Source organism: Pedobacter sp. HDW13, from assembly GCF_011303555.1.
GTDB lineage: Bacteria > Bacteroidota > Bacteroidia > Sphingobacteriales > Sphingobacteriaceae > Pedobacter.
Map to the genome: position 1 here is coordinate 173015 of NZ_CP049868.1, position 461373 is coordinate 634387.

Annotated in this window: 380 protein-coding genes, 1 tRNA gene and 9 pseudogenes (2 of these 390 only partly in view); 146 read left to right on the plus strand and 244 right to left on the minus strand. The window is 39.6% G+C overall.

The window, feature by feature from the left end; genetic code table 11:
- On the plus strand, positions 1-35 hold the 3' end of the coding sequence (locus G7074_RS00760) for a response regulator transcription factor (RefSeq protein WP_124561145.1). 580 nt of this gene lie to the left of the window's left edge; only the last 35 of its 615 coding nucleotides appear in the window; the start codon falls outside the window, past its left edge; it ends in the stop codon at positions 33-35.
- A gap of 61 nt (positions 36-96) precedes the next feature.
- Here G7074_RS00760 and G7074_RS00765 read toward each other — a convergent pair whose 3' ends face one another.
- From G7074_RS00765 to G7074_RS00810, 10 genes are all read right to left on the minus strand, one after another.
- Positions 97-471 (minus strand): hypothetical protein, encoded by a 375-nt coding sequence (locus tag G7074_RS00765; RefSeq protein WP_166206158.1) that lies wholly within the window; start codon positions 469-471, stop codon positions 97-99.
- Positions 468-1340, minus strand: coding sequence for a hypothetical protein (locus tag G7074_RS00770; protein WP_166206161.1), 873 nt, complete (start codon positions 1338-1340; stop codon positions 468-470). Before G7074_RS00770 ends, G7074_RS00765 begins: the two co-directional genes overlap by 4 nt.
- A gap of 316 nt (positions 1341-1656) precedes the next feature.
- Positions 1657-2031, minus strand: coding sequence for a hypothetical protein (locus G7074_RS00775; RefSeq protein WP_166206164.1), 375 nt, complete (start codon positions 2029-2031; stop codon positions 1657-1659).
- Between the two features lie 1323 nt (positions 2032-3354).
- Positions 3355-4887: a redoxin domain-containing protein gene (locus G7074_RS00780; RefSeq protein ID WP_166206167.1), complete on the minus strand. Its 1533-nt coding sequence runs from the start codon at positions 4885-4887 to the stop codon at positions 3355-3357.
- 516 nt (positions 4888-5403) lie between these two features.
- The gene (locus G7074_RS00785; protein ID WP_124561148.1) at positions 5404-6564 is read right to left on the minus strand and encodes a TlpA disulfide reductase family protein; all 1161 of its coding nucleotides are present in this window, start codon (positions 6562-6564) and stop codon (positions 5404-5406) included.
- Between the two features lie 29 nt (positions 6565-6593).
- Positions 6594-8057 carry a RagB/SusD family nutrient uptake outer membrane protein gene (locus G7074_RS00790; protein ID WP_166206170.1) on the minus strand — a complete coding sequence of 488 codons (1464 nt, stop codon included), beginning with the start codon at positions 8055-8057 and terminating at the stop codon, positions 6594-6596.
- An 11-nt stretch (positions 8058-8068) separates the two neighbouring features.
- Complete coding sequence (locus G7074_RS00795; RefSeq protein ID WP_166206172.1) at positions 8069-11503, minus strand: SusC/RagA family TonB-linked outer membrane protein; 3435 nt, start codon at positions 11501-11503, stop codon at positions 8069-8071.
- Between the two features lie 400 nt (positions 11504-11903).
- A complete protein-coding gene (locus tag G7074_RS00800) occupies positions 11904-13052 on the minus strand; it encodes a FecR family protein (protein WP_240916431.1) in 1149 nt (382 codons plus the stop codon).
- 97 nt (positions 13053-13149) lie between these two features.
- Positions 13150-13725, minus strand: a complete 576-nt coding sequence (locus G7074_RS00805; RefSeq protein WP_124561151.1) for an RNA polymerase sigma-70 factor — start codon at positions 13723-13725, stop codon at positions 13150-13152.
- 510 nt (positions 13726-14235) lie between these two features.
- A complete protein-coding gene (locus G7074_RS00810; protein ID WP_166206174.1) occupies positions 14236-14937 on the minus strand; it encodes an alpha/beta hydrolase in 702 nt (233 codons plus the stop codon).
- A 276-nt stretch (positions 14938-15213) separates the two neighbouring features.
- Between G7074_RS00810 and G7074_RS00815 the strand changes: the two genes are divergently transcribed.
- Complete coding sequence (locus G7074_RS00815) at positions 15214-15672, plus strand: GNAT family N-acetyltransferase (protein WP_166206177.1); 459 nt, start codon at positions 15214-15216, stop codon at positions 15670-15672.
- 178 nt (positions 15673-15850) lie between these two features.
- Here the strand turns inward: G7074_RS00815 and G7074_RS00820 are convergent, their stop codons facing one another.
- The 5 genes from G7074_RS00820 to G7074_RS00840 form a co-directional block, all read right to left on the minus strand.
- A complete protein-coding gene (locus G7074_RS00820; protein WP_166206179.1) occupies positions 15851-16642 on the minus strand; it encodes an alpha/beta hydrolase in 792 nt (263 codons plus the stop codon).
- 86 nt (positions 16643-16728) lie between these two features.
- Entirely contained in the window at positions 16729-17601 is an 873-nt protein-coding gene (locus G7074_RS00825; RefSeq protein WP_124561155.1) for an AraC family transcriptional regulator, read from the minus strand.
- Between the two features lie 285 nt (positions 17602-17886).
- A complete protein-coding gene (locus G7074_RS00830; protein ID WP_205944133.1) occupies positions 17887-18768 on the minus strand; it encodes a helix-turn-helix domain-containing protein in 882 nt (293 codons plus the stop codon).
- Positions 18769-18939: 171 nt separating this feature from the next.
- Positions 18940-19416, minus strand: a complete 477-nt coding sequence (locus tag G7074_RS00835) for a DUF4822 domain-containing protein (protein WP_166206182.1) — start codon at positions 19414-19416, stop codon at positions 18940-18942.
- 646 nt (positions 19417-20062) lie between these two features.
- Entirely contained in the window at positions 20063-20260 is a 198-nt protein-coding gene (locus tag G7074_RS00840) for a histone H1 (RefSeq protein ID WP_166206184.1), read from the minus strand.
- A gap of 371 nt (positions 20261-20631) precedes the next feature.
- Here G7074_RS00840 and G7074_RS00845 point away from each other — a divergent pair, with 371 nt between their 5' ends.
- Positions 20632-20904, plus strand: coding sequence for an AtpZ/AtpI family protein (locus G7074_RS00845; RefSeq protein WP_166206187.1), 273 nt, complete (start codon positions 20632-20634; stop codon positions 20902-20904).
- Positions 20905-21182: 278 nt separating this feature from the next.
- Here the strand turns inward: G7074_RS00845 and G7074_RS00850 are convergent, their stop codons facing one another.
- From G7074_RS00850 to G7074_RS26870, 13 genes are all read right to left on the minus strand, one after another.
- The gene (locus G7074_RS00850) at positions 21183-21653 is read right to left on the minus strand and encodes a PA2169 family four-helix-bundle protein (RefSeq protein WP_166206190.1); all 471 of its coding nucleotides are present in this window, start codon (positions 21651-21653) and stop codon (positions 21183-21185) included.
- 264 nt (positions 21654-21917) lie between these two features.
- Positions 21918-22094 carry a hypothetical protein gene (locus G7074_RS00855; RefSeq protein WP_166206193.1) on the minus strand — a complete coding sequence of 59 codons (177 nt, stop codon included), beginning with the start codon at positions 22092-22094 and terminating at the stop codon, positions 21918-21920.
- A 1033-nt stretch (positions 22095-23127) separates the two neighbouring features.
- Positions 23128-24186: a GTP 3',8-cyclase MoaA gene (moaA, locus tag G7074_RS00865; RefSeq protein WP_240916432.1), complete on the minus strand. Its 1059-nt coding sequence runs from the start codon at positions 24184-24186 to the stop codon at positions 23128-23130.
- A 561-nt stretch (positions 24187-24747) separates the two neighbouring features.
- On the minus strand, positions 24748-25665 hold the full coding sequence (locus G7074_RS00870) for a bestrophin family protein (RefSeq protein ID WP_166206200.1): 918 nt from the start codon (positions 25663-25665) through the stop codon (positions 24748-24750).
- A 1-nt stretch (position 25666) separates the two neighbouring features.
- A complete protein-coding gene (locus G7074_RS00875) occupies positions 25667-26905 on the minus strand; it encodes an OFA family MFS transporter (RefSeq protein WP_166206203.1) in 1239 nt (412 codons plus the stop codon).
- A gap of 127 nt (positions 26906-27032) precedes the next feature.
- Complete coding sequence (locus tag G7074_RS00880) at positions 27033-27413, minus strand: hypothetical protein (RefSeq protein WP_166206206.1); 381 nt, start codon at positions 27411-27413, stop codon at positions 27033-27035.
- Positions 27414-27733: 320 nt separating this feature from the next.
- A complete protein-coding gene (locus tag G7074_RS26445) occupies positions 27734-28378 on the minus strand; it encodes a molybdopterin dinucleotide binding domain-containing protein (protein WP_205944134.1) in 645 nt (214 codons plus the stop codon).
- Between the two features lie 32 nt (positions 28379-28410).
- Positions 28411-30099 carry an FdhF/YdeP family oxidoreductase gene (locus tag G7074_RS00885; RefSeq protein ID WP_205944135.1) on the minus strand — a complete coding sequence of 563 codons (1689 nt, stop codon included), beginning with the start codon at positions 30097-30099 and terminating at the stop codon, positions 28411-28413.
- 3 nt (positions 30100-30102) lie between these two features.
- Positions 30103-30453: a hypothetical protein gene (locus G7074_RS00890; protein ID WP_166206209.1), complete on the minus strand. Its 351-nt coding sequence runs from the start codon at positions 30451-30453 to the stop codon at positions 30103-30105.
- Positions 30443-31321 (minus strand): formate dehydrogenase accessory sulfurtransferase FdhD, encoded by an 879-nt coding sequence (fdhD, locus tag G7074_RS00895; RefSeq protein ID WP_166206212.1) that lies wholly within the window; start codon positions 31319-31321, stop codon positions 30443-30445. Before fdhD ends, G7074_RS00890 begins: the two co-directional genes overlap by 11 nt.
- 174 nt (positions 31322-31495) lie before the next feature.
- A complete protein-coding gene (gene dnaK, locus G7074_RS00900) occupies positions 31496-33385 on the minus strand; it encodes a molecular chaperone DnaK (RefSeq protein ID WP_166206215.1) in 1890 nt (629 codons plus the stop codon).
- A 910-nt stretch (positions 33386-34295) separates the two neighbouring features.
- Complete coding sequence (locus G7074_RS00905; protein WP_166206218.1) at positions 34296-35045, minus strand: mechanosensitive ion channel family protein; 750 nt, start codon at positions 35043-35045, stop codon at positions 34296-34298.
- 81 nt (positions 35046-35126) lie between these two features.
- The gene (locus tag G7074_RS26870; protein WP_240916433.1) at positions 35127-35327 is read right to left on the minus strand and encodes a VOC family protein; all 201 of its coding nucleotides are present in this window, start codon (positions 35325-35327) and stop codon (positions 35127-35129) included.
- A gap of 1120 nt (positions 35328-36447) precedes the next feature.
- Here G7074_RS26870 and G7074_RS00915 point away from each other — a divergent pair.
- The 6 genes from G7074_RS00915 to G7074_RS00940 all read left to right on the plus strand — a co-directional run bounded on the left by G7074_RS00915 (position 36448) and on the right by G7074_RS00940 (position 40441).
- The gene (locus tag G7074_RS00915) at positions 36448-37389 is read left to right on the plus strand and encodes a Dyp-type peroxidase (RefSeq protein ID WP_166206221.1); all 942 of its coding nucleotides are present in this window, start codon (positions 36448-36450) and stop codon (positions 37387-37389) included.
- Positions 37390-37493: 104 nt separating this feature from the next.
- Positions 37494-38414, plus strand: coding sequence for a DnaJ C-terminal domain-containing protein (locus tag G7074_RS00920; RefSeq protein WP_166206224.1), 921 nt, complete (start codon positions 37494-37496; stop codon positions 38412-38414).
- Between the two features lie 8 nt (positions 38415-38422).
- Entirely contained in the window at positions 38423-38737 is a 315-nt protein-coding gene (locus tag G7074_RS00925; protein ID WP_166206227.1) for a chaperone modulator CbpM, read from the plus strand.
- A gap of 40 nt (positions 38738-38777) precedes the next feature.
- Complete coding sequence (locus tag G7074_RS00930; RefSeq protein WP_166206230.1) at positions 38778-39629, plus strand: AraC family transcriptional regulator; 852 nt, start codon at positions 38778-38780, stop codon at positions 39627-39629.
- Positions 39630-39730: 101 nt separating this feature from the next.
- Positions 39731-39928, plus strand: a complete 198-nt coding sequence (locus G7074_RS00935) for a hypothetical protein (protein WP_166206232.1) — start codon at positions 39731-39733, stop codon at positions 39926-39928.
- Positions 39929-40024: 96 nt separating this feature from the next.
- Positions 40025-40441: a DUF1003 domain-containing protein gene (locus G7074_RS00940; RefSeq protein ID WP_166206234.1), complete on the plus strand. Its 417-nt coding sequence runs from the start codon at positions 40025-40027 to the stop codon at positions 40439-40441.
- A 215-nt stretch (positions 40442-40656) separates the two neighbouring features.
- On the opposite strand, the gene G7074_RS00945 is transcribed toward G7074_RS00940, so the two are convergent.
- The 10 genes and pseudogenes from G7074_RS00945 to G7074_RS00990 all read right to left on the minus strand — a co-directional run bounded on the left by G7074_RS00945 (position 40657) and on the right by G7074_RS00990 (position 56071).
- On the minus strand, positions 40657-42288 hold the full coding sequence (locus G7074_RS00945; RefSeq protein WP_166206236.1) for a glycoside hydrolase family 32 protein: 1632 nt from the start codon (positions 42286-42288) through the stop codon (positions 40657-40659).
- A 32-nt stretch (positions 42289-42320) separates the two neighbouring features.
- Positions 42321-43838 (minus strand): glycoside hydrolase family 32 protein, encoded by a 1518-nt coding sequence (locus tag G7074_RS00950; RefSeq protein ID WP_166206238.1) that lies wholly within the window; start codon positions 43836-43838, stop codon positions 42321-42323.
- A gap of 39 nt (positions 43839-43877) precedes the next feature.
- A complete protein-coding gene (locus G7074_RS00955; protein ID WP_166206240.1) occupies positions 43878-45824 on the minus strand; it encodes a glycoside hydrolase family 32 protein in 1947 nt (648 codons plus the stop codon).
- Positions 45825-45842: 18 nt separating this feature from the next.
- A complete protein-coding gene (locus G7074_RS00960) occupies positions 45843-47381 on the minus strand; it encodes a glycoside hydrolase family 32 protein (RefSeq protein WP_166206242.1) in 1539 nt (512 codons plus the stop codon).
- Between the two features lie 53 nt (positions 47382-47434).
- Positions 47435-48814 (minus strand): DUF4960 domain-containing protein, encoded by a 1380-nt coding sequence (locus G7074_RS00965; protein ID WP_166206244.1) that lies wholly within the window; start codon positions 48812-48814, stop codon positions 47435-47437.
- Between the two features lie 21 nt (positions 48815-48835).
- Positions 48836-50533, minus strand: coding sequence for a RagB/SusD family nutrient uptake outer membrane protein (locus G7074_RS00970; protein ID WP_166206246.1), 1698 nt, complete (start codon positions 50531-50533; stop codon positions 48836-48838).
- 14 nt (positions 50534-50547) lie between these two features.
- A complete protein-coding gene (locus G7074_RS00975; RefSeq protein WP_205944136.1) occupies positions 50548-53571 on the minus strand; it encodes a TonB-dependent receptor in 3024 nt (1007 codons plus the stop codon).
- A gap of 228 nt (positions 53572-53799) precedes the next feature.
- Positions 53800-54725, minus strand: a pseudogene (locus G7074_RS00985) (carbohydrate kinase).
- A 15-nt stretch (positions 54726-54740) separates the two neighbouring features.
- Positions 54741-55040, minus strand: a complete 300-nt coding sequence (locus G7074_RS27475) for an MFS transporter (protein WP_255456763.1) — start codon at positions 55038-55040, stop codon at positions 54741-54743.
- A gap of 17 nt (positions 55041-55057) precedes the next feature.
- A complete protein-coding gene (locus G7074_RS00990) occupies positions 55058-56071 on the minus strand; it encodes a sugar porter family MFS transporter (RefSeq protein ID WP_255456764.1) in 1014 nt (337 codons plus the stop codon).
- A 255-nt stretch (positions 56072-56326) separates the two neighbouring features.
- On the opposite strand from G7074_RS00990, the gene G7074_RS00995 reads away from it, so the two are divergent.
- Together G7074_RS00995 and G7074_RS01000 are read left to right on the plus strand one after the other, a co-directional pair.
- A complete protein-coding gene (locus G7074_RS00995) occupies positions 56327-59113 on the plus strand; it encodes a substrate-binding domain-containing protein (protein ID WP_166206253.1) in 2787 nt (928 codons plus the stop codon).
- 73 nt (positions 59114-59186) lie between these two features.
- A complete protein-coding gene (locus tag G7074_RS01000) occupies positions 59187-59681 on the plus strand; it encodes an ankyrin repeat domain-containing protein (protein ID WP_166206256.1) in 495 nt (164 codons plus the stop codon).
- Here the strand turns inward: G7074_RS01000 and G7074_RS01005 are convergent.
- From G7074_RS01005 to G7074_RS01020, 4 genes are all read right to left on the minus strand, one after another.
- Positions 59670-60278: a hypothetical protein gene (locus tag G7074_RS01005; RefSeq protein WP_166206259.1), complete on the minus strand. Its 609-nt coding sequence runs from the start codon at positions 60276-60278 to the stop codon at positions 59670-59672. The two genes, G7074_RS01000 and G7074_RS01005, sit on opposite strands and share 12 nt — an antisense overlap.
- A 56-nt stretch (positions 60279-60334) precedes the next feature.
- Positions 60335-62527 (minus strand): catalase, encoded by a 2193-nt coding sequence (locus tag G7074_RS01010; protein WP_166206262.1) that lies wholly within the window; start codon positions 62525-62527, stop codon positions 60335-60337.
- Positions 62528-62538: 11 nt separating this feature from the next.
- Positions 62539-63093: a ferritin-like domain-containing protein gene (locus tag G7074_RS01015; protein ID WP_166206265.1), complete on the minus strand. Its 555-nt coding sequence runs from the start codon at positions 63091-63093 to the stop codon at positions 62539-62541.
- Positions 63094-63459: 366 nt separating this feature from the next.
- Positions 63460-63879, minus strand: coding sequence for a helix-turn-helix domain-containing protein (locus tag G7074_RS01020; protein WP_205944137.1), 420 nt, complete (start codon positions 63877-63879; stop codon positions 63460-63462).
- A 439-nt stretch (positions 63880-64318) separates the two neighbouring features.
- Between G7074_RS01020 and G7074_RS01025 the strand changes: the two genes are divergently transcribed.
- Entirely contained in the window at positions 64319-64987 is a 669-nt protein-coding gene (locus G7074_RS01025; protein WP_166206268.1) for a Crp/Fnr family transcriptional regulator, read from the plus strand.
- A gap of 191 nt (positions 64988-65178) precedes the next feature.
- Positions 65179-66387 (plus strand): hypothetical protein, encoded by a 1209-nt coding sequence (locus G7074_RS01030; protein WP_166206271.1) that lies wholly within the window; start codon positions 65179-65181, stop codon positions 66385-66387.
- 117 nt (positions 66388-66504) lie between these two features.
- Here the strand turns inward: G7074_RS01030 and G7074_RS01035 are convergent, their stop codons facing one another.
- Both G7074_RS01035 and G7074_RS01040 read right to left on the minus strand, forming a co-directional pair.
- Entirely contained in the window at positions 66505-67158 is a 654-nt protein-coding gene (locus G7074_RS01035; protein WP_124561159.1) for a zeta toxin family protein, read from the minus strand.
- On the minus strand, positions 67142-67372 hold the full coding sequence (locus tag G7074_RS01040) for a hypothetical protein (RefSeq protein ID WP_166206274.1): 231 nt from the start codon (positions 67370-67372) through the stop codon (positions 67142-67144). Before G7074_RS01040 ends, G7074_RS01035 begins: the two co-directional genes overlap by 17 nt.
- Before the next feature lie 304 nt (positions 67373-67676).
- On the opposite strand from G7074_RS01040, the gene G7074_RS26450 reads away from it, so the two are divergent.
- The 8 genes and pseudogenes from G7074_RS26450 to G7074_RS01075 all read left to right on the plus strand — a co-directional run bounded on the left by G7074_RS26450 (position 67677) and on the right by G7074_RS01075 (position 75396).
- On the plus strand, positions 67677-67925 hold the full coding sequence (locus G7074_RS26450) for a hypothetical protein (protein WP_205944138.1): 249 nt from the start codon (positions 67677-67679) through the stop codon (positions 67923-67925).
- Between the two features lie 44 nt (positions 67926-67969).
- Positions 67970-68104, plus strand: coding sequence for a hypothetical protein (locus tag G7074_RS27785; protein ID WP_370526634.1), 135 nt, complete (start codon positions 67970-67972; stop codon positions 68102-68104).
- 111 nt (positions 68105-68215) lie between these two features.
- A pseudogene (locus tag G7074_RS27790) lies at positions 68216-68332 on the plus strand (integrase); the annotation flags it as partial.
- Between the two features lie 750 nt (positions 68333-69082).
- Positions 69083-70177 (plus strand): DUF1573 domain-containing protein, encoded by a 1095-nt coding sequence (locus G7074_RS01055; RefSeq protein WP_166206277.1) that lies wholly within the window; start codon positions 69083-69085, stop codon positions 70175-70177.
- A 49-nt stretch (positions 70178-70226) separates the two neighbouring features.
- Positions 70227-70502, plus strand: coding sequence for a chitin binding peritrophin-A domain-containing protein (locus G7074_RS27795; protein WP_370526635.1), 276 nt, complete (start codon positions 70227-70229; stop codon positions 70500-70502).
- 45 nt (positions 70503-70547) lie between these two features.
- A complete protein-coding gene (locus tag G7074_RS01065; RefSeq protein ID WP_124561163.1) occupies positions 70548-71000 on the plus strand; it encodes a hypothetical protein in 453 nt (150 codons plus the stop codon).
- A 10-nt stretch (positions 71001-71010) separates the two neighbouring features.
- On the plus strand, positions 71011-73143 hold the full coding sequence (locus G7074_RS01070; RefSeq protein ID WP_166206280.1) for an outer membrane beta-barrel protein: 2133 nt from the start codon (positions 71011-71013) through the stop codon (positions 73141-73143).
- A 1314-nt stretch (positions 73144-74457) separates the two neighbouring features.
- The gene (locus G7074_RS01075; RefSeq protein ID WP_166206283.1) at positions 74458-75396 is read left to right on the plus strand and encodes a WD40 repeat domain-containing protein; all 939 of its coding nucleotides are present in this window, start codon (positions 74458-74460) and stop codon (positions 75394-75396) included.
- A 637-nt stretch (positions 75397-76033) separates the two neighbouring features.
- Here the strand turns inward: G7074_RS01075 and ppsA are convergent.
- Positions 76034-78487, minus strand: coding sequence for a phosphoenolpyruvate synthase (ppsA, locus tag G7074_RS01080; RefSeq protein WP_124561166.1), 2454 nt, complete (start codon positions 78485-78487; stop codon positions 76034-76036).
- 121 nt (positions 78488-78608) lie between these two features.
- On the opposite strand from ppsA, the gene G7074_RS01085 reads away from it, so the two are divergent.
- From G7074_RS01085 to G7074_RS01105, 5 genes are all read left to right on the plus strand, one after another.
- Entirely contained in the window at positions 78609-79493 is an 885-nt protein-coding gene (locus G7074_RS01085) for an AraC family transcriptional regulator (RefSeq protein ID WP_124561167.1), read from the plus strand.
- Positions 79494-80138: 645 nt separating this feature from the next.
- Complete coding sequence (locus G7074_RS01090; protein WP_166206286.1) at positions 80139-82970, plus strand: DUF11 domain-containing protein; 2832 nt, start codon at positions 80139-80141, stop codon at positions 82968-82970.
- Between the two features lie 20 nt (positions 82971-82990).
- Complete coding sequence (locus tag G7074_RS01095) at positions 82991-83686, plus strand: hypothetical protein (protein WP_124561169.1); 696 nt, start codon at positions 82991-82993, stop codon at positions 83684-83686.
- 33 nt (positions 83687-83719) lie between these two features.
- A complete protein-coding gene (locus G7074_RS01100) occupies positions 83720-84664 on the plus strand; it encodes a gliding motility-associated C-terminal domain-containing protein (protein ID WP_124561170.1) in 945 nt (314 codons plus the stop codon).
- An 11-nt stretch (positions 84665-84675) separates the two neighbouring features.
- Positions 84676-85653 (plus strand): type IX secretion system membrane protein PorP/SprF, encoded by a 978-nt coding sequence (locus G7074_RS01105; protein WP_166206289.1) that lies wholly within the window; start codon positions 84676-84678, stop codon positions 85651-85653.
- A gap of 18 nt (positions 85654-85671) precedes the next feature.
- Here G7074_RS01105 and G7074_RS01110 read toward each other — a convergent pair whose 3' ends face one another.
- The 20 genes from G7074_RS01110 to G7074_RS01190 form a co-directional block, all read right to left on the minus strand.
- A complete protein-coding gene (locus G7074_RS01110; protein WP_166206291.1) occupies positions 85672-85917 on the minus strand; it encodes a hypothetical protein in 246 nt (81 codons plus the stop codon).
- Positions 85918-86282: 365 nt separating this feature from the next.
- Positions 86283-87548, minus strand: a complete 1266-nt coding sequence (locus G7074_RS01115; RefSeq protein ID WP_166206294.1) for a hypothetical protein — start codon at positions 87546-87548, stop codon at positions 86283-86285.
- A 67-nt stretch (positions 87549-87615) separates the two neighbouring features.
- Positions 87616-89922 carry an arylsulfatase gene (locus tag G7074_RS01120; protein ID WP_166206297.1) on the minus strand — a complete coding sequence of 769 codons (2307 nt, stop codon included), beginning with the start codon at positions 89920-89922 and terminating at the stop codon, positions 87616-87618.
- 46 nt (positions 89923-89968) lie between these two features.
- On the minus strand, positions 89969-91489 hold the full coding sequence (locus G7074_RS01125) for a RagB/SusD family nutrient uptake outer membrane protein (RefSeq protein ID WP_166206300.1): 1521 nt from the start codon (positions 91487-91489) through the stop codon (positions 89969-89971).
- Positions 91490-91515: 26 nt separating this feature from the next.
- Positions 91516-93042 (minus strand): SusC/RagA family TonB-linked outer membrane protein, encoded by a 1527-nt coding sequence (locus tag G7074_RS27480; RefSeq protein ID WP_255456765.1) that lies wholly within the window; start codon positions 93040-93042, stop codon positions 91516-91518.
- A complete protein-coding gene (locus tag G7074_RS27485; RefSeq protein ID WP_205944139.1) occupies positions 93039-94628 on the minus strand; it encodes a SusC/RagA family TonB-linked outer membrane protein in 1590 nt (529 codons plus the stop codon). Before G7074_RS27485 ends, G7074_RS27480 begins: the two co-directional genes overlap by 4 nt.
- Positions 94629-94785: 157 nt before the next feature.
- A complete protein-coding gene (locus tag G7074_RS01135) occupies positions 94786-95136 on the minus strand; it encodes a hypothetical protein (RefSeq protein ID WP_124561176.1) in 351 nt (116 codons plus the stop codon).
- A gap of 441 nt (positions 95137-95577) precedes the next feature.
- Positions 95578-96513, minus strand: coding sequence for a phosphatase PAP2 family protein (locus G7074_RS01140; RefSeq protein ID WP_124561177.1), 936 nt, complete (start codon positions 96511-96513; stop codon positions 95578-95580).
- Positions 96491-97135: a sterol desaturase family protein gene (locus G7074_RS01145; protein ID WP_124561178.1), complete on the minus strand. Its 645-nt coding sequence runs from the start codon at positions 97133-97135 to the stop codon at positions 96491-96493. Before G7074_RS01145 ends, G7074_RS01140 begins: the two co-directional genes overlap by 23 nt.
- 74 nt (positions 97136-97209) lie before the next feature.
- Positions 97210-97518, minus strand: a complete 309-nt coding sequence (locus G7074_RS26885) for a DUF4833 domain-containing protein (RefSeq protein WP_240916434.1) — start codon at positions 97516-97518, stop codon at positions 97210-97212.
- 2 nt (positions 97519-97520) lie between these two features.
- Positions 97521-98429 carry a CDP-alcohol phosphatidyltransferase family protein gene (locus tag G7074_RS01155; RefSeq protein WP_166206303.1) on the minus strand — a complete coding sequence of 303 codons (909 nt, stop codon included), beginning with the start codon at positions 98427-98429 and terminating at the stop codon, positions 97521-97523.
- 10 nt (positions 98430-98439) lie between these two features.
- Positions 98440-100080 carry a DUF5686 family protein gene (locus G7074_RS27800; RefSeq protein WP_370526588.1) on the minus strand — a complete coding sequence of 547 codons (1641 nt, stop codon included), beginning with the start codon at positions 100078-100080 and terminating at the stop codon, positions 98440-98442.
- The gene (locus G7074_RS27805) at positions 100053-100979 is read right to left on the minus strand and encodes a carboxypeptidase-like regulatory domain-containing protein (protein WP_370526589.1); all 927 of its coding nucleotides are present in this window, start codon (positions 100977-100979) and stop codon (positions 100053-100055) included. Before G7074_RS27805 ends, G7074_RS27800 begins: the two co-directional genes overlap by 28 nt.
- A complete protein-coding gene (locus G7074_RS01165) occupies positions 100976-101164 on the minus strand; it encodes a hypothetical protein (RefSeq protein ID WP_240916435.1) in 189 nt (62 codons plus the stop codon). The genes G7074_RS27805 and G7074_RS01165 overlap by 4 nt, the downstream gene beginning before the upstream one ends.
- On the minus strand, positions 101161-101352 hold the full coding sequence (locus tag G7074_RS26890) for a hypothetical protein (RefSeq protein ID WP_240916436.1): 192 nt from the start codon (positions 101350-101352) through the stop codon (positions 101161-101163). The genes G7074_RS01165 and G7074_RS26890 overlap by 4 nt, the downstream gene beginning before the upstream one ends.
- 1 nt (position 101353) lies before the next feature.
- A complete protein-coding gene (locus G7074_RS01170; protein ID WP_199748384.1) occupies positions 101354-101809 on the minus strand; it encodes a phosphatidylglycerophosphatase A in 456 nt (151 codons plus the stop codon).
- Positions 101809-103134 carry an inositol-3-phosphate synthase gene (locus G7074_RS01175; RefSeq protein WP_124561183.1) on the minus strand — a complete coding sequence of 442 codons (1326 nt, stop codon included), beginning with the start codon at positions 103132-103134 and terminating at the stop codon, positions 101809-101811. The genes G7074_RS01170 and G7074_RS01175 overlap by 1 nt, the downstream gene beginning before the upstream one ends.
- 18 nt (positions 103135-103152) lie before the next feature.
- Positions 103153-104142 (minus strand): NAD(P)-dependent oxidoreductase, encoded by a 990-nt coding sequence (locus tag G7074_RS01180; RefSeq protein WP_124561184.1) that lies wholly within the window; start codon positions 104140-104142, stop codon positions 103153-103155.
- Entirely contained in the window at positions 104139-105260 is a 1122-nt protein-coding gene (locus tag G7074_RS01185) for a hypothetical protein (protein ID WP_124561185.1), read from the minus strand. Before G7074_RS01185 ends, G7074_RS01180 begins: the two co-directional genes overlap by 4 nt.
- The gene (locus tag G7074_RS01190) at positions 105257-106462 is read right to left on the minus strand and encodes a pyridoxal phosphate-dependent aminotransferase family protein (protein ID WP_124561186.1); all 1206 of its coding nucleotides are present in this window, start codon (positions 106460-106462) and stop codon (positions 105257-105259) included. Before G7074_RS01190 ends, G7074_RS01185 begins: the two co-directional genes overlap by 4 nt.
- Positions 106463-106981: 519 nt before the next feature.
- Between G7074_RS01190 and G7074_RS01195 the strand changes: the two genes are divergently transcribed.
- The gene (locus tag G7074_RS01195; protein WP_124561187.1) at positions 106982-107875 is read left to right on the plus strand and encodes a helix-turn-helix domain-containing protein; all 894 of its coding nucleotides are present in this window, start codon (positions 106982-106984) and stop codon (positions 107873-107875) included.
- Between the two features lie 51 nt (positions 107876-107926).
- Here G7074_RS01195 and G7074_RS01200 read toward each other — a convergent pair whose 3' ends face one another.
- Genes G7074_RS01200 through G7074_RS01210 form a run of 3 tightly spaced genes read right to left on the minus strand, consistent with a single transcriptional unit; the run spans position 107927 to position 114183 of the window.
- Positions 107927-109312 (minus strand): arylsulfatase, encoded by a 1386-nt coding sequence (locus G7074_RS01200; RefSeq protein ID WP_124561188.1) that lies wholly within the window; start codon positions 109310-109312, stop codon positions 107927-107929.
- Positions 109313-109326: 14 nt separating this feature from the next.
- On the minus strand, positions 109327-110817 hold the full coding sequence (locus G7074_RS01205; RefSeq protein WP_166206309.1) for a RagB/SusD family nutrient uptake outer membrane protein: 1491 nt from the start codon (positions 110815-110817) through the stop codon (positions 109327-109329).
- A gap of 9 nt (positions 110818-110826) precedes the next feature.
- The gene (locus tag G7074_RS01210; RefSeq protein WP_240916437.1) at positions 110827-114183 is read right to left on the minus strand and encodes a TonB-dependent receptor; all 3357 of its coding nucleotides are present in this window, start codon (positions 114181-114183) and stop codon (positions 110827-110829) included.
- An 862-nt stretch (positions 114184-115045) separates the two neighbouring features.
- Here G7074_RS01210 and G7074_RS01215 point away from each other — a divergent pair.
- Both G7074_RS01215 and G7074_RS01220 read left to right on the plus strand, forming a co-directional pair.
- Positions 115046-116224: an AraC family transcriptional regulator gene (locus G7074_RS01215; protein WP_166206312.1), complete on the plus strand. Its 1179-nt coding sequence runs from the start codon at positions 115046-115048 to the stop codon at positions 116222-116224.
- Between the two features lie 199 nt (positions 116225-116423).
- Positions 116424-117041 carry a Crp/Fnr family transcriptional regulator gene (locus tag G7074_RS01220; protein ID WP_124561191.1) on the plus strand — a complete coding sequence of 206 codons (618 nt, stop codon included), beginning with the start codon at positions 116424-116426 and terminating at the stop codon, positions 117039-117041.
- 6 nt (positions 117042-117047) lie between these two features.
- Here G7074_RS01220 and G7074_RS01225 read toward each other — a convergent pair whose 3' ends face one another.
- The 8 genes from G7074_RS01225 to G7074_RS01260 all read right to left on the minus strand — a co-directional run bounded on the left by G7074_RS01225 (position 117048) and on the right by G7074_RS01260 (position 130258).
- On the minus strand, positions 117048-118229 hold the full coding sequence (locus tag G7074_RS01225) for an AGE family epimerase/isomerase (protein WP_166206315.1): 1182 nt from the start codon (positions 118227-118229) through the stop codon (positions 117048-117050).
- Positions 118230-118234: 5 nt separating this feature from the next.
- Positions 118235-120307: a GDSL-type esterase/lipase family protein gene (locus G7074_RS01230; RefSeq protein ID WP_166206318.1), complete on the minus strand. Its 2073-nt coding sequence runs from the start codon at positions 120305-120307 to the stop codon at positions 118235-118237.
- A 7-nt stretch (positions 120308-120314) separates the two neighbouring features.
- Positions 120315-121889, minus strand: a complete 1575-nt coding sequence (locus G7074_RS01235; RefSeq protein ID WP_240916438.1) for a sialidase family protein — start codon at positions 121887-121889, stop codon at positions 120315-120317.
- Positions 121882-123114: an MFS transporter gene (locus G7074_RS01240; protein ID WP_124561194.1), complete on the minus strand. Its 1233-nt coding sequence runs from the start codon at positions 123112-123114 to the stop codon at positions 121882-121884. Before G7074_RS01240 ends, G7074_RS01235 begins: the two co-directional genes overlap by 8 nt.
- Positions 123111-124253 (minus strand): hypothetical protein, encoded by a 1143-nt coding sequence (locus G7074_RS01245; protein WP_124561195.1) that lies wholly within the window; start codon positions 124251-124253, stop codon positions 123111-123113. The genes G7074_RS01240 and G7074_RS01245 overlap by 4 nt, the downstream gene beginning before the upstream one ends.
- Positions 124254-124341: 88 nt before the next feature.
- Positions 124342-125265: a dihydrodipicolinate synthase family protein gene (locus G7074_RS01250; protein ID WP_124561196.1), complete on the minus strand. Its 924-nt coding sequence runs from the start codon at positions 125263-125265 to the stop codon at positions 124342-124344.
- Between the two features lie 81 nt (positions 125266-125346).
- Positions 125347-126918, minus strand: coding sequence for a RagB/SusD family nutrient uptake outer membrane protein (locus tag G7074_RS01255; protein WP_166206321.1), 1572 nt, complete (start codon positions 126916-126918; stop codon positions 125347-125349).
- Positions 126919-126928: 10 nt separating this feature from the next.
- Complete coding sequence (locus G7074_RS01260; RefSeq protein ID WP_166206324.1) at positions 126929-130258, minus strand: TonB-dependent receptor; 3330 nt, start codon at positions 130256-130258, stop codon at positions 126929-126931.
- Positions 130259-130437: 179 nt separating this feature from the next.
- On the opposite strand from G7074_RS01260, the gene G7074_RS01265 reads away from it, so the two are divergent.
- The 4 genes from G7074_RS01265 (at position 130438) to G7074_RS01280 (ending at position 133466) form a co-directional block, all read left to right on the plus strand.
- The gene (locus G7074_RS01265) at positions 130438-131142 is read left to right on the plus strand and encodes a FadR/GntR family transcriptional regulator (RefSeq protein WP_124561199.1); all 705 of its coding nucleotides are present in this window, start codon (positions 130438-130440) and stop codon (positions 131140-131142) included.
- A 163-nt stretch (positions 131143-131305) separates the two neighbouring features.
- Positions 131306-131758, plus strand: a complete 453-nt coding sequence (locus G7074_RS01270) for a carboxymuconolactone decarboxylase family protein (RefSeq protein WP_166206327.1) — start codon at positions 131306-131308, stop codon at positions 131756-131758.
- 89 nt (positions 131759-131847) lie between these two features.
- Positions 131848-132195, plus strand: a complete 348-nt coding sequence (locus G7074_RS01275; protein WP_124561201.1) for a YciI family protein — start codon at positions 131848-131850, stop codon at positions 132193-132195.
- 35 nt (positions 132196-132230) lie between these two features.
- Positions 132231-133466 carry an RNA polymerase sigma factor gene (locus G7074_RS01280; RefSeq protein WP_166206330.1) on the plus strand — a complete coding sequence of 412 codons (1236 nt, stop codon included), beginning with the start codon at positions 132231-132233 and terminating at the stop codon, positions 133464-133466.
- 31 nt (positions 133467-133497) lie between these two features.
- Here the strand turns inward: G7074_RS01280 and G7074_RS01285 are convergent, their stop codons facing one another.
- Genes G7074_RS01285 through G7074_RS01300 form a run of 4 tightly spaced genes read right to left on the minus strand, consistent with a single transcriptional unit; the run spans position 133498 to position 135329 of the window.
- Positions 133498-134079, minus strand: coding sequence for a peroxiredoxin family protein (locus G7074_RS01285; protein WP_166206333.1), 582 nt, complete (start codon positions 134077-134079; stop codon positions 133498-133500).
- Between the two features lie 50 nt (positions 134080-134129).
- Positions 134130-134396 carry a hypothetical protein gene (locus G7074_RS01290; RefSeq protein ID WP_124561204.1) on the minus strand — a complete coding sequence of 89 codons (267 nt, stop codon included), beginning with the start codon at positions 134394-134396 and terminating at the stop codon, positions 134130-134132.
- Positions 134397-134452: 56 nt separating this feature from the next.
- The gene (locus G7074_RS01295) at positions 134453-134719 is read right to left on the minus strand and encodes a zf-HC2 domain-containing protein (protein ID WP_166206336.1); all 267 of its coding nucleotides are present in this window, start codon (positions 134717-134719) and stop codon (positions 134453-134455) included.
- A 1-nt stretch (position 134720) separates the two neighbouring features.
- Positions 134721-135329, minus strand: a complete 609-nt coding sequence (locus G7074_RS01300) for a sigma-70 family RNA polymerase sigma factor (protein WP_240916439.1) — start codon at positions 135327-135329, stop codon at positions 134721-134723.
- A gap of 147 nt (positions 135330-135476) precedes the next feature.
- Between G7074_RS01300 and G7074_RS01305 the strand changes: the two genes are divergently transcribed.
- The 13 genes and pseudogenes from G7074_RS01305 (at position 135477) to G7074_RS01360 (ending at position 144288) form a co-directional block, all read left to right on the plus strand.
- Entirely contained in the window at positions 135477-136196 is a 720-nt protein-coding gene (locus tag G7074_RS01305; RefSeq protein ID WP_124561206.1) for a cytochrome b/b6 domain-containing protein, read from the plus strand.
- Positions 136177-136971, plus strand: coding sequence for a molybdopterin-dependent oxidoreductase (locus G7074_RS01310; RefSeq protein WP_124561207.1), 795 nt, complete (start codon positions 136177-136179; stop codon positions 136969-136971). The genes G7074_RS01305 and G7074_RS01310 overlap by 20 nt, the downstream gene beginning before the upstream one ends.
- Positions 136972-137080: 109 nt before the next feature.
- Positions 137081-137311 carry a hypothetical protein gene (locus G7074_RS01315; protein ID WP_124561208.1) on the plus strand — a complete coding sequence of 77 codons (231 nt, stop codon included), beginning with the start codon at positions 137081-137083 and terminating at the stop codon, positions 137309-137311.
- A 218-nt stretch (positions 137312-137529) separates the two neighbouring features.
- The gene (moaA, locus tag G7074_RS01320) at positions 137530-138510 is read left to right on the plus strand and encodes a GTP 3',8-cyclase MoaA (RefSeq protein ID WP_166206339.1); all 981 of its coding nucleotides are present in this window, start codon (positions 137530-137532) and stop codon (positions 138508-138510) included.
- 7 nt (positions 138511-138517) lie between these two features.
- A complete protein-coding gene (gene glp / locus G7074_RS01325; protein ID WP_166206342.1) occupies positions 138518-139696 on the plus strand; it encodes a gephyrin-like molybdotransferase Glp in 1179 nt (392 codons plus the stop codon).
- 2 nt (positions 139697-139698) lie between these two features.
- Entirely contained in the window at positions 139699-140439 is a 741-nt protein-coding gene (locus tag G7074_RS01330) for a sulfite exporter TauE/SafE family protein (protein ID WP_124561211.1), read from the plus strand.
- Position 140440: 1 nt separating this feature from the next.
- Positions 140441-140938 carry a molybdopterin-dependent oxidoreductase gene (locus G7074_RS01335; protein WP_124561212.1) on the plus strand — a complete coding sequence of 166 codons (498 nt, stop codon included), beginning with the start codon at positions 140441-140443 and terminating at the stop codon, positions 140936-140938.
- Positions 140939-140942: 4 nt separating this feature from the next.
- A complete protein-coding gene (locus G7074_RS01340) occupies positions 140943-141176 on the plus strand; it encodes a MoaD/ThiS family protein (RefSeq protein ID WP_124561213.1) in 234 nt (77 codons plus the stop codon).
- Positions 141177-141182: 6 nt separating this feature from the next.
- Entirely contained in the window at positions 141183-141992 is an 810-nt protein-coding gene (locus tag G7074_RS01345) for a HesA/MoeB/ThiF family protein (protein WP_240916440.1), read from the plus strand.
- A gap of 47 nt (positions 141993-142039) precedes the next feature.
- Positions 142040-142288: a rhodanese-like domain-containing protein gene (locus tag G7074_RS26895; protein WP_240916538.1), complete on the plus strand. Its 249-nt coding sequence runs from the start codon at positions 142040-142042 to the stop codon at positions 142286-142288.
- A 118-nt stretch (positions 142289-142406) separates the two neighbouring features.
- A pseudogene (locus G7074_RS01350) lies at positions 142407-142732 on the plus strand (molybdenum cofactor biosynthesis protein MoaE).
- A gap of 1 nt (position 142733) precedes the next feature.
- Positions 142734-143642 carry a bifunctional molybdenum cofactor biosynthesis protein MoaC/MoaB gene (gene moaCB / locus G7074_RS01355; RefSeq protein WP_124561216.1) on the plus strand — a complete coding sequence of 303 codons (909 nt, stop codon included), beginning with the start codon at positions 142734-142736 and terminating at the stop codon, positions 143640-143642.
- 304 nt (positions 143643-143946) lie between these two features.
- Complete coding sequence (locus G7074_RS01360; RefSeq protein WP_166206345.1) at positions 143947-144288, plus strand: hypothetical protein; 342 nt, start codon at positions 143947-143949, stop codon at positions 144286-144288.
- A gap of 6 nt (positions 144289-144294) precedes the next feature.
- Here the strand turns inward: G7074_RS01360 and G7074_RS01365 are convergent, their stop codons facing one another.
- From G7074_RS01365 to G7074_RS26905, 10 genes are all read right to left on the minus strand, one after another.
- A complete protein-coding gene (locus G7074_RS01365; protein WP_124561218.1) occupies positions 144295-144963 on the minus strand; it encodes a hypothetical protein in 669 nt (222 codons plus the stop codon).
- A 278-nt stretch (positions 144964-145241) separates the two neighbouring features.
- A complete protein-coding gene (locus G7074_RS01370) occupies positions 145242-145430 on the minus strand; it encodes a cold-shock protein (RefSeq protein ID WP_124561219.1) in 189 nt (62 codons plus the stop codon).
- Between the two features lie 170 nt (positions 145431-145600).
- Entirely contained in the window at positions 145601-145888 is a 288-nt protein-coding gene (locus tag G7074_RS01375; RefSeq protein ID WP_124561220.1) for a hypothetical protein, read from the minus strand.
- A gap of 301 nt (positions 145889-146189) precedes the next feature.
- Positions 146190-148622 (minus strand): DUF4982 domain-containing protein, encoded by a 2433-nt coding sequence (locus tag G7074_RS01380; protein WP_166206347.1) that lies wholly within the window; start codon positions 148620-148622, stop codon positions 146190-146192.
- Between the two features lie 106 nt (positions 148623-148728).
- Positions 148729-149787, minus strand: coding sequence for a glycosyl hydrolase 53 family protein (locus G7074_RS01385; protein ID WP_240916441.1), 1059 nt, complete (start codon positions 149785-149787; stop codon positions 148729-148731).
- 7 nt (positions 149788-149794) lie between these two features.
- Positions 149795-150016: a hypothetical protein gene (locus G7074_RS26900; RefSeq protein WP_240916442.1), complete on the minus strand. Its 222-nt coding sequence runs from the start codon at positions 150014-150016 to the stop codon at positions 149795-149797.
- Positions 149998-150903 carry a SusE domain-containing protein gene (locus tag G7074_RS01390; protein WP_240916443.1) on the minus strand — a complete coding sequence of 302 codons (906 nt, stop codon included), beginning with the start codon at positions 150901-150903 and terminating at the stop codon, positions 149998-150000. The genes G7074_RS26900 and G7074_RS01390 overlap by 19 nt, the downstream gene beginning before the upstream one ends.
- 15 nt (positions 150904-150918) lie before the next feature.
- Positions 150919-152526 (minus strand): RagB/SusD family nutrient uptake outer membrane protein, encoded by a 1608-nt coding sequence (locus tag G7074_RS01395; RefSeq protein WP_166206350.1) that lies wholly within the window; start codon positions 152524-152526, stop codon positions 150919-150921.
- A gap of 27 nt (positions 152527-152553) precedes the next feature.
- On the minus strand, positions 152554-154557 hold the full coding sequence (locus tag G7074_RS01400; protein ID WP_240916444.1) for a SusC/RagA family TonB-linked outer membrane protein: 2004 nt from the start codon (positions 154555-154557) through the stop codon (positions 152554-152556).
- Entirely contained in the window at positions 154521-155537 is a 1017-nt protein-coding gene (locus tag G7074_RS26905) for a TonB-dependent receptor plug domain-containing protein (protein WP_240916445.1), read from the minus strand. Before G7074_RS26905 ends, G7074_RS01400 begins: the two co-directional genes overlap by 37 nt.
- 452 nt (positions 155538-155989) lie before the next feature.
- Here G7074_RS26905 and G7074_RS01405 point away from each other — a divergent pair, with 452 nt between their 5' ends.
- A complete protein-coding gene (locus tag G7074_RS01405; protein ID WP_166206353.1) occupies positions 155990-160072 on the plus strand; it encodes a hybrid sensor histidine kinase/response regulator transcription factor in 4083 nt (1360 codons plus the stop codon).
- A 196-nt stretch (positions 160073-160268) separates the two neighbouring features.
- On the opposite strand, the gene G7074_RS01410 is transcribed toward G7074_RS01405, so the two are convergent.
- From G7074_RS01410 to G7074_RS01420, 3 genes are all read right to left on the minus strand, one after another.
- On the minus strand, positions 160269-161159 hold the full coding sequence (locus G7074_RS01410; protein ID WP_166206356.1) for an SMP-30/gluconolactonase/LRE family protein: 891 nt from the start codon (positions 161157-161159) through the stop codon (positions 160269-160271).
- Positions 161160-161220: 61 nt separating this feature from the next.
- On the minus strand, positions 161221-162981 hold the full coding sequence (locus G7074_RS01415; protein ID WP_166206359.1) for an ABC transporter ATP-binding protein: 1761 nt from the start codon (positions 162979-162981) through the stop codon (positions 161221-161223).
- Positions 162965-164701 carry an ABC transporter ATP-binding protein gene (locus G7074_RS01420; protein WP_124561228.1) on the minus strand — a complete coding sequence of 579 codons (1737 nt, stop codon included), beginning with the start codon at positions 164699-164701 and terminating at the stop codon, positions 162965-162967. The genes G7074_RS01415 and G7074_RS01420 overlap by 17 nt, the downstream gene beginning before the upstream one ends.
- A gap of 259 nt (positions 164702-164960) precedes the next feature.
- On the opposite strand from G7074_RS01420, the gene G7074_RS01425 reads away from it, so the two are divergent.
- Positions 164961-165803 (plus strand): S1 RNA-binding domain-containing protein, encoded by an 843-nt coding sequence (locus tag G7074_RS01425; protein WP_124561229.1) that lies wholly within the window; start codon positions 164961-164963, stop codon positions 165801-165803.
- Positions 165804-165962: 159 nt separating this feature from the next.
- On the opposite strand, the gene G7074_RS01430 is transcribed toward G7074_RS01425, so the two are convergent.
- From G7074_RS01430 to G7074_RS01440, 3 genes are all read right to left on the minus strand, one after another.
- Positions 165963-166634, minus strand: coding sequence for an MCP four helix bundle domain-containing protein (locus tag G7074_RS01430; RefSeq protein ID WP_166206362.1), 672 nt, complete (start codon positions 166632-166634; stop codon positions 165963-165965).
- Between the two features lie 52 nt (positions 166635-166686).
- Positions 166687-168120 carry an ATP-dependent RecD-like DNA helicase gene (locus G7074_RS01435; protein ID WP_124561231.1) on the minus strand — a complete coding sequence of 478 codons (1434 nt, stop codon included), beginning with the start codon at positions 168118-168120 and terminating at the stop codon, positions 166687-166689.
- 179 nt (positions 168121-168299) lie between these two features.
- On the minus strand, positions 168300-169439 hold the full coding sequence (locus G7074_RS01440) for a putative sensor domain DACNV-containing protein (RefSeq protein WP_124561232.1): 1140 nt from the start codon (positions 169437-169439) through the stop codon (positions 168300-168302).
- Between the two features lie 246 nt (positions 169440-169685).
- On the opposite strand from G7074_RS01440, the gene G7074_RS01445 reads away from it, so the two are divergent.
- The 5 genes from G7074_RS01445 (at position 169686) to G7074_RS01465 (ending at position 173093) form a co-directional block, all read left to right on the plus strand.
- Positions 169686-170492, plus strand: a complete 807-nt coding sequence (locus tag G7074_RS01445) for a DUF3822 family protein (protein WP_124561233.1) — start codon at positions 169686-169688, stop codon at positions 170490-170492.
- Complete coding sequence (rsmD, locus tag G7074_RS01450) at positions 170483-171019, plus strand: 16S rRNA (guanine(966)-N(2))-methyltransferase RsmD (RefSeq protein ID WP_124561234.1); 537 nt, start codon at positions 170483-170485, stop codon at positions 171017-171019. Before G7074_RS01445 ends, rsmD begins: the two co-directional genes overlap by 10 nt.
- Positions 171020-171143: 124 nt before the next feature.
- Complete coding sequence (gene coaD, locus G7074_RS01455; RefSeq protein WP_124561235.1) at positions 171144-171605, plus strand: pantetheine-phosphate adenylyltransferase; 462 nt, start codon at positions 171144-171146, stop codon at positions 171603-171605.
- A 389-nt stretch (positions 171606-171994) separates the two neighbouring features.
- Positions 171995-172498: an RNA polymerase sigma factor gene (locus G7074_RS01460; RefSeq protein WP_124561236.1), complete on the plus strand. Its 504-nt coding sequence runs from the start codon at positions 171995-171997 to the stop codon at positions 172496-172498.
- Complete coding sequence (locus G7074_RS01465) at positions 172488-173093, plus strand: hypothetical protein (protein WP_166206365.1); 606 nt, start codon at positions 172488-172490, stop codon at positions 173091-173093. Before G7074_RS01460 ends, G7074_RS01465 begins: the two co-directional genes overlap by 11 nt.
- A gap of 39 nt (positions 173094-173132) precedes the next feature.
- Here G7074_RS01465 and G7074_RS01470 read toward each other — a convergent pair whose 3' ends face one another.
- On the minus strand, positions 173133-173744 hold the full coding sequence (locus tag G7074_RS01470) for an NUDIX hydrolase (protein WP_124561238.1): 612 nt from the start codon (positions 173742-173744) through the stop codon (positions 173133-173135).
- On the opposite strand from G7074_RS01470, the gene pyrE reads away from it, so the two are divergent.
- From pyrE to G7074_RS01510, 9 genes are all read left to right on the plus strand, one after another.
- A complete protein-coding gene (gene pyrE / locus G7074_RS01475; protein WP_124561239.1) occupies positions 173743-174402 on the plus strand; it encodes an orotate phosphoribosyltransferase in 660 nt (219 codons plus the stop codon). The genes G7074_RS01470 and pyrE overlap by 2 nt on opposite strands.
- 35 nt (positions 174403-174437) lie before the next feature.
- The gene (locus tag G7074_RS01480; RefSeq protein WP_124561240.1) at positions 174438-174836 is read left to right on the plus strand and encodes an SRPBCC family protein; all 399 of its coding nucleotides are present in this window, start codon (positions 174438-174440) and stop codon (positions 174834-174836) included.
- Positions 174837-174984: 148 nt separating this feature from the next.
- Positions 174985-175485 carry a hypothetical protein gene (locus G7074_RS26910; RefSeq protein ID WP_240916446.1) on the plus strand — a complete coding sequence of 167 codons (501 nt, stop codon included), beginning with the start codon at positions 174985-174987 and terminating at the stop codon, positions 175483-175485.
- Between the two features lie 47 nt (positions 175486-175532).
- The gene (locus G7074_RS01485) at positions 175533-177656 is read left to right on the plus strand and encodes an alpha-L-rhamnosidase (RefSeq protein ID WP_240916539.1); all 2124 of its coding nucleotides are present in this window, start codon (positions 175533-175535) and stop codon (positions 177654-177656) included.
- Positions 177657-177844: 188 nt separating this feature from the next.
- Positions 177845-180445, plus strand: coding sequence for an ATP-dependent chaperone ClpB (gene clpB, locus G7074_RS01490; protein ID WP_124561242.1), 2601 nt, complete (start codon positions 177845-177847; stop codon positions 180443-180445).
- Positions 180446-180585: 140 nt separating this feature from the next.
- The gene (locus G7074_RS01495) at positions 180586-182880 is read left to right on the plus strand and encodes a M60 family metallopeptidase (RefSeq protein WP_166206368.1); all 2295 of its coding nucleotides are present in this window, start codon (positions 180586-180588) and stop codon (positions 182878-182880) included.
- 190 nt (positions 182881-183070) lie between these two features.
- Positions 183071-183724, plus strand: a complete 654-nt coding sequence (locus G7074_RS01500; RefSeq protein WP_166206371.1) for a porin family protein — start codon at positions 183071-183073, stop codon at positions 183722-183724.
- A 9-nt stretch (positions 183725-183733) separates the two neighbouring features.
- Positions 183734-184369, plus strand: a complete 636-nt coding sequence (locus G7074_RS01505; protein ID WP_124561245.1) for a hypothetical protein — start codon at positions 183734-183736, stop codon at positions 184367-184369.
- Positions 184370-184519: 150 nt separating this feature from the next.
- Positions 184520-185167, plus strand: a complete 648-nt coding sequence (locus G7074_RS01510) for an outer membrane beta-barrel protein (protein WP_158674082.1) — start codon at positions 184520-184522, stop codon at positions 185165-185167.
- A 40-nt stretch (positions 185168-185207) separates the two neighbouring features.
- Here the strand turns inward: G7074_RS01510 and G7074_RS01515 are convergent, their stop codons facing one another.
- Positions 185208-186410, minus strand: coding sequence for an MFS transporter (locus tag G7074_RS01515; RefSeq protein WP_124561247.1), 1203 nt, complete (start codon positions 186408-186410; stop codon positions 185208-185210).
- Positions 186411-186669: 259 nt separating this feature from the next.
- On the opposite strand from G7074_RS01515, the gene G7074_RS01520 reads away from it, so the two are divergent.
- A complete protein-coding gene (locus G7074_RS01520; protein ID WP_166206374.1) occupies positions 186670-187971 on the plus strand; it encodes a M12 family metallopeptidase in 1302 nt (433 codons plus the stop codon).
- A 407-nt stretch (positions 187972-188378) separates the two neighbouring features.
- Positions 188379-188987 carry an outer membrane beta-barrel protein gene (locus tag G7074_RS01525; protein ID WP_124561249.1) on the plus strand — a complete coding sequence of 203 codons (609 nt, stop codon included), beginning with the start codon at positions 188379-188381 and terminating at the stop codon, positions 188985-188987.
- 81 nt (positions 188988-189068) lie between these two features.
- On the opposite strand, the gene G7074_RS01530 is transcribed toward G7074_RS01525, so the two are convergent.
- Together G7074_RS01530 and G7074_RS01535 are read right to left on the minus strand one after the other, a co-directional pair.
- A complete protein-coding gene (locus G7074_RS01530) occupies positions 189069-190721 on the minus strand; it encodes a M28 family metallopeptidase (RefSeq protein WP_124561250.1) in 1653 nt (550 codons plus the stop codon).
- Positions 190722-190773: 52 nt separating this feature from the next.
- The gene (locus tag G7074_RS01535; protein WP_166206377.1) at positions 190774-193599 is read right to left on the minus strand and encodes a S8 family serine peptidase; all 2826 of its coding nucleotides are present in this window, start codon (positions 193597-193599) and stop codon (positions 190774-190776) included.
- 121 nt (positions 193600-193720) lie between these two features.
- Here G7074_RS01535 and G7074_RS01540 point away from each other — a divergent pair, with 121 nt between their 5' ends.
- The gene (locus G7074_RS01540) at positions 193721-194557 is read left to right on the plus strand and encodes a M57 family metalloprotease (protein WP_124561252.1); all 837 of its coding nucleotides are present in this window, start codon (positions 193721-193723) and stop codon (positions 194555-194557) included.
- Positions 194558-194788: 231 nt separating this feature from the next.
- Here the strand turns inward: G7074_RS01540 and G7074_RS01545 are convergent, their stop codons facing one another.
- Positions 194789-197296: a DPP IV N-terminal domain-containing protein gene (locus tag G7074_RS01545; protein ID WP_166206380.1), complete on the minus strand. Its 2508-nt coding sequence runs from the start codon at positions 197294-197296 to the stop codon at positions 194789-194791.
- 175 nt (positions 197297-197471) lie between these two features.
- Between G7074_RS01545 and G7074_RS01550 the strand changes: the two genes are divergently transcribed.
- The 3 genes from G7074_RS01550 to G7074_RS01560 are packed head-to-tail and all read left to right on the plus strand — an operon-like array spanning position 197472 to position 200446.
- Entirely contained in the window at positions 197472-198353 is an 882-nt protein-coding gene (locus G7074_RS01550; protein WP_124561254.1) for a polysaccharide deacetylase family protein, read from the plus strand.
- A gap of 24 nt (positions 198354-198377) precedes the next feature.
- On the plus strand, positions 198378-199241 hold the full coding sequence (locus G7074_RS01555; RefSeq protein WP_166206383.1) for a polysaccharide deacetylase family protein: 864 nt from the start codon (positions 198378-198380) through the stop codon (positions 199239-199241).
- 38 nt (positions 199242-199279) lie between these two features.
- Positions 199280-200446, plus strand: coding sequence for an RsiV family protein (locus G7074_RS01560; protein ID WP_124561256.1), 1167 nt, complete (start codon positions 199280-199282; stop codon positions 200444-200446).
- 192 nt (positions 200447-200638) lie between these two features.
- Here the strand turns inward: G7074_RS01560 and G7074_RS01565 are convergent, their stop codons facing one another.
- The 4 genes from G7074_RS01565 to G7074_RS01580 all read right to left on the minus strand — a co-directional run bounded on the left by G7074_RS01565 (position 200639) and on the right by G7074_RS01580 (position 202815).
- The gene (locus G7074_RS01565; protein ID WP_240916447.1) at positions 200639-201013 is read right to left on the minus strand and encodes a 3-oxoacyl-ACP synthase; all 375 of its coding nucleotides are present in this window, start codon (positions 201011-201013) and stop codon (positions 200639-200641) included.
- Between the two features lie 124 nt (positions 201014-201137).
- On the minus strand, positions 201138-201533 hold the full coding sequence (locus G7074_RS01570) for a DUF1801 domain-containing protein (RefSeq protein ID WP_240916448.1): 396 nt from the start codon (positions 201531-201533) through the stop codon (positions 201138-201140).
- 49 nt (positions 201534-201582) lie between these two features.
- Positions 201583-202158, minus strand: a complete 576-nt coding sequence (locus G7074_RS01575) for a nitroreductase (protein ID WP_166206386.1) — start codon at positions 202156-202158, stop codon at positions 201583-201585.
- A 93-nt stretch (positions 202159-202251) separates the two neighbouring features.
- Positions 202252-202815 carry a hypothetical protein gene (locus tag G7074_RS01580; protein WP_124561260.1) on the minus strand — a complete coding sequence of 188 codons (564 nt, stop codon included), beginning with the start codon at positions 202813-202815 and terminating at the stop codon, positions 202252-202254.
- 181 nt (positions 202816-202996) lie between these two features.
- On the opposite strand from G7074_RS01580, the gene G7074_RS01585 reads away from it, so the two are divergent.
- The 5 genes from G7074_RS01585 to G7074_RS01605 all read left to right on the plus strand — a co-directional run bounded on the left by G7074_RS01585 (position 202997) and on the right by G7074_RS01605 (position 208081).
- A complete protein-coding gene (locus G7074_RS01585; RefSeq protein ID WP_124561261.1) occupies positions 202997-204619 on the plus strand; it encodes an ABC-F family ATP-binding cassette domain-containing protein in 1623 nt (540 codons plus the stop codon).
- A 168-nt stretch (positions 204620-204787) separates the two neighbouring features.
- Complete coding sequence (locus G7074_RS01590) at positions 204788-205483, plus strand: DUF4397 domain-containing protein (protein WP_124561262.1); 696 nt, start codon at positions 204788-204790, stop codon at positions 205481-205483.
- A gap of 117 nt (positions 205484-205600) precedes the next feature.
- Positions 205601-206113 (plus strand): RNA polymerase sigma factor, encoded by a 513-nt coding sequence (locus G7074_RS01595; RefSeq protein WP_240916449.1) that lies wholly within the window; start codon positions 205601-205603, stop codon positions 206111-206113.
- Between the two features lie 63 nt (positions 206114-206176).
- Positions 206177-207412 carry a hypothetical protein gene (locus G7074_RS01600; protein ID WP_124561264.1) on the plus strand — a complete coding sequence of 412 codons (1236 nt, stop codon included), beginning with the start codon at positions 206177-206179 and terminating at the stop codon, positions 207410-207412.
- A 138-nt stretch (positions 207413-207550) separates the two neighbouring features.
- On the plus strand, positions 207551-208081 hold the full coding sequence (locus G7074_RS01605; protein ID WP_233603932.1) for a Uma2 family endonuclease: 531 nt from the start codon (positions 207551-207553) through the stop codon (positions 208079-208081).
- 63 nt (positions 208082-208144) lie between these two features.
- On the opposite strand, the gene G7074_RS01610 is transcribed toward G7074_RS01605, so the two are convergent.
- The 20 genes and pseudogenes from G7074_RS01610 to G7074_RS01705 form a co-directional block, all read right to left on the minus strand.
- Positions 208145-208651: a peptidylprolyl isomerase gene (locus tag G7074_RS01610; protein ID WP_124561265.1), complete on the minus strand. Its 507-nt coding sequence runs from the start codon at positions 208649-208651 to the stop codon at positions 208145-208147.
- 213 nt (positions 208652-208864) lie between these two features.
- Positions 208865-209323, minus strand: a complete 459-nt coding sequence (locus tag G7074_RS01615) for a JAB domain-containing protein (RefSeq protein ID WP_166206389.1) — start codon at positions 209321-209323, stop codon at positions 208865-208867.
- A 260-nt stretch (positions 209324-209583) separates the two neighbouring features.
- Positions 209584-209730, minus strand: coding sequence for a hypothetical protein (locus G7074_RS01620; RefSeq protein ID WP_166206392.1), 147 nt, complete (start codon positions 209728-209730; stop codon positions 209584-209586).
- On the minus strand, positions 209727-210251 hold the full coding sequence (locus G7074_RS01625; protein ID WP_166206395.1) for a hypothetical protein: 525 nt from the start codon (positions 210249-210251) through the stop codon (positions 209727-209729). Before G7074_RS01625 ends, G7074_RS01620 begins: the two co-directional genes overlap by 4 nt.
- Positions 210252-210319: 68 nt before the next feature.
- Positions 210320-210781 (minus strand): hypothetical protein, encoded by a 462-nt coding sequence (locus tag G7074_RS01630; protein ID WP_166206398.1) that lies wholly within the window; start codon positions 210779-210781, stop codon positions 210320-210322.
- A gap of 119 nt (positions 210782-210900) precedes the next feature.
- The gene (locus G7074_RS01635) at positions 210901-211380 is read right to left on the minus strand and encodes an endonuclease domain-containing protein (RefSeq protein ID WP_205944140.1); all 480 of its coding nucleotides are present in this window, start codon (positions 211378-211380) and stop codon (positions 210901-210903) included.
- 7 nt (positions 211381-211387) lie between these two features.
- A complete protein-coding gene (locus G7074_RS01640; RefSeq protein ID WP_166206401.1) occupies positions 211388-212173 on the minus strand; it encodes a trypsin-like peptidase domain-containing protein in 786 nt (261 codons plus the stop codon).
- Complete coding sequence (locus tag G7074_RS01645) at positions 212170-212529, minus strand: hypothetical protein (RefSeq protein WP_166206404.1); 360 nt, start codon at positions 212527-212529, stop codon at positions 212170-212172. Before G7074_RS01645 ends, G7074_RS01640 begins: the two co-directional genes overlap by 4 nt.
- A gap of 27 nt (positions 212530-212556) precedes the next feature.
- Positions 212557-213144, minus strand: coding sequence for a hypothetical protein (locus tag G7074_RS01650; protein ID WP_166206407.1), 588 nt, complete (start codon positions 213142-213144; stop codon positions 212557-212559).
- 17 nt (positions 213145-213161) lie between these two features.
- Positions 213162-213875, minus strand: coding sequence for an abortive infection system antitoxin AbiGi family protein (locus G7074_RS01655; protein ID WP_166206409.1), 714 nt, complete (start codon positions 213873-213875; stop codon positions 213162-213164).
- A gap of 25 nt (positions 213876-213900) precedes the next feature.
- Positions 213901-214761, minus strand: a complete 861-nt coding sequence (locus G7074_RS01660) for a TIR domain-containing protein (RefSeq protein WP_205944141.1) — start codon at positions 214759-214761, stop codon at positions 213901-213903.
- Positions 214762-215467: 706 nt separating this feature from the next.
- A complete protein-coding gene (locus tag G7074_RS01665; protein ID WP_166206412.1) occupies positions 215468-216226 on the minus strand; it encodes a hypothetical protein in 759 nt (252 codons plus the stop codon).
- Positions 216227-216307: 81 nt separating this feature from the next.
- Entirely contained in the window at positions 216308-216721 is a 414-nt protein-coding gene (locus G7074_RS01670; protein ID WP_166206415.1) for a hypothetical protein, read from the minus strand.
- A gap of 92 nt (positions 216722-216813) precedes the next feature.
- Positions 216814-217560, minus strand: coding sequence for a DUF4595 domain-containing protein (locus G7074_RS01675; protein WP_166206418.1), 747 nt, complete (start codon positions 217558-217560; stop codon positions 216814-216816).
- A 324-nt stretch (positions 217561-217884) separates the two neighbouring features.
- Entirely contained in the window at positions 217885-218400 is a 516-nt protein-coding gene (locus G7074_RS01680) for a hypothetical protein (protein WP_166206421.1), read from the minus strand.
- 404 nt (positions 218401-218804) lie between these two features.
- Positions 218805-220634, minus strand: a complete 1830-nt coding sequence (locus tag G7074_RS01685) for a hypothetical protein (protein WP_166206424.1) — start codon at positions 220632-220634, stop codon at positions 218805-218807.
- A 49-nt stretch (positions 220635-220683) separates the two neighbouring features.
- On the minus strand, positions 220684-220977 hold the full coding sequence (locus G7074_RS01690; protein ID WP_166206427.1) for a hypothetical protein: 294 nt from the start codon (positions 220975-220977) through the stop codon (positions 220684-220686).
- A 122-nt stretch (positions 220978-221099) separates the two neighbouring features.
- Positions 221100-221924, minus strand: coding sequence for a hypothetical protein (locus tag G7074_RS01695; protein ID WP_166206430.1), 825 nt, complete (start codon positions 221922-221924; stop codon positions 221100-221102).
- 69 nt (positions 221925-221993) lie between these two features.
- The gene (locus G7074_RS01700) at positions 221994-223217 is read right to left on the minus strand and encodes a site-specific integrase (protein WP_166206433.1); all 1224 of its coding nucleotides are present in this window, start codon (positions 223215-223217) and stop codon (positions 221994-221996) included.
- Between the two features lie 137 nt (positions 223218-223354).
- Positions 223355-225363: pseudogene (locus G7074_RS01705) on the minus strand (thioredoxin domain-containing protein).
- A 211-nt stretch (positions 225364-225574) separates the two neighbouring features.
- Between G7074_RS01705 and G7074_RS01710 the strand changes: the two are divergent.
- Positions 225575-226672 carry a mandelate racemase/muconate lactonizing enzyme family protein gene (locus G7074_RS01710; protein ID WP_124561267.1) on the plus strand — a complete coding sequence of 366 codons (1098 nt, stop codon included), beginning with the start codon at positions 225575-225577 and terminating at the stop codon, positions 226670-226672.
- Between the two features lie 188 nt (positions 226673-226860).
- On the opposite strand, the gene G7074_RS01715 is transcribed toward G7074_RS01710, so the two are convergent.
- Both G7074_RS01715 and G7074_RS01720 read right to left on the minus strand, forming a co-directional pair.
- Complete coding sequence (locus G7074_RS01715) at positions 226861-227757, minus strand: glycoside hydrolase family 25 protein (protein ID WP_124561268.1); 897 nt, start codon at positions 227755-227757, stop codon at positions 226861-226863.
- An 86-nt stretch (positions 227758-227843) separates the two neighbouring features.
- Positions 227844-228614: a hypothetical protein gene (locus tag G7074_RS01720; RefSeq protein WP_124561269.1), complete on the minus strand. Its 771-nt coding sequence runs from the start codon at positions 228612-228614 to the stop codon at positions 227844-227846.
- 345 nt (positions 228615-228959) lie between these two features.
- Here G7074_RS01720 and G7074_RS01725 point away from each other — a divergent pair, with 345 nt between their 5' ends.
- Positions 228960-230186, plus strand: a complete 1227-nt coding sequence (locus G7074_RS01725; protein WP_166206436.1) for an MFS transporter — start codon at positions 228960-228962, stop codon at positions 230184-230186.
- A 56-nt stretch (positions 230187-230242) separates the two neighbouring features.
- Here G7074_RS01725 and G7074_RS27490 read toward each other — a convergent pair whose 3' ends face one another.
- The 3 genes from G7074_RS27490 to G7074_RS01735 all read right to left on the minus strand — a co-directional run bounded on the left by G7074_RS27490 (position 230243) and on the right by G7074_RS01735 (position 233036).
- The gene (locus G7074_RS27490) at positions 230243-230590 is read right to left on the minus strand and encodes a family 43 glycosylhydrolase (protein WP_255456766.1); all 348 of its coding nucleotides are present in this window, start codon (positions 230588-230590) and stop codon (positions 230243-230245) included.
- An 11-nt stretch (positions 230591-230601) separates the two neighbouring features.
- Positions 230602-231222 (minus strand): family 43 glycosylhydrolase, encoded by a 621-nt coding sequence (locus G7074_RS27495; RefSeq protein ID WP_255456767.1) that lies wholly within the window; start codon positions 231220-231222, stop codon positions 230602-230604.
- Between the two features lie 443 nt (positions 231223-231665).
- Entirely contained in the window at positions 231666-233036 is a 1371-nt protein-coding gene (locus G7074_RS01735) for a dipeptidase (RefSeq protein WP_124561272.1), read from the minus strand.
- 299 nt (positions 233037-233335) lie between these two features.
- Between G7074_RS01735 and G7074_RS01740 the strand changes: the two genes are divergently transcribed.
- Genes G7074_RS01740 through G7074_RS01750 form a run of 3 tightly spaced genes read left to right on the plus strand, consistent with a single transcriptional unit; the run spans position 233336 to position 236422 of the window.
- Positions 233336-234319 (plus strand): SGNH/GDSL hydrolase family protein, encoded by a 984-nt coding sequence (locus tag G7074_RS01740; RefSeq protein WP_166206439.1) that lies wholly within the window; start codon positions 233336-233338, stop codon positions 234317-234319.
- 55 nt (positions 234320-234374) lie between these two features.
- Positions 234375-234917 (plus strand): PH domain-containing protein, encoded by a 543-nt coding sequence (locus G7074_RS01745; RefSeq protein ID WP_166206442.1) that lies wholly within the window; start codon positions 234375-234377, stop codon positions 234915-234917.
- Entirely contained in the window at positions 234917-236422 is a 1506-nt protein-coding gene (locus tag G7074_RS01750; protein ID WP_166206445.1) for a PH domain-containing protein, read from the plus strand. Before G7074_RS01745 ends, G7074_RS01750 begins: the two co-directional genes overlap by 1 nt.
- A gap of 48 nt (positions 236423-236470) precedes the next feature.
- Here G7074_RS01750 and G7074_RS01755 read toward each other — a convergent pair whose 3' ends face one another.
- Complete coding sequence (locus tag G7074_RS01755; RefSeq protein ID WP_166206448.1) at positions 236471-237355, minus strand: NAD(P)H-binding protein; 885 nt, start codon at positions 237353-237355, stop codon at positions 236471-236473.
- 80 nt (positions 237356-237435) lie between these two features.
- On the opposite strand from G7074_RS01755, the gene G7074_RS01760 reads away from it, so the two are divergent.
- The 3 genes from G7074_RS01760 (at position 237436) to G7074_RS01770 (ending at position 241091) form a co-directional block, all read left to right on the plus strand.
- Positions 237436-237789: a helix-turn-helix domain-containing protein gene (locus G7074_RS01760; RefSeq protein ID WP_124561277.1), complete on the plus strand. Its 354-nt coding sequence runs from the start codon at positions 237436-237438 to the stop codon at positions 237787-237789.
- Positions 237790-237869: 80 nt separating this feature from the next.
- On the plus strand, positions 237870-238652 hold the full coding sequence (locus tag G7074_RS01765) for a hypothetical protein (protein ID WP_166206451.1): 783 nt from the start codon (positions 237870-237872) through the stop codon (positions 238650-238652).
- 138 nt (positions 238653-238790) lie between these two features.
- The gene (locus G7074_RS01770; RefSeq protein WP_166212299.1) at positions 238791-241091 is read left to right on the plus strand and encodes an ATP-dependent helicase; all 2301 of its coding nucleotides are present in this window, start codon (positions 238791-238793) and stop codon (positions 241089-241091) included.
- A gap of 158 nt (positions 241092-241249) precedes the next feature.
- Here G7074_RS01770 and G7074_RS01775 read toward each other — a convergent pair whose 3' ends face one another.
- Positions 241250-241669: a hypothetical protein gene (locus G7074_RS01775; protein WP_124561279.1), complete on the minus strand. Its 420-nt coding sequence runs from the start codon at positions 241667-241669 to the stop codon at positions 241250-241252.
- Positions 241670-241770: 101 nt separating this feature from the next.
- On the opposite strand from G7074_RS01775, the gene smc reads away from it, so the two are divergent.
- The 4 genes from smc (at position 241771) to G7074_RS01795 (ending at position 249519) form a co-directional block, all read left to right on the plus strand.
- The gene (smc, locus tag G7074_RS01780; protein ID WP_124561280.1) at positions 241771-245310 is read left to right on the plus strand and encodes a chromosome segregation protein SMC; all 3540 of its coding nucleotides are present in this window, start codon (positions 241771-241773) and stop codon (positions 245308-245310) included.
- Between the two features lie 305 nt (positions 245311-245615).
- Positions 245616-246566 carry a M28 family peptidase gene (locus tag G7074_RS01785; protein ID WP_124561281.1) on the plus strand — a complete coding sequence of 317 codons (951 nt, stop codon included), beginning with the start codon at positions 245616-245618 and terminating at the stop codon, positions 246564-246566.
- A 410-nt stretch (positions 246567-246976) separates the two neighbouring features.
- The gene (locus G7074_RS01790) at positions 246977-247348 is read left to right on the plus strand and encodes a BlaI/MecI/CopY family transcriptional regulator (RefSeq protein WP_124561283.1); all 372 of its coding nucleotides are present in this window, start codon (positions 246977-246979) and stop codon (positions 247346-247348) included.
- Positions 247349-247716: 368 nt separating this feature from the next.
- Complete coding sequence (locus tag G7074_RS01795; RefSeq protein ID WP_240916540.1) at positions 247717-249519, plus strand: M56 family metallopeptidase; 1803 nt, start codon at positions 247717-247719, stop codon at positions 249517-249519.
- Here the strand turns inward: G7074_RS01795 and rsmG are convergent, their stop codons facing one another.
- Entirely contained in the window at positions 249520-250155 is a 636-nt protein-coding gene (gene rsmG / locus G7074_RS01800; protein ID WP_166206457.1) for a 16S rRNA (guanine(527)-N(7))-methyltransferase RsmG, read from the minus strand.
- A gap of 25 nt (positions 250156-250180) precedes the next feature.
- Complete coding sequence (locus G7074_RS01805; RefSeq protein WP_370526596.1) at positions 250181-251398, minus strand: glycosyltransferase; 1218 nt, start codon at positions 251396-251398, stop codon at positions 250181-250183.
- Positions 251399-251440: 42 nt separating this feature from the next.
- Here G7074_RS01805 and tgt point away from each other — a divergent pair, with 42 nt between their 5' ends.
- From tgt to G7074_RS01835, 6 genes are all read left to right on the plus strand, one after another.
- The gene (gene tgt / locus G7074_RS01810) at positions 251441-252571 is read left to right on the plus strand and encodes a tRNA guanosine(34) transglycosylase Tgt (protein ID WP_124561286.1); all 1131 of its coding nucleotides are present in this window, start codon (positions 251441-251443) and stop codon (positions 252569-252571) included.
- Position 252572: 1 nt separating this feature from the next.
- Positions 252573-253676 carry an LptF/LptG family permease gene (locus tag G7074_RS01815; protein WP_124561287.1) on the plus strand — a complete coding sequence of 368 codons (1104 nt, stop codon included), beginning with the start codon at positions 252573-252575 and terminating at the stop codon, positions 253674-253676.
- 2 nt (positions 253677-253678) lie between these two features.
- Positions 253679-254557 (plus strand): DMT family transporter, encoded by an 879-nt coding sequence (locus G7074_RS01820; RefSeq protein WP_166206460.1) that lies wholly within the window; start codon positions 253679-253681, stop codon positions 254555-254557.
- A 1978-nt stretch (positions 254558-256535) separates the two neighbouring features.
- Complete coding sequence (locus G7074_RS01825; RefSeq protein ID WP_166206463.1) at positions 256536-256811, plus strand: hypothetical protein; 276 nt, start codon at positions 256536-256538, stop codon at positions 256809-256811.
- A gap of 397 nt (positions 256812-257208) precedes the next feature.
- On the plus strand, positions 257209-260013 hold the full coding sequence (locus tag G7074_RS01830) for a hypothetical protein (protein WP_124561290.1): 2805 nt from the start codon (positions 257209-257211) through the stop codon (positions 260011-260013).
- 3 nt (positions 260014-260016) lie between these two features.
- The gene (locus G7074_RS01835) at positions 260017-260298 is read left to right on the plus strand and encodes a lipopolysaccharide assembly protein LapA domain-containing protein (RefSeq protein WP_124561291.1); all 282 of its coding nucleotides are present in this window, start codon (positions 260017-260019) and stop codon (positions 260296-260298) included.
- Between the two features lie 136 nt (positions 260299-260434).
- Here G7074_RS01835 and G7074_RS01840 read toward each other — a convergent pair whose 3' ends face one another.
- The 4 genes from G7074_RS01840 to G7074_RS01855 all read right to left on the minus strand — a co-directional run bounded on the left by G7074_RS01840 (position 260435) and on the right by G7074_RS01855 (position 264755).
- Positions 260435-260734: a hypothetical protein gene (locus G7074_RS01840; RefSeq protein ID WP_166206466.1), complete on the minus strand. Its 300-nt coding sequence runs from the start codon at positions 260732-260734 to the stop codon at positions 260435-260437.
- 132 nt (positions 260735-260866) lie between these two features.
- Positions 260867-261589 (minus strand): pirin family protein, encoded by a 723-nt coding sequence (locus G7074_RS01845; RefSeq protein WP_124561293.1) that lies wholly within the window; start codon positions 261587-261589, stop codon positions 260867-260869.
- A gap of 186 nt (positions 261590-261775) precedes the next feature.
- Positions 261776-262459, minus strand: a complete 684-nt coding sequence (locus tag G7074_RS01850) for a DNA alkylation repair protein (RefSeq protein WP_124561294.1) — start codon at positions 262457-262459, stop codon at positions 261776-261778.
- Positions 262460-262502: 43 nt separating this feature from the next.
- Positions 262503-264755: a family 20 glycosylhydrolase gene (locus tag G7074_RS01855; RefSeq protein ID WP_166206469.1), complete on the minus strand. Its 2253-nt coding sequence runs from the start codon at positions 264753-264755 to the stop codon at positions 262503-262505.
- Between the two features lie 182 nt (positions 264756-264937).
- Here G7074_RS01855 and G7074_RS01860 point away from each other — a divergent pair, with 182 nt between their 5' ends.
- Entirely contained in the window at positions 264938-266194 is a 1257-nt protein-coding gene (locus tag G7074_RS01860) for a hypothetical protein (protein WP_166206472.1), read from the plus strand.
- Positions 266195-266268: 74 nt separating this feature from the next.
- Here G7074_RS01860 and G7074_RS01865 read toward each other — a convergent pair whose 3' ends face one another.
- The 3 genes from G7074_RS01865 to ispE form a co-directional block, all read right to left on the minus strand.
- A complete protein-coding gene (locus G7074_RS01865) occupies positions 266269-267435 on the minus strand; it encodes a PLP-dependent aspartate aminotransferase family protein (RefSeq protein ID WP_124561297.1) in 1167 nt (388 codons plus the stop codon).
- Between the two features lie 121 nt (positions 267436-267556).
- Positions 267557-267973, minus strand: coding sequence for an OsmC family protein (locus G7074_RS01870; protein WP_124561298.1), 417 nt, complete (start codon positions 267971-267973; stop codon positions 267557-267559).
- A gap of 72 nt (positions 267974-268045) precedes the next feature.
- Positions 268046-268849 (minus strand): 4-(cytidine 5'-diphospho)-2-C-methyl-D-erythritol kinase, encoded by an 804-nt coding sequence (ispE, locus tag G7074_RS01875; protein WP_124561299.1) that lies wholly within the window; start codon positions 268847-268849, stop codon positions 268046-268048.
- Positions 268850-269048: 199 nt separating this feature from the next.
- Between ispE and G7074_RS01880 the strand changes: the two genes are divergently transcribed.
- From G7074_RS01880 to G7074_RS01910, 7 genes are all read left to right on the plus strand, one after another.
- Positions 269049-269843, plus strand: coding sequence for a thymidylate synthase (locus tag G7074_RS01880; RefSeq protein WP_166206475.1), 795 nt, complete (start codon positions 269049-269051; stop codon positions 269841-269843).
- A 112-nt stretch (positions 269844-269955) separates the two neighbouring features.
- Positions 269956-270336 carry a PH domain-containing protein gene (locus G7074_RS01885; RefSeq protein WP_124561301.1) on the plus strand — a complete coding sequence of 127 codons (381 nt, stop codon included), beginning with the start codon at positions 269956-269958 and terminating at the stop codon, positions 270334-270336.
- Between the two features lie 60 nt (positions 270337-270396).
- A complete protein-coding gene (locus tag G7074_RS01890) occupies positions 270397-270888 on the plus strand; it encodes a dihydrofolate reductase (RefSeq protein WP_124561302.1) in 492 nt (163 codons plus the stop codon).
- Positions 270889-271197: 309 nt separating this feature from the next.
- Positions 271198-274182 carry a protein translocase subunit SecDF gene (secDF, locus tag G7074_RS01895; RefSeq protein ID WP_124561303.1) on the plus strand — a complete coding sequence of 995 codons (2985 nt, stop codon included), beginning with the start codon at positions 271198-271200 and terminating at the stop codon, positions 274180-274182.
- A gap of 104 nt (positions 274183-274286) precedes the next feature.
- Positions 274287-274820 carry a GNAT family N-acetyltransferase gene (locus tag G7074_RS01900; protein ID WP_166206478.1) on the plus strand — a complete coding sequence of 178 codons (534 nt, stop codon included), beginning with the start codon at positions 274287-274289 and terminating at the stop codon, positions 274818-274820.
- A gap of 333 nt (positions 274821-275153) precedes the next feature.
- On the plus strand, positions 275154-276482 hold the full coding sequence (locus G7074_RS01905; RefSeq protein ID WP_124561305.1) for an NAD(P)/FAD-dependent oxidoreductase: 1329 nt from the start codon (positions 275154-275156) through the stop codon (positions 276480-276482).
- Between the two features lie 308 nt (positions 276483-276790).
- Positions 276791-277651, plus strand: a complete 861-nt coding sequence (locus tag G7074_RS01910) for a hydroxymethylglutaryl-CoA lyase (protein WP_166206481.1) — start codon at positions 276791-276793, stop codon at positions 277649-277651.
- 139 nt (positions 277652-277790) lie between these two features.
- Here G7074_RS01910 and G7074_RS01915 read toward each other — a convergent pair whose 3' ends face one another.
- The 3 genes from G7074_RS01915 to fbaA all read right to left on the minus strand — a co-directional run bounded on the left by G7074_RS01915 (position 277791) and on the right by fbaA (position 279922).
- Positions 277791-278213: a GNAT family N-acetyltransferase gene (locus tag G7074_RS01915; protein ID WP_124561307.1), complete on the minus strand. Its 423-nt coding sequence runs from the start codon at positions 278211-278213 to the stop codon at positions 277791-277793.
- The gene (locus G7074_RS01920) at positions 278188-278694 is read right to left on the minus strand and encodes a low affinity iron permease family protein (protein ID WP_124561308.1); all 507 of its coding nucleotides are present in this window, start codon (positions 278692-278694) and stop codon (positions 278188-278190) included. The genes G7074_RS01915 and G7074_RS01920 overlap by 26 nt, the downstream gene beginning before the upstream one ends.
- Before the next feature lie 148 nt (positions 278695-278842).
- A complete protein-coding gene (gene fbaA / locus G7074_RS01925; protein WP_124561309.1) occupies positions 278843-279922 on the minus strand; it encodes a class II fructose-bisphosphate aldolase in 1080 nt (359 codons plus the stop codon).
- Between the two features lie 408 nt (positions 279923-280330).
- Between fbaA and accD the strand changes: the two genes are divergently transcribed.
- The 3 genes from accD (at position 280331) to G7074_RS01940 (ending at position 283574) form a co-directional block, all read left to right on the plus strand.
- The gene (gene accD / locus G7074_RS01930) at positions 280331-281176 is read left to right on the plus strand and encodes an acetyl-CoA carboxylase, carboxyltransferase subunit beta (protein WP_124561310.1); all 846 of its coding nucleotides are present in this window, start codon (positions 280331-280333) and stop codon (positions 281174-281176) included.
- 203 nt (positions 281177-281379) lie between these two features.
- Positions 281380-281844 (plus strand): YciI family protein, encoded by a 465-nt coding sequence (locus G7074_RS01935; RefSeq protein ID WP_124561311.1) that lies wholly within the window; start codon positions 281380-281382, stop codon positions 281842-281844.
- A gap of 182 nt (positions 281845-282026) precedes the next feature.
- Complete coding sequence (locus G7074_RS01940; RefSeq protein WP_166206484.1) at positions 282027-283574, plus strand: M20/M25/M40 family metallo-hydrolase; 1548 nt, start codon at positions 282027-282029, stop codon at positions 283572-283574.
- A 544-nt stretch (positions 283575-284118) separates the two neighbouring features.
- Here the strand turns inward: G7074_RS01940 and G7074_RS01945 are convergent.
- From G7074_RS01945 to glmM, 6 genes and pseudogenes are all read right to left on the minus strand, one after another.
- A complete protein-coding gene (locus G7074_RS01945; protein WP_370526597.1) occupies positions 284119-285096 on the minus strand; it encodes a cytochrome d ubiquinol oxidase subunit II in 978 nt (325 codons plus the stop codon).
- A gap of 109 nt (positions 285097-285205) precedes the next feature.
- Positions 285206-286530: pseudogene (locus tag G7074_RS01950) on the minus strand (cytochrome ubiquinol oxidase subunit I).
- Positions 286531-286798: 268 nt separating this feature from the next.
- On the minus strand, positions 286799-287698 hold the full coding sequence (locus G7074_RS01955; protein WP_166206487.1) for an MBL fold metallo-hydrolase: 900 nt from the start codon (positions 287696-287698) through the stop codon (positions 286799-286801).
- A 79-nt stretch (positions 287699-287777) separates the two neighbouring features.
- A complete protein-coding gene (locus G7074_RS01960; protein ID WP_124561316.1) occupies positions 287778-287978 on the minus strand; it encodes a hypothetical protein in 201 nt (66 codons plus the stop codon).
- 814 nt (positions 287979-288792) lie between these two features.
- Positions 288793-289940, minus strand: a pseudogene (locus G7074_RS01965) (cysteine desulfurase family protein).
- 142 nt (positions 289941-290082) lie between these two features.
- Entirely contained in the window at positions 290083-291468 is a 1386-nt protein-coding gene (gene glmM / locus G7074_RS01970; RefSeq protein WP_124561318.1) for a phosphoglucosamine mutase, read from the minus strand.
- A gap of 359 nt (positions 291469-291827) precedes the next feature.
- On the opposite strand from glmM, the gene G7074_RS01975 reads away from it, so the two are divergent.
- The 4 genes and pseudogenes from G7074_RS01975 to G7074_RS01995 all read left to right on the plus strand — a co-directional run bounded on the left by G7074_RS01975 (position 291828) and on the right by G7074_RS01995 (position 294493).
- Complete coding sequence (locus G7074_RS01975; protein ID WP_124561342.1) at positions 291828-292559, plus strand: bifunctional 2-polyprenyl-6-hydroxyphenol methylase/3-demethylubiquinol 3-O-methyltransferase UbiG; 732 nt, start codon at positions 291828-291830, stop codon at positions 292557-292559.
- Positions 292556-293119: a phosphatase PAP2 family protein gene (locus G7074_RS01980; protein ID WP_124561319.1), complete on the plus strand. Its 564-nt coding sequence runs from the start codon at positions 292556-292558 to the stop codon at positions 293117-293119. Before G7074_RS01975 ends, G7074_RS01980 begins: the two co-directional genes overlap by 4 nt.
- Before the next feature lie 3 nt (positions 293120-293122).
- On the plus strand, positions 293123-293839 hold the full coding sequence (locus G7074_RS01985; RefSeq protein ID WP_124561320.1) for a ZIP family metal transporter: 717 nt from the start codon (positions 293123-293125) through the stop codon (positions 293837-293839).
- Positions 293840-294091: 252 nt separating this feature from the next.
- A pseudogene (locus G7074_RS01995) lies at positions 294092-294493 on the plus strand (Uma2 family endonuclease).
- A 145-nt stretch (positions 294494-294638) separates the two neighbouring features.
- On the opposite strand, the gene G7074_RS02000 reads toward G7074_RS01995, so the two are convergent.
- From G7074_RS02000 to G7074_RS02035, 8 genes are all read right to left on the minus strand, one after another.
- On the minus strand, positions 294639-294782 hold the full coding sequence (locus G7074_RS02000) for a DUF5522 domain-containing protein (RefSeq protein ID WP_158674084.1): 144 nt from the start codon (positions 294780-294782) through the stop codon (positions 294639-294641).
- A gap of 166 nt (positions 294783-294948) precedes the next feature.
- Entirely contained in the window at positions 294949-295890 is a 942-nt protein-coding gene (locus G7074_RS02005) for an exonuclease (RefSeq protein ID WP_124561322.1), read from the minus strand.
- Between the two features lie 42 nt (positions 295891-295932).
- Complete coding sequence (coaE, locus tag G7074_RS02010) at positions 295933-296550, minus strand: dephospho-CoA kinase (RefSeq protein WP_124561323.1); 618 nt, start codon at positions 296548-296550, stop codon at positions 295933-295935.
- Positions 296550-297497 (minus strand): CdaR family protein, encoded by a 948-nt coding sequence (locus G7074_RS02015; protein WP_233603934.1) that lies wholly within the window; start codon positions 297495-297497, stop codon positions 296550-296552. The genes coaE and G7074_RS02015 overlap by 1 nt, the downstream gene beginning before the upstream one ends.
- Positions 297498-297619: 122 nt before the next feature.
- Entirely contained in the window at positions 297620-297937 is a 318-nt protein-coding gene (yajC, locus tag G7074_RS02020) for a preprotein translocase subunit YajC (protein ID WP_124561324.1), read from the minus strand.
- Between the two features lie 80 nt (positions 297938-298017).
- On the minus strand, positions 298018-298476 hold the full coding sequence (locus tag G7074_RS02025; RefSeq protein ID WP_124561325.1) for a DUF1573 domain-containing protein: 459 nt from the start codon (positions 298474-298476) through the stop codon (positions 298018-298020).
- 3 nt (positions 298477-298479) lie between these two features.
- Complete coding sequence (nusB, locus tag G7074_RS02030; protein WP_124561326.1) at positions 298480-299430, minus strand: transcription antitermination factor NusB; 951 nt, start codon at positions 299428-299430, stop codon at positions 298480-298482.
- Positions 299431-299480: 50 nt separating this feature from the next.
- Complete coding sequence (locus tag G7074_RS02035; protein WP_124561327.1) at positions 299481-300569, minus strand: Glu/Leu/Phe/Val dehydrogenase; 1089 nt, start codon at positions 300567-300569, stop codon at positions 299481-299483.
- A 212-nt stretch (positions 300570-300781) separates the two neighbouring features.
- Here G7074_RS02035 and G7074_RS02040 point away from each other — a divergent pair, with 212 nt between their 5' ends.
- Together G7074_RS02040 and G7074_RS02045 are read left to right on the plus strand one after the other, a co-directional pair.
- A complete protein-coding gene (locus G7074_RS02040; protein WP_166206496.1) occupies positions 300782-302572 on the plus strand; it encodes an ABC transporter ATP-binding protein in 1791 nt (596 codons plus the stop codon).
- A 79-nt stretch (positions 302573-302651) separates the two neighbouring features.
- Positions 302652-302975: a DUF3276 family protein gene (locus tag G7074_RS02045; protein ID WP_124561329.1), complete on the plus strand. Its 324-nt coding sequence runs from the start codon at positions 302652-302654 to the stop codon at positions 302973-302975.
- 71 nt (positions 302976-303046) lie between these two features.
- On the opposite strand, the gene G7074_RS02050 is transcribed toward G7074_RS02045, so the two are convergent.
- Entirely contained in the window at positions 303047-303508 is a 462-nt protein-coding gene (locus G7074_RS02050; RefSeq protein WP_124561330.1) for a DUF5362 family protein, read from the minus strand.
- Between the two features lie 187 nt (positions 303509-303695).
- Between G7074_RS02050 and ychF the strand changes: the two genes are divergently transcribed.
- Positions 303696-304796 carry a redox-regulated ATPase YchF gene (gene ychF / locus G7074_RS02055; protein WP_166206499.1) on the plus strand — a complete coding sequence of 367 codons (1101 nt, stop codon included), beginning with the start codon at positions 303696-303698 and terminating at the stop codon, positions 304794-304796.
- A 436-nt stretch (positions 304797-305232) separates the two neighbouring features.
- Here ychF and G7074_RS02060 read toward each other — a convergent pair whose 3' ends face one another.
- Together G7074_RS02060 and mgtE are read right to left on the minus strand one after the other, a co-directional pair.
- Positions 305233-305847, minus strand: coding sequence for an HAD hydrolase-like protein (locus tag G7074_RS02060; RefSeq protein WP_124562533.1), 615 nt, complete (start codon positions 305845-305847; stop codon positions 305233-305235).
- Between the two features lie 10 nt (positions 305848-305857).
- Complete coding sequence (gene mgtE, locus G7074_RS02065) at positions 305858-307234, minus strand: magnesium transporter (RefSeq protein ID WP_124562532.1); 1377 nt, start codon at positions 307232-307234, stop codon at positions 305858-305860.
- Between the two features lie 292 nt (positions 307235-307526).
- Between mgtE and G7074_RS02070 the strand changes: the two genes are divergently transcribed.
- Together G7074_RS02070 and G7074_RS02075 are read left to right on the plus strand one after the other, a co-directional pair.
- A tRNA-Arg gene (locus tag G7074_RS02070) sits at positions 307527-307598 on the plus strand.
- A 51-nt stretch (positions 307599-307649) separates the two neighbouring features.
- On the plus strand, positions 307650-307883 hold the full coding sequence (locus tag G7074_RS02075) for a hypothetical protein (protein ID WP_166206502.1): 234 nt from the start codon (positions 307650-307652) through the stop codon (positions 307881-307883).
- Between the two features lie 741 nt (positions 307884-308624).
- On the opposite strand, the gene G7074_RS02080 is transcribed toward G7074_RS02075, so the two are convergent.
- From G7074_RS02080 to G7074_RS26920, 7 genes are all read right to left on the minus strand, one after another.
- A complete protein-coding gene (locus tag G7074_RS02080) occupies positions 308625-309119 on the minus strand; it encodes a hypothetical protein (protein ID WP_166206505.1) in 495 nt (164 codons plus the stop codon).
- A 37-nt stretch (positions 309120-309156) separates the two neighbouring features.
- A complete protein-coding gene (locus G7074_RS02085; protein WP_166206508.1) occupies positions 309157-310761 on the minus strand; it encodes a hypothetical protein in 1605 nt (534 codons plus the stop codon).
- A 1487-nt stretch (positions 310762-312248) separates the two neighbouring features.
- Entirely contained in the window at positions 312249-314903 is a 2655-nt protein-coding gene (locus tag G7074_RS02090) for a Plug and carboxypeptidase regulatory-like domain-containing protein (protein WP_166206512.1), read from the minus strand.
- A 172-nt stretch (positions 314904-315075) separates the two neighbouring features.
- Positions 315076-315828 (minus strand): GLPGLI family protein, encoded by a 753-nt coding sequence (locus tag G7074_RS02095; RefSeq protein WP_158674135.1) that lies wholly within the window; start codon positions 315826-315828, stop codon positions 315076-315078.
- A 56-nt stretch (positions 315829-315884) separates the two neighbouring features.
- Entirely contained in the window at positions 315885-316148 is a 264-nt protein-coding gene (locus G7074_RS02100; RefSeq protein WP_124562478.1) for a hypothetical protein, read from the minus strand.
- Between the two features lie 112 nt (positions 316149-316260).
- Entirely contained in the window at positions 316261-316632 is a 372-nt protein-coding gene (locus G7074_RS26915; protein ID WP_240916450.1) for a recombinase family protein, read from the minus strand.
- The gene (locus G7074_RS26920) at positions 316583-316900 is read right to left on the minus strand and encodes a recombinase family protein (protein WP_240916451.1); all 318 of its coding nucleotides are present in this window, start codon (positions 316898-316900) and stop codon (positions 316583-316585) included. Before G7074_RS26920 ends, G7074_RS26915 begins: the two co-directional genes overlap by 50 nt.
- Before the next feature lie 526 nt (positions 316901-317426).
- On the opposite strand from G7074_RS26920, the gene G7074_RS02115 reads away from it, so the two are divergent.
- Positions 317427-318656: a hypothetical protein gene (locus tag G7074_RS02115; protein WP_124562480.1), complete on the plus strand. Its 1230-nt coding sequence runs from the start codon at positions 317427-317429 to the stop codon at positions 318654-318656.
- Here the strand turns inward: G7074_RS02115 and G7074_RS02120 are convergent.
- Positions 318634-319302 (minus strand): hypothetical protein, encoded by a 669-nt coding sequence (locus G7074_RS02120; protein ID WP_124562481.1) that lies wholly within the window; start codon positions 319300-319302, stop codon positions 318634-318636. The two genes, G7074_RS02115 and G7074_RS02120, sit on opposite strands and share 23 nt — an antisense overlap.
- A 46-nt stretch (positions 319303-319348) precedes the next feature.
- Between G7074_RS02120 and G7074_RS02125 the strand changes: the two genes are divergently transcribed.
- Both G7074_RS02125 and G7074_RS02130 read left to right on the plus strand, forming a co-directional pair.
- A complete protein-coding gene (locus G7074_RS02125; protein ID WP_166206515.1) occupies positions 319349-319810 on the plus strand; it encodes a GtrA family protein in 462 nt (153 codons plus the stop codon).
- A 77-nt stretch (positions 319811-319887) separates the two neighbouring features.
- Positions 319888-322329: a carboxypeptidase-like regulatory domain-containing protein gene (locus tag G7074_RS02130; RefSeq protein ID WP_166206518.1), complete on the plus strand. Its 2442-nt coding sequence runs from the start codon at positions 319888-319890 to the stop codon at positions 322327-322329.
- Positions 322330-322525: 196 nt separating this feature from the next.
- On the opposite strand, the gene G7074_RS02135 is transcribed toward G7074_RS02130, so the two are convergent.
- The 15 genes and pseudogenes from G7074_RS02135 to G7074_RS02195 all read right to left on the minus strand — a co-directional run bounded on the left by G7074_RS02135 (position 322526) and on the right by G7074_RS02195 (position 333594).
- Positions 322526-322930 (minus strand): hypothetical protein, encoded by a 405-nt coding sequence (locus G7074_RS02135; RefSeq protein WP_124562484.1) that lies wholly within the window; start codon positions 322928-322930, stop codon positions 322526-322528.
- A 51-nt stretch (positions 322931-322981) separates the two neighbouring features.
- Positions 322982-323641 carry a redoxin domain-containing protein gene (locus G7074_RS02140; RefSeq protein WP_166206521.1) on the minus strand — a complete coding sequence of 220 codons (660 nt, stop codon included), beginning with the start codon at positions 323639-323641 and terminating at the stop codon, positions 322982-322984.
- Positions 323611-324855: a glycosyltransferase family 39 protein gene (locus G7074_RS02145; protein ID WP_124562486.1), complete on the minus strand. Its 1245-nt coding sequence runs from the start codon at positions 324853-324855 to the stop codon at positions 323611-323613. The genes G7074_RS02140 and G7074_RS02145 overlap by 31 nt, the downstream gene beginning before the upstream one ends.
- Before the next feature lie 61 nt (positions 324856-324916).
- Entirely contained in the window at positions 324917-326116 is a 1200-nt protein-coding gene (locus G7074_RS02150) for a 6-bladed beta-propeller (RefSeq protein WP_124562487.1), read from the minus strand.
- A 93-nt stretch (positions 326117-326209) separates the two neighbouring features.
- On the minus strand, positions 326210-326539 hold the full coding sequence (locus tag G7074_RS27810; protein WP_124562488.1) for a DUF2304 domain-containing protein: 330 nt from the start codon (positions 326537-326539) through the stop codon (positions 326210-326212).
- On the minus strand, positions 326539-327228 hold the full coding sequence (locus tag G7074_RS02160) for a glycosyltransferase family 2 protein (RefSeq protein WP_124562489.1): 690 nt from the start codon (positions 327226-327228) through the stop codon (positions 326539-326541). The genes G7074_RS27810 and G7074_RS02160 overlap by 1 nt, the downstream gene beginning before the upstream one ends.
- On the minus strand, positions 327225-328631 hold the full coding sequence (locus G7074_RS02165; protein ID WP_166206524.1) for a hypothetical protein: 1407 nt from the start codon (positions 328629-328631) through the stop codon (positions 327225-327227). The genes G7074_RS02160 and G7074_RS02165 overlap by 4 nt, the downstream gene beginning before the upstream one ends.
- Before the next feature lie 1421 nt (positions 328632-330052).
- Positions 330053-330391, minus strand: a complete 339-nt coding sequence (locus G7074_RS02170) for a hypothetical protein (RefSeq protein WP_124562491.1) — start codon at positions 330389-330391, stop codon at positions 330053-330055.
- A gap of 219 nt (positions 330392-330610) precedes the next feature.
- Positions 330611-330724, minus strand: coding sequence for a histone H1 (locus G7074_RS27815; protein WP_124562492.1), 114 nt, complete (start codon positions 330722-330724; stop codon positions 330611-330613).
- A 43-nt stretch (positions 330725-330767) separates the two neighbouring features.
- Positions 330768-331829: an ACR3 family arsenite efflux transporter gene (gene arsB / locus G7074_RS02175; protein ID WP_166206526.1), complete on the minus strand. Its 1062-nt coding sequence runs from the start codon at positions 331827-331829 to the stop codon at positions 330768-330770.
- 1 nt (position 331830) lies between these two features.
- The gene (locus G7074_RS02180; protein WP_124562494.1) at positions 331831-332250 is read right to left on the minus strand and encodes an arsenate reductase ArsC; all 420 of its coding nucleotides are present in this window, start codon (positions 332248-332250) and stop codon (positions 331831-331833) included.
- A gap of 11 nt (positions 332251-332261) precedes the next feature.
- A complete protein-coding gene (locus G7074_RS26925; protein WP_370526598.1) occupies positions 332262-332615 on the minus strand; it encodes an N-acetyltransferase family protein in 354 nt (117 codons plus the stop codon).
- Positions 332557-332733: a hypothetical protein gene (locus G7074_RS26930; protein ID WP_240916452.1), complete on the minus strand. Its 177-nt coding sequence runs from the start codon at positions 332731-332733 to the stop codon at positions 332557-332559. The genes G7074_RS26925 and G7074_RS26930 overlap by 59 nt, the downstream gene beginning before the upstream one ends.
- 10 nt (positions 332734-332743) lie before the next feature.
- The gene (locus tag G7074_RS02190; protein WP_124562495.1) at positions 332744-333211 is read right to left on the minus strand and encodes a DUF6428 family protein; all 468 of its coding nucleotides are present in this window, start codon (positions 333209-333211) and stop codon (positions 332744-332746) included.
- A 54-nt stretch (positions 333212-333265) separates the two neighbouring features.
- Positions 333266-333594 (minus strand): annotated as a pseudogene (locus G7074_RS02195) (ArsR/SmtB family transcription factor).
- A gap of 205 nt (positions 333595-333799) precedes the next feature.
- On the opposite strand from G7074_RS02195, the gene G7074_RS02200 reads away from it, so the two are divergent.
- A complete protein-coding gene (locus tag G7074_RS02200; RefSeq protein ID WP_166206529.1) occupies positions 333800-334030 on the plus strand; it encodes a transposase in 231 nt (76 codons plus the stop codon).
- On the opposite strand, the gene G7074_RS02205 is transcribed toward G7074_RS02200, so the two are convergent.
- The 4 genes from G7074_RS02205 to G7074_RS26465 form a co-directional block, all read right to left on the minus strand.
- A complete protein-coding gene (locus tag G7074_RS02205) occupies positions 333991-335622 on the minus strand; it encodes a beta-1,6-N-acetylglucosaminyltransferase (RefSeq protein WP_124562498.1) in 1632 nt (543 codons plus the stop codon). The two genes, G7074_RS02200 and G7074_RS02205, sit on opposite strands and share 40 nt — an antisense overlap.
- A 6-nt stretch (positions 335623-335628) precedes the next feature.
- Positions 335629-338478 carry a glycosyltransferase gene (locus tag G7074_RS02210; RefSeq protein WP_166206532.1) on the minus strand — a complete coding sequence of 950 codons (2850 nt, stop codon included), beginning with the start codon at positions 338476-338478 and terminating at the stop codon, positions 335629-335631.
- Between the two features lie 20 nt (positions 338479-338498).
- Positions 338499-338966 (minus strand): hypothetical protein, encoded by a 468-nt coding sequence (locus tag G7074_RS02215; RefSeq protein WP_124562500.1) that lies wholly within the window; start codon positions 338964-338966, stop codon positions 338499-338501.
- Positions 338967-339070: 104 nt separating this feature from the next.
- Positions 339071-339649, minus strand: a complete 579-nt coding sequence (locus G7074_RS26465) for a lysozyme (RefSeq protein ID WP_199748424.1) — start codon at positions 339647-339649, stop codon at positions 339071-339073.
- A gap of 175 nt (positions 339650-339824) precedes the next feature.
- Here G7074_RS26465 and G7074_RS02225 point away from each other — a divergent pair, with 175 nt between their 5' ends.
- Genes G7074_RS02225 through G7074_RS02235 form a run of 3 tightly spaced genes read left to right on the plus strand, consistent with a single transcriptional unit; the run spans position 339825 to position 344054 of the window.
- Positions 339825-342026: a peptidase domain-containing ABC transporter gene (locus G7074_RS02225; protein WP_166206535.1), complete on the plus strand. Its 2202-nt coding sequence runs from the start codon at positions 339825-339827 to the stop codon at positions 342024-342026.
- Positions 342027-342036: 10 nt separating this feature from the next.
- A complete protein-coding gene (locus tag G7074_RS02230) occupies positions 342037-343359 on the plus strand; it encodes an HlyD family efflux transporter periplasmic adaptor subunit (protein ID WP_166206538.1) in 1323 nt (440 codons plus the stop codon).
- Positions 343360-343376: 17 nt separating this feature from the next.
- Complete coding sequence (locus G7074_RS02235) at positions 343377-344054, plus strand: class I SAM-dependent methyltransferase (RefSeq protein WP_124562503.1); 678 nt, start codon at positions 343377-343379, stop codon at positions 344052-344054.
- A 94-nt stretch (positions 344055-344148) separates the two neighbouring features.
- Here G7074_RS02235 and G7074_RS02240 read toward each other — a convergent pair whose 3' ends face one another.
- Positions 344149-345048, minus strand: coding sequence for a helix-turn-helix domain-containing protein (locus tag G7074_RS02240; protein WP_166206541.1), 900 nt, complete (start codon positions 345046-345048; stop codon positions 344149-344151).
- Between the two features lie 1020 nt (positions 345049-346068).
- Here G7074_RS02240 and G7074_RS02245 point away from each other — a divergent pair.
- Positions 346069-346812, plus strand: coding sequence for a hypothetical protein (locus G7074_RS02245; RefSeq protein WP_166206544.1), 744 nt, complete (start codon positions 346069-346071; stop codon positions 346810-346812).
- A 366-nt stretch (positions 346813-347178) separates the two neighbouring features.
- Here the strand turns inward: G7074_RS02245 and G7074_RS02250 are convergent, their stop codons facing one another.
- From G7074_RS02250 to G7074_RS02265, 4 genes are read right to left on the minus strand one after another with little or no spacing between them, the layout of a single operon-like run.
- Positions 347179-347883 carry a response regulator transcription factor gene (locus G7074_RS02250; protein ID WP_166206547.1) on the minus strand — a complete coding sequence of 235 codons (705 nt, stop codon included), beginning with the start codon at positions 347881-347883 and terminating at the stop codon, positions 347179-347181.
- On the minus strand, positions 347880-348689 hold the full coding sequence (locus tag G7074_RS02255) for a sensor histidine kinase (RefSeq protein WP_166206550.1): 810 nt from the start codon (positions 348687-348689) through the stop codon (positions 347880-347882). The genes G7074_RS02250 and G7074_RS02255 overlap by 4 nt, the downstream gene beginning before the upstream one ends.
- Positions 348656-349336 (minus strand): hypothetical protein, encoded by a 681-nt coding sequence (locus G7074_RS02260; protein ID WP_166206553.1) that lies wholly within the window; start codon positions 349334-349336, stop codon positions 348656-348658. The genes G7074_RS02255 and G7074_RS02260 overlap by 34 nt, the downstream gene beginning before the upstream one ends.
- A gap of 27 nt (positions 349337-349363) precedes the next feature.
- On the minus strand, positions 349364-349795 hold the full coding sequence (locus tag G7074_RS02265) for a hypothetical protein (RefSeq protein ID WP_166206556.1): 432 nt from the start codon (positions 349793-349795) through the stop codon (positions 349364-349366).
- A gap of 216 nt (positions 349796-350011) precedes the next feature.
- Between G7074_RS02265 and G7074_RS02270 the strand changes: the two genes are divergently transcribed.
- Genes G7074_RS02270 through G7074_RS02285 form a run of 4 tightly spaced genes read left to right on the plus strand, consistent with a single transcriptional unit; the run spans position 350012 to position 352592 of the window.
- Positions 350012-350713: a TIR domain-containing protein gene (locus G7074_RS02270; protein WP_166206559.1), complete on the plus strand. Its 702-nt coding sequence runs from the start codon at positions 350012-350014 to the stop codon at positions 350711-350713.
- Positions 350714-350723: 10 nt separating this feature from the next.
- Positions 350724-351095, plus strand: coding sequence for a TIR domain-containing protein (locus G7074_RS02275; RefSeq protein ID WP_166206562.1), 372 nt, complete (start codon positions 350724-350726; stop codon positions 351093-351095).
- A 9-nt stretch (positions 351096-351104) separates the two neighbouring features.
- Positions 351105-352085, plus strand: coding sequence for a caspase family protein (locus tag G7074_RS02280; RefSeq protein ID WP_166206565.1), 981 nt, complete (start codon positions 351105-351107; stop codon positions 352083-352085).
- A 9-nt stretch (positions 352086-352094) separates the two neighbouring features.
- The gene (locus tag G7074_RS02285) at positions 352095-352592 is read left to right on the plus strand and encodes a hypothetical protein (RefSeq protein ID WP_166206568.1); all 498 of its coding nucleotides are present in this window, start codon (positions 352095-352097) and stop codon (positions 352590-352592) included.
- A gap of 757 nt (positions 352593-353349) precedes the next feature.
- On the opposite strand, the gene G7074_RS02290 is transcribed toward G7074_RS02285, so the two are convergent.
- The 15 genes and pseudogenes from G7074_RS02290 to G7074_RS02350 form a co-directional block, all read right to left on the minus strand.
- The gene (locus G7074_RS02290) at positions 353350-354474 is read right to left on the minus strand and encodes a metallophosphoesterase (RefSeq protein ID WP_124562505.1); all 1125 of its coding nucleotides are present in this window, start codon (positions 354472-354474) and stop codon (positions 353350-353352) included.
- Positions 354475-354618: 144 nt separating this feature from the next.
- Positions 354619-356031, minus strand: coding sequence for a hypothetical protein (locus G7074_RS02295; RefSeq protein ID WP_124562506.1), 1413 nt, complete (start codon positions 356029-356031; stop codon positions 354619-354621).
- Positions 356032-356035: 4 nt separating this feature from the next.
- Positions 356036-358828: a TonB-dependent receptor gene (locus tag G7074_RS02300; protein ID WP_166206571.1), complete on the minus strand. Its 2793-nt coding sequence runs from the start codon at positions 358826-358828 to the stop codon at positions 356036-356038.
- A gap of 131 nt (positions 358829-358959) precedes the next feature.
- On the minus strand, positions 358960-359259 hold the full coding sequence (locus G7074_RS02305) for a hypothetical protein (RefSeq protein ID WP_124562508.1): 300 nt from the start codon (positions 359257-359259) through the stop codon (positions 358960-358962).
- 512 nt (positions 359260-359771) lie between these two features.
- On the minus strand, positions 359772-360233 hold the full coding sequence (locus tag G7074_RS26470) for a glycoside hydrolase family 95-like protein (protein WP_205944142.1): 462 nt from the start codon (positions 360231-360233) through the stop codon (positions 359772-359774).
- A gap of 50 nt (positions 360234-360283) precedes the next feature.
- Positions 360284-362158 (minus strand): glycoside hydrolase N-terminal domain-containing protein, encoded by a 1875-nt coding sequence (locus G7074_RS02310; RefSeq protein ID WP_205944143.1) that lies wholly within the window; start codon positions 362156-362158, stop codon positions 360284-360286.
- Positions 362159-362181: 23 nt separating this feature from the next.
- Positions 362182-363435 (minus strand): DUF2264 domain-containing protein, encoded by a 1254-nt coding sequence (locus G7074_RS02315; RefSeq protein ID WP_166206574.1) that lies wholly within the window; start codon positions 363433-363435, stop codon positions 362182-362184.
- Positions 363436-363446: 11 nt separating this feature from the next.
- Positions 363447-364814 (minus strand): glycoside hydrolase family 105 protein, encoded by a 1368-nt coding sequence (locus G7074_RS02320; protein WP_166206577.1) that lies wholly within the window; start codon positions 364812-364814, stop codon positions 363447-363449.
- 153 nt (positions 364815-364967) lie between these two features.
- Positions 364968-366509, minus strand: coding sequence for a discoidin domain-containing protein (locus tag G7074_RS02325; RefSeq protein ID WP_166206580.1), 1542 nt, complete (start codon positions 366507-366509; stop codon positions 364968-364970).
- Between the two features lie 45 nt (positions 366510-366554).
- Entirely contained in the window at positions 366555-367250 is a 696-nt protein-coding gene (locus G7074_RS02330; RefSeq protein WP_166206583.1) for a RagB/SusD family nutrient uptake outer membrane protein, read from the minus strand.
- A 17-nt stretch (positions 367251-367267) separates the two neighbouring features.
- Entirely contained in the window at positions 367268-368233 is a 966-nt protein-coding gene (locus tag G7074_RS02335) for a RagB/SusD family nutrient uptake outer membrane protein (protein ID WP_166206586.1), read from the minus strand.
- Positions 368234-368288: 55 nt separating this feature from the next.
- Positions 368289-370661, minus strand: coding sequence for a SusC/RagA family TonB-linked outer membrane protein (locus tag G7074_RS02340; RefSeq protein WP_166206588.1), 2373 nt, complete (start codon positions 370659-370661; stop codon positions 368289-368291).
- A 98-nt stretch (positions 370662-370759) separates the two neighbouring features.
- Positions 370760-371320, minus strand: a pseudogene (locus tag G7074_RS27820) (TonB-dependent receptor plug domain-containing protein); the annotation flags it as partial.
- A 52-nt stretch (positions 371321-371372) separates the two neighbouring features.
- On the minus strand, positions 371373-373031 hold the full coding sequence (locus tag G7074_RS02345) for a RagB/SusD family nutrient uptake outer membrane protein (protein ID WP_166206591.1): 1659 nt from the start codon (positions 373029-373031) through the stop codon (positions 371373-371375).
- Between the two features lie 10 nt (positions 373032-373041).
- Positions 373042-376233, minus strand: coding sequence for a TonB-dependent receptor (locus tag G7074_RS02350; protein ID WP_124562516.1), 3192 nt, complete (start codon positions 376231-376233; stop codon positions 373042-373044).
- A gap of 478 nt (positions 376234-376711) precedes the next feature.
- Here G7074_RS02350 and G7074_RS02355 point away from each other — a divergent pair, with 478 nt between their 5' ends.
- Both G7074_RS02355 and G7074_RS02360 read left to right on the plus strand, forming a co-directional pair.
- Positions 376712-377392, plus strand: coding sequence for a two-component regulator propeller domain-containing protein (locus G7074_RS02355; protein WP_166206594.1), 681 nt, complete (start codon positions 376712-376714; stop codon positions 377390-377392).
- Between the two features lie 239 nt (positions 377393-377631).
- The gene (locus G7074_RS02360; RefSeq protein ID WP_166206597.1) at positions 377632-380748 is read left to right on the plus strand and encodes a hybrid sensor histidine kinase/response regulator transcription factor; all 3117 of its coding nucleotides are present in this window, start codon (positions 377632-377634) and stop codon (positions 380746-380748) included.
- Positions 380749-380853: 105 nt separating this feature from the next.
- Here G7074_RS02360 and G7074_RS02365 read toward each other — a convergent pair whose 3' ends face one another.
- Positions 380854-381231: a hypothetical protein gene (locus tag G7074_RS02365; protein ID WP_124562518.1), complete on the minus strand. Its 378-nt coding sequence runs from the start codon at positions 381229-381231 to the stop codon at positions 380854-380856.
- 421 nt (positions 381232-381652) lie between these two features.
- On the opposite strand from G7074_RS02365, the gene G7074_RS02370 reads away from it, so the two are divergent.
- Positions 381653-381883, plus strand: a complete 231-nt coding sequence (locus tag G7074_RS02370; RefSeq protein WP_124562519.1) for a hypothetical protein — start codon at positions 381653-381655, stop codon at positions 381881-381883.
- Positions 381884-383579: 1696 nt separating this feature from the next.
- On the opposite strand, the gene G7074_RS02375 is transcribed toward G7074_RS02370, so the two are convergent.
- Together G7074_RS02375 and G7074_RS02380 are read right to left on the minus strand one after the other, a co-directional pair.
- Complete coding sequence (locus G7074_RS02375; RefSeq protein WP_124562520.1) at positions 383580-384302, minus strand: tol-pal system YbgF family protein; 723 nt, start codon at positions 384300-384302, stop codon at positions 383580-383582.
- 5 nt (positions 384303-384307) lie between these two features.
- Positions 384308-384868: an RNA polymerase sigma factor gene (locus tag G7074_RS02380; RefSeq protein ID WP_124562521.1), complete on the minus strand. Its 561-nt coding sequence runs from the start codon at positions 384866-384868 to the stop codon at positions 384308-384310.
- A gap of 181 nt (positions 384869-385049) precedes the next feature.
- Here G7074_RS02380 and G7074_RS02385 point away from each other — a divergent pair, with 181 nt between their 5' ends.
- The 3 genes from G7074_RS02385 (at position 385050) to G7074_RS02395 (ending at position 391224) form a co-directional block, all read left to right on the plus strand.
- Positions 385050-386021 carry a hypothetical protein gene (locus G7074_RS02385; protein WP_124562522.1) on the plus strand — a complete coding sequence of 324 codons (972 nt, stop codon included), beginning with the start codon at positions 385050-385052 and terminating at the stop codon, positions 386019-386021.
- Between the two features lie 93 nt (positions 386022-386114).
- Positions 386115-388115 carry a hypothetical protein gene (locus tag G7074_RS02390; RefSeq protein WP_166206600.1) on the plus strand — a complete coding sequence of 667 codons (2001 nt, stop codon included), beginning with the start codon at positions 386115-386117 and terminating at the stop codon, positions 388113-388115.
- A gap of 439 nt (positions 388116-388554) precedes the next feature.
- Entirely contained in the window at positions 388555-391224 is a 2670-nt protein-coding gene (locus G7074_RS02395; RefSeq protein ID WP_158674138.1) for a CHAT domain-containing protein, read from the plus strand.
- Between the two features lie 455 nt (positions 391225-391679).
- Here G7074_RS02395 and G7074_RS02400 read toward each other — a convergent pair whose 3' ends face one another.
- Positions 391680-393197: an alpha-L-fucosidase gene (locus G7074_RS02400; RefSeq protein WP_124562525.1), complete on the minus strand. Its 1518-nt coding sequence runs from the start codon at positions 393195-393197 to the stop codon at positions 391680-391682.
- Between the two features lie 203 nt (positions 393198-393400).
- On the opposite strand from G7074_RS02400, the gene G7074_RS02405 reads away from it, so the two are divergent.
- Together G7074_RS02405 and G7074_RS02410 are read left to right on the plus strand one after the other, a co-directional pair.
- The gene (locus G7074_RS02405; RefSeq protein ID WP_124562526.1) at positions 393401-394288 is read left to right on the plus strand and encodes an AraC family transcriptional regulator; all 888 of its coding nucleotides are present in this window, start codon (positions 393401-393403) and stop codon (positions 394286-394288) included.
- Between the two features lie 245 nt (positions 394289-394533).
- Positions 394534-394776 (plus strand): hypothetical protein, encoded by a 243-nt coding sequence (locus tag G7074_RS02410; protein ID WP_039480153.1) that lies wholly within the window; start codon positions 394534-394536, stop codon positions 394774-394776.
- Between the two features lie 35 nt (positions 394777-394811).
- Here G7074_RS02410 and G7074_RS02415 read toward each other — a convergent pair whose 3' ends face one another.
- From G7074_RS02415 to G7074_RS02425, 3 genes are all read right to left on the minus strand, one after another.
- Positions 394812-395099 (minus strand): hypothetical protein, encoded by a 288-nt coding sequence (locus G7074_RS02415; protein ID WP_124560085.1) that lies wholly within the window; start codon positions 395097-395099, stop codon positions 394812-394814.
- 145 nt (positions 395100-395244) lie between these two features.
- Positions 395245-395634: a GreA/GreB family elongation factor gene (locus G7074_RS02420; protein WP_124560086.1), complete on the minus strand. Its 390-nt coding sequence runs from the start codon at positions 395632-395634 to the stop codon at positions 395245-395247.
- Between the two features lie 367 nt (positions 395635-396001).
- Positions 396002-396970 carry a hydrogen peroxide-inducible genes activator gene (locus G7074_RS02425; RefSeq protein ID WP_166206603.1) on the minus strand — a complete coding sequence of 323 codons (969 nt, stop codon included), beginning with the start codon at positions 396968-396970 and terminating at the stop codon, positions 396002-396004.
- A gap of 123 nt (positions 396971-397093) precedes the next feature.
- Between G7074_RS02425 and G7074_RS02430 the strand changes: the two genes are divergently transcribed.
- Complete coding sequence (locus G7074_RS02430; protein WP_124560088.1) at positions 397094-397513, plus strand: OsmC family protein; 420 nt, start codon at positions 397094-397096, stop codon at positions 397511-397513.
- Positions 397514-397559: 46 nt separating this feature from the next.
- Positions 397560-398357: an alpha/beta hydrolase gene (locus tag G7074_RS02435; RefSeq protein ID WP_124560089.1), complete on the plus strand. Its 798-nt coding sequence runs from the start codon at positions 397560-397562 to the stop codon at positions 398355-398357.
- Positions 398358-398645: 288 nt separating this feature from the next.
- Here G7074_RS02435 and G7074_RS02440 read toward each other — a convergent pair whose 3' ends face one another.
- Both G7074_RS02440 and G7074_RS02445 read right to left on the minus strand, forming a co-directional pair.
- A complete protein-coding gene (locus G7074_RS02440) occupies positions 398646-400229 on the minus strand; it encodes a Na+/H+ antiporter (protein WP_124560090.1) in 1584 nt (527 codons plus the stop codon).
- Between the two features lie 108 nt (positions 400230-400337).
- The gene (locus G7074_RS02445) at positions 400338-401753 is read right to left on the minus strand and encodes a PLP-dependent aminotransferase family protein (RefSeq protein ID WP_166206606.1); all 1416 of its coding nucleotides are present in this window, start codon (positions 401751-401753) and stop codon (positions 400338-400340) included.
- Between the two features lie 91 nt (positions 401754-401844).
- Between G7074_RS02445 and G7074_RS02450 the strand changes: the two genes are divergently transcribed.
- The 6 genes from G7074_RS02450 to G7074_RS02475 all read left to right on the plus strand — a co-directional run bounded on the left by G7074_RS02450 (position 401845) and on the right by G7074_RS02475 (position 406002).
- A complete protein-coding gene (locus G7074_RS02450; RefSeq protein WP_124560092.1) occupies positions 401845-402735 on the plus strand; it encodes a DMT family transporter in 891 nt (296 codons plus the stop codon).
- A gap of 27 nt (positions 402736-402762) precedes the next feature.
- Positions 402763-403389 carry an FMN-binding negative transcriptional regulator gene (locus G7074_RS02455; RefSeq protein WP_124560093.1) on the plus strand — a complete coding sequence of 209 codons (627 nt, stop codon included), beginning with the start codon at positions 402763-402765 and terminating at the stop codon, positions 403387-403389.
- A gap of 1 nt (position 403390) precedes the next feature.
- Entirely contained in the window at positions 403391-403927 is a 537-nt protein-coding gene (locus tag G7074_RS02460) for a GNAT family N-acetyltransferase (RefSeq protein ID WP_124560094.1), read from the plus strand.
- A gap of 56 nt (positions 403928-403983) precedes the next feature.
- The gene (locus G7074_RS02465) at positions 403984-404250 is read left to right on the plus strand and encodes a hypothetical protein (RefSeq protein ID WP_124560095.1); all 267 of its coding nucleotides are present in this window, start codon (positions 403984-403986) and stop codon (positions 404248-404250) included.
- Positions 404251-404524: 274 nt separating this feature from the next.
- The gene (locus G7074_RS02470) at positions 404525-405115 is read left to right on the plus strand and encodes a DUF4833 domain-containing protein (protein WP_124560096.1); all 591 of its coding nucleotides are present in this window, start codon (positions 404525-404527) and stop codon (positions 405113-405115) included.
- 71 nt (positions 405116-405186) lie between these two features.
- Positions 405187-406002 (plus strand): PHB depolymerase family esterase, encoded by an 816-nt coding sequence (locus G7074_RS02475; protein ID WP_166206609.1) that lies wholly within the window; start codon positions 405187-405189, stop codon positions 406000-406002.
- A gap of 19 nt (positions 406003-406021) precedes the next feature.
- On the opposite strand, the gene G7074_RS02480 is transcribed toward G7074_RS02475, so the two are convergent.
- The 5 genes from G7074_RS02480 to G7074_RS02500 all read right to left on the minus strand — a co-directional run bounded on the left by G7074_RS02480 (position 406022) and on the right by G7074_RS02500 (position 409462).
- Positions 406022-406306 (minus strand): hypothetical protein, encoded by a 285-nt coding sequence (locus G7074_RS02480; protein ID WP_124560098.1) that lies wholly within the window; start codon positions 406304-406306, stop codon positions 406022-406024.
- A gap of 88 nt (positions 406307-406394) precedes the next feature.
- Positions 406395-406580: a hypothetical protein gene (locus G7074_RS02485; protein ID WP_124560099.1), complete on the minus strand. Its 186-nt coding sequence runs from the start codon at positions 406578-406580 to the stop codon at positions 406395-406397.
- Between the two features lie 110 nt (positions 406581-406690).
- A complete protein-coding gene (locus G7074_RS02490) occupies positions 406691-407920 on the minus strand; it encodes an AraC family transcriptional regulator (RefSeq protein WP_158674041.1) in 1230 nt (409 codons plus the stop codon).
- A 114-nt stretch (positions 407921-408034) separates the two neighbouring features.
- Entirely contained in the window at positions 408035-408853 is an 819-nt protein-coding gene (locus G7074_RS02495; RefSeq protein WP_166206612.1) for an endonuclease/exonuclease/phosphatase family protein, read from the minus strand.
- Positions 408854-408994: 141 nt separating this feature from the next.
- Positions 408995-409462, minus strand: coding sequence for an Lrp/AsnC family transcriptional regulator (locus G7074_RS02500; RefSeq protein WP_124560101.1), 468 nt, complete (start codon positions 409460-409462; stop codon positions 408995-408997).
- 192 nt (positions 409463-409654) lie between these two features.
- On the opposite strand from G7074_RS02500, the gene G7074_RS02505 reads away from it, so the two are divergent.
- The 5 genes from G7074_RS02505 to G7074_RS02525 all read left to right on the plus strand — a co-directional run bounded on the left by G7074_RS02505 (position 409655) and on the right by G7074_RS02525 (position 418653).
- The gene (locus G7074_RS02505) at positions 409655-410713 is read left to right on the plus strand and encodes a PLP-dependent cysteine synthase family protein (protein ID WP_166206615.1); all 1059 of its coding nucleotides are present in this window, start codon (positions 409655-409657) and stop codon (positions 410711-410713) included.
- Positions 410714-410780: 67 nt separating this feature from the next.
- On the plus strand, positions 410781-411230 hold the full coding sequence (locus tag G7074_RS02510) for a protein-disulfide reductase DsbD domain-containing protein (protein ID WP_166206618.1): 450 nt from the start codon (positions 410781-410783) through the stop codon (positions 411228-411230).
- 10 nt (positions 411231-411240) lie between these two features.
- Entirely contained in the window at positions 411241-412884 is a 1644-nt protein-coding gene (locus G7074_RS02515) for a protein-disulfide reductase DsbD (protein WP_166206622.1), read from the plus strand.
- Between the two features lie 554 nt (positions 412885-413438).
- Positions 413439-416636, plus strand: coding sequence for a TonB-dependent receptor (locus G7074_RS02520; RefSeq protein ID WP_205944144.1), 3198 nt, complete (start codon positions 413439-413441; stop codon positions 416634-416636).
- A gap of 19 nt (positions 416637-416655) precedes the next feature.
- Positions 416656-418653 carry a RagB/SusD family nutrient uptake outer membrane protein gene (locus tag G7074_RS02525; RefSeq protein ID WP_166206625.1) on the plus strand — a complete coding sequence of 666 codons (1998 nt, stop codon included), beginning with the start codon at positions 416656-416658 and terminating at the stop codon, positions 418651-418653.
- Between the two features lie 253 nt (positions 418654-418906).
- On the opposite strand, the gene G7074_RS02530 is transcribed toward G7074_RS02525, so the two are convergent.
- Complete coding sequence (locus tag G7074_RS02530) at positions 418907-420460, minus strand: glycosyl hydrolase family 28 protein (RefSeq protein ID WP_166206628.1); 1554 nt, start codon at positions 420458-420460, stop codon at positions 418907-418909.
- A gap of 381 nt (positions 420461-420841) precedes the next feature.
- On the opposite strand from G7074_RS02530, the gene G7074_RS02535 reads away from it, so the two are divergent.
- Together G7074_RS02535 and G7074_RS02540 are read left to right on the plus strand one after the other, a co-directional pair.
- Positions 420842-423811 carry a sugar-binding domain-containing protein gene (locus G7074_RS02535; RefSeq protein ID WP_166206669.1) on the plus strand — a complete coding sequence of 990 codons (2970 nt, stop codon included), beginning with the start codon at positions 420842-420844 and terminating at the stop codon, positions 423809-423811.
- 18 nt (positions 423812-423829) lie between these two features.
- Positions 423830-425491 (plus strand): beta-xylosidase, encoded by a 1662-nt coding sequence (locus G7074_RS02540; RefSeq protein ID WP_166206672.1) that lies wholly within the window; start codon positions 423830-423832, stop codon positions 425489-425491.
- A 150-nt stretch (positions 425492-425641) separates the two neighbouring features.
- Here the strand turns inward: G7074_RS02540 and G7074_RS02545 are convergent, their stop codons facing one another.
- The 21 genes from G7074_RS02545 to G7074_RS02645 all read right to left on the minus strand — a co-directional run.
- On the minus strand, positions 425642-426943 hold the full coding sequence (locus G7074_RS02545; protein WP_166206675.1) for a TlpA disulfide reductase family protein: 1302 nt from the start codon (positions 426941-426943) through the stop codon (positions 425642-425644).
- Between the two features lie 175 nt (positions 426944-427118).
- Positions 427119-427538: a DUF805 domain-containing protein gene (locus G7074_RS02550; RefSeq protein WP_166206678.1), complete on the minus strand. Its 420-nt coding sequence runs from the start codon at positions 427536-427538 to the stop codon at positions 427119-427121.
- A 235-nt stretch (positions 427539-427773) separates the two neighbouring features.
- Complete coding sequence (locus G7074_RS02555; RefSeq protein WP_166206681.1) at positions 427774-428787, minus strand: tetratricopeptide repeat protein; 1014 nt, start codon at positions 428785-428787, stop codon at positions 427774-427776.
- An 89-nt stretch (positions 428788-428876) separates the two neighbouring features.
- Positions 428877-430622 carry a RagB/SusD family nutrient uptake outer membrane protein gene (locus G7074_RS02560; RefSeq protein ID WP_158674042.1) on the minus strand — a complete coding sequence of 582 codons (1746 nt, stop codon included), beginning with the start codon at positions 430620-430622 and terminating at the stop codon, positions 428877-428879.
- 24 nt (positions 430623-430646) lie between these two features.
- Positions 430647-431504: a hypothetical protein gene (locus G7074_RS02565; RefSeq protein ID WP_166206684.1), complete on the minus strand. Its 858-nt coding sequence runs from the start codon at positions 431502-431504 to the stop codon at positions 430647-430649.
- Positions 431486-433894 carry a SusC/RagA family TonB-linked outer membrane protein gene (locus G7074_RS02570; RefSeq protein WP_166206687.1) on the minus strand — a complete coding sequence of 803 codons (2409 nt, stop codon included), beginning with the start codon at positions 433892-433894 and terminating at the stop codon, positions 431486-431488. The genes G7074_RS02565 and G7074_RS02570 overlap by 19 nt, the downstream gene beginning before the upstream one ends.
- Before the next feature lie 28 nt (positions 433895-433922).
- Positions 433923-435365, minus strand: a complete 1443-nt coding sequence (locus G7074_RS02575) for a fasciclin domain-containing protein (protein WP_166206690.1) — start codon at positions 435363-435365, stop codon at positions 433923-433925.
- Between the two features lie 64 nt (positions 435366-435429).
- Positions 435430-437073 carry a fasciclin domain-containing protein gene (locus G7074_RS02580; RefSeq protein ID WP_166206694.1) on the minus strand — a complete coding sequence of 548 codons (1644 nt, stop codon included), beginning with the start codon at positions 437071-437073 and terminating at the stop codon, positions 435430-435432.
- A gap of 169 nt (positions 437074-437242) precedes the next feature.
- Positions 437243-438718 (minus strand): RagB/SusD family nutrient uptake outer membrane protein, encoded by a 1476-nt coding sequence (locus G7074_RS02585; protein WP_124560116.1) that lies wholly within the window; start codon positions 438716-438718, stop codon positions 437243-437245.
- 12 nt (positions 438719-438730) lie between these two features.
- Entirely contained in the window at positions 438731-442006 is a 3276-nt protein-coding gene (locus G7074_RS02590; RefSeq protein ID WP_124560117.1) for a SusC/RagA family TonB-linked outer membrane protein, read from the minus strand.
- A 5-nt stretch (positions 442007-442011) separates the two neighbouring features.
- Positions 442012-444198 carry a fasciclin domain-containing protein gene (locus G7074_RS02595; RefSeq protein WP_158674044.1) on the minus strand — a complete coding sequence of 729 codons (2187 nt, stop codon included), beginning with the start codon at positions 444196-444198 and terminating at the stop codon, positions 442012-442014.
- Positions 444199-444862: 664 nt separating this feature from the next.
- Positions 444863-447634 carry a glycosyl hydrolase gene (locus G7074_RS02600; RefSeq protein WP_166206697.1) on the minus strand — a complete coding sequence of 924 codons (2772 nt, stop codon included), beginning with the start codon at positions 447632-447634 and terminating at the stop codon, positions 444863-444865.
- A 3-nt stretch (positions 447635-447637) separates the two neighbouring features.
- Positions 447638-447946: an L-rhamnose mutarotase gene (gene rhaM / locus G7074_RS02605; RefSeq protein ID WP_124560120.1), complete on the minus strand. Its 309-nt coding sequence runs from the start codon at positions 447944-447946 to the stop codon at positions 447638-447640.
- A gap of 275 nt (positions 447947-448221) precedes the next feature.
- Positions 448222-450672, minus strand: coding sequence for a glycoside hydrolase family 31 protein (locus G7074_RS02610; RefSeq protein WP_166206700.1), 2451 nt, complete (start codon positions 450670-450672; stop codon positions 448222-448224).
- A gap of 4 nt (positions 450673-450676) precedes the next feature.
- A complete protein-coding gene (locus G7074_RS02615; protein ID WP_166206703.1) occupies positions 450677-453175 on the minus strand; it encodes a glycosyl hydrolase 115 family protein in 2499 nt (832 codons plus the stop codon).
- Between the two features lie 5 nt (positions 453176-453180).
- Positions 453181-454308, minus strand: a complete 1128-nt coding sequence (locus G7074_RS02620; RefSeq protein WP_124560123.1) for a glycoside hydrolase family 88 protein — start codon at positions 454306-454308, stop codon at positions 453181-453183.
- A 19-nt stretch (positions 454309-454327) separates the two neighbouring features.
- Entirely contained in the window at positions 454328-457231 is a 2904-nt protein-coding gene (locus G7074_RS02625; RefSeq protein WP_166206706.1) for a sugar-binding domain-containing protein, read from the minus strand.
- 93 nt (positions 457232-457324) lie between these two features.
- Positions 457325-458116, minus strand: coding sequence for a rhamnogalacturonan acetylesterase (locus tag G7074_RS02630; protein ID WP_166206709.1), 792 nt, complete (start codon positions 458114-458116; stop codon positions 457325-457327).
- Positions 458117-458280: 164 nt separating this feature from the next.
- Entirely contained in the window at positions 458281-459045 is a 765-nt protein-coding gene (locus tag G7074_RS02635; RefSeq protein WP_166206712.1) for a rhamnogalacturonan acetylesterase, read from the minus strand.
- Between the two features lie 6 nt (positions 459046-459051).
- Complete coding sequence (locus G7074_RS02640) at positions 459052-460950, minus strand: rhamnogalacturonan lyase (protein WP_205944145.1); 1899 nt, start codon at positions 460948-460950, stop codon at positions 459052-459054.
- Between the two features lies 1 nt (position 460951).
- Positions 460952-461373, minus strand: the 3' portion of a protein-coding gene (locus G7074_RS02645; protein ID WP_166206715.1) for a rhamnogalacturonan lyase. 1426 nt of this gene lie beyond the right edge of the window; the window shows 422 of its 1848 coding nt (coding positions 1427-1848); its start codon lies beyond the right edge, outside the window; it ends in the stop codon at positions 460952-460954.

Sequence of the window (461373 nt, forward strand, 5' to 3'; positions counted from 1 at the left end):
TCATTAGCAAAGCTACAAAACTCCAGCTCATCTAATTATGCCACTTGCTACCCATCTCTTGTGATTTAATACCTATACGTATTAACAACATAGGGTTTAAACATTGGTTTTTAACGTATCCTTTAAACCACTCGATGCTTTCTCTTTTACCTTTTTATTTCCATTGGTCTTACCAGGTGTTTGAATGATAAACTTATAGTCCCCTGCTTTCAGTACTTCAAACTGTATCGTATTCTTTTGGTCAACCTTAAGATTGATCATATTCCCTCCCGGATTTTTACCACCCTTTACAACAATACCACCAATCGGTGAGCCAGGCCTTGCAGTCTGGGAAGTATCATTTTGCGTTACCCCCTTCTCATTTATGCTTTTTCCTTCTGATCCATCAGCTCCAGTAAGCGTGAACTGGTAACTCCCGGCTTCCAGTCCCTTTAATTCAAACTCGCCTTTATCATTACTGGTCGTGATCACCAGACTCCCCCGGGATTTTTACCACCTTTCACAATAATCCCACCAATTGGATTTCCCGGGGCAGATTGTATGTTCTGATCCGAAACCTCATTTTTACGCCCAGCTGTATATGTTCTTCCTTTTCTTTTATTCTTAGTAGAGGTTACACCTTTTGAGCTAATGCTTTTTCCCTGAGAACCAGGTTCAATTATTTGGAATATGTATTCACCAGCTTCAGCCACCGGAAATGTGACTTCCCCATTTTCATTTGAAACCGCGATCATATCTCGTGGACCGGGATTTTTCCCTCCTTTCACAATTATACCGCCAATCGGGTTACCAGGAGAAGCTTGTATGTCCTGATTTGGGGTCTCATTTTTACGTCCAGCTGTATATGTTCTTCCTTTTCTTTTATTCTTAGTAGAGGTTACACCTTTTGAGCTAATGCTTTTTCCCTGAGAACCAGGTTCAAGTATTTGGAATATGTATTCACCAGCTTCAGCCACCGGAAATGTGACTTCCCCATTTTCATTTGAAACCGCGATCATATCTCGTGGACCAGGATTTTTGCCGCCTTTAACAATGATACCACCGATCGGGTTACCAGGTTTTACCAAAGCAAACGAATTATTCATGGGATTTTCAGCAGAATTACCACCATGTTCAAATAGTGGGTTTACCAGATTGACACCATTATCACCTGTTTTTATCACTTTCCCTCTTAAACGCCTTTTGCCGGTGCTGTTCCCCAGTGGGACACTAACCCCAAAATTCACACCAAAACTATTATATGCGGCGCTTTGACCAACGGACTTACTGGTCCCCGCCGCCATCTGATCCTGGCTGTAAAATCCCATATCGTTGGCTTTACCCTGAGGCTTAAATAACATGCCATCGTTTTTAACATCCGGGCCAACTGTATAATTGCCTTCCAGATAGAAACCCAGCTTTCCAGGGAAAAAAGCAACGCGCAGTTTAGGGATAAGGGCAAAACCCGTAGTTTTACCTGCCCCTGACTGTATATCTCTTTATTATAGTTTGTGCCGTTCACCGCATTGCTTTGTGTTACACTGAAGGCATTTTGCTTTAAATGAAAATAAGCGGCATTCAAAACGGGTGACAAAGTAAACTGACCAAACGAAAAATTAGCCTGCGCGCCAACTTCTCCCTTAAAACCATTTTGTTTATTCCCTTCACTATTTACCATTATACTGGGTAAAGCTGACTGTCCGGTAATATTATAGACCTGTAAATCAGCAAGATCATAATCTCCATTTCCAGCAAAATATTCGCCCCCGGCATTAAGGCCAATGGTAAAGAAATGCGATGTGTTGCCTGCCGCCCCCCATTTCCAAACAAGGGTACATATATGTTTCCGCCTACAGCGTATCCATTAACAAGGTTTGTTTTTGTTTTGACTGAACTGCCAGGTGTATTTATTCCACCAGCCACAAACAACAACAAATTCCCTCCTGGATTTTTACCACCCTTTACAACCATGCCGCCAGTCGGTGAGCCAGGGGTTTGCGCCATTGCACAAAAACAAATAGTCGAAAAGAAAAGTGTGAAGCGTTTTTTCATATTAAATTTCGTTTGGTTTAATGGTATATCAATTTAATAAAAAAATGTTACCCAGATATTTTTATTTTTTTTTTGCAATACCACTTAATTAAGCTCAGCTAGATATTTGCAATAAAAGCACTGGCAAACAGAATTGATATTTAAAGAAAAACTTGCTTTATCGGGGGTATACCTTTTATCTATTATTCTGCCCTATGCAAAAGAGATTTGTAGAAATTCGGGACATTTTACGGGCGTTTTTTTGTAAAGTACTGATATACTTTTTTCTACCCAAATCAATATCAGTATGAAAATAAATACAAATTTTGCACCATTAATTTTTTGCATTGTCATTTATTGCAGCTATATATCTGGCTGTAGCTCTTCTGATAAAAAAAACGGAACTACCGCAGACTCAGTTACAACTTCGCACCAGTATTAGTTGAACAATCCACAAGCAACACAGAAACATTTACAGAATTTGACCAGAGCACGATCCCTGAATCATCTGAATAGATCGATACATTCCCCTATTTGGTCCTGCTGGATTTTACATCCAAGAAAAAAACGGCTCTTCAGAATCTAAATCCGGATATTCTGACCTTAAAGATCTTAATAAACTGATTATTTTCAATGGCCAGTCCTTTTACCATGCTCAAGGTAAAGTAGCCAGACCTGGAAAAAAAACACGTGCATAAAGCCCCAGTTGTCCACGGGCTTCAGCTACTTGCCTTTACCGCACCTGGGGCCACTTTGTTCCCACACGTGATCAGGGAGATATTTATCGCCTTTACCGAGCTTTCTTGCAAATTCCTGAAGGAAGTCAATGCAGGTGATACGCTATATCCTGCACTGGAGATCATTTCACTAACTCCGCAGGGTGAGACGGGAATAGTTGAAACGGCAGCGACAACCCGTAATCAGCATGGTGAATTGGCACTGTCCGGACCCCACAAGTATCTTTTAAAAAGATAAACAATAGCATAAGCGAATCAAATCATGAAAAACGTTTCATCGCGAAATACCGCCGGAATCTATGTAATCAATATTTTTGTGCCATTATTCTCGACATTAAATTGAACGTATATTCAAAAGCCCATATTTGTTTCATCACACTTATGACACTACGGACTAAAATATCCTGCATATTTTAGCAAAAATGAGCACAGTCGCATTCCAACGCCTGTGCTCCCTACTTATTCACGATTTCAATTATCTTAAGGAATTTCGTTTAGAACCTTCCCCCCTTCTTACCTTCCTGTAGATCTTTCGGTTTTCATTTCCCTTAGCATAGACAATCAATTTAGGTTCTTTCTCCTTTGGCAATTTCAGATAAAGCATATTTTAATCCTTTTTACTATTCATCAGTATTTTGATCATTAGCTCCAGGTCATCCTCGCTATCTCCGTCTGTCCTAAAGTTGGAGAAGATCAAACGGCCTTCCTTATCTATCAGGAAATTCACAGGCGCGGCACCTCGATTATCCAGATTTCCCTTCAACCTATCCTTTTGATCCTCCAAAGGTGTAAAACTATAACCGCTGCCTTTCATAAATGGCACCACGTAGTCATTTTGTTTGGATACAATATTAATCCCCAGATATTCCAGGTTCTGACCTTTGAATTTTCTAACCACATTTTCAAAATGTGGAAACTCACCACGGCATGGGCCACAACCCGGAAACCAATACGTCAACAGCACTACTTTACCCTTATAATCGGCAAGAGAAGCCTCGCCGGTGGTCAAATAACGCTTTAAGCCATTAAATGGCGTCGCAATTTGTGCACCTGCGTTCAGTCGTGTCCATATATCAGCATCAGCCTGATCTGGTTTTTTACCCAACTTTTCAGCAAAGCCAGCTATTGCTGTTCTCAGGGAGGTGGAAGGAGTTTTAGCGAAAGCCACAATCAAACTGTCGTAAGCTCCAATGGTATTGCCTGCTATATCATCAGCCTTTGCTTTTAATAAAGCGAGATCTGTTTTAAAATCAGAATATCTCGATAGTTTTAACTGCTTTAGTACATCCATAGCTTCAGCACCTTTTTTCTGATCCAAGAGGGCTTTTGCTTTCGCAACTATTTGTGCCTGTAATACCATGTCAGGCCATTGTTTTTTCCCCTCTTTTTCGGTTTTGGCCATTTCCTGCGCCAAAATCACCGCCTTTTCGGGTTTTTCGGAAAGAAGCACAGTATAATAAGATGACATGCCGCCTGAGGACCAGCCAAATTTACTCGGCGCAAAACTATTGCGTAGCAACTCAAAAATTTCCAGTTTGTCAGCCAGTTTTTTGGATCGTACACCCAGCCAGTACAGTGCCTGTGCCCCACGTTCATCATTAGGAAATTTTTTAGCTACATCGAGGCTCATTTGTTTCCATTTCGCTTCATCAATATTCTGAAATGAGGACGCATAGTAAAAAGCATAATTCGGATTTGAAGGGTCTGACTCAGTTGCTTTGGCCAGATAACCGCGTGATGCATTAAAATCGCCCCAACGTTCTCCATCTATCCACAATCCTCCCCATGCATCAGTGAATTTAGGGTCAATCGCCACCGCCTTTAACAGGTAAGGCTTAGCCTTAGGACTTTCCTGGTTCAAGTACGCCTTCGCAATTCCATAAGGAACCATTGCTGATTTTGGAAATTTATTCATCCATAAGTCATACTGAGCCTCCAGCTTAGGGTCCTCAATACCTACTGCCTTCGTATAAGCCTCGTGAACACTTAAACTACCTGGATTTGCTTCTACCGCTGCTTTTAATTTAGCGAGCTGTGCTTGGTTTGAAGCTACCTCTGCTTTGCCATGTTGGGCAAAAACAACAACAGGAAGCGCAAAACTGCTCAATAAAAGACCGTACATTACTATTGTTTTTTTCATCTGTCTATAATTTTGGTTTAATGATAGAGCTATCATGTCCCTATTATTCTAATTGATTAAAAGATCATGATGGTGCTATCCAATTGTTTTTAATAAGAATTTTGAATGATTTGACCCCGGATGGCATCTATTTCAACGCCGTTGATCGGTACCAACAAACGTTTTACATCCAAAGTATAGTTTTTTGTACTTTTATATTTACCCCTGTTGCCCCCACATCAAAAAAATCATACGTCATCGTAATGTCATCAACAGGACAATCATTTACACTAAACCTGCGAATGTCGCACCAGCGCGTGGTAAAAGACAATTTCATTCTCCACTATTCCAGTACTTTTTTGATAGCATTATCTTTATTTGTTGCCGATGGTTCTATATAGATTCTCTCCTTTTTGAACAAGTATAATTACCGCATTCATGACTCCTGTGACATCCCCCTTTCCTACCATGCACTACTGCTTTAGCCAACCGTACTTCTGCCCAATGGAGTGTATTTTTAGTTTTAGTTAAAAAGGGTTACAGGGTATTTACAAAAATTTCTGCCAATTTCTTATCCATTGCCTCGTCATTTTCACCGCCAAGACCATAACGTCCTATAATAACACCTTCCTTATCTATCAGAACTTTGGTAGGCAATGAGTGAATACCATAGCCTTTGCTGACAGCATTGGAGTTATTAGAGCTTCCCTCCGAAACGCTCAGCCCACTTAGAACATGCTTCCATACCCCGATCTGATCTTTTTCAACAGCCTTCTTCCAGCCTGCAGAATTTCCGTCATCAAAAGCTACCCCGACAATCTCCAGTCCCTTATCCTTGTACTTATTATACAACGATAATAGGTACGGATTTCCTTTCCTGCAAGGTAAGCACCAACTTGCCCAAAAATCTACCAAAACATATTTCTTTCCCCTGAAATCGGATAAATTAAATTGCTCACCATTGATGTCTGTAGAAGAAAATACTTTGGCAGTGCTTCCGGGCGATCCGCTTTTCAGTTCAACGATTTCTTTATTCACATACTTACCCGATGCACTGGTCCTGATCCTTTCAGTCCAGGAATTGTAAATTGTCGTCGCTTCTTCCAGCTTCAATAAACTCATTTTCGAACGCATCAGATAGGCTGAAACATAAGAGTCAGGATGTGCGCTGATAAATGCCAGGTCAATTTTATTCATTCTGGCTTTAAAGGGTTCTAACTTTTGATAGGCAATGGGTGCTTTTTCGTAGTCCTTTTCATTCCTGTAAGCCGCCTCTAGTGGCTCCATTTCTTTGCGTATCGGTGCTTTCCTGCTATTTAAATCTTCCAGTTCATCATTACTGTGTGAACCTTTTAAAACCAATTTTTTGAACGCCCCTTCATTCATAGACATATCCATTACACCGGGTTCTATAAAAATTGCGGCCACATTGGGATCATCCATATTCCTTAGCCCTTTAAATGCGGCAATATTGGCCATGACCGGTTCGGCAAGTTTACCCTTAAACACAAAGGCCCCATCCCGAATCACTGCACTGTCTGTTTTCTGGCCCTCACCTTCGGGATAGGAAAGATATACATAACCCGTCTTTTTTCCGGAAATCTTTCCTTTAATCCTGAAATTCGGAGCTGTGCCTTCCTGTGCAAAACCTGGCAGGCTTAAAAATGCTGCCAGGCTGTATAACAATAGGTTTTTCATACTTCGCTTAAATTAAACTTCCCTTTCATTTAATATTGATTTTGAACAATCTGTCCCTGACTGGCATCCATTTCAACATTGTTGATAGGTACCAGCAAACGTTTGGCATCCAGGGTATAAGTTTTAGGGCTGTTTATATTTACTCCTGTTGCACTTACTTCAAAGAAGTCGCGCGTTAACGTAACATCATCTGCAGGATAATCATTTACACTGAACCTGCGGATGTCATACCAGCGCATGGCAAATGGCAATTCCCTTCTCCGCTCTTCCAGTACTTTTTTGATAGCCTCGTCTTTATTTGCGGCCGTAAGCGCTACATAAGTACTCATCCTTTTTAAACGCAGTATATTTACCGCATCCATAGCGCCTGTAACATCGCCTTTTCTGGCCAGCACTTCTGCCTTATTCAGAAGCACCTCTGCGATGGTAAACCCGGCAGGGATATAACGGCCGTCGTTAAATACGGTATACCTGGTTGTAGCTGGAGTGACAACCGAAAACCTCCTCCCACCATTCGGGATTACAAAGCTTTTGTACCTCAAGTCATTTTGCGTATCGTATAGAGCTACCAAAGCAGCAGATGGAACAAACCATTGGGCTGAAGTATAAACGTAACGGGTATAATAAGATTCAGGCCAGTATAAAAATTTAACTGCTGCCCAGTCATTTAGTTCTACGTATGTCAGTACCGCAACAGGATTGGTATAGCTTGCAGTATTCCCGGCCTTTAAGGTCTTAAAATCAACCAGTTTAGTATTCAAACTACCCAATGCATTGTTGGCCTGGGTAAGGCTATTGTCCAGCTCACCGGTAAACAGGTAGAAACGGCTCATGAACGCGGCAATGGCTTTTTTACTCACACGCCATGGCTTCAGTGATTCCACATCATCAACCGCTACTTTCTGGGCTTCAGCAATATCCGATAAGATAAAATCGTAGGTTTCTTTTAAAGTGGCCCGTTTCAAAGACTCCGTATACTCAACCGTTTTTTTAATGGGCAGTCCCAGGCTGTTCAGGTTGGCAGCCGTATAAGGCGCACAATAATGATTGGCCAGTACCCAATACGAATAGGCCCTAATGAAATGGGCATCTGCCTTTACCCTTTGCCTTGTGGCCTCATCACCAGTTGCCTGGTCAATGTTTGCCAGTATCAGATTTGCGGTAAATATCTTTTTAAATTCTCCGTTCCACAGCAGATCAGAAACCTGGCTTACCAGTCCGTTTACATCCCATACATAGTATTGAAGCCTGTCAACAGTAACAGCGGTCTGTGTTCTGTAATTTTGGTAAAAGAGCTTGCTAATTTCTGTATCATCAGTAGAATTGATCGCCGTATAATTCGTTTCATAAGAAAAAGCAGTAGCATTATCTACCAAGGCCTCCAGTTGTGAAACGGTTTGGATACTGGCTTGTTTTTTAGGTTCTTCCGACAGGTACTTTTTGCAACCTGCAAGAAGAAATACGCTTATAATTGAATATTTTAATAGTTTCATGGTCGTTATTCTTAAAATTGAAGGTTAATACCAAAAGTGTAGGTTTGTGCAGGTCTGTTGGTTCCCGGAAGCCAGTCAGGGTTATAGCCTTTGCTATTGGCTCGCCAAACCAGGCCTACATCGCGCGTTTGGGCAAAGAATTTAACATTGTTTACTTTAATCTGCTCCGCTAGTTTTCTTGGCAGGTTATATTCCAGCGTAAGTTCCTTGCATTCAATATAAGAAGAGCTCTCGATTAGGGTATTCAATACCGGCGAATAGCGGTTCCATCGATACAACTGGGCTTCACTAGGTTTGGCAAAACCAGGCAGGTCCGGATCGCCAGCCAGTACATCACTAACAAACCTGTTCACCTGTGTTTTCAAGGAGCCCACAACGCCTGCAGCATAGTCAAAGGTAGGATTGCGGTAAACACCACCCATTTTTCCAATAAAAATGGCCGTCAGGTTAAAATTTTGTACCCTGATGTTGTTTGTCCATCCCAGTGTATGCGGTGGGGTTCCGGTACCTTCGTAATTCAAAAACTGCAACCCGTTGCCACCGTTGTAAAATGTAAGGTCGTTAAAACTTTGCAAGCTGCCGTTTGGCCCCGCAGCCTGTGGTACCCCGTCCTTCATCCCCATATAAGTATAGCTATATACAGGGTTCACTGGTCTTCCTTCTACAAAAACATTCCCCAAAAGCTGGTAAGGCAGGAAAGTCGGGTTAAATAAATTGTCAACATTATTGTAATTGTAAGCGTAGTTAAACGAGGTACTGTATCCAATTTTTGTGTTTGGGATAGTTAAATTTGTTCCCAGACTAAGCTCGATACCGCGATTGGTAATTTCTGCATTGTTAAATTTCTGCAAGGTAGTTCCTGTTGCCGCTGCCAGGGCAATATTACCGGTGATGTCTTTACCTTTTTTGTTGTACAGGTCGATAGAGCCAAAAAGCTTATGACCGAACATCGCAAAATCAATCCCCAGGTTTGTACTTGTTGTTTTTTCCCAACGCAGGGATGGATTGCCATTGTCGGCTACTGTGGCTACAATTGTTCCTGTAGTGGCACTAGGGCTGGTTCCTACACTCAGCAATGCTTTTGTAGAAGTAGAACCCTCAACATTTCCATTCTTTCCATAAGTCAGACGAAGTTCAAGACGGTTAAAAATGCCATTTCTTGGCATAAAATTCTCATTCATCACATTCCATTTTGCACCAACAGACCATAATGGCGACCATCGTAACTTTGGATCATCTGTAATGAAGTTTGAGGCATCACTTCTTACACTTCCGCTAAGGGTGTATTTATTGTCATAAGTATAGGAAGCGTTTCCATAAAAGGAAACATATTTATTCCTTACCCAGTCAAATACAGTATTTCCACCCGGAATCGCATTATAAAATACGCCCCCCGTGAAATCCAGAATCGGATCAGCAGCACTGCCATAACCATAAGGAGGTGTTGTGGCCTGCAGCTTATCCGGAGCGTATCCATACACATAAGGATTAGCCCTTGAAGAGGTGGTATATTTTGAAATTTCCATCCCTGCAATTGCGGAGATCTGGTGCTTTTTAGCAATCAGTTTATCATAGTTAAACTGGTTACGCACCAGGAAACTTTCAAGATCTGCGTTACTTACATCGTAAGGCAATCCGTTTGACCTGGTAGATGCTTTTCCCTTTAAAATACCTCCTTTAGGGATATAAGATTTTACCACCACTTTAGTATTATAGTTGTAATCGGTCATCATAGTGGACAGGTCTCTTACATAAAAGGTACTTTCATCATAAATCTCTTCGTAATTTGTTTTGGAGCGCTCGTATTGGAACCTGGTGTCGAAAGTCAGGCCTTTAAGAATAGTCAGATTTAAGCCTGCCTGGATCCTGCTACTCAATACGTCATTCTTACGGCTTCTGCCCCTTACTTCGCGCAAAAGATTATAAGAGACATCGGGATAGTTGAATTTATCCAAAGGCACCTGCGAAAGCTGGTACCTATTGTAGCCTTTTAGATTTGCGCCATAGCTGCCATCATCGTTCAACAGCACTTCATAAGGCGATAATTCCTGCAATTCGGCTACAGTTACCCCACTGGTTTCCTGTTTCTTGTATTGCAGGTTGGCCGAAAGGTTAAAGTTTAAGTAGCGCGTAATTTTGAAATCATTGTTAAAGTTCAGGTTAAAACGGTCATAGCCACTCTTGATATAGCCGCTCTTATTCTGTTCGTACATCACCGAAGCATAGGTTTTAGAACGTTCTGTACCGGTTTGTATGTTGACATTGTACTGGTTCAGTACCGCTTTCTGCAGCAGCAGGTCTTTGATCTGCTGGCTGTTATCAATTGTACTCAGTCGGTCAAGGCCTGCATTCATGTCCGCGGTACTTATTCTTCCAGATTTATTGCCATACATCAACTCCTGTGCCAGTGTAAGTGGGCTAAAAATATCAAAAAACGAGTTTGTAGGTGGGTTAAATTCCCATTTGTTTTCAAAGGCCTTTCGCTCATAAGCTACCTGATCGGCCGAATTGGCCGTAGTGAGCAGTTGATTGAGGTCTGGTTTACCGGAAATCCTCGAAAAAGCACTTCCTTCTACGCTCAGCTTGCTGGCACCTTTTAATTTCTTTGTCACCACAACGATCACACCGTTTGCTGAGCGGGCGCCCCATATTGAGGCAGCTGCAGCATCCTTCAGTACAGTAATGGACTCTATATCGTTCGGATTGATGTCAGAAAAATCACTTCCCGATATCGGAAAACCATCCACTACCACCAAAGGCCTTGCTTCGGCATACAATGAACTGTTTCCCCGAATAAGAAAATCTACACTTCCATCTTCTTTTTCCCTGGCTTGCATACCGGCAACCATTCCCTGAAGCGCAGAGGAAAGATTGGAAACCGGACGATGGTCTAGCGTAGCCCTGCTTACTGAACCGAAAGCTCCCGTTGCCCGTTCTTTTGGAAGGCTCTGGTAACCGGTGCTTACCATTACATTTACTTCCTCCAGTTTATTGTCTGAAAGCTGCATCCCGATGTCTCCTAAATTTCTGCCCGCATTTATTTCTTGAGTCACATAGCCCACATAGGCGATGACCAGAATGGCGTTCTCATTTACATTACTTAAAAAGAACAGGCCCTTTTCATCAGTTACAACAGATTGGCTGGTTCCTTTTACTTTAACGGTTGCCCCTACCAGGGGATTTTTCTGTTGATCCAAAACCCGTCCACTGACATCAATGCGCTGAAATCGGGCAATGATATAATCGAATAAGGATGCCTCTTCTTTCTTTTTAATCACTACTGACTGTCCGTCAATCTTATAACTCAATGCAAAGTCCTTTAGAACAGTCTGCATGGCAACATCAATGCTTACATCATCAAGCGAAATATCCAGCGACTTATTTTTTGGTATAATTTTACCATCATAGTAAAAGTTATATCCACTTTGTTTTCGGATTTCATTCAATGCTGTCTCCAGTTTGAGATTTCGTTTATTGATATTGATTCGCTGTGCAAATCCAGCTGCACTGACCTGTATGAGGGATGCTATTAATATTACGGTGGTTAATCGCATAATTAGCAATATTTTATGGTATAGCAGAGCTGTACCCCGTTTCCTGGTATTAATTTTATACATTTGTTGTTTAGTTTGGTTAAGCATTTGCCTGTACTTTCCACGGTGGAGGCGCTTGCTGTGATATTTGATTATTAATTAATTATTCCAAACTGCAACCAGGGGTGTTACAAGCATTCCTGGTTCGTTTTTTTAGCCTTAGCTTTGCTGTCGTAGTCTTTTTCTCATCCTGCTGATTTTGAATGTTAAATAATTAGGTTAGTTAGATATATTTCATAAAAGATGATTCTGGTTATTTTGACACGTAGATTTTTCTACCTTCAATTTTAAAATGCACCTGTCCGCTTGATTCAATAAGCTTTAATACAGCTGAAAGCTTACTATTTCGAAAAATCCATCCCCCTGCCTCCAGTTCATCCGGAACTGATAGGTCATAAATGACTTCTACGTCATACCATCTGGAAATTTCTTGCATGGCAGTTTTCAAATTTTTCCCACTGAGATCAAAACCGCCATCCTTCCAGGCCGTAATTTTTTCAATATCTACCTTATCGACCACAATAGACTGTCCATTATTTAAGGCCTGTTCACCAGGCTTTATAATTTTGGAGGCATTTGTTTTTGAGGTCACTTTGACCGAACCTTCCAATAAGGTCGTCGCAATGGCTGCCCCATCGTTATAAGCATTTACATTGAAATGGGTACCCAATACTTCAACTTCCTGGCCTTTACTCTCTACTACAAAGGGATGCGCTTTATCTTTTGTGATTTCGAAGTACCCCTCACCTTCAAGTCTTACCCTGCGTTTTCCACGCTCATTAAGACTAGCAGAATACGTTAAGCTTGAAGCTGCATTTAACCAGACTTTAGATTGATCCGGTAAGATTAACACATAAGTTTCTCCCTTAGCGGTGGAAAGGGTATTGATCTGGTGATCCCCGTTTGTGTTTCCCTCAATCTGGTAAACAAGCTGGCCATCTGTTGTTTTACTCACACGGATACCGGTTTCGGTCGCAATCTCACCATTAACAGCATCAGCCAGCTTTATTTTTTCTCCACTTGCCAAAGTCAAAGTCGCACCTACCTTTCCAGGAGCAATATCATTTTTGTAAGCAAGCTGATCAGGCTGCTTTTGTTTATTATTCAGATTGAAATAAAACAGTCCGGCACCAAAAAACACTAGCACAATTGCAGCGGCAATCGCAATACGGGGCCATAATTTAAAAGAATGTAATTTTAATTGTCCATTATTGATCTGGGCATAAATATCTGATCTTAGCTCTGCCTGAATAGCCTGCTTTGCTCCAATATTCAAACTTTCCCATTCAGGGTATTCCCTGATAAACGAATCAATGTGACCGATATAGATCGCCATTTCTTCAGTGGTTGCAGTTCCCTCGGATACTTTGGCGGCAATCTCTATAATTTCTTTTTTCTGCATTACGCTAAGGTTAATATAGTGTAAAGCAATCCTCAGGTAGGTTATCCCTTGCCTGCAAAAGAAATTTTCTTAAAAAAAACACACAAACACCTGGCTATCAGAAGAAAAAAAATAAAATAGGATTACCTTTTCCCAGCTTTTCTTTCATTTTTTTGAGTGCCGCTGTGATGTGACCTTCCACAGTCTTTTCCGAAATATTCATTTTCTCGGCTATTTCCTTATTGGATAGCTGCTCGAAGCGGCTCATTGAAAAAACTTCCCGGCAGCGTTCAGGCAGTTCTTCCGTAATTCTATGAATCAGCGATTCAAGCTGGCGGACTTCCATCAGCATGCTCTCATCAATCGGTGCCCTATCTTTCTGGGAAATCCCAAGATAAAATTCATTCCTTGCTTTATTTGCCCGGATATAATTTGCCGTTTTGAACCTTACCGCCGTAAGTAGATACCCTTTACAAGAAGTTAAATTCCATTGATCACGATGTTCCCAAAACCAGATAAAGATATCCTGTACGATGTCCTTACTACTGCTATGATCCCTGAGGATATTATAAGCCATGCCATATAAAGCACTCCAATGCCTGTTATATAATTCATCAAAGGCGGTATAATCCCCTTCTTTTACAAGAAGAATCAAGTACTCCTCGCTTTCCGACTTTAGAGATTTAACAGACATGCAATCCTTTCCAAAATATAATTTATGGCTTTTTAAGCGCAATGTTACTTAATTTCCTGAATACAACAATAAGATAGTCAATATTGAGTTTTGATTTCGCTCAATAGTTAGTTTGGTTCTCAATGACAAAATAAGAATAGTAAAAAAAACGGACACTATCCTAAAACAGTGCCCGATTAAATTAACGCTCTCAATAACTAAGTTATATAAATTCCATACGTTATCAAATAAAATTATCGATGAGTTTTTTGATCAGGGTTATTTGAAATTCATAGTACAACAGACTCATTTATTGAATAATTCAACTATGGACAGCATCAGCCAGACAATAAAACGTGGTAATCTTTATCAGATGAAATGATACCATTAACTACAAACTACCTGAAGACTTAATCCTATTCAGGTATGATGAAGATCACCATTGCCTAAATACCAAATCTATGGGACACGATAACAGCACAAAAACCGCATGTCCCTACGGACATGCGGTTCAAATAAAAGCAATTAAAATTAAACTTCTGATACTTTTTCAGCGGCTTCAATAATCACATTTGCAACTATTTCAGGCTGCGACATGAAGATGACATGGCTTCCTTTAACTTCAGTTACCCTGGTATCAGAGCGGCGGTACATGTTTCTTTGTATTTCCGGATCAATGCTTTTATCCTCAGTTGCTACCAGCCCGTAAGCAGGTTTATGTCTCCAGGCCGCGTCGGTAATCGGGCTCACAAATCCTTTGGCATAAAAGGCACCTTGTGAAGCATACATAAATTCAGCTTCTTCGGCGTCAATATCTGCGCAGAAACCAGCGTGATATTTATCTTTGGCGTAGTATACAATGCCTTTCTCATCCGGAGGAAGCACGCCATTCTCAGGTGCAGGCGGCACGGTTTGTAACCATTGCAAGGCCGATTCACCAGTGTCTGGCTGAAATGCTGCAATATAAACCAGGGCAGCTACATTTGGATGGTTTCCCGCTTCTGTAATTACTGCCCCTCCCCAGGAGTGTCCCGCAAGAATTGCAGGGCCACCAATCCTTTCCAAAGCAACATGAGTTGCCAGAACATCATCTTCCAATGAAGTTAAAGGGTTTTGTACTACCGAAACATTATAGCCTTTTTTTGTCAGTTCGTTATAAAGTGCTTTAAAGCCAGAACCATCGGCAAATGCGCCATGAACTAATACCACATTTTTTACATTTAGATTTTCCATTGTTTTATTGATTTAAAAGTTTATAAATAATTGAACAATACAAAGATGCGTCGAATATCAAGGCACCTTATTAGAGTGATTTCCCGTCTATTTGTAATTATTTCCCTTTCTGATCAAGATCACCCATACAGTTAGAGAAATTTTGGTTTTTCTATGGCGGACAGCTTACATAATTCAGTATAAACTGTACATTTTGTAACTTTACACCATACATTGATATGGTATATGAAAGTTCGGAAATTAAATTCTAAATAAAGTTACGGTATCCGTCAACTTATGGAAAACGAAGCCAGTCTTTATAAATCCATGCGGTTGGAGGCAATCCAAACTGAGCCAGCCATGTTCAGGTGTACCACTCCTGCGGAAGCTGACCTTACTGATATTCAGTGGCTGGAGCGGGTAAAAGATCCGAGAGCCGTTTTTGGCCTTTTTGCAAATGATGAGTTTGTAGGCATGACCAGTATTTTGCTAATAAATGAAGAGGAAGGGTATATGGGCCAGTCCTATATCCAAAAAGAACACAGAGGAAACGGGCTATCTGCACTTTTTTATAAAACAAGGATGGCATGGGCATTGGACCATCAGTTAAAACGTTTATGTGTAAGCCACCGTGAGAGCAACCTCATTTCCAAAGCCGCCAATCAGCGTTTTGGTTTTCGCTATAGTCATCGGGAACCCTGCAGCTGGCTTGACGGCACTACCGAAGATGTGCTCTATTATGTACTGAACTTATAAACTGTAAAAACTAGATAATGACTGGAAGGAATCAGGAATATAATAACTATAAAATATCTGTTTCGCAGACTACGAAGATGTTTTTTTCCTGTTTTTATTTTCAGAATAAAAAAAGTCAATCATCCTTGATATCTTAAAAAGATAAAGGATGATCGACGGTCAGTAATAAAAGGTGCAATTATTTTTTTGATACTTCTTTGGCAGCTTGAATAATGACAGCAGCTACTTTCTCCGGTTGCGAGCTATAAACGGCATGACTGCCTTTGATCTCGGTAACTTTGGTATTGGAACGTTTGTACATATTGCGCTGAATTTCAGGATTGATGCTTTTATCCTCTGTAGCTACAATACCAAATGTTGGTTTAACTCTCCATGCAGCATCTGTAATGTTGTTTACAAAACATTTGGCATAAAATGCACCTTGAGATGCGTACATGAACGCTGCTTCTTCTTTACTCAGGTCTGCGCAGAAACCAGCATGGAACTTTGCTTTGTCGTAGTAGACAATCCCTTTATCATTAGGTGGCAGAACGCCGTTTTCAGCAGCTGGCTGGGCGGTCTGGAACCATTTCAGTGCTGATTCGCCATTGTCCGGCTGAAAGGCGGCAATGTATACCAGTCCTGCAACTTTAGGGTGGTTACCAGCCTGTGTAATTACGGCCCCTCCCCATGAGTGACCTGCGAGAATAGCGGAGCCATCCTGTGCATCAAGCGCAAGTTTTGTTGCCGCTACATCGTCTTCAAGTGAGGTCAATGGGTTTTGAACAACGGTTACGTGATAGCCCCGTTTGGTAAGGGCTTCATAAACACCTTTGTAGCCAGAGCCATCTGCAAATGCACCATGTACCAATACTACATTCTTTACTTCCTGGGCGTTTGCTTCATTAACAGAACCTGCGATGGTAGCCAATACTACTGCTGTGGCTAAAACCACACTTTTAATTCTGTTTTTTAGATTTAGAGTTTTCATTTTCTTTGCAGTTGATGTTTTATGTTTGAATCAACACTACAAAGTTGCACTGAAAAGCTACGCCGGATAATTAGCAGATTTCCCGATTAGTTGTGATTATTTCCCATCTTTAATCCAATCGGTGCATTTCTGAAATCCGAAGGCGACTGGCCCGCATTTTTTTTAAAGAAATTCGAAAAGTAAGCTACATCCTCAAACCCCAGATCATAAGTTATATTTTTTACAGATTTGTCAGTATAAAACAAAAGTCGTTTAGCTTCAGCCATAATCCTTTCCTGGATGATTTGTGAGGGAGTTTTCTGTGCGAAAATTGCAAAAAGATTTGATAGGGTCTTAGGTGACTTACAAAGTGCATCAGCATAAAAACTAACTGAATGCTCTGATTTGAAATTAGCCTCCACCAGGAGATTGAATTTCCGAATGATATGGAACCTTTCATCCTGAAGTTTTTTGACAGGAATATATCCCGATTTTGCCAAACGGGTCGTATAAATAATCAGACGTTTTAATAACACGAGCAGCATTTCATTCTGGATATTATCCGAGGTTTCAAACTCCTGAATAAAAACGTCCAATAGCAATTGCAGCTTTTGTCTTGAAAGCACATCCAATTCAATGAATAAATGATCAGTACTGCTGAACAAAAATCCTACACAACTTACTTCGTTATCGTGATCGATGATACAATAAAATTCGCGATTAAACTGCCAGGCAACAATACAAGCAGAATTTTCAAAACCAAAAGACTGATTAAATAAAAGCGTGACCAAAGAATTGGCTGGAAAGTCGAATTCCGCCCCATCAATGGTAATTCGTTGGCTATTTTGGGTAGGGTTCCAGGCAATGGTAAAATATTTATCAAAGCGATCCCTGGTCAACGGTAACCTGTCAAAACCTGGTTCCTCTTTAAAAAGCAGCAATTCACCGCCCGTATTCTCTTCCTTTAGTTTAAGCCTCATGATAGCTCATATTAAGTGTACAATATATCGAATCGGCTTTCAAAATCCAAAAGAAGAACAAGTGTAATGAGTCCCCATATGTTTGCTGATCCTCTTCGAAGGTCCAACCGCATGTATTAAGTGTTGCTTTTCATTCCAGAATAGGGTAACGTTTCGATTCACCTAATCTTTTAGCTTTGTATTTCATTTCAATAGAATTCTCCTCATTTTCTTGACGATGTGGTTGCAACATCATACAACGGGCATAGCTATAACCTTGCAGATTTCCGGTGGTTATTAAAAAAATTATCCTTTTTCCCGGAATTCGGTCGGTGAGATCCCGGTCTGGCTTTTGAAAAAATTGGAGAAATAGGCATGATCTATAAAACCAAGCTCGAAAGCAATTTCTTTAATAGATAGACCGGTAGTTTGCAAGAGTCTTTTAGCCTCCGTTCCTACCCGCTGCTGTATCAGTTGGGTTGCGGATATTTTTAAATGTTTCTGGCAAAGAATATTCAGGTAATTGGCAGAAATATTCAGTTTATCAGCATAGAACCTGGTTAGTTTCACTTCTTTAAAATATTCATCTATCAGCATATTGAAGGTAGCCAATCGTTTATTGGATTGATAGACCTTAAACTCAGTAAAAGCAAGCTCCGCTTCCCTGCTAACAATCGCCGCAATGACCGCAGCACGTGCACTGATCAAATGCACCAGGGAATCCTCACGTTCCAACTCATTTTTGATGGCATCAAATTCATAAAGCAATAGACTGAAAGCATTGCCTGTTAATTGTATTACCGGGTGATTCTGATAGTTGGTAAATGAAAAGCGGAAGTATGGGGCAAATTTCTCAAAAAAAGCACGTTCGACCATGAGTTGGTAACCAATAGTGCCTTCACTGATATTCCATTTATGTACTTGTCCTGGAAACAATACGTGCACTTGGTGATTGCTGATTGTGTGGTCGATGGAATCGATTGTGTGAACCCCCTTAGCGTTATCAAAGAGGTTGATGATAAAAAAATCGTGTGCATGGGCTTTTTCTATGATCCTTTTGCCGTGCAGTTCATTGAATAAAATCTCCTCCCGGCCTGCCAACTGCCCTTCCCGAAATCCCTGAATACTGATCATCGATATAGAATTCGCTTTTTTCATTCCAGTTAAGGCTCTAATTGAAGTTTTCATCCATCAATATAAACAGTTAAAACATTAAACGAAAGAAATTCCATCCATCGGCTTTAACTGGTTGTGGAATTTATAAAAAAATCCGGACCAATCAGCTAAATATTGATTAATCCGGATCCGTTTCAAAAGCTACATTTAGCGCATAGCTAAATGATGGCGCTAACGTTTCACTTAAGGTTCCTTATGTGTGGTTGGGGTATGGATAATATCGAAATAAACGGCTTTATCACTATTGTTTGGATAAATTCTGTAGGTAAATTCCTGTTTGGTCAACACTGTGATATCCACTATTCTTGTAAATAGCGTGACGCCGGCATCATTCTTTGCCACAATAGTCCGGGTTTTGCCATCAGCAGATACTGACCAGTCACCATGCATTTTCGGTGAGTTATCCAGGTTGTACATGGTAAAGGTACCGTTAGATTTAAAATACGCGAAGCCAACGAAATTAGAAACGTTAGCATCTGTCAATACCACATTTTCTCCTTTATTGTTTTTGGCATTTGTGGTTTCCCATGCTGTACTCGCCAGCACCTCACTTGGTGTCAATGGCTTCTCATCCACAATTTCATCTTTGCTGCAGCTAAAAAATGTTGTTGCGAGCAGTGCTAGAATAAGTGCGAATTTTAATTTTTTAAAATGTTTCATTGCTATAAATTTTATAACAAAATTAAAACGTCTATACCCAAATCTCTTGCTGTATTCATCCTAAGACTTGAAAAATTTATAACAACATCTACTCCTTAAATAATTTTATGCTTTAGTTTATCCAAGATAAATATTAAACAAATGTTTTTGCCTTTAGTGGGGGGCGCTAAAAGTGGTTCTTCTCCACCTTTTGGTTGTCGACCAGTCTGCAGAAAAATGAGGTTAAAAAATGTTCCTTTAATCAAGCATTTTTAACTACCTTCTTTAGGATTTCAGCATGAATTGTATTTTACCACCAAAAGTGGGAAGAACCTAAAAGTGTGCACTGATTCTCATGCCAAACCATACATCCCATTTTTTACCATCTAGTCTTGGTGGTTGCAAGTATAATTAGATCTTTCTTCAGAAAAATAGCCAACTGAGAGCACCAAAGAACCATCATTATGTTTTCAGTGTATTGAGCAACAATTCCCTGTCTATTAAAACGATAAAAATAAAATCCTTAGTTTTCCCAGCGTTTTTTTTTACTGATTTCTCCCTTTGTCTGAACTTCCAGATGTTTCCCAAATGGAAATTCCTTCCCATGCCTTAAAAAAACTATCCTCTTTTCATTAGCCAACAAAGAAAAGAATATCAACAGGCAGTATTACCTGGCATTCTTTTTTTCACTCATGCCATTTCGCAGCAACTGAGCGGTGGTTTGGATCTGCTCCAATGCCTTGTTCAGCTTCTCTTCAGCCGCCTGGTTGCCTTCAAAGTACTTGGCTGCCTCAGCCTCAGCAATAGCCATCTGCTCTTTGAGCTCGCTCATTTTCTGTTGATTGTAACTATTGAAATTTCCCATTTTTAGTTTTGGTTAGTTAACGATATGATTAGTTATAATAGTCAGTCAAACCTCTACAGAAATCTTCCAGAACCATAAAAACGTACTGGCCCTTCTACGTATTAGTGTTTTAACTTGCGGAGAACGCCGCTATACCAAATATAATCCTTATTCTTTTTTCTAGAAACCATATTTCGACATTATTGAGAAGATGAATAATATTCGACATCGTTTTCACCATTCACGACAGGGATAACGAAAAGATGATGTATAAATAGGCTTATCTTGTTTTTAAATTGATGATGGACTAACGCTAAAATAAAAGGAGAAAACTGCTAAACATACGAAAACTATAGCGTTTCTAGAAAGATGGATTCATGATATACTAGTGTATGAAAGACAACCCAAATCAAAGAAAAACAAACAAAAGTTTATTCAGAAAAAAAACAAGTTCCGATGCCCCACACGGCCTTCCTGGTTATGATTATGCAAAATATAGTGATCTAGGCATCCAGATGCTTGTTATCATAGGTGGGTTCTCCTACGGTGGTTATGAAATTGACAGTTATTTTCATCATGGTACACAGTGGGTTACTTGCCTATTGGCATTGATTGGCGTTGCTATAGCGGTCTATCTGGTTATTCGATCTGTGAGCCGCCCTTAATCGACTACCTATAAAAAACTAGTCCTCATAAAATCGATTAAGTTTAACTGTTTTTAACAAAGTTACCTTTTTGGGAAACGCCAAACGGTTTTACAGGTTGTTGAAATACTGATGAAACTTAAGCTAAGCAATGCCCTGGCTTTACCCCTATACTCCAAGACAGAACACCCGTTCTAAAAACGGCTGACCCGGTAATATCAACGACCTAGATACCACCAATCTACATAAAAATACCCGTACTGACAGGCATTTTAGTCGGGCGACAGTCTTTTCCCGTTTTACAGGGACGCCTTTAAAGTGGCTAATTCTTCCAGGGCTATGTAGATGCTATCTCTCTGCTTAACCAGCAAACCCAAATGATCCACATGATGCGGGTAATCAGCAATACAGGTATCAAACACCGATAGGGCATTGCTTTCAACCTTGATGATTTCATCAAACAGCTCTGAATCACTGTGGCCGGTAAACACCGCTTTGATAGATACCCAGGAGTCATGTATTTTTTCTATCAGTCCATCTTCCTTCTTGTCCGCCTTGCCACCGTGCACCGCAATGTGCGCACTCAACTCTTCAGCATAGCCCTCGCGTTGACGCTCCTGTTTGATGAAAAATCTATAAAAGTGCGGGTTTTTGGTTAGTTCAGAAGCATGCTTATAATCTTCCTTGCTGTTATTGACCAATTGCAAAAGCTTTTTTAGGTCGCTGATGATTAGCTTATTTCTTTCTGGATATTGACTTGAATTTTCCATAATTTCGAATTATTGAGAGCCATGTGCGATAACTTTTGCAAACCCCAATATATGATCCGGGGCTTAGACATAGCTTTATCAACATCAAGGCTGGTTATAGAACAATAATAAAGATTAATAACCTGAAAAGCTTGGCTAAATGCTATAGACATTATTGGTTTTCGTATCGGAAATCAATTCATTCCATCCCACCTTAGAAGTTATTCGATCCGGCGAAAGGACTGTCCATTTTCCTGGCTTTTCATCCCGACCTAGCCAAAACCGTCAGCCTTCAGAATCAAAAAACCAATCCTCTGCCTGATCTATTGCCTCCTTTATGGCATCAGATCTATCCATACCTTTTTCTGCTACCAGGGTTGCCGCTATCTCTAGAGCCTTCTCTTTTACTTCAGGGCTAAGGTCTTTTAGCTGAAGGTCAAAATCATGAAATTGATTTTCCATATCTATATTGTTATTTATATTAGTCAATCATGAAAATAATTTTACCATAAGCAATAAAGCTTACTTTGTAGAGAGCAGATTCTATAGTTGATTATAAAGTTTATTAGTCAGGGATTTAAAGCTGCATCTAAACCCGATCCCCACTTTCTCCAATCAGAAAGATATAAACCAAAATACCATTGATTAAGCTTTTCTTTAAGGAAGCTAAGTGTCGGGGTTTTCTCCACCTAAATCATGTTTTATTCTGGATGGGTCATAGTGCAGTCCCGGAGAAAGCCAATATAGCAAAACCAACCTTGAATAGCGATAATTAAATGGGGAACAAATCAATACGCCCGAGAAAATAACCAGGATGTAATAATAAAGGTTCTCATAGGACAGTTCCAGCCCAAAGACACTTGCCGCGACGCCAATTGAAATGATCTCGGCAACGCTCATTGCATAACTTACGAACATAGCGACGTAAAAGTAACCAGGCTCACGCTCAAACCTCAGGTCGCAAACCTTACAGACCTGGTTCATCTTTTGAATCTTAAAGCCATAAGCACTGCCAGTGAATACAGATCCCAAGCGGCAACGAGGGCATTTGGAATGACAAAATGCATTCCACTCTGTGGGTGGAGAAACCCCCTGTTTTTTTTCTGTTATATTTCCCATAATTTATTTAATGTTATTTTTTCCTTAGGTAACGTCAAAAATCTACAGCGGTTGGGAAATAAAGGCGGTCAATAATTTGCTGCCCCGTTCCGGGAACAATGAAAAATAACAAATGGGTATTTTACTAATACCGCCTCCTTCTTCCCGGAATATAGGACCAGCAGTTCCTGACCCGATCGATTTTCCCGCAATGTCCAACATACTGACTGTTCTCCTTCCACAAGTGGGTTTGGTTCTCGAGAATTTCCTTCCCCATATGGGCAGTTCAGTCATTAAGCAGGTACATATTTCGCTCCAAACCTCTGATTTTAGGATGTTAGTCTTTGTAATCTGTTTATAAAAAATTGTTTGTCTTCTTCAATGCTTATCAAAACTGTTATCCTCCAATTTTAATCATACTTCTATTGTTGATTGCACCGGCATCAATCTTTTCGAAATTTGCAGCAAGCTGTCCACCTAGTTCTTTTTTCTTGCCCCAGATCGAAGATTTAATCAGTGGAGCAACATCTTCATTGTTTCTGAGCGCGGTCAGCAGATCTGTTTCCCCGTCAGAAAAAAGGCAGTTTTTGAGTTTCCCATCTGCAGTCAGGCGCATCCGGTTGCAGGTGCCACAGAATGGTGCCGTCATGGTACTGATAATAGCAAAAGAACCATCGTGCCCGGGAATCATAAAGCTTTTAGCGGTATGGTGAGGTGCAATTTTAACAGGCAGAACAGTAAAATCCTTTTCTATGGTAGCCAAGATTTCGTCCAAAGGAAACATTTTGTTGCTGGTCCATTTATTGCCAGTGAAAGGCATAAACTCAATAAACCGAATCTGAATGGGGTTGTGCCGGGTCCATTCAATAAAATCCTTTATCTCGCAATCGTTAAGGCCTTTCATTACAACCATATTGATTTTCACGGCAATTCTGTTCTGAAGAAGCAGCTCTATATTGCCTCGCACTTGGTGAAACACATCCCTGCGGGTGATGAGCATAAATTTTTCAGGTTGCAATGTATCCAGGCTGATATTCATCGTTTTTATGCCTGCTTCTTTGAAAACGGGAAGCAATTCGGCAACGCGCGTACCATTTGTGGTAATCACAAGCTCTACAGGAAGTTTGCCAAGTGCGAGGATAATTTCTCCCACATCCTTGCGAACGAGCGGCTCGCCACCCGTGAGCCTTATTTTCCTGATGCCATGTTCAACAAAAATTCCGGCAAGGTCAATAATTTCGCTTTTCTGCATCAATCTCGAGGCAGGGGTGAAATCATATTCTTCCTCTGGCATGCAGTAGAAGCAACGAAAATTGCAGTTATCCGTTAAGGAAATCCGCAGGTAATCATGTATTCTGTCAAAACTATCTATCAGCATAAGGAATGTATTAGCCATTTGACTATGTAGTAAACAATCATTTTCTTTTGATGAGCGATTTTGATTTGGCGACAACATAATCGACGTTAAGCCAAAAAGAATTTATACAGATCGGCGTTGCCGGAGACACCGGTAAACTGCCTATTAAATATACCAAACCTCTTTATATTCTGCAAGCTTCATTGTTCTTAGTCGTGACCAGGATAACAGTGCCCCCGTCTGCACCTCCTAGGCTAATGAGCGCTTCAAAAAAACCAGTTGAGAATTGAACAAGCCCCTGTTTCATAAAGAGGCTCGCCAGCTCCCTACTGGCGAGTACCTCATTTATGCCGAGCGGCACCAAACAAACATAAGCTTATACCAACAGATGAATGCACATTTTAAAAAAGAGAAAAACATTCATTTATAGCTTAACATTTTATCTGCAAGATACTGAGTTGGTATTTATTTGAAAGCTTTTTTCCTTTCGAAAACAGTGTTAAAAGTGTTGAAATTGACGAAAAATATCTGGGGTTTCACCAAAAGCCTTTTATAGGTAAAAAGCTGAGAAGTACGAAGGACAGCAGGAATTAGGTCAATTGCAAACTAACCACTTGTGAAGCCTTTTCTGGTCACCTGTATCTCCAACGGGCAAACATTTTAATCGATGGTCCCGCTTTTACGCACCTTGATCTCGGTAATTCGGTTTCCAGCCAACTCCAACAAGGTCCCCTCTATCATCAAGCACATTTCATTCAAGGCAAGATCATTGGACTCGGTACCGAAGGGCTGCTCAATCTCATCTGCTATTGCTTCAAAAGCCACAAAAGTATAGGCGATAAAGACTACAATAAAAGGTGTGAGCCATTGCAGGCTGTCCACCAGTCCAAAAGGAAGCAGAAAACAGTAAAGATACACGGTACGATGGAGCAGGACACGATAGCTATAGGGAATGGGTGTAGAGATGATACGTTCGCAGCCTCCAACAATCTCTGTGAGTTTATCAAGGTTTTCATCCATACGCATCTGCTGTATGTAATCTATCTTTTCGGCGCTACGTGCGCGAACAATCCAGTCCCCCATCAGCTTGGTGATCATAATGGGTCTATACCTTGAAGCGCTTATGAAATTAAAATCATCTGAGCTGAGCCGTTCCCGCAGATCAGCTTCAGGGTCGGTAGAACGCAGCTGATGCTTTAATGAATATGTACAGGCTATCAGTAGGCGGATTAAGGCGTTGGACTCCGTTTTTCCGCCTGAACTTCCATAAAGTGTAACTGCTTGCCTCGCGAGAGAGCGGGTAGTGTTAAGAAGCCCTCCCCAAAGCTTTCTTGCCTCCCAGAATCGGTCATAACTCACATTGTTGCGGAAGCCCAGAAATAAGGCAAGCACAAAACCAAAAAGGGTTAATGGCGTAGGGTTTAGCGGTACCTTGAAGGAAAGTATCCTGCCATGAAAAAACACAACGGCAACAGACAGTACAAAAAGCAGCGTAAGCCTTGGCAGCAGACGGGGAAGAACTGAGCCATGCCATACAAAAAGCATTTTAAACCAATTTTCTTTTTTTCTGATGATCATTTTATTTCTGGCTTCTTATCATTTTTGCAATGGTAACTTTCATTGCCAAAGATACAATCAAAGCGACAACAAATAGCATAGAAAATACCTCCAGGGTCGTCACGAGCGAGCCTGTCGATTTCTTGACAAGATCGTAGATTGTTGGTCCGGCAATACCCGCCAAGCCCCATGCTGTCAATACCATTCCGTGAATTGCACCCAACTGCTTAGTTCCGAACAAGTCACCAAGAAAGGCCGGCAAGGTAGAAAAACCTCCCCCATACATGGTGATTACGGTAAAGAGTATAATCAGAAAAAATGTCTCGGTTTTAATCTCGGGCAAAAAGTAGAATGCCAGAATCTGAAACGCAAAAAAAATAATATAGATATTGGACCGGCCGATAAAATCAGATAGCCCCGACCAAAATATCCTGCCCAGGCCGTTAAAGACTCCGATCAGACCGACAATTCCCGCCGCCTGCATAGGACTGTATTTTAATTTCTCCTGGACAAGTGGGCTCGCCGCAGCGATAATGGCAATTCCACAGGTGATGTTGATGAACATCATGATCCAGATGTAGTAGAATCGGACTGTACGCAAAGCTGTATTAGCATCAATATTGGAGAAATCCACTTTGATCACTTTACCTTCTCCAGCCTGAAATCCATCCGGGAGATAATTGGCAGGCGGCTTTTCGATATACTGGGCAGAGCATAGGATCAATATCAGATAGATAATGCCTAAAACGTAAAATGCATTTGCTACGCCGATTCCATCAAACAGCGTCTGCATCAATGGGCCAAAAATCAGTGCTGCAAAGCCAAAGCCCATAATGGCCATTCCGGTTGCCAGACCGCGTTTATCCGGGAACCATTTTACCAGGGTACTTACCGGTGTAATATAGCCGAGTCCCAAGCCTATCCCTCCAATTAACCCATAGCAAATATAAAACAACGACAATGAGCCTATCTGAACGGCAATTCCAGATCCCAGTATACCCATCCCATAAAACAGACCAGCAACCGTACCACTTACCCTGGGGCCAACTTTTTCAACCCACCTGCCCAAAAGCGCAGCGGAAAAGCCCAGCAGTAAAATCGCAATCTTAAAGGCCCATTTGATTACCCCTTCCTCGACACCAAAGATTTCACCGACGGGCTTGGTCATAACAGAATAGGCGTAGACAGAGCCAATGGAAATGTGGATACCCACTGCCGATGCGGCGATTATCCAGCGGTTCTTTAATTTTCTCGAACTCATTTTTTTTGAATTGGTTAGTTGATAAAAATATTAATGAAGTTGTCCTCTCGCACTGAAATCATATACGGTATTGCAATTCCTTAAATTAATCCTAATATATTTTCTTGTACATTTTGTTATGGCTTTCTCAAAATGCCACTCCAAACTGCAGGGCAAGTCCAATGCTTGTGGGCTTTTCGTTTCCGATACGTACTGGAGCCACTACTCTCATGAAGTAGCTCAGCGTCTTTCTGGTTACGATTGTTTTGCTTAGCACTGGCGTGAGTCCGTACTGTCCGATAGTTTCAAATGCCAAACGTGTGAGATACGAAAAGCCGTGTTTCAACGGAAAAATAACGCCCGGGTGAAATACCAGGTTACTGACCTCGCTGGCATTGTTTTCGAACTTTATGGCAGGTGCGAGTTCAAAGCTAAATCCGATTTTATCACTTTTATACAGATTGAGTCCTATTGGAAAACTGACTGAATAACTTTTGTCAAAATTGAAACTATTTCCGTTCTTGTCCACTGTCAAAATCGGTTGAAGGACACTGATGTACCCCCTTAATTTTGGAAAAAGCTGCACTAGATGTAATTGCCTGGGCAATACCTCACAAGAAACAAAAATAAGGGTTACCAAAATGCAGTAGTTCTTTATAAACCGGCACATATTTATTCAACTGAATATCAGACCACTTATTAAACACCTATAAAAAAAGAGAGGTAAGGTAAAACTGGTCTCCTGCTACACAATATTCCATAAAAGCCCCTTCGAGCAGCATGGGCATGGTATGCCGATTCGCTGCTCATTGCCTGCTTCGTCCATTTCCCGCATGGGAAACTTTAAGGTTATATCAGCCGGTAGTTTTCCTCTACCTGCTTTATTCTGTCATAAATGGTAGACCTGTGTTTTTTTATTTTAATCTTCACATATTTGGAAGCCGGCATATTGCTTTCCGCCACGACATTGTTTACCGAAACCAGCACATTGGTTTCAGGGAAATAGGTTACCGTATTGCGCTCTGGAATCTCATAAGGTACAATGATGAACAGCGGGGCAATCCGTTCGACGTTGTCATCGAAATTAAACAGATCTACTTTGTCTCCGGCCTTCATCCCCAGTTTTTCGATATCCCTCTTATTCATGAAGATCACGCGTCGTTCATTTTTGATGCCGCGATAACGGTCATCCAATCCATATATGGTAGTATTGAACTGATCGTGTGTCCTGGTTGTGGCCATCATAAACTCATCTTCCCCAAGATCATTATTGGGAATTTCTGTAAGGGTGAAGGGTGCACGGTCGCCGAATTCCTTGGTAATAAACTTCCCGTCCCTGGCACTATTCGGCAGGTAAAACCCACCTTTTTGCCTAACCTTTTCATTATAGTTTTCAAAGCCGGGAATACAACATTCAATTGCATCCCTTACCGCATCATAACTATCGTGATAAAGCTGCCAGTCGACCACCGATCGCTCTCCCAAAGTTGCCATTGCCATTCTGCAGGCTATCTGCGTTTCATTAATCAAGTCCTTGGATACCGCATCCAGCATGCCCTTTGAAGCCTGTACAACCCCATAGAGTTTTCCGTAGAAATGATCTGTACCTCGCCATTTACGATGTCTTTATCACTGCGACCGTAAGTAGGTAGTATCAATGCCTCATTTCCATGAATAAGGTGACTTCGATTGAGCTTGGTGGACACACAAACCAGTAGATCCAATTTTCGTACAGCATTTGCTGTATAAGTAGTATCCGGAGTCGCAGACAAAAAATTCCCGCCCATACAAAACATAAATTTGAGCTTTCCCTCGTGCATGGCCTTGATTGCGCGAACCACATCATAGCCATGTTCCCGCGGCATGCTAAAGCCATAGTAACTTTCAAGACGGTCGAGCTGTTCCTCTGTCGGCTTTTCGTCTATAAGCATAGTTCTGTTCCCCTGAACATTGCTGTGCCCACGGACCGGACATACACCTGCTCCAGGCTTTCCGATACTGCCCTTAAGTAACAGAATGTTGAGAATTTCACGGATCATCGCCACGCCGTTGGGCTGTTGCGTAAGTCCCATTCCCCAACAGAAGATAATTCTTTTTTTAAAGGCAATCATCTCCGCAGCCCTCAGGATATCTTCTTTGGAAACGCCAGATAGCTCAGATAAATGGTCAAGATTATAATCATCATGCTCAAACTGCTTCAAAAATGTCTCGTAGCCAGTTGTTTTATCTTTGATAAATTCCTGATCAAAAACCTGTCCCGGAAATTTCTTTTCGAAGTCGATCAGCAGAATTTCCAAGGCCTTAAGCAAGGCCATATCACCATTGATTTTTACAGGGAGATATAAATCTGCCAGCTTAACCCCGCCACCAATCATTCCCTTTATAGACTGTGGATCCTGAAACCCAAGCAATCCCGCCTCAGGAAGAGGATTGATGGCTATGATCATGGCTCCATTTCTTTTTCCCTTAGACAGGGCACTCATCATCCTAGGTGCATTTGTACCTGGATTATGGCCGATATCAATAATCACATCGGTTTCATAAAAATCCTCCAGCGTGACAGTCCCCTTGCCAATGCCAATAGTTGGACGTAGCGCAGAACCGGAAGTTTCATGGCACATATTCGAACAGTCAGGCATATTGTTAGTACCAAATTCCTTGGCAAAGAGCTGATAGACAAACGATGCCTCGTTGCTGGTTCTTCCAGAGGTATAAAATGCTGCCTGGTGTGGTGACTCGAGTGCATTGAGGTGCTCTGCTATTTTCTTGAAAGCATTCTCCCAACTGATAGGCTCATAATGGGTTCCGCCTTTAGGCATATACATCGGCTCGGTAAGTCTTCCGAACTTACCAATCTGGTAATCATCCAGCTTGGCTAAGTCAAAGACTGAATTCTTTTTAAAAAACCTGGCTGTCACTCTTTTAGTTGTTGCTTCTTCAGCTAGAGCCTTAGCACCGTTTTCGCAGTATTCGCCAACAGGGGAACGTTCGTCATCAGGATCTGGCCATGCACAACTCGGACAATCGAATCCCTTGAACTGGTTCATGTTCAAAAGTGCGTGGTTCCCCCGGAAAAATGTCTTCTCCTCTATCAGATCCCCCATGGCAGCCATTACCGCATGCATTCCCGCCGCTGATTTCTCTACAGGTGTCAGTTTCAGATCGAGCAGCTTATACGGATTTTCCGCAGAAGGCTCCTTTTTATCTTTTTCCATCGCTTAGCAGTTTATATTGGGATTGGGAAAATTATCACTCTGATCTTCTTCCACATTATCCAAACAGGTAAAATCTTTTTCAATGAGTAGGCCTACCGGGCCGGTCACATCGCTAAAACCTACCTTATCGGTATTGACTAGCTCCTCGACCATTTTTTCGGGCATATTCAGAACGATCCGATTTTCCAAAAAATCGGCAGTAAGTTGCCCCTCGCTAGTCGTCATGATAGCATATTCCAGCGTCTGGGTAGTAAAATGGGTACGTTCGGAAAGAAATCCAACCATTCCCAATGCCGCTACTTCGGATTTGGTCAAACGATATCTGATCGAATTGCCTTTTATTCTAATTTTCATGTGATGTAGGAATTAAAATTCTGTCATTACTGGCATAAATGTTAAAACGGTCTTCCTTTAAGAAACCTAAAAGGGTGATACCAAATTCCGCAGCAAGTTCCACTGCAAGGCTGGATGGGGCACCGATAGCGGCGACAATTGCAATTCCCGCCATTGCTGCTTTCTGGATCAGCTCGAAACTTGCCCGCCCGCTCAACAGCAGTATGTACCTATCAAGGGGAAGCAGATCGCTTGCAAGCGCAGCGCCGATGAGTTTATCTAAGGCATTGTGACGGCCGACATCCTCCCTAACCATCAACGTTTCTCCCTCCATTGTAAAAAGGCCTGATGCATGGATTCCACCCGTAGCAGAAAAATTGCTTTGCGCTAACCTCAGTTTGCGTGGCAGCTGGTAAAGAGTTTCAGGCGACAGGCGGAGTTCCTGCTCACAGCCCAAACCCGAATAAATACTTGAAGTCCTGATAGACTGTATTGATCCCTTGCCACAGACTCCACAACTGGAGGTGGTGTAAAAGTTACGCTCGGACTGCGAGAGATTAGGCATAAATCGATCACTGAATTCAACACAGACAATATTTTCCTTATCAAATTCACATGCCATTGCCAGGTGGGCAATAACAGTCACATCCTCCCTGGAAGATAAAATACCTTCAGTGAACAAAAAACCCAGTGCAAGCTCTAAATCATTCCCAGGTGTCCGCATGGTAACGGAGATATTTTTTTGGACTCGGGCACCTGCAGGCCCGTATATTATCCGGATTTCTAGCGGTTCTTCCACAGAAAGAATGTCGAGCGCTGGGGAAGCAATAAATCCCGATACTTTTTTTACAGGCAAGTGTTTAATCGAAACCGATGGAATATCCCTCATAAAAATCGTTGCTAGTCAAAAATGAAATATAAATATACGGATTGAACAGAAAATTAGCTGCGCCCAACGTGCTTAATTTTCGCTGTTCTTACACAGCCCATAGCAGGTAGATATCGATCAATAACATTGTTGAAATGGGAAGGAATCCCATTTCAACAATGTTATTTTATTAATTTATTTTACGTCCTCAAAAGAAACGTCTGTCACATCATCCGGCCCCTCATTTACAGTTTGGCCTGCATTTTCAGTTCCCGGTGAAGGCTGATCGGTTTTGTACATCTCCTCACTGGCACTGTTCCATGCTTTGGTCAGGTCTGTAAGTGAGGTATCGATAGCAGCAATATCCTGTTTCTCATGTGCATATTTCAGGGCAGCAAGTGCACCTTCAATAGCCTGCTTGTTATCTGCAGAAAGTTTTTCTCCGAACTCTTTCAATTGTTTTTCAGATTGGAAGATCTGGCTATCCGCGAGGTTAAGTTTATCCACCCGCTCCCTGGCCTCTTTGTCAGAAGCCTCGTTGGCCTTGGCGCTTTCCCTCATCTTTTCAACCTCTTCCTTACTCAGGCCGCTACCAGCCTCAATCCGTATTTTTTGCTCTTTATTGGTACCTTTGTCCTTTGCTGTCACATTAAGTATCCCATTGGAGTCGATATCGAACACGACCTCGATCTGGGGAATCCCCCTTGGTGCAGGTGGAAGTCCATCAAGGTTAAAGATGCCCAGGCTTTTATTATCCTTTGCCATGGTTCTGTCCCCTTGCAATACATGTACCTGAACACCCGGCTGGTTATCGGCTGCAGTAGAGAATACTTCTGATTTTTTTGCCGGTATGGTTGTATTCGCAGGAATTAAGGTTGTCATCACACCGCCCATTGTCTCTATTCCCAATGAGAGCGGTGTCACATCCAGTAGCACCACATCCTTTACATCACCCGATAACACCGCACCCTGGATTGCAGCCCCCAATGCAACCACCTCGTCAGGATTGACACCTTTACTAGGCTGTCTGCCAAAAAACTTCTCTACGATTTCCTGCACTTTGGGAATGCGGGTACTCCCACCTACAAGGATAACCTCTTCGATATCTGCCGGTTTCAGCTTCGCATCTTTAAGGGCTGCCTCACAAGGTTTCAGACAGCGCGAAAATAAACTGTCCGATAGCTTTTCAAATTTTGCACGGGTCAATTTTTTTACTAGGTGCTTAGGAACTCCATCCACTGCTGTCACATAGGGCAGGTTGATTTCCGTTTCAGTAGCAGTTGAAAGTTCAACCTTGGCTTTCTCCGCTGCCTCCTTTAGACGCTGAAGTGCCATGGGATCCTTGCGCAGATCAATCCCCTCCTCTTTCTTGAATTCATCGGCCATCCAGTCCATGATTACCTTATCGAAATCATCACCACCAAGGTGAGTATCACCATTGGTTGATTTAACCTCAAAAACACCATCACCAAGTTCAAGTACGGAAATATCAAATGTTCCCCCTCCGAGATCGAAAACAGCTACTTTCTGGTTCTTATCTGCCTTTTGCAGGCCATAAGCCAACGCTGCTGCAGTTGGCTCATTTACTATCCTTTTTACGTTGAGTCCCGCAATTTCACCTGCTTCCTTGGTTGCTTGTCTCTGGGCGTCATTAAAATATGCGGGAACGGTAATTACGGCATCTGTTATCTCCTGCCCTAGATAGTCCTCTGCGTTTTTCTTCATTTTCTGCAGGATGATAGCGGAGATCTCCTGTGGTGTATACAGCTTCCCGTCGATATCCACGCGGATGGTATCGTTGTCTCCGCGAACGACTTTATAGCTACAATGCTTTATTTCCTCTGTGACTTCATCGAAACGACGTCCCATAAAACGTTTGATGGACATGATCGTATTTTGCGGATTGGTAATCGCCTGCCTTTTCGCTGGATCACCAACCTTACGTTCTCCATTTTTTAAAAAAGCCACAATTGAAGGAGTGGTTCTTTTTCCTTCATCGTTAGCGATCACTACCGGATCATTTCCTTCCATAACTGCCACGCAGCTATTGGTGGTTCCCAAGTCAATGCCTATAATTTTGCCCATAATGTTAGATATAGTTTTAGTTAAAAATTTAATTATTTCAGATTAATACTTTCTTTCGCCAAAAACCCTGTCTATCGACATCATCTGTCTCCAAATAGCAGGTAATTACCTACTCCACAATACAAATCCCAATTCCTAATCCGTCTGGTGCCAAGGAAGCGTTCCGCATTCCTGATAACTATCAAATTTCATTGCATCAGTCAATACAATATTAGATAATAAAAAAACGGCATCTTGTGATATAACTATAGAATAGCATGAAAATAGTATCGTAAATTATCTATCTGAGATTTGCAAAAAACGTCCAGACGTGCTGACCAACAAAAATAATCCTGCACCTTATGGCACAGCCAAGTAAGATTTTGGATAGCGTATAAAAAATAAATATTGGACCTGTGTATTTTGGGTTACGGCTTGGATGAAGAGCGATTCGTTTAGGTTAAAAAAGCCATTAGGCAAAAGACAACCTGAAACATACCTTCGGCTTAGGTCCGAGCGACTGCTTGAAATAAAAAATATAAAAAAGAACATTCTGCCAATTGGCATTTTCCCGTTTAGGGCATCGGATAGCGACTAGGCTTTACTCAGTCAGGTATTATCATAAACCCCTTAACTTCGGCCTGATTATTAAAATTAACATTTTTTTTCAATATCCCCATGAATTAGCAAGTAATATTAATAGGATCGAAGAAACACTCAGTACAACCAAACTATAACCATCAAGTTGGGTATGCCACCAGCGGGCATAGATTTCCCCTTAGCCTGAAACAGCAACATTAAATGATACTGGCGAAATTAAGGTATGTTACGATCACAAAAAAATGATTAATCGATATCAATATAACTGCCTTTTACGTCAATGGTATTTTTTCAAATTCAAAACGTTTCTTGAGATTGGCAATCGCATCGCTCAACGCCTGTTGAAAATCTTCCTCGACCGAGAATCTGATCCAGAAGCTAACTTGAAAGCTACATACAGATCCCGATACTCCTGTGTAAAAAAAAGATGTCTTATGGTTGGAATATGGAGACCCAGTTTGCCAATTTCATCGAGCGCTATTTCCTTAATTTTATCAAGATCGCTTTGCAAGGGGACTGCCCAGGTAAAACTCACCTGCCTTGTCCCAAATACGCTATAATTGGTAAAGGTATTGTTATAGATAATCTGGTTGGGTACGAATACCTTCTGCCCCGTGATATTTGCTATTGCCGTGGTGAGCCAGGATATTTCAAGTACGGTGCCGTATGCATTATCTAACTCTACCCAGTCCCCGACCCTTATAGGCCTTTCCAGACTGAGCAGCAGGCCAGCAAAAGCATTTGATGCGATATCTTTGAACGCAAAGCCAGCAACAATACCAATGACGCCTGCACCCGCAAGCAATTTAGTCAGAATCTGTTCCAGTCCAAGTATTTCAAGAGAAATGAATAGCCCCAAACATATGACAAGGAAATAGATGCACGCGGCTATAAACTTTGCCACATCTAAATTGAATTTGACGATTTTGGAATAAAAACGCAGGCTAATTTTTTTTGCTCCCCTCGCCAAAAGGATAAAAAGCATCAATGTTCCCAGTGCCAGTATGATCCGGGGAAGAAAATTCACCAATGCCATTTCCCAAACTCTCCAATCCAGATTAGATCCTATGAGCTTTTCCATGACCAAATACTCGGTTTTTTGTTAAGTTGAAATAAAATATATACTAGATTAAATTCTTTAACGTCCTGATAAGATCGCGGTTTATGTTTTATCTGTTTTCTTTTCGAAGCTGATCATCCAGTTAATGCCAAACTGATCAACAACCATCCCAAAATAAGCACCCCAGAACGTATCGGTTAGTGGACTAGAGATCTGTCCAAACTGAGCAAACCCGTTGAAAACCCGATCCGCCTCATTCCTAGTGTCAGCGGAAACAGAAACTGAAAAATTGTTCCCTTGCACCAATGAATCACTCCCGCACTGACATCACAGCCCATTAGACACGAGTTTCCTATTGGAAGGGAAATATGCAGAATGTGGTCACGCTGCGACTCCCCTACTTGAAAAATAAGATTCTGTGGCATCTGACTAAATCTGGACAACTGTCCAAATTCCCCACCAAAAATCGATTTGTAAAAATTGAATGCTTCCTCACATGTTCCGTCGAAAGTCAAATAAGTGTCTGTGGTCGCCATTGTGAAATTAGTTTAATTGAACTGAAAAAGATTGTTTTTAAGTATAAGATGTTATCGATGCTTAAGCAGGATATTATTTTAAAACCTAAAAAAACCATGCAACCTTCACGCTTAGGCCATACACAAAACAGAGACAGCCCCGGACGCAAGGACAAAGACTGGCCGGGGATAATAGCTTCGGCGAGCCGCCGCCATGCGTTGCTTGTATTTCATAGGTAAATATTCCCCTCAGTTTAAAAAAGTTCTTCAAGCACTTTATCATGCTTTGTGTGGAATAAATTTTTATGTTTATATTTAGGCTTAACAATGCAGATTCAGATAGAAATAAAAATATTTTAACGGCATAAACCGGGCATTCCGATCAAATTCATAACAGACCCATTCCCAGCATCCCAGGATTTTTCAAGCGCATTAAGGTAGCCTAATTAGAACATTTTTTGATTCAATTCACCAATACAATGATAGCCAATGGCAAAGGATATTCTAGAAATTATAATTGTTGTATTTCGTGAAAATAATATCGAATAATATGCATTTGAGGAAAATCTGAGCTGTATCACATTTACAACAGCTAAATTTGACTTATGCATTTTAAAATTCTATGCGTGAACAAGAAAAAAACATATGCCTATAAACATAAAAAGCACAGAGCTTATTTGCATTAGAGCAAAGCACGAGTTCATTAATTTTTTGCTTTCTCTGTGAGAGTCTTGCATCACTCCGCCTATTTTTTAGGTAGTTTTTATAATGGAAATCAGTGATGCAAGGGCTTCTTGCAGGCGAGATCAATTTTGATAATAATTGATTTGACGAAGTGCCTACTACAACAACACCTATTACAACAAAAAGATCAGATAAAATTGATAACTACAAATAAACCGACAAGCGTGAATCAACCACAAAATGTAACAGACTATCCAAATAACAACACCATTTTCACAGTCTGGAAATTCAAAGATGGTGCAGCCATCAGGCCAGCCTTTGAGAAATTATGTGCCTTGGTAGAAAACATAAATCGCTCCTATGCGATCCGTATTGTTAAGGGACGGACAAGTTGCGTCCTGGGTGTCGGACATGATGCCTGGAAAAAACTCGGACTACCCACCCCCCTCCCAAGAGAGCTAGCCGAATTCGAGCCCATTGTTGGAGATCGACACACCGCAGTGTCCACGCCAGGAGACCTACACCTACATTTACGGGCACTGGACATGGGTATATGTTTCGACATGGCCAGCGACATTACAGCGGTGCTCGAGTCCGTCGCCGAATGCACCCTGGAGATACATGGTTTCAGATACTGGGACGGCCGCTCTATACTGGGCTTTGTAGACGGCACAGAAAATCCCATAGGAGATGAAAGGCAACTTTTCGCCCTTGTCGGTGATGAAGATCCCGTTTACAAAGGTGGGAGTTACCTGTTTGTACAAAAGTATCTGCATGAGATGAAAAATTGGACAGCATTGTCTACCCAGGATCAGGAAAAGGTCATTGGCCGTTATAAAATGAGCGACATCGAAATGACTGATGAGGTAAAGCCAAGCAATTCGCACAGTGCGCTGGCAGGAATAGAAGATTCCGCTGGGAACGACCTTAAGATCATCAGAGACAACATGCCTTTTGGACATCCGGCAAAAGGAGAAGTTGGCACCTACTTCATTGCCTATGCCAATACATTCAGCACCGTAAAAGAAATGCTAACCAGAATGTTTATTGGAAGTCCTCCAGGAAATTCTGACCGGATACTTGACTTCAGTACCGCTAAGACCGGTACACTTTATTTTGTGCCAACCATTACGATGCTTCAGAATTATTCGGCAACTTCCGAATAATTTGATCAACGAAAATGAACAATTCTGCCTGCGAAGAAAAATGGCTCCATCCATTAAACCAAGATTCAAATTTAAGACAACTTATTTAAAGATAACCCAGCCAAATGGATTACATTGATTATTACAAAGTTCTTGGTGTTGGCAAAAGTGCTACGCCCGATGAGATCAAGAAGGCATATCGCAAATTAGCCCGCCAGCATCATCCCGATCTGAACCCTAATGACCCCGCTGCGGGAAAACTTTTCCAGCAGATCAATGAAGCCAATGAAGTGCTCAGCGATCCAGAGAAAAGAAAAAAATATGATCAGTACGGAAAGGATTGGAAAAACGCAGAACAGTTTGAAGAGGCACGCAGGCAACAGCAGCAACAACAGTCTGCATACAGTGGAGGTAACCCTTTTGGAGGTCAGGGAGGGTATTATTCAAGCGATGATGATGGAGACTTTTCTGACTTTTTTGCTTCGATGTTCGGAAACCGCGGAGGCTCAAGGGGAGGCAGGCAGTCCCATTTTAAGGGGCAGGACCTTCGTGCCACACTCCAACTCAATCTATCAGATGCATACCATACCCATAAACAAACCTTTACCATAAATGGGAAAAATATCAGGATCACAATTCCAGCGGGCGTGGAAAACGGCCAGGAAATCAAAATTAACGGGTATGGCGCCGATGGCGTTAATGGGGGGCCAAAGGGTGACCTGTATATCACCGTTGAAGTCAAAAACAATACCTCTTTCATACGCAAGGGAAATGATCTGCATTCAACCTTACCGTTAAATCTTTACAAAGCGATACTTGGAGGGGAGGAAATGATCGATACAATGAGCGGAAAAGTAAAGCTGAACATAATACCAGAAACACAGAACGGTAAAAAAGTCCGGTTAAAAGGCAAGGGTTTTCCTGTATACAAGAAGGAAGGCATCTTTGGAGACCTGTATGTGACCTTTGAGATACAGATGCCAAAGAACCTGACCGTACGGGAAAAAGAGCTGTTTGAACAACTTGCAAAAGAATCCAAAAAATAATAAAGCCGATGGAAAATTTAACAAAGATTTCAGTAGAACTGTGCTGTATCTACTATAAAATTGAATTGTCTTTTATACAAAAACTGGATCAACATGGATTAATAAGCCTTATTTCCTCAGGTAAAGAGGCCTTCATTACCTATGAGCAGCTGAACGACCTGGAGAAATACATTCATTTTCACTATGATCTGGAGATCAACATGGAAGGTATTGAAACGGTTGTGCACCTTCTAAACAGGATCAAAAAGCTCCAGCAAGAAGTAAAACTCCTTCGAAACTATGAACAAGAAGAACACTTCCCAGACCTTGATGCGGAAACCTAAACTAAATCAACATAACTCAAGCCACATTATTAATTGTTAAATGTCTAAAACAAAGAGCTACATTGGGCATCTTGGCAGTGATCCAAGTTCCGAGAACAAAGCTTTCGTAGAATATAAGTATTTTGATAACGCCAGCATGCTCACCGCTTCCCTTGACGGCGATTACTTCGCCCTGATACTATTTGAAAGCGGGACGGGAGAGCAAAGCATCGCTTCTCAAAAACAAATTATCAAGCCACAGCAAATCTGCATATGCTCACCCGGAGAGATTCCACAATGGAAGTTCCAGAATGAGCCAAAGGGTCAAATCCTGCTGATAAAGCGGCCATTGATTGAGACCTTTCCCGCAATTTTGCAATTTTCGTTTTTGGGACATAATGAGCACTCCCTCCTGGATCTGGATACGGAAATGTACGAAAAAGTTTATGCAGAATTTTTGGCCATTGACAAGGAACTGTCTGCATCCACTGTTTTCAGTGAGCTGGTCAATGCAAGATGTCGTCTAATCGGCCTGATGATCACCCTATGGGTAGAGCATACTTTTGGCGATCATTCGCCGCACCGGTCCAAATCCATAGCCTATAAATTCCAGGCCATGGTTGACAAGCATTTCAAAACCCAGAAGTCGGTTTCATTCTATGCTAGCCACCTTTGCATCACATCCAATTATCTCGGGGTCCTATGCAAAAAACAGTATAAGATGTCTGCATTAGATTTTATTCAGGAACGTATTTTGCTCGAGGCAAAGAGATTGCTTCACAGCTCTGACCGATCCATCAAAGAAATTGCTTTTGATTTGGGTTTTAAGAGTCAGACATATTTCTGTTATTTCTTCAAAGTCAAAACAAGTCTAACACCGAGGGAATACAAGATAATTTTAGGAAAATCTTAAAAATTAAACATAAAAAAAAATCAACCTACTGACTTTAAATATATAAGCCTATAAAAAACGAGCAAACTGAGATAAAAAAGTGAATTAATAAACAGTTCAAAATGAGAAGAGGCAAAATCAAAAGTATATGTTTAACAAATCGTTCTGGAATCATCATTGATGAAAACGAACAAACAATCAGCTTCAACCGGCTAGAGGATTTAGATTTGGAGTTGAATGAAGCCGTGTTCTTTGAGATAGAAATGAAGGAAAATGGACTTGAGGCAGTAAACATTGCCAAAATGCAAATATCCCCGTAGTTAAAAACTATAGTGATGCTGAGATTGGGTCGTTGCATTAGTATTCCAATCACAAGCAATAGTAATATTTATTTGTTTTAAAACCAAAAGACTGAAATGATAAACAAGGGAAAAAATTGGTATCAAATCCATAAGGATGCGATGACCTTCGGACAAAAATTGGCAGACAATGTAGCGACAGGGATGGGATCCTGGCGGTTTATTATTATCCAAACCATAATAGTTGGGCTATGGATGATACTAAATGTGATTGCTTTCATCGCTCACTGGGATCCATATCCATACATCTTGCTTAATCTTTTGTTCTCAACTCAGGCCGCTTATGCGGCACCAATAATCATGATGGCTCAAAACCGCCAGAATGAACGAGATCGAGCTCAGGCAAATGAAGATTTCAAGACAAATGTGGAGGCAAAAAAAGAAATCGAACAATTACAGATTCGATTGAACTCTATTGAGGTGGATAAGCTAGATAAAATCCTGGCTCTATTGGAAAAACTAGATAAAAGTTAACAGTAATCATCCGGTAAGCAGGACATTATTAATAACAAGCGTTACCAAAAGTACCCAGCTCCAATTGGCAATATTATTATATCAATTGATTTTTTGTTGTAGCCCCCCTTCTTTACCATGGAGCAAGCTGTCCAAAACAATAAGAAATCCGGAATTAAAAACTCCGGATTTCGCCGTACTTTGCAGTGAAATTTTCGGCATTAAGCATTTAAGTTTTAAGGATATTTTACCTGAATATTTTTGAATGTAACATCACTATTATCTGTGAATATTCCCCAATTTGTATTTTGTGCTTTATAAATTCTACAGCTCAGTGCGACCTGATTGTTTATATAAACTACCACCGTCGAGTTTTCTATTACGATATCAATAGCATAATCTATATTAGCGGCAAGGGTTATGGGCACATCATTATCCGCCACCGTTGATGCAGTAATAGAACCGTGATTTGTTTTATCAAAACTGAACCGGTTTTGTGATGGTACAAACCTGAGACTATAAAAATCATTATAGCCGTCGCAGGCACCAATCATGAAACCAAAATCCTTTGCTGAACTTGAATAATTGACTGTAGCACTTATTTTAAATTTTTCTTTGGCAACAGGTTCATAAATAACATTGGCGATATCATTGCTCGCCGGACTTATTATCCGGTAACTTTGCATACCAGGCACTGTGTTAGTTACGTTGCCCCACTGACTATTCACCGTAAGCGCGTAATTATTTGTTTCGAGATTCGCTTTTAGCGTATGAGGCATAGTAACGGCCAGATCGCCATTGGCCATGGCATAAATTTTATGCACAACCATATTTCCTCCCCAGCTCCATGCACCTGTATCCACATGGCCCGCCAGTATATTGTTCCACCCAAAAACATAGTTGTCACCGTATTGATCTGTTACAATTTTTCCGGCGAAGAAACTTTTACCCTCAAACCGACTAGTTCCAGCTGGCAAGCTCCAGGTGCCCGTCAGCGATGTGGCTTTACGGTAGTACATATACTTATTGATCTGATCGGAGTATACCAGGTAATAGGTACTGCCCAGTTTTATCACTTGAGGGCATTCCATCATAAAATAATTAGTACTGCCACCATCATAGAGAACCCCTTGGTAGCTCCAGTTTGTTAAATCAGTTGAGGTATACCTTACAATAACGCCGCGCCAGGTACCGGATACATTTTTGCGGGCTGCTACAACCATGTTCCAGATTGTACCATCCAGAAAAACATAAGGATCCCTGAAATTATCATTTTCATCAAATCCCTGCCCGGTAGGTACTGTCATTGTTGGGAACGCAGTATCTTTCGTAAATGCTGAGGTTGGATTGCTTGATGAGGCCCTTACGATACCTTCAAGTTTTGATCCGCAACTGACATAGTTGTTATTGCGCCCGGAATAAAAGAAATAATAGGTTGACCCGCTTTTGACCACACTTCCCGCTCCTACTGCATTATCCTGGGCACAGGTTGCAGCGCTGGAACCGATGATTTGGCCAATTTCCGTGTAATTGTAAAAATTTGTTGTCGTAAACGCATACATCGGGTGACGGGTATTGGTGGGATCATCCCAGATATCTTTAAGGTAATAAACAACAAATTTGTTACTAGCAGCATCAAAAAAGGGTGCCATATCGCCTACCCGGTAACCATCGCTGGTCATCTTGTAAATGGTATAATCCGTCTGCTCGGTTTGCTGGCTACATTGTAACCCTGCAAGAGAGTTCAAATTAGCTTTGCTGCTCTTTTTCAAAGTGGCCCCCAAAGGCAATTCCATTTCCTGTTTACAGGAGTACATCATTAGGCACAGCAAAGCTGCTATACCTATTTTTAAATAGGATAGTTTCATAATTAAGGTTTATTATTTGGTTAGGTTATTGATTACAGGCTTTTAATGCCTGCATATTTAAGATTTTGAATTAACAGTGGCTTAGTTGATTTTATATGGAGCTGCGTTAAAGGGCTATGCGCAAAGAATGTATTGGTCATCACTGTCAAACCATTATCTGCAAATACTTCCGCCGAGGTAACATCCAATATTAATTTTAATTGAATGTGGTTATCTTTTGAAATACGGGGAGCAGTTGTTACCCTTGGAAAGCTCTTTTCGAAATCAACCTGTCCTGATTTAGTACGGTCTGTATAAAAAGTATTGTTCTTCGCATCATATCCAAGAACAAGTTCATCTCCATTGTCGTTTGTTAAACGCAAAGAAAAGCTTTGCTTTTGCGCTGTCGTCAGCTCAAGCTGATACTTACCCTTAAATGAGGTTACCTTGGTAGAAAGGTCATAGTCTGTCTTGGCAGCACTGTATTTGAGCTGGGCAGCTTTATCCAAAATCAGGTTAAACTCTTTTACCGGGGCTGCACTGAGGTAAACCTCGTTTCCTACTTTTTTCAATTGAAGTTCTCTTGCAATTGTGGTAGCACCCCTAAACCCCTGCTCTGGTATCTGATTGGCGTAGGTCCAGTTATTCATCCAACCCATAAATATTTTCCTGTTGCCTGTGTTTGACCAGGTAACGCCAGCATAATTATCTGCCCCATAATCCAGCCAACGAATGTCTGTATGATCTGCAGAAAATATCCCCTCTTTAAAGTCCCCTACAAAATACTGGGTTCCAGATCCGCCGGCGGGTCCTCCAGGGTTAATGCTAACCAGCAAGACCCACTTTTGAATCCCGTTCACAGATAAAGGAAACAGGTCAGGGCATTCCCAAACTCCTCCATGGGCACCTGACTTTTCCCCAAATTCACTTTCTTTCGTCCAATTTTTTAAGTTTGGCGATGAATAGAAGGTAATCCTATCCTTGGTTGCCAGGGTCATAATCCATTTCTTGCTTTGGGTATGCCACATTACTTTTGGGTCCCTAAAATCCCAGATACCTGGGTTGGGCAGCACAGGATTACCTTCATATTTTGTCCATGTTTTCCCCTCGTCGATGCTATAGGCAATACTTTGATATTGATGTAACCCCGTTTTAGCTTCTTCTATTTTGTGGTTGTGGTGTGTAAATATGGCAACCAGGGCATTCTTACCAAAACCAGCTGTGTTATTTACATCTACGACTGCGCTTCCGGAAAATATGGTTCCTAAACTGTCGGGATATAAAGCGATAGGCTGATGATCCCAATGATCCAAATCGGTACTTGTTGCGTGCCCCCAATGCATTGGTCCCCAAACAGACGAGTTTGGATTATGCTGATAAAAGAGATGATACTTTCCATTTAAGTACACCATTCCGTTGGGATCATTCATCCAATGGCTCTTTGGTGTAAAATGAAATGCAGGGCGGTATTGATCGCTTTCGTTTTTCTGTTGGGCTATAGCTGTATTTTGGCCCAAGCCGCACGCAACCAGCATACAGAAATAAGTTATTTTTAAAATTTTATGTTTCATTGGTTTATCTTTTTACGGTTATTTTTTAATTATTTGTATTTACTTCCATATACTCTCTAATTGCCAGGCTTTAAGATCCAAAAGTGTTGTTCCGTTTTCGGAAACGGCCTGAACCCCGAGTTGTTTATCAGAAGGAAACGTACTTGCGCTACATACCATTTCCCCATCATTGGCGAATATTTCTATAGAAGACCGGTCAATGAAAATATGAAGGTTGAGCCTGCCATCTTTTAGCGTTAATGGAACAGTGTATTTCTTAGCAAAAACCTGGGTAAAACTTTCATCAGTATTAAAATCAGTACAATTGGTCCTGTCAATGGTAAGATCGCCCAGTGCGGGATTATATCGGATGCTTAACTTCCTACCTTCCCCAACCAGCAAATTAAATCCAAAGACATTTGCAGAAACAGGCGTAAAGGCAACTTCCATTTCATAAGTATTTCGCTCAGGCTTAAACCCTTTTATTTCCTGAATATCTCTGATTTTTAGGTTTTGGGCTGAAAAACCATTTCTCCGCAAACTTTGCAATTGGCTAATGGGTTGCTGTACTACCCGAAGTCCAGTCAGTGTTTTCCTTAGCGACATTACCCTGGGAATAGAATGAAACCCCTTGCCCCATGTGGTAGGGACTTTGCGGGCATAATCCCAATTCCCCATCCACCCAATAGCAATTACAGTATCTTTTAAGCTATCATGTTCATCGTAATTTCGCCAGGTTCTGGTGGCATAATAATCTGGGCCATAGTCAAGCCACAAGGCATGCTCCAATTGCTGATTGGTTAGTTGATTGGAAAACATAATATGGTCAACAGCAATAAATCCTTTGGTACTGTCAGTGCTTTGGTCTACAATTTCCAAATGTGCTTTTTTCCCAATAAGAGAACTCACATCCCAACCGTTCCATTTAAAAACCTTACAATTATCTCCGGTTGTACTTCGAACAATTTCACCTTCAACAACCAGGTTTATACAAGTTGTATCGGGATGATTGCCACCTGCGATCAAAAAATTTATGGCTTTGTGATTAATGGTAAATGGCACTGATATTAAGTTTCCTTTAGCATTTTTCACCGAAGGAGATGAAGCATATCCTTTGCCAAGGTAATCAGCCATTTCTTTATTCTCCGCAAAAGCCAATCCTTCGTTCTTCCATTTTGGATAGGCTGGATTTTCAAAATCATCGAACACAACACCTGCTATTCCCTTCCCACTTTGAAGATAATCAATCATGGTCTGATCGGAATGAAATGATTTTCCATCAAAATCACCAACAAAATACTGCACCCGGTTTGGACCTCTTCCGATAAGCAAAACCCATTTTTTCTCCTTTGTTCCTTCAATGGACAATTCAAACAAATCAGGGCACTCCCAGAATGAATTTTTGGCACCCAAAGCTTTAAAGCTGCTACAATACTTCCAGTTTTTAAGATCAGGAGACTGGTAAAACTGAATTTCCTGAACGTCAGGACGGGAAACCACCATTTTCCATAGCTTGTCTTTTTTATGCCAAAAAACCTGCGGATCGCGAAAAAAAAATTTATTGATGCTGAGTACCGGATTTTCTTTATAATACTCAAAGCTCATTCCCTGATCACCGCTTACGGATATAGCCTGCGCTTCGGGCAAACTATCGCCAGCAAAGTGTTTGGTATAGATAGCAATCATGCTATTCTTTCCAAAACCACTGGTGTTCGCTTTATCAATGGCAACCGAGCCGCTAAAATAAGAGAACCCCATTCCTTCTTTCATCGGCCTGGACAACTCCTGCCAATGCACTAAATCGGTAGAGGTTGCATGTCCCCACCAAAATAAATGGTACTTTCCATCGTGTTTAACCAAACCATCAGGATCTCCAATCCACCCTTTTAACGGACTAAAATGATAAAGCGGGCGGTAAGCCTGCACTTCCCGATCTGCCTGTTGGGCAAAGCTGCTTACCGACAGAAAAATTGTCGATAAGCAGGCCATTACTAATGGATTTTTCATTCTTCCCATAGTCTAAAACTAATGCGATGAAACTTTCAAGTTATTTACCTTTATATCTAATTTATCTGCACTAATCATCCATTGATTAGCATTTGCGGAGTAAATCCTATTGGTTAAGGCTATTTGATCATTTAAGTACAACACCACAACAGAACCATCAACTACGATACTAAAATTGTAATTCTTATCTGCCTCAAATGTAAAGGGCACACGGGTAATTTCCTGACCATTTTTGTAAGCTGCTATGCGTTTTGAACCAGGTTCAAGTTTAATTATATATGAGGCGGTATTATCACTCTTTGTATTGAAACCAAAACTTGCTGTACCGGTTAAGTTATTAATAGAAAGGTTACCTGTTAGCATGGTGGTACCATTTATTGCATTAAACCTGTACGCTGCAAGGGCTGTTGAACCATTTAATACATAATTGGCCGAAACATTGCTAACTGTTCCGGATTGCCCTGCAATCAACGGGGTAGCCTCTTTGGTAAAATAACTTTTAACCGCAACCGGAGCTTTTACAGCCAGCTTATCACTGCCTACCTTAATTAATTGTTGGGTAATTAAATTCCCGCCCCAGGTCCTTGTCCCATTGTCATTTTCAGGATTACGGCGATGTGCCCAGCCAAAAACATAACGTTCAGTACCATTACTTGCTGAACGACCTGCATAAAACTGATGACCATCAAACATATCCATTCCATCGGCAGGTTTTAACCATGGCCCGGCAGAAGATGCGGCAACCCTGTAGTGTGTACCCGGCGTACTGGTCCAATCTTCGGCAAAAAGCATAAAATACTTATCATCAATTTTAAATACATCCGCACATTCTAACATCAAATAATCGCCTTCTACAGTTAGCGGGCCTTTTAAATCCCATTTATCGCTTGCCGGATCCGCTGTGGTGTAAACCAGAATCGCCCCTTTTCCACCTTTTTGAGCGCTCACCATCATCCAATATTGCCCGAACTCCTGATTGTAAAAAACAAAAGGATCTCTAAAATCGTTGCTTGAATAACCTGCAGGTGCCCTAAGGGCAAAACCGGCTTTTTTAGACCAGCCCGATAGCGTACTACTTTTCGCGTACATAATGGCCTCAAGGGGATTGGCGGTTGTAAATGCAGGATTAGCATTTTGAAGCCAGCTGCCACTACCGTTATGCCCTGTATAATAAAAGTAGTTTGTGTTGGCGGCTTTTACCATAGATCCGGTCCCTACTAAAAAATCTTGCGTTGTTTGGCTACCATAAGGAATCATTTCGCCATCGTAACTAAAATCGAGCAGGTTTTTAGAGGTAAATTTATGAATTGGGTGTTGCCCCGGACTACTTTGTTTTATCCGATCGGACGCATCATGCAGGAAAAAAATCTCAAATTGACCATTAGCGTAATACGGCATTACATCGCCAACCCAGCCAGTATATTGTCCTGAGCTTGCCGTTGCAGAAAGTTGCGGCTTTGGAAAAATATTGAATTTTTCCTCGGCAAAAGGTTCAGCAGGAGCATAAGTCTTTTCTTTGGTGCAGGCAAGCGTCACTGATAAAAGCGTAGCTGCCATTAGAATTCTTTTTAAGACCATCATCATTGTGCTTATATTTTGAATTTATATTTCTATTTTTTTAGATAATCTATCGCATTCTTAGTCAACCTGCGAATGTTATTAATGTAGTTATTGGTAGTTGGAGCACCATTTTGCGGCTCAGAATACCAATCGTAAGCACCGAATGTTATGACTACTACATTACCAGCACCGTTTGTTTGCGGCCATTCTGCTATACCTACTCTTCCATCAAGCTGATCGTCCCAAGCTTCAGAAGCAAGGTTTATTCCGCCGGTTTGCTGGCGCCATCCAGTTCCATTACTATAGCCACCCCAATCGGGTAAAAACCACCAGGCGGTGTGGTTAAGCCTGAACGTACCTTTTTGTAATAAATTTGCCTTACCTGGTGCATAAGTATCCAAGCCTTGAAATATTGGATGGGATTCTTTGCCTTTGAAAGAAATTCCCCAATCGCTGTTATTTTCAATAAATCCATTTGGTAAAAAGTCCCCAAAAACATTATTTGGACCTTTACCAGCTGGCACAACACCTAAAGCCTCTACGTATCGGCCTGCAAATGAAGAAAGCAGAAGAGAGCCGCCGGCTGTCCTATATGCTTTTAAAGCATTAACCGCTCCTGCTGCCGTAGCCTGAGCCGGAAGCGCCTGGTCTGAATCAAAATGCCACCAAATTACCTTATAATTTGAAAGTCGCTGCCCCGTAGCTACAGAACCGAAAGAGATATAATCGGCCGTTGGATAAGTAGTAAAAAACCAATCACTAGCTGCTTTTTCATCTGGATTTGTGATTGCTGATCTTGAGCCAGCAGTGCCGATAAATGCATATTGACTTATCGAATTACTAATCAGATTGACCTGGTAGGTAGTACTCACCGTTCCTTTGGTAAAGGTATAGGTAACCGGCTGAGTGAAATCCTGGGCAACACCACTTGCCGGGCTAACCTGAATACCTGCCGGGCTTTCGATAATTGGAGCCACTCCGTTTAAATTAGTTCCATCGGGTAACACCAAAGTAACATTTCTTCCCTCATTATCAATAGTTGCTTTAACACCGTTTACTGAAAGACTGGTTAAGGGAGAAATAATTTTTACGGTTACCGAATAGTCTTTAAACAAATTTCCATTCACAACCCTAAAAGCTACTGCCCCGGTAAAATTTAGCGGCTTGGCATTTATGATATTTGCCGTTGCACCCTCAGGCAATTCCATTGCAGGTGAAAGATTGGTTAAATCCGTTCCAAATGGAAGATTTACCGTTACAGCGCCCGTTAACTGGTTAATTGAGGCAACTGTACCGTTAATGGAGAAAGATGATAACTGAACCTGGGTATCCAGTTTAAAATCGTCATTTTTGCTCTTTTTACATCCTGCGAGCACCAATATTATGGCAACTAGCAGAAAAACGGGCGCAAATATATTTTTAAGTTTCATGTTCTTAATTTTAGTTTTCCATTAATAAAGTGGATTTTGTACATACCGGTTTTCGCTCCAGAAAATCTGGTTTTGTGGAATTGGTAAAAATTCATCTCTTCCTTTGGTAAATTTGGCCCCCTGAAAAATACTGCGGGTTCCTTTCTCAGTATCAAAGTAAGCATTGATTACCTGATCGGTTATTCCCCAACGCATCAGGTCAAAGAACCGTTCACCCTCTAAAGCCATTTCTAAACGGCGTTCAAAACGAAGTGCTTTTCGGGCATTATCCTGGTCCCAAACAATATTGGTTCCGGGCACATATTGCTGCACATTATACTTTGAGGTTGGTTGTCCGTTAGCCATAACCAGTTTTGACGTACTTTTAGATGCACGATCCCTGATGGCATTTATAAGAGGCAAAGCCTCTCCCTGCCTGCCAAGTTCTATAAGCGCCTCTGCCTTAAACAACATTACATCGGCAAGCCTGATCATGATCCTGGCTTTGGTATTTCCAAAAAATGGCGGAAGCTTAATAAAGCAATCGCAATCTGGCGAAACGTTCTCTTTCATAGAATTATAAGTTCCATAAATAGGGATACTGCGGCTCCAACTTTCGGTTACCACTCTTGTGGGATCGTATTTCCACGGTGCACCTGGTCGTGAAATCGTATGATCAACACGTGGGTCAACTGTGTTTACTGAAAAATCTACGTTTTGTTGATTGAAAGTATCAAAAAGTGGAATACCTGCTGCAGTTGTTCTAAAAGCATTCATTAAAGTTTGCGAGGGTTTTTGAAAATCGCAGCAACCAATGCCTTGTGGTACGGTAAGCATATCACCAAAATTTACCCTCCCTCTACCTGCCCCGTCATTGCTGGAAAACTGAACCGACATAATGGCTTCTACACCATTCTCAAAAGTCCCTGAAGTAAAGTTATTGGCAAAATCTGCCTGAAGCTTATAGCTTGAGGCCATCACCTGATCAGCCGCAGCAATAACTTGTTGCAAGCGGTTAGCATCAATTGATGTTACCGCATGGTTTGCATTTTGCATGTAAGCCTGAAACAACCTTGTTTTAGCTAAAAAAGCATAGGCAGCGTATTTATTGGCTCGACCTATTTGCGGTTGTGCCACTGGAAGTGCATCTGCCGCAGCCTGAAAATCAGCTGCTATTTTATCCAATATCTGATCTCTGGTAAAAACGTTGTTTTTAATAAACTTATAATCATCCGATGGTACTGCATCGTCTATATAAGGGATATTTTTGAACAGGTTTTCCAGCATCAAATACCAGTAACCACGCAAGAAACGTAATTCGGCAACCCTGGTTTTTACGAGCGGATATTCAGCCTCGCTAAATTTACTTAGCACACGGATGCCCTCGTTGGCACGCCTGATACCGACATAAATATTAAACCATATTCCGTCATAATTCCATTGATCGGGACGTGATGATACAAAGGTTTCCATTGCATGGAATACATCACCATCGTTAATACCGCCACCGCCTTTATAAGCATCATCAGCACGGATATTTCCGTATTGGTACATGCTAAAGGCGCGGTTAATTTCATCATTGCCTAATTGTGAGTAAGCTGCCGTTACAAAACCTTCGGCTTGTGATGGTGTTGCCACCTGATTTTCGTTAAGTGAACCTCTTGGCCCTACTTCGAGTGCTTTTTTGCAGGATGTAATCAATATTACTGATACTGCAAGTAAGAATATATATTTTTTCATGACTAGTTCGCTATTTAAAACTTTACATTAATTCCTGCGGTAATGACCAAAGGGTTTGGATAACCAAAGCCTGGGCTCTCAGGATCAAGTCCGGTAAAGGACTTTGATTTCATCAAAATGGCCAGATTATCGCCACCAACATAAAACCTTAAACTCTGCATCTTTAATTTTGAGATTAGTTTTTTATCAAAGCTGTAGCCTATTTGCGCATTTCTAAGTTTTAGATAGGAGCCGTTTTCAATAAAATAAGTAGAAAGTCGTGCTTCAAAATTATCATCGGTTAAGGCAACTGCTGGAATATCGGTGTTAGGGTTCGACGGCGACCAGGCATTCAGCAATCTGGCACCTTTGTTAGATGAAGATTCTACAGCGCTCCAAAAATCGGTATAAGATTTGGCCTCATTTCTAACTTCGACAGAACCAATACCTTGCAACAAGAAAGAAAAATCGAAGTTTTTATAGTTTATCGCTGCGTTTAAACCATAAGTATATTTTGGTAATGGATTACCAATCCAGGTACGGTCATTATCATTAATTACCCCATCGTTGTTCAAATCTTTATATCTGATGCGCCCAAGCCCTTTGCCTGGTTGTGCTGCATATGAATCAACTTCTGCCTGTGTTCTAAAAAGTCCATCGGCAACGTAGCCAAAGAAAGACCCTAAGGTTCTACCTAAAATATTCTGCCCTTTCCCATCTCCACCATAAGCATTTACTACCTCTGCAGGTAAATGTGTAACTTTATTGCGCACCATATCAAAGTTACCATTAAGTTCAAGGCTCAAATCATTAGTCAGTTTACTTTTATGTCCCAAACTAAGTTCAAAACCTTTATTTTCCATTGATGCACCATTTATATAAGTGTTTCCGCCTTCACCCAAAACACCTATATAAGGAGGGAGTAAAAGTATTCCGCTTGTTTTTTTGATGTAGTAGCCAACGCTTCCGTAAAGCTTTTGTTTCCATAGTGAAAAGTCTAAGGCTGCATTTGTCATTTCAGTAGCCTCCCATTTCAGGTTTGGATTGGCGTTTTGTGAAAGATAAAATCCGGATGGTAAAACACCGCTTTTATTTCCGTTAATATCGTACGAGGTAATATTGTAGTTAGTCAGGTAGATATTGTATATCGCGTTATTATTAATTTCCTGGTTTCCGGTTTTTCCCCAGCCTGCATGTAATTTCAGATCGTCGAATATGCTGGTATTATTTTTAACGAAAGATTCTTCACTGATGCGCCAAGCACCGGAAAATGCAGGAAAAGTTCCATATTTATTGTTGGCACCAAACCTTGATGACCCATCACGTCTTATCGTGGCAGAAAACAGGTAACGGTCCATAAAAGAATAGTTCGCCCTTGCGATATATGATAAAAGCACATTCTTCGCACCGCTTCCACTATTGTCTTTAATACCTGTGCCTGCATCAAGGTACATATAATCAGGATCTTCCAGCACATAACCTTCTCTTGAAGCCATAAATGTATTGGAGTTTTCTACAAAATGTTCAGTACCTGCAAAAGCATTTAACCTGTGATTACCTTTTTCAAGGTTATAATTTACAGTATTCGTCCAGGTGGTTTTTACATTGTGTGTTTGGCTTTCAATAACTTTGGTAACATCATTCACTAAATATCCACTCACATATTTCTTTTGCCAGTTCCTGCTGGTGTAATTCCCGTAATCAATACCAAAATTAGATTTAAACACCAAGCCTTTCGTAATTTTTACATCGGCAAAGAAATTTCCAAAGAGCCTCATATAATCGTACCCATTCTGTTTATTATCTTCAAGTACACGTACCGGATTTTGGCGGTCGTTCATACCCGCCACAGGGCCTCCCCAACCTATGCCATCTACGGTATGTACCGGAATGATAGGAAGTGCTTGTAAGGCCGAGTTGATAATATTAGCCGAAACCTCTTTTGTTTTTGTTAAACTCAGGTTTTGCCCAATGGTCAATGCACCATTGAATAACTTATAATCTGAATTGATCCTTGCTGAAATTCTATTGAACCCGGTTGTCCTCACAATCCCTTTATTATCAAAGTAGCCCAAAGAAAGCAGATAATGTCCATTGTCAGTGCCACTAGAAACCTGTGCATCATAATTTTGTATTACACCAAGCTGAGAAATTTCATCAAACCAATTGGTATTGGCTGTTCTAAGGGTTTGTGCCGGATTAAGAAACTCAGGTAACATCACTTTATTTAGTACCGGTTGGTTTGTAGTGGGATTAACTGACCAATCAAACTGATACTGCAATCCACTTGTATTGGGATTAATGTTTTTATTGGTATAAGCCTGCCACAAAATTTTACCGTAGCCTTCTGCATCCAGCATTTCGAGTTTGTTTACATAAGTTGATAAAGAAGTATAGGCATTCCCATTCAGTTGCGTGCTTCCACTTTTACCTTTTTTGGTCGTAATTACAATTACTCCATTTCCTGCTCTTGCCCCATATATACTGGCTGAAGAAGCATCTTTAAGTATCTGCATCGATTCGATATCTGCCTGGTTAAGTTCATGCATCCCAGCCTTTGTTGGTACCCCATCTATGATGAAAAGCGGGTCATTGTTGTTTAGTGTACCAATTCCCCTAATACGGATGGTTGCCGGTGAACTTGGTGCGCCGTTACCGGTAATATAAACGCCGGCTACCTGGCCTTGTAAAGCTTTCATTGGATTGGCGACAGACTGTTTTTTCAGCTCATCTACATCAACAATGGCTACATCTCCCGTTAGGTCTTTTTTACGCTCGGTCTGATAACCTGTTACCACTACCTCATCGAGATTTTTGGTATCCGCCTCAAGCACAATATCAATTTTCGTGCGGCCGTTAACCGGAACTTCTTTGCTCAAAAAGCCCATGTAAGAAATGACCAATACAGGATTATTTCCTGAAATACTGAGCGTAAATCCCCCTTTGCTGTCGGTGCTAGTTCCGGTCTTTGTACCTTTGAGCATTACGCCAACGCCAATTAATGTTTCTCCTTTGTTATCTGTTACTTTTCCAGTTATGGTTAGAGGGTTTTGGGCCATCGTCTTCCCATAAACAAGACAAGCAATTAGAAGGATTAGAAAATATTTTATTTTCATCGCCTGGTTATATTTAAATAGTGAATGTTTGGAATTGCCATATGTTATTAAAAAGATGGCATCCTTAAATTTGGTTAGTATTAAAAATGTGATTTTCCCCTTTCCTCAGGGAGATGAAGTAGTTTTTTTATTCATAATGGTTCGTTTTATTGGTTTTATTTGGTTTTTAAATTATAGTGTTTTACTGTCGCTTATACCCCATTTTCTTTTCCAGATAAACCTGTCGAAATCAAATTTGGAATAACTGGGGCAAGCACCCGTTTGTGAGGTAATAAAGGCCCCCATTGCCACTGCGTAATCAAGGGTCAGTTCTAATGTTTCGCCTGATAATTTCATCGCCAAAAAAGCAGCAAGAAAAGAATCCCCACTTCCTATTGTATCCGAAACGCTGATGTTGTAAGCAGGGAAATTATAACTCAGGTCCTTGTTATAATAAGTTGCCCCATCCGCCCTTTTGTAATGAGGATTTCACTCATCCCAAATTTTTCAAAAATAGCCTCTACGCAGTCTAGTTCCCTTGAGGGATCAATATTATTCCATTGTGCTATAAGCGATAATTCTGCAGCATTGATTTTGACCATATCTGCTTTCTTCAACAAACCGGTTATCAGCTCAGGAGTGTAATGCGGGGCGCGAAGGTTTACATCGAAAACTTTATAGCTTGCATTGTCCAACAGATTTAACAGCGTAGCCCTGGATACCTCATTTCTTGAGCAAAGGCTTCCAAAAACAAAGCCATCAGACTTTTTAACCAGTTCTTCAAGGCCACTTTCATTTCGAATATAATCCCAGGCAACCGGAGCGACAATATCATAACTTACCTCATGTTCTGCATTAATTTTGGCTACTACCTGGCTGGTTTGACGTTCACGGTTTATCTGAACCCATTCTTTTTCTACACCTATGCTATCCAAAAAACCCAGCAATTCAGCTCCTGGTTCATCATTGCCAATACTGCTAATCAAATAACTGGTTAAACCTAGTTTATGCAGGTGATAGGCCACATTCATAGGTGCCCCTCCTGGCCTTTTACTTCCAGTAGGTAAATTATCCCAAAGGATCTCCCCAAAACACACAATCGATTTATTTTTCGACATAATCTTATTTTTTTCTTAATGTAATACGATATGCTCACCAATCTGCTCCAATGATTTGCCTTTGGTTTCCGGCATTAGTTTCCATACAAAAATTAATTGTAGTACCATCATCCCTCCAAAAAAGAAGAATGTAGTTGCCCCGCCAAATGTCTCAGTGAGGTAAGGAAAATAAAAAGCTATAATAGCAGCCATCACCCAGTGGGTAGAGCTCCCCAGTGTTTGACCTTTAGCGCGTACCTGATTGGGAAATATCTCAGAAATGAAAACCCAGATTACCGCCCCCTGAGAAAAGGCAAAAAAAGCAATAAACAGCATGATATATATTGGTATTGCTATCCCCCAAACGATTCGGTATAAAAGGTATAACCAACCAGAAAAAGTGAGGCAATCAACCCTAATGACCCAATAAGCATCAGTACTCTTCTGCCTACCTTATCAATAAAATTTAAGGCGAGTAAAGTAAAGATAAAATTGATAATACCGATTCCAACTGTTGAAAGCAATGAGCCATGCGCACCAAGTCCGGCCATTTCAAAAATCCGGGGTGAATAATAAATGATCGCATTAATTCCGGAAACCTGGTTGAAAAAAGCAAACAACACGGCAAGTACAACCGGTTTGTTGTATTTCCCAGAAAACAAGCCCTCTCCAGATTTTTTTTCGCCTTCCGTTTCTTTTGAATTTTGGATAGCTGTAAGTTCCTGATCGCAATTAAGGGGGTTGATAATCCTGAGGATTTCCAATGCTTTTTCATTCGCACCCTTTTTCAGGATCAACCAGCGTGGACTCTCCGGGATTAAAATAATCAGCAAAAAGAATATCAATGAAGGGAAAGCCTGTACGCCAAGCATCCACCGCCATGAAGCTTCACCTCCCTGGCTAATAAGATAATTGGAAAGATAAGAAATTAAAATACCTAGTACCACATTAAACTGGAAAAGGCCTACGAGTCTGCCTCTACGATCGGCTGGAGATATTTCGGATATATAGATTGGAGCAGTTACTGATGAAATACCGACTCCTAAACCTCCCAGAAAACGAAAAGTAAGGAACACATACCAATCATGTGCAAGTGCAGTACCTAATGAAGAAAATAGGTATAGGGCGGCAACAAAATATAGTGTATTTTTTCTTCCAAAGCGATCAGAAGGTTTCGAACCTAAAAGTGATCCGATTACAGTGCCAATAAGTGCAATAGAGATCGTTAGTCCGTGTTCGAACACAGAGAGTTTCCAGAATTGCTGGATTGCTTTTTCGGCACCTGAAATAACTGCCGTGTCAAAGCCAAATAAAAAGCCTCCTAAGGCTACAACCGCGGACCAGGCCAGAACGGAATTCTTTTTCATGAAGATTGGTTTATAAATGGTTAATGGGTGCAAATTACCACAAAACAGAAAGTCGGGTTATTAAAATCCTATCAAAAAGCTTAAAAAAACAAATTAAACCAACCGTTTAATTATCAAATACTTACAAAACAAAAACAGGCTACTAAAAACAGACTTTAATTTTAATAACACTTTTCTTTAAACCATGTTACATGGATAGCGTAACCAAACAATCAGCCATTTTAAATTGCCACATGTAATCTTTAGCTTTAGGTTATGATTAGCCAAATATTTAGCAACAATGGGATTATAGGTAAAGCACGGATAAGGTTTTTTATTGGTTTGTTAGTTGGCATAATTTGCATTTCTGCTTGTAGAGAACAATCCAGAAAAGAAGCATTTACAATTGGATTTTCTCAATGTGTAGGTTCAGACCTATGGCGGCGCACGATGCTCGAAGAAATTAAAATGGAGCTTTCGCTCCGGCCGGAAACCCAGCTAATATATGCTGATGCCAATAACAATAGTACCAAACAGATCGAGCAGGTACGGGAAATGCTGGATAAGGGCATCGATCTATTGATCATCTCTCCCAACGAAGCACGCCCACTAACTGGAATTGTAGAAGAACTATACAGTAAAGGTATTCCTGTTATCGTTATTGATAGAAAGACAGCCTCTGCCCAATATACGGCTTATGTAGGTGCGGAGAATTATCAGATCGGAAAAATGGCCGGCGCTTATATCAATACGCTCCTTGGCGGCAAAGGGAATATTATTGAAATTATGGGCCTTCCAGGTTCCTCTCCTGCTATTGAAAGAGCAAAAGGCTTTAGTGATGAGCTAAAAAAACATACTGGTATCAAAATCATTTCGCAACTCTACGGGAATTGGCTAGCATCCAGTACTGCATCCCAACTGGAAGACCAAAAAGATAATCTTTATGCCGCTGATGCTATTTTTGCCCATAATGATGTAATGGCGGCGAGTGCAAAAGCCTTCTTAAAAAAACATAATATTGTTAAAAACATCAAAATCGTAGGCGTTGATGCATTACCAGGGCCAGGTGGTGGACTGCAAATGATTAGTGACAAGAAAATTACAGCAAGTGTACTATATCCTACAGGAGGCAAAGAAGCCATAAATATTGCCCTTAGAATACTAAATAAAGAATCATTTGGCAAAGAAAACCTATTACAAAGCCTTGTTATCGATAGTACTTCAGTACAGTTGATGAAACTACAATGGGCACGGATATCAGGACAGCAAAAAGACATTGAACGGCAACAAACACTTTTGGAAGACCAGATACGGGTTTACGACAGCCAGCGGTTGGTGCTTAATATTATTGTTATCATGTTGGTTTTAACAGTTATTTTCGGGGGATTGGCATTTTTTTCATTGCTGGAGAATAGGAAAATAAACAAAAGTCTTGAACAAAAGAATGATGAAATCCTTAGCCAGCGTAATCAGCTTGTTGAAGCATCTGCGCGGATTGAAGCTGCTACTGAAGAGAAACTAAACTTCTTTACCAATATTTCCCATGAATTTAGGACACCGTTGACCTTAATCCTCTCCCCATTAGAAGATCTTTTAAAACAGGAAAAAACGGGAACAAGAACAGCCAAAGACCTGGGATTAATTAAAAGAAATGTTTACCGGCTGCTTAAACTGGTTAATGAGCTTATTGATTACAGAAAAATCGAACACCAGAAATTCAAGGTGTACCCTACAAATAATAACGTTACCAATTTTTTGAGTGAGATTATCGACAGTTTTCAATACGGGGCGAACAAAAAGAACATTGCACTCAACCTAATTTCAGCTGAAAAGAACTTTTATGCCTGGTTTGACATTAATATACTAGATAAAATCATCTTCAACCTTTTAAGTAATGCCCTCAAATTTACAGGGCCTAATGGCAGAATTACCGTAGCAGTGGAGCACTTAGAAGATACCTTTTTTATCACCGTTACCGATAACGGGCAAGGTATGACCGAAGAAGAACTAGATCACGTCTGGGACCAATTTTACCAATCCGATACCATGGAATCCAAAGGATCAGGACTAGGGCTTTCGCTGTCACGTGAACTTATCCACTTGCACGGTGGATCAATAGGTGTGGAGAGTAAAAAATGGCAGGGGAGTACATTCAAGTTGATTTTGCCAATCGGATCTCCGCCTGTTACAGCACCATCATTTAATAAATTGAGAGTGGATTTTGCAGAGCAAATTAATATTTATGCTAACGCTGAGGATACTATAAAGCAAACGATCAATGAAACGGCTTTTGATTATATAAAAGATCAGTCGATATTAATTATTGAAGACAATTTGGAACTTTTGAACTATTTAAGCGATAAATTTTCAGCAAATTACGAAGTATTTTCTGCGTCCTCTGGGAACGATGGCCTAAATCAGGCCTACGAAAAAATTCCTGATCTGATTATCTCCGATGTAATTATCCCTGGGATGTCAGGTAGGGAATTGGCTAAAAAACTCAAAACAGACCTGAGGACCTCACATATTCCTATTATATTGCTAACAGCTCAAGGTAGTCCCGAACAACAGATAGAAGGAATACAAAGCATGGCCGACCTCTATATGACCAAACCTTTCCATTTTGATTATCTCATTGCCAATGTTGAAAATTTAATTAGAAACCGTATTATTCTTAAAGAACATTATATAAGTGATATTAGTTCTGGTGCAACAAAAAAGGCCGTTATAAATGCCTTGGATAAAAAATTCCTGAATGATTTTGCGGGTTTTGTTGAGCATCACATCGGTAATGAAAATCTAAGTGTGGATGACATTGCCCAGGCTATCGGAATATCGAGAATCCAGCTCTACAGGAAGGTTAAAGCTTTATTAAACTCAAGTATAACAGATTATATTCTCTACCGAAGGTTAAAAAAAGCAAAATACATGTTATTGAATGAGGACTATTCTATCTCAGAAATTAGTTTCATGGTTGGTATTTCATCAGCCACCTATTTTTCAACGCTATTTAAAAACAAATATGGCATGAGCCCGAGTGAATTTAAAAAGAAACCTATTTGACGGTTCAACGTAATCATTTGCACCATAAAGAATCTTTTGCAAAACTTTTATCGAACTCCGTAGTTCTATAGGAATGGAAAACATCGACTTAATTACCATCCCTGCTGCCCGTAAGGGTGAGCTTGAAGTATTAAAAGAACTGATCAAACGAGGTGCTGACCTGGAACATCGCGATGAGAAAGGCTATACACCATTGATTATTGCCTGCTACAACAATCAGTTTGAGGCTGCCAAATTACTCATTGAAGGGGGAGCTAAAATTGATGCGGCAGATTATGGCGGAAATACTGCCCTTATGGGAGTGGCTTTTAAGGGATATGTAGATATTGCCAGGCTTCTTATCGACAATGGTGCATCTGTTGATATTAAACACGGAAATGGTGGCACCGCGCTGATGTTTGCAGCCATGTTCGGAAGAAACGAAGTACTATCTTTACTTATAGAGAATGGAGCAGATTTAACATTGGCTGACTTGCGTGGCCAAACTGCTTTGGACTATGCAGCCCTGCAAGGGAATGAAATAGGTGGAAAAATACTTACGGCGACTAACGGTGCGCTAATCCGCTAAAAAAGCTTTGATCAGAATTTTCCACTGGGGATAGGACAAACCCAGCTTTGCAGCAATGCCGACCGCAAAGTTCCTTCCCTTGTCTAGCAGCCTTTGAGCATCTGTATTGGCCACCTCATTACGGCCATGTTCTTCAGCAAAAACTTCATTTCCACTTCGCCGGATTATAAAAGTAGAGGTGGCAATGTCTTTTAAGAAATGTGCAATTTCCGTGCTGCCTGATACGGGGTGCGCTGAAGGCCTTACAGTCATCGCCAACCCCTGATCATCTTCTCTCTCAAAGCTTTTAATTTGTTCAATTTTTACCCAGTCGTAGCCCATACCTGCCATCGTCCCTGGACCAGGAAGATCGATGCGGATATAATCCCCCTGCTTAGCATCTCTTTCTATCCTAATACCCAAAGGGGAAATAAGCTGAAAGTCAGATACTCCAGCCAAGCTGCCCCATCTGTTTACATTCAGCAACCGCTCACAGCCAAGGTGATATACCCTAATCGCTTCTTCAACATTCTGGCTGCTGCGCCTTTGCTCAGCATCCATCCTACTGCCCTGATATTGATCTGGGATAAGGCTGTCAATATTTTCTTCAACTTTCATAACATTTTCAGTTTAAGTTGATGGGGAAACGAACATCCCCATCAGTATATTTTAAACTAGGCTGGAATTTTTCTTGGTTTTTCCCGATCCCAGAACCTGTGAAGCGCAATCATCTTCTTAAATAAGTCAATCAACTTTGCTGTATCGGCAGAAACTACAACCCCTTCCCTCAACACCATTTCTTTAGCATATTCAGCGGGTAATTTCTTATAAAAATAAGTGGCTTCAAGCACCTGTAACGCCTGCTCATCCGCTGCAATAGCTTTACAATGCTTAAATGCTTCATTCAAAAAATGTATCGCATTAGCCTCAGCCTCTAATGTGGCTACCGAATTGGTTCCACCCGGAAGGTAAACTGCATCGTACAAAACTGAAGCAGCTGTAAGCAAACTCTCATCAGGAGTAATCTTCATATCCTCTTTTGAAATCAACTCACCTAGTTTAGGGGCAATAATATGTACCACTGCCCCTTCTGCAACCAGCGCGTCTTTCACTTTGCTTAGCGATTCCCCATCAACCCCTTCAGCAGCCAGTATAGCCACTTTACGCGTCTTAATGGTATTCCTTATCGTTCCTGCCATACTAAGGGCCTCTGATTTGACCAAGCTTCCTTTAGGATTCATAGAGGCGTAATCTGCTTTTTTTCCGTCAGCGGGAATACTTTTATTTAGCTCGTCTAAAGGAATTTCGGGAATATGCAGCCCAAGTGCAAAAGCGACCTCACCTGCAAGTCCCTTGTCAATCTGGGAAAGTATGGCAAGCATCCGCTCACGCACTGCTACAGTTTTCACCTTACCTAACTCAAAACTAAGGGCATCGATGATATGGTTTTTCTCTGGGTCGCTCTGGGAATTAAAGAACAAACGTGCCTGGGAAAAATGATCAAAAAAACTCCTGCTCCTCGCCCTGATCTTTTTGGCATCGATACGCTCGTTGTAACTCGTAAACCCGCCTTCAGCAGCTTTCACCTGCTGGGGATCATTACCTGCTATCCCGTTAGGACCATAACTGGTCTTCCCCCTGTTGATAGTTTGGCGCATATAACCATCACGCTGGTTATTATGCACTGCAACAACGGGTCTATTGATCGGAATCTCATGAAAATTAGGGCCGCCCAAGCGGATTAATTGGGTATCGGTATAGGAAAATAATCTTCCCTGAAGAAGCGGATCATTGGTAAAGTCAATTCCAGGAACAATATGCCCAACGTGAAAAGCCACCTGTTCGGTCTCCGCAAAAAAGTTATCCGGATTCCTGTTCAGGGTCATCTTGCCAATGCGCTGTACCGGTACAAGTTCCTCCGGGATCAGCTTGGTAGGATCAAGGATATCGAAATCAAATTTGAATTCATCCTTTTCCGGCACGATCTGTAAGCCTAGCTCCCACTCCGGAAATGCACCGGCTTCAATTGCATCCCAAAGGTCCCTTCTATGGAAATCTGGATCCTTGCCGGATATATTTTGTGCCTCGTCCCAGGCCACTGAATGTACGCCCAACAAAGGCTTCCAATGGAACTTAACAAAGTTAGACTCCCCACGTGCGTTTACCAAACGGAATGTATGTACCCCAAAACCCTCCATCATACGATAACTGCGGGGTAAAGCGCGATCACTCATCGCCCACATAACCATATGCGCCGATTCCGGCAACTGGGAAATAAAATCCCAAAAAGTATCGTGTGCTGAGGCCGCCTGAGGCATCTCATTATCTGGCTCAGGCTTTACCGCATGGATCAGGTCGGGGAATTTAATGGCATCCTGGATAAAAAATACGGGCATGTTATTACCAACCAGGTCAAAGTTTCCCTCCTGGGTATAGAACTTAACGGCAAACCCGCGTACATCACGCGCCAGATCTGTCGACCCCCTGGATCCAGCAACAGTAGAAAAGCGGACAAAAACCGGTGTTTCAGCTCCTGGATCACATAGGAAGGCAGCCCGTGTAATCGCCGATAAATCCTCATATACTTTGAATACGCCGTGGGCCGCAGATCCCCTGGCATGTACAATCCGTTCAGGTATTCGCTCGTGGTCAAAATGAGTGATTTTTTCTCGCAGGATAAAATCTTCCAGAAGTGTTGCGCCCCTATCTCCCACCTTTAGTGAATTCTGATCATCATTTATGCTCAGGCCATGGTTTGTGGTCATGGGCTGACCTGTGGCAGCTGTTATAAAGGTCTCTAGTTGATCGCTCTTAACATTTTGCTGCTTTATAGCTACAGGTTTTGATTTTAGGTTTTGTTTTGCCATGTTTTCTGAATTTAAGCCTCCTGGGACGCTTTGTAGTTAATATCCTTTTCTGCCACTTCGGTAAGTTTTTGATCTGCTTTTTTCTCCTCTTCCAGCGTCTGCTCTAAAATTTCCGCAACCTCCTCTAGACCGAGTGTAAGAGCCAATTGATGCAGCCCACCGTAACTTGCTATCTCGTAATGCTCCACCTTCTGGCAGGCCAGGATGATGCCTACATCCCTTGTTGCCGTTCCTGCCGGCGTTTCTTCTACAATCCCCTCCGCCTCTTTGCTAAGCCCTTCCATCGCATCACACTTTTTCGCTATCGCCTTCTCTCCCAACAGCTCAAAGATCTGCTCAAGTCTGGACACATGTACCTGGGTTTCCTTCAAGTGTGATTCAATTGCCTTTTTTAACCCAGCGGAAGTTGCAACGGACATCATTTTAGGCAAGGCTTTCACCAAATGGTTTTCTGCCCAATACAAATCTGAGATGGAATCCTTGAATAACTCTTTAAGTGCGGGCGACTGCTGCACTGAAGTTTGGGCAGCAAATTTTGGACTGCTGCCAGTTTCATTTTTCGTCATGGTATGTTCTGTTAAGGTATTGTGTTGATAGAACCTTGGATTTGACGATAAAGTTTTGTCATTTTTTAAGCTAAAAGTGCACAAAATCAAACAAGAACAGGATTGTGGTCAATCATCTAGAGCCATTTCTCTTTATTTAGAAACAAAATTCCCGTGCTTTGTTTAATTTCATAAAAAATTAAATTCTTGATGACCATTTATACTTATATGGTTTAGACCATATCAAAATTTTATTTTGAAGTCTTTTTCGCTTTTCAAGATGCTTTTGATTAAACGATCAGGAGATCAATCCCGAAAGAGCATACTAACCCAAGAATTTATTTCCCATTCCGATAATAAAACATTAAAAACCAAGCATACTCCTGACTAATACCAAAGTGCCTCAGCCCTTTTAACGCTTATAGGAAATTCCTTACTAGGAGGATCCGCATCTGATAGTGCTTCTCTTGCTAATAAGGTATTGTATTTTTCCAATAACTGTATATATTTATTCATCCAAAAAAATACTGTATCACGACCAAGATCGTCCTTTTTATCCAGATTGGTGACTCCGAGGATATCCCCAGAATTGTACTTAGAGTAGTGTTCGGGAAACGATGAAGATAAGTCGCGTCCAAGCAAATCTCCGATTCGCCAGATAATTTCGCTATCAATCCGGTCTTGCTGAAACCAATTGTAAATTGTTCTACGGCTAACTTTAAGCCTCCTTGAGAATTCACTGATTCCGATGCGGTCTTTACGTACCAGGCGCTCGAGAATTTCGCCTTGTTTTAGAGCTGTTGTCATTGAGATAATTAATTTTTAGCTTAAAAAATAATTAAATCAGTAATGGGAACGATTTGATTTGTTTAAATTAAGAATAAGATTATGCAATGCTAGACAAAAAAATGTCACTTTATTGATATACATATCAGTTTGTTAATGATTTAGGCTAGAGCAAAAGTATAAAAGGCTTATTTTAGTGTTGATTAAAAGGTAAGATCAAAAAATCAAGGTCAAGGATATTTATTATGTCAAAACTTTACTCCGCACAAAAAGATATTAACCCCGCTTTCTCTAATTTCTACTTGCTTGAGCTCATCATGAATGATTAGTCAGAGAACCAATCCTGAAACATGATTCCGATCCAAAAAGATTACTCTACTTTTGTTTTTACGTAACAAAAGTATTACATTTATAACCCCTTGGTTAATTTTACAGGGAATTATAAACTAACTATGAGTCTATGAGCCAAAATTTACCGCAGCCAGATCTATCTCCCCTATTTAATTATCTCGAGCAATACTATCCGCTATCAGAAAAATATTGCGAAGCTTATTACAAAATTGCCTACCCTATAAAAATTAAAAAGAATAAATACCTGCTCTCACCGATTGATCGCAACGCCTGTCTCTACTTTCTTGTCAAAGGGACTATCAGAGGATTTGTACGTGAAAACAGTATAGATATAACCACTTGGTTTTGCTTTGGAAATGAAATAATCGGAGCTATTCGTCATCCTGAGGATCAAGGCAGGAATTCCATTGAATTTCTTCAGGCACTGGAAGATTCGGAACTCATCTGCATCCCCTATATTCTGATCGAGGAACTTTACCGGAATTTTGCAGAAGCTAATATTATAGGAAGAAGAATACTTGCTTTGCAATTTCATGCAGCTTCTGAACGTTCGATGCTTGCTAGAATCCCTAAAGCTACTGAAAGATACAGACGGTTCATGGAAAAAATGCCGAAAGAAGTTATTCAGAATATGCCACTAAGGTATTTAGCTAGCTATCTAGGAATGCGACTGGAAACACTTTGCAGGATAAGATGTGCGGGAGCGGATGGAACATGGAAACGGAAGAACACTGCCTCTATTCAGTCGATCCTGTCAAACAACCTCGCATTCCTTTAAATAAATCAGTAAATTAAACGAACTCGTAGATATCCTAAATACGAAAAATTACTTATCTTTAACATTAAGAATTTGCATAAAAAATAGAGGTGAGCTTTTGATTGCCAAAGCTTAAAAACGATTTCAAAATACTAATATACAAGCGATTGCAGAGAAGGTTCGCCCCCTAATGTAACTACCGAACTTTCCAAATGGAAAAAGGTGGAAATATTAAAAAATCGGATTTTGTCGGGATTGGCTTTAGAGATGGTATGCCAGAAAGTGTTGGCGCTTCTATTAAAGGCAAGGTATGGAGCCCTGCGCGCATTGGAGATGTTTTACAGTGGAAAGGCTGGTGCCAGAAGATGGGTAGTCTGATTACTGCTGATTCAATAGATGCCAATCAGCTTTTGAAAGATTCCGCAGAAAAGGTTCAACTTGAAGTTTTTCCAGAATCTATTATTGTACTGGCAACCGACTGGAATGAGGAACTTTATACCAAAATCCATAAGCTGTCAATGGAGGGGCCTCAGATTTCGGGTGTTATGTTATCGGAGTGCATCCTTCGTAGTATTTCTGTAGCTGGGAAGAAAGCTAATTTTGTGCTAAATATGTTGGAAAAAGAATTTGATTTTTCAATTACCTTAGGTGGCGATAACGGACATATCGTGGAAGGACTAGATATTAGTAAAGTACACGTTGTCGGATTAAAAAGCGATCTTTTGCCGCTAAAAAAATTCTTTGAAGAAAATCCACCTACGCTATTTATTATGGGTGGTTCAACCATCGCAGGATCGATTCAAACTAGATTTAATCTTGGGGATAGTGCTATAATACAGATACCAAATGATAGGATCAAAAAGCTTTCATGGGAAGAGGTGGTTTTTACAACGGAATCAATGTATAAAAAAGGAATAGCAAGGCCCTATTCAGTCCAAGAATACATCATGAAGAATATGGTTGACCGCGGCGCCGTAATCGCTTTTAACGATGACAATTCTGGTGAATCCGCTGATGTTGTAGCTATTTTTGAGGAGGATAATGTGGTCCGATTTGAACTCATACATTGCAAATATTCGAAAGCAAAAGCTGGAGCCAGGCTTGATGATCTCTATGAGGTATGTGGCCAGGCTGTCGTTTCTTTGCGCTACAAATGGAAACCTGAAGAACTTTTAAAACATATGGATAGACGGAACGGCACTGGTGTACTAAAGGGTAAAAGATATTTTCACGGCAGTAGCCGCGATACAGAATATATTAAAAAAGCGATTAGATATAAAGAAGCGGAATTTGAGTTCGCTATTGCCCAGCCGGGGGTAGAGATCAACGCCATCACAACCGACATGATGAATTTTTTGGGATCAATATATTCAACAGTGGTGGAAATGACTGAAACTAAATTGAGATATTATTTTAGTTAAACATACTTGCCTTATCCTTACTAATATGCTTATCGGTTCATTATTGCAACATATTAAACACGCTGGGTATTTCACAAAAAAATGGATCTACAGCTATTTTTGTCAGTGCATAATATCTTAGTCAATACTTCTTGATCGTATTAATTGGCTGTACATTTTGGGCAAATACCGTTTAAACCATTCTGGCAACTCTGAATCGCTTAATGGAGAATAGCAATCTTCACCGTGAATGCTAAAGATCGGTAGCATTTTACCTGTTGTATCAATAATTTCAATGGTATGAAAAATGGGGTAATAATCATCAAGCATCTGCATATTCCCATAGAAGTTATTTTCGATATCCAATGGGCTAACATGGAACCCGTTTTTCTTGACGCGCATATCTACCCTTTTTACCGATGATGGGACATGATCAAGCCCACAGAAAACAAGATTTATTTCAAAACCAGCTTCTTTAAATCGTTTGGGAGTTTTCCAAGCACCATGACCAGTAAAATGGCCTTCATAAGCAAAGTGTTTATGGTTTTTAATGTGGTCGTCCACTAATTCCAAAAAGTGCTCTTCTAGTGCTTCGTTTGCTAATTTTCTGGCTTCCTTACTGACTTTAAATTGTTGATAGAATTCAGTCTGCTTTTTTGCGAAAAAAATGTCTCCATCAAATATTTGTAATTGATCAAACTCGACTGGGAGCAATGCCTGCTTCAAGGTTGATTTACCAGCACCATTGCTTCCGGTGATAATAAATAGTTGTGGTTTATTTAAGGATGGCATGTTTTCGCTTAACCAACTCGCTTTCGCGCTTATTAAGTACCTTTAACACGACCCTTGGTAGTTCGATATTTTTTAGGTTAACCTGTTCAATTTTAATACTTCCATCAGGATATAAGTAATAAGCCTCATCCTCCAAAAGTTCCCGATCAGTTACCATGAAACAATAACCCCTACTCAAATCTTCTTCTCTAAGTTTTTGAATGACTGATTCCATTGCGCTAATTTTACTAGCATAAAGGTTTTGAAAGTAGCTTCCCCCCTAGCAATCTGGTTTGAATGCTCATTTGTGAACGGAAACATTTCTACCTGAAATCTGTCTTTCGCAATTTTCTTGGCCATATCACAAAATTATAGATTTATTATTAACAACATAACGTTTTTTTTCTTAATAAATTTTTCCAGTATGATTTTTATCTTCTTAAGGCAATTAAATTAATTGGCTTTGTTTATGCTTTTAATGACAAGCTATAGCAGGACGAGACTACATTAGCTATCGGGGATGGAAGTTCAATTACTTCATGAAATATAGCATACTCAAAACGCTTGGTCGTAAGCAAAAAAGAACCGTCGGACAAATACTTGAGAAGTATAGAGATGGAACGGATGTGGTCATCCCCTACAGGGATAACAAAGGCAACGGGAAACAAAGAGTGTGGTATAATGGCGGTTTCAAATGTAAACGCTTTACAGATATTTACGAGGATAATCAATACGATAAAACACCTAACACCATGTATCTTCCAGCCCCGCACTTGTGGAAAGGTTAAAAGAGAAAAAGTATGAACTGTGCGGTGTAATGGGAGGCCTCGTGATGCATCACGTACGTAACATCAATCAGCTTAAAGCTGACACCAGATGGAATGCAGTGATGATCAAACGCCATCGTAAAACGCTCGCAGTCTGTCAATATTTCGATGCATTAATCCACAAAAGCTATGATAAGTAAGGTTATGTTGACAATGGAGAGCCGTATACATGGAGACATGTACGTACGGTTCGGGGCGGGTTAGCAGAGACTTACCACCGCAAGGTGGCAAAGCGCTGTTGGCCTAGCCCACTGAAAGAAATCGCAGATATATGCGGTATCAAAATACCTCTTTCCTACCATATTGCCCGCCATACCTTTGCTACCACAATCACCCTCCAGAACGGAGTACCTATCGAAACCGTAAGTAGTCCCAGTACAAAGGCTCAATCTGCCATACGTCTAGTCGGTGTTTGATAACATTTTTTATGTATTTTATTTTAGCATTCAAAATTAGTTAACTGTGCGGCGGCAGTTCTTAACCTAATTTAAGAAATGAACGGTGAAAAAAAATTATAATGCCCTGTTTAGTGGTAATAATGCTAATAAGGCAATAGTTTATTCCGATATAATTATCATAGCTATGCAAGGTAGAAAATACCTGTCCAGGAAAGATACCAATCCCCTCTTTTAAGGCCCTTCTGGTAAGCTCCAATCCGTCAATTTTGGTGGGGAGTTCAATCCATAAGCTAAATCGCGGTGATTCGTTTAATTATAGTTCTGTATTGGTGCAATTCCAATCTCCCGGGTATCGGGTTTAAAACTAAATCCACATGGGAATAGTTTAGGCCGAGAAAACTGATCAATTCTTACAACAGCATTATCCCTTAAAATTATTTTAAAATAAATCTACTCCCTACTATATTAGTTAACCGTCATGTATTTAAATCGAGGTATTACAATATATTTCGTTCTAAACATGCGCCTAACCAATAAAACAAATACAAAACCAAACAGAGATCAAACTCATCTCTCCATCCGCTTTAACGACAAAGTAAAAGGTGATGCTTTTGGGCATCTCTCAAATATATTTAAGGGATTGTTAAGATCATTAGCCTGATCCTTAAATTGAATTGTCCATAATAAAAATTATATCAACCACCTAAATTTAATTTCTTAATGAAAAAGCTCTCAACAGTAGCTACTCTATTTCTTGTATTTTTTCTTTTTTCCTGCAAGCAGCAACCTAAAAAAGAAACTTTTCTCCATAACCAATCCATCACTGAAGGTTTTCAAACTGCTGTGTCAGAAAAAAAAGGTTTGATTTTAATTTCAAATAAGTCAGGCTGTACCATATGCGAGTCATTTGAAGTTGACCTGATGAAAGATAAAGACTATGCCGAAAGTATTTATCAAAATTTTGTCCTGCAACGTGTAGATGAAAACGCTGTCGGAAACAAATGGCTCGCGAGGCTTTTAAACAGAGGTAGTTTTCCTATTTTTTTATTCTTTAATAAGAAAATGCAATTAACGGGAATTGAAATGGGAGCCATTAATAAAAAAGAAATGGGAACCTATATTGCTCGTGTCTTAAAGGGTAAAAAATGGGTTGATCATTTCTACCAGCCCGGTGATGAGACAGGCATGTCTGCGGATAGATTGTTAACCTATGTTGAAAATGGCTATAACGCAGAATACTACTGGACTTTATACCAATCTAAACAAAATCCAGCTAAAATAGACCTGATGGAGCCTGCCCTAAAAAAGAGTATAAAGGCTTATTCAACTTTTTATAATAATTATTTACTGGCGAAATATTATGCTTTAAAAAAGGATAGTATACAAAGTAATGAAGCTGCAAAACTGGCATTATCGGTAAATGATGGAACATCACTTTACTTTAATAATGGCCTTCGGACAGAGCTCAAAATGATTATCGACAGCAAATTTGACGCTTTTAAAGAGCCTTATGTTGGGATTTCGCAGACTGAGCAGAACTTCGGAAATGTAAAATTTGGAGAAAAAAAGATTGCAACTTTTAAGGTTACTAATTTGGGTAAAGCAAAACTGACGTTCAATAATATTCTAAGCGACTGTAATTGTACGGTAGCCGATTATCCAAAAGAGGGTATTGAGCCTAAAAAGAGTGGAAATATCACCTTGACATTCTCATCAAACAAGCCTGGTGAATTCAGCCATATGGCGGAAATTGGATCAAACGCAGTCAATGCACCTATACAGTTAACCATAAAGGGTGTAGTATTGGGCGATTAATAAACAGAATTCTTTATTCTTAAAACTTAAATAAAACATCATGAAAAAAATGTTCTCAATTACGACGGCCGTGCTATTGTTAGCAGGCGTAACCATTACAAAAAGTCAGGTAGTCACCCCTGTGAAATGTGCTGATGACGAGCTTGGTAAATATTTTGCATCTACTACCGATTGCTCTGTATACTACCTATGTGCCGGTAGCTCATCACCCTATTACTGGTACATAGGTAGTTGTCCTCCTGGATTGCATTTTAATGACGAGACCAGTACCTGCGATATTCCTAGCAAGATTACCCACACTTGTGGATGTAATGAACAACCCTAGTATCGATAATTAACAAGATAAGTAGACTCTTAATTTTTGTAAAACATGAGAAAAGCAATTTGGATTACGTTTTTTTTAGCTTTAGGTTTCGTGCGAGTTAAAGCACAATCTGAAGTAGCAAGAGATATTGAAAGGGCCCGAATGCGCTCCGGAGGGATCGGGTCTGCTAAAAGCAACAAAATTTATAAAAAAGTAGTGCAACTCCTCGATGTGAGCACAAATGCACCTGTTGCAAACCACTATTTTAACGTTTACAAGAGTGGCACACTTGTTTTCCCAAGTCAAACCAATGATAAGGGTTACGGAATGATCATTATGCGAAACGATACTTATTATGGCAAAGTAGAATTAGACCTCAACCCTCCAGCTCAAGATCCAGGTGCTTTAACCAAGCGCAATACGGAAAGCTACAAATTGGTAGAAGCAGGTAATATCTCCTTTCTATCCAAAAAAGAATTGATAGATACCGTAAAAGTATATGTTAAAAAAATGAACTAATCTTTAGGCTTTGGATTACATACAAAAAGGAGTTCTTGTTCTTATTTCCATTGTATTTATTCATTTGAATAGTTATGCCCAGGAAAAAAAGCCTATAGAGCTTAAGGATGTAACTATCAAGGGGAGCAATAAACCCCTAAGAGAAACGGCAAAGGGGGTAATTTTGGACATTAGTAAAATTGCTGATGCTAAATTACTCACCCTTGCCGAAATCTTAAAAACCATACCGGGTATAGAAGTTGACGACAAGGGGAAAGTCAGCTACATGGGAAAAGAATTAACAGTATTACGCGATGGTGTAAACGTTGCGGGTTTTTCCAATCAGCTAACCAATAGCTTAAATAGCAGCAATACCGGTAACAGTTATAAAAAAATCGAGTTGAATCTTTATGACCTCAAAACCGAAGGGCCAACACTAAGTTTTGTAGCCACTAAGTATGAGCAGGGTTATTTTGGGAGTGTGATTGCAAATGCGGGCAGCAATTCGTCTATGGCAATGGGCAATATGTCCTTGAGTAAAAACAAGTACTTGCTTAACTTTAGCACCTCAGGTAATTTGCAATATGCCCCATCGTCAGAAAACTATGTTAAAACCTTTTTCGATCAAACCCTCGCCCAGGAAAACCGGGATTTAAAAGTCAGCGGAATTAATATCCAAAACTATCAATTTAGCGTTGCCAATAGTTATTTTATCAATCCCAAAAGCACTTTAAATGCATCTGTAAGCTACGGTTCTTCCCTAACCAAATACGGTATTGCCAACCGAATGCAGCAGTATCAGAACGGTGCATTAAATAATGAGAGTATTACCGCTCTCGATATGCGCAATCCGATGGGTAAAAACCCAAATCTTGGCGCTAAGCTAAGCTATATATACAAAATCAAGAAAAGCGAAGCGGTAAGCCAAAGATTTGATATCGCCTTGGAATACGATAATAACCATACTTTAAGTGAAACTTCTGTAAATACCCAATCTCTGTTAAACGTATTTTTACCAAACAGTAACTACAACAGCGATAATACCACGAAAATGAATAATATTTTCGGTTTACTAGGCTATGAATTTAACCATGAGGGGCTTGGGGATTTTGAATTTGTAGCCCGTTATTTCAACCGCAAAAATTATCAGCGCTACGATTATACTTACCAAACCGATTTAGCGGGTAACCTTGTCAATCTTTTTCAAGATAACAATATTGCCTATAACTATGGGGCGCTACTTGCTAGCTGGAGCAAGAGTTTTAAGGGGCTATCCCTGCGAACTGTTCTAAAACAGGATTACAGCAGCGATCACATCTCTAACCTTAAAGGAAGGGATAAATTTACATTTTCTACTTTTTCCCCTTATTTATCATTACAACGGAGCTTAAAAAACGGCAGCATACGCCTTGAAGCACAATACAGTCAATCCAGGCCAAATTTAAACAACCTGACCAATATCATAAACTATGGGGCACAGTACGATACTGATAACCAGGTTATCATTGGCAACCCTTATTTAAAGCCTTCGAAATCGCTATATTTCTCAGGAATATACAATACCAATGTAAAAAGTATCAATCTTGTCTTTACGGGAAATTATAAGCATACAACGGATGCGATTTCAACTTTTGATACAACAGATGTAAGCAACGTACGTATCCGGACTTATCGCAATCTAGCCAGCCGAAACGATTATAACGGCAACCTATCTATAAATTTCTACCTTTTGCCGCGCTTTACTGTTCAGTTATTCACAAACCACATTTTTGGAGCATTCAAGGTTAGCGAAAAAGAATCAACAAATGCTTACCGCTGGTCAAATGGGCTCACTCTGGGTTTTACACCCGTGCCGAATATTAGATTAGGCGCAAACTCGAGTATCAGCGGGGGTTCAAGTTTTCAATCCAAAACAAAAGCACAAATTAACACCGGTTTATCCGCTACTTACATTAAAAGCAAACTAAATTTCAGCCTATCCATTAATAACTTTCACCAACCTTATTTTAATAACTATAACTGGATATACGGATATGGTTACCAAACTTCCAGCCAAAGCAGGAGCAGGAGAATAGCGGGTAATTTAAGCATCAATTATAGCTTTGGTAAGCCAGCTAAAACAACGGGCGCCAATGGGAAGGAAATCAAAAAAGATGATATGTAAATTCCTGGTTAAATCGCTTTATCCAGATCACAGGCAACCTTAAATTTAGTCCTAGCATTATCCAACCGTGATAAAAATATCTACTTCAGCATTTTCCCCATCTTGGGTTTGTCCTGGGTAAACTTCCAAATCATAAGTATATCATACCCGTCATTCTTAAAAGCCTATCGCTACATCTGTAACCCACTAACTCAAGGAATACTGATGAGAACGAAAAAAGAAAGACTTACCATTTTATTTGGTATTCAATTAATTCCATGTAATAAAATTGGCGGCCCCAATTTGGCTATAAATACCGCGAACGTATCATCCTAGCTTATGCGTGCGTGTTCTAATCTTCGCAACAGAGATAGCATTGGACATCTAACCGGCGATTAAAGCCATCGGACGTATGAGCGGATAGCCCGGCAGTTGCCCTTCACTAAATAAATTCAAAAACCTATAAAAGCAAAAAGCCACTGATGTTTACCAGTGGCCTTATTTCTCAAAACAATTTTCTTTTTATTTTGCGCTATTTTTCTTTTCTGTAACCTCTGTGGGGATTTCGGTAATAGTGGTTCTTCCCAAATTTTGGTGGTTTTCCATGATAAGTCTGGTTGTTATTCGTTAAGAAATAATGAATCTTACCAAACTGATTTTCTCATCAATCAATCCCTTTAAAGTAGTTTCAGTAGATAACCATGGCAACTTTGTTAATATCTTTGTACAGAGCAGGCAAAAGATCTGCCGTTGCCCGAACGGCCTAAGTCCTTCAAAGAAGCTAAATAGCTATTATTTAAGAAAGTTCCGTGACCTGCCTACGTTTGGGAAGTCATGTAATATATACCTGCAGTCTAGAAAATACCGATATATTAAAACGTTCTGTAAAGATGAGATCTTCACAGAACGTTTTGATGACCATTTCGAACCATGTAAGCGACAGACAAAAAGATTGGATGAGAAATTATTAACCACCGCCTTAAATGGGTGGAGGACCCGTTGAGTGTATTTGCAATACATTATCCATGCCCGTGAGTGATTTACTTGTCGTTTGTTTCAATTAAAAAATACAAATTACTATTCAGAAGTCGAGATGGCATGGTACCAATGTATCAGCAGCTGTAAAGAAAATAATTACTGTTGAAAAAACAGACGATAAGTTTAAATGTGGAACGCGCGGCCATTTTGCCGAAATACCCAAATAAAAGCATGATGTAAAGTTTTTATTTACAAAGTTTACATTTTTATTTACAATCAAAAGTATGCCCCCTAAAGATATCATAGTATTTTCGCTAAGTCAAATTCTTTATCTTCATAAATCTGAAATTTACTATTATGATAAAATCGCTTTTATTTACGTTATTAGTTTTCTTAAGTCTTTTTACATTTTCACAAACTGCCTTACCCGAAAAGAACTTCAAAGGTCACAAAGAAGCCATATACGTTACAGCACAATCATCAAATGGAAAATGGTTGCTTTCTGGTAGTGCTGATGACACAGCCATATTGTGGAATGAAAATGGTGAGATAGTTAAACAAATTACTGGTCATCTAAGAAGTGTAAATGATGTCGCATTTTCACCAGATAATAAAAGATTTATCACTGCAGGAAGCGATGAAACTTTTGTCATATGGAATATTAATGGTAAGAAAATTAAAGTAGTAAAAGCCGACAAGATTTATGTAAAAACTGTGACCTATTCAAATAATGGAAGATACATATTAAGTGGAGGGGGAGATAATACAGCTAAGTTATGGACTTCGGACGGGAGACTTATTAGGACATTTAAAGGGCATGATTGTACGATATATCAGGCAAGCTTCTCGCCTGATGACAAAAAAATCGTGATTGCCAGTTGCGATAATTCCGTTTCTATTTGGGATTTAACAGGAAAAAAATTAAAGACCTTAAATTACCACTCAAGCGGTGTTACTTCGGCAAGCTTTTCGCCTGATGGACAACAGATATTGACGGCTAGTTTTGATAAACAAGTTGCATTATGGAGTATAAAAGGTAAGTTGCTTAAATCTTTTAAAGCCCATGACGATGAAATTAATCAAGCTCAATTTTCTAAAAATGGCAAATATATTCTTACGGGAGGTGAAGATGGCATTGCAAAATTGTGGCGATCAAATGGACAGCTTGTAAGAACTTTTGGTGACATCAATACTGTTGAATATACCAGTGCAATTTTTTCAGAGGATCAGAAATTCGCGATAGTATCCTCTAAAAATAATAGCATAAACTTTTATAGATTACCTGAGCTTAAATGATTTTCATTTGCTGTGATTGTTCCAATTAAATATAAATCTACAAAATAAAACATTTTTAAGAAGGCAATAATTTGGGTTACAAATTATGACAAACCACGGCATTTTGATTTTTTTGATAACTGAGTATCTCTAAACGTCCCTCTTTTACCTATTCAATGAAAGTGGATTGCAGCAAATAAACTATTTTCATGTAGGCCTTTATTATTTCGGCTCTTACTGTACTTTTATTTCTTTTGTCAGCTTTTACATTCTCATTTATTTTTGTTCATTTAACTTTAGCAAAAAGAGGGTGTTACTTTGGTTTTTGGTATTTAGTGGCTTTTTTGACCAAATAACACATATGCGAGGTGCCTCAAAAGGTGTCTCAGATTTTCCGGAACACCGATACACCTCTTTAGAACTTAAAAATATGACTATCAACTAGTTTACATCAAAAATATTGACTTTTTTGACTGTAATCTTAACTTTATTTCACCTTTAAGATTACTTTTATGAAAAGAAATTTCAGTCTTATCTTCTTTTTGAAGAAAAAAACACAGACCAAGAGGAATATACGCTTATTGTAATCACATTCAAAACCTGCAGCTCTTTTCAGTAAAACAGGTTAATTATATGGCTGGCTTTAAATTTTAAAAGATCAGGCCACACCTCGCGGAGCGACAACGGTTGTTAGCTTATCTTCTATTTCTTTAACAGCCATTACGGTTTTCATAAAAGAATCAGGCGTTACAGAAATAGAATCAATTCCGTTTTCGACTAAGAATTGTGCAAAATCCGGATAATCTGAAGGTCCCTGTCCGCAAATACCTACTTTTACGTGCATCTTTTTAGCCGATTTGATCAAATTCGAAATCATTATTTTTACGGCATCGTTACGTTCATTGTACAGGTTAGCCACAAGTGATGAATCGCGGTCCAATCCCAATACCAATTGCGTTAAATCATTCGATCCAATAGAAAAGCCATCGATGTGTTTTGCAAATTGCTCGGCAAGGATAACGTTTGAGGGCACTTCAGCCATTAAATAAATCTCCAGACCATTTTCGCCACGGGTAAGGCCAAATTCGCTCATGGTACTCTGAACCAGTAAAAGTTCATCTACAGTACGGCAAAACGGAATCATCACCACTACATTGTCCAATCCCATCACTTCGCGCACCTTTTTAATCGCTTTGCATTCCATTCCAAATGCTTCTTTATAGGCGTCGGCATAGTACCTCGAAGCACCCCGCCAGCCAATCATCGGATTTTCTTCTCCAGGCTCAAAGTATTTGCCTCCCGGCATGTTGTAGTATTCATTGGTTTTAAAATCTGAAAAACGAACAATTACCTGATTTGGATAATAAGCCGCGGCAATTTTTGCGATACCAAACGAAAGTTTTTCGATAAAGTAGTTTTCTTCATCCTCGTAACCCGCAATAGCGGCCTGCACGTGGCTGCTGAGCGCGGCATCATTTAAACTCCGGTGCTTAAGGAGTGCCATGGGGTGAATTTTAATGTAGTTGTTGATGATAAATTCTTCGCGGGCCAAACCAACTCCTTTTGCCGGATAACTGGCGTACTGAAATGCAATATCCGGCGATCCGATATTCATCATAACCGGTGTCCTGACTTCCGGCAATTCTGAGAGCTGGTGTTCATATTTGGTAAACCAAATCCTTCCATCATAAATAATTCCCGCTTCTCCTTCTGCACACGAAACCGTAATTTCTTTGCCGGTTATTAAAATTTCAGTGGCATTATCGCAACCAACTATTGCGGGCACTCCCAATTCTCTTGCTACAATTGCTGCATGGCAGGTACGCCCACCTTTGTTGGTAATAATTGCAGCAGCTTTTTTCATAATGGGCTCCCAATCCGGATCAGTCATTTCGGTGACCATAATATCACCGGGAAGGAAATTAATTTCGTGAATCCTGCTTTTTTCGATCCCCTTCAGGTTATGCACTTTTCCGAAAGCAATTTTATCGCCAACCGCAATACCACGTAGCAATACCCTACTGGCCCTGCTGGCATCATTAATCCGGTATTCGGTAATGTAGTTCAGTTCTTTTAGCGAATGGATAGTTTCGGGTCTTGCCTGCACAATAAAAAGTTCGCCAGTAATCCCATCTACCGCCCATTCTATATCCATAGGGCACCATTTGCCTTTTAACCGAGTATAATAATCTTCAATAATCATTACCCACTTGCTCAATTGCAATACCTGATTGTTGGTAAGGCAAAATCTCGTGGTATCTTTATCTGGCGTTTGAATCACCTCTACAGCAGTTCCCTGGCGGGTGCCATAAATCATTTTCTGCTGTTTATGACCTAATTTCTTTTCAATGAGCGCAGGATATCCTTTTTTAAGCAAAGGTTTGTAAACGATAAATTCATCAGGATTGATCGCTCCCTGTACTATCAGCTCGCCTAAACCGTATGAACCATTGATAATGACCGCATCTTTAAAGCCGCTCTCAGTATCGATTGAAAAAGCAACCCCTGAAACACCCATATCAGACCGTACCATTTTTTGAATACATACGGAAAGGCCAATATTAAAATGCCCAAACTGAAATGATTCCCTATAACTAATTGCCCTATCGGTAAATAAAGAAGCAAAGCAGTTTTTAATGGCCATTAACAGGTTTTGTGCCCCTCTAATATTAAGGTAAGTATCTTGCTGACCGGCAAAAGATGCATCGGGAAGATCTTCGGCAGTTGCCGACGAACGAACTGCTACACCGAGTTTATCGAAATTAGTGGCATCAATCAGTTTCTGGTAAGCATCGAGTATTTCTTTTTCCATAAGATTAGAAAAATGGCCTTTTTGGATCAAGCCCCTGATTTGCTCGCCGCAGGAATATAAGGTCTGCAGATCTGTAATGTCCAGTTGCTGAAGAATATCTCTGATCTGCTGATCGAGCTGATTATCTTTTATGAATTGAAAGTACGCCGCACTTGTAACAATGAACCCATCTGGCACTTTTACGCCTAAAGGTGTAAGTTGTTGTAGCATTTCTCCGAGAGATGCATTTTTTCCTCCAACCTGATCGATGTCACCTATAGAAGCTTCTATAAGTTCCATGGTAAATCTGCTTTGTTTCATGACCGTTAAATTTTAAACTAAGGTATTGGCTTGATGGAGTCTTCTTTTGTTAAATATTAAGAAAAACTAATATTATATTAATAACTTTATTATACATTTCTGTATTTTATATTCATATAGTATGAAAGATTTTTTCTGTCAGGTTTTAAAGGTCGAAAACTCTACTTTCAGGCTAGCTGAAGCCAATACTTACCATGCCCTCAATAACTTTCACAGCCACCAGCAAATCGAACTGATTTACATCAAATCAGGAGTAGGCACTTTTTCTATTGGCAATACTTCTAAAAGAATTTCGAGCGATACCATGATTTTAATCGGCAGTAATGTACCGCACATGTTTAAATTCGAATCGAACAGATATTATGATTATGCCATGAAGTATTGCAAACCACCTGTTCCGCTAGAGCTGCTCACGCTACATTTTGACCACAATAAGCTGGGTGATGATTTTTTAAATCTTGCTGAAAATAAAATGATAACGAACTTGCTGGCAGAGGCAAAAAAAGGGCTTTTCATTAATCACCAGTCAAAAACAGTTACAGTAGATTATTTAAAAAAAATTGAAACTGCAAACAGCTACGAACAGCTCCCATTACTACTGCAACTTTTTAATAAAATTGGAGAAAGCGAAGAAACGTTGAGCCTGCTGAACGAGGAAAAGAAAAAGCCTTTTAAAAAGATCGATGAAACCAGATTAACCATGGTCTACCTCTATACTATGGATAATTTTTACAAAGAAATTAAGCTGAAAGAAATCGCCAATATTGTGCATATGGTTCCCAATGCATTTTGCCACTATTTTAAATCGCGAACCGGAAGAAGTTACTTCGACTTTTTAATTGAGGTAAGAACAGAACATGCCTGCAAGTTATTACGAGAGGAAAATGATAGCGTAACGGCTGTTTGTAACGATTCGGGTTTCACCAACCTATCTAATTTTAACCGGTACTTTAAGCTAAAAACAGGAAAATCGCCATTGGCATACCGGCAAAGTTTCAGAAAATAAGCACAAAGTCAATTATTTTAATCAGGTCTTTAGCGACCAGGCAACTTATTCAGGCCAAAACCACCCTCCAAAAATTCACAAAAGCTTAATATTGACACCTGTATTGATGCCAAATTCATCCTCTGTTTGTACGGTTTCATCAAAAAAAACTAACTAAAACATCCTGCTATACAACAAACGCAAATTAGAAAAACCAAAACCTCAAACAACAAATCTAGTGTACCTCTAATTACTTATTTATGAGTAGTTTATTTACAACAAATTCATCAGCTACAATCTTTTAACTATTCAAAACTCATCACGATTGTGTATATTAAATAATACTTAATTACAACTATATAAAAAAGACTGAAAAACCGCTATTTAAGTTGGTGTAAAATTAACACAGCCCACACTTGAGCGAATAATATTTCAGGTATTTTAGTGTTGAAGAAATCCTTAAACTGAAATTTTACATTTTTAAATAGATTATTAATTCTACAAAGCAGTAATAACCTATTGTCTCAACTTTATCCGACTTGCTTTTGCTTGATTTGGATGAAATTGATGTGTATGGTATTGGTTAGGAGACTGATTAAACCATCCATGATTAGAGCGCTACTTAGGTTAGTTTTTTTTATAATTATCTTCCTTTTATCCACCTTAGTGGGAACGCTTGTCTATGCTATTCCAGTTTCTGTTAAAGCTCCTCCATTTACCAATTACCTGAGAGAAAAAACAGCTAAAGCCAACTATTTTCGGGCAATTAGCTATGCCAAGCATTACATTGCTCCGGCCCCATGGCAATACTGGAGCAAGGCCAACGAAATTGTAATTACAACCGATAATACCACAACGGTTACCGGCACCATTAAAAAAAGCGATGGCACCATAATTACCACCTTTAGCTGCTCGCAAAATAACCCTTTTACCTATCGTTTTGCTGGCTTACCAAAAGATGCTCCTGCTTATAGTTTAAATACGGTAATATCGGCTGCAGGTATTATCGTAGAGGCTACCACTTCAATTGCTGTTAATTTAAGAAATGTGGCTTCTGATGCGCTGGGCACTGATGGAGGCGATGGAGATATAAAAGGAAATGCCTCTTTGTTCAGTTTTGGCGATGCGGCAATTGGCAACTCTTTTAGGGTGGGTTATTACCGGGATGGTAATCTTGCAGGTTCATCACATACTCCCATATACAGCATCATGGCTATTGACAACAATACCATTGTTAAAATTGGCGGGGTGGCAACGGCCACTTTAAATGCAGGGCAAAGTTATCTCTTCCATGCGCCAATAGGTACTTTGGTCGAATCTTCTTCTTCTGCAGTGATGAATACGGCTGCCGACCTTGATGCCCCAGGTGGTTGTGGCGACGGGGCCTTTAATCCAATTCCACCCATAGCAGCACTGGGTAAAGAATATGTAATTGTAAGGGGTGAGGGAAATCTTACGGCCGAACAATCGACAGTTATTGCTACCGAAGCAAACACTACAGTAACCATAACTCATTTCGATATTAGCGGAACGCAGAAAACAACATTAACTGTTACACTGCTACAGCCTGGCGATAAATATACTTTTAACCATGGCTATGTTTATGGCACTTACGATTATACCACTAACACTGCACGCTTCTCCTCCTCTATCATTGTAGCCAATAAAAATGTCGAAGTTTTTTCCGGAACTGGCGGAGTTTCGGTTGGCGGAGGCTGCGAGGTAGATGTGGCGACATTAGTTCCTATATCAGGCTGTTCGGGTTCTAAACGTGTAGAAACAACTAAGTTTACAGCCTATACTGCCAGTAGCGATCTTCCTTATTTCGGTTATATTTTAACCAAAAGTGCCGATCCTATATTGTTAACCACCACAGGCGGTAGCCCAACCTATACCAACCAGAGTATTGAAACTATTGCAGGTATAGGTACCCGCAAACCACTGGGCAGCAGCGGACTTTCGTTAATCAGTTTTACCAACACCACCATTGGCCAACCCAGTATTGTTGCAATTACCAGTTTAGGCAGACTTACCATTTCGATGGTACAACAGGGAGCCGGCTTTTCGATGTCGAATTTTATTACGCGTTTTCCTGAAATGGCTGAGCAGCCTAATGTAAGTCAGACAAATTGTGCAACAGCCACACTTACCGCTGTTGCCAATGCAGCGCCTTACCAATGGTATTTAAACGGAGTAGCCATTAGTGGCGCTACCTCCAATATTTATGTAGCAAGCGCATCTGGCAACTACAGTGTGAGTTACCAGCTCGAATGTGGCACTAGTGCCCCCTCTCTACCCATCAACATTTCGCTTTGTAATATCGACAGGGCCATTACCAAAAGCGTTGATGTAGATTACCCTGAGCTGAACACCAATGTTGAGTTTACTTTAAAGGCAGAAAATTTAGGCAATGGTAATGCAGTGGGCGTATCGGTTTCTGATCAATTACCAACAGGTTATATCTATGTTTCCAGCATTGCTCCGTCGGGTACCACTTACGATGCAACAACAGGAATCTGGACGATTGGCGATTTAGCAAGTATGGCCAACGCAACATTAAAAATTACCGCCAAAGTTGTGCAAACCGGGGTGCTTACCAATACGGCTACCATTACCGGTTCGCAACCAGATCAGGTAACTTATAACGATCAGAGCAGCGTATCTACCACTACTGGATCGGGTGACCGAATTGTGTGTATCAATACCGTTATGGATCCGATTATTTACACCATGCCAAATGGGACCAACACTGTTGTGGTTAGCAACTTACCTGCTGGAATAACCTATAGCTATAGCAAACCTGCTAAAAAATTAACCATTAGCGGTACGCCAACAGTGGCAGGTGCAGCAGCTACTTACAGCATTTCTACCACGCCTTCATCAAGTTTTAATTCGTCGGGAAGCATTACCGTAAATGGCAATGTGAGTAATCTTCTATTTAATAGCGGCTTAACCAGCAGTCGCTGCGCGGGTGCCGGAACCGATACCTATCTGGCTACTGCAAGCAACACCACCGGCATTGTTTACAGTTTATCACCTTTATCTGCCGGGCTAATTAATGCTTCAACCGGGCTGGTAACCTGGTCGGCTGGTTTTAGTGGCACAGCAACAATTACGGCAACAGCCAAGGGTTGTGAAGAAAAAACACAGACTTTTTTAGTTACGGTAAATCCGCCTCCAGGCCTCACATTGGGAAGCGATCCAGAGCTTTGCCAGGGTTATAACACTGCTCTGCTCAGTTATACCAACCCGGTAAACACTCCTACTACCTATAGTATTAGCTGGGTATCGTCGGGTTTTCCTGCTGAAAACAACCTGACACTTCCGGCTTCAACGATACCTGTTACTGTTCCCATTGATGCCCCTATTGGCACTCATGCCGGGATTTTAACAATTAAAAATGCAGCAGGCTGTACTACACAAATCAATTTTAACATAAAAGTAAATCCAAAACCTACAGCACCACATGTGCTGGTTAACACTAATTCACAATATTAAATCACTTAAAAAAAATCCCCATGAAGAATTTCTTTACCAAAACCGTTTTAATTATTGCAACGATCGTATTATTCGGTAGCTTTTTAACTGCATCGGCACAAACTTTAGCACCAAATACGGCCGGAGTAAATCTTTTTTGCTCAGATGGCGAGCTTACACTGCCTGCTGCTACTGCGGGTACAGACTGGATTGTAAAATACAGTGCAACTTCTACCACTACGCCTTCAACCGGCATTACATTAACCGGTGGGAATAAAGTTGCCAATGCTGATTTAAAAACAGGTTACTACTATCTCAGTTCAAAATCTACTACACCAGGTTCCTGCGAATCGGAAATGCAGGAAATTCCGGTATATGTATTAAAAGCGTTGGCACCCGGCATTAATCCTGCCGATTTCTGCGTAGAAAGTCCATTGGCGCAGGTAGGTAGCGTTACCAACCCAGAAGATCCAACCAAAGCAGCATTGGTTTATCAGTGGTACACTGTAGCAGGAGGAGCCGAAACCATTATAGCCGGTGCAAACACACTAAGCTATACACCTACGGCACCAACTGTTGGAAGCATTACTTATCGTTTAAAAGTGGGATATGAAATTAACGGCAGTAAATATTGCCCTCAAATTGTAGATAAAACCATTACTGTAACCGCTAAACCAACCAAACCAACAATTAGTATCGGTACGGCACAGGGTACGGCAACTGCGGTAACTTTCTAAAAGTACCCATCAATTTCCCGGTAAGTCTGATACATGAAACTGAGGTTTTATACCTTCTTGTTGCTGCTATTCCTTTTATTATTTAAAATAGACGGATACAGCCAGGATGCTCCGCCAGGGCACCAAACGATTACGATCACCGAAGGGTCGTCGGTAATCCTGCGTGCCAAATCGGATGGGGCCAATACGTACATATGGTTTAAAGACGGGATACTGATTCAGGGGCAAAATAAATCGACATTGATTACCGCAACAGCAGGATTTTACAAGGTAGCCTCCATTAATAAAGGCGGCTGTACTTCTGATTTATCGGAAGATGTACAAATACTGGTTGTTCCTGGTCGCTCGGCAGATGTATCTATTACCAAACGCTCGGCATCGAGAACGGTGGTGAACGAGGAGGTTTTTGAATATTACCTCAACGTAAGAAATAATGGCGCAGATGATGCCACAGGACTGGTTATTGAAGATAAACTACCGGAGTACCTCAGTTTTGAAAGCCTTTCGGCACCTACTGATGGAACCGCTGATTACGACCCTGCCTTACGCACAGTGAAATGGAAAATTGATGGACTGGCCAATGGAAAGTTTGCAGAACTGGTAATTAAAGTCAAATCGAAACAAATGGGTTTAGTTAGCAATACCGCAACAGTAAGTGCAAATGAAGCCGATCCAAATCTTAGTAACAATAGCTCAACCGATAATAAAGAAATTTCGGGTTTAAGGATACCAAACGTGTTTACGCCTAATGGGGATGGCAAAAACGAAACGTTTTACCTCGAACACCTGAACTCTTATCAATTTAATGAGGTTACTATTATTAACCGCTGGGGAAGTACGGTTTACCAAACCAGCGACTATAAGAACGACTGGACGGCGCCCGGCCTGAGTGATGGCACTTATTTTTATGTAGTGAAAGTTAAAAATGGCAGCGCCGACTGGATTGCCTATAAAGGATATGTAACCGTGATCAGATAAAATAAAACAACATGAAAACGATAGCGAAATTAATGATGGTGATGATGTGTTGCTTTACCAAAATGGCTTTTGCACAGCAAGACGCACAGTTTGGACAATATGTTTTCAACGGCATGTACATTAACCCGGCCTATACTGGCTACAAGGAAGAGCTGTACTTACAAGCTTTTGCCCGTGCACAGTGGACAGGCGTTAAAGGTGCTCCGCAAACGCTTTCTATATCGGCCGATGAAGCCATTAACGATGAAAGCCTGGGCATAGGTGCCATTATTACCAAAGACAAAATCGGGGCGCAGAATTCGTTAAATGCTTCGGTTAATTTTGCTTATCGCATTAAACTCGATCGTACCGAAACCAACATATTGGCCTTCGGTCTGGGTGTTGGCGTAATGCAGGCAGGCCTGAACGGGAATTTACTCGACCCGATTGAGCAGGGCGACAACCGTATTCCGCTGGGCAGTGTAAGCCAGATTACTCCTGATATCAGGGCAGGTATACATTACTCCAACGAGAAATTTTTTATTGGTTTCTCAGCCAATAATTTACTGAGCAAGAGTTTATCATTATTCGGCGATTACAAATTACTTAATCTTAAGATTCAGCCGCATTTTTACCTGAGCGCCGGAGTAGCTTTGCCCTTTTCCCAAGATTTTGTGTTTAAACCTACTTTCTTGATTAAAGATGATTTACATGGCCCAACCTCTCTGGATTTAAATGCTTTTCTTTTGGTTAAAGAACGTTTCTGGATTGGTGGGGTGTACCGAAGTTCGGTTAAGCTATATCCGAAATCCAATTTGCAAAGCAGTTTAACAGCAAGAAGCGCAGTCGGGTTAATTTCTGAACTTTTTGTACGCAGTAACCTCCGCATTGGTTATGGTTACGATTATAGCTTAAATAAACTGAGCAATTATGATTATGGCTCGCACGAAATTTCAGTAGGTTATTACCTGGTAACCAAAAAAAGCCGCAGGCCTAAATGTTATTTTTAAAGTAGCCAAGGGATTTTTTTACATCAATTTTAATTTGCAACCCGTGTATTTATGGAGCATATCAACCGCCCTGGGGTTTAAGCTTCCTTGATCCAGAGGCAAAAGGCCAAACAACTGCATCAGTGTGCGTGTACTCAGGTAATCATTCTGTGCGGTAAAAATTTTAATCGAGAGTAGGTTACAAAAGTTCCTATCGATAGTGGCAGGCTTAATTTTTTGAAGTAAAGCCATTCTTAAATCTTCCAGTTTTTTTAAGTCGTTCATTATTCATTAAAATAATCCAGCTAAAATTAAGTTTCAACCTGACACGCTGCAACTGGATATTGACAAATGACAATGTGAAAATTAAAAAAAGTATTTTTTCATCGTACAAATGTATTATGGATAAAAACCTTTAGACATTGAAATGAGCTAAAAGATAACTGGGGATTAGTGCCCCAAAATCATCACTATGAACAAAAAAATATTCAGTATGATAAGAAATGAGATCAAATAGCTTATTTTAAGCAGTGGCTTAAATGTGCAGCATTAGGGCACGTGGCAGGATTTGCAAGCAATATGGCGTATTTAACCGGAAGGCTATTTGTATTAACCTCCCGGTTTTATGAAATGATTTTAGGCCAGCTGAGTTACAGCTGTTGGGCTAATTCCAATTGAATTGCCTCTTTGATCATCAAAGCGGTTTGTTCCAGTATTTCTGGCGATGTAGCTGTTTCGTTATCAACGGGTGTATGAAAGAAGGGATTAAAATCGGCACCCACAAAGCCAAAATAAGTAGCGTAGCCATATTTTGCAGCGACACTAAGTTCGCCTAAAGCCACATTGCCCAATTGTGTAATGGTTTTCCTATCGAAAGCCTGGTGCATGGTATTTTCGAGGTTCGAACTGTAATAAACCCTTCTTTTCGGATCAACAGTTTCGAGTTTATTAATACCTGTTGCTGTTTTCTGGTAGCCGTTTATCGCAAAACTGGCGCCCAAATGCACCCATAACCTCACATCTGAAGGTTTAGGAGCCTTTTTATCAATAAATACATGTGTACCCCTATGATCTTCCAATTCGTGTGATGAATTGGCTATAAAAACGAAAGTATAAGGCGGTTTAGCCACGCTTACCCATTTAGCAATGGCGTTAAAAATTGCAATACCCGGGCCACGTTCGCCACCACAGGTAAACCAACCGCTAATTGGGGTAGAAACGATTACGGTTTGCTTGCCAGAGCCAATTTTGGCAATGACATTACGTGCCTGCACGTCTTTTAAACTGCCCTTAATTTGAAGCGAAACCCGCGTACCTGATATAAGCTGTGTGGTATCTTTTGGTGCTAGCTGAACTACCGGAATTTTCCACGACGCTTTAGGCTGGGTATTTAATGCCGCTATTTCGCCTGCATCGTTATCAACAATTAAAACAATAGCACTGGCATGTTGGGCTATTAAATCATTAAAACGGTCTAGTTTTTCTAAACGATCAATGTATTTACGGTCTTCTTTTTTTAACCTGATTACGGCTATTTTGCCCGAAACAGATTGTTTATCGTTATCAGCATCAACAAGCTCGGCATTTAAAGCAACATTTGCAGCAGCCACAGGCCAAAGCGGAAATACATTTAAGGTACTATCTTTGATTTTTAACGAAGCGCTTTCGAGAAAATACTGTTTAACAGGAAAATAGAGGTATTCGGTTTGAAAGCCGAAACCATCCAGTTTATTTTTAAGCCAGGCCGATGTTGCGTTATCGCCACTTGTTGCAGTTCTATGCACGCCGAAATTAACATACTGTTTAACATCGTCGAACAGTTTATTTCCATTAAAAGACTCATCACCAGGATTGTTTTGTGTCCATAAGGTTTGGGTTAAGCCCAGCAGGAAAAAAACCTTCAATATTATTTTCATCTTTCTTTTGATCAATTATTTTGCAAAAAACAGGCTGTCAGTTATCTGGCAGTCTGTTTTTATCATATTATTTATATTCGATAGTTACATTGTTCAATTTTCCGGTAAAATTGAATGGAGCTTTGTACCGATCAGTTACCGGCGAATTTCGGTCTGCGCCTACGTCGATACCATCTTTATAAATTGCAATCCTACCTTCGGCAGCCACCACATTTCGCTCGCCAACCTTTTTATCGTTAATATAAATGGCTTCGGTGCCAGCGGGTGCATTTTTATCTTTACTTTCATGAGCAGGTGGCGTAAAATTAAATTCGAACTTTAACTTCGATTTACCTACAGGCACAGCTGTGTCCGATTCGAGATATTTCACAATACTACCTGTGTTGTGCGCAACCACAAATTTTCCGTTTTTGATAAATAAACTTAAGCCCTCAAACTCAGAACCGGTGGCAAATAATACCCCTTCATCACTGGCCGATTTTATGTTTACATCAGCCGTTATCGAAAACGGATCATTCTGAAACTGTGGCCCGGTAAGGGTTAAAAACTGTTCGATACCAGCATACAAAACCACCTTTTTATCCAGGCCAAAGGGACTGCGTGCCCTTCCGCCAACACTATGCCCCAGAGCATTGTCGTTTAATGGAAATACATTATACTTAATGGCTTCCTGATCGAAAAGTGCCTGTAATTCTTTTACTTTTTCAGGGTATTTTGCAGCCAGGTTTATCCTTTCGTTAAAATCATCGTTCAGGTTATAAAGCTCCCAAACATCCTGATTGAAATCACTTCCCGATTTGTGGAAAACCGAAGCTTTCCAGCCATCTTTAACAATGGCCCGTTTGCCAAATAACTCGTAGTATTGAATTTTGTGGCGGTTTTCGGCTTTGGCATCTTTAAACGAATAAACCAAACTTGTTCCTTCCAACGGCTTTTGTACATAGCCTTTAATGGTTTCGGGAACTTTTGCGCCTGTAAGCTCGTAAATGGTTGGTGCTATATCAATTACATGACCATACTGCCCACGGATATCGCCTTTTTTCAACCCGCCATTAGGGTAATATACAATTAATGGCTGGTGAGTACCGCCTTCGCTGTTTGGATCGGCTTTCCACAACCTGAAAGGGGTATTGGTTGCCTGGGTCCAGCCCGATGGCGCATCCTGAAATGAATGTTCGGTACCCAGTTTATCGATGTTTTTATACAGCTCGGCTACTTGTTTATCTTCATCCAATGAGCTGATGTAACCGTTTAAGCTGCCATGTTCGGGACTATGGCTCGATCCGTTATCGCCAATGCTAACCAGAATAACGGTATTGTCGGCCTCTCCTATTTCTTTCAGGTAATTCACAATGCGGCCAAACTCGTAATCGGCATGGGTTAAGAAACCGGCATAAATTTCCATAAAACGGGCATAAACCTTCTTTTGCTCAGGCGATAAACTGTTCCAGGCTTTAACTGTCGGATCGCGATCTGGCAGTACTGCATTGGCAGGTATTACCCCCAGCCTTTTCTGACGGGCAAAAACCTCTTCCCTGTACCAATCCCAGCCTTTATCGAACTTGCCTTTGTATAAATCGCTCCATTTCTTATCTACCTGGTGCGGCGAATGAATTGCGCCTGTAGCAAAATAAAGGAAGAAAGGCTTATCATGTGCAACAGATTTCTGATTGGAAATGTAGTTAATGGCTTTATCGGCCAGCAAAGTAGTGAGATGTTTTCCGTTGGGTTCTACATCAACAACCTTGGTATCTTCGTACAAATTGGGGTGGTACTGATCGGTATGGCCTAGCTGGAAGCCGTAAAAATGATCGAAACCACGGCCAACAGCCCATCGGTCATAAGGCCCTATTGCGGTTATTTCGTTAATGGGTGCAACATGGTATTTCCCTACGGCAAAGGTGCTGTAATTATTTTCGTGCAGTACTTCGGCAATTGTTCCTTTATCGGCAGGCATAATGGCATCATAACCCGGAAAACCACTCGAACTGTAATTTAAGGTACCCATGTGTACCGAATGGTGGTTACGGCCCGTTAGTAGCGCCGCCCGTGTTGGCGAACAAACTCCTGTAGAGTGGAAATTGGTATAGCGTAAACCGTTGTTGGCCAAACTATCCAACACCGGGGTTTGCATTAAACCACCAAAAGCACTTGAGGTGCCATATCCGGCATCATCAATTAAAAAGACAATTACATTCGGTGCACCTGCGGGTGCTTTCTTCTTTTCGGGAAAATATTCCTGAGACTCAGCAGCGGTACGGCCAATCTTACCTTTAAAGCCTTTATCGGAGGTTAATGTTTGTGCTGAGGCCATTTGCAGCAGCGCAGCCAGTAAGACTACTGCACCTGCAATTTTATTCGGTATTTTTTTCATAATACGCATCGTTTTATTTTATAATTTTTCTAAAAAATTCTTCTTTTTACCAGCCTGGGTTTTGGGTAAGTTTTGGGTTTCTGTCTATTTCGCCCTGTGGAATGGCGTACAAATAGTGGCGTGCGGCTACATTGTTTTTGCCTACCAGTTTCAGGTTTTTAAGCAAAATACCTTTCCCCTCCGGACCAACGCCCGTAACTTCTGTACCTGTTTGCCTGATCAGATCGAAATAGCGCTGGCACTCGCCTACCAGCTCTAACCTGCGGTCGAGGTAAACAGAATCCCTGAACTGATCTTTGGTTAATCCGGTAGTTAAATCAGCCAATCCTGCCCTTTTTCTGATTTTATTGATGGCACCGTAGGCCTTCGTGGTTGGACCATTGAGTTCGTTTTCGGCCTCTGCATCAATTAAAATAACCTCTGCATAACGCAGGATGTTCATGTTCGCATCAGAGTTTCCGGTACTGGCGTAGTTGGGATCCCAGTTTTTGTTAATGAAAGGCACTGAATCGCCGGGAGCATTAATGGTTGCATATTTTTTCCCGTCGGTTGGACTGATATAGTAAGTAACAAATGATGTCCGTTTCCTTTTATCCTTAGCCGAATACAGTTTGTACAGGCTAAAGAAATTATCGCTGCCAACGGTATAAAAAGCCAGTTGATTGCCGTACGAGCCCTTTAATCCGGGTACACCCGAACGAATATCGCTCGAGGTGATTAAATGCCCGGTACTAATTGTACTTCCTTTTATCTGTGCAGAAAAAATATGCTCTTTGCCATTTTTATACGCCGGCAGAAAAACCTGTGCATAATCATCAAACAAGGCATAACCGTATGAACCATTAATTACTGCATCGGCATATTTCACCGCATTTGCCCAATCGCGGCGCGTTAAATACACTTTTGATAAAAGCGATACCGCAGCACCTTCGGTTGCCCTGCCGGCTTCGCCTGCCGATGCGGCTTTAAATAAGGATACGGCAGTTTCCAGATCGTTAATAATCTGCAGAAAAACCTGCTCCTTAGGCGTGCGTGGTACCTGCAATTCGGCCAGACTTAACTGTGTTTGGTCTTTTAACAGCAAGGGAACATCGCCGTAAAGCCTTACCAAATTGAAATAATAAAAGCCTCTCAAAAATCTGGCTTCGCCCAGCAAACGGTTTTTAAGCTTTCCATCCATTTCAATGGCAGGGATTCTTTCGAGGGCAATATTGGCCTTGTTAATCCCTTCGTAATGTTCTGTCCAGATTTGCTGGATGCGTAAGTTGGTTGATGCGTGGGTGAGCTTGGCCAATGCCCTTACTTCTGCATTTGGCGAGCCCGGCCCTGCGTCCAGATCGTCGGTAAGGAAATCTAGCCCGGTGTAAAACAGCCTGTTGTAGATGGGTTGCGCTCCGGTGCTGTTGTCAACCATGGGATAATAAATGGCATTCACAGCGGAAATTGCATCGCCAGCTGTTTTATAAAATTGCTCGGGAGAGATAAATGATTTTGGGCTTTCATCCAGTTTTACACAAGCTGAAAGACTGGCAAGCACAATGGCCAGGGGTAAATATTTTATTTTCATCGCAATAAAAATTAAATGTTGAAAAATTAAAGCGTCAGGCTGATGCCTCCTTGTATTGAGCGTGCATTTGGATAAGCTGCCCTATCCATCCCTGTACTTATCGAATTTTGTCCGTTGGTGCTCACCTCAGGATCGTAACCGGTATAATTGGTCCAGGTGTACAGGTTGCTGCCCGATACATAAACCCGTAGTCCGCTTAGTTTCAGCTTAGAAAGCAAATGGCTTGGCAAGCTGTAACCCAGGGTAACATTTTTTAGCCTGATAAATGATCCATCTTCTACAAAACGGTCAGAAATGGTTACTGCCGGGTTTTCTATGGCTTTATGTACATCTGTATTCCGGTTTGATGGTGTCCATCGATCGAGCAATGTGGCCACCGCACCAGTGTAACCAGTACCGGTTTCTAAGTTGGCCCGTGTCCAGTTAAAAATTTTGTTGCCGTACGATGCATTAAAAAAAACAGAGAGATCGAAATTCTGGTACCTGAAAGTATTGGTGATACTGGCCAAAAATTTGGGTTGCGAGCTGCCCACAATTTTACGATCGGCATCTTGTGTAATCAGGCCATCGCCATTAAGGTCTTTGTATTTTTGTAAACCATTGGCCGGATTAACCCCATCTGCCTCGTACATATAAAACGCACCAACCGATTCGCCAACTTTAATAATCTGTGTAGGTAAAGTGGTTGGGCTTGCCGGATCGGTAACAAAGAAATAAGGAGAACCACCCAGCGTAAGGATTTTATTCCTGTTGGCAGAAAATATGAGGTTGGTTGTCCAGTTAAAATCGCCCTGAAAGTTGACGGTTTTAAGTCCAAGCTCTACGCCTTTGTTTCTCACCACCCCCAGGTTTTGGAAAGCACTGGTTAAGCTTGATGAGTATGGCACAGGCACTTCTAACAATAAATCGGAAGTTCTTTTGTAATAAATATCAGTTGTAAGCTGAATGCGGTTCGAAAACAGTTCCAGATCGATACCGAAATTGTACTGTGCTGTTTTTTCCCAGGTTAAATCGGGGTTTGCAAAGCTGGCAATGGCCAAACCATTAACCAGTGTATTGGCAAAAGTGTACTGGTAACTCGATAAGCGCGAAAGTGAACGGTAAGGATCGATTTCCTGATTGCCCGTTACCCCGGCACTAAAGCGGAATTTAAGGGAGCTGATGGCTTTAACATCCTGGAGGAATTTTTCGTTCGAAGCATTCCAGGCAATGGCTGCTGATGGGAATGTTCCCCATTTATTGTTAATACCAAACCTCGACGAGCCATCGGCACGGGCGGTTAAGGTTAACAGGTATTTGTTATCGTAAGCATAATTAACCCTGGCGAGAAAAGATTGCAGCGCCCATTCTGTTTTTAATGAAGTTGGGGTGGTAAGCACAGTACCCGAGCCCAGGTTATTGTATTTAAAGGCATCGCTAACAAAATTTGAAGCACCGGCGGTAAAGATTTCGGTAACCGATTTTTGTTGCGTATTACCTAAAAGTACTTCAAAGCTGTGTTTTTCGGCAATTCTTTTCTTGTAGTTGATAGTATTTTCGTTTAACCAGTTCAAAGTAGATAAGGAACCGATTGATGCATTTCCCCCGGAAGGCTTTCGTAAAGTGTAGAAGGCAGAAACCTGTTCTGCTTGTTGTTAATGATGTCGGTACCTAAGGAAACCTTAGCTGTTAAGCCCTCAATAATGGTATATTCTCCAAAGCTGTTAGCCAGCACGCGGGTTGTTTTGGTTTCGTTGGTTTGCAGGCTTAGGGTTGCTATGGGGTTGGCTACGGTAGCGCCGAAACTGCTGTTGGCTGTAAAATTGCCATTGGCATCTTTTACCGGCACTACAGGCACCATGGATAGAATATTGGCAACAATACCGCTTGGTGCAACATCGGCACGGGTGGTGCTTCCATTCAGATAAACGCCTACTTTAAATTTCGAATTTACTTCTTGGTCTACATTCAGCTTTGCCGAATACCGGTCAAAACCGCTGTTTAAAATTACCCCCTCCTGCTTAAAGTAATTTCCTGAAAGCAATAAACGTGTTTTTTCATTGCCCGATGATATCGAAAGACTGTGGTTTTGTACCGGTGCTGTTCTAAAAGCCTCGCCTTGCCAATTGGTTCCTTCGCCAAGCTGATCTAACTGCGCCTGTGTATAAAATGGCGCTTTGCCGGCATCGGTAAGGGCATCATTTTTTAAAGCGCCCCATTCGCGGGCATTCAGCAAAGCAATTCTTTTGCTTACTTTTTGTTTGCCATAATAACCACTGTAATTAATAGAGAAGCTGTTTTTACTCCCTCTTTTGGTAGTAATCAGAATTACCCCGTTTGCACCACGAGAGCCATATATGGCTGTTGCAGAAGCATCTTTAAGTACATCGATTGATTCGATATCGGCCGGATTGATTGCCGATAGCGGGTTAATGGCCGGTCCGTTGGTAATCCCTGCGTCAACAGTAGCATCGCCGTTATAAACCGGAAAACCATCAATCACATATAAAGGTTCGTTACCAGCGTTTATAGAGGTTCCGCCACGTACACGAATAGACACACCACCACCGGGCTGACCGCTCGACTGGGTAACCTGTGCCCCTGAAATTGCTCCCTGAATCAGCCGGTCGGGCGAAGCCACCGGAACGTTTTTCAACTCGGTTGGCACTGACGAAAGCGATCCGGTAAAATCGCTTTTTTTCTGCGTACCGTAACCCACTACCACCACATTGTTAAGTGTATTTACCTGTTCTTCGAGCTTTACTTCGATGGGCGAGCCATTGGCCACAATTTGTAAAGATTTATAGCCAACAAAACTGATAGTTAGGGTGTAAGGGAATTTTTGACCGGTTATGAAACGGAAAATGCCATTATTATCAGTTAATGCGGTATGTGTAGTTCCGTTAATACTCACATTTACCCCCGGCAGGGTTTCGCCGGTTTTGGCATCTCTTACCGTTCCGGTTAAAGTAGAATTAATGAGCGGGGTGGTTTGCGCAACTGCATTTTTTGTAAATGCGCACAACATGAATAAAATTAAGAAGCCGAAGATCCTGCTTTCTTTCCCGCCTGTATGCGCAGGAAATAGCTTCCTAAAGTTTGGTGTAGGAAATTTTGAAGTAAGCATGCCCCCGGCATGTACTTCATAGAAATTTTGCATAATTTTGTTTAGAATTAAGTTACCATTTGAATCAGGGCCAACGCCAATTGAGAACCTGGTTCGAAAATTTATTTGGTTCGGAGGGAAAAATGAAAGTTTTTCCCTTTTTTTATTTGCTACAGTTCATTTGTGATTAGTTTATAAGTTAGCAATCTGGTTATTTATCTTTGATGCAGCTGAAGCCCAGGTGCCCCAGGCTTCTATTCTCTGTTGGTTTTATTTTCACGGTTAGCTCATGGCTGGCATTAAACCAAAAGGAAATATCTCTTATCGCTGCATCGTGGTTATTGTATGATTTAGCTATTTCTTTCGTTCTATCGAAAACCCTGGTATTCGTGGTAATTTTTATGCCATAACGGTTTGGAAGCTTAGATGAACAGCACAATGCAGTTGCAGTAGCCAGCGGATGTGGCTTTACAGCAGGCTCGGTTTGCTTAAAGTTCAAAAAAAAGTAGGCCAGAAAAATAATCAAAAAGCTGATTATAACCTTCCTGAAAAGGGGATTCATAAAAAAGAAAATAAGGATATACTGAATAATGTTTGTGGCGAGCGCTAATGTTTACATGCACATACAACAACGCATGGAATCAGTACTACAACAAATTTCAGCAAGGCTTAAAACAGTTTCAGATTTAAGTACAGGCAGTTTAGCATTGTTAATGTAAAGTTGATTCATATTGTTATGTGTAACATTGACTCTGCAAATATATAAATATATCTATATTATCTATAGATATAGTAGATTTATTGCAAACATTAAATTATCAGCGCTTTACGTTAAGAAATTGACAAAAAAAATAAGTTTATCCGAATTGAATTACCAATATTGCAATACACAGGAATTAAATTTTATTTTTCGCATAGCGGAAAAACAGTCTTTTTCAAGAAAAAACAGCGCAGCTATCCCCTGCCATACCTGGCTTCAAACCAAACACAAAATCCAGGCATTTTAAGTAATTTTCTTCACCATGGCGGCCACCAAATGCTTCAGCGGAGTCTTTTTCACAAGAAACTGAAAGGAAACAATGCCTAGTATGGCGCAACTTATTCCAGCCAGCACATCTAACGAATAATGGTGACTGCTGTAAATGGCCGAAAACCAGATACCGAGCATTACCGTTACAAAAAATACATTAATGGCTCCCAGTTTATTTTTGAGTGCATAATACACTACAATAACCGGATAGGCAGAGTGTAAAGATGGCATTGCTGCAAAAACGTTAGAGCCTTTGCTGTAAATTCCTTTAAATAGTGTAATGTTAAAAAACTGATCGAATCGGGCTAAGCCTGCTGTATTTCCGGGGGTACCGGGTATGAGTACAAAACCGTGCTCCTGTACGTACCAGGGCGGTGCAGCCGGAAAAAGGTAATAAACAACAAAGCCGAGCAGGTTTACCCAAACAAATACCAGCGAAAAATGCACAAACTCAAACTTCTTTTTAAAAAATAAATATACTGCAAACGCTAAGGGTACTGGAACCCACATCAGATAGAACAGGCCGGTTAATACATCTAAAAAAGCATTGCTGTTTATTTTCCAAAATTCGTTTGGGGTCACCATCAAGCCATGCAGGTTGATCCCAAAAATGCGTTTCTCCGCATCATAAAGATCTTCGATATGCACAGCATTGTAGCGGTAATTCGGGAATGCCTTCATATAATCGAAAAGGATCCAGTACACGATAAAAATAGAAAAACCCAGAATAAATTTCCGTGTTGCTTTTGAAAAAAAGAACAAGACGTTAAAGATGAAAACCAGCACCAGCTGATCTGTTTTAAAACCAACCAGCAACAAGGAAAGCAATAAATAGCCCACCGAAATGGCTATCGAAGTGTAAACGAAACTGCGGTGGTAAAAGCCTTTAGTGGCCTGTTGTTCTTCCATCCTGCTTCTTATCAAAATTTGAGCGAAATATATGGTCCCAGAATGTCCAGCTTACGCCATAGCCTTTGGTCGAATCGGAATAATGATGCAACATGTGGTGCTGTTTCAATTTTTTCCAGAAACCGCTTTTAAAACTGGCATGGTGAAGCGCATAGTGCACCATATCGTAAAACAAATATCCGATCATAAAGCCGATAAAAAATGGATATTCACAATTTTGTGGAAGCAGCCAGTCGAACAGGAAGTAAAAGCCCAAAGCCATGGGAATACTGGCAGAAGGCGGCATCACCAATCTTTTGGCATCGTTAGGGTAATCGTGGTGTACGCCATGAAAAATAAAATGGATGCGCTGCCCCCAGTCCGATTTGGGTTCGAAGTGAAACACATACCGGTGCAGAAAATATTCGGTAATGGTCCATATCCCCAATCCGAACAGCAACCATGCTGCGAAATTAACAAAGGCCATGTCGTTTTGCCACAGCGACTTATAGCTCAGAAAGGCTATAACCGGAACATAAACAATTAAAGGCACATAAAAACGAACTTTCGAAAGGCTTTCCATCAAATCGCTTTTAAACATCCTTACCGATGCGGTGCTGTTGGATACAAAATTCTTCTTCATACCTTATATTTTGATCCTTTCTGTAAATTGCTTGACTGGGGCTGCTGCATCGCGCCCTTTTATTTCTACATATTTTACGTTCGGGAACCAGAAAGTGCCCCTTCTATGCGCAGGAATATGCGATCTATCTCCATCTTTTTATCGTTGATGGTGGCGTAAACATGGTATTTTTTATCGGCTGTAGATTTTCGCAGATACATGGGCAGCTTTTTGTGCGAAACAAACCGGAGTTCGAATTGCCCGTTGCCTAAATCTTTACTCACAATGCCATAGGCAAATTTGCGCTGTATGTAGCTGAGTTCTTTCTTCTCTCCTTTATCGTCGTAACGCATCCAGAAAACATTAATCGGCTGCTCTTTATTCACCTCACCATGTTTATCCACATTCAACTGGCAAACAATGGTATTGGTATTGGGATCGCGTTGTAAATAGAAAAGCTGATTGGCAATGCCTTCGGGGTAGGAAAAACAATGGGTGAAGGATTATCGCCCTGTGCCATTGCTTTTACCGGAGCCAATGCACCCAGGCCTAAAGCTAGCAGTGCAGCTGCCACCAAAGCGGCTTTATTACTGGTCTTTTTTTCATTTCGCTCCTGTGCTTCCAGGCCTTTTTTGGCCTCCTGCAAGCGCCTAACGGCTGTAATATTGGTTAAAACTGCCATTAAAGTAATGGGTAAAGTAAAAACCGACATGGTTTCAAATACATGAAAGGAAATACCCGGCAGGTAGATTTTATAATCGCCACCTATAAAATGTCCTGTTACCCCGCAGGCAATAGCAAATACACCAATGGTTACTACCCTTTCCGGCCGCTGCATCAATCCTCCTTTACACTCAACGCCCAAACCTTCTGCCCGGGCGCGGGTATAGCTCACCATCATAGAACCAATAAGCGCAATAAACGCAAACAGCGAACTTAAAAAATAATGGTGCGCTACCAGATAATAGCAAATGCCCAGAAACATAATCATTTCGCTGTAGCGATCGAGTACCGAATCGTACAGTGCCCCAAACCGGGAGCTCATGTTGCCCAGGCGAGCCACCTGGCCATCCAGCATATCGAAAAGGCCGGCAAAAAGCACCAATGCACCGCCCCAACCAATGTACGACATGTCGCCACGGTTAGATTTTTCGGCACCAAGTACAAAAATTACGGCCACACCAATGTTCAGTACCAGACCAATGCTGGTTACCATATTGGGCGTTAAGCCTATTTTAATGAGTCCTTTTACAAAGGGATTAATCACCTTGTAAATAGCCAACTGAAGGCGATCTCTTAATTTTACGCTTTCCATATATTTTTATTTAAAAATCAAATTTAACCCTTGCCCTGATCCCCCATTTAGCCACCTCCGGATTATCCAGATAAGTAAAACGCCTAACCAGATCAACCCTCAATAATTTAAAAATATTGCCAATGCCCACACTACCTTCCATATAAGGTTCTTTGCCCAGCGAATAGGTTCTCTGCAAACCATTATCGAATGCCGGCAACTGGTAAAGACCACTGCCGAATGCCGGGTTATTTTCATCGCGTAAACCACCGTAAAGCGCTTTGAACGAAACCACTTCTCTTAGTTTCAGCTTTTTGATTAGCGGTAATTTGTTGAAGAAAAACCCGTTAAAATTATGGTCGATGTTAATGCTTACGTAGTGATCGCTCACAAACTCCAGGAAATTCATCAGGTTATACGAATTGAGCTGATAGGCATAGGTTTGGTTAGCCCGATGGATCGCTAGTAATGGAAAAGGCACCCTGCCAGCAATATAACTGCCTTCGAAAGTAACATCGCTGTAACCCAGCTGCGAAAGATAAAAGCGCTTATCTACGCTTCCGGTAAGGTTATGGTAATTGTATTCGCCACCCAACAATCCTTTTATTCCGGCCGTGTAACGCAGGTTAAATACCGGATAACGATCGGCAATGGGTACACGGTAAATTTTGCCCTGGATAAACTTTTCGTTAGGCGCATAACGCAAAGCGAGCGAAAGCTCACTGGTGGTTAAGCGGTTAATAAATCCGCCACCATTGGCCTGATAGTTCAAACCTCCTGCAGGTGTTTGGCTCCACTTTTTAAACCCAAAAGCATAAGAAAAGTGATTTTCGTACTCATGCACATAATCCAGGCGGTAAAAATCGTTGTAGAGCAACATATCATTTAATCCACGCTTAAACGACAGGAGAAAGTTGTCTTCCTGCACAAACTGCAGCTCCTGACCAGGAATTTTCGTATCGCGCTGAAAGCTTGCCCGCACATAATTTTGTGGGAACTGATAAATGGATTTGTTGTTAATGGAATAGGTTGCGGAAAGAAAAAATTTCCACTTTTCATCTTTGAAACCATAAGCGGCATAATTTTCAAAATAAAACCGCTTGCTGAGTTCGGGTGTAGTGCGGCCACCAAAGCGCAGTCGAAACCCCTCTACATTGTTAAAGCTGTAAAAGGTATTAACAGGGCCGATTTCGTATGGACCAAGGTTACCATAGCCGGCAAAAAGCAGCGTCGCAATTTTTACCGTACGCTGAAAAGAAGGTATTTTTTGAAGGGTATCGATGTTGTGGTAGATCTTTGCCTGTTCTTTTGATAACGGATCTAATCGGTTCTTTTCCCAATACTGATCATCGCGGGCAGAGGCGCCTGCAACCGATACAATACTCCTACCCTGAAAAATAGTATCGGGTAGTTTAATATCGTATTGGTAATTTTTATAGGTCGAAGAACGCTCACCTGTAAAGCCCATCCCCTTGGTTTTGCCCAGTCCAAAATCGGCAATTAGCTTGCTTTTGGCTAAACTGTATTTGCCCGAAAGCGTGGGTTCAAAATCCAGATCAATTTTTAAAGCCCTTACGAAATTAAGGTTGATGTTTTTATTTACCCCCATCGATACTCCTGTAACGGCAAAATGCGAATCGTTGCTCACATATAATTTCCCTTCAAAAAGCATATCAGTACCGTTTCTGGGGTAAAAGCAAGTTCAATTACCTCTCCGTGACCTGTTTTAATGGTATCGGTAATAAAAAACTTATAGAAAGAAGGTGCAGCATTGGCAATCGGGCTTAAAAACTCGTTGCTGATCACCGAGATATTGTTTTTATAAATATCAATATCCTGGTACATGCGTTCGAAATAAACCTTCATGCCGTTGTTATCAACCAGCTGCTGATCGAAATTAACCTGTTTCTCGCCAATGATAACCGATTTGTTCCGTGTTGGATCGCTGGCAAAATATTTATCGGTTAATTTCTCCTGTATATAAATGGGCAACAGGTTTTTACCACCAATTAAGGTAGAATCCTGCTGCTGAAAAAGAAACTGATAATTTCTGAAAATGCGCTTATTTTTAAATTTTTCGGATACATTGCTCATCGAAAAAAGCATTTTATCATACTGCCTGAAGGCGGCTGTATTGAAATTGCTAATCCGGTTTTCTTCCCTGTGGGCAATTACCTGCCTGATCAGTTCAACGGCCGGGTTATCTTTATTGCGGTAACGCGCTTTTTTACCAGCCACCACAGTAACTTCACCCAGTGCTTTTGCATCGGGTACTAGCGCAACATCCAGTTTTTGCTCAAAACCCGGCATTATGTTTTTCGACAAGGTAATGTAGCCGATATAATTAAAGCTCAATCCTTCTTGCTGGCTCGACGAACTGAGCGCATAATTCCCGTTAAGGTCGGTTTGGGTTCCGATAGTAGTGCCTTTAAAAAATACAGATACGTAAGGTAGCGGCTCTTTGGAAACGGCATCGCGCACATTACCGGTAACAACTGTTTTCTGTGCAAAAGCACTTAAACCTGTTGCAACCCAAACCAAGACTATAAAAAATGAATAAATAACTTTCATTTTACGGGAAAAATAAACTGCTTTTGCATATAATAATTATAGCTGAGTCCCATTACTACGGAAACGGCTATTTTGGAGAACAGGTAATTGAGATTGAAAAAACGGGTAAGCAGGTAAACGAAAAAGGTTACCAGTAATAAATTGCCCAGCCATACCAGCATATATCTGATGATTTGTTTCTTCATTGCTGCTGAGCTGGCATTAAAAACCCAATTCCGGTTGATGTAAAAATTAACAGCTCCCCCGAAATTGTTCCGATCATGCTTCCGGCCAGGTACCACCAACCGAAAATGCTTACGGTTAAGGCTGTGATTAAAAAATCGGTTGCCGAAGCCGTTAACGAAGAAGCCTGGGCTTTTAAAAAGATAAGCATACTAAAACAGGCCTAAAAGGATAATACCCTGCAAAACCACATTGGCATAAATCCCTGCCAGTACATCATCAGCCATTACACCCCAGCCACCTGGTAGTACTTCCAGATGCCGGATGTAAAAAGGCTTGGCAATGTCGAAAAACCTGAAAAGGATTAACGCCATGAGGTAATACGGCCATTTTAACGGCACACAAAGCAAAGCTATGCCCATTCCGGCTACTTCATCTATCACTACCCTTTGGTGGTCTTTGCCCCATACTTTTTCTACCTCATCGGCTGTAATTACACCAATCAGCAAAATAAATATGGATGATAAAAAAGGCCAGAGGTGCGGATTGGTGTACGGCGTTTGTAAAAACCACCAGAGGACGCAGGTAACCGCCGCAGCGACGGTACCTGCCCCCTTGCCAATGTAGCCTATACCCAGGGCTGTAGATATGAACTTGTGAAAAAACACTATGCCGTTTCTACCACTTCTTCTTCGTAATCCTGCCCTAAATGGGTAATCAGCTCTTCGCCCATAATGTAGCGTAAAGTATTTTGAAGCTTAATTAACTGCTTGAAAATATCGTTCTCTGCAGGTACTCCCGGAATGGTTTGCGGCGATTTTAAGTAGAACGAAAGCCATTCCTGAATACCTGAAAGGTTTGCACGTTTGGCCAAATCGATAAACAAGGCTAAATCCAATACAATTGGGGCAGCTAAAATCGAATCGCGGCAAAGGAAATTGATTTTGATCTGCATTTTATAACCTAACCAGCCAAAAATATCGATGTTATCCCAGCTCTCTTTATTATCGCCATGAGGCGGATAGTAATTGATCCTGATTTTGTGGTACATATCGCCATATAAATCGGCATTGATTTCTGGTTTAAAAATATCTTCAAGCACGCCTAGTTTAGATACCTCTTTGGTTTTAAAGTTATCCGGATCATCAAGTACCAAACCATCGCGGTTACCTAAAATATTATCCGAAAACCAACCGTTTACACCCAGCGACCGGGCTGCAAGGCCTGGAGCCAGAATGGTTTTCATTAGGGTTTGTCCGGTTTTAAAATCTTTTCCGGCAATCGGCGTATTGGTTTCTTTAGCCAGCTCAATCAGGGCCGGAATATCGACCGTTAAGTTAGGCGCGCCATTGGCAAAAGGAATACCGAGTTTTAAAGCGGCATAAGCATAAATCATACTTGGGGCAATACGCGAATCGTTGTCTTTTAATCCCTGCTCAAAAGCAGCCAGCGAACTGTGCACTTCCGAAGGCTCAAAATAAATTTCGGTAGAACCACACCAAACCAGTACAATGCGGTCGCAATTGTTATCGGCCTTAAAGTTTTTAATATCGTCCATCACTGCCAGTGCAAGTTCGTAACGGTTATCGATATCTTTTACATATTTGCCGTCCAGGTTTTTAACATAGTTGCGATCAAAAGCAGCACGCATGGGTTTAATGGCCTGCAATTCTTCTTTTACATCGCGCAATAAATTGGCATCCAATACGCGTGCGTTCATGGCCGCCTCATAAACGTTATCTTCGTAAACGTCCCAACCGCCAAAAACCAAATCCTCCAGTGCCGCCAAAGGAACAAAATCTTTAATTTTAGGTTCTTTCTTCTCTGTACGTTTGCCAATGCGGATCGTACCCATCTGCGTAAGCGAGCCAATTGGTTTTGATAATCCTTTTTTCACTGCTGCTACACCAGAAATCATGGTTGTAGCTACTGCACCTAGGCCTGGCATTAATATTCCAAGTTTGCCATTTGCTGATTTTACTTGTTCTGTCATCTTATCTTATTTAAATACTTATAACCATTTGTTAATCTGATACCATTTTATTGTTTCTTCCAAACCTTGTTGCAGCTGGTATTGCGGACTGTAACCGAGGTCGTTTTTAATATTTTTAATGTCGCAGCTCCAGTTAATGCCCGTGAGCTCGTTCACTTTATCGATGTTTAGTGTTGGCATTTTACGGATCAGCTTATACCCTTTTTCAAGGCTCCAGGCAATTCCTTTAATTAGCGACAGAGGTACCTGTACTTTAAATGTTCTCTTTTGCATAATCGCCCTTGCGTGTTCAGCAAAAGCCGACCGGCCATAAACATGCCCATCAGAAACATTGTAACTTTTGTTAACCATTGCCGATTGCAGCGAGCTGACCATAATTTGAGCCAGGTCTTTTACATAAACAAAGCTGAGTTGCTGTTCTTTATCGCCCATGTACACCTCCAGGCCTCTGTTTATGGCTTTAATTACCATCAATATTTCGCGCTCCCGCGGGCCGTACACCGCCGTTGGCCGAAACACCAGCCAGGGCAGGTTATCGATATGCTGCAAATAGGTTTCGGCCAAAGCTTTGCTTTTACCATAATGGGTTACCGGGTTTGATGCTCCGTTATCGCTCAATTGACTACCTGCGTTTTTTAATGGTCCCAATGCAGCGAGGCTACTTACAAACACAAACTTTTCTACCTGATGTGCTGCCTGCGCTACCGCAATGGCCAGATTACGGGTATAGCCTGCATTATATTTATGATATTGATCGAGGTTTTCGGCTTTGGTTACTGCTGCAGCGTGGATCACATAATCGTATTTATACTCCTGCACATGCTTCGCCATCTGGTAAATCGATTCGAAGTCTAGCTCCACAAAATTGATCCCTAAGCCTTGCAAATGCGCGGTTTGGCTCGATTTACGTACATTGGCAAACACTTCCAGCCCCTTTGCCAAGGCAGCTTCAATTAAATGAAAGCCAACAAAACCTGTAGCCCCGGTAATTAAAATCCGCTTTTTCATAGGTTTCTTTCCAGAATTCGATACTTACGGTACAGTTTTCCGCCAATATCTTCAATGGGCCTGTTTACCATATCGTTGTGGTCGAGTGTCCAGCTGGCCTCGGCATATTTCATTTTCTTTTCCAAAAAGTGCCTGATAATTTCACCATAAAGACAGGCTTCTATCCCTATCTTCCGGTAACCATCTACCACACCAAGCAGCATAATCCTGATGCCATCGATCTTCTTTTTATTGGCCAGTAACTTAATCAGCCCGGTTGGAAACAGTCTTCCCCTTTTGATCTTGATCAGTACCTGATTGATATCAGGGATAGCCAGTGCAAAACCTACAATCTTGCCATCCTGCTCGGCCATGATGCAGAATTTAGGATCGAGAATCAGTTTAAGATCATTGGCGGTGTATTCAAATTCAGCATCGCTCATAGGCACAAAACCCAGATTTTTATCCCAGGCACGGTTATACACCTCGCGTAAGGCATCACGTTCCTCAGCAAATTTTTTCATGTTGATGGTACGAATGGTGATGTTGTTTCTTAACAGCCTTTCTTTAATCCGATCCATCAGCTTAAGCGACCTGTCGCTATAGTTTCCGGCGGTATAGCGATATGCCCGCAGATCTACATTTTTTACATAACCCATTTTTTCGAGCAGTGGCAAATAATAGGGTGCGTTGTAGGGCATCATGGCAACCGGTGGCCCATCAAAACCTTCAATCAATAAACCACAAACCTCGTTGGTAGAAAAATTTACTGGGCCAAGTACACGCGTAAGCTGCCTTGCCTCCAGCCATTGGTGTACCGTATGGATTAATTGTTTAGCTGCCGCCTCATCATTTATACAATCGAAAAAGCCGAAAAAACCATCTGTTGCATCATAAACCTCATTGTGGCGGGTATTTTCGATGGCTGCAATACGCCCGACAATTTCATTTTCATCTATCAGTAAAAAAAGCGCAATGGTAGAATGTTTAAAAAACGGGTGTTTGCCCGGTGTAAGTAAATCTCTTTGGGCAATAAAAAGTTCGGGCACATAATTGGGGTCGCTGGCATAGAGTGTATGTGGGAAATCAATAAAGGCCCTTAAATCTTTTTTATCCGAAACTGGCTTAATTACCCTCATAACCTCACGTTTAACAGGTTAACATTAACCGCAACAAAAGCCGCTTTCAATTTCTCAACAGCCGTTTCTATTTGCTCAAAACTATGCGTTGCCATAAGCGAAAAGCGGATTAGCGAAGAATCGGAAGGCACTGCAGGCGATACCACCGGATTAACGAATATGCCATTCTCCTGCAAGATGTTCGTGATCATAAAAGTTGCTGTATTATCCCTGATGTAAACCGGAATAATGGGGCTGTTGCTGTGACCGATATCAAATCCGGCATCTAACAAAAGCTGTTTAGCATAATTGGTATTGGCCCAAAGTTTATCAATACGCTCGGGTTCTCTTTCTATAATATCGAGAGCAGCAATAACACTGGCTACAGCCGAAGGTGGCATACTTGCACTAAACATCAGCGAGCGGGCCCGATGCTTAATAAACTCGATGGTTTCGGTATTGCCGGCAATAAAACCGCCTAATGAAGCCAAAGATTTACTGAAAGTTCCCATAATGAGGTCTACCTGATTGGTAAGGTTAAAATGTGATGCAGTACCTGCCCCGTTAAAACCAATTACCCCCAAACTGTGCGCATCATCCATCATGATGTTTGCACCATATTCGTCGGCTATTTCGACCATTTCGGGTAAATTAACCAAATCACCTTCCATGCTAAAAATACCGTCAGAAACGATGAGTTTGGCCGAATCCGCCGGTAAGCGGCTCAGTTTACTCCGCAAATCATCCATATCGTTATGGGCGTATTTTATCGTCCTCGAAAAGGAAAGCCTGCTTCCGTCTATAATAGAGGCATGGTCGTACTCATCCAGAATGAGGTAATCGTTCCGATCGAGCAGGCAGGATATTACCCCCAGGTTTACCTGAAAGCCTGTACTAAACAGTACCGCCGCCTCCTTCCCTACATAGGCTGCAAGCCGTTGCTCCAGCTCCAGGTGAATATCGAGTGAACCATTTAAAAAGCGCGAACCTGCACAACCCGTACCATACTTATCGATGGCATTTTTCGAAGCCTGTTTAATTTCGGGGTGATTGGTAAGTCCCAAATAGGAGTTGGAGCCAAACATGAGCACTTTTTTCCCGTTAATAACCACCTCGGTATCCTGAGCCGATTCAATTGACCTGAAATATGGGTACAATCCTTTTTCTTTTATAAGTGTTGCATCTTTAAATGAAGCAATTCTATCCTGTAGTTTTTTACGCATGCCGAATGCTGTTATTCTGTCTTGGTTTAAGCATATCATTTTACACCAAACGCATCAATTCCATTAGCAAAAAGCCGCTAGCCTTCACTTTTATCTGATGTTTTGTTAACACAATTTTAACGCAGAATCTGACCTAAAAAAAGGTTGAAAGGTAGGATATATTGGTCAAAAAGGTGGATCGGTTGAATATGACATTTAGATGAGTTGACCGTTCTACTATTTGACTTTTTAAATAAAATAGTAAAATTCAAAAAACCACCTCAAAAACACCACAAAAACCACAATAAACAATATAAAACACTAATTTTTAATAAATTAAGAAACAAAACATCATCACAAAAAATTAATCAAATGATTGGTTTTTTATCAAATTTTCGTCAAATTTTTAAAAAATAATAAAAAATTATGCGTCGAAACATACATTTGAAGGCAGGAAAAACCGGGCGTTTTCAGCACAACCAGAAACGGAAAAACCTAAACGATTTAAACGACTAATTAGCCTAATAATTTAACACCAGCATGGGACAATTGCATCCGGTCAAAAAGCCATCATCATCAGATTATCCTGATACCCTAACGGGCATTGAGCTTATGGTGTCGATATACAATAGTGCCAGTGAAAGTGATTGTCCTAAATCGCCTTTCCGATCTGCCGATTTCGGAATTTTAATGGTAAAAAAGGGAAGCCTGAAAATAAAAATCAATTTTGTAGAGCATACTTTAAACTACCGCGATATTTTATGTATGATGCCCGATCATATTTACGAAATACCCGAGGAACCCAATGCCACCGTTATTTTTACGCATTTCAACAAAAGCTACCTCGCACGCAAGGGCATATTTTTTAATATTGCCGAAACTTACAAGATATTTAATGGACAGGAATTGTTAAAGTTTTCGCTTTCAAAAGCCGAATATGAGCAGGTACTGGCCGATATGATGGCGCTTCAAAACCGGCTTTCCATTTCAAAACACACCCGTCATATCGACGATATTATACACAATAGCTTCTTATCTATTGTATATGATATTTTTTTGCTGAACGAAAAGCAAAAGAAACTACCTTCAGCCGCCATAAACAGCAAAGTAGAACTTACCAATCGGTTTTTATCGCTGGTAGCAGAGCGTTTCAAAATAGAAAAACGGGTAATTTATTACGCAAACTGCCTGCACATTACCCCAAGGCATCTTTCACAGGTTGTTAAACAGGTTACAGGCCGATCGGCTGGAGAGCATATAGACGATTTTGTAATCAGGGAAGCTAAATTATTGCTTACCGGACATGTGCTGAACATTTCGGAAATTGCCGAAGAGCTTCATTTCAGCAATCCTTCCTTTTTTGGAAAATACTTTAAAAAACATGCGGGTTTATCGCCGTTATCGTTTAAAAGAGACAATAATATTGCGTTGTAGCTTACCTCAATCAGTAAGCTACAACGCAGCATTTAACTTCCAACGGTTACTTTATTTTACCGTCCAGTAAGGCGAATCCGTTCTTGCTGTTAAAAGATAATCTTCTATTTCCTTAACAATATCCGGATGGGCTGCCGCCACATCTTTTGTCTCGCCAATATCGGTCTTTAAATCGTAAAGCTCTAGTTTATGGTGTCTTTTTACGCCTTTCCACCAGCCATAACGAACACCTTGTTCAAAGCCCAACTCAAAAAACTCCCAATACAGAAAACGGTCTGTTTTTGGTTTAACGCCTTTAAGTACGGGGTAAATACTGGCTCCATCGGTTTTAAATCCGCTGGTTTTACCTGCAATTTCGCCAAATGTGGGCATAATATCGGGAAAGTACCCGGGTACATCGCTCATTTTAGGGGCATTCTTAATAAATGGTACCCATGCAATAAAAGGAATACGGATTCCACCATCATACATATCTCTTTTATAACCTTTAAGCGGACCATTCGAATCAAAAAACTCGGATACAGCCTTCAGCTGACTGGTAGGTTCTGACCGCGGCCCATTATCGGAAGCAAAAAAGACGATCGTATTTTCCGATAAACCACTTTTAATCAAATAATCTTTAATCTTACCTACCGATTGGTCCATGTAATACACCATGGCGGCATAAGTCTTCATATCTTCCGGCCAGTTTTTATTTTTATAAATGGCCTGGTCCGGCACATCGAGTGGCGAATGCGGATTGTTAAAGTTCAGCATCAAAAAGAAAGGTTTTTTACTGTCTTTTTGCGTTTTCAGGTAAGCCAATGCCTCATCTGTACAGATATTGGTTTCGTAATAGCCCTTTCTGGCATTGGTATTGGGCTCAACCGTTACGAGTTTTCCGTTAACATAACGGTGGTCGGGCCAATAAGTACTGGCGTAGGTAGCCGGTACATTGATAAGCCAGCCCGAAAACTTATCGAAACCCCTTTGCAATGGCGTAGCCAGCGAATCGTAACCGTCAACATGCCATTTCCCTACCAACGAGGTATTGTATCCTGCATCCTGCATCAGGTTGCCAATGGTATAATCGTTCGGCGTAAGGTTTGCCCTGTACACCACATTTTTCCCTTTTTTACCCGGAAGGCCGCCTTGCTCTGTTGCATTGCCTCTGATGGTAGCATGCCCGGTATTGAGACCGGTAAGGATAGAACCCCTTGAAGGTGAACAAACTGGTGCCCCGGCATAAAATTCGGTAAAGCGTGTACCTTCCCGGGCCAGTTTATCGATATTGGGTGTAAGGATCAGTTTTTGTCCGTAAACACCCACATCCCCATAACCGAGATCATCGGCCAGAATAAAAACAATATTGGGTTTCTGCCCTGGTTTTCGCTGGGCAACAGACAATCCGCTAAAAAGGATGGAGAAACCTGCTATAATTAAACTTTTTCTGATCATTTCGTAAATATAACTTAATTGTAGCCGGGATTTTGCACATAAAGTCCTGGAGCAGTCTGAATTTCTGATGCCGGCACCGGATAAATAACATAATTCGGCACAATCTCATTGATTTTGGTAATTGCATCGGCAATTCTCCAGGCATTCATTTGCGAAATGGCCAATCCTTCGCGCACCAGATCGTTCCAGCGCAAACCTTCGCCTAAAAACTCTCTCTGCCGCTCCTGCATTAGGGTTTGGATATTTACATTGGATAATGCGCCTACCCCTGCCCTGGCCCTTACCTGGTTTACCGCAGCATCCACATCGGCCTGCGTACCCGGAGCGCCATGCAAGATACATTCTGCTTTCATGAGCAATATATCGGTATACCGCAGCACAATAAAATTAACAGACCAATCTCTTCCAGACAGACCTTTTTTAGCCACGTCGATATATTTTTTAATAAATGGACCTGGTGTGTAGCTCGTAGCCACATTAAAAGAATACCTGATATCTGTTCCACTTACGGTATTGGTGGTATAGGCAGTTACTAAACTTTTAGCCACCGGAAAAGTACTTGCCCCATAGCCATTTCCATAACTATTGGAAATGCCATTGCTGGTCCAGTAAGCTACAGGCACCAAATGCGAAGGAAAACCGGCACCGTTTAAACTCGACGCAAACTGCACATCGAAAACGACTTCGCTATTGTTCTCGTTGGTATAAGAAAATATAGATGAATAATTATTGGCAAAACTGTAAGGACTACCAGTAAGTACGGCATCGAACTGGGCAGCAGCCTTATTGTATTCGTTGCTGTTTAGCCCCGGTCCGTTTATACCGTAAGTTGGCCCTGATTTGGTGAGGTAAACCAATCCCAATAGCCCTTTTGCAACATATGATGTTGGCCTGCCCAGATCGGCACCGGTAAAGGTTGTGGGTAAATTGGTGGCTGCATATTGCAGATCCGATTCAATCAATGCATACACATCAGCCACTGGACTCCTGGGGATCGTTGCCACCTCGGCGGCACTCTTTACTGTCGAAATTAATGGCACCTGACCAAAAGTCCTTACCAAAGAGAAATAATAAAACGCCCTTAAAAACCGTACTTCGGCAGTGTAACGCGTAGCATTTGCAGCCGTAAGCACACTTCCTTTGGTTTCGAGGGCAGCCAACACGGTATTTGCATTATAAATACCATTAAAATTGGCCTTCCAGGCAGTTGATATAAAGCCAGTAGTGGTAATACTGGGGGTAAAATTATTAATTCCGTCCCAGTCGCGGTTACCATCAGAAGTTGCATTGATGTTATCGCTGCGCATTTCGCCCAGCCACAATGCCTGACTGGGGTAATTGTTTAATTGCGAATAAACCCCATTTACCGCCTGAAGAAAGTCGTTATTGTTGGTAAAAAAGTTTTCGGTAGCTAAGCTCGACTCTGGTGTTTGATTTAACTGTTTTTCGCAACTGGTTAGTAGCAGCAATGCGGCGAACAGGGTTAAGTATATTTTCGTTTTCATCTTATTTTACTAAAAGCCAATGTTTATACCAATTGAAGCAGTTTTACTTAATGGCGCAGAACCATAATCGCCCGATATGGCGTAACTGGCATCGCCACTTACATTTGTATTTTGGGCTTCGGGATTTGCCCCACCTTTATATTCATCGTAAGAGAAGTAGTTTTCAAGGGCGATAAAGATCCTTGCCGAAGAAATACCCGATGTTTTGATTAAACCTTTCAGGTTATAGCCCAAAGTAATATTCTGCACCCGTAAAAAATCGCTCGAATAAACCCAGTCAGAGGTTACGTTAGGATAAGTATAGCTTGCGCCCAATTTACCTCTCGGGGCATCTGGATTGGGATCTGCGGCACTCCATCGGTCTCTCCACACCCCGAGCACATTTGCTGTGGTGCTACCCGAAAAATCAATCGCTCTGCCGAGGTAAGAAAGTATCGATCCGCCGTGCTGGCCATATAACTGTATACCGAGATCAAAATTTCCGTACTTGAAATTGTTTGTCCAGCCCCAGGTATATTTAGGTGAAGGCTGACCACCAATTACCCGGTCTGCAGCACTGATTTTTCCGTCGCCGTTGGCATCAATATACTTTGCATCGCCTACTTTCTGACCAGATACTTTGGCCACTGCAGGATTCGCAAGATCGGCGGCAGTTAAAATTCCGTCTGTTTTGGTAATGTAATAGCTAAATGCGGGCAACCCTTCGCGCAATAAATAGGGCGCATTACTACCACTGTAGGCAGAAGCAATTTCAATATCGGCATGTGTTGGCCCAAGCTCAGTTACCGTATTTTTATTGAAGGCAATATTGGCGCTCATTGACCAGGTAAAACTGGCTGTTTTTACGTTTACGGTATTCAAACCGAACTCCAACCCCTTGTTTACCACAGCGCCAATGTTTTGCAGGCTAGTACTAAAACCACTTGCCGATAATACAGGCAAATTCAACAACAGGTCGGTATTCTTTTTATGATAAGCATCGAAAGTAAAATTGATCCTGTTGGCCAAAAGACTTAAATCTATACCCAAATCGTATGTATTGGAGGTTTCCCATTTCAACGCTTTATTGGCAAGGCCCGATACCACCTGGCCTGTAGCCGTGGTAGGTGTATTGCCTCCAAAAACGTAATTCGAATTCACCAGTGTACTGATGGCATTGTAATCGCCAATATTGTTATTGCCCGATTTACCCCAGCTTAAGCGCAGTTTCAGCTCATTAATGGCTTTAACATCCTTAAGAAAAGATTCTTCTGAAATTTTCCATCCGGCCGATACTGAAGGAAAGGTTCCCCAGCGATTTTCGGAGCCAAACTTAGATGAAGCATCTCTTCTGAGGGTACCCGATAAGAGATATGTATCTTTAAAGACGTATTGCAACCTGCTGTAATACGAAAACAAGGTATTATTTGCCGCAGTTGAAGTTCCGGTAGTGGTTACCCCTGCCGAGTTGGCAATGGCATTACTTAAGGTTTTAATGATATCGTTAGCAAAACCTCCGGCTGTAGCCAGGCTCACTCCTTCTGTATGCACAATATTGTACGATACACCGGCAATGGCCGATATTTTGTGCAAGCCAGCGATTGTGATGGTATAATTCAAGGTATTTTCATTCAGGAAATTCTGTTTTTTGGTTACCGCATAAGCACCTGTAGAGTAAAGGCCCGGATTGGTTAATAATGCCGAAGCCACGCCAACCGTAACCTGATCGGAAGTATACCTTGAAGTATTGCGGTCTACGTTATCGTAGTTTACGCTCGATCTGAGTGATAAGCCTTTTACAATCTGATAATCGGCATAGATGGAGGCCAGTAATCTGGAAGTTTTAATTTTATTGATGGCCGTTTCGAGATAAGCATAGGGGCTGATGAGCCTAGGACTTGCCCAGGTATAGGTACTGTTTCCGTAAGCACCAGAATTTAACCCGGCGGTGCTTTCAACCACAGGCACCATTTGCAGGGCATTCATCAACTGATTATCTTTTCCCTCTCCCGGAGGCGCATTGTTAACCGAATATGATGGTGCCAGATTGATTCCGAATTTGAGTTTCTTGCTGGCATTAGCCTCTACATTGGCCCTTATACCGTAATTCTTAAAGTTGGAATTAATTAGTGTTCCATTTTGGTTAAGCACATTGCCGGAGATAAAATAACTTACATTTTCGGAGCCTCCGCTGGCCGAAACCTCATAGTTTTGATAGGGTGCCCGCGTAAAGATCGCATCCTGCCAGTCTACATAATCAAGTCCGGGGTGCCCGGCCTGTGCCCAGCGCGGATCAGTCATGTAAGTTGTATTAATCGTTCCTGCGGCCAGCCCCAAAATCGCCGCGCGTTCTGCATTGGTTTGGCTGCTCGTTCTGCCTGTACCAGAAGCCACCCAGGCATTGTTGGCCAATTCTGTAGCCTGCGCCACCCATTCATCGGCCCTGAGCATATCAATTTTCCGCGCTATAGTACTGATGCCTGCATTGGCATTTACACTAATTTTTGCTTTGCCTGTAATCCCTTTCTTGGTTGTAATAATTACCACTCCGTTTGCTGCACGCGACCCATAAATGGCTCCTGCTGCTGCATCTTTCAGCACCTGTACACTTTCGATATCGTTAGGATTAAGGTTATCTAGCGGACTGTTGGCAATACCGCCGGCAGCATTTTGGCTGGCTACATCTAAAGGGAAACCATCTAACACATAAAGCGGCTCGTTACCTGCAGTAATTGAGCCCGCACCACGCACCTGAATACTTAAACCTGCACCCGGCGTAGCACTTTGCTGTCTTACCTGCACACCAGCCATCTGACCAATTAGCGCCTGTTCTACCCGTGATATAGGTTTTTCTTCTACTGCTTTCGCATTAAAGGAGGCCACAGCGCCCAGTACATCGCTTTTTCTTTGGCTACCATAACCTACTACAAGCACTTCTTCGAGCTTACTTTGATCGGGATCGAGTTTTACCGATACCGGTTGGCCATTGTAAACAAGTTCTTTTGTTTTGTAACCTACATACGTGAAAACTAAAGTTGGCTGGTTCAAATCGGTAACAAGCTGAAATTCACCATCGGGATTAGTTGAAACCACCTGAGTAGTTCCTTTAACCCTAACGCTTACGCCAGGTAAAGGCAGGTTCTTTTCGTCGGTTACTTTCCCCTTAATGGTAACTGCTTTCAGCTTTGCTCCAGAAACCGGATTAAAGGCCGTACCAGCCACATTTAAATGATTGGGGAAATTAATATTTGGTTGCTCACCGTTTATTTTTGCCGAGGCCGGTATAAGAGCAGCAATGAGGAGCATTCCTGTTAAACCGGGCAATAAAAATGTTTTGGAAAAGTGGGCACTATGCGAGTCCTTCCAGGACTTTCCGCGTATTTTCATAATGGATATTGGTTTATGCCAATCATGAATTTGCAACAAGCTTCATCAGCATGAAAAGTTCTCCTGCAGAATTCATAATTTTAGCATGATCATTGAATAAATTGACCGGATGCAACGCCAATTGATCTCCGGTTAAATGGTCGGATTTGTGGAGAGTGCAGCAATGCACTTTCCCTTTGTATTAATGGTGTAATTATCTGTTGTTAGTGCGCTCCTTTCTATACCAGGGTATCATATTTAATATTTTGTGTTAGCCTAAACCAGCGCATTTTTTTGGCGGTGGCGTTATTTTATTGCATTACTGATGTAGGCAAGATCATACATCATTTGAAAGAAAAATCAGGTTCAGCAAAAACCAGAAAAATGACTACAGGATACACCAGATAGCAGAACAGTATTAGGGGTATTATTTTTAATAATCATAATCTATATTAAATCTATCGTATTAGTAGTCAAAATTATATTATCCTAACATACCCTACAAACTTTTAGCAAATTTTACGATTTTGATAATTTTTAGACTTCCGGCAACGATGGCGTAAAAAAATATAGCAACAAAAATTATTCGATTTACAAAGGATTGTTTTTTTAAGACATGAAACGTAACCTATCTACCTACTCATTTATTAGCAATTCGTAATTATCCATTCTTTTCCTTGCAATTTTATCATTACCAAAGCAGCAAGATGAGTTACCTGTAGCGAAAACGCGTTTCATATGAATGGGAAATACCGCTTTCCGCTTACAAAACAAGACGATATGGCTGTAAATAAATTCGTACAGCGCTATTTTCTAACAAAGCTTTATATTGGCTGGGAATATGCAGTTTTTGAATCTTTTAGTCAGCACCTGCTGCCTTTTTTTGCTTCTATTCTCTATAAATCTATTTTTCGCAAAAAAAGGGAACAAAACACTCAATGTTTTACTTTCACTTTTATTTTTTGCCCGTTTCGGTCAGATTTTAATTTCTGCACTCATTGCCGCCGAAAAACCGGTAACACTGGTATATGTATTTCAGGCCTTTACCCCGCTCTACTACGCGGCTCCTGCTTGCTTTTACCTTTATATTTCAGGCTTTATCAATAAAAGTACTGCTTTACGAAAGTGGCAGTGGCTACATTTTATTCCTGCGTTGTTGGCACTTATCCATGTGCTGCCCTGGCAAGGCTGGCCCGAGCTAGACTGGGCCACCATTCCGAAACAGTTGGCAGACAATGGCTACTTCTCGCTTAAAACTCAAACGGGGCTTTTCCCTAACTATTTCCATTACACCTTACGCCCTATTCTGGTATTCTCTTACTTATGCCTGGCCTGGGTGTATTATTACCGAAAAATGGATAAAACAACCAAAACCGACGAACCCGGAAAGCGCTGGATTGTTTTCTTTCTCCGCGTAGCCACGTTTTTTCAATTGTTAAGCTTAACCCCTGTAATTTTAAGGGGACTACATATCTCCTACACCCAGCCCTCGTTTGTAATTATCAATTGCTTGTCGTTACTATTCCTGGTATTGTATGCCCTGCACAAACCGTACATTTTTTATGGTTATTTACTAGTATCGGTAGACTTGGATAAAAAAAATATACGAGAGCAGTTTGAACCAGATGTAGCCCTTAGCAAGGCGGCAAGCCTAAACTTACAGCCTTTAAAGGATGAACAAATTGCAAAACCCACAAAAAAGGTAAACTTATCGGAAGAACAGCTTGCTGAACTCTCGCAATCCATGGGAACTTTGATGGAACAGGAACAACTTTATTTGCTTCACGAGTTTCAGATTATTGATCTGGCTGCAAAGCTCAATATCCCTGTTCACCATTGTTCTTATATCATCAACAATACGATTGGCAAAAATTTTCGCGACTGGATAAACGGTTACAGGGTCGAGCATTTTTTAGTCCAGCACCCCATAAAAAGCGACAAGTTAACCATCGAGGCCATTGCATCTGAATCGGGTTTTAAAAGTCTGGCCACTTTTTACAATGCTTTTAAAAAAGAAAAGGGAGTTATGCCTACCAACTATTTCAACAAAGAATTAAGCTAAAAAGCCCCTTTTTGGCCTGTTTTTGGTCTAACGGCTGAATAGTTAGAGGTCGATTGCCCTTCAATAGCGGGCGATTCTGGCATTGAGGAATAACTTTGCATAGTTAACCAAACAAATCCGATGACTTGCCAGGCAAGCAGATTTGAGGTTACAGAGAAAATGCTGTCCCATTAATTTTTCTATTTAGCAGGTTTAATAAATGCAATATCTGAGCACTCATTCTTCTATGCTTCCGCTTTTTCAGTACCTGGAAAAGTTTCATCCCCTTTCGGGTGAATTTAAAGCTTCTTACGAAAAAAATTGTAAGGTAATTCATGTAAAAAAGTATAAACATGTACTCTCACCGATCGACAACAATACTTCGCTTTACTTTTTAGTGAGTGGCCTGGTACGTGGATTTGTTAAGGATGGAAAAAAAGATATCAGCACCTGGTTTAGTTTCGGCAATGAGATTATTGGTGCGATACGTCACCCGTTTGACCATGACAACCATTCGATAGAATATTTACAGGCGCTGGAAGACTGCGTGTTGATTAGCATTCCGTATAACCTGATCGAGGCGGCTTACTCGCACTATCCGGAAGCTAACCTGATTGGCAGAAAACTTTTTGAGCTGCATTACTACGCTGCATCTGACAGGGCAATTCTGGCAAGAATCCCCAATGCATCGAAAAGGTACCGTAAACTCGAAGCCAATGGGTTGGCTTTTGATAAAGTCCCCAAACGCTACCTGGCCAGTTATTTAGGCATACGTTTGGAAACCATGAGCAGGATTAGCACCAAATTTTTGGTTGCCGATCTTCATGCGGCATCCTGAGCTAAATTAATAGCCCAGGTTGCTTAATAACTGTGCACAATACCATTCTTGCCTGGGTAGGTGAAAAGGTCCTTTAAACAGGTTGCCTTTGGCTGTTTGGGCAACAGAACCATCACGGTGCAGGTATCCAAACCATTCGCCATGTTCTTTATCATGAAATTTATCGTAGGCATAATCGTGCACCATTTTGTGCCAGTGTGCATATTTTTCATCGCCGGTTAAGGTGTAAGCCAGTAAAGTGGCAATAATGGTTTCATTCTGCGGCCACCAGAATTTCATATCCTGCCAATATTCCTGGACTGGTTTATTATACACATCTTTAAAATATAAAATACCTCCGTGCTCCTCATCCCAACCACGTGCCCACATGTAATCGAGCATTTTACAACCCAGTTTAATCAGTTCAGGATCATTATTGCGGTACTTTGCTTCATGTAAGATAAACCAGGCCCCTTCAATGGCGTGACCGGGGTTTAAAGTTCGGCCATCAATGTGATCGATAATCGAACCATCCGGTGCCACTTGCTCCATCACACATTGAATATCATCCTTAACAAAATCGCGTTTAATCTCCTCAATCCATTTCGATATCCATTCATCGCAACGTGGGTCGCCAATGGTTTCCCTCAACTGTTGCGCGGTATTCATCATAATCATGGGTACTCCTATCCCTTTTGCAGGCCTGATATCTGTAAATTTCGCTGGCAATAAGCCCGGTTGGGTGGCATATTCGATACATTTCCCAAACAAATACCTGGCTTTTTCGGCCGCAGTTTCATCTCCACTGGCTTTTGCATAAGCAGCGTTTGCAATTACCGCAAAGGTTTCTGAAAAATAGTAACGTCTTTTACGGATCGGTTTTCCCTCGCGTGTAACGTGGAAAAACATCTGTCCGTCAGTATCAAAGCAATGTTGATTTAGAAAATCTATGCCCGATTTGGCCGCATCGAGCCACTCTTGCTTGGCTTCGACGGTGTTATACAGCGTGGATAACAACCAGGCTGCTCGCCCCTGAATCCAAACGGCTTTATCATCGTCAATCAGGCTGCCGTCTGCATCACGCATAAACATATAGCCCCCATGTTCGTGATCGATTGATCGCGGAAACCAAAAGGGAACTGTATTGTTAAGCAGCTGGTTTTGATAAAATGCGGCCAGTTGCTGCAATTCTTTCGAAGTATATCTCATTTTAATTAAGGTATAGAAATGGAAAATGTAGAAGCGGGTAATCCCGCTTCATTAACTAAATTGGCCCTGGTAAAGGGCTGCCAGGCATACAACACCTTGCTTATCGTTTTCCCAGGTGGAATGTTGATTAACACCCTGTTTTGGACAATACTAGCTTTAACCGGAAAATGTGCGCCGGTAATGTCTTCAAGTTCAAATCCGATTAATACGCTAGCCCCGGAGGTTTTAAGCTTTTTTGCACTGGTAAAGTGTACCACAATGGTATTTTTAACCTTCATTACCTTCAAAACTACAGGCCCGCTTGCAGTTATTTTTTTATGATAGGTATTTCTTAATGCAAGCAGGGCCAGTCGTTCGCCGATTTCTTTTTTATGTGTAGGATGGACATTCAGCGAATCGCCCAGATCGGAACTCACTACCATACCCGAATTGGGAATAACCGCCTGCAATTTCAGTTGTGCATCTCTGAAATAGGGCCACGAAGGCCGGTCAATAGCCGACAGCTGTACGTAGTAAAACGGAAAATTATCGTTCCATTTTGCCCGCCAGCTTTTAACCAGCAAGGGAAATTCGTGGCTAAAAAGCTCAACATTGTGTGCATTGCTTTCGCCCTGATACCAGATCACTCCTTTTATCGGAAAATCAGTAAGTTTTGATATGCCTGCTTCGTAATTGTAGGCCGGCGCGTAAGGATGCCGTTGTTTCGGATTGACCGCATTTTTTAAGTTTACATCAGCCCTACCCCTAACCCAATCTTGTAAAAAGTCAGATTTGCGCCAGTTATCCAGCATATCTACCAGTAAATCGTCGTGCTCCATGGTTTTTCTATCCAGCCACGATTCGAGTGGTGAACCACCAACAGCCATTTGAATCAATCCTACGGGGATTTGTTCATTAGATACCAGTTTCTCCGCAAAATAATAGGCCACTGCCGAAAAATCGCCTGCTGCGTTTTCATCCAATTTTGCCCAGCTACCCGAGAAATAACTTAGGGAATTGATGCTGTTTAATGTTTGCGCATTCCATGAAACATTATCGGTTTCGGCCAGGGGGTTGAACTTTAGTAACCTGACAGGAAGTTTTTTATTCAAATGATTTAGCGTGGCCTGGCCTGTAGCCGATGATTTTAAAGGAAAAGCCATATTCGATTGCCCCGAACACAGCCATACATCACCGATCAGGATATTTTTAAGCATCAGGGTATTACCGTTGCAAACAAGCTTCATCTGGTAAGGGCCACCGAATTTCATGGCCGGGAAGTTTACCACCCATTTGCCATCGGCACCTGCAACAGCGCGCCTCACCTGCTGGTTAAAATAAACGGTTACTTCTTCGTTCGCATTGGCCGTGCCATAAACCGGGATACTTTTATCGCGCTGCAGCACCATGTTATCGCTAAACAGGCCGTTTAATTTAAAACCACCAAAATTACCGGTTATGGTACTGTAAATTGTTTGGGCAATAATAGCGGCACCTATACTATCGGGATGCAGGTTATCGGCAAAAAGCTCCGGCCGGTTATTTAAAGGCGCGTTGAGGTCGACAGGCACCAGTTTATTTGCCCTTGCAACCCCTAAAATCTTTTCCTGTACCTGCCAGTACCAATCGCGCGTACCCGATTTAAATCTTGGGTGACCACTAAAAATTGGCGTAAGCTTACAGATGAACACCTTAAGCTTTGTATTTTGTTGCTTTAAGGTATCAATCAACCATTGATAATCGGTCTGAAAGTTATCTTTATAATTGGGCCAGTTTCGCGGATCGGTATCATTTAAGCCCAAATGAATAATGGCTATATCAGCCCCAAAATTCAGTGCTTCGCGAAAAGCCTTGGTTTTAAAATAAGGATTGTGTCCCTTTTTCAACAAGGTTGCGCCGCTGTGCCCAAAATTTGCAACCTGATAGCCATCACCTAAAAGCTGCTGTAACTGTGCAGGATAAGCCTGCTTTTCAGGCTGATTTAACAAATAACCAGCGGTAACCGAATTACCTATACAGGCTACTTTCATTTTTTGCCCGTATAGGTTGGCACCATTCAAAAAGACCAGCAGGATAATGAACCTACAAAAAATCTTCATGACTGGTTTACTTAATTATTTCACTTACGGGAACGCGCACAAAATACAGATCCCTTACCCCCTCGTAAAAGAAACCAATTGTTTTATCATCAATTTTAGTGAGTGATGAATAACCGTAAAATTTCCGTTCATCAATAAGCAACTGGTTTTTAAGATCCCAGCTTTCGCCCAGATCTAAACTGGCTTTAATGGTTAAATTGTAGCGCATGGTTTGTGCATTATCGTTACCGAAAAACACCACATCTTTTTGCTTTCCTTTAACATTTACACTGGCTTTTATAAAACTGGCCATGCATACAGGGTCGGCTAAGGTACGGTAAGAGGTAGGATGCTCGAGCCAGCTTTTACCCATATCATTTGTAGTGGCTACACTTCTAAAACTCCCGCGGTTATCGCGCATGTTCAGCATTAAAACGCCTGGTGTTGTTTCTATAATCTGACTTTCGGTCGTGTTCGGTTTTGGCCCATCTTCGGTTTTCCAGGTTTTGCCGTGATCGTTACTGTACACCAATGTAGAATAAGGCATGGCGTGTTCGTCCCAGTACTGTGCGGCAAATACCAGTTTACCATCTGCCATGGCAATTCCACTGCCTGGACCATTAAAAAACAGGTTCCAGGCGGGATCTTTTGTACCTGCCGTAATACTTTTGGGTGCCGACCAGGTAAGGCCATCGTCGTCGCTACTCACCAATACGAGCTGACCGGTAACATCTTCCAATAAACCAGGTTTAGAACCAGCAATGGAGCGGTTTCCCTTGCTCCACAAGGCTGCTACCCATATTTTTTTGGTAACCGGATCAAAAAGCACAGCCGGATCGCCTACCCCATTGTTTTCGTTGGGTTCGCCCATATCCATAATCACTTTTGTGGCTTGCCAGTTTCGGCCGCCATCGGTACTGCGGCTCATGCCTACGTCAATATTTCCTGGCAAATCGCCCGAATTTTTATAGCGGATATCATAAACCGTAATCAAAGTACCTTTGTCAGTAGTGGCCATGCCTGGAATCCGGTAAGTGTTCACTCCATCATCGCCTGCTTTTTTAACTGCTACGCCCAATCTTTTCACATAACCTGTGCCTTCTTCTACAACGCGATAAACTTTTGAACGGGCATCTTCCAGCTGGTTCACATGAAATTCAATTTTCGAATCGATATCAGCATCAGGCTTAAGTTTGGCGGTAAACCAAATGTAGTGCATGCCCGGTTTCAGGTTAAGATTGATATCAAATCCTAGGTTTACAGTAGTAGGATTAACGGCAATCTGCTTGTTTTTTCCTGAAAAAAGCGGCTCAATACCGGTAAAGTAGACCTCAATTTTTTCGATGGCTTTCATCCCATCGGGATTTAGCTTTGCCTTTATTTTTTTTACCGGAATTTCTGCCCCGGCCGGAACATAAACCATTAACCGCAAAAGCTGATTGGTTTCTATTCCTTTTAAAACCGGAATAACCTGCGAAGTGGAAACAATTTCGACACCTTTTTGCGAAAAAGCATTGAGTGTACAGATGGTAAGCAAGGTGAATAAACCGAGCTGTATTTTAAATTTTATAAATTTCATCATCATTTTTATTGAGTTAAGCATCTTCAAAATCATTAAACTTCGGACGCAGAAAATAGAGCTGAATTATTAAAGCAATCAATACAATAACCGAAAGCATGGCAAAATCTTTCCCCAAACTGCCCGAATCGGTCGATTTGCCCAGAAAATCGGTAATAAAAGCCCCGGCAAATACTCCCGTCATATTCATAATACCATAGGCAGTGGCGCGGTATTTGGCCGAAACAAACTGGCAAAGTATGGGCATATTATTGGCATCGAACATGCCATATCCGAAACCGAAACAAAAAGCTGCCCCGATTATGTTAAATAAGGAATGGCCAAAACCAATTAACAATAGCGACGGAATGGTTAAGGCCAAACCAATGGCACTGGTGTAAATGCGGCCTTTAATATTTTTCTGTACCCACCTGTCTGACAAAATCCCGCCGAAAATAACCCCTAAAAACGAGGACGCGGCAATAGTGATAGTCGATATGGGTCCGGCTTGTGCCATGTCTATTTTCAGGTTATTGGCAAACAAAGTAGGCAGCCAATTTTTAGTAGCCCAGCCTGGCAAACTCGGAATAGCAAAATAAATAAGGATTACCCAAAAGGAAATGTTACTAAAAAGCAGTGCCAGGCCTTTAAAAAGATTTGGCTTTACCCGAATGCTTTCACTTTCCTCTATTGTGGAAGCCTTTTTCTCGTGTAAAAAGAAAACCAGTACAAGTGCATAAACGATTCCGACCAAACCAAAAGAATGAAAGGTAGCCTGCCAGGAAAATTTTGAAGCAATAGTTGCTCCAAAACCACCCAGGGCCTGCCCCATGTACAAACCAGTCATGTGGATGCCAATAGCCACCGACCGTGTTTTGGAACTGTGATAATCGGCAATAAGCGATAAACCTGCCGGAATATACAATGCCTCACTCACCCCCATCAATGCCCTGAGCCAATAAATTTGGTTAAAAGTGGTGGCATAGCCCATTAAAAAAGTAACCGCCGACCACACTAGTAAACTACCAACAATTAACCATTTACGATTCAGTTTATCGGCAATAATACCAGATATGGGGCTCATAAAGCCATAAATCCATAAAAAAATGGCCATCAGGTAACCAAAATTAGTTGCTGATTGCAAGTCTGCAATATCCAGCTGCATAGCCGGCCGCATGGTAGAAAGCATTTGGCGATCCATGTAATTCAGCAGGGCCACAAACCAAAGTAAGCCAACCACTACCCACGCATATCTTTTTGTTTCTTTCATTTGGTTGCTTTTATTTTACCCGACAAAATTTTAGGGGTGCGTACACCCGCTTTAATTTCTCCTCCTGCAATAATAATTTCATTTCCAAACCATACGGCCTGGGTGGTAACCGTTCCGTAAGGCATAATTCCTTGAATTACCGCCCAGGTATTGCTGGCAATATTGTATTTTAACACCTTAGGGCTAAAACCAGGGTGAGCGGCCTGAATAATGGCCTTGTTCTGGTTGAGTTTCGCTTTTCTTTCAGGATCTTTTTCCCGGTCTATCTCCCCGATCAGCTTTTCTACCTGATGGAAAGTTTTACCCTCGTCGCCACTAAATACCAGAAGCTCTTGTTTTGCAGTAATACCAGAAGCTGCAGCCAATGGATTTGGCAAAGCTGCTTTGGCTTTCCAAACCGGATCATTTACATCAAACATCCATACGTTTTTATAAATCGTACTCGTATCGCCGGCATTGCTTTTCCTGCCACCTATCATAAAGATTTTCGTTCCCGCGCTTAGCAATACGCTATGCGAAACTGCTTGCGGCAGGTTAATTAGTTTTTTCCAGCCCTGCTGCGCATTTTTCAGATCGAGCGATAGAAACTGATCTGTAGCTCCACCCGCTGTTTCACCTCCTGCCAGGTACAAAATATCGCCCACCAGTGTTAAAGCGGCATTGGTTAAGCCAGCAGGCAAATCAGCCAGGGTACTAAAGGCTAACTGGCCATTTTCCCATTTCATGATAAAAACGCTTTTGCTTAACCCTGTTTCATTTTCGCCACCGGCAATTACAATTCCTCCGGGCGTGCTACATACAGCCGCATAAGCCAGATTAAATGGCAATTTGGCTTGATATTGCCTTAAAACTAATCCACGGGCCATTTTCCGGTAAATAAAAATATCATTGTAATATTGCTTTTTACCGCCTTCCCAAGGCATTTTATCGGGAAAATTTGTTCCACCGGCTATAAAAAGCAAGTGTTGGTGACTGCCCGTAATGGCACCAGCCAAACCAATAGATTGGCTTTGCAACTGTGCAGGTGGAATTTTAGCTACCACATCCCAACTCATGTTTTGAATGTGCTGCTGTGCCCGTAATTCTGGAGATATAATTGAGGTAAGCAAGAAAGTAAAATATAAAATGAGTTTTTTCATTAATGCGAAATGGTATTTAAATAAAGATAACCATTGCCGAACGATAATTAAGACGATGCTTCACCTTTAAACCTTTTCTGTTTTTTGATTAATTCGTTGACCTGAAAGCAGCAAAATCTAAACTTTCGACCTCGCTTTTAAAACTTTCAAATTGTTGCTGATCCATATTTTTGACTGGCAGCCTAAATTCACCACAATCGATGTCAACCAGTTTCATATAAGCTTTACCTGTTGCAATGCCTCCGTATTTACCCAATAAACGGATAAAATCGATCGATTTCTGCTGAAGGCCAGCTGCAGTTTGCAAATCGTTTTTTTCAAAAGCAGCAATTAGCTTGTGGTATAGCGGCGTAAGGTAGTTAAAAGTACTGCCTACAGCTCCTTTTGTACCTAAAACCAACGCCGAAAGCATATTTTCATCGCGTCCCCAAAGCATATCGTATTTACCGCCATTAAAATTCATGCAGGAAAGGAAATCCATAAAATCCTCATGGGTGTATTTTACACCGGCAAAGTTGGGTATTTTACCATCTACAGCAGCCAGCAAATCAATCATATTGAGGTTTGCACCTGTTAATACAGGTATATGGTAATAGTAAAAAGGCATATCGGGAACTTCGGCAGCAATTTCGGCACACATTTCGGCTAAAACCGAAACATTACCCGGCTTGAAATAAGAAGGTGCGGTAAAGGAAACCCCGTACAAACCAACTTCAAGAGCATGTTTGGCCAGCGACTTACAATCGGCCAGGCAAGTACCGCCCAATAAAGTCATTACTTTAAAGTCAGCATCCCGCGCTGTTGCCTTACCCCAGGCCGCTGCAACCTTCATTTTTTCTTCTTTGGTTAAGGAAACGCCTTCGCCTGTTGATCCGCAGATAAAAGCACCGGTAACTCCGTTTTGCTTTAAAAACTGATAGTATTCGGGAATCACCTCCAGGTTTAATTCCCCGTTGGCGTGAAAGGGTGTAAAAGGAGCAGCAATTAACCCTTGTAAATGTTCGTAGTTCATATTAAAATTTAAAATAGATAAAATGTATTCTGACCTAAATTAACTACCGGGCAATATCATCCCCGGTAGTTAATTGTTTTATTACGTTCCTTTATATCCAGGATTCTGATCGTTTTTTAAGGTTTCATCCTGGTTCAACGTCGATAAATCGATTGGCCATAAAAGCTTGTGATTTTGGCCGGTAATGTTATCCAAAACACCAACCAATGGCAAATCTTTACGGAAAGCCAGCGGATTACCCGAAGCATCCTGCATTCTGCGCAAATCGTACCAGCGTTTCCCCTCAGCTACAAATTCTTTAGTCCTTTCGGTAAATATTGCCAACTCATTTTGTTCAAAAGTACCATTAACAAATGCAGGGGCAGTGTTTGGTGCATATGCACGGTTACGAATAATCATCATTTCTGCTGCCGGACTCTGGCCTTGTTTGTTTTTCACTTCGGCTAACATTAAATATGCATCTGCAACGCGATATACCGGAAAATCGTCAACGTAACTACGCGCTCCTTCTACCACGACGCCTGGAAACTTACGTAGGTTTGTAGCATGAATAGTTCCTTTATTGAAATTTAGAAATGTAGCATTTGCGCGTGTATCGTTAGCATCGAATAAGTTGTACAATTCTATTTTGTATTCATAGCGAATAATTGTTCCACCACCATTTACCTGCAATGGATCGGCTGGAATGGCAACACCTTTATCATCAACATAACCAGTTAAAGGATCGGTAATGGCATAAACAAACTGAGCATAACTATTTGTAGCCTCACCAAACTGGTTTCGCATTGCCATAATGATTTCGCTGTTGCCTTTACTCGCCGTTATACTTGCCGATTTAAAAACATTCCCAAAGTCGGTTAACAAGGTATATTTCGAAATTACATCTTCCAGAGCTGTTCTTGCAATAGCTAAGTCGGCCACAGTAGTGGTTGGAGCAGCACCATCTATTTTAACTTTAGCCGACCACAGGTAAACCTCCGCCTTTAGCATTTGTGTAGCGCCAAGTGACCATTGAGCCTTTTGAAATTTAGTGGTATAATTGGTTCCGAAGCTTGATGTCGATTTGTCTATATCAGCTTTAATAAAATCGAGGGTTTCTTTTTCAGTTTTCGCCCTTGGCAAATACATTTCTTGGGCCGATTTTGGATTTTTAAGCAATAAGGTTGGCTCCACTGACAAAGGTACCCTACCGAAGGTACGGAACAAATGAAAGTAATAAAATGCTCTTATTCCGTAAGCCTGACCTAAATAATAAGCCTTATCAGTTGAGGAAAGATAGCTTGCCTGTTCTACCTGATAAATAAAATTATTAACGTCAAAAATAGGCCGGTAAAATCCAGACCAACCAGATATGCCCGTACTTGATTCGCGGATATCCTGATTGATTATGCCTGCCGAATTCAAAGAAGCTGTACCAGTAAAACTGGTCCCCGTTCTTAAAGTTCCGCCACGTAATTCACCCAGCGTAAAAATGGTAAACTGGAAGCCCCTTAATTGACTATGAAGACCAATCATTCCGCCATCTACCTGGGCAGGGCTTTTCCAGAAAGTTTCACTTGCAAAATAATCTTCGGGTGTCAGCTGTAATTTTTTACATGCACTAAATGTAGTGCTCAATATAATTAAGGCTAAGCCTGTTAATATCTTTTTCATTGTAGTTTAATTAGAAAGTAAATTGAAGACCAAAAATTATTGTTCTAGGTAAAGGGTAGCCACCTGATCCGGCACCACCAGTACCTATACTGCTGCTCTCTGGTGAATAAAGCGTCGACTCGCTGAAATAAGCCAGATTCTGGCCACTAACGGATAAGCTGATTCCTTCACTTTTTAGTCTGTTGGCTAATTTGGTTGGCAACTTATAGGTCAGATTAACTTCTCTAAGCGCTAAATAATCTCCTTTATGGTAAAACATGCTGGATTCGCGGAAAGTATTGTTTTTGTAAAGCTGATCTGCCCAGTAATAAGTTGGAAACTTTGCATTAGGGTTGCCTGGTGTCCAGGTATCTAAAACGTCAGTAGTGGTATTAAATGTACCTTGTGCATTACTTGCAAACCAGGTACGCGGGCCATCATAGGCAACAAAACCTAAAGCATAATCAAAACGGGTACTTAATGTGAAGCCTTTCCAGCTTGCATTTGCACCAAAACCACCGGTAAAGCGGGGAACAGTCCGGCCCATATAAACCCGGTCGAAACTATTGATAATATTATCACCGTTTACATCTGTCCACATTACATCTCCCAAAGCAATTGGAAAATTTAGGTTTTTATCAGCCGCACTCATGGCATTGTACACAGCAGGATGAACAAGTTTTCTTGCACCCAGTAAATCGACAAAAGATGATGAAGCATAGGCATCCAGATCAGCCTGTGTTCTGATAATACCTTTGGCCTGATACGCATAAGCCACGTTCGGATCCTGACCTTCTTGCAAGCCGCCAACCCAAATTAACTGTTTAGTATCCGGATCGTATACCTGAAAGCCGCCCTGAAGATTGTTTTGCAAGCCATTGTTAGGAAGTTTTAAAATCTTATTGGCGTTATAAGCCATGTTAAGATTAAAATTTACGTTCCAATCTCTGTTTCTCAGCACACTATAATTCAGATCAACCTCAACACCTTGATTCTGCATATCGCCATTATTAGTGGCAATTGAGGTTATCCCTGCGGTGATTGGAAATGTTAAGTTTGCAATTTTATCACTTGTTGTTCTGTGATAATAGGCCACAGAAAGGTCGATCTTATTGAACAAACGAGCTTCTAAACCAACCTCTTTTGTAATTAAACTTTCCCAACGCAAATTAGGATTGGGGATATTTCCAAGCAAATAACCAATACTGCTATTGTATTTATTGGTACCATATGATCCTTGCAGGGTGTAAGCTCCAATGAAATCATCACTCACATTGCCATTAGCACCGTAACTTGCCCTTAACTTTAAGCTATTTACCACCTTGGTAAGGGGCTCAAAGAATTTCTCTTTATGGATGTTCCAACCTACCGATAATCCTGGGAAATTGCCCCAACGGTTGTTTAACAGCCTTGAATATCCATCCCGACGGATAGTTGCGGTTAACAGGTATTTCTCATCATAATCGTAGTTCATACGACCAAAGAATGATAAAATACGTTGATTGGTATGGTAAGTATCAGTACTTCTTCTGTCCTTTTCTGAATTCGTTAAAGCTAAATCAGAAAAATCATCAGTAGGTGCACCACTTCCTGATGCGGATAAACCTTGCGAATAAATATCATAATATTCACTACCTGCCATCACATCGATATGGTGTTTAGATGCTATAGTGGTGTTATAATTAACTACCGCATTATAAGTCTGACTTAAAGCTTTGTCGAATGATGCTGACGAAGTACGGGTTCTGTCATAATTTCCCGGACTTGACAAGAAATCTCTATTGAAAGATTCGTAATTACCATTATTAAAGAAGTAATTACCACTAAGTCTTAATGAGAGATTCTTTAAAAAATCTACTTTTAAAGCCTGGCTTAAGGTAAATTTATCAGTATTGTTCTTTCTAATAAATTTATCATCATTTACGGCCGGGTTACCATCCCTGTAATCTCTACCAACCAATAAATCGCCATTCTCATTCATTCCTCTCATTGTTGGGGGAGCTCCTAAAGCACGCGTAAGGTAGTTTCCTTCAGAGTTAATTGCATCACGCCACTTGGCATTGGCAAAATTTAAATTCGAAATAGAGGTTAACCAAGGCTTGATTTTATATTCTCCATTGAACACAAAGGTTAGGCGTTTATAAAATGTATTAATCGGCATTCCTTTTTCATCATAATTACCTAAGCCCGCGTAATATTTACCCTTTTCATTCCCGCCGGTCATAGACACGTTGTAATCCTGGGTTAAGCTATAATCTCTAAGTGCATAATCAGCATAATTGAAATCTTTATAGATAATTTCGCGATTAATTCCTGATGGATCATACGCACCTAAAGCATTTGTTTTTAATGGATCAGTCATTACCTGCCACCCTTTTCCCAGTAATTCTTCGTTGGCAGCACTTCTAAACATCGGACTCCAAACTGCCGAAGAAGTCACATTACCATCAAGAATATTGCCTGCTGCATCCTTATATAAGTTACCTGTGCCAAATGGTCCGGTTGTATTTAACTGGCTTAAGCGACTTGGCTCATACGAACCAGAGGTTTCAATTGCCTTTCTAGACCAATAGATATATTGTTCAGCATTTAAAAATTCGAATGGAATGTTTAACTTATTGATACCTACTTTAGATTTTACCGCGATATTTGAGACCCCTTCCTTCCCTTTTTTAGTCGTAATGAGCACCACCCCGTTGCTTGCTCTGGCTCCATAAATTGCTGTAGCAGAAGCATCCTTTAAAACCTCGATGGATTCAATATCATCCTGATTAATATCGCTGAATCCGGATCTTAATAAACCATCTACCATCACCAATGGCGAACCTCCTCCGGTATAACCTGTTCCTCCACGCAATACAATATTGGGAACAGCGCCAGGCCGTCCGGAAGTTTGCTGAACCCTTAAGCCCGGAATTGTTCCGGCTAAGGCTGATGCTGGATTGGAACGTACACCAGTTTCCAAAACCTTAGGATCAAGTTTAGATACCGAACCTGTAAGTTTCGACTTTTTGATCGCTCCATAGCCAACAACGATTACTTCATCCAGGCCTTTGCTATCTTCTAAAAGTTTAATATTAATTGTCGACTGACCCTGAATTACAATTTCCTGAGTTAAGTAGCCGGTAAAACTGAAAACCAGTACATCGCCTTTACTGGCTTTGATACTGTAGGCTCCTGCCGGACTGGTTGAAGTTCCATTTTTAGTTCCTTTGATCATTACGGTAACGCTTGGAATTCCCTCTCCGCTTGCTTCTGTAACTTTCCCGGTAATGGTTTGTTGGGCAAATGCCGATATGGTTGCCAGCAGCAACACAAATGGCAGGCAATGCCTGATGAGTTTTAAGTAAGTTTCTTTCATAATTTGGTTATTTTATTTTGTATTATGTTATACATAATAATACTAAGTACCGATTTATTTTAGTTATTTGCAAATAATTTCTGCTTATTTTGAACTAGACTTTAAGTACTTAGCTTTATATTTGTGCTCTAAGCGGTCGCAAAGGCAGTTTTAGGTTAAAAAATAAATTATACATAATAATGGATAGCATCAGTGATTTTAAACAAGTGGATACCAGTTCGTTGGTAGATCGTGTTGAAGATAAGCTTGTTCAACTTTTGCAGGAACGTAAGCTAAAAGTTGGCGACAGCATCCCTACCGAACTCGAACTTTGTGCCGCGTTGGGCGTTAGCCGTACAGTTGTGCGCGAAGCCATGTTGCGATTACGCATGATGGGCCTAATTGAATCCAAAAAGAAAAAAGGTGCTGTAATTACAAGTCCCGATCTGTTTGGTATCCTTTCTAAAAGCATGAACCCGCACATTCTTGACCAGGGCACCTTGAAAGAGATTTTCGAAATTAGGCTGGTGCTGGAAATCGGAATGGCCGATTTTTTATTTCAGCGCATTACCGACGAAGATTTAAAAGAACTGAGAAGAATAGTGGATAACGAACCAGAAGCGGCGCAGGATCATTTGTTTAATATTGAACACGAAATTGCCTTTCATGGTAAATTGTACGATATAACCGGAAATGAAACCCTCCGAAAATTCCAGAGTATGTTGCTGCCTATATTCGATTTTGTGCACAACAGTGGCTTGCTTAAAAAGCAAGGGCAACTGCACAAGTTTGTCTCTCACAAAGGTTTGGTAGATATTTTAGAAAACGGATCGCCTGAGCTTTTCCGCAACGCGATGAGGAATCACCTCGAAAATCATTTTAACCGTCTTTTTGCGGAGGATTAACCCTAAAACCAGATCAAAATCAGCTTACTTATAAAAAAAATAAACAACTAATAATCAAACACTTATAAATATTTTAAAATTTTAATTAAAAAAATTTTAAAAATCTGTCCAATTTCCAGCCTTCGCGTGTCATTAGGTTTTAACAATCAAAATTTAAAACAAAATGGAAAAGAGAATTAATTTATTTGAACAAGGAATGAGCACGTTGAAACCATTATTTGTAATGGGACAGCAATTAAAAAAATCATCAATTGGTCCTACCATAATCGAACTGGTCGATTTCCGTGTATCGCAAATCAATGCCTGTGCCTTCTGCCTCGATATGCATTCGAAAGATGCCCGCGCCAACGGCGAAACCGAGCAACGCCTTTACGGCTTAAGCGCCTGGAGAGAAGCCCCTTATTATACCGATCGCGAAAGAGCTGCATTGGCCTGGGCCGAAGCAGTTACCGCCAGCCATGTTACTGATGAAGTATATCAGGAAGCAGCAGCACATTTTACAGAGATAGAAATGATCGAACTTACCCTTTTGGTAACCAACATCAATACCTGGAACCGCTTAAATATCGCTTTCCCGAATGCTGTTGGCACCTACAAAGTTGGTATGTTTGGGTAGGAAGGAATTACTGAACTACCCTAAAGGTTGGTGTCTCCACCGACCTTTGCATGAAACAAAATGATTTGTAAACTTACAAAAAACATAACATGAACGAATTTTTATTGATCTTCCGAAGGGCCTTTACCCACGAAGATCAGCCCTCGCCTGAGATGCTTCAGGAATCAATTAAACAATGGCAGGATTGGTTTGGCGGTATCGCTGCACAAGATAAACTGGTTAGGCCATTACAACGCTGGGATCTGGAAGGCAGAGTAGTACATGCCGATAAAAATGTAATCAACGGCCCATATGCCGAAATTAAGGAATCGATTGGTGGTTTGGTGTTAATCAGAGCCAAAGACTATGATGAAGCGGCAGAAATTGCCAAGGACTGCCCGATATTAAAACTGGGTGGTAATGTGGAAATCAGAATGGCTGTTACACCAACGGCCTAACTGATATAACCAAAAAGCTTATCTTTAATCCATCCATGGAAGAGAGCGTACTTATACCACATTTATTCCGAACAGAGTATCGCAAAATTGTTTCGGTACTCTGTTACCGCTTCGGTATTGATCATATCGAAACAGCTGAAGATATTGTGAGCGACACTTTTTTAACAGCCACCGAAACGTGGAGCATGAAGGGGATTCCTGAAAATCCTACTGCCTGGCTGTACACTGTCGCCAAAAATAAAACCAAAAATTACCTCAGGCACCATGCTGTTTTCGAGCAAAAACTGGCTAAGCAGATCCAGATCGAAACAGAGACTGAGACAGAAATAGATCTCGATTTATCAGACAAAAACATCAACGATAGTCAGCTGGCCATGATGTTTACCATCTGTGCCCCTGTCGTTTCAAAAGAAGCCCAAATTGCATTGGCCCTGAACCTGTTGTGCGGTTTCGGTGTGCAGGAAATTGCCGATGGATTTTTAACAGGTAAGGATACCATTTACAAAAGGCTAAAACGGGCCAAAGAGAAACTGAAAGAGGCGGGTATTAAAATCGAACAGCCAAAAGTTTCTGCCATTAACCAAAGGCTTGAAACTGTACTCACCACGCTTTATTTGCTCTTCTCAGAAGGTTATTATTCGGTATCGAACGACGTTACCCTCCGCAAAGATGTTTGTGCAGAGGCTATGCGGTTAAATTACCTGTTAATCAGCAATCCCCTTACCGATTTACCTCCAGCCAATGCTTTGTTTGCACTCATGTGTTTCCACGCCTCCAGATTTGATGCGCGAGCAGATGCCGACGGCACCCCTATTTTATACGGAGACCAGGATGAGAAACTGTGGAACAAAGAACTGATTGAACAGGGTATTTATTACCTCAACCGCGCTTCGAAGGGCGATACCTTAACTAAATATCACCTCGAAGCAGCCATTGCCTACTGGCATACCCATAAAGCAGATCGCGCTGAAAAGTGGGAAAATATCCTCCAACTGTACAATCAGCTCCTTATTCTTGAATACTCTCCTATTATCGCCATGAACCGCACTTTTGCCCTGGCCAAAACCAATGGAAAAGCTGTCGCCATAGCAGAAGCAGAAAAGCTGAACCTAGACGATAATCACCTTTATTTTTCACTCCTGGGCAATCTGTACACTGGAATTGATGATCAAAAAGCTCTAAAGCATTTTAAAACTGCGATTGATTTGGCAGTTACTGCAGCCGATAAAAAAATGATTGATAAGAGTATTCAAAAACTAAGTATCAATTAAAAATGGCCTTAAAAACCTAAGCCATTTAAGCTTAAAGTTGGCTCAGCAAAAGTTGTACCGAGGCTCTCTTTTTATAATCGGGGTCAAAATGAATATATTTAATCTTCCCTGATTTATCGATAATATAGGTTGCCGGTACCGGAAGTGTATGCCTGCTATTGCCATTATTGGTTTCGAGATTTATTCCGTAACCTTTGTATTTTGTAAATGTAGCTTCATCCATCATAAAGTTTACACCATAAGCTGTCATAATGGTATCGTCTTTATCTTGCAGAATAGAAAAACCTGCATTAGTTTTTTTTATTGTTTTTGCTATATTTTCTTTGTTTTCGGGTGTTACACCAATCACATAAGCATCTTTGCTCGTTAACAGCTGTAAAGAATCCTGAAGTTCTTTAATGTGCTTATTGCAAAACGGGCACCATTGCCCACGATAAAAAAACAATACAACTGAACGGTGTGTTTTAAGTGCATTTTTTAGGCTCACTGTTTTACCGTTTTGATCTAGCCCACTAAACAGTGGTGCCTTTGAGCCAAGGGTTAAACCTTTTTGTGCTTTTACCTGCAAACACAGGGCTGTAATTAAGGCTATGGATAGTATAATTCTTTTCATAATATTAATAGTTTAAAGGCAGGAAAGATTTCCCCTTCCTGCCAAAGTTTTTACATTTTACTTTTCGACATTTTGTCTTTGGCCATTTTTGACTTTTCCATTTTAACCTTTTTCACTGAATCACCTTTCATTTTGCTCATTTTATCCTTTTCCATTTTGTCCATTTTCCTTTTACCCATTTTGTCTTGCTTCACTGAGGTCATTTTTTCTTTTTCCTGCAAAGGTTGGGTAGCAGCAAAAGCTGATGAATAAAGATTGGCTACAACTAAAGTAGCTACAAACAATTTTCCTGTCGATTTTAAAATTTGATTTTTCATGTTTTATGTGTTTTTACACCTTTGTCGGAGCAAAGTCAAATACCTTACAATAAAAATCAGTTTTTATTCATTTCTGCTTCCAGCTTTTTAACCAAATCATTTTTAAAAGTTTCATCCAACTTAAAACCATTTACCGGAAAACCCGTAAACAACCTGTTTATCAGCACACTTTGCTCTTGATAAAGCCTGCAGACCGAGCAGCCAGCCAAATGAACTTTTAACTGTACCGTTTCTGAAGCGGTAATTTTACCAGCCATTCTTTTTTCTATTAAAAAAGTAGCCTGCTTACAGTTGTAAATAATATTTTTTAGTGCATTAGTCATGTTAATTCCAGTTTTTTTCAAGGCAGTTCCGAAGGTTTAATTTTGTACGATGCATAATTACCCAAAAATTGGGCGAACTGAGTTTTAACTCGGCGCAAATGTGCTCCGATTCAAGGTCATCCATATGTTTCATGGCAAATACCGAAAACCATAAGCTGGGCAATTTGGCCAAACATGCATTTAAAATTTTACCGAGTTCTTTTAAAATCAATGGGTCGTGCGTTTCTAAGCCGAATGCCTTTGGCTTGAAATGCTCATTCCAATGGCCTGTTTCTGCATCAAAAAAAACGTTTTGCTCATTTTCGGCATTCGTTACTTTTAAAGTACCCGACAACTGCTTTCGGTAAAAATCGGCAATCTTGTTTTTAAGAATGGCCGTTAACCATGTTTTCTCATGACTGTTCCCTTCAAATTGACCTAAACGTTGCAAGGCAGCCAAAAAAGTATCCTGTACCAAATCTTTTGCTACATCTTCATCTCTTAATCTCGACATGGCAAAGCCATAAAGATAATCGGCATATTGTTCTACCCAGGTAATCGGATCAGAGCCGGTATACTTCTGATTAACATTGCGATCTATTTCTTTTTGCATGTTGTGTGTATCTAGCATAAATATACTGCTTAATCGCTTAGTCGGGTAAATCCGTATATCCTTACAAATATTTTATTTTTTTCTTGTAAGGATTAGCAGTTAAAAACGACCAAGCTTAAAAATTGGCACATCATAACTTACACTGTTCTATTTTTTCAAATCATTATGAAAGAAATTAAGGAAAAACACGCTTTGCTAATACGATGGACCCATTGGGTGAATTTCCCAGTATTGACCATCATGACCTGGAGCGGTTTATTGATTTATTGGGCAAACGATGCCTATGGGATTTCCGTTTTCGGTATTACGCTGATTAAATTTTTCCCAGAGTGGTTTTACAATTATTTTCATATTCCACAACGCCTGGCAGAAGGAATGGCATTTCACTTTCTTTTTATGTGGTTCTTCCTTATCAACGGACTGATTTATCTCTTATACACCTTTTTTTCTGGTTCATGGCGTGAGCTTTTACCCAATAAAAATTCGTTTAAAGAGGCCTGGTTAGTACTCTTGCACGATCTTCACCTCAGTAAAACCGTTCCACCCCAAAAAAAATACAACGCGGCCCAGCGCATTGCCTATTCGGCTATTATATTAATGGGTATTGGCTCTGCATTAACCGGTTTGGCTATTTACAAGCCTGTACAACTATATTGGCTATGTTGGTTATGCGGGGGTTACCATTTTGCAAGAATTATCCACTTTGCTTTAACCATCGGCTATGTGCTATTCTTTATCATTCATATTGTACAGGTAGTACTTTCCGGATGGAATAACTTCCGTGCCGTGGTTGCCGGTTTTGAAGTGATAGAAAAAAAGCCATTGTCCAAAAAAGAACAACCAATCCACCATAAACCAGAAAGTGATGAAGAAAGCAGATCATAAAAAGAAACTGAAAGCTCCATTAACCATTGAGCAAAAAATTAAACGCCGAAGTTTTATTTCATTCGGGACTTTTTTCGCTCTCGGTGGAGCTGCAACTTTAGGATGGAAATGGCTTTTAGATGCTCCAGAAGAAACACCTGGAGTTACCGCGGGTACAAGGGCACCATTACGAAGAGCGCTCAACAAAACAGAGCTTTTTTTCCGCAATTTGTTTAGCAACAATCATCTGGTTAAAACCTATCCAAAAGAACTGGCGGCCACCACGCCCAGGGTTAACAGCTTAATTGGGATTGAAGATGACAAAGATTTTGATATTAACGCATGGAAACTAATTGTTAAATGTACAAATGAGAAAAACCTAAACATCCGACTGGAAGAAATAAAGGCATTGCCCAAAACTGAAATTGTTTATGATTTTAAATGTGTAGAGGGCTGGGACGAAATCCAATACTGGGCAGGTGTAAAATTGAGTGATTTTTTAACACATTTTAAATTAGATGGTCAATCGCACATGCAGTATATGGGCTTAGAAACTCCAAATGGTGCTTATTATGTAGGACTAGAAAGAGAAAGCATACTTCATCCACAAACCTTACTTGCTTACGAAATGAACGGAAAAAGCCTAAGTATAGAACATGGTGCACCACTAAGGCTCATTGTACCAGTAAAATATGGCATTAAAAACTTAAAAAGAATAGGGCAAATATCATTTAGTAATAACAGGCCAAGGGATTACTGGGCAGAACAAGGCTACGATTATTATTCCGGATTATAAATTCGGGTTTTGAGAATGAGATTTAAATTAATATAAAAAAACAAAATGATTTAAAGTAATTTCTCCAGTCATCCGTCTACAGCATAAAATAAACCTAAATCTTGCTTTTATGATCTCTGTTTTCAAAACAAATGTATTCACAGATAACGAATTGAGTAAAATTAGTCCGTTACTGAACCGTTACTTTAAAGAAATTAAATGGAATATCGATTTGTGGGACAATGATAAAATCCTTCGTGTAGATTCGAACAAAGACTGGACAAAAGAAATTACCGAGGTGTTTAACAGCATCGGTTTAAACTGCATCCATCTCGAAGTTTTCCATTCCGATCCGTTTTAATCACAGTATAATAGCTTCCCTAACAACGGATTGTCATTTTCTACATTCTTTTGCCTGCATTTTCATTATTTTACAACAGATAATTCATAAATTAGCAGTAGCTAATGAAATATTTTAGCAATTCGCTACCATATTTTATCCCCCTAACCCGACATTGGCTTATAAACAACCGTATATTCGGCCCATTAATCAGGTTAAATTAAATAAACAAAAGGCAAATGATAAAAGATTCTTTTGGAAGGGTACATGATTATCTGCGGATATCGCTCACAGATAACTGCAATTTCCGCTGCTTTTATTGTATGCCCGAGGAAGAATACGACTTCACTCCTGCCTCGCGATTGATGCAAACGGACGAAATTATCCAGCTGGCAGAAGTTTTTGTAGCCAATGGGGTAAGAAAAATCAGGTTAACCGGTGGCGAGCCTTTAGTGCGTAAAGATGCTGCGCAAATTATTACCGCACTCGGGAAACTCCCTGTTGAGCTAACCATTACCACTAACGGAACGCGTATCGCCGAAATGCTGCCCGTTTTAATCGCAGCAGGTATTAAATCCATCAATATCAGTCTGGATACCTTGCAACCTGAAAAATTTTTCCTCATTACCCGGAGAGATGTATTTCACCAGGTAAGCAGCAATATCGAACTGCTTTTACAGCACAAAATCAAGGTAAAAATTAACATGGTGGTGATGAAAGGCCTCAATGATAACGAAATCATCGATTTTATCAGCTGGACCAAACACAACCCTATCCAGGTGCGGTTTATTGAGTTTATGCCTTTTAGCGGCAACAAATGGACCAGTAACAAAATGTTTTCTTTAGCCGAGATTTTAGCCATTATTGAAAAAGATTTCACGGCGCTACCACTAAAGGGCGAAGCACACGATACAGCCAAAAACTTTATGATACCCGGTCACGATGGCTCTTTCGCCGTAATTAGCACCATGACCAACCCATTTTGTGATACCTGTAACCGCATGCGACTAACCGCAGATGGCAAATTAAAAAACTGTCTCTTTTCGGATAGCGAAACCGATTTGCTTACAGCACTCAGAAAAAAAGAAGACGTACTCCCACTCATTGAAGCGTCTATTTGGAGCAAGAAAAAAGCCCTTGGCGGTCAATTGGTGCCTGATTTCGAAAAAATAGATGCGGCAACCATTCAAAACAGGAGTATGATTACCATTGGAGGATAAACTATTCATGATTAGCGTTAAAGCAGCAAAAGACCTCATTTCAGAAAATATTACACCCTTAACACCAGTTCTGATTCCGCTGAGCCAGGCTTCGGGCCATATTTTGGCTGCCGATGTTTATGCACATTTAGATATTCCTGCATTCAGACAATCATCAATGGATGGTTATGCGCTCAAATTTTCAGACGCTGAAAAAGAACTGCAACTGATTGGCGAAATGGCGGCTGGTACCCCAACAAATCTGACCATTAAAGAAGGAGAAACCAGCCGAATTTTTACCGGTGCCCCATTACCCGATGGAGCCGATACGGTGGTAATACAGGAAAAAATTACCCGTACAGGAGATAAAATTACTTTACAGGATGCTAATTTAAAGCCGGGCCTAAATGTACGCGCCATAGGTTCTGAAATTGCTTCAGGTGCATTGGCTATGAAAAAAGGCGACTTGTTGAACCCCGCTGCAGTAGGCTTTTTAGCAGGCATTGGTATTACCGAAGCCACAGTATTTCCTTTACCACAAATTGCCATTATTGTAACCGGTAAAGAATTGCAAAAACCCGGAGAAACACTTGCATTTGGCCAGGTTTACGAATCTAATTCCTATTCACTATCTGCCGCACTAAAGACAGAAGGCATAACCCATATTACGGTTTATGAGGCTGATGATGACCTGGATATCCTGCAAAATGTACTTCAAAAAGCATTGAACCACAACGATCTGGTGCTCTTAACTGGGGGCGTGAGTGTAGGCGATTATGATTTTGTAATTGAAGCCGCTACTCGTTGTGGGGTAAAACAGGTTTTCCACAAAGTAAAACAAAAACCAGGTAAACCGTTATACTTCGGCACATATATCTCGAAATTAATATTTGGCTTACCCGGCAATCCATCTTCGGTGTTAAGCTGTTATTACAACTATGTATTGCCTTCCATCAAGGCACTCACGCAAAAAAATAATTCGGTAACAGAAGTGCAGGCCATGCTTACCCATGCTTATACCAAACCTGCCGGACTTACCCATTTCCTTAAAGGCAAATACGAAAACGGAAAGGTTAGCCCCCTTGGCGCACAGGAATCGTACCGTTTGAGCTCCTTTGCCCAATCCAATTGTCTGATATGCCTTAACGAAACACAAGAAAATTTCGAAAAGGGAGAAACTGTAACCGTTCTGATTTTACCCCAATAACTATGCAAGAGAGCTTAATCCTTTTTTACTGTTTACTTTTTATCGTAGCCTTTTTATATGCCTCGGTAGGTCATGGTGGTGCGAGCGGCTATCTGGCATTAATGGCCATTTTTGCCATTTCGCCTGCCGTTATGAAACCAACAGCGCTGTTGCTTAACCTTTTTGTTTCATCTACCTCGTTTATTCAGTTTTACCGTGGTGGGCATTTTAAATGGAAAACCTTTTGGCCATTTGCCCTGGCCTCCATTCCCCTATCTTTTGTGGGCGGTATGATGGCAATTGAAAGTTCCATCTATAAAAAAATATTAGGGATACTCCTACTCATTCCGGTAATCCGTTTTTTCTTTTTTAAAAACACCGATCCCAAAGATTTTAAACCTTCAAACGTTCCTTTATCACTGGCCATTGGTGGCATTATCGGCCTGTTATCGGGTATGATTGGTATTGGTGGCGGCATTATCCTCTCGCCGATATTATTGTTGTTAAAATGGACCGATCAGAAACAAACCGCAGCCATTAGTGCAGCTTTCATTTTTGTAAATTCCGTTTCAGGTTTGGGTGGCCAGTTAATTAAAGGTTTTGAATTTAACAGCCATATGCTGGCTTATGTAGGTGTTGCCTTTGCAGGAGGGATATGCGGGGCTTATTTCGGAGCCCTAAAATTTCCTCAAACCGTATTAAAAAATGTACTGGCTTGTGTATTGGCCTTAGCCGCTTATAAACTGTTATTTACCCATGCTTAATATGAAATATTTATTTATCGCCTTACTATTTGCCACTTTTACAGCTAAAGCTCAGGAAAGCAAACAATTTACAATTGAAGGAAAAGTTAAAAACACTTTAACCGTTAACCTCTCTGATTTAAAACAATACCAAACCGTTAGTTTAGATAGTATTACTGTTTTTAACCACTTGATGCAGCGCAAAAGCAGTATCAAAAATGTTAAAGGGGTGTTGTTAAAAGATATTCTGGCCAAAGTAGAAATCGATACCGATTCGCCTAAAAAACTGAGTGAGTTTTATCTGGTATTTACCGCAACTGATAATTATAAGGTAGTATATTCATGGAACGAGATTTTTAACTCCCCAACCGGAAATCAGTTACTCGTTTTAACCAGTTATGATACCAATCCGGCCAAAGCCGAAAAAGGTAATATTGCCGTCATTACAGCGAGTGATTTTGCTACTGGCAGGCGATTTGTAAAAGGATTGAGTAAAATCAACATCTTACAGGTAAATTAGCCCCATGGAAATTGAAATCATCAGTTTTGGAAAGATTGCAGAATTTATAGGCAATCAAAAAATTGATATCGCTGAAATTGCCGATACCGATAAGTTAAAAATACATTTAGAAACGCTGTTTCCAAAGCTGAAAGATATTAAATACAAATTTGCGTTAAACAACCACCTGGTACAAGATAACAGCGCAATTAACCATAAAGATACATTGGCCATCATGCCGCCCTTTTCAGGAGGATAATAAGAAATGAGTGCAGAACGATACAACAGGCAGATTATTCTGAAAGGATTTGGCGAAGCGGCACAGCAGCAGCTGTTAAAAGCAAAGGTGCTGGTTATTGGCGCCGGTGGACTGGGCTGCCCGGCATTGCAGTACCTGGCGGCAGCAGGCATTGGCCATTTAGGGATTGTGGATGATGATACGGTATCGTTATCTAATCTCCACCGCCAGATCTTGTTTACCACTGCCGATATCGGAAAATTAAAAACCGAGATAGCTGCAAAAAGGTTGCAGGAAATGAATCCCCAGATTGGGATTGTTACGCACCCTATCCGGCTGCAGAAAGGCAATATCCTCAATATTTTATCCCGCTACGACTATATTCTGGATGGAACCGATAATTTTGAATCGAGGTACCTGATTAACGATGCCTGTGCCTTGCTGAGCAAACCTTTGATATTTGCAGCCGTTTCGGGTTTTGAAGGTCAGCTGGCCATATTTAATGCTGCTGATAATTTAGCCGGAAGTACCAATTACCGTGATATTTTTCCGGTACCACCAGGCAAGGGCGAAATTCCAAATTGTGCAGAAAATGGCGTTTTAGGAGTTCTACCGGGCATAATTGGCACAATGGCAGCAGCCGAAACGATTAAACTGATTACCAAAACGGGCGAGTCGCTGCGCAACAAAATACTTAATTACAATTTACTTACACACCAGCAATACATCATCAGCATCAGTCAGGCCAATAACTATATTTTGCCCAAAACCGTTGCTGAATTTTTAACTATGGAATATCAGGATACCTGCGAAGCTCCCACGGATACGAAGAAATAGATACAGCAACGCTTACCAAACTCAGGCAACAAGAATCGGTAATACTGATCGATGTACGCGAAAAACACGAAGTACCAGTACTGGATAAACAGATTTTCACACAGGTACCCATGTCTGAACTGGCTAACTTTATAACCAAAGGATTTTCGCAAAAACATGTGGTTTTAATTTGTCAGCACGGAATTAGAAGCGTTGCCGCCGCCGAAGCATTACAGGAGAAATTTGGTAATACTAAAAAAATATACAGCTTAAAAGGCGGAATTGTTAAATGGAGAGATTATTTTATCAGACCCTAACATGAGCGAAAAGAAGATCAAAAACATATTTGTACAGGGCAAAATAGATCCGGCCTTTATTGCCGATAGCATTGCAAAACACAGCTGTAAAACGGGTATTGGTGGCCACAGTATTTTCATGGGCCAGGTACGGAAAGATGAAATAGGTGGCAAACTTGTTTCGGCAATCGAATATACCACTTACGAACCCTTGCACTCGAAAAAATGCACGAGATAAGGGAAGCTGTTTTTACAAAATACCCGCTTAACTGTATGCACGTTTACCACAGTTTGGGTAACATTAAGGCTGGCGAAATCTGCCTGTTTGTATTTACCTCTTCTGCGCACCGCAAACCTGCAATTGATGCCTGTAGCGAAGTGGTGGAGCGCCTAAAAGCAGAGTTACCGGTGTGGGGTAAAGAAATATTTGAAGACGAAACCCACCAGTGGAAAGAAAATATTTAATATGGTTAACATCACAAAAAAATCAAACAGTTTAAGGATTGCCATTGCCTGTGCTACTGTAAAAGTATCGAAGCAGGAAACTATCGAAGCCATTGAGCAACGTAAAATACCCAAAGGCGATGTATTCGAATTTGCACGTGCTGCCGGACTGTTTGGCGTAAAAAAAACCAGTGATGTTATTCCCGATTGCCACCCGCTCCCGGTCGAGTATACGGCTATTACCTACGAGATCATCGATCTGGAGGTTGTCATTACCGTTGAAGTACATACCGTTTATAAAACCGGTGTTGAAGTTGAAGCCATGCATGGTGCTTCTGTGGCGGCATTAACCATGTACGATATGCTTAAGCCGATTGATAAAGGCATAGAAATAGCCAATATTAAGCTGCTTAAAAAATCGGGCGGCAAATCAGACCTTAAAAATGCACGGTTTCCTGAAATTAAGGCTGCAGTTGTGGTTTGCTCTGATTCGGTTTATGAGAACAAAGCGCAAGACAGCTCGGGCAAGGCCATTATTGCACGTCTCGAACAGTTTGGTATTGATACCGGGCAATATGAAATTGTACCGGATGATGTTAAAGCCATTGGCAATAAAGCCACTGAACTGAGCAATGCAGGCTACCAGTTGCTGATCTTTACCGGAGGCACCGGGCTCTCGCCACGTGATGTTACCCCCGATGCCATTTTGCCTTTAATTGGCCGGCCTATAGCGGGTATTATGGAAACTGCACGCCAGTACGGGCAAGAGCGTATGCCTTATGCGATGCTTTCCAGAGGCGTAGCGGGTTTTATTGGTCAAACGCTTGTACTCACCTTTCCAGGCTCCAAAAACGGTGTGGAAGAAAGTATGGATGTTTTATTTCCGCATGTTTTTCATTTGTTCAAAGTAATTAAGGGCGAAAAACATTAATGCGCTTAAATTTACCACCTAAGATACCTAAGTACATATAAGGGGCTATTTTAATATAGCGGATCGTCATTCCCGTGTAGGCGGGAATCGTAATGAAACATGTAAATGAGCTTAAAGCTTAAACGTTTGACCTTCAACCTTGTTCGGCGAACCCTAAAACTTCCACCTTAAACCTTAAGCAAGCTAGTACCCTCCTCATTACCAGACCATCTGTATTTTTATACAATAAATGTCTTAATCTTAATTCAATCTAAACAACATAATTCCCTTTTCTGATCAAAAATTAAGTCTTATTTTTGCCCACATGTCGGCTAAATACAGGGTTTTATACTTCTTCCAAAATTCAGAAACGGTTATCCTAGAAATACAACGTCTTGATTTACCTCCAAATGCAGATGCGGAGGCAACTTATCACTGGCTTTATTTTGATAAAATGACAGGCTCATTGATCAAATTATGGTTCCGTTCGCTTGATTCTTCTTCGGAGATAGAGGAACGTTATTTTGAACAGGGTTATCTAAAATTCAACAAAACAGAAGCCACATATATCGAAAAACACAATTCTTCCCAGCAGAAATTGAATAACATGGGCAACAGAAGTATAGAATACCCAATTCTTGAAATGCTCGAAAACTATTTAAAATAGCCCCATTTACGCCATTTCAGGAAGTTCAGCGGTTAAGCTGGCTTTGCTTAAAGGGTATCTGGATTGGTGAAAATTTTGAAGGGATACAGCAAAATCGGCATACCAATCCTGTTTATGCATTTCATCTAACAGTTGTGCACATGAACATACATCAGCATCGGCCTGATGAATGGCCTTAGCTACAAAAGCAACTACTTCCCATATGCCATCCATTAAAAAGAACCTGAATGCAGTCAAAATAGCCGACCACTGCACTTTTTTAGGATGAAGCAAGAAAAACCTGCAAACGGGACTACATAAACGCTTAAACGACATATAATCTTCTTCTGCCCCCTTAACATCCAATAAACCATCGCTGTATGGCAGGTGTATAATTTCCGTCGAAATTTTGTCAAGCCCGTGAGCATAAACACTCGAAGCGCAGATAGAAGATATGGATATAAGTGCAAGGTGATCGTAAATCTCGGGGTGCATTTTCAGCTTTCCGTTTCTTACAAATACGAGTCCTCCTTTTTTATTGGTAGCCTGCACATTCATAGCCGAAAGGCTTAGAAGCTCAAATTCTGTTGCAAAATTAAGCGCCATCACAAATTGAGCGGCTGCCATAAAAGTGCCTTCATCCAGACGTTTATTGTATGTGGCAGGCGTAGATGCTGAAAAAATAGAAAGTTGCAAAAATATTTAGTTTTTCTGGTTCCGGCCGACTGTATCGACAGTAACAAAAATAAAAATCCAATCCAGAAAACAACTATACAAAAGCCGCTAGAAAGTGTTAAAAAAGGTAATTCGTTAAAAATGAGCACGATTTTTTTTCAACCTCCCCTATTCATTTTCTGAACAACAATGGAGTGTGGCTACACTCAGGTGTATAGCAGTGGATTTAGGTAAAATCGAAAAATAAGGCAAAAAAAAAGCAGGACTAAATCCTGCTCAAAATCTTTTTAGGGGAAGAATTATACAACTCTTACTTTCACTGCATTAAGGCCTTTTTTGCCTTCTTGAACTTCGTATTCAACTGTATCATTTTCTCTGATTTCGTCAATCAGGCCTGATGCATGCACAAAAATCTCAGTTCCGCTTTCCTCTTTAATAAAGCCAAAGCCTTTTTCTGAGTTAAAAAATTTTACTGTTCCGTTTTTCATTATACTGGATGTTTTTAAATTTAAAGACCCAAAAATAGGATTAAAACCCAAAAACCAAAATTACAAGCAAATAAAATTGATAATAATGCGCAAAAAGTTTCACAACTGTAAAGTTTATCTTTACACCTTCGACTAAAAAATCAGCCTAATTGCATCCCAAAATAAGATTATCACGCCTTTCTTTGTGCAAGAGATGAATACCAATTAATTGGATGCGATCTTAAATTCATGCCATCACTTTCAATGTGATAAAGGATAATTGGCATGGTAAAATCGACAAAACGTTCAACCTGTCGCGAAAGTTTACCCAAAAAATCCATGCTGGATACGCCTTCTTTTAAATGAACATAGATTACACTTTTTGTTTTAAATTCAAAGCGCTCGACTATTCCGGGCCACTCTGTTTTTATCCTGCTTAAGAAAGCTTTGATTTTGGTTTCTTCTTTAAGTTTTTCCATAAGCTATCAGGTTTTTTTTATATATGCTAATTTAAAAAATTATCTGAATGGTGGTGAATTGTAACAGCACCTATACATTCAGTTTTCAAATTAAAACCTTTATCATTAAACCCAAAAATGTAGCAGAAATTGTGTGCCCACTTTATTTTTACAAAACCCTAATCGTTTCGATCGAAAGTAATACAACCAAGGGCCAGGGCTGCTTAACGTAGCTAAATCTGTAGAGATGAAAGATTATAAAAGCAATGTCGGGATGACGATTGCAGCACAAGCATTGTCATCCTGGGTAAAAACAGCTTTATTATTGCACAGCAACAATCTGCAAAGACTCGCTCTTTAAGGCTTTTCCCTTCACATTTAATTTTATCGATCCGCCTTTTTTATTGGCCTGTACCACCACTACCAGTTTACCGCTAAAAAGTTTCATAGTAGGTTTCTCGAACGACTCGAGCGAAGTTGCATCGCCATTACAAACAGCCTTAAATGCTCCTGCTCCGCTTACCTCAAAATTTAACTGATCGCTCGCCGTAGGGCATGGATTTCCATTTTTATCCACTATCGAAACGGTTACGAAAGATAAATCCTTACCATCTGCTTTTATTTCCTTTCTATCGGGTGTTAGCACAATTTTATAGGGTTTACCTGCCGTGGTGATTTGCTCTTCGGCTACCGGTTTTCCATTGCTATCCAAAGCAACTACTTTTAAAGTGCCTGGCTCGTACTTAACATCCATCCACATCAGGCGGTAACGGTTTTGAGGTGTAGATTTGTCTTTTTTACGCACACCAAGGCTTTTACCATTTAAAAAGAGCTCGGCACTATCGTAGCTGGTGTACACAAAAACCGGAGTGGTTTCTCCCTCTCTACCGGCCCAGTTCCAATGAGGTAACAAGTGCAGGGTTGGTTTTGTGGTATTCCAGCGGCTTCTGTACAAATAGTAACGGTCTTTAGGCAAACCTGCAAGGTCAGAAATCCCGAAATATGAACTTCTTGATGGCCAGCTGCTGTCGTAAGGCGTAGGTTCGCCCAGGTAATCGAAACCAGTCCAAACAAACTCTCCTATTACCCATGGTTTATCGTCTTGCAAAACAAAATCGTCATCAGGCACATTAGACCAGCTGCAATATTCCAAATCATAGGAAGAGGACTGAAAATCAGGATATTGTTTATCAAATCCTTTTACAACCGGAAATTTATATATCCCTCTTGAACTTACCGTTGATGCCGTTTCTGAGCCCAGGATAAATCCTTGTGGAAATACCTTATTTGCTTCTTCATAAAGATGTACGCGGTAATTTAAACCCGGAATATCCATCAATGCGCCAAAACCCGACTGCATGGTGGCTTTAACCTGATCCATACCCACTGTTACCGGCCGGGTAGGATCTTCGCGGTGGAAAATCTCCTGCAGCCATTTCGCTCTTTTTACTCCTTCTGCACCAAACTGGTCGGGCACTTCGTTACCCGAGCTCCACATTACAATACAAGCATGGTTTTTGGTTGCCTGCACCAGGTTAACAATATCTTTTTCTGCATCGGTATTGAAATACAGGTGATAACCGTTTTCTACCTTGGCTTTTGCCCATTCATCGAAACTTTCGGCCAGGAACATAAAACCCATTTCATCACAAAGCTCCAGTTGCTCGGGCGAAGGCATGTTGTGTGAGCTTCTGATGGCATCGCAACCCATTTCCTTTAAAATAGTGAGTTGTCTTTTAAGCGCGGCTGTATTAATGGCAGTACCCAGCGGCCCCAAATCGTGATGCAAACAAACCCCTTTAAACTTGCGCACTTTCCCGTTCAGGCTAAAGCCAAGGCCGGCAGTGTACTTAATTTCCCTGATCCCAAACCGGGTACGCACCACATCCTTAGGCACATTCCCCTCGTAGACCGTCGAAACCGCGGTGTACAGGTACGGGCTTTCGGGACTCCACAAATGTGGGTTTGTTACGGCTATATTTTGTTCTGCTTCGTTGCCAAAAATTGATTTAGCGGTATCAAGAGCCACCTGCTGGCCTAAGCTATCCAAAATCTGCGTAACCAAACGCAGGCCTTTGCCTGTTAACCTGGTCTTGATGTTCACCTTCGCAAATTCTTTTTTAATAACAGGTGTAGTTACGGTAATGCCCCATTGATCGACACTTTGATCTGATTTGATAATGAGGTGCACATTACGGTACAAACCAGCACCGGGGTACCAGCGCGATGATTTAGGCTTATTCTGCAAATGAATGGCTAATAGGTTATCGTTCGTTTTTAACGCATTGGTAATATCGATATAAAAATAGTTGTAACCATAATTCCACTGCCCTACCAGCTTTCCATTCAGGTACACACGTGGTTCGCTCATGGCACCATCAATCTGTAGTAAAACTTTTTGGTTTGGTTTAATTACCGGCAGATTGAGCTTTTTCCTGTACCAGCCCTCGCCAACGTAAGGCAAAGCACCAGTGCGGCCAGTTTTTTCAGTTGCCTTGGTTTCGTTATTCTGGGTAATTGCTGTTACCTGTTTATCAATTTCTTTATCAAACGGTCCGCTAATAGCCCAATCATGTGGTACACTTACTGTTTCCCAGCGCGTATCGTTAAAACCAGGTTCGGCCGCAGTGGGGAAATTCCCTTTAGAAAATTTCCAGCCCTCATCTAACAAAACCTCCGTTCGCTGTGCAAAAGCATTGATATAAAAAAGGTTAAGCACTAAAATGGTAAAAAATATTTTTCTTAAAAGGAACATGTATAGGGTAATTACTTTAAATAAATAGATGATTTTCTGTTCGCTAGTCGGGATTTAAAATCCCGTATTTAACTGATCCGGATTACAAATCCGGACCAACTTTATATTAAGGCAAAAATGCATCCATGGCAACGGTTGGTTTGCCCGTGTCATCAAAAGCGCCTAACTTATAGCCATTCCAGCTGTTGTATGATTGTGGTTCCCAATAAAAAACGCCGAGGCCTTTGTTGTTTGGCAGAGATTTATTTTTTGCCATTAAATCTTTAATAAAATCCTTACATACCGCAGCATCAGTAACGGGCATACCCAGCTCACAAATCATTACTTCCGATCCGTAACGCGAAACCATATCCGTCATGTTGGTTAAACACTGCGTATTTTTTGCCGGCCAATCGCTGGCTGAGGGATACATAGACATACCCACTACATCCCATTTGGCGCCATTATTTTTCAATCCATCAAAAATCCAGCGGAACAAGCCATTGTCATATCCGTTTGAAATGTGTACCACCACTTTAATGGCAGGATCTACGGCTTTAACCCCGTTATAACCAGAGCTTACGAGATCAGCAAAGTTTTTCATATTCACCGATGCTTTTCCGTCGTTCCATAGCATGCCATTGTTGGTTTCGTTGCCTACCTGCGCCCACTCGGGTACAATTTTATTGTTTTTTAAAACCGTTAATACCTCCACCGTATGGTTATACACTGAAGTTTTTAATGTGGCAAAATCCTGTGTTGCCCAGGCAGCTGGTTTATTTTGCTGGCCCGGATCGGCCCACGAATCGCTGTAATGGAAATCGATCAGCAAACGCATGTTAGCTGCCTTTGCCCGCTTCGCCTTAGCCAGCACATCGGCAGTATTGCAGTAACCCGATGCTGGATTTACCCAAACCCGTAAGCGAATGGTATTGATCCCTTTATCTTTCAGTATTTTGAATATATCCTGCTGTTCGCCTGCATTGTTGTAGAACTTTTTACCGGCAGCTTCCATTTCTGTAATCCAGCTTACATCGGCACCTTTGGCATAAGTTCCTACCGGATCGGGTGTGGGATAAAGCTGTGTTTCACCTTTAACCGTTTTTTTGCAGCTTACATTGGCTGTAATTAATAAGGCAATTAATGCAAAACATTTCATCTGTTTTATATTTTTTATCGTTAACATAATCATTTTATTTAACTGAATAGCTATAATTTCCATCTCCGGCGCTTAAATCTAAAGTAACCGTGTACACCCCGGTTTTGGCCACCGGAATATTGATACCGCCCCAGGTTGGTGCACCGGCATAAACCAATGCGCCAGTGGCATCTACTTTATAACTGATGTCGTAACCACCGTTACAGGTAAAAACAAATGTTTTTCCGGCGGTTAAAGCTACATTGGCCGCCCCCATTTACCGGTACCGGCGTTATAAACCATTGGGGTTGATGAAGTGCTCCATCCGTTATCATCGCCCGAAATAAAGAACTTAACAGGTGTATAGCTAATGGTTAAAGCGTCTACATCGGCATTTACCTTCATGTATGCTGGTGCTGGTGTAAGCCATAAATTACCTCCACCCAGGCTCATTGTAGTGGCTGAAGTACCCCAGCCATAAATTTTGCTAACATCTTTTGTCGATACCAGTTGAAACCCGTCTCCTCCCCAGCCATCGGCATTGGGCAGGTTCAGGTAACCTTCATATTTCGAATTGAATTTTGATGAGGTTAATAGCAAGCCATTGGTTCTTGTTGCTGGTGTTTTCCATGAATTACCTCCTTTAACCAGCAAGGCAGGATATTCGATTGTTGCCTTATAAGGGGTTAGGGTTAAAGCAGCGTAAATTGGTTTGATGCTTGATGCAGTTCCGGTGTTTTGAGTAACCTCTGCCTTTAAACGCACCGCCAAAGTACTTACCGTTCCGGTAGGCAGATTTAGCTGAACACCCGCAAGCGAATTTAAATCTGCACCTAAATAGGTTTTTTCAAATGTTCCGGCAGGTATTTTTACCACAATAGCATTGGCCCAGGCATTGGCACCAACGGTATCTGAAGGCAAATCGAACTCTAAAGAATAAGTAGGTATGATGCTTACACCAAAGTTAGCGGCCTTAAAATTAAAGGTAACTACTTTTTCGGCATCGTTTACCGCAGTTAAAACCACTGCAGAGGCAGAGCTTTTGAAAGCCAGCGCCGCTGAATTGGGCGGATTGACAATATTGGTGCTCGCTTCTTTTTTACAGGCAAACAAAATGCTGCCCAAAAGCAAGGTAATCGCAAATAGTTTAAATATCGTTTTCATGTTGTTAAAGCTGAATTAATAACCTGTATTTTGACGTAGATTTGGATTGGCTGAAAGATCAGTAGGTGGCAATGGATAAAGATTATACTTGCTGTTTACTGCAGTACCGGCTTTAACACCGCCCTTCCAGGCCCACAAATAAGCAGCGGTAGTAAATTTTCCAAAGCGGATCAAATCTGTCCTTCGCGAAGCTTCGTACCAAAGCTCACGTCCACGTTCATCCAGGATAAAATCGGTGGTTAAAGCACTCGAGCTAATGTTACCTGCTGTACTGCCATTGTAGGCGCGGGTACGCAATTTGTTCACATAATCTAACACAGTAGCTAAACTACCACCCGATCCACCACGCAACACAGCTTCTGCATAGGTTAAATAGGTTTCGCCCAGGCGAAAAAGCGGGAAATCGATATCAGAAAAATCTTTGGCCACATCCTGGTGCGGTGCAGGTCCACCCGAACGGGTTTTATTGCGGTATTTCGTACTCGAATAACCATCGGTAGAGGTATAAAGATCGTTTATCTCCATGTTCTGTCCCGACATGTAAAACTGTGCCCTGGTATCGGTTGCACCTGTTTTATCGGCAAAAAGATTTACAAACTGCTGGGTAATGCGTAAACCGCCCCAGTTACCGTTAGAACCTGAAACATCAGCTGGTACCCCTGCAGGACCATGCATTAAATAAGTTGTACCGCCATAATTCTGGGTATTGGTACCGTCATAATTAATTGTAAAAATATTTTCGTCGGTATTTAAGTGGTTATCGGCAATGGTTAGTTCGCGGTAATTGCCATGCAAAGTATAACCCGCAGCAGTAATTTTATTGCAATAGGTAATGGCATCGGTATATCTGGCTGTACCGGTGTACACTTCGGCATTGAGGTAAATCCGGCTCAATAAAGCCCAGTCTGCAGCTCTATCAGCCCTACCATACTCGTTGGCTTTTGGTGCGCTTAGTTCATTTTCTATCGCTTTTAGTTCCGTTTCTACATAAGTAAACAAATCTTTACGCTGAATTTGCTTCGGAAGATCTTTCCCGCCAATTTCAGTGGTTTCAGTTACCAATGGTGGATTTCCGTAAATATCCATTAGCACCGCATATTGGTAAGCCCTGATAAATCGCGCTTCGGCCCTGAATTTACGCACCTGGTCTGCATCAGCTCCCACTATGCCCCGTTTACTCAGGTTATCATCAGAAGATTGATTAATAAAATCATTGCACAAGGTAATCTGGAAGAAAGAACGGTAATACAATCCATTGATGATGGAATTGATTGACGACCAGCTCAGCTCGTGCAATCCCTGAATGCCCGCATCGTTTTTCCACGACCACACGGCTTCATCGGTAGTTAATTCCTGTAAGTTCCAGTACAGCCTTAAAAAATCAGAGTTCCCTTCATCTTTAATAATTTCTGATGGAATATCTGGCTGGCCAACAGATGCATTTCCTGTAAGGGCAAAAGCACCATAAACTTTAGCCAGCGCCTGCTTGTAACCTGCAGCTGTAGTATAAACCTTATCAGCCGTTAAGTCGTTAGTTGGCGTAAGATCTAACTTGTTACATGCTACCATTAAAACAGATACCACACAAGCCAATGCACTTAATTGTAAAACACGTAGTTTCATATATTTTTTGATTAAACAGTTCATCGTTTAGTAATTAAGGTTTAAACCTAAAGAGAATACGCGGGGTCTTGGATAGATGTTGTTATCTACACCAGAAGCTACTTCAGGATCAAGTCCTTTGTATTTGGTTACTACAAAAACATTCTGCACACTGCCAGTAAGCTGCAGGCTGGCTTTGCTTTTAAACAGCTGACCAAACGAATAACCCAGGTTTACGTTATCCATCCGCAGGAACGCGGCATTTTGCACATAATAATCGCTCAACAACTGTTGCCCTTTAAAATTGGTTGTCAGGTAGTTCGGCGATCCGTTTAAGATAATGGCTGTACCTAAAATCTGCGTCAGGTTGCCACTCTGGCTAAAATTATTGTTGTACACGTAATTGCCCAGGTTAGCCCTTAAGGTGAATGATAAGTTCCATTTTTTATAGCTAAGATTATTGCTAAAGCCTAAAAATACTTTCGGATCGGCTTGTTTGCCCTTCTTAAAATCGCTCGGACTGATAATACCATCGCCATTCTGATCAACATACACCCCTTCAATTGGGTTGCCCGCCTGATCGTACACTTGCTCGAAAAGGTTAAAGGTATTTTTTGGTCCGCCAACGGCATTAATGAAGGCATTTTGTCCACCTACACCACCTGCAATGGTACCGCTCGGGAAGCCTGCGTAATTCGGATCGTTTGGCACCACCGTTAAATTGGTGATGGTGTTTTTATTATAGGTAGCATTGAAGCTGAAATTCCAATCGAAATCTTTTGCTTTAACGGGATTAAAATTCAAGGTAAGCTCTACCCCTTCATTTTTCATATCGCCTACATTCACAACTGCTGTGGCAGCAAAATTGGTTCCTGCGGGTTGTGGAATTCTGTTTAGTAAATCGCTGGTTTTTTTCTGGTAAACGTCCAGACTACCAGTAATCCGGTTATCGAAAAGGCCAAAATCTAAACCAATATTCGCGGTTGCAGTTTCTTCCCATTTAATATTGGCAATGTAGGCACTTGGGCGGTACATCTGATAAAAAGTATTGCCAAACTGATATTGGGCATTTAGCGAGCTCAAACCGTAAGTAGACAAATAGCCATAGTTATCAATACCATCCTGTTGACCGGTAATACCATAACTGGCGCGTAGTTTCATTGCCGAAATGGCTTTAATATCTTTTAAAAACGATTCGTTTTTAACGGTCCACGCCAATGCTACGGAAGGAAAAAGACCATACTTATAGGCTGGGCCAAAACGCGATGAGCCATCTCGGCGTACCGTTGCGGTCAACAGAAAACGTTCATCGTAATTGTAATTTAACCTCCCGAAATAAGAGATTAAGCGGTACTGAGGCTTATTAAACGCAAAGGCAGGATCCGAATTGGGCACTTTATTGCCATTGGCATCGAAACTTGGGTAAAAATATTGCGTGGTTAAATAATCGTTATAAGAATAACCGGCAGTAACGTCTATCCTGCTTTTTATCGATTTAAATTCTTTGATGTAGTTGAGGTAAAAATCAACAACAGTGTTTCTCCTATTTGTTTTGTATTGATTATTCACCCCGTTACTTAAAATAGATTCTGCAGCATTCGGATCTACATAAACAGTTCCTTTACCCGAAGCTACATCGTAACCAGCATTAAAATTGGCATGCAATTCGGGCAAAAAGTGAAATTGATAATCCAGCTGAATATTGCCGATACTGCGCAAAGGTTTAGCACGGTCTTCGCGTTGCTCGAGTAATCCCACAGGGTTACGCCCTACCAAATTAACCAAACCAGTTGGTGTTGTCGGGTCGAGCCATTCCCAATAGCCGTTGTAATCTGCACGGTTGGTATAAGTAGCCTGCGTAGGGTCGAAACTTACAGCACCACCAATAGCGGATGAATTGGCAAAACGGGTTTTCTGCATGCTTCCTTTCAGATTGATATCAACTTTTAAATGGTTATCAAAAAAGCGCGGATTGAGTACAAATGCTGCCGATCTTTTTTCCAGCTGATCGGTTCTTAATATGCCGCTTTGGTTCTGATAACCGACAGACAAGCGATAAGGCAATTTTTTAATCCCCCGCTAATGCTGATGTTGTTATCGGTAGAAATCCCATCCTGATAGATCAGGTCCTGCCAGTTGGTATTAAAACCACCCAATTGAGCTTTCTGTGCCGCAGTGCCATTAGCATTCACAATCGATCTGATCTGATCTGCACTCAGCACATCGAGCTGCTTAACAATTTTCGAAATAGAATTAACCGAATTGAAACTTACCTTTAAACCATCACCCAATCCCTTTTTTGTAGTGATGATAATAACACCATTTGCGGCCCTGGCACCATAAATAGCAGCTGCTGAAGCATCTTTCAAAACTGTAAATGTTTCAATATCGTTCGGATTAATAAAGCTAAGCGGATTGGACGCACCTGAAACGCCGCCATTTTCTAACGGAACACCATCAATTACGAATAAAGGATCGTTACTGGCGTTGAGCGAAGAACCTCCACGAATACGAATAGTGCTTCCACTGCCCGGTTGGCCACTGTTAGAAGTAATGGCTACACCCGAAACTTTACCCGATAACATTTGCTCGGGTGTGGTAATACTTCCTTTCTGGAAATCCTTTACCCCTACAACTGCTACAGAGCCTGTAAGGTCTTGCTTTCGGGTGGTTCCGTAACCTACTACCACCACATCGTTTAATGTTGCCGCATCTTCGGTTAAGGTAACGGTAAAATTAGTGGTTTTAGTAACCTGGATTTCTCTGGTTTGGTAGCCTACAGAAGTAAACTCCAGTATACCTGCCTTTGCCGGAATCTTAATACTGAAATTACCCTGTGCATCGGTTGATGTGGCAATTGCTGTACCTTTTAAACGGATACTTACGCCAGGCATGCCTAAATTATCGGGTGCCGATTTTACAACACCGGTAATGGTAGCCTGCTGTGCAAAAAGATATCCGTTTGTAAAAATCAACAGTAAAAGCATTAAGATTCGCTTGTTACTCCTGAAGAAAGATGTAAAATTGTGCATAGAATATTATGGTTAGAATTATACCTACAAAAGAACACTATATGCCCCAATTGGCTTTGTGCTATCGTTCATATCTTTTGTGCTAATCGACATATTATATTCATTTAAGGCATTTAAAACAGGTTTTGAGAGATTTTTTATAGAAGATCACCTTACCCAAATCCGCCATTCCCGTGAAAACAGGAATCGTAATGCACCATACCAGAATAGCCAAAGCATTAGGATTCCCAGGCAAGCTGGGGAGGTCGGATTCTTTATAACGAATCCCTATAGAAAATCACCCTACCCCGATCCGTCATTCCCGTAAAAACGGGAATCCTAAAGCATTATACTAGCATAGCCAAAGCATTAGGATTCCCAGGCAAGCTGGGAAGGACCGTTTTCTTAAATGAATAGGTTCGTGAAAAATAAATTATATTTACCGCTTCAGAAACCGTCTGACCGAACACCGAATGACTGCACTAATTAAAACCATTTTCTTCTTTATTTTGATTTTATCACTGGGAAACGTGCAGGCCCAGAATTTAAAATTTAAACATGTAAGTGTAGAAGATGGCTTATCGAATAGCACCATCGAATGCATTTTTCAGGATCACCGGGGCTTTATCTGGTTTGGTACACGCGATGGGCTAAACAAATATGATGGCGGCCAGATTACTTACTACAAACACAGTAATGACACCAACAGCCTTAGCGATAATTTCATCAGATGTATATTTGAAGATAAAAACCATACCCTCTGGGTGGGAACCTCCGATGGCTTAAATAGGTTTAATGCCGAGCAAAATAATTTTACCACTTACCGCACTAACGAAAAAAATGTTTTAACCAACAACTTCATTACCTCGGTTAAAGAAACCAGTAAAGGAATTTTAGTGAGTACTTATGGCAGCGGCCTTAACCTACTCAATGTAGCAAAGAACAGTTTTAGCAGATATCCATTTAAATCGACCGCTAAAGCGAGTCGAAAAGATTATATTAACGACCTTTATAGCGACACCAATGGAAATATCTGGATGGCAACCGATGCCGGCATCCATGTTTTAAACCTTAAATCAGGTATATCGAGCCCAATAGACGGTTTAGAAAACAAAGTATTCAGGGCCATAAAAAAAGCAGCTGATAGTTCTTTTTGGCTGGCAACAGAAGAAAGCGGGTTGATCCATTACAACCCTCAAAATAATTTAATAAAAACTTACCAGCACCAGGAAACCAGCAAAAACAGTTTAGGGAGTGATCTGGTTAGGGCAATTGCTTTCGACAGGCAAAACAACATCTGGATTGGCGGCATTAATGGTGGTTTAGATCATCTGGACCCAAAAACAGAAACTTTTACCCATTACCAAAACGAACCTGGCAACGCCTTCAGCTTATCGCAACGCACAGTTTCGGCCCTCTTTATCGATCGGCAGGAAAATTTGTGGATTGGTACCCACCGCGGAGGTGTAAACCTGTATAGTCCGCAGGCTGACAAGTTTAAACTGGTACGCCAGGAACACAATAAAAACAGTTTAAGCTACAATGATGTAAAGGCTTTTCACGAAGACAGGGCCGGCAATATTTACATTGGTACTGATGGTGGCGGGCTCGACATCTACAATAAAGCAAACAAAACTTTTTCCCATTATCGCTATAATCCATTTAATGCCAGCACTATTGGAGCCGACGCTGTGCTCGATATCACCGAAAGCCAGAATGGTACTATATTAATTGGCACCTGGGCAGGTGGACTGAACCTGATGCGTGGCGATGGCACTTTTACGCGTTTTAACCATAATCCAGCCAATTCGGCTTCTATCTCGTCAGATTATGTGCAGAAATCGTTTGAAGACAGCAATAAAAACATCTGGATAGGCACTTATTATGGTGGACTTAACCTTTTCGACCTGCAAACCAGACAATTTAAGCGAATAGAAAAAGGCCGGAATGGTACCCAGCTTATCGGAAACAATGTGGTTTCGATTAATGAAGACCACTACAAAAACCTGTGGATTGGTACCGATGATGGCGGATTAAACTGCTACAACTTAAACACACAGGTATTTACACATTATTTTATGGGCAGTGGTAAAAGGCCCGATTTACGTGTAATCTTTATCGATAGCAAAGGAAATTTGTGGATTGGACAAGCGGGTTTATACCGCTTTAATCGCAGCCAGAATAAATTCGAACTATATACCACTAAAGCAGGCCTCTCTACCGAATTTATTAAAGGAATAACAGAGGATGCCAAGGGCAATTTTTGGATTTCGACAGCAAAAGGGCTTACCCAATTTAACCCGCAAAACCATAGTTATAAAAAATACAATACCGGCGACGGCTTGCAGGGCCTCGAATTTGAAGCCAATGCTTATTTAAAAACCAAAAGCGGCGAAATGTTTTTTGGAGGCACCAATGGCTTTAATTCGTTTTTACCTGACGACATTAAAACCAATAAATTTATTCCGCCTGTTTACCTCACCGAATTCCGGATTTTTAACCAGCAGATTTTACCCAATATACCAGGATCGGTACTCGAAAACGAAATCAGCTATACCAAAGAAATCCATCTCGACTACGATCAGGCTACCATATCTTTCCGCTTTGCAAGCCTAAATTATGTAGCCAACGAGAATAATAATTACGCCTATAAACTTGAAGGCGAAGACGAAAACTGGATCAATGTAGGCAATGCAAAACAAGCATTTTATACTAACCTCGATCCCGGAACCTATACTTTCAATGTACGGGCATCCAATAACGACAATGTATGGAACAATACAGGTACTGCGGTAAAAATTGTAATATCGCCACCTTTTTGGGCCACTTGGTGGTTTAGGTTACTGGTTATAGCCACTACCCTGTATCTCACTTATGCTGCATTAAGCTTTAAACGAAGGCTCGAGATCAGAAAAATCGAAGAAGAAAAAAGGGAGGAAATGCATCAAACCCAGCTCCAGTTCTTTACTAATATTTCGCATGAATTCCGCACCCCACTTTCGTTAATACTCGGGCCAATAGAGCGTTTACTGAAAGAAGATACACAGGAAAGTTTCCAAAATTATTACCAAACCATACACCGCAACGCTAACCGCTTGTTAAGGTTGATAAACGAGTTGATGGATTTTAGAAAAACAGCTTCAGGAGCTTTAAAACTAAATGTAATTAACGGTAATCTGAGTTTGTTTATCGATGAGCTTGCTGAAGAATTTTCAGAAATGGCAGCCGAAAAAGCAATCCGTTTTACGGTAGAAAAGGAAAGCCTGCCAGCCAATATCTGGTTCGACAGGCAGGTAATCGAGAAAATTATTCTCAACCTGATCAACAATTCGCTTAAATATACCAAATCTGGCGGTACGCTCAAGCTTCAGATTTTTACAGGTGAAGCAGCTTTAAAACCGACTTTTGAAAACCAACTGGTTGTAAAAAGCGAGTACCAAGCCAGTGCGTATATCTATATGCGTGTAATAGATAGCGGTATTGGCATTTCGAAAAGCTCTATCCAGCATTTGTTTGAGCGTTATTACCGCATTACTGAAACACATTTAGGCTCGGGTGTTGGCCTTGCCTTTGTAAAGAGCTTAACCCTCTTGCATAAAGGATTAATACAGGTATCGAGCGAGCGCAATGAGGGAACAGAAATTATAATTGGCATTCCATACAACCAGGAAGATTACAGTCCGGCAGAACAGTTTAGTCAGCATACAGAAGCGGGTGGTACCCGTTTAGAAAGCATCAGCTACCGCTCGGAAACAGAAATGCCTATACAAAACACAGTCAGCCCAGCAGCCGGTACCGAAACCCGCATTCTAATTGTAGATGATAACGACGAGCTGAGAACATTTTTAAAAGATACTTTAAGTCCGGTTTATCAGATTAGTGAAGCCATTGATGGCCATACAGGACTGGAGCAAGCCCGGAAAGAGCTGCCCGACTTAATCATCAGCGATGTGATGATGCCCGGAATGAACGGAACAGAATTTTGCCGTTTAATTAAGGATGATATTGAAACCAGCCATATCCCTTTTTTAATGCTTACCGCCAAAAATAGTTTAGAAGCCGAAATTGAAGGTGCAACATCAGGCGCAGACATGTATTTTACCAAACCCATCAATATTAATCTGCTTCAGTTAACTATCAAAAATATTTTTGAGCAGCGACAAAAACTGAAAGACCATTATTTAAAACATAAAGATACCGAACCCAAAACACTGGCCCATTCGGAAAAAGACAAGGCCTTTTTAACCAAATTACTGGCCATTATCGATGCTGAAATGATTAATCCTGAAATGGATATAGATTATTTGTGTAAGGAAATTGGCATGAGCAGAACCAAACTTTATCAAAAAATTAAATCAATTACCGGGCAATCCATCGGAGAGTTTGTAAGATCGGCAAGGCTTAGAAAAGCCATCGAAATTATGAAGACTGAAGATGTACTGATGACTGAAGTAATGTACCGTATAGGGATACAAACCCAATCGTACTTTACAAAGGCATTTAAAAAAGAGTTTGGGGTTACCCCAACGGGGTATTTGCAGAATTTAAAATCGTAGCTGACTGTAAAAAGTAAAAAAGCCCTTCAATCCTGAGAGGGCTTTTTCATAGTCGTCTATCCCTATAAGTAGGAACCCAAAACTAATTAATGCGTTTAATATTTTTGACTTCTGAATAAACTGAACAGAAAAAAATTTCTGCTAACGTTTACGGAATTTTATGCGTTCTAATACATTATAGCACTATTTAAAGCCACTACTCTACTCCTCTAGCATTTACATGTATGGTATAAATCGATTTCGAAGCCGTTATAAAAAGTATGTTTCTTTGCTTTCCACCAAAACAAATGTTGCCGCACCACTCCTCAGGTATATTAATATGGCCAATTTGTTCGCCATTTGGCTTGTAAATATTTACGCCTTTACCGGTTACATAAATATTGCCTTCGGTATCGAGCGTCATGCCGTCAGAATGTTGGTTTAAAATTAACGTTTGACCGGTTAATGATGCATCGGGTTCAATATTGTAACGGTAAGTTTTATTGGCTTTCATATCGGCCACGTACAAAAACTTGCCATCTGGTGTACCCACAATTCCATTCGGTTTTAATACATTATCGGCAACAACAATGGCTGTTTTCTTGCCTTTTGGTAGATAATAAACCCTTTGAGGTTCAATTTCAGGCGATTTCCGTGTCCAGTAATCACGCTGGTAATAAGGATCGGTAAAGTAAATGCCGCCTCTGGCATCCAACCAAATATCATTGGGGCCATTTACCTTCTTACCCTCAAAATCGCTAAAAAGCACCGTAACCTTTTTATTTTTATCTATCTTCCAGATTTCGTTGTGCTCATCGGCGCAAACAATCAGGTTACCCCTCTTATCAAAATAAGTTCCGTTGGTCCTACCCGATTTGTCCATGTACATGCTCAGTTTGCCATCCGTACCATATTTCCAGATTTTATCATTCGGTTGATCGGTAAAAAAAACATTGCCTTGCTTATCTACCGAAGCACCTTCGGTAAATTTAAACTGCGAAGAAACAAGCTTTAGGCTGTCCTGAACAAAAATCTGCTGCTTTGCACTTTGCGCAACTGCTGCTACACTAATGACAGAAAATGCCAGAGCGAAAAAATATTTTTTCATTGATGATGATTTGATTTCCAGACCTTACAGGTTATTAAAACCTGTAAGGTCTATAAAAATATTAACTTACCCGCTTTCCTTTGAGTAACATATTTAATGCATCGTTAAGCGTACCGGCCTTTTGCACCTCGCCTTCATTCACAAAATAAATTTCATCAGCATTTTCGATCGTATTTAAACGGTGTGCGATAATTACCAATGTGGTTTCTTTTGATAATTTATTTAAAATATCGCTCAAAAGTTGCTCAGTAATGGTATCGATATTTGCTGTGGCTTCGTCTAAGATCAGCAACTCTGGATTGCGCAAAACTGCACGCATAAAGGCTATCAATTGCTTTTGGCCCAGACTTATACTATCCGATAGGGAGTTAATTGGTGTATTCAACCCCTCGTCAAAAATGGCCAGGAGGGCATTTAAATTGGCTCCTTCAATTATTTTTTCGAGCTCCCCATCACTTACATTCTGGTACTGGCTGTTGCCGTAAAGGATATTTTCTTTCACCGTTCCGGTAAATAAGAATGGTTCCTGTAAAATAAAACCAATTTTCTGTGTTCGCTCTGCAGCCGAAAATGAACGGATATCTTTGCCATTTAACAGCACAGTTCCTTTGGTAGAATCGTATAAACGCGAAATTAACGAGGCCGTAGTGGTTTTACCGCCACCAGTTGGGCCGATTAAAGCATAGGTTTTGCCTTTCTCAAATTTGAGGTTAATGTTGTGCAAAATCTCTTTCGATTCATCGTAAGAGAAATGCACGTTTCTAAATTCCAGTAAAGCATCACCGTTAACAGTTCCTTTATCTTCGATCTGCTTTAAATCACTTTCGAGCATTAAAATCTGCGAAATACGATCCCAACTGGCCATCGCTACCTGAAAGCTCGTCCATAGGGCTGCCAGTTGCCTTAATGGATTATAAAAGTTGGTGGTGTAGGCAATATAACTCACCAATAAACCCAGCGTAAAACTTCCGGTCGAAATTAAATAAATACCAAATAACAACGTAATCAGCTGTGCAGTGCTCGACAACAAACCATAAACAGGTACAAAAATATTATTGGCTAAACCTGCTCCAATAGCAGTTTTATAGTTTTCTTTATTGGCCTCATCAAAACGTTTTCTGAAATAATCGCGCCGGTTAAAAGCAATAATTACCTTAAAATTGTTCAGGCTTTCCTGAATTTCGGCACTCATACCGCCTACACTTTTTAAATTTTTGGCATTCCGTCTTTTTACCCAGGGTGATAACACCACCGTAAAAAGAACAATCCCTACTGCGGGCGAAAGTGTTGCTGCACCCAATTCGATGTTGATGGACAGCAGAAAAATACCCGCACCAATCATCGTTGCAATACTGCTGATAAACTGCATCAGCGACTGCGAAAAAAACTGATTTACTTTATCGGTATCGTTATTTACCCTCGAAATGAGATCGCCTGCCTTGTTTTGGTTAAAAAATGAAACCGGAAATTCCTGTAATTTATTAAAAATAGCATTACGTAAAGTGTACAACATCCGCTGGCCTACACCGCCCATCAATTTTGTTTGGGTGTAGCCTGTAACCATTGCAACCATATACATGGCCAGCAAAATGCCTCCAAAAACGAGTACGCCATGAAATTGTTTGGTGCGGATGTAAGTATCAACCGTATGGCCTACCAGCAATGGTCCCAGCAGCAGCAAACCCGAGTTAATTAAAATAATAACAAGCGCCAGCCAAAGGTTTCTACGCTCTGCCGAGATCAGTTTAAGCAGGCTATTAAGCGATTTAAAGGTCGATTGCTTCTCGCGCTTTTCGCTAAGCTGATTAAGATTGTAGTTCATAATTACTGGTGCTCTGTTGTGAATTGTAAATCTGAACGTACTCAGGACTGCTTTTCAGTAGTTCCTGATGAGTTCCTTCTGCAATAATTTCGCCCTGCATCAGCAAGATTACTTTATCATAATGTTCAACAGAAGCTATTTTTTGAGTAACTGAGATAAGGGTTAAACCGGGATAATTTTGCTGGATATTTTCTAAAATCCGCTTTTCGGTATTGGTATCTACCCGGGCAGTAAAATCATCGAGCAGCAATACCTTAGGATTAAGTGCCAATGCCCTCGCCAGCATAATACGTTGTTTTTGTCCGCCTGATAGACTACTGCCCCGTTCGGAAATAATCGTGTTTAACTGATCGGGCAATGCCTCTACAAAATCTTTAAGTTCGGCAGTAGCAATGGCTTTAGCTAAAAACTCATCGGTAACGGTATCGCTAAAGGCAATATTTTCGCGGATACTCATGTTAAACATAATGCTATCCTGAAAAACAAAGCCTACCTGCTTGTGAAACTCTTCCTGGTTGTAGTTTTTAATTTCATGGCCATCAAAAAGCACTTCGCCACTTCCGGGTTCAATTAAACCTGTTAAAATATATAGTAACTGTGTTTTCCCAGCCGCTGTAGGACCAATAATAGCCGTTTTGGAGCCCGCTTTGGCAGAAAATGAAACGGACTTTAAAATGGGTTTCTGCCCAAAATTTAAAGTAATATTTTTGCCCTCTACTTCGCCTGAAAGTGTGGTGGTTAATGTACCCGGATGATTAATTTCTGCAGCATTTAATACAGTTTCAATGCGCTGATAAGAGGCTGTGGCTTGGGCAATAACATTACTCATGAAGCCAATAACCAAAATAGGAAAGATAATTAGCGACAGGTAACTGCTAAAAGCGGCAAACTCGCCCAGGCTCATTGAACCGGTGATTACAAAATGCCCGCCTAAAACCAGAATGCATAAACCCGATAAGTTAGAAACGAATATGATAATTGGAATTAATCCGGCAAACAGGCGCAGGATGGAAAGTCCTAAGTCCCTCGCTTTGGCATTTGCATCTAAAAACTTATTGTATTCAAGCTGTTGCGAGTTAATTACGCGGATTAAAGCAGAGCCTAAAATGCTTTCGCTAATTACCTTGTTTAACCAGTCGATTACTTCCCTGCTCTTTTTAAAAAGCACCCGTACTTTGCTCAGTACGAAGAAAAACGCTCCGCCTATAATTGGTACAATAGCAATAACACATAATGCCAGTTTCCAGTTGATGATTAAAAGCAGAATGCTGGCACCAACTATTAAAAAAATAGAAGAACAGATGGAAACAATGGCCTGGGAAACGAACATTTTAATCGAATCGGCATCGGCAGTAAGATTGGTTAATAATTTTGAGGGGTTAGCCTGAATGATGTAAGCATGGCTCTGTCTCGAAATCTGATCAGAAAGCTTTGTCCTTAAATCGCGGGCAACCCTTTCTGATGCATAGGTTTGTACAATACTCTGTAAATAAGTAAAGATAAAAACCAGTACAATGGCACCGGCAAATTGAATCAGGATCGGTTGGAGGTGAAATGTATTATTAGTGTAAGCGTCGATTCCGTGTGCAATGATTTTAGGTAAGAGCAGGTTTATACCATTACTTAACAGGGCAAACAGGATCAGCATTAATATTAAGCCCCTGTAATTTCCTAATAAACTAAAAATACTGGGCTTTTTGACTGCTTTGGGTTTTTCCATTCAACGAAGTACCTTAAATTGTGGTGTTCAAATTTAACCCAATTATTTGACAAGAAATGATTAAATCAGTAAATTATTGAATGGGTGAATGCGCTAAGTGATTGAAGGATTGAATGAGCGAATGTCTATGAAATCCCGCATTCAATCCCTCCTCATTCAATCCTTCAATAATTCATATATTTAAATCGGACTTAGCCTTTAAAGATTGTTACCTTTGCAACGCAAAAGCCATTGAAGAAAATGGTTAAACCCACAAAAAATGATTGAAATAGGAAAATACAACGAACTAAGAGTATTAAGTAAAACCGAAGCTGGTTTAAATTTAACCGACGGCGACAAACTGGTTATCCTGCCCTATGTACATGTGCCCAAAGGGCTCGAAATTGGTGATAATATCTCTGTTTTCGTGTTTGTACAAAAAGATGGCCGCTTAACGGGGACCACACAAAAAGCCTACGCCGAAGTTGGTGATTTTGCTTTTTTAAAGGTTGTTTCTGACGAGGACGGTGTTTTTATGGATCTGGGCATTGATAAAGACGTGTATGTGCCCGACCGCGAGCAAAAAAGGCCAATGCAAAAAGGCTATAAATATGTAGTTTATGTATATCTCGACGAAAATAACGATCGCTTACTCGCATCATCAAAACTATACGATTTTGTAGAGGAAGAAAATTTTGATTTCGAAGAAGGCGACGAGGTAAGTTTATTAATTACCGAAGAAACCGACCTGGGTTTCAATGCTATTATTAACAATACTTACATTGGTTTATTGTATCACAACGAGGTTTTTGATAATATCCAGATTGGCGATATGCGCAAAGGATGGATCAAAAAAATCCGTGTGGAAGGTAAAATTGACCTAACCTTACAGCCAAGTGGTTACGGACACATTTTAGATTCGAAAGAAATGATTTTGGCCGCGCTTAAAAAGAGTGGTGGAATAATTGAACTGGGCGACAAAAGCTCTCCGGAAGAGATTTATCACCGTTTCCAGATCAGCAAAAGTGCTTTTAAAAAAACCATTGGGTCTTTATATAAAGAGCGTTTAATTATGCTTTCTGATGATTCGATCAGGTTGTTAACTGATGATGATGCAGAGTAGTCGTCATTTCGACTGCAGTGCAATGGAATGGAGAAATCTAATAAAGATCTCTCCACTACATTCGAGATGACAGATTATCTAAATTCAGCCACGGAGACTCGGATTAACACAGATTAATTTTCTGTGCCTTCCGTGCATCCGTGGCCAAAAACCAGGTAATCAATTTAAATTAAACTTCTCGTTCTGTATTTTAACAGCATTCGAGGCAGAGATAATGGCTACAATCATAATACCGATTACTATAGCCAGAATAACCTGCAAAGTAGAATAAACCTTAGTTCCGGAAACGAAAATTTTCGAATCTTTAATCAATTCATCCCCCACCTTTGACTGGATTTTAATTAAGTCCGAAAGCTTATCGAAAGTTTGGTTAGCAGCATTACGGCCTACTGATTCGTAAACTTTTTTACCTTCTGCACTGCCCAGGCTCAATGCTTTATTTTCGAGTGCTTTTTGAATGGTAAGCGCATTTTTCAGATCATTCAGAAAGCTTTTTTCTTGTTTTACCAACAGGGTTAGTCCGTATTTACGAATTGCGGAATCGATTTTGCGATTATGCTGATTAATTTTGGTGATACTTACCGAGGCAGGTACAACATTGTCCGTTATAAAAGCATTCTGCAGCACCGTATTTTTATGGTACAGATTTTCAGCAATAAAATACAAATCGGTTGCAGGTACCAGCCTGTCATTATACATCGAAATAAAAGATTCGTTAATTTTCTTCACGCTTTTATCTTCCAGAAAACGGATCAGCAACGTACAACACATGATGCAGAAAAGTAAAAAGGCAATTTTCACTTTGTTTTTAAGACTAAAAGCAAATTTCATAGTATAATTGGTTAGTAGTAGTCGTTGTTCTCCTCAAATTTGAGTAATCATTTTAATAGTAATCTTCAAGCGCGGTTTTCGCAAAAAGCTGTGACGCAAAATTGACTAAATATAACTCTTTTTTTGCACGAGTTACAGCAGTGTATAACCAGCGTAAAAAGTCGAGATCTATCATTTCTTCGGTTAAATAACCCTGATCTGCAAAAACAGCATCCCACTGCCCACCCTGTGCTTTGTGACAAGTTACCGCATAAGCAAATTTTATCTGCAACGCATTATAAAAAGGATCGGCTTTTATGGCCAGCATGCGCTGTCTTTTATTGGCAATGTGTTCATAATCCTCATTGAGACCATCAAAAAGCTTTTTATTCTGCTCATAAGGTAAATTGGCCGATTCTAAATTCAGGGTATCGAGCATCACCTTACAGCTAATTTGCCCTGCCGCCGGAAAATCCATAAACTCCAGCGTCGCATCGGCAAAGCGGAAGCCATAACGCTCCTCTTCTCCCCTTACACGAATTACTTTAGCCATATCGCCATTGGCAATAAAAGCAGTTTCATCATTATCTGGAAGCCAGAAATAATTATTCCGAACCACCATAATCTGATCGCCACCTGTAAGCTCTTCTTCGCGGTAAAGCAGGCGTGCCCTGATTTGCTGGTTATACACATTAGCAGTTTTATTTGAACGGCAAACCACCAGCGTATTTTCGATACCGAATTTGCGGTAGGCGTATTCGAGCCCCTCTACCAGACGTGCCCCTGGCATATTGTAAATGTCCTGATAATTTTTGGTCAGGAATTTAGGCAAAGGGTTTTCAGGATTTTTAGCAATCTGGTTGCGCAACATGGTCGCATTGGCTAAAATACCCGATTTTTTCCCCTGTCGTACCACTTCCTTTAACTCTACCGAAGTAACAGAGAGATAGAAATTGTCTTTCAAATATTGCTCGTTTAAAGCCGGACTATCTAAACTTCCTACAGGAGGCAACTGCGCTGTATCACCTACAAAAAGCAAAAAACAGTTCTTATCATTATACACAAACTCCAGCAAATCCCTCAATATCGAAGAACCTGTTTCATTAAATTCATCTGCAATCATCGAAGCCTCATCGATAATAAAAACAGTGTTATCAGCCAGGTTTGGTGCCAGCTGAAACTGCATTTCGGGCGATGTAGCCGAACGTTTACGGTAAATCCTTTTGTGAATGGTTAAAGCTTTACGATTGGCATATTGGCTCATTACCTTCGCCGCCCTTCCGGTTGGGGCCAGCAACTCGCTTTTGAGGTTAAATTTAGTCAGAACCTTTACCAAAGCTGCTACAGAAGTGGTTTTACCTGTACCCGCGTAGCCTTTTAAAACAAAACACCGCTCGTCGTCTTTATCCTGCAAAAACTTCGACATCCGTTCGCAAAAAAGCATTTGCTCCTTAGTGGGCGGATGTGCGTAAGCCTGGGCAATGAGTTGACTTTTATCGGTAATCATGTAAAGGTTAATTGTTTTAACTGGTTAATTGTTTGGCAGGGCAAATGAACCTGTTTTTTAGCATAGGTGGGATTGTTTTTTTGAATTTTTCGGAAAAATGGAATAATCCCAAAGGGAAATGGCTTACATTTTCAAAAGAATAACATCGCTATGCGCTTTGCTTTTTTTTGCTCTGCTAATTACAAAAGTAAGGTTTCTATGCGATGTGCCATTACCATATTTTGTTTTTTGCTATGACTAAAAATAGTAAAATGACCATCTTGCGAGGCAACCAGGCCAATGGCATCGGGCTGATCGTTTACAAACTGAGCGACTGAGAAATGTCTGGTTCCTCCCAGCTGACCAGGATACAGAATTTTATCTTCACCGCCTACAATCGGTTCAGAAAAAGCAATCTGGTCTACTGTAGGTTTACCTTTTGCACGGCCAATTTTAGCGCCAAAAGCAATAAGGCCAAATTCTTCGTTGATAATGGTTGCTCCATCAACAGCAGTTAAACCAGCCAGATGATCAACCTCCCGGCGAACAGCACCTTGCGAGAAAATTTCACTCTGGTTACCGCTTTGTTTGGCGAGGTTGGCTAACCCACAAAATGGTGGCTCAACCAAATACTGAATGGGGTGAATAATCGATTCTTCCCATTTTGTATCACCTTTAGGTACAATTAACAACGCTCCTCCGCGTCCGTGGGCGCGCATAGAAACCGCAAACTGAATAAGAATATTAATCGGGTCGTTCCAGCTGGCCAGCACCGTTAAATCGAGTAAAGCTTTTAAAATAGGTGGACAATCACGGTTGGTGCAGCTCATATCGTCTACAATCCTGATCTGCTCTCCTTTTAGCACAGCTACATTGGTAAACTTCCCAATGCCGTATATTCTGCGGTGTTTAATCACAATTAAACCTGGTTCCGAAACATCAACCACAAAACAAAAATTCGGGATATTGAGTGTGGTTCCCCAAATATATAATTCGCCATCTTCCTCCCAAACCCCCAGGTGGATTCCAGAACGTTCGATACCCGGTGCTATTTTGGTTAACGTATTGGCATTTAATGCCAGTTTCTTGGCGAAATGCAGGGGTTTAGAAGCTTGTCCCGGAGGTAAAAAAGCAATAGAAATGCGCGGGGAGTGGCCTTCTTCTTTACGTAAACTGCTCCAAAAAGCCACATCTATAATGGCTTCTATTATTTTACTGTTGGGCTGGGTAGCCAAATCTACCTCACCTTGCGCAATTGCATTTTTGTGCAGTTTAATAAAATGTTGCTCAATAGTGGTTGCAATTGTGTTTGCTGCTTTATAGGTAGGCTTGTAACTCATGTTCCGAATTTAAGCCGAATATTTTGATTTCTGAATAGCCGAAGGGTTTGATTTAAGTAAAAATATGTTTAACTTGTTAATTGCTTAAATCGGTTAATTGTACTACACGAAATTGCTTATTAAATTATAAAAACCATAGCGCATGTTTGCATGGCAAAAAACTGAAAACACTATTATTTCATGCTCAAACCTAAAAATTAACCACCACTTTGCTGTTAATCCTTAAAAAAACCTATTTTTGTTTCAATGAGTAACAACAGCCTTTTATTAGTCGACCCGAATTTTAAAGCTGATGCATCTGCAAACTGCCATTTATTGTTAAAAATAACGAATGATAGTTTTTCTTATGCAGTGGTAAATAAGGATACGGACGAGATTAAGTTGATTTTCGACAAACAAGGCTGTGATGACGTACAAAAGGATTTAAAAACTGCTTTTGAAACCGATCGATACCTCTCGCTCAATTACGCTGAAATTAAAGCCGCCGTGCATACCGCTAATTTCATATTCATTCCGGACGAATGGTTTGATGGCGAAAACCTGGCGGTGTACTCCAATTACCTGGGTACAGACGCCAAAATTTACACTAAGCACAACCCTGCTTTAGGTTTTAATACCGTTTTCTGCTTAAATGATGAGGTGAAAGCACATTTACCCCAAAACGTAAACCTTTTTCCACAATCGGAGCCCCTGGTTGCCTTATTTAACCATCTGGCGGATGAATCGCTGCTAATCGATTTTACAGCAATCTCTTTCAATGTATTGTACACCCGGAACAAAAAGGTTGTTTTTCAAAATCATTATCAATCAGAAAACGCCGAAGAATTTAACTATTTCCTCTTGTTGATTATTGAGCAGCTCAACTTAAACGAGAGTATCCCGGTTTATATTCAGGGCATTATCAACGAAGACGACGAGCACTATAACTGCTTATTAAAATATTTCAATCAACTTTATTTCTTTCTCCCGGCGGGAAAACAAAACAGCGAACTGTTGGCCGATATGCCCAAACATTATTTCAGCGGTTTGCTTGCTTTAGATTTATGCGAATAATTGGTGGTAAATTAAAGGGCATCCGCTTGCAACCTCCTGCAAACTTGCCGGTACGCCCTACAACTGATATGGCTAAGGAAGCCTTATTCAATATCTTGAATAACCGTTACGATTTTGAAAACTGCAGCGTTTTAGATCTGTTCTGCGGTACAGGTAACCTGACTTTCGAATTCGCATCGCGCGATGCCGCAAATATTTTGGCTGTGGATATGGATTATGGTTGCGTAAACTGGGTTAAAAATACGGCAAAGAAGTATGAATTTGATCAGGTAGAGGTACGCAAAGGCGATGTTTTTAAATTATTGAAACAGCTAACAGGTAGTTACGACCTGATTTTTGCTGATCCTCCTTACCATTTACCCAACATTCCGAAATTACCCGTTTTAGTGCAAGAGCAACAGTTGCTTAAACCCGATGGCTTATTGGTAGTAGAACACCAGAGTAACATGCGCCTGAATAATCAGCCGGGCTATCAGGAAACACGGAAGTATGGCAATTCGTCGTTTAGCTTTTTCGAGTTTAGTTAAAGATTAAATAGATTTACAATAATGGTTAAGACCTAAAATTTTATCCTTTCCATTTTACATCTTCCATTTTACATCTTCCATTTTACCTCTTCCATTTTACATCCTTACCTTTTATATTTGAATTATGAAGATTGCGCTATTTCCTGGTTCTTTTGATCCGATAACCATTGCCCATGTAAACATTCTGCAACGTGCTACTCCCTTGTTCGATAAGATTGTAATCGGCATTGGTTTAAATAGCTCGAAACAGAATTTCCTTACTGCCGAACAACGTTTGCAGATCTTAAACACCGTGTTTTCGGGATATAAAAATATTGAAGTGCAAACCTATGAGGGTTTAACCGTTGATTTTTGCCGCAAAATTAATGCAACTTATATGGTTCGTGGCATCCGCTCTGCCGCCGATTTTGAATACGAAAGGGCCATTGCACAAATTAACCAAACCATGATGCCCGAGGTAGAAACTATCCTATTGTTAAGCAAACCCGAATATTCTGCCATTAGCTCTACCATTGTGCGCGACATTTTACGCAACCATGGCGATGTGAGCCATTTTGTACCACAAGAGGCACTTAGTTTTCTATAGTCAGTAGCGGACACCACTTCAATGTGCTGTTGGATGTTACCATCTGACAGATTGCTACACGCTACATCAATGGCATTTTCAGCAAAAAATTCCAGCCAAGGTATCAGATAGTAACACCTGACACCCACAATCAACAGTGTTTATCTTTTTTATCTGTGGTTAAATATTATTTTTAAATAACCAGCAATGTGCCTTTGGATGTTACCATCCGACAGATTTCTACACGCTACATCAATGGTATTTCAGCAAAAAATTCCAGCTAAGGCACCAGATAGTAATATCTGACACCAATAATTATCCGTGTTTATCCTTTTTATCTGTGGTTAAATATTATTTTTAAATAACCTGTAACGTTTTTCAAAATCTGTTACCAATGTGTTATACATTAAATGAAAGAAACAGAAAATATATTTCTCTCCCTGATCAATCAGCATAAAGCCATTATACATAAAGTAGCTAAAATGTATATGAACAATACTGATGACCAGCAGGATCTGTTTCAGGAAATTGTGATGCAGCTTTGGAAAGCCTACCCAACTTTTAAAGGAAACAGTAAATTCTCGACCTGGATGTATAGGGTTGCTTTAAATACGGCTCTGGTTTATTTCAAAAAAGGCAACCGAAAGGTAGATAAAACCCCACTCGATGAAAGCATCGACATCATTGATATCAATGAGAGCGAATTAAAAGAAGAAAAACTTGCTTGTTTATATAAGGCTGTGCAGGAGTTAAATGCGGTAGAAAAAGCGCTGATCTTCCTTTTTCTCGAAAATCAATCGCACCGTGAAATTGCCGAAAACCTGGGCATTAGCGAAATAAACGCTCGTGTTAAACTCAACAGAACTAAAGAAAAATTACAATTCATCATAAAGAAGAACGGTTATGAATTTTGACGATTTAAAAAACGAATGGAATGCTGAAAAAGAAGTAGGAACCAGTATTTCAGCAGATATGCTTAAAATAAAGCAAGCGCACACGCCTATAGATATTATTCGGAGGAAGATGAAACATGAGTTTTTTTATCAGGTAATAGCGCTCTTAATTATGGCACTCTTCCCCTACCTCTTTAATTTTTCTGACAAAATGAAACTGGTTTATCTGGTTTTTTATGCCATAACCTGCGGTTTTACAACCTATTACTTTTTTAAGTTTTACAGGTTCTATAAAAATTCGTACGATATGAGTATGGATAGCCGAAAAAGTATTCTCTGGTTTTTTTACGAAATGAAACTGAATATCGAGCTTTACAAGGCACTTACCTACATCATTGCCTTTATTGCAACAGGCTTTTTATCAGTGTACCTACTGATCGAAAAAACCTCGGTAATGAATAAGATTTTAGCTAATCTCTCGCCGGTTTACATCTTATTAAACTGCTTCATTAGCATTCTGATTATTGGGGCTATTACCGAGTTATGGGCCTGGTACTATTATGGAAAATACCTAAAACGTGTTAAAAAAGTGGTTGATGAACTGGATTATGAATAGAGTGCCGTCAGGTGGCGACACCTGACGATTCACAAATACCTACAAGATTCCTCCTGCACGCATTACATCCATAATTGATGGAAAGGTATTTTTAATTACCGGGCCTACATGGTTTTTATCCAACCATACCGCCTCTTCAATCCCCTCTTCCTTTTGGGGAATAAGATTTGGTTCACCTTTTACTGTCATTTTGTACCAGTTAGTTTTTTTAATTACCATTTTTGTTCCCATGGGGTAAACATGGTAAGTTTTGCACAGTTTTTCTTCGCGTTTAAAAACTTTAATACCACACTCTTCCTCTACCTCACGCACAGCGGTTTCTTTCATATTTTCACCTTCTTCGAGCTTACCCTTTGGCAAGTCCCATTTCTTGTTCCTGAAAATAAAAAGATAATTGTTATTGGCACTTTCTACCAATCCGCCAGCTGCTTTAATTATAGTACAATCCTTTTTTAGCTTCCTGAAGGTCTCCTGAGGATTCTTTGTTAAGAAAATGTAGCTTTTTTTAGACCCATTTTTTAATTTTTTATAAAATGTTTGCAAATCAAAATCCTGAAATTCAAGCTGTTGAATCTTTTCCTTTTGTTCTGGTAAAACATCTGATATAAACAAGGTGTTATCGTTAATATAAATTCTGTAATTTTGAGCCATGTATAATAAAAGTGATATTGAATTAAAGGTAGCTGAATTTTTATTACAAATAAAGGCAATTAAATTACAACCTAATAATCCTTTTACCTGGGCATCTGGTTGGAAGTCGCCAATTTATTGCGATAACCGGATTACTCTTTCCCATCCTCAGGTTAGAACCTACATCCGTCAGAAACTTGCACAAGCCATTCAGGAAGAATTTGGTTCGGTAGATGTAATTGCCGGAGTAGCAACAGCCGGAATTCCACAAGGTGTTTTGGTAGCTCAGGAACTCGGCCTTCCTTTTATCTATGTAAGGGCAAAAGCCAAAGAACACGGTACCGGAAGCTTAATTGAAGGCGAAGTAGTAGAAGGCCAGCGCGTAGTGGTAATCGAAGATTTGATCTCTACCGGAAAAAGCAGCTTGCAAGCTGTTGAAGCATTAAGAGCTGCAGGATTATCAGTTGCCGGTTTAGCCGCAATTTTTACTTACGGTTTCGAAAAAGCGGACGAAAACTTTGCAGCCGCAAAATGCCGTTACTTAACTTTATCTAACTATGGTGCGTTAATCGATTATGCTGCCGAGCACAGCATTATTGCTAAAAGTGACATGGAATTATTGGGCAAATGGCGCTTAAACCCTTCAGAGTGGGGACAGGCTTTAAGTCCGGAGTCTTAATCTCCTTTTATTAAAAAAACCTATAAAAATATATAATGACGATTATTGAAAGCGCTGTAGAAGTAAATAAGCCCGTAGCGGAGGTTTATGCCTTTCTATCCAACATGAACAATCATCAGCAATTGATGCCAGAGAATATTTATAACTGGGAATCGACAGAAGATGAAGCACGTTTTACCATCCAAAACATGGCAAAACTAGCTATTAAAATCTCTAATCGTGTTGAAAATCAAGAATTAACAGCCATCCCTACAGAGAAAGCTCCTTTCGAAGTAGAGTTAAAATGGACAGTGACCGATAATGGTAATGGTACCACAACTGCAAAACACATCATTTCAGCCGATTTAAATATGATGATGAAAATGCTGGCATCTGGTCCGTTACAAAAACTTGTCGATCACCAAACGCAGAAGCTGAAAGAAATATTGGGATAAGCCCATAGCTTGAGCTGAATGATTTCGGCAACAGATAAGCATTTAAAGCGAAGTTTTAGTCTTCGCTTTTTTTATGCATAAAAAATCCATTGCGCTTTGTCCATCCACACTTTATTTTGATACCTTAGTTTTCAATAAACCGAAAACAATGAGATCTAAATTTCTAAAGGTATCAGCCTTACTTTTTTCACTTTCCCCTATTGCTGGTGCCTTTGCCCAAACAACGCTTACCGCACTTAAAACCGAATATTTAACCAGTCCAATCGGCTTAGATAATCCTAATCCCCGCTTTACCTGGCAAATGCAGGATAATAGCCAAAATGCAAAACAAACCGCATACCGTATTTTGGTAGGTATCGATTCTGCTGCATTGCTCAACGGAAAAGCTACGCAATGGAATACCGGCTGGAAACAGTCAGACCTCAGTTTAGTTACTTATTCGGGTCAATTACTAAAACCTTTTACTAAATATTTCTGGCGACTGGATGTTACCAACGGAAATAAAAAAACGGTGAGTAAGATTTCTGGTTTTGAAATGGGTATGATGCAGATGGCCAACTGGCAGGGGGCCTGGATTTCGGACACTGAAAATGTTAAGCTAAAACCTGCCCCTATTTTCGCCACACCTTTACCACAGGCAAAAAGGTAAAATCGGCACGGGCTTATATCGCGGCAGCCGGTTTATATGAATTATCCATCAACGGAAAAAAGATTGGTAACCACCGCATGGACCCGATGTACACACGTTTCGACAGGCGAACACTCTATGTAACTTATGATATTACCGAAGCTATTAATCATGGTAAAAATGCCATTGGTGTATTACTGGGTAATGGCTGGTACAACCATCAATCTACTGCAGTATGGTATTTCGACCGTGCCCCATGGCGAAACAGGCCAACTTTCTGCTTAGATGTTAGAATTACCTACAATGATGGAACCGTTGAAACCATCAAATCGGGCAAAAACTGGAAAACAGCCTTAAGTCCGATTGTATTTAACAGCATATACACTGCTGAGCATTACGATGCCCGCATGGAAAAACCAGGCTGGAATACCATAAACTTTGACGATAAAGATTGGAAGGATGTGATTTACCGCTCGGCACCGTCAAGGAATATTGTGGCGCAGGCCCTTCACCCCATCCGCAATGTAGAAGAAATCGCTACCAAAACTGTAAAAAAAATTAACGATACCACTTACCTGTTCGATCTGGGCAGGAATATTTCGGGAGTAAGCAAAATTACTTTGAACGGAGCTGCCGGAACAACTGTGCGTTTAAAACATGGTGAGCGTTTATATCCAAACGGACGTTTAGATATTTCGAATATTGATGCCCATTACCGCCCAACCGATAATACAGATCCCTTTCAAACCGATATCCTGATTCTGAATGGCAAAGCGAAACAAAGTTTTATGCCACACTTTAACTACAAGGGTTTTCAATATGTAGAAGTAACCAGCTCTACACCTATCGAATTAAAAAAAGAAGATCTGGTGGGCTATTTTATGCACAGCGATGTTCCTGTTTTGGGCGATGTAAAGTCATCTGAACCAATTATCAATAAAATTTATTACGCCACTAACAATTCATACCTGTCAAACCTGTTTGGCTACCCAACCGATTGCCCTCAGCGGGAAAAAAACGGTTGGACAGGTGATGCACAAATTGCTATTGAAACAGGACTTTATGGTTTTGATGGCATTACCATTTACGAAAAATGGCTGGCCGATCACCGCGATGAACAACAGCCGAACGGCGTATTGCCATCTATCATCCCTACCGATGGCTGGGGCTACGAGTGGGGTAACGGACCAGACTGGACAAGTACCATTGCTATTATCCCCTGGAATGTGTATCTGTTTTATGGCGATAAAAAATTACTGGCCGATTGCTACATAAACATCAAAAAATATGTAGACCACATCGACGAAACCTACCCAAGCGGTTTAACTACCTGGGGTTTGGGCGACTGGATTCCGGTAAAATCCAAATCACCAGTAGAGCTAACCTCTACCTGCTATTATTATGCCGATGCAGTAATTTTAGCCAAGGCCGCAAAAATTTTGGGTAAAAACGACGATTACCTGCGTTATACCGCTCTTGTAAAAAAGGTAAAACATGCATTCAACGCTAAATACCTGAACAAAGAAAAAGGAATTTACGGTTCTGGCATACAAACAGAAATGAGTGTGCCGCTTTACTGGAAAATTGTCCCCGAAGAATCAATTGCCCTGGTTGCAGAGAATTTAGCAAAACGAGTTGAAGCAGATGGTTTCCATTTGGATGTTGGCCTGTTGGGTACCAAAGCCATTTTAAATGCTTTAAGCGAAAACGGATATGCCGATATGGCTTATAAAGTTGCTGCGCAAAAAACCTATCCAAGCTGGGGCTGGTGGATGGAAAACGGAGCCACTACCTTATACGAAAACTGGCCGATTGATGCCAAATCGGATATATCGATGAACCACATCATGTTTGGCGAAATCGGTGCCTGGTTATATAAATCACCTGGCGGGATCAGGCCTGATGAAAAACAGCCAGGTTTTAAACACATCATTCTAGAACCGCATGTTGTAGCAGGACTGGATGCTTTTGAAGTCAGCCACATTGGCCCTTACGGCAAAATTATAAGTTCCTGGAAAAAGGTTAATCACGGCATTGCTTACAACATTACGGTTCCGGCCAATTCTACTGCTACGTTTAATTTACCGCTTACACGTGATATGAATGTGTATGTAAATGGTAAAATAACAAATAACAGTAAAATAGATTTAGCAGCAGGTAAGTATGTAATTGAACAAAAGGCCAAAAATTAATCGAAAATTCCATCCAAACAGGGCAGGCTTTAAAAACCTGCCCGGTTTAAAACCTAAAACAAGACAATTTTTCACAACAAAACACTATAAATCAGTAATTTAGTCATTAAAAATAATTTCATACCGACAAAATTTCCGATTCTGAAAATCAAAATCGCAATGGCATTTGTTTTGAGCTTAAAGGGAATATGAACTTCAACAATTTTACCATAAAAGCCCAGGAAGCAGTTCAACAGGCTTCTGAAATAGCCCAGGGCAACCAGCAACAGGCCATTGAAACAGCACACCTGCTTAAAGGTTTGCTTACTGTTGATGAAAACGTAGTTTCTTATGTATTGAAGAAACTTAACGTTAACCTGAATACCTTAAACCAAAACCTTGATGCAGAGATTGCGAGATTTCCGAAAGTGAGCGGAAGCAATGTCTATCTGTCATCAAATGCCAATAGTGTTTTACAAAAAGCACAAACATTTTTAAAAGAATTTAAAGATGAGTTTGTTTCAGTAGAGCACCTATTATTGGGAATTTTAGCGGTAAACGACTCCGTTTCTAAATTATTAAAAGAACAGGGCGTTAATGAGAAAGACCTAAAAAAAGCCATTATAGAGCTACGTGGCGATAACCGAGTAACCGATCAGAATGCCGAAGCCACTTATCAGGCTTTGGGTAAATATGCACGTAACTTAAACGAATATGCCGAAAGCGGAAAACTGGATCCGGTAATTGGCCGAGATGAAGAAATTCGCCGGGTAATTCAAATTTTATCGCGCAGGACCAAAAACAACCCGATTTTAATTGGTGAGCCTGGTGTGGGTAAAACTGCTATTGCCGAGGGGATTGCTTTCAGGATTATTAAAGGCGATGTGCCCGAAAACCTAAAAAGCAAAACCGTTTACTCGCTTGATATGGGCGCATTAATTGCCGGTGCCAAATACAAAGGCGAGTTCGAAGAACGCTTAAAGGCCGTTGTAAAAGAGGTTACCCAAAGTGATGGCGATATCATTTTGTTTATTGATGAGATACATACTTTGGTTGGTGCAGGCGGTGGCGAAGGAGCAATGGATGCCGCAAACATCCTGAAACCAGCCTTAGCTCGTGGCGAATTAAGGGCCATTGGTGCAACTACTCTGGATGAGTATCAAAAATATTTAGAGAAAGATAAAGCCCTGGAGCGTCGTTTCCAAAAGGTAATGGTTGAAGAACCTGATACTCAGGATGCCATTTCTATCCTGCGTGGATTGAAAGAACGTTATGAAACCCACCACAAAGTACGGATTAAAGACGAAGCCATTATTGCAGCGGTTGAAATGAGTCAGCGTTATATTGCCGACCGTTTCTTACCCGATAAAGCCATCGATTTAATGGACGAGGCAGCTTCTAAACTGCGCATGGAAATGGATAGTGTACCTGAGAATGTAGATGCATTAGACCGCGAAATTATGCGGCTTGAAATTGAGCGCGAAGCCATTAAACGCGAAAAAGACGACAGAAAAGTTCAGGAGTTATCAGAAGAAATTGCCAATTTATCGGCCGAGCGGGATGAATTTAAAGCCAAATGGCAGGGCGAAAAAGATTTGGTTGATGCCGTAAATAACCAGATTGAGCAAATTGAGCACTATAAATTAGAAGCAGAACAGGCCGAACGTGCCGGAGATTATGGCAAGGTAGCCGAAATCCGTTACGGAAAAATTAAAGAAGCACAGGATAAAGTTGAGCAGTTAAAAGCCGATTTAGAAAGCCAGCAAAGCGACAGCCGCATGCTTAAAGAAGAGGTGACAGCCGACGATATTGCAGGCGTAGTTGGCCGGTGGACAGGTATTCCCGTTACTAAACTGATTGCGAGCGAACGCGAAAAGCTTTTAAATTTAGAACATGAACTACACCAACGCGTGGCTGGTCAGGACGAAGCTATTGAAGCCATTTCTGATGCGATCCGCCGTTCGCGTGCCGGTTTGCAAGATAAACGTAAACCAATTGGCTCATTCATATTTTTAGGAACAACCGGGGTAGGTAAAACCGAATTGGCCAAAGCATTGGCAGAGTTTTTATTTAACGATGAAAACGCGTTGACCCGTATCGATATGAGTGAATACCAGGAGCGCCATGCTGTTTCGCGATTAATTGGTGCGCCTCCGGGATATGTGGGTTACGATGAAGGCGGACAGCTGACTGAGGCCGTAAGACGTAAACCTTACTCGGTAGTATTGCTTGATGAGATTGAAAAAGCGCATCCTGATGTGTTTAACATTTTATTACAGGTGCTGGATGATGGCCGCTTAACCGATAATAAAGGTAGAACGGTGAACTTCAAAAATACGATCATCATCATGACCTCGAATATTGGTGCACACTTAATCCAGGATAATTTCAAAAATTTAAGTGATGAAAACCGCGATGAAGTGATTGCGAAAACCAAAAATGAGCTGTTCGAAGTGTTGAAACAAACCATTCGTCCGGAATTTTTAAACCGCATTGACGAGTTGATCATGTTCACGCCATTGAACCGCAGCGAAATCAGGAATATTGTAAGCTTACAGTTTAAACAGGTACAGCATACTTTGGCCGAGATGGGTATAGAAATGGAAGCCAGCGACGAAGCTTTAGACTGGTTGGCACAACTGGGTTACGATCCGCAGTTTGGTGCAAGGCCACTGAAAAGGGTAATCCAGAAAAGAATCTTAAACGAGCTGTCGAAAGAGATATTAGCGGGCAAGATAGATAAAGACAGTAAAATTAAGTTAGATATGTTCGATCACAATTTTGTGTTCCTGAACCAAAAGGCAGATTAAAACACATCAAATCAAAATCCCATAGATTACTTCTATGGGATTTTTTTTTGATTATAACCAATCAATTTAGCTTTTTTTAACATTTGCTATATTGTCACGGTAACTGAAGATGGTTACATTTAATCCTCGACCATCTATAAATGAACAAACAAATTTATACGCTTTTAATTTTAGCATTCGTCAGCACCTCTGTTTTTGCACAGAAATTCCAAAAATCAACCCTGCTTAAAGATATTAAAACCTTGCCTATGCCTGATAGCGGCAAATTTGTCTCTATATTCTATACCACTAACGAAAATCCTGAGATTACAGCGACCCACCCACTCGCGCCTGGCATGACAATGTTAGCGAATATGAGCATGAGTAGCAAATTGGATAAGGGTCAGATTTTCGCTTTTGGTTCTTCAGATTATTTAACTGGCAACCTGCTGGCCAACCAAAATATCCAACAGTTACTCAAAAACATACTAAATAGCAACAGCAATTCAACTAAAAAATTAAAGATAGCTGTAGATGCGGCAACAGACCCTGCCTTATCAAGTTTTTTAAAGACCAGCGGGGCTAAAGTTTACATATCTAAAAAAACTAAACTCGAATCTGGCACCAATGTCTATTTCTTAACCACCGATGTTATCGATACTACTGAACAACATAATCTTGAAAAATTTATAAGAACTGGAGGCATATTGGTTTTCGGTTCTCCATATCCTAACATTTTTAAGAATCGCGACAAAAGCAAGCCCTATACAAACGATCTGATTAAAATTAATGACCTACTAAGCAAGGCCGGTATTTTTAACGCTTACACTTTAATTCAAGCAAGTAGCAATGCAGATACATTAATATTAAAAGATCCCCCATTCTATCTACATCTAAAATACATTATACAACAATTGGCAAATCCTGCCTTCAAATCTATCGATCCGACAGAATACGCCTACGGAATGGAACCAACTCTCGAACTTAGTTTTTTAAGTAATGCAGATACTAGTCGGGTTATTCAAAAATTAAAGTCAATTTTATCTATTGGCGATACACTTGCTATCCCTACCATAAAGAAACCACTCGATATTTCTACCCCTGCAAAGAAAGCAGGTTATAGATTCTCAAAGTATCTTTTTGACAAAAAATACGCTTTAAGCGATACCACAGCATTTATTTATCCCGAAAGCAAATTTTTCCCTGGCGAAGTGCCAAAAAACGCACTCCGCACCACTGAACAAATTGAGATAGCGGTAAAAGTTGGAACGCAAGGCTTGCTCGACCCTTATTCAGATTATTATAGGCTACACAGTACCGGTGTTTATGTACCCGCCGGCGAAAAAGTAAGCATAATACTCGATCCAATCTACAAAAACCAGCATTTAAAAGCACAAATCGGTATCCATAATGATAATTTAAAACATATGGACAACCTGGTGAGACCCGGTTTTGATTTAACCAGAACTTTAGAACTCAACAAAGATACCACGATTATTTTCTCGCCATACGGAGGCTTGCTTTACATTAAAATATCCGATACTTCTACCCTTAAATCAATAAAAATTTTGACAAATGGTGTGGTTAAGGCACCTTATTACCAGTTAGGAAAAACGACTCTGGCCGATTGGAAAACCATAAGAAACAACCCTGCACCCTGGGCCGAACTCGCTACCGATAATCTTATTCTTACCGTTCCATCGTACCGCATTAAAAATTTGGAACACCCCGATTCCTTAATGAAATTCTGGGATGAAGTGATGAATGCAGATGCTGATCTAGCAATTATCAATAGAAAGCGGGCGCATCCCGAAAGGATAATTATAGACGAACAGGTTGCTTACGGTTATATGTTTACGCAATGGGATAAAATTGTTGCACCGAACGATGAAAGCTGCCCGTTGATGCTGGATGAAAAAAAACTCCGTGAAAAAGGAAGCTGGGGCCATTTTCATGAGCTCGGCCATCGTCACCAGTTTTGGGGTCTTGATATGGACGAAGTTGGCGAAGTAACCACCAACCTGTATTCGATGTATGTTTATGATAAGGTACTTAAAAAAGGGATTTACAACCATGATGCAATCCAAAGCAAATCAATGGTTAGGGAGAAAATAAAAGAATACCTTCAAAACGAACCAACTTTTAAAAAATGGGGCGAAGATCCATTTACAGCTTTATGCATGTATATCCAGCTGATCGAAAATTTTGGTTGGGAATCCATCATGAGCGCCAATAAAATATATCGTGAAAAAGATCCACGTAAATTCTACAATACTCCATTAAACAACCAGGAACGAATAGATCTCTGGTTTACATCTATCTCTAAGGCAACAAACGCTAACTTATCGTCGTTTTTCGATATCTGGAAAATACCGGTCAGCGGGCAGGCAAAAGCTCAAGTAAATATGTATAAAACATGGTTACCTGAAGAACTTGTTTCTTATCAGTCTCATTAAAGCATCTAATCAAAAGTATTTAATTTCACTACTTGATCAGTGCCAATTGAAGTTGTTCTTTACTATACAACCGCCATGAGCACTGAATACACTTTAAATTAAACATTCAAAATAACTAACATAATAGTTTCATTGCTTGTTTTTTGTTTCAATAATGATTATTATTGATTACACACAAAAACACAACATCATGAAACCTAAATTAATCATCATGGCGCTGCTATGCGCCGTCAGTTGGCGCTGTTATGCCCAAACTGAAAAGGGAACTGGCTTTGCCGGCCTCAGTGTAAGCTTTGGTACTTCTAAACAAAACAGTTCGGCTCCAAGCCTCAACACCTTTACGGTAACCCCTCGTGGAGGCTATTTTTTAGCCAATAACCTAGCCATAGGGCTCGAGCTTCCTTTAAACCTTTCTAAATTGCGTGGCGAAAGCTACATTTCTTGGGATGAAGAAGATGGCAGATATGAAGACCGCTATGGCCCAAAAGAATTTAGCTTTGGTTTTTCTCCCTTTCTACGCAAGTATGTTGATGTGAAAGATCGCTTTAAGTTCTTTGCGCAGGCCAATCTGCTTATGCAGGTAAATACCTTTAACAGAATTGACGATGAAGGATACCTGATCCGCACAGATGCTCAGGTAAAAGGATTTGGAGCAAGTTTAAGCCCAGGCTTTGCTTATCGACTTTCTAACGATTCTAGCCTCGAATTTTCGTTTCCTATCGTAACGTTCTTTCATCAAAGTTACTATGCTTCCGAATCGCTGTACAATTACGATAAAACCAATAACCTCAGATTGGCCTTACAGAACTTCACTCCAACTTTTACCATTAACATCCATTTTTAAGGTTTTACCATGAAAAACATATCAGTTAGCACCTTTGCCAGTTTAAAACTGTTAGGAATTGTATTACTTATTTTTTCGGGGTTACAGGTTAATGCACAGAAAAAAGAAAGCACAGCCTACCGATATTATAAATACATTTTTGAGGGAGAAGATATCTACTTAGACGATGATGACGAATACAAGCACATCGAATACTACCAAAGTATATTTCCTGAAGAAAATGGTAAAATCAAATCAATCGGGAATATAAAATTCGAATATTACCGAAGTATATTCCCGGAGGAAAATGGTAAAATCAAGTCGATTGGCGATACTCAAATAACTTATTACCGCAGCATTTTCCCCGAAGAAAACGGCAAAATAAAATCCATCGGTGATACAAAATTTGAATACTACAGGAGTATTTTTCCAGAGGAAAACGGAAAACTAAAAAATATTGGTAATACCCAAATATCCTATTACCGCAGCATTTTCCCTGAAGAAAACGGCAAAATAAAATCGATGGGTGAAGCGCAAGTAACCTACAACCGAAGTATTTACCCGCAGGAAAATGGCAGGATTAAGTCGATTTCAGGTAAAACAGGTAGTGATTTTATTGCTGCACCTGCCAAATTGTATCATTTCATTCTCCGTACCAACAAATAGTAAGACTTAATATCATCCCCTATCCGGTCAGAAATCTGATCGGATATTTTTATCTACTGAACATCAATATCTTAACAATTAATTAACTATAAAATTAGTTTTATGTCGATTTTTTAGTTTATCATTGAATACACAAAAACACAAATGAAAATGAAAAAACAATTATTAACGTTGGTAGCACTATGTGCTATCGCCATGGCTGTTAATGCCCAAACAGAAAAAGGAGACAACCTGATTGGAGGAAGTTTCAGTATTTCTTCATCAAAAACAGAGTCGCCAAACTATGAAAAAAGAAATTCTTATAGCATCAATCCAAGGTATGCACATTTCTTTTCTAAAAATTTAGCTATTGGATTAACTGTTTCAGCAGGTTATTCTAAAAATTTTAATAATAATTACGATTCAAATAACAACATCACCTCTACAAGAACAAGTAAACAAAAGAATATTTCAGTAGGTCCTGTAGTACGGTATTATGCAGATATTACCGACAAACTTAAAATTTTTGGTCAGTTTAGCGGTACAATAGGTGTTGTAAAAACCAATCAAACTAATACCTTCCCCTATTACGATTATTCCCCAAATACAAAGTATATCCAGTATAATGCATCCATTAATCCAGGTTTAGCATTTTTTCCAACTAAAAAACTGGGTATTGAGATCGGTTTCTCTTTATTATCTTACAATAAAATTGATTATGATGGTCCAGTAACGCCTAATAGTTGGTATGAAGCAGAGGCATTTGATTTTGGCCTTAACACCTTTAATCCATTTCTTGGATTAAACTTCCATTTTTAACAAATAATCCCGCTCTTTATTACGAAGGGCGGGATTATTTTTATTTCTTCTTCGTTTCTATATTAGGCAGAAAGCCCGTAAGTAAGCCTATCAAAGGCAAAAATGCGCATACATTAAATACATATTCAATACTGGTCGAATCGGCTAGTTTACCCAAAAGTGCCGATCCTATTCCGCCCATGCCAAAGGCGAAACCGAAAAATAATCCTGCTACCAATCCCACTTTACCCGGAATAAGCTCTTGCGCATATACCAGTATAGCCGAAAATGCAGAGGCCAAAATCATCCCAATAGGCACAATTAAAACACCTACCCAAAATAGGCTGGCATGTGGCAGCAGTAAAGCAAACGGTGCTGTACCTAAAATGGAAGCCCATATTACATACTTCCTCCCTATTTTATCCCCAATAGGCCCACCCAATAAGGTTCCGGCAGCCACCGAGAACAGGAACACAAATAAATAAATCTGCGAAGTTTGTACCGAAACATGGAACTTATCAATTAAATAGAAAGTAAAATAATTGGTTAAGCTGGCCATGTAAAAGTATTTGGAGAAGATCAGCAGCAATAAAATACATACAGAGAAAATAACCTTAGTTCTCGAAAACTGGTTAACAACTGTTTGGATATTAATCTTTTTACTTCTCGAAAGCATAAAGCCTTTATACCAGTTGCCTACATAAGTTAAAATGATGATGGCCAAAAGGGCAATGACCGAAAACCAGATCACACTAAACTGCCCGTAAGGCACAATAATCCAGGCCGCCAATAACGGACCTAAAGAGCTGCCGGCATTGCCACCCAACTGAAAAACAGATTGTGCAAGGCCTCTCTTCCCGCCCGACGCGGCATGAGCCATACGCGAGGCCTCGGGATGAAAAATAGAAGAACCAATACCGATAAAACAAACCGATAACAATATGGTATAAAAATGCGTAGACTGCGAAAGTGACACTAAACCAATTAAAGTAAAGCCCATACCCGTAGCTAACGAATAAGGCTGAGGTTTTTTATCGGTGTACAAACCTACAAAAGGCTGCAATAAAGATGCTGCCAGCTGAAAAGTTAAGGTAATTAAGCCTATTTGCGAAAAGCTAAGGTGGTAACTGGTTTTAATGATGGGATAAATTGCCGGAATTAACGACTGAATAGTATCATTTAACAGATGTGAAAAGCTTAAGGCGAATAGAATCGGAAAAACAGTTTTTTCAATAATAGCAGTGGTAGAAGTATTTTCGGTCATGGCAAAATATTATTAGCCAAAAATAACAATTATATTTTTATACCCATTTCACTAATCCAATGGCCTGGCACAAAACACTTAAAACAAATAAAGAATACAATAAAGTAAATATTAAAATACAATTATATTTGGTTAAAATACTACTTAACAAACAAGTTTTTTCTATATAATTTCGAAATAGCATTAATCTAAAAAAACATAAAAAACTATATACCAACATACTACCATCATTTTTACCTAACCAAATATCTTAAACCTTATGAAAACAACCAAAATGAAGATCCGGCTGGCGCTATGCCTGGCTACGGCCATTATGCTCACCGTTTTTAGCTGTAAGAAAGTAAATGAGACAAATGCCGGCCCCGATAAAAGCGGTCCTTATCAAACCCATACCTTCACAATAGACGGCAACAAAGTGATTATTAAAGAAATTAACGGTGTATACTATTTTGCCGACGATATTACACTTACACCACAGCAGTTTAACCTGTTAAAAGCAAACAGCAATAAATCGTTATCAACTACCGAAAGAGGATTGATTATCAACAACCTGGTAAAACGGTGGACCAATGGAATTGTTTATTACGACCTTACTGGTTTAGGTGCCGACACTTCCTGGACACTGAAAGCCATGCAAAATATTTCGAGGGTATCACCCGTTGTTTTTGTAAAAAGGACAAGTCAGGCCAATTACATCAATTTTGTAAAAGGTACCGGAAACAGTTCTTCTGTTGGTATGGTTGGCGGTGCCCAAAACCTTAACATTTACAACTACAATTATCCGGGTATTTTGATGCACGAAATATTTCATGCGTTAGGTGTAAATCACGAACAATGCAGACCCGACCGTGATAGCTATGCAATCTTTTATCCTGAAAATGTTCCCGACGAAAAAGAATTCAATTTCAATAAACTTTCGGCTACCAGCAATACTACAGTTGGTCCTTTCGATTTTGAATCGATTATGATGTATGAGCCATACGCTTTCTCTAATACCGGACAACCCAGCATAACCAAACTCGATGGTTCTACCTATCAATCCAGTTACCCAACAAGCAATTTGACCCCAAGCGATATTGCAACGATTAACCAAATGTATAGTGGTTTTAACTATGTCGGCCTCCCTGCCAATACGAATTATGAAATTGCAACGGCGCTGGATAACAATAAACTGCTTAACGTATCGGGTGGTTCATCAAGCGATGGCGCGCAGATTATACTCTATACAGACGGAAATTCGAACAATGCGCGATGGAGTTTAACCAAAAACGCAGAAGGTTATTACCAGTTGTCGCCATTAAATGCTCCCGGTAAAGTGCTTACTGTAGTTGGTGCCGCCACAGCTAACGGTACTAAACTCGAGATAAGGACAAACAGTAATACTACTGCACAACAATTTAACATTATACCCATAGATGGAGGTTATTATACTTTATCGCCACGCAATGTACCTTCAAAAAATGTAGATGTACCCGGTAGCAGCACTGCAAACAGCACTTTGCTTAACATCTGGTCGGAAGGCAGTGGAAATAACCAGAAATTTAAATTCAATACTTTTTAATAAAACCATAAAATGATGGTCAAAAAGCAAACGGGCGAATATCCCGTTTGCTTTTTTTATTTCAGTACCCTACCCTTTTGCTCAAACAACCGATAAATTAAAACTGTCCTAAAAAACTGTCAGATTGTACTGTCTAAAAATCTGACATTTATACAAAAAAAGTCAGATTGTCAATTTGTCATAAGCCAAAAATCAATCGATCGATTGATTTTTGGTCACACGAAAATAATATTGAGTTAACCTTAAATTTACATCTAACTATAAACTAAGGAGTTGACAGAAAACTGATTCTTTGATGACTTAAACAAAGTTTTTTGGCACAAGTGTTGACTTTTAGGCAAATATAGTCAGGCATTAAAATAGTAAAGCTGGCTATATTTTTAACACAAAATATAATTAATAAAACAATGAAAAAACTATTATTATCATTAGTAGCAGTAGCAGGTTTAGCTTTTGGTGCAAAAGCACAAACTGAAAAAGGAAAATTTATTTTAGGCGGTAATGTTGGTTTTAATTCAACAAAAGTAGAAGGTGCAGCAAAATCAGATATCGACTTTAGTGTAATACCAAGTGTTGGTTATTTTGTAAGCAACAACTTTGCAATCGGTACCGGTGTAGGTTATACTTATTCTAAAACCGTAAGCGGAGCAGTTCCAAACCAGATTGGTGCTTTCCAGGTTTCGCCATTTGGTCGTTACTATGTTGGTTTATCTGAGCAATTTAAATTCTTCGGACAATTATCAGTTCCTATGGCTTTTGGTACCGTAAAAGCAGTTGATGCTAACGGCGATACAGGTGCTAAAGTAGGTACTACTACATCAATTGGTGTTAACGTTGCTCCAGGTTTTGCTTTCTTCCCAACCAAAAGAATCGGTATCGAAGTATCGGTTAACGGTTTAGGTTATGCAAACAACCAAATCAAAGCAGAAGCAACTGGTGCAAAAACTACCAGCAACTCTTTCGGTTTAGAAGCTAATACTTTCGCACCAAAATTAGGTGTACAGTTCCACTTTTAATTAAATCCTTCCGGCAGGAAGTATTTAACTAATGACTTTTTTTCAAGGAGCGCCCCGATATACCATCGGGGCGCTTTTTGTTTATTTCTTTTCTCTGATTGCTTTAAACTCCGAGCCAGCTTTCCAGTTTGGAAAACCAGTTTCATTGCTTAAGCGATAGCCCATATCAAAAAGCATACGTACATCTTCCACAATACCTGATAAATCCCATGTTTTGGCATCAAAATTATCTTGTGGCGAATGGTAGCGGAGCTTGGTAAAATCGGCTACCTGTTTCAATCCCCACACCCTGCCATGCTCAATATTATCAACACCTGATCCTGTAAATAAAGACGGAACACCAACTTTGGCCAGGTTAAAATGATCGGAGCGGTAATATAGGCCTGAAGATGGAACCGGATCGGGAACAATTACCCTCCCCTGTTTTTTAGCGGCTTCGCCGGCATAATCTTCCAGCTCCGACTGACCGAAACCATAAACCACAATATCTTTTGTTTTGCCAGCTATCCCCATCATATCCATATTGATATTGGCTACGGTTTTAGCCAGCGGAAAAACCGGATGTTTGGCATAATACTCTGAGCCCAATAAACCCTGCTCTTCTGCAGTATAAGAAATAAACAAAATGGTACGTTCGGGGTTTTTAGGCAGTTTTTTAAATGCTGATGCGATTTCGAATAAAGAGGCTACCCCTGTAGCATTATCAACGGCACCGTTATAAATAGAATCGCCTTTTACCTGCTCCCCTATCCCTAAATGATCCCAGTGTGCCGAATAAATAATGGCCTCATTTTTCTGCCTGCTGCCCGGTATGGTGGCCAGTACATTATAGCTAACCGACTTTTTAATGGTATTTTTAACCTTTAACGAAGTAGTAATATTTAAATCAATTGCTTTAAACCCTTTCTTATGCGCATCTAAAGCCAGTTTATCGAATGATTTTCCATCCAAGGCGAAAAGCTGTTTTGCTTTATCCAGGCTAATCCATCCTTCAATTACCGCCCTGCTCATTCCGTTATCGGGCGATTGCAGGTTGAGCTTGGATTTAGACCAACCGCTTCTTACAACCGTCCAGGGATAAGCTGCAGGTTCGGTATCGTGTACGATAATAATTCCAGCCGCACCTTGCCTGGCTGCTTCTTCAAATTTATAAGTCCAGCGACCATAATAAGTCATATTTTTCCCTTTAAATAAGGTAGAATCAGCAAACCCCGGATCGTTGATCAATACCACTACTGTTTTTCCTTTTACATTTAAGCTAGCGTAATCATTCCAACCATACTCTGGTGCAACAATACCATAGCCCGCAAAAACCAAAGGCGAATTATTAATACTTACCTCCTCTTGTACTCGCCTCGTACCAGCCACAAAATCGGTTAAATAATTCAGGCTAAGCGATGTGGTTTTGCCTTTAAATACCATGTTATCTCCAGGCACCGATTTAATTTCTACCATTGGCACTTCTTGAAAATAACTGTCGCCATTGCCTGGCTTTAAGCCCAGATGTTCGAATTGCGCTTTTAAATAATTAATGGTTTTGGTTTCGCCTTTGGTAAAAGGCTTTCTTCCCTGAAGACTATCGGCAGCAATTACCGAAAGGTATTGCGTTAAGCTGCTTTCGTTAATGGCTTTAATGGCTAAAGAATCGACAGAGCCGCCGGCTGTTTTTGTTCCTTGCCTGCACGACGCAAAAAAGGAGAACGCACAAGCAGAAAACAGCAGTATTTTTTTCATATACATAGTATTATTTTTTGTAAAATAAGAAGAATAGGCAACATTTGAGCGATTACCTCTTAATCAGCTTAAACTTTTTAACCTGCTGACCATTCTGTACAATTACCCCTACATAAACACCACTGGCTAGTGCATTTAGGCCAAAACGGCTGGTACTCGATGCTTTTTCGTCAAAAACTTTTTGCCCCAGCATATTGTAAACAGACAGGTTATAATCTTTAAATGACCCGCTTAAAATAGTAAGGTAGTCTGTCACCGGATTGGGGTAGAAAGAAAAATCGTCTTCTTCCAGGAATACTGCCGAAGCCAGATCGCTGGTGTACTTGCCATTGGCGGTTTCGAAAGTAACACGGTAAAACTGTATACCCGGCTTGGGCTTTTCATCAAAAATACTGTAATCGAGCTGGTTTTGAACTGGCAGTGTTTGCTTCAAAACGGTGTAGGTATTTACACCAGTTTGTTTCTCCCAAATGATATTTTTAATATCGAGTGTGGTACCGATACTTAAATCGAGTCTTATTTTATCGTCACTGGTGTTATTAGCCGATAAATTTCTTACATAACAGGCAATACCCTGTTGCGTGTAATCGATAGTGTAACTCTTTAATCCAGTAAAACCAGTGCCATTTGCGGCCACAGCAAAATAGTTACTGTTTACTTTGCTCCTGTCTATTTTAGTTAAGGTGTCAGTTACATTTAAAACCGGCATTAATACATTGTTAACCAAACCATATATGGTATAATCTTTTGCACCAGACTGGGGATTCCAGTTTAAAACTACACCGTCGCTACATACATAGCCTACTTTTAGCTCCCTGGGACTCGAAATCACAAAAGAGGGACTAAAAATTATATTTCCTTCCACTTCCATCTTCAATATGGCTTTCGAGAACTGATCTGGAGCAATCCAGTTATAAAAACCCCTGCTTAAATCGATGCCCGAAGCAATCGCTTTCCAGGTTAAACCTTCATCGTAGCTCACCGTTAAATTGCCCGATTGGGAGGTATAGGTATTATCCCAACGGATATAATTGCTTTCGGCGGCAAAAAAGCTACCGTCTTTTTCGGGTGTGATAAAGGAAAAGGCATTTTTAAGTTTGAAGCTGTAAGCCAAAGCAAAATTCTGCTGGATGCCCTGCGTAATGCGGCCTCCTTTTATATGAATTTTAAAACTCCCTGCTGATGGATTCTCCAGGGTAACCTGTTGAATATTGTTAATCAGATCGGCCTTACGCACTGCAGGCTCAGAAAGTGCATTTAGGTTAGCTGCGCCGCTTAACACCCAAGGTAGAGTTACACTCCCTCCCGGATTTTCGAGACTCAGGTCTAAGCCATTTACCAGACCCTGCGACGCGTTTACCACCGCAGCCGGATCGTTCCAGACTATTGTTACTTTAACCTCTGCTACATTGGCCGGAACGTTTAAGGGAATAATCAATTCCTGTGCTTTGGCAACTGTATATACAGCAACCCTATCTTCGTCCAAAGTTTTTAAAGACTGCGCCACATTTAGTTTTCCGTAGCCGTATACATAATCTACCTGTGGGGTACCCAAATCATCAGCGGCATTAATCAAAGCAGCCTTAACGAGCGAAGCTGAAGGAGCCTTTTTAAACTTCTGGCGATAAAACTGCTCTAAAAGCACAACCGATCCACTGGTAATGGCAGCAGAACCTGAAGTACCATCCTCGCCCAAAGCCACCAGCTCTGGCTTTATACGTCCATCGTAAGCAGGGCCTTTACTGCTTAAGTTTTCGGAAACATTTTCCCTGTTTACGCCACCAATAACCAATACATTTTTAGCCTGCTTAAAATTACCGGTTAAATTGGCCCTGGCGGCAATGCCTTGATAAAACCCTGCAGATGGTGTTTGTGTACCGCTATTACCGGCCGAAAAAACGTGGATTAAAGTATCGTTTTCAAAAACCTGTCTATCATATGCAGCAGCTTCGATACCATAATTATTATCAATGCCCACACCATACGAATGGTTTTGAATCCGAATCTGAAATTTATTCAAATCGCCAGGCAAATCAGGCATCAGATTTTCGAAACTCGAAAACGCCAGTTTTGCTTTTGGGGCAGCTCCCAAACCCCGAATAAAGGAATTGCCATTACCTATAGCCAAAGTTGCCATAGTAGTGGCATGCGAGGTTGCTTTACCTGTGAGCGTTGCTCCTGCTACCGTTTTCCCTAAAATATCAAGATCAGTCACATCGTACATCCCTTCTTTAAGGGAAAGATTGATTCCCGATCCATCGATACCGGGAAACAGACTGTGGGCATTGGCAATCTGGTTCAGCCCCAAATCTAATCCATTAATTACCACTTCTTCTTTGGCAACCGCTATAATATCAGCATACAACACTTCATTGTGTGCCAAAACCAGCATTAGATCATCAGGTAAAATATAGACTCTACAGATATTATTCGCAAGGTCAACCGAGATTACCTTTAAATTTTGAAGGAAGCCTGGCGAAGCAGTTAAATTTTTAACGACAAGCCTAACCAGCACCGAGTCGCCTTTTTTATTGCCTTTATTCAGCACTTTCATCAACCCATCGCTTACCTTCCACAAGCCATTGGCAGGTCCTTGAAAAACGAGGCTGGGTGAAAGCATTGAAATAGCACCTTTCTCAACGATAAAGTAATCACCGGAGAGTTTCTTTTTAGGTTTTAACAATTGAATTTCACTTGCAGTTAAAGCATGGTTAAACCGCACCAACAACAGCTCGTTCGGCGGTAATATTTCAATATTACCTTTTGTGGAAATAAATTTTTGAAAATTTTTATCTACTCCACCTGGTTGTGATTGTGCATTTAAAGCGCTTACACAAAGACAAATTAGTATAACTAAAAATACAGTACTGACTTTCAAGAATATTTTATTGTAAAATTTTGCTTACATCACAATTCTTCTCTAAATTAGTATTTATAAGGTAATTAGCAAACATTATTAACTAACTTATTTAATCATTATTCATTTAAACCTAACAGAAATGAAAAACACCAGATTTTTATCATTGGCAGCCGCGTGCCTTCTATCCACCGCTCTATACTCCTGTAAGAGTAATAATACAGAAAATGCAGTAGAGAACAAAACTGATATTTCAAACAATACCCTTTCTCAGATCAAAACATTGGGTTTTAGTACCGATAATATCCGTAAAGTAGACGGCGGCTATTTAGTTGAAGGAGATATCCTGTTAACAGAAGACAATTTAACGGAAGTTTCGACAGATGCCAATTTGAATATTGCTGAAACTGAACAATACAGAACCACAAATACAGTTAAAGCACTACCTCGGGTAATTACCGTATCAGTAACCAACTTGCCACAGGTGTACAGCGATGCGGTAAATACCATGATTTCGAGGTATAACTCTTTGGGTTTACGTATAACCTTCCAGAGAGCGGCTACCGGTGCAACCGGCAACATTGATGTGGTTGGCTTTAACGAGGGCCCTAGCGGCGGTTTCATAACTTTAGGTTCAGCAGGTTTCCCAACCGCTTCAGGTAATCCTTATAATCAGATCAAAATGAATACCAACGCGGCAGCTTATGGCACCAATCCAAATTTATTGTACCTCGCTTCTGTGATCCAGCACGAAGTAGGACACTGTATTGGTTTCCGTCACACCGATTACATGAACCGTGCATTTAGCTGTGGTGCTAGTGGCGCAGGAAACGAAGGTAAATCTACAGTGGGAGCAGTAAGAATTCCGGGTACACCTTCACAACCAGATGCAGCATCATTTATGCTAGCCTGCTCTAATGGTGGTAACCGTACTTTTAATGCAAACGACGTAATTGCGGTAAACTACCTTTACAAGTAAAAAACAAATCAGATCAGCTAATTACCTTAAAGGTTCCGAATGCGATTCGGAACCTTTTTTGTTTTTCCGGGGCAGGCAGATGATGGTTTGTGTGACACAAACCATGGCGGTAGCATCACAACTCAAAACCTCAGTGTTTTTCCGTGCATCCGTGGCCATACCACCTTAAAAAGCATAAAAAATGCCCTGTGTTTCCACAAGGCATCTCTTAAATTATTCAATAACTAAAAATTACTTCCCGTTCTGTTCAATATCGCGGTCCATTTCTACCAGGTCAACATCACTTGGGGTTGAAAAATCACCGATTAAATATTTGTTAAAATGATCAGCCAGTTTCCAGAACGCATATTCTGTCATATCGCCAAAAGCATGGCGTTGCCCCGGAATTAGCAGAAAATCGAAACGTTTGCCAGCTTTCATTAAAGCATTAGCCACACGGATTGAGTTTGCAGGGTGCACGTTGTTATCAACATCACCGTGCATCAGCAATAAATGGCCCTTAAGGTTCTTCGCCAAATCAGGGTTTTTATCGATGCTATATTTAAATGAAGTATCGCCTTTCAAAGAAATGGTTTCTTTTACACCATGATGTTTCTCACTCCACCAACGGTTGTAAATGCTGTTATCGTGATTTCCGGCATTAGATACAGCAGCTTTAAAGAAATCGGGGTAAACCAACATTGCAGCTGTAGACATGAATCCACCGCCAGAGTGCCCTGTAATGCCCACTCTAGTATCATCAATGAAAGCATATTTTGAGGCCAGTTGCTCAACAGCCGTTTTCTTATCAGCTAAACCGTAATCGCGCAGGTTTCCATAACCGTAAGTATGGTACCATTTGGAACGCGAAGGATTACCACCGCGGTTACCTACTGTGATTACGATGTAGCCAAATTGTGCCAGGCGCTCGGTGCGGTCCATGCTTTTGCTAAAAGCTTTATTAACCGCCTCTGTTTGTGGGCCTGGATACACATACTCAATAATCGGATATTTTTTATTCGGATCGAAATCAAAAGGTTTATACATTACGCCATATAAATCGGTAATCCCATCATCAGCCTTTACTTTAAACGGCTCAGGAAATTTATAACCGGCAGCTACCAGCAAAGAAATATCGGTAGTTTCGAGTTCCATTACTTTTTTACCAGAACCATCATACAAAGTAGATTTTGGCGCCGTATTTACCCTCGAGTAGTTATCAACAAAGAAAGAATTGTTATCGTTCATGTTACTGGCATGATCAAAATCGCCCGCGTTTAATAACTTCATGTTCGAACCATCAAAATTAATGCTGTATAAATGCAAATAGTAAGGATCTTCTTTCCCTTCCCTCCCATTTGCAGTAAAATAAAGCACACGCTTTTTCTCGTCGATGTTTACAATACTTTCGCAGTGAAAAGCTCCTTTTGTGATCTGGTTCTTCAGTTTACCATTTTCATCAAAAAGATAAAAATGCGCCCAGCCATCACGCTCGCTCCAATGGATCAGCTCTTTACCATCGTTTACCAAACCAGGGCGGTTTACTTCAACATAAGTATTAAAACGTTCATCGATTATAGGGGTAACTTTACCTGTGGCGATATCAACTGTACCAATGTCAATGCGTTTTAAATCGCGGCTGGTACGCGAAAAATAGAAGTGGCTGTCGTTACCCAACCAAACTGATGGACGGAATTCGTTATCGCGGTCTTTATTTAAAACTGGTTTACTCCAAACCGAAATACTCTGATCTTTGAATGCAGCAACACTTAGTTTTTTATAGGTTTTTGCATTGAAATCAAACAATAATACTTCATCCTGAGGGGCTTCTGCCTCGCCAGGCATCTGATACTTATAGGTTTCTAAAGTTGGCCGACCGGCAGTAACACTATTGATTACCCAAAGGTCTTTCACCTTGCGCGAATCGGTACGATCTAACACAAAATACTTCGAATTAGGCGACCAAAGTACATAAGCACCGCGGCGTTTCTTATTGTTTTTTTCGTTCTCTACATTATTTTCGCCATCTCCGTCACTTCCGTACGAATAAAACTTAACACCATCTTTAGTTAACTGGTGTTCTACAATAGTGCTGTCTTCTTCGTTTTTAACGGCCTTTTTGTAGTTTTCTTTATCCATCCAATACAGGTTATAATTGCGTGAAAAGATAATAGCCGATGAATCGGGCGCTACAGAACCCCATGATGGTTTTGGTTTTGGCTTACTAAAATTTGGGATTTCAGTAAGTTTTGCCGATACCAGCTCATATTTAAAAGAATAGATTTTCTTTTGCATCGAATCGGCTGCTTTTTTATCCTTCCGGTCTTTTTTCAGCTCATCAACTGTACTTTTAATTTCGAAAGATATACTCTTTTCATCAGGAGCAAATTTCAGGTTTTCTAAAGGCAAATGCTCGGCATCGAAAGGATCGCGTACAATCAAGGTAATATCTGCAGCCAGTTTAGCATTGTCGAACATTGTTTTTTTGCTTTTGGCAGCCGGATCAACCAGGTACCAGAATTTGCCTTTCGGGCTTTCGAAAGTGTACCAAAAACGATTGCTCAATTTTAACCAATGTGGGTCTACAGCAGTAGAATACACCATTTTTTTGAGTTTATTTGGCGAAAAACGTGATGCAAGCTGATAATTTGCCTTAGGTTGTGACTGAATATTCTCAGTAATGGTAAATGTTTTGGTTTGTGCAACAACAGTTAACGACAAAAACTGCGCGCAAACAAGTAGTTTATAAAGTTTATTCATGAATAATTGTTTGGAGCGGCTAAATTATTTAATTAAAGCCGATTAAGCCGTGAAATTTTGTAATAAAAACGATAGCTAATTTAAATATCGTCCGGGCACAAATAATTTTCAACAACATTACATTTGATATAAAATAACTAAGGGATTTTATAGTTTTGCAACATATATTATCACTATGAAATACAGCTTACTAACGTTATTAACAGCAGGTGCAATCCTATTCGCCAGCTGCCAATCTAAATCACAAACAGAAAGTTCAACAGGAAAAGATTCGACTGTAAAAACTGCTCAGGCAACTGAAAATGCAGGAGCCGCTGCAGTCGATGTTTCTAAAATAAAAGTGGCTGATGCGAAAACCATTTTAGCCAGAAAACAAGTGCCTATTTTATGCTACCACCAGGTTAGAAACTGGAAACCAACCGATGGAAAAGTGGGTAAAGACTATATTGTAGAGATCCAGAATTTTAAAGATCAGATGAAAATGCTGGCAGATAGCGGCTATCATACCATCCTGCCCGATCAGCTTTATGCTTACCTGAACACCGGCGCAGCCCTGCCAAGCAAACCCATCATGTTAACTTTTGATGATACCGATCTGGATCAGTTTACCATTGTTCGTCCTACTTTAGATAAGTTAGGCTATAAAGCGGTTTATTTTATTATGACGGTTTCAATCGGCAAAAAAGGCAAATTTGTTGATTACATGTCTAAAGAGCAGATTAAACAGCTTTCTGATGAAGGAAATGTAATTGGCAGCCACACTTACGACCATAAAAACTTTAAAAAATATGCTGGTAAAGACTGGGAAGAGCAACTGGATAAACCAACAAAAAAACTGGAAGAAATTACAGGCAAAAAAATGACTGAGTTTGCTTACCCTTTTGGCTTATGGAATGCAGAAGGTATTCCTGAACTGAAAAAACGTGGTTTCAGAATGGCTTACCAACTTTCAACCAAACGCGATGAAAAAGACCCATTGTTTACCATCCGTCGTATTATTGCAAGTGGTTACTGGTCGCCAAAAACATTAAGCAACAGTATTAAGAACAGCTTTTAATTTCTTTACTATTTTCAAAGGAACATGAAAAACTTTCTGCTCTACAGTGCTATTTCGTCACTGTTATTCGCTTCATGTCAGCCCTCAAATGCAGCAAAGGAAAAACCTGCTGCAAAAACGGCTACAGAAACAGCAAAAATTGATTCGGCCAATACCAAACCTGCAGGCGCTAAGACGATACTGGCGCGCAGGGAAGTTCCGGTTTTGTGCTATCACCAAATTAGAAATACAACTGCCAGCGATAGCAAAAGGGCGCACGATGATATCATTGCGCCCGATAAATTCAGGGAGCACATGAAAATGCTGGCAGATAGCGGTTATCATTCTATTTTGCCCGATCAGCTTTACGCTTACCTGGTGTATGGAACCAAACTACCGGAGAAACCCATCATGATCACGTTTGATGATACCGATGAAGATCAATTTACCGTTGGCGCTACTACTTTGAAAAAACACGGTTTTAAGGGGGTTTATTTTATCATGACGGTATCGATTGGTAGAAAAGGCCGCATCAATTACATGACTAAAGAGCAGATTAAACAGCTTGCCGACGAAGGAAATACCATTGCCAGTCATACTTACGATCATAAAAACTTTGCCCAGTTTACTGATGAAGACTGGAAAACCCAGATTGATGAACCGACTAAAAAACTGGAAGAAATTACTGGTAAAAAAGTGGAATATTTCGCCTATCCATATGGTGTATACAAAGCGGCAAACCTTCATAAACTGAAGGAACATGGTTTTAAGGCTGCCTTTATTTTATCGACTGCACGCGATGAAAACTATCCGCTGTACACAATCAGACGTATCATTGACCCGGGAAGATATACCGCCAAAAACCTTTATTACAGCATTAACAAGAGCTTTAATAAAACAAAACCCTAGTTTCGACTGTAAGTTATAAGCAAATTAATGGTTGCCTTATGAAATATCTTCTTCCCCTTTGCCTTTTCGGATTGCTGATTGTATCAGCCTGTAACAATGCTAAAAACAGCACAGCAAATAACGAAAGTACCGACAGTACTAAAACAACCGAAACCGCTTTACCCGAAAACTTTTACAAACGTTTAAAAGGTACCATTGCCGGTAAACCGGTAGTAATGAACCTGCAAAAGGTAAACGGAGATTATGATGGAAACTATTATTACGACGGTTCGTGGTTAAATTTGGCAAGCGATACCTTAATTGGTAAGGATAGCGTAGTGCTACGTGAGAACAGCTTTTACGATTATTATTTCGATCAGAATGGCAAACAACCACACCTTTCGTTAAAATGGACTGGCAACGGATTTAAGGGCACCTGGCAAAGTGGTGATAAAACCAAAACGCACCAGATTTTACTTACAGAAGAGTATCCTGAAGGCAGCTACGAATTTACAGCAGGCATTTACCAGGACTCGGCGAAGGCTTTTGCCAATAAAACAAAATCGCCTTCAGCACAGATCAGTTTTGAATATCTACAGCCTAAAAAACAAGATGAGCAGGCTAGTTGGCTTAATACCGAACTAAAACGCATATCAGGAATTAAAAATAATGTAGATCGCGAGATTGGTTTTAAAGCCATAGCCGAGGCTTACTTTAAGGATTACAAAAGCGAAGTAGCCGATCAGCAAAAAAATGGCAGAACCGACGATTTTGAGGCCTGGATGAACTACACCAATAATAGCCAACAAAGCATAAATTACAATAGAAACGGTTATATAGTTATCGATTTTTTAGCAGATAGCTATACCGGAGGGGCACACGGCAATTACAGCAGTACCATGTATTGCTTGGATGTCCAAAACAAAAAACAAATGATTTTGAGCGATTTAATCAAAATTGACTCAAATACCTTACAGCGCATTTTAGAGAAAAACTTCAGAAAAGAATATAACGTTAAAGCAGCCGACGCTTTAAACACGGTTTTGTTCGATAATTATTTAAAGCCGAACAAGAACTTTTACTTCAATAGCAGCGGCCTTGCTTTTATGTACAACCCTTACGAAGTGGCCAGCTACGCACAGGGACAGATTGTGGTGTTTATTCCCTTTACAGAACTAAAACCTTACCTGTTGCCTGCTTTTGCAGCAAGAATGGGTTTGAAATAAATTTTATCGCGTTTTAAACGCTTAATTATAACGCACTCGTTAAAAACGAGCTCGAGCATAAAAACTGCATAGTGCCTATTGCGAACTGATGTTTTCTGCGTTTACCACCTTAATCAGCGGGAATAAATATTAATAAATCATTCCCACAGATTAAACAGATTTATTCCCAGATTTTAATATCCCATTACAATCTTAAAGTATTTCTTTTACCAGGTATTCTTTCCCATTAAACTTAAAGCCCTCATTTTTAGCTTTACCAATCAACGCTTTACCAATAGGCGAAGCTTGCGATACCGCGAAGAATTTCTGTCCATCTACATTTAGTTCACCCGCACTAATGCTGATGTAAAAATTACCCTCAGAGGTTAAAACTATGCTACCATTTTTTACCACCTTAATGGATTCTACATTTTCAAGCTGTTGCAAGGCTATTTTCTGTTGCCCCGCTTCGTACAACAATTTACTGTTACGATCCATTTCTTGCTGCATCATTTCGCGTGTAGTTTCGTATTTATCACCAGCACTACTCTTGGTGTCATCGTTCGAAGCCTGGCGTGCCTGCTCCATTGAATAGGTTATATTTTCTATTCTTTTTTGAATGAAGGTTAAACACAATTGATATAAATTCGACTTTAAAGCAGACATATTGGAAAATGAAATAATGTAAAATAGATGGGGTAAGATGGAAGATTTACTTTCGAAATGCAAAAGCCTGTTCCAAAATGGATTCGATCTTCGCTTTGGGAATATCATCCAGGTGGTTGATTAATAAAATCTTCATTCGGGCTCTTTTTTCCTGTAATAAATCTTCGTGTTCAATGCGCTTTCCATCTACCAAACCAATATAAGGCTGATGGAGTTTTTTGTGTATCCAAAGATAGCAGAACATTTTTCCTTTATGATAATAGAAAGGCATGCCGTATTTCCAATGCTCGGTAATACCGGCATAACCAATTAAAAGCAACCTTAAATACTGCAGGCAGCTTTTAACAGGTTCATCTTTTTGTTCGAAATATTGATCGAGTGGATTTAGCATATCAGGATCAAATGGAAAACGTAAAGGTGCAAGATAACAAACTGTAAGCAAAATTAACCATGGGCTATTGACTATAATCCATCAGCTATCAACCAATAAACTACTCTTCAATCCAGCTCACCTTTTCGGCAATCGGTCCACGGTTCGGCTCCCATGGTTTTTCGTTGTGGTAGCCCATGTAAAACAGTCCGATGCATTTTTCGTTTTCTTTCAGTTTTAAGAAATCGCCCAAATCATCAATCAGTGGTGGTGAACTCCAGTAAGCGCCAACTTTTAAACTCTCAGCTGTAATCGCCATGTTTTGTACGGCACAAGCCACGGCTGCCAATTCTTCCCACTCTGGTATTTTACCGCTTACCTGCATATTAATGGCAATAATACAATCTGCCTGACTCGTTTTTTCGGCAAAACTATCGTATTTCTTCTGCAAAAACTGTTGTGGAGTCACCAAAGCTTTATACAAACGACCTAATTCTTCTCCCAATTTAGCTAAGCCAGCCTTTCTGATCACCACAAAACGCCAGGGTTCCGTTAATTTATGTGTTGGCGCATAATTAGCGGTTTCTAAAATCTGGTTAATCAATTCAACAGGAATCTCTTTCTTAATATAACTCGCTGGAAAAATACTGCGGCGTTCTTTTATAACTTTTGATACAATTTCGTAAGTAGTACTCATGTGGTAAATATAAGGTAAAAGACGGAAGACAGAAGGTTTAAGGCTAGATTTGACGTTTAACTAACTGAAAACCGCAAACTATTTAATTGCAAATTATAACCTGCTAACTGATAACTGTTTCCTGATCTGTTTAACTTTTGCAAAAAAAGCAATACTCTCTTTATCGACTAAAAAATCCATTGTTTCCACCAGTTCGTCTTTAATCCAGTTATGCTTCGTATTTAAATTAGCCAGGATATTCAAACAATGCGATTTAATGGCTACGGGTACCTTTTCATCAATTAACCAGCTAAAAACCACTTCAACCAAATGGTCGGTATCGTAATTACCAATGATTTCCTTTATTTCTGGCGATGCATTTTTCTTTGTCATAAAGGCCAGGATTTTAACAAAATGCCGTAAGGCCGAAAAATTGGTTTGGAGCGGAAACTTCTCCAGAAAATAAAGGGTGTGGGGCAAAAACCTTTTCTGGTGACTTGAATATACATTTTCTAAAATCCAGGCAGCCCTGAAACCAATCTGTTCATCCGCGTAAAAACTGATATCAATTAAATCTTTAACAGAAAAAGTATCTTCAGATGCAACGGCAGCCAGTTTTTCTACTTTATTTTTTTGGAGGGTAGTTTTGATGGTTTCGAGTAGCGGATGGTTTTCCATGAGGCTAAAATAAATGTTTTGCCACAGATTAACAGATTACACCTTATTGTTTTTTCAATACCTTCCGCCTTCAACCTTCCTGCCTTTTAACCTTTCAATTTTATAACTTTCCAACTTTTAGCCTTCTACTTTCCTACCCTCAACCTTTTTGCCTATCTTTGCGCCTTATTTCAATTATAGCATGATTTCAGTTTCTAATTTATCGTTACGATACGGCAAACGCACATTATTTGAGGATGTTAACTTAAAATTTACCCAGGGCAACTGCTATGGGGTAATTGGGGCTAACGGCGCAGGTAAATCTACTTTTCTAAAAATTTTATCAGGAGAAGTTAGCCAAACTTCGGGCAGTGTTGCTTTTACTCCGGGCGAAAGAATGGCGGTTTTAAAACAGAACCACTACGAATTTGACGAGTTTTCGGTATTAGAAACAGTTATGATCGGTCATAAAGAGCTTTATGCCATTATGAAAGAGAAAGATGCCATTTACATGAAAGAAGATTTTACCGAGAAGGATGGCGAACGTGCCGGAGAGCTGGAAAATCTTTTTGCTGAAATGGATGGCTGGAACATGGAAAGTAACGCTGCAACCATGTTGAGTAACTTAGGCATAACTGAAGATAACCATTATAAATTATTAAAAGAGCTCGATAACACACAAAAAGTACGTGTATTATTGGCCCAGGCCTTGTTTGGTAACCCCGATATCTTATTACTGGATGAGCCAACCAACGATTTGGACATTGAAACCATTGCCTGGTTAGAGAACTTTTTAGCCGATTACCAGAATATTGTATTGGTTGTATCGCACGACAGGCACTTTTTAGATGCTGTTTGTACGCATATTGTAGATATCGATTTTGCTAAAATGAGCATCTACACCGGTAACTATACCTTCTGGTACGAATCTAGTCAGCTGGCGTTAAAACAACGTAGCGACCAGAACAAGAAAATGGAAGATAAAGTGAAGGAGTTGCAGGAATTTATCCGCAGGTTTAGTGCAAATGCTTCGAAATCAAAGCAGGCTACTTCGCGTAAAAAGGCTTTAGATAAGATTGATATTACCGAAATTAAGGCATCGAGCCGTAAATATCCGGCCATTATATTCAACAATACCGGCCGTGAGGCTGGTGACCAGATTTTACAGGTTGAAAACTTAGGTAAAACCGGAAATGACGGTGTATTGTTCGACAAAATCACTTTCATGGTAAATAAAGGCGATAAGATTGCCATTTTATCACAAAACAGTTTGGCTACCGCAGCGTTTTACGATGTATTAACCGGTCGCGATGCAAAACATAAAGGTGAATTTAAATGGGGTGTTACCATCAGTACTGCCGATATCCCGAACGATAACTCTGAGTATTTTGCCGGAAAAGACGAAAACCTTGTAGATTGGTTACGCGAATACTCTGGAACTGATGCCGATGAGCAATTTGTACGTAGCTTTTTAGGCCGTATGTTATTCTCAGGCGAGGAAGTATTGAAAAACGTTAAGGTATTATCAGGAGGAGAGAAAATGCGTTGTATGTTCTCGAGAATGATGTTACAACAAGCTAACTTACTAATGTTTGATGAGCCAACCAACCACCTTGACTTAGAATCGATTGAAGCATTAAACAACGGTATGAAAGATTTTAAAGGTGCGATATTGTTTACTTCGCGAGATCACCAGTTAACCGAAACTGTTGCCAACCGGATTATAGAAATTACGCCAAAAGGTACTATTGATAAGTTAATGACTTACGATGAGTACATTAACAATGCAGATGTTGCCAAACTACGCGAAGAAATGTATTCGTAAAACATAAAAATATATTTAATGAGCCGTCCCGATTTTTCTGGGCGGCTTTCTTTTTTAAAAAAATTCTCATCCTGCTGTAGCGTTTTCATTGCCTTAATCGTTTTACAAGAAAAAAGCGTTAATGGCCATTAACCAATTTTGTTCAAAAAATTGATTTAAAACATTAAAATGAAAACTAATTTGAAAAACTTCGGTATCACTACTAAAATTATTTTCTCTCTCCTAGCAATTACATTAACTATAACTGCCTGTAAAAAAGATTTTAACAACGATCCGATCGAAGCTGCCGGTATTGGCTTCGTACACGCATCGCCAGGAACAGCAGCCTTAGATTTTATTCTGGACAACCAAAAAATAAACAGCTTTACCTATACCAAAGATTTAGGCTACTATGCTGCTTATCCAGGTACAAGATTGGTTGGAGTAGCTAAAAAAGATTCATTAAAATATTTAACTACAGCTACAGCAACCTTAAAATCAGGATCCTTTTATTCTGTTTTCGTGGTTGACACTTTAAAATCGACCAAACTTTTGGTTTTGGAAGATGATTTAAAAGCACCTGAAACCGACAAAGCTAAAGTTCGTTTTGTAAACTTAAGCCCGGGTTCGAGCCCTTTTGATTTGGCTGTTTCAGGTACTGATGCACCATTATTTACAGCTAAAGCATTTAAAGAATTTACAACCTTTACCAACATTGCACCTAACGACAGCTACACTTTCCAGCTTAAACAAGGTGGAACAGTTAAAGCTACTTTACCTGCTGTAAAAATTGAAAAAGGAAAAATTTATACTATCTGGGCTAAAGGGTTATCATCTAAAACCGATAGTACAGGAGTTGGTTTGTCGGTTATGACAAACAAATAATCTACTCTACCTGTGGAAAACTGAAAATGACACTGCACATCATTTTGGGCAGTGTTATTTTCTTAAATTTGTAAAAATTAATCATGATAAACCTTTAATAAATAGTCCTTTACAGGGGTGGTAAAAAAAATACTCAGTTTTGAGGAAATTTTAAAAGGCTGTGTAAAAAACGACAATGGCTGTAAAGAAATGATGTATAAATCATTTTATGGCTATTTAATGGGCATTATTTTAAGGTACACCAAGAACCCTTCGGACAGTGAAGAGCTTGTAAATGACACGTTTATCAAAATTTTCAAGCATGTAGGCACTTTCAAACCACCTAAAAACCCCGAAGAATTACAGCGTTCGTTTAAAGGCTGGATTGCGCAGATTGCTTCGCGTACAGCTATAGATAAATTACGGAGTTCGAAAATTCAGTTTTATGTTGATGATCTGGCAGAACACGAACATCCGGTTACCCATGTTTCAGTAGCCTCCGAACTTCATGTTAATGATATTTTGAACTTACTAAATCACTTACCAGATACGCAGAGACTGGTATTTAACTTATATGAAATTGAAGGTTTTGCACACGATGAGATATCGAAAATGCTAAATATCCCGAGAGTTCGAGCCGTGTTTATTTAACACGCTCTAAAAATAAGTTACGTACCCTTTACCTAAATACCTTGGTTAATTCATATGAAAAAAATGGATAAGGAATTAATTGAGCATATCAAATCACAGCTTCAAAACCACGAGGAACAATATCCTGCGGGGGCCTGGGAGCGCTTTTCAGGAAAAGAAGAAAAGAAACGACGCATTGCTTTTTGGCCGTTATGGGCAGCTGCTGCCTTAATTTTTGTATTTGGCGGAGTATTTTTTGCACTTAACACACAGGAACAAAAAAATGATACCCTTTCAGTAAAACCTCATGCAGAGCAACATAATAACAGTAATACTAAAGCAACAGCTGATAAAAATATAGAAATCAAAGAAAATGCTGCAAAGGTAACCAACCCTAATGGTACTAATGAGGCACTTTTATCCATTAACAGAAATACTCCAAATACAAGTGACATAAAACCTTTAGCAGCCGAAAGCACAAACTATGCTGCGCTTCAAATCCCTGAAGAAACTCACTTAACCAATAATAACCTACTCAATAATACCCTTAAAGCAATTAATCTGGTTAATTTTTCGGTAAAACCTATCGATATTTTAAGCACGCAGAAAAAAACTGCTTCTCCTACAGTCCAAAAATTGAAATTTGAGGATTTGTTGGCGCAGGATAGTCGCGATAATCAAAATAAGCCGGTTTCGAAAACAGGCCAGCCATCTAAATGGACACCCGATGTTTATGTAGCCCCTTCTATGGGAAATGACAATAAGGTAACCATGAACTATGGTGTTTCCCTATCATATGCCATAGCCAATAAACTGTCGATCAGTTCTGGCGTTTCTTATGCCTCAATCAGTACCACCGAATCACTGAACGCTCAGGCTCCTCAAAGCTTATCGGGCAAAAATTTGACTTCGGTTGATGCCAAAGTGCGCGGAATAAACATTCCTTTGGAATTAAAATATAACATTAGCGATAAACTTTATACTGGTGTTGGTATTTCGGCATTGGCTGTAATCAACAACAGCCAGCAGAATAATTATATTGTTAATCAGGTGCAAAATGTTTCTTATTCTACAGCAAATGGGTTGGCCGATCAGAAAATGCTGATTGTACAGGAGAAAACAACGGAGCCGCAGCCCGAAAACAATATAGATCCGGATAAATACATCGGGTTTTATAATTTCTCGCTGGGTTATAAGCAGAAAATTTCGAAAAAGAATAACATTTCAATCGAGCCTTTTTTAAGGTTACCAATGAAAACTTTCTCTAAAGAAAACCTGAACCTTACCAATGGCGGCTTACGTTTGAAGATCGATTTTTAGCCAATCGTTTAATATTTATTATATTTGGTTAACGCCACTATGAAAAATATTAAACCATATCCAACTGAAGAAGAGCTTCCTCCCATTCAAACTGTTAACTAAGTAGATTTTGCTGGCTGTTATGGCTATGCCGATTATTTGCATTTTACTTTTGAAGAACGTTTGGAAATTATTAAAGGACATGTTTTCAGAATGAGTCCCGCTGCTTCGCGTTTAAACCAAAAAAATTTAGGAAGGATATATAATCCGATCTACAATACATTAAAAGGTCACCAATGTGAAGTTTACACTGCACCTTTTGATATACGATTAGCTAAGAAAACACATGAGAACAATGAAGTTATCACAGTTGTTCAGCCAGATATTGTTGTAATTTGTGATCAGGAAAAGCTGGATAAGCAAGGTTGTATAGGTGCACCCGATATTGTAGTAGAAATTTTATCGCCAGGCAATAATAAAAAGGAACTAGTTAACAAATATGAAGTTTACGAAGAAGCCGGTGTTAAAGAATATTGGATTGTAAGCACTTCTGATAAAACATTCTTCAGGTATATTCTTGATGAAGAAGGAAAATTTAAACCTACCAAACTACTAACTAGTGGTGAGAAAGTAACCACCAGCATTTTACCAGGCTTCACACTTATACTGGAAGAGGTTTTCGAGGATTAAACCTTTAAAACAAAAAGCTCAGGCGTTTATTCCTGAGCTTTCCATATCTTATTTATCGATCAATTAGTGACCTGAATGACCATCAGCACCATGTGCATGACCATGTGCCAACTCATCCTGAGTAGCTTCGCGTACGTTTAAAATCACACCGTTAAATACCAGGTTTTTACCTGCCATTGGGTGGTTTAAGTCTACAGAAATGGTATCTTCGTGTACAGCAGTAACACCTGCTCTGAACTGGTTACCGTTGTTATCCTGCAAAGGAATCACATCACCAACATTTGGCAATTCGCCACCAGCTTCTGTGAACATGGTTTTTGGCAAATCTGCAAAAGCACCTGGATCAATTGTACCGTAACCATCTTCAGCAGATAATTCGAAAGCATATTCATCACCAGTTTTTAAGCCAGTTAAATGCTCTTCAAATTTAGGCAACATCATGCCTACGCCATATAAAAATACTAAAGGATTTTGCTCATCGGCTTTTTCTACAAAAACCTGTTGTCCTTCTTCGTTAGTAGTATGCAATTCGTAAGTTAATGCGACTACTGAGTTTGGTGAAATATTCATCTATTTTTCTTTATTGTAAATACGCTAATGCTTCCTCAACAGTGTTAACCGGTAATTGGCATACTTTATTTCGGCAAATATCTTTTAACTTGATTTTACGCTCGTGGAGCAAAGATAACCTAATTATTAGTTTAACAAAGAAACTGTTTAATTGTTGTCTAATAGTGATAAATCTTAGTACTAGTCCTAAGAATAGTACTAATTATGCTCACGCTATATGATGCCATCATCCGCCATACTATAATAACCATTCCCACTTATTATTAAATGATCGTGTATTTCAATCTCTAACAACTTTGCACACTCCTTAAGTTTACTAGTCAATTTAAAATCAGCATCAGACGGTCTTAAATTCCCACTTGGATGATTGTGACACATTATCAACCCACTGGCATTGGCTTTTAAAGCAACAACAAATATTACTTTGGGGTCAACATAAGTTCCACTAACACCACCCATCGAAATATCTACCAAACCTAAAACTCTATTGCTTCTGTTTAATAAGATGATTTTAAACTCCTCTAAGAAGTTAATTAACCCCAAGTTCCAATGCTGCATTATGATACTATAACATTGCTTAGAGGTGGTTATTTGCGGTCTATCCACAGGGTTAAAACTAGGCTTGTAGGTTAATTGAACCTCACATACTTTTAATAATTGATTTTGTTCCATATTGATTTTTTTAATATGGTGCGATGGCAAGCTTTAATCAATCAAGTCCAAGAAGCAAACGAATAAATAGGATGTGGTTAGGGGCACAGCGTTTATGCGGGAAGTTCTTGGACGCTTCAGCAGATTAAAGCTTAACTTTGTTTAATCATTAATTAAATCTCCCCACCCACTGGCACAATAAAAGAAAAAGGACAATAATTTAACGGCTTATATATGCTGATAATCTATTGTCCTAGTTTAATTACTTTATTAATAAAACTCTACTTTTTGATTTGATCGGAAGTTTCTCCCTTTTCAATCCTATCCTGCGGAAATTGTGGGATTTCAGGCAGAGATAATTCAACCCGATCTTGTGGAAATTGTGGTGGCTGAGGCGGTTGCAACTCGTTTTCTTCTGGGTAACTCATAATTTGATATGGTTTAATATTAATAATATATAGTTTATTGCTGTTAAGATTAAAGAGATAACCAAATACGTTCTTGCCTTCTGTAAATCTTTACTTCTTTTATCGTTAAATATAATGTGATCATCCGTCAAGTCTGCCAATTTTGTTATTATCGAGTCGTCAAATTTTATCTTATCAGAAACATTAGGAAGTTCGTTGTATTCATTTATTTGTTTCTCATACTTTACGATATCTCCAATATAGGCAAAATTCCTGTATGCGAACCCTTTGAAGTGATTATTGAATGATCGCATTATATAAAATATAGCTATAACAAGTACGATACCAATAGATAAAAGCAAAAGATGTTTAAAGGCAAGTTCAGACCAATTGTGAATGTCTTTCTCATCCTTAACAGTATATGAGTTAGCTGCAACAATAATTGTTAAAATCGTTACAGGCAAACTTACTGCATTATCCAAATTTGTTCTCCTTGTTAGCTCGCGGTCATAAAGACTCTTATAAAATGAATAGCTATCCATATCAGTTGTGATTTAATCGGTGAAAGAACCAACTATTAACTAACCGATATAAGTTTCTCTTACTTGGTTTATTTCTCATTATCATCTATTTCTCCAATAGTTAAAGAATCATTTAATTTAAATGTGATGCATTTCGAATTATATATACTTTCTTGTTGAACAATTAAGTACGATTCGTATATTTTAATAAGTCTAAGCTCTTCGGACTCTATAATAAGTAAAGCTTCAACTTCCTTTTCGTCATTATCGAAAGAGGCGATTCTTATTGTTGCACTACTAGGACCAACTTTATAACTACCAGTTAAATCTTCGAACTTATAACTCCTTACTTCTTGTAAAATCGACTTACCGTAATTCTCAGCCAAAAGCTTGTTTAATCTTTCTAGCTCACTGATGCCTAAACGATTAGATGAATGATGATGGGTTTCATAAAGCGTCTCCCTTACGTAATAGTTCACTCTGCTATTTCCTTTGTCGATTAAGCCACTTATCATTGCATCTTCCAGCTTTATTACCTTTCTTAATTTCATTTTCTTTATTATTGAATAACTATTTTATAATTTCCAGAATAGTCCTCATCATTTATATTAAGTATATGCCAAGCTTTTACCTCGTGAGTCAAACTAGTCGGCTCTCCACAGTATATAACTTAAAAGCGTTTAAATGTAGATTTAGTCCTAGCAACTCTTTCTCTATTTACATCCAGCATTTCAGTGATATGATCAGCCGTTTCATCCAAGTGATATTTAACCAATGAGTTAGGAATCCTCAGTGTAAGGTAACCTTTAAGAAAAGAATAATATGTACGTTTCAAATCGGATAGAGCTTGTTTATCACTATAATTATGGTGACCACCATCAACTTCAATATTAACTTTGGCTTGTGGTATGGCAATATCTATATGCTTGTAGCCATCAAACTTTTCTAATTGAGCAGGCACACCACGTTCTTTCAAAGCAAAATATAGAGACATTGCAGGAACAGTGCTAAATAATTCTTGTTGTTTAACCCATTTTTGATGGGGCATACAAAGTGGTATACCAAAGTAATCATGAGAGTAATCATATACTTGTGAACTAATTCCGCAACCACATTCTAGACAAGCTGCTATTTTGTTGTAAGAGTTCATCGATTGGCTATTGATTGATTATTTCGTCAATTACTGAAGCCTTCCAAACAATGCCAAGCTGTGCTTGCAATTCATCGTTAGCTCCAATTCTACCTGAATATATACCGACTAGTTTTGTATAATTGTTACTTAGCTTTCCATCATCAAAGATTGAGACTGCGCGCCTTTCCTTTAAAATGACAGGAGAACCAGACATCCCACTTCGGGAAGCGGTATCAACAAACATTTTTGGAACTCCACCAATATCAATTACCGGTTCAGATGCTATAGATGCCCTTTTCCAAATTGGGAAGAAACCTCCTCCAGTATTGTTAAATGGAAAACCCAAGACATATATATCTTGCCCTATATGAACTTCTGTGTCTTCATTGTGGGGTTCAACAAATTGATCTATTGAAAATGCAACTAGATTATCTGGCACTACAATAGGTATGGCAACAACATCAACGCCTTGTTTATAAACTGGGTGCTCAATCCACAATTTATTATCTTCTTCATCCAATAATCTAATATTTAAAGTAGACCAGCTAATATTTGTTGTGCGCTCACCAACACTATACCTGTTTTTATCGACTAAATAGAGATTAAGATTATTAGGAAAGCAGATTGTCCCAGTTAAGAACTCCATTGTTTCTGGATTTTGCCCTGTCACATTATGCCAATTAGTAATTAGATATGATTTTGTATCTCTAATTATTACAAAACTAGTTCCAAAAGCAAGGTGCGTGTCATCAAATCTAAGATCAATTAGATAAGATGCCCAAGTGAAATTGTCTGATTTTGCGTCTTTCATAGTTTTACTTTAGACTCCAAATATTCAACTGTTAGTTGAGTTTCTTCAAGAATTCGAGGGAACTGATTTGGCACTTGTTTCCATTTCTCCAAAAGCCCTTTTAATGTTCTAAGACTATAAGGATAATAACGTTTGAAATGTCTTAGCTCAAAGATAATCGCCGTTTGTCTATCAACGTACATTGTTCCCATCTCATCTTCAGGTTGAACTAATTCTTTGAGCAGTTTATGAAACTGCTCAAATTCCTTTAGATTCTGCTCACGCTTTCTTGTATCAAGGTATTGTATTACAGTCCAACAAAATGAGGCTAGACCTGCAATAACACTTAATAATACTGTAATATTGATAGTTGCCATAGCTCTAATATATAGTTATGATAATGTTTATATTCTTGCCCATATTTCTCTAGCTAATTGGCGTGACTGTAAACCAAAGCCATTTACTTCCCCTGAAGTAAGAATGATTTTCTGATTTTCCGTATATCTCGGCATTAATCTATTGTCTGCCAGACCATTATTATGCATCAAACAATTTCGTATATCATTTACATCTCTAAGATCATTCAGGATATTGATTGTTAACCCTTTTAAGTTCTTCTCTAGAAACTTTATCTTATCTACAAAGATTAGCCTTCGGGCTTGTTCTTGAGCACAAAAGTCAATTAAATTATCTCCTTTTTCTTTTACCGTCCTTAGATTCACTTTAATCTCATTCTTGTTAGGATACTTTATAAGGATTTTGATGATTGCTTTAGTTATAAAGTCTTCGAAGTGCGTGAAACCTAACAATAGCGCTGATGTTGTAATATGATTTAAATAGTTTTCATATTTATAATCGTATAACTGTTCAATTGTTAACCCAAGCTTAAATCGATCATGTGTTTTTATCTGCTTATATATGTGTTCATCGGAAACATCAAGAAAGCCAATTAATAAATCTAATTGATTTATTAGGTAGTCGAGATCTGTCATAATATTTGTAATTAGATCTAGAAATCGGTCATAATCTGTTCAGTAGTTGTAATGCGAGAATACAGCCTCTCTATTTCTAAAAGTGGTGCTGAATTGGCAAATGCCTCACGCAAGGAAGCGATGAATTCGTTAATTTCACTTTCATCATTAACTATAATATACTTTATGTCCTTCGGTTCAAATTTCAACCTCAAATGGCCTATATTAGCATTAAGCTGAGACTTCTTTTCTTCAGTTAGTACAGCGCCTTTAAGAAGTATTTGACCTGCCAGTTCGCGGCTCGGAACATATCGCCATTCTTTCTCATCGGCAAACCTGTAACTTGAATTATTTACCTCGCCTCGAATTAGTTCTCCTTCATAATTCTTCATATAACGAATAACGTCTACGATTTTATATTCCAAATCTGTTAAATCAGCGATCATCTTTCCATTAAACATTGCATAGAAAGAACTATGAAATCCTGCGCCTAAAGTAGATTGACTATCGATATAAAGTACAGGATTAAGGCCGTTTGCTTGGGCCCACTCTCTTTTTAAACCTATACCATATCCTCCGTATTTCGTAATGTGTTCTTTCATTTCTGATAACGGAATGTCGCAAAAGCTAACCATCGGTATTGAATAATGAAGTGCACCATTAGGAGTCACAACATTCTCTAAGCAATATTTCACTTTAAATCCCTCTTTGAGTATTCCTTTTAGACTGTCAGCACTATTTGTAAAGTGCATTATAGAGTTTGAACTTAACCCCATATTAAAGTTTATTCAAATCAACATCATAACCAGAATTCCGAAGCTCTTTCGCAATATCAAACTGCCAGTGCGAACTATTCATACTAATATAAACAACGCCAGATATATCATTCGGTGTTTCAATATCCCCTTTGACTAAAGCACAGACCTTATCTCTCCCAATTTTACCGATTAAATACCCATGTTCAAATACTACGTTTTGGCGAGCCCTTGATTTGAGAGAATCAGTTGTTTTGCCTCCTAAATCGCACGGTGTATAGAGTACGATGCCAAATCCGACATTTGAATAGTGCTCTATCTTTTCAATAATAGTCTTTCCGGAGCTTGCCTGCTCATGCAATATGATTGGTTTGAATCCTAGTCTTTCAATAAAACGAGCTGTCTCTGCTTTGGCTAAATCATCATGACCATGAACTATGAACACTTCTCCGGTAGAAACCTCTCTCGCAACTTTAGTTGGTATGTTGGTAATTTCCTTTTCTGACTTAATAAGTTCTGCCTTTGCCAATAATGATTTTAAGCTAGATAGTTTATAGTTAATCAAATTCCTTTTTGTCTGAAGCTGATCATTTCTTACCTCTCCCATTTGCCCCATAAAAGTATATCCGGCATCGTTGTAGGATTCAACATAAGTATTATCGGGATAGTTAAAAACCTGTTTTAACATTTCAAAGTTGTAATCATTCCAGATGTCAACATCATTTTCGAGTGTAGTATAATCCTCTTGACTTACAATTTGACGAGTATGCAATTCTTCGCCAATTCTTATTCTTTCAGTTAACTTACTTTTGAATTCCTCATTGGTAATTGTTAATATAAAGATTCTTGGGGGTTGTGGGCTTGTATTTTTCTTTGTGGCCATTTTATATCAAATAATAATAATATCATTAAATCATCAAAGTATTCAAGCTAAATCTTAGATATACCTTTCTGTTTGCTAGACAGATCACTGCATAAAATTTGAATCTAAGCCGATTACATTTAACTGTTAGGCTAAATACGAAGAATAGAGCATGATGAGATAATTTAGCACTGAAAATTACCAATAACATTTATTAATTGCAAATAATTGATGCTCACCGCCTGCGAACTGAGAAAATGTGTGAGAACTGGTAGCTGCAAAGCAGCGAGGTTCGATCTATGTTTTAACACAAGCGTAGCGCAGCATTTTCGATTGCGCAGGTGAGCAAGACTAGGAGCCTGACTAGATTTATCCAGGATAAAGCGAAGTAAAATCCTAGATAAAGATAGAGAGAAGGCTCATGAAGCCATCCGCTTTGCCAAAATTAAAACCATGACAGTGCGCAGCAATGGCGTGTGTTTTAAGTGGCATTAGACATGGCGGAATACCGATCTCCCTAATCGGGTTTGCACTGCCTCAACCGATATACCACTTCCTAAAGTAACAGCAGAAACGTTAAAGTGTGCTGATCGTTGCCAAACCAAGGAATTAAAGACTAAACCATTCCTTTCTCCGCGTAAGCCGCTAATTGGGGAGAGGAATGGATTTAGGATGAAATAAATTCTACCCTAAACGCTATATGGTATTTTGGTTACAGTATTGGTAGTTATAACTTTTTATTGTCATTCCAATATTTCAGGAAGCCATTACCAATAGTCGTAATTTTATAGAAAGCATAATCACTTGTCCTTGGCTTCACCTCATCTAATGTAATTATTCCCTCTCTTGTCAATAACTTTGTAATTGGTGATTCCATATTAATCGATCTACCCGTTAATATATTATCAACTAACATATCTATGATATTAAAATCTGAAAGTTCCTTCAATTCAGAAACAATTCTATTTTGAGACTTTGCGGGGATGTAATCATCTAACATTTCTGAAGGATGATAATTAGCTAATCTGTCTGAAATTTTATCCCTTTCATTTTGTGCATTTACCTTTGCAATTCTTTCTTCTTCTAATCTACCTTGCAATTGTTTAACAACCTCTTCCAAAGATTTGTAGTCTCTTTTTAGCACTATACTGCTCTTATCGGTAATCTTAGCTAGATATGGTATAACAAATTTATCATATGTATCCGTAATAAGCCTACCTAGTGTTAACATACAATAAGTTGAAACAAGCACTAAAAACGTGATTGCCACAACGATTAATAAATTGGGAACAAATGCTTGTGTCTGATAGTGATCTGCAATGTATTTAAGCTTTTTATCTAAAGTAAATCCTTTATCGAAATTAAATAATCCATATACTAACGTCCAGTTCCTAATTATCCAAACAACCAGAAGTGTCCCTAAGAATGGGTTTGTTGTTCGCTCCTTAATATTATCGAGCATTGAGTTGAGAGTATCCTTAACCATTTAGATGTATTTTAAAACCAATTATAATAAAAAAGAGCCACATTACATGGCTCTTATGGTGTTTGATAATCTAATTCTATTTTAAAGTGTCAATTGAGTCTGTCCATCAATTATTATTCTATAATAGAATACGCCATTATGTTTAATCTCCTTTCTATGGCTTACTAAAAGATATTGGTTCTTATTTACTAAATAGTACTTCTGGTATTTAAAAACCGTACCATTATCTGTACGCGAATAGATTCCTTGGTTCTTAATCTCAAAGTTCTTGACGCTATTGCCTTTCTTATATAGCAACTGATTACCATCAATTGTTATTGTGAAACTATCCTCGTACCAGTTCTGATCTGTTCCCAAGGTGTATTTTCCGTAGTATGCATTAGAACTTTGTTTAGATAAGATTACTGGTTTATATTCTATTGCCGTTGCCATTAACGGTGTAAAATTCATTACAATAATGCAGGTGACGAGTATTAATAATAAGGTTTTTCTCATGATAACTAATCGTTAAATAGTCTTTTAATAAACTTAAATGCAAAGTATATGAATACTCCGAGCACAATTAAAGATGCTATTGCTTCCATATCTTATTTACAATTAAATGTGTTAATTATTGTATATCCTTTATTATCACTAGCCTTCATTGTTACCTTCGTAATGTTACCATTGGTATCTTTCTCATAACTAAAACCTTCAGTATAAGCAGCACCATTGTATGAAACACTAGCAATTTCATATTTACTTCCCTTACCAAAATAGCTTCTTAGTATGCCTTTGTAAAATGTAGGTAAATCACTATCCATATTGTTAAAGTAATTGCCCATTGTTAAAAAGCCTCCATATACGATGTTAATTGTTAAAGTTGGACTAACGATTTTGGTTAGATTACCATCTGTAAAGGTGTACTTAGTAGATACTGTAGAACTGTTTAAAAGATTGGTACGGATCGATTCTATTAAATAACCCTCTGTATTATAAGTATAGTCTATCTTATAATCGCCTGCCATTTGAGTTTCCGTTGTAACTCTACCTTGGGTATTTAAAGTGTAGGTATAAGTGCGACTATAATTGCCATCTTTTACAACTTTAGTGATTTGTGTCGATGTATAAGTGTAGGTTTCTTGATAGTCTTCGCTATCATATACAACCTTACTAACTTTGCCATCACTATTATAAGTATAGAGGATTTTACCTGTATCACTACCAGTTGAATAGCTGCTTTGACTTAGTTGGCAGTTTGATTGTGGCTGTACTTCTTCATCTGAAGTACCTTTTTTGCATGAAGCTACGATTAGCGTAGTGGCTAAGAGCATTAAACTTAGAGATTTTCTCATATCTGATTGAGTTTTTGATTATCGGTAGTCCCAATCCGATAAGTTTATAAACACGAAAGCGTAGGGAACTGTACCTTACCTGCATTCAGAAGCTCCTAGGAGGGCTTATTGCAACAGAGGACAGCACCTACGCTTTTGCGCAGGCGTTGCTTTTCTCCGTTCTTGTTGCAATGTTTGAATTTTCCTAGGATTCCTGATATGCAAGAACTGATAGCTACGCTAATATTCTATATATGTAAATGTTATTTTCTCTCTATAATGTCATGTTTATGGTGTAAAGATAATAACGGATTTTAAATATAGGAGCATTACTGCTCCCATATTTTAATTTACTTCTGTTGATTTCTCAACAGTGTGTAGCGAGACATAATTAGTTTCGCCCTCGGCTATCCTGCGATAAAAAAAGTTATGTAACTGATCAGCAGGTTGAAATGTAACTCTTAATGAGTATTCAATCCCTTTTGTATTATCATGTGATTCTGTTACCTGATAAGCGTACCGCAATAATTGATTGGTTAAGTTGCTGCCGAATTTAGTTAAGGATTCTAGTCCTAAGTCAATAAACATAAATGATCTACCATCTTTAGGACTGATCGAAAGTGTTATGTTCCAATGAAATGAAAGATGTTCCTTCACTAAATTAGTATTATGTTCATTTAATGTGTGGTCTATTTCAGCGTACATTCTGAATTTAGGTAGATCAAATCGATCCATCAGCGAAATAGCTTTACTTACAATTAAAGTATAAGCTCTCTCAACTTCCTTGTTGGTTAAAAGCAATTCAGAATCTACCATTACGAAATTGGTTTTTAATTGTTGTTGTTTTCTTGTTTGTTTCATGATTTTAAGATTTAAATGGTTATAAATTGGTGTAAATAAAAAAAGCATCCTCATTGGGATGCCTTACTATTAGAATTCGTTAAGATTTACTGGTAAGCCTTAATTATCAAGGGTTAGATTCTGGTTGGTAATCGGGCTATTACAGTTTTATTTTTAAATGTTGGTCTCTTACCATATAAAGGTAATGCTAGGGAAATCACTTTAATTCGTTCAAAAGCCGGGGGCTTGTAGTGATAGAGAGCTGGGGTGCTCTTTACAGACTGGATTTGGGATTTCAAAAATAAAATTCAATTTAACATAGAATGACCTAGCTAGAATAGCCAGGTCATTAGGATAATTATAATAATAGCACCAATTCTAAATTAAGGTTGTTAAAATATAACACTTCAATAAAAACTGGTTCATTAATCATCAAGTGTAAACTTAGGATTGGTTAGTTTTATGCACCATTGTCTTTCCCCATGAATCACTTTTTGATATCTTGCAGAAATAGTAAAATATCTAGATAGTATTTGAGCTGTCGTTCCTGTTAGCCCATATTTCTTCTTTAAACCAATTACTTTGGCATTTACAATCTTGTAGGGTAAATCCTGATTGATATTAAAAGCATTTAAAACATCCTTTATTACTGGGATATCTGTAAACTTATCACTAACTTCTTTTGCCTTAATTAAGGTATTTAATTGGCTAAATTTATAATTTGCCTTGACAATCATAGTTTTACCATGCTTTAAATATGATTGTACCATTTCTGGGTATTTTGAATTTAATTCATTAGTAACCTCTATTCTATTATCAATTATAAATGTACCTGGGGTCATTTTGAATCCATCTAATTGTTCAACTACTGCTTTAAAGAGATCAACGTCATTCCTAGCTCTCTCTCTTTTAAGGCGATCTTGATCTGATGAAGTGTAGATTACTGACGAATCACTCACCTTGAAATTTGGTAATTCGTTGTATTTTGCTAGTAAGATAGCTGCGCTTGAATAATAACTGCTTACCATTTGTTCATCCAAACTATTGTCAATACTGAAATAATTAGTTTGATCGGTATTCACTATTACGTATTTCTTACTTGGCAGAGCTTTTAAAGCACTTTCATAAGCGATTCGAGCACCACTATTTACCAGAGAAGATTCTTTAAACGTATAAATTGTCTTGTAAGCTTCTAAACCTCCCTCAATGAATTTAAGTGCCATTTCTCTAGATTGATATTCTATGTCTGGGTTAATATTAGTGATATGAATTGCCTTGTTTATTCCATTTCGAAACCTCCCTATTGCTTGAATACTTTCTGTTGCAGGATCAAATATGCTCTGCCCTGCAAAGAACAAATCAGTTAAAAGAATAACATTAGGCTTAATATCCAGATCAATGTCTACTGCACTGTAAAACCTAGAGGTAAAGAAATTGTATTTAGCTAATGGCTTTAGCTCTGAAGTTGCATTTGGGAACTTTAACTTGTTCCTAAGCTTTTTCACGCTATCTTCTCCACAAAACACTTGACTCTCACTTTCAATCTTTAAATGTTTAATCAAGCTAAGTATGCCATCTGTTGAATTCATAAAGAAACAATAGTGGGTATGGACGTTTTCTTTTAAGTAATCTCGAACCCTATATATAATGTTGTTAGTTATGGCAATCTCAATTGCTTTAGAGTATTGAAACTTGGGTTGGAATATTACGTGTTCAAACCCATATTCTTCAAATCTTGGGTCACTGGGTAGAATTGGTGTAGCTGAAATCATTGAGCGCTCAGCATATCTAAAGAAATCATTGATTGGTTCAACAATCGATTTCCTATAGGAAACATCCTGTACAATCTTCTCCGATTCATCAAATAATAAGAAGAAATCCTTATGGCGGATAAACTTTTCAGCTACTTTAGGGTTTTCAAACGCTTTCACTAGCTTTTTGTAAGATTCAGGTGTTACCATAATGTTTTTAAATGATACGTCGCCTAGTAGGTAATCAACTATTGCATTAACGTCATTAAATGGATAATAAACTCCCAAAACTTCAAGTTTATATTCTTCCATCATCTTCTTAACCTTTCCGACAATCACAGGTACATTTGGTACTATTATGATGCTGTTTCGTTTGCTTAAAAGCTCTGCTGTCGTACCGCCTCCCCCTGGGTATCTTTTGTTTATAAATGCATTAGCTGGCAGAAAAGCGCACAGGTTTGCTATAAATTGGCCTTTGCCAATATAGATTGTTCTAGTTTTCATTAGTTATCTAAAATTAAAAAGGAGAGGCATTAGCCTCTCCTCGATTAACTTATTTACCTTCCTCTCGGATTTTCGTTGGAATTTGTGGAGTGAATTCTCCGGTATTATTCATGAAATCGAATAATAAAGTTTCAACATCATCGGTTGGGTCAATCGATAGTGAAGTAGTTCCGTTAGCGAATTGGAACTCCACAAAGATCTTTGATTGATTCTGCTTATTTATGTAAGCACGGTGCTGAACACCAACACAGTTAAATAGGTTTGTTTTTAAAGTCTGAAGATTAACTTCATGACTAAATCGTTGCTGATTAACACGAGCAACTCTCGGGTTTAAGGTTGGCATATGCCTATGAAATTTAATTGTTGCTGAATTGCAACCTTACAAATCTCAATATGTTAGAGTAAACCGATGTTAGTCTAAACTATTACTACAAACTATTTTAAATAAACGCGTAAAAGATGAATTTAACCACATTTCTGATATTTATTTATGCAGTTTCGGATGTAAAAGTTATGATTAAGTGCATCTTTTGGTCGTGGCGTATTCAAATTGAATAGATCGAATAGATTATAAATTAATTTGCTTTGCTCATTTGTTAGAGGAAAATCAGACTTTCTTCCTTGGTTTAAGTTAGTTTTGTCATCGGATATTATTAACGATTCGTTATGTAAAAACGTTTGGATTAATTCTGACCAACTACCTAAAACCTCAAGATGTATTGACTCGTTAGCAATGTTGAAATGGTTGACAAAGTGTTCGACTTCTTCAACAGAATTGATGTCTTTGAATCGTGTTTGTTTAGCTAATTTGATAAATTTGGCCAAAAGCGAGTCACAGGTCAGTTCGACCACCTTATTTGCGATTTTCTCATCTTCTATTTTAATCCTATTTATTGTAAGATCACATAGCTGCTTACTTTTGATTTGTGTGATCTTCTTTCCAATGCTGGCTAATTTTAAGTAATCTTCATCATTGAACACTGTACTTAGCAATTCTTTTTCAAGTTCGAAACAAAAGTACATTAGTTCATTTCTTAATTCATTTCGTTGTAGCTTATTTAGTGGCTTGTCAAACTTAACATTTTCAATTACGATATCTACTTCTTTATCAATGTTCTGTATATTATTAAGATAGTAAACAGCTTTATAGTTGTAATTATTTAAATCTACTGCTGGTGTGTTTGCACTCCAATTGTACATTAGCTCAGCATCGACAGAATAAACCTTTAGTACGTTAATATTTAATATGAGATCATAAGTATATACTTCAGGATAGAAATCTAACTTCATAATTAGCGAAGTAGTTGTTATGGCTACCTCGCTTTAAAGATATTAAAGTTGTAATAAAGTCTGGTTACTCTATTTTATCAATATCAATTCTTCCACAGTGATTGCCTCGCTTACGCTGTCGCTTCGATCATAAATTTGAGTGGTGGTAACTTTACTATGTCCCGCTCGTTTTTGCACATCATAAACACTATTAACTTTCAGAGCTTTGGTAATGCTAGTGTGTTTGAAATCGTAGATTAGAATGTTAGCGAACTGCGGAAAATCTTCCTTAAAAGGTAATAGAATACGTTCTCTAAACATCGTTTGTGTAAATATCTTCCTTTGTTTGGTTTGATTGAAGAACCCGATAATGTAGTCTTCATCATCTATTGTTCTTCCTGCATTTGTGGTATTCTCATAAATACTCTGTATCAAACCATTAACAATTGAACTCATGATAACTCTTCTCCATTTCTTACCTTTAGCATCGAATACCACTATTGAGTGATCTTGGAGATCAACATGTTTAACTTTAATGTTTAGCACTTGTATAGGTCTCAATGTATTTTCCGCTACGAGTCGAGCCATTAAGTGCAACCTCAAATATCTTTTCGTATTTACAACATTAAAGAACTCAAGAAATAGTGACTGCTTAATTTCATTATATTTTGGTATCTGAAGAGTTATATCAAGTTTCTTTAACTTACTGGCGTGGTTAGTAATTGGTAATTCCATTATTTGGCTCAACCATATATAAAACCCCTTCACGTAAACCATTTGTAAGTTAACGGTACTATTACCGAGTCCCCACTTCTTTAAATAGCTACGGTAGTCAATCCAGACAGTAGTACTTAGATCAGAGAGTAAATGGTTTGGGAAATGCTTGTTTATAAACGTCGTTACTTTCTTATCTCTCTCAGTATAATTATAGATATCCTTAATCTCCCCTATTTCATGACGCTTTGTATGATATTCGAAGAACTTACTAAGAGCTTCAATTACTTTGGTTTGTATCGTTAACTTAGAATCTGTAGATGATTGGCTAACACTTATAGGTTTTACTAACTCCGTTATTCTGAACTCGAATGAATTACGGAGCAGCACTAATTTCTTATTTATGGATTTAAGATCCTTTACCTGTTCAAGGTACTGGTTATAGATTGCCTTTATCCCCTCTTTAACTTTAAATTGCTTACCATTATAAAAGTATTCTATGCAATAGAGTGGGTATTTGTCAGTATTGGAGCTATGAGGGGTTACTAAAATAAATCTGATGCCATTAATAATGGCCAATTCAGTTCTAATTGATTTCATTCTATTAAGATTAAAGTTCGTGATAGTAGTACTAAACTAGTACGAACGTAAAATCAAGTAGTACGAATAAGACCTTGAAATAAAGCTTAAAGAAAATAAACAAACGACTGACTTACAGCATATTCATCTATTTTTCTTTATTGTATGTGCGTTAATGCTTCCTCAACAGTGTTAACCGGTAACTGGCATACTTTATTTCGGCAAATATAAACTTTTGTTTCATTGCTTTGCTTACCTTTTAACAGCGGCAGGTTACTTTTTGTTCCACCCAATACAATTTTGTTAGGAATGTAATGCCCGCCTAATTCCAATTTAATTGCTTCGGTTGCTGATCCGGTAATGGCAATTTCGTTCGTGCTATAAACTTCGTTTAATAACTGTATGGCCCAGTTAGAATAAGCCGAACCGTAGGTTTTAATCTTAGGTTCTACCGCAGCAAGCATTTCTGCAGCTTTTTCGGTATAATTTTCCAGATCAAAAAGCAGTCCAAGTTTTTTAAGGTTCTGTGCCATGGCAGAGTTCGAGGCCGGAATTACGTTATCCATTACCTCGTGTTTACGGGCAATTAAATCCTCTCCTTCGGCAGAGGTATAAAAGAGCATGGGTGAATCGGCATCAACGAAGTTAGCCAATACATAATCAGTCAAACTTTTGGCTTCATCCAGCCACTTTTCCTCAAAATCATATTCGTAAAGGGTAATTAAAGCTTCAATCAGAAAAGCATAATCATCAAGGAAACCGGTAATAGAAGCTTTTCCGTTTTTGTAGTTACGGTATAAACCACCTTCTTCGGACATCAAGTTAGTTAAGATGAACTGCGCTGCCGCCGAAGCCTTGTCGTAATAAGGTTTATGGTTTAAAACTGTTGCTGCATCGGCCAGGGCTTTAATCATCATCCCATTCCAGGCGGTTAAGCATTTATCATCCAAACCCGGTCTAACACGTTTATCTCGCTCGGCTAATAGTTTAGCTTTGGTAACTTCTACCTTATTGTATAGGGTTTCTGCATCAATCCCGAATTTCTGTATTAAATCATCGTCGTTGATGGTTTTACGGAGAATATTCGTTTGTTCCTCTTCCCAGTTGCCTTCTTCAGTAACATTGTAATACTCGCCTATCAAAGCGGCATCACTGCCTAAAACAGCATCAAAAGCAGCTTTATCCCAAACATAGAATTTGCCCTCTACCCCTTCGCTATCTGCATCCAGAGCCGAATAAAACAAGCCATCAGCCGAAGTCATTTCGTTAAAAGCCCATTCAATGGTTTCGGTTGCAATTTGTTTAAACGAATTGAACCGGGTACACTGATAGGCCTCGGTATATAAACTAATTAATTGGGCATTATCGTAAAGCATCTTTTCAAAATGAGGTACGTGCCATTTATCATCAACTGAATAACGGGCAAAACCACCCCCAATCTGATCGTAAATGCCGCCACGGCCCATTTCTTCGAGGGTATGACAAACGGCCGTAAAAACAGATTGATCGTCTTTTAAAAATCCATACCGCAACAGAAAACCCCAGTTATTGGGTAAAGGAAATTTTGGTGCACGGTTGTAACCACCATAACCGATGTCGAAATGGCGTTTCCAGGGCTCGATAATTTCAGCTAAATGAGTTAAGGTATAATCTTCTTGATTAACTGCCGGAATTATCTTTTCGCTTTCGCGGATACCCGAAGTTAGCCTTTCGGCATATTGAATAGCTTTATCGGGCTCATTTATCCATAAGGCAGCCACGTTTTCCAGAATATTAATCCAATCGTTCTTCCTAAAATAAGTGCCCCCATAAATCGGACGCTGATCGGGCAGGCAGATACAATTTAAGGGCCAGCCGCCGCTTCCGGTCATGAGCTGAATGGCGTACATGTAAATTTGGTCAATATCTGGGCGTTCCTCACGATCGACCTTGATGCACACAAAATGCCGGTTCATTACTTCGGCTACTTCGTGGTTTTCGAAACTTTCGCGTTCCATTACATGGCACCAATGGCAGGCAGAATAACCTATACTGACTAAAATCAGTTTTTTTTCGGCTTTGGCTTTTGTTAATGCTTCTGCCCCCATTCGTACCAATTAACCGGATTATGGGCATGCTGGAGCAAATAAGGTGATGAAGCGTGGATTAAATTATTAGTTTCTGACATGGCGGCCAATGTAAATGTAACAGGGAAAATGGAGTTTTAATTTGAAGCGTAAATCTATTAATAATCTACAAACCTGTTTCTATTTAGTTTTTGTTTTTATACTTTTAGATTCATAATACTATTCGTGACGCATTGTGTCACAAATTAAGTTAGACACATTATCCTGATCAACAAACCTTACACCCTCAGCCTTATACCTTAAGCCTTAAACATGAAAATCACCCATACCGAAATATACCGCTTTAGCATCCCCATGGAGCCTTTCGTGATTGCAACAGGCACCATGCACTTTGCACAAAATGTATTGGTCCGCATCTATACCGATGCAGGCATCCACGGCATTGGCGAATGTTCTGCGTTCCCGATGATTGTGGGCGAAACGCAGGAAACCTGCATTGCTATGGCAAAGGATTTTGCCGCCATTTTAAAAGGCAAAGATCCGTTAGATATTCCCGAGCGAATGAATGATTTGCTGGGTTATGCCGATCATAACAGCACCATAAAAAGTGCTTTTGATATGGCTTTGTTTGATATTGCGGCTAAACATGCCAATTTACCGCTTTATAAGTTTTTAGGTGGACAAAAACGTATCATCGAAACCGATATGACGATTGGTATTGATACGCCGGAAGGAATGGCTAATACCGCCTTAAAATATAAAAGCCAGGGCTGTCGAATCCTTAAAATTAAACTGGGCAAAAACGTTCATGATGATATTGAACGGGTAAAACATATTCGTGAAGCGGTTGGTGAAGAAATAACCTTACGCCTGGATGCCAACCAGGGCTGGAGTTTTGATGATGCGCTGTTTGCTTTGGGTGCACTTGAAAAATACAACATTGAGTTTTGTGAACAACCTATGCGCACCTGGTACGATGACAAACTAGCCGAACTCAACCTCAACTCGCCAATTAAATTAATGGCTGATGAAAGTTGCTACAACCACCACGATGCCCGTAAGCTAATCAATAGTCAATCTACAACCTACCTGAACATCAAATTTTCGAAATCGGGAGGAATACTGGAGGCACAGAAAATACACGAAGAAGCTTTGCAAACCGGCGTTAAATGCATGATTGGCAGTATGCTCGAAACCAGAATTGCGTTGAGTGCCAACCTACATTTCGCTTATGCGAGTCCGAATGTAGAGTTTTTTGACCTTGATACGGCTTTATTAGGCCACCTGGTAGATCCGGTTGTTGGCGGGTTAACTTATAATGGCTACTTTCTGGATGTACCCGATGAAATTGGCATCGGCGCAGAAGCGGATGAGTTTTTCTTAGAGAAATGTGAAAGCTGGACGGTATAAAGTTCCTTAATCAGTTTGGCATTTAGTGTCAGCTTACTAACAATTTGTTTGCTGTTTATAACCGGTTGATAGATTTAGACAATTAAATGGGATCACGTATAATAGATTCTGAAACAATCTCAGGAGGACGGTACGCAAAAAGTTAGATAACAAATTTGGCAAGTTAACTGGTTTAAGCAATTAACCAGTTAACGAACTAACAGCCTATCCAGTGCTAAACTATCGCCGTTAAAGGCATTAAAATCTACCACATGGCCAATGCCATTAATTTTCGCTTTATCAGAATGTTGCCAGAATTTCCAGCGGCTGTTATCCAATCGTAATTTAGATTGATAGTAATGCGCAATCCACAAAGGGTAATCACTGAAATGACTTTCCAGGTAATCTTCGTAAAACTTTAGTCCGGTGTAAATAATTGGCCTTACTTTGGTTTTCAGCTCTACATAATTCAGAAAATCGGACAGTTCGGCACGCATTTTTAACGGAGAAACACCATCCAGCGATTCGACATCAACCACAGGAGGCAAATCGCCCTTCTCTACATTTACCACCTGCAAAAAGAATTTAGCCTGGGTTTTACCATCTTTACGTGGTCTGAAAAAATGATAAGCTCCACAGATAATACCCGATTTGGGGGCTTCGCGCCAGTTGCGTTGGAAGTACGGATCGACCATTAAAACGCCTTCTGTAGCTTTGATAAAGGCAAAACTGATTTGCACCTCATCCTCTTTCATCGACTTTACTTTTGGCCAGTTTATTTTGCCCTGATAATAGGAAACATCGATACCATGAACGGTATACTTTTTAGGAATTTTGATATTAAAGCTCTCGTATGTACGGTAGTTGGGATCTTGTCCCCAATCTTTAACCCAGCGCCAGGTAGCTACAAAACCTTTTAAAACATAACCATAGTAAAACGGAGAAAGCAAAACCAACAATAAAGCAGCAATAGCAATTTTAAGCTGTATAGGAATTTTAGTCTGCTTTTTTTTATTGGCTGCAGTTTTTTTTACCGCAGGTTTTCTGGTAGCAGGCTTTCTGTTAACTGGATTCTTGTTGGTCGGAACTCTCTTATCTGGCGGCATATACTATATATACCGCTAATTTGGGTAAAATCTATTTAAATTAAAAAATGATTACTATATAATATTGTAACCCAGGAAAATGAAATTCAGACTTTTGCTAAGCTTTCTGCATATGCAACAAAACCAGGCCTTTCATTAGCTGTATATTTAAAAAACAGGGTTTTCGAATCTTTTTGGTCTGGTTTTACTTTTTCTAAAAAATTTAAAGAAGAATCGTTATATCCTAAGAAATTATTTTTGTACACTTTTATTTCAGTCGCATAATATAGGTCTTCTATTTCATTATCGCCTAATTCTGCTTTTATTTCATCAAACACCCATTGTTGATCGCCAGAATTGCCTATAATACGCTTCATTTCAGCCTGATTAAAAGTAATTAGCTTTTCAAGCTTGGTAAAGTTCCTTTCGTTTCTCTTTTTTGCACAAAGATTTACAGTAATTTCTTCTGGCAAATAGATTGCCTGATCATCCAACTGACTTGCTAAATTAAGCATAATAAAAACCTGCGGCTCGGTAATCAGCGCCTTATTAAGGGTTTCACTTAAGACAATATCGACTTCTTTATCGGGTAAAATATAACTAGTAGCATCTGTAAGTTCAATCCGTTTTACATACTGCTGAAAGTTAAAGGCTGATATTACATCCAATAACTTATTATAACTGTTTTGATTAATCTCCAAGAAAGAAAATTGAACTTCTTCAGGACTAAATTGACTCATAATTGGTAGTGCCAGAGTTGCAAAAGGCCCGGTACCTGCATACAATACCTGAACAGGACTACCTTTCTGAGCAAGTTTATCTTTAACAGCCCAATATAACCCTCTTACAAAACGTTGTGTTCTAAATATCTCCTTCACGCAGTTTGCAGCCCAGAAGGTACCAATGGCATTACCTAATTTCAGGTTTATATGCTTCCTGTCTGCCGCTCCATCCGATTCTATTTTTCCCAGATTAAATAAAAGATCGGTATAAGCGGTTATTGCAGGTGCCAATTTTTCATAAAAATCTCCTGGTTCTAATATATCGTTGCTAATGTTGCGTAGTTTTTCTAACAGATTTTGGCTTTGGAGCATTAATTTAAAGAAATGATGTTTAAAATAAAGAAAACCGTTATATCCATTTTTTGTAAAAACAGATACAGAAATTGATTCGTAATACTAAATAGCCAGGGCTTTATTACTTTTGTGTGCTAAGAAAACAATATGTACAAACTTATACTAAATACGTATAAATCTTCTTTTAGCGGATTGAGCCGCGAAACCTGGTTATTGAGCATTGTAATGATGTTTAATCGCTGCGGTAGCATGGCTGTTCCGTTTATGGGTTTGTATGTTACCCAGAGTTTGCATCGATCAGCAATGGATGCCGGCCTGATTATTACCTTATTTGGAGCAGGTTCTATCCTGGGCTCAGCAACCGGTGGAAAATTAACCGATATGATTGGGTTCAGGCCTGTGCAGATCATTTCGTCGATAATCGGCGGATTGTTGTTTATCTTGTTTTCAACCATTACCCATTTCTCTACCTTATGTATACTGGCAGTTGTAATCAGCTTTTTTTCGGAAGCCTTTAGGCCGGCAAATTTTACAGCAGTAGCCCACTATGCAACTGAAGGAACCATTACCCGCTCCTATTCGCTAAACAGATTGGCTGTAAATATCGGTTGGTCGGCGGGGATTAGTATGGCGGGGATTATTGCCTCTATTAATTATCAGCTTTTGTTTATTGTAGAGGGATCGGTAAGTATACTGGTTGGACTTTCTATTTTAGTTTTATTACCGAAAGTGCAGGATTTCATTAAAAAGGCAAAGGAAAACCGCAACACTATGGTTATTTTAAAGCCTTGGCAAGATACTTTTTATGTGAAATTTATTCTTTTAACTACTCTATTTATTACTTGTGCCTTTTTAATGTTTAGAGTGGTGCCGGTATTTTTTAAAGAGGAATGGCATATTGATGAGTTTGCCATCGGGATTATTATAGGTTTAAACGGCGCCATAATCGCGTTGTTTGAAATGATTATGATCAATAAGATTGAAAAGAAAAAGTCGCCCATGTTTTTCATCATTATTGGTTCTATTTTCTTTGCGATATCTTACTTGTTGTTAAGCGCGCCGATTATTTTTCATGTCATATCGGCCGTGTTAACCATTGTAACTTTTACAATCGGCGAAATGTTTGTCTTACCCTTCATAAATACCATTGTAATTAGTCGGAGCAATGAACATAACAGAGGCTTGTATGCAGCAGGTTATACCTTGAGCTGGTCGTGTGCGCAGGTTATTGGACCATATTTTGGGTTTTTGATTGCCAAACAATTTGGTTATAACTGGCTTTGGTTTGGGTTGGCTTGCATCTTGTTAATTTGCGCTTACGGTTTTAGCATGCTGAATAAACGCCAGCAAGAGACTGTATTGAAAACGAATTAGTTTACAGTTGGCAATTTGCAAACTGTAAACTAAAAACTGTGAGCTAAAAAGTAAAACTATTTAACTTTCTGTGCTTTAACACCTTCGTTGGTAATTTTTACAGGAAGGATATTACCATCTGCATCAAATTTCATTTCATCGATACAGGTTTCTCGATGGTTTCCATCGGTTTCTGTTAATGGTCTACGGTGGTAAACAATGTAATATTTATTCTTTTTCTCATTGATGATTAAAGAATGGTGCCCTGCTCCTCTTGCAATTGTTGCATCTTGCTGTAAAATTTTACCTACCCTTTTAAATGGACCAAATGGAGAATCGCTTACTGCGTAGGCTACACAATAATCAGGTCCGGTCCAGCCACCTTCGCTCCACATGAAATAATATTTACCATTTCTGATGAACATATAAGGTCCTTCTACGTAATTATCGGAGTAATTTCTTTAAATATAGTTCCATCTTCGAAAGGCAGGAAACCAGTAAAATCTTTATTTAATTTGGCAATATTACAGTGTTTCCAGCCGCCATAAATCAGGTAGTATTGTCCATCTTTATCTTTAAACACAAACTGATCAATAGGTTGTGCACCGTTGTAGAACTTATCAACCAAAGGTTTACCTAAATGATCTTTGTAAGGTCCTTCAGGTTTATCGGCAACTGCTACTCCAATTCCACCAATTTCTTTATCATTCTGAATATCATTGGCACCGAAAAACAAATAGTATTTCTTGTCTTTTTGTACAATTGCAGGTGCCCACATGGCTTTATTGGCCCATTTTACAGCAGCTGTATCTAAAATATGTGGGTGTTTTTTCCAGGTTACAAGATTATCGGATGAAAATGCATCCAGAAATACCTGCTCTTTATAACGAGCAGAGTAAGTGGGGTAAACCCAGTATTTATTGTTGAAAACGGCCGCGTCCGGATCTGCATACCAGCCTTTAAAAATTGGGTTTCCAGATTGGTTAATCGTTTTAGTATCCTGAGCAAAAGAAGCGAGCCCGGATAAAAGTAAAAGAGATGAGAATAAATATTTCATGGGTACAATTTAGAAAAAAATCTGTGGTTTAAAAATTAGGGTTCGCGTTTAAACGCAATGAGTTGGGGGATTGGGTTTGTTGTTTAACCGCAAAGGCGCTAAGAAAGAGTGCTAAGCTTGGAGCAATTTAATCGCAGAGAACACAAAGAGGACACAGAGGTGAAGCATATTATTTATTCAATAGCCAAAACAAAAAGCAATTTAACCACAAAGGATACAAAGGAATGCACAGAGATTTAAAGAGATGCTGAAATAAATTCAGCATGACGGGGCATCGAAAACTGAATGAGGACTATAAGCGATAGCGGGACGAAAGCACCTGTGAAATATAGACCTTTTATTTTCCAAAAAAAGAAACCGTCATCCCGACTGAAACGCTGTGATCCATCCAGACAGATTTCTCAACTACGTTGCGCTTTGCCCGAAATGACGGTTTTTCGTTTTTATTTGCTTAATTCAGCGAAATATTTGTGGAATAAAGGCAATGTCTCAATTCCTTTGTAATAATTGTAGATATCGTATTTTTCGTTTGGCGAGTGCAGGGCATCGCTATCCAAACCGAAACCAAAAAGTACCGATTTAATACCTAAAACATCTTCAAATAGCGCCACAATTGGAATACTACCACCACCACGGGTTGGAATAGCAGTTTTACCGAAACTATCTTCAATAGCTTTTTCGGCAGCCTTATAAGCTACACTATCGGTTGGGGTTACCACCGGTTCGCCACCATGATGAGGGGTAACTTTTACCTTTACATTTTTAGGTGCAATGCTTTCGAAGTGTCTGGTAAAAATCTCAGCAATTTCTTCTGAGCTTTGGTTAGGCACCAAACGCATCGAAATTTTGGCGTTGGCTTTACTTGGCAATACTGTTTTAGCTCCCTCGCCAATATAACCGCTCCAGATCCCGTTAACTTCTAAAGTTGGTCTGGTACCGGTACGCTCTAAGGTAGAATAGCCCTTTTCGCCCCAAACTTCTTCAATATCAAGATCTTTTTTGTATTCAGCTTCATCATAAGGTGCTGCATTCAAGGCTTTTTTCTCTTCATCTGATAGTTCTACCACTTTATCGTAAAAAGCAGGAATGGTGATGTGATTGTTTTCGTCATGCAAAGAAGCAATCATTTTGCAGAGAATAGTAGCTGGGTTTGCCACTGCACCACCATAAACACCTGAGTGTAAATCACGGTTCGGCCCTACCACTTCTACTTCCATATAGGCAAGTCCACGCAATCCTGTTTCGATTGATGGATGCTCCATGCTAATCATCGAAGTATCAGAAATTAAAACCACATCAGCTTTCAGGCGTTCGGCATTGTCCTTAACAAAAATACCAAGATTAGCTGAGCCAACCTCTTCCTCACCCTCAATCATAAACTTAACGTTGCAAGCCAGGGTATTGGTCTCCATCATCAGTTCGAATGCCTTTACGTGCATGTAAAACTGGCCTTTATCATCACATGCACCACGTGCATAAATTTTACCATCGCGTACAGTTGGCTCGAAAGGCGGCGTATGCCATAATTCTAACGGATCAGCTGGCTGTACATCGTAGTGACCATATATTAAAACGGTGGGTAAAGAGGCATCAATAATTTTTTCGCCATAAACGATAGGATATCCGGCTGTTGGACAAATTTCTACGTTATCGGCTCCTGCATCCTTCAGTTTCTGTGCTACATAATCGGCCGTTTTTAAAACATCACCTTTATATTTAGGATCGGCACTAACCGATGGAAAACGCAATAATTCAAACAATTCATCTAAAAAACGTTGTTTGTGCGTTTCTACATAATTTTTAATCTCTTGCATAACAAAATTAGTTTGGGCAAATATAGGTTTTACCTGATAAACGACGCAAAAAGGTGCCTGAATTTATCGTTACGAAATGGCAAAACGACGGTGTAACCGGTTAATTATCGCAACCTGATAATTTTAAATTGGTTTACGATTAATCCGCATTTTTTTAAAATTCAAAACACGTATACCGAAAAAGACAAAAAAATGATTTATTGTTTGTAAAAAAGAAAAGTTATGGTATTAATTATATTTACTTTTTTGTACATTGCGCACACAGATATCCTTAAACCTGCAAAGAAAGAAATTTTACAATGAAGCATAGTGCACTAGTATTTTTATCGCTGCTACTGCTTTGTGTTTGCAATTCGTCTTTTGCGCAGGCTCCAGCCCCAAATCAAAATCCTACACGCGTAAGCTGTCCCGAAGCAGCTCAGTATTACTCGAAAGATAGTATTAACATTGTAACTTTTGGTGCCAGTACTGTTGAAGGTGTAAACGGACAGGGCTTTCAAACCATGTTAAAAAACAACTTTCTAAACTGCTATACCAATAAAATTATAGATATAACCAACCATGGTATTGGCGGACAAACAACTTTTCAGGGGCTGCTTAGAATTGACAATGCTATAAGCAATAGAACGGGCTTTATTGTGATAGACATGGGCATTAACGATGCTGTATCAATTAGTTCGGGTAAAGGAAGTATTGCGGAAACCATTGCCAATATGCGCGCTTTTATTGTAGCCAGCCTGAAACAAAAGCTGGTACCTATTTTATGCACCCTGCAAAATGTAGATGATCGTAACATCAAATCCTATGTTGCCGTAAATGCGCACATTAAAAGTATAAATGCCGGATACAGACGCCTGGCAGCAGAATACAAAATCTATCTTGCCGATGTAAACGCTGCCATGAGAAGAGATTTCTCGCTCTATCAGGATGCTTTTCACCCCAATACACGTGGTTATAGGCTAGTAAGTTATGTTATTTTCGATGCCATTAACAAAGCTATTTTTGATAAGTTCTTAAAATTTACCGTCACGCAGAACTACCCCAACCCTGCCTCCATGCAAACCTTCATTGATGTGGTTTTGCCCGAATCGGATAAAATCAATATCCAGATTTACGATTTAATGGGCCGCCTGGTTAAAACTGTTGTAAACGAATACCTAAACACCGGAAAACACACGTTAGAGATTAACACTTCTACCTTTGTTCCAGGAATTTATTTCTTTAAAATCTCATCCGATTCGGGCCAGTACAATGCTGCCAAAAAGTTTATCGTTGCGCGGTAACAAAACAATTAATGATTAGTCAGATAGCTGATTAAATTGTTTTATATCTTTAACAATGCCAACAGAAACATTTACCAATGAGGTGATCGATATCAATTCACTTCCGAAATATGAAGAAATAGAGCTCCAACATCCTCACTCCAATTACTGGAAAATTATTTGCATTAACCTTTCTATTTTCTTAAGCATCATTGGAATAGGTGCGGCTGTTTTATTGATTTTCATCAAGGAAATCAGCGCATACGCCTTCTTAATAATCGCTGTTTATGTGGCCCTTTTGGCTATACTATTCCTTCTTTACAGGATCAGCTTTAAGAAAAGAGGCTATGCAATCCGTACACACGATGTGATATACAAAAGCGGTATCATTGCAGAATCTACTACAATTGTACCTTTAAACAGGATTCAGCACATCGAGCTTAACGAAGGTATTTTATCCAGGGCTTTTCATTTGGGTTCTTTGCAGCTCTTTACTGCAGGCGGCCAAACAGGTCATATCCACATTTCGGGCATACCTATTGAAGAAGCCAAAAATATCAGAGACCTGCTACTGAAAAAACTGGATTTAATTGATAACCAAACCGTTGCCTCAGCATAATGAACAACGATTTTAGTAAACCCCAGCGACAATCGGCAGCCGGAATCGTAATCATGGCTGCGCACACCACCTTAAGCATTGGCCGGGCATTTATCTTCTTTATTATTTACGCTTTTGTAAAAATTCAAAGTGCATATTTAATTTATGTGCTATTGAGCCTGGCGGTAATGATTTTGGGGAGTTTCTTGTTTGCCTACTTATGGTATGTAAAATTCACTTTCTTTTTAGATAAAGAAAAACAGGAATTTGTGGTAAATAAAGGGATATTCAACCGCGACCAGGTAATTATCCAGCTCGATAAAATCCAGCAGGTTAACATCAATCAATCTATCCTGCAGAAAATTATAGGTGTTTACGGTTTAAAAATAGATACCGCTGGCGCTCATGGCGAAGAAGTAAGCATCAAAGCCATTGATGAAACCTCTGCATATAACCTCAAAGCACATTTACTCCATAAAAAAGTTGCTATTGAAAACCAACCGGAAACGGCCGAAGAGGCTCAAATTGTTGAGGAAACCCCGTTTTTAAGAATCAGCTCATGGACTTTATTTAAGGTTGGACTCACATCAAATTATGGCCAGAGCCTGGCACTGCTTGCCGCATTCTTTTACACTGTAATTTACGAAGGAAAGCAACTGCTGGATACTTTTAAAATTGATAAAAATGCAATAGAAAGTACCGTTACCGGCATGTTAACCATTGTAACCGCATTTATTTTAATTGGTGTATTGCTGGTTGTGTTGCTGATAATTAATATGGTTAGGACTTTTTATAAGTATTTTGAACTTCAAATCAGTCAGCATAAAGATGCCCTGCTCCTCTCATCAGGATTAATTGCGAAGAAAAACACACTGGTTAACCCAGCCAAGGTGCAGATTACCAAATACAGCCAAAACTATTTCCAGAAGAAGCTAAATATGCTGAATGTAAATTTAAAGCAGGCACATTTTGGCGAAAGTAAGAAAGGACATGAAATGCAGGGCAATACCATGGAAATTCCGGGCTGTAACCCTACCGAGCGCGATGAATTGCTACGTATGATATTGAGCAAGCTTCCAAAGCCAGGTAAAACCTTTATTCCCGACTGGCGTTTTTTAAATCTGCCTATTTTCTTTAAACTCGTTTTGCCTGTGATTATTTTTCTGATTATAGCTCTAAATGTTCCAGAGGTTAAGCCCTTTATAGCGGCAGCTGCTATTTATCTGGTTACAGGCATAGTAATGATTTATATCAGTTTTAAAAAGCACCGTATTTCGGTTAGCGATGAGTTTATTGTAAAAAAGAGTGGTATCTGGGATATTTCGCACGAAATTATAACACCTGCTAAAATACAAGCCATCACTACTTTTCAATATCCATGGCATAAAGGTGTAGATGTTGGCCATTTGTGCCTGCACACTGCTGCAGGTCAGATTCGCTTTAAATATGGTAACTATACCGAAATTAAACAACTGGTAAACTATTGGCTATACCAGGTAGAGCATCGGAATGAAAGCTGGATGTAAACAGGATAGCAGTTGCCCGGTTTTAAAACCAGGCAACTGAATCGTGCATTAGCTATTGTATGCTACAGCAAACTCAGCTGCAAAATCCTGAAGAGTAGCACCTCCTAAAACGGGTTTGTTCTTAAAATAATCTACAAAAAGTACATTGCTCCTGATGGCATCGCCCATTTCTACATAGTTTTTGGCAATTTCTTCCGGTAAGCCAGCTCCTGTCATTCCGTTAAAAGCATCTTCATCGCTAAATTCGATCCATGGTAACGCTGGTTTACTTACTGCAGTACCCAAAGCTTTAGCTACATCTGCTGGCGTACTTTCATCATCGCTGGCTACATACTGCACACTTTTTCCTGCAAAATCATCTTCAAATGCTTCGGCAGCTACCTTAGCAATGTGGCCTGGGTGCACTAATACCAATTTTGCATCGGCACCAAAGTTAGAACCTAAAATATTGGCATGTTTGACCATATCAACATTGGCCAGAAAATTAATATAGAAATAACCTGCACGCAAATGCTTTACGGCTACTCCATCCAGTTGGGCAAAAGTTTTTTCTACTTCATGCAATCCGGCAATTGGCCCTGTTCCATCTGGCAAATCAGCACCTACGCTGCTTAGATTCACTACCTTCTTAACACCCGATTGCTGAATGGCTACAGCATAGTTTTTACCAATTTCGCTAATATAAGCCTTAAAATTAGGCACCGAAAAATCGGGAGGTACCATAGTGTAAACAGCATCTGCACCCGTAAAGGCTGCTGTTAAAAATGCAGTATCGGCTACGCTGCCAATTAACGGGATAGCGCCCATTGCTTTAATGGCTTCAGCCCTATCGGGATTGCTGCTGATAATTTTTACTTCGTAACCTTTGGCAACCAAAGTTTCGGCAATTGGCTTGGTAATATTTCCTAAAGATCCTGTTAATGTTATTTTCATGATATTTTGTTTTTAAATTATGAATACAAAGTTATATTTGCACTTACTTTTATACAAGTACTTACCCCAAAGTATGTAACATGACAGCGATTAAAGAGAGTTCGACCAGGAATTTTAACAAGGGCGTGGCACTAACCAGCTGCCCGGTAACCTTTGTAATGGAAAAAATTGGTGGTTACTGGAAACCGATTATTATTTACCATTTAATGAGTGGTCCCAAGCGCTACAGCGAATTGAAACGGGCCATCCCGCAGATTACCGAAAAAATGCTGATCCAACATTTAAAGCAGTTACAGACCGATGATATTGTATACAGGGACGCACAAGCCGTTGTTCCGCCTGTTGTTACCTACAGCCTTACCAAACCTGGCGAGGATCTTTTCGCCGTGCTCGACTCAATGGTAGATTGGGCAGTTAAAAATGGTTCTGTTTAATCTTGGTATGCGGATAGGTCTTAGCTATTTATTTAGGATAAAAAATTATCTATATTAGTTTTGGAAATTAATGCTCAAAAATGCTTAAAGAAGAAAAAATTAATGCCCTGGCACAAATGTTCAGAAGCGAAGCTTACGAATTTGAAATAGAAAATTTCATCAAAGCAAACGCCAAGGATGATGATGACGCTAAGGATATAACCGAAAAAGCAAAAGAAATTGTTCTACAGGAAAAATTAAAACATCTACCCAAAAGAAATTTAATGATTTTCTCTGCCTGGACAATAGGTGTAATAATCTCTTTTTATCTCTTCTATTCCATTATTCCTTATCAAGATGTTATAGGTTACACCACTTTACTATCTATCATTGGGGCTCTTGTTGTTTGCTTTTTTATTTTACACGCATATGCATATTATGGAACCTGGACGGTTGATTTTCTAAAAGTATTAGACAAGCCAAACATCCAATACAGCTTTGCCATTATTTTTCTAATCCCCTGCTTTATTTTGGCTTTTCTATTCTCTGAAAAATTCGATTATGCCGAAAATGAACTCTTACAGTCATCAAAGATACAAACAATAGGTACTGTAATTTCTGGTAATTCAACCGAGTATAAAAGAGTGCTCCATGGTGGAACTGGAATGAAAACAAATAAAGTAAATGTAAAATTTGTAACCAAAGAGGGAAAGGAATTTATAATTACAAAGGAAATCGATGGTTACAATTATTCCAGAAAATTTTATAAAGGCTTGGAAGTAGATGTTATATATTCAAAAAACAATCCCAAAAACATGCAATTAATTAATTTGGAGAGCCTACCGGAGCTTCCTGTCGATTTTGACAATATATATCCACATTAAATCACACAAAAGAATAAGCAAACATGCTTACAATATTTTGATTTGGCTTTTCAAAAAAAATCAGGTTCTATTTCTCCACAATCTCATTAAAAAACCAGGGAATTCTTATTTTTGAACCTCAAAAAAATAGGAGCCGAATTGGATTATTTAGAAGGATTAAACCCGCAGCAAAGAGCTGCAGTAGAGAATACAAAAGGACCAGTAATGATTGTTGCAGGTGCCGGATCTGGTAAAACCCGCGTAATTACGTTCCGCGTGGCCCACCTCATCCAAACCGGTACCGATCCGTTTAATATATTGGTATTAACCTTTACCAACAAAGCCAGTAAAGATATGCGCGAGCGTATCGGTAAAGTTGTTGGTGCCGAGGCAAAAAACATCTGGATGGGAACCTTCCACTCCGTGTTTGCCAAAATTTTACGTGTTGAAGCCGAAAAAATCGGTTATCCGAACAATTTTACCATTTACGATACCGACGATAGTAAAAGCGTACTTAGGGCCATTTTGAAAGAAATGCAGCTCGATGATAAATTATATGCTGCCAATTTTGTTTTTAGCCGTATTTCTTCTGCTAAAAATAACCTGATCTCCTGGGGCGAATACCAGGCTAACGATCAGATCCAGGCCGAAGATATCCAGAATAAACGCCCTTTAATTGGCCAGATATACGAAACCTATGCCAAACGTTGTTTCAGGGCTGGCGCAATGGATTTCGACGATTTATTGTTCAAAACCAATATCCTACTTAAAGAACACCCGGATGTGCTGAATAAATACCAACAAAAATTCAGGTACCTAATGGTGGATGAGTACCAGGATACCAACTTTTCGCAGTATACCATTGTGAAAAAGCTGGCTGCTGCTTATCAGAATATCTGCGTTGTGGGCGATGATGCACAGAGTATCTACGCTTTCCGTGGGGCAAATATCCAGAACATCTTAAATTTCGAACGCGATTATCCAGATTTAAAAGTATATAAGTTAGAGCAAAATTACCGCTCTACCCAAAATATTGTTGATGCAGCAAGCAGTATCATTGCCAACAACAAAAACCAGCTCGAAAAAAATGTCTTTTCTGACAATGAACCTGGCGAACGCATTAAAGTTTCTCGTGCTTTTACCGACAATGAAGAAGGTAAATTGGTTGCCGAAGCCATTATCCAGGAACGGACCAGTAAAGGACTTCAGCATAGTGATTTTGCCATTTTATACCGTACCAATGCCCAAAGCAGGGCCATGGAGGAGGGTTTGCGTAAATTAAACATCCCTTATAAAATATTTGGTGGTCAATCTTTCTACCAGCGCAAAGAGATTAAAGATTTAATTGCCTACTTCCGCTTAACTTTTAATCCGAAGGATGAAGAGGCCATAAAAAGGGTAATTAACTACCCTAAACGCGGTATTGGCGATACCTCTGTAGATAAAATCATTGTAGCTGCCGATCAGCATGGCAAAACCATGTGGGAAGTTATTGCTAATGCCCACATGTATGTAGATGGCCGTTTAGCTAACCAGCTGAACGATTTTGCTACGATGGTGCAAAGCTTCCAGGCCGAAGCCAAAAAGCTGGATGCTTACGATGCAGCTTTATTTATTGCGCAACATGCCGGTATTTTAAAAGAATTATATACCGACGATAGCGTGGAAGGCCGTAGCCGTTACGAAAACATCCAGGAATTGTTAAATGGTATTAAGGAATTCGCTGAACGGGAAGATATCGAGGAAAAAGGCCTTGAAGTTTTTATGCAGGATGTTGCCCTTTTAACAAACGATGACAAAGATGGTGATAAAAACAAGGATAGCGTTTCCTTAATGACCATTCACTCGGCAAAAGGTTTGGAGTTTAAGAACGTATTTATAGTGGGATTGGAAGAAAATCTTTTCCCTTCTCAAATGTCGCTCACCAACCGTACCGATTTAGAAGAGGAACGTCGTTTGTTTTATGTGGCCATTACCCGGGCCGAGGTAAAATTAACCTTAACCTATGCTACTTCGCGTTACCGTTGGGGAACTTTAACCAACTGCGAGCCAAGTCGTTTCATCAACGAAATTAATCCGAAGTTTCTGGAATTGGATGTTAAACCAGCCAGATCTAACTCAATTGAAGGCAGTTTTGATGATGAACGCAAAACCTGGACTTCGCAGCCACGCGATTTCTTCAGTAATCCTAAACCTGCTGGAACAACAACTTCTACCCCACCCGTACGCCCCAAAACCACCACTTTACTGGCTAAAGCCCATGTACCCACAGCTGGTTTTGCACCTTCGCAACCGCACGAATTTCAGGGCGGCATGGAAGTGGAACATGAAAAATTCGGTTTTGGAAAGATAATCAGTTTAGAAGGGTCACTACCTGATGTTAAGGCAACGGTATTTTTTCAAGGGTTGGGTAATAAGCAATTGCTACTCAAATTTGCAAAACTGATGATTGTGAAGTAGTTTTCTATAAATTGTCACCCTGAGCCTGTCGAAGGGCTTACCTCAACACTTTTGGAGGCGTTTCGACAGGTTCAACGTGACAACTAAAGTTTAGATGCGCTTTTTGTTACCAATATAAGGATGCGAATTGTTAAGAAAATAATTTAAATCCATTCCCTCTACCATCCAGATCTATCTTCCAAAAATTCGCCGCTTTTGAGCTGCACCAGCTGCCCGTTTACCAAAGATTTAGCCCGAATATTCCATTCATCTGCAACCTCCGTAACTTCTACCATACTACCAAAAGGAAAATCATCACCCTTGTTGTCAACAGTAATTTTTACCTTTTCCCCTACTTTGGGCTCTTTAAAGAACAACTGGTTACCAACAATGCTTAACCCATTAATTTTTTCAAGATCAGATATAAGGTATTTTCGGTAAGGCGACTGCGAATTTTGCGAAACCAGCACAAATGACTGCATTTCCTTTTCGTACTGAACCTGCATTTTATAAAAAAACTTTCCCCTGATTTTATCTCCAAGATAAATTTTATCACCTTGTGCCGTACGATAGCCTGTATAAAAAGATTCTATATCCATAAATTGATTCCAACATCAAATATGGCTTATTTTTTTAAATTGTTAACCCGAAAGCCCAAAATTATCCTTAATATTGGGGTCGGTTTTTCCCGAATACAACCATGCAGCTTACTAAGTTAGAAATCAAAGGTTTTAAGAGCTTTGGCGATAAAGTAACCATCAACTTTAATGAGGGTGTTACGGCTATTGTGGGACCTAATGGTTGCGGAAAATCGAACGTAATTGATGCCATGCGCTGGGTTTTGGGCGAACAAAGTACCAAAGCACTCCGCTCGGAGAAAATGGAGAACATTATTTTCAATGGTACCAAAAACCGGAAACAGGCCCAGCTTGCCGAAGTTTCGCTCAGTTTCGATAACACCAAAAATATTCTGCCTACAGCCTATTCGCAGGTTACCGTAACCCGTAAACTGTATCGGAACGGCGATAGTGAATACCGTTTAAACGATGTGCAATGCCGGTTAAAAGATATTACCGACCTTTTTCTGGATACAGGAATTGGCTCGGACAGTTACTCGATTATTGAGCTTAAAATGGTGGATGAAATTATCACCAACAAAGAGCACAGCCGCAGGTCGCTGTTCGAGGAAGCATCGGGTATTTCAAAATACAAGTTACGCAAAAGACAGACCTTCAATAAGTTAAAAGATACTGAAACCGATTTAGAACGGGTAGAAGATTTACTTTTCGAAATTGAAAAGAACCTGAAAACACTCGAAAATCAGGCACGTAAAGCAGAACGTTATTATAAGCTAAAAGAACAATACCGCGAGTTGAGTGTACAGCTGGCCACCCACCGTATTGCCTTTTTTCGTACCGATTTAGCTGCACTCGAAACCCAGGAGCAGCAGCAACTACTAAACCGAACCGAGCTAAGCACCAAAATCGATACCGGCGAGGCTGATTTACAAAAACTTAAAGTTGGTAGCATCAGTCAGGAGAAAAACCTTTCGGTACAACAAAAAGCCACCAATGAGTTTGTTTCTAAAATACGCGCTTACGAGAGCGAGAAAAAAGTAAAAAATGAGCAGATGCGTTTTTTACAGGAAAAAGAAACACGTTTATCGGGCGAACTAGAAAAAGATAAAAACCAGGTTAACCACATTAAATACAACATTAAGCGCCTAAATGAGGAAATTTTAACCGAAACCGAAGTTTTTAACAAGCTGGAATCGGACTTAAAGATCTTGAAATCTACTTTGGATACACTCCGTGAGCAACAGCAAACCGAGAAAAACCGGATCGATAATCTCTTAAAATCGCTTAATGAACTGCAAAGTACTATCTATCAATCGCAAAAGGAAATAGATATCTTTAACATCCAGAAAGATGCATTGGTGCAGGAAACCAACCGAAATGTTGATGATACCGAGACCAAAACCCTGGAATTAAAAGCTTTCGACCATGCTTTGGCTGAACTTGATATACAGGTGAGAGAGAAACAGGCTAACATTAAAAACCTAACCGAAGCAGAAGAAGTATTGAAGGAACAGCTTGTTACTTCAGAAACAAACCTGAGTTCAAATAAAGAAAAACTTACTGCAGAAAACCGGAAAAAAGACGCCAAACAGAACGAGTACAACCTCACTAAATCGCTGGTTGATAGCCTGGAAGGTTTCCCAGAATCGATCCGCTTTTTAAAGAAAAATACATCTTTTGCCAAAACGGCTCTCCTTTTATCGGATATTTTATTCTGTAACGAAGATTACCGCATTGCGATAGAAAACTACCTCGAACCGGTAATGAACCATTATGTGGTTGATAAGTATGCAGATGCCGTTCAGGCCATTAACCTGCTTACAGATGCTAGCCGTGGCCGTGCCAATTTCTTTATTTTAGAAAACATACCCGATAAAAACCCTAACCTGGCCGAACATGAAGGTTTAGTATCGGCTTTATCGGTTACCGAAGTAGATAAAAAATACCAGCACCTTTGCACTTTGCTGTTGCAAAATGTTTATATCGCTGTTAACGAACAAGAAAACCGTTTTAAAACAACACCCGGCGACACCTTAACTGTACTGGCCAAAAACGGAAAATATGCGCAAACCAAATTTACGCTGGCAGGTGGCTCGGTGGGCCTATTTGAAGGTAAAAGGATTGGCCGGGCCAAGAATTTAGAAAATTTAGCCAAAGAAATTAAAGCATCAGAATCGCTGATTAACAAATATAACGAAGCAATTAAGGTAGAAACCGATCAGATTTTCAATTTAAAAGAAGCTTCAAAAATCAACCAAATCAATGCTTTGCAGCAGGAAATGAACCGTTTAAATAACGAACATATTTCTGTGCAAACACGCCGAGATCAATACCAGGAGTTTATTACTACCAGCGAAAACCGTAAAACAGATATCGCACAGAAAATTGTATCGATAGAAAAATCGCTTTCAGAAAAACTGCCGGCATTAGTAGAACTACAGAAAAAGCAACAGCAGGACCACATTAACCTACAGGAGCAGCAACTTAACTATCAGGAGATTGCTGATCTGGTAAACGATAACGCAGGTAAATACAACCAGGATAACATCCGTTTTCACCAGCAACAAAATAAGTTATCGGGTTTAGAAAAAGACCTCGATTATCGCTTTGTACAGGAAGAAGCGCTAAACAAACGTATTGCCCAAAACGATAAAGAACTGCAGGAAGCGCTTACCCAAATTACAGCTACGCTACAACACACCGACCTGAACGACGATACCCTTTTAGAGATGTATCAGCAGCGTGAAGAAATGGAAAAGGGTCTTGCCGAAGCTGAAAAAGAGTATTTCGAAATCAAAGGCAGTATAAACGAAGTTGAGAACAATTTAATCAACATCCGCAAAAACCGCGAAGAAACCGATTTTCTCTTAACCGAAATCAAGGATAAAAAGAATGCGTTAAAAATCGACCTGAATGCTTTAAAAGAGCGTTTGGCAGTAGAGTTTAACATCGATATTAACGATCTTTTAGAGACTGAAACAGCTATTGAAGCGCTTGAAAGTGAATTTGAAATCCGCCAGAAGGTAGAAAAAATGAAACGCCAGCTGGATGAATTTGGTGCCATTAACTCAATGGCCATGGAGGCCTTCAAAGAAATGGAAGAACGTTATACTTTTATCCAAACCCAGAAAAAAGACCTCAATGCTGCCAAAACCGATCTTTTACAAACCATAAAAGAGATCGATGATACAGCAAAAGATAAATTTATGCAGGCCTTTACGCAAGCCCGCGAGCATTTCATTGTGGTTTTCCGCTCTTTGTTTAACGATGAAGACAGCTGCGACCTGATTTTGTCAGATATTCATAACCCACTGGAAGCAGATATTGATATTGTAGCCCGTCCAAAAGGCAAAAGACCGCTATCTATCAACCAGTTATCGGGTGGCGAAAAAACCTTAACCGCAACAGCCTTATTGTTTTCGCTTTACCTGTTAAAGCCTGCCCCATTCTGTATTTTCGACGAGGTTGATGCCCCGTTGGATGATACTAACATCGATAAATTCAACAATATTATCCGCAAATTCTCTGATCAATCGCAGTTTATCATTGTATCTCATAATAAACGTACCATTGCCAGTACCGATATTATTTATGGCGTTACCATGGTCGAACAAGGCGTTTCGAGGGTTGTAGCAGTCGATTTGAGGGAAGTTGCAGCTTAGCCTCAACTTTTCGTCATTGCAAGAAGGCTTTTTTGCCGACAACCTGCCCTGATTTTCGGGAAAGCAATCTTTTTAGCATTTTTCCATTTTGAAAATGAAAAAGACAGCCTTTGGCAGCCTTCAGTCCTACTGTACACTATAGCCTCGCGAAAAGCTCGGCCTGCCTTTGCCATCAGGTTTATAAACGCAATACAGTGCTTTTAACAACGTTTTCCTTTCTATACGCCAATAATTAATATCTTTAGAAAAATTTAAACAATACGTCGTTGTGAGGCAAAAAGCAATGACAGCAACACTTATTATTCATGAAAATCCTCTATATTATTCCCTTAGCCATGATGCTAAGCTGCTGTTCATCAGTAAAGAACCAAAGTACAGCCAGTAACGAAAAGCTCGATACCCAATTGTTAAAAGATGTTGAAGTGCTTTCATCGGATGCATATCAGGGCCGGAAAACAGGTACCAAAGGTGCAGAAATGGCCAGGGCATATATTATAGCACGATTTCAGAAATTGGGCCTAAAATCTTATCCGCAACACGTAAATTACGCCCAGGAATTTACATTTAACAGCAGAAACAGCACCAAAGTAAATGGCACTAACATTATTGGTTACATTCCCGGAAAAGGTAACAATGTTATTGTAGTTTCGGCACATTACGACCATTTGGGCGTGGTTAAAGATGAGGTTTTCAATGGTGCCGATGATAATGCATCGGGTACCGCCGGATTACTAAAAATTGCAGCCTACTATGCCAAAAACAAACCCAATAACACCATCATTTTCGCAGCTTTTGATGCTGAAGAAATGGGTTTACAAGGCGCAAAAGCCTTTGTAGCCAATCCCCCTATTCCAATTAGTACCATTGCCATTAACCTGAATATGGATATGATTAGTCATAGTGATAAAGGCGAATTGTACGTATGTGGTACTTTTAAATATCCCGATCTAAAGCAATATATCGATACCACCCGAACCAATATCAAAGTGAGCCTAGGACACGATAACCCTAAACAAGGCCACGACGATTGGACTAACCAGAGCGATCAAGGTGCATTTAATGCTAAAAATATCCCCTTTCTGTATTTTGGTGTAGAAGACCATAAAGATTACCACAAAGCTACTGACGAGTATAGCACCATTACACCTGCATTTTTTAGTAAAGCAGCTGGTGTAGTTTTGGATGTAGTAAAACGTATTGATGCGCAAACCGGATTACAACAACTGTTAAAGGATAAAATAATCATGAAAAATTAACTTTACTGTTAATCATTCTGCAAGCATTCAATCACCTATGAAAACTAAAAAGCCCATAATAGTCGCAATTACAGCAGTGTTTTTTCCAATAATTATCTTTATATCTTATCAAATAGTTAAGAATATGAATGCTGATAATTTTTATTTATCCCTACTTGGTATTGCATGCACTTTAGGTGCTTTTATATTAACGATTTTTAGCTTTATACCAAAAGCCAAAAAGTTATAGTGATTGCATACAAACGAAATACAAACCTGCCCCTAAAAGGCAGGTTTTTTTATGGCTTACTATTTTGAGTTAAAAATTATTAAACTGATAATCAACACATTAAAACAAATACTATAAAAATAGTTTGCAAACTAGTTTTATAGTATTAACTTCATTCAACCGAACTATAAAAATAGTTGCTATGATAAAAGAACTCACAAAAGCAGAAGAACAGATTATGCTCATCCTTTGGGAAATGGGCGAAGCCCTGGTAAAAGATGTAATCGAAAAGATGAACGAACCGAAACCCGCTTACAATACAGTTTCAACAGTGATCAGGGTTTTAGAAACCAAAGGTTTTGTAGATCATAAAGCGATTGGCAATACCTACATCTACTTCCCTATTATAAAAGAAACTGATTATAAACGGTTTGCACTAAATAAAGTGATGAATAATTACTTCGAAAACTCTTACGAAAGCCTGGTTTCATTTCTGGTTAAAGAAAAGAGTATGAGCACCGAAGAACTTGATGAAATTATCCAATTGGCAGAAAAACTTAAAAATAACAAGTGATGAGCTGGCTATATTATTTACTCGAAGCCAATCTGTACTTCGTAATATTTTATGGGTTTTACAGATTGTTCCTATACCATGATACTTTTTATGGTTTAAATAGAAGTTATTTAATTTTTGGCTCAATCCTGGCTTTCCTTCTTCCATTTTTTCAGCTGGGTTTCTTAAAAGCACCTGTAATCGAACAAATTACGGCAGCATCCACTACGGAAACGGTTGTTAGCCAGGTGGTAATGACAGAAAACATGCCACTCGAAACCTATCAGCCAAGTATCTTCACTATCGATAACGCGATTATCGCAATTTATAGTCTGGTAACCATTGCATTTCTGTTTAAAATGCTCTTCAACTTATCCAAAATTATCAGCATGCGCAAATTACCATCTGTTAAATTGGATAATGGAGTCAAACTAATTGATTTAAAGGATTCTAAAATAGCTTTTTCATTCTTCAACCTCCTCTTTTTAGATCCGCAATTGGCAGAAAAAAACACCATACTCAAACACGAGCTGGTCCACATTAAACAAAAACATAGTCTGGATGTGCTGTTATTTGAAATCATCCAAATTATCAATTGGTTTAACCCAATCGTTTATCTCGTTAAAAAAGACATTAAGTTAATTCACGAGTATCTGGCCGATGAAGAAACCACTAAGTGCGATGTAGAAAAATATCATTATGCGATGTTTTTGATCCAAAATTCAACTGGTATCCAAAACCTAACCTTAACTAACCAAATATTCAATTCATCAATATTAAAAAAGAGAATTAGCATGCTAAATCAAAAGAAATCGGCACGTTGGGCAAGGCTCAAACTGCTAGTTGTACTGCCCATTACTGCAGGAATATTATGCATTTCTACGATGGCTTTTACCAAAGATTATGGATTTGTGGACTTGCTACCTGAGAAAGCAAGTGTACAATTGCCACCTCAACAAGAAAAGCCTAACATTGGAGTAAAACGTATTCCGCCCCCGCCCGCCATTAGTAAAACGTATTTTCCACCTTATAAAAGAGATGGTAAAAACAATTATGTTTCTTTAGAAAAAAGGCTCATAGTTATTAATGGAAAGGAAATTGCAGATAAAAACAAATTTTATGGTGCTGCAGACGCTACTGAGATCAATTTTTTAAAGACAGCAGAGGCAACTGAAAAATATGGCAAAACTAAAGGACAATTTGGTGCAATAGAGATTATAGGAAAAAATATAGTTTTCACTTTACAACCTCCCATCTTAAAAAAAGATCGAATTAAGTTCCCTCCACCTATAGCAGTACCAGATAATCAAACTTTTTTCTATCCAAAAAATGAGTACAGCATAAAAAACCAAAAAGCGGCTATAATAGATCAAAGATATATCGTAATTAACGGAAAGCCAGTAACAGACAATAGCACTTTTTACGGTGTTATCAATACGAATTCGATAAAATACCTCAATCAATCAGCTGCAACAAAGAAATATGGGCAAGAAAAGGGCAAAAATGGAGCAGTAGAAATTACAGGAGAAAATATAAAATACTTAACTAAGGTTTCGCCACCTCCACTTCCGCTTGAAAAAGATAAAACCGAAAATAGAAAAATAAAGGCGCTAACCACAAAAGGTGATAAAGATGCATTAGAAACCAAAACCGTACAAGGCTATCTTATTGAAAACAACGAAAAGAAAAAACTACAGGAAGTAACTGTAAAAGCTTACAAAGATGCTTTAGCAAGCAGAACAGTTCAGGGCTACCCAATCCAAACCAAAGAAGTAGCGACAAGTATCAAAGCGACTCCACAGTTCAATAAAAACTTAAAGGAGGTTTATATTAAAGCTTACGATAAAGCATCGGAAGTGAAATCGGATAGCGAAGTAAAAGAAATTAAAACAAAAGAGAATAATTTAACCACCACAGGGCAACAAAATAAGGCAATAGCTGTAGAGACAATATATCAGGATAATTTGGACAAAAGTAAGAATGAAAAGCTATTGGTTAATATACCAGAAGGCGCGACTGCAGAGCTAACCGTTTTAAACACATCATTGAATAAAGCCATATTTAGAACCTCAGATTACCAAAATAACTGGAATGCCAAAGATGTTCCCAGTGGAAATTACTCATATACTTTCCTCTTCAGAAAGGAAGGAAAGTTAGTTGGAGGTAAAAATGGCTATGTTAGAATAAAATAACTACTGCGATACGTAAACCACGTATTTCGTTTCAAAGAAATCTTCCTCAAAATAAGCTGAAAGCGGATACAATTCTGCTTTCAGTTTCGATTCTTTAATCTCTTCAGCCAAATCGCCCCCTTTCAGGTACAAGATGCCGTTTGGAATTGCATTAACCGATTCTTTTTTAAACTTGCCTTGTATCCAGGGATAAAATTCGCCTAAACGGGTAACCGCCCTCGAAACCACGAAATTAAACTTTTCTTTCACCTGTTCGGCTCTTAAATGATCGGCACACAGGTTTTCCAGGCCCAATGCTGCTGCTACTTCTTTAACTACCTTAATTTTTTTACCTATCGAATCGACCAGATAAAATTGGGTTTCAGGGAATAAAATAGCCAGGGGAATACCCGGGAAACCGCCTCCTGTACCTACGTCCAGTACCGATTCGCCAGCTTTAAAAGTGCAAATTTTGGCTATGCCCAATGAGTGGAGCACATGGCGCTCGTACAATTCTTCAATATCTTTTCGCGAAATTACATTGATCTGTGCATTCCAAAAACTATATAAATCAAACAATTGCGAAAATTGCGCTAACTGTTTTGCTGTTAGATCAGGAAAATATTTTAAAATGATTTCTGGCTTTACATCAGACATATTGCAATTACTAAAGGATTATGAACTATTTCCAATTTACTTTTTTCTTCCCGAACATGGATAAAAACCCATTCAGGATTAAAAACAGAAACAAAAGTATATCTAAAATCGGGAACCACCAACGCAAATCGCCATAGTTTAACCGTTTAAGTAGTTTTGGATAAATAAAACACCTGATGACGATGCTTAACACAAAAATACCTGCGGCTACATATTGTGCTTCACGACTTAAAAACATGCAAGCCGCAAAAAAAGCATAAAACAAAAACTGGAATACGATCTGAACGGTTAAAATAAACTTGTGCTTCGGTTTATAGAGCTTTCCGGCACCGAAATGGCGTTTCTTTTGACGAAGGTAACCTGCCCAGGTTTTATTTGGTTCGCTCCAAACATGGCTATCGGAATGCAAACGCACCTCCGTATTATAAGCATTGGCATGTGCGTTTACAAACAAATCATCGTCGCCCGATGGAATGTGCATATGCGCCGCAAAGCCTTTATGCTTAAAAAAAAGGGATTTTTTATACGCCATATTACGCCCAACGCCCATATACGGCATCCCCTTAATGGCGAAAGACAGGTAATTAACTGCCGTAAAAAAGGTTTCGAAACGAATCAGCGCATTTAAAAGGCTTCTCCTTTTCATATAAGGCGAATAGCCCAGTACAATTTCCGTTTGTTCATCAGCAGGCTGCTGCATGTCCATTAACCAATGGTTCGATGCCGGGATGCAATCCGCATCAGTAAACACCAACCAATCGTATTTGGCTGCTTTTATTCCCATGGTAACGGCAAATTTCTTACCGGCAATAAACTTATCGTTATCTAAAATCTTAACTATTTTAAGGTTACGGTGCTTCTTTTCAAAAGCTTCTAAAAACTCTTCTGTACCATCCCAAGAACGATCGTTAACCACAACCACTTCAAATTCAGGGTAATCCTGACTCAATAAAGCAGGTAGATATTGCTCTAGGTTTACAATTTCGTTTCTGGCACAAACAATTACACTAATAGGTTTTCTGGCCGATAAAGGTACTTCTTCTATACTTACCCGGGCCAGCTTTAAATGAACAAAGAGCACGTAATAAAGCTGAACTAAAAGGCAGAAGCCCAGTATGGAGAGCAGAATAATTTCAAGCGGAGTTAATATCACGATGGTAAAATAAATAGGCGCAAATTTCTCATTTTTAATCTGTAAAACACTTTTATGTTGATAAAAAATTAAACAAAAATATGCCCTCAATTTTTGCTATTTTTGGCAGATTTTTGACGAGAAAAATACATTATGAAATTTAGTTTACAGGCTAACGATCCACTATCCAAAGCCAGGGCCGGAACAGTAACAACTGCCCATGGCGAAATACAAACCCCTATTTTTATGCCTGTGGGCACCGCCGGAACGGTTAAAGCCGTACACCAGCGCGAACTTAAAGATGATATTGACGCAAAAATCATTCTTGGAAATACCTACCACCTATACTTAAGACCAGGACTTGATATTTTGGAAAAAGCAGGCGGTTTACATAAATTTATTGGCTGGGACCGTCCGATTTTAACCGATAGCGGTGGCTATCAGGTGTATTCTTTAAGTAAAGTACGTAAAATTAAAGAAGAAGGTGTTACTTTCCATTCGCATATTGATGGTTCGAAACACCTTTTTACGCCCGAGTATGCCATGGATATCCAGCGCACCATTGGTGCCGACATCATTATGGCCTTTGATGAGTGTACTCCATATCCATGCGATTACACTTACGCCGCAAACTCTATAAAAATGACGCACCGCTGGTTAGAGCGCTGCTGTACTCATTTTGATAATACCCAACCTAAATACGGCTTTGATCAAACACTTTTCCCTATTGTTCAGGGCTCGGTATATAAAGATTTAAGGATTAAATCGGCCGAATTTATTGCCAGTATGAACCGAGAGGGCAATGCCATAGGGGGGTTATCGGTAGGCGAGCCTGCAGAAGAAATGTACGCCATGACAGAAGTGGTTTGCAATATATTACCAGCCGAGAAACCACGTTATTTAATGGGCGTTGGCACTCCGATTAACATATTAGAGAACATTGCTCTGGGAATAGATATGTTTGATTGCGTAATGCCAACCAGAAATGCAAGAAATGGCATGCTTTTTACCAGAAATGGAATAATCAACATCAGGAACAAAAAATGGGAGAACGATTTTTCTCCTCTTGATGCGGAAAGCGATCTGCATGCCGATCAGGTAACTACCAAAGCTTATTTAAGGCACCTGGTACACAGTAATGAAATGTTGGGCGCACAGATTGCAACCTTACATAACCTGCATTTCTATCTTTGGTTGGTAAAACAGGCCAGAGAGAAGATTATTGCAGGCGAATTCTACGAGTGGAAAAACAAAATGGTTAAAATATTAGGCAATAAGCTATAAAATGAACATCATCAAAGGCAACATTAAAATTATAGATCGGTACATTATCGGCAAATACCTGGGTACATTTATATATACACTGGCCATTTTTGTGATCATAATTGTAGTGTTCGACCTTTCTGAAAAGATGGACGATTTTATGAAGAGCGGGCTTAGTTTCTGGGGTATCCTAACTAAATATTATGCAGGATCTATCCCCTTTTACGTAAATATGCTCTCGCCGCTGATCAATTTTATTGCGGTAATCTTCTTTACAGCTAAAATGGCCGATCAAACAGAAATTGTACCGATATTAAGTGGTGGAGTAAGCTTTAACCGGTTTTTATTCCCTTATCTGGTTTCAGCAAGCATCATTTTCTCGGCAAACTTGCTATCCAATCTCTACATTTTACCTTATACCAATACCTTAAAAAACCGCTTCGAAAACACATACGTAAAGCGTAACGATCCTTCAACAAAATCCAACATCCACATGAAACTGGATGATAAAACCTATATCTACATTGATAATTTCGACAACAAAACCAACTCAGGTTACCGTTTTTCACTGGATAATTTTAGTGGCGATGTACTAACCAAAAAGATTGTTGCCGAGAATATAAAATGGGACTCGCTTAAGCGCAAATGGCAGTTAACAAATTACTCCATCCGTAAGATTGAAGGGCTCAAAGAGACGATGATTTACGGCAACGGCAAGCTTAAAGATACGATATTAGATATGCGCCCGGACGATTTTTCAGCCTATGATAACGTGGTGCAAAATCTTACTACCAAAGAATTGTCGGATAAGATCAGAAAAGAAAAGATTCGCGGAACAGGCGTTATGAACGATCTACAGTTTGAAAAATATAAACGTTATCTGCACCCACTTTCGGCCTTTGTACTTACCCTGATTGGCGTGGCTTTATCTTCACGTAAAGTGCGTGGAGGTGTCGGAGTATCTTTAGGTATCGGAATCTTCATTAGCTTCGCTTACATCGTATTTAACCAGTTTACACAGATGTTCTCTACCAAGGGAGGTTTGCCTCCCTTTGCAGCGGTAATTATGCCTACTATATTTTTCGGCTTACTAGGCTTTTACCTGCTTAGAAAAGCACCGAAATAACAATGGAAGCAACCAAAAAAAACCTGCTCATCCTCCATCTTACTGTTTTTGTTTGGGGCTTTACAGGTGTATTAGGAAAAGTAATTTCTATCGATGCTGTCCCCATGGTTTGGTACAGGGTGTTAATTGCAGCAGCTACACTTTTTGCCTGGTTTTTAATCACAAGGAAGAACATTAAAATTACCAGAACACAATTTATCCAGTTCTTTTTAACCGGCGCAATTGTAGCTATCCACTGGATATTTTTCTTTCATGCCATTAAGGTCTCCACCGTTTCTGTAACCTTGGTTTGCCTTTCGTCCTTCACTTTATTTACCGCTATTTTAGAGCCGATAATTAAAAAACAACCGATACAAACAGGAGATATTTTTATTGGTCTGCTGATTATTTTAGGCATCTATATGATCTTTAAATTTGAAGGTCAGTATACTTTAGGCATTATTTTCGGATTACTTGCAGCAGTAGCCTCGAGTCTTTTTTCGATCATCAATTCAACGCTGGTTCAAAAAAGCGAGCCTTCAATTATTGGTTTTTACGAATTGCTTGGCGGCCTTTTCTGGATCACTTTATACCGTTTGTACGACGGATCGTTGTTGAGTATGCACTTTAATTTAAGCACCAGCGACTGGTTCTATTTAGCACTTCTAGGTACACTTTGCACCTCGGTTGCCTATGTAGCCGGCGTATCGGTAATGCGCACTTTATCGGCTTTCAGGGTTGCATTAATTACCAATTTAGAACCTGTTTACGGGATCTTACTGGCCTTCATTTTCTTTCAGAATAAGGAACAGATGACCGGTGGATTTTACATCGGTGCAACCATTATCCTGGGAGCTATCTTCCTTTATCCGATCTATAAAAAGCGAAAAAACAAGTTGTAGTTACCGGGCGCAACAACGCTTATTATCTTCATATTTGCTCGCATGCCTTGAATCTTAAACAGATTTAATGCCGGTTTTCGTCTCAACCCATTCCCCGAGCTTTATACAAAAGAAATATATTCCTATTGGTTTAGCTGACTAGTTCCTGCTGGATTTGTGCTAATACGAGCATAAATTTAAGAAGCAACAGACAGTCAAAAAAACCAATGCATCCCAAAGAATACAGATAAGAACCCTACGGATCCGACAAGGTAATTTCTACTAAGCTGAGAAGAAAAAAGATCAAAAACCTAATCAGATTTGCGCCAAACAAACTACTATTGAAACCAAAAAACATAGGTCTATTATAGCCATAAGATCTACTTAAATCTGCGTATGAATCTGTAAAATCTGCGGGAAAATTCAATATAATTTTTAACGGCTAGAATCTTGCAACACTGAAGAAACGATGCCTCTCGCTAAGAAAAAATTTCTAACACAGTAAACCCAAATCAACCGAGTTTAAATGAACTAACTAATTGTCAACACATAAAACCAGAGCCAAATCTAAGTAACCCATTGAGCTAAAAACATGCTTTTGATCTACGCGCCTATAGGATAACAAGAACACGCCTAGCAGGGAAAAAGACGATCAACATTCCAACAAATAAACCGCGTAAACACGCACACTAGTAACGCAAAAGATAAGGCAACAATTAACTTTAACAATCCACTTCCTAAGCAGAATAGGTGTTAAAAAAAGAAGACAGAACTCAAAAAAAGAGGAAACTAAACCGGAGATAAGTAGCCTTGAAAAAGAATAACATTCTCCTAAATACTTTACCAAATGGATTAAAAAAATGGCGAAGCAACAATTACTAATTCAAGATAGCCGTATACTTCTCTTACCAATTAATAAGTTGTTCTGCTTTCCAAATAAGAGCAACAGTCAGTACCGAAAACTAACCAAATTCCCTCCCATTACCTGATCATAACTAATGACAAGAGACGCCTTAAACCAAGGATATTATTAAACTAAAAAAAATGAAAATCTAAAACAAAATAGCCTCAAAAGAAGCAAATGATATTCAGATAAATATTAAAAAAAGGCTAGACAGAATACAATTTCTTCGTTCTAAAAAAGCCTATTTTACTAACCGATATATTACATCAAAATAACTGAAAATACCATCATAAAATCGAGCACCAAAAACTACTAAAAAACATAATAACCACCAACCAATAGAAAGCAAAAAATTAGATCATATTAACACTTGAAACAAAGCAAAAAAAACAAAACAAATCAGGGATAAAACCAACACAAAAAGTCACAAAAAAAACACCAAAACATAAGCCAATTTCACAGGATAAAACCTGTAAAACACCCAGGTGGTTTACAAACATTTTCCTGAAATAAAAAGACATTTTGAGCTATAAAAACGAAAGTAAAAACCACATATTTTTGAACCAAAAGACAGAAAACAAAAAGCACATCGGTTACTTCAAAATGCCCAGCATAGAAAAATTAAAAGAGCAGCTAGCAAAAGATCAATAAAAAACCCTTAAGCGAAATGGTATTATTTAGCAGATCAAAAATCATTTCTCATGATAAAAAAGAGTCAATCATGAGTTAGAAAATCACTCAAACCACAGCATAGAAACAAGCTATTTATTGCCTTTACAAAAGAAGTTTTATCAATAATTGCTTTAAAAACTATGCAAACCCACCCATTGGCTAAAAAGTATAAAAACCAGTCAAAAACACAATTTAAACAGCAATAATGGCACTTTTTACCCCAAAAATACCCGCCCATTAAAAAACACAGCAAAACCCTCTCGTACGGTGAATATCGCAAGGAAATTGCCTTACAAATTGAAATTTCGCTTAATTCCTCGCTTCAAAACAGGCAAAAAGCATACAATTTCACCTCGCACCTAGCTTTTTGAAGCAAGAAAATCGATGTATTTTTTGGATAAAAATCCCTAATCAAGGGTCGAAATGAGTATTAAAAACTGTTTAACGAAAAGACCAAATCGCCTTAAAAAACCGGGGCTTCAACTCGAAGAGTTTGACTACAAATCAAAAATGAAAGTTAAATTACAAATCAAAAACACAAGACATTTTGTCATCAACCTACTCGACAATCTGAAAAACAAATTCCGGCACCACTTACAAAAAGCAAAAAACAAGACTGAATTACCAGGTAAAAACCAGGCTAATTGGGTAGCATCACAATACCAAAAATGCCTACTCTCAAACCGAAATCAAGTCTAAAACGGCCAGGTAAACCGATAGCCAAACACCGTTAATCTACCGTTAAAAACACTTGCATTCTCACCATATTTACGCTGATTTTTTAGACTGTTCACAATCAGAAGACTCCGTTAACAGCTATACATTTTTCAAAATAGGGTGAAAAATTTTTGAAGAAAATCGATTAATAAGTGTAAATTAAACCGTCAAATTACAATAGAAACAAAATGCTTTAATAACACCAATTAAAGCATATTTTTTTGAAAAATTTTTCAATTAAAACAATATTTAATAGATTTAAGTTAAAATCATTAATAATTAAAAATCAATATTTTAAACACCAATAGTTAAATTAAAAATTAACAATTCGGACTACTTGAAATTTTTGAAATACTAAATATTTTAGCAAAGAATTTAAATGAATTTAAAAAAGTCAAACAAAAAATTAATTATCAGCTATTTAAGTGCATTTAGCTTAAGTTTTATTTCACCATCAGTTTTTGGGCAGATTTTCAGCACTGCACAAAACCCACTTAGTGTAAAATGGAACTACATTTTATCAGGAGGCTTTAAAATCATCTATCCCCAGGAACTCGAAAAAGAAGCCCAAAGAATGGCCAATACCCTACCCTATATCTACCCTCAAATAGGACTGGGTTTAAGGCAGCAAAAAACCAGTATTCCGCTTGTGCTACAGAACCGCGGAACAGTGGCCAATGGCTTTGTTCAGCTGGCTCCGAAGAAGTCTGAATTCTATGCTACTCCTCCGCAGTTTTTCGATAGTCAGGACTGGCTAAACAACCTCGCAGTACATGAGCTTAGACACATTGCACAGTTTGACAAATTGACAGGAACGCAAGCACACCCCTTCCCCGAGCTGGTGTACTTCGCTTACTTTGGCGCAGGCATTCCCACCTGGTTTTTCGAAGGTGATGCCGTTGTGAACGAGACCGCACTAACCTACTCGGGCCGGGGCCGCCAGCCCAACTGGATCATGCCTTACCGTACCTCACTTTTGGAAGGCAAAAAAATTAGCTATAGTAAAGCCTATTTCGGATCGAACAAAGACGTTACCCCGGGCTACTACCAAACCGGTTATTTGATGGTGGCCAACCTAAAAGAAAAATACGGGCAATTCATTTCCGACAGCTTGCTTGGCGACATCAGGAAAAGACCGGTCAGACCTTACCCTTTTTCGAACAGCTTAAAAAAATTCACAGCAACCAACACCCGAAAATATTTTCTATCGGTACAAGATCAGGTTACTGAGAAGTGGAAAATGCAGGAAGAAAAATCGGCTACAGAAAGCTATCCAAGTCTGAATAAAAAAACAGCTTTAGCCACAAGCTATTTTTTACCGACACGCATCAATCCAAAACAAATTTTAGCGCTTAAGGAAAGCAAAACAGATGTTCGTTATTTTGTGATTATAAACGAAGATCAAACGGAGAAAAAATTATTCGGAATTGGCTATCAAGAACAGCCTTGGTTTAGCTTAAAAAATGATGTTCTGGTTTGGGATGAAATCCGTTATGATCCACGCTACAAACAACGCAGCTATAGCGTAATCTGTTCATACAATTTGAAGACTAAAAAATTCAAAAAATTAAGCAGTAAAAGCCGCCTCTTCTCTCCCAGCCTTTCTCACGATGGAAAAAAAATTGTGGCAGCCAGTGTTGGGCTGAACAACCAGTTTAATCTGGTAGAGCTTGATGCTACAACCGGGCAAATTTTAAAAAGTCATCCTAATCCGGAAAACGAAATTATCCAAACGCCGTCTTTCGATCAGACCGGAAAAAAGATTACCTATATCGGCGTTACTGAAAAAGGAAAAAATTTATGTCTGATAGATGGTGAACAAAAAACTGCGTTAATTCAAAACAGCCGGCAACAATTGAGCAGACCGGTTTTTATTGACGACAAAATTGCTTTCAACGCGCACTTCAATGGTATCGATAATATTTACGATATCGACATTGCCACTAAAAAAATAAATGCGTTAAGTGCATCTAAATATGGCGCCTTTAACCCAAGCGAAACCAGCGACGGAAAAATGGTTTTTAACGATTACAAAATCAACGGGTATGAAATTGCCGAAAAACAGATTGAAGAAAAACCTGTAGAAGAAAATGCCTTTGTAGATTTTGCAGCAGCGGCAGAGCAGCAAGAACAGACTGGCAATGTTTTCGAAAACATTCCCGATAGCACTTACCAAGCTAAACGCTACCGAACGGCCTTAAATCTTTTCAGTGTTCACAGTATTATTCCGATTATAGATAACGAGTACATTTTTGGCCTGCAACTCGAATCGAACAATTTATTAAACACAATGGACTTTTATACCGGGGCAAAATATCACCGCGATTTAAAGCGTTTTGAATACACGGCAGATATTAGCTATAAAGCACTTTATCCTGTATTAAGCGTTCTGTATCGAAACAGACCAAAACGAACGTTCTACCGTGCTAAAAATGCGGTACAGCAAGGTGATTGGCGCGAACACTATATCAAGTTGAATGCATCGCTCCCGCTTTCGTTTAATGCACGCAATGAGAACTACGCTTTTACGCTGAATGCAGCTACCAGTTTTACGCAACGTTACATGCCCGAGAACATGCCCACTAACTTTATCAGCGAACTCAAATTTCCGATGGAATACAATTTTACTTTTAACCACAGTGTGCGCACTACCGAGAGAGACATTGCGCCAAAGTGGGCTCAGGTTTTCAGGCTTACCTATAACCACCAGCCGTTTGATCAGAATCTGAAAGGTGAAATACTAGCGCTGGAAAGTTTTCTATATTTCCCCGGCCTGGCCAAAAATCATTCTGTTCTGGCGAGCTTCAATTATCAAAAAGCAACAGGCGTAAACCAGTACGCTACCGAAATTGCAACGGTGTACGGCTATAACAATATCCAGGCAAAAAGTAAATTGCAAAACAGCTTGCTTTTGAACTACCGCTTTCCATTTGCCTTTCCGGATTGGGAACTTGGCCCATTGGCTTATGTACGTAATTTCAGGGCGGGTTTATTTTGCCACTACGAGAACATTGGCAAGGGCACAACGTTTAACGATCCTAAAACCTATGGCGTTGAATTAAACACCAGCGTAAACCTTTTGCGCTATCAGCCTGTTGTAGATTTAGGAGCAAGATTGGTTTTTGTTAATCAGATTTACAATCAAAATCCGATATTAGAGTTTTCATTCAATTATAGCTTTTAAACCATGAGTACAAAAACAATTTCGATTATTATTTTAACGGCATTGCTAACCATTTTTTTAATGGTGAATACCGAGCCTGTAGATTTCGACTTTTTGGTTACCACCATTCCGGTATCTAAACTCTTGGTTATTGGTGTCTGCATTATCATTGGTTTCATTATCGGCTTTGTTGTGGGCAGGCCAAGAAAAACAATAAGCAGTTATGATGATGAGATTGAGCGAAAAAATCAGCCGACGGGAAATAAAAAGGAGTTGAGTGATGAGGATAGAGACTACATTAGTTAATGTCAGCTAAATCTTTTAAAAATAAACCGTCATTTCGAGCGGAGTGAAACGGAGTTGAGAAATCTAATTAAAGATCTCTCCCCGCCTGTACGGGCAGCATTACGCTGCGCTCCAGTCGAGATGACGAAATTCTCTTTTACGAATTTAGCGCCGACATAATTTCTCCATACAACAACCCACTACCCCCACCATAATGCTGGATGATTTTTAAGCCGGGCTGAAGCGCGGTAAGTTTCGTCCTTAATACTTTTTCGCATTCAGGGTTTATACCGTTTCCCAGCAAAACCAAATCCACTGTTTGTTTTTCGCAAATGGCAATTGCTTCTTCATCGGCACAAACACAAATGCCCTTCCACACCGGCCTGGCATTGAGTAAGCGATCCATCACAACAGTAATTTCGGCATCCCTCCCGATGTAAAGTATAGTAGTTTGCATAATTGTTTTTTTTAGATTTTAACTCATCATTGCTACAAAAAACAAATCGTCATTCCGACCGCATATTAAGCGAAACCTTTACTCTCTACCTAAAGATTTCTCCGCTACGATCGAAATGACGATTGTTCTAAATTAGTTCAGCTCCATCGGAACATCCATCAACAACACTTCAACATCTGCACTGTTCGCCTGAAAGCTAATGACATCTGTATCCCAAACACCGATAGCATCGCGTTTGCTTAACGTTTGACCGTTGATGGTTACCTCGCCATTGATTACAAAAGCATAAACACCATTTCCAGCTTTTTTGATTTTGTATTCGGTTTCAAATCCGGCATCAAATTTACCTAAGGAGAACCAGGCATCCTGATGGATCCATACGTTGTCATCGCTGGCATTTGGTGACAGGATTTGCTGAAAATTATTGTGACGGGCAGCAACTTCCAAAGTTTTCTGATCGTAACGTGGCGTAACGTTTTTCTTGTTCGGAAACAACCAGATCTGCAATAAATTCAACTCCTCGTCGGCATTGGCATTAAACTCACTATGACTAACGCCTGTACCGGCACTCATTACCTGTATTTCGCCGTTTTTAATTACCGCCGAATTCCCCATGCTATCTTTGTGGGCAATTGCACCAGCTAACGGAATGGTAATGATTTCCATATTATCGTGTGGGTGAGCACCAAAGCCCATTCCACCAGCTATCAAGTCATCATTTAAAACCCTTAACACGCCAAAGTGCATTCTTTCAGGATTGTAATAGTTAGCAAAACTGAATGAGTGGTGTGCATTTAACCAGCCATGATTAGCATGACCGCGGGTGTTTTCTTTGTGCAAAATGAACTGTGACATAAATTTCCTTTCTTGTTTATGATACAAAGTTAATACCACGCCACCACCTGTGCATTGATGTAGGATAAGAAGTGACTGAGCAGAGGGTGGAGAGCGTTGGGCGTAAAGCGCTTTAAATAGTCCACCAAATAAGCAGCTAGCGTTTGGAGTGCACTTTTGGTATCTTTAGTCTTTGGTCCTTAAGCTTTAGTCTTTATTGATTTTGGCCAATACCGCATCGCTGTTCAGTTCTCTCAAAGCATCTAAAGCCACCCAATTTGCCTTTTTATTATTCTGAGCCAGGATATTATTTGCCGTTTGAATGGCATGCTCATGCAGGAATGCATTTCGCTTTCCAATTTGCCTTAACGCCCAGTTAATGGCTTTCTTAACGAAGTTGCGGTTATCGTAAGCTTCGCGCTCAATGACGGGCAAAAAAGCCAGGAAAGTTTCGTTGGGCTCTTTTTTAAGGTGAACCGCAGCTTCGGCTATGAGCACAAAACCCGTACGTTTTACAAATTCTGGTTCGGCTTGCGTAAACTCCAATAGCTTCGACTTAAAATAAGGCGTTTTAACGAAAAGATTTCCACAAGCCTGATCACATATATCCCAGGAACTAAAATCGTTTGTCCAGGCGTTTATTTGCGATACTGTGACCTGTTTATAATCGCCAATAAAAGTGGCCAGCAGGCGTGCTTCATGAAAACCCGTTTCCCAAAGCAACAACGACAGCTCCTGATCTTTACCAATCTGTTTGGCTAGTTTCCGGATGTTTGGCACCCGGATTCCGTAAGCTTTGGAAATATCGATCCCAAAATGGGCCATTTTCTTCAAATATTCAGGCTCGCTAATATTTTTGAGTTCAGAAAGAATAAATTCTAAATCGTTCATGGCTATTTTTTAGAAATTCGGCTTTTTTATGTTTAGCACTCCATTATTCCACAGCAAAATCAGCTGCAGAAACGGCTTTGCGTTTCGATGAACCCATACTATATTCTAACTGCAGGGTATAACCACCGCCACCTTCGAGAAACAAGAGTTCAAAAGGATGATAGCCTTTTTTTAACGCTATTTGAGCAGATTTTTCGATTGCAAAATGCATTCCATCGTTATCAACCAGGGTTTTGTTTTGTATTTTCAACACACTGCCATCGTCAGAACGAAGAAAAAACGAATAAATACCGTCTTCAGCTGCGTAAAAGAATCCTTTATGGCGTGTAGCAAAACTCGCGGCTTTATCTTCAACCGGAATTTCGATAGCAGCTGTGGTTGCAGTTTTCGTTTTATCAGCTTCTGCTATTAAGTTTACCACCTTGTAAAATTTAGGGTAGTAGCTAAAATTTAAACCCGGTTTTGGATGATTAAGCGATATGGCATCAACGTAATCGGTTTGCACATAATTGGCCGTAAAAACATCACCCATCCTGCCGTTAGCTCCAAATATGGCAGCTTTTACGGTTTGCGTTTTATCGATATTAATGGGTTTGATGTATTTTGGAGATCCGATTTTTGGCGTACTTCCATCGGTGGTATAATGCACAACAGCATTTTTAGGCGCTTCGATATTGAGGTAGGCCGATTTTAGAAAAACATTATTTTCGGCAAAGCCTTTAAGATCGGTAAAGCGGTAATTGATGTGCATGGCATCCAAAACTGCAAACTGCTGATCCATTTTCCGGCTAAAGGTTTCGAAATTTTGCTGATGCCCCCATAAAACGTCAGACATGGCCAGCAAACGAGGGAAAAGCATATACTCTAACCTTTGCTCAGACGGGATGTATTCTGTCCAGAGGTTAGCCTGCCCACCTAAAACATATTGTTGTTCGTTTGCATTAAGACCAAAACCAGTTGGATTAAATCCATATACTTTTTGCAGCGAATGTGCATCTTGCTGGGCATCGAAATAACAATATTCACCAGGCGTCATAATCACATAGTTCCCTTTTTCTGCCGCATGTTTGGGTGCTGTTGGTACCCAGGTACGCCAATACATCAGGGTAGCCGTTGGCGAAACACCGCCATCTAAAATTTCATCCCAGCCAATTAGTTTTTTACCTAGGCTATTGAAGTATTTTTCCATCCGTTTAACAAAGTAGCTCTGCACCTCGTCAATGCTTTTCAGGTTCTCGCGTTTCATCAAAGACTCACACTCCGGAATATTCTTCCAGCTGCTTTTTTCAACCTCATCTGCCCCTAAATGGATGTATTTTGAAGGAAACAGCTGTGCAACTTCCTTAAAAACATTTTCTGCAAATTCAAACGTTGTTTCCTTGCAGGGACAAATCGGATCGGTAAAGCTCTTTTCCTTTTGCACTGAACCTGTTGAGGTTAACCACGGAAACTGCCTGGTGGCCGCCTGCATGTGGCCCGGCATATCAATTTCAGGAATGATTTCAATCCCCTTAGCGCTGGCGTAGGCTACCAGCTCCCTGATTTCCTGCTGGGTATAAAAACCACCGTACAATTTTTCTCCGTTAATTACCTTGAAATGCTTTTCGGGTAGTTTGTAATCGGGATTGGTTTCGGCCAGTTTTAAACATGCTGAATCCTGGTTATTCAATTTTCTCCAGGCCCCAACTGTTGTAAGCTCAGGGTATTTTTTGATTTCGATGCGCCAACCCTGATCATCGGTTAAGTGCCAATGGAATTTATTAAACTTATAAAACGAAAGCCTGCCGATAAAGCGGTGTAGATAAGCCATATCAAAAAAATGGCGAGAAACATCAAGATGTACACCCCGCCATGAAAATTTAGGTTGATCTTTTATCTCTAGCGCAGGTAAAGTCCAGGTATTTTTGGTTTTAAATGCATTCGCTCCTGCCAATTGCTTTAGTGTTTGCACAGCCCAAAAAGCACCCAATTTATCGCTAACGGCAATGGTTATTTGTTTAGGATTAATCTGTAAGCGATAAGCTTCTGGTTTTAAACTGGCATCTTTTACAAACAATAGCTTATTGCTTACCCCACTTGCCCTATCTTTCTTCAAAAGCTTAACTTCCTGAGTAGCAATCGCAAAAACACTATCCTGATTACCAACAATGGCCGTACTACCCGAGAAAACAAACTTACCCTGTAGCGTTTTAACTGATTCGGGCTGGGGAAGCATGCTAAGCTCCTGGGCAAAATTAGATTTGGTTATAAAAAAAAGGGCTAAGCCCAGCAGTGCACTGAAATTCTTTATTCTCATTGAGGTAACATTTTGATGATTCATCAAATATAGTTTTTTCGAGGAAAATAGGTTAAACATAACCAATCCTTAACACCCCCTGATTTTTAAGTTTATATATACATTTTAACTTGTTCAAGTTTTACATGCCTAGTTTTTAACCCTAACAACCTTTTAAAACCAATTAAATTTTAAAGAAAATCATGAAGAAAAACATCCTCCTGTTACTATTAGCTTCGTGCTTATTTGCAGTTTCCTGTCAAAAGAACACGTTAACTGAAGAAAAAGCCAGCACAACAAATCAAAAGAAAAACAGTCTCATGGCTACAGCAGCAGAAACCAGTGCTGCTGCCAGTGTTAATGCTTACACCAATACATCGGCTTACATCAATAACGGTTTTACTTTTTTAAACCCAACACAGGTTGATAAAAACCGTGTGGCCATTGGCGGCAGTGCTTATACAGAAGTATATGGTTTTAATATCCCTGAAGAAAATAGGGTTCGCGGTATAAGGTGGAATGAAGATGATGAAACCACGTCTATATGGCGCCCACAGGGAATTGCCGGTTTCTCCAGAAACGGTGTGCGTTATTTGCTGGTTAGCTGGTATGCCAAAGATGCTGCAGAAAGCAAAGGATCGAGAATAACCCTTATCGATATCAGCCCAAGTTCGGCCACTTATTTAACTTACAGACATATTTTACTGGTACAACCCACACTTCCTACCGGCACCTTAGATTATACGCAATATGGCGCTTATGCACCTTTAAATGTGCATGCCGGCGGAATAGCCTACTTTAACGGCAAAGTTTATTTAAGTAGTACCAGCCTTGGATTAAGGGTATTTGATTTAGATAAAATTATTGAAGTAACTACAGGAACCGGCACCGACAGTAAATGCGGCAAGGATGCAAGCGGCAACCTATATGCTTTTAATTACCGTTATATACTTCCGCAAGTAGGTTACTATAAAATTAATGATGCTGACCCCTATTCTACAGTTCAGGTAAATTACGAAAACAACCAGTTATGGACAGGCCAGTACTACGCAGGTAGCGCAGATGCATCGATTGTACCCAAAATTTTCGGATTTCCGATCAACACATCGGGCGAACTGCAAGACTCGGGCATTCAAACCGTAATCCCTAAAAACAGTTTATTTGCTTCAGACCATGCACATGGCATACAAGGCGTGTTTAGAAAAGGCAACAGAACCTGGCTTTCTTGCACCGGATCGCCAAGCGAGTCGTATGGATCTACTGCCCGTTTAGCCAGATATACAGACGGCGATACCAACACTGTGAGATACAGGTGGCCATACGGAGCTGAATCTCTATACTTTGAAGCCCAATACGGATATTTATGGAGTTTAACCGAATTTGAACCCAATGCCGGTGCTAACAATGGCAGTCAGGTTAACCGTTGCATATTTGCAGTAGATTTCTCGAAATACGAATAACAGGCTCAATACAAAACAAAAATGGAGATGCTAAAAAACATCTCCATTTTTACTTATTTATTTTTTAGTAGAACCTAAGCTAAAGCTTGCTCAATATCAGCTAAAATATCATTAATATGTTCTAAACCGATTGACAAGCGGATAGATCCCTGCTCAATACCTACTTCGTTGCGTTGCTCTTCAGTAAGTTTACTGTGCGTACTGGTTGCCGGGTGTGTTGCAATCGAACGTGTATCGGCCAAATTTGCCGAGATCGAGAACATTTGCAAACCATCCATAAATTTACGGGCTGCATCAATACCGCCATCAACCACAATGGTTACAATTCCACCACCCTGTTTCATTTGCTTTTTGGCAATTTCGTACTGTGGGTGCGAAGGTAAAAACGGATATTTCACCAGTTTAATTTTCGGATGTTTTTCTAAATATTCGGCTACTTTTAATGCATTTTCACAATGGCGGTCCATGCGGATAGCCAAAGTTTCTAAACTTTTAGACAAAATCCATGCACTGAACGGCGATAAAGCCGGACCACTGTGACGGGCAAAACCTACCACTTCGGCAATCAGTGCTTTGCTACCTAAAACAATACCACCCAATACGCGCCCTTGTCCATCGATATACTTTGTAGCAGAGTGAATAGAAATGTGTGCACCAAACTGAATGGGTTGTTGCAGGTAAGGCGTAGCAAAACAATTATCAACTACCAGTAAGGTATTGTGTTTTTTGGCCAGATCACCTAAAAACTGGAGATCAATAATATCGATACCTGGATTAGAAGGGGTTTCGACAAAGATCATTTTGGTATTAGGCTTAATCAGACCTTCCCAATCCTGAGGTTTATCTAAATCGGCATAATCAAAAGTTACACCCCAATTCGAAAACACATTGGTTAACAACTGGTGAGTAGAACCAAAAACTGAGCGGCTGGAAACAATATGATCGCCACTTTTTAAGAAAGCCCCGAAAGTGGTGAAAATAGCTGCCATCCCCGTTGCAGTGGCAAAACCATCTTCTGCTCCTTCTAACAGGCACATTTTTTCGATAAACTCTGATGTATTTGGATTTGAATAACGGCTATATACATTCCCCTCTTTTTCGTTGGCAAATAAAGCACGCATTTCTTCCGCATCATCAAACTTATAACTCGAAGTAAGGTAAATTGGTGCCGAATGCTCTTTATGTAAACTTCTTTCGGTTTGAGTGCGTATAGCTATGGTTTCAAAATTTTCAGATTTCATTGTGATTAAGATTTGGGTATTCAAGGTACTTTGGTAGCAAGTATTTAGTATCAAGTACAGAAAACTCATCCTGATACTCAATACTTGCTACCTAATATGTTCTCTTCAACACCCGGTTATGCTATTTATTGATGTTATAAGTAAAGTTAATGGTTGCCGACCGGCCTAAAATATTCGATACCGAGCAGTATTTATCGAAGGTCATTTGGAGTGCTCTTTGTACCTTGGCCTCGCTTAAATTGCCGAAAAGCTCGAAGTTGATATCAATTACATCAAAAATCGGGGGCATTTCTTCGTCCTTACGCGTTGCGTTGATGGCAATTTTAATATCGTTTAAAGGTTCTTTTTGCTTGGTAAGTACGTTAACCATATCTATACCACTGCAACCACCTAAACCAATTAAAAGCATCTCCATTGGTCTAAATCCCTTGCCCTCGCCACCAATAGCAGCCTTTGCATCCAATTCTACAGTAAAACCGCTCTCGTTTTCTGCTTCAAAATTAAATTTACCGCTTTTGCGGATCAGATTGATGTTCATGTTGTCAGCTCCAGATAGTGAGTATCGGGTATCAAGACCTTATGCCTTTTACCTTTTAACCTTCTACCTTATTTAAATATTGTAATAAACCAAGTTGTTTTGTTCCAGTTCAGGCAATTTAACCGCAGTGGGGAAAATTGCAAAAACCGATGAACCGCTACCACTCATTAAAGCGAATGTTGCGCCTGCATCGTATAAACTGGTTTTTATTTGACGAATTTGGGGATACTTTGCGAATACCGATGGTTCGAAATCGTTGATAACCTTATTTTCCCATGTTGTTGGAGGCAAATGTATGATTTCTTTTAATGATTGCAAAGGCTTTTGAGGTTTTACAAGCGCATAAGCATCGGCTGTGCTTACGTGTACGGGCGGTTTTACCAAAACTTTATACCAGGCTGACAAATCAATTTCGCATTTTTCAAATTCGTCGCCCTTATTAAAAGCATAAACCGATTTATTTTCGATAAAGAAAGCGCAATCGGCACCTAGCTTCCGAGCATAACCTTTCATTTGCGAAACCGAAAGCCCCAAACCAAACTTATCGTTGATTAATTTGATTACAAAAGCGCAATCTGCTGATCCTCCTCCCAAACCTGCCCCTACCGGAATATTTTTGAACAGATTAATCTGCTGTGCAGGAATTTCAAAATCAGCCGCAATTAAATGATAGGCTTTTAAACAAAGGTTATCGTTTGCATCTCCCGGAATATCAATACCATGAACTTTACAGGAAGTTGTCGCTGCATCCACAATTTCTACCGCATCTTTAATTTGTACAGGATAAAACACAGTTTCCAGATTGTGATAACCGTCTACCCGTTTTTCGGTGATGTTTAGGCCAAGGTTTATTTTTGCGTTGGGGAAAGCTAGCATGCAGATTTGAGATTTGAGATTTGAGATTTGAGATTTCCCACCCAAAGTCAAATATTGTTCCGACGCAAACATACGATGTTGTATACAAAATAGGCAAAAGTAAACAAGTAAAATTTATTGTTTAAAATTTACATTATGTAGAAAACTAAAAACCACTGACAATGATAAATTTTAGATATTTGTAAATTATCAGAATAGTATGAAACAGTATTTAGATTTAATGCAGCATGTGCTGGATAACGGCGCACAAAAACACGACCGTACAGGAACAGGAACAATCAGTGTTTTTGGCTACCAGATGCGTTTTAACCTGCAAGACGGTTTTCCAATGGTCACCACCAAAAAACTGCACTTAAAATCTATTATACATGAACTGATCTGGTTTTTAACTGGCGACACCAATATTAAATACCTTAAAGATAACGGCGTACGCATTTGGGACGAGTGGGCGGATGAAGACGGCAACCTGGGACCGGTTTATGGCTCGCAATGGAGAAGCTGGCCTACTCCTGATGGGCAGCACATTGATCAGATTACCAATATCATCAACACAATCAAAAACAATCCCGATTCGCGTCGCATTATTGTTTCGGCCTGGAATGTAGCCGAGATCGAAAATATGGCCTTGCCTCCATGCCATGCTTTTTTTCAATTTTATGTAGCCGATGGTAAATTAAGCTGTCAGCTGTATCAGCGCAGTGCAGATATTTTTCTGGGCGTACCTTTTAACATTGCCTCATACGCCTTATTAACCATGATGGTAGCGCAGGTTTGCGGTTTACAGGCCGGCGATTTTATCCACACCCTTGGCGATGCACATTTATATAATAACCATATCGAACAGGCCAACCTACAATTAAGCCGCGAACCTAAACCACTTCCAACCATGAAAATCAATCCGGATGTTAAAAGCATCTTCGATTTTAAGTTTGAAGACTTTACGCTTGAAAACTATGAGGCACATCCTCATATTAAAGGTATAGTAGCGGTATAGCCATACCCAGCTTATTAAAACAATTGACACGTTTTACAGAGGTGATGTTAACTACTATGTCAAAAAAAATTTAATACAATTATTCTCATCATAAATCTAAATTAAAACAACAATGGGATTATTTTCCGCAATCCTCGGCAATGCAGGTGCAGTGAGCCAGGAAGAATTAAAACAGCAATTCGGACTACTTCTTACAGAAGGCGAAGAATTTGAAATGGGTTTCAAATTGATCAGAGATATGTTTATTTTTACCAATAAGCGTTTAATACTGATCGATAAACAAGGTATTACAGGATCAAAAGTAGAATACAAATCGATTTCGTATAAAAGCATTTCACGTTTTAGCGTAGAAACGGCCGGGACTTTCGACCTGGATGCAGAGCTGAAAATCTGGGTTTCGAGTGAAATAAACCCAAGCATCTCAAAAAAGTTTAACAAATCGGTAAACGTTTACGATGTACAAAGAGTATTGGCCCACCACGTATTAGGATAAGGCAAAACATCATTCATTAGTTCATCAAATCAGATGAACTAATGAACTAACTAATAAATTATGAGCAAAATATCTATAGCTGTTGCAGTAGGCGAAAATTACGCTATTGGCAAAAACAACCAGCTTTTATGGCACATGCCGGCCGATTTAAAGTTTTTTAAGCAAACTACCTCTGGCCATACGGTTATCATGGGGCGCAAAACATTCGATTCTGTGGGCAGGCCTTTGCCAAACCGCAGAAACATTATAATTACAAGAGATACAGAATTAAAAATTGAAGGTGTTGAAGTGGTAAATAGCCTGGATGAGGCATTGGCAATTACTAAAACAGAAGAAAAACCAGTGTTTATTGTTGGCGGTGCCGAAATTTACAGACAGGCATTACCTAAAACAGATAGACTCTACCTTACCACGATTCATCATAACTTTGATGCAGATACATTTTTCCCGGATTTTGACCGCAGTGAATGGACTGTAATCAGCTCAGAGCCATACAAGGCCGATGAAAAGAATAAATATGATTACACTTTTGAGGTGCTGGAAAGGAAATAAACAGCTTTAACCGCAAAGCTCACAGAGAAGAAGGCGCAAATCACCCCAAGCAATGCGTTGTATCCGGCTAAACTTCCGTATTCAAAGCTTTGACGCAGGACTAGTATTTTTAACCAGAGTGTCTGCATAGGAAAAACCTATCTGCCTCCGACTTCGAGCCTCCGATCCCTGACTATTTTGACTCGATAATTCTATCTTAGAAACTAATCTTAATAAATTATCAATTAAGGGGTTCTATAATTTAAAAATTTAATTAGATTTGCCGACTTGTTAAAAAACAGCGAAAGACAAAATTATTTTAAACAAACAATGCAAGGAAAAGGTTTTATTAAGTTTATAGCGATAGTATTGGCTATCGTTTGTGCGTATGCCCTCTCTTTTACTTTGGTTGCATCCAAGGTAGAAAAAGACGCAAAAAACTATGCGAAAGGTGACTTAGCTAAAGAAAAGGCTTACTTAGATTCGATGAGTACCGAAAAAGTTTATCCCGTAACCGGATTCACTTATCAGGAGGTAAAATCGAAAGAAATTAATTTGGGTCTTGACTTAAAAGGCGGAATGAACGTAACGATGGAGATATCGTTAGCTGAACTGGTTAAATCGTTAGCGGGCAACCCTACCGATGTAAACTTCAACAAAGCTGTTCAAAACGCGCAGATCCAGTTAAATGCCGGTGGTAAAGATTACATCAAAATTTTCGTTAACGAATTTGAAAAATTAAGTCCAGGTGTAAAACTTGCTGATTATTTTTCAAATCAGGATAACGCATCGCAGTTAAAACCAAATGCAAGCAATGGCGACGTTGAATCTTTCTTAGAAAAAGAAGCAACCAGCGCAATTGACCGTTCGTTTACTGTATTACGTTCTCGTATTGATGGTTTCGGAGTAGTAAGTCCGAACATGCAAAAACAAGAAGGCAGTAACCGCATCTTAATCGAAATGCCAGGTGTACAAGATAAAGAGCGTATTGCTAAACTTTTACAAGGTTCTGCCGAATTACAGTTCTGGCAAGTATACCAGGTACAAGAAGTTGCTCCTTTACTAGAAAACATTAACAAAACTTTAGCTGCAACATTAAAAACCGCTGCTCCTGTTACAAAAGATACCACTGCTGCTCCTGCTGCTGCCGGAAGCAAATTAGCTGGTTTAGAAAAAACTGCTGCAAAAGATACTGCTGCAAAAGGTAGTAAACTTGCTGGTTTAGGTAAAAAAGATTCTTCGGCGGTTAGAGCTGAGCTGGTAAAATCTAACCCTTTATATGCTGTACTTAATTTGCCTATTTACCAGGGCCAAAACGGACAACAACAATTAATGCCAGGTGCAGTTGTGGGTATGTCGTTACAAAAAGATACAGCAAAAGTTAATGCTTATTTAAAAATGCCTGAGGTTGCTGCCGCAATTCCATCTACGATGAAATTTATGTGGAGCGTTAGACCAAGAGAAGGTTCTAAAGTTTTCGAACTATATGCCATTAAAGTAGTAAGTGCCGATGGTAAACCAGATTTAGGTGGTGAGGCGATCAGCGATTCGCGTGCTGACTTTGACCAAAAAGGTAAACCAGAAGTAACCATGTACATGACCAGCGAAGGTGCTGCAAAATGGAAAAAAATTACTGCTGAAGCTTCTGCTGATAAAAATAACTTAAAAGCGATTGCAATCGTATTAGATAACCAGGTTTATTCTGCTCCTACTGTTCAAAACGAAATCCCTAACGGTATTTCGCAAATCACCGGTAGCTTTACGCAAGCAGATACCAAAGATTTATCAAACATCTTAAAAGCGGGTAAATTACCTGCTCCTGCACGTATTGCAGGTAGCTACATTGTTGGTCCTACTTTAGGTGCACAAGCTATCCACGATGGTTTAATCTCTTTCGTAATTGCCTTTATTGTAATCTTAATCTTCATGGCGTTATATTATCACCGTGCTGGTTGGGTTGCTAACTTTGCCCTTTTAATCAACTTGTTCTTCGTTATCGGTATCCTGGTATCATTGGGCGCTGTGTTAACTTTACCTGGTATTGCCGGTATCGTGTTAACCATCGGTTTATCCGTTGATGCAAACATCCTTATTTTTGAACGTGTACGTGAAGAGCTTGCACATGGTAAAAATGTTGGTGCTGCCATTAAAGAAGGTTTCAAACATGCTATGCCATCAATTATCGACTCGAACGTTACCTTATTCATTTTAGGTGCCATCCTTTATGTTTTTGGTAGTGGTCCGGTTCAAGGTTTTGCAACTACTTTATGTATTGGTATCCTTTCGTCGTTATTTGCTGCTGTAGCCATTTCAAGAGTAGTTTTCGATTCGTTGTTAAACCGTAAAATCGAAGTTAACTTCGATAACAACTTAACCCGTAACGCATTCAAAAACTTAGCCTTCAACTTTGTTGGCCGTCGTAAAATTTATTACATTATCTCTACCATCATCATTGTTGCTGGTATTGGTATGTATTTCAAAAACGGTGGTTTAAACCTTGGTGTAGACTTTAAAGGTGGTAGAACTTACTTAGTACACTTCGATAAAGCAGTAAGTACTGAAGATATAAAATCGAAATTAACTCCTGTTTTTGATAACGAAACTCCAGAGGTTAAAACTGCAGGCGAAGATAGCCAGGTAAAAATCACCACTACTTTCCACATTGCAGATCAAGATGTTAAAACCGATAAAGTTGTTGAAGATGCTTTAAACAAAGGTTTAGCAGGTTCTAAATATGAAATCGTAAGCTCGCAAAAAGTAACGCCGATTATCGCCAGCGATATCGTAAACGGTGCTTTCTATGCGGTATTGATCTCATGCTTGTTCATGTTTATCTACATCGTTGTAAGGTTTAAAAAATGGCAATATGGTTTAGGTGCGGTAATCGCCTTATTCCACGACGTTTTAATGGTATTATCTTTCTACACCATTTTAGATGGCCTTATGCCATTCTCACTAGAAATTGGTCAGGATTTCATTGCAGCAATCTTAACCGTAATGGGTTACACCATGACAGAGACTGTTGTTGTATTCGACCGTATCCGTGAGAAACTGAAAGAAGCTGGTAAAGACGATTTACATGGCGAAGAGCGTAACAACTTAATCAACTTCGCGTTAAACAGTACCTTAAGCCGTACCATTTTAACTTCGTTAACCGTATTCTTCGTATTATTGGTAATCTTTATTTTCGGTGGCGATAGTATCCGCGGATTTATTTTCGCCCTGTTAATCGGTCGTATCATTGGTACGTACTCATCACTATGTATCTCTACTCCTATTGTAATCGATTTGGGTAGCTCTGCAGAGAAAAAATAAGATTTCAAAATCTTAAAATATATAAACGCCTCGATTTTAATCGGGGCGTTTTTTTTGTTCTTAATAATTCGCATTTTTATATTTTTGGATAACTGCCCTGCATTATGCAAAACATTACTTACAGTCCTTTAAGTTTAGAAGAGCTTAATAAAATAGCGGAGATTGACCGTTCGGAAAACATATCAGAAGTTTATATCTACAAAAAAGGACAGCTTTTAACTGAACAGGTAAACGAAACTGTTACTGCTTTTGAGCCAGCCGAGCTTGCTGCCATAATTGAAAAGCAAAAACACCTTAAGCAAGGTGGCGGCGAGGTTGTGGGGGCCTTTATCAATCATACACTGGTTGGTGTAGCATCTATAGAGAATAGAAAGCGAGGTCTTCGATGCGAGTATTGTAAAATGGACATCCTTTACGTAAGCAATGCCTGGAGAGGTAAAAAAATCGGCCAGCATTTGGTTGAAGAAATTAAAAAAGTGGGCCGGAATTATCAGGCAAAAAAACTTTATATCTCGGCAACTCCCACCAAAGCCTCGGTAGATTTTTACCTGAAGTCGGGCGCCTGTTTAACCAAAGAAATTGATCAGGAACTGTTCGACCTCGAGCCGTTGGATATACATCTGGAAATGGATGTTTAGCGTTGTAACAAGAGAAATTCACTTCCCGATATCCTAAAAGTGGAGTGATTAATAACCGGCTTTACTACTTACTTTAGCAGAACCGTTTTTAAAAGCAATACCAGTAGTGCTTCAGCTCAGATAATCCTGCTGTTTGCTTTATTTCGCGGCGCTCTATGCCCGCTCCCATCAGGCTTAACGAACATTCAACAGCGTTCAGAAACCAACCAATTTTACCTTAGTCATCCAAACGTTATATATCAGCCAAACTACTTATTTGTCCTGCCAAAACGCTATTATTTAAACCTTTTGGCCATCTTTTTGTTACATTAGCAATAGATAAACCAATAGAAAATGGATTTACAACTTCCTAAAAGCGAATACCCCAGAGTAGTTATTGTTGGCGGAGGATTTGGCGGGATTGAGTTAGCTAAACGTTTAAAAAACAAACCTTTTCAGGTAGTCATGCTCGATAAACATAACTATCATACTTTTCAGCCCTTATTATATCAGGTGGCAACCGGTGGTTTAGAAGCCGATTCGATTGCCTTCCCACTCAGAAAGATCTTTAAGGGGCAAAAGAATTTAATTTTCAGGGTTACCAAAGTTACCGAAGTAAACGCTTCTGAAAATTGTCTGCAAACCGATATTGGCAGAATTAGTTACGATTATCTGGTTATTGCAACCGGTTCTACCAGTAATTTCTTTGGCAATAAAGAAATCGAAGCCAATTCGATGCCAATGAAATCCATTCCGGAAGCGCTTGACCTTCGAAGCCTGATTTTACAGAATTTCGAAAAATCGCTGATAGAGAAAGATCCGGATAAAAAGAGTGCTTTATTAAACTTTGTCGTGGTTGGAGGTGGTCCAACAGGTGTAGAAACCTCTGGAGCCATTGCAGAGCTTAAAAAACATGTTATCCCGAACGATTATGCAGAGATGAATGTAAATAAGGTAAATATTTACCTTATTGAAAATTCGCCAGAATTGTTGGGTGTGATGTCGCCCCAGGCGCAAAAAAAGGCCAAAGATTTTCTTACCGATATGGGCGTGCAGGTGATGAACGAAACACGGGTACTGGGTTACGACGGACATACACTTACTTTACAGGATAAAGCCCCTATTTTAAGTTCAACCGTAATATGGAGCGCCGGTGTTAAAGGTCAGGTGATAAACGGGCTCGATAAAGCCGAAATTGTAAGAGGCGGAAGATTAAAAACCGACACCCAAAATCTGATTGTGGGTTATCCGAATGTTTACGCCATTGGCGATGTGGCCGCCATTATTGATGAAGAAACACCTAACGGTCACCCCGGAGTTGCTCCAGCTGCGATCCAGCAAGGGCATCATCTGGCCAAAAACCTCATCAATATTATAGAAAACAAACCTTTAGAAAAGTTCAAATATTTCGATAAAGGTTCTATGGCTACCGTAGGCAGGAACAAAGCAGTGGTCGATATCGGTAAAATTCGCTTTCAGGGCGTTTTTGCCTGGTTTACCTGGATGTTCGTTCACCTGATGACTTTAGTAGGTTTCCGTAATAAGATCATTGTGTTCGTAAACTGGATCTGGAGTTACTTTAGCTACGATAGAGGTACCCGTTTAATTATCAGAACCTTTGCAAAAGATAGAAGTGTAGATTACCGCGAGGAAGTGCCCGGTGTAAAAGAAGTTAAGGTTTAACGAGTTCATTGGTCATTGGTTTATAGTCCATAGTTAATAGCTATTATTTTAGAACCGAGCTGATAATTGGTCATTGGTTCATTGGGATTGGCTATTAGACTATACCAAATGTTTCATAATCAAACTAAAAATTGCAAACAGATAACTGGATTTATAGCCAAAATTCAACTGAAAATGGGTAATTGTATATTGGTAATTGAAAACTGCAAACCGGTAATTGATAATTGTTAACTGATAACTGATACTAACGCCATGCTTTAACTTTTTTTTAACGAAAACTTTCCCCAACTTGCGCTTAAACCAAAAATATGAGCCCAAACCAGTTCAAGCTAGTAGAATGCCCCCGCGATGCGATGCAGGGTTTACACGATTTTGTCCCTACCGCATTAAAATCCGAATACCTGAATTTACTGCTACAGGTAGGTTTCGATACTTTGGATTTTGGAAGTTTTGTTTCGCCAAAGGCCATTCCGCAAATGGCAGATACAGCTGCTGTTTTGGCTAATCTGGATTTAAGCAATACCGAGACCAAGCTACTGGCCATTGTAGCCAATTTACGGGGCGTAGAAGCCGCTATAAGGCACGAAGAGATCAACTACCTCGGTTTCCCTTTTTCTATCTCAGAAACGTTTCAGCAACGCAATACCAACTCCAGCATTACACAATCACTAAACACGGTCGAAGAAATGCTTGCCCTTTGCGTTAAAAAGAATAAGGAGGCTGTAGTTTACCTCTCAATGGGTTTTGGTAACCCTTACGGCGATGAATGGAATTATGAAATTGTAGAGCAATGGGCCGATGTCTTGGTAAACAAGGGTGTCGGGATTTTATCTTTGGCTGATACGGTTGGTGTGTCTACGCCTAAGAAAATTGAAAGTATACTGCCTAAACTGATTTCAAGGTTTGCGAATACAGAGATTGGTATTCACCTGCACTCCACTCCTGCCCAACGGTTCGAAAAAATAACCGCTGCTTACAATTCAGGCGTAAAACGGATCGATTCTGCTTTAAAAGGCTTTGGAGGCTGCCCTATGGCTGCTGATAACCTTACAGGCAACATTGCTACCGAAGATGTGATTAGCTTCTTAAATGCACAAGGAGAAAGCTTATACCTGAACATGGATAAATGGAACGAGGCGATGGCTTTGTCAGGAAGGATATTCGGGTGATTTCTTTCTGCTCACATTCACTCGCTTATCGTCATTTCGAGCGAAGTGCAACGAAGTCGAGAAATCTATCTCGAGGTAGATCTCTCCACTCTGCTGCGTTCCGGTCGAGATGACGGAGGAATTAAATCGTAGTTAATCGCTAAACCTGCTTCACCATTCTGAAATGCTGTATACCGGCCTCTTCAAACTGCTCGCCCTCGGCAACAAAACCAAACTTAGCATATAAACTCATGGCATCTAATTGCGAGTTGAGATAAATGTAATGCGCATCTTCGGGTAAATCAGATAAAGCCTCGGCAATTAATGCCCGACCGACCCCATGACCTCTAAATTCCTTTAAAACCGCAAAACGTTCCAGTTTATAGCCACTATCCGTTTTACGCCAGCGGCAGGCGCCGCAAGGCTGCCCGTTATGTGTGGCCAAAAAATGTACTGATTCGTCTTCATGCTCCCACTCCAGTTCAGGTGGGCAGTTCTGCTCATCTACAAATACAGTTTTGCGAATAACAAATGCTTTATCTAAATCTTCTGGGTGGTTAATTTTTTGAACTTGCAGACTCATTATTGTGGTGTTTAAAGTGTTTATTCTTTTCTAATTTTAGCTCATTCAGCTCATTTGCAACATCAATTGAATGAGAACAATGAATATCGGCCTCTTTTTTGGCTAATGTAGCCAGCGTAACGTAAAATTTGTGTAACTGATCAAGGTCCTTTTCGGTTAAATCTTCAATATCTACCATCCGGTTACTGGCCTTTTCATGCGCAGCAATCAGCTCATTCAATTTCAATTGTATTGCTTTTCCATCCTTATTTTGTGCTTTTTGGATTAAAAAAACCATTAAAAAAGTAATAATGGTCGTACCAGTATTAATAACCAGTTGCCAGGTTTCAGAATAATCAAATACTGGTCCGGTTACAGCCCAAAGAATAACAATTGCGGTGGCGGCAATAAAGGCTATAGAGCTTCCCGTAAACTTGGTCGCAGCATTGGCAAACCTTTCAAAAAGATTGTTTTTTTTAGTATCAGCTTTAGATTTTATCATTACACTTTTGTTTGCTTAAATATACCATTAAACAAACAAAAGCGCCATAAGTTTTTATACCTATGGCGCTTTTGTTTGATGTTGAAATGTTAAAAATGTTGGAAGGTTATAACATTAAACCTTTCAACTTTCCAACCTTAAAATCCATTTACAGTTTATCGTTAACGTTAATGCAGTTTAAGTCTTCGAAAGCAGCAGTTAAACGCTTAACGAAAGCTTCTTCAGCTTTACGCAACCATACACGTGGATCGTAATATTTTTTATTTGGTTTATCATCGCCATCAGGGTTACCAATCTGGCCTTGCAAATAAGCTTCGTTCTTTTTGTAATATTCTAAAATACCTTCCCAAAATGCCCACTGCATATCAGTATCAATATTCATTTTAATTGCACCGTAAGAAATAGCTTCTCTGATTTCTTCCTGAGAAGAACCAGAACCACCGTGGAATACGAAGTTAATTGGTTTCTCTGCAGTTAAGCTGAATTTTTCTTTGATGAAATCCTGAGAGTTTTTCAAAATTACCGGTTGTAATTTAACGTTACCTGGTTTGTAAACACCGTGTACGTTACCAAAAGCAGCTGCAACAGTAAAGCGTGGAGAAACCTTGCTTAATTCTTCGTAAGCATAAGCCACTTCGCTTGGTTGCGTATATAATTTAGAGCTGTCTACATCGCTGTTATCCACACCATCTTCCTCACCACCTGTTACACCAAGCTCGATTTCGATAGTCATGTTCATTTTAGCCATGCGTGCTAAATATTTAGCAGAAATCTCCATGTTTTCTTCAATCGACTCTTCTGATAAATCTAACATATGAGATGAAAACAAAGGTTTGCCGGTTTCTGCGAAGAATTTTTCACCGTGATCCAATAATCCATCAATCCATGGCAATAATTTTTTAGCCGCGTGGTCGGTATGTAAAACCACGGCAACACCATAATGTTCTGCCAATAAATGTACATGTTTAGCTGCCGATACAGCACCTAAAATACATGCCTGTAATTTCTCGTTATCTAACGATTTACCAGCATAAAACTGGGCACCACCATTAGATAATTGAATCATAACAGGCGAATTTACTGCCTTTGCAGTTTCCATTACCGCATTTACCGTATTGGTACCGGTAACGTTTACTGCTGGTAAAGCAAACTGATGTTTTTTAGCCTGCTCAAACAATTCTTGAACGGCATCTCCGTAAATTACGCCTTTGTAGCCTTTTAAACTCATTTCTTGTTAATTTTATTAAGTCCGAAGTTATAAAAAAAAATAACATTTCAAGCTTTTATAACAACAGAATTATTTGCCTGACAGCAAAATAAGGGCTATTTAGTGTAAAAAACACATTATCCTTAGTGTAAAAAAGACACACCTATAGAAATAAGCAATATTTCAATAGGTTATTTTCAAACCCTCCAGGGCATTTAATTCAGAAAAACCTGATCAGTCTGTTAAAATACCTTCCCTGATAATTAAGATTTCTAAAGGCTTGCTTTGTTTATTCCTGATTTGTGTACAAATAGGAGGCTGCAGGTAATTTTGACGAAATTGATAGGCTTATTGGAATTTGGTTATGGGTAATTGGTAAAGTTGATGATATTTTTCGTTTCTTTGCAATCCAATTCTTCAAAAAATTATATGGCTTGGTTTAAGAGAGAAAAAAAAGGTATCATTACCACAACCGAAGAGAAAAAAGAAGCACCGGATGGTTTGTGGAATAAATGTCCAAATTGTAAAAAACCGCTACATCAGGCAGAACTTCAGGAAAACAAATACGTTTGCCATTACTGCGATTACCACCTGAGAGTAGGCTCAAAAGAATATTTCGAGGTTTTATTTGATGATAACGAATTTAAAGAGCTGTTCCCTAACTTAACATCAGGCGACCCTTTAAAATTTAACGACAATAAACCTTACACCGATAGAATTAAAGAAAGCCAGGCTAAAACCGGCTTAAAAGATGCGATTCGCGCCGGAGTGGGTAAAATTGAAGGTCAGGATATCGTTATTGCCTGTATGGATTTTGCCTTTATTGGCGGCTCAATGGGCTCGGTAGTAGGTGAAAAAATTGCCCGTTCTATCGATTACAGCATTAAACACAAGGTGCCTTTCCTGATGATTTCTAAATCTGGTGGCGCACGAATGATGGAAGCTGCATTTTCATTGATGCAAATGGCTAAAACATCGGCTAAACTGGCTTTACTAGGTCAGGCTAAAGTTCCTTATATTTCTTTATTAACCGATCCAACCACAGGTGGTGTTACCGCTTCTTATGCTATGCTTGGCGATATCAATATTGCCGAACCTGGCTCACTGATCGGTTTTGCCGGCCCAAGGGTAATTAAAGAAACCATTAAAAAAGATTTACCTAAAGGTTTCCAAACTTCAGAATTTGTGCTGGAGCACGGTTTCCTCGATTTCATTGTAGATAGAAGAGCCATGAAAGCTAAATTGGGCGCTTTTATTAAAATGATGAATAATTAGATTTGCTTAATCAGTTAATTGTTTAACTGATTAATTGATATTTAGAAAAGCAGGGCTTGAAGAACTTCGGTTATTTCAGTCCTGCTTTTTGTTTTAAGTCCCCTCCCAATGAAAAATAAGGTCTTTTTGCGCCCGCTCTCCAATGGAGAAAAATAAAAACACCACAATTTTTCTTATTTTTAAACTAACCAAACCACAACAACATGAAAAAAATATTACTCGCCATCTGCCTTAGCATTGCTACCCTGGTTGTATCTGCTCAAGATAAAAAGGCTAAGGCGCCATACGATGAAGCGCTTGCAAAAAAACTCGGCGCCGATGATTACGGCATGAAGATGTACATCATGGTGATCCTGAAATCGGGCACCAATACCACAGAAACCAAAGCTAAAACCGATAGCCTTTTTGCCGGCCACATGGCTAACATGGGCAAAATGGTTGAGCAAAACAAACTGGTAATTGCCGGACCAATGGGCAAAAACGATAAGAATTACCGCGGTATCTTTATTCTAAATACCAAATCAATGGACGAGGCCAAACAACTATTGGAAAACGATCCGGCGATTAAGGCCAAGCTGTTAGAACCAGAATTGTATAACTGGTATGGTTCAGCAGCACTATCAGAATACTTACCTTTTCACGATAAAGTACAGAAGAAAAGCTTTTAGTTAACCCTAAGGTCAGATCTTACCATCTGACCTTTCTTTTACAAACTTGCGAACATCAATTTAGTGTTCAGCTGGTAACAGCCGACACCACTCAACTCCACTGCAACATTTCCATTAACATCCCTCTATCCTAGCCCTTATTTCATAAATTAGTTTATCAAATAACTAAACCTAACTTAATTATGAATAAAAAGCTACTGTTTTCTGCGCTATTGCTATGCGCTTCGGTCATTGTTTTCGCACAAGACAAAAAAGTAATCGACAATATTGTTAAAGAAGTAAATGAAAACTCGCAATTAGAAAAGCTTGCACACGAATTGCTGGATGTTGTGGGTCCACGCTTAGTGGGTTCGCCACAAATGAAGCAAGCCAACGATTGGGCAGTAAAAAAATATAGCGATTGGGGCATTTCGGCCAAAAATGAAAAGTGGGGCGAATGGGCTGGCTGGGAAAGAGGCGTTACGCATATTGACTTAGTAAGTCCGCGGGTGAGAACCCTCGAAGGAACACAATTGGCCTGGAGTCCGTCAACTAACGGAAAAGCCATTAATGCCGAAGCAATTATCCTGCCCGAAATAACCGATTCGGTAGCTTTTCAAAAATGGTTACCCAATGTAAGAGGTAAAATTGTACTGATTTCTATGAACCAGCTTTCTGGCCGACCAGAAAAAAACCGGGAAGAATTTGCCACAAAAGATTTATTCGAAAAATTTAAAAAACAAAAGGCCGATGCCGCAAAAGCATTTGCTGCTGGTATTGCCAAAACAGGTTATAACGCTAAAACTTTACCTGTAGCTTTAGAAAATGCAGGTGCAGCAGCAATAGTGATCAACAACTGGTCGCAGGGCTTTGGCGTTGATAAAATTTTTGGTGCCAATACAACAAAAGTACCAACCCTGGATTTATCGGTAGAGGATTATGGCCTGGTTTACCGCTTGGCTTTAAATGGCAACAAACCTGTGCTTAAAATCGAATCAGAATCAAAGAAACTAGGTGCAGTACCTACTTTCAACACCATTGCCGAGATAAAAGGGAAGCAAAAACCGAATGAATACGTGATGCTCTCGGCACACTTCGATTCATGGGATGGTGCAAGTGGCGCTACAGATAACGGTTCGGGAACCATTTTGATGATGGAAGCCATGCGTATTTTAAAGAAAATTTATCCTAATCCTAAGCGTACCATCCTGGTTGGCCATTGGGGCAGCGAAGAGCAGGGTTTAAACGGCTCAAGGGCTTTTGTAGAAGATCACCCCGAAATTGTAAGTAACCTACAGGCATTGTTTAACCAAGACAACGGTACCGGCCGCGTGGTTAATATCGGCGGACAAGGCTTTGCCAAATCAAAAGATTACATCACGCGTTGGTTGGCAGCAGTACCAGATACGATTAAAAACCAGATCAAAACCAGCTTCCCGGGCACACCGGGTGCAGGAGGATCTGATTTTGCTTCGTTTGTAGCTGCAGGTGCTTTGGGTTATTCGTTAAGCTCAACCAGCTGGGATTACGGCACCTATACCTGGCATACTAACCGCGACAGTTACGATAAACTGGTTTTCGACGAGATTAAAAGCAATGTAATTTTAGCTGCCATCATGGTTTATATGGCATCAGAAGACCCTGAAAAAACTTCTACTGAAAAAGCTGCAGATTTACCGGTAAACGAACGTACGGGTAAACCGGCAAGCTGGCCTGTTCAAACGAAATCGAACCGTAAAGGTGGCTTGTAGATCAGTATTTTGAATCATTTTATAAAAGAGCATTTGGAAACAGGTGCTCTTTTTTTTATAAATTACGACTGTAATACCATCATAAAGAACTAATGAATACGTATCTATATTTACTGACAGCTTACTTTTTAACCGGATTATTTTGCATTACATTAATTGATACCCTTGGCGCAGTAGCCTCCAGGAAATTTAATTTTAAATATACTTACTTAAGCGTATTATCTTTTTCAGTTTATATTGGTATTGGCTACCTACAATCTAGTCATTTCGAATTAATAATTATTTTAGCTACAAACGCATTCTTAGGATTATACGACAGTACAATAGGCCTAAAATTATCAACCAGATTAAAAGCTAATTCAGAAAACATCGATCTTATAGAAGGAAGTACTAAAATGGTAATATCGGTGATTACATTAGCAGTTTTCCTGGGTTTTATAGGATATTGTATATTTGGATATTTTACGCCCTTATTATAGCACTTTTTTTTTAAAAATATGATGCTTCTCTGCCGACTAATAACTTTCCATTCCAAACTTATTTTCTACTCCTCTTTTTTCTGAAACTTATAAAACAAATATCCTAAAAAAGGTAAAATCAGCACACTTCCCAGCAAAAGTGCCAAACCCAAACTGTAAATGGTTTTCTCTGGTCCGGCGGTTTCCAGTAGCGAAATCGCCTCTCCGCTTTTTAAACGGATAAAATTGGGAAAGTGGGCATAACTAATCGCCAGAAGGATCATCGTTACCTGAAAGCCCGCTAAAATGCGTAAAACCTTGGTTTTACCTTTAATTAACAGATACCACAACAATACAAGCGATAAACTGGCCAGAACAATGGCCGATAAACCAACACTACTTTTAAAAACCCAATCGATTAACGGAATTTTATCCCTTTGCGCTGCAATAAATACCATGGCACCAAAAACTACCGCAGCTATGTTCATAAATTCGGCTTTTTTAATAAAGCGGCGTTTATCATGCGCTTCCTTCGTTTCGCCAATCAGGTAGATTGCCGCCAAGAAACCACAAAGCGCTACAGTAAAGAAGCCCACAGCTACCGAAAACCAGTTTAACCAACCGGATATATAAGCTGTATAAAAATCTGTCGCCTGTGTATCGATATGCCCTGAAATCAGGCTGCCGGCAATTATGCCCAGAAACAAAGCGGTAACAAAGCTCGAATACCTGAAAATGCGGTTATATAACCATTGCATATCGTCTTTAACGGCATCGTAATGGCGAAAAACAAATGCAGTTCCGCGGGCAATAATTCCTATTAGCATAATTGCCAATGGAATATGCAGGTAAACCGACATGGTGGTATAAATAAGCGGAAAACCCACAAAAAGAATTACGATGGCAATAATCAGCCACATGTGGTTGGCCTCCCATACCGGGCCAATAGCCTGGTACATGGTTTTACGGGTCTTACTCCGGTTCTTGGTCGAAGTAAACAGTTCGATAATTCCGGCACCAAAATCGGCTCCCCCAATAAAAAGTAGAGCAGAATGGCCATACATAAAAAGGTAATTACAACTTGTTCCATAATTTATTTTTTGCCTCAGATTTACACAGATAAACACAGATTTTTAAAGAATTTTCATCTGTTTTCATCCTTTTCATCTGTGGTTAATGATTATTCTGTCCAGTTTTATTATACAATACAGGTACCATTTTAATCTGACGGTAAAGCAGAAAGGTTACAATAATGCTCAGCGAAAAATAAATGACAGAGAAGATGTAAAAAGAGTAAGCTATCCCGGCATTGGTGTAACTGCATCTTTAGTACGCATAATACCATAAATTATCCATGGCTGACGTCCAACCTCCGTTACGACCCAACCGGCCTCTAATGCAACGTAACCTAGCGGTATAGCCATTACAAAAAGTTTTAACAACCAGGGTTGTTCTAATAAAGATCGTTTTTTGATTAGATTGAAGAAGTAAACCAGCGAAATCAGCATCAGCAAAGTGCCAATCCCCACCATAATCTGGAAGGCATAATGTGTTACCGCTACCGGTGGATGCTCATTCTCCGGAATCTGATCGAGGCCTTTCACCTCAGCGCCAAAATCTCCATGCGCCAGGAAACTCAAAGCTCCGGGAATTTTGATCGCCCCTTTAACCGTTTTATCCTTTTCGTTTACAATTCCCCCAATTAACAAGGGCGCAGGTTTTTCGGTTTTATAAAGGGCTTCCATAGCAGCAAGTTTTGCTGGTTGCCTTTTGGCCACATCTTTAGCTGAAATATCGCCGCTTAAAGGTTGCAGCAAGGCACCAATACAGGCAAATACCGCAGCAATTTTAAAGGCTTTTAAATGAAACTCCCGGTTGCTGTTGCGCAATATCATTAAAGCATGTACCCCTGCTACGGCAAAACCGGTGGCCGTAAATGCAGCTAAACACATATGCAAGGCCTGCGAAAACCAGGCTTTATTAAACATAGCCTGTATGGGGTCGATATTTAGATACTGGCCGTTTACAAAATCGAATCCTGCCGGACTGTTCATCCAGGCATTTGCAGCCACAACCAGTATACCGGAAGCCAGCCCGCTTACACCAACCACCATGCCGGTAAACCAATGGAACCATTTGTTGAGTTTATTCCAGCCGTACAGGAAAAAGCCTAGGGCAATGGCTTCGATAAAAAACGCTGTTCCTTCTAACGAAAAAGGCATCCCGAATATCGATCCGGCGTGGTCCATAAATTTAGGCCAGAGCAAACCAAGCTCAAACGAAAGCATGGTACCAGAAACGGCCCCCGTGGCAAAGAAAATGGCCACTCCTTTACTCCAGGCTTTGGTGAGGTTTTTATATACCTCGTTATTTGTTTTTAACCATTTGTAATGAGATACTGCCATAAAAAACGGCATCACCATACCAATGCACGAAAAAATAATGTGAAAGCCCAGAGACAGGGCCATTTGGGAACGGGCTGCGATAAAATCATCCATATCTGATGTTCGATTTTGTGTAACACAAATATAGCAGATAAGGGTTTAGTTAGGTCAGATTAACAAGCCCTGTTTAGAATTATTTTAAATATAGAATGTTTATAAATTGAAAAAAGATTTGCAAGTGTTATAAGGCCAAAATTATCGTATACTGGTTAATTCCAAAACAAAAAAATGTTTTTTTAATTATAGCGAAGTGAATGAAACATCTTTAATCAGATTTTTCGACTTCGTTTCACTTCGCTCGAAATGACGATCCACCAGGAGACTAAACTCCCTTCAATTCATCATAAGCAGCAGTTAAGCTTCTTTGGATGCCATCGCCCTTCCATTCGGGTGCACCTGGAATAGTTGTGGCTTTTAAAATATCGTCTTTACTTTTGCCACTTTTAATTTCAGCTCCTACAAAGCTGAGTAAACTTTGTAGGTAATTCTGATAAGCTTTTATATCAGCTTTGTTTCCGGTTACTTTTTCGGGGTCCAGACTGTGTCCCCAGATAAAAAGCGTATCGTTATCGAATTGGCTGATGATTTTATCCAATGCAGTGATCCAGTTGCCGATGTGAGCACCATTCTCCCTGTCGATATACGGGAACCTGCGGTTAAAAACCAGATCTCCAACCTGCACAATGTTCGAATTCTCGAAATGGTAAACTGCATCACCATTGGTATGGCCCGAACCATAATAATATGCACTGATTCGCTCGTCACCGATCTTGGCTTTCCAGCCAGTACCGAAAGTGGTATCAGGCAGTAGTTGTTTATCGAGGTTATTGGCTTTCTCTGCCGCTCTTTTCTGATTAACCAGCGAATTTTGGTGAGCTACTATTTTTTGCGCCAAATCTTTAAAGGCAATATTGCCCGCTGTATGATCGCCATGGTGATGCGTATTAATCAGGTATTTAAAGGGTTTATCACCCAGCTTTTTCAGTTCTTCAATTACATGGGGAGCAGATGTTGGAAACTGAGCATCTACCACCACAAAACCATTGCCTGCATTGAGCCAGCCAATGGTGCCTCCCTGCTCGGTAAATATGCCAACATTATTACGTAAGGGTTTAAAGTTATAAGCCCGTAACAAATCCTGTTGTGCAAAAACATCTGTTTTATATAAAGAAAGCATGGCCACAGCCAAAGCAGATTGTTTGATAAAGTTTCTTCTTTCCATTTTATCTCAATTAAAAAGCCACAGCATTTGCCGTGGCTTAAATGTAATCAATTTGCCGTATTTTTTCTGCTGGCCAGCATTATATTCCTGACCCAGGGGTTGGTCCGGGCTCGTGCCCTGGCCCTAAGGGATTGTTTTTCCTTTTATCGTTTTTACTAAACAGGTTAGTGGTTATTTTCGATGATTTATTTTCATCCAGGCTATCATCCCGCATAGCTTCTGCTTTTTTATCCAGCAAATCGTTCTCAACAACTTTACCTTTTTCTTTATTTGTTTCCATAGCTCTCTAAATTGATGTACTATAGCAACAAGCTAAAAATCAGATTGTTTTTTATCAGCCGTTCCAGGAATATGTTTATCAGGAAGGCTAAACCTTTCCACTGCCTCTCCGAAGAAAAGCTAAAAAAGCATTGGGATTTAATAACGCCCGGATTAAAGCATGGCTCCCGGAAGTTTTCCTAATTCGTGAATACATCCAAAGGAGTGGAACCTCCTTTTGTGTATTTTATTAAAATGGTTGGAAGACTCAAATGAAAATGGTGCCAGGATAAACTTGTAAATGTGTTTCCTGTCTTCATTTAAATTTTCTTCCGGCTTCGCGTTTTTTAGATTTTGGTTGGTTTGGCTCTTTTCCATGACGATATAGATTGTAGAAAACTTGTTAGTTTTCGGGGTTAACGAATTTTAATACAAATGCTTTTTTGTTTGCGACGGAGCCTCCTCAAAAAAGCTATTTTAAAATTTGCTTAACCTTATACCACGGGGAATATGATAAGGTTTCGTTTAGGAACTACAGGTAAAATGGCTTGAATTGCCCTTATTTTAATTAAATATAAGTTTTATTTTCGGTTTTTGCAAGAGCTTTTTTTTAAGCAAATAAATCAGGTACATGCTATTCAACTGCAAATAGTAGCACCGGCTGCCATTTATAAACCTGATTAAAACGGCATTCCAATCCTTCATCGGAATTTAATGAAAAGCAGGACGAACATTAAAACAAAGTGCTGTGCCTGCTTTTCAAAAAAAACAGCCAATTTTTAAACAAAAAAAGTCCCAACTTTCATTGAGACTCTCCTATTTGGTTATTGATATTTTTATGCTAAAGCATTTTGCTTCACAACCATTTTTACTTTTTCTATTACGTAATCCAGATCTTCTTTAGTCGTGTATTTACTGAAAGAAAAACGTACTGAAGGACGATTTGGATCGGCTTTGATGCCATTTAACACGTGCGAGCCAATGTTAGAGCCCGATGAACAGGCGCTGCCACCAGAGGCGCAGATACCATTGATATCTAAATTAAACAACAACATATCGGCCATATCCATTTCGGGAATGATACGTTTAACACCGTATATAAACTCTTATCGGCATCGGTTTCGCCATTGAAAGCAATCCCTGGAATTTCGGCAATAAGTTGTGTCTTAAGGTAATCTTTTAAGCCCTGAATGTAGGTTTGGTGCTCATCCATTTCTGCATAAGCAATTTCGAGCGCTTTAGCCAACCCTACAATGCCATATACATTTTCTGTGCCACCACGCATGTTGCGTTCTTGTGCACCTCCATATATCATTGGAGGGATTTTAATGTTGCTGTTTACGTAAAGGAAACCTACACCTTTTGGCCCGTGGAGCTTGTGTGCAGCACAAACAATAAAGTGTGCTTTCAGTTCGCGTACATTGTGGCGGTAGTGCCCCATGGTCTGCACGGTATCGGCATGGTAAATAGCATTATATTTCTCGCAGATATCGCCCACTTTAACCATATCAGTAAGTGTACCTAATTCGTTATTGGCATGCATTAACGAAACAAATGTACGCTCATTATTTTGAAGCAGTTCTTCTAAATGGTTGTAATCGATATTTCCTTTTTCGTCTATATTAACGAAACTTAATTTATCAATTTCGCCATTTTTAAGCATAGTATTTAACGTATGCTCAACCGCGTGATGCTCTATTTTAGAAGTAATGGCATGTTTAATACCATAGGCAAAAATGCCACAACGGATAGCAGTATTATCGGCTTCGGTACCTCCTGATGTAAAAAACACTTCGGATGGTGATGCGTTTAATAAGCCTGAAACAGTTTTACGGGCCTTTTCTACCAACGTTCTCACTTCACGGCCCAACGCATGAATGGCAGATGGATTACCAAAGTAATTTTCCATCACGTTTGTCATCTCTGCGATTACCTCTTTATCTAAAGGCGTTGTGGCCGCATTATCTAAATAGACCCTTTTCATTTTTACGAATAATTAATTAGTTAGTTCACTTTGGGACTACTGTTGCCAATATTTCCCATTTTTATTAACCGTGGTTTAACAAACTGTTAAACCACGGTTTTTTACCTTAAACGTTTGATCAAATTGCGTTGATCAAAACGGATTAAAGGTGTAATATTTCTTTAATGTCAGAAATGATTTTGTTTGCTAGATTCTCAGCAATGGTTTCATTTTCTGCTTCACTGTAGATCCTGATGATCGGTTCAGTGTTTGAACGGCGCAAATGTACCCAAGTTTTATCAAATTCTATCTTTAAACCGTCAATTGTGCTATAAGGCTGACTTTTATATTTTTCTTCTACCTGTTTCAACAAATTATCGATATCCATTTCTGGCGTAAGGGTAATTTTATTTTTAGAGATATGGTATTGTGGATAGCTGGCCCTAAGTACTGAAATAGATTTACCAAACTTAGCTAAATGCGTTAAGAACAAGGCTATACCCACCAAAGCATCTCTACCGTAGTGCGATTCAGGGTAAATGATACCACCATTGCCTTCGCCACCGATAATAGCATTACTGGCTTTCATTTTATTTACCACATTAACCTCACCTACTGCTGATGCATTGTATTCGGCTCCTGCAGTTTCAGTAACATCACGTAAAGCACGGGTTGATGAAAGGTTTGAAACTGTGTTACCAGGTGTATTTTTCAATACGTAATCGGCCACGGCAACCAGGGTATATTCTTCGCCAAACATGCTACCGTCTTCGTTCACAAAGCATAAACGGTCAACATCAGGATCAACAACAATACCTAAATCGGCATTTTGCTTTTGAACTTCTTTCGATATTTCGGTTAAATTCTCTGGCAAAGGCTCCGGGTTGTGCGGAAAATGTCCATCTGGTGTACAATATAATTCTACTACTTTGGTTACACCCAAGGCTTTTAATAAAGCTGGAATAAAAATACCTCCGGTAGAATTTACACAATCAATTACTACTTTAAAATCGGCTTTCTTTATTGCTTCTACATCAACCAATGGTAAGGCTAAAACCTTATCAATGTGTTTTTGGAGATAAGTATCGTTTTTAATTACTTTTCCTAATTTATCTACATCAGCAAAATCAAAATCAGCGCTTTCAGCAAGATCTAAAACCTCTTTACCGTCTGCATCAGAAATAAATTCGCCTTTGGCATTGAGTAATTTTAAAGCATTCCATTGTTTTGGATTGTGGCTGGCTGTTAAAATAATACCACCACCAGCATTTTCGTCTGGTACTGCAACTTCTACGGTTGGAGTGGTTGATAAACCTAAATCGATTACTTCGATACCCAGGCCCTGCAAGGTTCCAATAACCAAATTGTTTACCATCTCGCCCGAGATTCGTGCATCGCGGCCCAAAACTATTCTTTTATTGCCTGTTTTGTTTACTACCCAGCTACCAAAAGCAGCAGTAAATTTCACAATATCAAATGGCGTTAAGCCGTCGCCAGCTCTCCCACCTATGGTTCCTCGTATTCCTGAAATTGATTTTATTAAAGTCACTGTGTATAATTTATTTGAGTCCCAAAAATAACAAAAAAAACAAAATAGCCATTATCTAAAACGCCCTCAAACCTGTTTATTTACATTGATTTTATATCAATTAATATGATGTAACGGACAAAAATACCGCACTTACCGAAATCAAACGTATGTTCGGTTTTGAGTTTTCAGGATAAAAGCTCGATGTTTTATTCCGTTTCTCTTTTCCCTTGCACTGTTCTAAAATTTGTGTTTGTAAATCTGTAAGCCAGTGGCTTAATAATTTTCATGCAATAATGTTGCATAAAAGCATGTCCAAAACTTTAGGAGCGGCAGCAAAAGCTTATATTTGCAACTTCCCAAAACATAAAAGGCTATATATGCAACGCAAGTGGTTTCAATATTGGTTTAATTCGCCATATTATCATATTCTCTACCAGCAAAGAAATGATGCCGAAGCCGAATTTTTCATCGATAAACTTACGCAGTACCTGCAACCGCAAGAGGATGCAAAAATGCTTGATATTGCCTGCGGAAAAGGCCGTCATTCCATTTACCTTAACAAAAAAGGTTTTGATGTTACCGGAATAGATTTATCGGAACAGAGCATTAAATACGCCAAACAGTTCGAAAACAATAAACTCCACTTCCTGGTACACGATATGCGGAGGCTGTTTTACATCAATTATTTTGATATCGCGCTAAACCTGTTTACCAGCTTTGGCTATTTTGATACAGAGAAAGACCATGTAAATGCGCTAAAAACCTTTAGAAAATGCCTAACAGCTAAAGGCATTCTGGTTTTAGATTACTTTAACACTGAAAAAATCATCCGCAATTTAAACTCCTGCGAAACCAAATCCCTGGATGGTATTACTTTTAATATCACTAAAAATGTGGTTGACGGAAAAATTATCAAAAAAATAAATTTCGAAGACAACAAAAAGGTTTACAATTTCGAAGAGCGTGTACAAGCTTTTAGTTTCGAAGATTTTCAGCGCATGCTGATCAAAGCCGGAATGGTAATCGAAAAAACCTTTGGTAGTTACGCGCTTGATGATTTCAACGAATCAGATTCAGACCGCTTAATTTTAATTTGCAAAAAAGCATGATAGAAAGCATACAACAATTTGATGTAGCCTTATTTTTGAAAATCCACCGCGGACTTTCGAACAGCTTTTTTGACTGGTTAATGCCCTTAATGCGCAATCGCTTTTTTTGGTCGCCATTGTACCTTTTTATTGTTGTTTTTTGCATAAAGCAATACAAAAAACAGGGATATTACATTATTGGGATGGTACTTTTCACCTTCGCAATGGGCGATTTAATTGCTTCAAGGCTTATAAAACCTTTCGTTTCAAGAGTACGCCCCTGCAATGATATGAGCCTGGCCAATGATATTATACACCGAGTACCCTGCGGCAGCGGACTAAGTTTTCCTTCTGCACATGCAACCAATCATTTTGCCATTGCGGTATTTTTGATTTGCCTTTTTTATAGCCGCTGGAAACCCATTTTACCAATAGGGTTATTCTGGGCCTTTATTATCAGTTTTGCGCAGGTATATGTGGGTGTACATTACCCGGTAGATGTAACAACAGGTGCTTTTTTGGGTATCATTATTGGCATTATTTGTTCGAGAATATTTAAAAAATTACAACCTGATTTTTAACCTATGGAAATCTGGAAACTCTGTGTACTCTTTTTTTGCGCCTTTTTAGGTGGAACAGCCATTTTTTTAGTTAAAAGTGATAAATCGAAGCTGCTAAAGCTTATTTTATCTTTTAGCGGGGCGTATTTATTTGCTATTACGGTTTTACACCTCATTCCCGATGCCTACAGCGGCCCGGATAAAGCACAGATTGGTATTTTTATACTAGTAGGTTTCCTTTTACAGGTTTTTCTCGAGCAATTCTCGGAAGGTGTAGAACATGGCCATATCCATAAACACCACGATGGGCACGTTTTTCCCTTCGGTATCATGATCAGCCTTTGTTTGCATGCGTTTTTAGAAGGAATGCCTCTTGCAAAAGAGCAGCATAACGAGTTGATTTTCGGTATTTCTTTACACCATATCCCAGCTGCATTTGCCTTGGCAAGCATTTTAATGCAAAACCATTTTAAAAAGAGCAGCATTATGCTTTACCTGATCATATTTGCTGTAATGGCACCATTGGGGTTTTATGTAAGCGTAGGCTTGAGCAATGGAAGTATTGGTGGCGTAGATGCTTATTTTAACAAAATTATGGGCATTGTAATTGGTATTTTTCTGCATATTTCTACCACTATCCTATTCGAATCGAGTGCTGACCATAAAATTAATACCCGCAAAATGCTTGCTGTTTTACTGGGTATCGGTGTTGCCTTGATCGGCTTCTTCGCTGGGCATTAGATCAGTTGGCGGTTTACGGTTTGCAATTAACCAATTTAAATAGTTAACAATTCGGCATTTTCAAGCAATCGCCCATGCAGCCGGTTTTAAACGTTTATAATCGTTTAAATTTATTGCATCTGCTCAAAATGAATTAAATTCGTATATAGAAAACATTCTAAATGAACCTGCTGTAGCTTATAATAAAAGACGTTACACTGTTAAAAATACCTGGAGATGGAAAAACCATCGACTGCAAAACATGAGTATTATATGGGAGAGATATTTGCCATGTCGGGATTTGGAGGCAATCACAATGAAATCTTTAGTAATATTTTCTTAGAATTAGGTAACAAACTAAAAAGCAAGCCCTGCAGACCTTATGGAAGTGATATGTGAATGAATATTCCAGAGAATACCTTATTCACCTATCCCGACATATCCATTTATTGTAATGGTTTAATGCACAGCGATGTTGATGAAGAAACCTTTATTTTACCGACAGTGATCATCGAAATCCTATCACCTTCAACCAAAAATTACGACGAGGGCAAAAGATTTAACCTGTATAAAGATATTCCATCATTAAAGGAATGTATCATGATCGATTCTGAATCAATTTCGGTAGAGGCATATTACATTAATGAAAAAAAAATAGACGCTAAACAAGCATAAAGACATTTCTGAGACCTTAACCTTTGTTTCGATGGGATTTGATGTGGCGCTGAGCGACATTTATAACTATGTTAAGTTTGAGATAAAAAGTTCCATAAGATCAACTGCTAATTGCAAACTGCTTACTGCGAACTGTTAAGCTGAACTATTTTTTTTCTTTTTTCTTTCCAAAACCCCATGGGCAGTGCTTGCACTTATTTTTACAGCAATAACCGCGCTTTAAATGATAAGCTTCTGTAAAAACCATCAGACCATCTTCGTTAAAATAAAAATCTTCACCTTCTTTCATTTTGGTAATTTTGAATGAGTGAATATAGAATTATTGAATGAATTTGAGAATCGCACTATCATTCAAAATCCTATCATTCCACCCTTAATAATCGAGTTATTGAATGAATGAATTTGGGAATTATCTTAGCATGCTATCATTCAAAACTCCATCATTCCATCATTACCTAATTGAGTATCTTAACTTCCAGTTTACCTGCAAAATAATCTCTCAGTTGCTTACCATCGCCATGCAAAGTCCATACTTGTTGGGGTTCTACTTTTTGAATGGTTTCTAAAATGGCTTCCCAATCAGCGTGATCAGAAATGTAAAGCGCTATGCCATTTTGCTGTTGCAGGTTTTTCCAACCCGAAGCAAAGGCCCTCACCACATTAATGGCTTTATGGTAGCTGTGAAAAACCATTGGCGGTACAATATACACCTGGTGCTCGTGGTTATTTTTCATCACTTTGCGATCGTACATCTTGTAACTGCCTAGTTTCATGCCGTAATCTTCATAAATTTTAACAAAGGGCATTATACTGTGGTGCACCATCACATTTTTAGTTGGGCAGTGTTCGCTCAACAACTGAATAATACGTTGGCTCTTGCCCAGGGCGTAAGCACCCAGCATGATATTGGCATTGGTTAAATTTAGCTTTTTAATTTCTTCTACTGCAGAAGGGTGTTTCGTATCCGGATTGGCAAACGTACTCTCTGTAATCAGCACATCGGCCTTAACAAACTCGAAAGGCTCACAAGTGTCATCGGGTTCTATTTTATAATCGCCTGTATAGAGGTATTTAACACCTTTATATTCCATTAAAACCTGTGCAGAACCTAAAATGTGCCCGGCTGAATAAAAAGTAATGATTACTTCTTTTATTTTAAACGACTGGTGATAAGCTTTAATATAAAAATCAACCGCGGCGAATTTACGGTAACGGTGTTTCATAAAGGCTTCAGTAGCTGCCGTACAATACACATTTTGACTACCACCTATTGCATGATCACCATGCGCATGAGAAACTACCGCTTCTTTTACAGGTTGTTGCGGATCGAGGTAAAAATCGCCGTAAACACAATATAAACCCGTTGGGGTAATGGTAATAAAATCTGCTAAAATCATGATTGAGATAAGAGGATTTAAGGATTATATGATTAGAGTAGATTATGCTTTAGAAACTTTGAGGACTTCTGCAGCCTTCAAAAATTGCTCGTGTAAAGCTAAAACCTGTTCGATGATGGATTTTTGCTCATCATTAACGATAAAATAGTTGGCCAGTTTCGATTTTTCTTCATCACTAAGCTGCTTATCCATGCGGGCCTTAACCTGCTCTGCGGAAACGCCATCGCGCTGCATTACCCTTTTCAGTTTAAGATCATAAGGAGCAGTAACCAGAATGGTGGTATCGCACATTTTATATGAACCACTTTCGAATAACAAAGCTGCTTCTTTTAAGGTGTAGGGAGTATCTGATGGCATGGTAGCTTCCCATGCATCAAAGGCACGGAAAACTGCCGGATGTACCAGCGCATTGAGTTGTGCAAGTGCTGTTTCATTATTAAAAACAATACTGGCAATGTGTTTATTGTTTAGTTTTCCATCTTCAAAATAACTTTCGTTGCCAAAAGCTGCTTTAACACCCGCTACCAGCACCGCATCTTTGCACATAATCTCTTTGGCCACGGTATCGGCATAAAATACAGGAATCCCCAGTACCTCAAAAACCTTGCATGCAGTAGTTTTACCGCTGCCAATACCACCTGTTATACCTACTTTATACATTATTTTTCTACAATGAAATCTATTTTGGAGGGCATTACACTCACCAGTTTACAATAATCAGGAAATTGGGTTATTTTAACTGTCAATTGACGGTGCTTTAAATTTTGCCATTCATCAGCATCAACTGTTGCAGTAATAAAACTATCATCTACCTGATCGTAATTACTTAAAGCAACCAAAAAGGTAACTTTAATCTTCTTAGGATAAAGTTTAATACTGTTGTAATTCCTGTTATTCAGCAATTTTAAAGGAACCTCTATCGTTTTTTCGGTAAACTCGTCAACAGGAAGTTTCACCTCAACAGAGGAAGGATAAATACTTACATTTTTATGAATACTGTGCTGTAAAGCTACCCTAACGGTGCTACTACCCTGTATTTTATTCAGTTTTAGTGTGTCAGTTGGCCAGCTTTTTATTTTAGCCAGTTCTTCTACCGGTCCGGCTACTTTTACAAACTTAGGGTTCAGGATAATTTCGCTCGAAATACCATATTGCTTTACAAAATCGAGCTTATCTATCAGTTTTACCGGAACCTTTTTCACTATCCGTTTAGTAAAATCGAAATACAAGGTATCGGGCTTAACCGAAATCACCTTTTGGGTACTTTCCAATTGCCTGTTGATGTTAAACAGCTGATCGGAAAACACAATAAAATCCTTGGTATTAAGCTGGCTCAAATTAACAGAAACCGAGGGTGGACTAATCCTTAACCGGGCAAAAAGCAATTGCCATCCGGTACCTTCTACCTGTAAATCTATCGTATCTGATTGTAAAGGATAAAAAGCTCTTTTGGTTGGTGTATTTTTAAATACCAGAACAGTTTTAGCTGTATAAATATATTTGTTGTTCAATGCCATAAAAAACCATGCAGCTATAGCCAGCAATAAACAGGCTAATAAGCTAAATACACGTCTTTTTTCAATTTTAGTTAATCTAATAAATGGCATAATGAATAATTGTTAGATGTAAGCCTGAAACTGTTGATCTAAAAATGTACGCAACCAAATGTAGTAAAACAAAAACAGTCCCGAAAGTTTTCGGGACTGCTCTTCATTTTAATTATTTCTGCCTACGCTTTAGCTGGAGCAACTGCTTTTGTCGCATCTAAAGAAACTGCCGATTTATCGAAACGGATTTTAGCTCCGCTTTCTACTTCAATTAAGAAAGTAGTTTCGTTTAAATCTACAATTTTGCCATGAATACCTGCAGTGGTAATTATTTTATCGCCTTTACCTAATTCTGCTACTAATTTTTTATGATCTTTTGCCTTTTTAACTTGCGGACGGATCATGAAGAAGTAGAAAACTACCATGATTAATACCATTGGTACAATTGTACTTAGCATATTGCTACCGCCTGCTGCCTGTAAAATTACTGTTGATGTCATTTCTTATTTTATTTGTTTTTGTGAGTAGTTGATGGTTTTTGAAATGTGCCAAAAGGCAAATTACCTTACCATTAGCCAATTTATTTTTTAGCCAATACCTCGCCTACCAAATGTACAGTAGTAGTGGTTGGGTTGGCATTCGATGTAACGGTTACTACTTTATCCTGCATACCCATTTTACCTTCACTGTTAAATACTACGCTAATAATACCTTCTTTACCAGGCAAAATAGGTTCGCCAGGCACCTGAGGGATGGTACAGCCACAAGTTGCTGTTGCATTTGAAACGATAAGCGGACTTTTACCTGTGTTTTTCAGTTTAAAATCGTGCTTAACTTTTTCGCCCTGCTCTATTTTACCGAAATCGTAAATATCGCGTTCGAACACAATAACGGGTGCATCGGCAGGTGCAACTTTAGCTGTTTTTGAAGTATCGTTTCCAACCGAAACCGCCGAAGCTGTTTCTGAAGTTTGATTGTTTGCATTGCGGCAAGCTGTAAATGAAATCGCAGCAATGGCCAGGATAAATATTTTCTTCATTTTTTAGTCTTCAATTAATCCGCGGCCAATCTTTTTAATGGTATTGTTTTTCTTAAGATCGCCTAAAATTTTGTCTAAAATACCGTTAATAAATGAATTACTTTTCGGTGTACTGTAATCTTTTGAAAGCTCCAGATATTCGTTGATGGTAACTTTTACCGGGATAGATGGAAAATTCAAGAGCTCGCAGATTGCCATTTTCATCAAAATAGTATCCATTAAAGCAATACGTTCCGATTCCCAGTTTTTAGTCCTATCAGCAATCATTTCCTGATATTTGGCATCGTTTTGCAAGGTGTGGACAAAAAGATCCTGTACAAACTTGCTGTCTTCTACCCAATCGGCACTAATTTCGGTCAGTTTGTTTTTAAAAGGATCTTCGAAAGTAAAGTTTTTAAGGGTTTTGGCAACCATACCTTTCATTACCTCGTGATCTACCTGCCAGTTGATAAATTTCTCTTCGAAAACCTGAATAATTGCCTGGCTTTTTAAAATAATTTTACGAAAAATGTATTTGATAATATCTTTTGATGATTCTAAGCTCTCGTTAGGATCAGCCAGATACTCGGCATATTCTTTTGATGCTTTTAAAGAATTGTAAACTGTTTTACGGATTTCAGGATCGAAACCCCAGTCTACTTTGTATTTTTTTACAGCAGCAACATAATCAGGATTTTGCTGTAATAAAACACTAAATTTATTGTGCAGCAATTTCATGTTCGGATTAATATCCTCAGCTGTTTTAATAAACTTGTTCTGACGCTCTGCAGCGTCGTTAGCAGTAAATTCGGTAACTTCTACCATTAAAGAGAGCATCCAAATGTACATTTCGTACACGCTATCGATGCTTTGCATTAAAGTTTTCAAATCACCTTTAATGTCTTTTTTGTCTGCCATGTGCCATGCAAAAATGTTTTGCAAAGCTTTGATTCTTAAGTGCCTTCTGTTTAACATGAATGTAAGAACGAGTGTGGTTTTTAAAACCTGTTTTTAATAATTATTATTTAATATGACGATTTAATTTTTTTAATATCTGCGATCCGTTTTTCGGCAATGCGGTTTGCAGCAATATTAGTTGAGATATTTTCGGCCTTGCTTAGTTTAATAACACTACGTGTGGCATCGTAAATATTCTCGGTAAGTTGTACGGTACGTTTTTTACCAAAACCAGTTAGTTCGGAATAACACGAAATTAAACCTCCTGCGTTGATTAAATAATCTGGCGCAAATAAAATTCCTTTTTTCAACAACAATTCGCTATCTAAAACCTCATCTTTTAATTGATTGTTTGCCGAACCTGCAATAATTGCAAATTTCATTTTTTCGATGGTTTTGTTGTTCACCGTTGCCCCCATTGCACATGGAGCATAAACATCGGCCTCGGTGGTAAAAATTTTATCGGCTTCAATCGGTTTTGCCTTGTATTTACGGGCTACGTAAGTTAATTGCTCCTGGTTAATATCGCTAATCAAAACTTCGGCATTTTCCTTCCTCAAAAGTGCTACCAAATGTTCGCCTACATTACCAATTCCTTGTACAACGATAGTTCTTCCGGCAAGCATATCTGTTCCGAAAACTTCTTTAACGCTGGCTTTAATACCTAAGTATACGCCTTGGGCAGTAAATGGCGCTGGGTTACCCGCACCACCTATTGATTCGGGCACGCCGGTAACATAATTGGTTTCCATACGGATATATTCCATATCGCGCGTGTTGGTACCCATTTCCTCGGCAGTAATAAATTCGCCATTCAGGTTTTTAATAAACCTGCCATAGCTACGCATTAAAGTTTCGGTTTTGTCTTTTCTAGAATCGCCAATGATTACCCCTTTACCTCCACCCAGGTTTAAACCTGTAATGGCCGCTTTATAGGTCATTCCGCGCGATAAACGAAGGGCATCTTCTAAGGCCTCGCCTTCGGTTGCATAACTCCACATGCGTGTACCGCCCAAAGCCGGGCCTAATGTGGTATCGTGTATAGCAATAATTGCTTTTAAACCTGTATCGGGATCATTGCAAAAAACCAACTTTTTATGCCCGTAAGCACTTAATTGATCTAAAATGGAAAAATCTGTCTGCGAATTTGCTGGCATATGAACGTTCGGCTAACCTGCTGCAAAATTAGAATAAAAAACCATTATTACATGTATTTAACGAAACTATAACAAAATTAATTCTGCCACACTAAGCTCCAAAGCATTAAAAACGTCGGGGTTTAAAAAAATATGTCATTATTATTTAAACCTTAGTGCTTAACAGATAAATATACCACACGAAATAACAATTTTATCTAAGTTTGTACAACATGAAACATCTGAGCCGATTAAACAAGTACTTTCTAAAATACAAGTGGTGGATTATTCCGGGGAGTATTTTCGTAGTAATATCGAATATTTTTGGCGTAGTACCTGCCCAGGTAATTGGTTATGCGGTTGACCTGATTACCGAAAACATACAGATTTTTAACTTGTTTGGGGGCTTTAACCGTCAAGCTATTATTTACGATATTTTTAGCAGTAACCTGCTTTACTTTGGTTTACTGGTTATTGCCCTTTATTTAATGCGCGGACTGTTTTTATTCTTTATGCGCCAAACCATTATTTTAATGTCGAGGCATATCGAATTTGACATGAAAAACGACATTTACCAGCATTACCAGGAGTTGAGCTTAGGATTTTACCGTCGCAACAACACCGGCGATTTAATGAACCGCGCAACTGAAGATGTAAACCGCGTGCGGATGTATGTTGGTCCGGCCATTATGTACACCATTAATACTTTTGTATTATCGGTACTTATTATCTGGTCGATGTTTGATGTAAACTCCAAGCTGGCCATTTACTGTCTGCTCCCCTTGCCCTTTCTGGTTATCATTATATATTATGTAAACACTCTTATATTTAAAAAGAGTGGAAAGATACAGGAGCGTTTATCAGATTTATCGAGTTTTGTACAAGAGCGCTTTTCGGGGATCAGGATTATCAAATCGTATGTGCGTGAGGATTATACGCGCAATATGTTCGAAATACAGAGCAACGCATACAAAAAAGATTCGATGGGCCTGGTAAGGGTTTCGGCCTTATTCTACCCTACTATGTTGCTATTAATTGGCTTAAGTACCATTTTAACCATTTATGTAGGTGGTATACAGGTAATGAATGGCAGTATTACCGCCGGAAATATCGCCGAATTTATCATTTACATTAACCAGTTAACTTTCCCGGTAACCATGCTGGGCTGGGTAACTTCATTAATTCAAAGGGCAGCTGCATCGCAAAAGCGGATAAATGAATTTTTAGATATCCCTTCTGATATCCAATCCAAAGAAACGCAAGAAAGGGTTTTAGCCGGCAATATTAAATTTGACCAGGTAAGCTTTACCTACCCTGATACTGGAATCGAGGCCTTGAAAGATGTTAGTTTTGAAATTAAAAGTGGTGAATTTGTAGCCATAATCGGCAAAACAGGCTCTGGAAAATCTACTTTAGCCAACCTCATTATGCGGATGTACGACGTAGAAAACGGCCAGATTGATGTGGACGGTAAAAATATTAAGGCACTAAACCTGAAAGATTACAGGGGGCAAATTGGCTTTGTACCACAGGAAGTTTTCCTTTTTTCGGATACAATTAAAAACAACATTGCCTTTGGTTTAGATAGCGTTACCGATGAAGAAGTGCATACGGCAGCCAAAAATGCATCGGTTTATAACAACATCATCGATTTTGAAGAAAAGTTCGAAACCATGCTGGGCGAACGTGGCATTACACTCTCTGGCGGGCAAAAACAGCGGGTTTCTATAGCCCGTGCGCTGATCAAATCTCCTAAAATTTTAATATTTGATGATTGTCTTTCGGCGGTTGACACGAAAACCGAGGAGGAAATATTACAAAACCTGGGTAAAATTATGCTTGGAAAGACCAGTATTTTAATTGCCCACAGAATTTCTACAATTAAAAATGCGGATAAAATTTTAGTCCTCGATGATGGAAAAATCATTGAACAAGGCACACACAATGAATTACTTAGTAAAAATGGCAGTTATACCGAGCTTTATAACAACCAACTTTTAGAAGAAGAAAGCCGTACAATTTAAATTGTATCAAAATTGTATTTTGAACTTTAAATATTTGCTTTATATTTACCGAAACCAAAAACCAACATCAATACCAACCATGGGAGAATTCGACAACAAGGAAAGAGAAGAAGTTTTTTCAAAGAAAGTAAGAGCAGGTAAGAGAACTTATTTCTTCGACGTGAAGGCTACGAGATCGGGTGATTATTATTTAACAGTTACCGAAAGCAAGAAAAGATTAGAAGACGGTGTATTTGTAAAACATAAAATCTTTTTATACAAAGAAGATTTCGAAAAATTCGCTGAAGGCCTAAACGAAACTGTTGATTATATCAAAACCCATCAGGATGTGGTTGAAAAACGTTACGAATATTCAGAAAACGGAGAACATAGCAGCAGACCAGGCGATGATTTTTCTTTCTAAGTAATATAATTTCACAAAAAAGCCTTTGCATAATGAAAATTGCAAAGGCTTTTTTTATTGCTGCGCTCTTTCTAACGTATAGCCAAGCCTGCGCCTACAATAAATACCAATAAGAAATAGCCTACAATTATGGCAATGGTTATAATTCCCCAAAACTTAAAAAGGGATTTTAAACTCAGTATTGCGGCATCTAAACTTTCCTGATCTCCAAACAACACGCCTTGTTTACCTTTATTGGCCAGCCTGAACAATAATATACTCGGATAGAAATAAAATAAACCCAATAGCAAATAAACCACGGTTACAATGGTTGCACCTCCCTGCCCAAGTGGAGCAAACTGTTTTGCTAAACCCGGGTTGCTTGATATTATAGAAGGTATGCTTAAGGCAGCCAAAATAATGAAAGCAGCGAATACAAAACCGACAATTGATAAGAATTTGGCCCATTTTGTAATATCGTAAAGATAGCTCCGCATTTCTTCGGTAACGATTAATTTTACCTCCTGGGGCACTTCTTGTTCTAAATCTTCCATGTGTGTTATCTGTAATTTTTGTTAAACTTAGATAAAATATCCATCTGCCACAAATTACTGCCTTTAATTAAAGGTTATAAAAGCTTATCTTTGCCCGATTTTTAGGAGGAAAGCATGGTGCATAGACATTTGACTATAAACCATCAACTAAAAGACTATTGACTATAAAATAAATACTAAAATATAAATGGCATTACAATGTGGTATAGTAGGTTTACCAAATGTTGGTAAATCGACTCTTTTTAACTGTTTATCAAACGCAAAAGCGCAGGCAGCAAACTTTCCCTTTTGTACTATTGAGCCCAATGTTGGCGTAATTACGGTACCTGACGACAGATTGACTAAACTTGCTGAATTGGTTAAGCCCAACAAGGTACAGCCAAATACCATCGAGATTGTAGATATTGCCGGTTTAGTAAAAGGTGCATCGAAAGGTGAAGGTTTGGGAAACCAGTTTTTAGGAAACATCCGTGCTACAAATGCGATTATCCACGTTTTACGTTGCTTTGATGATGGTAACGTGATCCACGTAGATGGTTCTGTTGATCCGATCCGCGACAGGGAAATTATTGACACCGAATTGCAGCTTAAAGATTTGGACACTGTGGATAAACGCATTCAAAAGGTTGAAAAAATGGCTAAAACAGGTGGCGATAAGGATGCAAAACGTACTTACGAAATTTTAACGGTAGTAAAAGCGCACCTGGAAAGTGGAAAATCGATCCGCACCGCGCCTTTAGCTCAGGAGGATTTCGATTTCATTGAAGATTTAGGTCTGCTTACCCAAAAACCGGTAATGTATGTTTGTAATGTAGATGAGGCATCGGTAATTACCGGCAACAAATACGTTGATTTGGTTAAAGCCAATGTAGCTGATGAAAATGCAGAAGTTTTGGTGATTTCGGCTAAAATCGAGTCGGAAATTGCAGAACTTGAAAGTTATGAGGAGCGTCAGGAGTTTTTAGCTGATTTAGGTTTAACTGAATCGGGTGTAAACAAACTGATTCGTGCAGCTTATAAATTATTAAACCTTTACACTTATTTTACTGCAGGTGTACAGGAAGTACGTGCCTGGACTATTACCAAAGGCTTTACTGCACCTCAGGCTGCTGGTGTTATCCACACGGATTTTGAGAAAGGTTTTATCCGTGCAGAGGTTATTAAATACAACGATTTCGTAACTCTAGGTTCTGAAAACGCGTGTAAAGATGCAGGTAAACTGGGTGTAGAAGGAAAAACCTATGTAGTGGAAGATGGCGACATCATGCACTTCAGGTTTAATGTGTAAGCCCTAAAGAATAAATTATATAGAGCCACTCACAAGAGTGGCTTTTTTGTTTTCAACGCTTTTCAGCCACAGGAGGTACCGATAGCACGGATTACATCTGAGTATATAACATGGAGGGTTAATTTATTGAATATAAATCAATTTGGGTGACAACCTTTCGAGGTCGTCATTGCAAGCGTAGGCCAACATAGCCGAGAACCACGTTAGTGCTCAGCGAAGCTAAATCTGTCTCTATAGATTTCTCCATTCCACTGCCAGTGAAAAACCGGCTGGCTCCATCCGATAGCTATCGGATCGAAATAACGATTCTTCTATTGGAACTATCTGGTAGCGAAGTCGAAGTGCAAACACTAGTCATCTTATAAACAAAGATTGCCGCTATTTTCGCTTACACGATCATAACGGCAATTTTCTTTTATATAGGAAGTGCTATAAATTAAACCTCCAGCCCATAAGCAGCCAACTGCGCTTTGGTATCTTCGTAATCGGTATGATGAATACCTTTTAAGCCCAATTGTTCTGCCACCTGAACAAACAACATACGGTCATCTATATACAAACTGGTTTCAACATCGCTTTGCGAAATATCGATAGCAACTTTAAAGATATCCGCATCGGGTTTACGGAAGTGCACAAAACTTGATGAAACGAAGAAATCTACAAATTCGTTCAGTTTAAAGGTGTTGATTCGGTATTGATTAAGCTCGCGGCCTTCGTTACTGATTACAGCAACTTTAAGATTATATTTCTTTTTTAACTCGCAAATTAGCTCAATCATTTCTGGATAAGCCAACGACTTTTTGAACATAAATTCTTTAAAATCATCATAACTGAAACTGCGCTCTTCAAAAAAAACAATACGTTCCAGGTATTCATCTAAAGTTAGTTTACCCACTTCGTAGGTATCAAAAGTAAGGTGATGACGTTCTTCCAGATCAACTGAGTCGAGGTTAAACAACACCGAGGCTTCTCCCCTCGCATGTCTGTCCCAACCGTTGGTTAATAAAACGCCGCCAATATCGGTAAAGAGGGTAGTAATTTTCTTTTGCATTATTGAGGGATTAAAGTAATACGCCTTTTAAAATTAAAACTGCAACACTAAAATAGATCACAATACCGGTAACATCTACCATGGTAGCCACAAAGGGCGCCGAAGAGGTGGCCGGATCGAGTTTTAGTTTTTTTAGAATAATTGGCATCATCGAACCAATTAAACTGCCCCACAGCACAATACCCACCAAGGTAAAAAATATAGTCGTAGCAATTAAAAACCAGTGGGGTCCATAGTTATATAGGTGCAACTCTTGCCAGGTTATAATACGAATAAAACCGATTGTACCTAAAATGATGCCCAGTAATGCCCCTGAAACCAATTCCCTGCGCATTACACGCCACCACTCTGCAATGGTTACTTCGCCAAGCGCCATGGCCTGTATAATTAATGTTGAGGCCTGAGAACCACTGTTACCTCCACTGCTCATAATTAAAGGGATAAAAAGCGATAATACAACCGCCTTTTCGAGTTCAATTTCGAAATGCTGCATCGCAGTGGCAGTTAACATTTCGCCCAAAAAGAGTACAATTAACCAACCTGCGCGTTTTTTTACTAGCTTTAAAATCGGCATATCGAGGTAGGGTTCATCCAACGCTTCGGTCCCCCCTATTTTATGCATATCCTCGGTATATTCTTCGTTGGCAATCCACAAAATATCATCAACGGTTACAATACCCAAAAGGATGTTGTTCTCATCTACTACCGGTAGGGCTACGCGGTTATTCATCCTGAAGATATTGATTGCATCTTCCTGCGGATCGTTGGCTTTTAAAGCAATAAAACGTTTATCGGTTAGCTCGCCAATAATTGCCTCTGGATCGGCCAATAAAACCTCCCTGATCCTAATGTCATCGAGCAATACACCTTCTTTATCGATCACATATACCACATCAATGGTTTCGGAGTTTTTACCGTATCGCCTGATGTGTGCCAAAACCCTTGTAATAGACCATTCTGGCTTTACAGCGATGTAATCGGGGGTCATTAAACGCCCTATACTATCTTCTTTATAACCTAAAAGTGCAAGCGATTCTTTGCGTTCTTCGGCAGGTAGCAGGGTAATCATTTTTTTTACCACATCACCTTTCAGTTCACTAAAAAGTGCCGTACGATCGTCGGGTGGCAGATCTTTAATGATCTGATTCAGTTTATTGCCTGAAAGTTTTTTAATGATACGCTCCTGGGTTGGGAAATCAAGAATCCGGAAAACATTTACCGCCCTGTTTATGGATAGGGTTTCGATAAATTTGGCCGCATATTGCGGCAGTTCATCAATAAGTTGTTCAACATCCGAAATGTTTAGTTGGTCGAGATATTGCTTTAAAGCTTTATCGTTTTCCTTTTCAAGCAGTTCCTGAATCTCTTCTACAACCATTTCTTCCATAAACAACTAATTTTTTGTTACATGCCTAAACCTCTATTAACGGTTCGCAAAGGTGCATTTTTATTTCTAAAAAAGCCAATACCGGCGCTTTAAAAATCACTTAGGAAGGCCCTTAATTGGAAAATAAACGATCATAAACACTGATAATTAAAAACAGGAACAATGATTTAATCATTTTTTAACGTAAAATATATCCTTAGGTCCAAAGGCTCAGCTGCTTTTATATTTAATGGCTAAAAATAGCCGATATATTTTTACTAAATGATTTTGATTTTTCTATATTTGCAGCCTTGCTCCCGTAGTTCAATGGATAGAATTATGGTTTCCGGTACCATCGATATGAGTTCGAATCTCGTCGGGAGCACACAAAGAGGTTATAAGTGGCTGAAAGTGGTAACACTATTCGGCCTTTTTTATGCCTGAATGCGATTTACTAATATTTTTAGTATCTTTGTTTACCGATTTAGATGCCGTTTCGTTTACGCAATATTTACACATGGAAATCACATTAAATTTAGTAATGCTAAAAGGGAGGAAAAATGCAGATGGAACTTACCCTATTCAGCTACAACTTCATGTTACAGGAGAATCCCCGCAAAGAAAAGGCATTTATAAATGTTTAGAATCAGACTGGTGGGGATTTCGCTAAAAGTGTGCAGTGATTCTCATTCCAAACTGTACACCCCGTTTTTTACCATCTGATCTTGATGGTATCCTAAAGACTGACCCAAATATATCCAATCCGGCCCAATCTGACCTGGTCATTTTTCAAACAGTATTCGTAATTGTTGGTCCACTGACCCTTCACCTGATTCCTTAGAAGGCAATATTCAGCGTCTAAAAGGACAATTTAGCCTTGGGCTAAAAGAAAATTACCCTCGATAAAAATACTCCAACAAAAGATTTATAAGTTTCGATTTTAAGGCCTTTAGCGCATCGACAATTTAATTTCTCTCTGCAAAACAACAATGAGTCCGGTCAGGCTTCCAGAAAGCTTAAAGCCGCTTAAAATGAGCCGAGCGGCCATTTTGAAGCAAAATAGAGTGAACAATATAGACCGAAAAAGCTGGCCACTATGCGCGAAAACAGGTGAATACTATTACCGAAATCCCCAGGATCAGCAGCTAAAGAGAGTGAATTTGCCTCTTAAAGTTTTAAAGCGTGATTAGAATCAGCGGTCCTGACAGCGCACCTTCTAGGGATTATAGGTATTAATAGCCCATGAAACCTTATACGATTATAGAGCTGCTCCCGCCCGATCTTTATATTTCCCTCGCCGTAGCACCGCTGATATTATCTTATGCTATAATAAAAAAGCGAAACAGGTTTATGAACCCGTTTCGCTTTTTTATTATCCTATGAAGTGGCATTCCTGCCTGAGGACAAATTTTTAATTAATAACAAATGGTATCTCATTACTGTTAAACCACCCTTTAATACAATCCGAGCCATATTGGTTATGGTATGAAATTTTTATCTTGTATTTACCTGGAGCCAATGATATACCCTGTTTTTTTAATGTTGCACTTATATTTAAGACTTTTGTATATGAGCTACTTTGTGAAATCTCAATATATTTAAACTTGTTTGCTTTGCCAAAATCCATTTTGCCGGCTCCTGAGGGACTTATAATATTTCCATCTTCTTTTGTAATGGTTATTGAGAAGAAAATTCCTTCAGGATCGAAAAGGTCAAGAAGTTTTACGGTTTCATTTCTCAAATTATTAAAGTGGGCCTTTATTAATAATCCATCGCTTTTTACAGCGTTTTTATTTTCACTATCTATTGTTAGGCTAATTTGCGAAGTTTTATTTGTTAAACTATTCTGGGCAAATGAAGAAAAGCTTAAAACGGTAAAAGCCAATAATACTATCATCTTTTTCATAATACGAAGTTAAGGTTAAATTTATTTATAATTAATATTAAGGTACATAACATGGGCTACTTCCTGTGCTTGGGGAGTCTGTGCCACTTGGAACTATCCATCCATTTATTGAAGCTAAATGTTGGACATGGAGTATCGCCCCATTTAAAACTAATTGCCCGGCAGCCATAACCTGGGAACTAGGTCCATCCGAAAGGCTAAACCAATAACTACGTGCCTGGTTCTTAAAATTATCTATCTTCGTGGCTGCTCCAAGGGCTAATAATGCTGTTAAGGCACTTGAAGCATTTGAATAAGAGCTCAAGGGAACTGTCAAATTTTCCAAATCGGTTTCTACAGCTGGCCAATACTTTTCTGAAGAACATTTCCATTCACTATAGTGATAATTTTCATGAGCCATAATTGCTGCATTGGTAAACCAAAGGCCCCTGGTGCCATTTGTATAATGCGCTTTCATTTCAGTGACCGCCGCATAGGCCTCGGCTTGATTTACGGGAGGGTTAGCAAATGGATCTCTCATTGATCCGTTTCCTATGGTAATATTTACACCGCCGGTGATACTCTTAACCCTTAATCTCCAAACGGCGTTTGCATTATCGGCACATGCCTCATACTCTACGACAAACGGAGTTTCTACGGTTGTGGATGTTGCAGTGGAACTATTAGTACTACTGTTTGCGGCATTCCAAGTGATGGTAACATTTGTGTTGGGACCACATTCGGTATAGCAATTCGAAATTCCTGTTGTACCGCCAATGCAACCGCAATCACTCACATAAGCAGTTCCTCCCTTAACTCCTGCACAATCTACATTCCCCGTGCCTCCACCAATCGGTTCCTCTGGATATTCAGGATCGGCGGTAATTTCTGATGGATGGAATGAGAATGGATATGGAACAACCTGATAAACACCGGGTGAGCTTGCAATGATCATAAATATTTCCGGATAAAACGCCCCATTAACTACATTCTCTGCAAAATCACAAAGGCACGTTGTTGGTTCAAACATCGTCCCAAGCGGGCATTCATATATGATTGCCGCTAAATAGCTTTGTCCATACATTCCCTGAACAAGTTCCATGAACCCGCTTTCGGTTATCATTGTTTTATCAAATGCTGGCAAAGCGCCCTTGCCCAATTGCATCTGTTTGGATTTTGAACTTAAAACCTTTGCGGCAATACTACTCCCTAGCTTGGTCAATTCCGCTCCATTTAAGTTAAAGCGTAAGGGGTAATATTTTCCCTTTAAATTCATGAACTGCATGATGCTAACCTCACGTCCTCCATTGTCCTTTTTAATAAAAAGTTCGTAAACGGTTTTGGTTTCAGGAATCGTAATTTGTTTTCCGTCTTTTGGCTTAAACTTGCTTAAATCAAAAAGCATAGGCACGCGCACGTTACCAGCGCTATCGATAGTAGCATTGTTCCAATTTATCTCGAAACCCATTTTTTTAATATAGCCATTAGGTCCCTGCAGTGATATCAGGGAATCCACATGGCTCTTGGCATTTAAAATGGTTTGACTGATTGCTAAGGGTGTGTTTTTTTCGAGTTCAAAGCCTCGCTTACAGGAGTTGACAAGTGATGCGATGCCAAGCAATAATACCAGACATAAAAGCCCCTTCATGTTTGTTTTTTTCATGGATTTAATTTGTTTCATTATTGTAAATGAATGCTTCGCATGATGCATCTGCATATAGGGCTAAAACCTACTCTTTGGAAAAATTCCAAATGATTTTTTAAAAAACCTTTTCGCTTATTTTTAGATAATAAGCGGTTTAAGCCTTGCAGAGAAAGATTGAGCATTACGTTAATTTATAAATCCAATATATAAATATTTATTAAGTAATTTTTAAAAAAAATAGTTTAATATTCTTTTAAGGAATTATTATTACTCCTAAAACAGTCATTAAGATCCATTTTAAGAAGTCTTATGCTATAGTAGAAAACATACGGTCTTATCAGTCTATAATTTTACAAATCCTCCTTAATAAATAAGGAGGATTTTATTTACGTTTTTTTAAAAAGTTCGATCAAAAAATGAATGTTCGATAAATGATGTCATTTAGATTTTGAGCTAAGTAGTTTGACCATCTTTTAAAAACAATGTCCTCTACCGCACCACAAGAAATATAATCAATTATAAAACAGATATTTACATAAATTTCAAATCTATTTCTAGCATCAATTTATTTTTCTCTTTGACATTAGTTAACGAAATTATTTTTCTAATATCCTCAATCAAAGTGTGTGTCAACGGCACATGGTGGAGCACCTCACGAGATAAGCCAGTTTTAGCACTGCTTATCTCGTTTTTTTTCCTAAATCACTATTTATCAGATATATTAGCTCAGCTCCTTTATTCAGTCTAGGTGTTCGATAATGCCCGTTTTCATACTCGAGCTTTTCTGGGAACAAAATTCCGATGATTTCTCGCTTAACCTCGATTCCAGCCTCCAGATAAGATGTTCGAGATTTTCCAAGGTGTTCACTAGATTTTCGGCAAGGTTTGCAAATTCTCCTTTCTTTATCGGTTTCGCCGTTTCCTGACGTTCTAAGCGCTCTACCTTGTGTTCGAGTTCAATCTTGTGTGCTCGATATTCCTCTGAGGTAATGGTCCCTTCTATCAAAAGATCTTTGATCCTAAGGAGTTTCTTTTCTGCATATTCCCTCTCGGTTTTCAGCTGACGTTTATGGTCCCCGATGGCCGTGATAGTAGCGTGGTCACCCTAAATATATAAAGAGGCAAATAAAAAACATGAAGAGGGAGATCTACCTGAAAAACAAAGAATTAGGGCAAAAAAAAAAAAAAAAGAACAAAGATCTTCGAAAAAATCTTTGTCCCACTCGGGTCAGTGCCAGTGCGTAATTCGAACCACTTTGTTAATGAATTAATCGAATTAGACGGTTTTTCAAAAATTTCTGAAAAACCAACATCATAACCTAACCTGTGAACTTTATCGATAAAATGTCACTATTCTTTAGTGGTATTTTGCCGTTTAATTTAAGAACTAATAATGTAAGGCCTAATTTTTATATACTTGTTTACTTAGGTATACTGTCACCAATATTGGCAGATATGGATAATGGAAGATTAGTATTTAATATTGAACTTGATATGTAAAGCTATTACAAAATAAACTTAACAGAAAAGAACAAAGTACGTGGCCGAAGTTGATAGTTTTCTAAGCTTGAAGCATAAACATCCAGATACTGCAACGTATAATCTTTATTGTTAAAAGCATTGATCAGTTGGAGGTTAAATGATGTCCTGGAGTTATTTAAGTAGGTAAGTTTAACATCACTCATAAAATATTTCGATTTACCTATGTTACCATTAAAGAACTGATACTCTTGAAAGGTTTCGCAAATAAACTTAGGACTAGGTTTGAAGGCCAGGTTGAGCTTACCGCTTCCATAATAATTTCTGTATTTGCCTGCTGATTGCCCTGCAAAAGTTTTTACATCTACAATCGTAGAAGTGAATAAGAAATTGAAGTTAAAAAACTCAACAGGCTTGCCATCAAAACTCATATTTGCAGTTATACTATTGTTCAGGCCATTTAATAAACTACCGTTCTGGAAAACTGGCTGTTTCAATAAACTGATAACCAAAGATGGTTTTAAAGTGGTTTTTAAGCCGAAAATATATTTACTGGCATCTAATTTCAGGGAATATCTATGGATACTATTAGGCAACATTATTCGCTTCAAGTTGATCACCCCACCCGGACTGATATCATTCTGGGTTATCGAATTAGATTTTGTACCCGAATAATCAAATGATATGGATGCAAAGAAAATCTTTAATGTGTTTTGGTAGCGATAGTATAGCCCGGCATACCTACTTTGGTTAATCACTATAAAAAAATCATTATTTGATAGGGTTCGATAATTTTTTAACACGGAGCCCTGTAATATATCCATCGGTTGTGATGTATTCAGTGAAGAATTATAGTTCAATCCTAATGTATTCTTCCCCTTGAAGGCATAGGTTAGGTTCAGGTTTACCAGCGGCTTGAATATTGAAGTATCGATCCTGTTCCCACGCAGTTTATCTGTTGACCTGATAGTTTCATAAGTTAATGGGAGAGCAGCCTCGAACCTGAATTTATCTGCCATATAAGTGATCCCTGGTGTAATAATTTTCTGTGATTTAACAAAAGAAAGATTGTTTACATACTCAGTATTTATATCTATTGTGTTTAACTTGCTTTCAAATATAGATCTGGCTATATTGTAACCTAAAGTCAGGCTAGGCTTTAGGTTTTTTGTTCCATAGGTTATAGAACCTCTGTTTGTCAGATAATAGCTTTGTTTTTTAATCCGCTGCTGAAGGTTTTCGGATGGGATGGAATTACCTGTGATAAACAAGTTATCACTGATAAAATCGTCTTCTGGATTGTTGGTATATCCGGACTTATTTCTTAAATTGACTATCAATCCCCTACCCAAAAGCTTTATAATGCTTATGGTATTATTTAAATTATTATTACGCTGTTTTGCTAGCTGGAGTAAAGATCCCCTGTCTGTATATAACTTTCCTTCAGCTTTATTGATGTCAAAATCAGTAACCAACTTATTTTGAACATAAACCTGTTCGGAATTCTTTTCGAATTCAAAATTTGTCCTTATGGTATTGAGGCTATTTTGCAAATCCTGGGATTCAAACTGTTTTACAAAACCATTGGGTGAAAAATAGTTATTTTCAAAAGAATATGCTCTTTTATTTTTTTCAGGGACGTACCCAATATTGATACGTAAAACCTGCTTTTCAGCTAAATTTATTAATGTGTTGATGTTAGCAATGCCACTATAATTTGTAAACCATCTTGAAAGGCCAATTTCCGGGGTCACAAGATTTTGGGTGGCATATATCGGTGTAGAAAAAGGGGTATTATTCCTATCCAGATATGCATTTAATGAATGATCTATGAGCTCTTCGCTGTAAACAAGAGCGGTGCTGTTAAATCCTATTCTATTAATGGTCTTAAACTTTTGTTTAAGCAACATGGTATTCGCATTGGCCAAAAAATTATTTTTTGTTCCTACTCCGATCTCTGCCTCGCCGACCAGTCTAAACTTCGCTGTTGTTTTAAGTTTAAGGTTTAAAGCAGGACTTATTGATGGGGCAACATTACGTAAAACTGCTATAGGCTGGTGCCTCTCAAGTATCTGTACCTTCTCAACCATGTCAGCAGGAATTGTATTCTCTGCAAGGTTGTACCTGCCCCCTAATATATCATCACCATCTATGTAGAATTTATTGATGGCCATTCCATTGTAACTGATTTGGCCTTTCGCGTCTATGTCTATGCCGGGTATGTTTTTCAAAACATCTCCAATAACGCGGTTTTGTGCTTTTTTGAAAAAGTCTACGTCATAACTGATCGTATCCCCTTTAGATGAAACCGGCGGAGCCTTGACGTTTACCTCTTTTAAATCTATTGCTTTCACTTTAAGGGTGAAATCTTCCCTTGTTGTTATTTTGAAAATCTTCCGGGTGATACTTTCGAAGTTGAATGCGTAAACGTTTAGGATAAATGGCATTCTATTTTCTATAACTTTTAACTTATAGACTCCTTTACTATCCGTGAATGAATATCCTATGGTATTCCCCAAAGAATCCATCGCCACTACGTTTGCATTTTGAATCACGCCACCCTTTTCAGAGGCTACTTCCCCGGAGATAATTTGTCCCCTTACATTACCCATTGAAATAAACAAGCACATAAAGGCTATACAAAATTTAATGGCAGTATTGACAAAAACCTTTTCTTTCATCGACTTTTCCCATTTTTAGGTTTTGTGATGGGGATTTAATACAATATAGATTTAGAAATCTGGACAATATGAGAAGTGAACGCCTATAGTCTGGGATTTTTTGATTGACGATACTGCCTGTTATCATAAAATGATAAAGATTTGGATCAGGTTACAATCTTTGTTTATTGAATTACTGAACTTTTAGCCCGCTCACAGTTCCTTTTATGTTCATTTGGTTTATAATAAGCTGGGGGTCCTTACGATAAGCTTCCATTGCCCTATCAAAATCGGCTTTTGTTGTTTTTTGGACATCCTTGTCAAACCATACGATCTTGTTGGTTTCATTAGGCTTAGAAACTTTTACGGCTTCCCAGCCCAACGTCTTATCTTCACTTTCAAATTTTAATATCAGTCCTGGAAGTCCTCCGGCATTTGACGGGCCGGTAGGGAAAGGTATGTCTGCGGTAAACCAGGCTAAAAAGTATTTCTGTGAGCGTTCTGAAAACATCTTTGCTTTTGTACAATTGTACCCGGCAATTAGTTGTTTTTCTTTAAGTATTTCCCATTTCAAAGTAGTTTTGTCTTGCTCCCAGTAATAGGGTTTGACAAGCACAGAACCAACAAGGTCCTTTTTTTGTGGATCATAATTTCTTAGGTACTGTTGAATATTCGGCATATTGGACTTGAACTTTAGCTCGGTACCGCCATTATTCTGTTCAATTTTAGACTGTCCGGACTTAGCCTTCGGCTCGGCCCGGTAGAGAGATGAAGTGCTTCCGATCAAAAGTTGTGTGTTTACCTGTGTTTTTGCTGCTGAATGTTGATCAGAAGACGGCAAAGTAAAAATGTAATCCACAACGATTTTGGTTTGGTCATGAACCTGCTGACAAAAACCCAGTATAGGCAAAATAAAAATAAAGGTGGTATATAGTGTTTTTTTCATAATGTTAGATACTCGCATCCGGATTAATATTTGGTTATTTATAAATCGTTTTAAGCCTAAACAAAATATGTTGTAGGGCAGGTATTGTTTTCAATAACAGAATTGATCAGGGCAATTTCATTATCAATCTGCTGCTCTGACATTCCATCTTTAGGTGTATAATCATATCTTGCGACCGTACCACACCAGGATACGGAAGTAACATGGATAACTTGTGCAACAAATCCAGTATTTATGCCTACATTGTTAGCTGTGTTAGTATTTGCATTTGCAATAGCAGATATAGAAATTAGGGAAATAAATAATAATAATTTTTTCATAATTAATTGTTTTACAGACGCGAGTAATCAAAGGAAATGAAAAATAAGAATATAACAAAACCAAACTAATACATTTTTTTATCCAGACGCATATATAATATGATCAAATATGTTATCGTGACGAGTCTTTATAGATATACATAAGTCGATTTACCTCGAATTTTGTTTTTTTTATCCAGTTGGAAAGTGTGGGTTCGGTAACGTTATACCTGACTGCTATAAATTTTTGGGTCGACCCATTAGCCAATAGTGCTTCTATCTCAGGCTGGAAAATATCCAGTTTACTTTTATCCGGACCTCTCGGCCTGCCCAGTTTTATACCAGACTTTTTAACCGCCTCAAGTGCCTCCTTTGTTCGTTTACTAATCAGGTCCCGTTCAATTTCGGCTGCCATCGAAAAGACCATGGCCATAATCTTGCTCAGTATCGAATCATCAAGCTGCCACCCACCTTTCACTGTGTAAATCTTGATACCTTTTTCCACTGCAATAGAAATAATTTCCATACATTCGAGCATACTGCGGCCAAGCCTGGGAAAATTCGCTGAGCAGTATCGTGTCGTCTTTTTTAATATCTTCGAAAATAGAACCAATGTTACGTAACCTCCAGGGTATTTTACCCGAAACTTTTTCTTCAATAAATTCAATCTTACCTAGATCCTTATCATTCGCTAAATGTAAGATATCGGCTTTATTCTTTTCTAGGTTTTGGTCAATGGTAGATACACGCAGATAAGCAATTGTTCTTCTCATTTTAATGAATTAGGTAAAAACCTAAAATTATAATTTTATTTTAATATTTATGAGTGTTTAAGACTTGATATTTATCTAATAAATAGTATATGAACGTTTAAATTATAATTCGTAACTTTCTTATACCGTATTTTATCTATAGATTTTTAAGATATGGAAAAGCTATCTTCACTTGATAAATACCGGCTGATCTATCCGGTACTGGAAAAAGAGGTTTCTGCTAAAGTCATTTCTCAAATAGGGAATATTCCTGTTCGGACATTGCGGAACTGGATCCAATGTTTTAAACTAAATGGCTTACCAGGATTGGATCGTTTGAAAAGAAAAGGAATAGTTCTGGTAAACCACCAGCTCTATCAGTTTTTCCTTAAGTTCCTCAGGATAATCAAATCTTGCAATTGCTTCTTCTTTCATTGAGCGAAAACAGGTGGATACTATTGCTAAATCCCCACTTAGCTAGCAAAAATCTTTCTGCCTTCATTTATTTATGATATTTTAGCGGTATGGCTTCAGCAAAACAATATCAATGAAAAAAGGACTTTTTGCCGTTGCGATACACCTTCTGCTTGTAAGCCTGACATTGGTGTTGGTGTTTATACTCAAACTGGATACATTTGAAAATTTTCCGTCCGGTCTCTTAAATTGGGATGCCTACTGGTACCAGTCAATAGCTGAGAAAGGATACGTTTATTTAGCAAATAGAACCTGTAATTTAGCTTTTTTTCCACTTTTTCCTGCCTTTTGGAAATTGTTCGGCGTAGGGTTGGTAGGGATTAGTATAATTAACTTATTTGTCTTTATAGGTGCTTTTGTAGCCTTGGTTAGATTTCTTAACTTATCAAAGCATCAAATTTTTTTGTTGCTAAGTACTGGCTCTTTCATTTTTTTTGCATTACCCTATTCAGAGGCATTGTTCTTTCTATCAGGATTTTTATTGATTTATGGTTACGATGGGGAAAACTCTTTAGTTAAAAACAGCGGTTTTTTTATCATTTCCCTTACGCGTGCGGTGACTACAATTTTTATCCCTTTGATCATCTTTACTGAACTGATGACAAACCATGGCACAGTTAAGAATAAACTGATGGCAATATTGAAGAGTGTATTTGCTGCGCTTTGTGGTATGGTGTTATCAGCATATTTACAGTACATACAAACAGGAAAGTTTTTGTACTTTTTGGGTGTGCAAAAATATTGGAAAAGGAATTTCATCTGGCCTCGTCTCCCTTTCACCACTTATATAGCAGATGAAATCATTTTTTTGGATGCTATTGCTTTGGTAATTGGGTTAATTGCCATATATATTGCCACCAAGTATTTTATTGTCAAAATTATAGTACCAAAAGAAAAAATAGATTTACCTAAATCGTTGGTTTTTAGTTTAGGCTATATCAGTATAGTTACTCTAATTGATGTCTTCTTTACTTTTTATGATATGAAAAGTGGAACAAACATTTGGAGTATCAACAGACATGTTTTATGCACCCCATTTTATATTGTTTTGATGAATTACCTATTTAGAATCAACTACAATAAATCTGATTTAACCGCATTTTTTTTGGCAATCTGTTTGGTGTTTTTTTTTACGGATCTCACCAATTATTTTGCAATGAGCTGTTTTTACCTCTTATTTTTCTTTCAACTCACCTTTTTAAAATTGGAAAAACACAAGACTTTTATGCCATTGTATCTCCTAACCATTTGCCTACAGGTTTTTTTGTATGTTCAGTTTATTAATGGCGGTTGGGTGGGATAAATACACGATTTTGATCTGGTGAAAATTTATCTAAATACCTAATTGTTAGCGTAGGCGAATCTTCAAAAGGAACCAATATTTTTGAAATTTTAAGAGTACTATCTATCTGAAAAAAATAAGGAAGCCCTTTACCTTCCAAAGGAATATTAAAACTTTGATAGATGCTTTGTAAATAGTAAATTTTTATTTCTTTAGATAACTTCAAAATTGTTTTTTTATGAGGTGCCCTGTCCAGTATTAGTAAAATATTCTTTTTGTTTTTCAATGGGTTTAATAACGAAAAAAAGTGGCTTAGTCGATATTTGTCACCTAAGCCAGCTCTTAATACAACACAATTTCCCTTAGAGGAGATTAGCTTAGCAAATGAAATTTGTTGGTTATTGCTATCATTTAGCAAAATGTTACGATCTAACACTTTACCATCTGATGTGACAATAAGGTTTTTGTAAATATTCAAAAAATTGGCTTCTTCATCAGCAGTAGTTGTATTTTTAAACGGCAAACTACCTGGGCCATAATCCCTGTTTTTGTTTTCCTTGAATAAAATGTATATTGCATATAGAGAAACGCAAACAAAAAAAATGCCGATTAAATTGATGTAATTGGACTTAATTTTATCCTGATGTGGTTTAACAAAGTTGAACATATTTCGATTTTTTAAAGATGGGTTGCTTCTGGCTAATGTAGTTAATATGGATAAAATCATTTCAAAAACACTAGATATTTTTTTTCCTCTATTTAAAAAAGTAATGACCAAAGAGGTTTACCGATTTTTGGCAGTAGGCGGAGTCTGCTTTTTTTTAAATTTCTGTATTTTTCACAGTTCGTACTTCTTTTTGTATAAAGACAACTTTCACCCTGTTAAGCCTCATACGCTTGCCCTGCTTTCCTCGCTTTCGATTACCATTTTTGTTGGTTATTTTTTAAATAGAAGTTATGTTTTCGTCACAAAGGAGGCGAATGAACAACGACAGTTTTTCCGTTATTTCTTGACTACGATATTAAATGTATTGATTTCTATTTACCTGCTCGATTTCTTAATCATAGCTAAAATAAATGTCACCATCGCATTTATTTTGAATGTTGTTATCGTACAAACCATAAATTTTTTCGTTCAAAAGAACTTTTCTTTTAAAACAGCAAAAATTTCCTAAATAATTGTTAACCTCTATTGGTAAACATACTACTGCCCGTTATGAACAAACCTATCCTTAAGAAGGTAATTTTCTTTTTGCTGTTTTTTAATGCATTTTATTCACACGCCCAAAAAGCAATGAATGCTGATAGTCTGTTAAAAAACCTAGACCGTTATGTAGCTGCCCACCCCCAAGAAAAAGTGCATCTTCATTTCGATAAGCCATTTTATGCCAGTGGCGATGACATCTGGTTCAAAGCCTATGTCCTGGATGCTACCACGTTGCAGCCTAGCACTAACAGCGGCACTTTATATGTGGAACTGTTCGATGCACAGCACATCATCCTACAAAAAAGAACCCTACCAATGGTCAACGGTATCTCTTGGGGCGATTTTAAACTGACAGATAGTTTGGCCACGGGCCAATACTGCATAAGGGCGTACACCCAACTGATGCGGAACATGGGCGCAGACTTCTTCTTCGAAAAAACATTCGCGATTGCCAGCCGGATAAAGACTCAGAAAACCGAAGTGGTTAAACAACCGCCAGCAGCCAAGGATGTTTTGACATTGGCAAACGAAAAACCAGCGACAGATGTACAATTTGTGCCAGAGGGTGGAAACCTAGTAGCCGGCCTGCCAAGCAAGATTGGCTATAAAGCCATAGGCCCCAATGGCTTGGGTGTAGAAGTGAGCGGTGTAATATTGGATAGGGACAACAACGAAGTAACTACCTTGGGCAAGAGCTATCTAGGTATGGGGAGTTTCCTGTTCACGCCCGAAGCGAATATGGATTACCGTGCCCAACTTAAATTGCCCAATGGTGCGGTAAAATTATATCCCATGCCCAAAGTACTACCAAGTGGTTATGGGGTGATGATCAACAATGTCGATACAGCAAATCTAAAAATAAAGGTACTGATCAGTGCCGATTTGTTGGGCAAGGGCGATTTGTTTCTGTTAGGCCAACAGAACGGTAACGTAGCTTTCAGCCTCCCAATTGCCAGCGATAGCCAACTGAAAGTGTTGAACATTGCCAAAGACAAATTGCCAGCGGGAGTAATGCAGTTTACGCTATTTGCAGATCAGCAACCTGTTTGCGAACGTATAACTTTTATACACCCAAATCAAAAAGAAAAACTGACCCTGATGGTAAACGGGCTGAAGGAAAGTTACAAAACTAGAGAAGCGACCACATTAAACTTGGGTGTAACCAATAATGGGCAGCCAGTGCAGGGTTCTTTTTCCGTTTCGGTAACCAATACCAATGTTATAAAACCCGATACTGTAACCGGAGACAATATACTGACAACCATGTTGTTGTCGGCAGATTTACGTGGACATATAGAAAAAGCCAACCATTATTTGGAAAATGATGATGCAGAAACAAGAGTAAAGTTGGATAACCTACTACTTATCCAAGGCTGGAGGAAAATAAATTGGAAAAAATTGGATAGTTTAAGCGAGCCAAAGTTTCCTGCAGAAAAGGCAATCAGGATTAGCGGCACGGTGACCAAAAAGAATCAGCCTTTGGCCAAAGTGAAGGTGATTTTGTTAAGGACAGGTCAACTGGACATAGACGAGACCGAAACTGACGGTCAGGGTCATTTTGCTTTTAATAAGATGTTTGTGGACACGGCAAAGTTTGTGGTGCGGGCTAAAGTAGCAAGCGGACAGTCTTTCGTAGCAGTGAAGTTGGATAATATAGCTCCGCAATTGTTTACCGAAAAAGCACAAACTACCGATACCCTTTTCGAAAGTAGTTTGAGGGCAGGTATGCATACATACCTGAACCAAACCGAAAATTTTTACCAACAACAATTGAAATCGACACAGAAAAAAGACGGCATCATGCTTAAAGAAGTAAACATAACTCAAAGACGGGCCTTTTACTTTCCAAATGGTCAACCTGTGAATACTGGCAATATAGTACAAACAATATTACCAAAGGACTTAAAAGGCTACGAAGACATTACTGACTATCTGGGGAATCATGTCAGTGGTGGGGCATATTTAAAAAATAGTGAACGTGGCGTTCTCAGGGCTTATTTTATGTTGGGAACAAATGGAGGAACACCACCTTTCATTGAAGTTGAATTGGGTACGGTAGTTAATGACACTTATATGGATGAAAATTTTGACCTCTCAAGATTACCTGTCAATCAAATAGAGAGAATAGATAATTATATAAGTAGAGCTCCACTTACTGCATATATGGTAATTTACATGAAAGATAAAACCATTACTTATGAAAACTACAGAAAAGATACGCCACCAGGAATGTTGACTATTACTAAATTGGGCTATTCGGTTAACCGAGAATTTTATTCTCCCAAGTATGAGGTAAAAAACAACAAACAAGAACCAGATTTGCGTACCACCCTATATTGGAATCCAAATTTGAGCCCAGATAAAAATGGTAATATCAAAATAGATTATTTAAATGCAAATCAAGTAGGCAAACATCAAATTTTATTAGAAGGAATGGACAGTACCGGAAAGCTGTTTCATCAAGTAATACTTTATGGCTTGAAATAATTATTTGATTATCGCCAAGACGTTCTACTATTCTGATGAAAGCAATAATGGAGTTTTGGAGTAACTTGTAAGAGAAAACTTTGATTTTATGGAGCTGAATAAAATAGACGGTTTAAAAACCATATGTATAAGTTAATCCTGCAATTTGGTCGCCTCCCTAATTCCGCCTTGCAGGATTGAAATTTTGTAGCTATTATTAATAAAGGGTATCTGTGTCAGTATCTGTATCCGTATCTGGTAACGGTTTACTTGTATCCACACCTTCAGGGCAGTTGACACTGCTTACATACTGTTGTTGGCAAGTCCCACTCCCTCCCTTATAAACACATTGATTTAGTGAAACGACTGCATTAGATGAGTGCTCTTGATAAAAAGCATTCCCATGTTCATCAAACTCAACGGTGTACCATACACAGGTTCCGCAGTTCTGAACTGTGGAACTCGCAAGTTGTGTTCCATACTGTGTTTGTACTGAAACTACACACTCTGAATTGAGAGAGGTATTCGTTTGTGCCGATACCTTTTTAGGCATCAGTACTATGTTCATTACGAACGCCAAGGCAATAGCAATGAAACCAATTAAACGGATTTTTTTAATCATAATAATTATTTTAAGATTTATGAAAGGTGGGGAGGTTACATGTTAACAATTTCATTGTGTAATAAAGTTGAGGTATTCGCTTATTTGTTTAGGATGCTCTTTAAATGGTATGAAGATCCGAGAAGTGATACCTTGAGGGCTTACTGTAAATAGGAAAGGTATGCCCATATGTTCCAATGGGAGATTTAACCCTTTTTTTTCATCAAGTAATGAATAAATTGGCAGTTTTGAGGTAGAGTGTTTGGCCTTGGTCAAAAAGTCATTGTCAGAATAAGAATCTGTGATAATCAGTATCTGTGTGCCAGTATTTTTTAGTTGATTGATTACCTTGGTCACTGCGCCTATGCATAGGTCACAGTCATTCCACGAATACCTAAAAATTACGGTCTTTTTTTTGCTGATTAAATCTCTTAAAGAAATCTTCTTAAAAGAAGTATCTTGAACTTTGACATTCAAACCAATTAGCTTATTTTCATTATATAATACCAATTTTACATAATTATCGTAGAACATAGTCCGGTTATCCGCAATTTGACCTTTAGTAATTGCAGCATTTTTATCCTTGCAAATTTCTACTATGGGAGGACTAGCTACACCTTTCTTTAGGGCTAAATAGCATAAAGAAATAGTAACAAGCACTGAGAATATGAGGGTAAATAGTCGAGAAGGTGAGTTTAGGTTCATAAAGAGTGAATTGTATTTTTGATCCATTGTAGGGTGAGTTGGTTGCTATAGCAAGCTAAAAATCCAATATAGAGTAGTGTCAATGAAAATAAGATGTTTCTGTATTTTCGATTAGTTACCAAATTATTAACTACGTAAATAATAGCAAATATTAAAAAAAATGAAGGGAGATACATATATCTATCAGCCACAATAGCAGGTCGTGTAAGAGGAACAATCTGTATACATAGAGAAAGTTCAATCAACGCGGCAGCGATGCAAAAAATAACTAACCAATTGAGTTTGATTTTTTGTTTATAGAGAAAAGAAAAACAAATAGCTAGAAAGATAATTGAATAAGCATAATAAATAGCAGGAAGTGCTTCTCCTGCTTTCATCGGAAATGGATAATGATAATGAAGCCCTATTGGGGCAATCAAATTAAATAAATAGAAAAACAAGCAATAAAATGCTAAAAAAAATCGCTGATGAAAAGGGTATCTAGACATTTTAGAGATCTCAACGCCATTCGCTCTAATTGTAATTAAACAAAAAACAAGGGTAGCCAAGCAAAATACACAAATAAACCAGAGCAACTTAGGATTAAATTTAATATGCTCGTCATGATGTTTGATTGAAATCCACAGCGCAAAAAGTAATACAGGCGTAGTAACAGCTTGTTCTTTTGATAAAAAAGAAAGTAAGAAAAATAGAAAAGTTAGAAGGTAGTTCTTAATACTGTTTTGTTCAATGGCATTAATAAATGTTAGGATAGAGGCGAGAGTGAAAAAGGAGAATAACAATACTTTGGATGCGGCAATCCAGGTTACAGATTCTACATTTAAGGGATGTATCGCCCAAATCATCGCACAGAGAAATGGGGTATATAAATTTTCAGGTTGTTTAAATAATGCTAAGAGTTTTTTGCTTAACACCAGGATCAAAATAGAATTTGTGATATGCAGCAAAAGTGAAAATAAATGATAATAATAAGGGTCGAACTGATTGATTCTAAAAATAAGGTTATCACAGAGGGTATTAAAAGGAGAATACTGATTGCGGTTATAACTTATGATTAATGTTTTCCAGTAGCTGAAATCCATTGGGCTATTACTTACTAATGGGTTGTGTAATAATTGCCAATGATCATCTGCAGAAGCAAAGCCGAGCATATGTACGGGAGAAAATGTAACCGTTACAACAAGTAATATTATCAAAAAAGGAAAAATAGTTTCTAATCTAATTGGCGCTGCTAATTTCATTGGAAGTTGGCTTGGTGTTAATGGTTTAATTAATCAATTTGAATAGCTGGAGTGAGCATACTTATTTCATTTGAAACTTGGTTAGGATTGGATTAGATAAAGCATTGGAATGATTGACAAAATCTTTTAGATTTTCATTATCTGCAATGTTATCATAACCTAATTTCATTAAAATATCTAGCAGAAATTTCGCACTGTAAGTGCCATAAAAGCTAGTGCCGTCTGAAGCTATAATCTGAAACTCCGTAATCGGTAATTTGCAGGTAGTGCGGTCGTAGTATATACTACGTAGATTAATCGCTTTTTTTGTCTTTAAATTACATAAAGAAGTGAAATATAAATTATCCATAGATTGGATGTTAATGGATAGAAAATGGTTATCTATTCCATAAACATTAGATATATTCCAAATTAATTCTTTGTTCTTTTGTGTCAAAAATACTCTCCTTTTATCCAATAGGCTTTTGTCTTCTAAAAAATCATCGGGCAATTGATATGTTTTAGGCATGTTAATGTGATAAGCAGTAAATGTTAGCTTATCGTCAATTTCGTAAAAAGATGAAATACCCGGCATGGCATAGAAAAGATTATCTCCTGAACTAAAAAAAGATTCCATAGGGTCGAATAAATCTCTCTCGCCTATGGCTTGCGGGTCGTAGCTGAAAATAGATTTGATAGGCTGTCCTTGTTTATCGTAGATTGAAAGACGTTTAAACTTTTCTCCTGAATTATTATCATGATAAAATCCATTATAGAACAAAGTCAAACCTTTGGTTTTTTTGAAGTAAACAAAATGTTGGGGATAATGTTCTTCTCCAGTTCTTTTCCCATTTAAATCGAAGACTTGTAAGCTCTCGTTCCTGTTGTCGTAATCGAATAGGTAAACTCTATCACCTTGAATATCAAAATTACCTATCCTCATTTTCTGCGTAGGCGTAGACACGATTTTATGGTGGTAGATGCCATTTTTTAGAAAAAAATAAATAGCATTAGAAGATCTGTCTAGAATTGCATAATAATTCTCGGTAGTTAACATTTTATCTATTTTGCCAATCCTACATTCGTCTAAAGTTTGTAGCGGTACAAATTCAACATTTTTAAAAATATCCTTAGCGTATTTTGGAGTTTTATCCTCTGGATTTAGTGATATATTTATTTCATTTGAGGCAATGTTTTCTGTGGTGGCTTTTTTGTTGTTTTCACAAGCAGAAAAGATTAAAAAACCTAATAAAAGATTTAAAAAAGGATTTTTTTTAGACATGAGGCTTTAACGTAATAAGATGAAAGTTCTGATATGAGAAATTGGTTTTGATTTTTATTAAAAGAAATGGTTTAATGAGTTTTTTTGATTTAACTACTCCCCTCCTTTTTTAAAATTATTAATCGCTATATTTCTTATGATTTTGGTATTCGCTTGCTCAAGCTTTCGTATTTTAAGGTAGAGCTTAATGACCATGAAGGTTAAAAAAATAAAACCAAAGTAAAACAACATATCTACCCCTCTATGTACCCCCAAAAAAAGAGCAATCACGGTAGTCTGTTCAGGTTGGTAGATAAAATAGACACAACCGATCGTGAAAAAGAAAAGCAACGATTTTTTAAATAAGTTTAGTTTCAGTCGCTCGAAGATTAAGACCGCCAGGCCTAAAATGCAAAAGCTGAGTATGATTTGTATGGTTGTCATCAGTTGAAAATTTTTGCTAAGATCAAATCGCCAATAATATTAAAAGAATTTAGGGCATGTTGCCCTTTTTGTTTGGAGTAGGCTGTGTAAACAATTTGTACAGGAAATTCTCCATAGTTTAATTTCAGTCGTTTAGTTTCAGCAAGTATTTCTGTAGCGTGCGCCATTCGATTTTGGTTAAGCTGAATAGCACTGGCTGCTTGGTGGTTCAGAATACGTAAACCATTATGGGCATCACTCAACCATAAACCTGTGGAAAGATAGTTGAAGATTCTGGCAAGTTGGAGTAGCTTTCTTTTGATAGCGCTCATATTGATTGCTCTTTCACCCAAAAAACGGGAACCCAGAAGAATGTCAAGTTTTGATTTTTGAATTGCTGTAACCATTAAAGGCAAATCTCGTGCCTGGTGTTGTCCGTCTGCGTCAAAAGTGATATAATAATCGAATTTTAACCGGAGGCTATAAAGCAGCCCTGTTTTAATCGCAGCACCTTGCCCCAGGTTATCAAGGTGCCTTAAATAAGCAATAGGAAGTGTGTTAATTTGCGATAGGATATCATCAGTAGATCCATCATCCACAACTACCACTTGATAACCTAAGGGCAACAAGCTTTCAACCACTGTTGAAATTTTTGCCACCTCATTAAAAGTTGGAATAATTACACAAACTGAAGGGGTATTTTCTGTCATGATTTGAGCGCAAGGATTTTATAAACAGTAAAATCCCAATTATCGAAAACGATAGTGAATTTTTTTGAAAAATCGGGCTTAAAGAAAAAAGGAGCAGTGGGGGCAAATTGAAAGGGGGTAGTCGAATGCTTGTGAATGACCAAATAGTTGCCTAGTTGCTGTATTTCCTCCCAATTTCTAAAAATCATCGCCGATTTTCTTTCAGTAAACAAAGACATTGCACGTGGCCTGAAGAAAATAATCACGTCATTTGGCTTCGTATATTTTTTGACGTAGGCAAACATCTCTTGCGCATTTGGCTTAAAAGGTCCTTCGATAGGGGGTCTCTTTCTATTCTCAATTAAGTTAGTGTCGCCGAAAAACAGGATACAACTAAGCATAGCTATCGTTATACCTGTATATAAATAAGGTTTTAACGAGTAAAGCTGATAGCAAAGCGCAATGCCCTGACAAATGAAATAGCAAATGAAAGGAAAAAAAACAAGCAGATAACGACTCTCCTTAAACGGCCATAACAGGTAAACGATGGTGATACACAATAAATATATGGAGGCATGGATATCTTTAATAAATCTATAAATGAAGCCCCAGAAAAATAAAATGGATAACAAATAGAAAACGAAAACATAATTTTCTGTTCCCAAAAACAATTGTGACTTTTCTATATAGAAATGAAATGCATTATTGATAGAATGAATAGAAATTAAGTTTGAATTATGGAGATGTGTTAAAAAGCCATTGGGCAACCAACAAAGACCAATGCAGTATAAGGTGATGATAGAAAGGAAAGGTGTGGAGAGCCAACTGATTAATATTTTAAATTTTAATTCTTTTCGATGGAGGACGTACCATCTGACTTGCGAAGCAAATAAAGCAGCTATTAAAATAATGCCTTCTGTTCTGATTAAAAAACTAAAATAAATAACAAGACCAAGTAATATTCCCTTAAGGTAAGTAAACGTGGAAGGTTGATATTTTTGGATACAATAAAGAGAAAAAGTAGAAAAGAAAAGATAGGGTATTTCTGTGAGAATGGTGTTTAAATGATTATTATAATTTGGATGAATACAGAGGAAAAGCAGCAATAACAATGAAAGCTCTTTTTTGATATTGAGAGAAGAAAAAAGATAGAAAATGCTTAAAAAAGCCAACCAAAAAAAATATTCAAATACTTTAAAAGCAACAATATTAAGCCCGAATATTTGATATACAGGGGCGAGTAGGATGGGCCAACCCCATGGGGCTAAGAGCGGACTGAAATTGTGTATACTAGAATAATTGATGCTGAACTTGTTAGCATCAATCACTTCTTTTGTAGATCCTGTAGCTAAAGATTTTGCCTGTGCTAGATAAAGCGCAAAATCATCACCCCAATTGTGCCCTGTCTGGAATAAGTGGAGCAAAAAAAAGCACTAACCAAAAAAACAAGTATAAAGGGCAAAAAAAACTTGAAGTTAGCTTTAAACATGTGGTTGGGTAAATTAGTTCAAATTACAATAAGCATTTAAGATTTATTACAATTGGCGGTTCCGACACAGTTCTTGGTACACCCTCCAGTTATTTTAAAGCCCTTAATTGTATAATAAAAACTGTCGTAGATGCACTCAATGGTTACATCAGTTTTTTCAAGCGGACGTACAATTAACATATCAGACTGCTTTGTGATTACACAACCTGATTAGTCCACCTGTGACATTTACCCTAAAAATATCTGATTCGCCGTCAAGTTCGACCGATGCTATTTTTTTTTCATGAATAATTAAATAGGATTCATCAGTAGGAATGGGCCTTATGCAATGATAATCCGGTGTACAGAATGTATAGGGATTGTTTGAATAAATTTTCATTTTTGAGAAATTAATTTAAATATTACCAAATTTAACCAAATGGTATTTTCTTTTATATTTTTTCTCAACGCAAACGATTGTTCTTTATGATAAAACACTTTTAAATAGATATGTTTATCAAACAATCACTGCGAAAGTTAAAAAGATGCTATTATTTTGAATGTTAAGGGCCAATTATAACAATATTTAATCCCAGGAAGTTATTATGACAAAATACAGGGGTAAACCACACTATTTATCCGATGTATACTAAATTAAAAACTTTGTTTTCAGAATGTTGTGTAGTAAAAATTTATTGCACAAACGTTTGATTTACAGTATCGAATTCGTGGATGCCTAAAATGTCCAAAATGCCATCGATCTTTAAGCGGCAGTAAAAACATTTCACCTACTATCATTGCACATCATCATGTGGTATTCGCCTCCGTTCAGAAAAAGTAAATGAAGCTTTTACTCTAGAGCTTTTAGTTATTTACCGAGAAAGGGATATGAGGAAATATTTGTTGAAACGATTGCAGATGCTTACCAAAATCAGGTTGGTTCAATCCTGGATGAACGAAAATCATATTCTAAGCAAATACAAGACCTGTCCCGTCCTGAATTTACTTGTCGTTGATAGTTGCTATAAATTAATAGCTAATCTGCATGACTTTCTTTCCAAAAAACAAGTAGCAGTGAGGCTTATTTCGAAATCTTCAAATCCGAAATTCTCTTCAAATCCTCAATAAAAAAGTTCGTTAAAGGTCTTGTTACGAGCACCTCACGAGACAAATCAGATTTAAAGCTGTTTGTCTCGTTTTTATTTCACATAACTCATTATTAATCATACACATTAGCTCTAAACCTTCGTTCAGTCGAGGTGTTCGATACCCATAAGGAAAATATGTTAATTTTTCCTGGAAAATTGCTGCTATAATTTCGCGTTTTAACTTAATATTCGCCTCAAAATATGCCTTGTCGATATTTAAAAGGGTGTTCTATAAATTTTTGATTAGGTTGTCAATGTTTTCTTGTTTTTTATCATATGAATTGAGACTTTTCTTTAGGGTATAGATCTTTTCTTCCAACTGTTTTTTAATCACACCATAATCCTCCGGCGAAATCTGATCGTTAATTAAAAGCTCTCTAATTTTATCGATCTTTGTATTGAGCGAATTAATATCGATTTTCGTAATCCTTTTCCGCACTCCGCCTCCTTTCATTGTTGATTCGTAATTCTCCCTAATGGTTGCCTCGTACAATTCCAACATGCCCTCAATTAGTTTAAGATTAGCCAGGCCTAACTCGAAAGCCTTATTTGCTTTAACTGCATTCACCCTAAACCGGCATGGAGAAATACGAGCGAAACAAGATAAACACTCTTGAGTCCAATTAAGTGGGGATTTAAGGAAAAATGGCCACTCGTTTCGTTTTCAAACTTACGCCTGATTTCGGAGCAAAGTGGTCGTTTAATGACTATTTTTTATTGATTGATCGATAAAAAAAATCCCGGCCGGTGGCCGGGACCCTGATACTTTCCCAAAACAGCGATGTCTTTACTTTGCGCTATTTTTCTTTTCTGTTACTTCAACTCTAATTTCCTGAGCCAAAACTTTTAAGTCTGGCATTGCTTTACGTAAGTGGCTGTTGCACAACTCAGAAATAACCATAAAAGATAGATTAGAATGCGGCAACTTAACATTGCCGCATTTTTTATTTATAGTATTTCCTGCGAAACCAGAATGCGAGGTTAACGAGTGCTATTAATGCAGGAACTTCTACGAGTGGACCGATCACTCCTGTAAATGCCTGTCCGGAGTTAATCCCAAACACACCAATAGCGACAGCAATGGCCAGTTCGAAGTTGTTTCCCGTTGCTGTAAAGGCAATTGATGTACTCCGTGAATAATCTGCACCGAAGTATTTGCCCGCAAAAAAGCTGACCACGAACATAATCGAGAAGTAGATCACAAGTGGTAACGCAATACGAACGACATCCAAAGGAATCTGAACGATCAGGTTTCCCTTTAGACTGAACATAATTACGATGGTGAAAAGCAAGGCGATCAAGGTAATCGGCGATATCATTGGTACAAACTTATTTTCGAAATAAAGCTCTCCTTTAAGCTTGATCAAAACGAACCTTGAGATAATGCCCATTGCAAATGGAAGACCAAGGTAGATGCTGACACTTTTGGCAATTTCACCGATGGTAATGTTCACCTCCAGACCTTTTAGCCCAAAATAAGGTGGCAATACGGTAATGAAAACATAGGCAAAAACACTATACAACAATACCTGAAAGATACTGTTGAGCGCTATCAGTCCTGCGGCATATTCGCGGTTTCCCTCAGCCAGCTCATTCCACACCACGACCATGGCAATACAGCGGGCAAGTCCAATCAGGATGAGGCCAACCATATATTCGGGATAATCCCTTAAGAAAGTTATTGCCAAAAAGAACATGAGAAGCGGGCCGATGACCCAGTTCAGCACCAGTGAAACGGTCAGGACTTTCGTATCCTTGAACACTTCCCCCATCTTTTCATATCTCACTTTTGCAAGTGGCGGATACATCATCAAGATCAGTCCAATGGCAAGTGGTATGTTCGTTGTTCCACTTGAAAAGGAATTGATCAAGTTCGATGATGATGGAACAAAATAGCCTATGGCTACGCCAATAGCCATCGCCAGGAATATCCAAAGCGTTAGATAACGGTCAAGAAATCCCAGTTTTTTACGCTCTACCACAGGCGCACAATTGTTTGCAGACATCTTAGCGTTTTAAGTTCTCGTTAACAAAGTTCTGTGCGTATTTGCGGATCATCTCCCTTACTTCACGGAACTGTTCCATCACTTCTTCTTCGGTGCCCTTAGCTTTTGCGGGATCTGGAAAGTTATAATGGAACTTTACCGCACTGGTCGGAAAATAAGGGCAGCTTTCCTTTGCATTATCGCAAACGGTGATCACGTAGTCGAAATCGATATCCATGTATTCATCGATGTTGTTTGAGGTATGTCCGGAAATGTCTATACCATCTCTCTTCATTATCTCGATGGCCTTTGGATTTACCCCATGGGTTTCTATTCCCGCACTGTATACTTCTGCTTTATCTCCAGCAAAATGTCTTAAATAGCCTTCTGCAAGCTGGCTCCTGCAACTGTTCCCCGTGCATAGCACTAATATCTTCTTCATAAATTTTATCGTTAAATGATTGTTTTACTTCTTCTTTCCAGCAGTACGATGTCCCTCCAAACTCCGTTCTGCTTTCCAATTTTCTCCCTAATGCCAAGTGTTCTAAAGCCTACCTTTTCATGGATGCATCGGCTACCGATGTTCTCAGGAAATATACCTGTCTGTAATGTCCATATTCCTGCTACCTCATTCAAGGCAACAAGTTCTTCCAAAAGTGCAAGCCCAATGCCCTTGCCAGATTGTTCAGGATCAACATATACGCTGACTCTGCTACACCAGCATATACGCAACGTGAAGAGACTGGCGTCAGTGCTGCCCCCCAGATACGTTTCCGTTTTCTTCGGCAACGATCCTGCAACTGCCAAGGTATGAGCTGTCCCATTCTTCCCAAGATGGGAAAGTGGCGTTGCCCGTGGCTATGCCTTTTTCATAGATTGATTTCACAAAACCCCAGTTCGATGGCAATAGATTTCTTATTTCCATAACAAACGGATTAACAGCAACCTCCACCAGGTGTACAACTGTTCACGGCACCTGCCAGATTAACCATTCCTTTTTTTTGTGTTTCTTCAACTCCACAGGCTTCCCTAGCAAGGCAAGCGGTCTGTTTGGCAAGTAACAGAAAGTTCGTTCCATCAAAACCAAGGTCGTATTTGCCAATGGTTCCAGATTGGTATTCCACTTCGATCTCCAGGTCTTCCATTCCAAGAATTTTCTCCGAGAGCGAAATGATGTTCAACAATTTACCCGCTTTCAAACGGTGCTCGTAGTCATCTGCATCCCATAACTGGAAGTTTGCCACCTTTTCATGACGCACCTTGCCACCACAATCGATAAAGTCCTTGGTTATGATACCAACTTCGGTAACATGGAAATGTTCTGGTACGGTTTCCCCGTTTTCTACTTGGAAATTAACTGCTTCAGCTGTAGCCAAGATGGTTTTGATTTCTGATAGTTTCATATTAATACTATATAGTAATATTGCAATTTTACGATCGAAATGGGTAAAAAAAGGTCAACAGCAGACCGTTTCACCTTTATATGAGCCTAGAAACCCGCCCAATTGTTCTTCGAGTATCTTCCAAGTTTTTGGATTGATGCAGTAACAAACACTTACCCCTCGATTGTACCCTGTATGATCTTTGCAGTCTTCAGTTCTTTCAAGTGCTGGGAAATGGTTGCTTGTGCCAATCCAAGCTCCCCAACCAAGTCCCCGCAAATGCAGGTATTGGAAATAATGATCCGTTGAAGGATGGCAATGCGGGCAGGATGTGCAATTGCTTTTAAAAGCGTTGCAAGTTGGTTCTGCTCCTCGGTGAATATTTCTGTTTTGGTAAGTCCCATAATTTTACATCGCAATATTACGATTGTAAATAATCTTATCCAAACAACTCATCGTTATTTTGCGATTAATTCAATCAAACATTTGATAATCAATGATATAATTTGTGCTTTTTATATCATACATGGCAAGAAGAACTATCAGAAAAAGCTTTTCATAAGCTTTCAACTTTCGAACTATATCCCCGTAGATAATTTTTACAAACGCTTGAACGAAACGCTCGATCTTGAATTTATCTACAGGGCTACCGCTAAATATTATGGCAGGGAAGGCCAGAAAAGTATCGATCCGGTTGTATTCATGAAACTGATACTCGTTGGCTATCTCGAAAATCTTTCCAGTGACAGAAAGATCATCAGCACATCAAGGATGAGAATGGACATCATGTTTTTCCTTAGCTATGACCTCGATGAAAAACGGTTATTTTTCACCGGATGATAAAGATACATTTTTGTCATTTCTTCAGGCTTAATTTCAGGCCTATAACGCATAGAACCGTCCCCCATTCCACCCGCGTAATCTTGGCTCGCAGGCTCATAGAATCCAATGGAATGCTTCATCAGTCCATAAGGCACATTTGTACTAAAATCATTGACAGAATAACCATTGTGCAGAAGTAGGCTTGGAATAAGTACCTCATGATGTCCACTCCATCCCTCACGTAAGCACGCATCAATATATTTTAACGCAGCATTTGATATTCTGTAAATCGGATTAAAAGACCTTATTTTTTCGGCATTTGGCAACTGGATTTCAGGATGCTTCAGAGAGTTCCACCAATACCAATAAGGCTGATCAGTAAATTTATTAATGTTAGTTGTCAGAAAATCAGAACTGACATCTTTCAAGAGTGAAGAATTAAAAAAATCAGACCATTTCCCATTAAATTTCACATCATCTTCAATAAGCCAATAGTAATCATAATCGCTGTTTTTGAGATAGAATGCTAAAACAGGAAAATGATTGTTGCCTGGAATTAATTGTTCTGAAATAGGTTGATATGAGAGGGATGTTAAAATGGAATCATCAAACATAAATGGTTTTAGTCTTGAAAGGTGCTTGGAACTAGGAAAATACCGGTTATGAAAGAGTAAGTGACAGTCTCCAGAATTACTACTTTCCTTCACGAAATCCTCATAGCTTTCCAATACAGATGGTTCATCTCGATGCGTCAAATATAGAAAGGCCTGTTTCTTCATCCTCTGATTGCCCATACCAATACCAACTTTGGTCAGTGGTTTTATATGCTCATCAATCGAGTCTAATATTTGTTTGTCAATTTCAAAGTCAAACTTTCTTGCGAATAGACAGTCACTATCCATTAAACCAGGAAGGTCGTCTGTCCGCAGAATACTGGGGTGAGCATATGGGGGAGCCCATTTAATATACCATAAGTGTTTGCTCTGCAAATTACATGAAATGAACGCGTCATCACAATTAAGCAATAAGGTTTGAAAGAAACTTTCATCGGGAATTGTTACCGTCTTGAAATATTGGAGAAAAAAAGAGTTATTTTCAATAAAATCTAGAATATAGCTAACAATCTTAAATGGAAGAGACCACCATTGTGATCCTCCATAAATCTTGACGTGCTTGTCAATCCTATAAAAATTAGGAAACCTTGAGATCCCTCCTCCATACCAATTATCAAATGGTAACCGAAAAAAGTTTAAATAGATGACATCTTTGTTTTTAGCAAAAAAATCTTTGATAAATTTGTTAGTTTTTATGGGGTAGTCCTGCCCACTTAAAAGTGTTACCCTATCAGTGTCTGGCAAATTGTCTTTTACATATTTTAAAAGTAAAAGACTGGCTTCAATCATGCTAAAACTACCCCAGGTTATATTAACCCTATCTTCTATGAAATATACCGAATTATCCTTATTCGCCATTATTTTATGGAAAGGTAACATTTCAACCTTTGCGTCAATATGGATAACAAAATAATTCCCCGGTTCATCTAGTTGATTGACTAATCTGTAGATCTGTTCCGGGCATTTGTGTGCAAGAATAATAAACACATGCTTCATAATCCACTAATTTTGCATTTGGATTGCGGGGGTGCTATTAATCTTAACCTGTTTCTTTTCAACAATCACCTTTCTAAAGAATGATATCAGCCTATCTACATGATAGTCGAATGTAAATTGCTTACGGTTGCTCCAGACATTTTCTCTGACTTGGATAATCCTAGATTTATCGTCAAACGATGCAGATAAATTATCAAAAGAGTCAAAAAATATGCCCATATCCAACTCTGATAGAAGTGAAAATGTAGTATTGATATGACCGCAATCATTTTTATGCAATAAAGGGAGGCCTGCTGCGATTAAAGTAGGCATCCTTGCAGGTAAGTTTAAGTCATCCCATGTGGTTCGTGATAGCTCTCCCTGGTTTTCCGAAGGAAACATATGGAGCCAACCTGCATCGTATTGAGAAAATTCCCTTACCCAGTCTGAGGGATTGCAATTTGGATGAATATGCAGGTGCCCCTTAGCAATAAAGTATACTTTTTCCACCCATTTTCTCCAAACATTTTGATGAAAATCTCCATAGAAATGCAAATGAATGTTTTGTTTAGCGAAGCTATAAAGATCCTCAGGACGCAATCCATATGGCCGGCCTGGCAATACAGTATGTATTCCTCCAATGCTATCTGATAATAAAGGAGATCTATCGTCTGTGAAAAAGTTTTCTTTGGGCAGATCACCATCCAATATTATACTTGGCTTCCTGTTGGTATCCAAATACTGGGAGAACCATCTTTTATAATCCTCACTTAAATATACTTGGCCGTCAGAATTTCTAAATAGAGAAATGAGTTCATTCCAAATCCCATATTGTTTACAATATGTAGGACTCTCCTTAAAGTGCCATACGAAAGGAATATCCGGAAATTCAAGCATAATTTTGTGGGCAAAGGGCACAGAAACATAATTCAGTAGCGCATAAATAACATCTGGCTTTATGGCTTTGATTTCTGCTGCATAGTGAGCTGCTGACAATGTCTTTATTTTACCGAATGCAAATGGAGCAACAGAATTTAAGAAACCAGAAGCCTTCATCCAAAGTCCAAAAAGCTGGTGTCCTTTTTCTTCCAAGGCTACAATTCTTTCTGGATTGAGCGAAAGCTCTCCGACCAACAAAATTTTCAAAGGCTCTGTTTGTATAGGTGGAATATCAATATTTACTTTACTGTAATAGGATTCTTCATCGATCAAATTTCCTGAACCTTTAAACCGAATGGGATGTTCAACATTATAATATTGCTTGTAAGTGTAGATTCCACCCCGTTTTAATTCACTTACAAGCTGATGATGTTGCATAGGATGGCTAACCCATTCGCAAGAGATTATTTTAGTAAAGGAAACTTTTCCGATAGAGAAAAAATTATTCCAGAATAATTTACCCAAATCCGCAGTTACCAGTTCTTTTCTTTCAACCCACCTATCAGATGTTTTTCTATGAAGCACTTGAACGAGTTGAGCGAAAAGGCCAGGTATTATCCCTGTTGATTTAGCTCCCCTACTCGAATTAATAGTTTCTGCATGGTTATAAATAATACCGGAAATTGCAATGAATGCTGCATCTTCTTTTAACCTGGCACTTAATGTTTCCAGGTGATTTTTATGATATAAATCATCAGAAGGCAGATAGGCGATTAAATCAAACGATGCAAGGTCGAGTCCTGTATTGATGCTAGCACCTATCCCCTCGTTTGAGTTGTTTTTTATATAATTAATTTTTGGATGCATTAGATACTCACTGATAATCTCTTCAGTATCATCAGTACATCCATCATTAACAATGATCAATTCCCAATTTGAATAAGTTTGTGAAATCAGGCTTGAAATTGCGGCTAAAATAAAGGCTGACTGGTTGAATGTCGGCATAATTACAGAAATACCAGGCTCAGACTGCTCTGCTTTAGCGCTAACGAAAGTCTTTGAACCATAATTTCTGATGCTTCTATTTCCATAATTTAAACCGCAATAAAGCTTCAAGATTTCTGCCCTAAATATTGTTAGCCACTCTTCAGAATACTTATCACGGAGTGTTGCTGATTGAAATAATTTATCGTGCCACTGATGCAATTCCTCTATAGTCTCTTCATTACGAAAAATGTGTTTCCCCATTCCGAAGCACATAGCTCCATGCAATTTCAATTCATCCGCTGAGTGTTCTACTCCAAGTTTATCGAGTTCTCTGGAAAGTAATCCTAAAACTGTGATCTTTAATCTATCCTGATTTTTATTGCAGCTGTTATCTATGTGCCATCTATATGAAAGGAAATTTTCCTGAATATTTGCGACTTTGGATATTTCAGCAAATCGAATCCACAGTTCATGATCTTCGCAGTAAATATAATCTTCATTATATTTTAGTTTTTTCGCGAGGGCTGTTCTCATTGTGACTGCAGAATGATGAAACTGATTTCTGAATAAGAGTGCCATCTTGACAAATTCGGGATTGTCGCTTGTCTGGATACTTTCCAGATAGGTACCGCCATTATCCATAATTTGATAATGCCCTCCCACCATTCCATAATCCTGATTGAATCTTAAGAATTCTATTTGTCTTTGCAGCCTATCTCCTAGCATAATGTCGTCTGCATCCATTCTTGCTATATATATCCCATTTGAAAGGTCAATTCCTTTATTTAGAGATGAGACAATTCCTTGATTCCTTTTATTTTTATAGTAACGTATTTTGGGAGAGTTGAAGCTGGAAACAATGAACTCAGTATTATCAGTACTTCCATCATCTATGATTAATATTTCGTAATCGTTATAGTTCTGTCTAAAAATGCTTCCTAAGCATTCATATAGGTATTTACCGCAGTTATAACTGGGAATTAAAATAGTAGTTTCAGGTTTGAGATTCATTAATTTTGATAGAATTGAATTTATTTAAATTTTATTGAGCCTGCACAAACATCCCCTTCTTGAGTTCCTTTGAGCCATTGATTAATGAAGGCAAAACGTTCGGTGTTATTTTTGATCAGAAGTTTATATATACAATCCATATTAATCTGCCCGTAATAATTAGGGGATTCATTTGGGTAAATGGCTTTAATATCGGAGTCTCTTAATAATTTCCATAAACGTTGAGACTCTGTTAAATGGCTAACAAACAAGCTGTCATTATGATATTCTTTAACAACTGCATTAAACGCAGAGTCGACTTTCTTTTGGGAATTAATAAATTCCTGGCTTAAACCTTTGGTAGTTGCCATAGACTCTATTTGCAATCGCATCAATAGCGATATGGTATTGTCGGTTGCATTTTTTTCTGATTTCTTCGGTACCTGAGCTTGTGCAACCAGGGCTAAGGTAGTAAGGAAACAACATAATAGCGTTGTGGTGAATTTCATTGGTTTTTGTGATTAAATTATTAAGGTCAGAAGTGATATTTCATTTTAAATAACGAAGCGAGAAAGGTGTTGGTCTCGCTTCGTTATAAACATTTTAGATTAGTTTAGTATTGATAATCTCCGTTTGAAAACAGGTCCTGTTCCTGATTCCTGCGGTTTACCAACCCATTTACAACACCCCCACTCGCATAAACCCAGCGGTCCATTTGGGCAGCGGCCCCTGAATAATCACCTGAGTTTAGCTTACTCAACAGTGTAGAGTTACCGAAAGCACCTCCTCCGGTATTGTACACAAAACTAACAAGTGCATCGAATTGATTTTGCGTTAAGCTCACTGTTACCTGGCTATTTACCGCGTTGATTGCATTTTGAGCATCGCTCATGAAAAGTGCATGCGCTTGCTGCTGAGTTATGCCACTTGCGTATGTTCCACTGGAAATCTCTTGTGAGGTTAACTTATGACCATAACCAATGGTCATGTACCCCGCACCATCATTGTAGGCCGTACCATAAAAACCACCCTCAGCGGTTTTAATGAAAGATGCACCTGCTGAACTTAGAGAACAATTCGGTCCTGGGCCTGTTGAACCTGTACCTCCTAGATAAGAAGATTGTTCTTCTTTACTGATCAACTCCAACTCTTTTTCCAAGAGTTCGAACGCTAATTTAGACTTTGCTGTCATTTTTTTTTATTTAAGGTGAAAGATTAATTAAAATAAAATTAAAGCGGGAAGAAGATGAAAAAGAGCAATTAATTAACCTAGCTCAGCACTATGTTATCTATTTCTAATTACATCTATTCAGACTTTAAAAAGTTGCGAATAAAACATCATTTTAGGGTATTAAATTACGAGCTCTATGATTTTCAATTCCTTCCCCAACGATCGGCAATTAGATATGATGGACTGTGGCCCAGCCTGTATAAAGATGATTGCTAAATTCTATGGGAAATTTTACTCATTACAATATTTGAGAGATAAATGTGGATTAACCCGTGAAGGTGTTTCTTTTGCTGATATAAGCCATGCCTCGGAAGCAATAGGGCTCCGCACTTTAGCTATAAGATGTACTATTGAGGATTTGTTAAAGAAAATCCCACTTCCTGCTATAGTTCATTGGAACAATAGCCATTTCGTGGTTATATATAAAGCTTCAGATGCTATTTATGTATCTGACCCTGCAAAAGGGCATATTAGATACGGTATTAAAGACTTTGAAAAAAGTTGGATAAAAAGAGAGTCAAATAAGGGAGTGGTTATGGCGATTGAGCCACAAGCTGACTTTTATGATCGGCAGGAAGGAGAAAAGCAGGAACGTTTAAAGACATTTGAAAATTTCCTAGGTTACTTTAAGCCTTATAAGAGCAGTTTCATAAATCTTTTTTTTGTAATGCTTATTGTGACGATTCTTCAGGGATTCATGCCGTTTATCAGTAAGGCGGTGATTGATGTTGGTATTCAAACTCACGATATAGATTTCATTAACATTGTATTAATCGCCAACATTGCCATTATCATCAGTATTCTATTTAGTAATATGGTTCGGGATTGGATTTTACTCCATGTAACTTCCCGGGTAAATATTGCTTTATTGTCTGACTATCTGATTAAACTGATGCGCTTACCGATCACTTTTTTTGAAAACAAAATGACTGGGGATATACTCCAGCGGGCGCAGGACCATGAAAGGATAAGATCATTCATTATGAACAATTCTATAAATATGGTCTTTTCGGCTTTAACATTCTTTGTTTTCGCGTTAATCATGTTTAAATATAATGCACCTATTTTCTATATATTCATTATTGGAAGCGCAATCTACGTCGCATGGGTTATGAGCTTTCTTAGCATTAGAAAAAAACTGGACTGGGAATATTTCGATCTGGTATCAAAAAACCAAAGCTACTGGGTAGAGACAATTAGCACAATTCAAGATATTAAGATCAACAATTATGAGAAACATAAGCGTTGGAAGTGGGAAAATATACAGGCAAGAATGTATAATGTCAATCTTAAGGTGTTGGCAATAACCAACACCCAAAATCTTGGTGCACAGTTTATTGACAGTATAAAAAATCTTTTCATTACATTTTACTGTGCGAAAGCAGTTATTGCGGGAGAGATTACCTTTGGGGTCATGATTTCTACCCAGTTTATTATTGGAATGCTTAATGCGCCGGTTACACAGTTCATCCAATTTGTCATCTCATTTCAGTTTGCAAAGATCAGCTTTCTCCGTTTGAATGAAATTCACCAACTGGAAGATGAGCATGAACAGGTAGGGCAAAACAGTATTGAGTTGCCAAAGAACAAGAGTTTAATATTAAACAATATTGCATTCCAATACAGTCCTAATGGAAAGATGGTTCTGCAAAATGTTAGATTAATCATTCCAGAGGGTAAGGTTACCGCTATTGTTGGAGATAGTGGTAGCGGTAAATCTACTTTACTAAAATTGCTCCTTCGGTTATACAAGCCAAGCTACGGAGAGATAAAGATCGGGGAAATGAACATTAACAACATCAGCTTGCGACAATGGCGGGAAAAATGTGGTGCAGTAATGCAGGATGGTAAAATTTTTAATGACACCATATTAAATAATATCATTTTAGATGATGAGCAAATTGACTACGATAAATTGAAAATGGCTCTTGAAACAGCAAACATATCGCAAGAAATAGAGCAGTTACCTTTGGGTTACCAGACCATGATGGGAGAACAAGGACGGGGTCTTAGTGGCGGACAAAAGCAAAGATTACTGATTGCAAGAGCTTTATATAAAAACCCTGATTATCTATTTTTCGATGAAGCGACTAATTCACTAGACACTATAAATGAAAAAAAGATAACTGATGCACTTGACAATGTATTTAAGGATAAAACAGTAATTGTTGTGGCTCACAGGTTAAGTACAATCAAAAAAGCCGACCAGATCATAGTTATGCACAGCGGCTCTGTGGTAGAGATTGGAAATCACCATTCATTAATGGAATTGGAAGGAAGGTATTCTAGTCTGGTGCATTCCCAACTAGACATTAGAAATACGATTTCATTACCCTAAACAACTTATAATGGAAACAACAAAATTCGAACAAATCATCAATAATGAGCGTAGTGAAGAGGTCCAACATATTATAGAACGTATGCCTACGAAATTCGGTTACTGCATCAGTTCAATTTTATTTATAATTTTTTTACTACTTATGGTATTCGGATGGGTAATCAGATATCCGGGTATCGTGAGCGGGCAAATTGTGATTAACACTAAGTTTTCTCCAACAAAATTAGTAGCAAATGTAGCAGGGAAACTAAAACTTGGTAAAATAAAATCTTTACAGCTTGTGAGGGAAGGAGAAATTATTGCATATATAGAAAATGCGACAACACCGGGAAAGGTTTATTATATTGATAGTATAATAAAGCAATATAGCCCCAATAGTGATGCTATCATAGAAATCGAGAAAAGGCTTCCAAAAAATGCATCATTAGGGGAACTTAATGTTGCATACTATTCATTCTTAAGTAATCTTCAGCAGGTAATCAATCACAAAATTGACGGGAAATACCAAAAGCAAGAAGAAGGGTTGAGCGAAATGTTAAATGTGCAAAGTAGCGCAGTAGCAGCATCTGTAAGTCGTGTGCAGATGAGTTTGAATGCCCTAAATTTTGTTAAAAAATTTTATGCACGGGATTCCCTTCTGTTCCTCAAAAAAGTAATTAGCGAATCTGAATTGGATAAATCCCAAATGTCATACATTTCAGCAAAAGATGCCTATCAAAATTCATTGAATACGCTATTGAATGCTAAACAACAAGTCCAGCAAACTAACAGCAGGCTACAGGAATTAAGTATTGCTGAACCGGAAAAAAACAAAGAGCTTAAAATTGCCCTTATTTCCTCATACAATGAACTCGTCGATCAAATCAAAGTATGGGAGCAAAAATATGTATTCAAAGCGCCATACAAAGGAATAGTTCAGTTTTCAGACTTCTATGCAGAAAATCAATTTATTTCTTTAGGAGAAAAAGTATTTACAGTAATTCCCAAAAAGGAAAATGCTATTGGGCAGCTAATACTTCCGGCCCTGGGGAGTGGAAAAATACAGCCTGGGCAAGAGGTTATTGTCAAACTCGACAACTTTCCATATATGGAATATGGATCAATTACAGGCAAAGTAAATTCAATATCGTTGACAAGCAATAAAACTAAAGCAAATGATCATGAAATTGAAACTTACCAAGTGCTTGTTGATTTCCCCAATCAATTAAAAACCAACTACGGTACTATTTTGGATTTCAAGGCACAATCTTTAGGGACAGCTGAGATTATTACCAATAACCGAAGGCTTGTTCATAGACTGTTCGATAATTTAAGATATATCACGAATCGCTAAAAAACAACTAATTTCCCATGTCATATATAAAAAACCTGTGCTCAAAGAATGTTTTTGAATTATTACCTATTGATTGCTTTGATTTATTAGGTGGATTTGCAATGTCCCATTTTGGCCTATCTATACTTAAAAATGAGTTATTGTTGAATAAAAGAACTAATATACTGGAATTTGGTTGCGGTTTGTCAACCTTATATATGGGGCTTGTCGCCAAGAAATTCAAACTTGATGTTAGCATCACTAGTATAGAAAGTGATACCTTTTGGCTGGATAAATTGAATAGGAAACTTGAAATACATGATTTAAAGGATATTATTAAACTTGTTTATGCCCCTTTGATTCCTGATGTAGAACGAGGGTATGGAAATATGTGGTATCAAAAACTGGCCATAGATAGTGCATTAGATCAAAATAGTCGCTTTGATTTATTTGTAATTGACGGGCCACCAGCTTTCAAATCAGAAATCGCATACAGTAGATATAGTGCACTTCCATTTATCCTAAATAGGATGGATAAAGATTTTACAATTGTTCTGGATGATGCAAACCGAGCAGGCGAGAAACAAATAATTAATTGGTGGAATGAAAGATTTCAGATTTCCTTCAAGACATATGATTCAAGAATAGCTTTAAGCAGAAAAGGTCCGTTCATCAACACAGTACCTAGTTTCTTGAGTAAAAAAACCGGCACGTAATACTATTAACACATAAATAAGATTCATATGGGTGGGGTAACCCAGAACCACTCCACCCCGGAGCAGTTCCAGTAATTTAACGAAGGTCAATCATCTAGACACTATACGCTTTTTTATTAGTTTTGCTATAATTATCTATATAATCAGTGGGTGATTGTCCAATAATTCTTTTGAAAACCCTATTAAAGTTTGTCATAGTATTGAATCCCGAATTACTGGCAATAGCTGACATACAAATTGCCCTCTCTCCTGAAATAAGGCTCTTACAAGCATGATTAATTCTTATTTCGTTTAAGAATGATACAACAGTACGACCAGTGTGCTTTTTAAAGTGCCGGCAAAATGAGTGAGGGGTCATAAATACTACATTAGCTACATCATCCAAGGTGATACGGTTACTGTAATTTTCCTTTATAAATTGAATGCTTCTTTTAATACGTACATCATCACTTTCACTTACAAATAAGGAAGACAAATCCGAACACAACGGAATAATACAGTCACCGATTGACTCAAGCGCCACGATCAACTTGACGAAAGAGAATAAAAGATTAATACCTGAGGCATTATGAACAGCCAACATTTCACTAGCTATCTTTTGAATATAATCTGACGGCACCTTGAAGCCATGTTTATTTTGTGCTAAAAAAAAATTGACCTTTCTCAACTCTGGAAGTGAGAACAATGACTCAAGAGCTTCATTCGGATCAAAATAAACTGAATACACCGTTATAGAATGCTTACTATTTGGTTCAAAATATTCAGGATCACTTTTGAATAAATGAGGTATTTTTGCCCCCACAACATATATTTCTCCAGATCTAAAAGCATGCAGATCATTGCCAATAGTCAATGTTCCTTCTCCCTTTTCAATATATGTGATTTGCCATTGATTATGGGTATGTAAATATTGATAAAAAAAAGGTAATTCTATGAATTCAGACAAAACACTTTTTTTGTCTGTGACCAGCATGGTAAACGGAAGTACTTTCATTGGTTAGAGCGTTTATTTATTATTTAAGACTTATAATAACACACTAAGTGTATAAATAAGTCTCACATCCAGGCATTGTTAACATTACAACTATTGCCTGAATCCAAATTTAAATAGCCTCCCACTTAGAAACAGGGGTCTAAATCGTAAAATTGAAGGGGTATTTTAGATTATTTATATTATCTGGATTTAATTATTCAAAATATCGGAAGCTCAGCGGACAATTGTATTGCTTCGATTATCATTGCAAATCAGATAATAGGATTTAGTCGGAAAATATAAAGCTATAGACGGATAAGACCATGACAAGCTATTTCACGACGAGACAGTTGTCGACAAAAAGAAGAAAATTAGGACAAAAAGGAAAGCTACAAAAGTTATTCTAAAAAACTGGATAATAAACATTGCCAATTAAAGTCTGAACTCACTAAAGTTTGTTATTTTCTTTAGGGCCAAATTTAAGTATTTGAATATGGCTCACTTTAGTACCGACCAGCGGGAGTATTTTCAATATTTAAAGGCCTTCTTAATGCTTATTGAGCCAATAGTTGAAGATTTAAAAGGTAAAGAGTTTATAGAATAAGATAGAATTTTAAGTAGGAGATTATTGAAAAAGCACCTCAGTCGGGAAAGTTTGAACCGGAAAACTTGACATTGCGAAAAACATAATTTTAATCTAAAAAGTATTCATTAACAAGTAAATATTTAGAGAAAATTGAAATGGGAGGATGGAAGTTTATGTCTACCTAATTTCATTCATTACTTCTATTCTATCTAGAAAAGAAAAGTGTTCAAGAATTATTACACATTCAAATCTAAGGATTAGAAGAAAATAATAATTCATCAAGTTTGTACGTCAACTAATGAGAAAGGCTTACAGGAACATTTTTCGCATTTTTTGATAAAGGTTTGCTGTGCATTTGTAGTCCTACTAAAGCTCATTGCATAAACCTATTATCAATAACTTTATTTTAATCGTTTAGATTTATTATTTTTGGTTTTTAAACCTCTCTGAATCTAATGAAAACTCTTAACACTGTTGTACTCATTCTGGTTTGTATAATATTATGTATAGGTTCGATATTCTTTTTAACTGGACAAAATGCTAATTCTCCATGGGACCTTTCTGATAAGGGACAAATCGGGGATACGATAGGTGGGATTACCGCCCCAATAATAAATATCTTTGGATTTGCCCTGATCTATATAAGTTTTGTTTCACAGAATAGAGCTAATCAAATTCAGTCTCAGCAAAACTCAGTTGTATTTTTACATTCGTTGTTTGCTGAGGTAAAGGCGGATTATGATAAAATGCTATTTGTATCAGATGGTGTTAGAGCAGGGCTGGAATTTAGAGGAAGAAGGGCCGTTTCTATTTTCATTCTTATATTTGAAAAACGTTATAAAAAACCCGCTTTCACTAAAAATTCGTTCGTTTATGAATACCTGCACGTTATTGGTGCGATTTCTGCCCTACTCGATCAGATTGACCAATCTGATTTGGGTATTATTGAAAAAATTGGCCTATTGAAAACCATTCATTTTTTTTATAATTCGAGAATTCACGAGCAAAATCAAGAATTAATTCGTTTAGCGGCAGACAAACCTGAAATAAAAAGTTTTTATGAAATGGTCAAGGGTTTTGGTGATAAAATGGAACAAAATTTTCAAAATAATTTTAGGGAGCAAAGTGATACATCGGGATGGGAAAGAATTACCAAAGTAATTTCACAAACTTTCAGTAAAGATCAGGTTAAAGCTTAGTGCTTGGCGATTACGGATAACACCCATAATAAAGTGCATCTTCCATTCCTTTTTTAATACTAGCGATCTGGATTATTATGGAGGCATAGTTTCTGATGGAGAGAAAAGACTGAACCTCGATCCGGCTACTGCTATCACGCTTCGACGCAAAGTGAGCAGCGAAATCTACACACTGCCGCCGAATGATCCATATTATGCGAGCCCACTCTAAGAGAAAAACTCTGTGAACAAAACCCGGTTGCACGCTTTGGGCCTCAATTCCTTGTCTACAATCCTTGAAATCCCCAGGTAATTATTTAAATTCCTTTAAGGTTAAAAATAGCTTGAGTAATCGTCAAGCTAAAAGTTAAAGAATGGTTTAAATGATTACTTAATATCTTCGATTCTAAAAATATTATTCTTGAGCGCAAAAAGAATCAATCCGGGTCTGTTTCGGATACTGAATCGATTAAATATCGCCGCCCGATAGCCATCAATTGTTTTCGGACTAAGATACATTTTATCTGCTATTTGCTCATAAGTCAAATCTGTACAGGCGAGCCGGATAAATTTGTACTCATTCTCATTGATATGGGGCAGGACATCCGTTTTCCCGGAACCTGAAACCTCAGCTGAGCCTACTTCCGAAGTCTGGAGAGACTCGATTAGTTTTCCAGTAAGAAAGTCAGTATAATAAAACCCTTTTTTCGAAATGGCTTGAAGTGCTTGGTGTATATCCTCCACTTCGATATCTTTGGAAAGGTAGCCTTTTACACCCAAGCGCATCATCCTGCTTATAGCCTCGTCGGTTTCCACCATTGAAACTACAAGTACAGAGATTTTTGGCTGGTTATTTCTAAGCCAAAGCATGGTCTCAAAGCCATCCATATCAGCCATATCAATATCAAGAATGAGAATATCGGGCAGCGCTTTGGGATCAAGTTTTTTGATCATATCCTTTCCCGATTCCGCCTCAAGCACGATGAGGTAATTTTCCTTGTCTGCCAGGTCAATTAGTTTGATAAGGCCTTTTCTAAACAAATTGTGGTCATCCACGATTCCAATTTTTACGGGCGATTTACGATAGGTCATAGATATTTATTTAAAGGAATTTCAAGATTTACAGTCGTTCCACTTCCAGGAATGCTGTGGATTTTAAGCTGGGCATCGATGTGCTGTGCTCTTCCAGCAATGTTTAGCAAGCCCGTGCTTTCTTTTTCCATGGCCTGGGTGGCAGCAAGGGTGGTATCAAAGCCTTTACCATTGTCTGCAATCCTGAGAGAGATATTTTTATTGGTAAACAAAAGATCGACATTTACCTCGGTTGCATCTGAATGCTTTACAATATTATTTAGTATTTCCTGACAAAGACGATATAAGACAATTTCCTCTCCCGAAGGCAGGCGGACCGTCTCCCCTTTTTTCTCGTAATTTACCTTGTAGCGTGTGGTCTTCGCTAATCTCTGCAGCTCATTCTCAAGCTTTCTGACAAAACCGGCCTGCATGATGTGCTCAGAATTCAAAGAAACACTCAGCGTTTTAACCTCATTCATTAATTCTTTCACGAGTGCTTTGGTTTCACTAATCTGCGGGCGCATGTCCGATGAACTTTGTGCTAGTATCGCCGAAAGATTGATATTAATCAGAGAAATAAGGTGACTAAAGTTTGCATGTAATTCCTTTGCGATGTGGTCCAACGTGTGTTCCTGGATTTCCAGTTTTGACTGTAAAATTGTCCTGTTGAAAGACTCGCGCAGTTCGAGCACCTCTTGCTGATGCTGAAACCTTTTTTTTTGTTGTCGAAAAAAGAAATAGGTTAGCAGGCAGACAAAGAAAAGTATGATAGAGGTCGATACCAAAATGGTTAGAATAACCTCCTGGGAGCTGGATTCTTGCATAAAAAAGCGATAAGGTAAATGCTGTACATTGAAATATTTAGAATCAAAAGAATGTTAAATAGAGCCATAGCCAGCGGAATATTGGTACGGCTGAGATAATTGATAAAGATAAAGTAGGGTAAACTTACCGAATGCAGGAGCAAGGAACCCAGAGAGATCCAAAATAGTGGCGTACCACTGACGCGTTGCGGAACCGCCCGGTTATGTTCTTGAATAAAATATAAGCAACTGCAAAGAATGACTATGCTGCTGCCAAAGATGATATTAAAAGTATTTAACTGGGCCATTGTTTGCAAAAAAAGAATATTGATGATTCCAAAAGTAGCATAAGCGATAGCAATCCATTTCGCCCAGTACCTCAGCCACAAATTCTCCAGTGCCTTTGAAAAAAAGTACACATAGAATATATATTCAGGCAAGAAATAAAGGTTGTACAACCACAAGTTCGATTTTGAAAAGTTCCAATAAGCAGTTTGATGAAGATCAAGCTTCCACCATACTGCAGAAATTTCCAGCAGAAAACTGAAAGTCAGAAATATGGAAAACGATTTTAAGGGTCCTGCCCAGTCATTTTTTATAGACCTCCAGCTACATATCACACTGATAAACAACGGAATTAAATAAATATACTGGGCAGGATTTTTCATCCCTTAATATACATTTTCTGCACGATATTATCCTTCGCTGCCTTCATCATCGCACATAGGTGGACAAGGATTGCCCACATTGAAATCCCTTGATCTACTTTCGCCCACTGCCCTGGCCTGAAAGTCAGTTTCGTCTTCAATGGAAATATCAACGTGCCCACCATTGCGCACCCCGGGTTTGGTCATCACCATCAGCAGGCATGTTTGTCCGCTATAATTTTCCTGCTCACCGTAAGCGCCAAAATATATACGCAGGCCATCCGCGTCGGCCTTGTTCATCTCATCCAAAAGAAAAGCAATATGCTCCTTGGTATACCAAATGGATTTGGTATCGGGCTTATTCATTTCCCTGGAAAGGATTGAATGTTTGGTTTTCGCATATCTTGCTATACGCGCCTTGGTAATGGTTTTGCCTACGAAAAAAAACGGCAAGGGCTGTGCCCCATCTGATTTTAACATAATATTGATTTTAAAGATTAATTATTTGCTGCAATGATACGCCTGGCAGCCGGCGAAGTCAATAGTATCATTTCTATGGCAGCTAAAAACAGGCCGCCAGCGCCCTTTTGATCACAAATACAGGAAAAACCCTATGCCATTATAGGGTAAAACCTCTTCCTGGAGGTAAAATTGAATGGTCAATACCTGTGTTTGCCTCGGCTGTTAAATGATATCATGCACCTAGACATTACTGCAGGCGGTAAAAAGGCAAAAACAGGCTTTTCCCTTAGCGATACAGGTTTTTACCCATTAGGATTCTCTTTAGGTTTGAACCAAAATTTAATCGAGAAAAACATGGCTATTTTTACAAGTAACTACCTGAAAAACGTGTCCAGAGCCCGGACGATCAATGAGAATGTTAATCTTTCCGCCCAGCGCTCGGAGGTCCATAATACATTCGATATCTTTTTATGCCATAGTTTTCTGGACAAAGAAGAGGTTGAAGGACTTTATCTTGAACTGACTAGACGTGGACTGAAAGTGTATGTGGACTGGATTATCGATCCGCACCTCGACCGAAACAATGTCACCAAGGAAAGTGCAGAGCTGGTCAGAAAACGCCTCCGCTCTTCACGATCGTTATTGCTGGCAATGTCCCACAATGCGGAGATATCCAAATGGGTGCCTTGGGAACTCGGATATGTGGACGGTCACACGCAACGTTGTGCATTAGTACCAGTATCCAAGGATAATGTAACCCGAAGCACATTTCACAGAAGTGAGTACTTGAAGCTGTACCCTTTTATTGAAAAACCAAATGATTTGTCCACGTTCAGCGACCGCCTATTCACAGTTGAAGATACCTACAACTATGTTGACTTTCAAAGCTGGCTGACAGGGAGTGCAGTCAGATTTAATACCCGTAACTTTTTTTAATCCAAATATCATGTCAGAAAAAAAATCAATTTTTGTCGCCTTTGCCATCGAAGATATCATGCAGCGAACTTTCCTGAAAGGCCAGAGCCTTCATAACAAATGTCCATTCGAATACATTGACTATTCGGTAAAAGAGCCCTATGCTAGCGAATGGAAGGAAAAAGTCAGGGCGCGAATCAGAAGATGTGACGGGGTAATTGTGTTGGTCAGCAAAAATTCCCTGAGCTCTTCTGGGCAACAATGGGAAATCCAGTGTGCTAAGGAAGAAAAAACAGCGATCCTTGCGATATGGGCTTATTCAGATGATCGTACATTAATAAACGGCCTGTCTGTAAAGACGTGGACTTGGGATACAATAAGTAATTTTATTGACAATTTATAAGGCGCAACTATGAAAAAAATAGCTTTAATCGTAGGTATCGATTATTATAAGCATGTCTCTCCGCTTCATGGCTGCGTAAATGATGCTCATGAAGTAGATAGTATGTTGAAGCGGAACGATGGCGGGTCGATCAATTTCAATACCAAGCTGGTCACCGCTACCGGTCCATCTGAGCTTGTAAATAAAAAGGAGTTAAAAGAACTGGTAAAAATTCTTTTCACCCAGAAAGCCGATATTGCCTTGTTTTATTTTGCGGGCCACGGTCACATTGAGTCTTCTGGCGGATACCTTGTGGGCTCTGATGCAAAGGCAGGAGATGAGGGGTTTTCACTGAATGAAATTATGAAGCTGGCAAACGATTCTCCTGCTATAAATAAGATTATTATTTTAGATAGCTGTTTTTCTGGTATCGCAGGCGCTTCCATTGAAAATACAGCGATCTCCAATCTTTCAGAGGGTATGACTATACTAACGGCCTCTACCAAGGATCAATATGCGTCGGAGGAAAATGGAAGAGGTGTATTTACGTCCTTGATGGTTGATGCACTTAGTGGAAGCGCAGCAAATCTTGTGGGCCAGGTCACACCAGGAAGCATTTACGCGCACATCGATCAATCCCTGGGAAACTGGGATGAGCAGCGTCCTATATTTAAGACCAATGTTGAAAATTTTGTATGCCTAAGGGAGGTCACCCCGCCAATTTCGCTGGAGGAGTTACGCTCGATAACCGAATATTTTCCTGCTCCAGGTTTTGAATATCAGCTGGACCCCACATACGAATCCGAACTGAAAGGAAGAGAGGATGGAATGGCGGAACCGATAGAGGCTAATACAGTTATTTTTAGACGCCTTCAAAAGCTAAACAGGGTGAATCTGTTAGTGCCTGTAAATGCGCCGCACATGTGGAGCGCTGCTATGGAAAGTAAAAGCTGCAAATTAACCGCTCTAGGTGAACACTATCGCCGCTTGGTTGCAAAAGAACTCATTTAATCCAAATCGATGCAGACCATAGGTGTTACAGGCCATCAGTGTTTTGAAGGCATTTCTGATGCGTTATGGCTGAGGCAACAGCTTCAAACGAAGGTAAAAGAACTTAAGGATATTGAATTGGGCTACAGCTCTCTGGCTATTGGCGCAGACATGCTTTTCGCAGAAGTACTGTTAGCTATGAAAATTAGGCTTGTTGCAGTAATTCCCTGTATGGATTACGATATGACCTTCGGCGAGAATGATCTCATTCAATATCAATTTCTGCTCAATAACGCTGGTGAGAAGATCATACTGAACTTTTCGCAACCCGATGAGGAGGCCTTTTTTGAAGCCGGTAAATACGTCGCCAGGCATTCTGAAACCCTGTTTGTCATCTGGGACGGTCAGCCTGCTAAGGGTCTTGGCGGCACGGGAGATGTATTTAATTACGCCATGGGGCAAGGAAAGTCAATCATCCATATAAACCCATGGACAGAAGAAACAATTACATACAACTATAAACAATAGAAAATTTCAATCAAATATATAAGCAAGCATATGGAATATATAAAATCACAAATGGTATTTAAAGATTATAAATGGACCGCAAGCGCGGACCACGATAATCCCAGGTTTATCGGCGCTCAGGAACGGTCAATGCTAAACCGTTCGGAGGGATATGAAATGCTCTGGTTTATCAATAGCCTGGCCAAGACGTGGGGCTGGACGAATGTTGCATTGAGCAGCTACCAGCACTTAGAACGCATTATTAGGGAAAACGTGCCAAGTAACATCCGAACCCACAATGAAATCCGACAGTGGATTGCAAACCGTTATGAACGAATATAATTGCCGTCCCGTTAATTTCTGCTCGCGGAAATGGGATGATCAATTAATTTGACCCTTGGTGCACCAATTTTTAAGCGCCCACAAATACACTGATAATGAATATGTTATCATAATAATATTTCTGGCAAAACTGGACTTATTGCCATCGGTCTATCTGCTAACATTTGCAACTTAATTGTAAAATCAATAGGGATCCCGCTGGGGATCCCTAAAAAAAGTGTACCCATAATCGGGAATACTTTCAATATTTAAAAGTCTTTTTATTGCTTATTGAGCCTATAGTAGAAGATTTAAAAGTTAAAGGTTTTATAAAACAATTTAAAACCCGGTCAAGGTATTTCATTCCAAAAATACCTTGACCGGGTTTCTTTGAACCAAAAAACCTGACATTATAAACTTAAATAGTCACAAAACAATTGGGATCAGTTAAAATGGTTTAAGTATTTAAAAATATCGTCTTACTTTTTCCAAAAACAATCCCTTTTGGTTTTTTTGGTTTAGTATTCCAAAAACATTCCCTAACGGTTAAACGTCTGTTTTTGGTATCTAAACTAATTAACTGAAAAGACAAGCGTTTTTCATTCTTCGAAGAATATTTACCTTTCATTGGCGAATCGACCCGGAACACATTTAAATTAGCCTTTTTATGCGGTCCCTGATAAATATAAAACTCATTCCAATTGCTGTTACCATGAAAATAAACTTTTATATTAGGGTATTGTACAAGAAAATCTTCCCAGCCAGCCTGCTCTATATCAGTTGTCAGATGCTCCTCTTCAGCATTTTTTAAACCTTTGTAGTTTTCGCTCAAAAGATTTTCAAATCCTGCTCCTACTCCATTAAAATGTTTTGCCTCGCAAGTGGGTTGGTCATGGGTAAAAATAACAACAGGTGTTTTGATGGTCAAGGTATCTAAATCCTTTTTAAGCCAAATCCTTTCGGCAGAGTCGGGCCATAAATTGATAAACACAAAATGAATCCCATTTATATTTTTAACATAGTTAATTTTATCCCTTTCGTAGTTAAAACTTTCATTAGTTAAAGGTGTTGAAGGCTTCATCATTAAATTATAAATCCCCACAAAAGCTGTTGGATCTGTTTTTTGATTGGCCAATTTGCGATGCCCAATAGCATTGGAGATATCGTGATTTCCGGGTGTAATTAACAGCTCTGTTTTTACACCTTTGCTATTTGTTAACCTTAAACCTGTGATATAATCATTCTCAAACTCCTGCCACGATACACTGGCTTTTTGAATATTACCTTCCATCCGGTTGGCAATGTCGCCACCTTGTATTAAATAATCTATACCATTTACTAAACTACCTTCGTCTACGCCTCCATCTGCCGGCAATCTTAAGCCCTTAATCTTATTCAACTCACTAATCAAAGCCTGGTTCACAATATGTCCGGAAACGTTTTTGTTTCCCCTAAAATTTTCTCTACTGATACCAAAATGCGCGTCGGAAGTATAAATAAAAGTTACAACCTCCGAATCACTTTTAATTTGAGAAAATACCTCAGCATTACCAATTAAGAAACTAACTACAAAAGTTAGCATCGTTATTATATACTTTTTGCAAAGAAAAACTTTCATTTTTTCAGATTTGAAACTGTTTAAAATATGAGCTTATAATATTTGCACTCAATTAACAAGACCTTAAGGTTTAAACAGAATTTTTATTTTAAAATTAAAATAGCTTTTTTAATGGTGATTACCCGAACCATCAATTTGATAAGCACCAATATCTTTACCCGGAGGAGTAATTTCTGTTGCACCAAATTTAGGGTCAATAGGTACATCGGCTTTGGCGGTAAAACCTGTAAATCCTTTACCTACACAAGGAGACGTTAATTTTAAAGCAAAATTATAATTACCCACCACATTTATATCGGCCACATTTATACCTGTTGGCAAAGGAACGGGGCCATTGATAAACTGCGGATTGTTGGCACCCAAAATACTAGTATTAGCCACATAGGTATCGCCCGCTTTCCATCCGACAGGCAAAAAAATCGCTGGATTAGGTATATCAGTTGGCTGCGCTTCGCTAATTGCAGTGCTAATTGCCAATGAAGGGTAAATTTGATTGGCGACCGAAGCCAGATCGGCATAAGTAAAATTATAACCGTATTTTAAATTAGCCAAATCGGCAATTGGATTTTGCACCACGCGCAAACCAAACTTACAGTTAACCATTAAATTGTTATAGGCCATACCGCCAGCGTCCTGTTCAAAATTAATAGAGCCACCCCGGCCGGCAGCCTGCCTTCTGTAACCACAATTTACAATCGTGTTGTTGTACATTCTAACGTTAGAACTTGGCACACCTACTGCAGCGCCAGAATTAGAAAGTTTAGGTCCGTTGGTTGCAATACCGATACATAAGTTATAAGCAAAATCGCCAATAGTACCTGCTTTGGCATTTAGAGCTTCGCCACCAGTGGCACCACATTTTTCGAATGTATTTCGCATAATGGCAATTTTACCACCCAAAGTACGGATTGGATCATCAACACTGCCGTAAATCCACGAATCTTCGAACACAAAGATCCCTGCCGGATTTTGGAATAAAATTGGATATGGGCTTTTCGAAATGGTAGCAACAGTTCCGCTTGGTGTAGCACCGCCAAATTCGATGTGTGTCCACTTAATAATCATTTTCTGACAGGTTGGCCCAGCCATTATACCCGTCCACTTACCAGTATAAGCCGGATCTTTACTGGGATCGGAGCCTATAGCATCGGTTTTAGTAACCCCCAGCATGGTAAAGTAATTGGGTTTTTCTTTAGTACCCAGGCAAATTAAAGTACCCTGAACACCAATACCATAATTGCCGTTAAAATTAACTGTAACACCTTCCTGAATGGTCAAAGTATCATTTTTACCCACAATTAAATTACCGCAAACATTATAAGTTTTACCAGCCAACATTGTGCCTTTTACAGCAAGATCTGTTTTTCCTGGTTCGGGACTTAAACAGCCAACATCGCTAATTGGCGAAGCTACTATAACTTCGGCTTCTGACAGGTTTTTATGGTCAGCACTTTTTTTGCAGGCATAAAAAATAGCGCACAGCAATACAAAAGCGAGGATTAAATGTATTTTCGTTTTCATAATATTATAATTTGTAGCGTAAGCCTAATAAGAAACTTGGTTTAAAAAAGTCTTTCTGAACAATGATTTTATTGTCAGGATCGCTTTGCAGGTTTAAAGGCCTTGATCCAGGAGCTTGTAAATAACTATTGTAAGATTGGTGGATTTCTAAAATAAAAGGGGCATTGGTTAAATTATTGGCCTTACCATACACAGAAAAAGCTTTACTTAATTTTTTCTCAATCGAAAAATCCAGTTGCTGGGTTGGAGCCTGCCAATAATCGAGCCCGTAATAAGGGCTAACCAAAGAGATGCGTCTACCAGTATAAACAAAGGCGGCCTGAACATCCAATCCGATTTCCGGGTTTTTATATAATAACGATAAATTACCAACGTGCTCCGATTGCCCTTGAAGTGGCCTTGTTTCAGATAAGATCTCGCTTACAATCTGTCCGGCATCATTTCTATAAACCTGCAATTTATCAGATGTTATTTTAGATTTAGTGAAAGTATAGTTAGCCATTATACCAAACGGACCAACATACTTTGTAAATACTGCTTCCAGACCGTAATTGGTTGCTGCACCAAAATTCTGTGGCAAAAGCATCAGTTCGGTAATGCCAATTTTAGTGGCCACCAAAGAATTTCTTCCTGTTGCTGCGAATTCAATTGGATCTTGAATTTGTTTATAAAATGCGCCCAGCAATACCTGATCAGCATTTTTTGCAGAAAACAGTTCATATTTTAAATCGAAATTATCAGCAGTTGAATGGTTTAAACCCGCCGGATTACCTGATTCTTTAAATACTTCTCCCTGCTGCCCGTCGGGAATTAGCTCTGCAAATGCCGGTCTGGCTAAAGCCCGGTAATAGGATAGCCTAAAATTCTGATCTTGGTTTAAGCTATACTTAAAAATTGCACTTGGCAGGAAATCGGTATACCAAATTTTACCGCTTTTAAAAGGTACAGAAGTAGGCAACTGCGTATCATAGTTTTGATCTGTATGCTCTATCCTTAAACCTCCTAAGGCTTCTAAGCGTGGGGTAAGTAGCCATTTACCTTGAATATAACCGGCAATAATATTCTCTTTAATGGTATAATTATTTCCACTTTCAGTAGAAAACAGCGCATCATCTGGCGTTTTAAAATTGAAAATGGCATTGTCAATTCCCGTATATACTTCGCCAACCAATGGCGACAAACTATAAGAATTATAATAATTTCCACGGGCTTTATTCCTTTCTACACCACCAGTTTTCAATTCAAATTTCCGGTTTAAAAGCTCAAAATTATTGGTAAAGTTTACATAAGCAGAATAATCGCGATCATCATTATGTGCCCAGGTTCTTTTCATTGGCTGTAATTTGTAATCACTCTTTGTAGCTGAGGAAGAAATGGGATACTCGTAGGTAAACTCTGCCTGATCAGGAATATGGTTATTCGCATCGGCATAAGCCAGAGACCAGTCTAACCTGCTATTTTTAGCCAATTGATGATTACCCTGAAGGGTAGAATTATAGATAGACTGATATTGCCACCTGCTTCTGCTAATGGCATCTACTAACGAGTTTAATGCAATGGTATCGCTGATTAAGCGGGTTTGATAATCATCTAACCGAACAAATACGTTAACTAAAGAAAGTTTATTTCTATCGTTTATTTTATAATCAAACTTATCGGTTACACCCAAACGTTTAATTTGTTGAGAATAGGAACGATCTTGCAATTCGATAAATTGGGGAACATTGTTAACAGCAGGTTGCGCATTGGGCAGAAAAAATGTCGAATTGTTACCTGTAAAGCTATTTTGATAGCTACCAGAAACAATAACACCAAACTTGTTATCTTTTCCAAAACGGGTACCGATAGCCAAACCTATATTCGTATTGATCGGGTTATCCCTTTTCCTATCGAACCTTAAATTATTTAGGGGAAAATCGGCTGGGGTAGCTCTGTAATTTACGCCATTTACTTCACTAGGTGCTTGTTTTGCAATGATAGTGGCATCGAAACCGACAAATGGACGATTGTGAAAAACGGTATTATAACCCTGATTAAAATTTACGTTAAACAGCGTTTTATTCGGTGCATCTTTCATCACCAAATTTATGGTTCCACCAATGGCATCACCTTCCATAGCAGGAATTAAGGTTTTACTTACTTCAACTCTTTCTAATAATTCTGCAGGAAATAAATCCAAAGGTATAAACCGGTTCTTGTTATCCGGACTCGGAATTTTGACTCCATTCACCAGGGTATTGATGTAACGTTTTTCCATACCCCTGATAATTGGATACCGACCTTCACCGGATGAACTTCGCTCTATTGTTACTCCAGAAACCCTTTGCATTACATTGGCTACTGTGATATCGGGTGAAAGTTCTATGTTTTTGGCCGAAATAATATTGACCAATTGATTGGCATTTTTTTCGAGTGTCCTGGATCTTTTATCACCTGATTGCTCTTCGCCGGCAACATTAATGGTATTGAGCTCTTCAACACTTGATTCGAGCTCTACATTTAAATTAAGGCTTTGATTTTGCTTAAGGCTAATGTTTAGCTTTTTAGTTTTATAGGAAACGTAATGTATTTCTAAAACATAATCACCAGATTTTAAATTTTTTAACTGGTAGTTACCATCCAATTGTACAAAAACAGCCTTCCCATTGTCTTTTAAAAAAACTGAGGCACCAATTACAGGTTCTTTGGTAACAATATCTGTAACCTTACCCCTTATGGTTTGGGCATAGCCATTTGAGGCAAACAGCATAAACAAAAATAACAGCAATAAACTGCCGAGATGATAAAGGTATTTCATAAGCCTTTTTTATTTTTTTTACAAAGAGAGCTTATGAAATCTGTAGTAATTCTGATTTTCAGAACTACTACAAAAAGATTAATTTATTGATAATAAGAAATTAACATACAGACAGGCATTTGAACGAGGAGCTAATATCCCATTACTTCATTTTCGTTTGTAAAATTGGTAATGAAAGCAAAATCATCAACAGGAGAATTTACAGAAAATCTTAGGCTAGCCAGTTTAGACCAATTGTTTTTTATACCTTTTGCTGAAAATATATCTAAACCACCCATTCCAGGTAGTCCCCTACTGGAGTAATATAAAGTACCATCTGCTGCAATGTTAAGGGACATTTCGTCCTGACTGGTATTAACTCCTGAACTCGCACTCTGAGGTTTCCCCCAACTACCATCGCTTTGCAACTGGCAATACCAGATATCTGTCATAAAAGATAACCGGTAAAACACCGAGTGACTATCGAAAAGAATGTATGCGTTCCACCTATGAGTATTAAAAGGAACAATTTAGGTAATTGCTCGGCAGTCAAATTCGTGTACAGTTTGGTCCGAAACGGACTGCCAAGTTTCGGATTCTTCCCCAATTTTGGTGGTTTTAGTTGCTAAATGCTTGAATGCATCTAATGAAAGTATTGGATATGATGCTCTAAATGCAGCTATCATGTCACACCTAGATTAATAACCATTCATTTTTAACCCGAAAAAGAAATTTACCCTGTTAAACAATTATTCCCCAAAATTTGAGGACTTGAGCATCGTTAAAAACTTTTGTTGCACTCATAAGCTAAATTATTGACCACCAAAATTGGGGAAGAACCAGTTTCGTTGAAATACACAATATGATGTACCGCCCTGAATTTACTTGTCGTTTGGTCTAATACGGGTTTTGCTTTAAATAACTACTGGTTTGGCAAATTCAACTAATACAATCAATAGAGATCTTAAAATCGAATCCGATACCTCCTTCCTTTCTCTGTATCAAGTGTTTTAAAACTTGTTCTATACCTCAATCGGCAACTTCCTCCCTGTTTAGCAAATATCTCAAGGAATATGAGTTTCCCGGTTTGCCACTTTGCACTAATTTCGAAACCACCACGAGCAACCAGCCCCGAAAAACTGCCATCAGGCCACTCTAGCGGTAAGGCAGGTAATAGTTCGATATATCCTTGATGACTCTGCACCAACATCTCGGCAATGCCTGCCCCTCCGCCATAATTTCCATCAATTTGAAATGGCGATGCACATAAAAGATTAGGATAAGTACCTCCTTCTCCGGCTTTCAGCATGCTGGCCGGGCGGAATAGCTTCTTTAACGCCTCGTATGCCAATTCACTTTTCCCCAATCGTGCCCATAAATTTATCCTCCATGCTAAAGCCCAGCCCTGGCCTTCGTTCGTTCGCATTTCTAAAGTCTTTTTAACAGCTTCAACCAATTTAGGGGTCCGATCTAATGTTATACTACTACCAGGGTATGCAGCAAATAAATGCGAAACATGGCGATGGGTAGGTTCTTCATCTTTCCAGTCGTGATACCATTCCTGCAAATTACCCCCTTGCCAATTTGATAGGCATAAAGTTTGGCTAAGGCAATTTTTACGCTCAACTGCATAGCTGTGTCTTTATTAAGTATGGTAGCAGCCTGTAAAAAATCAGCAAACAGCTCGCGGATTATAGCTAAATCAGCAGTTGCACCATATAGCGTTTGCCCTTTATAGCCTTTATCGGTTACATAAATGTTCTCCGGAGAGATGGTCGGAGCAGTAACTAGGTTTCCATTGTTATCTGAAACTAAGAAATCCATGCAAAATTGCACTGCACCTTTCATCAATGGATAGGCTAGTTTTTCTAAGTAAATTTTATCATGGGTAAATGCGTAATGCTCCCAAAGATGGGTAGACAGCCAATTACCTCCCATCGACCAGGTAGACCAGATGGGGATACCTTTACCAAATGCGCCAACCGGATTGCTCATTGCCCATATATCACTATTGTGATGGGCCACCCATCCGCTGGCATTATAATAATTTTTAGCTGTAACGGTTCCTGTTTTGGCTAGGCTGGCAATAAAATCGAACAAAGGTTGGTGCATTTCCGGCAAATTTCCGGTCTCAGCTCCCCAATAATTCATTTGTAAATTGATATTGGTGGTATAATTGCTAGCCCATGGTGGTCTAATGGCTTCGTTCCATATGCCTTGTAAATTATTGGGTACACCACCCGGCCTCGATGAGCTTAGAAGTAGATACCTACTGTATTGATAGTAAAGAGCAATTAAACCATTATCACTCTTATCTACTGTAAATTTGTTTAAACGAGCTGCCGTGTTTAAATTCCCCGCTCCACTGTAACCTAAATTAAGTTTCACACGGTTAAAGTATTTACGAAAATCTTTGGTGTGTTGTAATAAAATCCCTGTATAGGTTTGCTGTTGTGCTTTTGTAAGGTAAGTTTGTGCAATAGCTTTTTCATCCTTTCCATCAGTGGCAGGATTTTTATCCGGACCATTGTAACTGGTAGCAATAGATAGAAGTAAAACAGCCTCGGTAGCGTTTGATATGATTAAACTGGTATCGCCAGTTTTCTGCATTCCGTCGGTTTTTAACACTTTCAATAAGGCCGTAAACCTCATTGTATTTTCATCATCGAAAACAATGGTACTCGGAAGGTGCGAACGGAAATCTTTCTCTTTATGTGATAAAGACCTACCATTAAGACTAAGTACTTGATTGCTAACTAATGATTTGGCCTTTAGTAAAGAATTGAAACGGCAGGCAAAGTCTAACTTGTTTTTTCCTTTGGCAGTTATTCTAATTACAATTAGCCGATTGGGATGAGAGGCAAAAACCTCTCGCGTATAAACAGTTTCATCACTTGTAAATACGGTTTTGGCAATTGCATTTTGAATATCTAGTTCTCGACGGTAGGCGCTAACATCCTTAATATTTTTAAAATCAAGAAATAAGTTCCCAAGTGGCGCATATGATTCGCTATAGCTGCCCTGCATAAACCGCATAAGCGAATCAGCCTTTTTGTAGTTTTCTTGAAATAGTGCTTCTCTAATCAGGCCTAAATAATTCTTTGCATTCGGGTTCATGTTTGGATCAACCGGTGCACCACCCCACAAGGTCGATTCATTTAATGATAACCTTTCGGTTTGGGTTCCACCATATACCATGGCGCCCAAACTACCGTTTCCAAGTGGAAGCGCATCTACAAACTTTTCTGCAGGTTGGGTGTACCATAATTTTAAATCCTGCTGTTGTGCAAAGCAAGCTGAAGATATAAACAACAGAAAAAGACAGATGTAAGTTTTAAATGAGTTAAACATTTGTTTTTAGCTTAAAGTTAATATTAATTGCCCGCAGCATGGTCTTTTAAAAAAGCATTACCTGTCCAGGCTTTCTGTGATGTCCATAGTCCGGCAGGGGCTGTCCAGAATGTATTATCGGCCGGTAATCCCAGTGGTAAAAAACCAAGAGTTGCCATATAAAGGCTTCCTGTGCAGGTGTAAGGATCGGCAATTTCTGGTTGGTGACCATTAAAGCCCAGCACTAACCAGCCTTGTTCATCAAAATTCTGGTTGCCCGCGTACATATTTTGAAATACTTTTGTTAGTGCACACCTTACCTGTGCCGGACTTAATTCATTTGGTAACTTCTCATCTAACGCTACCTGCGCCAGGGTTTGAAAAGCAGCTGTACGATAAGTTACACTTCTACCTATAGGAGGGTATTCGCCGGTTGAGGAAATCATCCGTTCGGTAATTTGAGCATAACGTACAGCCCGGTTAGTTACCTTAAACAATTGTGCTTCAGCCATTTTTTTCTTGGCTACCATCACTTTTAAAATATCCATCATCATGGGGTGGATAACGTAAGCATTGTAATAATCTGTACTGAAACTAGCTCCGTCAGAATACCATCCGTCTCCAACATACCACTCATTTAGCTTGTTAATAGCAGTCATGGTACGATAAGGTTCATACTCCTCCCCCACGCTCAATAGCCAGGCCTCTTCAATAGCCTGAAACAAAAGCCAGTTGTTGTATGCGCCGGTTCTGTTTCTTAACGACTTAACTTCTGCTATGTACCTTTTCTGAGTGGTTTCATTTAATGCTTTCCAAACATTAGGCGCTCGTAAAAAGCCTTGTACAACATAGGCTGCATCTACAATTGGTTGTGCATCTGTTCTGAAGTTAATGTAATCGGCACTTAGCGGATCTACAGCATTAGTTAAAGCCTGGATTGTCTCTGACTTAAATCTTGCCCTTAATTTTCCTTCTTCCGTATCATCATCAGGCAGGTTTAACCATGGGGCAATGCCCGCAAAGGTCCGGCCTAAAGCTTCGGTATAACCAACTTCTTTTACATTATTATAGTAATGAGGGGCTACTTCAGTAGCCATATTTTTTTTCAGGGTATTATTAGCCAGGTTATGGATAACGGGGTAAGCTATTTTATACAATGTTTTTACCCAAAAGGCCCTGTCCTGTACCCCCGTGGCTACCGCATTTGTTTTCGTTTTCTTCCCTGATTGGGCACGGCTGGCAAAATTTGTTACTAAAAACGTAACTCCTATTAAAAAGGCATATTTAAAGTTGTTCATACCTGATATTGTTATTTAGTATTGATTTCGAAAAATTGATTGGTTCCGGCGTTAAGGCTTGCGTTGAAGTGTATTCCGGTTATCTTTTCTCCTTCATAACTTGTATTTAAAGGTACAATTTCACCAGTAGCAGCATTTCTTACTATTAACTGGCTAGCTTCTTTTACCTTTAACTTCTTTACAATACGAGGCCAGGCCACTTTTATGGTTTGCTCGGCTTGGGTTGAAGCCCCATTATAGGCTTCAGCAATGAGGCCATTATCCTGCGTTAATGAAAGACGAAACATTTCGCTCCCTGCCAGGAGAAACGCACCAACACCAAAAACATCAGTATCTTCATAGCCTACCTTATCTGGTGCAGCTCCCTGGGCCTGTACAAAGCCCAGCTTCCCGTCAGGGTGTACAGCAGATTTTAATGCATCCCAGGCCTTTGAAACAACAGGCTTATATTTTTTAGCGGGGATAATTCTGTTATTTATTCCCCAAGCCATTGCATAACAAATAAATCCCGTTCCGCTTGTCTCTTTGGTAGGATAACTCTCGGGATCGAGCAGGCTGGCATGCCAGCTTCCATCTGCCTGCTGCAATGAAGCTAATTTACTGGCCATATTTGTAAACAGTTTCAATAACTTATTGCGCTGAGGATGATTTTCGGGCGTTACAGACAGCAAGCGTGCTAAACCTCCAATCACCCATCCGTTACCTCTGCTCCAGAAAACCTTAGCTCCGTTTTTCTCTTTTTTATTAAAATAACGGCTATCTCTGTAAAAAAGATATTCGTCTTTATCATATAGGTAGGCGGTAGATTTCCACCAAAGTTCGATTGATTTGTTGAGATATTTTGCATCTCCTGTTGCCTGTGTTAAATAGCCCAATGCTGGCGGCCCCATAAACATGGCATCACACCAGGCCCATTCGCGGGTGTAAATATTATTTTTCCATTCTAAACTTTCTAAATGCGGTAAAGTAACAATGGTATCGGCCAGGGCTTTAAACTTTCGGATATATTCGGGATTTTTATAAACTGTATACAGCTGCGAATAAAGCTGGCCAACACAATAGTCATCGGCAAAATAACGGTAACTTCCCGTATCCCATTTATTATCCGCACCAACCCTTTTTAATTTGTTATAATATTGTTCGTCATTGGCTAGTTTAGCCCAGGCCATCATGCCTGCATACATCGCGCCACTGGTCCAGTCTTTTTTCGGGTTTTTCCATCCCTGGGTTTCCAAATTTTGCCATTGCCAATCCGCCACTTTTTTCATTTGATAGCAAATAGAGTCGTCAGCTAATAGTTTACGTTTACCGCTGGATTTTGTTTGTGCCAACAAATTAATTTGGGTAAAAAAGAGCAGTCCAAATAGGATTTTTTTCATTGTGTGTTTTTAAGTATTAAAAAAAGGAATGACAGGCAAAAATTAATGCCCATCATTCCTTAGCATTATAAGATTTTATCAAAAAGTAGCGGTTTTTCGAGGCCCGGCATCAGATACCGCTAAAATTTATGCCTTATTCATTTATCGTTCTTATTAGTTTTTATAAATCCCGAGTTCTGCAATACATGATTTATTAGGTTCTGCAGTGTCATAATTCGACTTTACCAGCACCTTAAAATACCTGAACGTTTTTGTCGAATCAAATGCCAGTTTAGATGCCGTTTTAACATTTGGCACCACATAGTTCCCGGTCGATTCCCAATTTATATTATCGGTACTGATCAACACTTCAACGTTTTTTACCATTCTGTAAACATCCTGACGTTGGTTAATTGTAAGTCCATCCGCCTGTAATTGCTTGTTCATATCAATAATCAGATAATGTGGTAAAATTGCTGCAGGCTGCGAAAATTTGGCAAACCAAAAGGTGCTTAAGTTATCATCAATTACTTTTAAGCCTTCGTAAGTCGCTTCTTCCGAACTTACATTAATTACCCTCCAAGCAGATTTATCCGGTCCCGGGGTTATATTAATAACAGGAAGGTTGTTCAAAAAGTTAAAATCATACGTTGTATTTGTAACTACCCCATTTTCATGAATCAGTTTTACTTTCAATTCAGCTGGATTATTTGCTTTATAGGTATTATTCATTTCAGTCATTGGTAATTCCACATAAAAACTATCCGTACCAATTACATCAGAACGCCAGGTAACCGCGTTATAATCTTTATTCACTCCTACACCTTCATTATTATAATTAGGATCCAGGTAATAGGTAACATTAGTAACCGCAACGTTGCTGGTAAATCTGCCTGAAGCAATAATGGCTCCTTTAGTAGCTGAGTAGGAAGCATACATTCTCTTAATACCAGCTGTTACAGCACCATAGTAAGTAATGGGCGATTGCTTTTGAAAAATCTGGTTGGTATTTAAAATAGCACAATCTGCTTCGGTTAAAAATGTAGGCGACTTACCATAAGTTCCATTACCACTCCCCATTAAAGAAGTACCATAATTGGGGTCATTTATTCTCGATTCCCGCTGCCTGTTGTGTGGTAAATTTAAACCATGCCCCAGCTCGTGTGCTAAACCACCCTGGCCGCCCAACACCACCCCATCCTCTCCTTTATCTGGCCAGAAACAATACTTGCCATAGCCAACATAAGGATTGTCTATTTTATTATCCGGACTGATAATTAAGGTATGTTCGCCGGATTTCTCTCCTGGATGAGCAGTGAAGTAAGCCTCTACTTCCGTAATAATACCTGTTAAGTTAGCGTTTGTATACTTATCGGCTGTTAGCTTGGCAGGTATAGTTACAATTTTAATTCTGGTTTTGTTTAGTTTGGTTAATAAACCAAAAGTTTTAAATCCGTAACCATTTGCCTGCATCTGGTCACCATAAAATTTAGCTAATTTGAGCAAAATTTCACTTAACCTGCGTTCATATTCAGGTTTTGCCGGATTATCGGTTGGCACAAAGTACACTACATTTAAGTTATAAGTATGATCGCTTGTAAAACCTGTGTCAACCACTGCGACAGGAGTTGATGTTTCAACAATTTCTACTGGAACGTTTTTTGTACAAGCCGCAAAAAAAAGCGGCAGGCACAACCATAGGAATGTTTTTTTCATTTTGGGTACATTAATAGGTTGATTATATTGATTTACTATAAGGCTTTACCAGCCTGGGTTTTGATTCTGACGACCAATGCCCGTATTTGCATCTACTTCGTTTTGTGGTATAGGGTATAGATACATTTTAGGAAGGAACACCTTGTTTTCGATCAGGGAAGAAGTATAAGTGGTAGCGGTTCCATCCCTGCTTACTCTTATTCCACGCAAAGGTGCACCCAATGTAGTTTCTCCAATTTTCCACCTGCGTACATCCCAAGGGCGGTGACCTTCAAAAGCCAGCTCAATCCTTCTCTCGTTGCGTATCCGCTCCCGCATTTGCGCCTGAGACAAACCCGCAGGTAATACCGGCATCCCTACCCTTGTTCTGATAGCGTTGACTGCGGCGTATACCGATACATCTGCACCAACAGTTTCATTACGGGCCTCGGCATAGTTCAACAGCATTTCTGGCAAGCGGAAAAATATCCAAAAATGGCGGGAAGTCTGGCTATTGGTTAAGTTGAGTGCCGGATCGAGGAATTTTTTAAGGTAATAGCCGGTTACGGTACCATTGGTCTTATCTGGTCCATCCGCGCCCCCGCGGGTAACATCAATCACCCGTCCGTTATAAGTTAAACCATCACGTAAAATAGTAGCATCCAATCTTGGGTCGCGGTTTAAGTAAGGCTGTAAAGGGTCATATCCCGAGCCTGCCTCGCTAATCGGCTTACCAGTTGTTTTCATTTCAAATGCATCCACTAGGTTTTGTGAAGGTCCTACTCCCCCACTTCCCTATCAAAGCCTACGGCATAATTTCTCAACTCCAGATAATTCTGGTTCGATTCGTTCTGTACCCAGATCATTTCCTTGTTTGCATAAGGATTTCCCCGGAAATTGGCTTCGTAATTGGCCATGTTGTTACTGATTGCCGTAAGCGAAAAAGGGGCAGTACCATTAGCAAAAGGTAAGGCTGCTGCTGCTGCAGCTTCCCATTTCGAGGCATCATTTGAAGGATTATTCAGCGGGCTGGCAGCGTAAAGCAATACCCTTGCCTTTAAAGCCTGTGCCGACCATTTTGTGGCCCTTCCATAATAGTTTTGAACATTTGATGCAGTATAATCAACCGGTAAACGGTTAAAGGCAGAATCGCAATCTTTTAAAATGAGTTTTACACCATCGTCATAACTGGCCCTCGGAGTATTTGCATCTTCTCCTACATTAATTGTTTTGGTAAGCAAAGGAACACCGCCATATCTCTTAATCAGCTCGGCATAAAAGTAGGCTCTTAAAAAATATACTTCACCAATCAGGCGTTGCTTCTGTACCTCAGCCGTGATGTTGTTGATAATGATTGGTGCACCATGATCTACGGTATTTACCTGGCCTATCTGCTCAAAGAATTTATTGCATTTGCGGATACCTGTGTAATAATAGTTCCATAAATTATCGGGGTTATTATCTGCGCTCCAGGCACCGGTACCAAACCGCTGTACCTCTGCAGAGAGGTTGTTATGCTTGGCATCATCGGTAGCTGTTTCTATAAAAGTGGTACTCGAAGTGGCACTAAAACCACTTTGCAGCGTAGCACCATAAATATCGTTTACAAACTCTGTTACATAATTGATTTCTGTAAAAATCAGTTTTTCTGGTACCAGAATTTCAGGTGGGCTGTCCAGCAAGCTTTTTTTACAAGAAAGCAGCATTGCGAAAGCACAGATCAGGATAAGAATACTTTTTTTCATTACAATATATTTTTATTGATGTATGGTCAATTGACCATCATGATTAAAACAAAAATTAAAAGGTGAACTGTCCACCTACATTCACAATACGCATACGTGGGTAATTTCCGATTCCTGCACCCGACATTTCCGGGTCCATCCATTTTACCGGTAGTTTATCCATGATAAAGAGGTTTGAGCCATTGACGAAAATTCGCATGTTATCAATCACTACTTTCCCTTTATTGCGGATTGCGGTAGAAAATCCTACTTCTACATTTTTCAATTTCAGGTAGTCGCTTTTATAGATCCAGAAATCCGAGGCCTGATAATTAAGTGCGTTGTTTACCACAGAGAGACGAGGAAAATCTGCCATTCCAGCTGTTTCCGGTGTCCAGCGGTTTAACACGAATGTGCTGGGTTTAGCACCGCCCTGGAATCCCTGTGTGCTTACATTGCGTACATCTACCACACCACCTGCAGCTCCCTGAAGTAGGAAAGAAAGGTCGAAATTAGCATAGCGGAAACCTCCACGGATACCATAAAAGTATTTAGGCAAGCTGCTTCCCAGATACGTCTGGTCATACACATCAATCAGATTGTCGCCATTCTGATCTTTGTATTTCATATCACCGGCTTTAACCGTACCAAATAATGGTAATGGAATGGTTTTATTTGCCGCAGGCATAGCGAGTTCGTTGTTGATCTTTGTGGCTTCGGCTACCGTGTAAAAACCTTCACTGATCATTCCAAATACACTACTTGTTGGTCGGCCGGTTCTTTTCAGATAATCGTAGGGACGAAAAACTTCGTTGTTAAATACCAGTGTATTTTCTGTCCATGATCCGAGGAGGGCAATAGAGAAACCAATTTTGTTCTTTTCATAATGGTAAGAAAGTTCCCCCTCCAGGCCTTTATTATCCATAATACCCTGATTGTAAGGTGCAGTAGCAATCCCCATTGTTCCTGAAATAATTGGCGTGGTTAAGATATCTGTTCTTTTCTCTTTGAACATATCCACCGACAACCTGAAGTGCTCTTTTAAAAAGTAAAGGTCGAAACCTACATTGGCCTGCCTTAAAGTCTCCCAGGTAACATCTGGGTTGGCCAGTCTGGCCTGCGTTCTTCCACCTAAACTAGCCGGGTTATTGCCAAATACATAGCTGGCACCGCCTGTATAAAAATTCTGGTACAGAAAACGCTGTGTTCCGGCTCCGGTAATATCGGCATTGCCGGTATAGCCAAATGAACCCCTGATTTTCAAGTAAGTGATAAAACTCTGATTTTTCATAAAAGCCTCTTCCGAAACGATCCATCCAGCAGAGAAAGTAGGAAAGAAGCCAAAACGTTTACCTTCAGGTAAATTTTCTGAACCACTGTAAGATCCATTAAATTCGAAAAGGTAACGCTGATCAAACACATAACTCAACCGTGAGGCAAATCCCTGCGAAGCGTATGGAAAATCAAAACCGTTTCCATTCTCGTAACTCTGGTTGTAATTAAGAAAACCTTCTACCCTGTGTTTTCCAAATTCGCGCTGGTAAGCCACATTGGTATAAAAAGTTGTCCGTCTATCTTGATCATTAGATCTTGATACCACATTAAGCAAACCTTCGGTCCCAAAACTCTTATAGGTATTATCGGGCTGTAACTGATAAACGGCAAATGTTTTGGTACGCCCGCCATTGGTATAAAAATAATTATCGAAAGCGAAGGCACTATTGATGGAAAGTCCTGGCGTAATCATATCCAGTTCATGCTTTAATTTAATGGTTCCAAGGAAATTGCGCCTAAACTCTGTAGCATAACCTGTGCTGGTTAGCAAACCATAAGGGTTATTCTGAAACTGTGAAGTACCACCAATTTTATCGTCAGGATATTTTACCGGAAATTCATTACCTGGAGAGCTAGAAATTGCATTAAAAATTGTACCAGTACCAGTCCCCGGATAATTTCTATCTTCTAATCGTCCTGAAAGATCAAGGGAAAGCAATAACCGCTTAGTTGCCTGAAAATCGAGGTTTGTTCTAAAGTTATAACGTTTAAAATCGATGTTGTTAGTAAAACCAAACTGCTCTTTGTTTACATCGCCATTTTTAAAAATGCCGCCCTGGTGCAGGTACCCCATCATCACATAATATCTAAAATCGTTGGTCCCACCCCTAAACATCAGGTTGTAACGCGATTGACTGGTGGTTTTCTTTAGCATTTCATCATTCCAGTTTACGTCTGGATTACGCATCTGGTCTCTGCTCGGATTGTTATAGGCATCGATCTGTGCTTGCGAATATTTTGCAGGAAGGCCATCGTTAATTGCGCCTTCGTTATAAAGCTGCATGTATTGCTGTGCGCCCAAAAAATCCGGCGAAGCTCCGGTATACTGCAATCCGCTTTGTGCCACAAAAGAAACTTCGCTGGTATTGGCCAGTCCTCTTTTTGTGGTGGCCAAAATGGAACGCCCTGCCCCCTTATGCCAAAAGCTCCGTTTGCCGCATTATCTTTTAAAATGGTAACCGTTTCCAGTTCCAATGGATCTATCTGCTGGATATCTCTCTCTATTCCATCTACATAGATTAAGGGTGAAAGGGAGTTGTAAGAACTAAAGCCTCTGATATTAAAAACAGCGCCGTCATATCCGGGTTCACTGCTGCCCTGTCTGGCAACCAATCCGGCAAGGTTTCCGCCCAAAAGATTGGAAGAGTTCGGTTCCGGATTTTTCGACAGCTGCGCACCGCTAACCGTTGATACTGCAGCAGTACTGTATTTCTTATTCTGGCTCATCCACGGCAGCTCGATACTGCCTTCCCAAGGTTTTAAGGCATCGAGTGTGATGGACATTTGATCAGTTTTTGTACTTACAGCAGCATTTTTAGTCAGGTAATTTGCTGCGCGTATCGCAATACTATCAGTATTGTTCAATACAAGCAATACTTCCCCTTTTACGTTGGTAATGTCTTTTTTTCCTGAAGAATAAACCTTGATCCCAGCACCGGCTACTGGGTTTCTATTCTGATCAACTATGGTAATCCGGATTTTCTGTTGTGCCTGTGCATGTATAACGCAAACACAACTTAAAAATAGTACCGTGATAATTTTCAAACAACGCATGTATAATATATTAAGTCTGATAAATTCTGATTATTAATGAGGTTACGGATAGTTAAAACCATCCTGGATTTTGCTTCAGCTCTGGTGATTTAAAGATTTCTACCTCAGGTATTGGATAGAGGTAAAATCTTTTCAGAAAACTTCGTTTTTCGAATGCTGTACGGCTATAGCTAAAAGTTCCGTTGGCATTTTTATTGATTTTAAATCCATAAAAAGAACCTGCATCCAAACTTTCAGCCATTAGCCAGCGGCGCTCATCGAAAAGGTTTGTTTCTTCGAAAGCAAATTCCAGTATCCGTTCCTTTTTTAACTTTGCGGCAAAATCCGCTTGATTTAAACCAGTTGGAAATGCGGGCATACCTGCTCTTGTACGTACCAGGTTAACATAGGTGTATGAATTGGCATTAGGACCACCTTCAAATTCGTTCTGTGCCTCCGCATAATTCAGGTAAAGTTCTGCCAGCCTGTAAAATATAAAGCGGGCTGCTCCCTGGTTCTGTGCGGTTGCACCCACATATTTTTTTTGCAACATACCGGTAATGGTCCGGTCTCCGTTGTAATCTTGCCCGCCGTTAATAAATGGCTCAAATGTTCTTCCGGCCCAGGCTACACCATTGGTTAAAATGGTTTGTAATAAACGGGGATCGCGGTTTTTATAAGGATCCTGCTCATTATATCCTGATGTTGGATCGGAAATAGGCTTTCCATTAACCATATCGTACATATCTACCAGATTTAATGTTGGATTGGATTGGGATGGCCCAGCCACCTGGTTTGCATGAGAGAAGATTACTTCTTTATTATTGGCATTACCCCTTACATTGATAAACATATCGCCATAATTACTATAAAGCTGATATTTGATCGCTTCTGCAGCATTGGCATCTATAAAATCCTTAGCAGCATCCATAGCTGTTTTCCAGCGCTGAATGTTATATGAAGGATACTTAAATAAAGAATCAGGACAATTCGCATCGCTTACATGCGGCTGGTTGGCATTAAATAACGGACTTGCGGCATATAACAGCAACCTGGATTTCATGGCCATACTCGCCGATTTGCAGGCGCGACCAAAATCGGTGGTGGCGTTCGGCCATATCCAGGGCAGGTTGGCCGATGCATAATCTAAATCTTTGAGGATAAATTTAACCGTTGCATCAAAACTCGAACGTTTTAATTGCTTGCCAAATTCAGGTTTAATGTCTTCGGCATCGTAGATCCAAACCGAATCGATAAGGGGTACGCCGCCATAACGCTTTAAGAGTTCGAAGTAGGCGAATGCACGTAAAAAGCGGTTTTCGGCTTTAAAGTAAACCGCATTTGCCGGTGTAAACTTCATGTACTTCTCGTTCTTTATGAAAATATTGCATTTACGTATCATTGGATAATAAGTACCATAAGCATTATCAACATTGCCCGCACCACCGTTGTAGGCATTTACATTGTATACCTGAAAAGGTGACCATTGTATGCCCTGTTCCGATTCGAAACAGCCATCAGCTAACTGCCCGTTATTTCTATTGAGCTGGTTTGAAGGCATACTCGCGTAAATATTGGCCAAGTACTGGCGGCACTGCAGTTCGTTACTAAAAACTGTAGAATCGGTTGTGGTTACATTATTTGGAGGTGCTGCTAAAAATTCTTTCTGGCAACCAGCAATCCCAATGCCCAAAAGAATGACAATGAGGATTTGATATATTGTAGTTTTCATAATGTTCAGATTAAAAATTAACGGATAGTCCGGCGTTATAAACCACCGACTGTGGGTAGTACCAGCCACGGCTGTTTCTGTTTTCCGGATCCAGGTATTTGATACCCTTGCTATAGGTAAATAGGTTTTGACCGTTTACATAACATCTCAGGCTACCCAATCTTAATTTTTTAACTAAGCCATCCGCGAAAGTATAACCGATCTCAGCATTTTTAAGGCGGATGAAAGAAGCATCCCTAATCCAGAAATCGGAATCGACATAGTTGTTATCTGTACCCTGCGGATCGCTTGATAAGCGTGGGTAAGTAGCTGTAGCTGCGGTACCAGGTGTCCACCTGTTTAAGTGATATTCCAGTACTTTGCCGCCGTTAAAAAACTCCCAGGCTACTTCGTTCGAAACAAACATGGAAGTATTGCCTGATCCGGCAAATAATACACTTACATCTAAACCCTTCCAGCTGAAGCCAGTGCTAAAGCCATAGGTAATTTCAGGGAAAGTTGGTTTTCCAACAGGAACCATGTCATAAGAGTTGATCATGCCATCCCCATTAATATCTTTATATTTAAAATCTCCTGGCTGTAAACGACCGCTGAAATAAGCCTGAATAGTTCTGTTATCTACCTCTCTCTGGTTGTTATAAAAACCATCTGTTAAATACCCCCAGCTCTGTCCGACACTTCTTCCAGTACGGGCCATCCATTCGTATCTTGGTGTTGGTTCATCCTGTGCCAGAATCTTGTTACGGGCAAAAGCAAAATTCCCCCTCACCCAAACATTTACACTACCGATTTGATGTGCTGTATTGGCTTCGATTTCAAAGCCCTTATTTTCTACCTGACCAATGTTCTGTACCGGTAAGGTAATACCTGCTACCACTGGTGTACTTGCAGGTGTAGTTAAAATATCGACACGTTTTTTATAAAACACATCGGCAACTAAACCCAGCTTTTTACCCCATAGGTTTAATTCCAAACCGATATTTGAACTGGTTTCTCTTTCCCAGCTCACACCATTGGTAGGTATGGCACCTTCTACTAATCCACCAACTGCACTGCCTTGGGCAAGACCAAAACTATAGCCTGTTCCTGAGCTATAAGCATTATTGTAGTACAAAAATCTTCTTCCCGTCACCGCATCGTTCCCTACCTGACCAATTGATCCCCTTAACTTCAGATAAGTGATTGCAGGCAGGCCATTTTTAATAAAATCTTCGCTAGATATTAACCAACCAGCAGAAAAGGATGGAAAAAAGCCAAAACGCTGACCATCCTGAAAGTTTTCAGAACCGTTATAACCGGCATTTACCTCTGCAAAATATTTATTGTCGTAACCATAGGTAACACGGCCAACAGCTCCCATTCTTGAAAATGGCCAGTCGGTAAGTGAACTGCTGGTAGCGGTATTATTTGTTTTTCTTTGTTGGTTGTAGAGCAGCAAAGCAGTAATATCGTGTTTACCGGTTTTTCCTTGCCAGAATAAAGATCCTTCCAGGTAAAAATTACGGTTACTGCCATCTGCATAAAAACTGTTGGTAGATATCAAAGGGTTATAGGTACCAGTTCGCTGCGTGTATATATACTGTCCGTTGACATCAATACCATCTACAGAATATCTTCGGTATGCACTGGCAATATCGCCACTATTTCCACGGAAGGTATTGTAAAACTGTGTATAATAACTGTTAAAAGCCAGATTAGCCTTGGCACTTAGTCCTTTTAAAATAAAATCTAGTTTCTGGTCAGCAACTACACTTATTTCTACAGTACTGTTATACTCTTTGGTAACACCACGCTCTCTTAAATCGCCCAGAATATTCCGCTGCACTTTTGCAGGGCGGTTACTGGCGCCATAGGTACCGTCAGGATTTAACAGGTTCATTTCATTTGGTGCCGTACGCGACAAACCGCTGAACATATCGCCCGCACCACCATAGCCAGTAACACTACCGCCACTGGTAGCGTATGGGCTATTTTTCACACCGCCAATAGCTGCCATGTTTACCGAAATCAAGGTTGTTTTAGTAGCATTAATGTCGATATTCGAACGGAAATTAAACCGCTGGAAACGTGAGTTTGCATCAAAGAAATCGCCTTTTGTATTTTTGTAAATACCTTGCTGATCTGCAAAACTGCCTGAAACAAAATAACGGGCAATGTTACTTCCTCCTTTTATATTGATGTTTACATTAGATTGTGGTGTAAACTCTTTCAAAAATTCCTTATAATAATCTACATCAGGATACAAAAAAGGATCGCTATGGTTCTTATAACCATCAAGCTGTTGCTGTGTATATGGCACTACTGCATTTGGATTATCATTTAATACCGCTTCATTTCTAAGGGTAGCATAATCATAAGAGCCCACAAAGTTGGGTAATCGGGCCGGGCTTTGTAAGCCATAATTTGCCGACATTGAAATGCTTGCTTTTCCTGCCGTACCTCTGCGGGTGGTTACCAATACTACACCGTTTGCTCCCCTAACACCAAAAACCGCTGTGGCCGAGGCATCTTTCAAAATCGATACCGATTCGACTTCATTAAAATCGATCTGCGAAAAAGGACGTTCAACTCCATCAACCAGCACCAATGGTGCTGCACTTGCCGAACTTAAAGTCGTTATACCTCTAATTAACAGACTGGCATCATCTCGGCCTGGCTCCCCACCCCTTTGCTGGGTAATCAAACCTGGTAAACGGCCTGCAAGGGCATTACTTAAGTTGGTAACCGGGTTCTGCTTAAGCTCTTTTGTAGATATAGAAGAAAGCGCCCCAACATTCGTTGCTTTTGTTTTCTGTCCGTAACCTACCACAACTACCGCATCAAGATCATTTTGTTGAGGTTCCATACGTATCTTAAGTACTTCCTGTCCATTAACCTCCCGCTCTATTGTTTTGTAGCCAACTGACATAAACTGAAGTATATCACCTGTGTTTGCATTAATGATAAAGCGGCCATCGTTACTGGTTTGTACGCCACCCGATTTTCCTTTTACTTTAACGGAAACACCTGGTAATGGCTGGCCTGTTTCATCAACAACTTTTCCTGAAACAGAAATAAATACCCTGGTAAAAGTTTTATCCGATCCGTAACCCATTGGTTGGTGGCGAGGATTTTTAAGTTTATTAAGTGGAGAAGCATTAATTTCATTGTGAGCGAGTAGCCCTACTGTCACAACAAAAAATATCAAGTAATTTTTTTTCATGCGCTTCTAATAATTTGATTAATACAGTTCAATGATTTTCTTTTCATCATACAATTGGTTAGGTTTTAAGAAACTGGAGCATCATGCATCAGTTGCAATGCTAAATTTGATCAGGCTGTTATTTACTTCCTGTACTTTGACACAAAAGGTGTGTCCTGCGTCACTAGACTTCTTAGCGGATAACTTTTGGGATCGGATATGACTGCGTACCGGATATTATCTGGCTGCAGTAAAATATCCAATACCCCAAAGTATTTACATTTGGTAAAAAATTGGTTCATTGGTTTGTTGGTTTATTTTGATTAGTTGTTGCCCTAACAATTACATGTCCGGTTATCAGGTAAAATTGATTAATCGACTGATCATCAAATAGGGAAAATTTTAAATGAATGGGGGAAAATCTTAAATTCAACAGGCTTTACATTAATTATCTGTTTTTAATGAACGAACGCACTTAAATAATTATAGTTTTGTTGTGATGCCAACCTTAGTTTATGTAAAGAAGAAATTTCTTGTCTGCACGATAAGCTGTCTTAGCTATGTCCTGATCTGGTTATGCAATCCTTTATCCGCAAAAGCACAATTAACGGTTTCCGCGCATTTCGGTGTTGAGGATGGACTTGTTCAGAAAAGTGTACTTTCCATAACCCAGGACAATCAAGGTTTTATGTGGTTTGGCACAGAAGACGGGTTAAGCAGGTTTGATGGTTTAAGGTGGCGTAATTTTAAAAACATTTCGAGTGTCACTGGTAAATCCCCAGCCCCAGTGCTAATCCGGTCTTTATTCTGGGATTCTCAAAACCGGTTGTGGCTTGGTACCAGCCTGGGCTTATTCACCTTCGACCCTATTACTGAAAAATTTAAACAAATATTACTACCATACTCCAGTCAGCCTGAAGTTAAACAAGTAATAGCCGATAGATCCGGACAAATTTTAGTGGCAACCAGTTCTGGTGTTGTCTTAATAGCTAAAGGAGAAAGGGCTATCAGGAGTAAAATGACCTTCAATAACGGAGAAAATATTTTTGCCTATGCAATTGGCGAGAGTGCTGATGGCAAAATCTGGTGTGGCACATCGAAGGGCTTTTTGAAGCAAAGATCGAACTTAACTTCATTACCCTCACCCAGAAAGCAACCGAGCTCCCTGATTTTTTGTTAAAGCAGAAAATCACGTCAATAAAGTCAGATCATAATGGTAGATTTTGGTTCGGATCATATGCTTCCGGTCTTATATTATGTGAATATGCGAACGGAAAATTTATTAAGCCCAAAAAACAACCTAATCTGCCTGGTGGTGCATCTCATAAAATCAGGGCAATAATTAGTCTATTAAATCATAAAATTGCGGTTGCGACTGCCAATGGGTTGTTTATTTTCGATCTTAAAGATCTTAGTGGAGTGGAACTAAACAGCCAACTGGGAAATGAACAGACTTTACGTAACAATTCGATTCACAGTTTATTTCAGCAAAGTTCAGGTACCATCTGGATCGGTACCTATTACAGCGGTTTAGATTTGATAAAACCCACACTGACTGCTTTTCAGCATCTTACTGCTGGCCTACCCTCATTAAATCTGAACCATAGGGTGGTGAGTAGTATGGAAAGCCGAAGTCCAAGCGAGTTTTGGATAGGTACTGAAGGCGGAGGAATAAACATATATAATACTAAAAACAAACACATTAACTACCTAAGCAACCAACCGGGCAATAACAAAACCATCAGCTCAAATTTTATTAAGACCCTTTTCAAAGATAGAGAGGGGAACTTATGGATTGGAAATTTCTCAGGCACATTAGATGTACTTAATGCCCGCACCAATACTATCGAGCACCGTTTAACGGGTAGTGACAGGGTTACCGAAGTCAATTCAATTGTGGAGGACAAATTGAACCGCTTGTGGATTACCTCAAGCGGTGGTTTAAAAATATATAAACGTATTGGAACTGATTTAAAAGCAGACGGACTGGAAAATAAAAATATATTCAGATCATTTATAGCCGGAACCGCATTTAAAGACGCTCTACAGCGGCTATGGTTTATCTCTGGCACAAAAGTCCTGAACATCAGGGATAATACCATCTCCTTATACCAGCTTAAGTATCCGGTGAATACTATTGCCGAGCAAATGGGAACCATCTATTTTGGCATGGATAGCCATGGATTGGCAAAATTTGATGAAAAAAGCCGGCAGGTAATACCATATCACATCAATTCGCAGGTTGAAAATCGCTCAATATTTGGCATAGCATTCGATAATCATAATCAAATCTGGTTAGGCAGCGATAGTGGACTACTTAAAATTAACCTTGCAAAGAAAGCCGTTACTCAATACAGCAAAGCAGATGGATTGATCAGCACGAATTTTAATAACCACGCCAAATACGTCAGGGACAATTATTTGTTTTTTGGAACATTTGATGGACTTGTTTATTTTAATCCGGCCCAAATTCATGATAATGCAGCCCGGTCATCTACTGTTATTACAGGCATAAGTGTATTCAATGTTCCCCTGAAAATCGGTAAATCAACCCAAAACAAATCTGTTTCCTATGCCAAAGAGATCGAGCTAAGCTACGATCAGAATTCCCTTACTTTTGAATTTGCCCTTCTGGATTTTATTAAGCCTGAAAAAAATGCTTTTAGATATAAATTAACGGGATTAAGTAAAAACTGGACAATAACCAATTCGGCAGATGCGACTTTTAATAACCTGGCACCAGGAACTTACAATCTGATTGTTAGCGGGAACAATGGTAGCCTCAACTGGAGTGATCCGGTTAGTTTAATCATCAGGATATCTCCTCCCTTCTGGGCCACATGGTGGGCTTATTCTTTTTATACGCTTATTTTAATTAGTATCGTTTTCCTTATCCTCCGGTACTTTGTGCTACGAACTCTTTTAAAACGTGAAGATGAGCTACATCAATACAAGATTAACTTTTTCACAAACGTATCCCATGAAATTAGAACACATCTGAGTCTTATTTCCCCTCCTATTGAACAACTGGTTTCAGACGAGCAATTGGGTATGAAACAAAAAGATAAAATAATGGGCATTGCCACCAATGCCAGACGATTGCTTACACTCGTTAATGAGTTGCTTGATTTTAGAAAGACAGAAGAAAACCGTTTAACCCTAATAGAAAGCGTTCAGGATTTATTGCCAATAATAGAAGATTGCCTGCAAATGTTTTCCGAAACAGCAACGCGAAAACAGATCAACACTGTATTTGAAAAAAAAGATATTGAATCAGCAATTTTATGGTGTGATGCCTTCCAGTTAAAAAAAGCGGTAATTAATTTATTGGCTAACGCATATAAGTTTACACCAGAAGGTGGATGCGTAGAACTTAAAATTAACCAGACCCCTGATGAGGTTAGCATTATTATAGCAGATAATGGGAGGGGAATTTCGAAAGTGCACTTAGATAAATTGTTTGAAAATTACTATCAGGTTGCCGACCATGGATTTCAGAATACCGGCTATGGCATTGGACTGGCTTTATCAAAAGCAATTGTTGAACTTCATGAGGGCATAATTACTGTGACAAGCCGTCTGGAAACAATGAACGAGCCTGGACAAACCTCGTTTACGATTTCATTACCGAAAAGACATAAGGAAGAGTATGAGACTAATCTGAAAACCTACGGAGATAATACTTTAACTAAACAGGGTATTGACCAAAAACACATTGAGCCATTATTACCCTTAATCAAAGCAGATGACAGCCTCAAACCAACTGTTTTGCTTGCAGAAGATAATCAGGAACTTGCTGCGCTATTAGCTGATATTCTGTCTGCTCACTATAATGTTAATGTTACCACCAATGGGAAAATGGCCTGGGAGCAAGCTAAACGATACATCCCTGATCTGATTATAAGCGACATAACTATGCCTGAAATGTCGGGACTTGATTTTTGTGAGCGAATTAAATCCAATATTGCAACCAATCATATCCCCTTTATCATGTTAACCGCAAAAACACAAACTGAGGATGTTATTACGGGCCTCTCTTACGGTGCCGATGTTTACCTCACCAAACCATTTACACCGCAGGCACTATTGCTCCAGGTAAACAATCTAATTATGGCTGTACAGCATGTACGTGTACACGTTAGTCAGTTATTTAACAGACCCGGTGCTTCGACAGATATTTTTAGTCACCTAAGCCAAACCACTATCGGTATAGAAAATCAGAAATTCTTAGATCAGCTGGTTGAAAAAATTATCATTTCTATAGAAAATCCTGAATTCGGTGTAAATGAACTGGCAATATTGATGAACATGAGCACCCCTATCCTTTATAAAAAAGTAAAGTCGGTTTCAAGCTTATCAGTAAACGATTTTATAAAAGGAATACGACTAAAAAAAGCTGCAGAACTTTTGCAATCGAAACTTTATACCGTCTATCAAGTATCCTATATGGTCGGTTTTTCAGATAGCAAGTATTTTAGCAAAGAATTCAAGAAATTTTTTGGAAAATTACCTTCTGAATGGATAAGAACAATTTAATAGCAATATTAACCTTGCCATATAGAAATGCAGGTTTAAATTCTGATCTACCTCATTATTGACAGCTTTTTTTTTATATCAAAATATTTTTTCTTCCTTCCAATATTATTTTAGTGATAACCCGTAACCAGCATCTAGTAAAATTTTGTTAAGTAATAAAAGACTGCTTGGACCAAGATTTCTAATACTTTTTAACTGGTTTAAAGTATATTTTCCTACAAAAAAAGCAATAGAAACCTCTTCTATCGACAAAAATGGTATTTTATTATAGATTGATTCAGATTGTAAAAAAGATGTAATAGCGTACAGCATCCTTTTGCTACCACGTTTTTGAAGAAGTGAAATCAAATTCCCATCCGCAGTGTTATTTTCATATTTTTTGACACTGACTCCTGCTTCTGCCAGTTCTCTCTGTACCTGTCTATGAAAAATATTAACTTTTTCAAGTGCTTCCAGATATTCATTGTATGTAATCTTTCTCATTTGGAGGGTGTTCATTCTTTTTTTTCAAAGTTTTCTATATGCCAATAAAATCACCAATATGAAGTACAATTTGCTTTCAAGCAAATAATTTACCCGTTTTGACGGAGTGATTATCTTATTTAGGTAGCCATAAAATTACTCCACCAAATGAATAACAAGCGAGGAAAATCTTAACTAAATAAGGAGAATATTTTAAAACACAAGAAATACCCTTGGTTTTGCTTTAAGTCGCATACTCTCAAAAATGCAAAGATGTGCGCTGAGTGGGTATTTCGACAAAAGTGGCCGAGCGTTTCGCGTTTAAGCTGTCACCCTGTTTCGCTGCAAACTTCATTTTTTGCTTGATCCATTGAAATACACTAAACAGATAGATTATGCTAGTCTGTTATAAAAAAATCATTATAGTGCAAAAAATCAAAACATGAAAAAGTCCATCAATATCAAAAAGTTCATCGCATCCCTTCAAAAACATGGAACAATCATTCCCTCCGACAAAGCTGAAGCCATATTAGAACTGGTATATAAGTTAAGTGAGCTTGCGGTTAAAATAGAACTTGATAAGATTAGAGGCAAGAAAAAAACAACGACAGGAAAACTTGACATGGTTACCATTGTCCTAATGGTGCTCGAACACCTGTTTGGAGGCAGTTAAAACTGATTTATCTATGTAATTAGAGATTCTTGTAAAGAAATCATCGAAAAAGTGAATAAGATATCGAACACAAAAAAAATCTTAACACAAGAATGTATTTTCATGAAAAACAGATTGTTAACAACAAAAAAAATAGAAAAAACCATTCGAAAATGTCTTTGTCCCATTATGGGTCGGCAACAGTCCGGATAAGCAATAAATTTATAGCTGATTTGAAGCGAATCGCAGAACTAGACACTAAAATGACAGAGTACGATGAGCTTGGCAGATTGCTAAAATTGAGAAAAGAAAGAGAAGCATTACCCCCAAAGTCGTTGACAAAAAGAAAAAAAATTAGGACTAAAAGAAAATCAAGAAAGGTTTTACTTAAGAAGTGGATCATTAATATTTTGGATGACTAATAATTAAATTCAAGACGAGTCGATGGCCATCTTTTTCGACCTATATTGTATATTGGTCACTAGATTTCGCTTGAAAGTGATCAATTGGCTCATTTTAACCAACTTTAAACTTCTGAAAAACAGGTATTTATTCAATAATCACCTAGAGAAACCGAAATGGAGATGCTCTAATAGCCTTAAAATCAAAAATTACACCTCTTATTCTACGATCAAATTATTGCCCCTGAAATAGAAAAATGCAGAATTTTATGCCGTTCGTCCAGATTTAGGCTATATATTTTACACCGTTGGTGGTAAAGTTTATCAGTACGGTAAATCTTTAAAAACAACAAAAATTAATGTTAGACCCAGGGATTAAAAGAATATCCTATTTTGGTTTTTACGACTTTAAAAACACCACGAAATACACCGGATCTAATAAATTAATGGTTGGTAGTTACGATCCTAGTTTACCTACAGAAACAAGTGGCAGCTTAGCTATTTATACCGTTCCTCAAGTAAATGGCGACCTCGTTCTTGACAAAAGCTTTAATGGTTTCGGAAGAATAAAAAACTCATCATGGCGAGTTTGTATTTGATACAGGTGCTGCCTATCATTTAATTTGTTTTAGGCCTTTTGTAAGGAAGAATAGATATTAGTGAGTGGTTTTTACGCCAGAATATCAAGCCAGTACCGTAAGCATGGGCGTAAACTACCCTACTTTTAATGGCAAGACCGAGCGTTTTTCTTTTCAGATACTCCCCCTATTTTAAATATGCCAATCGCCTTGATGGCTGGCGGCGGACAGAATGAAAGCTGGAATCTAGGATTTGATGGTTCTATTGGAATGCGGATTATTTCCCGTTACAATTTCACGATCAATTACCAAAAAAAAGGAAATCCACCTCACACCAAATAAGAATTACAACAATCCGTTCGACTTTATAATCAGTGGCTACGCTTTTGGATACAATTTGAATGGAGTATTAGCTATGGAAATGATTGTCAGACTACTGGCCGACCAACTCATGCCGGAAGGTGCAATTATTAAAGCATTAACGGACTTTCAGGCGATACCCTCCTTAAAAATCCAAAGTCATTAAAAAACCTGTTGGCCTTACCAACAGGGACAAAATATACTATAGAATATTGCTCCAACAATCAAGTTCTGAAAGAAATCGTCACTAAATAGTGATGACATCTATTATCCTGAAAATTTAGGCTTATCCAACTGTCCATGAAAGGTGGGTTATGCACCATGCTGTCCTCTTTTGGAGAGCGAAGGGGAAGATAGAGACAAAATAAATATGCTTTCCTATTTAAGTTTCCTCAACAATTCTTTCGCTTGTTCATATCTCGTAGTAGCTGATGGAATTTTTTGCAACCAAGTTTTACATTCTTCCTGCTGATCCTCTTTCAAATAACTCAATGCAATAGAATAAGTCGCTTCGTATTTAAATACCGATTCGCCTTCATAAATAGGCAATAACACCGCTCTGGCATTTTCAACTTGGTTGGTTTTAAGTAATGCTAATCCATAATAATAACCAATCATCGCATCTAATGGTTGTTTCGCATGCAGTTTTGCTAAGGCTACACGAGCCGCCTCATAATTCTTCTCGTTGTAAAAAGCTGCCGCTTTATCTAATTCAGTCGGTAATTCTGCTCCTCTTTCGGTAACCAACAGCTCACTACCATCTACATATTTTTCATATAAATTGGCATTCCAAGGTGTCCAAATCATCAACCCAATTACTAAAATAGCAGCGATACCACTTAGCCATTTAAGGGCAGGGTTAAGAGAAACAACTTTAGCTTCTTCTCTGAAATATTGTTTGTTTAATCCGGCTAAGGTTGCCGAAAGCTCATCATGGCTCGTCAACTTCATTTTTAAACCCTGATGAATATCCTCATACGCTTTTACTTGTGCCTGAAGTGCAATATCGCTCACCAAGCGTGCTTTAAAAGCCGCAATTTCCGCTTCATCCATATCGTTCTCCATATAGCGACTAACCAGTAAGATTTGATCTTCAGCCATGATTTTTATTTATTAAGTTGAACCAGTTTAATGAGGCTCGCCATACATTCACACTTCTTTTTCCTTAAATAGCCATAGGTAACGCCTAAAGCTTCTGCCACCTTTTCTTGGGCATCCCCTTGCATGCTCCATTGTATAATTTCCTTGCAACGGTCTCCTAATTTCTCAAAGGCTTTCAAGAATAAATCAGATTGGGCTGCTTGTTCTTCCAGTTGTGCCGCCTGTTCAAATGTATCCTCTCCCACTAGTAATAAATCATCCTCGTTATTTGTTACCTGTAAAACTGATTTTTTCTTTAACGTATTCAACCATTTCCTTTTGCATACTAATAATAGGAAAGGCTCGAACGGACAAGTAAGCTGCAAATTTTTATACTTTGCCTGATTATAGATGTCTACTAAAGCTTCTTGGAAGATATCCTCGGCATCACTGGCAGAACCATTATTAAAAACCACAAAGGCTTTTACCTTACCCGCTGATTTTTTATAAATCTCGTCGATCAGCCTCGCATCATTTTGAACTAGTGCCAATAAATAACGTTGGTCTTCATGTACAGGTTTTGCCATTGGCGACAGTTTAGGGGCTATTTGGTAAGCTAATTTAATCTTTCTTCCCCATTGCGAAAAAAAAAATTAAAATAAGGGGGTAACAAAATTCCAGTGCCGCTTATATATCATCAAAATCTATGAAATGGCGTTTGCTGAAAAGCCTTTAAAAGAGTAAGCCTAAAATTTAAAATTAAAGATCATGAAAAAGTTAAACTTAACCTATGCATTAATCGCAATTATCATTTTATTTTCTGCTGCTTGTAAAAAAGACAGAACCACCAGAAATACCGCTAACTCAGCTCAAGAATTTGCTGCTATTTTCGGACCTCAATTGCAACAAGTAAAAATAAGCGGGAATACTTCAAATACATTCACTTTAAAAGGCGGAACAAAAATCATCATTCCTGCCGGAGCAATTAAACTTGGAGGTGCCCCCGTAACCGGGGAGATTATCATCGACGCGATGGAAGTTTTAAAAAGAAGTGACATACTGTTTAGCGGCACCAATACCAATCACATTAGCGGCGCCCCTTTAGCTTCCGATGGCTTCATCTACTTAAATGCAACCGTAAATGGCGTAAAAGTAGACCAAGCCTTGAATGCTGCCGTTAAGGTTTCCATTCCTGCAAACAGAACTGGTGTTACCCAAATTTGGGAAGGCGTAGAGAAAGTTGGGACAGATAATCAAATGGCATGGCAAGCTCCAGTACAAAATCCAAATGGGGCAGGTGTACAAATTAAACGGGAAGCAGATGCGTCAGCAGGTTCATTTACCTTTGATATGGGCAACTTGGGATGGATCAATTGTGATGTATTCTATAGCTATAGCAATCCTAAAACGACTACTCGTGTTACTCTGGTAAACAATCCAGGAACGATGGCTTCTTTCAGGGCATTTAGCGGCGAAACATTTGTATTCTTCTGTGCAAAAGGCAGCAATGTTGCCGCTCAAATGTACACTCCAGATGGTGCTAACAAAGTAAAAAGTTATGATGATGTAATGCCAATTGGTGTACAGGGAAAATACCTATCTTTTTCTATTAAAGATGGTAAATACTACTACGCAGAACTAGAAACTACCATTGTAGCCAGTCAAAATATCACATTAACCTTGGTAGAAACAACCGAAGCCCAAGTGCAAGCAGCTATCAATGGCTTAAACAACTACTAATATTCCCAAATATTAACAATAGAGATGGAGCCAATTATTTGGCTCCATCTTTTTCGATTTCTTTATTCCGAGTAAAAATCTATAAATTTAATAATGATGAAGATGCTACTCTCTATTTTGCTTATTGCAGGACTAACCTCAGCTTATGCTCAGGTATTACCAACTGATACTGTGCCTGCGATCATCAATTACACGACAGAAAATGGCGTTACTAAATTCACATCAGAACTTAGACCATTAAGACAAATAGCTGGAGCTCCTGCCCCATTCTATACTTATTTTTGGGAATTCGGAGACGGGAGCTTCAGTTTCGAGAAAGATCCATTACATATTTATAAAGACAACAAGCCAGCATTCGCCAGACTTTTTGCTACCAACAATTATGACGATGGCAAGCGTCCCCCTACTAAACCAAAGCCGATTATTAAACCAACGCTTAAGCCAGGTACCGCTAGACCGTTAATGGCAGCTAATGCTACAGAACCATCTTTATTCAAAATGGGCGGCAATATAGAATTGAAAAGTAACTGTATGCCAAAACCAGGTGATGATATGATGGTTGTTTTTGGCTACCGGAATAAAGCAGAAAACGGACAACAGAATTTAAATGGAACACTTGCCATCTTGTTCAATGACAAAGAGTTTACCAATAATAATTTTATACTAGCAGAAACCAGGGTCTATAATGAAGAGAAAAAAACTGACCTTAAACCTTTGCTAAATACAGCTTACTTACCTATTAAAAAGGCTAATCCACCAGTATATTATGCTTCCTTAAATGAAATACACTTTAAGGCTGATGATAAGGTCTTATTGAGCGAGAAAGCCAAAACATTTAAAAGCAGCGAAACCTGGCGTTTTGAGAACCTCCAACAAAATGAAGAACGATTTGTGTTTATGCATTTTAAAACTACGCCAGAAATGATCAAGGATACCAATGCAGTGGTTAGGATCACCGCAGTTTTTATCCCTGACAACCCCTTAGTAGAGAAAGAATTTTTTAACCTGGAACTGCAGATTGTGGCCTCCCACGATCCGAATAAAATGGTACTCCGTAAAACCAGAATGAATTATCGGTTAATAGGAAATAACAGGGAATTGACCTATAAAATACGTTTCCAGAATACAGGCAAAGGACCAGCAAAAAAAGTTGATGTCGCAGTAAACATTGCGGAAGTATTTGATCAGGGCACAATTAAAATTACAAAGATAAAACCCGAGGTAGTGAGCTGTGATTCTGCCTACACCAATCAGAGTTGTATTAGAACCATAAAGGGAACAGATAGCGTACATTTCGTATTTAGTAACATCTACCTACCTGGAATGCAGCAGAAAGGCGTAAGCGATGCAGATTCAACAATGGGCTTTGTAGAATATAAGATCAAGTTTAAAGAGAAACCAAAAAAACTTCCAATTAGAAGTGGCGCAGCCATTGTATTTGATAAAAATGAACCTATTTATACCAATCGAGCTGTTGGAAGATTTAAAATGGGTTTATCTCCCGGCTTAATTCTTGGCTATGGTTTTCCCTTTGAAACAGACAACAGCAATTATTTAAACAATAAAAACGTCGTAATTGGGGCAAGTTTGGCGCCCTACGCACCACATCGCCACTATTGGCAGGTAGAATTATACCTCAGCTCTTTTAAGGAAAATACAGCGTTGATTAGCTCCAGTGGCCCTGGAAAAGATACCATCGTCAATAGAATTCCCTACCGGATATTAAACAAAGATTACACGAAATTCAAAAAAGTGACCACCATTAATGTAGTGCCAGCCCAACTTAGATATAATATCAATAAATATATTGGCGCAGGCGCGGGTGCCTTGGTTTCATTAGATCTTCATCATAAAACCACCGACGTTTTAGATTATACCTTAAGCACTCAAAATGCGAATGGTACAACCGCAACTTCTGATTTAAAGGTAATCGCAAACCAACTGAAAAAAAACTTTGCCGAAGCGAGGGTCTCATTCTTTGCAGATATTCAACTCGGTTTAGTTAGAGTAGGCCCATCCATCGGATTTAGGTATATTTTCGATCCTAAAACCAATAACAACCGCATGGCAACTTATGCAACTTGGAAGTTTTAGTTTTCCCACCGTATAAGACATATTTTTCACCATATAAGGAAATGTAAGACAATACCTTATATGGTCACATCTCGTATTTTCCATATATCTATATGGTTTAAAATTCACTAAATCAGCTGAAGCCACACCCATATGCATTCAGCCTGCTTACGTTTCTCCTTATTAGCTTTAGTTTGCTTGAACACTAGCTTATTCGCACAAAATAGCCCTATCCAAAAAAATTAATTGGTTAACTGGTTAATTGTTTTGCACCCTGCGTGTCATTGCGAGGCTGTCTTTCACAGCCGAAGCAATCTCATTGCGGGTTAACGCACCAAGGGGATTGCTTCGTTCCTCAATGAAGGGCATATGAGTTTAAAAATTACTAAATTAGCTGAAGCCTTACCAACCTATGCATTCAGCCTGCTTACGTTTCTCGTTATTAGCTTTAGTCATTTACTTGAATACTAGCTTATTCGCACAAAATACCACTATCCAAAAAAAACTAAACACCTATCAACAGCAAGATAATTTAAGCGACTGGATTTATGAACGGTTAAATTATGTAGCCAAAAATCCACAGCAGCGTTTATCTTATTTAATGGAAACGCAACAACAAGCTTGGCGTAAACCAAAAACATCAACCGAGCATGAAGTGTGGCTCACTTTATTAAGCAACCAAGGTTATGATCAGCTATTAGATGGGAATATCTTAGGCTCAATCAATAGCTATGAAACTGCTTATTCCTATTACCTTAAAAATAAGGTTGTTGATTTCGATATCGTAGAGTACACCGCTAAACCTTTAAGCAATAATTACACGAGACTCGGAGATTATGAACGAGCGCTATACCTCCAATTATTAGCGGTCAGGTTCCTCAAACAAACCAATGAAAAACCTGAAAATATTGCGGCTATTTATGGAAATATCGCCATTTCATATCGTTCGATGGGAAATTTACAAGAAGCAGAAAAGAATGTAAATATGGGGTTAAAGTTGGCAAATCACCATAACCAGGTTCAGATTATACTAAACAACATCCTAGCAGATATTTTATTCGACCAGCAAAAATTCATAAAAGCAGCAAAGCTGATTGAATACAACATCAATAAGCAAAAGAATAGCAATCCAGATGACGCTTATTGGCTGATGACTTCTTATACTTCTGCAGGGGACATCTATAAAGCGCAAAACAAATTGCAACAGGCAGAGCACTATTTCAATAAAGCATTAAAACTTTTAAACACTTATTATAGCGGCGCAAGATTAAGAGAGAAAGCCAATGTTTTAACAGCAATAGGAACTGTTAAATTATTGCAAAAGAAGCCTCAACTCGCCATCGGTTATTTTAATCAAACCTTAGCGACTTTAAGAATAGCAACCAACAATCAAATTGATCCAAACAAAATATATGGTGACAATCGGCTAGTAGATGCTTTTCAGGAAAGAGCCGCGGCTTATTTACAATTGCAAAAACCCCGGGAAGCCTATCAAAACATCAAATTTGCCCTACGATCAGCAGATAAGATCAGAAATGAATTTGCCGATGATAAAACAAAAGAACGTCTTCAGGCCAACCTCAAGTTAATTGTGGAAAAAGGAATTGATATTGCTTTCAATTTATACCAACAAACAAAAGACAGCTCACTATTAAATGAAATTTTAAACCTAGCCGAACAAAGCAAAAGCAGAACGCTTTTAGATCAGATGAATAGAAATCAATGGCTAGTTTCTGTCAACAAAAAAGATTCCCTCTTTATCAAAAAACAAGCTTATGAAAGAGCAATTAGCTATAATGAGAAACAGGATATCGAAGGAAAGATAGCGCAGAATTCAGCTAAAACAGCTCAGTTGAAGTACTTTCTTGCATTGATCAATAAACAAATCAAACAAAAGCATCCCCAGTTTAATCCAGAAGTCCATAACTTATCAATCGACAAAGTTTTAGCAGCATTACCAAACCAAAAAATAATAACCTATTTCTTTGGAGAAAACTCCATATACATGATTGATATTGAAAATAGGAAAGTTAATAAGGTCATTAAATTAAATAATTCGGCCGCAATAAAATCCTTAATTAAATCCTATTCAGACACCTATTTTCAGCACGGCCCTAGTGCAATGATTAATACGCCTAAGTCGTTTTACTTAGCGTCAAATCAAATTTATCAGACGATTTTAAATGGCATTAAACTCGCCAAAAACAAGGCTGTTATTATTGTGCCCGATGATGTTTTAGGTTACATTTCTTTTGACGGCCTAATTACCAACAATAACTACAATCCTAGCATTTCAAACTGGCCCTTTTTAATTAAAACAAATAGCCTTACCTATGCCTTTTCTTTAAAAACACTCGTGGCTCATCAAACCAGATCAAATACAAAAAAATTTATCGGTCTGTTCACTACCCATCAGGAAAATAACCTCAAGCCTTTAAAAGCGGTAGAAGATGAAGCTGCAGCCATTAAAAAAGTAATTAATGGTGATTTCCTTTTTAATGAAAAGGTGAACGTGGCCACACTTAACCATGCTTTTGAAAACAGTAGCATATTGCATATCGGAACACATGCATATTTATCAGGTAAAAATCAAGAGCCAACCCTAGACCTCGATAAAGAGAAATTATTTCTATTTGAGCTCTCTGCAAAGAAAAATGTCCCCTCTTTGGTAGTGTTAAGTGCTTGCAGAACCGCAGATGGTCTGTTGGCCAATGGCGAAGGGATTATTAGCCTGTCAAGAGGATTTAATGCGATTGGTACCCCGGCAACTATAGCAGGACTATGGAATGTGAATGATGCAGCCGCTTCAATCGTAATCGGTAATTTCTATAAGCATTTGGCAACCCGCAAAACTAACGGAGATGCGCTACATCAAGCTAAAATTGATTGGCTAAATGCCCCACAAAATAATAATGCATTTTATCTTCCCTATTATTGGGATAATTTAATTTATATGGGAGTTGACCAACAAATTGAACTTCCTGAACTGTCCAATTTGCTTTTGATACTTTCTATTATCATGGGATCACTTGTGATACTTTCCATAGCTGTGATTTTAAAAAGAAATTTCGGTGCAAATCGTAACAAATTTCGTTCTTATTTAGTCTCGGATCAGTCAATTAATTTATAAATTGATGTAAGAAATTTAACTATTAGTTAAACAAATTCGATACAAACATCCTTATTTTTTGGAGGATCTTAAAATGCAAAAGCCTCCCCAACTATTACGTTTGATCCCTCTATTCAACGATTTGAAAATTGCTTAAAAATAAAAAAGCCCTTTAAGATACCTTAAAAGGCTAACGGGTGGCTGATGGGGCTCGAACCCGCTGAGTAAAGTTTTCTTAGTAAATCAAATTCTTAAAATTTGGAATTATTTTTTCGACACATTTCTAAAAATTTTCAAATCAGCAATTCTCTTCAAATCTTCAACAAAAAAGTTCGTTAAAGGTCTTGTTACGAGCACAAACGAGACAAATCAGTTTTTAAGCTGTTTGTCTCGTTTTTATTTTTAAGGGTTTCTTAGATCTACCCGTTTAATTTATAGCTATTTTTCGTCAGCAAGAAATTTTCCTTACTGTGCTTCTATTTTTTAAATTCTACTTTAAATCCGGTTACCTGCCAAGCCGGATAATTTGCAGGCTTTTTTATCACCAGCGAACCTTCGTGCTGCTCCCAGTTTAGTTTTTGCTTGCTGCCCAGCAGGGTAACTGCGCTAATAGGCTTAATCAGGTATTTCGAATTCCGTCCCAGCAGGTGCATATCAATATCTCCTTCAGGAACGTTTAAACAAAATGCAAAAAGATCGTTCCCTTTGGTGGTGTAGCGGATATCTGCAGACTGATACTCGCGTGTATCTGCTAAACCGCCGAAACGGCCTTTTTTCTGGTTCGATTTAATGGTAGATGGACCTTCGCCGTACATTTTCCAGGGCCGTGTAGCATAAATACCTTCGCCATTCAATTTGATCCACTCACCTATTTCTGTTACAATTTTAACCACATCAGGCTCGAGATCACCTTCGGGAGTTTGCACTACATTGATTAATAAATTGCCATTTTTACTTACAATATCCACTAAAAGTTGTGCAATTTCATTTGCACTTTTGTATTTCTGTCCTGTTCTGTAATACCAATCGCCTATTGAGGTATCGGTTTGCCACGGAAAAGGGCTGATCGAATCCAGTACCCCACGCTCAACATCCTGCGCCCATTTACCTTCCGATGGTTCTTTAGGGGTATAAACTGCTTCGAGTTTACCTTTATTTTTAGCGATATCCTGGTTATAGTAATGCGCTACCATGGTACGTCCAATGTCTTCAAAAGGAAGTTTACTATCCGAATATAGCAAATCAGGGTGATAATTATCGATGAGTTCGGTTATGTTTTCCAGCCATTTTTTCTGCCACCCCGGATTGTTGGTTATCCATTCTTTTATGTTGCTTGAATCGGCCGGTAAATGATAAAGGTCTGCATATTTCGGATCATGTCCATCGTAAGGAATACCTGCAAATTCGCCGGTTTTATCTGCGCCATGACTGGGTTGAAACCAGTTGAAACTGGCCGCAAGATGTTCTGAAATACCAAAACGCAGTCCTTCTTTTTTAGCTGCTTTTTGCCACAGCCCCACTACATCTTTATGTGGCCCCATGTTTACCGAATTCCACCGGTGGATCTTAGAGTTCCACAAAAAGAACATATCATGATGTGAGCCCATGCTTACAAAATATTTAGCACCAGCTTTCTTATAAAGGGCCATTAACTGTTCAGGATTCCACTTTTCTGCTTTCCATAAGGGGATAATGTCTTTATAGCCGAACTTAGAAGGGGTACCATAATGGGCCACATGATACTTGTTTTGGCTGCTGCCTTGAATATACATATTTTTGGCGTACCAATCGCCTTGTCTGGGAACGGCCTGAGGCCCCCAGTGAGACCAGATTCCGAATTTTGCATCACGAAACCAATCCGGATACTGGTACTGTTTTAAAGATTCGTCGGTTGGCTTAAACTTCCCTGATTCAATCTTTGTATTACTTTGCTGTGCCTGCACATTCGTTAACAAGGAAAATGCCGTAATTATTACAACTAATATCTTTTTCATTTTATGAGTGGTTTAAATCATGAATGCTTTAGTTTATTCCCCGGGATTACCGTACTAACCAGAAATGTGAGCATCAGACTGCCTAACAACTGTTACTTTAGATGATCATATATTTGGCTATTTTCATCAAAAATAAGTATCTTATCCGATCTAAATTTGATTAAAATAGACTATTTATTGTAAAAATCCGACATTTTAAAAAAATGGTAAAACGAGTTCTTCAAAATACTTTTTCTTTACTTAACGTAGATTACGTAAAGCTTTCTACCAAATGGGATTACCGCAACGTAATCAGCCCCTATTACCGTATCTATTACATTGATGAGGGATCTGGAGAAATATCAGACCAACTGCAGCGTTTGCAACTCGAAGCAGGTTACCTATACATCATCCCCAGTTTCACACTGTGCAACCTGCACTGCAATGGTTTCTTAAGTCAATATTTCGTTCAGTTTTTTGAAGAATCTGTGGATGGGATTTCGCTCTTTGCACAAAAAAGAACAGTATCCAAGATCAAAGCGAGCGCTATGGATATTGACCTTTTTAAACGTTTGCTCGAAATCAATCCCGGCCGGGGAATCAACCGGTCTGACGATCCGAAAGTGTACGAAAAAAATATTTTCTACAAAGAATATCAGGAATTAAATAACCGGCAGAGCTTAGCCAGTTATTTGGAAACGCAGGGAATATTGCTTCAACTGATGGGGCGTTTATTGCAATCGCAGCTTTACTTAAGGCAAGAATCCCATCAAACTCCAGTTAAGATAGCAGAAACGGTGAGTTATATTTTGATTAACCTGAACCAGGAATTATCTGTAACTGCGCTTGCCTCACGTTTAAATCAACACCCCGATTACTTCTCTCGCCTGTTTAAAACCTTTACCGGTGAGCGTCCTGTCACCTATATTCTTGGTAAAAGAATAGAACGTGCTCAGTATTTACTCGCTACGAGCCAGTTAACTTATTCTGAAATTGCAACCCAAACAGGTTTCGATAATCTTTCCTATTTTTCCAGATCGTTTAAAAAACTTACAGGTATGTCGCCCGGAGCTTATAAAAAACAGGTCTACAAAGTCGGCTTTACTTTATGAAAAGTGTACTTATTTTCGATTGTAAATAAAAAAGCCACGACATCCACCGTGGCTTTTCATCAACTAACCTAAACTTTATAAATACTAACCAAATATTTATGCTGCAAAGCTAATGCCCCTGCATTAAGCAGACATTAAATGATTATTAACTGTAATTAACCATACAAAAACATAACATAACAACAGCAATGAGTTAAAACGGCCTTACTTACTTTGCAGCAACATTAAGAAATACAAAAATCAGTATGGAAAAAACGGCAAATATTATCAGTACCGATCTGCAAAAATTCATCGATAAATTCGAACCGGCTAAATTCAAACTCATGACAAAAGGAATTGAGATTAGAGGCATCAACGATTTGCCCAAAAATATTAGTCAGGCAAGGGCACTGATCGAAAGCATGAAGCTAAACTTAATGGTTGTACACCATGCCGGAATGCTTGCTTACAGAGCATTTGAGGTAAACGTGATTCCGCCAGCTGCATAAAACAAAAGCCCTGCAAAAAGCAGGGCTTTTTGTATCTAATTTAGCTGTTCGCGGGGTAATCCGTGAATCACCACATTACCTAAAACCATATCGGCCCTGAAGAATACAAACTCCAGGTCGGCATAAATGTGCACGCCCACTGTAAGCAATACCTGCCGGGCAAACTCTGTTATGGCTGCCTGATCGTTAAACGACATATCATCGGGAATTAACAGCGCAATTACATTAGGTTCACTTACCTTTACCTCAATATCAAACTGAGCCACTAAACCCATTATTTTCTTCGCCACTGTAGCCAATTCATTTGCTGTAATCTTAGCCATTTGTTTATTAAATTAATTTATCTGCGCCTATCAATATCACCTGCTCTTTGCTTACAAATATAAAAAATCGGTAATTGCATGCAACTGCTGGTTAAAGACAAAGCCGGTTCATTATTTACTAAATTCTGGCCGGGCTTAAAATATTTTATTCGTTTGGTGGTACTACATCTGTAATTTTAAAGACTTTCAATCCTGCAGGAACTTTCCATTGTACAGTATCGCCTTTTCTAAACCCAATCAACGCTGCTGCAATGGGTGTAGTAACCGAAATTTTCTTTTCTTTAATATTGGCATGTTGCGGCAAAACAATGGTAAGCGCTGTGGTTTCGCCGGTTGCCTCGTCGGTAATCCATACCCTGGCATTTAGCCTGATGGCATGTACAGGAAATGCTTCCTTTTTTATAATTATTGCCCTGCTCAGCTCTGCTGATAGCGACATTTCATCGCTTCCGGCATCTTGTTTGCTAAAATAAGGCTTAAGGAGGTTATAGTCCTCCTGGGTGATAATCACCGGATTGCTCTCGTTTGGATTCATATATTTATTGTTTTAAATGGATTAAAATTGAAAAAAATACAAGCGCAGCAACATATCACCCAATGGCGATCTAATGTTTTTCAAAAAAATGCTGTTGTGTTGTGTTTAACCCCAAACCAAGGAAGGTGTATTACAGGCCTGGGGCAAAATGATCAAAATCTTTAAAGCTAGGGATGTAGAAAAGCCTCCTTTGAAAATTGTCATGTTTTGATTTTCGTAATGTACACAAACCTATCCTACTGCAGACTAAGGCAATAGCATTATCATTTAGGGCGATATGGTTAATACAGTGTTTCAATTTATCCAAATATAACCTATATCTGGTAAGGTTACAAGTTTTGAGGGATTTGCTTTGCCAAAATCACTTTTAAAGCTTACTTACCGAACTAATGAAATAAGGCGAATCATTCCATTTTATTTTTTTGTAACTAAAGTCTCTCTTTAGCGCTTCAGGAAGGCAATCCCATACGGCCTGACTCATTTTTTCGAGCAATAATTTCTTCGAAAAGGTATCAGATACTACAAAACTAATTTCCCTTACCGGTTTGGGATCTTTAAAGGCTTTGAAAAGCGTCGTTTCTTTTTCGTTGATAATCGATAGTGCCGGAATAATGGCAAAACCGAGCTTAGCACGCACCAGGTTTTTTAAGGTTTCGATCGAAGAGATATCGTAACTGAACTGTTCTTTTATTTTACCGGGTTCTTTGATCCCACAGATATCCAATAGCTGGGCATTGTAGCAATATTCGTTCTGTAACAGCAACAGTTCTGGTTTATCATCTGGCTGCAATTCGTAAAAATCGTCGTTGGCCATGGGATGGTTTTCATTTAGGTAAGCCACAAAAGGTTCTTTAAAAATAGCATGTTCAACCAAATTTGGGTGACCTGTTGGCGTAGCCATGATCGCTACATCAATTGCACCTGTTTCAACATCCTGCATCAGCTGCCCCGTATTAGCCTCTTTAATTACAAAATGTACTTTGGGCGCAATGGTTTTCATCGCACTGATAAATAAGGGAATGAGGTAAGGTGATAAGGTCGAAATAATCCCCAGCTTCAATTCTCCTTCAAGCAGGTTTTTCTGGTTAATTACAAAATCACGGATTTCATCTGTTTCGCGCAAAATTTTTCTTGCCCGGTTAATAATCTCTTTGCCCAGTACCGTAGGCGTTAATGGTACCTTATTGCGATCGAAAATTTTAATGCCAATTTCCTCCTCCAGGTTTTTGAGTTGTATCGTGAGGCCAGGTTGTGTTACCATGCAAACATCTGCTGCCCTTGCAAAATGACGTTCCTCATCCAAAGCCACTACGTATTTCAACTGCTGAATAGTCATGATTATAAATTTTATTTATAAAGATACAAAATTATCAATTTGATTTATGATCGTAGCCGCAATAAATTTGTTCCAACAAAAAAGATCAAATCATTATAAATAACAATTTAAAAAATTAAGACCATGAAATTTACAAGAACAGCAAATGCCAATTGGAAAGGTACAGGAATGGACGGAAAAGGAACCATCAGTACACAAAGCACTACATTAGACCAGGCACAATTATCATTCAAAACCCGCTTTGCAGAAGGCGTTGGCACCAATCCTGAAGAACTGATTGCCGCAGCACACTCCGGTTGTTTTACCATGCAACTGAGCTTCCTGTTAAGCGAAGCAGGCCTGGTACCCGAAAATCTGGATACCAAAGCCAATGTAACTTTTGAAAACGGCACCATTACCTTAATCCACCTCGAATTAGCCGGTAGTGTTGCGGGAATTGATGAAGAAGAATTTAAAGTTTTTGCCCTTAAAGCAAAAGAAGTTTGTCCGGTATCAAAATTATTGAATACTGAAATCACCTTATCAGTTTCACTGGTAGCCTAAATTAATTAAAAAACACAATTAGTAAAACCCTATAATTTTAAACAAAATGAAAACAAGAATAAAAGGACAATTGAGTGCATTTTTCATGTTCGCCATCCTATTTTTAGCTGCTTTATTGTCAACTGCTGATGTAGCTGCACAAACCAAAGCCCCAATTAAAAATGTTGTGTTGGTACATGGTGCCTTTGCCGATGGTTCGGGATGGAGATCCTTATACGAAGTACTAACCAAAAAAGGCTACAATGTAACCATTGTACAAAACCCATTAACTTCGCTTGAAGATGATGTAGCTGCTACCAATGTAGTGCTTGATAAACAGGATGGTCCGACCATCCTTGTGGGGCATTCGTGGGGTGGCACGGTAATTACCCAGGCCGGCAACCATTCCAAAGTAGTTGGTTTGGTTTATGTGGCCGCTTTCCAGCCCGACCAAGGCGAATCGGCACTACAATGGTTACAAACAGCGCCCCCAGCATCCGAAAATGGTGTATTAAACCCTGACGATAAAGGTATAGTTTACTACGACAAAGCAAAATTCCACGCTGGTTTCTGTGCCGATATCAGTAAGGAAGAGGCCGAATTTATGTATGCTTCGCAAGGTGCTTTTTATGCCAAAGGTTTTGTAACACCCATTACCAAAGCTGCCTGGAGAGATAAACCTGCTTATGCAGTAATTGCAACTGAAGATAAAAGTATCAACCCTGATATCCAACGCGTTATGTATAAACGCTCCAATAGCAAAGCTACCGAAGTCAAAGGTAGTCACGTAGTTTTTATGTCGCAACCTAAAGCAGTTGCTGATGTGATTATTGCGGCATCGAAAGAAATTGCGGTTAAAAATTAAGTAAAAAATTCACAGGTCTATCAGGTGGGTGGAGACCCCCACCTCTAGCGTTGCTATTGTGCGATGTATCCACCGCCCAATTGATATTTTATAGAAATTAAAACAGTTTCTAAGTAAAGTATTTTTTCAAAAGAGGTGGTATCATAATTATAGAATTGTCATCCTGAGCCTGTCGAAGGACTATCAAAACACATCTGAGGCGTTTCGACAAGCTCAACGTGACAAACTAATAAACAACCTAAATTATGATACCGCCTCTTTGCTATTTATAAAACGTTCTAAATTGATTTACAAAAGCCTTACCCGCTCTTCTTCTAAATCGATCTGGTAAATATGCAACCTGATAATCTCATCATGCACCTCAGCATCGTTACGGTTTAGGTCTGATAAAAATAACCGTTGTCCTTCCAGCAACTCCAAATAAGCCAGCTTAGTGCTTTCACTCATTTTAACCTGCTCAGGATTGTTTATTTTATGTTCCCATTGCGCTATCATCCGTTGCAAATGTACATCTTCCTCAGCCATTCCCTCTTGTCTGGCTTTTAGCAGCCTAACCGTTTCGGAAATCAATTGTTTTTTAACCCGGTGTTTTGCTTCCTCATCCTCCATTTCGGCTGCCTGATCAAAAATATGAGACCGCTCAATAATGTAGGGCAGGGTAAGTCCCTGAATCAATAATGTAAGGAGGATAACCGTAAAGGTGATGAATAATATGAGGTTGCGGTGAGGAAAGGCTTCGCCGCTTTTAAGTGTCAGTGGAATAGCCAGTGCCGCTGCCAGCGATACCACACCACGCATACCTGTCCAACCTAACAATAGCGGTAAACGCCACATCCTGCGCCTGTTGTTTCTTAAAGGTGCTACACTCGGTCTGAATATAATGGTTGCTGCCATGGCACAATAAGAACTAATAATCCGGGCTACAATCAGTATACCGGTTACCGCAACCCCATAAATAATGGCCTGTGTTAAAGGAATACCATCGGCACGAAGCCCAGCTATTACTTCCGGGAGCTCGAGGCCAATGAGCATAAATACTATTCCGTTCAGCACAAAAATCATAGCTTCCCAAACGCTGTAGCCCCTTACCCTACTGGCACTGGTTAAAAAAGTAAGTCTCCTTACTGATAAGAATAAACCACCCGTTACCACTGCCAGTACGCCAGAGCTGTGCACCTGTTCAGCTATCCAATACAAAAAATAGGGTTCAATAAAGGTAAAAACAATGTCGGATGAGGTATCGGTAGGTAAACGTTTATGCGCCTGTATAAACAGCCAGCCAAACAAAAGCCCGATGCCAATTCCACCTACAATCATCCAGGAAAAACTAAGTAGGGCATCCTGAAGGATAAACTGGCCGGTACCAACTGCAACCAATGCAAATCTGAAAATAATTAAAGAAGAGGCATCGTTAAGCAAACTTTCGCCTTCTAGCACTGCAGCAGTTGATTTAGGTATTTTTACAAATTTCATGATGGCCCCTGTACTTACCGCATCAGGCGGAGATACGATTCCGCCAAGTAAAAAGCCCAGCGCTAAGGTAAAGCCTGGGATCAGGTAATTGGTAAGCACGGCAACTGCAAGCGCAGAAAACAATACCACTAAAAATGCAAAACTGCCAATAATGCGCCACCATTTTTTCATCTCTTTAAATGAAATACTCCACGAGGCTTCGAATAAAAGTGGTGGTAAAAAAATAAAGAAAATCATGTTTGGATCTACCTGAACTTTAGGCAGCCCAGGCACAAAACTAATGAGTAAACCTGCAACCACTAACAATACCGGGTAGGCGATACGCAATTTGGTAGCCAGCATTTCGATAAGTACTATTGCGGCAACCAGGGCCAGCATAAAGGGTAATTGTTCGTGCATATATTACTGTTTTCTTTTAAAAATAGTAAAAAACAAATATATCAATCAGCGAAATTTGCGTTATCAATGGGAAACCAACATAATTCTTTCCTAGAATATGGTTAAAGATCACGAAATCATTTTGGCCAGATTACCCAATTGTTTCAGTTTAAACTTCAGCTCATTAGACCAGGGTAAACCTATGCAAAGCCTGATACAGTTTTCAAATTGATCCTGCAAGGTAAACATGCGGCCGGGGGCAATACTAATCTGCTTTTTAATAGCCAGATCGTAGAGTTTCACGGTATCTACCTTTTTATCAAATTCAACCCAAAGCGCCAGTCCGCCTTGTGGCCTGCTGGTTTTTGTTCCTTCGGGAAAATAATCGGCAATGGCCTGAACATAATTTTGATAATTCTGCTGTAAGGTACGCCGGAGTTGATGCAAATGCACATCGTAACGACCTGTTTTAAGGAAATTACCCACAGCTTCCTGAATAATTGATGGCGACGACAGCGAATGCACCAATTTTAACCTGAGCAATTTATCCTTGTATTTACCGGGAGCCATCCAGCCTACTCGATAGCCTGGCGCCAGGGTTTTAGAAAAAGCACTACACATCAGCACATTGCCTTCGGTATCAAATGCCTTGCAGCATTTTGGCCGCTGTGTGCCGAAATAAATATCGCCATATATATCGTCTTCAATTAGCGGAATATTTCTTTCAGCCAACAGTTTAACCACTTCCCTTTTATGCTCGTCGGGCATGCAACTCCCCATTGGCGTATTAAAATTGGGTACCAGCAGGCAGATGTTAATTTTAGGCAATACTTTCTTTAATGCCTCTACCTCAATACCGGTAACCGGATGCGTTGGCAGTTCGAGTACTTTAAACCCCAAACTAATTACCAGTTGAAATATGCCCGGATAACAAGGGCTTTCTACGGCAACCGTATCGCCGGCTTTGCCTAAGGCCATAAGGCAAAAAGATAAGGCATTCATGCCTCCGTTAGTGGTAATGATATCATCTTCGTTCAAATTACCGCCCCAGGCCAACGAGCGTACCGCAATCATCCTCCTGAGTTTAACATTACCCTGCAATGGTTCGTATTCGGTGCCACCTTCTTTTAAGGCGCGCGTAGCGTACAAAACTTCCTTTTTTAGTTTAGCCAGAGGCAACAGGTTACCCGAAGGCACCCCGATAGAAAAGAGGGTAAGGTCAGCACGGCCAATATTTGAATAGACTTTGGTAATCAATTCGTTCGGTTCGTTGAGGTTGGCTTTTAGCGATGGACTACTTACCTCTGGGAGTGGTAACCTCAGGTAATCGAGCTTATTAACAAAAAAGCCCGATTGCGGCTTCACCTCAATTAACGATTGTGCTTCGAGCTCTAAAAATACCCTTTTGGCTGTATTCATGCCTATACTGTACTCCTGGCATAACATCCGCACGGATGGCAGCCGATCGCCGGCCTTTAAAATCCCACTTCTGATCTGTGTAGCAATACCATTCGCAATTTCATTGTACCTAAAAAGCTTTTCCATAATAAAAACAACTGTACCCATGCAAATATACAAAACTGATACTGTATTTATTAATACCGGCTTTGCACTTTTGTGTATCAATTTTTAGGAAATGAAAGACAACAGTATAACACTATCTAAAGAAAACGTTTCGAAGGGTTGGATTAACGGCTTTATTGGTGTGCTTATTTTTAGTGGTTCTATGCCAGCAACCCGAATGGCAGTAATAGATCTCAATCCGGTATTTGTAACCGTTGCACGTGCCTCAATTGCGGGGTTACTCGCGCTTACGGTACTTATTCTCTTTAAAGAAAAACGCCCGGCAAAGGCTTTGTATTTCCCCATTGCCATTGTTGCCTTAGGTGCAGTTATTGGTTTTCCATTGTTAAGTGCCCTCGCTTTGCAGCACATTACATCGGCACATTCGCTGGTATTTTTAGGCTTGCTACCCATTGTAACGGCTTCATTCGCAGTGTTACGTGGTGGTGAACGCCCTCGCCCGGTATTTTGGTTGTTTTCTGTTATGGGGAGTTTGCTCGTTATTGGCTATGCCATTTATCAGGGCCTTACTGCCTCTCCCCTTGGCGATATGCTGATGCTGGCAGGCATTGTACTTTGTGGGCTTGGCTATGCCGAAGGTGCCCGACTTTCGAAAACCCTGGGCGGCTGGCAAGTAATATCGTGGGCTCTGGTTATTTCGCTTCCCATCATGCTACCACTGATGCTCATTTACCAACCAAGTTCATTTTCAACCGTAAGTACAGGTGCCTGGCTTAGTTTGGCTTATATTGCCTTATTCAGTATGTTTATTGGCTTTATATTCTGGTACCGTGGTTTGGCGCAGGGAGGTATTGCCTCGGTTGGTCAGTTGCAGTTGCTTCAGCCCTTTTTCGGCTTAGGTCTTGCAGCTACCCTGCTGCACGAAAATGTAAGTTTAGGGATGCTGGCGGTTACAGTGGGTGTAATTCTCTGCGTGGCCGGCTCCAAAAAGTTTGCTAAATAACATTCATCCTTCAATAAAAGAAAAAACATGTTTGTACCCAATGGTTATCAATTTGAAAGCGAAGCAGAAAAAATTGCGTTTATGCAGCGTTATAGCTTTGCTACCATCATTACCAACAATGATCAGCAAATTCCCTTAGCTACTCAATTGCCCTTTGTAATTGATCAGCATTCGGGTAAACTGATATTAAGTGCACATTTTAGCATTGCCAACGAGCAGGCCAAATACATTGAGCAGCACACCTCCTTAATTATATTTACCGAGCCACACGCTTATATCTCCCCTACGCACTACACTAAGCACGAAAGTGTGCCCACCTGGGATTATATCGCTGTACATGCTTATGGAAAGGCAAGCCTGATTACAGATGAGGCCTTAAAACTAAAGGCATTGGAGCAGATGATCAATTTTTACGAGAAAGGTTATTTAGCACAATGGAATAGTCTTACCGATACCTTTAAAAGCAGAATGATAAAAGGAATTGTGGCTTTTGAACTGGAGGTAACCGACCTGCAGGGGCAGAAAAAATTAAGCCAGAACAAATCGCAGGCTGAGCGCGAAAGTATTATTGCACATCTCGAAAAAAGCAACAATACAGTAGAACACGATTTGGCCGGATATATACAAAAAACCTTAAACGATAAAGCGAAATAAAATGCAGATATTAAACAGTACAGCAAACGATATTGACCAGATTTTCGGGCTTTATAAAGTGGCCACCGATTTTCAAAAATCGAAGTTTATTGTGCAATGGCCTCAATTTGAACGAGCCCTGATTGAAAAAGAAATTGTCGAACTAAGGCAATGGAAACTGATTATAGATGGCCAGGTGGCCTGTGTTTGGGCTACCACTTTTGCCGATCCTCAAATATGGGAAGGTAAAAACGACGATCCTGCCGTTTATATTCATCGCATTGCCACCAATCCTGATTTCAGGGGACAAAATCTTGTTACCACAATTGTAACCTGGGCAAAAGCATATGCAAAAGAAAACGGAAAAAGATTTGTACGACTGGATACGGTAGGCGAAAACCAGGGATTAATTAAACACTACCAAAAATCGGGTTTTAATTATCTGGGGCTTTTTAATTTAAAAAATACCGATCAGTTACCCGCACATTACCACAATGCAGCCGTAACCTTGTTCGAATTGAGTATAGATGAACCTGAATTTCTAGATAAGCAGGTATAACAATCATTTAACATGCAACTTAACCTGGGGTAATACTAGCCGCTTATTATTACCCCATGGTTCGCATCAGTTTTTCTAAATTAAGCTTTGATGAATTCACCAATTGTCCGCTGGATAAACTGGAGGAAGAAATCCTGCGTTATTCGATCCGCATGAAACTACAGAACAGCCCTCAAACACCCGAAGAACGTGAAAGCTACCGCGCTGAAATAGACCGTTTAACTGTTTTAAAATACATCAGTCAGCTAAGAAAGGGTAAAATTACTATAGAAGATTTTAACCTGAAAGTAGCACTTAACAAGGGTTTGCATAACCAGTTATAGTCAAATTAGCTGACGTTTAGATCGATCAGCTACCTCAAATGGGTAAAACCAGCCTCTCCAGAATGCTAAAAAAATAGACGATAATGATTCATCGTATAAAAAAAATGTTACGTTTGTAAAATAACTACTAAAACTACCTATTTTATATACTAATATTTTAAAACCATGTGTTGCTGCTGTAAATCATAATTAACTTTATCTATCTACTGGCTAAGCTAACAGATAGCACCTAAGCAGGCCAAAACAGAAACCACTACTTTAATAAAACCAGCAGATGCAGAAAGTAACCAACCGACATACAAACCAAACCGCATTAAAAATTTTAAGCATAACCTTTGCACTCATCATAATTTACACCAATTCTATTTGGTCGCAAAATGCCAACCCTTCTCCGCTTAACTTCCCTACGCCAAAAAACATCGATAACATGTTGTTTTATTTGCAGCGCGATCCGAATACCAATACCCTGATTTATAGCCTAAACCTCGAAAAAGATGGAGAGATTAACCGCTCGCAACCTGTTTCTGTGTATTGGCTACGTTATGCCGAGAAAGGAGAAAAGAGAGATCTTGGCTACATACAACGTAAATTTGCCTACGGTATATTGGCTAAAGAGTTAAGCAAAGATCGCTTCGAACTTCGTTTTGTATCGCACAAAAAATTGCCTTTTTATTTGTTGCGATCGGCCACCGACCAAAAATATTATGTATCGGTAACTTTAAATGATAAAAAAATTAAAATTAACCGTCTTTTCATCAGAATTGAAGGAGGGTCTTTTTGGCTACCAAACGTAAAATATGCTTCGATTGAGGGAACTGAACTAACCACAGGCAAAGCCATTACCGAAAGAATCCCTGTAAAATAAATCATTTGGAAATAAATACGGATTAATACTTTTTACATTAAACCAAAATCCCCCGCGGCGGTCAAAAAATAATGAGAAACAAATCCGCAATCTGGTTTCTGGGTAAATGCTTTCTACCTGGTTTATTAATGTTCTGGGCAGTCTTTTCAAAAGCGCAAGAGCCACTTGTTAAAATTATGAAATGGACGGTTGGCGATACCGTTAGGGAAGCCATGGTTTACCTGCCCGTAAATGCAAAAACCAAAGATAGCCCGGTAATTTTTGTTTTTCATGGTCATGGCGGCACAATGGGCAATATGTTCAGGAGCCGCAGCTTTGAAAAGCTTTGGCCAGAGGCCATTGTTGTTTGCCCGCAGGGACTTAACACACCCGGCCAGTTAACCGATCCCAATGGCCGTTTACCGGGATGGCAAAAAGCTCCTGGCGATATGGGCGACCGGGATTTGCACTTTTTTGATGCGATGTTAAAAACACTCAGAGAAGATTACTGGGTCGACAACAAACGTATTTATGCTACCGGGCATTCTAACGGTGGTGGATTTACTTACCTTCTCTGGGCTACACGTGGAGATATATTTGCAGCTTTCGCCCCTTCGTCCGCAGTAGCCGCAAAGGTTGCAAATCTGCTAAAACCCAAGCCCGCCATGCATATTATGGGCGAACAGGATTACCTGGTAAAACCCACCTGGCAAAGGGCCATGTACAATAAAATATTGCAGGTAAATAGCTGTAGTGATAAAGGTCAGCCTTACGATCAGTATGCAACTTTATATCCTTCAGACACACAAACACCTGTGGTTTTGTATATCCATCCGGGAGGTCACGTTTATCCTGTAGAAGCCAATAAAGTTGTTATCAAATTCTTCAAAAGCATAAAAAAACCTTAAACAGGCCAGCTACTCAAAACTAACTTGCCTGTAAAATTTCCTTCCGCCTTAACAAAAAAATAAATGCTTCGATACGATTGAAGACCGCATTAAATTTTTCATTATTTTCTGGCAGGTACAATTTCTCGTAACTAATGTGGTTTGCTGTAAGCGAAATCGTCATAAACAGCTCGTTGTCTTGATCGAGCTTGTAACGGATTTTTTGATATTCCAGCACCGGCACGATGTTCAGCGTTCTCAACAACTTGTCCAGCTGTTTTATCGCATCCAGAATATCAAGATTAGGAGTTAAAAGTAAGGGCATAGTGATTTAGATTATTTGGTACACTGGTTCATTAGTCTATGGTTGATGGTTCATAGCCCAACTGAAAACTGCTAACTGCAAACTGAAATTATTGTCCTTCGTGATAGATTTCGGCACCAGCTTCCTGCTGAAAAATGGCACCACTCGAAATTGTTTCTACAGCCGTTAGTACCGTTAGTGATTTGGCATCGTGATCAATAAAATTCACCAGTTCGTTAAATTTCCTTGCCGCAAGGGTAAAAATCATTACTGATCTACTTTCTCTTTTTTTCATAGCATCTTCAATTTTGCGCAGCCTTATTTTTGTTTTAGGTATGCAAGGCAAATTTGGCCAAAACCTTATTTTTTAATGGTAATTGGCCCTCATGAAGATGTATCGATTTCTTAAACCGTTACATTTTGTGGTTTTTTGTCGTCCTTTAAAGCAGAAAGGTAGACTGATGGCGTAGTGTGCATCACTTTTTTAAAGGCATTAAAAAAAGTATTGCGCGAAGAGAAACCTGCATCCAGGGCAATGGCTTCGAGGGTGAGTTGTTTCCAATCGCCCTGATCCAACCTGGTTTTAATATATTCAATGCGCAGATTATTGATGTAGGTACTGAAATTAAGTTTGTAATGGTTATTGAAAAGTTCGGAGAGTTTATGGTTCTGAATTTCCAAAGCCGAAGCCAGTTCGCTCAGGTTAAGTCCGGGTCGCCTGAAAAGTTCTTTTTCCTTAATGGCATGTGCTACTTGCTCAGCGAGGTTGGTATCTACCATTTTTGGTTTTGCTTTCTCCTCTGCCAAAGGCAAGGCATCTGTTTGAATATTTTGGCTGTCTGCAACTGCTTTTTTAGTAAAACCGTAAATCAGTTCGGGATTTAAAAAAAACATAAAACTCAATACCAGCAGACAAAAACATAAGAATATAACAACAGAACCTTCGTGCAAAATAGACCAGATATTACTCCTGTTTTGTAAAATGGAGACATTTATAACCAGCATACCGGCAAAAATTACGAAGCACACCGCACTAAAAAAATAGATCCACTTAATTGTTTGCTTGTTTTGTTTCTGCTGCTTTGAAGCGCGATAAGCCAGCCGTATCTGTAAAATGGTATAAATAAGGGCCGAAATAGGAAAAACATACCAGTGCCAGGGCTCTACAATATATTCGCTATCCGAAAATGCAAACTCCACATCGGCCACAACCCTGCTCACCACTTCGTGCTGTGCAGCATAACTCAACATATTATACGGAATAATCGAAATTACTGCTGGAATGGCAATGAGAAAATGGAGCAGGTGCGATGGTCTAAAAACCGCATACTCCTTATTCAATGAACCCCTGAAATAAAGGAACAAACAAGGCGCAATAGTATAATAAAAAGGCAATCCTTTATTAAACAGGTAAGGATAGTCTTTAATCAGCCCTGAATTGGTTAAGAGATAAATAAGCCCGTACCAGGCTATGCCTGCAATGGCCAGTGAGAGCAAAAAATTGAGGTAAAACTTATCACGCCCATACAGCAGTAATTTTACGATAACTACCGAAAGAATAAAAATTGCACCGATAACGGTGAGGAAAATGGGATGCAAAGGTTTAATTTTAGTAAGCGAGTCAAAATTAAGCATAATTAACATGCTTTTTGCAGAAAAGGTATTCTCGCAGGGATTTGGCAAAAAAGCCTGTTAAAGAGGTACCGGTAACTTAATCTGATGACGAAAAGTTATCGGTACCTGCCTAATTTAATCCTTTAAATCAATTACCGACAGAATGGGTAAGTGATCGGATGCGTATCTTTCTTTTACCACTTCATGGTAAATTACATTAAATGGATTTCCTTTTTTAAAGGCAATGTGATCGATAGTTGTTTTAGGGTTAATTACCGGAATGGTAAAACCACAATTGCCGCAGCTACGGGTAAATGCCGCATCGAATAATTTAATGGTTTCCGAACCGGGTTCCGCATTCAAATCGCCGGCAATGAGCAATGGCAGGGTTTCGGCCGCAGTTAGCTTCACAATTTCTTTCACCTGCATTATCCTATTTTCTTCAGCGCGTTCGGCATCTAAATGGGTAGAAGCAAAGCGGATAAATTTCCCATTTGCTATTTCTACCGTAGCAATGGCAAACACACGCTGCTCAGCCCGGGCACTATTGTTTTTAGGCAGTTTATAAGTTTTCTGTGCTGAAAGTGGAAACCTGGAAAGGATAGCAACCCCGTAATCTCCCCCATCATGGTCGATGGCCTTCGCAAAATAGAAATTCATTTTCAGTTTTTGGGCAAGCAAAACAGCCTGGTTAATATTACCCGAGCGTTTGGTATTTACATCTACTTCCTGCAAGGCAACCAAATCAGGATGCTGAAGTGAAATGGCTTTGGCAATGGCATTTACATCAATGGTTCCCTCTTTTTCTTTTGTAGGTGGGTTACAGTGATGAATATTATAACTCATTACCCTTAAACGGTTTGTACTTTTTGCTGCAGAACCTGCACCAATTTTAGGAGAACAGCCGCTAAAAAGCAAAGCAACAATTAGAAATGGCAGATATAAGTTTTTCATAGCCCCAAAATACAAAGTTTCTGCATTAGTAAATAATCAAAAAACAATAACCAATTAACAAATCAGTTCTCAGTTGGCAGTTTTCAGTTCTCAGTTGTGCTATTTACTATTGATATAAACCATCAACTATTTACCAATGAACTATAACGGATATGCAGTTTCGCTTTTAGGCTCTGACAATACGAAATAGCTCTGCACAGTGGTAATATTGGGTAGGGTTGCCAGTTTGTGCCTTAAAAACTCATGATAGGCATCCATATCTTTTGTGGCGATGCGGAGGATAAAATCATGCGCACCAGTCATTTGTAAACATTCCATTACTTCGCCAAATTTCGATACTTCCGTTTCAAATTCGACCAGGGTTTTGGCGGTATGCTCTTTGAGCAAAACATGCGAAAAGGCAATCAGGTTCCTGTTAATTTTCTTCCGGTCGAGAATGGCCACTACCCTTTTAATGTAGCCTTGCTCCTTTAACCTTCTTATCCTTTCGTGAATGGTTGCAATAGATTTATGCAGCATAAGCGATACCTCTTTATTCGTTAAAGAGGCGTCGCGCTGCAGTAATTTCAATATTTCTACATCAACCTGATCTAAATCTCCGTGTATCATAAACTATTCTGAATCGAAAAAAAACACAATGCAGCTTTGAAAAAGCATTCAAAACCGAAATAAAAATTAAAAACACACCAAAAAAGCAGAAAATTTACGTAAAAAACAACATGTATTGACAAAAAAGAACACAATACTGAATTTTACCGAAATTATAATCGATTGCTTAAACAATTATAAAAGGTTTAAAATATGCCTACAACAACGCTAATAACAAACGAAATGACTTCAGCTTTGAATGCGAAATTTGAACATTTATCGCTTTTGGTTGGCAATACGCCCATGTTAGAGCTAACCTATAGCCTTAATGGCAAAACAGGTAAAATTTATGTAAAGTGCGAACATTACAACCTAACGGGTAGCATTAAAGACAGGATGGCGCTTTATACATTAAAGAAAGCCTATGCTGAAGGTAAAATTAAACCCGGCGATAAAATTGTTGAAGCAACCAGTGGCAATACCGGAATCGCATTTGCCGCAATTGGTAAAGCCTTAGGCCATCCGGTTACGATTATTATGCCCAACTGGCTAAGCAAAGAGCGCATGGACATTATCAAAAGCCTGGGTGCAGAGATTGTTTTGGTTAGCAAAGAAGAAGGCGGCTTTATTGGCAGCATTAAACTGGCCGAATACATGGCGGCAAACAACCCCAATGTATTTTTGCCTAAACAATTCGAAAATATAGCCAACCCGGAAGCACACGAATATACCACAGGTAAAGAAATCTGGGAACAACTGCAGCTGAAAAGCCTGTGTCCCGATGCCTTTGTAGCCGGCGTAGGTACAGGTGGCACCATTATGGGCGTTGGAAATTTCCTAAAAAAGCAAAAAAACACTGTAAAAATCCACCCGCTTGAGCCTGCAGAATCGCCAACCTTAACTACAGGATATAAAGTGGGCAGTCATAGGATTCAGGGGATTTCTGATGAATTTATACCTGAAATTGTTAAGCTCAACCAGCTAGATGAAATCGTACAGGTAAACGATGGCGATGCCATATTGATGGCCCAAAAACTTGCCCAAAAACTTGGTCTTGCCGTAGGTATCTCATCGGGTGCAAATGTAATCGGAGCCATTAAAAAACAGCAGGAAATGGGCGCAGATAGCTGTGTGGTAACCATTTTTTCGGATAGCAATAAAAAATATTTAAGCACCGATTTAATGCGCGAAGAACCGGTTAAAGCAGGTTACATCACCCCAGACGTAGAATTTCTCGATTATCAGGCTTTTAGCAGATTAAACGGTCAGTAAGCCCTGTCTAATCATTCCGCATTCAAATCAACAACCCTAAATCAATATTAAACCAATAAACAACCAAATGAAAAAAATCACCCTATTATGCTGTTTCGTTTGCTTAATCAGCTTAAGCAGTTACAGCCAGATTTTAAAACCGGTAACCTGGAGCTACGCAGCTAAAAAAACAAGCCCAACTACAGCTACCGTATTTATCAAAGCAACAGTCGAAAGTGGCTGGCACTTGTACTCGCAATTTGTTAAAGATGGTGGTCCGGTTAAAACCACTTTTACCTTTCCTGTTGCAAAAGATTTCACTTTAGTAGGCAAAACCATCGAACCAAAGGCTGTTACCAAGTATGAAGCAACTTTTAAAATGGACGTAAGCTATTTTGAAAACTCGGTAGTTTTTCAACAAAAAATTAAGCTGAAAGGCAAAAATGCTGTAGTAAAAGGTAGCGTAGAGTTTATGGTATGCGACGATAAACAATGCCTGCCACCAGAGCAAGTAGATTTCAGTATCCCTGTAAAATAAATAATAGCAGATGATATCCTTTAAAAAAATCTGTCTCGGATTGCTGTTTTTCTGTGCTGTATCCTTAACCGGATATGCACAGGACAGCACCAGTACCGACGACCTGACTTTTACCGAAATTAAACCGGAAACAACCGATACAACTGTTAAAGCAGCTGAAACGATTAACAAAGTAGCCGATAGCACTACAACAGATTCAAAAAAGCTTGCCCCACAGCCCGAGGCACAGAAAACCCTTTGGGGTATTTTTATTGCAGGTTTTGTTGGCGGTTTAGCGGCTTTGCTTATGCCTTGCATCTTCCCTATGCTTCCATTAACAGTAAGCTTTTTTACCAAGGGATCGGAAAAGGGAAAAGCTTTTGGACGGGCAGCACTCTATGGCTTCTTCATTATTCTGATTTACGTAGTACTGGGCCTTTTGGTTACCGTAATTTTTGGTGCTGATGCATTAAATAACCTTTCTACAAATGGCATCTTTAATTTCTTTTTCTTTTTGCTCCTGGTTGTTTTCGCAGCTTCGTTTTTAGGTGCTTTCGAAATTACATTACCATCGAGCTGGGTAAATAAAATGGATGCCAATTCGGATAAAGGTGGCATAGCCGGACTGTTTTTTATGGCTGGCACCCTGGCTCTGGTATCTTTCTCGTGTACCGGTCCAATTATTGGTACTTTATTGGTACAGGCTGCAACAACGGGTGCATTATTAGGTCCTGCAATTGGCATGTTTGGCTTTTCACTTGCGCTGGCTATTCCTTTTGCATTATTTGCCTTATTTCCATCTGCTATGCAAAAGCTACCCAAATCAGGCGGCTGGTTAAACAGTGTAAAAGTAGTTTTGGGCTTCCTTGAACTGGCCTTTGCCCTAAAGTTTTTAAGTAATGTAGATTTAGCCTACCATTGGGAATGGTTTGACCGCGAAATATTCCTGGCCTTGTGGATCGTTATTTTCGGTATGATGGGCATTTACCTTTTGGGCAAACTTAAATTTTCGCACGATAGCCCTTTAAATTCCATCTCGGTACCACGGCTTTTCCTGGCTACCATTGTACTGGCCTTTACTGTTTATTTAATCCCGGGTATGTGGGGTGCGCCATTGCGTAGTGTTTCGGCCTTTTTGCCGCCACAGGAAACCCAGGATTTCGATTTATACACCTCAGGTTTACTTACCGGAAAGTCAACCACAAACGATGGCCCGCATAAATATGCCGATAAATTTCATGCCCCGTTAAAACTGAATGCCTACTTCGATTATGAGGAAGGTTTGGCACAAGCTAAAAAACAAAACAAGCCTGTATTAATCGATTTTACCGGACATGCCTGCGTAAACTGCAGAAAAATGGAAGCCAATGTTTGGCCTGACCGCGATATTTTAAAAATGATCAGTGAAGATTACATCCTGATCCAGTTATATGTAGACGATAAATCGGAGCTGGCCCCTGCTGATGTAGTGACAACCCCTGAAGGAAAAAAACTAAATACCATCGGCAAAAAATGGAGCGATTTGCAGGCCAGAAAATTCCAGTCTAATTCGCAGCCATTTTATGTACTGCTCGATCCTAAAACTGAGGCCCTACTGGCACATCCACAGGGAGCAGATTACGAAATAGCCAATTATAAAAAATTTCTCGAAAGCGGCTTAAACGCTTTTAAATAGCAAACCGGTGGTAGAAGTTAGGAGCTACCAGCGTGATTTTAATTTTAGTTAATGATAGTAAGGGCAGTACTGGATAGTATGCCCTTATTTTTTTCAATCCTTATCCACTCAGTTCCCTTGCCCTCTCCACTTTAGCCACCAAGCTGTTGCCGCTTGCAGGACGGGACAGGACAGATTAGCCAAATAAAAGCGCTACCCTCGTATAACCAAGTATATTCTTCTGCAGGAATTTTCCTCCTGGTTACAGTAAAAGTACATCACCATTAAATATGAACACTATGAGCAAACAAAACAACAATCTTCCAATGCAACCGATTACACAAATACACGTCAGCTTAACGCTTTTTAAAGTATAGCCCTGCGTATTTTTTTGTAAAAACTTCAATACCAAATCAATAAACTAACAAAATTCTTCATTAAAAAAATCACCAGTAGCGGCCAGGCAAGGCTGTTGCATGGTCGGGCTAAATCAAAGCACTCGAAAACAGGTAGCCTGTTGCACTAAAACAAGCTACCTGGACAAATAACCAAATATTTATAAAACCAAATCAATTATGGATCTTAATCTTTATCCAGAAAACCCACAGCGGCAGCGAGGCGCTTCCTGCAGGAAACTCCTGGTAACCGGCATGTCGGCATTAACCCTATTCTGTATTGCCGAACCGCTAAATGCAAAGGCCAATGCTTTTAACGCAGCAATTCACATTAATACTTTGAACAAGAAATGGGATACCACCATCAAAGGAAAAATTGTGGATGAAAAGGGAGAAACTTTAGTGGGCGTGAGCATTAGGGTAAAGGGCACAAGCCTGGTAACCAGTACCGATGCCAATGGAGCTTTTTCAATTACGATACCTTCATCGGTGAGCAACCCGGTTTTGGAGGTTTCGTACATTGGTTATACCACACAAGAGGTACCCGTTGGTGGAAAAACAACAATCAGCATTCAGCTAAAAAGCTCAACCAACGACCTGGAAGAAGTGGTGGTAGTAGGTTACAATACCGTTAAAAAGAGCGATTTAACCGGTGCAGTAGTAAGCGTGGGCGCAAAAGAAATCAGATCGAGGCCGGTAACCAATGCCCTGCAAGCCATGCAAGGTAAAGCGGCTGGGGTAGATATTACTTCAAATGAGCGGCCAGGCCAGGTTGGCGATATTAAAATCCGTGGTCTACGTTCATTAAAAGCCAGCAATTCGCCATTATTTGTAGTGGATGGAATTCCGTTGCAGGCTGGTGGTATTGATGCCATCAACCCTAACGACATCGAAAACATCGATGTTTTAAAAGATGCCTCGGCAACAGCCATTTACGGTTCGCGTGGTGCAAACGGTGTAGTATTGGTAACCACTAAAAAAGGTAAAACCGGCAGACTAACCATGGATTACGTAGGTACTGCAACCATAGAAACCTTAAACGACAGGATGGACATGATGAACTCTGCACAATATATCGAGTTTCGTCGCGATGCATTCAGGGCATTACCGACAACAGATGTTAGGAAATACCCGGCTGTAGCCACTTTAGCTAAAGACAGAGAAATTTTTGCCGGAGACCCTTACGTGCTTGAAAACATAGAAAAAGGATGGGTAAATGGTGTGTATGATGGCAGTTTGGTTCCAACTACCGATTGGGGAGATCTGGTAACCCGGACCGGAATTACCCAGGATCACGTATTAAGTGTAAGTGGTGGTACCGATAAAATAAAGGCTTACGGATCTTTTGGTTACCTGAATCAAACCGGGACACAACTGGGCCAGGATTTCGAAAGGTACAGTGGTAAATTAAGTGTAGAAATTAACCCCGTTAAGTGGTTTAAAATGGGGCTCAATGTAACCGCAACCTATGGTTTGCAAAACTATGGTTTTGTTGCAGCAAGTGCTTCGGGTGCGGGCAATATATATGCGGCCGCAAGGGGCATGTTGCCGATGGCTATCCCTTACGATCCGAGCGGCAACCGAATTAATTTGCCCGGTGGCGATATCAATATCCAAAACCCCATTCTCGAAGCCGATTATAACATCAATTTACGTAAAACATTAAGAACCCTGGGTTCAGCCTTTGCTGAAGTAAACATTTTAAAAGGATTAAAATACCGCATCAACTTTGGCCCCGATTTTTCAAATTTCTATAACGGAAAATACCAGGATGCAAAATCGGTAAACCGCGATGCAGGCATACCTGGTTCGGTTAACAACTATGCACAACTAAACCAAAGCAACAAGTTTGCCTACACACTCGACCATTTATTATATTACGATAAAACCATTAATAAACACAGCTTTGGAGTAACCTTATTGCAAAGTTCTTCGCTGTTTCAGGATGAATCTTCGTCATTAACAGGCAGTAAAATCAATTTAATTGCACCACTTTGGTACGGATTAAGGGCCGGAAGTATTACCGCTTTGGATGGATTTGACACCGATTTTAGAAAATCTACACTCGAATCGTACATGGCCCGGGTAAACTATAGCTATGATAACAAGTACCTGTTAACCGCGTCGCTCCGTTCAGATGGGGCATCACAATTGGCCGAAGGCAACAAATGGGACTTTTTCCCTTCAGCAGCTTTAGCTTGGCGTATAGATCAGGAAGATTTCATGAAAAACATCAAATGGGTAAGTCAGTTGAAATTGCGCCTTGGTGTGGGTAGTACAGGTAACTCTTCAGTAGATATTGGCAGTACGCTGGGGCTTTTACAACCACTAACCTATACCTTTGGCAGCGCTGCTCAGATCGGTTATGTGGCTTCCGACGCTTCTTTGGCCAATCCAATTTCTTTCCCGAATAAATTACTGGGTTGGGAAAAAACACAGCAATATAACCTGGGTTTGGATTTCGACTTACTGAAAGGAAGAATCAGCGGTTCATTAGACCTCTATAAATCTAAAACAACCGACTTGATTCTACTCAAAAAGATCAACATCATTAATGGTTACCCTACCTCTTTTGATAACATCGGCTCGACAAAAAACAAAGGACTCGATTTAACCATCAATACGGTTAACGTGAGGTCGAAAGATTTCAGCTGGGAATCTACGCTGAATTTCTCTACCAGCAGGGATGAGATTGTTAAACTAAACGGTGGCGACATGGTTGCCGACCTTTTCTTTATTGGAAACGGCATTAGTGTGGCTTACGATTATGTAAAAGATGGCATCTGGCAAGATACTCCGGAAGACAAAATACTGCGCGATAAGTTTAGTGCAAACGGACAAACCTTTTTACCCGGAAGCATTAAAATAAGGGATTTGAATGGCGATTTTAAAATCGATGCCAATAACGACCGTCAGGTGTTAGGCCGTTACACCCCCAGCTGGACAGGTGGTATTACCAATACCTTTAACTACAAGGGTTTTGACCTTTCTGTTTTTATCATTGCGCGTTACAACTTCTTAATTGCTACAGGTGCAGAAGCCTTACAGGGTCGTTTTGCACAACGTGTATTGGATTACTGGACGCCAACCAACCCAACCAACGATTATCCGGCACCTAACTACGGCAGTGCGGCAGGCGATCAGTTTAAAAGCGCAATGAACTATCAGGATGGTTCATTTATTAAAGTTAGAAATATATCATTAGGCTACAATTTCGCAGAAAATATCACTAAAAAACTAACACTTTCCAGACTCAGGGTTTATGCACAGATGATTAATCCAGGCCTGATCTATTCGAAAGTTAAATGGATTGACCCCGATTTAGGCGGTTCTACATTTAACAGAGGTGTTGTATTTGGCATTAACGCCAGTTTCTAAGGAATTAAAAAGATTGATTATGAAAAAGATTGTAAATATTATATCAGGAGTGGCATTGCTAGGTGGGCTAATGATCCTGCCAACATCCTGTAAAAAAAGTTTTCTGGATGAAGAAGTGATTAACTCGCGCAATACATCCGACTTTCAAAAAACCGAGGGATTAGATGGTCTGGTTATCGGGATGTACCAAAGTTTAAAATTTCACTTTAACTATACCTGGGCCTACACCAGCACCAATTACGGGGTTGATGAATTTACAGTAGGCGGCGACAGAACCGAACAGATGTGGAACTCTTATGACGGGACTTTAAATTCGTTTAATGTAGATGTGCAGGCTGTTTTCGACAACATGTACACCAATATCAATTCGGCCAATATTGTAATTAAAAACGTGCCCCTTTATTATACAGGTGCCAATAAAAATACCCGTTTAGGAGAAGGTTACTTTATGCGTGCTTTCGACTATTTTAAACTGGTTAAACAATATGGAGGTGTGCCTTTACAGCTCGAAGCGTTAGATGTAATTAAAGATGAGTTTACCAGAAACACAGCCAAGGAAGTTTACGAACAGGTGATCCAGGATTTTACGCAAGCCTATAACCTGCTACCAACAACAGCATCAGAAAGAGGCAGGATTACCAAATGGGCCGCTGCACATTTTCTGGCCAAAGCCTATCTCTTCCGTGCCAGCGAAATAAACAACGACTGGAATAGCGAGACCAAAACAGCCGACTTACAAAATGCCATTAAATATGCAGATTTGGTAATTGGCAGCGGTCAGCACAGTCTGGCAACAAACTACAGCGATCTGTGGAACTTCACCACCGTTGATGGGGCAAACGAAACCAACAAGGAAGTTATTTTAGCTGCACAATTTTCGAACAACACCGCAACACAGGGAAGGTACGGTAACCAGATTCATCTTTACTATCCATCCGTTTACCAAACCTTACCAGGAATGATCCGCGACATTGCCGGAGGAAGGGAATTTCAGCGTTTGAGATCTACAGATTATGCTTTGGATGTTTTTGACCGCGTTAACGATTCTAGGTTCTGGAAAAGTTTTAAAACACATTACGTTTCCAACAATGCGGCCAGCATACCGAAGTGGGTTAAGGGCAGTGCCCCAACTACAGCACAAGAAGGTCAGCCAAAATTTACAGTTGGCGAAGAAGCTGCTTTATACATTGTTAATAATGCCGGCGATACCCGCTATACCCCTATTGTTCCAAATGCCGATCCAGCTTTACCAACCGATATTGCCCGCCGCAAACCTTCTATGTTTGTGCGGTATTTCGCTGGTCAGCCACAAAGTTATTTAAACAGTCATGGCAATTACGGCGTTAGCCAATACGTGGCCTTATCTAAATTTATGGATGGTTCAAGAAATCTGGTGGCTTCGCAATTTGGCCAGCGCGATGGCATTTTAGCCCGCCTTGCCGAAACGTATTTAATTGCTGCAGAAGCTTACGGCCGCTTAGGTCAGTATGCACAAGCCATTCCTTACCTAAACAGTGTGCGCGATCGTGCTGCCTATAAAGAAGGCGAAGACCGTTCTGCTTATGTAGATGGTGGAATTGCTTACAAAACAAATCCGGCAGTAACTTCGTCCATTGTTTCCTACTCCGATAAAAACACTTATTTCGAATCGAACAATATTCCGGTTACCACCGTAAACACCTTAAGTTTAATGCACCTGAATAGTGAGGCCGATATTTTTAACTCGACCAAAGATTTTTACGATAAAGTTGGGGCAAGTTCTAATGCCGATAAATTCAATGCCTTTATTTTGGACGAACGTTCAAGAGAATTAATGGGCGAATTGATGCGTTGGGAAGACCTGGCCAGGACTAAAACACTGGTAGCGCGTACAGCTGCATTTAACCTCGAGGCTAAACCTGTTGAGGGCAAACATTACTTGCGCCCAATTCCTCAAAGTTTCTTAGATGTACTGAAGATAAACGGAGAGCCTTTAACACCTGCACAGAAACAAGCCATGCAAAACCCAGGCTGGTAAGCTTAAGCAAATACAATTAGCGGTGTTTAAACCAGGTATTCTACCTGGTTTAAACACCGCTTTTTTTATAGAGAAAAATCACATCCGCCCTGAAAGCTTAATGCCATTCCTAAAAGATCTTAAAATCTGGCGTTATTCGCCTGCAGCAGCCAGGCTTCGTAACTCGCAATAACCACCACCGTGTCCGTCACTCCCGTACAGGCGGGAATCCCAATACAAAACGCTTCCCCCAATCCAACCATACACCTACCCATCAATAAGTTACATTTTCACTATCCTTAACCACATACTTTGGTTTTGCACCAGTAACAGTCAACATGCCATTAAATTTTACATCTTGTGCATCGTTCACCCATACTTCGGCACTACCAGGCATTTTAATATTGTTAAACAGTACATTTTTAAGCTGATGGCCCGTAGCCTTAAAACCATTAATATTGATTACAGGTTCTTTGGTTTGTGCATTAGAAAGATCGACGTTACGGAAAACAAAATTTTCAAAAACAGGTAGTTCCGGTGCCGCTGCACCATCGTTATTGTAATTTACGGCCGAGAAAATGGTTATTTTAAGCAACTGACAATCGGCTACCGTTACATTTTTAACATAGCCACCGCGGTCTTTGGTGCCCTTAATCTGCATGCCGTGCAACAAAGCACCAGCTGTACAATCCTGCACCAAAACATCGCTTACCCCTCCCGACATTTCGCTGCCGATAGAAATACCATGCCCCCTGGTAAACACACAATTGCGGATGTTTACATTCCGGGTAGGTTTTCCGATGGTAAATCCTTCGGGGTTTTTGCCCGATTTAATGGCGATACAATCATCACCTGTTGAAAAGGTACAGTTAAAAATATAGCTATCGTCAGATGAATCGGGATCTAAACCATCGCCATTACGGGCAGTACTGCTGATGTTTAAATCGTGGCAGCTTATGCCTTTGCTGTAAATGTAATGAATGGTCCAGCAGGGCGAATCTTTTATCGTTAAACCTTGTATTTCAACATCCTTGCAGTTCATCAAACAGATTAAACGTCCACGGCTTCTTATTCCGTTTTTATCAATCATCGCTTTGCCCAGTGCACCGCCACCTCCGCTAATAGTGCCCCCTCCTTTTATGGCCAACTGCTCTACAGCAAAACCACCTTTATTATTCATTACTCCGGCGTTTAATAAACTGGCATAGGTTTTCATCTCCCAGCCTTCAAAGCGGTTGTTGTAAAATGGCAGATAATCGTCGGTATCGCCGCTGCCTTTTAACACACCATCTTTGGCAATCTCCAGCGTCATGTTGCTTTTCAAAAACAGTGCACCGCTTAAAAATATACCTTTGGGTATGCGTACAGTACCTCCTTTCGGGCAGGCATCTATCGCTTGCTGAATACTTGCTGTATTTAGGGTTACACCATCGCCCTTTGCACCAAATGCAGTTACCGATAAAATTTTTCCGGTGGTTTTGGTGGTAAATTTCAATACGGCACTACTGGCCGATAGTTCCCCAGCTTTATTTTCGGCCTTAATGGTACAGGTATAGGTTTTTAAAGGACTTAGGTTTTTAAGCGTATAGTTAGTTTTAGCCGAAATGCCAATCTCTTTTCCGTTTAAAATAAGGTGATAGCGGATTACATCGAGGTACTCCACTGGCTTATTCCATACCAGCGTAGCCGAATTAGCCGAAACCGTACCTGGTGCTACTACCGGGTTAAGTGGCACTCCTCCAACAGCAAAACACTGTAAAGAAAAAACAATTAAAAACGCACAAACAATTAACGAGCTTCTCATAAAATCTACAAGGGTTAATGGCATAAATTTACAGTTTATGCATTTAAACTATTTGGTTAGGCCAGGGCAAAAGCAAGATAACATCATCAAGTTAAGGCAGCTCTGGTTTAAACGAAAGTATCTCATTCCGGTTGATAAATCATCCTGTAGTGTCCTGCATTAAAAAAAACGGTAAACTGCCATTAAATAATTAATCAGCCGCTTTACAACAGCAAGGCCAGTAACGTTTTTAATACCGGTTTTGCAGGATAGCACAGGATGGATCGCCAAATTTTATATGTTAATATCGTATTATATTTTAACCAAATATTTCCGGCATTATCCATCAGTTTTGCTTGTCGCAACCGACATGTACAAAGGATTATAATTCCGGTATTGCCCTTAGCCATAACCCAATTAAACAGCATGAGCCAAAAAAAATTACTCGCCCTTATTGTTTGCATAACCTTCTGCCTGCAAGCTTTTTCGCAACAAAGCCCATCAGTTAGAACAAGCTATAATTTTAATCCGGGATGGAAACTATACGTTGGCGATATACCAGCAGCAGAATCGGTTGATTTTAACGACCAAAGCTGGAAAGCCATCACCCTGCCCCACGCCTGGAACGAAGATGAAGCCTTTAAAAAATCGATTGAAGAGCACTCAACCGGCATAGCCTGGTACCGCAAACATTTTAAGCTACCCCAAAGCAGCCAGAACCATAAAATTTTTCTAGAGTTTGAAGGCATCAGGCAAGCAGGCGAGTTTTACCTGAATGGCAAATTTATCGGTCGCCACGAAAACGGCGTAATGGCTTTTGGTTTCGATATCAGCGATTTAGTTAATACAGATAAGGAAAATGTAATTGCCATAAAAATAGATAATGCCTGGAACTACAAGGAGAAAGCCACCAATTCGGGCTATCAGTGGAACGATAAAAACTTTAATGCCAATTATGGCGGCATTTCGAAAAATGTAAAACTGCACGTTAGCGGCAAAATATATCAAACGCTTCCACTCTACACCACCTTGCAAACTACCGGAAATTACATTTATGCCAAAGATTTCAGCATCGATCAAAAATCGGCTACTATAGTATCACAATCAGAAGTAAAAAACGAAAGTAGCCAGGCCAGCACCATCACCTACGAAATAGCATTAAAAGATACCGAAGGGAAAACAATTAAAACCTTTGCTGCAGCACCGCAAAGCCTTGCCCCCGGCGAAACCAAAATACTTAAGGCCGAATCGCTGGTTAACGGCCTCCATTTCTGGAGCTGGGGTTATGGTTATTTATATACGGTTACCTCCCGGCTTAAAGTAAACGGAGCCATTATCGACGAGCTGAACACCCAAACCGGTTTCAGAAAGGCAGAATTTAAAAATGGCATGGTGTACTTAAACGACCGTGTATTGATGATGAAAGGTTACGCACAACGGAGCAGCAACGAATGGCCGGCCATTGGCTTATCGGTACCGGCATGGCTAAGCGATTACAGCAACCAGCTTATGGTAGAAAGCAATGCCAATCTGGTTCGCTGGATGCACATTACCCCCTGGAAACAGGATATCGAATCGTGCGACCGCGTAGGTTTAATACAGGCCATGCCTGCCGGCGACTCGGAAAAAGATGTAACCGGTACCCGCTGGGACCAAAGAAAAGCTGTAATGCGCGATGCCATTATTTACAACCGCAATAACCCCAGCATCCTGTTTTACGAGTGCGGTAACGAATCGATCAGTGCCGAACACATGAAAGAAATGAAAGCCATTCGCGATACTTACGATCCTTACGGCAACCGGGCCATCGGATCAAGGGAGATGCTCGATATACCCGAAGCCGAGTATGGTGGCGAAATGCTCTACATCAACAAAAGCGCAACCAAACCACTATGGTCGATGGAGTACTCGCGCGATGAGGCCCTTCGCAAATACTGGGACGAATTTTCGCCTCCATACCATAAAAATGGGGCCGGACCGCAATACAAAGGAGCCGATGCCAGCGATTATAACCGCAATATGGACAGCCATGCCATTGAAGACGTCATCCGCTGGAACGAATACTACCAGGAACGGCCGGGCACAGGTACCCGCGTAAGTTCGGGTGGGGTAAACATCATTTTTTCTGATTCGAATACCCACCACCGTGGCGAAGAAAATTACAGGCGCAGCGGCGAGGTAGATGCCATGCGCATACCAAAAGATGGCTTTTTTGCACATAAAGTGATGTGGGATGGCTGGGTAGATGCCAAAAAGGAAGGCATTTACATCATTGGGCATTGGAATTATAAGGCTGGCATTAAAAAGAACATCTACGTAGTGGCCGCAGGCGATAAAGTAGAACTGATCCTTAACAACAAATCGTTAGGCTTTGAAAAAAAGAGCGATGGCTTTTTGTTCACCTTTAATGAAGTAGCCTATCAGGCAGGTACACTGAAAGCGATATCGTACACGGCAGACGGTAAAAAACTGGCCGAAACACAATTAAAAACTGCCGCGAAGCCCGTGGCGCTAAAGCTTACAGCCATTAAAAACCCTGCTGGCTTTAAGGCCGATGGAGCCGATGTAGCACTGGTTCAGGTTGAAGTGGTAGATATAAACGGAAACAGGTGCCCAACAGCTTTAAATACCATTAACTTTGAGCTAAGCGGAGCTGCCGAGTGGCGCGGCGGACTGGCACAAGGCCCTGATAATTTCATTTTATCGAAAGTACTTCCTGTAGAAGGTGGTGTAAACCGGGTTTTAATCCGTTCGTTAACGCAAGCCGGCAAAATTACCCTTAACGCCAGCGCTGATGGTTTAAAACCGGCTACAATTGGCTTAGCAACCACCCCAGTGCCAGTAGAAAACGGTTTGGCAACGAGTTTTCCCACTGATGGTTTAAAACCGAATTTAAGCAAGGGCGAAACGCCAAAAGGCAGTTCATTTACCATACAGCGTAAAACAATTAAAATTGTATCAGCCGAAGCAGGCGCAAATAACGATAAAGCGCAATTGAGTTACGATGACAACGAACTGAGCGATTGGGTTAACGATGGAAAAATAAATACCGCCTGGATTAAATACACCCTGGAGAAAGAAAGTACCATTAGCCAGGTGGCTTTAAAATTAAACGGTTTCCGTTCTAAAACCTATCCGCTACGCATTACGGTTGATGGCAAAGAGGTATTTAACGGCGAAAGTAAAACCAGTTTAGGTTATTTTACCGCTACCTGCAAACCCACAAAAGGGAAAACTGTAACCATACAGTTGCTTGGTTCGGGCAAGGAAAGTGAAAATGCAGTTATTGGTGTAGAAGTAAACGGAAAAAAACTGGATGATGGCGTGAGCCGGGCAGAAACCAAACTAAAAGGCGGCTTAAGTATTATAGAAGCCGATATTTTTGAAACCCCTTAAAAAACAGCAAACGCTACCATGAAAGCATTAAAACTATATTTTCTGTTGCTTCAAACCCTAATGGTTTCAGTAACCTATGCACAAAACAAAACCAATATTGAGGTAAATTTCGACCAGCAAATTGCGCCAATGAAACCCGTTTGGGCCTGGTTTGGTTACGATGAGCCCAATTACACCTATATGAAAGATGGCCAGAAACTGCTAACCGAGATTTCGAAACTCAGTCCGGTGCCGGTTTACGTAAGGGCACATAATTTACTAACCTCGGGCGATGGCACGCCAGCACTTAAATGGGGCTCAACCAATGCCTACACCGAAGATGCTAAGGGCAACCCCGTGTATAACTGGAAAATTGTTGACCAGATTTTCGACACTTACGTAAAAAGAGGAATGAAACCACTGGCGCAAATTGGTTTTATGCCCGAGGCCCTGTCTACCCATCCTATTCCCTACCAGCACCAATGGAAACCCGGAGCAAAATACAGTGTAATCGAAACCGGATGGGCATATCCACCCAAAGATTACCAAAAATGGAGCAACTTGGTTTACGAATGGGTAAAACACAGTGTAGCCCGTTATGGCAAAGCCGAAGTAGAAAGCTGGTACTGGGAAGTTTGGAACGAACCTGATGGTGCCTACTGGAAAGGCACGCAGGCCGAGTTTTTTAAACTTTATGATTATGCCGCAGATGGTTTGAAACGCGCCCTCCCCAATGCCAGAATTGGTGGTGCAAATGTTACCGGCGGAGCTTCCAAATACCTCGATGCCTTTATTAAGCACTGCTTAAGCGACACCAATTATGTAACCGGAAAAATCGGTTCGCCCTTAGATGCCGTTCTTTTTCATGCCAAGGGATCGCCCCGAGTGGTAAACGGCACAGTGGTGATGGATATCCGCGCTCAGCTACGCAATATGGAATCGAACTACCGCGTAATTGCCAAATACCCACAACTTAAAAATATCCCGGTTATTATTGGCGAATCAGACCCTGAAGGCTGTGCAGCCTGCGGTATGGCTACCAATCCCGAAAATGCTTACCGCAATGGCACCATGTATTCGAGTTATACCGCAGCTTCTTTTGCGCGTTTGTATGCACTTACCGATCTGTATAAAATTAACCTGCTGGGCGCCGTGACCTGGTCGTTCGAGTTCGAAAACCAACCCTGGTTTGCAGGTTTTAGAGATTTAGCCACCAACGGAGTTGATAAACCTGTGCTAAATGTTTTCAGGATGTTTGGGATGATGAAAGGCAGCCGCGTTGCCACCACAAGTAACCGCATGTATGAGCTAAGGTCGGTACTCGATTCGAGTATCAGAAAGTCCCAAACCGATATTGGTGCACTGGCCGCTAAAGCAGAAAAATCGGCTTCCGTATTGGTATGGAATTACCACGATGAAGATAAAACAGGCACACAAGATTCGGTTAAGGTTATGCTCAATAACTTAGCCGCCAAAACCGTTACCCTAACCGAATACCGCATAGATGGCGATAACAGCAATGCTTACGAAGTTTGGAAAAAAATGGGTTCGCCACAAAATCCCGATTCAAAACAGATTGCACTACTGGAAAAAGCTGGTCAGCTTAAAATGGTTGGTAAGCCGGTAAAGAGAAGCAATTTAAAGGGAGTAGAGATTTTATTACCCAGACAAGGAGTTTCGTTTTTGAAGCTGGATTGGTAATTCATAACCGTAACCGTCATTTCGACTGAGTGCAGCGAACGGAGAAATCTATAAGATAAGTTTCAGCACCTCACTTACCTGGAGAGCACCGCTAAAAATAAAACCGTCAGGCTGTGCAGATAAGTAGATCATATGAAAAATCGTTTTTTATCAGTTGTTTCCATTATTGGGTTTACCATTTCCGTAATACTCCCTGATTTTTTCCTCCAAACCGATAATCCTATATTCATCATCGATTTTATCGAATTTAGATACCACTGATCCATTTTTATCAAATAAGATTATACTGGGAATATAATCAATGTTCCATTTTCTGCTTAAGGGTATTCCTTCAGGATTTTTTAAGTCATCTATAGTGAGCAGATGATCAGGGATATCCCTGAAATTGACAAAAATATCATATCCATTTTTTTTAACAGCTGATATCCAATCGTCATTTCTCTTATCAATTGATACTGTGATGACTTGCAGGCCATCCTTTGAATATGTATTATATATTTTTTTAAGATTGGGGCTTGATTTGACACACGGAATGCACCAACTTGCCCAAAAGTCTACTATAACCAAACTCTTTCCGATAAAATTATTGAATTTGACTGTTTTGTTCTGCTCATTTTGCAATGCTACTGACTCAAGACTATAATTGTTTTTTAAAAGGGCCAGTTGATCAGCTGCTAGTCGGTTATTGATTCTTAGCAAATTATCTTTTCCCAATTTACTTTCCTTTACATCTCCTGCAAAGTCGTGATAAATTGATTTGATCAAAAAGATTGGTATAGACCTGTCAGAAATAAATTCGGTGAATAGATATGCACTGGCATAAGATTTTGGATGGTTTTTAATAAAATCAATTTGATTGGATTTAATATTTTTATTCACTGCAGTCAATTTGGACTGTAACTGATCTCGCTGGCCTTTAAGTGCTGCAATGGTGTCTTTATTAGCAGATATTTTTATCCTGTTATTATATATAGTCCTTTTCATTAACAGATTCTTCACCTCCAATAGAAGCGCGCTATTTTGCTGACTTAACAAGTCCATGTCCCTTTGGGTATCAGACCCTGTGATTTTGGCTTCAGGGAAATTATTCTCGGCAATAGAGATCGACATTTTTTTTGGTTCAAGAAAAAATCTTATCGTATTGGGATCATCATAATTTTTGGTTTTTACCCTTCCTGTTAGCATTGCCAGGGTCGGTTGTTCGATATTACCCTGAAAATTTAATCTACCATCTTTGATGTAACAGGTATCGGTTATGTTTTTACCTTGATTATCAACGAAACGAAGTACAACAAATTTTGTTGAATCGCCGATCAACTCTCCAGACATTTGAAATGACTTATCAGTCACCGTTTTTTGCCCTGCACACTCCATTGTCACCAAACTGGAAAGCACGCAGCCTAACAACAAAACCAAAACTACCTTTTTAAACATGTTGTTCTCCTTTCTCACTAAAATTATGTTTTATTTTCAACAAAGTTGTGCCTGAGTAAATCACGACCAACCACAGGTCCGTCATGCTGAACTTCCGCCTGGCCAGTCGGACGGGTGTTTCAGCACCTCACCCACCTGGAGCGCGCCATTAAAAATAAAACTGACAGCTAATTAAACCTTATGCAGCCCGCGATTACAAATCACGACCAACTGTATTCCCGTTATCCTCTCCTGCCGGATACTGATTGGTAGCAACAGGTAATACACTAGCCTGTTGTTGAAAATCAGTTCCATAATACGGATCATCGTTACCTTCTCCCTTAGGGTTATCGCCATATTCATTTGGACCATAATCACCTGAACCAAAAAGCATAATCAATCCGTAAAAAGGAATAAGCATCCACCAACCCGAATTACCAAGATCATGGCAACGCTTGGCTCCTTGTGTAATCATGATATAAATAGGCAATAGCATTAAGAGGCCAAAGGCTTCTGCTCCATCACTTTCGGCCAATGCAGCAATAAGCAATATAACCAAAAATGCGAAAATGCGGGTTAAGCCATATTCCGTACGACGAATGCGGCCTTCAAAAGAAAAAACAGATTTAAACATGAGTGCGTTGGATTGTTTGACAGCCACTAAAATAGAATAATTTTTAGCCTTCTAAAGATTTTGTGACAAATTTTCTGTGCCCAAAAAAATTGTCACAAAATCTTTAGGCACAAAATCTTTAGGCACAAAAATGTAGTCGTTTTATTTGTAGTAATATTTTTGACTACAAACAAAACGACTACATTCATTTTTTTTAGCGCCTATTTCCAATCAAACCGCGAAGCTAACATCAGCATTACTTGCAATATTTAGCTAACAGGGCATCGGCCAAATTGCTGTTCATTGCCTGCACTTTTTTCCAATCGCTACAGGCTCCTGCCAGATTTCCAAGCTGCTGCCTGCAAATGCCTCTACGATAAAGATTATCTTTATCATCCGGCCTGTCATTTAATGCCAAATCATAATAATAAAGTGCTACTTCGTAGTTTTTTTCTGCGTAGGCAGCATTAGCTTTTTGGGTATTAAAAAAGCTTGGCACTACCTCATCAGAAGTAAAATATTTTTTTTCCTGGTGCATCAATACTTTAACAGGTTTTCCGTTATGAATTGCTGCCTTCCACTTATTTTGAGCGGCATAAAATATCCTAGTATAGGCCTTATCGTACCCGGCATTAATTCCCTGGATAATTTTTAAACTATCTGCTTTCCCGGAAGGATTTACAATAAATGTTGCATTCAGTGTTCCACTTCTTACGCTTATGCCAACTTTACTTAACTCATAAGAAATGTGGTCACTAAAATCTGCCCCATTAAACAATGCGTAAATTTTTTGACTTGAATTAAATACCGTATCGGTGCCACTGATCTTGTAAATATCATCAGGACTGAGTGCAAGGCTCTGCTGAATCAATTTTTCAGGATAAAAAGTATATTGAATAGCTGTAGGGCTTTCCAGGGAGCCATTCATATCAGCCATAACCATAACCAACTTATTTTTGGTCAGTTCCATTATCTTCAAGGTATTCACCACAAAGCCCACATTCGATTTTATAAGCAATTTATTCCCACGTACTTCAAAAAGAAATTCGGCACCTAAAATATGATATACTGAAGCATAGTACATTTTATCGGGCATAACAAAGGTGTACTTTACATAGCTGTACTTCAATATATTTTCATCGGGCAAATCATCACCACTAAGATAATTTACCTTTCCGGCAACCCATGAACCTGAAAGATCTGTTGATTTAATTTGTGCTTTACATAAAGTAGCTGTTAAACAAATTAAAAGGGCAATAAAAAAGCGCATTATAAAATAGTTTTGGTTTCGCTAATATAAAAAAAGCTTTCATCTGTTTTAACAGACGAAAGCTTTACATCAGATAATATGGATGGGTGTTATTTCCAATCAAACGGTAAATACCAGTTTGCTGGTGTCATCAATTTAGCCCGAGTTGCACTTGCATTCGGATCACCAGCTTTTAATAATTTCTGATAAACACGCTCTGCAAGAAAAGCCGGGTTGTTCTGTCTGCGGGCAACACGCACCAAATCGGGCCAGCGGTTGCCTTCAAAAGCCAGCTCTAAAGCGGCCTCATCAATCAGTTTACCTTCTAAGCCAACTACATCATTTTGGAAACTTACATCTAATGCGGTTACACCTGCCCTGTTGCGGATGCCAGTATTGCGGTACCACGGACTTTTATAATCGTTGTTATTTCTGGCATCTAAATAATACGGTGCGGCATAGGGTGTTTGCATCGAATTAATCTCTTCAAAAGAAACCGGCGAAGGGCTGCCAGCTGCGGTACGGGTACCTGTATAAAAGGTATTGGCAACTCCAATATTCAATAAAGCCCAGCCCAACTTTCCTTTTCCATCGCGATTGGCTGCTTCCGAATAACGCAAATGCAATAATGCTGCACGGTAAATACCCCATTTACCAGCTTTATTTAAATTTGTTATCGGAATAATATTATCGGTTAATTTGGTAATAGCTGGTCCCGATGCTGTGGTTTCGTACGATAAACGGCCACGGGCATCGTAAGGGATACCGCTATACTGCCTTTGAGCGCTCCAGTTATCAATAGCTGCTTTTGATGGCTTGATTAAATATTTACCATAAACAGGTGAACAAAATTCAATCATAGGGTTGCCCGGTTTAAAGTTTGCGCTGTAAGGAATTCCCCACAAAAACTCCATGTTCCAAACATTGGCAGTATTGGGTGCAGAAAAAATGGTTTTCCATCCCTGTTCCGTTAAAAGCGTGTTTTCATCTTGCGCTCTTAAATAACGTACTGACTGATCGGTATAATCGGATGAAAGGTAATAGCCAATTTTATAGGCATTGAATGAGAAATTGATATTGGAATTGTTATTCTCAATTTCCATTATTTTGATATAATTCTCGGCCGCTTTAACATAATTGTTATTCCAAAGATATAGATCGCCCAAAACAAAGGGTTTACAGATAAATATCTTTTGGGTATTGTTTCCGTCAATGGTAATTACCAACGGATTTCCGCTCGGATAGGCATAAACCTCTTTATAGGGTAATTTTTCGGTAAAATCAATCAGTTTGGTTAAGAGCTGATCGAATGGGATTCTGGGATAAGTAGACAGATTTTTTATATCCTCAACATTTTCTACTGGCTCTGTAATGTAAGGCACATCGCCGTATTGAATCCCCAGTTGCAGGTAAATCCAGCTCCTTAAAGCTCCAATATCCGAATAATGTTTGTTGTAATCATCAACACTCATTCTATGGTCATCAACCATTAGCTTGAAGTTTTTAAGCGCATCGTTACAGTTCAGAATTACTTTATAGTAAGGCCTCGGGTCGGTGTACGGATTATCTTTCGTGTTTGTGTGATTAGCCAATTGCTTTAAATAAGGATCGGCATTGGTGGTAACATCAACCAAATCGCCCCTTAGTTCATTTTGGAGTATGTATGTTTTTTCGAGCCCCAAAAACTGGCCATATATCCCAATTACGGCTGCATCGGCATCTGTCGAATTCCGGTAGGCATTGGTTATATCGAGTGTTGCCTCGGGTGCTTCATCTGTTATTTTTTTGCAAGACCACGAACCTGCTGCAAGCAGGGCTACTGCTAAAAAGGCAATAACTTTTTTAGTAAAATCCATCTTCATCGTTTTATCAATTATCAATTACAAACCAATTCTAACCCCTAACTGTACCGATCTGAACTGTGGTTCGAGCGTAGTATCAACCCCTTGCGTAAAAATACTTCCGGTTGCACTAAACTCCGGATCGTAGCCCAGATAATTGGTGAGGGTAAATAAATTATTTCCTGTTGCGTAAATTTTGGCGTATTTAATGGCCTTTGTTTTTAAAGGTACATTGTAGGTCAGGTTTACCGAACGCAGGCGCAGGTAAGATCCATCTTCAATCCAGCGGTCAGAAAACCGGGTATTGCCCATGGGGTCGCCGTACGAGGCTTTTGGCACGTTGGTAACCTGGCCTTCACCCCTCCAGCGGTTTCTCATAATATCAGACTGGTTGTAGTATGTACTGCCCGATTCGAGCATGGCACGGGTATAGTTGTAAATATCGTTTCCGAGTACAAACGAAACCAGCACATCTAAAGTCCAGTTCTTATACCCAAGCGTGTTGTTAAAACTTCCAAAAAGATCAGGATTGGGGTTACCAATTACTACCCGGTCTGCATTATTGATTATTTTATCGCCATTGGTATCGATAAACCTCATATCGCCTCCTTTAAAAGGAACAGTAGCGCCGGCACTATTAACAATAGACAGGCCTGCGGCTGCAGCTTCTGCATCTGTTGCATAAACACCATTGGTACGTTGACCGTAAAACAGGTTTGCGGCCTGCCCAACACGGGTAATATAGCTACCGTTAGCATAACTGGTTACAATATCATTACCACCTGGCAGGCTTTGTATTTTGTTACGGTACAGCCCAAGGTTTAAGCCCAAATCCCATTTAAAGGTTTTGTTAAGGATACGGGTATTTAAACCAAAATCTAACCCTGAGGTTTGCATGCCCCCTGGTTATTGATATATGAATCGATACCACCGACCGAAGTTACCGGAATGTAGGTTAGCATTTTGCTTGTGGTATGCACATAGTAATCTAAACTCATGCTCAAACGCTCATTAAAAAAGGAAGCATCAATACCTGTATTAAACTTGGCTATGCTTTCCCATTGGATATTTGGATTGGCAATATTCCCCCTAACCAAACCTTGAAGGCCCAATAAATTCTGAGAAACATAATACTGCCTGTTATTGTAGTTACCAATATCATCGTTACCTACCAAACCATAACTCATACGCAGTTTTAAAAGGTCTACAGCTTTAGCTCCCTGCATAAACTCTTCGGAAGAGATTAACCATGCGCCACTGACTGCTGGTAAAACTGCTGTTTTGCCGCCCAGTATATCTAAGCCATAACCACCTATATAACGCACTGAGGTATTAATGTTTTTCCGGCCGAAACGCGATGAGGCATCTACCCCCATTGCCAAACTTAAATAGTATTTGTTTTTATAGCTGTAATCGGTAGTAAAATAGGTATTTAACGAACTCCATTTCCCGATATCGCCACCAAAGAAACGAAGTGAGGCATTACTATTGCCAATACTGATGAGTACGTCGGTTGCCGAATTATAACCAATGGCGTAATCCTGCTCGCTCGAGTTTTGCGAATAACGCGTACCCAGGGCCATACTTAGGTTATGGTCTTTGGCAAAAGTTTTATTAAAGGCAAAACGTAAATCGTTAAAAACATTAAAATACCTGATTACCTGCGAGCCCAGTTTACTATCGGCAATGGCATTATCCAAAACCTCGTTAGTAACACCTTTACGTGGAATAAACAGGGTTTCCTGGGTTTTATCGTAAGTTACCCCAGTTAGGTTTGACAACTTAAAGCTTTTGCTAAACTCGTAGTTAAAGTTAATATTACCGAAAAAGCGGTAAGCCTTTTTCTGATTTAATCCTTTCTCTATCAGCGCCCGTGGATTACTAACGCCCAGGGTATCGGCATCGGCTAAATTAGGCGATACAGCACCTGTTGCACTAATTTCGTTTTTGGCCAAAAATGGTGCCTTAACCAACGAAAGAAATATGGGGTTGGTACGTGGTGCAATACCCTGATCTTTTAAGGTTTGCTCGGTATAGCTGAATGAAAGATTGGTATTGGCCTGAAGTTTCTTTGTCAGGTTTAAATCGCTGTTAAATCGCATGTGGTAACTGGTGTTGTTAGTCGAATCAATCACCCCTTTATCTTTGCTATAACCTGCCGAAAGCGCATACTTGGCAATGTTATCGCCACCGCTAACCTTTAAGAAATAATTTTGATCGAAACTGCGTTTAAAAACCTGCTTTTGCCAGTCGGTATTTTGATGGTACATGGCATAGGTAGGGTTTGTGCTTTGATTCTGATCATCGTTCATATACGGCAAAGCGGCAATTGCAGTATTGCTTAAACCCCTGCTTTTTAATATATCAGACAGGTAAGTTCTGAAATCGGCACTCCCCATTACCGGAAGCTGCCGTGGTACGAAATTGATACTGCTATAGGCCGAAAAATCAATCTGCGTGGCCAGGTCCTGCGCATGGTTTGTGGTAATTACCATCACTCCGTTTGCTGCTTTTGTACCATAAACAGCTGCTGCGGCAGCATCTTTAATTAAGGTAATGTTTTCTATATCCCTTACATCGATAAACTGCAAGGGGTTATTGCGATGCGCTGATGTTAATGACAAACCGTAAGCATTGGCATCGAAAATCATACCATCTACTACATATAAGGGCTGATTGCTGGCATATAGCGAGGTAAATCCCCTTACAAAAAGATCGGCACCGATTCCTGGTGTTCCTGAACGCCTGATCACATTTACCCCTGCTATTCGTCCCTGCAGATAACTATCGGGTGTTTCCGAATTCATGCTCCAGCCACCTTGTGGATTTACAGAACCAACTGCCGATGATGACCGGGCGAGGTTCTGCGTACCTGATGGCATTTCTACCTCGGTAAACAGTGATGTATAGCTTGTTGGGTAAATTTTAACAGTAGTCAGTTTACCTTTATGAACAGCCACTAGCTTGGTGTGGTAGCCAGTATTGCTTACCAGTATAGTGGCATTAAAATCGGGTACAATGATCGAGAATCTCCCTTTATCATCGGTTATTGCGCCCGAAAAATCGGCAACAGTTAACCTTACCCCGTTAATTGGTTTATTGGTAAAACCATCAACAACAACACCTGTTATTTTTTGCCCTATAAGTTTTTTTTGCTTCACCCTAACGGTGGTGGTATCAGTACTGTATTTACTGGTATCTGTTTGCTGTGCAAATGCAGCAGCTGAACACATCAGGCCAAACAATGCCAGCGAGATTCCTTTTTTTATAATGGTAAAATTATGCATAGTCGGTTTTAAATTCAGATATACTCGATTAGGGAAGAATAGGTTCAAATCTCAAATAATCCAATATGAGTGTATTTACATTTACAGCGGTGCTGTTTGCAGCGGTAAGCCTTAAATCCAATGTACCATACTGTTTAGGTGTATAATCGCCCAGATATACTTCTGCGTAGTTTAACGGCGTAACGGTTTGGGTTGCAAACAGATCGTACACGGGTGTTTCAGGAGTAGAGGTTAAAGGATTGTTAATAAAGTATCTTTGGGTAAAACTGGCCACCTGTGCATCGCCGGCTGCGCCCGAAATTACCCTTGTATATACTTTATACTTTACAATGGGCACACCACTTCTTACATACCTGATGTAAAATTCGGCGAAGGCATGGTTATATACTTCGATATCTTTATACTGAATGCCATTGTTATCCAGTTTTGTTCTGTAAAAGGTATTTCCGGTTTTATCGGTACGGAAACCAGATGGAAGTTCGCCTTCAATTTTAAATGTGGGCACTTTATCTTTTAACCTGAATGGCAATGCACTCATAACGTGTACCACCCCATTACTGGCCCTGTACGATTTGATAATTGCAGCTTTCGAAACCGGTATTTTCACCCCACGGGTAGAAATTAATGTATCAGGTAGCTTATCTGCAGTGTAAAGGCCTTTTACGGTAAAATCTCTAACAAGTGCAAACTTATCAACAACCGAAAAATAGGGTGTAAGTTTGGCTGTTTCGCTATTAAAGGCAGCATCCTGCAACATAAAAAAAGTATATTGCTGATTTTCGGCCCTTAAATCGGCTACGTTGGTCCAATAGGCATTTCTCGAAACCATTGGCGGGTTGGGGGCAAAAATGGGATTACCGGCATTAGTGTAACCAATTATCGTTGCATTTGCCGTATCGATTACCATAGTGGAGATTGTACTGATATAATTTGTTTGTAATGGGGCATCGGTACTGCTTAGCATGTATTCCCACACATTTTGTTTGGTTGGCACTGCCTTATCAATGCTATACACTACTCCATTTTTAACAAACTGCCCTTTACCGGTAATGGCAGCTTCCTCAAAACTATTTCCAATAAGCGTAGCATTTTTTTTATTGATTAAGCTAACCCGTAAAGTATCTGTTGCTGTTTTAAGTGCAGCAATAGTGGTTAGCGCAATATGATTGGCCACAAAATCTTTCAATTTAGCCGGGTCGGCAGTAATTGCTGCATCAAGCGTAGCCAGGGCATCGTTTGTTGGCGCCCAAACAGTATAATTTTGAGAAGATGCAAGCAATTTATCGTAACCGGTAGTACGTACAAAATCGGTAAACTTACTGAGGTTGGCCTGTGCAGCAAGCTTTTGAAAAACATCAACAGTATTGTCGACATTTACAATTTCAGTATGCTCATCCATTACGTTCTTGCAGGCATTGAGCGAAATTAGAACGCTTAGCAGCAACACGGTATTGAGTATATATTTTTTCATTGATGGTATTCTTATGGTTAGCATTCTTTAATATGCCGGAGATTGTGCGTCTCCGGCATGTTTGTTATGGCCGGTTAAATATGGTTCCTGATGTTGAAAAACGTGGATAATTCTGATCTGCATCTACAGGGATAAAGTGAATCATATCCAGGTAGGTTGCATTGCTCAATCCGGCGTTGCTTACTACGGTTAATCTGATCCAGTGACGGTCTGTAGTCTGAATATCGGCAGTTCCGGCAAGGCGGCCAATAAGCTGGTCCCATCCCGTTCCGTTAACAGAAATTTCGCCTTTTGTGGTACCAGACATATCGGTTGTGGTTGCCATGTAACGTTTAAAACCATTGGTAAGCATTAAGGCATCGGCCGATGGCAGCGCTGCCGTAGTTGAAGTGATACCCGATGAGCCTAAATATTGTCTGAAATCGACCAGGTTGGGCAGTATTTGCTCCCCAGGTCTTCCAACATCAACTCCAACCTGAAATAAATTGGAGTTACCGTTTTGTGCGTAACAAATCCAGATTTTATATTTACCCTTAACCAACATTGGCGTCCTGATATCGATATACTGTATCCTGGCGGTACTTACTCCCATCGAAAGGTTGAAAAAATCGTTGTAAGCATATTTACGGGTAGCATTAGGAACAATAACACGCTCATAGTTACTACCTTGAGTTACCTTGGCCAAATCGCTAAATAAAAGCCCATTTACAGTGCTCAATCCGTTTGCATACAACGGAATTGTTCCAGCCGCAGCTCCCCTCCATTTTGGATTCGTCCTTAAATCGGCATGGTCCGAAACATCAAAATACACCGCTGTTTGCACCCTTACCTTAATTGCAAAAGGTTTTTTAACTTCGTGAGCCACACCATTTGCAGCGGTAACATCGCTATAAGTCCTGTTAATTTCTACACCTGGTTCCACTACCCCATTAAACTCATCTTCATTCAATAAAATCTTTTGTCCCGAAAACTTGGTGGTAATTACCTCCTTGGGCGCCAGGGTATAAATAGCTGGCGAAGAAATAATATCGGGCGTATAAGTTGGTCCTGTAGAGATATGATAAGCCATATAAAGCCATAAACTATCGGCATGACTTTTAGGGTTTCCGGTTTTGGAGTACCTGCTTTTAAAACTGGCATAAGTAGCATATCCAGCGGCTTTAAGGGCCGAATCTGATTCCAAAATTAAGGTTTGAAACCTGCGTGTGGTATCTTTTACTGCCGATTGCTCAACATTAAGCGAATCGTAGAAACCGGTCTCTTTTAAGGCTTGGGTAAAATAACTGTAGCGGCTGTTTCCTTCTACGCTCTTGGCCAGGCTTAGGGTTGCCGGCACCAACACGTGGTCTAAAACATGAATAATACCATTACCAACCCGGATGTTTGACTTGGTAACCTTTGCCTGCTTGTTTACAACATAACTACTAACCCCATTTTGGTTTACAGCGCCAGTTTGCAGGTATTGCCCATACAAGGTAATTTGTGGTAGCTTACCATCGGTAAACCTGTTTGTAGCAATGGTATCGGGCAGTAAATGAAACTTAACCATATCTTTGGCTTCTTCTACTGTAAGATCAGCAACAGCTGCCTTCCCTTTTAACTTAAGCCAGGCTGTAATGGCAGCATTATCGGGAGTAAACAAAGTATATTTACCATAGGCTCCCAGAAAGCCTGTTGTGGCAGAACGATCCATAATTTGCCTCATCATTGAAAATTGATCAGGATAGCGATCCAGGTACCCTGTAATATTTACATCATCAGTCGTTGATGTGGCTAAGATTTCTCTTTTACAAGCATTTATAAATACAAATGTAAAAGCTAATACAACCATGATTATGGTTATGCTGCGGACATTTAAGTTATTTTTCATCATGCTGTTATTTGGTATAAAATGGATTTTGAACAAGTTGAGGGTCGGCAAAAATCTCCGTCTCAGGAATAGGGAAATAATGGCTGTTTATATCCCTGAATTTGTTTATCGCCGATTGCTGCACTGCCGGGCTAACCGTTTGTGCAACCATATTTAGCATAATATCTAAACGTTTATAGTTATCGCGTTTAGCCATACGCAGAATATCATACCAGCGTTTGCCTTCAAAAGCAAACTCGCGCGAGCGCTCTGATAAAATATAATCGCAAATCCCATCCTTATCAGCTGGGTCAGGTGTTTGTGCCGTAATGGCAACAGCCTTGCGTTTTAGCCTGATCTCCTCTACAATTGCGATCGCATCCGCCCCTAAGCCTGTTTGGGCAAGTGCTTCTGCTTTCATCAACATAATATCGGTAATGCGGTAAGCCTGCCAGTTAACAAATGATGGATTTTCAGTTCCCCACTTTACGATACTGAAATCGGATGCCCTGTAAAAAGCTTCTTCCCTAACATCATAAAAAACTGTTGGGTCTACATCATCCGGGGTAAAAACATCGCTTGATAAATAAGGAGCCGCCAGAAAACGTTTTTTAGGGGCAACCAGCAGGTTATAAAAAATATTGTTGACAGATGTGGTATTATTAAACTCGAAAACGGTTTCGGTCGAACTTCCATTATAAAAAACATTGAAATACCACAATGCACCTGCATTTTGCATTGCAAACCGCTGAGAATTGATGATTTTATTGCACTCGGTAATACAACCTTCATAATTATCCATCCACAGGTAAACATCGGCCAAAAGCGCATTAATGGTAAATTTGGTTACCCGGCCTTTATCTGTTACTGAATTTCCGTATGTAGTTACTGCACCGGCCTCTGCTTTTTTAAGGTCGCCAACAATCTGCGTAAGAATTGTAGCTGCTGCAGTTTTGGGTAAATCTTGTAAATCGGTATCTTTTGTGGTAGCCGTTAGTTTTAAGGGCACATCCCTGAAACTCTTAACCAGATAGAAATACATCATGCTCCGCAAAGCCAGTACCTCACTTAAATAAGCATTCAGCTGCTCAGCGGTTAAAGTGGGGTCGGCATTTCTTACTGCTGGCGCATTATCTAAAACGGTGTTACAGAAATTGATGGTGCGGTAAAATGCCGACCATTTTACTAGCGAATTACTTGGGGTAATGTTTACATCAAAAATATCTTTTTCATCGTTTAACGAACCTGGCCCCTGGTCGATCATATCGGCCCTGATTTCGCCAAACATAAAAATATACTCAGTTAAAGCCCGGTCGTTATTACCCGGAGGCGCCAACAACAGCGAGGCATAACAACCCGCAACTGCCGCCTGAATATCTTCTTTGGTTTTCCAAAACCCCTGTCTGGTAATTCCATCGCGGGGTTGGGTATCCAACCATTTTTTGCATGAACTGGACATGATCAGCATCATGACAACCACTACACTATAAATACTTCTTTTCATTTCTATTGCTGATTAAAAATTTGCAGTTAAACCAAGGGTGATTGTTTTGATTGGCGGCGTGGTTGAATTATCAATCACGGTAGAAAATGTTGATAATTTAATCGGAACCTCCGGATCCTGCCCGGTGTATTTGGTAAAGGTTAACACATTCTCCATCATGATGTTGGCGCTAAGCCCTTTCATACCCAAACGCTTGAGCAGATTTTTATTAAAATCATATTTCAGTGTTATACTCCGTAAGCGCAGGTAAGAACCATCTTCAACATAGCGATCCGATCCAAGGAAATTATAACCTGTAGCATAAGTTGCGCGCGGCATATCGGTAATATCGCCCTCTGCCCTCCAGCGGCGTAATACGGCAGTACTTTGGTTGTTAAAACCGTACATACTGGTGGTATTAATTTTGGTTCCGTTAATAATCTGATAACCTGTACGGTAAGTAAAGTTAGCACCAAACCTGATGTTGCCGTTAATGGTAAGGGCTGTTCCGAAACCGCCTGTTAAATTAGGGTTACCGTTACCGAGGTAAACAATATCTTTGTAATCGATATTTCCGTCATGGTTAATGTCTTCGTACATGGCATCTCCTGGCTGGAAAACATAATCAATAGTTGGGTAGGCAAAACGCATATAAATTTGCTGCCCGTTTGGCCCTATAATCTGGTTTCCGTTTTCATCGATTGCTATAGTTGAGTTTTTATCTTTGTATACCCCTTTAAACTTAAATCCATAAAACGAACCAAATGGATTGTTTTCCTGCAGGTAAACTTTAAAAGCATTGTTAGTTGTTATTTTCGCATTATTCTCCCTTGGATATAGTGGCGAAACTTCACGGATCATATTTTCGTTATGTGAGATATTGAAATTAAAATCCAGTCTGATTTTTTTAGACCGTACTGCCGTGTAGAACAAGCTAAACTCCCAGCCCTGGTTATCCATGGTACCCACGTTCATATCTACGCCAGAGTAACCGTTGTAGGTTGGAATAGCCAAACCATTATAGAATAAATCAGATGTACGTTTACGGTACACATCAATATCCATGTTCAGCTTATTTTTCAATAAAACCAAAGTTAAACCCACATTAGATTGTGTAACCTTTTCCCAGCGCAAGTCTGACAGCTCGATATTGGAAGGATAAACCCCTGATGTACCCAAATAGCTGAAACCATAATTCTGATAGGTATTAAAGTAAGAATAATCGTTACGGGGTGCGTTACCAACTACACCATAACTTGCTCTGAAACTCAGGTCATCTATATATTTTTGGGTTCCCTTCATAAAAGGCTCGCCCGAAACCCTCCAGCGTACTGATGTGGAAGGAAATATACCATAACGGTTGTTTGGTCCGAATTTAGAATTGCCATCACCTCTTACCCCTACATTTATGATATAGCGATCGAGCAGTTTATACTGTGCATTTAACAGCAAACCAACTGAACGGCTTTGTGCAAAAGAAGAGTAAGCAGAGCCGGTTTGATTTGTACGGCTATCAATTGAAGGATCGGCCAGATATGACGATGCAGTATTGGTGGCAAACATCCCCTGCCCTGTTCTGCGGCTATCGTTACTATCAAACCTCGCAAATAACCCCAAATCATTGTTTTTTCCCAAATCGGGCTTATACTCTACCGAAATGTTGGTGGCCATGGTAAAAGCATCGCCGTCCGAATCGCCTGCATAATTTACAACAGGCTCAGAAAATGGCCTTCCTGTTGCAATTTGCGGCAAAAAGCTCTTCACTTTTGTATTATTGATATCGGCCTGGAAATTTGCATTCAGGCGCAGTTTATCAGTAATCTGATAAAATAAACCAAATTTCGGGATTACCCTTTCGCCAAACTGCTGGTTGCTACCTGCCATGGCCATAGCCAGCGGGTTATAAGTTCCCGATATCTTAGATTTTGAAAAATCGTACAGAAAGCTACCTTGTGCGGTGTTTGCCGGACTAAAATAATTTGAGGTTAAATTGCCGTATTCATCATACTCATACACCGCCTGATTGGGCATTTTGGTGTAGGCAACATCCCTTATCCCATTGGTATAAGAATTTTGGTTATCGATATGGGTGTACGCAATATCAGCACTAAAACGAATCTTATTCGATACAATATAATCTAAATTTACCCGGGCACTTAAACGGCCCAAACTTGTGCCAACGGTGGTACCGTTCTGATTAAAGTAATTTAAAGAAGCACGATACTTGGCTTTCTCGCCACCACCCGATACCGAAAGGTTGTGATCTTGTAAATACCCGATCCTGGTAATCGATTCTAACCAATCGGTATTGTTGCTGTAGTTGTAGTAATTATACGGATCGTTACGATCGTATTGAAACTGCTTAGCAAAATCAGAAGTTGAAAACTGCCGGCCTGCATTGTAAAACTCTTCCAGTATCAATGATGAATACTGATTACCATTTAACATTGGAATAGCACTTGGCTGCTTGGAATAAGAGCCTTTAAAGTTATAAGAAATAACAGGCGGCCCCATTACCCCTCTTTTTGTTGTAATTACCAAAACACCATTTGCTGCCCGCGATCCCCAAACAGCGGTTGCGGCGGCATCTTTGAGCACACTAATCTCTTTAATATCAGAAGGTGCAATATTTAAAAGCTGACCATAATTGTTTTCATCAGAAGTGGCGAAATTAAAATCAGAAGGGATACTGATATCGTATGGCATTCCATCTACCACAATAAGCGGATCTACCGCGCCATTAATAGATGATGTACCGCGGATCCTGATCTGCATCGGCGCACCCGGATCGCCACTGCTGGCTGCAATATCCAAACCTGCAAGCCTGCCCTGTAAAGCCTGATCGATAGAAGCGGCCTGCATATCTTCTAACTCTTTTGCATTGATGGTACCAACTGCCGAAGTCTGATCGCGTTTATCGATACTCATACCACTACCGTTATCTGTTTTTGCCCTCGAAACAATCTGTACTTCATCCATTTGATTATCGGCAGCCTCTAATTGGAAGTTGATTACCGCCTTATCGATTGAAAGTGGAGCAGTTGATTTATATCCAATATAAGAAACCGAAATGCGGTAGCTTTTATCTGCAACAGGGAGTGAGTAATTTCCGTCAATATCTGTAGACACTCCTTTTACTACCCGCTTATCTTTATCAACAAGCACTACCGATGCCCCAATAATTGGCTGCTTATCCTTTTTATCGATTACTTTCCCCTTCACATAATTGATTTGCTGGGCATTGGTTATAGCCGGCATCAGCAAACAGCATAATAAAATAAAAATACTGTAGGTATATATTTTAGTCATATTGGTTAGAATTGATATTTAAGATAAGAATTGATCTGGTGGATAACTGTGCGGTTGGATAGCACATTACTCCTATCAGTAGCACCCAATAACGCATTTACCGTTGTACCCGTTACATCGCGCAACATGAGCGAATTGGTGGTATTGATTATAACATTTATTTTTGCGGCATCACCAGCATCGTTTTTAAGTAAGGTTTCGAACTCACCTATTTTTTGTCCATCACTTACAACTGTACTTTTATTGATAATGTGGTATTGGATAAATTTGCTCACTTTGGTAATATCTACACCATCGGCCGAAGTAAAATTGGGTACGCCTGTAGTTACATTACCTGGCAATAGCCCTGCTTTTACGGCAAGTACAATGGCTGCATTTGTAGGGATAAAAACCGTGTAGCTTACCCCATCGGTAAGGCCCGAAATTGCTCCTGTGGTTTTGTTGTACAATACACTGTTAAACAGGTATTGATAAAAGTTATAGTAAGGTGCAGTAGCAACCAAACCATATTTTTCGATATGTTTGCCCACATTTAAAGCGGTATAGGTAAGTGCCTCTTTACCGTAAACGGCGGCTCCGTTTACCGGACTGGTGCTAATCGAATCGATAGGAATAGTTTGTTTTGCCACCAAAGTACTGTCCTGGGTTCCGGCAGAATACAGGGTGCCTTTATCATATTTGATATACTCGCCGTTTGAAGTTTCTAAAATACCCGAGCCACTTGTAAAGTTTGGAATGGCACGGTCGCCAAGCGGAATAATATGTGTTTGAAGAATTCGCCTTAAAGCCTGTAAATCGCCACGGATGGGCTGGGTTACGTAAAATGGTTCATAAGTAAATCCCATTTTTTTCAAGGTTACATCGGGAATAGGAACAATAACGTATTTTAATGAAGGTGTTTTTAGCGGAATGGTAAGCGCGAAATAGTTAAGTGCCTGCTTCATGATATTGTAGTCAGGATCAAGGTTTACGTTTCCGTATACAGTAGAAAATACACTGGCATCCTGGCTTTTATTTACACCATATAAAAAACCATTGCTTAAAACCTGCCTGTCTACAACATCTGTGGTGGCTAGTTTGGTAAAATCGCCCAATACATTTTGTGTGGTTCCAAACTTAGTAGGCCATAAAGTAGTATTGTAAAGGTGCGAATTAATGTAATCCCTGATTAGATCGGGCGCTACAACATAAAGTTCGTTAAGTGTTTTTACGCCCTTTTTTCTCCAGTATTTTAATAAAACATTTTTAGCATAGGTATCAACCGCACTGTTTGTGGGTGCCAAAATGCTGTAAGAACTTTGTTGAGCATCGTTAGCATCAACCTTCGAATAATTTTCGTTGTTTGGCGAAAAACCCAATAAAGCACTGTAGCTTTTAACATATACATTGGCCGCTTTTCCGTTTAATACTTCGTAACGGTGCGAAATGTCTGCATTCAGGTTATAGGTTACAAATTTGTCCAGTAAATCTTTAAATGTACTATACTCAGCTTTCTCATTCACATACTGATCAATATTCTGTGGTGGGGTTAATACCCTATCTACAACGTGAATAACCCCGTTTTCGGCAATAATATTCTGCTGATTACTAAGTATGTGTGCCGGACCAACATTAGCGCCATTATAGTTTACGTTAGGATAAAAGAAGTTGTAATCACTTGCCGATAAGCCAGAAAACACCATAAAGGGCGACAAGAAATAAGTGATGCTTTTATTGTTAAAATCCCCAGAAGCATATGCGCCATTGCGATTGTTGGCAATCACCTTAATTGCATTTCCGTTATTATCTTTCCCATCATAAACAAAATCGTAGTAAACGGTTCTCCTTCTAAAAGCTGTATTTTTAACAAAACCCTTAACAGAGAAAAAATCGCTTAAGCGCTCTACTTTTTCACCATCGTAAATCATTGAGTAGCGTACAATTTTCGAAGCGAGATCAACCGAAACCTCTGTTAGGTTATTATCTTTTAAATAGGTAGCAAAAGCTTCGTCAGTTGGCGCAAAAACGGTCCACGAGCCAGCTGCGCTTAAGGTTTCTTTGTAACCTGCCTTATCTACACAATCTAAAAACTTAGTGAAATTACCTTTGGCCTGAAGCTGTTGATAAATCGGATCGCCTAAATTTTCGGGGCGGCCATAAAATTCATCAAATTCCTTTTTTCGGCAACTGCTCAGAAAAAAGATAACTGTCAAAAAGACGATTAAAAATCTGGGTAAAGTTATACTCATAGCAATTTTATTGGATAACGGCCATTAAAAATACTGGGCAATAAAAAGCTAGGTATCTAAATCAATTAGAAGTTGGTGTGGGAAAAATTGATCGGAAAGGATGCGTAGAGTTTTATTACATAGAATGGTATTAACGTTCGTTAATTAATTTTTGGTTAAAAGGTTATCTGGTTAGAAAAATTATTTCTTAAATATAAAAATGTGCAATAAAAATCCCATCCTGTACTATCCTGCCTTTTTATTGTAAAATATTAGCATGAATGTAAAATACTCCATTATAGCCAACTAAATCGATTAATGAATCCAAAAATTAATTTGTTAAATATTTTTCGACTGATTATTCATACATGTTTTTAACAAAAAATGTAAATAAGGAAGGACGCGCTCCAGACGGAGACATGTTTAATTAGATTTAGCTGAGCACTGGGTGGTTCTCCTATTTAATCCTCGTCATCTCGACTGGAGCGAAGCGAAACGGAGAGATCTTAATTAGATTTCTCGACTCCGTTGCACTCCGCTCGAAATGACGATCTTGAAGAAAGGTTCGCAATTGTAAAGGTTTAGCGATTCTGTTACCGAATTACTAAACCTTTACAGCAATGACGATGAAAGTTTAAGTTCAGGTTTCCTAATAATAAGGTGTAATGGTTACCGGTCCGATTAGTCCCGATGGCATTACCGTCCAGTTTGAGGCATCAAAATCTTTATAGTTAATATTTACAAAATTGATTTCATGGTAATTGCGCCAGGGTATTTTTTTAATGTCCATATCCCTGATCCGGTTGGCCATTAAATTAACTACTTCTACTTTAATGGTATTGTTGCCAGCTTTCAGGTATTTGCCAATACGGGTTTCGAAAGGGATACTCCACAAAATACCGACTTCTTGTCCGTTAATCCATACCCTTGCGCTTTCATCAACCTGGTTCAGGTTCAGCAGATATTCTTTGGCCGATTTCTCTTTTAAATCAAAGCTCGAGCTATACACGCCCGTCCCCGAAAAGGCCTGCAGTTTAGGATCGTTTAATTCCGTCCACGATACCAGTTTATTTAACTTCTGGTCAGCTGGGATTTCGGGACCGCCGGCTGTAAAATGTAAATCCCAGGGCTTAGTTATGGTAACCGCGTCAGCAGCTTTATTGAGGTAAAGCCAGGGTTTATTTCCGGCAACATTCGCTCCCACTTGCAGAAAAAGCGTTTCACCCGATTTGATCTGTACGCGCACTTTTCCGTTATTTACCTCAGCCAAACCTATCGCAGTACTTTGAGCGTCCATAATCAACACCGAACCAGCTTCATTCAATGTCAGAAAGGTATCGATATCTTTAGCGGTATGGTTAACCAAATAGTAATATTTGCCTGTGGTGGTTTTTCTCCTGATAAACTGCAATCCCGAATCGGTTAAGGCCTCGTGGTTAACTGCAACCAATTGTAGCCCTTTTTGAACATCACTGCTTAGTATAATTTCACCTTTACCGGTTTTAAATGTTTTAACACCATCGTCCCCTTCAGTAAAAGTGAGTTTGGCCAAAATAGATTTTAACTGCCCACGTCTTGCGTTCAAGTTGTTTAAACCGGGAACATCCTGTGGTAAAGCCTCAAAAATTACTTTAGCCCCGTTATTGGCCAGCTGTATAATGGTGTTTAAAGTTTCAACACTCATCATTTCGCATTGTGGAATAAGCAATACTTTATATGGAGCTGCTGCATTGCTGGTGCTGATCTGTTCGCCATTTATCGTCGATTTCTTCAGCAACCTGTCGGATGCGAAATCGTAAGCATAACCCGATTTTGAAAGCTGTTTTGCAAGTTTATAAAATGGTGTCGGATACAACCATTCGTCTATATCATGTACTTTCAGGGCCATATCCAGGCCTTTGGCCTTGTTCCATACATCGTAAACCGGCCAGTAAATTAAAATTTCGTTATCGGCTTGCCCCGACTGAAGAATAGACTGACAGCGGGCAATATAATTATTTAATCCCTGTGCCTGTGGCCACAAACTGTTGTTTGGGTTCATTTCTACCGAGGCATAAAACAACCAGCCCGGCCAGGGCACATTGGCTGGTGAATTGGTGGTACCGTGGTAAAAAACATGATTAACACCTGATAAAAACAACTGCTCTACCTCTGGTTTGCACTGCGAAAAAGAAGTTTTAAAATGTTCGGTAAGCCAGGTAAAAGTTTCTGACGAAATGAGTTTTTTGCCGCCCGTATGCCCTGCTGACGAGGCAAATTTAGACATGATTGGGTCGGGATCTACATTTCTGATATCGCCGGCATCGCGTCTAAGTCCGGCAATTGGAAAATAGCTGGAGCCAAAAATTTCTGTTTCGGGAATATCAACTGCTCCATATAAATCGAGCAGGTTACCCGGCGAACCATGCGACTGGTTTTTGGTTTTCGATTGAAGGCCATGTGCCCAATCGGTCCAGTTTTGGGTAAAGTTATGGAGCAAAAGTTCGTCCATAGTCTCCCTGTAATCGGATTTTAAACGGGCTATGTTTTCAGCGGTAGAGTCTTTGCTGCTTAAATCTTTAAGATAGCCGGCTAAATCGTATCCCCTGTTTTTCTTAAATTCCTGAAAAAAAGTTGATGTCCACGTTGCACCATACACTTCGTAACTATCGTTAAAAAACGACCTGATGCCTTGTGGTTTTCCAGCAAAAGCATCCGAAAACCTTTTTAAGTAAACATTTACGGCATTTTTATCCAAGTGATCTAAAGTAAAACCCTCGCCGCCTGGTGCTGCACGTTTAACCATTTGCCTGGTTTTACCTGCAAAAGCAGCATAAATATCCCAGTTTCCACTACCGGGCGACCAGTTTAACTTCCCCTCTCCATCAACTTTTGAAAGCAGGTTAACTACTTCGCCATTTTCGCTGTAAGCGGTTACGGCCTGTAACTGTGCAAAATCTTGTTTGGCTTCTTTAACTTTAATGGCTTCGGTTAATTTTTCACCGGCTTTAAGGGCATATTGCTGAACAATTAGTTTGGTTGCTGCATTTTCGGGCTTAATCTGCGGCCCACCAAATGGCCAGCCTGTGCCTGTATTCATATCTACACCTAAACCCAGGGCATTGGCTTTGTTAACGGTAAAATGTAAACTATTCATCCAGGCAGGCGATAAAAAATCAAGGTATTGCTTTTCATAACCTTTGGCACCATAAATAGGTGTAATTTCTACCCCACCCAAACCTGCATCCTTGTATTTCTGCAATACGGCACTCAGATTCTGTTCATCAACAGCATTACCCATCCACCACCAACGGGTCCAGGGTTTCATTTGCTTTTCGATAACAGGCCAGCCTCCTGTATTTTTTACTGGCTTTTGTGCTGTAGCGATGCCAAAAGTTAATGTACCAAACAGCAGGACAGGAAAGAATCTATATAATTGCATAATTTAATCTAAGTGGAATACCATTTCTAAAGGGAATGTTTTTGGAGAATGATCTGCATTGGTTTCCATAATATCGGACATGTAAGCCCACCATTTCTGCACAATCTGCGTGCTGCCCAAATCTTGCGATGAGCTTCCGTTTTGCTGCTGCACGGCAAAAAGGGTATTGGTTTCTTCATCTAAAAAGATAGAATAATCGCTAATACCATTTTCTTTTAACAAAGTTGCCAGTTCAGGCCAGATTTCATCGTGGCGCTTTTTGTATTCTGTTTCAAAACCGGGTTTAAGTTTCATCTTAAATGCAATTTTCATGTTTTCGATTTTATTTTTTTAATGGTTTTGTTAAAACCCGTTTATTTTAAGCGGTCATCATTCTCGCGCAGGCGGGAATCTTAACGCTACCTCCTATTTTTTGCCGCGGAGGCACGCAAAGCACAGAACTGTTTTCTTCTTACTTAAGTAAACAACCTACGTTGTCAGTCTGAGCCTGTCGAAGACCTATCACTAATCCTTACACAGTGAGAGCTTCTTCACTGCGTTCAGCATGACAAACCGCCCTGGTTCGTGTCACCACGAACCACAAAAACCTAATTAACTTCAAACTTCAAATCTGCCCCATTGTCTCCTGCTGATTTAATCCAAAGCAATTTCGCATTTATATCGTAATACCAGCCTGCTGATTGATCTAATTGGCCAGCATTTTGCAACTGCTTTGCTACCGTACCATTCTCTGTAACCGTTTTTGGTGCGGTCTGCCCCTGCCAGTGCAGCTTAGCCAGGTATTTGTGTTTGCCTGGTTTAAAACTTCCGGCAGGTTTATTCACTTTGAGTGTAAAACCTGTTGATTTTAACGAAGCGTTAATGGTGGTTAAAGCAAAATCTCCTTTTTTATAGGCGGCGCTTAAATTATCATCTTCATAAAGATCATATTTAGATTCACCATAAGGAAAAACATCAAGTGTGATTACATCAACCGGTTTTTCGCCACTATATGCCATTTCTGGCTGCATGGGAATAATACTGCCAGCTTTTACAAACAATGGAATGGTATCTAAAGGTGCTACAACATGATGATAACTTTTACCATTGTATTTCTCCCCCGTCCAATAGTTAAACCAGGTACCTTCGGGCAGGTAAACCGAGCGGGTAATGGCTCCTTTGGTTGTAACAGGCGCAACCATTAAATTATCGCCAAATAAATATTGATCGCCGATTTCGTAAACATTTTCGTCATCCTGGTAGTTTAGTACTAAGGCCCTCATCATCGGTAAACCTGTTTGGTACTGCTGGTGCATACTGGTGTACAGGTAAGGGAACAAACGGTAACGCAACAAATCGTACTTTTTGAAATTACGCAGGGCATCTTCGCCATATTTCCAGGGTTCTTTATAACCGGGATGATCCATCCCAAAAACCAATGCAATAGGGCTAAACATACCAAACTGAACCCAACGGATATATAATTCGGGATCGGCCTGATGTTCAAAACCGCCCATACAATGCGCCCATGAGCCTACGCCTGATAAACCCACATTTAAACCTGCCTTAATTACCGGTGCAAAATATTGCCACTCGCTTGGCCAGTCGCCAGCAAAAATGTAAGGGTAACGCTGTATGCCCGAGTAGCCTTCGCGGGTTTGGTTCAATCCTCTAAAGCCATTAAATTTTTCAAATTCTAAAAATGGTGCTTTGGCATAAGCCACCGGAAAAAGGTTGTGCAGGCGCTCAGCATCTTTTCCTGTTGGCCCTACTTTTTCACTTTCGTTGGCGAGTGCACCAAAAGCGCTTCCCTCATCTGTTTTCAGGAATTTAGCGCCTAATTTTGCAACGCGCATTACACCATTATCCCACCACCATTGTGTGGCCTTCTCATCAAAAAAGTTTACAAATTCGCCCGGTTTACCATTTTCAGGATAGGTATAGCCTTTTTCCCTGGCCTGATCTAACAGGTTTAGTTTTTTGGCATTATCAAACCTCGGACGAAGGTGCAAGCCTACCATTTTATAGTTCATGGCATAAATGCTGTCGAACATCGATTTCGGATTTTTAAAAGTTTCCCTCCACTCAAAAGAAGTGGCGCCTTTCCCTCCGTTTTCGCCAAATAGGCGCCAGGTCGAATCGAGCCAAAGCAGATCAACCGGAATCCCCAGCGATCTGTATTTTTTTGCCAGCTCAACCACATAATGATCGGACGTTTGTGCTTCGTAACCCCAGGTACCGCCACTGTAAGTGCCCGCGTGTAAACCTAAAGCAAACTGCGGTAACATAGGCGATTTACCTGTAATACTGGTATAGTGATCTAAAATAGCAGGGAAAGTTGGTCCATAGATGAAATAATAATCCAATTCTCCATCAGCTGCCTTAAAACTGTACTGGTCTTTTTTCGAAGCCCCCATATCCCATTCGGTAGCGAAAGAATTATGCAGAAAAATGCCATATCCTTTTGTACTCATAAAAAACGGAACCGGACAATAATTGGCTTCCAATATGTTGTAAGCGCCGATAGCGTGTGGCAAGCCTTTACCACGACCAACGTTTAAAGTTACCTTTTTAAAACGGCGATCCATAAAATCCATACGCTCGCCAAAGCCAAAGAAATGCTCATCAGCCTGCAGTTTTTTGGTTACACCTACCTGGGGATCTTCTTTAACAATTGCGCCATTTGCATCGCTGCTTAACAATTTACCTTTGGCATCATAAACATCGAGCCTAAACGGTGCTTTGTAGAGTTTAACCATTAGCTTAGTGGTAGTAAGCAAAAAATGATCTTGCTTATCCGAAACTTTAACGGCAACATTGGCCCAGTTGTATTGAATTACCATCAGGTTTTCGTTGGTTTCGAATTTACCGTTCCAGCTGGTTCTGATGCGGAATATTTCTGGCGTGCAGAATTCAAACTTCACCTCCCCTTTGGTGGTAGAAAATGAAATGATATTCCCCGCTTTTTTAAAACCGGATTTATAATCGCCTATACTTTGCGCTTGGGCAAAAGACAGGGCAAAAGTTAAGGAAAGGGCAAAGACTAAAAGTTTCTTCATTGTACTATTTTATTTCCAACTGGTTAAGCACTAATCCCGGATCGAGCATATAGATTTTAACTGTTGATTTACCTGTTTTATTTACCTGATGCTTGGTTATACCCGAAGCGTAACCTTGCAATACATTCTGTTTCCAGATGTTATTTTCTGAAGCCGGAGAAATATTAATTACCTGAGGCTGATCATCATTAACCGAAATGGCATAACGCACTTTTATGCCGTTATTAACGCCCTGGGTAGGTAAACATTTCACCTCAATCTGGTGCCCGCCCTGCGTTTTAAAATCAATGGTGTAACTGGCGTAAGGTGCGTTTTGCAAGTCTTTTTCGCTAAAAGGTTTAAATGTAAAAGGAAGCACAGAAATGCCATTGCCACCCAAGCCGAGTCCTTTAATAGTTTGTAATGAAAGTCCTTTCGGCGATGATTTTGCTACATATTCGGCTGCACGAACTGTTATTTTATCTTCGTTCGCTTTAGGGGCCGACGATTGCGTTGCTACCGTATCTGCCACTTTGGGCATTTTAAAAACCGCTAAATCACGTGGTTTCCAGCTCATCATTCCGTTCCATTTACCGCCGGCAATTTCTTCATTGTATTTTTTGGTAATTACCTGAATCTGATCAAAAGCTGCTTTCGATTTCTTTGAATAGCTTAAAGCCGATTGATCTCCGTTTGCTGCCAAGATTAAACTTTTTTTTGCGTATAAAATCTTCTTGTTCATCAGCATCGCCCCTTCAACCGGGTAAAGGATCAGCTCAAAATAAGCATCTTTTAACCTGGCGGGAATTTGATCAGCTAAACTTTTGGCCTGATGATAAATCTTTTCGTAATCGGCTAGTCTTTCGTCTGCCTCTTCGTCGGTAAAATTAACACTGGCCATATGCTCTGGTTTAGCAGCCTGTGCCAGGCGATAATAAACAGCCTTTATTTCCGCAATCGGTTTTGCAAATTCGGCACCAAAAGTTTCGGCAGCCCAGCTTTCGGCATATCGATCGGCGTTTTCGGGCTTCCATCGGTTTACATTCCAGGCCAGATCCATTGCAAACTGGATTTCCATTTCTGCAGGTTTAATATCGCCCACATTAATTACCCAAAGGCGATCGGCTTTATACTGATAGGCTTTGGTTAACTCGTAAGCCATCAGCGATGGAGAAATGGACGAAAGCCATAAGTAATCTTGCGGAGCCCCCCAGTACGAGATATGGTAATACACACCGCTCCCACCCGATCGTTTTTGTTCTTCGGGATTAGAAAGCTGACGGATATAACCGTGATTATCATCCGCCCAAACAATCGTTACATCATCAGGCAATTTTAAGCCAGCCTGATATAAAGACAGTACTTCTTTGTAAGGACAAAAAATCTGTGTAATGGAACTTACTGATTTAGTTATATTTTTGCTTAAAATGGCACGCTGATCGGCAATTACCTCGTCCAGCAGTTTTACCTTTTCATTTTTATCTTTTGGCCCGGGCATACTGCCATCGTGGATACCACGCATCCCGACGGTATAAACCGATTCGTAATTTTTAGCCTGTTTTACGCGGTCGGTCCAATAATTTACAATCTCATTTTTGTTGAGGTCGTAACGCCACTCGCCTGGTTTCTTGCCATATTCGTGCTCGAAATTCTCTGCCCATTCAAAAACATTGTTGCGCAGCATGGGTTCGCAATGGCTAGAGCCTAAAATAATACCATATTTATCGGCCATTACGGGGTTATTGGCATAATAATAAAATGCTTTGGTTGAAGGGTGCATGCCCGGCCAGATGTAGTTCGCTTTTAAGCGCAGCAGCAATTCGAATATTTTGGTGTAGGTTTTAGGTCCAATGTCTTTTACATCGGCATCCATCATTTTAGCCGCCCAGGGTTGGATACCCCAGTCTTCATCATTAATAAAAATTCCCCGGTATTTAACCGATGGCGATTCTACCAAAGCTTGACCGGCTTTTACGAAGAGCGATTTTTTAGTTGCCGGTTTAACATCTGCCCACCAACAAAGCGGCGAAACGCCCATCATTCGCGACAGCTGAAAAACACCATAAGCCGTTCCCCTTCTATCGCTACCAGCAATAACCAAAGCTCTTTTCACTCCTTTTACCGGATTTTCGATAACCGAAACAGAAAAGGTTTCCCACTTGCCATATAGACTGGCGCTGTTAATTTTCCCTGTCCTGGCCAATTGATCGATATAAAACGACTGCCCCATCGTACCGATAATGATGGGGTAAGCACTTAAATTGGGATTATTTTTCAAAACCTGAGCGGTTTGACCTGTTAACAACTGAATATCAGCTTTAAAAGCTTCTGCAGCGATATGAACCACTTCAGCATCCTTTGCATCAATATAAATGACTGCAGGCTTTTCGCCATCAACAATAGGGAAAGCTAAAGCACTGTTAATTTCAGAAACAGCGATGCCTGCTTTTTGTGCCCTACTTTGTTCAGGCAGCAAAAAGAAGGAAATCAATACTAATAAACCCGCTAAATTTCTGAAATTCATGCTGCCTAATTTTTAAGCTTATATACTTCGGTTCCGGCCAATAAAAAACAGCCCAAACCATAATCTTCAAAATCGGGCATGCTGGTATAGCTAACCGGTTGCCCGTCTTTTGGTTCTTTACCCGTTCCTTGCATGTAACCGATAAAACCATTTTTCTGAACGGCATCCGTAGTCATGGCATTCCATGCTTTAGTAATAATTGGTAAATAAGTGGCCTTATCTAAAATGCCATGATTTACGCCCCAGGCCAGGCCATAGGTAAATAGTGCTGTACCAGAGGTTTCTTTACCGCCAAAATGTGTGGAATCGTGCAAACTCACATTCCAAAAACCATCGGTGCGCTGAATAGCTACCAGGGCTTTAATCATTTCCTGATAAGTTTTTAAATATTCGTTGCGGTGTGGTTCATTTGCTGGAATAATTTCCAAAACACGTACCAGTGCGGCAACCACCCAGCCATTACCCCTGCTCCAATAACAATCTTCGCCATTTGGCTCTTTATAAGGCGGTACAAAATCTTTATCGCGCCACCAAAGTCCATCTTTTGCATTGTACAAACCACCACCTTCGGTATTTTTCGAATGCAGGTACATTTTGTACATGTAATTGTAATAGCTGGTATCGTTGTATAATTTACCCAGTTTGGCAAAAACAGGCATGCCCATTTGTATTGCATCAATCCAGGTCCAGTCGTTAACTTTACCCGATTGCATTACCAGATCTATCGAAGCCTTTATATCTTTTATACGCTCGGGCTGTTTATCAATCAGGTAAAGATCAATGTAAGTCTGCCCACAAGCCTGATCATCAGCATTTTTTGTGGCAATGCCATTTCGTAAACCCCAATTGTGTTTTTGGCCCCATTGAACGGCATAATCGTAATATTCTTTTTCGGGGCTGATTTTATACAGATTCATCAGGCCTTCATAGTAAACTGCCCTTGTCCAGATGTTGCTTGGTCTTTCCTTATTGGTTATGATCGATTTGCCGGCATCGGGCCACTTATTCATAAAATAAGCGTTTGTAGATTTTAACACCTTTAAAACCTCTTTTTTATTCGGGATTTTTTGGGCGAAAAGTACCTGGGTAGTTATGCTAAATATTACTGCGGTGCTGAATACAAATTTCTTCATGTTATTTCGCTTATCTTAATTAATTGGTTTTAGGTTTAACTTTTAACTCATCCGGACTATCTTTTGTAAAGGTATCGAACTGAATTTTCGACGGACTTTCGAAGATATCTTTCACGGTGCTAAAAGCAACTTCATATTTTGGATTAAACTGGTTTGACGACATGTATTGCTGCAAACTGAAATAAAGTTGCTGTGCTGCCGGGGCTTCTTTCAGATCAGGAGATAGGTTCGCGCTCGAAACAATCAGCTTTCCTTTACCTACCTTTGCCTCAAAAACCAGCGCCAGGCGACGGTTTAAAAACCAGGTATCGATTGGCTGTATAATGGGCCTAAAACCAACAGGAAAATCTTCGAGGTTCATTACCTGCGCTTTGTTTACAATTTCCCACCATTGCATATCGCTGTGGAAATCGGTTGGAAAACTGTTAAAAGCGGCATGTTTTGGATCGCACAAAATGCCCAAAGTATGCGGCGGGCGCATTTTAAACCAGGAAGTATTCCAAAAAACAGGTAAAAAAGTCTGAACCACTTCTTTTCCTTTTACCACTTTGCCCGATGCGTTGAGGAAAACACTGCCACCCGAGGCCAAAACCGACTGGGCTTTATCATCTAAACTGGTACAGTAATACACCTCGCTCTTAACTTCAGGCAGCTGCGCCGGATAAACCCAGAAATTCCAGTCGTTGGCAAACTCAGTTCCATCAACCATAACTTCCAGTTTCAGTTTTGTTGCTTTTGTAATGGTATTTAAAGGAATTTTTATCTCTCCGATGGCAATACAGTTGGTAACCGCTAAGGTTTTAGGACTGAAATTACCCCTGGCAATAATAGCACCGCTTTCATCTTTTGCCGTCCAGGAGAGTTTTGCATTTTCAATAGGTGCCTTACCAAAATGCGCTACTTCTACCGCAGCCTCAAGTGTTTCGGCATTGGTAAACACAAATTTCGAGACTTTTAACAAAGGCACAGTACTATTAGAAAAACGCTTGAATTCTTTAGCCGTGATATATCCTTTTTCGTCCCAGAAAGCATCTAAAACACCAACCAGTGCTGTACCCTGTCCCGGATAATCATTTAAGGACAAGAGCTGATAACCATTGTAATTGGGTGTTCGTAATGCTTTTTCGATTTCATTTTTATAGCAAAGTGCCTGTAATTTACCCGAAGCCATTAAGAATTCATGGGCCTGATCGGCCATATCGTGATCTTTAAGGTCTTCCTGAAACATTTCGAAGTTCTTTGCGCGGTAAACCCCGGTGTATTTTTTTATTTCATCGAAATTCGGGAATGCACAGTACTGCCCCATTTCGTGCGCCACAAAAGGCACCGTAAACTGTTCTATCTGTTTAGCATAAGTAGAAATACTTTCTGGTTTCCTGCTCCAGTCAAGCCCTCTGGCACCTGCACGTACCATAAATTCGTTGTTTGGAATCACCGGCCAGCTACCGCCAACCGATGCGCCTGTGTACAACCTTCTCGAATCTTTGGCTTTCCAGTAATTATTAAATTTGGTGAGATACTCAACCTGCCTGCCGCGTGGCTCGTTTCCATAGGCCATCATACAAAAAGACGCATAATTGCCATAGTTTTTAGTCATGCGGTTGGTTTCGTCGTAAATAAACTGATCAATGGGTTTACCATCTCCGATAGACGAACCATGATTGGCCCAGCTTGGTCCTTCGGGTTGCAGATAAAATCCAATCTGATCTGCAGCAATAAAAGCAGCTTCGGGTGGACACCAGGAGTGAAAACGCATGTGGTTTAAACCATGGGCTTTCGAAATTTTAAAGATGCGTACCCAAGCAGCAACATCCATTGAAGGGTAACCGGTTAAAGGAAATTCGCAGTTGTTTACGGTACCACGCAAAAACACCGGTCTGCCGTTTATTTCAAAAGATCTGCCTACAGCTTTAAACTCGCGCATCCCAAACTGTACTTTTTTCTCGTCCTTTTTACCATCCTTCGAAACAAGGGCAGCTGTTAAACGATATAGTGCCGGATCGAATTCATCCCAGGTGGCTATTTTATCGCCCATTGGCAAATTGATTTCCAATGTACCTTCTCCATTGGTAATTTGATATGGCGCTGTTACAGGTTTAACCTGAATTACATTTTTGGTATTGAAAGTTGCAGCAGAAAGTGTAATTTTTCCGGTAGCAGATTGGCTGGCACTGGCTTTAAGCTGAATTTTAACTTTAGCCGACTTATTTTTTAAATCGGGATAAACCTGTATATCTTCAAAATAAACAGGCGAGCCAGCCATCAGTTCCATTTTGCCTACCACACCATTCCAGTTGCCCTGGGTATGATCGGTTAAGCTGTGCGAATCCTGCCCGACATTTATTGCCTTGATGCGGTTATCGATTAATAAGGTAATGGTATGTTTTCCGGCTTTTAAATTTGCGGGCAGTTCAAAATTCTGGGCCACTACAAAAGTAAATTGGGTGCCTATCTCCATTTCATCTATCCAAACCCGTGTTTCCGAATGGGGATATTCTAAAGAGAGTACCATCCTTTTACCCTTCCAGTTGGCGGGGATTTCTACATCTTTCTGATACCATGCCGCGCCGGTATAATGCTTAGCCGGCGTTAACCAGAAGGGTATTTTAAGATTATCAGCTTTGCGGTATTTAGCTAAACGTGGATGAAAAAAGTAGGAACTATCGTATATACTGCCCGTCCATTTTGTTTTGAGGGTTATATCATCACCTTTTAAATTTTCGGCCATTGACCCGGGCAGCTGAATAGCTTCGGGAAGAACAGTTGAGTACCATTTCCCTTTTATGCCTTCGTCCTTAGCGTCAATTTTGAAACGCCACTTGCCTGCCAGCGAAATACTTTGGGCATGGGTTTGCGCAATGCTCAAAATAATGAAAGCAATGCCCATGAGTACTTTTAAAATTCGGTTAACTTGTATCTGCATAAATAGAACGGTTTAGTACCGCTGGTATTTGGTTAGGCTGTTAAAATAAGACAATAATCGCATGTTGGCATCCTGTAGTATCCTGCTTAGGTATTATTTGAGGTATTGGTTAAGGTTGTTGTTTGGTAAAGATTTTAATCCCGCTACCACAGCCGCGGCATTTAATTTTGCGCCTGCCTCGTTGGTGTGGGTATGATCTTTCTCGGTAAAAAAATTTTTAATCTCTGTAGCACTTAAAGCGGCGTATTTATCTTTAATAATTTTGTTTAAAGGGATAAAATCAATTTTTTCGGCTTTGGCCACTTCTTTTGCCCAGCCGGCATAATTATCGTTGACTAAAACTACCTGATCATCCTTAACCGGATTACGCGGAATAGACGAACAGATGATGGGCGTTGCCCCTTTAGCTTTAACATCGTTAATAAATTTGCGCATGTACCAACCATAGGTATAAACGGTTTCCTGCTTTTTCTTGATGGGATTGTAGGTGTCTTTGCTTTCCATACCAATTCCTTTTATAGTGCCGCGGGCACGGGCAGTATCATCTAACGGACTGCTGTCGTTATGCCCGAATTGCATCATTACGAAATCGCCCTTTTTAATTTTTACCAGAACAGCATCCCAAAGGCCATTGGTTTGAAAGGTGCGGCTGCTGGTTCCACCCAGGGCATCATTTTCGACAGTTATTTTATCGGTATTGAACAAATTGCCAATAAAACTCCCCCAACCCCACAAAGAACCATCTCCTTTGCCTTTACCGTTTTTTACGGTCGAGTCGCCAATGAGAAATAAAGTGGGTTTAGCCTGCTGTTTTAAAACAATGCAGGAAGAAAAAATAATGAATGCGGTTAAGAGAATGAGGTATAGGTATTTAGTTGATTTCATTTTTGATTGATTACACCCTTCGGGCTTGATTACACAGATTAATGGATTGTAGAGATTATTTGGGATCGTCATTTCGACTGAAGCGTAGCGGAATGGAGAAATCTATTTACATAAACCTCGCAGGTTTAATTTGAAGTTCGTTAAAAAACCTGCGAGGTTTTGTTTCAAAGCAAATATTTCTTCAAATCACAATCCTTTAGCAACTTAATTCCCTCCACTACGGATTGGGCATTCACTTTTGCGCCTTCTAAATTGGTATGGGTATGGTCTCCAGGGAAATATAACTTCACTTTATCAGGCCCAAGCGTATCGTATTTATCGGCTGTAATTTTATTCAGATCGACGAAATAAGCATTTTCCTGTTGTGCTACTTCAGCGGCCCATTTGCCAAAATCGTTACTGGCACGTACTACTTTACCATCTTTAAAAATGTTTCGCGGAATCATGGAAACGACAATGGGCGTAGCTCCTTTTGCTTTGGTTTCGTGCACAAATTTGCGGATATACCAGCCATAGGTATGCACGGTTTCTACTTTCCCGTCAGGCCAGGTTAAAACTTTGGTTTCTTCCCCTGTCCCTTTTAAAACACCTCTTCTTCCTGCTTTTGTAGTATCGGGTGCGCTTCCATCGTTATGACCAAACTGCATGGTTACGAAATCGCCAGGCTTTAGCGTTTCCAAAACCTTATCCCAACGGCCTTCCGAAAGGTAAGTACGGGTGCTCCGGCCAGCCATGGCATTGTTTTCAACATGGATTTTTGTGGTATCGAAAAGCTCAACAATTGGTGTTCCCCAGCCCCAGGTTTCTTTATTGGAATTGCGAACGGTAGAATCGCCAATGGTATGTAAAGCTGGTTTATGCGGTGCAACAAAAGCAAGCGTGGCAAGGGTAATGATTACTCCGGTTAGGATGTAGCTATATTTTTTCATGATAATTTATTGAGAATTGCGGTGGTTTTTAATTGGTTTGATATTGGGTTTTGGAGGCTGGTTCATATCATCGCCCATGTAAAAACTGGTATGTGGTGGCTGATTGTAGCCTACATTTTGCCAGGCAACACTCAAACGGTACTGCGGATCGTGCATAAAGGTGTAAAAGCGGTGCGTGGTTGGAATGGTGGTGGTAAATATCCTCAGTTCGCTGGCATCGGCTGTACGGTAAATCACCTCCTCGCGCCAATCGCCCAAAATATCGGCCGATAATGCAGGGGTAGATTTGGTTCCATTATTGGATAAGCAGTTGTAGGCCCTTGCGTTCAGCAGCCAAACGGTTTTAGCATTTTCATAATCCCATTTATCAATCGAAGTGCTGTTTAAAAGTTCGCTCTGGCAGTCGCCATCCCAAAAAATACCGAAGTTAACACTTGGGTTAGTATTCGAAATTTTGTTGCCTTTGGCATCAAACATTCCTGTAATTCCTGCGCCGGCCACCCAACATTCAGATCCCCGGTATCTGGGGTCGATGTTTAGCGCCAACCCTCTTCCAGGCCCTTCGCCATCTGCCCCTGCACTTACCGAAGCTTTCTTCCACAATACCTCTCCCGTTCTTGCATCCCTGAAGTTTGCTCCGGCATCCGAAAACCTTTCCTGAATATCGAACACTTCCAATCCAGGCCTATCGGGGTCCAGATCGCCAACATGTAAAGCATCACCATGACCTAAACCTGTGGTATATAATCCTTTTCCATCATCATCGATGGTCATGGCGCCATAAATAATTTCATCTTTGCCATCGCCGTCTACATCGGTAATGCTTAAATTATGGTTTCCCTGACCGCCATATCGCTTATTACCATCCTCACCACTATCGAAAGTCCATCTTTTATGGAGATTTTTCCCGTTAAAATCCCAGGCGGTTATAAAAGTGCGGGTGTAATATCCTCGGCTCATAATTAAGCTGGGATGTTTTCCGTCGAGGTAAGCTACAGCCGCTAAAAAACGGTCCATTCTGTTGCCATAACCATCGCCCCAGGCCTTTTTTAGTTCTTCGGGCGAAGGATTGAGATTTGGAGAACGCTCAGGGATAAAGTTGGTTGTAGTAATTTCAGCTCCGGTTAAGCCGTCAAAAACAGTCAGAAACTCTGGCCCGGCTAAAATATATCCGCTTTTATTTCTCCAATCTTTAGTCGAATCGCCGATTACTTTCCCTTTTCCATCTATAGTCCCATCTGCTGTTTTACAAGCTATTTCTGCCCTGCCATCGCCATCCAAATCATACACGATAAACTGGGTGTAATGTGCACCTTCTCGAATATTTTTGCCCAGGTTAATGCGCCATAAAAAGGTACCATCCAGTTTATAGGCCTCCAGCAAAGGCTCCGAAGTAAAACCCGGATGAGAATTATCATGCGCTATGCCTGCCTGATGTAAAACAATTTCATATTCTCCATCGCCATCCAAATCGCCAACCGAAACATCGTTAGGCGTATAGCCAGCCAAAGTTTTTAGGGGGACAGACAAATACGGTTTGGCAGCGGTATTTTTTTGCAAGGTAAAAGCGCCGCTTTCCGGCTGTTCTTTTCCATGGATAACCGGTTTTACAAACCATTCGTTATCTACTGTGAAATTTATTTCTTTATCGGTAAAAATTGTAGCTCCGGTTATTGGTGTCTGGTTTAATTTTACCTCCTGGCTATGATTCGTTTTACGGTAAAGGTTAAAGGCAATATCATCAGGATCGGTGCCTAAAACCCGCCAGCTTACAAAAACGCTATCTCCGGGCATGTGTACCGCTACTACGCCCCGGCCCAATGCTTCCATTTGGCGTTGCGCCATTACTCCTGCCGGTAAAAGCAATGCGAAGCAAAAAATTAAAGCTTGTTTAATGGTACACATGTTATTTTTTAGGCTCTACAAGTACAATGCTAGGTTTTGGTGCTTTTTTCATCCCATAGCCGAAATAAAAACCGGTATGTGGCGGCTGGTTGTAACCATCGTTTTGCCAGGCAATGCTTAAACGGTACTGCGGATCGTGCATCAATGTATAATTGCGGTGTTCAGTTGGGATAGTAGTGGTATAAATGCGTAAGCTCTGGTTATCATAGCTTCTCAAAATCAGTTCCTCACGCCAATCGCCAAATAAATCGGCGCTTAAAGCCGGAGTAGATTTTGTTCCGTTGTTCGATACGCAGCCATCGGCCGTAAAAAGCCGCCCACCGTTGTATTTATCAATGTGGTTCCCATCCAAAAGTTCGCGCGATAAATCGCCATCCCAATAAATCAGGAAATTGGTAGAGCGGGGCTGATCACCAATCCTGT

Bases quoted from the DNA above. Each gene is read 5' to 3' on its own strand.
- G7074_RS01985 (WP_124561320.1), top strand. From the start codon at position 293,123: ATGGAAATCTGGAAACTCTGTGTACTCTTTTTTTGCGCCTTTTTAGGT.
- G7074_RS01295 (WP_166206336.1), bottom strand. From the start codon at position 134,719: ATGACTAATGCACTAAAAAATATTATTTACAACTGTAAGCAGGCTACT.
- G7074_RS02270 (WP_166206559.1), top strand. From the start codon at position 350,012: ATGCACCTAGACATTACTGCAGGCGGTAAAAAGGCAAAAACAGGCTTT.
- fdhD (WP_166206212.1), bottom strand. From the start codon at position 31,321: ATGAGGGATATTCCATCGGTTTCGATTAAACACTTGCCTGTAAAAAAA.
- G7074_RS02570 (WP_166206687.1), bottom strand. From the start codon at position 433,894: ATGCATAATTTTACCATTATAAAAAAAGGAATCTCGCTGGCATTGTTT.
- G7074_RS01655 (WP_166206409.1), bottom strand. From the start codon at position 213,875: ATGCACTTTACAAATAGTGCTGACAGTCTAAAAGGAATACTCAAAGAG.
- G7074_RS00845 (WP_166206187.1), top strand. From the start codon at position 20,632: ATGAAAGACAACCCAAATCAAAGAAAAACAAACAAAAGTTTATTCAGA.
- G7074_RS01710 (WP_124561267.1), top strand. From the start codon at position 225,575: ATGAAAATCACCCATACCGAAATATACCGCTTTAGCATCCCCATGGAG.
- G7074_RS02315 (WP_166206574.1), bottom strand. From the start codon at position 363,435: ATGAACAACTTTAAATATGCCTTTTTAATAGGAGTTACGTTTTTAGTA.
- yajC (WP_124561324.1), bottom strand. From the start codon at position 297,937: ATGACATCAACAGTAATTTTACAGGCAGCAGGCGGTAGCAATATGCTA.
- G7074_RS26445 (WP_205944134.1), bottom strand. From the start codon at position 28,378: ATGGCAACTTTGGGAGAGCGATCGGTGGTCGACTGGCAGCTTTATCAC.
- G7074_RS01860 (WP_166206472.1), top strand. From the start codon at position 264,938: ATGAAGAAAAACATCCTCCTGTTACTATTAGCTTCGTGCTTATTTGCA.
- G7074_RS27475 (WP_255456763.1), bottom strand. From the start codon at position 55,040: ATGCTGTTTATTGCTTTTTTTGCCTTTTCTCAGGGGGCGGTAATCTGG.
- G7074_RS02345 (WP_166206591.1), bottom strand. From the start codon at position 373,031: ATGAAAACTACAATATATCAAATCCTCATTGTCATTCTTTTGGGCATT.
- G7074_RS01680 (WP_166206421.1), bottom strand. From the start codon at position 218,400: ATGAAACAAACAAGAAAACAACAACAATTAAAAACCAATTTCGTAATG.
- G7074_RS01495 (WP_166206368.1), top strand. From the start codon at position 180,586: ATGAACAAACAAATTTATACGCTTTTAATTTTAGCATTCGTCAGCACC.
- G7074_RS01055 (WP_166206277.1), top strand. From the start codon at position 69,083: ATGAAAAAGCTCTCAACAGTAGCTACTCTATTTCTTGTATTTTTTCTT.
- G7074_RS01940 (WP_166206484.1), top strand. From the start codon at position 282,027: ATGAATAAAAAGCTACTGTTTTCTGCGCTATTGCTATGCGCTTCGGTC.
- G7074_RS01395 (WP_166206350.1), bottom strand. From the start codon at position 152,526: ATGAAACTACGTGTTTTACAATTAAGTGCATTGGCTTGTGTGGTATCT.
- G7074_RS01280 (WP_166206330.1), top strand. From the start codon at position 132,231: ATGGAAGAGAGCGTACTTATACCACATTTATTCCGAACAGAGTATCGC.
- G7074_RS00790 (WP_166206170.1), bottom strand. From the start codon at position 8,057: ATGAAACTATTAAAATATTCAATTATAAGCGTATTTCTTCTTGCAGGT.
- G7074_RS01370 (WP_124561219.1), bottom strand. From the start codon at position 145,430: ATGAAAAACGGAACAGTAAAATTTTTTAACTCAGAAAAAGGCTTTGGC.
- G7074_RS01600 (WP_124561264.1), top strand. From the start codon at position 206,177: ATGGATAAGGAATTAATTGAGCATATCAAATCACAGCTTCAAAACCAC.
- G7074_RS01430 (WP_166206362.1), bottom strand. From the start codon at position 166,634: ATGAAATTTGCTTTTAGTCTTAAAAACAAAGTGAAAATTGCCTTTTTA.
- G7074_RS01825 (WP_166206463.1), top strand. From the start codon at position 256,536: ATGAGTATTAAAAACTGTTTAACGAAAAGACCAAATCGCCTTAAAAAA.
- G7074_RS02090 (WP_166206512.1), bottom strand. From the start codon at position 314,903: ATGAAAGAAAAGGTTTTTGTCAATACTGCCATTAAATTTTGTATAGCC.
- G7074_RS02380 (WP_124562521.1), bottom strand. From the start codon at position 384,868: ATGGCAAAACCTGTACATGAAGACCAACGTTATTTATTGGCACTAGTT.
- G7074_RS02335 (WP_166206586.1), bottom strand. From the start codon at position 368,233: ATGAAAAAAAGTATTCTTATCCTGATCTGTGCTTTCGCAATGCTGCTT.
- G7074_RS01560 (WP_124561256.1), top strand. From the start codon at position 199,280: ATGAAATATCTTCTTCCCCTTTGCCTTTTCGGATTGCTGATTGTATCA.
- G7074_RS27800 (WP_370526588.1), bottom strand. From the start codon at position 100,080: ATGCTTTTTGAAGGGAAATTATATGTGAGCAACGATTCGCATTTTGCC.
- G7074_RS00920 (WP_166206224.1), top strand. From the start codon at position 37,494: ATGGATTACATTGATTATTACAAAGTTCTTGGTGTTGGCAAAAGTGCT.
- G7074_RS00825 (WP_124561155.1), bottom strand. From the start codon at position 17,601: ATGAGGCTTAAACTAAAGGAAGAGAATACGGGCGGTGAATTGCTGCTT.
- G7074_RS01065 (WP_124561163.1), top strand. From the start codon at position 70,548: ATGAGAAAAGCAATTTGGATTACGTTTTTTTTAGCTTTAGGTTTCGTG.
- G7074_RS01530 (WP_124561250.1), bottom strand. From the start codon at position 190,721: ATGAAAAAAATACTGCTGTTTTCTGCTTGTGCGTTCTCCTTTTTTGCG.
- G7074_RS01545 (WP_166206380.1), bottom strand. From the start codon at position 197,296: ATGAATAAACTTTATAAACTACTTGTTTGCGCGCAGTTTTTGTCGTTA.
- G7074_RS01100 (WP_124561170.1), top strand. From the start codon at position 83,720: ATGAAACTGAGGTTTTATACCTTCTTGTTGCTGCTATTCCTTTTATTA.
- G7074_RS02530 (WP_166206628.1), bottom strand. From the start codon at position 420,460: ATGCCATTAACCCTTGTAGATTTTATGAGAAGCTCGTTAATTGTTTGT.
- G7074_RS01180 (WP_124561184.1), bottom strand. From the start codon at position 104,142: ATGAAAAAGCGGATTTTAATTACCGGGGCTACAGGTTTTGTTGGCTTT.
- G7074_RS02080 (WP_166206505.1), bottom strand. From the start codon at position 309,119: ATGAAAAAGATGATAGTATTATTGGCTTTTACCGTTTTAAGCTTTTCT.
- G7074_RS02125 (WP_166206515.1), top strand. From the start codon at position 319,349: ATGGATAAAATCATTTCAAAAACACTAGATATTTTTTTTCCTCTATTT.
- G7074_RS00820 (WP_166206179.1), bottom strand. From the start codon at position 16,642: ATGAAAACTCTAAATCTAAAAAACAGAATTAAAAGTGTGGTTTTAGCC.
- G7074_RS01980 (WP_124561319.1), top strand. From the start codon at position 292,556: ATGATAGAAAGCATACAACAATTTGATGTAGCCTTATTTTTGAAAATC.
- G7074_RS02610 (WP_166206700.1), bottom strand. From the start codon at position 450,672: ATGAAGAAACTTTTAGTCTTTGCCCTTTCCTTAACTTTTGCCCTGTCT.
- G7074_RS02630 (WP_166206709.1), bottom strand. From the start codon at position 458,116: ATGAAATCAACTAAATACCTATACCTCATTCTCTTAACCGCATTCATT.
- G7074_RS02515 (WP_166206622.1), top strand. From the start codon at position 411,241: ATGATATCCTTTAAAAAAATCTGTCTCGGATTGCTGTTTTTCTGTGCT.
- G7074_RS02370 (WP_124562519.1), top strand. From the start codon at position 381,653: ATGAAAAAGTCCATCAATATCAAAAAGTTCATCGCATCCCTTCAAAAA.
- G7074_RS01505 (WP_124561245.1), top strand. From the start codon at position 183,734: ATGAAAAACATATCAGTTAGCACCTTTGCCAGTTTAAAACTGTTAGGA.
- G7074_RS00890 (WP_166206209.1), bottom strand. From the start codon at position 30,453: ATGAAAATTAGAATAAAAGGCAATTCGATCAGATATCGTTTGACCAAA.
- G7074_RS02450 (WP_124560092.1), top strand. From the start codon at position 401,845: ATGAAAGACAACAGTATAACACTATCTAAAGAAAACGTTTCGAAGGGT.
- G7074_RS01025 (WP_166206268.1), top strand. From the start codon at position 64,319: ATGAGCCAAAATTTACCGCAGCCAGATCTATCTCCCCTATTTAATTAT.
- G7074_RS02150 (WP_124562487.1), bottom strand. From the start codon at position 326,116: ATGTCTAAAAAAAATCCTTTTTTAAATCTTTTATTAGGTTTTTTAATC.
- G7074_RS01975 (WP_124561342.1), top strand. From the start codon at position 291,828: ATGCAACGCAAGTGGTTTCAATATTGGTTTAATTCGCCATATTATCAT.
- G7074_RS01565 (WP_240916447.1), bottom strand. From the start codon at position 201,013: ATGGAGCAGGCACGCCAGGCTTCGAACGATGACACCAAGAGTAGTGCT.
- G7074_RS01185 (WP_124561185.1), bottom strand. From the start codon at position 105,260: ATGAGGGTAATTAAGCCAGTTTCGGATAAAAAAGATTTAAGGGCCTTT.
- G7074_RS26465 (WP_199748424.1), bottom strand. From the start codon at position 339,649: ATGACAGCAAAGTCTAAATTAGCGTTCGAACTCTTGGAAAAAGAGTTG.
- G7074_RS01155 (WP_166206303.1), bottom strand. From the start codon at position 98,429: ATGGAAAGCGTAAAATTAAGAGATCGCCTTCAGTTGGCTATTTACAAG.
- G7074_RS01575 (WP_166206386.1), bottom strand. From the start codon at position 202,158: ATGAGTACTACTTACGAAATTGTATCAAAAGTTATAAAAGAACGCCGC.
- G7074_RS01015 (WP_166206265.1), bottom strand. From the start codon at position 63,093: ATGACGAAAAATGAAACTGGCAGCAGTCCAAAATTTGCTGCCCAAACT.
- G7074_RS01820 (WP_166206460.1), top strand. From the start codon at position 253,679: ATGGAAGCAACCAAAAAAAACCTGCTCATCCTCCATCTTACTGTTTTT.
- G7074_RS02350 (WP_124562516.1), bottom strand. From the start codon at position 376,233: ATGAAAAAAAATTACTTGATATTTTTTGTTGTGACAGTAGGGCTACTC.
- G7074_RS00990 (WP_255456764.1), bottom strand. From the start codon at position 56,071: ATGAAAAAGAATTCCGTTCTGGCCTGGTCCGCGGTTGTAGCCTTAGGA.
- ppsA (WP_124561166.1), bottom strand. From the start codon at position 78,487: ATGAAACAAAGCAGATTTACCATGGAACTTATAGAAGCTTCTATAGGT.
- G7074_RS01585 (WP_124561261.1), top strand. From the start codon at position 202,997: ATGATTTCAGTTTCTAATTTATCGTTACGATACGGCAAACGCACATTA.
- G7074_RS00830 (WP_205944133.1), bottom strand. From the start codon at position 18,768: ATGAAAACTTCAATTAGAGCCTTAACTGGAATGAAAAAAGCGAATTCT.
- G7074_RS01125 (WP_166206300.1), bottom strand. From the start codon at position 91,489: ATGAAAATAAAATATTTACCCCTGGCCATTGTGCTTGCCAGTCTTTCA.
- G7074_RS01920 (WP_124561308.1), bottom strand. From the start codon at position 278,694: ATGATAAAATCTAAAGCTGATACTAAAAAAAACAATCTTTTTGAAAGG.
- G7074_RS01590 (WP_124561262.1), top strand. From the start codon at position 204,788: ATGAAAACTAATTTGAAAAACTTCGGTATCACTACTAAAATTATTTTC.
- G7074_RS01890 (WP_124561302.1), top strand. From the start codon at position 270,397: ATGAGCAAAATATCTATAGCTGTTGCAGTAGGCGAAAATTACGCTATT.
- G7074_RS02230 (WP_166206538.1), top strand. From the start codon at position 342,037: ATGGAAACAACAAAATTCGAACAAATCATCAATAATGAGCGTAGTGAA.
- G7074_RS02250 (WP_166206547.1), bottom strand. From the start codon at position 347,883: ATGACCTATCGTAAATCGCCCGTAAAAATTGGAATCGTGGATGACCAC.
- G7074_RS02390 (WP_166206600.1), top strand. From the start codon at position 386,115: ATGATGAAGATGCTACTCTCTATTTTGCTTATTGCAGGACTAACCTCA.
- G7074_RS27815 (WP_124562492.1), bottom strand. From the start codon at position 330,724: ATGGTTATTTCTGAGTTGTGCAACAGCCACTTACGTAAAGCAATGCCA.
- G7074_RS02290 (WP_124562505.1), bottom strand. From the start codon at position 354,474: ATGCTAACTTTTGTAGTTAGTTTCTTAATTGGTAATGCTGAGGTATTT.
- G7074_RS01410 (WP_166206356.1), bottom strand. From the start codon at position 161,159: ATGAAAAAATATTTTTTCGCTCTGGCATTTTCTGTCATTAGTGTAGCA.
- G7074_RS01645 (WP_166206404.1), bottom strand. From the start codon at position 212,529: ATGGCAACTATCAATATTACAGTATTATTAAGTGTTATTGCAGGTCTA.
- G7074_RS01285 (WP_166206333.1), bottom strand. From the start codon at position 134,079: ATGAAAAGAATTATACTATCCATAGCCTTAATTACAGCCCTGTGTTTG.
- G7074_RS01755 (WP_166206448.1), bottom strand. From the start codon at position 237,355: ATGAAAATAACATTAACAGGATCTTTAGGAAATATTACCAAGCCAATT.
- G7074_RS00770 (WP_166206161.1), bottom strand. From the start codon at position 1,340: ATGTTATTTAAGCCTCAGGGTAAAGCCAACGATATGGGATTTTACAGC.
- G7074_RS26900 (WP_240916442.1), bottom strand. From the start codon at position 150,016: ATGGGGGCGGCCAATGTAGCTTTAACCGCCGGAAAAACATTTGTTTTT.
- G7074_RS01405 (WP_166206353.1), top strand. From the start codon at position 155,990: ATGACTGCACTAATTAAAACCATTTTCTTCTTTATTTTGATTTTATCA.
- G7074_RS01685 (WP_166206424.1), bottom strand. From the start codon at position 220,634: ATGAAAACTAGAACAATCTATATTGGCAAAGGCCAATTTATAGCAAAC.
- G7074_RS01915 (WP_124561307.1), bottom strand. From the start codon at position 278,213: ATGAGTCTGCAAGTTCAAAAAATTAACCACCCAGAAGATTTAGATAAA.
- G7074_RS01845 (WP_124561293.1), bottom strand. From the start codon at position 261,589: ATGTCACAGTTCATTTTGCACAAAGAAAACACCCGCGGTCATGCTAAT.
- G7074_RS00905 (WP_166206218.1), bottom strand. From the start codon at position 35,045: ATGGAAAAGCTCATAGGATCTAATCTGGATTGGAGAGTTTGGGAAATG.
- G7074_RS01265 (WP_124561199.1), top strand. From the start codon at position 130,438: ATGGATAGCATCAGTGATTTTAAACAAGTGGATACCAGTTCGTTGGTA.
- G7074_RS02095 (WP_158674135.1), bottom strand. From the start codon at position 315,828: ATGAAAAAAACACTATATACCACCTTTATTTTTATTTTGCCTATACTG.
- G7074_RS26470 (WP_205944142.1), bottom strand. From the start codon at position 360,233: ATGCGAACGAACGAAGGCCAGGGCTGGGCTTTAGCATGGAGGATAAAT.
- G7074_RS01520 (WP_166206374.1), top strand. From the start codon at position 186,670: ATGAAAACAACCAAAATGAAGATCCGGCTGGCGCTATGCCTGGCTACG.
- G7074_RS02285 (WP_166206568.1), top strand. From the start codon at position 352,095: ATGCAGACCATAGGTGTTACAGGCCATCAGTGTTTTGAAGGCATTTCT.
- G7074_RS02485 (WP_124560099.1), bottom strand. From the start codon at position 406,580: ATGAAAAAAAGAGAAAGTAGATCAGTAATGATTTTTACCCTTGCGGCA.
- clpB (WP_124561242.1), top strand. From the start codon at position 177,845: ATGAACTTCAACAATTTTACCATAAAAGCCCAGGAAGCAGTTCAACAG.
- G7074_RS01415 (WP_166206359.1), bottom strand. From the start codon at position 162,981: ATGAACTACAATCTTAATCAGCTTAGCGAAAAGCGCGAGAAGCAATCG.
- G7074_RS01470 (WP_124561238.1), bottom strand. From the start codon at position 173,744: ATGGCTCAAAATTACAGAATTTATATTAACGATAACACCTTGTTTATA.
- G7074_RS00995 (WP_166206253.1), top strand. From the start codon at position 56,327: ATGATTAGCCAAATATTTAGCAACAATGGGATTATAGGTAAAGCACGG.
- G7074_RS02060 (WP_124562533.1), bottom strand. From the start codon at position 305,847: ATGCAAAAGAAAATTACTACCCTCTTTACCGATATTGGCGGCGTTTTA.
- G7074_RS00815 (WP_166206177.1), top strand. From the start codon at position 15,214: ATGGAAAACGAAGCCAGTCTTTATAAATCCATGCGGTTGGAGGCAATC.
- G7074_RS01095 (WP_124561169.1), top strand. From the start codon at position 82,991: ATGAAGAATTTCTTTACCAAAACCGTTTTAATTATTGCAACGATCGTA.
- G7074_RS01955 (WP_166206487.1), bottom strand. From the start codon at position 287,698: ATGGAAAGAAGAAACTTTATCAAACAATCTGCTTTGGCTGTGGCCATG.
- G7074_RS02640 (WP_205944145.1), bottom strand. From the start codon at position 460,950: ATGTGTACCATTAAACAAGCTTTAATTTTTTGCTTCGCATTGCTTTTA.
- rsmG (WP_166206457.1), bottom strand. From the start codon at position 250,155: ATGTCTGATGTAAAGCCAGAAATCATTTTAAAATATTTTCCTGATCTA.
- G7074_RS01315 (WP_124561208.1), top strand. From the start codon at position 137,081: ATGATCTCTGTTTTCAAAACAAATGTATTCACAGATAACGAATTGAGT.
- G7074_RS00835 (WP_166206182.1), bottom strand. From the start codon at position 19,416: ATGAAACATTTTAAAAAATTAAAATTCGCACTTATTCTAGCACTGCTC.
- G7074_RS02615 (WP_166206703.1), bottom strand. From the start codon at position 453,175: ATGAATTTCAGAAATTTAGCGGGTTTATTAGTATTGATTTCCTTCTTT.
- G7074_RS01390 (WP_240916443.1), bottom strand. From the start codon at position 150,903: ATGAAAACGATATTTAAACTATTTGCGATTACCTTGCTTTTGGGCAGC.
- G7074_RS00955 (WP_166206240.1), bottom strand. From the start codon at position 45,824: ATGAAAAATCCATTAGTAATGGCCTGCTTATCGACAATTTTTCTGTCG.
- G7074_RS02325 (WP_166206580.1), bottom strand. From the start codon at position 366,509: ATGAAAAAAACATTCCTATGGTTGTGCCTGCCGCTTTTTTTTGCGGCT.
- G7074_RS01525 (WP_124561249.1), top strand. From the start codon at position 188,379: ATGAAAAAACTATTATTATCATTAGTAGCAGTAGCAGGTTTAGCTTTT.
- G7074_RS02460 (WP_124560094.1), top strand. From the start codon at position 403,391: ATGCAGATATTAAACAGTACAGCAAACGATATTGACCAGATTTTCGGG.
- G7074_RS27785 (WP_370526634.1), top strand. From the start codon at position 67,970: ATGCATCACGTACGTAACATCAATCAGCTTAAAGCTGACACCAGATGG.
- G7074_RS02320 (WP_166206577.1), bottom strand. From the start codon at position 364,814: ATGAAAAAAATCCTATTTGGACTGCTCTTTTTTACCCAAATTAATTTG.
- G7074_RS01905 (WP_124561305.1), top strand. From the start codon at position 275,154: ATGGATTTACAACTTCCTAAAAGCGAATACCCCAGAGTAGTTATTGTT.
- G7074_RS01540 (WP_124561252.1), top strand. From the start codon at position 193,721: ATGAAAAACACCAGATTTTTATCATTGGCAGCCGCGTGCCTTCTATCC.
- moaA (WP_240916432.1), bottom strand. From the start codon at position 24,186: ATGTTGTCGCCAAATCAAAATCGCTCATCAAAAGAAAATGATTGTTTA.
- G7074_RS01635 (WP_205944140.1), bottom strand. From the start codon at position 211,380: ATGAACTCTTACAACAAAATAGCAGCTTGTCTAGAATGTGGTTGCGGA.
- G7074_RS01795 (WP_240916540.1), top strand. From the start codon at position 247,717: ATGCGCAAATTACCATCTGTTAAATTGGATAATGGAGTCAAACTAATT.
- G7074_RS02280 (WP_166206565.1), top strand. From the start codon at position 351,105: ATGAAAAAAATAGCTTTAATCGTAGGTATCGATTATTATAAGCATGTC.
- coaD (WP_124561235.1), top strand. From the start codon at position 171,144: ATGAAGATTGCGCTATTTCCTGGTTCTTTTGATCCGATAACCATTGCC.
- G7074_RS02440 (WP_124560090.1), bottom strand. From the start codon at position 400,229: ATGCACGAACAATTACCCTTTATGCTGGCCCTGGTTGCCGCAATAGTA.
- G7074_RS01725 (WP_166206436.1), top strand. From the start codon at position 228,960: ATGTACAAACTTATACTAAATACGTATAAATCTTCTTTTAGCGGATTG.
- G7074_RS02560 (WP_158674042.1), bottom strand. From the start codon at position 430,622: ATGGATTTTACTAAAAAAGTTATTGCCTTTTTAGCAGTAGCCCTGCTT.
- G7074_RS02590 (WP_124560117.1), bottom strand. From the start codon at position 442,006: ATGACTAAAATATATACCTACAGTATTTTTATTTTATTATGCTGTTTG.
- G7074_RS01760 (WP_124561277.1), top strand. From the start codon at position 237,436: ATGACAGCGATTAAAGAGAGTTCGACCAGGAATTTTAACAAGGGCGTG.
- G7074_RS01670 (WP_166206415.1), bottom strand. From the start codon at position 216,721: ATGAGAAAAACCTTATTATTAATACTCGTCACCTGCATTATTGTAATG.
- G7074_RS26930 (WP_240916452.1), bottom strand. From the start codon at position 332,733: ATGGAAATAAGAAATCTATTGCCATCGAACTGGGGTTTTGTGAAATCA.
- G7074_RS02495 (WP_166206612.1), bottom strand. From the start codon at position 408,853: ATGAAAAACTTATATCTGCCATTTCTAATTGTTGCTTTGCTTTTTAGC.
- G7074_RS01735 (WP_124561272.1), bottom strand. From the start codon at position 233,036: ATGCAAGAGATTAAAAATTATGTAGAAACGCACAAACAACGTTTTTTA.
- G7074_RS27795 (WP_370526635.1), top strand. From the start codon at position 70,227: ATGTTCTCAATTACGACGGCCGTGCTATTGTTAGCAGGCGTAACCATT.
- G7074_RS01205 (WP_166206309.1), bottom strand. From the start codon at position 110,817: ATGAAAACGAAAATATACTTAACCCTGTTCGCCGCATTGCTGCTACTA.
- G7074_RS00965 (WP_166206244.1), bottom strand. From the start codon at position 48,814: ATGAAACTTAAAAATATATTTGCGCCCGTTTTTCTGCTAGTTGCCATA.
- G7074_RS01625 (WP_166206395.1), bottom strand. From the start codon at position 210,251: ATGGATAGCTATTCATTTTATAAGAGTCTTTATGACCGCGAGCTAACA.
- G7074_RS02505 (WP_166206615.1), top strand. From the start codon at position 409,655: ATGCCTACAACAACGCTAATAACAAACGAAATGACTTCAGCTTTGAAT.
- G7074_RS02355 (WP_166206594.1), top strand. From the start codon at position 376,712: ATGCCAACCTTAGTTTATGTAAAGAAGAAATTTCTTGTCTGCACGATA.
- G7074_RS01790 (WP_124561283.1), top strand. From the start codon at position 246,977: ATGATAAAAGAACTCACAAAAGCAGAAGAACAGATTATGCTCATCCTT.
- G7074_RS02140 (WP_166206521.1), bottom strand. From the start codon at position 323,641: ATGGATCAAAAATACAATTCACTCTTTATGAACCTAAACTCACCTTCT.
- G7074_RS02210 (WP_166206532.1), bottom strand. From the start codon at position 338,478: ATGAATCTCAAACCTGAAACTACTATTTTAATTCCCAGTTATAACTGC.
- G7074_RS02305 (WP_124562508.1), bottom strand. From the start codon at position 359,259: ATGACAGATATCTGGTATTGCCAGTTGCAAAGCGATGGTAGTTGGGGG.
- G7074_RS02620 (WP_124560123.1), bottom strand. From the start codon at position 454,308: ATGAAGAAATTTGTATTCAGCACCGCAGTAATATTTAGCATAACTACC.
- G7074_RS00810 (WP_166206174.1), bottom strand. From the start codon at position 14,937: ATGGAAAATCTAAATGTAAAAAATGTGGTATTAGTTCATGGCGCATTT.
- G7074_RS02585 (WP_124560116.1), bottom strand. From the start codon at position 438,718: ATGAAAAGAAGTATTTATAGTGTAGTGGTTGTCATGATGCTGATCATG.
- G7074_RS00800 (WP_240916431.1), bottom strand. From the start codon at position 13,052: ATGCAGAAAAAAGAAATTATAGAGATTGCCGCCAAAGTATCCGAGGGA.
- G7074_RS01340 (WP_124561213.1), top strand. From the start codon at position 140,943: ATGGAAATTGAAATCATCAGTTTTGGAAAGATTGCAGAATTTATAGGC.
- G7074_RS01385 (WP_240916441.1), bottom strand. From the start codon at position 149,787: ATGTTAACGATAAAAAATATAAAACAGATGAAATGTTTTGCATTAATT.
- G7074_RS01815 (WP_124561287.1), top strand. From the start codon at position 252,573: ATGAACATCATCAAAGGCAACATTAAAATTATAGATCGGTACATTATC.
- G7074_RS01510 (WP_158674082.1), top strand. From the start codon at position 184,520: ATGAAAAAACAATTATTAACGTTGGTAGCACTATGTGCTATCGCCATG.
- smc (WP_124561280.1), top strand. From the start codon at position 241,771: ATGCAGCTTACTAAGTTAGAAATCAAAGGTTTTAAGAGCTTTGGCGAT.
- G7074_RS01290 (WP_124561204.1), bottom strand. From the start codon at position 134,396: ATGAAAAATCAAATTTTAAAATCGACAGGAAAATTGTTTGTAGCTACT.
- G7074_RS02575 (WP_166206690.1), bottom strand. From the start codon at position 435,365: ATGAAAAAATATATACTCAATACCGTGTTGCTGCTAAGCGTTCTAATT.
- G7074_RS02525 (WP_166206625.1), top strand. From the start codon at position 416,656: ATGAAAAAGATTGTAAATATTATATCAGGAGTGGCATTGCTAGGTGGG.
- G7074_RS02240 (WP_166206541.1), bottom strand. From the start codon at position 345,048: ATGAAAGTACTTCCGTTTACCATGCTGGTCACAGACAAAAAAAGTGTT.
- G7074_RS00885 (WP_205944135.1), bottom strand. From the start codon at position 30,099: ATGGAAAAAGATAAAAAGGAGCCTTCTGCGGAAAATCCGTATAAGCTG.
- G7074_RS01750 (WP_166206445.1), top strand. From the start codon at position 234,917: ATGAACAACGATTTTAGTAAACCCCAGCGACAATCGGCAGCCGGAATC.
- G7074_RS01345 (WP_240916440.1), top strand. From the start codon at position 141,183: ATGAGTGCAGAACGATACAACAGGCAGATTATTCTGAAAGGATTTGGC.
- G7074_RS01480 (WP_124561240.1), top strand. From the start codon at position 174,438: ATGACGATTATTGAAAGCGCTGTAGAAGTAAATAAGCCCGTAGCGGAG.
- G7074_RS01245 (WP_124561195.1), bottom strand. From the start codon at position 124,253: ATGAAAAAACTCATTTTATATTTTACTTTCTTGCTTACCTCAATTATA.
- G7074_RS02310 (WP_205944143.1), bottom strand. From the start codon at position 362,158: ATGTTTAACTCATTTAAAACTTACATCTGTCTTTTTCTGTTGTTTATA.
- G7074_RS02385 (WP_124562522.1), top strand. From the start codon at position 385,050: ATGAAAAAGTTAAACTTAACCTATGCATTAATCGCAATTATCATTTTA.
- G7074_RS02600 (WP_166206697.1), bottom strand. From the start codon at position 447,634: ATGCAATTATATAGATTCTTTCCTGTCCTGCTGTTTGGTACATTAACT.
- G7074_RS01010 (WP_166206262.1), bottom strand. From the start codon at position 62,527: ATGGCAAAACAAAACCTAAAATCAAAACCTGTAGCTATAAAGCAGCAA.
- G7074_RS00780 (WP_166206167.1), bottom strand. From the start codon at position 4,887: ATGAAAAAAACAATAGTAATGTACGGTCTTTTATTGAGCAGTTTTGCG.
- G7074_RS01465 (WP_166206365.1), top strand. From the start codon at position 172,488: ATGAATTTTGACGATTTAAAAAACGAATGGAATGCTGAAAAAGAAGTA.
- G7074_RS01665 (WP_166206412.1), bottom strand. From the start codon at position 216,226: ATGGTTAAGGATACTCTCAACTCAATGCTCGATAATATTAAGGAGCGA.
- G7074_RS27810 (WP_124562488.1), bottom strand. From the start codon at position 326,539: ATGACAACCATACAAATCATACTCAGCTTTTGCATTTTAGGCCTGGCG.
- G7074_RS01165 (WP_240916435.1), bottom strand. From the start codon at position 101,164: ATGAAGAAACAAATCATCAGATATATGCTGGTATGGCTGGGCAATTTA.
- ispE (WP_124561299.1), bottom strand. From the start codon at position 268,849: ATGCTAGCTTTCCCCAACGCAAAAATAAACCTTGGCCTAAACATCACC.
- glp (WP_166206342.1), top strand. From the start codon at position 138,518: ATGATTAGCGTTAAAGCAGCAAAAGACCTCATTTCAGAAAATATTACA.
- G7074_RS01550 (WP_124561254.1), top strand. From the start codon at position 197,472: ATGAAATACAGCTTACTAACGTTATTAACAGCAGGTGCAATCCTATTC.
- G7074_RS01440 (WP_124561232.1), bottom strand. From the start codon at position 169,439: ATGAGTTACAAGCCTACCTATAAAGCAGCAAACACAATTGCAACCACT.
- G7074_RS02075 (WP_166206502.1), top strand. From the start codon at position 307,650: ATGCCTGAATGCGATTTACTAATATTTTTAGTATCTTTGTTTACCGAT.
- G7074_RS01935 (WP_124561311.1), top strand. From the start codon at position 281,380: ATGAAAAAAATATTACTCGCCATCTGCCTTAGCATTGCTACCCTGGTT.
- moaCB (WP_124561216.1), top strand. From the start codon at position 142,734: ATGGTTAACATCACAAAAAAATCAAACAGTTTAAGGATTGCCATTGCC.
- G7074_RS01190 (WP_124561186.1), bottom strand. From the start codon at position 106,462: ATGCGTAAAAAACTACAGGATAGAATTGCTTCATTTAAAGATGCAACA.
- G7074_RS01580 (WP_124561260.1), bottom strand. From the start codon at position 202,815: ATGGAAAACCATCCGCTACTCGAAACCATCAAAACTACCCTCCAAAAA.
- G7074_RS02050 (WP_124561330.1), bottom strand. From the start codon at position 303,508: ATGGAAGATTTAGAACAAGAAGTGCCCCAGGAGGTAAAATTAATCGTT.
- G7074_RS01110 (WP_166206291.1), bottom strand. From the start codon at position 85,917: ATGAACGACTTAAAAAAACTGGAAGATTTAAGAATGGCTTTACTTCAA.
- G7074_RS01115 (WP_166206294.1), bottom strand. From the start codon at position 87,548: ATGAAAATAATATTGAAGGTTTTTTTCCTGCTGGGCTTAACCCAAACC.
- G7074_RS01300 (WP_240916439.1), bottom strand. From the start codon at position 135,329: ATGCTAGATACACACAACATGCAAAAAGAAATAGATCGCAATGTTAAT.
- G7074_RS01640 (WP_166206401.1), bottom strand. From the start codon at position 212,173: ATGAAAGACGCAAAATCAGACAATTTCACTTGGGCATCTTATCTAATT.
- G7074_RS02405 (WP_124562526.1), top strand. From the start codon at position 393,401: ATGGTAAAACGAGTTCTTCAAAATACTTTTTCTTTACTTAACGTAGAT.
- G7074_RS00785 (WP_124561148.1), bottom strand. From the start codon at position 6,564: ATGAAAAACCTATTGTTATACAGCCTGGCAGCATTTTTAAGCCTGCCA.
- G7074_RS02040 (WP_166206496.1), top strand. From the start codon at position 300,782: ATGAAACATCTGAGCCGATTAAACAAGTACTTTCTAAAATACAAGTGG.
- G7074_RS01700 (WP_166206433.1), bottom strand. From the start codon at position 223,217: ATGAAATCAATTAGAACTGAATTGGCCATTATTAATGGCATCAGATTT.
- G7074_RS02520 (WP_205944144.1), top strand. From the start codon at position 413,439: ATGGATCTTAATCTTTATCCAGAAAACCCACAGCGGCAGCGAGGCGCT.
- G7074_RS01105 (WP_166206289.1), top strand. From the start codon at position 84,676: ATGAAAACGATAGCGAAATTAATGATGGTGATGATGTGTTGCTTTACC.
- G7074_RS01040 (WP_166206274.1), bottom strand. From the start codon at position 67,372: ATGGAATCAGTCATTCAAAAACTTAGAGAAGAAGATTTGAGTAGGGGT.
- G7074_RS00870 (WP_166206200.1), bottom strand. From the start codon at position 25,665: ATGATCATCAGAAAAAAAGAAAATTGGTTTAAAATGCTTTTTGTATGG.
- G7074_RS01630 (WP_166206398.1), bottom strand. From the start codon at position 210,781: ATGAAATTAAGAAAGGTAATAAAGCTGGAAGATGCAATGATAAGTGGC.
- G7074_RS02035 (WP_124561327.1), bottom strand. From the start codon at position 300,569: ATGCCAGCAAATTCGCAGACAGATTTTTCCATTTTAGATCAATTAAGT.
- G7074_RS02120 (WP_124562481.1), bottom strand. From the start codon at position 319,302: ATGTTCAACTTTGTTAAACCACATCAGGATAAAATTAAGTCCAATTAC.
- G7074_RS01000 (WP_166206256.1), top strand. From the start codon at position 59,187: ATGGAAAACATCGACTTAATTACCATCCCTGCTGCCCGTAAGGGTGAG.
- G7074_RS26910 (WP_240916446.1), top strand. From the start codon at position 174,985: ATGAGATCTAAATTTCTAAAGGTATCAGCCTTACTTTTTTCACTTTCC.
- G7074_RS01620 (WP_166206392.1), bottom strand. From the start codon at position 209,730: ATGAGTTACCCAGAAGAAAACGAGTTGCAACCGCCTCAGCCACCACAA.
- G7074_RS01870 (WP_124561298.1), bottom strand. From the start codon at position 267,973: ATGAACATCAATCTGATCCGCAAAAGCGGTAAATTTAATTTTGAAGCA.
- G7074_RS01260 (WP_166206324.1), bottom strand. From the start codon at position 130,258: ATGAAAGAAACTTACTTAAAACTCATCAGGCATTGCCTGCCATTTGTG.
- G7074_RS02490 (WP_158674041.1), bottom strand. From the start codon at position 407,920: ATGCTTAATTTTGACTCGCTTACTAAAATTAAACCTTTGCATCCCATT.
- G7074_RS00950 (WP_166206238.1), bottom strand. From the start codon at position 43,838: ATGAAACATAAAATTTTAAAAATAACTTATTTCTGTATGCTGGTTGCG.
- G7074_RS02205 (WP_124562498.1), bottom strand. From the start codon at position 335,622: ATGAAGCATGTGTTTATTATTCTTGCACACAAATGCCCGGAACAGATC.
- G7074_RS02540 (WP_166206672.1), top strand. From the start codon at position 423,830: ATGAAAGCATTAAAACTATATTTTCTGTTGCTTCAAACCCTAATGGTT.
- G7074_RS02260 (WP_166206553.1), bottom strand. From the start codon at position 349,336: ATGAAAAATCCTGCCCAGTATATTTATTTAATTCCGTTGTTTATCAGT.
- rsmD (WP_124561234.1), top strand. From the start codon at position 170,483: ATGCGAATAATTGGTGGTAAATTAAAGGGCATCCGCTTGCAACCTCCT.
- G7074_RS01460 (WP_124561236.1), top strand. From the start codon at position 171,995: ATGAAAGAAACAGAAAATATATTTCTCTCCCTGATCAATCAGCATAAA.
- G7074_RS01230 (WP_166206318.1), bottom strand. From the start codon at position 120,307: ATGAAGATTTTTTGTAGGTTCATTATCCTGCTGGTCTTTTTGAATGGT.
- G7074_RS01020 (WP_205944137.1), bottom strand. From the start codon at position 63,879: ATGACAACAGCTCTAAAACAAGGCGAAATTCTCGAGCGCCTGGTACGT.
- G7074_RS01910 (WP_166206481.1), top strand. From the start codon at position 276,791: ATGAGCCCAAACCAGTTCAAGCTAGTAGAATGCCCCCGCGATGCGATG.
- G7074_RS02025 (WP_124561325.1), bottom strand. From the start codon at position 298,476: ATGAAGAAAATATTTATCCTGGCCATTGCTGCGATTTCATTTACAGCT.
- G7074_RS01085 (WP_124561167.1), top strand. From the start codon at position 78,609: ATGAAAGATTTTTTCTGTCAGGTTTTAAAGGTCGAAAACTCTACTTTC.
- G7074_RS01425 (WP_124561229.1), top strand. From the start codon at position 164,961: ATGATTGAAATAGGAAAATACAACGAACTAAGAGTATTAAGTAAAACC.
- G7074_RS01210 (WP_240916437.1), bottom strand. From the start codon at position 114,183: ATGAAAATACGCGGAAAGTCCTGGAAGGACTCGCATAGTGCCCACTTT.
- G7074_RS01675 (WP_166206418.1), bottom strand. From the start codon at position 217,560: ATGAGAAAATCTCTAAGTTTAATGCTCTTAGCCACTACGCTAATCGTA.
- G7074_RS02565 (WP_166206684.1), bottom strand. From the start codon at position 431,504: ATGCAAACCTCAGGGTTAGATTTTGGTTTAAATACCCGTATCCTTAAC.
- G7074_RS00930 (WP_166206230.1), top strand. From the start codon at position 38,778: ATGTCTAAAACAAAGAGCTACATTGGGCATCTTGGCAGTGATCCAAGT.
- G7074_RS01785 (WP_124561281.1), top strand. From the start codon at position 245,616: ATGAAAATCCTCTATATTATTCCCTTAGCCATGATGCTAAGCTGCTGT.
- G7074_RS02400 (WP_124562525.1), bottom strand. From the start codon at position 393,197: ATGAAAAAGATATTAGTTGTAATAATTACGGCATTTTCCTTGTTAACG.
- rhaM (WP_124560120.1), bottom strand. From the start codon at position 447,946: ATGAAAATTGCATTTAAGATGAAACTTAAACCCGGTTTTGAAACAGAA.
- G7074_RS01830 (WP_124561290.1), top strand. From the start codon at position 257,209: ATGAATTTAAAAAAGTCAAACAAAAAATTAATTATCAGCTATTTAAGT.
- G7074_RS01885 (WP_124561301.1), top strand. From the start codon at position 269,956: ATGGGATTATTTTCCGCAATCCTCGGCAATGCAGGTGCAGTGAGCCAG.
- G7074_RS02480 (WP_124560098.1), bottom strand. From the start codon at position 406,306: ATGCCCTTACTTTTAACTCCTAATCTTGATATTCTGGATGCGATAAAA.
- G7074_RS01175 (WP_124561183.1), bottom strand. From the start codon at position 103,134: ATGACAGAACAAGTAAAATCAGCAAATGGCAAACTTGGAATATTAATG.
- G7074_RS01030 (WP_166206271.1), top strand. From the start codon at position 65,179: ATGGAAAAAGGTGGAAATATTAAAAAATCGGATTTTGTCGGGATTGGC.
- G7074_RS01615 (WP_166206389.1), bottom strand. From the start codon at position 209,323: ATGGAACAAAATCAATTATTAAAAGTATGTGAGGTTCAATTAACCTAC.
- G7074_RS01650 (WP_166206407.1), bottom strand. From the start codon at position 213,144: ATGACAGATCTCGACTACCTAATAAATCAATTAGATTTATTAATTGGC.
- G7074_RS02550 (WP_166206678.1), bottom strand. From the start codon at position 427,538: ATGTTTAAATCTGTTTTTTCTTTTGAAGGCCGCATTCGTCGTACGGAA.
- G7074_RS02430 (WP_124560088.1), top strand. From the start codon at position 397,094: ATGAAATTTACAAGAACAGCAAATGCCAATTGGAAAGGTACAGGAATG.
- G7074_RS01305 (WP_124561206.1), top strand. From the start codon at position 135,477: ATGAAAGAAATTAAGGAAAAACACGCTTTGCTAATACGATGGACCCAT.
- G7074_RS01835 (WP_124561291.1), top strand. From the start codon at position 260,017: ATGAGTACAAAAACAATTTCGATTATTATTTTAACGGCATTGCTAACC.
- G7074_RS01255 (WP_166206321.1), bottom strand. From the start codon at position 126,918: ATGAAAAAGATATTAACAGGCTTAGCCTTAATTATATTGAGCACTACA.
- G7074_RS27495 (WP_255456767.1), bottom strand. From the start codon at position 231,222: ATGAAATATTTATTCTCATCTCTTTTACTTTTATCCGGGCTCGCTTCT.
- G7074_RS01120 (WP_166206297.1), bottom strand. From the start codon at position 89,922: ATGAAAAAAATACCGAATAAAATTGCAGGTGCAGTAGTCTTACTGGCT.
- G7074_RS01135 (WP_124561176.1), bottom strand. From the start codon at position 95,136: ATGAATCCCCTTTTCAGGAAGGTTATAATCAGCTTTTTGATTATTTTT.
- G7074_RS00840 (WP_166206184.1), bottom strand. From the start codon at position 20,260: ATGGGAAATTTCAATAGTTACAATCAACAGAAAATGAGCGAGCTCAAA.
- G7074_RS02375 (WP_124562520.1), bottom strand. From the start codon at position 384,302: ATGGCTGAAGATCAAATCTTACTGGTTAGTCGCTATATGGAGAACGAT.
- G7074_RS02000 (WP_158674084.1), bottom strand. From the start codon at position 294,782: ATGAAAGAAGGTGAAGATTTTTATTTTAACGAAGATGGTCTGATGGTT.
- G7074_RS02265 (WP_166206556.1), bottom strand. From the start codon at position 349,795: ATGTTAAAATCAGATGGGGCACAGCCCTTGCCGTTTTTTTTCGTAGGC.
- G7074_RS26450 (WP_205944138.1), top strand. From the start codon at position 67,677: ATGAAATATAGCATACTCAAAACGCTTGGTCGTAAGCAAAAAAGAACC.
- G7074_RS02100 (WP_124562478.1), bottom strand. From the start codon at position 316,148: ATGAAAAAATTATTATTATTTATTTCCCTAATTTCTATATCTGCTATT.
- G7074_RS01445 (WP_124561233.1), top strand. From the start codon at position 169,686: ATGAGTAACAACAGCCTTTTATTAGTCGACCCGAATTTTAAAGCTGAT.
- G7074_RS27490 (WP_255456766.1), bottom strand. From the start codon at position 230,590: ATGTTCATCAGAAATGGTAAATATTATTTCATGTGGAGCGAAGGTGGC.
- G7074_RS01745 (WP_166206442.1), top strand. From the start codon at position 234,375: ATGCCAACAGAAACATTTACCAATGAGGTGATCGATATCAATTCACTT.
- G7074_RS02415 (WP_124560085.1), bottom strand. From the start codon at position 395,099: ATGGCTAAGATTACAGCAAATGAATTGGCTACAGTGGCGAAGAAAATA.
- G7074_RS02235 (WP_124562503.1), top strand. From the start codon at position 343,377: ATGTCATATATAAAAAACCTGTGCTCAAAGAATGTTTTTGAATTATTA.
- G7074_RS01240 (WP_124561194.1), bottom strand. From the start codon at position 123,114: ATGAAAGAAACAAAAAGATATGCGTGGGTAGTGGTTGGCTTACTTTGG.
- G7074_RS02275 (WP_166206562.1), top strand. From the start codon at position 350,724: ATGTCAGAAAAAAAATCAATTTTTGTCGCCTTTGCCATCGAAGATATC.
- G7074_RS01690 (WP_166206427.1), bottom strand. From the start codon at position 220,977: ATGCCAACCTTAAACCCGAGAGTTGCTCGTGTTAATCAGCAACGATTT.
- G7074_RS01270 (WP_166206327.1), top strand. From the start codon at position 131,306: ATGGAAAAGAGAATTAATTTATTTGAACAAGGAATGAGCACGTTGAAA.
- G7074_RS02410 (WP_039480153.1), top strand. From the start codon at position 394,534: ATGGAAAAAACGGCAAATATTATCAGTACCGATCTGCAAAAATTCATC.
- G7074_RS02465 (WP_124560095.1), top strand. From the start codon at position 403,984: ATGGTTCGCATCAGTTTTTCTAAATTAAGCTTTGATGAATTCACCAAT.
- G7074_RS02435 (WP_124560089.1), top strand. From the start codon at position 397,560: ATGAAAACAAGAATAAAAGGACAATTGAGTGCATTTTTCATGTTCGCC.
- G7074_RS00960 (WP_166206242.1), bottom strand. From the start codon at position 47,381: ATGGCAGCTACGCTTTTATCAGTGACGCTTGCCTGCACCAAAGAAAAG.
- G7074_RS01330 (WP_124561211.1), top strand. From the start codon at position 139,699: ATGCAAGAGAGCTTAATCCTTTTTTACTGTTTACTTTTTATCGTAGCC.
- G7074_RS01250 (WP_124561196.1), bottom strand. From the start codon at position 125,265: ATGAACTACGAACATTTACAAGGGTTAATTGCTGCTCCTTTTACACCC.
- G7074_RS02470 (WP_124560096.1), top strand. From the start codon at position 404,525: ATGCAGAAAGTAACCAACCGACATACAAACCAAACCGCATTAAAAATT.
- mgtE (WP_124562532.1), bottom strand. From the start codon at position 307,234: ATGGAAGAAATGGTTGTAGAAGAGATTCAGGAACTGCTTGAAAAGGAA.
- G7074_RS01660 (WP_205944141.1), bottom strand. From the start codon at position 214,761: ATGGCCACAAAGAAAAATACAAGCCCACAACCCCCAAGAATCTTTATA.
- G7074_RS01420 (WP_124561228.1), bottom strand. From the start codon at position 164,701: ATGGAAAAACCCAAAGCAGTCAAAAAGCCCAGTATTTTTAGTTTATTA.
- G7074_RS01765 (WP_166206451.1), top strand. From the start codon at position 237,870: ATGCTTAAAGAAGAAAAAATTAATGCCCTGGCACAAATGTTCAGAAGC.
- G7074_RS01865 (WP_124561297.1), bottom strand. From the start codon at position 267,435: ATGAAATCTGAAAATTTTGAAACCATAGCTATACGCACTCAAACCGAA.
- G7074_RS01235 (WP_240916438.1), bottom strand. From the start codon at position 121,889: ATGCTTAACTCAATAAAAATGATGATGAAATTTATAAAATTTAAAATA.
- G7074_RS02255 (WP_166206550.1), bottom strand. From the start codon at position 348,689: ATGCAAGAATCCAGCTCCCAGGAGGTTATTCTAACCATTTTGGTATCG.
- G7074_RS02635 (WP_166206712.1), bottom strand. From the start codon at position 459,045: ATGAAAAAATATAGCTACATCCTAACCGGAGTAATCATTACCCTTGCC.
- G7074_RS02365 (WP_124562518.1), bottom strand. From the start codon at position 381,231: ATGAGAAAGATTACATACAATGAATATCTGGAAGCACTTGAAAAAGTT.
- G7074_RS02085 (WP_166206508.1), bottom strand. From the start codon at position 310,761: ATGAAAAAAACAAACATGAAGGGGCTTTTATGTCTGGTATTATTGCTT.
- G7074_RS01335 (WP_124561212.1), top strand. From the start codon at position 140,441: ATGAAATATTTATTTATCGCCTTACTATTTGCCACTTTTACAGCTAAA.
- G7074_RS01360 (WP_166206345.1), top strand. From the start codon at position 143,947: ATGTCGGCTAAATACAGGGTTTTATACTTCTTCCAAAATTCAGAAACG.
- G7074_RS01715 (WP_124561268.1), bottom strand. From the start codon at position 227,757: ATGCCGCCAGATAAGAGAGTTCCGACCAACAAGAATCCAGTTAACAGA.
- G7074_RS02535 (WP_166206669.1), top strand. From the start codon at position 420,842: ATGAGCCAAAAAAAATTACTCGCCCTTATTGTTTGCATAACCTTCTGC.
- G7074_RS01500 (WP_166206371.1), top strand. From the start codon at position 183,071: ATGAAACCTAAATTAATCATCATGGCGCTGCTATGCGCCGTCAGTTGG.
- G7074_RS00850 (WP_166206190.1), bottom strand. From the start codon at position 21,653: ATGGAAAATTCAAGTCAATATCCAGAAAGAAATAAGCTAATCATCAGC.
- G7074_RS01855 (WP_166206469.1), bottom strand. From the start codon at position 264,755: ATGAGAATAAAGAATTTCAGTGCACTGCTGGGCTTAGCCCTTTTTTTT.
- G7074_RS01375 (WP_124561220.1), bottom strand. From the start codon at position 145,888: ATGGAAAAACTTAAAGAAGAAACCAAAATCAAAGCTTTCTTAAGCAGG.
- G7074_RS27805 (WP_370526589.1), bottom strand. From the start codon at position 100,979: ATGAAAGTTATTTATTCATTTTTTATAGTCTTGGTTTGGGTTGCAACA.
- G7074_RS02295 (WP_124562506.1), bottom strand. From the start codon at position 356,031: ATGAAAACGAAAATACATTTAATCCTCGCTTTTGTATTGCTGTGCGCT.
- G7074_RS01380 (WP_166206347.1), bottom strand. From the start codon at position 148,622: ATGTTCCTTTTAAGAAAAATATTTTTTACCATTTTAGTGCTTAACCTT.
- G7074_RS01140 (WP_124561177.1), bottom strand. From the start codon at position 96,513: ATGGAAGAACAACAGGCCACTAAAGGCTTTTACCACCGCAGTTTCGTT.
- G7074_RS00975 (WP_205944136.1), bottom strand. From the start codon at position 53,571: ATGGCCCAAAACCCTCTAACCATAACTGGAAAAGTAACAGATAACAAA.
- G7074_RS00775 (WP_166206164.1), bottom strand. From the start codon at position 2,031: ATGAAAAAACGCTTCACACTTTTCTTTTCGACTATTTGTTTTTGTGCA.
- moaA (WP_166206339.1), top strand. From the start codon at position 137,530: ATGATAAAAGATTCTTTTGGAAGGGTACATGATTATCTGCGGATATCG.
- G7074_RS02160 (WP_124562489.1), bottom strand. From the start codon at position 327,228: ATGACAGAAAATACCCCTTCAGTTTGTGTAATTATTCCAACTTTTAAT.
- secDF (WP_124561303.1), top strand. From the start codon at position 271,198: ATGCAAGGAAAAGGTTTTATTAAGTTTATAGCGATAGTATTGGCTATC.
- G7074_RS02180 (WP_124562494.1), bottom strand. From the start codon at position 332,250: ATGAAGAAGATATTAGTGCTATGCACGGGGAACAGTTGCAGGAGCCAG.
- G7074_RS00945 (WP_166206236.1), bottom strand. From the start codon at position 42,288: ATGAAACTATCCTATTTAAAAATAGGTATAGCAGCTTTGCTGTGCCTA.
- G7074_RS00805 (WP_124561151.1), bottom strand. From the start codon at position 13,725: ATGTCTGTTAAATCTCTAAAGTCGGAAAGCGAGGAGTACTTGATTCTT.
- G7074_RS01610 (WP_124561265.1), bottom strand. From the start codon at position 208,651: ATGAATATTTCACCAAACTCAGTAGTCGCATTAACTTACGAATTGCAT.
- G7074_RS01200 (WP_124561188.1), bottom strand. From the start codon at position 109,312: ATGATCAGAAAAAGTTTAATTATAGCAGGTTTCTCCATCCTTTTTAGC.
- arsB (WP_166206526.1), bottom strand. From the start codon at position 331,829: ATGTCTGCAAACAATTGTGCGCCTGTGGTAGAGCGTAAAAAACTGGGA.
- G7074_RS02145 (WP_124562486.1), bottom strand. From the start codon at position 324,855: ATGAAATTAGCAGCGCCAATTAGATTAGAAACTATTTTTCCTTTTTTG.
- fbaA (WP_124561309.1), bottom strand. From the start codon at position 279,922: ATGAGTTTAAAAGGCTACAAAGGCGTAATTTACGGAGATGCCGTTCAA.
- G7074_RS02455 (WP_124560093.1), top strand. From the start codon at position 402,763: ATGTTTGTACCCAATGGTTATCAATTTGAAAGCGAAGCAGAAAAAATT.
- G7074_RS02510 (WP_166206618.1), top strand. From the start codon at position 410,781: ATGAAAAAAATCACCCTATTATGCTGTTTCGTTTGCTTAATCAGCTTA.
- G7074_RS00940 (WP_166206234.1), top strand. From the start codon at position 40,025: ATGATAAACAAGGGAAAAAATTGGTATCAAATCCATAAGGATGCGATG.
- G7074_RS01740 (WP_166206439.1), top strand. From the start codon at position 233,336: ATGAAGCATAGTGCACTAGTATTTTTATCGCTGCTACTGCTTTGTGTT.
- G7074_RS00935 (WP_166206232.1), top strand. From the start codon at position 39,731: ATGAGAAGAGGCAAAATCAAAAGTATATGTTTAACAAATCGTTCTGGA.
- G7074_RS02625 (WP_166206706.1), bottom strand. From the start codon at position 457,231: ATGCAGATACAAGTTAACCGAATTTTAAAAGTACTCATGGGCATTGCT.
- G7074_RS02555 (WP_166206681.1), bottom strand. From the start codon at position 428,787: ATGCGCTTTTTTATTGCCCTTTTAATTTGTTTAACAGCTACTTTATGT.
- G7074_RS00855 (WP_166206193.1), bottom strand. From the start codon at position 22,094: ATGGAAAATCAATTTCATGATTTTGACCTTCAGCTAAAAGACCTTAGC.
- G7074_RS01005 (WP_166206259.1), bottom strand. From the start codon at position 60,278: ATGAAAGTTGAAGAAAATATTGACAGCCTTATCCCAGATCAATATCAG.
- G7074_RS00925 (WP_166206227.1), top strand. From the start codon at position 38,423: ATGGAAAATTTAACAAAGATTTCAGTAGAACTGTGCTGTATCTACTAT.
- G7074_RS02475 (WP_166206609.1), top strand. From the start codon at position 405,187: ATGAGAAACAAATCCGCAATCTGGTTTCTGGGTAAATGCTTTCTACCT.
- coaE (WP_124561323.1), bottom strand. From the start codon at position 296,550: ATGTATAAAGTAGGTATAACAGGTGGTATTGGCAGCGGTAAAACTACT.
- G7074_RS02580 (WP_166206694.1), bottom strand. From the start codon at position 437,073: ATGATGAGGCAAATTATGGATCGTTCTGCCACAACAGGCTTTCTGGGA.
- G7074_RS02245 (WP_166206544.1), top strand. From the start codon at position 346,069: ATGAAAACTCTTAACACTGTTGTACTCATTCTGGTTTGTATAATATTA.
- G7074_RS02045 (WP_124561329.1), top strand. From the start codon at position 302,652: ATGGGAGAATTCGACAACAAGGAAAGAGAAGAAGTTTTTTCAAAGAAA.
- G7074_RS01195 (WP_124561187.1), top strand. From the start codon at position 106,982: ATGGGACAATTGCATCCGGTCAAAAAGCCATCATCATCAGATTATCCT.
- G7074_RS02500 (WP_124560101.1), bottom strand. From the start codon at position 409,462: ATGATACACGGAGATTTAGATCAGGTTGATGTAGAAATATTGAAATTA.
- G7074_RS02190 (WP_124562495.1), bottom strand. From the start codon at position 333,211: ATGAAACTATCAGAAATCAAAACCATCTTGGCTACAGCTGAAGCAGTT.
- G7074_RS01900 (WP_166206478.1), top strand. From the start codon at position 274,287: ATGCAAAACATTACTTACAGTCCTTTAAGTTTAGAAGAGCTTAATAAA.
- G7074_RS02215 (WP_124562500.1), bottom strand. From the start codon at position 338,966: ATGAAATTCACCACAACGCTATTATGTTGTTTCCTTACTACCTTAGCC.
- G7074_RS01275 (WP_124561201.1), top strand. From the start codon at position 131,848: ATGAACGAATTTTTATTGATCTTCCGAAGGGCCTTTACCCACGAAGAT.
- G7074_RS02420 (WP_124560086.1), bottom strand. From the start codon at position 395,634: ATGAATCCAAACGAGAGCAATCCGGTGATTATCACCCAGGAGGACTAT.
- G7074_RS01310 (WP_124561207.1), top strand. From the start codon at position 136,177: ATGAAGAAAGCAGATCATAAAAAGAAACTGAAAGCTCCATTAACCATT.
- G7074_RS01035 (WP_124561159.1), bottom strand. From the start codon at position 67,158: ATGCCATCCTTAAATAAACCACAACTATTTATTATCACCGGAAGCAAT.
- G7074_RS01075 (WP_166206283.1), top strand. From the start codon at position 74,458: ATGATAAAATCGCTTTTATTTACGTTATTAGTTTTCTTAAGTCTTTTT.
- G7074_RS01840 (WP_166206466.1), bottom strand. From the start codon at position 260,734: ATGCAAACTACTATACTTTACATCGGGAGGGATGCCGAAATTACTGTT.
- G7074_RS02135 (WP_124562484.1), bottom strand. From the start codon at position 322,930: ATGATTAAAAAAATCCGTTTAATTGGTTTCATTGCTATTGCCTTGGCG.
- G7074_RS01555 (WP_166206383.1), top strand. From the start codon at position 198,378: ATGAAAAACTTTCTGCTCTACAGTGCTATTTCGTCACTGTTATTCGCT.
- G7074_RS26890 (WP_240916436.1), bottom strand. From the start codon at position 101,352: ATGCTTATCTTTTTAAAAGCCCAGGCTTCTTCGTTAACGGCTTCGGCA.
- ychF (WP_166206499.1), top strand. From the start codon at position 303,696: ATGGCATTACAATGTGGTATAGTAGGTTTACCAAATGTTGGTAAATCG.
- G7074_RS01960 (WP_124561316.1), bottom strand. From the start codon at position 287,978: ATGGAAACAAATAAAGAAAAAGGTAAAGTTGTTGAGAACGATTTGCTG.
- G7074_RS00875 (WP_166206203.1), bottom strand. From the start codon at position 26,905: ATGAGTTCGAGAAAATTAAAGAACCGCTGGATAATCGCCGCATCGGCA.
- G7074_RS01435 (WP_124561231.1), bottom strand. From the start codon at position 168,120: ATGATTACCGATAAAAGTCAACTCATTGCCCAGGCTTACGCACATCCG.
- G7074_RS01775 (WP_124561279.1), bottom strand. From the start codon at position 241,669: ATGGATATAGAATCTTTTTATACAGGCTATCGTACGGCACAAGGTGAT.
- G7074_RS02115 (WP_124562480.1), top strand. From the start codon at position 317,427: ATGAAAAAAGGACTTTTTGCCGTTGCGATACACCTTCTGCTTGTAAGC.
- G7074_RS02300 (WP_166206571.1), bottom strand. From the start codon at position 358,828: ATGAAATACCTTTATCATCTCGGCAGTTTATTGCTGTTATTTTTGTTT.
- G7074_RS01145 (WP_124561178.1), bottom strand. From the start codon at position 97,135: ATGAAGAAGAATTTTGTATCCAACAGCACCGCATCGGTAAGGATGTTT.
- G7074_RS26905 (WP_240916445.1), bottom strand. From the start codon at position 155,537: ATGCACAATTTTACATCTTTCTTCAGGAGTAACAAGCGAATCTTAATG.
- G7074_RS01220 (WP_124561191.1), top strand. From the start codon at position 116,424: ATGCAATATCTGAGCACTCATTCTTCTATGCTTCCGCTTTTTCAGTAC.
- G7074_RS27485 (WP_205944139.1), bottom strand. From the start codon at position 94,628: ATGCAAAATTTCTATGAAGTACATGCCGGGGGCATGCTTACTTCAAAA.
- G7074_RS01850 (WP_124561294.1), bottom strand. From the start codon at position 262,459: ATGAACGATTTAGAATTTATTCTTTCTGAACTCAAAAATATTAGCGAG.
- nusB (WP_124561326.1), bottom strand. From the start codon at position 299,430: ATGTTAAACAGAAGGCACTTAAGAATCAAAGCTTTGCAAAACATTTTT.
- G7074_RS02005 (WP_124561322.1), bottom strand. From the start codon at position 295,890: ATGATTTTAGCAGATTTTATTACCATTACCCCAACGGGTTTATATTGT.
- G7074_RS01515 (WP_124561247.1), bottom strand. From the start codon at position 186,410: ATGACCGAAAATACTTCTACCACTGCTATTATTGAAAAAACTGTTTTT.
- G7074_RS01225 (WP_166206315.1), bottom strand. From the start codon at position 118,229: ATGAGATATACTTCGAAAGAATTGCAGCAACTGGCCGCATTTTATCAA.
- G7074_RS26920 (WP_240916451.1), bottom strand. From the start codon at position 316,900: ATGAGAAGAACAATTGCTTATCTGCGTGTATCTACCATTGACCAAAAC.
- G7074_RS00970 (WP_166206246.1), bottom strand. From the start codon at position 50,533: ATGAAAAAATATATATTCTTACTTGCAGTATCAGTAATATTGATTACA.
- G7074_RS02425 (WP_166206603.1), bottom strand. From the start codon at position 396,970: ATGACTATTCAGCAGTTGAAATACGTAGTGGCTTTGGATGAGGAACGT.
- G7074_RS01945 (WP_370526597.1), bottom strand. From the start codon at position 285,096: ATGTATGGCCATTCTGCTCTACTTTTTATTGGGGGAGCCGATTTTGGT.
- tgt (WP_124561286.1), top strand. From the start codon at position 251,441: ATGAAATTTAGTTTACAGGCTAACGATCCACTATCCAAAGCCAGGGCC.
- pyrE (WP_124561239.1), top strand. From the start codon at position 173,743: ATGTATAATAAAAGTGATATTGAATTAAAGGTAGCTGAATTTTTATTA.
- dnaK (WP_166206215.1), bottom strand. From the start codon at position 33,385: ATGGGCAAAATTATAGGCATTGACTTGGGAACCACCAATAGCTGCGTG.
- G7074_RS02015 (WP_233603934.1), bottom strand. From the start codon at position 297,497: ATGCCATTTATTAGATTAACTAAAATTGAAAAAAGACGTGTATTTAGC.
- G7074_RS02445 (WP_166206606.1), bottom strand. From the start codon at position 401,753: ATGGAAAAGCTTTTTAGGTACAATGAAATTGCGAATGGTATTGCTACA.
- G7074_RS01880 (WP_166206475.1), top strand. From the start codon at position 269,049: ATGAAACAGTATTTAGATTTAATGCAGCATGTGCTGGATAACGGCGCA.
- G7074_RS02225 (WP_166206535.1), top strand. From the start codon at position 339,825: ATGATTTTCAATTCCTTCCCCAACGATCGGCAATTAGATATGATGGAC.
- G7074_RS01695 (WP_166206430.1), bottom strand. From the start codon at position 221,924: ATGAAGTTAGATTTCTATCCTGAAGTATATACTTATGATCTCATATTA.
- accD (WP_124561310.1), top strand. From the start codon at position 280,331: ATGGCTTGGTTTAAGAGAGAAAAAAAAGGTATCATTACCACAACCGAA.